Annotated in this window: 345 protein-coding genes and 4 pseudogenes (1 of these 349 cut by a window edge); 161 read left to right on the top strand and 188 right to left on the bottom strand. The window is 63.7% G+C overall.

The annotated features are described in order from the left end of the window. Positions 1-177: 177 nt before the first annotated feature. Together ACSSVC_RS18990 and ACSSVC_RS18985 are read left to right on the top strand one after the other, a co-directional pair. Positions 178-1,248, top strand: a complete 1,071-nt coding sequence (locus ACSSVC_RS18990; protein WP_346633062.1) for an SDR family oxidoreductase — start codon at positions 178-180, stop codon at positions 1,246-1,248. A gap of 17 nt (positions 1,249-1,265) precedes the next feature. Further along, entirely contained in the window at positions 1,266-1,808 is a 543-nt protein-coding gene (locus tag ACSSVC_RS18985; RefSeq protein WP_346633061.1) for a histidine phosphatase family protein, read from the top strand. 27 nt (positions 1,809-1,835) lie between these two features. Here ACSSVC_RS18985 and ACSSVC_RS18980 read toward each other — a convergent pair whose 3' ends face one another. Together ACSSVC_RS18980 and ACSSVC_RS18975 are read right to left on the bottom strand one after the other, a co-directional pair. Then, on the bottom strand, positions 1,836-2,357 hold the full coding sequence (locus tag ACSSVC_RS18980; protein ID WP_346633060.1) for a hypothetical protein: 522 nt from the start codon (positions 2,355-2,357) through the stop codon (positions 1,836-1,838). A 53-nt stretch (positions 2,358-2,410) separates the two neighbouring features. After that, positions 2,411-2,632 (bottom strand): PLDc N-terminal domain-containing protein, encoded by a 222-nt coding sequence (locus tag ACSSVC_RS18975; RefSeq protein ID WP_492611173.1) that lies wholly within the window; start codon positions 2,630-2,632, stop codon positions 2,411-2,413. Positions 2,633-2,887: 255 nt separating this feature from the next. Here ACSSVC_RS18975 and ACSSVC_RS18970 point away from each other — a divergent pair, with 255 nt between their 5' ends. Further along, a complete protein-coding gene (locus ACSSVC_RS18970) occupies positions 2,888-3,595 on the top strand; it encodes a peptidoglycan DD-metalloendopeptidase family protein (protein WP_446439880.1) in 708 nt (235 codons plus the stop codon). Positions 3,596-3,886: 291 nt separating this feature from the next. After that, a complete protein-coding gene (locus ACSSVC_RS18965; protein WP_446439881.1) occupies positions 3,887-5,113 on the top strand; it encodes an MFS transporter in 1,227 nt (408 codons plus the stop codon). A 35-nt stretch (positions 5,114-5,148) separates the two neighbouring features. On the opposite strand, the gene ACSSVC_RS18960 is transcribed toward ACSSVC_RS18965, so the two are convergent. Further along, positions 5,149-6,249: a polyamine ABC transporter substrate-binding protein gene (locus ACSSVC_RS18960; protein WP_346632950.1), complete on the bottom strand. Its 1,101-nt coding sequence runs from the start codon at positions 6,247-6,249 to the stop codon at positions 5,149-5,151. 99 nt (positions 6,250-6,348) lie between these two features. Continuing rightward, a complete protein-coding gene (locus tag ACSSVC_RS18955; RefSeq protein WP_346632949.1) occupies positions 6,349-7,164 on the bottom strand; it encodes a carbon-nitrogen hydrolase family protein in 816 nt (271 codons plus the stop codon). 114 nt (positions 7,165-7,278) lie between these two features. On the opposite strand from ACSSVC_RS18955, the gene ACSSVC_RS18950 reads away from it, so the two are divergent. Further along, positions 7,279-8,088: a helix-turn-helix transcriptional regulator gene (locus ACSSVC_RS18950; RefSeq protein ID WP_346632948.1), complete on the top strand. Its 810-nt coding sequence runs from the start codon at positions 7,279-7,281 to the stop codon at positions 8,086-8,088. A 107-nt stretch (positions 8,089-8,195) separates the two neighbouring features. Here ACSSVC_RS18950 and ACSSVC_RS18945 read toward each other — a convergent pair whose 3' ends face one another. Then, entirely contained in the window at positions 8,196-9,293 is a 1,098-nt protein-coding gene (locus ACSSVC_RS18945; protein ID WP_492611172.1) for a DmpA family aminopeptidase, read from the bottom strand. A 365-nt stretch (positions 9,294-9,658) separates the two neighbouring features. After that, on the bottom strand, positions 9,659-11,131 hold the full coding sequence (locus tag ACSSVC_RS18940) for an aldehyde dehydrogenase family protein (protein WP_492611171.1): 1,473 nt from the start codon (positions 11,129-11,131) through the stop codon (positions 9,659-9,661). 131 nt (positions 11,132-11,262) lie between these two features. Here ACSSVC_RS18940 and ACSSVC_RS18935 point away from each other — a divergent pair, with 131 nt between their 5' ends. Beyond that, entirely contained in the window at positions 11,263-12,180 is a 918-nt protein-coding gene (locus ACSSVC_RS18935) for an AraC family transcriptional regulator (RefSeq protein ID WP_404939873.1), read from the top strand. Here ACSSVC_RS18935 and ACSSVC_RS18930 read toward each other — a convergent pair. The 4 genes from ACSSVC_RS18930 to ACSSVC_RS18915 all read right to left on the bottom strand — a co-directional run bounded on the left by ACSSVC_RS18930 (position 12,177) and on the right by ACSSVC_RS18915 (position 18,038). After that, entirely contained in the window at positions 12,177-12,926 is a 750-nt protein-coding gene (locus ACSSVC_RS18930) for an SDR family NAD(P)-dependent oxidoreductase (protein ID WP_346632944.1), read from the bottom strand. The genes ACSSVC_RS18935 and ACSSVC_RS18930 overlap by 4 nt on opposite strands. 220 nt (positions 12,927-13,146) lie before the next feature. After that, entirely contained in the window at positions 13,147-15,426 is a 2,280-nt protein-coding gene (locus ACSSVC_RS18925; RefSeq protein WP_492611170.1) for a KAP family P-loop NTPase fold protein, read from the bottom strand. Between the two features lie 54 nt (positions 15,427-15,480). After that, a complete protein-coding gene (locus tag ACSSVC_RS18920; protein ID WP_492611169.1) occupies positions 15,481-16,821 on the bottom strand; it encodes a hypothetical protein in 1,341 nt (446 codons plus the stop codon). Positions 16,822-17,132: 311 nt separating this feature from the next. Then, the gene (locus ACSSVC_RS18915; protein ID WP_492611168.1) at positions 17,133-18,038 is read right to left on the bottom strand and encodes a helix-turn-helix domain-containing protein; all 906 of its coding nucleotides are present in this window, start codon (positions 18,036-18,038) and stop codon (positions 17,133-17,135) included. 163 nt (positions 18,039-18,201) lie between these two features. On the opposite strand from ACSSVC_RS18915, the gene ACSSVC_RS18910 reads away from it, so the two are divergent. The 3 genes from ACSSVC_RS18910 to ACSSVC_RS18900 are packed head-to-tail and all read left to right on the top strand — an operon-like array spanning position 18,202 to position 22,007. After that, positions 18,202-19,560 carry a glutamine synthetase family protein gene (locus ACSSVC_RS18910; RefSeq protein ID WP_346632940.1) on the top strand — a complete coding sequence of 453 codons (1,359 nt, stop codon included), beginning with the start codon at positions 18,202-18,204 and terminating at the stop codon, positions 19,558-19,560. Between the two features lie 48 nt (positions 19,561-19,608). Further along, entirely contained in the window at positions 19,609-20,697 is a 1,089-nt protein-coding gene (locus tag ACSSVC_RS18905; protein WP_317073221.1) for a polyamine ABC transporter substrate-binding protein, read from the top strand. Further along, positions 20,694-22,007: an NAD(P)/FAD-dependent oxidoreductase gene (locus tag ACSSVC_RS18900; RefSeq protein ID WP_492611167.1), complete on the top strand. Its 1,314-nt coding sequence runs from the start codon at positions 20,694-20,696 to the stop codon at positions 22,005-22,007. Before ACSSVC_RS18905 ends, ACSSVC_RS18900 begins: the two co-directional genes overlap by 4 nt. A 123-nt stretch (positions 22,008-22,130) precedes the next feature. Here the strand turns inward: ACSSVC_RS18900 and ACSSVC_RS18895 are convergent, their stop codons facing one another. Together ACSSVC_RS18895 and ACSSVC_RS18890 are read right to left on the bottom strand one after the other, a co-directional pair. Continuing rightward, positions 22,131-23,078: an alpha/beta fold hydrolase gene (locus ACSSVC_RS18895; RefSeq protein ID WP_346632937.1), complete on the bottom strand. Its 948-nt coding sequence runs from the start codon at positions 23,076-23,078 to the stop codon at positions 22,131-22,133. Between the two features lie 92 nt (positions 23,079-23,170). Further along, positions 23,171-23,926, bottom strand: coding sequence for a TetR/AcrR family transcriptional regulator (locus tag ACSSVC_RS18890; RefSeq protein ID WP_446439895.1), 756 nt, complete (start codon positions 23,924-23,926; stop codon positions 23,171-23,173). A gap of 353 nt (positions 23,927-24,279) precedes the next feature. Here ACSSVC_RS18890 and ACSSVC_RS18885 point away from each other — a divergent pair, with 353 nt between their 5' ends. The 4 genes from ACSSVC_RS18885 to ACSSVC_RS18870 are packed head-to-tail and all read left to right on the top strand — an operon-like array spanning position 24,280 to position 28,948. Next, positions 24,280-24,984 carry an ABC transporter ATP-binding protein gene (locus tag ACSSVC_RS18885; protein WP_404939863.1) on the top strand — a complete coding sequence of 235 codons (705 nt, stop codon included), beginning with the start codon at positions 24,280-24,282 and terminating at the stop codon, positions 24,982-24,984. After that, positions 24,981-26,180, top strand: coding sequence for an ABC transporter permease (locus ACSSVC_RS18880; RefSeq protein ID WP_446439897.1), 1,200 nt, complete (start codon positions 24,981-24,983; stop codon positions 26,178-26,180). The genes ACSSVC_RS18885 and ACSSVC_RS18880 overlap by 4 nt, the downstream gene beginning before the upstream one ends. Beyond that, entirely contained in the window at positions 26,173-27,672 is a 1,500-nt protein-coding gene (locus ACSSVC_RS18875) for a TolC family protein (protein ID WP_346632934.1), read from the top strand. The genes ACSSVC_RS18880 and ACSSVC_RS18875 overlap by 8 nt, the downstream gene beginning before the upstream one ends. Beyond that, positions 27,662-28,948, top strand: coding sequence for an efflux RND transporter periplasmic adaptor subunit (locus ACSSVC_RS18870; protein ID WP_492611166.1), 1,287 nt, complete (start codon positions 27,662-27,664; stop codon positions 28,946-28,948). Before ACSSVC_RS18875 ends, ACSSVC_RS18870 begins: the two co-directional genes overlap by 11 nt. 158 nt (positions 28,949-29,106) lie before the next feature. On the opposite strand, the gene ACSSVC_RS18865 is transcribed toward ACSSVC_RS18870, so the two are convergent. The 10 genes from ACSSVC_RS18865 to ACSSVC_RS18820 all read right to left on the bottom strand — a co-directional run bounded on the left by ACSSVC_RS18865 (position 29,107) and on the right by ACSSVC_RS18820 (position 42,705). Further along, positions 29,107-30,810 (bottom strand): AMP-binding protein, encoded by a 1,704-nt coding sequence (locus ACSSVC_RS18865; RefSeq protein ID WP_404939859.1) that lies wholly within the window; start codon positions 30,808-30,810, stop codon positions 29,107-29,109. 19 nt (positions 30,811-30,829) lie between these two features. After that, positions 30,830-32,128 (bottom strand): acetyl-CoA C-acetyltransferase, encoded by a 1,299-nt coding sequence (locus tag ACSSVC_RS18860; protein ID WP_346632931.1) that lies wholly within the window; start codon positions 32,126-32,128, stop codon positions 30,830-30,832. Then, positions 32,128-33,018, bottom strand: coding sequence for a MaoC family dehydratase (locus tag ACSSVC_RS18855; RefSeq protein WP_492611165.1), 891 nt, complete (start codon positions 33,016-33,018; stop codon positions 32,128-32,130). The genes ACSSVC_RS18860 and ACSSVC_RS18855 overlap by 1 nt, the downstream gene beginning before the upstream one ends. 3 nt (positions 33,019-33,021) lie before the next feature. Further along, entirely contained in the window at positions 33,022-34,374 is a 1,353-nt protein-coding gene (locus ACSSVC_RS18850) for a 3-oxoacyl-ACP reductase (RefSeq protein ID WP_404939855.1), read from the bottom strand. A 30-nt stretch (positions 34,375-34,404) separates the two neighbouring features. After that, positions 34,405-36,954 (bottom strand): acyl-CoA dehydrogenase, encoded by a 2,550-nt coding sequence (locus ACSSVC_RS18845; protein WP_492611164.1) that lies wholly within the window; start codon positions 36,952-36,954, stop codon positions 34,405-34,407. Between the two features lie 279 nt (positions 36,955-37,233). After that, on the bottom strand, positions 37,234-38,670 hold the full coding sequence (locus ACSSVC_RS18840) for an outer membrane protein transport protein (RefSeq protein WP_346632927.1): 1,437 nt from the start codon (positions 38,668-38,670) through the stop codon (positions 37,234-37,236). A 122-nt stretch (positions 38,671-38,792) separates the two neighbouring features. Continuing rightward, entirely contained in the window at positions 38,793-39,293 is a 501-nt protein-coding gene (gene praB / locus ACSSVC_RS18835) for an alkane oxidation protein activator PraB (RefSeq protein ID WP_346632926.1), read from the bottom strand. A gap of 207 nt (positions 39,294-39,500) precedes the next feature. Further along, a complete protein-coding gene (gene praA, locus ACSSVC_RS18830) occupies positions 39,501-39,992 on the bottom strand; it encodes an alkane oxidation protein activator PraA (protein WP_446439900.1) in 492 nt (163 codons plus the stop codon). 131 nt (positions 39,993-40,123) lie between these two features. Further along, complete coding sequence (locus ACSSVC_RS18825) at positions 40,124-41,416, bottom strand: alkane 1-monooxygenase (RefSeq protein ID WP_346632924.1); 1,293 nt, start codon at positions 41,414-41,416, stop codon at positions 40,124-40,126. Positions 41,417-41,709: 293 nt separating this feature from the next. After that, on the bottom strand, positions 41,710-42,705 hold the full coding sequence (locus tag ACSSVC_RS18820; RefSeq protein ID WP_404939847.1) for an alpha/beta fold hydrolase: 996 nt from the start codon (positions 42,703-42,705) through the stop codon (positions 41,710-41,712). A gap of 265 nt (positions 42,706-42,970) precedes the next feature. On the opposite strand from ACSSVC_RS18820, the gene ACSSVC_RS18815 reads away from it, so the two are divergent. From ACSSVC_RS18815 to ACSSVC_RS18800, 4 genes are all read left to right on the top strand, one after another. Next, entirely contained in the window at positions 42,971-44,539 is a 1,569-nt protein-coding gene (locus ACSSVC_RS18815; RefSeq protein WP_492611163.1) for a flavin-containing monooxygenase, read from the top strand. Beyond that, a complete protein-coding gene (locus ACSSVC_RS18810) occupies positions 44,526-45,425 on the top strand; it encodes an SDR family NAD(P)-dependent oxidoreductase (RefSeq protein WP_346632921.1) in 900 nt (299 codons plus the stop codon). The genes ACSSVC_RS18815 and ACSSVC_RS18810 overlap by 14 nt, the downstream gene beginning before the upstream one ends. 38 nt (positions 45,426-45,463) lie before the next feature. After that, entirely contained in the window at positions 45,464-46,303 is an 840-nt protein-coding gene (locus tag ACSSVC_RS18805) for a metal-dependent hydrolase (protein ID WP_346632920.1), read from the top strand. 94 nt (positions 46,304-46,397) lie between these two features. Then, entirely contained in the window at positions 46,398-47,186 is a 789-nt protein-coding gene (locus ACSSVC_RS18800) for a type 1 glutamine amidotransferase domain-containing protein (RefSeq protein ID WP_346632919.1), read from the top strand. A 52-nt stretch (positions 47,187-47,238) separates the two neighbouring features. On the opposite strand, the gene ACSSVC_RS18795 is transcribed toward ACSSVC_RS18800, so the two are convergent. Next, positions 47,239-48,306, bottom strand: a complete 1,068-nt coding sequence (locus tag ACSSVC_RS18795) for a sigma-54 interaction domain-containing protein (protein WP_346632918.1) — start codon at positions 48,304-48,306, stop codon at positions 47,239-47,241. A 523-nt stretch (positions 48,307-48,829) separates the two neighbouring features. Here ACSSVC_RS18795 and ACSSVC_RS18790 point away from each other — a divergent pair. The 6 genes from ACSSVC_RS18790 (at position 48,830) to ACSSVC_RS18765 (ending at position 58,023) form a co-directional block, all read left to right on the top strand. Then, positions 48,830-49,903, top strand: a complete 1,074-nt coding sequence (locus tag ACSSVC_RS18790) for an ABC transporter substrate-binding protein (protein ID WP_346632917.1) — start codon at positions 48,830-48,832, stop codon at positions 49,901-49,903. 22 nt (positions 49,904-49,925) lie between these two features. Next, a complete protein-coding gene (locus tag ACSSVC_RS18785; protein ID WP_346632916.1) occupies positions 49,926-51,149 on the top strand; it encodes a lipase family protein in 1,224 nt (407 codons plus the stop codon). A gap of 15 nt (positions 51,150-51,164) precedes the next feature. Continuing rightward, on the top strand, positions 51,165-52,373 hold the full coding sequence (locus ACSSVC_RS18780) for an LLM class flavin-dependent oxidoreductase (RefSeq protein ID WP_346632915.1): 1,209 nt from the start codon (positions 51,165-51,167) through the stop codon (positions 52,371-52,373). A 4-nt stretch (positions 52,374-52,377) separates the two neighbouring features. After that, positions 52,378-53,961 carry an ABC transporter substrate-binding protein gene (locus ACSSVC_RS18775; RefSeq protein ID WP_346632914.1) on the top strand — a complete coding sequence of 528 codons (1,584 nt, stop codon included), beginning with the start codon at positions 52,378-52,380 and terminating at the stop codon, positions 53,959-53,961. A gap of 352 nt (positions 53,962-54,313) precedes the next feature. After that, the gene (locus ACSSVC_RS18770; protein WP_492611162.1) at positions 54,314-56,893 is read left to right on the top strand and encodes a TonB-dependent receptor plug domain-containing protein; all 2,580 of its coding nucleotides are present in this window, start codon (positions 54,314-54,316) and stop codon (positions 56,891-56,893) included. Between the two features lie 38 nt (positions 56,894-56,931). Continuing rightward, a complete protein-coding gene (locus ACSSVC_RS18765) occupies positions 56,932-58,023 on the top strand; it encodes an LLM class flavin-dependent oxidoreductase (RefSeq protein ID WP_492611161.1) in 1,092 nt (363 codons plus the stop codon). 175 nt (positions 58,024-58,198) lie between these two features. Here the strand turns inward: ACSSVC_RS18765 and ACSSVC_RS18760 are convergent. The 8 genes and pseudogenes from ACSSVC_RS18760 to ACSSVC_RS18725 form a co-directional block, all read right to left on the bottom strand. Next, positions 58,199-58,654 (bottom strand): annotated as a pseudogene (locus ACSSVC_RS18760) (REP-associated tyrosine transposase); the annotation flags it as partial. A 192-nt stretch (positions 58,655-58,846) separates the two neighbouring features. Beyond that, positions 58,847-60,640 carry a dipeptide ABC transporter ATP-binding protein gene (locus tag ACSSVC_RS18755; RefSeq protein WP_492611160.1) on the bottom strand — a complete coding sequence of 598 codons (1,794 nt, stop codon included), beginning with the start codon at positions 60,638-60,640 and terminating at the stop codon, positions 58,847-58,849. Next, positions 60,637-61,482 (bottom strand): ABC transporter permease, encoded by an 846-nt coding sequence (locus tag ACSSVC_RS18750; protein WP_346632910.1) that lies wholly within the window; start codon positions 61,480-61,482, stop codon positions 60,637-60,639. The genes ACSSVC_RS18755 and ACSSVC_RS18750 overlap by 4 nt, the downstream gene beginning before the upstream one ends. Positions 61,483-61,505: 23 nt before the next feature. Continuing rightward, on the bottom strand, positions 61,506-62,567 hold the full coding sequence (locus ACSSVC_RS18745; protein ID WP_346632909.1) for an ABC transporter permease: 1,062 nt from the start codon (positions 62,565-62,567) through the stop codon (positions 61,506-61,508). Continuing rightward, a complete protein-coding gene (locus ACSSVC_RS18740) occupies positions 62,560-64,131 on the bottom strand; it encodes an ABC transporter substrate-binding protein (protein WP_492611159.1) in 1,572 nt (523 codons plus the stop codon). The genes ACSSVC_RS18745 and ACSSVC_RS18740 overlap by 8 nt, the downstream gene beginning before the upstream one ends. Positions 64,132-64,141: 10 nt before the next feature. Then, positions 64,142-65,341 (bottom strand): LLM class flavin-dependent oxidoreductase, encoded by a 1,200-nt coding sequence (locus tag ACSSVC_RS18735; RefSeq protein ID WP_346632907.1) that lies wholly within the window; start codon positions 65,339-65,341, stop codon positions 64,142-64,144. Positions 65,342-65,495: 154 nt separating this feature from the next. Next, on the bottom strand, positions 65,496-66,227 hold the full coding sequence (locus ACSSVC_RS18730; RefSeq protein ID WP_346632906.1) for a class II aldolase/adducin family protein: 732 nt from the start codon (positions 66,225-66,227) through the stop codon (positions 65,496-65,498). Positions 66,228-66,242: 15 nt separating this feature from the next. Then, complete coding sequence (locus tag ACSSVC_RS18725; protein ID WP_346632905.1) at positions 66,243-67,298, bottom strand: ABC transporter substrate-binding protein; 1,056 nt, start codon at positions 67,296-67,298, stop codon at positions 66,243-66,245. A gap of 492 nt (positions 67,299-67,790) precedes the next feature. Here ACSSVC_RS18725 and ACSSVC_RS18720 point away from each other — a divergent pair, with 492 nt between their 5' ends. The 11 genes from ACSSVC_RS18720 (at position 67,791) to ACSSVC_RS18670 (ending at position 85,091) form a co-directional block, all read left to right on the top strand. Further along, positions 67,791-69,038, top strand: coding sequence for an acyl-CoA dehydrogenase family protein (locus ACSSVC_RS18720; protein WP_492611158.1), 1,248 nt, complete (start codon positions 67,791-67,793; stop codon positions 69,036-69,038). 351 nt (positions 69,039-69,389) lie between these two features. Then, positions 69,390-71,171 carry an ABC transporter ATP-binding protein gene (locus ACSSVC_RS18715; RefSeq protein ID WP_492611157.1) on the top strand — a complete coding sequence of 594 codons (1,782 nt, stop codon included), beginning with the start codon at positions 69,390-69,392 and terminating at the stop codon, positions 71,169-71,171. Continuing rightward, positions 71,164-73,002 (top strand): ABC transporter ATP-binding protein, encoded by a 1,839-nt coding sequence (locus tag ACSSVC_RS18710; RefSeq protein WP_492611156.1) that lies wholly within the window; start codon positions 71,164-71,166, stop codon positions 73,000-73,002. The genes ACSSVC_RS18715 and ACSSVC_RS18710 overlap by 8 nt, the downstream gene beginning before the upstream one ends. Before the next feature lie 340 nt (positions 73,003-73,342). Beyond that, the gene (locus tag ACSSVC_RS18705; RefSeq protein ID WP_123727344.1) at positions 73,343-74,500 is read left to right on the top strand and encodes an LLM class flavin-dependent oxidoreductase; all 1,158 of its coding nucleotides are present in this window, start codon (positions 73,343-73,345) and stop codon (positions 74,498-74,500) included. 19 nt (positions 74,501-74,519) lie between these two features. Beyond that, a complete protein-coding gene (locus ACSSVC_RS18700) occupies positions 74,520-75,572 on the top strand; it encodes an ABC transporter substrate-binding protein (RefSeq protein ID WP_492611155.1) in 1,053 nt (350 codons plus the stop codon). 37 nt (positions 75,573-75,609) lie between these two features. Then, complete coding sequence (locus ACSSVC_RS18695) at positions 75,610-76,668, top strand: ABC transporter substrate-binding protein (RefSeq protein ID WP_123727342.1); 1,059 nt, start codon at positions 75,610-75,612, stop codon at positions 76,666-76,668. A 678-nt stretch (positions 76,669-77,346) separates the two neighbouring features. Then, entirely contained in the window at positions 77,347-79,617 is a 2,271-nt protein-coding gene (locus ACSSVC_RS18690; protein WP_346632900.1) for a TonB-dependent receptor, read from the top strand. 342 nt (positions 79,618-79,959) lie between these two features. Beyond that, the gene (locus ACSSVC_RS18685) at positions 79,960-82,431 is read left to right on the top strand and encodes a TonB-dependent receptor plug domain-containing protein (RefSeq protein ID WP_492611154.1); all 2,472 of its coding nucleotides are present in this window, start codon (positions 79,960-79,962) and stop codon (positions 82,429-82,431) included. A gap of 315 nt (positions 82,432-82,746) precedes the next feature. After that, a complete protein-coding gene (locus ACSSVC_RS18680; protein WP_492611153.1) occupies positions 82,747-83,514 on the top strand; it encodes an ABC transporter permease in 768 nt (255 codons plus the stop codon). A 10-nt stretch (positions 83,515-83,524) separates the two neighbouring features. After that, on the top strand, positions 83,525-84,286 hold the full coding sequence (locus ACSSVC_RS18675) for an ABC transporter permease (protein WP_346632897.1): 762 nt from the start codon (positions 83,525-83,527) through the stop codon (positions 84,284-84,286). A gap of 10 nt (positions 84,287-84,296) precedes the next feature. Next, positions 84,297-85,091, top strand: a complete 795-nt coding sequence (locus tag ACSSVC_RS18670; RefSeq protein WP_346632896.1) for an ABC transporter ATP-binding protein — start codon at positions 84,297-84,299, stop codon at positions 85,089-85,091. Positions 85,092-85,355: 264 nt separating this feature from the next. On the opposite strand, the gene ACSSVC_RS18665 is transcribed toward ACSSVC_RS18670, so the two are convergent. The 5 genes from ACSSVC_RS18665 to ACSSVC_RS18645 are packed head-to-tail and all read right to left on the bottom strand — an operon-like array spanning position 85,356 to position 89,796. Continuing rightward, positions 85,356-86,120, bottom strand: coding sequence for an ABC transporter permease (locus ACSSVC_RS18665; RefSeq protein ID WP_492611152.1), 765 nt, complete (start codon positions 86,118-86,120; stop codon positions 85,356-85,358). Continuing rightward, complete coding sequence (locus ACSSVC_RS18660; protein WP_346632894.1) at positions 86,120-87,319, bottom strand: ABC transporter substrate-binding protein; 1,200 nt, start codon at positions 87,317-87,319, stop codon at positions 86,120-86,122. The genes ACSSVC_RS18665 and ACSSVC_RS18660 overlap by 1 nt, the downstream gene beginning before the upstream one ends. Beyond that, the gene (locus tag ACSSVC_RS18655; protein WP_492611151.1) at positions 87,285-88,124 is read right to left on the bottom strand and encodes an ABC transporter ATP-binding protein; all 840 of its coding nucleotides are present in this window, start codon (positions 88,122-88,124) and stop codon (positions 87,285-87,287) included. The genes ACSSVC_RS18660 and ACSSVC_RS18655 overlap by 35 nt, the downstream gene beginning before the upstream one ends. Next, positions 88,121-89,188, bottom strand: coding sequence for an acyl-CoA dehydrogenase family protein (locus ACSSVC_RS18650; RefSeq protein ID WP_404939815.1), 1,068 nt, complete (start codon positions 89,186-89,188; stop codon positions 88,121-88,123). Before ACSSVC_RS18650 ends, ACSSVC_RS18655 begins: the two co-directional genes overlap by 4 nt. 47 nt (positions 89,189-89,235) lie before the next feature. After that, positions 89,236-89,796, bottom strand: coding sequence for a carboxymuconolactone decarboxylase family protein (locus ACSSVC_RS18645; RefSeq protein WP_346632891.1), 561 nt, complete (start codon positions 89,794-89,796; stop codon positions 89,236-89,238). A gap of 104 nt (positions 89,797-89,900) precedes the next feature. Here ACSSVC_RS18645 and ACSSVC_RS18640 point away from each other — a divergent pair, with 104 nt between their 5' ends. Beyond that, positions 89,901-90,812, top strand: coding sequence for a cupin domain-containing protein (locus ACSSVC_RS18640; protein ID WP_492611150.1), 912 nt, complete (start codon positions 89,901-89,903; stop codon positions 90,810-90,812). Between the two features lie 8 nt (positions 90,813-90,820). On the opposite strand, the gene ACSSVC_RS18635 is transcribed toward ACSSVC_RS18640, so the two are convergent. Further along, complete coding sequence (locus ACSSVC_RS18635; protein WP_492611149.1) at positions 90,821-92,347, bottom strand: MFS transporter; 1,527 nt, start codon at positions 92,345-92,347, stop codon at positions 90,821-90,823. 87 nt (positions 92,348-92,434) lie between these two features. Here ACSSVC_RS18635 and ACSSVC_RS18630 point away from each other — a divergent pair, with 87 nt between their 5' ends. Continuing rightward, positions 92,435-93,361, top strand: a complete 927-nt coding sequence (locus ACSSVC_RS18630; protein ID WP_346632888.1) for a LysR family transcriptional regulator — start codon at positions 92,435-92,437, stop codon at positions 93,359-93,361. Between the two features lie 4 nt (positions 93,362-93,365). Here ACSSVC_RS18630 and ACSSVC_RS18625 read toward each other — a convergent pair whose 3' ends face one another. The 5 genes from ACSSVC_RS18625 to ACSSVC_RS18605 are packed head-to-tail and all read right to left on the bottom strand — an operon-like array spanning position 93,366 to position 97,143. After that, positions 93,366-94,037, bottom strand: coding sequence for a methionine ABC transporter permease (locus ACSSVC_RS18625; RefSeq protein ID WP_346632887.1), 672 nt, complete (start codon positions 94,035-94,037; stop codon positions 93,366-93,368). Beyond that, positions 94,034-95,011, bottom strand: coding sequence for a methionine ABC transporter ATP-binding protein (locus ACSSVC_RS18620; RefSeq protein WP_492611148.1), 978 nt, complete (start codon positions 95,009-95,011; stop codon positions 94,034-94,036). The genes ACSSVC_RS18625 and ACSSVC_RS18620 overlap by 4 nt, the downstream gene beginning before the upstream one ends. Further along, complete coding sequence (locus ACSSVC_RS18615) at positions 95,008-95,817, bottom strand: MetQ/NlpA family ABC transporter substrate-binding protein (RefSeq protein WP_346632885.1); 810 nt, start codon at positions 95,815-95,817, stop codon at positions 95,008-95,010. Before ACSSVC_RS18615 ends, ACSSVC_RS18620 begins: the two co-directional genes overlap by 4 nt. Before the next feature lie 30 nt (positions 95,818-95,847). Beyond that, on the bottom strand, positions 95,848-96,885 hold the full coding sequence (locus ACSSVC_RS18610; RefSeq protein ID WP_346632884.1) for an isopenicillin N synthase family dioxygenase: 1,038 nt from the start codon (positions 96,883-96,885) through the stop codon (positions 95,848-95,850). Positions 96,886-96,927: 42 nt separating this feature from the next. Then, a complete protein-coding gene (locus ACSSVC_RS18605; RefSeq protein WP_102865121.1) occupies positions 96,928-97,143 on the bottom strand; it encodes a TOBE domain-containing protein in 216 nt (71 codons plus the stop codon). Positions 97,144-97,386: 243 nt separating this feature from the next. Here ACSSVC_RS18605 and ACSSVC_RS18600 point away from each other — a divergent pair, with 243 nt between their 5' ends. From ACSSVC_RS18600 to ACSSVC_RS18575, 6 genes are all read left to right on the top strand, one after another. After that, entirely contained in the window at positions 97,387-98,208 is an 822-nt protein-coding gene (locus tag ACSSVC_RS18600; RefSeq protein WP_492611147.1) for an aldo/keto reductase, read from the top strand. A gap of 198 nt (positions 98,209-98,406) precedes the next feature. Further along, positions 98,407-101,241: an ATP-binding protein gene (locus ACSSVC_RS18595; RefSeq protein WP_346632882.1), complete on the top strand. Its 2,835-nt coding sequence runs from the start codon at positions 98,407-98,409 to the stop codon at positions 101,239-101,241. Next, positions 101,228-102,418 carry a response regulator cyclic di-GMP phosphodiesterase PvrR gene (gene pvrR, locus ACSSVC_RS18590; RefSeq protein ID WP_346632881.1) on the top strand — a complete coding sequence of 397 codons (1,191 nt, stop codon included), beginning with the start codon at positions 101,228-101,230 and terminating at the stop codon, positions 102,416-102,418. Before ACSSVC_RS18595 ends, pvrR begins: the two co-directional genes overlap by 14 nt. Before the next feature lie 109 nt (positions 102,419-102,527). Next, positions 102,528-105,764 carry a hybrid sensor histidine kinase/response regulator gene (locus ACSSVC_RS18585; RefSeq protein ID WP_492611146.1) on the top strand — a complete coding sequence of 1,079 codons (3,237 nt, stop codon included), beginning with the start codon at positions 102,528-102,530 and terminating at the stop codon, positions 105,762-105,764. Between the two features lie 74 nt (positions 105,765-105,838). Continuing rightward, positions 105,839-106,486, top strand: a complete 648-nt coding sequence (locus ACSSVC_RS18580) for a response regulator (RefSeq protein ID WP_346632879.1) — start codon at positions 105,839-105,841, stop codon at positions 106,484-106,486. Positions 106,487-106,512: 26 nt separating this feature from the next. Beyond that, positions 106,513-106,926, top strand: coding sequence for a TIGR03067 domain-containing protein (locus ACSSVC_RS18575; protein WP_346632878.1), 414 nt, complete (start codon positions 106,513-106,515; stop codon positions 106,924-106,926). Between the two features lie 51 nt (positions 106,927-106,977). On the opposite strand, the gene ACSSVC_RS18570 is transcribed toward ACSSVC_RS18575, so the two are convergent. Next, complete coding sequence (locus tag ACSSVC_RS18570; RefSeq protein ID WP_492611145.1) at positions 106,978-109,272, bottom strand: ATP-dependent DNA helicase; 2,295 nt, start codon at positions 109,270-109,272, stop codon at positions 106,978-106,980. After that, the gene (locus ACSSVC_RS18565) at positions 109,269-110,921 is read right to left on the bottom strand and encodes a VRR-NUC domain-containing protein (protein ID WP_492611144.1); all 1,653 of its coding nucleotides are present in this window, start codon (positions 110,919-110,921) and stop codon (positions 109,269-109,271) included. The genes ACSSVC_RS18570 and ACSSVC_RS18565 overlap by 4 nt, the downstream gene beginning before the upstream one ends. A 205-nt stretch (positions 110,922-111,126) precedes the next feature. Here ACSSVC_RS18565 and ACSSVC_RS18560 point away from each other — a divergent pair, with 205 nt between their 5' ends. Further along, a complete protein-coding gene (locus ACSSVC_RS18560; protein ID WP_346632875.1) occupies positions 111,127-111,351 on the top strand; it encodes a YgdI/YgdR family lipoprotein in 225 nt (74 codons plus the stop codon). Between the two features lie 14 nt (positions 111,352-111,365). Here the strand turns inward: ACSSVC_RS18560 and ACSSVC_RS18555 are convergent, their stop codons facing one another. From ACSSVC_RS18555 to ACSSVC_RS18500, 12 genes are all read right to left on the bottom strand, one after another. Beyond that, positions 111,366-111,746: a hypothetical protein gene (locus tag ACSSVC_RS18555; RefSeq protein WP_404939802.1), complete on the bottom strand. Its 381-nt coding sequence runs from the start codon at positions 111,744-111,746 to the stop codon at positions 111,366-111,368. A 170-nt stretch (positions 111,747-111,916) separates the two neighbouring features. Next, positions 111,917-113,770 (bottom strand): polyurethane esterase, encoded by a 1,854-nt coding sequence (locus tag ACSSVC_RS18550; protein ID WP_492611143.1) that lies wholly within the window; start codon positions 113,768-113,770, stop codon positions 111,917-111,919. 110 nt (positions 113,771-113,880) lie between these two features. After that, a complete protein-coding gene (locus ACSSVC_RS18545; protein ID WP_492612575.1) occupies positions 113,881-116,880 on the bottom strand; it encodes an autotransporter domain-containing protein in 3,000 nt (999 codons plus the stop codon). A gap of 165 nt (positions 116,881-117,045) precedes the next feature. Beyond that, entirely contained in the window at positions 117,046-120,033 is a 2,988-nt protein-coding gene (locus tag ACSSVC_RS18540; RefSeq protein WP_492611142.1) for an autotransporter domain-containing protein, read from the bottom strand. A gap of 159 nt (positions 120,034-120,192) precedes the next feature. Next, positions 120,193-121,878 carry a polyurethane esterase gene (locus ACSSVC_RS18535; protein WP_346632871.1) on the bottom strand — a complete coding sequence of 562 codons (1,686 nt, stop codon included), beginning with the start codon at positions 121,876-121,878 and terminating at the stop codon, positions 120,193-120,195. Between the two features lie 48 nt (positions 121,879-121,926). Continuing rightward, on the bottom strand, positions 121,927-123,288 hold the full coding sequence (locus ACSSVC_RS18530; RefSeq protein ID WP_346632870.1) for a TolC family outer membrane protein: 1,362 nt from the start codon (positions 123,286-123,288) through the stop codon (positions 121,927-121,929). 2 nt (positions 123,289-123,290) lie between these two features. After that, entirely contained in the window at positions 123,291-124,607 is a 1,317-nt protein-coding gene (locus tag ACSSVC_RS18525; protein WP_404939994.1) for an HlyD family type I secretion periplasmic adaptor subunit, read from the bottom strand. A gap of 14 nt (positions 124,608-124,621) precedes the next feature. Beyond that, complete coding sequence (locus ACSSVC_RS18520; RefSeq protein ID WP_446439918.1) at positions 124,622-126,415, bottom strand: type I secretion system permease/ATPase; 1,794 nt, start codon at positions 126,413-126,415, stop codon at positions 124,622-124,624. A gap of 208 nt (positions 126,416-126,623) precedes the next feature. Continuing rightward, on the bottom strand, positions 126,624-127,010 hold the full coding sequence (locus tag ACSSVC_RS18515) for an AprI/Inh family metalloprotease inhibitor (RefSeq protein ID WP_346632867.1): 387 nt from the start codon (positions 127,008-127,010) through the stop codon (positions 126,624-126,626). A gap of 93 nt (positions 127,011-127,103) precedes the next feature. Further along, the gene (locus ACSSVC_RS18510) at positions 127,104-128,552 is read right to left on the bottom strand and encodes a serralysin family metalloprotease (protein ID WP_346632866.1); all 1,449 of its coding nucleotides are present in this window, start codon (positions 128,550-128,552) and stop codon (positions 127,104-127,106) included. A 299-nt stretch (positions 128,553-128,851) separates the two neighbouring features. Further along, entirely contained in the window at positions 128,852-129,952 is a 1,101-nt protein-coding gene (locus tag ACSSVC_RS18505; RefSeq protein ID WP_404939798.1) for a DmpA family aminopeptidase, read from the bottom strand. A 9-nt stretch (positions 129,953-129,961) separates the two neighbouring features. Next, on the bottom strand, positions 129,962-131,326 hold the full coding sequence (locus tag ACSSVC_RS18500) for an APC family permease (RefSeq protein ID WP_346632864.1): 1,365 nt from the start codon (positions 131,324-131,326) through the stop codon (positions 129,962-129,964). 232 nt (positions 131,327-131,558) lie between these two features. On the opposite strand from ACSSVC_RS18500, the gene ACSSVC_RS18495 reads away from it, so the two are divergent. Beyond that, complete coding sequence (locus ACSSVC_RS18495) at positions 131,559-132,335, top strand: helix-turn-helix transcriptional regulator (RefSeq protein WP_404939992.1); 777 nt, start codon at positions 131,559-131,561, stop codon at positions 132,333-132,335. 378 nt (positions 132,336-132,713) lie between these two features. On the opposite strand, the gene feaR is transcribed toward ACSSVC_RS18495, so the two are convergent. The 4 genes from feaR to ACSSVC_RS18475 all read right to left on the bottom strand — a co-directional run bounded on the left by feaR (position 132,714) and on the right by ACSSVC_RS18475 (position 137,609). Next, complete coding sequence (feaR, locus tag ACSSVC_RS18490; protein ID WP_346632862.1) at positions 132,714-133,652, bottom strand: transcriptional regulator FeaR; 939 nt, start codon at positions 133,650-133,652, stop codon at positions 132,714-132,716. Between the two features lie 149 nt (positions 133,653-133,801). Beyond that, on the bottom strand, positions 133,802-134,395 hold the full coding sequence (locus ACSSVC_RS18485) for a DUF3156 family protein (RefSeq protein ID WP_346632861.1): 594 nt from the start codon (positions 134,393-134,395) through the stop codon (positions 133,802-133,804). Beyond that, a complete protein-coding gene (locus ACSSVC_RS18480) occupies positions 134,361-135,881 on the bottom strand; it encodes an APC family permease (RefSeq protein ID WP_492611141.1) in 1,521 nt (506 codons plus the stop codon). Before ACSSVC_RS18480 ends, ACSSVC_RS18485 begins: the two co-directional genes overlap by 35 nt. A 240-nt stretch (positions 135,882-136,121) precedes the next feature. Continuing rightward, entirely contained in the window at positions 136,122-137,609 is a 1,488-nt protein-coding gene (locus ACSSVC_RS18475; protein WP_492611140.1) for an aldehyde dehydrogenase family protein, read from the bottom strand. Between the two features lie 563 nt (positions 137,610-138,172). Between ACSSVC_RS18475 and ACSSVC_RS18470 the strand changes: the two genes are divergently transcribed. The 5 genes from ACSSVC_RS18470 (at position 138,173) to ACSSVC_RS18450 (ending at position 143,458) form a co-directional block, all read left to right on the top strand. Continuing rightward, complete coding sequence (locus tag ACSSVC_RS18470) at positions 138,173-139,507, top strand: aspartate aminotransferase family protein (protein ID WP_346632858.1); 1,335 nt, start codon at positions 138,173-138,175, stop codon at positions 139,505-139,507. A 169-nt stretch (positions 139,508-139,676) separates the two neighbouring features. Beyond that, positions 139,677-140,351, top strand: coding sequence for a helix-turn-helix transcriptional regulator (locus tag ACSSVC_RS18465; protein WP_110651595.1), 675 nt, complete (start codon positions 139,677-139,679; stop codon positions 140,349-140,351). A gap of 89 nt (positions 140,352-140,440) precedes the next feature. After that, positions 140,441-141,256, top strand: coding sequence for a molybdenum cofactor biosynthesis F family protein (locus tag ACSSVC_RS18460; RefSeq protein WP_346632856.1), 816 nt, complete (start codon positions 140,441-140,443; stop codon positions 141,254-141,256). A gap of 61 nt (positions 141,257-141,317) precedes the next feature. Then, the gene (locus ACSSVC_RS18455) at positions 141,318-142,700 is read left to right on the top strand and encodes an aspartate aminotransferase family protein (RefSeq protein WP_492611139.1); all 1,383 of its coding nucleotides are present in this window, start codon (positions 141,318-141,320) and stop codon (positions 142,698-142,700) included. Beyond that, on the top strand, positions 142,697-143,458 hold the full coding sequence (locus tag ACSSVC_RS18450) for an SDR family oxidoreductase (RefSeq protein WP_492611138.1): 762 nt from the start codon (positions 142,697-142,699) through the stop codon (positions 143,456-143,458). Before ACSSVC_RS18455 ends, ACSSVC_RS18450 begins: the two co-directional genes overlap by 4 nt. Positions 143,459-143,568: 110 nt before the next feature. Here the strand turns inward: ACSSVC_RS18450 and ACSSVC_RS18445 are convergent, their stop codons facing one another. From ACSSVC_RS18445 to ACSSVC_RS18430, 4 genes are read right to left on the bottom strand one after another with little or no spacing between them, the layout of a single operon-like run. Further along, positions 143,569-144,663 (bottom strand): polyamine ABC transporter substrate-binding protein, encoded by a 1,095-nt coding sequence (locus tag ACSSVC_RS18445; protein ID WP_492611137.1) that lies wholly within the window; start codon positions 144,661-144,663, stop codon positions 143,569-143,571. 47 nt (positions 144,664-144,710) lie between these two features. Next, entirely contained in the window at positions 144,711-145,052 is a 342-nt protein-coding gene (locus ACSSVC_RS18440; protein ID WP_404939781.1) for a cupin domain-containing protein, read from the bottom strand. 57 nt (positions 145,053-145,109) lie between these two features. Next, positions 145,110-146,516: an NAD(P)/FAD-dependent oxidoreductase gene (locus ACSSVC_RS18435; RefSeq protein ID WP_404939779.1), complete on the bottom strand. Its 1,407-nt coding sequence runs from the start codon at positions 146,514-146,516 to the stop codon at positions 145,110-145,112. A 51-nt stretch (positions 146,517-146,567) separates the two neighbouring features. Continuing rightward, positions 146,568-147,383, bottom strand: a complete 816-nt coding sequence (locus tag ACSSVC_RS18430; protein ID WP_346632845.1) for a helix-turn-helix domain-containing protein — start codon at positions 147,381-147,383, stop codon at positions 146,568-146,570. Between the two features lie 279 nt (positions 147,384-147,662). Between ACSSVC_RS18430 and ACSSVC_RS18425 the strand changes: the two genes are divergently transcribed. Beyond that, positions 147,663-147,932, top strand: a complete 270-nt coding sequence (locus ACSSVC_RS18425) for a DUF1652 domain-containing protein (protein WP_102865161.1) — start codon at positions 147,663-147,665, stop codon at positions 147,930-147,932. 51 nt (positions 147,933-147,983) lie between these two features. Here the strand turns inward: ACSSVC_RS18425 and ACSSVC_RS18420 are convergent, their stop codons facing one another. Beyond that, a complete protein-coding gene (locus ACSSVC_RS18420; protein ID WP_492611136.1) occupies positions 147,984-150,443 on the bottom strand; it encodes a UvrD-helicase domain-containing protein in 2,460 nt (819 codons plus the stop codon). Positions 150,444-150,718: 275 nt separating this feature from the next. Between ACSSVC_RS18420 and ACSSVC_RS18415 the strand changes: the two genes are divergently transcribed. Beyond that, positions 150,719-151,414 carry a pirin family protein gene (locus ACSSVC_RS18415; protein WP_346632843.1) on the top strand — a complete coding sequence of 232 codons (696 nt, stop codon included), beginning with the start codon at positions 150,719-150,721 and terminating at the stop codon, positions 151,412-151,414. A 178-nt stretch (positions 151,415-151,592) separates the two neighbouring features. Here the strand turns inward: ACSSVC_RS18415 and pgm are convergent, their stop codons facing one another. Continuing rightward, positions 151,593-153,239: a phosphoglucomutase (alpha-D-glucose-1,6-bisphosphate-dependent) gene (gene pgm, locus ACSSVC_RS18410; protein WP_346632842.1), complete on the bottom strand. Its 1,647-nt coding sequence runs from the start codon at positions 153,237-153,239 to the stop codon at positions 151,593-151,595. A 253-nt stretch (positions 153,240-153,492) separates the two neighbouring features. Then, positions 153,493-154,515, bottom strand: coding sequence for a zinc-dependent alcohol dehydrogenase family protein (locus ACSSVC_RS18405; protein WP_346632841.1), 1,023 nt, complete (start codon positions 154,513-154,515; stop codon positions 153,493-153,495). Positions 154,516-154,784: 269 nt separating this feature from the next. Here ACSSVC_RS18405 and ACSSVC_RS18400 point away from each other — a divergent pair, with 269 nt between their 5' ends. Then, a complete protein-coding gene (locus tag ACSSVC_RS18400) occupies positions 154,785-155,699 on the top strand; it encodes a LysR family transcriptional regulator (protein WP_060839124.1) in 915 nt (304 codons plus the stop codon). Between the two features lie 169 nt (positions 155,700-155,868). Here the strand turns inward: ACSSVC_RS18400 and ACSSVC_RS18395 are convergent, their stop codons facing one another. After that, positions 155,869-156,939 (bottom strand): SDR family oxidoreductase, encoded by a 1,071-nt coding sequence (locus ACSSVC_RS18395; RefSeq protein ID WP_346632840.1) that lies wholly within the window; start codon positions 156,937-156,939, stop codon positions 155,869-155,871. Between the two features lie 73 nt (positions 156,940-157,012). On the opposite strand from ACSSVC_RS18395, the gene ACSSVC_RS18390 reads away from it, so the two are divergent. Continuing rightward, the gene (locus tag ACSSVC_RS18390) at positions 157,013-157,402 is read left to right on the top strand and encodes a MerR family transcriptional regulator (RefSeq protein ID WP_492611135.1); all 390 of its coding nucleotides are present in this window, start codon (positions 157,013-157,015) and stop codon (positions 157,400-157,402) included. A 25-nt stretch (positions 157,403-157,427) separates the two neighbouring features. Here ACSSVC_RS18390 and ACSSVC_RS18385 read toward each other — a convergent pair whose 3' ends face one another. The 4 genes from ACSSVC_RS18385 to ACSSVC_RS18370 form a co-directional block, all read right to left on the bottom strand. Continuing rightward, a complete protein-coding gene (locus ACSSVC_RS18385; RefSeq protein WP_492611134.1) occupies positions 157,428-157,799 on the bottom strand; it encodes a DUF4156 domain-containing protein in 372 nt (123 codons plus the stop codon). Positions 157,800-158,034: 235 nt separating this feature from the next. Beyond that, positions 158,035-159,033, bottom strand: a complete 999-nt coding sequence (locus ACSSVC_RS18380) for a LacI family DNA-binding transcriptional regulator (RefSeq protein ID WP_346632837.1) — start codon at positions 159,031-159,033, stop codon at positions 158,035-158,037. A gap of 102 nt (positions 159,034-159,135) precedes the next feature. After that, positions 159,136-160,611: a glycoside hydrolase family 32 protein gene (locus ACSSVC_RS18375; protein ID WP_346632836.1), complete on the bottom strand. Its 1,476-nt coding sequence runs from the start codon at positions 160,609-160,611 to the stop codon at positions 159,136-159,138. A gap of 13 nt (positions 160,612-160,624) precedes the next feature. Next, on the bottom strand, positions 160,625-161,914 hold the full coding sequence (locus ACSSVC_RS18370) for an MFS transporter (protein WP_492611133.1): 1,290 nt from the start codon (positions 161,912-161,914) through the stop codon (positions 160,625-160,627). 207 nt (positions 161,915-162,121) lie between these two features. Between ACSSVC_RS18370 and ACSSVC_RS18365 the strand changes: the two genes are divergently transcribed. Next, positions 162,122-163,735, top strand: coding sequence for a carbohydrate porin (locus ACSSVC_RS18365; RefSeq protein WP_492611132.1), 1,614 nt, complete (start codon positions 162,122-162,124; stop codon positions 163,733-163,735). A 103-nt stretch (positions 163,736-163,838) separates the two neighbouring features. On the opposite strand, the pseudogene ACSSVC_RS18360 reads toward ACSSVC_RS18365, so the two are convergent. Together ACSSVC_RS18360 and ACSSVC_RS18355 are read right to left on the bottom strand one after the other, a co-directional pair. Beyond that, positions 163,839-164,154 (bottom strand): annotated as a pseudogene (locus ACSSVC_RS18360) (transposase); the annotation flags it as partial. Between the two features lie 68 nt (positions 164,155-164,222). Beyond that, positions 164,223-165,011 (bottom strand): APH(3') family aminoglycoside O-phosphotransferase, encoded by a 789-nt coding sequence (locus ACSSVC_RS18355; RefSeq protein WP_346632833.1) that lies wholly within the window; start codon positions 165,009-165,011, stop codon positions 164,223-164,225. 147 nt (positions 165,012-165,158) lie between these two features. Here ACSSVC_RS18355 and ACSSVC_RS18350 point away from each other — a divergent pair, with 147 nt between their 5' ends. Continuing rightward, positions 165,159-165,818 (top strand): HD domain-containing protein, encoded by a 660-nt coding sequence (locus tag ACSSVC_RS18350; RefSeq protein ID WP_346632832.1) that lies wholly within the window; start codon positions 165,159-165,161, stop codon positions 165,816-165,818. 204 nt (positions 165,819-166,022) lie between these two features. Here the strand turns inward: ACSSVC_RS18350 and ACSSVC_RS18345 are convergent, their stop codons facing one another. The 10 genes from ACSSVC_RS18345 to fabD are packed head-to-tail and all read right to left on the bottom strand — an operon-like array spanning position 166,023 to position 225,536. Further along, on the bottom strand, positions 166,023-166,832 hold the full coding sequence (locus ACSSVC_RS18345; protein ID WP_492611131.1) for a 4'-phosphopantetheinyl transferase family protein: 810 nt from the start codon (positions 166,830-166,832) through the stop codon (positions 166,023-166,025). Next, positions 166,829-167,584, bottom strand: a complete 756-nt coding sequence (locus ACSSVC_RS18340) for a metallophosphoesterase (RefSeq protein ID WP_346632830.1) — start codon at positions 167,582-167,584, stop codon at positions 166,829-166,831. Before ACSSVC_RS18340 ends, ACSSVC_RS18345 begins: the two co-directional genes overlap by 4 nt. Before the next feature lie 57 nt (positions 167,585-167,641). After that, entirely contained in the window at positions 167,642-169,057 is a 1,416-nt protein-coding gene (locus ACSSVC_RS18335) for a cytochrome P450 (RefSeq protein ID WP_492611130.1), read from the bottom strand. A 53-nt stretch (positions 169,058-169,110) separates the two neighbouring features. Continuing rightward, a complete protein-coding gene (locus ACSSVC_RS18330; protein WP_492611129.1) occupies positions 169,111-180,621 on the bottom strand; it encodes a beta-ketoacyl synthase N-terminal-like domain-containing protein in 11,511 nt (3,836 codons plus the stop codon). Then, positions 180,621-187,748 (bottom strand): beta-ketoacyl synthase N-terminal-like domain-containing protein, encoded by a 7,128-nt coding sequence (locus ACSSVC_RS18325; protein ID WP_492611128.1) that lies wholly within the window; start codon positions 187,746-187,748, stop codon positions 180,621-180,623. Before ACSSVC_RS18325 ends, ACSSVC_RS18330 begins: the two co-directional genes overlap by 1 nt. Further along, positions 187,732-205,947, bottom strand: coding sequence for an SDR family NAD(P)-dependent oxidoreductase (locus ACSSVC_RS18320; protein ID WP_492611127.1), 18,216 nt, complete (start codon positions 205,945-205,947; stop codon positions 187,732-187,734). The genes ACSSVC_RS18325 and ACSSVC_RS18320 overlap by 17 nt, the downstream gene beginning before the upstream one ends. Continuing rightward, positions 205,944-214,313 carry an amino acid adenylation domain-containing protein gene (locus tag ACSSVC_RS18315; RefSeq protein ID WP_492611126.1) on the bottom strand — a complete coding sequence of 2,790 codons (8,370 nt, stop codon included), beginning with the start codon at positions 214,311-214,313 and terminating at the stop codon, positions 205,944-205,946. Before ACSSVC_RS18315 ends, ACSSVC_RS18320 begins: the two co-directional genes overlap by 4 nt. 55 nt (positions 214,314-214,368) lie before the next feature. Beyond that, positions 214,369-218,283 (bottom strand): beta-ketoacyl synthase N-terminal-like domain-containing protein, encoded by a 3,915-nt coding sequence (locus ACSSVC_RS18310; protein ID WP_492611125.1) that lies wholly within the window; start codon positions 218,281-218,283, stop codon positions 214,369-214,371. Then, complete coding sequence (locus tag ACSSVC_RS18305) at positions 218,283-223,652, bottom strand: amino acid adenylation domain-containing protein (RefSeq protein WP_492611124.1); 5,370 nt, start codon at positions 223,650-223,652, stop codon at positions 218,283-218,285. The genes ACSSVC_RS18310 and ACSSVC_RS18305 overlap by 1 nt, the downstream gene beginning before the upstream one ends. 3 nt (positions 223,653-223,655) lie before the next feature. Continuing rightward, a complete protein-coding gene (fabD, locus tag ACSSVC_RS18300; protein WP_492611123.1) occupies positions 223,656-225,536 on the bottom strand; it encodes an ACP S-malonyltransferase in 1,881 nt (626 codons plus the stop codon). A gap of 833 nt (positions 225,537-226,369) precedes the next feature. Between fabD and mexE the strand changes: the two genes are divergently transcribed. The 7 genes from mexE (at position 226,370) to ACSSVC_RS18265 (ending at position 237,892) form a co-directional block, all read left to right on the top strand. Next, positions 226,370-227,617, top strand: a complete 1,248-nt coding sequence (gene mexE / locus ACSSVC_RS18295; RefSeq protein WP_346632821.1) for a multidrug efflux RND transporter periplasmic adaptor subunit MexE — start codon at positions 226,370-226,372, stop codon at positions 227,615-227,617. Positions 227,618-227,632: 15 nt separating this feature from the next. Beyond that, the gene (locus tag ACSSVC_RS18290) at positions 227,633-230,812 is read left to right on the top strand and encodes an efflux RND transporter permease subunit (RefSeq protein ID WP_346632820.1); all 3,180 of its coding nucleotides are present in this window, start codon (positions 227,633-227,635) and stop codon (positions 230,810-230,812) included. Next, positions 230,809-232,230 carry an efflux transporter outer membrane subunit gene (locus ACSSVC_RS18285; RefSeq protein WP_346632819.1) on the top strand — a complete coding sequence of 474 codons (1,422 nt, stop codon included), beginning with the start codon at positions 230,809-230,811 and terminating at the stop codon, positions 232,228-232,230. Before ACSSVC_RS18290 ends, ACSSVC_RS18285 begins: the two co-directional genes overlap by 4 nt. 331 nt (positions 232,231-232,561) lie before the next feature. After that, complete coding sequence (locus tag ACSSVC_RS18280) at positions 232,562-233,461, top strand: bestrophin family protein (RefSeq protein WP_346632818.1); 900 nt, start codon at positions 232,562-232,564, stop codon at positions 233,459-233,461. Positions 233,462-233,535: 74 nt separating this feature from the next. Continuing rightward, on the top strand, positions 233,536-234,591 hold the full coding sequence (locus ACSSVC_RS18275) for a tetratricopeptide repeat protein (RefSeq protein ID WP_346632817.1): 1,056 nt from the start codon (positions 233,536-233,538) through the stop codon (positions 234,589-234,591). Between the two features lie 131 nt (positions 234,592-234,722). Further along, on the top strand, positions 234,723-236,225 hold the full coding sequence (locus tag ACSSVC_RS18270; RefSeq protein ID WP_346632816.1) for an ATPase domain-containing protein: 1,503 nt from the start codon (positions 234,723-234,725) through the stop codon (positions 236,223-236,225). After that, positions 236,222-237,892: an ATP-binding protein gene (locus tag ACSSVC_RS18265; protein ID WP_404939725.1), complete on the top strand. Its 1,671-nt coding sequence runs from the start codon at positions 236,222-236,224 to the stop codon at positions 237,890-237,892. The genes ACSSVC_RS18270 and ACSSVC_RS18265 overlap by 4 nt, the downstream gene beginning before the upstream one ends. An 8-nt stretch (positions 237,893-237,900) precedes the next feature. Here ACSSVC_RS18265 and ACSSVC_RS18260 read toward each other — a convergent pair whose 3' ends face one another. The 5 genes from ACSSVC_RS18260 to ACSSVC_RS18240 all read right to left on the bottom strand — a co-directional run bounded on the left by ACSSVC_RS18260 (position 237,901) and on the right by ACSSVC_RS18240 (position 244,739). Beyond that, on the bottom strand, positions 237,901-238,278 hold the full coding sequence (locus ACSSVC_RS18260; RefSeq protein ID WP_011061530.1) for a response regulator: 378 nt from the start codon (positions 238,276-238,278) through the stop codon (positions 237,901-237,903). Between the two features lie 371 nt (positions 238,279-238,649). Next, the gene (locus ACSSVC_RS18255) at positions 238,650-239,834 is read right to left on the bottom strand and encodes a hybrid sensor histidine kinase/response regulator (RefSeq protein WP_346632814.1); all 1,185 of its coding nucleotides are present in this window, start codon (positions 239,832-239,834) and stop codon (positions 238,650-238,652) included. Beyond that, positions 239,828-240,433, bottom strand: coding sequence for a chemotaxis protein CheB (locus tag ACSSVC_RS18250; RefSeq protein ID WP_404939723.1), 606 nt, complete (start codon positions 240,431-240,433; stop codon positions 239,828-239,830). The genes ACSSVC_RS18255 and ACSSVC_RS18250 overlap by 7 nt, the downstream gene beginning before the upstream one ends. Next, positions 240,430-241,245 carry a CheR family methyltransferase gene (locus ACSSVC_RS18245; protein WP_011061533.1) on the bottom strand — a complete coding sequence of 272 codons (816 nt, stop codon included), beginning with the start codon at positions 241,243-241,245 and terminating at the stop codon, positions 240,430-240,432. The genes ACSSVC_RS18250 and ACSSVC_RS18245 overlap by 4 nt, the downstream gene beginning before the upstream one ends. After that, complete coding sequence (locus ACSSVC_RS18240; RefSeq protein ID WP_346632812.1) at positions 241,245-244,739, bottom strand: response regulator; 3,495 nt, start codon at positions 244,737-244,739, stop codon at positions 241,245-241,247. The genes ACSSVC_RS18245 and ACSSVC_RS18240 overlap by 1 nt, the downstream gene beginning before the upstream one ends. Before the next feature lie 254 nt (positions 244,740-244,993). On the opposite strand from ACSSVC_RS18240, the gene ACSSVC_RS18235 reads away from it, so the two are divergent. From ACSSVC_RS18235 to ACSSVC_RS18200, 8 genes are all read left to right on the top strand, one after another. Further along, on the top strand, positions 244,994-245,353 hold the full coding sequence (locus tag ACSSVC_RS18235) for a response regulator (RefSeq protein WP_346632811.1): 360 nt from the start codon (positions 244,994-244,996) through the stop codon (positions 245,351-245,353). Positions 245,354-245,438: 85 nt separating this feature from the next. Beyond that, complete coding sequence (locus ACSSVC_RS18230; protein WP_492611122.1) at positions 245,439-246,737, top strand: glycosyltransferase; 1,299 nt, start codon at positions 245,439-245,441, stop codon at positions 246,735-246,737. Positions 246,738-246,917: 180 nt separating this feature from the next. Then, the gene (locus ACSSVC_RS18225) at positions 246,918-247,823 is read left to right on the top strand and encodes an AraC family transcriptional regulator (protein ID WP_346632809.1); all 906 of its coding nucleotides are present in this window, start codon (positions 246,918-246,920) and stop codon (positions 247,821-247,823) included. A 221-nt stretch (positions 247,824-248,044) separates the two neighbouring features. After that, positions 248,045-248,893, top strand: a complete 849-nt coding sequence (efeU, locus tag ACSSVC_RS18220; RefSeq protein ID WP_492611121.1) for an iron uptake transporter permease EfeU — start codon at positions 248,045-248,047, stop codon at positions 248,891-248,893. Positions 248,894-248,902: 9 nt separating this feature from the next. Beyond that, a complete protein-coding gene (efeO, locus tag ACSSVC_RS18215; protein ID WP_346632807.1) occupies positions 248,903-250,102 on the top strand; it encodes an iron uptake system protein EfeO in 1,200 nt (399 codons plus the stop codon). Positions 250,103-250,117: 15 nt separating this feature from the next. Next, positions 250,118-251,431: an iron uptake transporter deferrochelatase/peroxidase subunit gene (gene efeB / locus ACSSVC_RS18210; RefSeq protein WP_346632806.1), complete on the top strand. Its 1,314-nt coding sequence runs from the start codon at positions 250,118-250,120 to the stop codon at positions 251,429-251,431. A 35-nt stretch (positions 251,432-251,466) separates the two neighbouring features. Next, positions 251,467-252,291 (top strand): iron uptake system protein EfeO, encoded by an 825-nt coding sequence (gene efeO, locus ACSSVC_RS18205; protein WP_492611120.1) that lies wholly within the window; start codon positions 251,467-251,469, stop codon positions 252,289-252,291. A 309-nt stretch (positions 252,292-252,600) separates the two neighbouring features. Beyond that, entirely contained in the window at positions 252,601-253,806 is a 1,206-nt protein-coding gene (locus ACSSVC_RS18200; protein ID WP_346632804.1) for an MFS transporter, read from the top strand. A gap of 79 nt (positions 253,807-253,885) precedes the next feature. Here the strand turns inward: ACSSVC_RS18200 and pssA are convergent, their stop codons facing one another. After that, positions 253,886-255,229 carry a CDP-diacylglycerol--serine O-phosphatidyltransferase gene (pssA, locus tag ACSSVC_RS18195; protein WP_346632803.1) on the bottom strand — a complete coding sequence of 448 codons (1,344 nt, stop codon included), beginning with the start codon at positions 255,227-255,229 and terminating at the stop codon, positions 253,886-253,888. Between the two features lie 235 nt (positions 255,230-255,464). On the opposite strand from pssA, the gene ACSSVC_RS18190 reads away from it, so the two are divergent. Both ACSSVC_RS18190 and ACSSVC_RS18185 read left to right on the top strand, forming a co-directional pair. Beyond that, complete coding sequence (locus ACSSVC_RS18190; RefSeq protein WP_346633058.1) at positions 255,465-256,028, top strand: TetR/AcrR family transcriptional regulator; 564 nt, start codon at positions 255,465-255,467, stop codon at positions 256,026-256,028. Between the two features lie 58 nt (positions 256,029-256,086). After that, the gene (locus ACSSVC_RS18185; RefSeq protein WP_346632802.1) at positions 256,087-256,566 is read left to right on the top strand and encodes a nuclear transport factor 2 family protein; all 480 of its coding nucleotides are present in this window, start codon (positions 256,087-256,089) and stop codon (positions 256,564-256,566) included. A 406-nt stretch (positions 256,567-256,972) separates the two neighbouring features. Here ACSSVC_RS18185 and sfnG read toward each other — a convergent pair whose 3' ends face one another. Further along, a complete protein-coding gene (gene sfnG / locus ACSSVC_RS18180) occupies positions 256,973-258,067 on the bottom strand; it encodes a dimethylsulfone monooxygenase SfnG (RefSeq protein ID WP_492611119.1) in 1,095 nt (364 codons plus the stop codon). Positions 258,068-258,458: 391 nt separating this feature from the next. On the opposite strand from sfnG, the gene ACSSVC_RS18175 reads away from it, so the two are divergent. Together ACSSVC_RS18175 and ACSSVC_RS18170 are read left to right on the top strand one after the other, a co-directional pair. Next, positions 258,459-259,694, top strand: coding sequence for an acyl-CoA dehydrogenase family protein (locus ACSSVC_RS18175; RefSeq protein WP_492611118.1), 1,236 nt, complete (start codon positions 258,459-258,461; stop codon positions 259,692-259,694). 206 nt (positions 259,695-259,900) lie between these two features. Next, positions 259,901-260,680 (top strand): TSUP family transporter, encoded by a 780-nt coding sequence (locus ACSSVC_RS18170; RefSeq protein ID WP_346632799.1) that lies wholly within the window; start codon positions 259,901-259,903, stop codon positions 260,678-260,680. Here ACSSVC_RS18170 and nudC read toward each other — a convergent pair. From nudC to ACSSVC_RS18150, 4 genes are all read right to left on the bottom strand, one after another. After that, positions 260,648-261,478, bottom strand: coding sequence for an NAD(+) diphosphatase (gene nudC / locus ACSSVC_RS18165; RefSeq protein WP_346632798.1), 831 nt, complete (start codon positions 261,476-261,478; stop codon positions 260,648-260,650). The genes ACSSVC_RS18170 and nudC overlap by 33 nt on opposite strands. A gap of 6 nt (positions 261,479-261,484) precedes the next feature. Further along, positions 261,485-262,297, bottom strand: a complete 813-nt coding sequence (locus tag ACSSVC_RS18160; protein WP_346632797.1) for a crotonase/enoyl-CoA hydratase family protein — start codon at positions 262,295-262,297, stop codon at positions 261,485-261,487. A gap of 206 nt (positions 262,298-262,503) precedes the next feature. Beyond that, positions 262,504-263,808 (bottom strand): ATP-binding protein, encoded by a 1,305-nt coding sequence (locus tag ACSSVC_RS18155; protein ID WP_346632795.1) that lies wholly within the window; start codon positions 263,806-263,808, stop codon positions 262,504-262,506. A 4-nt stretch (positions 263,809-263,812) separates the two neighbouring features. Then, positions 263,813-264,514, bottom strand: a complete 702-nt coding sequence (locus ACSSVC_RS18150) for a response regulator (RefSeq protein WP_221808158.1) — start codon at positions 264,512-264,514, stop codon at positions 263,813-263,815. Between the two features lie 202 nt (positions 264,515-264,716). On the opposite strand from ACSSVC_RS18150, the gene ACSSVC_RS18145 reads away from it, so the two are divergent. Beyond that, positions 264,717-265,871, top strand: a complete 1,155-nt coding sequence (locus ACSSVC_RS18145; RefSeq protein WP_492611117.1) for an efflux RND transporter periplasmic adaptor subunit — start codon at positions 264,717-264,719, stop codon at positions 265,869-265,871. 10 nt (positions 265,872-265,881) lie between these two features. After that, the gene (locus tag ACSSVC_RS18140) at positions 265,882-268,980 is read left to right on the top strand and encodes a multidrug efflux RND transporter permease subunit (protein WP_346632793.1); all 3,099 of its coding nucleotides are present in this window, start codon (positions 265,882-265,884) and stop codon (positions 268,978-268,980) included. Positions 268,981-269,052: 72 nt separating this feature from the next. Here ACSSVC_RS18140 and ACSSVC_RS18135 read toward each other — a convergent pair whose 3' ends face one another. After that, positions 269,053-269,178, bottom strand: a complete 126-nt coding sequence (locus tag ACSSVC_RS18135; RefSeq protein ID WP_256674552.1) for a hypothetical protein — start codon at positions 269,176-269,178, stop codon at positions 269,053-269,055. A 275-nt stretch (positions 269,179-269,453) separates the two neighbouring features. Here ACSSVC_RS18135 and ACSSVC_RS18130 point away from each other — a divergent pair, with 275 nt between their 5' ends. The 3 genes from ACSSVC_RS18130 (at position 269,454) to ACSSVC_RS18120 (ending at position 271,519) form a co-directional block, all read left to right on the top strand. Further along, the gene (locus tag ACSSVC_RS18130; RefSeq protein WP_446439942.1) at positions 269,454-269,615 is read left to right on the top strand and encodes a hypothetical protein; all 162 of its coding nucleotides are present in this window, start codon (positions 269,454-269,456) and stop codon (positions 269,613-269,615) included. A gap of 65 nt (positions 269,616-269,680) precedes the next feature. Next, positions 269,681-270,517: an oxidoreductase gene (locus ACSSVC_RS18125; RefSeq protein ID WP_446439943.1), complete on the top strand. Its 837-nt coding sequence runs from the start codon at positions 269,681-269,683 to the stop codon at positions 270,515-270,517. A 9-nt stretch (positions 270,518-270,526) separates the two neighbouring features. Continuing rightward, positions 270,527-271,519 (top strand): AraC family transcriptional regulator, encoded by a 993-nt coding sequence (locus tag ACSSVC_RS18120; protein ID WP_446439944.1) that lies wholly within the window; start codon positions 270,527-270,529, stop codon positions 271,517-271,519. A gap of 345 nt (positions 271,520-271,864) precedes the next feature. Here ACSSVC_RS18120 and ACSSVC_RS18115 read toward each other — a convergent pair whose 3' ends face one another. From ACSSVC_RS18115 to ACSSVC_RS18095, 5 genes are all read right to left on the bottom strand, one after another. Next, a complete protein-coding gene (locus ACSSVC_RS18115) occupies positions 271,865-272,044 on the bottom strand; it encodes a hypothetical protein (protein ID WP_492611116.1) in 180 nt (59 codons plus the stop codon). A gap of 155 nt (positions 272,045-272,199) precedes the next feature. Further along, positions 272,200-273,375 carry a lactonase family protein gene (locus ACSSVC_RS18110; protein WP_346632788.1) on the bottom strand — a complete coding sequence of 392 codons (1,176 nt, stop codon included), beginning with the start codon at positions 273,373-273,375 and terminating at the stop codon, positions 272,200-272,202. Next, complete coding sequence (locus ACSSVC_RS18105; RefSeq protein ID WP_346632787.1) at positions 273,362-273,655, bottom strand: DUF5629 family protein; 294 nt, start codon at positions 273,653-273,655, stop codon at positions 273,362-273,364. Before ACSSVC_RS18105 ends, ACSSVC_RS18110 begins: the two co-directional genes overlap by 14 nt. 204 nt (positions 273,656-273,859) lie before the next feature. Then, a complete protein-coding gene (locus ACSSVC_RS18100) occupies positions 273,860-276,235 on the bottom strand; it encodes an efflux RND transporter permease subunit (RefSeq protein WP_346632786.1) in 2,376 nt (791 codons plus the stop codon). A 32-nt stretch (positions 276,236-276,267) separates the two neighbouring features. After that, on the bottom strand, positions 276,268-277,317 hold the full coding sequence (locus ACSSVC_RS18095) for a WD40/YVTN/BNR-like repeat-containing protein (RefSeq protein ID WP_346632785.1): 1,050 nt from the start codon (positions 277,315-277,317) through the stop codon (positions 276,268-276,270). Between the two features lie 411 nt (positions 277,318-277,728). Here ACSSVC_RS18095 and ACSSVC_RS18090 point away from each other — a divergent pair, with 411 nt between their 5' ends. After that, positions 277,729-279,393: a SulP family inorganic anion transporter gene (locus ACSSVC_RS18090; protein ID WP_346632784.1), complete on the top strand. Its 1,665-nt coding sequence runs from the start codon at positions 277,729-277,731 to the stop codon at positions 279,391-279,393. A 256-nt stretch (positions 279,394-279,649) separates the two neighbouring features. Here ACSSVC_RS18090 and pepN read toward each other — a convergent pair whose 3' ends face one another. Genes pepN through ACSSVC_RS18060 form a run of 6 tightly spaced genes read right to left on the bottom strand, consistent with a single transcriptional unit; the run spans position 279,650 to position 286,150 of the window. Beyond that, a complete protein-coding gene (gene pepN, locus ACSSVC_RS18085) occupies positions 279,650-282,307 on the bottom strand; it encodes an aminopeptidase N (RefSeq protein ID WP_492611115.1) in 2,658 nt (885 codons plus the stop codon). 12 nt (positions 282,308-282,319) lie between these two features. Further along, on the bottom strand, positions 282,320-283,150 hold the full coding sequence (locus tag ACSSVC_RS18080) for a DUF2797 domain-containing protein (RefSeq protein WP_346632782.1): 831 nt from the start codon (positions 283,148-283,150) through the stop codon (positions 282,320-282,322). After that, positions 283,147-283,407 (bottom strand): YeaC family protein, encoded by a 261-nt coding sequence (locus ACSSVC_RS18075; RefSeq protein WP_346632781.1) that lies wholly within the window; start codon positions 283,405-283,407, stop codon positions 283,147-283,149. The genes ACSSVC_RS18080 and ACSSVC_RS18075 overlap by 4 nt, the downstream gene beginning before the upstream one ends. Positions 283,408-283,422: 15 nt before the next feature. Further along, positions 283,423-284,292, bottom strand: a complete 870-nt coding sequence (locus tag ACSSVC_RS18070) for a rhomboid family intramembrane serine protease (protein WP_492611114.1) — start codon at positions 284,290-284,292, stop codon at positions 283,423-283,425. Next, positions 284,289-285,263 (bottom strand): metallophosphoesterase, encoded by a 975-nt coding sequence (locus tag ACSSVC_RS18065; RefSeq protein WP_185073803.1) that lies wholly within the window; start codon positions 285,261-285,263, stop codon positions 284,289-284,291. Before ACSSVC_RS18065 ends, ACSSVC_RS18070 begins: the two co-directional genes overlap by 4 nt. Then, positions 285,260-286,150, bottom strand: coding sequence for an NAD(+) kinase (locus tag ACSSVC_RS18060; protein ID WP_007920913.1), 891 nt, complete (start codon positions 286,148-286,150; stop codon positions 285,260-285,262). Before ACSSVC_RS18060 ends, ACSSVC_RS18065 begins: the two co-directional genes overlap by 4 nt. Positions 286,151-286,312: 162 nt before the next feature. Here ACSSVC_RS18060 and ACSSVC_RS18055 point away from each other — a divergent pair, with 162 nt between their 5' ends. Continuing rightward, positions 286,313-287,266: a DUF1853 family protein gene (locus ACSSVC_RS18055; RefSeq protein ID WP_492611113.1), complete on the top strand. Its 954-nt coding sequence runs from the start codon at positions 286,313-286,315 to the stop codon at positions 287,264-287,266. Positions 287,267-287,353: 87 nt separating this feature from the next. Here the strand turns inward: ACSSVC_RS18055 and ACSSVC_RS18050 are convergent, their stop codons facing one another. Both ACSSVC_RS18050 and ACSSVC_RS18045 read right to left on the bottom strand, forming a co-directional pair. Then, complete coding sequence (locus tag ACSSVC_RS18050; RefSeq protein WP_404939709.1) at positions 287,354-288,640, bottom strand: arsenic transporter; 1,287 nt, start codon at positions 288,638-288,640, stop codon at positions 287,354-287,356. Positions 288,641-288,764: 124 nt separating this feature from the next. Beyond that, positions 288,765-289,322 (bottom strand): NADPH-dependent FMN reductase, encoded by a 558-nt coding sequence (locus ACSSVC_RS18045; protein ID WP_296410717.1) that lies wholly within the window; start codon positions 289,320-289,322, stop codon positions 288,765-288,767. Between the two features lie 215 nt (positions 289,323-289,537). Here ACSSVC_RS18045 and ACSSVC_RS18040 point away from each other — a divergent pair, with 215 nt between their 5' ends. Both ACSSVC_RS18040 and ACSSVC_RS18035 read left to right on the top strand, forming a co-directional pair. After that, the gene (locus tag ACSSVC_RS18040; protein WP_346632777.1) at positions 289,538-289,774 is read left to right on the top strand and encodes a hypothetical protein; all 237 of its coding nucleotides are present in this window, start codon (positions 289,538-289,540) and stop codon (positions 289,772-289,774) included. A gap of 74 nt (positions 289,775-289,848) precedes the next feature. Continuing rightward, positions 289,849-290,742 carry a LysR family transcriptional regulator gene (locus ACSSVC_RS18035; RefSeq protein ID WP_346632776.1) on the top strand — a complete coding sequence of 298 codons (894 nt, stop codon included), beginning with the start codon at positions 289,849-289,851 and terminating at the stop codon, positions 290,740-290,742. Positions 290,743-290,747: 5 nt separating this feature from the next. On the opposite strand, the gene ACSSVC_RS18030 is transcribed toward ACSSVC_RS18035, so the two are convergent. The 3 genes from ACSSVC_RS18030 to dnaQ all read right to left on the bottom strand — a co-directional run bounded on the left by ACSSVC_RS18030 (position 290,748) and on the right by dnaQ (position 294,518). Further along, positions 290,748-291,326 carry a GNAT family N-acetyltransferase gene (locus ACSSVC_RS18030; RefSeq protein ID WP_346632775.1) on the bottom strand — a complete coding sequence of 193 codons (579 nt, stop codon included), beginning with the start codon at positions 291,324-291,326 and terminating at the stop codon, positions 290,748-290,750. Positions 291,327-291,340: 14 nt separating this feature from the next. Further along, positions 291,341-293,596 carry an Orn/Lys/Arg family decarboxylase gene (locus ACSSVC_RS18025; RefSeq protein ID WP_404939707.1) on the bottom strand — a complete coding sequence of 752 codons (2,256 nt, stop codon included), beginning with the start codon at positions 293,594-293,596 and terminating at the stop codon, positions 291,341-291,343. Positions 293,597-293,768: 172 nt separating this feature from the next. Next, positions 293,769-294,518: a DNA polymerase III subunit epsilon gene (gene dnaQ / locus ACSSVC_RS18020; protein WP_346632773.1), complete on the bottom strand. Its 750-nt coding sequence runs from the start codon at positions 294,516-294,518 to the stop codon at positions 293,769-293,771. A gap of 180 nt (positions 294,519-294,698) precedes the next feature. Here dnaQ and ACSSVC_RS18015 point away from each other — a divergent pair, with 180 nt between their 5' ends. Beyond that, a complete protein-coding gene (locus tag ACSSVC_RS18015; RefSeq protein ID WP_404939705.1) occupies positions 294,699-295,022 on the top strand; it encodes a DUF2388 domain-containing protein in 324 nt (107 codons plus the stop codon). A 5-nt stretch (positions 295,023-295,027) separates the two neighbouring features. On the opposite strand, the gene rnhA is transcribed toward ACSSVC_RS18015, so the two are convergent. Together rnhA and ACSSVC_RS18005 are read right to left on the bottom strand one after the other, a co-directional pair. Next, the gene (gene rnhA, locus ACSSVC_RS18010) at positions 295,028-295,477 is read right to left on the bottom strand and encodes a ribonuclease HI (RefSeq protein ID WP_346632771.1); all 450 of its coding nucleotides are present in this window, start codon (positions 295,475-295,477) and stop codon (positions 295,028-295,030) included. 108 nt (positions 295,478-295,585) lie between these two features. After that, a complete protein-coding gene (locus tag ACSSVC_RS18005) occupies positions 295,586-296,344 on the bottom strand; it encodes a methyltransferase domain-containing protein (RefSeq protein ID WP_404939703.1) in 759 nt (252 codons plus the stop codon). Positions 296,345-296,409: 65 nt separating this feature from the next. Here ACSSVC_RS18005 and gloB point away from each other — a divergent pair, with 65 nt between their 5' ends. The 8 genes from gloB to ACSSVC_RS17965 all read left to right on the top strand — a co-directional run bounded on the left by gloB (position 296,410) and on the right by ACSSVC_RS17965 (position 307,221). Further along, entirely contained in the window at positions 296,410-297,177 is a 768-nt protein-coding gene (gene gloB / locus ACSSVC_RS18000; protein ID WP_404939701.1) for a hydroxyacylglutathione hydrolase, read from the top strand. A 99-nt stretch (positions 297,178-297,276) separates the two neighbouring features. Next, complete coding sequence (locus ACSSVC_RS17995) at positions 297,277-298,707, top strand: transglycosylase SLT domain-containing protein (RefSeq protein WP_446439948.1); 1,431 nt, start codon at positions 297,277-297,279, stop codon at positions 298,705-298,707. Positions 298,708-298,879: 172 nt separating this feature from the next. Then, positions 298,880-300,709, top strand: coding sequence for an extracellular solute-binding protein (locus ACSSVC_RS17990; protein ID WP_346632767.1), 1,830 nt, complete (start codon positions 298,880-298,882; stop codon positions 300,707-300,709). Beyond that, positions 300,706-302,556, top strand: coding sequence for an extracellular solute-binding protein (locus ACSSVC_RS17985; protein ID WP_446439949.1), 1,851 nt, complete (start codon positions 300,706-300,708; stop codon positions 302,554-302,556). Before ACSSVC_RS17990 ends, ACSSVC_RS17985 begins: the two co-directional genes overlap by 4 nt. A 1-nt stretch (position 302,557) precedes the next feature. Further along, complete coding sequence (locus ACSSVC_RS17980; protein WP_025128323.1) at positions 302,558-303,631, top strand: microcin C ABC transporter permease YejB; 1,074 nt, start codon at positions 302,558-302,560, stop codon at positions 303,629-303,631. 1 nt (position 303,632) lies between these two features. Then, positions 303,633-304,652: a microcin C ABC transporter permease gene (locus ACSSVC_RS17975; protein ID WP_199009713.1), complete on the top strand. Its 1,020-nt coding sequence runs from the start codon at positions 303,633-303,635 to the stop codon at positions 304,650-304,652. Between the two features lies 1 nt (position 304,653). Beyond that, positions 304,654-306,264, top strand: a complete 1,611-nt coding sequence (locus ACSSVC_RS17970; RefSeq protein WP_492611112.1) for an ABC transporter ATP-binding protein — start codon at positions 304,654-304,656, stop codon at positions 306,262-306,264. Between the two features lie 81 nt (positions 306,265-306,345). Further along, positions 306,346-307,221: a PHP domain-containing protein gene (locus ACSSVC_RS17965; protein ID WP_404939691.1), complete on the top strand. Its 876-nt coding sequence runs from the start codon at positions 306,346-306,348 to the stop codon at positions 307,219-307,221. A gap of 63 nt (positions 307,222-307,284) precedes the next feature. Here the strand turns inward: ACSSVC_RS17965 and ACSSVC_RS17960 are convergent, their stop codons facing one another. Together ACSSVC_RS17960 and ACSSVC_RS17955 are read right to left on the bottom strand one after the other, a co-directional pair. Then, positions 307,285-308,253 (bottom strand): sensor domain-containing diguanylate cyclase, encoded by a 969-nt coding sequence (locus tag ACSSVC_RS17960; RefSeq protein ID WP_492611111.1) that lies wholly within the window; start codon positions 308,251-308,253, stop codon positions 307,285-307,287. Between the two features lie 96 nt (positions 308,254-308,349). Next, a complete protein-coding gene (locus ACSSVC_RS17955; protein WP_404939689.1) occupies positions 308,350-309,522 on the bottom strand; it encodes an NnrS family protein in 1,173 nt (390 codons plus the stop codon). A gap of 291 nt (positions 309,523-309,813) precedes the next feature. Between ACSSVC_RS17955 and ACSSVC_RS17950 the strand changes: the two genes are divergently transcribed. Next, entirely contained in the window at positions 309,814-312,252 is a 2,439-nt protein-coding gene (locus ACSSVC_RS17950) for a hypothetical protein (RefSeq protein WP_492611110.1), read from the top strand. A 9-nt stretch (positions 312,253-312,261) separates the two neighbouring features. Here the strand turns inward: ACSSVC_RS17950 and ACSSVC_RS17945 are convergent, their stop codons facing one another. Then, positions 312,262-314,349 carry an EAL domain-containing protein gene (locus tag ACSSVC_RS17945; protein ID WP_492611109.1) on the bottom strand — a complete coding sequence of 696 codons (2,088 nt, stop codon included), beginning with the start codon at positions 314,347-314,349 and terminating at the stop codon, positions 312,262-312,264. A gap of 324 nt (positions 314,350-314,673) precedes the next feature. Here ACSSVC_RS17945 and ACSSVC_RS17940 point away from each other — a divergent pair, with 324 nt between their 5' ends. The 4 genes from ACSSVC_RS17940 (at position 314,674) to ACSSVC_RS17925 (ending at position 319,901) form a co-directional block, all read left to right on the top strand. After that, positions 314,674-315,207, top strand: coding sequence for a sigma-70 family RNA polymerase sigma factor (locus tag ACSSVC_RS17940; protein ID WP_346632759.1), 534 nt, complete (start codon positions 314,674-314,676; stop codon positions 315,205-315,207). Between the two features lie 6 nt (positions 315,208-315,213). Continuing rightward, positions 315,214-316,191, top strand: coding sequence for a FecR domain-containing protein (locus ACSSVC_RS17935; RefSeq protein ID WP_404939683.1), 978 nt, complete (start codon positions 315,214-315,216; stop codon positions 316,189-316,191). Between the two features lie 100 nt (positions 316,192-316,291). Continuing rightward, the gene (locus ACSSVC_RS17930; RefSeq protein ID WP_492611108.1) at positions 316,292-318,772 is read left to right on the top strand and encodes a TonB-dependent siderophore receptor; all 2,481 of its coding nucleotides are present in this window, start codon (positions 316,292-316,294) and stop codon (positions 318,770-318,772) included. A gap of 295 nt (positions 318,773-319,067) precedes the next feature. Continuing rightward, positions 319,068-319,901 carry an AraC family transcriptional regulator gene (locus ACSSVC_RS17925; protein WP_492611107.1) on the top strand — a complete coding sequence of 278 codons (834 nt, stop codon included), beginning with the start codon at positions 319,068-319,070 and terminating at the stop codon, positions 319,899-319,901. Here the strand turns inward: ACSSVC_RS17925 and ACSSVC_RS17920 are convergent. The 3 genes from ACSSVC_RS17920 to ACSSVC_RS17910 all read right to left on the bottom strand — a co-directional run bounded on the left by ACSSVC_RS17920 (position 319,898) and on the right by ACSSVC_RS17910 (position 321,335). Then, positions 319,898-320,482, bottom strand: coding sequence for a LysE family translocator (locus ACSSVC_RS17920; protein ID WP_346632754.1), 585 nt, complete (start codon positions 320,480-320,482; stop codon positions 319,898-319,900). The two genes, ACSSVC_RS17925 and ACSSVC_RS17920, sit on opposite strands and share 4 nt — an antisense overlap. A 275-nt stretch (positions 320,483-320,757) precedes the next feature. Further along, positions 320,758-321,213 (bottom strand): methyl-accepting chemotaxis protein, encoded by a 456-nt coding sequence (locus ACSSVC_RS17915; RefSeq protein ID WP_492611106.1) that lies wholly within the window; start codon positions 321,211-321,213, stop codon positions 320,758-320,760. Beyond that, entirely contained in the window at positions 321,210-321,335 is a 126-nt protein-coding gene (locus tag ACSSVC_RS17910) for a hypothetical protein (RefSeq protein ID WP_404939675.1), read from the bottom strand. The genes ACSSVC_RS17915 and ACSSVC_RS17910 overlap by 4 nt, the downstream gene beginning before the upstream one ends. A 367-nt stretch (positions 321,336-321,702) precedes the next feature. Here ACSSVC_RS17910 and ACSSVC_RS17905 point away from each other — a divergent pair, with 367 nt between their 5' ends. From ACSSVC_RS17905 to dapA, 3 genes are all read left to right on the top strand, one after another. Next, the gene (locus ACSSVC_RS17905) at positions 321,703-322,176 is read left to right on the top strand and encodes a GNAT family N-acetyltransferase (RefSeq protein WP_404939673.1); all 474 of its coding nucleotides are present in this window, start codon (positions 321,703-321,705) and stop codon (positions 322,174-322,176) included. Positions 322,177-322,360: 184 nt separating this feature from the next. Further along, positions 322,361-322,948 (top strand): GNAT family N-acetyltransferase, encoded by a 588-nt coding sequence (locus ACSSVC_RS17900; RefSeq protein WP_346632751.1) that lies wholly within the window; start codon positions 322,361-322,363, stop codon positions 322,946-322,948. A 263-nt stretch (positions 322,949-323,211) separates the two neighbouring features. Further along, the gene (gene dapA, locus ACSSVC_RS17895; RefSeq protein WP_346632750.1) at positions 323,212-324,075 is read left to right on the top strand and encodes a 4-hydroxy-tetrahydrodipicolinate synthase; all 864 of its coding nucleotides are present in this window, start codon (positions 323,212-323,214) and stop codon (positions 324,073-324,075) included. A gap of 100 nt (positions 324,076-324,175) precedes the next feature. Here the strand turns inward: dapA and ACSSVC_RS17890 are convergent, their stop codons facing one another. From ACSSVC_RS17890 to nosR, 3 genes are all read right to left on the bottom strand, one after another. Further along, positions 324,176-324,832, bottom strand: coding sequence for a ribonuclease T2 family protein (locus tag ACSSVC_RS17890; RefSeq protein WP_404939671.1), 657 nt, complete (start codon positions 324,830-324,832; stop codon positions 324,176-324,178). 159 nt (positions 324,833-324,991) lie between these two features. Next, positions 324,992-325,627, bottom strand: a complete 636-nt coding sequence (locus tag ACSSVC_RS17885; RefSeq protein ID WP_346632748.1) for a LysE family translocator — start codon at positions 325,625-325,627, stop codon at positions 324,992-324,994. Between the two features lie 128 nt (positions 325,628-325,755). Then, positions 325,756-327,114: a response regulator c-di-GMP phosphodiesterase, NosR family gene (nosR, locus tag ACSSVC_RS17880; RefSeq protein ID WP_346632747.1), complete on the bottom strand. Its 1,359-nt coding sequence runs from the start codon at positions 327,112-327,114 to the stop codon at positions 325,756-325,758. A gap of 199 nt (positions 327,115-327,313) precedes the next feature. On the opposite strand from nosR, the gene ACSSVC_RS17875 reads away from it, so the two are divergent. The 5 genes and pseudogenes from ACSSVC_RS17875 (at position 327,314) to ACSSVC_RS17855 (ending at position 334,898) form a co-directional block, all read left to right on the top strand. Further along, a complete protein-coding gene (locus ACSSVC_RS17875; RefSeq protein WP_346632746.1) occupies positions 327,314-329,236 on the top strand; it encodes a putative bifunctional diguanylate cyclase/phosphodiesterase in 1,923 nt (640 codons plus the stop codon). Beyond that, entirely contained in the window at positions 329,226-330,221 is a 996-nt protein-coding gene (locus ACSSVC_RS17870; protein ID WP_446439956.1) for a cytochrome-c peroxidase, read from the top strand. Before ACSSVC_RS17875 ends, ACSSVC_RS17870 begins: the two co-directional genes overlap by 11 nt. Continuing rightward, positions 330,218-332,023: a DAHL domain-containing protein gene (locus ACSSVC_RS17865; protein ID WP_446439957.1), complete on the top strand. Its 1,806-nt coding sequence runs from the start codon at positions 330,218-330,220 to the stop codon at positions 332,021-332,023. Before ACSSVC_RS17870 ends, ACSSVC_RS17865 begins: the two co-directional genes overlap by 4 nt. Continuing rightward, a complete protein-coding gene (locus ACSSVC_RS17860; RefSeq protein ID WP_492612574.1) occupies positions 332,023-333,438 on the top strand; it encodes an ATP-binding protein in 1,416 nt (471 codons plus the stop codon). The genes ACSSVC_RS17865 and ACSSVC_RS17860 overlap by 1 nt, the downstream gene beginning before the upstream one ends. A gap of 47 nt (positions 333,439-333,485) precedes the next feature. Beyond that, positions 333,486-334,898 (top strand): annotated as a pseudogene (locus ACSSVC_RS17855) (DUF2252 domain-containing protein). Positions 334,899-334,907: 9 nt separating this feature from the next. On the opposite strand, the gene ACSSVC_RS17850 reads toward ACSSVC_RS17855, so the two are convergent. The 7 genes from ACSSVC_RS17850 to ACSSVC_RS17820 all read right to left on the bottom strand — a co-directional run bounded on the left by ACSSVC_RS17850 (position 334,908) and on the right by ACSSVC_RS17820 (position 343,429). Further along, positions 334,908-337,478, bottom strand: coding sequence for a bifunctional diguanylate cyclase/phosphodiesterase (locus tag ACSSVC_RS17850; protein ID WP_492611105.1), 2,571 nt, complete (start codon positions 337,476-337,478; stop codon positions 334,908-334,910). Between the two features lie 248 nt (positions 337,479-337,726). Next, positions 337,727-338,686 carry a GDP-mannose pyrophosphatase NudK gene (gene nudK, locus ACSSVC_RS17845; RefSeq protein ID WP_346632741.1) on the bottom strand — a complete coding sequence of 320 codons (960 nt, stop codon included), beginning with the start codon at positions 338,684-338,686 and terminating at the stop codon, positions 337,727-337,729. Beyond that, positions 338,683-339,672: an SMI1/KNR4 family protein gene (locus ACSSVC_RS17840; RefSeq protein ID WP_492611104.1), complete on the bottom strand. Its 990-nt coding sequence runs from the start codon at positions 339,670-339,672 to the stop codon at positions 338,683-338,685. The genes nudK and ACSSVC_RS17840 overlap by 4 nt, the downstream gene beginning before the upstream one ends. 67 nt (positions 339,673-339,739) lie before the next feature. Then, positions 339,740-340,051 (bottom strand): AzlD domain-containing protein, encoded by a 312-nt coding sequence (locus ACSSVC_RS17835; protein ID WP_346633056.1) that lies wholly within the window; start codon positions 340,049-340,051, stop codon positions 339,740-339,742. Beyond that, positions 340,051-340,749, bottom strand: coding sequence for an AzlC family ABC transporter permease (locus ACSSVC_RS17830; protein WP_346632739.1), 699 nt, complete (start codon positions 340,747-340,749; stop codon positions 340,051-340,053). Before ACSSVC_RS17830 ends, ACSSVC_RS17835 begins: the two co-directional genes overlap by 1 nt. Before the next feature lie 177 nt (positions 340,750-340,926). Continuing rightward, complete coding sequence (gene fabV, locus ACSSVC_RS17825) at positions 340,927-342,123, bottom strand: enoyl-ACP reductase FabV (protein ID WP_253166311.1); 1,197 nt, start codon at positions 342,121-342,123, stop codon at positions 340,927-340,929. 274 nt (positions 342,124-342,397) lie between these two features. Beyond that, positions 342,398-343,429, bottom strand: coding sequence for a lysozyme inhibitor LprI family protein (locus ACSSVC_RS17820; RefSeq protein WP_346632738.1), 1,032 nt, complete (start codon positions 343,427-343,429; stop codon positions 342,398-342,400). Between the two features lie 211 nt (positions 343,430-343,640). On the opposite strand from ACSSVC_RS17820, the gene ACSSVC_RS17815 reads away from it, so the two are divergent. The 5 genes from ACSSVC_RS17815 (at position 343,641) to ACSSVC_RS17795 (ending at position 349,693) form a co-directional block, all read left to right on the top strand. Beyond that, positions 343,641-346,151 carry a hypothetical protein gene (locus tag ACSSVC_RS17815; RefSeq protein ID WP_492611103.1) on the top strand — a complete coding sequence of 837 codons (2,511 nt, stop codon included), beginning with the start codon at positions 343,641-343,643 and terminating at the stop codon, positions 346,149-346,151. Then, entirely contained in the window at positions 346,148-347,731 is a 1,584-nt protein-coding gene (locus tag ACSSVC_RS17810; protein ID WP_492611102.1) for a hypothetical protein, read from the top strand. The genes ACSSVC_RS17815 and ACSSVC_RS17810 overlap by 4 nt, the downstream gene beginning before the upstream one ends. A 74-nt stretch (positions 347,732-347,805) precedes the next feature. Then, entirely contained in the window at positions 347,806-348,540 is a 735-nt protein-coding gene (locus tag ACSSVC_RS17805; RefSeq protein WP_404939657.1) for a substrate-binding periplasmic protein, read from the top strand. A 7-nt stretch (positions 348,541-348,547) separates the two neighbouring features. After that, a complete protein-coding gene (locus ACSSVC_RS17800; RefSeq protein ID WP_346632734.1) occupies positions 348,548-348,775 on the top strand; it encodes a hypothetical protein in 228 nt (75 codons plus the stop codon). A gap of 105 nt (positions 348,776-348,880) precedes the next feature. Next, the gene (locus ACSSVC_RS17795; protein WP_404939653.1) at positions 348,881-349,693 is read left to right on the top strand and encodes a DeoR/GlpR family DNA-binding transcription regulator; all 813 of its coding nucleotides are present in this window, start codon (positions 348,881-348,883) and stop codon (positions 349,691-349,693) included. A gap of 71 nt (positions 349,694-349,764) precedes the next feature. Here the strand turns inward: ACSSVC_RS17795 and ACSSVC_RS17790 are convergent, their stop codons facing one another. The 6 genes from ACSSVC_RS17790 to ltnD form a co-directional block, all read right to left on the bottom strand. After that, positions 349,765-350,832 (bottom strand): alpha/beta fold hydrolase, encoded by a 1,068-nt coding sequence (locus tag ACSSVC_RS17790; protein ID WP_346632732.1) that lies wholly within the window; start codon positions 350,830-350,832, stop codon positions 349,765-349,767. Between the two features lie 70 nt (positions 350,833-350,902). Then, entirely contained in the window at positions 350,903-351,685 is a 783-nt protein-coding gene (otnI, locus tag ACSSVC_RS17785; RefSeq protein WP_492611101.1) for a 2-oxo-tetronate isomerase, read from the bottom strand. Between the two features lie 21 nt (positions 351,686-351,706). Further along, entirely contained in the window at positions 351,707-353,170 is a 1,464-nt protein-coding gene (locus ACSSVC_RS17780) for a GntT/GntP/DsdX family permease (protein ID WP_346632730.1), read from the bottom strand. A gap of 178 nt (positions 353,171-353,348) precedes the next feature. Next, positions 353,349-353,987 (bottom strand): 3-oxo-tetronate 4-phosphate decarboxylase, encoded by a 639-nt coding sequence (gene otnC / locus ACSSVC_RS17775; RefSeq protein WP_346632729.1) that lies wholly within the window; start codon positions 353,985-353,987, stop codon positions 353,349-353,351. Further along, the gene (gene otnK, locus ACSSVC_RS17770; protein ID WP_492611100.1) at positions 353,984-355,276 is read right to left on the bottom strand and encodes a 3-oxo-tetronate kinase; all 1,293 of its coding nucleotides are present in this window, start codon (positions 355,274-355,276) and stop codon (positions 353,984-353,986) included. Before otnK ends, otnC begins: the two co-directional genes overlap by 4 nt. Before the next feature lie 10 nt (positions 355,277-355,286). After that, positions 355,287-356,192 (bottom strand): L-threonate dehydrogenase, encoded by a 906-nt coding sequence (gene ltnD / locus ACSSVC_RS17765; RefSeq protein WP_346632727.1) that lies wholly within the window; start codon positions 356,190-356,192, stop codon positions 355,287-355,289. A 559-nt stretch (positions 356,193-356,751) separates the two neighbouring features. Between ltnD and ACSSVC_RS17760 the strand changes: the two genes are divergently transcribed. The 7 genes from ACSSVC_RS17760 (at position 356,752) to ACSSVC_RS17730 (ending at position 364,064) form a co-directional block, all read left to right on the top strand. After that, on the top strand, positions 356,752-357,102 hold the full coding sequence (locus ACSSVC_RS17760; protein WP_346632726.1) for a hypothetical protein: 351 nt from the start codon (positions 356,752-356,754) through the stop codon (positions 357,100-357,102). 407 nt (positions 357,103-357,509) lie between these two features. Next, a complete protein-coding gene (locus ACSSVC_RS17755; protein WP_492611099.1) occupies positions 357,510-357,800 on the top strand; it encodes a hypothetical protein in 291 nt (96 codons plus the stop codon). 285 nt (positions 357,801-358,085) lie between these two features. Then, a complete protein-coding gene (gene mgtA / locus ACSSVC_RS17750) occupies positions 358,086-360,797 on the top strand; it encodes a magnesium-translocating P-type ATPase (RefSeq protein WP_346632724.1) in 2,712 nt (903 codons plus the stop codon). Positions 360,798-360,922: 125 nt separating this feature from the next. Continuing rightward, complete coding sequence (locus tag ACSSVC_RS17745) at positions 360,923-361,123, top strand: hypothetical protein (RefSeq protein WP_346632723.1); 201 nt, start codon at positions 360,923-360,925, stop codon at positions 361,121-361,123. Positions 361,124-361,150: 27 nt separating this feature from the next. Continuing rightward, entirely contained in the window at positions 361,151-362,866 is a 1,716-nt protein-coding gene (locus ACSSVC_RS17740) for a Na/Pi cotransporter family protein (RefSeq protein WP_346632722.1), read from the top strand. Continuing rightward, positions 362,854-363,204 carry a DUF2493 domain-containing protein gene (locus ACSSVC_RS17735; protein ID WP_253130548.1) on the top strand — a complete coding sequence of 117 codons (351 nt, stop codon included), beginning with the start codon at positions 362,854-362,856 and terminating at the stop codon, positions 363,202-363,204. Before ACSSVC_RS17740 ends, ACSSVC_RS17735 begins: the two co-directional genes overlap by 13 nt. Before the next feature lie 74 nt (positions 363,205-363,278). Beyond that, the gene (locus ACSSVC_RS17730) at positions 363,279-364,064 is read left to right on the top strand and encodes a PA4824 family protein (RefSeq protein WP_346632721.1); all 786 of its coding nucleotides are present in this window, start codon (positions 363,279-363,281) and stop codon (positions 364,062-364,064) included. Between the two features lie 289 nt (positions 364,065-364,353). On the opposite strand, the gene ACSSVC_RS17725 is transcribed toward ACSSVC_RS17730, so the two are convergent. From ACSSVC_RS17725 to ACSSVC_RS17665, 13 genes are all read right to left on the bottom strand, one after another. Beyond that, complete coding sequence (locus ACSSVC_RS17725) at positions 364,354-365,058, bottom strand: NAD(P)H-dependent oxidoreductase (protein WP_404939647.1); 705 nt, start codon at positions 365,056-365,058, stop codon at positions 364,354-364,356. A gap of 9 nt (positions 365,059-365,067) precedes the next feature. Beyond that, positions 365,068-366,276, bottom strand: coding sequence for a pyridoxal phosphate-dependent aminotransferase (locus ACSSVC_RS17720; protein WP_492611098.1), 1,209 nt, complete (start codon positions 366,274-366,276; stop codon positions 365,068-365,070). Between the two features lie 27 nt (positions 366,277-366,303). Next, positions 366,304-367,911, bottom strand: a complete 1,608-nt coding sequence (locus ACSSVC_RS17715) for a 5-guanidino-2-oxopentanoate decarboxylase (RefSeq protein ID WP_492611097.1) — start codon at positions 367,909-367,911, stop codon at positions 366,304-366,306. 10 nt (positions 367,912-367,921) lie between these two features. After that, positions 367,922-370,021 carry an acetate--CoA ligase family protein gene (locus ACSSVC_RS17710; RefSeq protein WP_492611096.1) on the bottom strand — a complete coding sequence of 700 codons (2,100 nt, stop codon included), beginning with the start codon at positions 370,019-370,021 and terminating at the stop codon, positions 367,922-367,924. 21 nt (positions 370,022-370,042) lie between these two features. Continuing rightward, on the bottom strand, positions 370,043-371,203 hold the full coding sequence (locus tag ACSSVC_RS17705; RefSeq protein ID WP_346632716.1) for an acyl-CoA dehydrogenase family protein: 1,161 nt from the start codon (positions 371,201-371,203) through the stop codon (positions 370,043-370,045). 217 nt (positions 371,204-371,420) lie between these two features. After that, positions 371,421-372,212, bottom strand: a complete 792-nt coding sequence (locus ACSSVC_RS17700) for an enoyl-CoA hydratase/isomerase family protein (RefSeq protein WP_492611095.1) — start codon at positions 372,210-372,212, stop codon at positions 371,421-371,423. A gap of 1,126 nt (positions 372,213-373,338) precedes the next feature. Then, positions 373,339-374,742, bottom strand: a complete 1,404-nt coding sequence (locus ACSSVC_RS17695; RefSeq protein WP_346632714.1) for an amino acid permease — start codon at positions 374,740-374,742, stop codon at positions 373,339-373,341. 208 nt (positions 374,743-374,950) lie between these two features. Continuing rightward, the gene (locus ACSSVC_RS17690; protein WP_492611094.1) at positions 374,951-377,206 is read right to left on the bottom strand and encodes an ATP-binding protein; all 2,256 of its coding nucleotides are present in this window, start codon (positions 377,204-377,206) and stop codon (positions 374,951-374,953) included. Continuing rightward, entirely contained in the window at positions 377,203-378,000 is a 798-nt protein-coding gene (locus ACSSVC_RS17685) for a substrate-binding periplasmic protein (RefSeq protein ID WP_492611093.1), read from the bottom strand. Before ACSSVC_RS17685 ends, ACSSVC_RS17690 begins: the two co-directional genes overlap by 4 nt. Before the next feature lies 1 nt (position 378,001). Beyond that, positions 378,002-378,718, bottom strand: a complete 717-nt coding sequence (locus ACSSVC_RS17680) for a response regulator (protein ID WP_346632711.1) — start codon at positions 378,716-378,718, stop codon at positions 378,002-378,004. Positions 378,719-378,786: 68 nt separating this feature from the next. Continuing rightward, positions 378,787-379,434 carry a TetR family transcriptional regulator C-terminal domain-containing protein gene (locus ACSSVC_RS17675; RefSeq protein WP_346632710.1) on the bottom strand — a complete coding sequence of 216 codons (648 nt, stop codon included), beginning with the start codon at positions 379,432-379,434 and terminating at the stop codon, positions 378,787-378,789. Between the two features lie 99 nt (positions 379,435-379,533). Further along, a complete protein-coding gene (locus ACSSVC_RS17670; RefSeq protein ID WP_337153335.1) occupies positions 379,534-380,328 on the bottom strand; it encodes a class II aldolase/adducin family protein in 795 nt (264 codons plus the stop codon). 99 nt (positions 380,329-380,427) lie between these two features. Beyond that, on the bottom strand, positions 380,428-381,501 hold the full coding sequence (locus ACSSVC_RS17665; protein ID WP_346632709.1) for an ABC transporter substrate-binding protein: 1,074 nt from the start codon (positions 381,499-381,501) through the stop codon (positions 380,428-380,430). Between the two features lie 215 nt (positions 381,502-381,716). Between ACSSVC_RS17665 and ACSSVC_RS17660 the strand changes: the two genes are divergently transcribed. Continuing rightward, the gene (locus tag ACSSVC_RS17660; protein ID WP_492611092.1) at positions 381,717-383,669 is read left to right on the top strand and encodes an oxidoreductase; all 1,953 of its coding nucleotides are present in this window, start codon (positions 381,717-381,719) and stop codon (positions 383,667-383,669) included. A 73-nt stretch (positions 383,670-383,742) separates the two neighbouring features. Continuing rightward, positions 383,743-384,354, top strand: coding sequence for a cupin domain-containing protein (locus tag ACSSVC_RS17655; RefSeq protein WP_060838987.1), 612 nt, complete (start codon positions 383,743-383,745; stop codon positions 384,352-384,354). 38 nt (positions 384,355-384,392) lie between these two features. Here the strand turns inward: ACSSVC_RS17655 and ACSSVC_RS17650 are convergent, their stop codons facing one another. The 4 genes from ACSSVC_RS17650 to ACSSVC_RS17635 form a co-directional block, all read right to left on the bottom strand. Then, on the bottom strand, positions 384,393-384,530 hold the full coding sequence (locus tag ACSSVC_RS17650) for a hypothetical protein (protein ID WP_416756960.1): 138 nt from the start codon (positions 384,528-384,530) through the stop codon (positions 384,393-384,395). Further along, a complete protein-coding gene (locus tag ACSSVC_RS17645; RefSeq protein WP_492611091.1) occupies positions 384,514-385,035 on the bottom strand; it encodes a hypothetical protein in 522 nt (173 codons plus the stop codon). The genes ACSSVC_RS17650 and ACSSVC_RS17645 overlap by 17 nt, the downstream gene beginning before the upstream one ends. A gap of 15 nt (positions 385,036-385,050) precedes the next feature. Beyond that, a complete protein-coding gene (locus ACSSVC_RS17640; protein ID WP_492611090.1) occupies positions 385,051-385,272 on the bottom strand; it encodes a hypothetical protein in 222 nt (73 codons plus the stop codon). Between the two features lie 396 nt (positions 385,273-385,668). Then, positions 385,669-385,950, bottom strand: coding sequence for a hypothetical protein (locus ACSSVC_RS17635; protein WP_492611089.1), 282 nt, complete (start codon positions 385,948-385,950; stop codon positions 385,669-385,671). Between the two features lie 272 nt (positions 385,951-386,222). On the opposite strand from ACSSVC_RS17635, the gene ACSSVC_RS17630 reads away from it, so the two are divergent. From ACSSVC_RS17630 to ACSSVC_RS17610, 5 genes are all read left to right on the top strand, one after another. Then, positions 386,223-387,956: a DUF6119 family protein gene (locus tag ACSSVC_RS17630; protein WP_492611088.1), complete on the top strand. Its 1,734-nt coding sequence runs from the start codon at positions 386,223-386,225 to the stop codon at positions 387,954-387,956. 291 nt (positions 387,957-388,247) lie between these two features. Then, a complete protein-coding gene (locus ACSSVC_RS17625; protein ID WP_492611087.1) occupies positions 388,248-390,077 on the top strand; it encodes an AAA family ATPase in 1,830 nt (609 codons plus the stop codon). A gap of 213 nt (positions 390,078-390,290) precedes the next feature. Next, positions 390,291-391,217, top strand: a complete 927-nt coding sequence (locus ACSSVC_RS17620) for an SMEK domain-containing protein (protein WP_492611086.1) — start codon at positions 390,291-390,293, stop codon at positions 391,215-391,217. A gap of 141 nt (positions 391,218-391,358) precedes the next feature. After that, positions 391,359-392,822: an ATP-binding protein gene (locus tag ACSSVC_RS17615; RefSeq protein ID WP_492611085.1), complete on the top strand. Its 1,464-nt coding sequence runs from the start codon at positions 391,359-391,361 to the stop codon at positions 392,820-392,822. Next, entirely contained in the window at positions 392,819-393,727 is a 909-nt protein-coding gene (locus tag ACSSVC_RS17610) for a hypothetical protein (RefSeq protein ID WP_492611084.1), read from the top strand. Before ACSSVC_RS17615 ends, ACSSVC_RS17610 begins: the two co-directional genes overlap by 4 nt. Positions 393,728-393,937: 210 nt before the next feature. Here ACSSVC_RS17610 and ACSSVC_RS17605 read toward each other — a convergent pair whose 3' ends face one another. Next, positions 393,938-394,231 (bottom strand): DUF3077 domain-containing protein, encoded by a 294-nt coding sequence (locus tag ACSSVC_RS17605; protein WP_492611083.1) that lies wholly within the window; start codon positions 394,229-394,231, stop codon positions 393,938-393,940. A gap of 432 nt (positions 394,232-394,663) precedes the next feature. Between ACSSVC_RS17605 and ACSSVC_RS17600 the strand changes: the two genes are divergently transcribed. After that, positions 394,664-395,362 (top strand): phytanoyl-CoA dioxygenase family protein, encoded by a 699-nt coding sequence (locus ACSSVC_RS17600; protein WP_492611082.1) that lies wholly within the window; start codon positions 394,664-394,666, stop codon positions 395,360-395,362. Here ACSSVC_RS17600 and ACSSVC_RS17595 read toward each other — a convergent pair. The 3 genes from ACSSVC_RS17595 to ACSSVC_RS17585 all read right to left on the bottom strand — a co-directional run bounded on the left by ACSSVC_RS17595 (position 395,357) and on the right by ACSSVC_RS17585 (position 396,470). Continuing rightward, a complete protein-coding gene (locus ACSSVC_RS17595) occupies positions 395,357-395,929 on the bottom strand; it encodes a hypothetical protein (protein ID WP_492611081.1) in 573 nt (190 codons plus the stop codon). The two genes, ACSSVC_RS17600 and ACSSVC_RS17595, sit on opposite strands and share 6 nt — an antisense overlap. A gap of 140 nt (positions 395,930-396,069) precedes the next feature. Beyond that, positions 396,070-396,204, bottom strand: coding sequence for a DUF6360 family protein (locus ACSSVC_RS17590; RefSeq protein ID WP_492611080.1), 135 nt, complete (start codon positions 396,202-396,204; stop codon positions 396,070-396,072). A gap of 2 nt (positions 396,205-396,206) precedes the next feature. Further along, entirely contained in the window at positions 396,207-396,470 is a 264-nt protein-coding gene (locus tag ACSSVC_RS17585; RefSeq protein ID WP_492611079.1) for a hypothetical protein, read from the bottom strand. Between the two features lie 222 nt (positions 396,471-396,692). On the opposite strand from ACSSVC_RS17585, the gene ACSSVC_RS17580 reads away from it, so the two are divergent. Then, entirely contained in the window at positions 396,693-397,121 is a 429-nt protein-coding gene (locus tag ACSSVC_RS17580) for a hypothetical protein (RefSeq protein ID WP_446440122.1), read from the top strand. A 118-nt stretch (positions 397,122-397,239) separates the two neighbouring features. Here the strand turns inward: ACSSVC_RS17580 and katG are convergent, their stop codons facing one another. The 3 genes from katG to ACSSVC_RS17565 form a co-directional block, all read right to left on the bottom strand. Next, a complete protein-coding gene (gene katG / locus ACSSVC_RS17575) occupies positions 397,240-399,420 on the bottom strand; it encodes a catalase/peroxidase HPI (RefSeq protein WP_492611078.1) in 2,181 nt (726 codons plus the stop codon). A gap of 254 nt (positions 399,421-399,674) precedes the next feature. After that, positions 399,675-400,247, bottom strand: coding sequence for an HD domain-containing protein (locus ACSSVC_RS17570; protein WP_492611077.1), 573 nt, complete (start codon positions 400,245-400,247; stop codon positions 399,675-399,677). 124 nt (positions 400,248-400,371) lie between these two features. Then, entirely contained in the window at positions 400,372-400,929 is a 558-nt protein-coding gene (locus tag ACSSVC_RS17565; RefSeq protein WP_492611076.1) for a helix-turn-helix domain-containing protein, read from the bottom strand. Between the two features lie 189 nt (positions 400,930-401,118). On the opposite strand from ACSSVC_RS17565, the gene ACSSVC_RS17560 reads away from it, so the two are divergent. After that, the gene (locus tag ACSSVC_RS17560) at positions 401,119-401,460 is read left to right on the top strand and encodes a low molecular weight protein tyrosine phosphatase family protein (RefSeq protein WP_492611075.1); all 342 of its coding nucleotides are present in this window, start codon (positions 401,119-401,121) and stop codon (positions 401,458-401,460) included. A gap of 4 nt (positions 401,461-401,464) precedes the next feature. On the opposite strand, the gene ACSSVC_RS17555 is transcribed toward ACSSVC_RS17560, so the two are convergent. After that, a complete protein-coding gene (locus ACSSVC_RS17555; protein WP_446440119.1) occupies positions 401,465-402,655 on the bottom strand; it encodes a PrpF domain-containing protein in 1,191 nt (396 codons plus the stop codon). Between the two features lie 359 nt (positions 402,656-403,014). On the opposite strand from ACSSVC_RS17555, the gene ACSSVC_RS17550 reads away from it, so the two are divergent. Together ACSSVC_RS17550 and ACSSVC_RS17545 are read left to right on the top strand one after the other, a co-directional pair. Further along, a complete protein-coding gene (locus ACSSVC_RS17550; protein WP_346632697.1) occupies positions 403,015-403,602 on the top strand; it encodes an AidA/PixA family protein in 588 nt (195 codons plus the stop codon). A 251-nt stretch (positions 403,603-403,853) separates the two neighbouring features. Beyond that, complete coding sequence (locus ACSSVC_RS17545; protein ID WP_492611074.1) at positions 403,854-404,474, top strand: LysE family translocator; 621 nt, start codon at positions 403,854-403,856, stop codon at positions 404,472-404,474. Between the two features lie 112 nt (positions 404,475-404,586). Here ACSSVC_RS17545 and ACSSVC_RS17540 read toward each other — a convergent pair whose 3' ends face one another. The 3 genes from ACSSVC_RS17540 to ACSSVC_RS17530 form a co-directional block, all read right to left on the bottom strand. Then, entirely contained in the window at positions 404,587-405,210 is a 624-nt protein-coding gene (locus ACSSVC_RS17540) for a DUF2239 family protein (RefSeq protein ID WP_492611073.1), read from the bottom strand. Positions 405,211-405,320: 110 nt separating this feature from the next. Then, positions 405,321-405,533 (bottom strand): DUF3079 domain-containing protein, encoded by a 213-nt coding sequence (locus tag ACSSVC_RS17535; protein WP_492611072.1) that lies wholly within the window; start codon positions 405,531-405,533, stop codon positions 405,321-405,323. Between the two features lie 71 nt (positions 405,534-405,604). After that, the gene (locus ACSSVC_RS17530; RefSeq protein WP_346632693.1) at positions 405,605-406,057 is read right to left on the bottom strand and encodes an Lrp/AsnC family transcriptional regulator; all 453 of its coding nucleotides are present in this window, start codon (positions 406,055-406,057) and stop codon (positions 405,605-405,607) included. Between the two features lie 243 nt (positions 406,058-406,300). Here ACSSVC_RS17530 and ACSSVC_RS17525 point away from each other — a divergent pair, with 243 nt between their 5' ends. The 4 genes from ACSSVC_RS17525 to ACSSVC_RS17510 all read left to right on the top strand — a co-directional run bounded on the left by ACSSVC_RS17525 (position 406,301) and on the right by ACSSVC_RS17510 (position 408,821). Further along, complete coding sequence (locus ACSSVC_RS17525; protein WP_346632692.1) at positions 406,301-406,918, top strand: LysE family translocator; 618 nt, start codon at positions 406,301-406,303, stop codon at positions 406,916-406,918. 322 nt (positions 406,919-407,240) lie between these two features. Further along, positions 407,241-407,549 (top strand): YecR family lipoprotein, encoded by a 309-nt coding sequence (gene yecR, locus ACSSVC_RS17520; RefSeq protein ID WP_492611071.1) that lies wholly within the window; start codon positions 407,241-407,243, stop codon positions 407,547-407,549. Positions 407,550-407,762: 213 nt separating this feature from the next. Then, complete coding sequence (locus ACSSVC_RS17515) at positions 407,763-408,164, top strand: hypothetical protein (protein ID WP_346632690.1); 402 nt, start codon at positions 407,763-407,765, stop codon at positions 408,162-408,164. Positions 408,165-408,266: 102 nt separating this feature from the next. Further along, a complete protein-coding gene (locus tag ACSSVC_RS17510) occupies positions 408,267-408,821 on the top strand; it encodes a UPF0149 family protein (RefSeq protein WP_404939605.1) in 555 nt (184 codons plus the stop codon). An 85-nt stretch (positions 408,822-408,906) separates the two neighbouring features. Here ACSSVC_RS17510 and ACSSVC_RS17505 read toward each other — a convergent pair whose 3' ends face one another. From ACSSVC_RS17505 to ACSSVC_RS17490, 4 genes are all read right to left on the bottom strand, one after another. Next, on the bottom strand, positions 408,907-409,494 hold the full coding sequence (locus tag ACSSVC_RS17505) for a hypothetical protein (RefSeq protein WP_492611070.1): 588 nt from the start codon (positions 409,492-409,494) through the stop codon (positions 408,907-408,909). Positions 409,495-409,510: 16 nt separating this feature from the next. Then, positions 409,511-410,122 (bottom strand): hypothetical protein, encoded by a 612-nt coding sequence (locus tag ACSSVC_RS17500; protein WP_492611069.1) that lies wholly within the window; start codon positions 410,120-410,122, stop codon positions 409,511-409,513. A 107-nt stretch (positions 410,123-410,229) separates the two neighbouring features. Beyond that, positions 410,230-410,580 carry a hypothetical protein gene (locus tag ACSSVC_RS17495; RefSeq protein WP_346632686.1) on the bottom strand — a complete coding sequence of 117 codons (351 nt, stop codon included), beginning with the start codon at positions 410,578-410,580 and terminating at the stop codon, positions 410,230-410,232. 40 nt (positions 410,581-410,620) lie between these two features. Beyond that, positions 410,621-410,914 carry a hypothetical protein gene (locus tag ACSSVC_RS17490; protein ID WP_346632685.1) on the bottom strand — a complete coding sequence of 98 codons (294 nt, stop codon included), beginning with the start codon at positions 410,912-410,914 and terminating at the stop codon, positions 410,621-410,623. A 90-nt stretch (positions 410,915-411,004) separates the two neighbouring features. On the opposite strand from ACSSVC_RS17490, the gene ACSSVC_RS17485 reads away from it, so the two are divergent. After that, a complete protein-coding gene (locus ACSSVC_RS17485) occupies positions 411,005-411,433 on the top strand; it encodes an N-acetyltransferase (RefSeq protein WP_346632684.1) in 429 nt (142 codons plus the stop codon). A gap of 19 nt (positions 411,434-411,452) precedes the next feature. On the opposite strand, the gene ACSSVC_RS17480 is transcribed toward ACSSVC_RS17485, so the two are convergent. From ACSSVC_RS17480 to ACSSVC_RS17465, 4 genes are all read right to left on the bottom strand, one after another. Continuing rightward, positions 411,453-411,929, bottom strand: a complete 477-nt coding sequence (locus tag ACSSVC_RS17480) for a surface-adhesin E family protein (protein WP_346632683.1) — start codon at positions 411,927-411,929, stop codon at positions 411,453-411,455. Continuing rightward, positions 411,926-412,573: a hypothetical protein gene (locus ACSSVC_RS17475; RefSeq protein WP_492611068.1), complete on the bottom strand. Its 648-nt coding sequence runs from the start codon at positions 412,571-412,573 to the stop codon at positions 411,926-411,928. Before ACSSVC_RS17475 ends, ACSSVC_RS17480 begins: the two co-directional genes overlap by 4 nt. A gap of 115 nt (positions 412,574-412,688) precedes the next feature. Beyond that, a complete protein-coding gene (locus tag ACSSVC_RS17470; protein WP_346633054.1) occupies positions 412,689-413,474 on the bottom strand; it encodes a PhzF family phenazine biosynthesis protein in 786 nt (261 codons plus the stop codon). Positions 413,475-413,479: 5 nt separating this feature from the next. Next, positions 413,480-414,175, bottom strand: coding sequence for a helix-turn-helix transcriptional regulator (locus tag ACSSVC_RS17465; protein WP_492611067.1), 696 nt, complete (start codon positions 414,173-414,175; stop codon positions 413,480-413,482). Between the two features lie 183 nt (positions 414,176-414,358). On the opposite strand from ACSSVC_RS17465, the gene ACSSVC_RS17460 reads away from it, so the two are divergent. The 9 genes from ACSSVC_RS17460 (at position 414,359) to ACSSVC_RS17420 (ending at position 424,944) form a co-directional block, all read left to right on the top strand. Continuing rightward, a complete protein-coding gene (locus ACSSVC_RS17460; RefSeq protein ID WP_346632680.1) occupies positions 414,359-415,051 on the top strand; it encodes a response regulator transcription factor in 693 nt (230 codons plus the stop codon). Beyond that, positions 415,051-416,388 (top strand): HAMP domain-containing sensor histidine kinase, encoded by a 1,338-nt coding sequence (locus tag ACSSVC_RS17455; RefSeq protein WP_404939593.1) that lies wholly within the window; start codon positions 415,051-415,053, stop codon positions 416,386-416,388. The genes ACSSVC_RS17460 and ACSSVC_RS17455 overlap by 1 nt, the downstream gene beginning before the upstream one ends. A gap of 109 nt (positions 416,389-416,497) precedes the next feature. Next, positions 416,498-418,732 carry a TonB-dependent siderophore receptor gene (locus tag ACSSVC_RS17450; protein ID WP_492612573.1) on the top strand — a complete coding sequence of 745 codons (2,235 nt, stop codon included), beginning with the start codon at positions 416,498-416,500 and terminating at the stop codon, positions 418,730-418,732. A 31-nt stretch (positions 418,733-418,763) separates the two neighbouring features. Then, positions 418,764-419,666, top strand: a complete 903-nt coding sequence (locus ACSSVC_RS17445; RefSeq protein WP_492611066.1) for an alpha/beta hydrolase — start codon at positions 418,764-418,766, stop codon at positions 419,664-419,666. Between the two features lie 117 nt (positions 419,667-419,783). Then, positions 419,784-420,398 (top strand): DNA-3-methyladenine glycosylase family protein, encoded by a 615-nt coding sequence (locus ACSSVC_RS17440; RefSeq protein ID WP_492611065.1) that lies wholly within the window; start codon positions 419,784-419,786, stop codon positions 420,396-420,398. A gap of 340 nt (positions 420,399-420,738) precedes the next feature. After that, positions 420,739-421,770 (top strand): AraC family transcriptional regulator, encoded by a 1,032-nt coding sequence (locus ACSSVC_RS17435; protein WP_346632675.1) that lies wholly within the window; start codon positions 420,739-420,741, stop codon positions 421,768-421,770. Between the two features lie 106 nt (positions 421,771-421,876). Beyond that, complete coding sequence (locus tag ACSSVC_RS17430; protein ID WP_443693499.1) at positions 421,877-422,998, top strand: polyamine ABC transporter substrate-binding protein; 1,122 nt, start codon at positions 421,877-421,879, stop codon at positions 422,996-422,998. Positions 422,999-423,103: 105 nt separating this feature from the next. Next, positions 423,104-424,561, top strand: a complete 1,458-nt coding sequence (locus tag ACSSVC_RS17425; RefSeq protein ID WP_492611064.1) for an amidase — start codon at positions 423,104-423,106, stop codon at positions 424,559-424,561. 53 nt (positions 424,562-424,614) lie between these two features. Next, the gene (locus tag ACSSVC_RS17420; protein ID WP_402895538.1) at positions 424,615-424,944 is read left to right on the top strand and encodes a hypothetical protein; all 330 of its coding nucleotides are present in this window, start codon (positions 424,615-424,617) and stop codon (positions 424,942-424,944) included. A 33-nt stretch (positions 424,945-424,977) separates the two neighbouring features. Here the strand turns inward: ACSSVC_RS17420 and ACSSVC_RS17415 are convergent, their stop codons facing one another. Continuing rightward, positions 424,978-425,409 (bottom strand): HD domain-containing protein, encoded by a 432-nt coding sequence (locus ACSSVC_RS17415; RefSeq protein ID WP_492611063.1) that lies wholly within the window; start codon positions 425,407-425,409, stop codon positions 424,978-424,980. A 267-nt stretch (positions 425,410-425,676) separates the two neighbouring features. On the opposite strand from ACSSVC_RS17415, the gene ACSSVC_RS17410 reads away from it, so the two are divergent. The 3 genes from ACSSVC_RS17410 to ACSSVC_RS17400 all read left to right on the top strand — a co-directional run bounded on the left by ACSSVC_RS17410 (position 425,677) and on the right by ACSSVC_RS17400 (position 429,087). Further along, positions 425,677-426,243: a GNAT family N-acetyltransferase gene (locus ACSSVC_RS17410; protein ID WP_346632671.1), complete on the top strand. Its 567-nt coding sequence runs from the start codon at positions 425,677-425,679 to the stop codon at positions 426,241-426,243. A gap of 138 nt (positions 426,244-426,381) precedes the next feature. Further along, on the top strand, positions 426,382-428,280 hold the full coding sequence (locus ACSSVC_RS17405; RefSeq protein ID WP_492611062.1) for a serine hydrolase domain-containing protein: 1,899 nt from the start codon (positions 426,382-426,384) through the stop codon (positions 428,278-428,280). A 6-nt stretch (positions 428,281-428,286) separates the two neighbouring features. After that, positions 428,287-429,087 carry a MipA/OmpV family protein gene (locus ACSSVC_RS17400; protein WP_492611061.1) on the top strand — a complete coding sequence of 267 codons (801 nt, stop codon included), beginning with the start codon at positions 428,287-428,289 and terminating at the stop codon, positions 429,085-429,087. Positions 429,088-429,161: 74 nt separating this feature from the next. Here ACSSVC_RS17400 and ACSSVC_RS17395 read toward each other — a convergent pair whose 3' ends face one another. The 3 genes from ACSSVC_RS17395 to ACSSVC_RS17385 form a co-directional block, all read right to left on the bottom strand. Next, a complete protein-coding gene (locus tag ACSSVC_RS17395; protein ID WP_346632668.1) occupies positions 429,162-430,451 on the bottom strand; it encodes an ATP-binding protein in 1,290 nt (429 codons plus the stop codon). Continuing rightward, complete coding sequence (locus ACSSVC_RS17390; RefSeq protein ID WP_346632667.1) at positions 430,452-431,162, bottom strand: winged helix-turn-helix domain-containing protein; 711 nt, start codon at positions 431,160-431,162, stop codon at positions 430,452-430,454. A gap of 185 nt (positions 431,163-431,347) precedes the next feature. Continuing rightward, positions 431,348-431,953, bottom strand: coding sequence for a MiaE family protein (locus ACSSVC_RS17385; protein WP_317072973.1), 606 nt, complete (start codon positions 431,951-431,953; stop codon positions 431,348-431,350). A 292-nt stretch (positions 431,954-432,245) separates the two neighbouring features. Here ACSSVC_RS17385 and ACSSVC_RS17380 point away from each other — a divergent pair, with 292 nt between their 5' ends. Next, on the top strand, positions 432,246-433,109 hold the full coding sequence (locus ACSSVC_RS17380; RefSeq protein WP_346632666.1) for a universal stress protein: 864 nt from the start codon (positions 432,246-432,248) through the stop codon (positions 433,107-433,109). Between the two features lie 217 nt (positions 433,110-433,326). Here the strand turns inward: ACSSVC_RS17380 and ACSSVC_RS17375 are convergent, their stop codons facing one another. Beyond that, on the bottom strand, positions 433,327-433,794 hold the full coding sequence (locus ACSSVC_RS17375; RefSeq protein ID WP_492611060.1) for a DUF1289 domain-containing protein: 468 nt from the start codon (positions 433,792-433,794) through the stop codon (positions 433,327-433,329). A 409-nt stretch (positions 433,795-434,203) separates the two neighbouring features. Here ACSSVC_RS17375 and acnB point away from each other — a divergent pair, with 409 nt between their 5' ends. Then, positions 434,204-436,813: a bifunctional aconitate hydratase 2/2-methylisocitrate dehydratase gene (gene acnB, locus ACSSVC_RS17370; RefSeq protein ID WP_404939984.1), complete on the top strand. Its 2,610-nt coding sequence runs from the start codon at positions 434,204-434,206 to the stop codon at positions 436,811-436,813. Positions 436,814-436,960: 147 nt separating this feature from the next. Here acnB and ACSSVC_RS17365 read toward each other — a convergent pair whose 3' ends face one another. Both ACSSVC_RS17365 and ACSSVC_RS17360 read right to left on the bottom strand, forming a co-directional pair. Beyond that, a complete protein-coding gene (locus ACSSVC_RS17365; protein ID WP_346632664.1) occupies positions 436,961-438,640 on the bottom strand; it encodes a SulP family inorganic anion transporter in 1,680 nt (559 codons plus the stop codon). 341 nt (positions 438,641-438,981) lie between these two features. Further along, positions 438,982-440,262 carry a serine/threonine transporter gene (locus ACSSVC_RS17360; RefSeq protein ID WP_123725153.1) on the bottom strand — a complete coding sequence of 427 codons (1,281 nt, stop codon included), beginning with the start codon at positions 440,260-440,262 and terminating at the stop codon, positions 438,982-438,984. A gap of 495 nt (positions 440,263-440,757) precedes the next feature. Here ACSSVC_RS17360 and ACSSVC_RS17355 point away from each other — a divergent pair, with 495 nt between their 5' ends. From ACSSVC_RS17355 to ACSSVC_RS17330, 6 genes are all read left to right on the top strand, one after another. Further along, entirely contained in the window at positions 440,758-441,300 is a 543-nt protein-coding gene (locus ACSSVC_RS17355; RefSeq protein WP_346632663.1) for a cysteine hydrolase family protein, read from the top strand. 135 nt (positions 441,301-441,435) lie between these two features. Continuing rightward, a complete protein-coding gene (locus ACSSVC_RS17350) occupies positions 441,436-441,831 on the top strand; it encodes a VOC family protein (RefSeq protein WP_404939579.1) in 396 nt (131 codons plus the stop codon). Positions 441,832-441,847: 16 nt separating this feature from the next. Beyond that, on the top strand, positions 441,848-442,798 hold the full coding sequence (locus ACSSVC_RS17345) for a 2-hydroxyacid dehydrogenase (protein ID WP_492611059.1): 951 nt from the start codon (positions 441,848-441,850) through the stop codon (positions 442,796-442,798). 315 nt (positions 442,799-443,113) lie between these two features. After that, entirely contained in the window at positions 443,114-444,181 is a 1,068-nt protein-coding gene (locus tag ACSSVC_RS17340) for a phosphotransferase family protein (protein WP_346632660.1), read from the top strand. A 38-nt stretch (positions 444,182-444,219) separates the two neighbouring features. Then, a complete protein-coding gene (locus tag ACSSVC_RS17335) occupies positions 444,220-444,987 on the top strand; it encodes an SDR family oxidoreductase (RefSeq protein WP_102879735.1) in 768 nt (255 codons plus the stop codon). 229 nt (positions 444,988-445,216) lie between these two features. After that, a complete protein-coding gene (locus ACSSVC_RS17330; protein ID WP_446440108.1) occupies positions 445,217-446,323 on the top strand; it encodes a Gfo/Idh/MocA family protein in 1,107 nt (368 codons plus the stop codon). Positions 446,324-446,473: 150 nt separating this feature from the next. On the opposite strand, the gene ACSSVC_RS17325 is transcribed toward ACSSVC_RS17330, so the two are convergent. From ACSSVC_RS17325 to ACSSVC_RS17295, 7 genes and pseudogenes are all read right to left on the bottom strand, one after another. Next, positions 446,474-447,910, bottom strand: a complete 1,437-nt coding sequence (locus ACSSVC_RS17325) for an FAD/NAD(P)-binding protein (RefSeq protein ID WP_492611058.1) — start codon at positions 447,908-447,910, stop codon at positions 446,474-446,476. A gap of 28 nt (positions 447,911-447,938) precedes the next feature. Beyond that, positions 447,939-448,178: pseudogene (locus ACSSVC_RS17320) on the bottom strand (ABC transporter ATP-binding protein); the annotation flags it as partial. Positions 448,179-448,194: 16 nt separating this feature from the next. Beyond that, positions 448,195-449,184 carry an AMP-binding protein gene (locus tag ACSSVC_RS17315; protein ID WP_492611057.1) on the bottom strand — a complete coding sequence of 330 codons (990 nt, stop codon included), beginning with the start codon at positions 449,182-449,184 and terminating at the stop codon, positions 448,195-448,197. Between the two features lie 218 nt (positions 449,185-449,402). Beyond that, positions 449,403-450,800, bottom strand: coding sequence for an LLM class flavin-dependent oxidoreductase (locus ACSSVC_RS17310; RefSeq protein WP_446440106.1), 1,398 nt, complete (start codon positions 450,798-450,800; stop codon positions 449,403-449,405). Further along, complete coding sequence (locus ACSSVC_RS17305; RefSeq protein WP_492611056.1) at positions 450,800-451,264, bottom strand: acyl-CoA dehydrogenase; 465 nt, start codon at positions 451,262-451,264, stop codon at positions 450,800-450,802. The genes ACSSVC_RS17310 and ACSSVC_RS17305 overlap by 1 nt, the downstream gene beginning before the upstream one ends. A 12-nt stretch (positions 451,265-451,276) precedes the next feature. After that, complete coding sequence (locus ACSSVC_RS17300; RefSeq protein ID WP_446440105.1) at positions 451,277-452,479, bottom strand: SfnB family sulfur acquisition oxidoreductase; 1,203 nt, start codon at positions 452,477-452,479, stop codon at positions 451,277-451,279. A 201-nt stretch (positions 452,480-452,680) separates the two neighbouring features. Then, on the bottom strand, positions 452,681-453,244 hold the full coding sequence (locus ACSSVC_RS17295; protein ID WP_317072960.1) for a helix-turn-helix domain-containing protein: 564 nt from the start codon (positions 453,242-453,244) through the stop codon (positions 452,681-452,683). Here ACSSVC_RS17295 and ACSSVC_RS17290 point away from each other — a divergent pair. Further along, positions 453,239-454,264 carry a DMT family transporter gene (locus ACSSVC_RS17290; RefSeq protein WP_346632653.1) on the top strand — a complete coding sequence of 342 codons (1,026 nt, stop codon included), beginning with the start codon at positions 453,239-453,241 and terminating at the stop codon, positions 454,262-454,264. The genes ACSSVC_RS17295 and ACSSVC_RS17290 overlap by 6 nt on opposite strands. 32 nt (positions 454,265-454,296) lie before the next feature. On the opposite strand, the gene ACSSVC_RS17285 is transcribed toward ACSSVC_RS17290, so the two are convergent. Continuing rightward, entirely contained in the window at positions 454,297-454,638 is a 342-nt protein-coding gene (locus ACSSVC_RS17285) for a hypothetical protein (protein ID WP_346632652.1), read from the bottom strand. A gap of 223 nt (positions 454,639-454,861) precedes the next feature. Between ACSSVC_RS17285 and ACSSVC_RS17280 the strand changes: the two genes are divergently transcribed. From ACSSVC_RS17280 to ACSSVC_RS17255, 6 genes are read left to right on the top strand one after another with little or no spacing between them, the layout of a single operon-like run. Further along, on the top strand, positions 454,862-457,780 hold the full coding sequence (locus ACSSVC_RS17280; protein ID WP_346632651.1) for a monovalent cation/H+ antiporter subunit A: 2,919 nt from the start codon (positions 454,862-454,864) through the stop codon (positions 457,778-457,780). Next, positions 457,780-458,124 carry a Na+/H+ antiporter subunit C gene (locus ACSSVC_RS17275; protein ID WP_011060906.1) on the top strand — a complete coding sequence of 115 codons (345 nt, stop codon included), beginning with the start codon at positions 457,780-457,782 and terminating at the stop codon, positions 458,122-458,124. Before ACSSVC_RS17280 ends, ACSSVC_RS17275 begins: the two co-directional genes overlap by 1 nt. Continuing rightward, on the top strand, positions 458,121-459,809 hold the full coding sequence (locus ACSSVC_RS17270; protein WP_492611055.1) for a monovalent cation/H+ antiporter subunit D: 1,689 nt from the start codon (positions 458,121-458,123) through the stop codon (positions 459,807-459,809). Before ACSSVC_RS17275 ends, ACSSVC_RS17270 begins: the two co-directional genes overlap by 4 nt. Next, positions 459,806-460,294, top strand: a complete 489-nt coding sequence (locus ACSSVC_RS17265; RefSeq protein ID WP_346632649.1) for a Na+/H+ antiporter subunit E — start codon at positions 459,806-459,808, stop codon at positions 460,292-460,294. The genes ACSSVC_RS17270 and ACSSVC_RS17265 overlap by 4 nt, the downstream gene beginning before the upstream one ends. Then, entirely contained in the window at positions 460,291-460,569 is a 279-nt protein-coding gene (locus ACSSVC_RS17260; RefSeq protein WP_016962858.1) for a K+/H+ antiporter subunit F, read from the top strand. The genes ACSSVC_RS17265 and ACSSVC_RS17260 overlap by 4 nt, the downstream gene beginning before the upstream one ends. Continuing rightward, entirely contained in the window at positions 460,566-460,934 is a 369-nt protein-coding gene (locus ACSSVC_RS17255) for a Na+/H+ antiporter subunit G (RefSeq protein WP_446440103.1), read from the top strand. The genes ACSSVC_RS17260 and ACSSVC_RS17255 overlap by 4 nt, the downstream gene beginning before the upstream one ends. A gap of 130 nt (positions 460,935-461,064) precedes the next feature. Here the strand turns inward: ACSSVC_RS17255 and ACSSVC_RS17250 are convergent, their stop codons facing one another. Further along, a protein-coding gene (locus ACSSVC_RS17250) for a DUF3995 domain-containing protein (protein ID WP_346632646.1) crosses the window boundary here: on the bottom strand, positions 461,065-461,373 show its 3' portion. The gene runs 129 nt beyond the window's last position; the window shows 309 of its 438 coding nt (coding positions 130-438); the start codon falls outside the window, past its right edge; the stop codon is at positions 461,065-461,067.

Raw genomic sequence — 461,373 nt, 5'->3', positions numbered from 1 at the left:
CCCTACTCCATGCTTGTCGCTTTGCAAATTCGCAAAGCCATTATGCAGGACTCGCTGTTTTTCCGTGGTGCTGGCCAAGGTATATCTAGCGCCCTCGAACCCCATGGAACGGACTGTATGAGCACTGCCCCCGAACACCGCACGCAAGCGGCCACCGATAGCGGCTATCGCCCTGAAATGCACTACACCTTTGTCACCGGAGCCACCGGTCTGCTGGGCAACAATCTGGTACGGGAGCTGCTGGCCCGAGGCTGCAAAGTCAAAGCCCTGGTACGTTCAAGAGCCAAGGGTGAACAACAGTTCGGTGCTCTGCGAGGGTTGGAACTGGTAGTGGGCGACATGGCCGATGTCGACTGGTTCGCCGCCGCGTTGCATGGCTGCGACACGCTGTTTCATACCGCGGCGTTCTTTCGCGACAACTACAAGGGCGGCAGTCACTGGGAACAACTGCAGCGGATCAACGTCCTGGGCACTCAGCGCTTGCTGGAGCGGGCCTACAGTGCCGGTATCCGCCGCTTCATCCACACCTCGTCGATTGCCGTGCTCAAGGGCGAGCCCGGTCATCTGATCGATGAGACTTGCTTGCGCGACCCCGCCGATGCGGACCCCTACTACCGCAGCAAGATTCTCGCCGACCAAGCAGTGCTGGCATTCCTCGAGACCCATCCGCAGATGCAGGCCTGCATGGTGCTGCCCGGTTGGATGTGGGGCCCCGGCGACATCGGGCCAACGTCCTCCGGACAATTGCTCAACGACGTGGTGCTGGGCCGCCTGCCCGGCCTGGTTCCAGGCAGTTTCTCGGTGGTCGACGCCCGCGATGTGGCGCTGGCGCAGATTGCTGCCGCGCGCCAGGGACGCAGGGGCGAACGCTACCTGGCGGCGGGCCGCCACATGACCATGGCAGAGCTGGTGCCGCTGCTGGGACGTATCGCCGGCGTCAGGACTCCCGTGCGGACGTTGCCAGTACCGTTGCTGTATACCTTGGCGGCGGCGCAGGAACTCTATGCGCGCTTGACCGGCAAGCCGGTGTTGCTGAGCCTGGCCACCGTGCGCCTGATGCGCCAGGAAGCCGGGCGCAGTCGCTTCGACCCGAGCAAGAGCGAACAGGAACTGGACCTGAGCTTCCGCACCCTGGAACGCACCATCAGCGATACCCTGGCCTGGTATCAGGACCACGGCTGGCTGGCCAGGCGGGCACCGGCCGCCCACTCATCGAACCGCACCGAGCAGGACGCAACCAGACCTTGAACAGCACCATCATCCTCATGCGTCACGGTCCACCCGAAGGCATAACGACCGAGCGGATTTCAGCACTCGACATGCAGGGCTGGATACAGGACTACGATCGTTCGGCAATCACCGCGCACCCTGCTCCGCCATCCAGTCTGCAACTGGCCGCCAGCGCAGCGGTGATTGTCTCCAGCAGCGCTCCTCGAGCGCTGGCCTCCGTCCGGGCTCTGGGGCTGGAACCGACCCTGGTGGACCCGCTGTTCTGCGAGGCGCAACTGCCTTATGGTCCTTGGCGACAACCACGCCTGTCGCCTATTGCCTGGGCGTCCATTCTTCGAGTCCTGTGGCTGTGCGGTTACTCCAGGCACGTCGAAACCGCCACTACGGCTCGGAGTCGGGCGGCAGCCGCCGCGCTGCAACTTCAATCCCTGACCCAGGACGGCTCAGTGCTGTTGCTCGGCCATGGCTGGATGAATCGCCTGATTGGCAAACAGCTGGCTGGCGCCGGTTGGCGTCGACAAGAACGCACCGGCAGCCGCTATTGGAGTACGACGGTTTATCGGCGTGATGGCGTCTGAGGGGGGCGGCCCTTGGTCCTGCCTCCTTCAGGCTCCCGGATTGGTCACCTGGATATACACCGCCCAGCTCCCCAACAGCAGCCAGAACACCGCGAACAACCAGGGTGAACGCATGGAAAACAGCAACGACTTGCGATAGCCCTTGTGGCTGGATTCGCTCTCGCAGAACAGTGGCGACTCGTCGTAGGCCAGGCCCATCAGCGGCTCGCTGTGCAGCAGGTGGCTCTGCTTGAAGTGCCAGTGATCAATGATCTCGTACGCGGCCCTGATCCCCGGCCAGGCATTGAGGGAACTGAGGATTCCCAGCAACGCCAGAAACGGCGGCACCGACAGGGTAAAGAGTTTGCCCCACTCCGGATTGAGGTTGGCCATGCAGGACGCGAAGGCGATCACCAGAAAGGCCTGAGCCGTCAGGTACGCGTCGGTGCGGTTGGCCAGGATGGTGGTTTCGTACTGGATTTCCCGGCGGTAGAAGTCCAGGCGCTCCTTGGGTGAGCCGAACATCTTGGCGTTGTGCTCGCTGAGTTCGGCTTCATCCACCTGGGACATGAGGATTCTGGGCACGGCGCGGTCTTCCTGGCTTATGCAATGAACGCTGCGTCTCAACTTTTGCCAACATGCGACGCCGAGGCGTCACGGCTCAGCTCCTTGGGGCCGACGCACAGCCAGAGCAGCAGCCCCAGCAAGGGTACAAAGATGATCACGACGATCCACAGCCCCTTGTTTTCGGCCCGCGCACCGCTTCTGAGCAAACGCTTGATGGCCCAGAGTTCAGCCAGCAGCACCATCACTGCCAGAGTGATCCAGATGTATTCGATATGCATGGAGTTCCTCCCGGTCTGAACTGCCTTAGGTCGGCGGCGGGAGCGAGGGTTCATTAAGTTTGCACGGTCGCAGCCCCCGGGCAGGGAAACGACGGACAAGAACCTGCGCGCAGTGACATCCTGATTGAATTTAACGCTGCATGTTGCGGTCTATAACGCGCCTCTCAAGCCGCAAACAGGTATAGTTGCCGGCTTGCCTGGCGCGTCGCGGGCAGCTCGAGCTGCAGGGCTTTATCAGGACTTAATGGTTGCCGTGTGTTGGTAAGACTTCTATTGATTGCACTACTGCTGGCGGTGTCGGCCTGCAGCTCCAATTCCTCCAGCCCTGGCGGCACCGCGCCCCTCAAGGCCGGTGAATATCGGGTCAAGCGTGGTGACACGCTGTATTCGATCGCCAGCCGCAACGGCACCAACTGGAAGGAAGTGGCGCGGCTCAACGGCCTCAAGGCGCCCTATACCGTGGAAGTCGGCCAGGTGCTGCGGGTCGGCGGCGCGGCCAAGAGCACCCGGGTGGTCAGCAGCAAGTCGCGTAGCACCGCCAGCAAGAGCAAGGGCAAGGCCGCCCCGCCTGCCCCGCCGATGCCCAAGGTCACCTTGCAAGGCTGGAGCTGGCCACTGCGCGGGGTGCTGATCGGTCGTTTCTCCCCCACCGGCAAGCTCAACCAGGGCATCCGCATCGCCACTACCCAAGGCCAGCCGATCCACGCCACCCTGGGCGGCAAGGTAGCGTTCGCCGGCTACATGCGCGGCTACGGCAACCTGATGATCCTCCAGCACGGTCCCTCCTACACCAGCACCTACGCCTACAACAGCCGCCTGCTGGTCAAGGAAGGCCAGATGGTGATCAAGGGCCAGAAGATTGCCGAGGCCGGGTCCCAGGACACCGACCGCGCCCAGTTGTATTTCGAGATCCGCGCCAATGGCGTACCGGTGGACCCGTTGCGGTTGCTGCCGCCGGGTTGAGTCGAGGCGCTCGCCGGCGATGACGTTCGAGCGGCCCTATTGCCCGCACCGCTTCGCCGCACTGGACGCAGGAAAATGAACTCAGGGGTTTCGAGCATGGTAGTGACCGGGCCAGGCGCTATCATTTGCATCAGGGTTTGAAAGGCCTGTTTACCCCCTCGCCCCTCACTACCCTATCCCGAGCGTTGTCCGGCAAAGCACCTCGGTTATCGAGCGTCCGATAACCTGCCCGCCCATTTTCCCTTCGCTTCGTCGAGCTCCTTTTACAGCCATGCACATACCGGATAAGTCATGTCCACGCATCCGCACGCCTGCAATAAAGCGCCGTCACCGGTGTTTCTACTCTTTCTGACGCTGTCACTGATGGTGTCCTTGATGAACAGCAGCGCGCCAACGCCGCTGTACCCCTTCTATAAACAACAGCTGCAGTTGAGTGCCGTGGAGCTGACATTGATCTTCGGCGTCTACGGCGTGGGCGTCCTGCTGTCGCTGCTGACCCTGGCCGGGTTCGCCGGGCGCCTGCAGGATCTGCGCAGACTCTTGGTGCCCTCCGCCGCCCTCGTGGTATTTGGCGCCTGGCTGTTTTCCCAGGGCAGTTCCTTGTGGCAACTGGGTACGGGGCGCCTGATCGCCGGTGTAGGTTCGGGGGCGATGACCGCCGGTATCAACATGGCGCTGGTGCGCTTCGGTCCAGCCGACAACGGCAAGCTCGCGGCGCTGCTGGCCACCCTGGCGATGGTCGTGGGGCTGGCCTTGGGACCGCTGCTCAGCGGGGCCGCCTTGCAACTGGACTGCTATCCCAGGGCGCTGCCGTTCTGGCTGATCATGTTCCTGGGCCTGGTGGCTATCCTGGGGGTGCTGGGATGCTGGCCGTCATCGCCAACCGTGCCGACGGCCGTTGCCGACACGCCGTCGATCAAGGCACCCGGCTTGCTCCAGAGCCTGAAAGGCATTGGTGTGCCCTATCACCTGTGCGCCTGGTCAGTGTTTTTCAGCTGGTCGTTTGCCGCCTGTGTGTTCGTGATCGGTCCCGGCGCTGCGGAGCAGTTATTGGGGTTGCATGATCACGCAGCGTTCGGCTACGGCCTATCGGCCTATCTGCTGATCGCCGGGGCCAGCCAGCTGTTCTGCCAGCGCCTCGAGGCCCGGCGCGCCCTGCTGAGTGGCCTGCTGTGCCAGAACCTCGCCTTCGTCATGTTGCTGATGGCCTTCTACCAGGGCTCTTTGCTCCTAGCAGTGCTGGCCCTGATCGTCGGCGGCTATGCCTACGGCGCCATCTTTGTCGGCAGTGCCCGGCTGATCAACCAGCTGGCCGTGGGCCGTGGACACGGCAAGCTCATCGCCTACTTCTACATGACGATCTACTTGTTCAATGCCGTGCCGATTCCCCTCGGGTTTGTGTTGGACTCATCAGGCATGGCTCAGGCCGTCCACAGTGCACTCATGCTGTTCCTGATGGTCGGCAGCACGCTATGGCTGATGGCGCACAAGGTCCGCCTTGCCCCCGCTCGGTCTTAGTGCCAACGCAGGGGGCAGACCGCCGTCTCTCACCGCTAGCTGCCGCTCTTGACCTTGCTCCAGACCCGGGTGCGGACCCGCTCCAGTTTCAATGGCAGCGGCTCCAGCGGGAACAGGGTGTCGAGCACTGCCTGGCTCGGGTAGACGCTGGGGTTGTCGCGAATCTTCTGTTCGATCAGTGCCTTGGCGGCCAGGTTGCCATTGGGGTACTTCAGGTAGTTGGTGGTCTGGGCGATCACTGGCGGGCGCAGCATGTAGTCGATGAACTGCAGCCCCTGTTGCGGATTGGGGGCATCGTTGAGCAGCACCAGGCTCTCCACCCAGATCGGTGCGCCTTCCCGAGGGATGCGGTATTCGATATGGCGGCCATTGCCGGCGGCTTCCGAGGCGGTCCTGGCGTCCAGTACGCCGCCGGCCCAGCCCAGCACCACGCAGATGTTGCCGTTGGCCAGGTCAGTGATGAACTTCGAGGAATCGAAGTAGCGCACATAGGGGCGCAATTTCAGCAACAGGGCCTCGGCCTTGCGATAGTCCTCGGGGTTCTGGCTGTTGTAGGGCAAGCCCAGGTAGTGCAAGGCGATGGGAATGACCTCGCCAGGGGCATCGAGCATGGCCACGCCGCACTGGCTGAGCTTGGCCAGGTTGTCTTCCTTGAAGATCAGGTCCCAGGAATCCACCGGGGCATCGGCCCCGAGGATGGCCTTGACCTTGTCGGCGTCATAGCCGATGCCGGTGGTGCCCCACAGATAGGGCACGGCGTAGCGATTGCCCGGGTCGTTGCCCTGGACCTTGGCCAGGATCTGCGGGTCCAGGTGGGACCAGTTGGGCAACTGGCTGCGATCCAGTTCCTTGAGCACCCCGGCCTTGATCAGGTTCGGCAGCAGGTCGCCGGTGGCGACCACCACGTCGTAGCCGCTGCGCCCGGCCATGAGTTTGCTCTGCATGACATCGCTGTTGTCGAACACGTCGTAGGTCGCAACGATCGAGGTTTGCGCCTGGAAGTCCTTGGTGGTGTCCGGGGCGATGAAGTCGTACCAGTTGTAGATGTGCACCTGGGGTTCGGCATTGGCGGCGCAGGCCAGGCTGAAGCTGAACATTGAGGCCAGGGCCCATCGGGCGCAGCGCATGGTTTTCATCGGGATACTCCACAGCGCCAGTTTCCGGCCCTTGAGGACCGGCACCGCGCCTGCTGATATTGGGATTGTTGTGGCAGGAATCAGTGCGGTGAAGGTCAATCAGGGAATCAACAGCTCGCGTCGACCGTCCGGGTGGTCGATCCGTTCACCGTGCAACAGCAACCGGCGGTCGCTGAGGTAGTGATAGTCGCGGCGGGCGGCCTGGAGCTGCTGCGGATCGAGGCTAACCAGTTGCCGGCACTCATCGCGCCCGGCCTCGAACAGCACCCGGCCAAAGGGATCGATGGCAGCGCTGCCGCCGGCGAACACCAGCCCGTCGTCGCCCTCGCCCACCCGGTTGACCATGACCGCGAACAACTGGTTTTCCTGGGCCCGGGCCATGATCGCGGTGCGGTGCACCGGGCCGTAAGGGTCCATGTTGCCGTTGGTGACGATGATCAACTCGGCCCCCAGCTGTGCCAGGGCCCGGGCGCTTTCCGGCAATTCGATGTCGTAGCAGATCAGGATGCCGACCCGCAGGCCTTTCCACAGCACCGTGGCATAACGGTCGCCGGGACAGAATTCGCCCCGTTCCGAGGGCCACAGATGGGTCTTGCGGTACTGCAGGGCGATGCCTTCGGGGGTCACCAGCAACGAGGTGTTGTAGTAGCGGCCTTCAGCGCTTTCCGCCAGGCCGATGACGGCCGCGACATTACGCTGGCGCACCACCTGCAGCACCGCCTGCACGCTCGGCCCTTCAAGAGGCTCGGCGTAGAGCGGCAATTGTTCGGCGCCGATGAACCCGGTCAGGCACGTCTCGGGAAACACCAGCAGATCGGTGTCCTCGGCACAGGTTGTAATGGCTTCGAGCACCCGCCCCAGGTTATAAACGCTGTCGCCGTCACGGCCAGCCAGTTGCACCAGTTCGATCTTCATCGTTGATCCTTGCACGCGTTGGAGGTGCCCCGATCGCCGCTGCAGGCGCCGGGGACGCACAGAGTATGGAGCGCCGCCACGCGGCACAGAATCACTTCGATGGGGTACCCCGCTATGGGTAGCGAAACACACCTGACCTTGCAGGACGTGGCCTGGCACGATGCCGTGGGCCGCTTGATCGACACCCTGGACCGGGACCATTTCTGGAGCGCACTGGTGCGCCTGTTGCAGCACTATGTGCCCGTGGACAATTGGGTGGTGCTGGTCTTCAGCCCCGGCCGACCCCAGGTACTGGCCGAGTCCCCGGCGGCGGACGGCGAGCCGGACGCGCTGTTCCAGGACTACCTCAAGGGCCTGTACCTGCTGGACCCCTTCTATATCCACAATCGGGAAACGCCCCGCAGCGGCCTGTTTCGCCTGGAAGATGTGGCGCCGGAATGCTTCGAGCAGACCGACTACTACCAGCGCTATTTCCGCCTGAACGTGGTGGCCGACGAGGTCCACATCAATGTCCAGCTCGATGGCGCGCGCACCCTGAGCCTGTCCCTGGGCTGCCAGTGCCGCTTCAGCCCCGAGCAGACCGCCCTGCTGGGCCTGATCCAACCCTGGGTCGCGGCGCTGATGCGCCAGCGGCTGGTGTTCGAGCGTGAGTCGGCGGATGCGCCACAAACCGCACCCAGTTGGCAAAGCCGCCTGGAACAGGCCACCTTGCAATCGGGCACCGCGCTTTCGGCACGGGAAATGGATGTGGTCCAACTGCTGCTCAGCGGCTGCTCGAACAAGGAGATCGCGCGCAAGCTGGCGATTTCTGCGGAGACCGTGAAGGTCCATCGCAAGCACCTGTACAGCAAGCTGGGGATCAAGTCCCAGTCCGAGTTGTTTGCCCTGTTTCTGCAGGCGCAGGAAGGTGGCGAGCAAGGCTAGAAGGGGCAAAAAAAAGCGAGCGGACCACTCAAGGTGCGCTCGCCAGGTCACATCGCGGAGCAGGCGGGCAGTGGATCAACCCACCGCCGGGTGCCGTCCGATCGGTTTCAGGGCCGCCAGCCCACTTGCTCCAAGGCCGCCAGCAGGCGCTGGGGCTTCAAGGCCAGGACCTGGCTGCTGCAGCCGCTCAGGTCATCGGCGGCCAGCAGCGCATTGAGGATCGCCTCCTCCACCGCGTCCGCAGCCGCCAGGAACAGCGCCGAGATGTAGTCGTTGTTGACCATCTGCAAGGCGGTGGTCGGCGCGCCCGGGTGCCCGTGATTGGCCACCGGCAGATTGCAATTGCCCACCGAGAACGCCAGGAAGATATCGCCACTGGAATCTTCAGTACCGCCACCGACCCGCGCCAGACCGACACTGGCCCGCTGTGCCAGCCGGGTGCACTGGTGCGGCAACAAGGGGGCATCGGTGGCAAGGGTGATGACGATCGAGCCCATGCCCGGCTCGCCGACATTGCTCGCGCCCTTGAACGGCGAGGCCACGTCAGCCAGCACCCGACCCACCGGATAACCTGCCACGCGCAGCTCCTCGCGCACGCCATAGTTGGCCTGAACCAGCGCGCCGACGGTCCAGCCGCCCTGCTCCTGGCTCAAGACCCGCGACGACGTACCGATGCCGCCCTTGAATTCGTGACAGATCATCCCGGTGCCGCCCCCGACATTGCCCTCGGCCACAGGCCCGGAACGCGCTTCGCCCAAGGCCGCCGTTACATGCTCGGCCGTGACATGCTGCCCCCAGATATCGCTCAGCACGCCGTCGTAGGTTTCCAGCACCACCGGCATGCACCAGTAGGTGTGTTGCTTGGCCATCTCCCGCTCGGCCGCCACCAGCGCATCGCGCACCACGCCGACACTGTGGGTGTTGGTGTAGGCGATCGGCGAAGCCAGCAGGCCCGCTTCGCGAATCCACTCAAGGCCCGTGGCGTCACCGTTGCCATTGAGCACATGAACCCCGGCAAAGCAGGGTTCCAGGTGCGCCGATCCGGCCCGAGGCTCGATCACCGTCACCCCGGTATGAATGGAAGCCTCGGCAGTTTCCAGGCTGAGGGTGTGATGGCCGACCCGCACGCCGGGCACATCGGTAATCGCGTTGTAGACGCCTGGGGTACCCGAACCCAAGGTGATGCCAAGGTCGCGTAAACGCATTGTTTTACTCTCCACATTCGATCGATTAAGGGCTCGAAGTGTAGGAACCTGCAACGCCATTGACGATAACCCTCATTTATTACCCCTAGCAGGTTAATGCCCGACAGGGGCAACTAAAGCGAGCTGACCTCGCCGAAAAAGTTGATACCACCTGCGAAACAAAGTTAATAAAAATATACCCGGCGATATTCTTGAACTGCACAAGTGGGTGGTCTGCCTTGATCTTCGAAAGCCCCAGCCTGCTCAACTCGCAGCAAACCACTCAACCATCACGAACATCCTCTTTAGGTATTAGGAAATATATTCAATCGAGCACCATTCGCCCTGAAAAGATCATCTTCAGGCGTTCCGAAAACAGCTTAGAGCTAGCGCGGTGCAAACCAGGGCGCCGGCACTTCAGCCTGGATCGTGATGGTCTTGATCTGGGTGTAGGCATTCAGCGTCTCGCGACAGAACTCACGGCCAATACCGCTGTTCTTGTAGCCGCCAAAGGCGGTGCCGTCACTGATGTTGGAGTAGCGGTTGATCCAGACCGAGCCGGCTTGCAGGCGGTTGGCGGTGTGCATGGCGTGCTTCAGGTTGCTGGTGTAGATCCCCGCAGCCAGGCCGTACTCGGTGTCGTTGGCCTGGGCGATCATCTCCTCGTAATCGCTCCACTGGATCAGCGACAGCACCGGGCCAAAAATTTCTTCCTGGCAGATGCGCATGTGATTGCGGGCAAGCAACACCGTGGGCTGGATGAAGTAGCCAGCCTCACAACCGGCTACCTCGACCCGAGAGCCACCCACCAGTAGCGTGGCCCCCTCTGCGATGCCTGCATCGATGTATGCCAGGACCTTGCGGCCCTGACTGGCGGAGACCAGGCAACTGACGCGGGTGTCTTCCTCCAGGGGCGCACCGACCCTGACCCGCTGGAACGACTCGATCAGTTTGTCCTTGAAGCTCTCGAAAATATCCGCATGGACAAACAGCCGGGTGCCGGCCAGGCACGACTGGCCATTGTTGTGAATGGCGGCGAAGGTGGCATTGTCCACCACGGCGTCGAGATCTTCGACATCGGCAAACACAATATTCGCGCTCTTGCCCCCCAGCTCCAGGGTGGCCGGCACCAGGCGCTCGGCAGCCACCCCGGCAACGATTCTTCCCACCTCGGTGCTACCGGTGAACGACAGTTTGCGCACCAGCGGATGGACACTCAGGGCGGCGCCCACCACTTCGCCGAGGCCAGGAACAATGTTGACCACCCCAGCGGGGAAAATCCGCGCAATATGCTTGCCCAGTTCCAGGGTCGACAGGGACGCGTTCTCATCGGGCTTGAGGACCACGGTGTTGCCTGCCGCCAGGGCCGGCGCCAGCTTGAACGCGGCCATGATGGCCGGCGCGTTCCACGGAATGATCTGCCCGCACACGCCCAGAGGCTCGCGTTTGCCCAGGGCATAGCCACCGACGATCTCCCGGCCATAGTCCTCATGGGCCATGATCACCGCAGCAAAGTAGCGGTAGTGACGCACGGCGGTTTGATAGTCCTTGCGCACTTCACTGATGCAGCGCCCGACATCCTGGGCATCGATCCGCGCCAGACGCTCGCTGTCGGCCTCCACCGCGTCGGCCAGGGCATTGATCAACCGGCCCCGCTCCTGCTGCCCTAGGGCCTTCCAGCCGGCAAAGGCTGCCTGGGCGGCGTCAACCGCACGATCTACATCGGCCGCGTTGCAGTAATGGATGTGCGCCAGGCATTGGCCCGTGGCCGGATCGAGGGCGGGAACGGGAGCATTGTCGTTGTTTTCAAATACGCCGTTAATCAACGGGCCGTATACAGGATCAAATAAGATAGTCATATCATGCCTCTACAAGTTAAAGATTTAAGGTCATATTGCCGATGCCCATCGAGATAAGGTTTATATATCCAGCACAACAATCTCGATGTTAGAGTTCCCTCCTGCTTCTCAATATTTAAAAAGGCTTATCCATGGACCCACTGTCGGGTGTTCTTTCCTTATTGCGAGTTCGCAACTATCACTCTGCAACTTTGAAGTTGGCGGGCGATTGGGCGTTCAGCTTTCCCGAGAATGCCGGGATCAAGTTCACCACCGTGGTTCAGGGCGGCGGCTGGTTATGGGTTGAGGGCGAACAACAGCCACAACGCTTGCAACAAGGCGATTGTTTCCTGATGACCCGGGGCGCGCCCTTTGCCCTCTACAGCGACATGACCCAGGTTCCACTCGATTCCGAGCAGTACTTCCAGCGCATCGCCGAGGATGAGATCCGCCTCGACTATGGCGGCCAGGAAACCCAGCTGGTGGGCGGTCGCTTCGAGTTCACCGGGGTGCCGGCCCAGGTCTTGCTCAGCACCCTGCCCTCCCTGGTCCACCTGACTGGCGTTTGCGCCCAGGCCTCAGTCCTGCGCTGGGCGCTGGAGCGCTTTACCTCGGAGCTGCACCAGCACCGGCCGGGGCGCTCGCTAATGACCGAACACCTGGCCCACATCATGCTGGTCGAAGTGCTGCGGGCGCACCTGAGCACCCTCGACAGTGAAGGCACAGGGTGGTTCGCCGGCCTGGCCGACCGTCATTTGAGTGCCGCGATCAGCGCCCTGCATGGCGAGCCGGCACGGCGCTGGAGCGTGGAAGAGCTGGCGCGCCTGGCCAACATGTCGCGCTCGGCCTTCGCCCAGCGCTTCAAAACCATTGTCGGGGTCGCCCCCATGGAGTACCTGACGCGCTGGCGGATGCTGTTGGCCAGCGACCGCTTGCGCAATAGCGAGGACAGCATCTCCAGCATCGCCTTCGCCCTGGGCTACGAGTCGGAAAGCGCTTTCAGTACCGCGTTCAAGCGGATCATGAGTGAAGCGCCGCGGCACTATCAGCGCGCCCAGCAAACCCTCTAGCGCAAACCGCCGCCGATGATCAGGGTCTCGCCGGTGATCCAGCCGGCATCGTCCGAGGCCAGGAAGGCCACCGCCGGCGCGATGTCCCGGGGAGCGCCAATGCGTCCCAGTGGGGTGATGGACTCGATCTGGCTGCGGAACTCGTCGGCGAAGAAACCACTGGCGTGCACCCCCTCGGTCTCCACCAGCCCCGGGTTCACCGAGTTGACCCGGATCTTCCTGGCCCCCAGTTCATTGGCCAGGGTGCGGGTAATGGCGTCCACCGCCCCTTTGGACGCGGTGTAGACCGTGGAGTTGGCCGGGGTAAACGAAGTGACGCTGGAACTGATGTTGACGATGCTGCCCCCGGCCGGGTTGAAGTATTCAAGGGCGGCCTGGGAGCAGAGAATCAGGCCCAGCACGTTCAAGTTGAAGTGCCGGTGGAAGGCTTCTTCGGTGACCTCGGCCAGGGCCCCGGTGGAATAGACCCCGGCATTGTTCACCAGGATATCGAGGTGGCCGTACTGATGACCGATGGTCTTGAACAGCGTCTTGACCTCAAGGCCATTGGACACATCGGCCTGGACCGCAAAGGCCCTGCCGCCCTCCTCGACGATCTGCGTCACCAGCCGGTCGGCGTCGGCCTGGCTGCGGGTGTAGTTGACGATGACCGTGGCTCCCTCTGCGGCCAGTTGCCGGGCAATCTCGGCGCCGATGCCCTTGGAGGAGCCGGTGACCAGGGCGATTTTCTTTTCCAGTTTTTTCATGCTTGAACCTTGCGCTGTGCTCGTCAGTGATCCGTTCGCCCTGTGGGGCCGGGCGATAGATTGAGCTTAAGCCTGAGGTCCGGGCGTGTTAATCACTGAAAAGCCGGGAAACATGCTCCAGCGTCCAAGGCAGTGAAAGGCTCGCTCGCAGCGTTGCGCCAGGAACACCGTGACGTGATGGGATAACAGCAGGTAAACAAAGCTGATCAAAAGCTGCGGATCACAAGCCTTGCAGTGGATGCCGAATGTCGCCTTCCCGGCCATTCCACCACTCGGGCAGCGGCAGCAGCTCCACTGCCACGCCGGCACGCACCAGGCGCTGGTGCAGCTCTTCCAGGTAGACCAGCGTCTGTATTCTTGGCTCAACCCGCATCAGCGCTTCCCAGGCCAACTCAATGTATCCGGCGTGAATCGGCGCCGAGTACTGGAGTATCGGCGGGAAGTGCGCGTCCTGCTCCAGCCCGAAGTTGCCCAGGTAGCTCATTGCGTTTTCGGCCACTACCGCCTGCTGCCCAGGGTCTCTCGGGCGCCGCATGAGTCGCTCCAGTTGCTGTACTGCATCCGGTGTTTGATACAAGGGGGAAGTCATGGCGTTCAGGACCCAGAGGTACTTCGACTCCCCCGTGAGATAGGCGTTGGCGATACCGTTGGGGGTGAAGAAAAGCTCCAGGGCGCGACTGATGAGCTCCGGTATCACTGACTGGCTTATGTCCTGCAGATAAGCCATTCGCAGTTCCGGGTCCTGCCGGCTGTGAGTCAGGTAGTTCTGCAACTCCTGGGCCTGACGATAAATCACCGTAGGGTCGTTGCAACGCCGGGCAATGTCGCGGGCCAGCGCCCGTTCACGTCGGCGCTGGTCGCGATCAAGCGCGGTGTCATCCTGGGTCGAGAAATCAAAGAAGGTGCGGATCGCCATCACACAGGTCTCAGGTTCACGACCGACAACGGCCAGCTCACCTCCCAGCTCGCCGCCATACAAGAGCGCCATCAGTTCCAGCAGCTCAACACGCTTTCCAGAGGCGCGTTCAAAGCCGTCGCGCGAGTAACTCGAGACCGCCTCCCTGGACAATTGGGTATAGAGAATATTGACCGCCTTGAGCATGCTCGCAGCCACGGCCGATTCAGCTTCGCCACTTCTTTCCACTGCCCCTTCGATGAATTCATGAATAATCCGCACAGCCCTGTGCTCACGCCAGGTGTTGAAGAACTGCTTGAGACCAGGAAAGGTAAAGGCCGGTACAAGCACCGCCAGGCTCATCTCGTAGTTGATTTTTTCCAGCCACGAGTGGCTATCGATCCGGGCTTTGGTCACCTCCTCAAACAGCCCCAGCGCCCAGGTGCCTTGAGGGCTGTTGGCGGCATGAGGCGTCATGGCCAGCGCGGCCTGCCGGTGCCGGTTGTACGCCTCTTCATTGGGCGAAGCCAACATCGGTGGCCTGAACGCACTGATGATCTCCTGGAAATTCTGCATGAAATACTCCGCCATACCCGGCTCGCTCTCGCGCAACAGGGTCTGCAGGATAATCCCGCGCCAATCCAGCTCGTCCTTTTCGTGTCGATCGTGCGCCGCGCCGAAGACCGACAGGCTGCGGCAGATGCGCTTGGCATAGCGCGGATTACCGGGAAACCACTGGGCGCACTGCTCAATGGCCAGGGGCGGCAGGAACCCACAGCTGTCCTGCAGATTCTTCGCCACCATTCTCTGCACCTGCTTGGGCGTCGGCGCCGGCAAGGTGAAGGGCACGTCGATGATCTTGTCGAGAAAATGCTGGGCAGATTCGCCAAAGGCTGCGGAGTAGCTGTGCAGCGCCCGGCTGACCACCTCCTTGTCGAAGGCCAGGACAAACACGAAGTCCGGCCAGTCGAGCAACTCTCGCAAGGCCAGTAGCGTCTGCGGGAGGGCCTTCGGATCGGCCCGGTCGAGGTCGTCGATAAAGACGATCACCCGCCTTTTTCCCAGTTGTTGATGCAGCGCGTTAAGGTCTTCTGCATCCAGCTGCAACATGCCACTGAGTTTGTCAAAGGCCACGCCCGAGACATGGGCTGCGGCACTGATCACCGGGGCGCACTCGACGGAGTCGGGAAGCGTCACCTGCGCAGCGCAATTCGACACTTTGTTCAGGGTGTCCGTGACCTTTTTGCTCAAGCGCTTCAACCAGGGCCGCAAGGGTTCAGCCAACCCCTCGTGCTCCAACACTGCAGTCAGTTGCAGATAGAAATGAGCAATGAACCCCTCCTCCCCTGTGGCCTGCCACGCAGGAAAACGTACAACGATGTCATCTGCCTCCTCGGCAATCTGCTGCAGAAAATTCAGCACACTGGTCTTGCCGCTGCCCCACTGACCATAGAGCCCAATTCGGGTCGACCAGCCCAAGGGCGTCGCGGTAATCATGCGATAGATCAGTTTGGCCACAGGCCAACGCTCCAGGAGGTCGTCGGCGCGTTGGGTGAGCGCCGCATCGTGCCCGCCCGGGGCGGTAAAGGCCTGTGTTACCGACATCTGCTTACGTCCTTGTGCTGGTTTGCGTTTCCCTGCGGCCTATGCCCGCAGGCCTTACTGCTGCTGCGGCTTGATCAGGTCGATGGAAATCATCTTGTGCATGCCACTGAGGGGCACCAGACGCTTGATATCCATCTGGTAGAAACCGGCCACCGGGCTGATGGACGCCGGCATGGCCGGGGTGCAGCCGGTCAGGCTGTAGAGGTTCATGTAGTCGGCATTGGGATCGCCCACGGTGCCCTGACGCATGGACAGGCTGCAACGCAGGCTGCCCTTGAGCCCCGGGCCGCCGTCACCCTGGACTTCCAGGCGCAGTGGGCAGACCCCCATGCGTCGCCCACCCATCCAGGGGTCCTGGGCCTGCGGGCATTCCTGGTCGCCGACGGTGGCCATGACCTGGCCCACCAACTGGCGCAGGTCCTTGTTCTGGTCGGGCCAGACTTCGCCTTTGTCGACGATGCGGTCCTTGATGAACAGTGTGTAGAGCACCGGGAAACCGACCTTGTTGCTGAGCATGAACGCGCCCTGGGAATAGGCCAGCTTGTCACCAGCCTGGCAACCGGCGCGATCGGTGACGGCGAACTCGGTGGTGTTGAGGTTCTTCATGTCGGTGCCGCCGTTGAACCTGATCAGGCATTGGGCTTGCCGGCCGTCGCGGCAGCCGTTGTCCATCAAGCGCAGACCCTTGCCGACCACGGCGCTGTCGTCGATGACAAAACCGTTGAAGTTGGTCATGTCGCTGGGCAGCACACGGTTGACCCGCAAGTCGACGAGAAAATCGCCGTTGGGCGCCAGCGAGGGCTCCAGGTTCATCGAGAAGCGTGCGTTGCACTGCTGCTTCAGGGTCACCTTGAAGTTCTGCACGTCCGGCAGGCCACCGATCATGCCGCCGGCTCCGAACGGCAGGCCGAGGACGCTGCCCAGGGCGGTCAGAATGCCCGAGACCAGGCTCTTGGTCTTGGCATAGGCGTCCAGCTCGTCGTTGGTCATGTTGCTGACTTGCGCTTGGCTGAAGTTTTTCGACTGGTTCCAGTTGAAGCTGGTGGTGGAGCGGATGGTCCCGCTGAGTCGGGCTTCGTCGCAGGCCCCACGCTCCTGACAGAACTTGAGGTTGAAGCCCCAGTCCTTGCTGAAGATATCGAGGAAGTTGAACATCGGCTTGCTCAAGGCCATCACCAGCATCCCCTGCTGGCGCGCGCCAATCACCACCGGCCCCGACTCCAGGCCCTTGACGGTGGCGTACTTTGGCACATCGACCGGGTACTTGCGCTCGAAGTCCGAGGAATTGACGTTGAAAGGCGGCTCGAAGGTGATGGGATAGTCGCCTTCGTTCTCGATTACCAGGGTGATGAAATCAGGCTCCGCTGCCTGGGTCTCAACGCTTAGAGCAGCCAATGGCAGGCTTAGCAGGCAGCTTGTCAGTAAGGTTGTCTTGCAACGGGTCCAGAGTCCGGTTCTGCGCATCGCCAATCCTTGAGCATGGGTGAGGGGCGTTCACTTTAAATCCTTTATGGCGTATTGCCACCCCTCTCTTCCTCGCTCCAGATCAGCGTAAGGCGCCACTGGCGAATGTTTAAACCGTTTAACCGTGCTCCCCGGGTCGCATCGGTCTACATTCAATCATCAGGTTTGCCCTCCTTCTCTGGCCTGAGCCGGCTCAACTGAAGCGAGCCCCCCCTGCAACAAGCGTAAAGGAATGGTGCCGATCAGCTCGGGCGACGCTTCAGGGTCTCGCTGGGCAACTCCCTGAACAGCGCCCGATAGCTGCTGGAAAACCGTCCCAAGTGCCAGAACGACCAGTGCATCGCCACCTCGGCCACGGTGGTTTCGCCGGGACCGCGGCTGAGCAGTTCGCGGTGCGCGCTGTTGAGCCGGCGCAGGCGCAGCCATTGGCTCGGGGCCATGCCGGTAAAGGCCTTGAACGCACTCTGCAACTGGCGCAGGGAGACCCCGGCCACCTGGGACAGCTCCAGCAGGTTGAGGGTTTCTTCGGGGACGTCGGCGGCCCATTGCGCCACTCGCTGCATGATGCCCCGCTCCTCGTTGCGCCGTTGCAGGCCGCCCGGGTCCAGGCGCACGCAGGCGTTGTCGAGGATGTACAGGCAGTCGTCCAGCAGTTGCTGGGTCAAGGCTTCGCGGCTGGGTGGGTCAAGGGTCTGGGACAGGCGGGTCAAGGTGGCGCTCAGCCAACGGCAGAACAGGGCATTCTGCTGGTTGGTCAGCGGCGCCATGAACAGCCCGTCCAGGCGCTCCATCCCCAGGCCCTGGCGCTGGACGAACTCGGGGCCGAACACCACCGCCACTTCCTGGTAGTTCTCCGGGGTGATCCAGATATTGCGGCTCTCGCCATTGAGCAGGTACAGGGCGTTGTCGCTGCGATCGAAACAGAACGCCAGGGCGCCTTGAGGGGCGCTGAAGTTCTGCTCGACCCGGGTGTTCATGCACTCCTCGTAGATCTCTACGCCCTGCAGGTCGAGGTAACGCACCAGGCCGTTGAAATGCCCGGGGGACATCTGCTGGTAGTGCTGGACCCAACCCGGGGTGGCACGGATCTGCTCGGCGACATCGAAGGTGTTGAAGGCTTGAACCTGAAGCGGATTGGACGCTGTCATCGGGGGACCTTGCGCACTCTTTTGGTGCGCTTTGGTGCTGCTTAAAGTGGATAGATGGAACAACAAGGCTCGCCCAAGATAGTCGCCAATGCGCCGCAGGGGAAGCCTTGCCGGGATACTCCCGCTCACCTCGGTGCAGATAAAACCAATCATCGAGGTCTTTATGAACGCCCCTTTCGATCAGCTTTCCTCCTGGCTGAAAGATCACAAGATTACCGAAGTAGAGTGCGTGGTCAGCGACCTGACCGGCATTGCCCGCGGCAAGATCGCGCCCACCAACAAGTTCCTGCATGAGCGCGGCATGCGCCTGCCGGAAAGTGTCCTGCTGCAAACGGTAACCGGGGATTTTGTCGACGACGACCTGTACTACGAACTGCTGGACCCGGCGGACATCGACATGATCTGCCGCCCCGACTCGTCATCGATCTACCTGGTGCCTTGGGCCATCGAGCCCACGGCCATCGTCATCCACGACACCTTCGACAAGTTCGGCAACCCCATCGAGCTGTCGCCGCGCAACGTGCTGAAAAAAGTGCTGCAGCTGTACACCGACAAGGGCTGGCAGCCGATCGTGGCTCCGGAAATGGAGTTCTACCTGACCCAGCGCTGTGAAGACCCGGACCTGCCGCTCAAGGCACCGCTGGGCCGTTCGGGCCGCGCGGAAAGCGGCCGCCAGTCCTTCTCCATCGACGCCGCCAACGAGTTCGACCCGCTGTTCGAAGACGTCTACGACTGGTGCGAAGCCCAGGGCCTGGACCTGGACACGCTGATCCACGAAGACGGCCCGGCGCAGATGGAAATCAACTTCCGCCACGGCGACGCCCTCGATCTGGCGGACCAGATCACCGTGTTCAAGCGCACCCTGCGCGAGGCGGCGCTCAAGCACAACGTCACTGCGACCTTTATGGCCAAGCCGATTGCCGACGAGCCTGGCAGCGCCATGCACCTGCACCAGAGCGTGGTGGACATCGCCACCGGCAAGCCGATCTTCGTCGATGCCGACGGCCAGAAGAGCCAGCTGTTCCTGCACCACATCGGCGGTCTGCAGAAGTACATCCCCAAGGTGCTGCCGATGTTCGCCCCCAACGTCAACTCGTTCCGCCGCTTCCTGCCGGACACCTCGGCCCCGGTCAACGTCGAATGGGGCGAAGAAAACCGCACCGTCGGCCTGCGGGTGCCGACTGCCAGCCCGGATGCCATGCGCGTGGAAAACCGCCTGCCCGGCGCCGATGCCAACCCTTACCTGGCGATTGCCGCCAGCCTGCTGTGCGGCTACCTGGGCATGGTCGAGGGCATCGAGCCCAGCGCCGCGGTGGAAGGCCGGGCCTATGAACGGCGCAACCTGCGCCTGCCGATCACCATCGAAGACGCCCTGGCGCACATGGAGGATTGCCCGACCATCGAGCACTACCTGGGGCGCAAATTCGTCCGTGGCTATGTGGCGGTCAAGCGGGCCGAACACGAAAACTTCAAGCGCGTGATCAGTTCCTGGGAGCGTGAGTTCCTGCTGCTCAGCGTCTGATTTGCCCGCAGTCTGCAATCAACAAAAACAACCCGAAGAGGTGTCGACATGCGTCTTTTGCAAGCAGTGATCCCGGCCGCACTGGCGGTCTTGTGCAGCACCGCCGTCCAGGCCCAACCCAGTGTCAGCGTGTACAACTGGACCGATTACATCGGCCAGACCACCCTCGCCGACTTCCAGGGGCAAACCGGGGTCAAGGTGATCTATGACGTCTTCGACTCCAATGAAACCCTGGAGGGCAAGTTGCTGGCCGGTCGCACCGGCTACGACGTGGTGGTGCCCTCCAACCATTTCCTCGCGCGCCAGGTGAAGGCCGGCGCGTTCCTCAAGCTGGACCGCTCGCAGTTGCCCAACTGGAAGAACCTGGACCCCAAGCTGCTGGCCCTGCTGGAGCAGAACGACCCCGGCAACCAGTACTCGGTGCCCTACCTGTGGGGCACCAACGGCATCGGCTACAACGTCGACAAGGTCAAGCAGGTGCTGGGCATCGAGCGCATCGACTCCTGGGCGGTGCTGCTGGAGCCTGCGAACCTGAAGAAACTCCAGCAGTGCGGGGTGTCGATGATGGACTCGCCGGATGAGGTGTTTCCGGCGGTGCTCAACTACCTGGGCCTGGACCCGCGCAGCGAAAACCCCGAGGACTACAAGAAAGCCGAGGCCAAGCTGCTGACCCTGCGCCCCTACATCACCTACTTCCACTCCTCCAAGTACGTCTCGGACCTGGCCAACGGTGATATCTGCATCGCCTTCGGCTACTCCGGGGACGTGTTCCAGGCCGCCAACCGGGCCAAGGAAGCCAAGAACGGGGTGAACATCGCCTACGCCATTCCCAAGGAAGGCAGCAACCTGTGGTTCGACCTGCTGGCGATTCCCGCCGATGCCGGCAACGTCAAGGAGGCTCATGCTTTCATCAATTACCTGCTGGACCCGCAAGTGATCGCCAAAGTCAGCGCCTATGTCGGCTATGCCAACCCCAACCCGGCGTCCCAGCCGTACATGGACGCCGAGCTGGTGAACAATCCCGAGGTGTACCCGCCTCAGGACGTTCTCGACAAACTGTACATTTCCACCACCCAGTCGCCGGCCATCATGCGCTTGATGACCCGCTCCTGGAGCAAAGTGAAGTCCAACAAATGATTCAGCCAAACCTTTCGGGCAGTGCCAACGGGCACGCCCGCTCCTACTACGCGGCCTCGGCCGGCAGCCTGCCCGGCTACCCGTCCCTGGACGGTGACCTGAGCGCCGACGTCTGTGTCATCGGCGGCGGTTTCACCGGGGTCAACACCGCCATCGAACTCGCCCAGCGCGGGCTGTCGGTGATCCTCCTGGAGGGCCGGCGCATCGGCTGGGGCGCCAGTGGGCGCAACGGCGGCCAGCTGATCCGCGGCATTGGCCACGACGTCAGCGGCTTTGCCCGCTACGTCGGCAAGGAAGGGGTGAAATACCTCGAGCATGCGGGGATCGAGTCGGTGGACGTGGTGCGCCAGCGCATCGCCGAGCACGGCATCGATTGCGACCTGCGCTGGGGCTTCTGCGAGCTGGCCAACACCCCGGCCCAGTTCGCCGCGTTCCAGGCCGAGCAGGACAGCCTGGTGGGTCTGGGCTACCGCCACCCTACCCGCCTGGTGGCTCCCCAGGACATGCATCAGGTGGTGGGCTCCCCGGTGTATGCCGGGGGCTTGGTGGACATGGGCTCGGGGCACCTGCATCCACTCAAGCTGGTGCTGGGGGAAGCGCGGGTGGCGGCCTCCCTGGGGGTGAAGATCTTCGAACAGAGCCCGGTGCTGGAACTGGTGCATGGCGACCGGGTCCAGGTACGTTGCGCCACAGGCACCGTGCGCGCCGGGAGTCTGGTACTGGGCTGCAACGCCCACCTGGATGAACTGGAGCCACGCCTGAGCGGCAAGGTGCTGCCAGCCGGCAGCTACATCATCACCACCGAGCCATTGCCGGAGGCGCTGGCGACACAGTTGATCCCGCAGAACCTGGCGCTGTGCGACCAGAAAGTGGGCCTGGACTACTACCGGCTGACGGCGGATCGGCGCCTGCTGTTCGGCGGTGCCTGCCACTATTCAGGACGTGATCCTGCGGATATCGCCGGCTATATGCGGCCCAAGATGCTCAAGGTCTTCCCGCAACTGCAGGAGGTGGCCATCGACTTCCAGTGGGGCGGCAAGATTGGCATCACCGCCAATCGTTTCCCCCAGGTGGGGCGCCTGCGCCAGTACCCCAACGTGTATTACGCCCAGGGCTATTCCGGTCACGGCCTGAATGTCACCCACTGGACCGCACGGCTGCTGGCCGAAGCCATCCATGCCGGCCACAGCCATGGCCTGGATGTGTTCAGCGCTGTGCCCCACATGACCTTCCCAGGCGGCCCGGCCCTGCGCGCCCCGTTGCTGGCCCTGGGCATGCTCTGGCACCGCCTGCGCGAAACCCTCGCCTGACGCCCCACCCCGCCCCGCACTGCACCACCGTAGGAGCCGGCTTGCCGGCGAAGAGGCCCTCGAGTCCTGCACCGCCCTCGCCGACGCCTTCGCTGGCAAGCCAGCTCCTACCCACAGCGGGGCCTATGGGAAACGGCGCTGCAGGAAATCCAGCAGCAATTCGTTGACCTGCTGCGGCCGTTCGCTCTGAAGCCAATGCCCGCAATCGGCCAGTACATGCTGTTCAAGGTCGCTCACCCGGCTCGGCATGCGCTTGAGGGTATGGGCTTCAAGGACGCCCACCGGGTCGCGGTCGCCAATCAGGAACAGGGTCGGCGACTGCACCTGGGCGTCCTGCAGAAACTCGGTGCGCTGCCAGGTGCGCTCAAAATTGCGGTACCAGTTCAAGGCACCGCGAAATCCCCGGCCGGCGAAGGTCTGACGATAAACCTGGAACGCTTCCTCGGAACACCAGGCGGGCAGCCCGTCGGGCACCGTTACTCCGTCAAACAGTCGGGCAGCGGCCGGTTTCGCCACCAGCAGCGCGCCGACGTTGCCCATGAACAGCCGCAAGCTGGCGTCGATGTCGGCATCCAGTTCTGCCTCGGCCACTCCGGGCTGCTGAAAATAGAGGATGTAGTTGAAATGCTCGCCATGCACCTCGCGCATGATCTCGCTGGCCGGGCGTTTCGGCCGCCCGGCAAAGGGCACCGACAGGGTCACCAGCGCCCCCACCCGCTCGGGCTCCAGCAGCGCCAGGTGCCAGGCCACCGGCGCGCCCCAGTCATGGCCGACCATGCACACACGCTGGTGGCCGAAGGCGTCCATGGCGTGCTGGATATCGGCGCACAGGGTCAGCAGATCGTAAGCCTCGACGGCCTCGGGAGCGGAGCTGCGGCCATAGCCGCGCATCTCCGGCACGAACACCCTAAACCCGGCCTCGACCAGGGCCGGCACCTGATAGCGCCAGGAATACCAGCACTCGGGAAAGCCGTGGAGCAGCCAGACTGGCCGCCCCTGCTCGGGACCGGCCACCTGGACGCTGAGCTCGATGCCGTTGACGGACAGAAGGTGCTGTTGATAGGCAGTCATGTCGGGGGCTCCAAAGCCGGTGCAGGGAGCAGAACCTAACAGATGCCGGTGGCGATCCTGGTCATCATTGATCAATCGAATGACGGGCCTGTTCAGCCGGGAATCAAGCCCGCCAGGGATTGGCTGTGCTGACGAATCTGACGCTGGGTGTCTAGGACCTTTTCCAGAGCCTGTTCCGAATCCGGGTCCTGCATCGGCGCACGGATGGCCGCCGACACCAGGCTGATCAGCTTGGCCATGACTTCGGCATCAGTGGCCGGACGACCCAGGCTCATGGCCTGCATCAGCAGGCGCAGTTCAGTGCCGGCCATGACCCCGGAAATTGCCTTGAGGGCAAATTGCAGGCGCACCCCCAGCTCGTTGCGCGGCAGGTCCGGCAGGGCCAGGGCAAAGGCCTTGAAGAAGCGCTCGAATACCGGTTGGTAGTGTTCCTTGAGGTATTCCTGGATGAAGGGCGAGGTGTCGCTGTACACCCGGCCAAGAAAACGAATGAACGAACGGCCTTCCACGCCGCCGTTGGCATCGCTGCGCTCCAGGCCCATGGCCGGGGCGAACAGCACGCCGAGCAGGGTCTCGCAATCCAGAGGTCCCTGGGCCTGCTCTTCGCATTTGGCCAACAGTTCCAGGCGCTGATCGTTGAGGGGGCCCAGGCGCTGCATCAGCAGGGCTTTCATCAGCGAATCCTTGTCGCCGAAGTGATAGTTCACCGCCGCCAGGTTGACCTGGGCGCGCTCGGTGATCTGACGCAACAGCACGGCGTCGTAGCCGTACTTGATGAACAATGCCTCGGTCGCTTCCAGCAGTCGGGTCTTGGTGACATTGGGGGCACTGAGTTTCTTGGCGACCATGGAGGACTAACCTTTGCTGGGATGAAAAACTGACCGTTCGAACAGTGTTTTAAAAAAAAATTTGATTTTTTATACCCGTGAGAAGCCCTAAAAGCAAGCGTCCAAGGGACGTCCCCAGCGGCCCAAGGCCGTTTTGTGACTCATGGGTTCCTGCCGGAAATTTGCCGAAAAAAGCCCGCAATTACCCGGTTCAGACGGCTGGCGCACCAGGATGAACGCAGTTACTATTCAAACAAAGTTTTTAAAATAATAAATAAAACCAGAGCTTGGCGTTGCCCCTGAATCCCCGCTGCACGAACCGTTCGCGGTGGGAGTGTTCAAGCATTCAGTCGAGCCATCCGGCGCGGTAAGCGATGACAGCGACGATAATCGACCCAGGTTTTATCTCCCTGCAGGGCATAGGCAAGAGCTATCGGCTGGCGGAGCAACCGCTCCATATTCTCAAGAACGTATCCCTGTCCATCGAAGCCGGTGAAAGCTGTGCCATTCTCGGGGCCTCCGGTTCCGGCAAGAGCACCCTGCTCAACATCCTCGGCCTGCTCGACCTGCCCGACAACGGCGACTACCGCTTTGCCGGTCACGATATCTTCCGCGCCAGCCCCGACCAGCTGGCGGCGATCCGCAACCAGCAGATCGGCTTCGTCTTCCAGAGTTTCAACCTGCTGCCGCGACTCAGTGCCCTGGACAATGTCGCCCTGCCCCTGAGCTACCGCGGCGTGGCCCGGCGTGAATCCCTGGAACGTGCCCTGCATATGCTCGATCAAGTTGGCCTGGGGCAACGGGCTCACCACCGCCCGGCGGACCTCTCCGGCGGCCAGCGCCAGCGGGTGGCGATTGCCCGGGCCCTGGTGGGCGAACCCTCGGTGATCCTCGCCGACGAACCCACCGGCAACCTCGACAGCCACACTGCCCAGGAGATCATGGACCTGCTGCTGTCGCTGAACCGCGAGCGCCAGGTAACCCTGATCATCGTCACCCACGACCCCGGCATTGCCCAGCGCCTGGAGCGGCAGATCCGGGTCACCAACGGCGTGGTCCAGGAGGTCTGCCCGGCATGAGCCTCAAGGTCGAGCAAAGCGCCAGCCAGTTGCTGCATGAAGCCTTCGTCAGCCTGCGCACCCTCGGCAAGCGTTCGATCCTGGCTCTGCTGGGGATCGTCATCGGCAGTTCGTCGGTGGTGGCCCTGATCAATATCGGCCACAACGCCGCCGAAGACGCCGCGGCCATCTTCCAGGACATGGGCACCGATACCCTGGCGGTACAGTTCCCCGACGCCTCGGGCGCGCGCACGCCCATGCCGGCGGCACTGGACATCGCCACCCTGTACAAGGCCCTGCCCAGCCTGCTGCACATCGCCCCGGTGGCGTTGTTCAGCGGCCCGGTGGTGTTCCAGGGACGCACCACCAACGCCAACCTGGTGGGCAGCACCGCGGCACTGACCGACGCCATGCGCCTGCAGTTGCAGGAAGGACGCTTTCTCTCGGAGTTCGATGCCGCCGAAACCTACGCGGTGGTGGGGGCGCAAGTGGCCCAGGCTCTGAGCCAGCCCCATGACCCGCTGCGCCTGGGCGACAGAATCCGCATCAACGATTACCTGTTCCAGGTGATTGGCATCCTGCACCCGCAACCCGCTGCCGTGCTGATCCCGGTGCAGACCAACGAATCCCTGTTCGTCCCCCTGGAGGGCATGCGGCGAATTTCCTCCAGTGCGCAGATCAGCAACCTGATTGCTCGCGCCGGCCCTTCCCAGGACATGAACCAACTGGCCGCGGCCCTGGGCGATGCGCTGAAGAAACAGCTGCCGGGGCGGAGCGTGGAAGTGCAGATACCGCAAAAGATCATCGACGGCATGACCCGGCAAAGTCGCACCTTCGGTTACCTGCTGATGGCCCTGGGGGGCATCTCCCTGGTGGGGGGCGGCGTCGGGGTGATGAACGTGATGCTGATGAACGTCTCGGAGCGGCGTAGGGAGATCGGCATCCGCATGGCCCTGGGCGCCAGGCGCCGGGATATCCGCAATCTGTTCCTGCTCGAAGCGGTGACCCTGACCGCGGTCGGTGCCCTGTCCGGGGCAGTGCTGGGCATGAGCGCCGCCTACCTCTATGCCCGGGTTTCCGGCTGGCAGTTCTCCCTGGCCTCTGCGTCCTTGCCCCTGGGCATCGGCAGCACCTTGTTGATCGGCCTGTTCTTCGGCCTGTACCCGGCCATCTCGGCCTCGCGCCTGCAACCGGTGGAGGCGCTGCGCGATGAATGATCGCCAACGCGCCGGGCTGTTGCTGCTGTGGCTGATCAGCCCCTTGGGGCTGGCCGCCTCCCAGGACATGAATGTGGCTCGCCAGGCGTCAGCCCCGACCATGCACAGCGGCTATGAACGCAGCGTCCTGTTGAGCCAGCAGCAGACCGACCTGACCCTCGCCGATGCGGTCTACCTGGGCCTGCGCAACAACCGCGGGATTCGCAGCGCCTACTTGCAGCGCGTGGCGCAGAAGTTCGATCTGCGGGTCTCGGAAGATGCCTTCAACCCCAAGCTGCTGCTCAGTGGCACCTACCAGGCCAACAAGGGCAGCAACGACGGGGTGCGCAACGCCATGCTGACGCCCAGTTCCAGTTTGCTGGGGGAGTACGGCACCCGCTTGAACATGGCCTGGCGGCAGGAGTTGAACAACGCCAATCGGGCCGGCTACTACCGCCGCGACGGCCTCGACCTGGCGATTATCCAACCCCTGCTCAAGGGTGCCGGCTGGGATGTGACCACCGCCCCGCTACGCCTGGCGCGGATCAACGAACAGGCCTATCGCCTCAACCTCAAGGCCAACGTCGCGCAGACCATCAGCGACATCATCGGCGCCTACCGCGAGCTGCTGCGGGCCCAGCAACAGCTGGCGATCGTCGAGGATGCCCTCAAGCGCGCCAATGCCCTGCTCCAGGTGAACAAGGCGCTGATCGCCGCCGGGCGCATGGCCGAGTTCGAAATCGTGCAGACCGAAGCCGATATCGCCAGCCAGGAACTGGGGGTCGAAGAAGCGCGCAATCAGGTGGACATCAATCGCCTGTCGCTGCTGCGTCTGCTGGCCCTGGACCTGTCCACGCGCATTCGCGCCAGCGACGGTCTGGAGGCCGCCAGGATCAGCATCGACCAGCAGGACGCCCTTCGCCTGGCCCAGCTCCAGCAACCCAGTTACCTGGCGACTTTGCTCGGCAGCCAGCAGGCCGATCTGAACCTGGTGATTGCCAAGGACCAGGGCCGCTGGGACGTGTCCCTGGTGGCCGGTGCCAACCAGGTGCGCAACCGCTACGACAACGACGGCGGCAATGGCACCGGCAGAACCTGGGACAGCTATGCGGGAGTCCAGGTGCAGATACCCATTGGCGACCTCAGCACACGCCAGGCCGAAGTCCATGCCCGGGTCGACGTGGAAAACCAGGCGCTGGTCCTGGCCGATGCCCGCCAGGCCCTGGAACGCAGTGTCAATGACGTGGTCCGCGACCTCGGCACCCGCTGGCGCCAGTACGAAATTGCCCAGCGCGCGGTGGAGCTGTCCAAGCGCAAACTGGATATCGAACGGGAAAAACTCAGCGCCGGGCGCTCCAGCAACTTTCAGGTGCTGAGCTATGAAAGCGATCTGCGCACCAGTGAAAACGCCCGCCTCAACGCACTTATCGCTTACCTCAACGCCCAGACCCAACTGGATCTGACCCTGGGCATGACCTTGGAGACCTGGGACATTGCGCTCAATGACTACTGAGCAGAAAACCTCGCGCAAGCGCTACCTGCAAGGGGGCGCGGCGCTGGTGGTGCTGGCCTTGGCCGGCGTGGCCCTGATCGGTTACCGCGCCCCGGCTGACACGGCGGCCGACAAGGGCCGCTGGATCGAGGTCAGCAGCGCGCCGCTGATTCATCAGATCGGCCTGGTGGGCAAGATCGAACCCCAGCGCACCATCAGCCTGACCGCGCCGTTCGACGGCAATGTCCTGGCCAACCTGGTGGAACAGGGCCAGCGCGTGGAAGCCGGCCAGACCCTGCTGAAAATGGACCCCAGCCTGATCGAGATCCAGCTGCGTGAGGCCTTGTCGGTCCAGCTCAAGGCGCGACGCAGCGTCCAGGAACTGCAGGACTGGAACAACAGCGCCCAGGTCACCCGTGCCCGGCGGACCTTGCGTTCTTCGCAGATGGCGGTCAGCAATTCCGAGCGCAAGCTCAGTGAAAGCCAGAGCCTGTTTGCCCGGGGCATCATTCCCCGCAACGAGCTGGACGACCTCACCCAGCAACTGCAGACCCAGCGCCTGGACCTGACCGCGGCTCAGGGCGAGCTGCAACAGGCTCTGGATCAGGGCAAGGGCGAATACCGGCAGATTGCCGAGATGGAACTGACCAATGCCACGGTCAAGTACGAAGCCCTGCGCGCCCTGCTGGCGGGCAAGGACGTCATCGCGCCGTTTGCCGGCATCGTAGTGCCGGCGCCGGGCGTCAACCTGACCCAGATGGCCTCGGCGGCGACCTCGGGCCCGGTGCAGACCGGCAGCAAGGTCGGCCAGGGCCAAGCCTTGTTCGGCCTGGCCAACATCGAGCAACTGAAGATCGTCAGCAAGGTCTCGGAGCTGGATATCAACCAGCTGCACCAGGGCCAGAGCGTGGAAATTCTTGGCGACGGCTTTGATGGCGAACGCCTCAATGGCCAGGTGGACATCGTCAGCAGCCTGGCCCTGCCCGGCGACGCCAGCGGCGCCAGCGCACAGTTCCCGGTAACCCTGTCGATCCCCACGCTGACCCGCGAACAACTGCAGCGTGTGCGCCTGGGCATGAGCGCGCGGTTGACCATCATCACTTACCGCAACGATCAGGCAATCGTCATCCCGCCGGCTGCGATCCAGCGTGGCGCAGACGGCATGAGCGTGGAATATCGGCCGAGCGCCGATCAGCCGGCAAAACGCCTGCCGGTGAGCGTCGGCCAATCGACGGCGGAGGGTATCGAAGTGTTCGGCCTGCAGCCGGGCCAGGTGCGCCTCCCCGGCGCCCCCTGACTCCCAAACACCAACAACATCCCGTAGGAGCTGGCTTGCCAGCGAAGGCGTACTCAAGAACTACGCCCTCTCCAACGGCCCTTTCGCCGGCAAGCCGGCTCCTACAGGAAGACCGCCGGCATGTCGCCGCTAACGGCCGCGGCCGTCCATTCAGGGGCTCAGCGCAGGGCTCGGCGCAGGACCTTGCCGACGGTGGTCTTGGGCAATTCCTCGGTGCGAAATTCCACATACCGCGGCACCTTATAGCCGGTCAGGTATTCCCGGCAGTGGGCCAGCAACTGGTCCTGGGTCAGATTCGGGTCCTTGCGCACCACGAAGATCTTCACCTTCTCCCCCGTGACCCCATCCTCGACCCCGATCGCCGCCACTTCCGCCACGCCCGGATGCAGGGCCACCACATCTTCGATCTCATTGGGGTACACGTTGAAGCCGGACACCAGGATCATGTCCTTCTTGCGATCCACCAGGCGGATGAAGCCCTGCTCGTTCATCACCCCGATATCCCCGGTGGACAGCCAGCCATGACGATCCAGGACCTTGGCGGTTTCTTCCGGACGCTGCCAGTAGCCCTTCATCACTTGGGGACCACGCACCTGCAACTCGCCCTCTTCGCCCAGCTCCGCCAGTTCGCCATCCTCACGCACGAAACGCACCCAGGTCGAAGGCAGCGGCACGCCGATGGTCCCGGTGAACTCGCCCTCGCGCATGCGAGCAATGTCGATGGGGCTGATGCTCACCACCGGCGAGCATTCGGTCAGGCCGTAGCCTTCGATGATCGGCACCCCAGTGACTTCCTTCCAGCGCCGGGCCACGGCGGTATGGGTGGCCATGCCGCCGGCGATGGCCAGCTTCAGGTCGGAGAAGTCCCGGCCACGAAACTCTTCGTTCTCCAGCAAGCCGTTGAACAGCGTGTTGACCCCGACGATGCCACTGAACTTTTCCTTGCGCAGGATCATCTGCACCCGCTTCACGTCCCGGGGGTTGGCGATCAGGATGTTGCGCCCGCCCAGGCACATGAACATCAGGCAGTTCACCGTCAGCGACAGCACGTGGTACAGCGGCAGCAAAGTGACGTTGGTTTCCTGCTGGTTCTCGTCCAGTTGGTCGCCGACCCAGGCCTTGGCCTGCATCAGGTTGGCGAGGATGTTGCGGTGGGTGAGCATGGCGCCCTTGGCATCACCGGTGGTGCCGCCGGTGTATTGCAGGAAGGCAATGTCGTCCTGCTTCAGGTCCACCGGACGATGCTCCAGCACGGCGGCCAGCTTCATCATCGCCGGGAAGCGAATGCTGCCCGGCAGGTTGAATTTCGGCACCTGCTTCTGCACATGGCGCAAGGCAAAGTTCAAGGCCGCGCCCTTGAAGGTGCCCAGCAGGTCGCCAATGGCGGCCACCACCACGTTCTTCAACTGGCTGCCGGGCATCGCCTGTTCCAGGGTGTGGGCGAAGTTCTCGAAGATCACCACGGTTTCGGCGCCGCTGTCCTTGAGCAGGTGCCGCAGTTCATGAGCGGTGTACAGCGGATTGACGTTGACCACCACCGCCCCCACCAACAGGGTGCCGAACAGGCAGATCGGGTACTGCAGGCAGTTGGGCATCATCAACGCCACCCGGTCGCCCTTCTTCACCCCTTTGGATTGCAGCCAGGCGGCAAAGGCGAATACGCGCTTCTCCCAGAGGTCGTAGCCCATCTCGGTGCCGATGCTCACATAGGCCACCCGCTGACGGTACTTGTCCACGTGTTCGAGGAACACTTCCCGCAGCGACGGATAGCGGTCGATGTCGGCTTCGATATCGCTGGGCACACCCGGCAGATAAGCGTTCAGCCAGATACGCTCGGCGGCTTGCAGGCTCACGACACTCATTGGCAGTCTCCTTGTTATTTTATTTTTCGACGATGGCGGTGATACCCAGCCCGCCTGCTGCACAAACGGAAATCAGCCCGCGGCCGGAGCCGCGCTGGTGGATCGCCTTGGCCAGGGTCGCCAACAGCCGCCCGCCGGTGGCGGCAAAGGGATGCCCGCAGCCCAGGGAACCGCCGTTGACGTTGAGCTTGCTGCGATCGATGCTGCCCAGGGCGCCGTCGAGGCCGAGTTTGTCCTTGCAGTAGTCGGGGTCTTCCCAGGCCTTGAGGGTGCACAGCACCTGGGCGGCGAAAGCCTCGTGAATCTCGTAGAAATCGAAATCCTGCAAGCCCAGGCCTTCCCGGGCCAGCATGCGCGGCACCGCGTAGGCCGGGGCCATCAGCAGCCCTTCCGTGCCATCGACGAAGTTCACTGCGGCGGTTTCCCCGGTACGCAGGTAGGCCAGCACCGGCAGATTGTTCGCGGCGGCCCAGTCTTCGCTGGCCAGCAGCACCACCGAGGCACCGTCGGTGAGCGGCGTCGAGTTGCCGGCGGTCAGGGTGCCGTTGTGGCGGTCGTAGGCCGGGCCCAGGCCGGCGAGTTTCTCCAGGCTGGCATCGGCCCGCAGGTTGTTGTCCCGCGTCTGGCCCCGGTACGGGGTCATCAGGTCATCGAAAAAGCCGCGCTGGTACGCCGCATTCAACTGTTGGTGGCTGGTGAGGGCCAGTTCATCCTGGGCCAGGCGCTTGATCTGCCAGCGCTTGGCCATTGCTTCACAATGCTCGCCCATGGACAGCCCGGTGCGCGGCTCGCCGTTGCGTGGCAGCAGCGGCTTGAAGAACATCCCCGGGCGCACCTTGAGCAGGCTGCGCAACTTGTTGCCGGTGCCCTTGGCGCGGTTGGCCTGGAGCAAGGTCCGCCGCAGGCCTTCGTTGATGCCGATGGGCGCATCGGAGGTGGTGTCGGCACCCCCGGCAATGCCCACTTCGATCTGCCCCAGGGCGATCTTGTTGGCCACCAGCAGCGCCGCTTCAAGCCCGGTGCCGCAAGCCTGCTGCACGTCGTAAGCCGGCGTCTGCGGCGACAAGGTGGTGGACAGCAGGCTTTCCCGGGCCAGGTTGAAATCCCGGGAATGCTTGATCACCGCCCCCGCCGCGAACTCCCCCAGACGCTGGCCCGACAGGCCGAAGCGATCCACCAGCCCTTGCAGCGCCGCCACCAGCAGGTCCTGGTTGCTGTCATGGGCGTACACCGTGTTGGAACGGGCAAACGGGATGCGGTTGCCACCAATGATCGCTACCCGGCGCACCGGCGCCGGATTGAAACTGTACTCAGTCATCACCGAGCTCCCCAGATAAATAGGCCGCGCATGTGGGGTTTGTCCCCCGCGTTATTGCGCACTTCGAATGCATGGCGCGGACCGTCGGGCAGGCAGTTCCACAAGGTCACTGCCGCCGGCAGGAAAATCGGCAGCTTGAACTCGCAGTCCAGCTGGGCCGCCGCCAGTGGATGGGGCGGTTGCTGCGCGGCCAGTGCCCGGCCCAGGGTCCACATGCCGTGGGCGATGGGCCGACGGAAACCGAACAGCCGAGCACCGAGCCAGGAGGTGTGAATCGGATTGAAATCGCCGCTGACCTGGGCAAAACGGCGTCCCAGGTCGCCCGCCAGACTCCAGCGCTGAGTGCGTATCAAGGCTTGCTCATCCAGCGGCAGCGAGCCTTGCCAGGGCTCGCCAATGGGCCCGCTGACGCCACGGCGCAAATACAGGCTGTCGCTTTCCCAGACCAGGCTGCCACCGCTGTGGGCCCGGGTGGCAATCGACAGGGCCTGGCCCTTGGGATGGGCCAGCCAACGCTCGGCAAACACTTCCAGGCGCAGGGCCTGCCCCTCCGCAAGCTTCTGGTACTGACGGATACGGTTGGCCAGGTGGACCATGCCGCTGGCCGGATAGGGAAACGTCGGGTGGGTCAGCAACAACAGGTGCAATGGAAAAGCCAGGATATGGGGAAACGCCAGCGGCACTCCGTGCTCCCGGCGAAAGCCGCAAGCCTGGGCATAACGGGCGACTTCGGCGGCCTCAAGTTCCACCGCCGGGCGCACCAGACGCTCGCTGGGCAGCTTGGGGGCGGCATCCGGTTTGGGCTTGCGCAGGCTGCGGATGCCGTCGTACAGCAACTGGCCCCGAGACGGAGGCGGTTCGATGATACGAATGGCAGAATCGGCATTCATGGTTCAGGCCCCCAGCAGGCTTTGCCCGCAGACGCGGACCACCTGTCCATTGATCCCGCCGGAGGCCGGATGGGCCAGCCAGGCGATGGTTTCCGCTACATCCACGGCCTGACCGCCCTGGGACATGGAGTTCATGCGCCGTCCGGCCTCGCGAATCATCAGCGGGATCTTCGCGGTCATCTGGGTTTCGATAAAGCCCGGAGCCACAGCGTTGACCGTGATCTGCTGACGCGCCGCCAGAGGCCCCAGGTTCTCCACCAGGCCGATGACTCCGGCCTTGGAGGTGGCGTAGTTGCTCTGCCCGAGGTTGCCGGCGATCCCGGAAATCGACGAGACGCAGACGATCCGTCCCCCCGGATTCAGGCCCTGGCCCTCCAGCAGCGCCTGGCTGAGCAGCAGCGGTGCTTCCAGGTTGACGGCCATGACCTTGCGCCAAGCGGCTTCGGTCATCTTCGCCAGGGTCTTGTCCTGGGTAATCCCGGCGTTGTGCACGACGATATCGAAGGCTCCGTGCTCTCCGACGAACTCCAGCAGCCGCTGCCCGGCGCCAGAAGCCGTGATGTCCAGGGCCAGGGCGCTGCCCTTGAGGCCGGCTGCCGCCTGTTGCAATTCGGCCTCGACCTGGGGAATGTCCAGGCACACCACCTGGGCGCCTTCCCGGGCCAGGACCTTGGCAATGGCCAGGCCGATGCCGCGACAGGCCCCCGTGACCAGGGCCCGCCGGCCCTCCAGTGGCTGGGTCCAATCGATGTACCTGGGCACATCCACCGGCTCGCCGATGCGCACCACCTGGCCCGAGACATAGGCCGAACGGCGAGACAGGAAAAACCGCAGGCTGCTGTCCAGCTCACCTTCGGCGCCGGGCTCGACATACAGCAGTTGCGCGGTAATGGCCCGGCGCAGCTCCTTGCCCAGGGACCGCACGAAACCCTCCAGGGCCCGCTGCGCCACAGCCTGGGCCAGCGCCTTGCAGTGCTCCGGCGGTGTGCCCAGCACCAGCACCCGGCCATGGGCACTCAGGCGCCGGACATTGGCGTGGAAGAAGCGGTACAGCTCATCGAGCTGGGCGATATCCGCCAGCCCGCTGGCGTCGAAGACCAGGCCCTGGACCTTCACGGTCGAGGGCGCGTTGATGCTCGCGGCCTGGGCCGCCACGGTGTCGGTGGCGGCGAAGATCCGTTGCAGCTCGCCTAAAAGGCGCCCCTCGGGCGCCGCGGCGAGGACCACCGGGTTGATCAGGTTGCCGCCCTGCCCCTCGCGGTGGCGTTGCAGCGGCACCGGTTGTGGCAGGCCGGCACGCTGGGCCAGCCAGCGGCCCCACCCGGAATTGACGAACGAAAGATAACCGTCAGACATAAAGAGATCCCGATCAGAACCAGTAGAGGGTCAATAGGCCGAGTCGCTGGCCACCACCGTGTCTTCGCTGCTGGCGGCGCGTTTGCGCGAGGCCGGCTTGGCGCTTTGCTCGAAGTGCGCCTGACGCTGTTGCAGGGCTTCCAGCAGACCGAAGTCCTGGGGGAAGTCGTCGACCTGAATCGCGTGATCGCCGTACTCCACATAACGGCTCAGCAGTTCGTCCTCCTCCTGACTGATCAACTGCTGCTCCAGGGCCTTGACCCGCCAGATGACGAACGCCTCGCGGGAGATCGGCAACGGCGCCAGGGCGCCCTGCTTGATCGCCGGCTTGAGCCGGGCCTCGATCAGTTCCACTTGCGGTTGCAGGCGGAACGCCAGTTCGCCGTAGGCCAGCTTGTCGATGTCCGGCTGCGGGATGTAGGAGTCGGCCAGCAGGCGGTCGCGGGTGGCGCCCGGGGTTTGCACCAGCTCGGCCACCTCGGCCAGCAAACGGTCGCTGGGTTTGTGCTGGGGAATGCCCAGGGGGAAGCTCAGGCCACGAATAATCCGCGCCGCCGCCCTGGACGGATAGTTGTCCAGTACCTCGGCCAGGGCTTCATGGGCCCGCAGCAGGGAATCCTGGGCCGCCCAGTGCACCAGCGGCAGATCGGCCTGGGGCCGGCCATCGTCTTCGAAGCGCTTCAGTACGCAGGACAGGATGTACAGCTGGGACAGAATGTCCCCCAGGCGCCCGGTGATGCTTTCCTTGCGCTTGAGGGCACCGCCCAGCACGCCCATGGAAATGTCCGAAGCCAGGGCCAGGACCACCGACAGACGCTGGATCTGCCGGTAATAGGCGGCCAGGGCCTTGTCGGTATTGGCCGGGGCCTTGATCAGGCGGCCGCCGGTCAGCGCATGCACCGCGGCACGCACGGTGTTGGCGAAGACAAAGCTGATGTGGCCGAACATGGCGTTGTCGAACGCTTCCAGGCCTTTGCGTCCGCTATCCCGGGCGGCTTCCATTTCGCGGAACACATAAGGATGGCAACGGATCAGCCCCTGGCCGTAGATGATCAGGCAGCGGGTCATGATGTTCGCGCCTTCCACGGTGATGGCGATCGGGCTTTGCTGGTAGGCCCGGGCCAGGAAGTTGTTGGGGCCCATGCAGATGCCCTTGCCGGCGACGATGTCCATGCCGTCGTTGACGATAGCCCGGGCGCGTTCGGTGACGTGGTACTTGGCGATGGCCGAGATCACTGAAGGTTTCTCACCGGCATCCAGGGACGCCACCGAGACCTTGCGCACCGCATCGCAGGCATACAGGTGCCCGGCCATGCGCGCCAGGGGCGCCTGAACGCCTTCGAACTTGCCGATGGGCAAGCCGAACTGCTTGCGCATCGCCGCATACGCCGTGGTGCCGCGCACCGCCACCTTGCCCAGGCCGACGTTGGCCGACGGCAGGGAAATCGCCCGTCCGGCCGCCAGACACTCCATCAGCATGCGCCAGCCGTTGCCCACTTGATCGCCACCGCCGATCACCCACTGCAGGGGAATGAATACGTCCTTGCCGGTGGTCGGGCCGTTCTGGAACACCGCGTTCAGCGGCCAGTGACGACGCCCGGTATTGACCCCCGGATGGGTGGTGGGAATCAGTGCGCAGGTAATCCCCAGGCTGCCTTTGCCGCCCAGCAGGCCGTCCGGGTCTTCGGCGCGAAACGCCAGGCCGAGCACCGTGGCGATGGGGCCCAGGGTGATGTAGCGCTTGTCCCAGGTGACACGAAAGCCCAGTACTTCCTGACCTTCGAACTGGCCCTTGCAGACCACCCCGACATCGGGAATCGCCCCAGCGTCGGAACCGGCATAGGGGCTGGTCAGGGCAAAGCAGGGAATGTCTTCGCCCCGGGCCAGGCGCGGCAGGTAATGCTGGCGCTGGGCCTCGGTGCCGTAGTGCAGCAGCAGCTCGGCCGGGCCCAGGGAGTTGGGCACCATCACCGAGATCGCCGCCGCCGAGCAGCGGGTGGAGAGTTTCATCACCACTTGGGAGTGAGCGTAATGGGAGAAGCCTTTGCCGCCGTATTGCTTGGGAATGATCATCCCCAGGAAACCCGCGTCCTTGGTGTATTGCCAGGCCTTGGGCGACAGGTCCTGCCAGATCTGGGTGGTTTCCCAGTCGTTGGCCATGTCGCACAGGGTTTCCACTTCGTTGTCCATGAACGCCTGTTCTTCGGCGCTCAGGCTGGCCGGGGCGGCCTGCAGCAGGCGCGGCCAGTCGGGCTTGCCGCTGAACAGCTCGGCGTCCCACCAGACCGTGCCGGACTCGATGGCGGCGCGCTCGGTGTCGGACATGGCCGGCATGATCTTGCGAAACATGGCCAGGGCCTTGCGGGTGAGCAAGGTACGGCGTAGCGGCTTGATGCTCAGCAGCGCGGCCGGCGCCAGCACCAGCAGTACGCCGAGGGTCAGTCCCAGGGTGCCCACCAGATTGAACAGATAACCTGCCGCCAGCCACACCAGGCCGCTGCCCAGCCACAGGGCCGCGGCGGCCTGGCGATAGGCCAGTGCACAGGCTGCGGCGAGTCCCACCAATAACCAGACAATCATGGAATACCTCTCTTGTTCTAACGAGACAACCACTGGGAGCCCGGGCGTTGTGCCGGCCCCTCGAAGATCACCCTACAAAGGAAAGATGCATGTTTCAAATTTTATTTTTAAATATTGTTTTGAGCGATTTCAGCAACGCATAGCGGCTGAACGATGTCAGCCAAGGGTTGGAAAAGCAGGCAGGTCGAGACGGGTCCTGAAGTGACCCGCCCAGCCAACGGCAGTAGCACAATCCCTTGGTACTGCCGTTATCTCAAGACACGGATGAAGCGCGAGACCTCAGAAGTGATAGGTCGCGGAGAGACTCACCACTTCGCCCTTGGAGTCGACTTTGCCGTCGATGGTGGAACCGCCGAGACGGTCAACGTTGACGGTCTTGAGCTTGGCCTCTTTGACAAACTGCCGGGAATAGGCGCCGTCGATGGTCAACCCGGGAATGGCCTTGATGTCATAGCCAAATCCGATGGAAGTGAACCAGCGATCGTTATCCGGAATCCGTGGGTCACGGGTCGAATTGCGAGTCGGGGTCTGGTCGAAGGCCACACCAGCGCGCAGGGTCAGCTCATCGGTGAAGCGATAGTCGCCACCCAGGGAGTACATCATCGAGTCCTTGTAGTTGTAAGGAATCGCCACCAGGGTGTTGCCATCAGACTTCAGCGTCAGGTCCTTGAACGACGACCATTGGGTCCAGAGCAGACTGGCACCCATGGTGAAGCGATCGTTGAATACGTGGACCCAGTCCAGGCCGGCGGTAGCCGGAATGTCCAGTTGGGTACTGGCGTTGGCACCATCGGGGTTTAGCTTGAGGCCCGGATAGGCCAGTTCGGTCAGGGTTTCACCGTTGGGACCGGCCGGCTGGGTCATGAAATTGCGGCCCAGGGCGTCGGCACGAATGTTGTACTTGCCCTCCATCTTGTTCTTGATCTTGGCGTGATAGTTCAGGCCCAGGGTGTCCTGCTCGGTGGGTTTCCAGGTGATGCCGGTGAACCAGCCGACCGAGGTGTTATCGACCTTGACCCGCATCAGGTTGGAGCCAATGCCCGAGGGCGCTCCAGGAAGCACCGACATACCCGCCGAACCACTGACGTTGAGGTTCTGGCTGACGAAACCCTTGCTGTGCTGCACGATGACCCCGGCACCGATGGAGAAGTCCTCACGGACCTTGAACGACAGGGCCCCGGTCAGGCCGACAGTCTCAATCTTGGTATCCACGGCGAAGTCACGACCTTTCCAGCCTTCGTCCCAGGTGCTGCGCATGCCCAAGGGCACGACCTGGCTGAGGCCAAAAGCAAAGCGATCGTTGATCGGCATCACCATGAAACCGGTGGGCAGCCAGGCGGTGAAACCACCCTCCCCGCCATCGCCGGTCAGGGGCATCGCCGCGCCGCTGGGAGCGCCGGTGTCATCCACGGGAGTGATGGAGGCCGGATTCCCCTGATAGTCGTTGACGTTGCCTTTGAACTTCATCTTGATCCGCGCGTAATCCACGGTCATCTGTGCCACGTTCTGATCGATGAACGCCATGGCCGCCGGGTTGTTGAAGGCCGCACTGGGATCATTCTTGAACAGCGAACCACCACCGAAAGCGCGACCCCAGCCGGGTGCACCGTAGGTTGGAGTAGAGAAACCACCCGCCTGCACCGGCCCGGAACCGATCAGGCCGCCCAGCACCGCCAGGCCAATAGCGGCCTGGATCTTGTGTTTCTTATTATTCATGCCCCACTCCTTATTATTATCGACCGCGATCGGCCACCACCGATCCAGGGTGTTGCAACAGGCGCCCCAAACGAGGCGCCTGTTTTTCAGCAAGTGATCAACAGGCTGAAGTCAGATCAACTTCATGGCGTTACGGTGAAGGCTGGGTTCGGGTTGACGCTCAGCGCCGTGATTTTGCAGCTGCCGACGGTTTGCGCCGAAGGAATGCTCAGCGTGTTGGTGGCGTTGTTCCAGGTGGCGTTGATGGTCACCGGAGTGCTGCTGCAGTTGGAGAGGATCTTGAAATTGACCCCGGTCACTGTGCCGGCGCTGACGCTGGAGGCGGTCAGGGTCCAAGGCAGGTTCAGCAGAACCGGTACGCCGCACAGCGAGTTGCTGCCGCCAACGGTGGCGCCAGTGATCGAGGCATTGGAGCCGTCAGCTGCCACGGTGCCAGTGAAGTTGATGTTGCAATTCACCGGGATGCCGAACGATGCCGGCGAGGATACCGAGATGGTGCCCGGTGCCGAGAAGGTCTTACCGAAGTTGGTGGAGGGTCCGATAGTGGCAGCGCTGGCCATCGACGCGGCGCCCATGCAGATGGCGAAAGAGGCTACGGATACCAGAGTCTTGATGCTTTGCATTGTTGTTTTCCTCAAGATTTAGGCAACGGTCAGTTGCCAGGGGGTTATCAGCCTTGCCAGGGGGTCGATGACGCCATCGGCTCTCCAGTTCGACCGAATTCGGTGCTGGAGCACGCTATGGCGATACCGACCCGGCCTCAGCTGCCGGCGCTTTCGGACTACTCGATCGCAAGTTCATCAGCGTCCCTCCATGGAATCTGTTGTGACTCAGGGTGCGACCCGGAAGGTGGGTGGCATCTGGATCGATACGGTCTTGATGGTGCAGCCACCTTCGAGGCTGACTTGGGCCGCCTCCAGCTTGCCGGTGCTGTTGTTCCAACTGCCTTCGGCGGTGCTTGGCCCGCAATCACCGCCCACCAGGGGGGCGTGCACGGTGACCTGGATGCCGGACATGGCGCCGCGGGTTTCGTCCTTGGCAATCAGCTTCCAGGGCAAGTGCGTGGCTTCCACCTGGCCACACTTGAGGCCGCCACTGAAGTCGACTTTCTCGACGCTGGCGAAGCTGCCGTCGGGGCTGACCTTGCCGCTGACCTGGATGGTGCAGTCGGCATTGATGATGCTCTTGGCGAAGCTGATGGGCCCCTTGGCGGTGAACTCGGTGTTGGCCGGCTCGATGCGCGCCGCTTCGGCGGCGCCCATCAGCGACACACCCACCATGACCACGAACAGACGGGCAGCGAGCAGAGGTGAAATAGACATCCGTGACTTCCTTACAGTTGCTTATTGTTGTTGTCGGTCAACGTGCTAAAGGACTTCTGTGTTGCGGGGCTCACCCTTCAAGCAGGCAAACGCAGGCGGTTCACGGCCACTTGAAGGGGTGAGCGGTACAACTAAAGAGCGGTGTCTGAATCGGTGTCGGTGAAACCGTATTGCTTGAGCAGTTCGGCGCGCTTGGCCGGGTGCAGGTTGGCCAACCGTACATCCCCCGAGTAGTGGGCCAGGACCCGATGGTCCATCAGCCGCCGCCAGAGCGCCGGCACATAGGCCCAGACAATCATCGTGGCGTAGCCATAGGGCAGTTGCGGCGACTCGTCGAAGTGGCGCAGGGCCTGATACGACCGGGTCGGGTTGGCATGGTGGTCGGAGTGACGCTGCAGCTGGAACAGGAAGATGTTGGTGACGATGCGGTTGCTGTTCCAGGAATGGCGTGGCGAGCAGCGCTCGTAGCGGCCATTGGGCTGTTTCTGCCGCAGCAGGCCGTAGTGTTCGACGTAGTTCACCACTTCCAGCAGGGAGAAACCGTAGATGCCCTGAATCACCAGGAAGGGAATCACCGCCGCGCCGAGCCAGGCAATCAGCCCACCCCAGAGCACCACGCTGTACAGCCAGGCACTGAGCACGCCGTTCTTCCAGTGCAGGGTCGGCAGCCCGAGTTTGTGCAGACGCTCGCTTTCCAGGTGCCAGGCCGAACGCAGGCTGAACCACACGGTGCGCGGCAGGAAGCTCCAGAAGGATTCGCCAAGACGGGAGCTGGCGGGATCTTCAGGAGTCGCCACGCGAACGTGATGGCCACGGTTGTGCTCGACGAAGAAGTGCCCGTAGAAAGTCGAAGCCAGGGCCAGCTTGGCCAGGAACTTGGACATCCCGCGATTCTTGTGCCCCAGCTCATGGGCGATGTTGATGGCGATGCCAGTGGCGGCACCGGTGGACATGGCCATGCCCAGGTAAGTGAACCAGCCGACGCTGCCATGCAGTTGCGCACGCTCGGTCAGAAAGGCCGCGAAGCTCGCCAGGCTGCCCTGCAGGTGCAACTGTTCACTCAGTTGCAACAAGCCACCGGCCATGATCCAGTCGACACCCTGGATGGCCATCCAGGCGGTAAACACCAGGGACGCCACCGAGAGTACGGCGCAGCTGTAGACGATAAAGCGGTAGTAGGGTTGTTTTTCCAGATCGGGAACCGCGGATTCCGGCGGGTTGCTGGCGTCCTCTCCGAGCAGGCCGTCAATCAGCGGAATCAGACCGAAGATCACCACCACCCCACTCCACCAGAACACCTGGACACCGGTGGTCAGCGCGAACAGACCAGCCAGCAGAGGGGTGATCATCGGCAAGGTGCCCAGCCACCAGAGGTGCCGCTTGCCATCGGTCCAGACGCCGGGTGCCGCCACGGAAACAGTCATGGCAGCCTCCGCAGGATGGCCGTCGGCAGGGATGCTATAAAGGACAGCGCGATGGCGCTGTACGGAGCGTGGACAGATGAAAAAACAAAAGCGTGAAATGGCGTTATTTTCATTATTTTAATCGCTCAATTGCACTTTCAAAAAAAACATTCAAAACATTTTTTTAAAAAAATAGCTCGGGTTCGTTAGCTCGTCAACTATTTTCTCGGCTTGTTTTGAATGTCGCCCGTGAAGCGTTTACAGCTGCTGCCAGAGTCGTTGCGCGACGATCGGAATCGCCCCCCACAACGCCCCTAGCCTGCTCGTGATGCCGCGAACGGCGGGTGCAGCACGGTGGCGCTGCGCTGCGGTGCAGCCTGGGAAGCAATGTGCTCGACCATGGCCACCACCCGCTCGACGGCGCTGATGGGCAGCATGTGCCCCCGACCTTGAACGATCTCAAGTTGCAGCCCTGGCACCTTGCCCACCATGGCCTCGCCATGCCGGCGGTAATTGAGTATCGAGTCCGCCGAACCATAGATCAGGCCCACCGGCAGCTTCAGGCTGGGGTAGTGCTTGACCATGCCCGGCAAAGCGCGATTGACCACCGCGATCTCGCTGGAGGCGTTATAGAAGTTGTCCGAACGCATGCCCAGCAAGCCGCCGCCACGCTCGGCGAAGTCTTCGGGCACCGGGTCCGGCGCGAATATCGCCTTCACCAGGCCACGACGCCCGAGCATGGCCATGGGGGCCGCCAGGGTCAGGGACATCCAGCGCCGCAGGAAGGCCGGACGCACTCCCAGGGACAGGAACACCCAGGGCAGCATGCGTTGCGGATGGGTCAAGGGCGCCACCAGGATCAGCCCGGACACCGACTGCGGATGATCCAGCGCCAAAGACAGGGCCACGGCGCCGCCCAGGGAATGCCCGAGTACCAGCGGCTGCCCCAAGTCCAGGGTGCGAATGAACTTGGCCACCAGACTGGCCTGGGCCGGCAGGTCCGCCGGCGCCCCCCGGGCCCGAGTGGAATAGCCTGAGCCGGGGCGATCAAGGGTGATCACCCGGAACCGCTCGCGCAGTTGCGGCGCCAGGGAGTGGGTCAGGTTGCGACCGCAGCCGGACAGGCCATGGATCATCAGCAGTGCCGGGCCGCGCCCCTCGTCGGTGTAATGCAGGCGTTCACCGCCGACTTCCAGAAAGCGTCCGTTGATCGGGACCTGACGTTCGATCCTGCGGTTGATGCGAAAGCTCACCACCCAGAGCACCGCGCTGACCACCAGGAATACCGCTGCCGCTACCAGCCACTCCATAACCCGTCCCCTCAGCTTCCCTGCGCCGCACTGCAGGATCAGGATGATCCGCAGCAGTGGCTGTCGCCTTGGCCGGGTACCGCCTGTGGCGTCTCATCCCAGGTCCGGATGAGCCCTGCAAGATCCACAAGCGAATGGCGTAGGTGACATTTCCAGGTGATTTATTTAAATTAATTTTTAAAACATTATTTTAAATTGTGCAATCCTGAGATTTCACTCACCGACGAAAGTCACCCCAAGCGTCACCACAATCGAGGTACACACCATGAATGCGTACTCGCCACCCAACGACCCCGAGGTCGTTGACATCGCCATCATCGGCGCCGGCTTCGCCGGGCTGTGCATGGCGATCAAGCTCAAGCAAGCCGGGCAGCAAGACTTCCTGGTCGCCGAACAAGCCGCGTCCCTGGGGGGCACCTGGCGCGACAATCACTACCCCGGCTGCGCCTGCGACGTGCAATCCCACGTTTACTCCTTTTCCTTCGCGCCCAACCCGAACTGGACCCGGCAGTTCGCGCCCCAGGCGGAAATCCGCGAGTACCTGGAGAACTGCGCCAGGGACTTCGCCCTGGCGCCCTTTCTGCACTTCAACATGGGCCTGGAGCAGGCGGTCTTCGATGAGGTTTCCGAGCGTTGGCAACTGACGTTCGGCAATGGCCGCAAGGTCAGCGCACGCGTGCTGGTGTCCGGCATGGGGGGCCTGTCGCGTCCGGCGATCCCGCAGATTCCCGGCCTGGAAACCTTCACCGGCAAGCGCTTCCACTCCCAGCAGTGGGACCATCGCTACTCACTGCAAGGCAAACGCGTGGCGGTGATAGGCACCGGCGCCAGCGCCATCCAGTTCGTCCCGAAAATCGCTCCCCGGGTGGCTCAGCTCAAGCTGTTCCAGCGCACCCCACCGTGGATCATGCCCAAGCCCGACCGCGAGCTCAGTGCGGTCGAACGCTGGGCTTTCAAGCACCTGCCCTTCACCCAGCGGCTGGTGCGCTCGGCGCTGTACTGGGCCCTGGAAAGCCGGGTGATCGCCTTCGCCCGTCGGCCGAAACTGATGCAAGTGGTGCAGCGCGTGGCTCTGCGCCATCTGCGCAAACAGGTGCCCGACCCGCTCCTGCGCCAACGCCTGACGCCCGACTACACCATCGGCTGCAAGCGCATCCTGATTTCCAACGACTACTACCCGGCCCTGTCCCGGGGCAATGTGGCGGTCATCGGCGATGCCATCCAGCGCATCGACAGCGATGCGGTGATCACCGCCGACGGCACCCGACATCCGGTGGACTGCATCATCTTCGGCACCGGTTTCCAGGCCACCGACCCGATCCCCCAGGGCCTGCTCTTCGGCCGCCAGGGCCAGGACCTGATGGACGCCTGGTCCGGGGGTGCCCATGCCTACCTCGGCACCTGCCTGCCGGGCTTTCCCAACTTGTTCATGATCGTCGGGCCCAATACCGGCCTTGGGCACAACTCGATGATCCTGATGATCGAGGCCCAGGTGGACTACATCCTCAAGGCGCTGGAGCGGATGCGTCTGGACGGCATCGCCAGCCTGGAGGTCAAGCCCCAGGTCGAGAGCCAGTACAACCAGCGCCTGCAACAACGTCTGGCCGGGGCCATCTGGTCCACCGGCGGTTGCCGCAGCTGGTACCTGGACCCCCGTAGCGGGCAGAACACCACCCTCTGGCCCGGCTCTACCTGGAGCTTCAGGAAGACCGTGCAGCACTTCCAGCTCCAGGACTACCTGACCACTCACCTGCTCCATCCCGGGATTGCCGCCACGCCGGCTGCAACACGCCCGCTGAACCTGCAAGAGGCCGCCATCGATGAAAAATTTTAACGGTAAAGTCGCGGCCATCACCGGCGCCGCCTCCGGCATGGGCCGCGCCCTGGCCATTGCCCTGGCCCGCGAGGGTTGCCACCTGGCCCTGGCCGACAAGAACCCCCAGGGGCTGGCGCAGACCGTGGCCCAGGCCCGAGCCGCAACCCTGCTGCCATTGCGCATCAGCAGCCAGGAACTGGACGTCGGCGACCGCCAGGCAATGTTCGCCTGGGCCGCCGCCAGCGCCGCCGAACACGGGCAGATCAACCTGATCTTCAACAATGCCGGCGTGGCCCTGTCCAGCACCGTGGAAGGTTCGAGCCTGGCGGACCTGGAGTGGATCGTCGACGTCAATTTCTGGGGTGTGGTCCACGGCACCCAGGCCTTCCTGCCCTACCTCAAGCAATCCGGCGACGGTCACATCATCAACACCTCCAGCGTCTTCGGCCTGTTCTCCCAACCGGGCATGAGCGGCTACAACGCCACCAAGTTCGCCGTACGCGGCTTTACCGAGTCCCTGCGCCAAGAGCTGGACCTGCAAGGCAACGGCGTCTCTGCCACCTGCGTGCACCCGGGCGGCATCCGCACCGACATCGCCCGCACCAGCCGCATCAGCGACAACGTCAAGGGGTTCCTGATCGACAACGAACAGCAGGCCCGGGACGACTTCGAAAAGCTCTTCATCACCTCGGCCGAAACCGCCGCCAAGGTGATCCTGCTCGGGGTGCGCAAGAACAAGCGCCGGGTACTGATCGGCCGCGACGCGCACTTCCTCGATCTGTTTGTGCGCCTGCTGCCCGGCGCCTATCAGGCCCTGGTGGTGTGGATCAGCCGGCGCATGGCGCCCAAGCCGGGCCAGGAACGGCCGGCGGTCTACGAGGCCCAGGACGAGCGCGGCCTGTAGCGCCGCGTACCCATTTCATGTCTAGAGGAGCGCCAGCCATGCTGCCCATCCGCCGCGACATCAAGGTCGAACTGCCTGCCGAACGTGCCTGCGACTGGCACGAACAAGGCAGCCACGTGAGTCACTTCTTCAATGCCCTGTCCCTGCTGTTTCCTGCCGGCGAGCTGTTCTTCATGGACAGCGTGCGCCATTACCGCGAGCAGATTCACGACCCCGAGCTCAAGCGCGAGATCCAGGGCTTCATCGGCCAGGAAGCCATGCACAGCCGCGAGCACGTGCGCTACAACGACTTGCTGCAGGACGCCGGGCTGCCGGCCCATTTGCTCGACCGGCGGCTGCGGATGATCCTCGACTTCCAGAAAAAGCACTTCCCGGCGGCCTTCAACCTGGCCATCACCGTGGCCCTGGAACACTACACGGCGATCCTCGCCGACCTGCTACTGCGCGACCCCAGCCGCTTCGGCGATTCGGTGGCGGGCTATCGGCAGATGTGGCTGTGGCACGCCCTGGAGGAAACCGAACACAAATCGGTGTCCTACGACGTCTTCAACAGCGTGCTCAAGCCCGGGCCCAAGCGCTACCTGATTCGCACCGGGACCATGCTCTTCACCACCCTGACCTTCTGGCTGGTGGTGTTCGACTTCCATGTGCGCATGCTCATCGCCGACCGGCGTCGCGGTGGCCACTGGCGGGGCTTGTGGCAGGTGATCAAGTACCTCTACGGCCCCAAGGGGGTGTTCCCGCGCATCGCCCTGCCCTGGCTGCAGTTCTTCAAACCGGGCTTCCATCCCTGGGATCACGACAACCGCGAGCAACTGCAACGCATCGACGGCCTGGTCCAGGACATCGAGCGCACCCGGGCCGCCGCGGCCAAATGAGCGGCCAAGAGGACAGCCATGACACGCGGCGACAGCGGCGTGCCATGAGGGCCTGCTAACCTGCAGCGCACCCTTTGTGCTGTGAGCTCGCGCCATGATCCTGATCCTGCTGCCCCACGCCGACTACGACCCCAGCGAAAGCAGCCTGCCGTGGCAGGCCGCCAGGGACGCGGGTTTTGCCGCACAATTCGCCACGCCCCTGGGGTTTGTGGCCTATGCCGACTCGCGCCTGGTGAGCCTGGGCTTCGGCCCGCTCAATCCGCTGTTGATGACCCCGGCCGCAGACCTTGAGCGCTACCACAGCATGACCCGCGATCCGGCGTTTCTCAGCCCCCTGAACTATGCCCAAGTCGATCCGCAAGCCTTCGAGGGCTTGCTGATTCCGGGCGGGCATGCCCGGGGCATGCGCAGCCTGCTGGAGTCTGCCGACGTGAGGCGGATCATCCTGGCGTTCTTCAAGGCCGACAAACCCGTGGCCGCGGTATGTCACGGCCCACTCGCGCTGGCCCGTTGCATCGACCCCGAAAGCGGGCGCTCGGTGCTCTACGGGCGCAAGGTCACCGCCCTGCTCGCCGGGCCCATGGAGTTGGCGGCCTGGATCGTCACCGCGCCGTGGCTGGGGCGCTATTACCGCACCTACGACCACAGCGTCGAGCAAGAGATCAAACAGGTACTGGCCAGCCCGGCGGACTTTCTTTCCGGACCCTGGCTGCCACGCCGAGACTCGGCGCAGCATCCCGAGCGCGGCTTTGTGGTCCGTGACCGCAATCTATTGACTGCGCGCTGGCCGGGGGACTGTCACCGCTTCGCCAATGAATGGGTCACTCTGCTGCAACAGGCCCGCGACGCCCAGGTTCAACCGGCGCTCGCTGACCCGGCTTGAAGCCGTCACTGCATGCACGGCAAACCATCCCGGCCGCCAATGGGTTCGATCCTCAGGAAGCCAGGGGCTTGTTCAACTCACCGATCTTCTCCAGCCGCGCGCGCACGATGTTGCGGCTGATGTTCAGCAAGCGCCCGGTCTGCAACTGATTGCCGTGGCAGTAGCGGTAAGCCTCACGGAAAATCGTCTCTTCGATGTGTTCGTACAGGTCCGGAATGTTCTGTTCGAACAGCGCCTGCAGCGCCCGCCCCAGGTCCGCCGGAGCGGCCGGCAGCGACGCTGACGGCGGCGCCTGTTCCTGGCGGATGCCGGAAGAACGCATGTCCACCAAGTGCAGATCGCCGGGAGCGACCCGCTGCTGGCGGCACACCAGCAAGGCGTGGTGAATGGCATTTTCCAGCTCACGGATGTTGCCCGGCCAGCTGTGTTCCAGCAGCTTGCGTTCGGCCTCTTCGGTCAGCGAGGCACGGTTGTAGCCCAGGCGCTGGCAGTGTTCCTCAAGGAAGAATTCGGCCAGGGGCAGGATGTCCCCCGGGCGCTCGCGCAACGGCGGCAGGCGAATGGTGGCCACGTGCAGGCGGTAGAACAGGTCCTCACGAAAATGCCCGGCCACCACCGCATCGGCGAGGTTGACGTTGGTGGCCGCCACCAGCCGTACATTGATCGGGATCGGCGTGCGCGAGCCCAGGCGCACCACCTCCCGCTCCTGCAGCACTCGCAGCAGCTTGACCTGCATGTTCAGCGGCAGGTCACCGATCTCGTCGAGAAACAGCGTGCCGCCGTTGGCGGCTTCGAACCAGCCGGCCTTGTGGGTAGTGGCGCCGGTAAAGGCGCCTTTCTCATGGCCGAAAAGCTCGCTTTCCACCAGGGTTTCGGCAAAGGCCCCGCAGTTCACCGCGACAAAGGGCTCGCGCCCGCGGCGACTCAAATGATGGATGTGCCGGGCCACCAGTTCCTTGCCGGTGCCGGTCTCGCCAATGATCAGGGTATTGGCCTCACTGGGGGCCAGGCGCTCGATGCGACTGAGCAACTCCTGGGAGCGCGGGTCCTTGAACACCAGAACGGTGGCCCGTACCGACTTGGTCAATTCGCGGGCGTTTGGATGAGTGATCAGCGACATGGTGCATTCCTGGCAGTAAAAGCGCGGGTTCAATAGTGCACGAAGATATTTAGACTAAATAATTATTAATTAATCTTTAGATATTCCTTTTACGAATATAAGCAGTGACTGTTCCTGCCCTGCTGCTGGAGCAGCAATCGGCCAGCACCTGGCTGTTCGCAGATCAGCAACAGAGGCCTTCGACACACCTCCCCGTTCCTTCTAAAACCCTTGTCCTGCAAGGCCTGCAGCGATTTTTCCGCGCCCTGGCATGCAATCTGCTCTCACCCTGCCAACACCGGCCCCTACGCCGCAGCAACCCACCCCCCCTGTAGGAGCTGGCTTGCCAGCGAAGGCACCCGCAAGGGCAACGCAAGGCTCAAGGGCCTCTTCGCCGGCAAGCCGGCTCCTGCAGGAAACACCGCGATATCCGCCGTAGGAGCTGGCTTGCCAGCGAAGGTGTCCGCCAGGGCAACACAAGGCCCAAGGGCGCAGGCCGAGATTCGCTGGGGCGATGAAGGCAAACATTTTTAGGGAGAGTGCAATGCAAGCTTTATGGCGCAACACCCTGGCCGCATTGGCCGCGCTGCTGATCAGTGTCACCGCCCTGGCCAATCCGGCTCCGACCGCGGTGAAGATCGCCATCGTCGCCTTTACCCAAGGCGGCAAGCCGGTGTTCGGCGGGATTGCCGGGCGGGTCATCGAGGACGGCTGGCTGGAGCAGCAATTGAGCCAGCGCGGGATCACGCTGCAGTGGATCGCCCTGCCCCACGCCGGCGCCGGGCCACAGATCAACGAAGGTTTCAGCAACAACAGCATCGACTTCGCCGTGCGCGGCGACCTGCCCTCGGTGATCGCCGGTGCCGGCGGTGTGCCGGGCAAGCTGATCGTGCCCGGCGGCAGTGGCAACAATATCTATCTGGTGGTGCCGGCGAACTCCACGGCCAAGAGCATCGAGGACCTCAAGGGCCAGCGCCTGGCCCTGCATCGCGGCCGGCCCTGGGAGTTTGCCTTCAGCAACTTCCTGGCCAGCAAGGGCTTGAAGCTCGACGACTTCAAGATCGCCAACCTCAACCCCCAGGTCGGCGCGGCGGCGGTGTCCGCCGGCAAGGTCGACGCGGCGGTGCTGCTCAGTGAGGCCTACGCCCTGGAAGACAAGGGCGTGGGGAAGATCATCTGGTCCACCAAGCAAGGAGCCAACGACTGGCGCCTGGTCTCCGACCTCTGGGGCACCGACAGCTTCATCGAACAGCACCCGGAAGTTACCCAACTGCTGGCCACCGCCTGGGTCAAGGCGGCCTGGTGGATTTCCCAGGAACAGAACCAGGACGCCTATTACCAGCTGTCCTCCCGGGCCGGCACTGCCGAGAGCGTGCTGCGCCGCGACGACCAGGGCGACCCGGTGACGTGGAAGGAACGCTGGGCGCCGAAAAGCGACCAGCAGCTCAAGGCCCACTACCAGGCGCTGAGCACCTATGCCCTGGACAACCAGTTGATCCGCACGCCCTACGACATCACCCCGGCCCTGGCCACCGGTTTCACCAACCAGGCGCTGATCGACTTGCACCTCGCTGACTACTGGCCCGCCCTGCGCGGCCAGGTCACCACCCTTCCTTGAACCCTGAGTACGAGTCTTCTTGATGAAACTGTCCGCAAAATTCGCCTTCGGCCTGAGTGTCCTGGCTGTCTCCCTGTCGGCCCTGGCCGGCCCGACCTACGCACCCAAGCCCGACCCGTTGCAGGGCGATGGCCGGGTCTCGGTCTTCTACACCTGGCAGGACGCGATTCCCGCCACCCCGGGCAAGCTGCTGCGCAGCGAGCCCCTGGAAGCGACCCTGAGCCTGCCCAACGCAGCCAGTGCGCAACGGATTCTTTACAGCTCCACCGACGGCATCGATGGCAAGACCCCGGTGGTGGTCTCCGGCACCCTGTTCCTGCCCAAGGGCAAGGCTCCGGCCGGCGGCTGGCCGGTGGCGTCCTGGGGGCACGGCACCGTGGGCGTGGCGGATGTCTGCGCACCCTCCTGGCAGGGCCGCTCCTACCGTGACGTGCAGTACCTGAGCCGCTGGCTGGACGAAGGCTTTGCCATTGTCGCCAGCGATTACCAGGGCCTGGGCGTGCCCGGCGGCCATCCGCTGCTGAACAACCGCATGGCCGCCTACGGCATTCTCGACGCCGCCAAAGCGGTGGTCGCCGGGGTGCCCGGGCTGGCCAACAAGGTGCTGATCGTCGGCCAGTCCCAGGGCGGTGCCGGCGCCTTCGCCTCGGCCGCCTACGCCTCCACCTACGCACCGGAGCTGGGGGTCAAGGGCAGCATCGGCACCGGGGTGATCTACACCATCGGCGCGAAAAATGTCGGCGAACAGGACCCGAACAAGGTCGACGCCTCCCTGGCCTACGGCTTCTACACCCTGTTGGCCGCCCAGCAGTACGACCCGAGCATCAACCCCAAGGACTTCTACACCGACAAGGCCCTGCCGCTGTTCGAACAGGCCCGTACCAGTTGCCTGGCGTCCCTGGTCAGCGACGTGGTGGGGGTCGGCCTGACCCCGGCCAACGCCAAGAAGGACTATCAGGGCAGCCAACTGGCGGCCTGGCAGAAACAAGTGTCCTACCCGACCCTGAAAACCGCCCAGCCGGTGTTCATCGGCACCGGTGCCGAGGACAAGACCCCGGCCGCCGCGACCCAGGTGGCGCTGATGCAGGACGCCTGCAAGGCCGGCTCGCTGGTCGAGGGCCACCTGTACAAGGGCCTGGGCCACAGCGAAACGGTGAATGCCTCGCTCAAGGACTCAGTGCCCTTCGCCCACAAGGTCATCAACGGCCAAGCCATTACCCCCATCTGCAACCCCAGCGTGCAATAGCCAGGAGGCCCTGCCATGAGCATCGAATTCTTTACCCGCCTGCCCCTGCACGGCGAAACCCAGTTCCTCCCCGGCGACCCGCGCAACCGCGGCGACTGGCACCGCGGCGGGCCCAGCACCGGCGCCGTCTCAAGCTTCAGCGTCGGTGATCACTTCACCTACATCGACTACCTCGGGCAGATCGCCCGTGCCGCTGAAATCAACGGTTTTGGCGGCGCGCTGATGGTCAACGCGCCCTCCGGCGAAGAGCCCTGGACCGTGTGCTCGCTGCTGGCCCGGGAAACCCGCACCCTGAAGTTCGTCACCGCCTTCCAGCCCTATCACTACACGCCGTGGGTCGCGGTACAGCAAGCCGCCACCTACCAGCGCGCCACCGGCAACCGCCTGGTGTGGAACATCATCAACGGCGGCTCGGACGCGATTCAGCGCCAGGTCGGCGACTTCAGCGACCACGATGAGCGCTATGCCCGAGCCACCGAGTTCATGGACGTGGTCAAGGGCTACTGGCACAGCGAGAACTTCCACTACGAAGGCCGCTTCTACCGCGCCGAAGGCGGTGGCCTGCGCGGGCCGTTGAAGAAGGCCGAACTGCCGCTGATCTGCACCGCCGGCTCATCGATCGCCGCCCGCGAGTTCGCCGCCAAGCATGCCGACTTCTACCTGATGCGCGCCGAGCACCCGGACGAGATCGCCGCGCTGATCGCTGATATCCGCGAGCGGGCCCTCAAGTACGGGCGCCGCGACATCCGCTTCGGCCTGTCCATCGACGTCATCACTCGGGAAACCGAGGAACTGGCGCGCACCGAAGCCAAGCGTTTCTTCGACGAAGGTATCGCCAAGGGCGCGGTCAAGGCCGTGGCCGCTCATGCCGGGCTGCGCACTGCGCGCAAGCTCAGTTACGAAAACCAGTTCGCGCAGAAGAACGAGACCCAGGGTTTCGACGACTTCTTCATCCACCCCAATGTCTGGACCGGTTTCGGCTACATCGGCATTCCACCGGGTTGCGCCCTGGTGGGCAGCTACGAAAACGTCGTGGCGCGTATCCGCGAGTACCACGCCATCGGCATCGACCTGTTCTTCCTCGCCGGCTACCCGCACCTGGAAGAAGCCTACCGTCTGGGCGAGCACATCCTGCCGCACTTTCGCGCCGAGCGCGCCGCCTTGAGTCGTCAGCCGCAAGCGCCGCTGGAACTGCGCAGCGCCAACGGCCCGGCTGGAGCCTGATGTCATGAGCCAGGATTACTCGGGTTTCAGTCGCCGCCGCTTTCTGAGCCACAGCGCGCTGTTCGGCGGTGGCCTGCTGCTGGGCAGCGGCCTGCTGGCCGGTTGCGACGCGGACAATTCCAGCGCCCCTGGCACGCTCGCCAGCGATCAACCACGCTACGGCGGGCGCCTGCGCCTGGGCATTCTCGACGGCAACCAGAGCGGCAACCTGGATGCCCACAAGCCCATCGGCAGCGGCATCGTCCGAGGCTTTGCGCTGTACAGCAAACTCTGGGAATGGGACGAGCAGATGCAACCGCGCCTGGCCCTGGCCGAGTTCGCCGAACCCAATGCCGATGCCAGCAGCTGGACCCTGCGCCTGCGCCAGGGCCTGGAATTCCACCACGGCAAAAGCATCGACGCCGATGACCTGATCTTCTCCATCCGCCGCCTCACCGACCCGCAACTGGCCTCGCCCTATGCGGCGCTGCTGCACTGGGTCGATCGCGACAACCTGCAAAAGCTCGACGAGCGCACCGTGCGCCTGAGCTTTCGCGAGGGCCGCAGCTACATGCCGCTGGCGGAAACCTGGGTCAACTTCGGCGGCATCGTCCCGGTGGACTACCACCCGGTGACCAATCCGGTGGGCGCCGGCCCCTACAAGCTGAAAAGCTTCACTCCGGGGCAGCGCTCGCTGTTCACCCGCTTCGACAACTACTACAAGGACGGCCAGCCCTACGCCGACGAGCTGGAAATCATCGACTTCAAGGATCAGGTGGCACGCCTGGCAGCCCTGCGTTCCGGGCAGATCGACATGGCCAACGTGATGCCCACCGAACAACTGCAGGTGCTGCAGCGCGACCCTCGGGTACGGCTGTTGAAATCGGTGACCGGCAACTGGCTGTCGTTCGACATGAACCTGGACAAGCCGCCGTTCAACGATCCCCGGGTGCGTGAGGCGTTCCGCCTGCTGGCGGACCGCGAGGAACTGGTACGCCGCGCCCTCAATGGCCAGGGTCGGGTGGCCAACGACCTGTATGCCCCCAGCGACCCGACCTTCAACCACAGCCTGGGGCCGCGCGCCCACGACCCGCAGCGCGCCGCGCAACTGCTCAAGGAGGCCGGCCAGGAGAACCTGGAACTGGAATTGGTGACGACTCCCGGGCCGGGCCTGACCTCGGCCCTGGTCCTGGCGGAACAGGCCAAGCGCATTGGCGTGACCCTCAAGGTCAAGCAAGTGGACCTGGCGACCTTCCAGGGCCCACAGCGCAACGACTGGACCCTGAGCACCGGCGGCAGCATCGGCGCGCCCTTCCTGGCCAGCGCCATCCACACCGACGCGCCCTTTGCCGTATCCAACAAGACCCACTTCAACGATCCGCAATTCAGCGAAGTGTTTCTCGCCGCCATGGCCCAGCCCGACCTGCAACGGCGCACGGCCCTGGTACACCAGGCCCAGCAGATCCAGTACGAACGGGGCGGCATGCTGATCTGGGGCTACGCCGACCTGTTAGACAGCGTCTCCACCCGCGTGGGCGGTGCCCACGAAGAACAATCGCTGTTCAGCACCTGGCGTTTCGAAAGGTTGTGGCTCAACGACAGCGCCTGACCCACCGCACACCGTAGGAGCTGGCTTGCCAGCGAAGGCGCCCGCAAGAGCACCGCCAACCTCCAGGCCCTCTTCGCCGGCAAGCCGGCTCCTACAAGGAACCACCGCAACCGCCACACAACCCGTAGGAGCTGGCTTGCCAGCGAAGGCGCCCACAAGAGCACCGCGAGCCTCCAGGCCCTTTCGCCGGTAAGCCGGCTCCTACAAGGAACCACCGCAACCGCCACACAACCCGTAGGAGCTGGCTTGCCAGCGAAGGCGCCCGCAAGAGCACCGCGAGCCTCCAGGCCCTTTCGCCGGCAAGCCGGCTCCTGCAGAACACCCATGCGATTCAATATGAGGCTCATGTGCCATGCCCTCCAACGCCTTCGCTCGCCCCGCATTCGGCCCGGCCCTGGCCGTAGTGATGTTTTCTCCCCTGGCCTCGCCGCTGTGCGCCGCCGATACCCAGCTGCAAACCGTCACCGTCCAGGCCAGCAGCCAGTCCGACGACGATGCCCTGCCCACCCGGCCGCCGACTTCGGTGTATGGCGGCACCGAAACCAAGGTGCTCGATACGCCACGTTCGGTGACCCAGATCAACGCCGAGCAACTGGCCAACGACCCGATCCGCAGCGCCGACGATCTGGTCAAGTACGCCCCGGGCATCACCCGCGGTGGCGGGCAGAACGCCGGCATCGCCCCGCAGTTCCGCGCCCAGGGCTCGGAGGTATTCCAGGACGGCCAGCGTGCCTACGGTGTGCGCCATCCGGCCAACTTCAACGCCTACGAGGGGGCGGATATCGTCGCCGGCCCTTCCTCGGTGACCTATGGCTCGGTGTCCGGCAGCGGCGGCTACGTCAACTACCTGAGCAAGAAACCCAACTTCAGCGAATTCAAGACCCGTCTGAGCGGCGAGCTCGGTGCCTGGGTGCCGGACGGCCAGTCCCGGGACTCGCGCAAGTTCAGCATCGACAACACCGGCCCCCTGAGCGACCAGCTGGCCTACCGGGTCAGCATCACCCAGCAGCGCCAGCAGGACTACTACGACAACGTCGACAACAACTTCGATGCCTTCTACGGCGCCCTGGCCTGGCGCAACGACAACCTGCGGGTGGACTGGAACGCCAGCTACGACAACTACTACGACTACAACATCACCCACGGCTGGAACCGCGCCACCCAGCAACTGGTGGACAACGGCCAGTACTACGCCGGGCGCGCCACGCCGATCATCCAGAACGGCAACAGCCTGTGGTCGCCAGTGCTGGCCTCCGGCGCCGCCAATGCCCCGACCCTGGGCTGGGTGCAGCGCCAGCGCAACGCCCTGGGCCAGTACAGCGTGGTCGACGGCAGCTTCCAGGCCGCCTCGCCCAACACCCAGGCCAGCCCCGGCACCCTGCGTGGCTGGGTCTATGACCCGAGCCTGGCGGGCAACGGCCTGACCTCCCTGTCGCCCCAGGTCGGTCAGCGCGGCGAAGACCAGAGCAGCTCGCGGCGCTTCACCAGCCAGTTGCGGGTCGAGGCCGATCTGTCCCCGACGATCACCCTGGCCAACAGCACCTTCTACCAGCGCTCCAGGGACTTGACCGACGCCGTCGGCGCCTTCCAGGTGCAGTCCAAGGACAACCTGCTGGACAACCGTTTCGAGTTCCGTTCACGCAATGAAACCCGGCTCGGCGACCTGACCCTGCGCGACGACAGCAACAGTGGGTTGATCTACCGCCGCGAGTTCAACCAGTCGATCGCCGCCAACAACCACTTCGGCTCCACCATCAACGCCTACGACCTGACCCAGGACCCCTCGGGCAAGAACCCCGGCGACCTGCTGGGGCTGACCGGCAGCAACCCCGCCGGCGGCAACGGCGCCTGGATCGGTCAGCCCGGGGTCCCCCAATATTCCAACTATTACGGCTGGCTCAACCTGGCGGCCATGTACCCCGCCGGCCACGGCCTGTATGCCGAATCGGTGGCGCCCTACACTGCCGAAAGCACCTGGACCACCAAGACCCTGTTCAGCCAGCACAACCTGCGCCTGGGCGACCGAGTGGGCCTGAACATCGGCGCCAGCCGCAGCTGGATCGATGCCGAAATCGACAACCCCTTCGTCCTTGCCGGTGGCAACGACCGCCGCGACAGCCACAACTATCGGCTGTTCGCCTTCCAGGTCAGCCCCTACGTCAAGCCCACCGAGAACAGCACCCTGTACTACACCTTCGACCGCTCCCTGGCGGTCAACACCGGGTTCTTCTCCAACGGCCTGGGCTGGGGCAGCGGCAGTGGCGCCAACCAGCTCAACCCCCTGGCCTTCCAGAGCCTCAGCGTGCTGCATGAAGTGGGGCTGAAAGTCGAAGCCGTGCCCGACCAGCTGTTCATGACCCTGGCGGCGTTCAAGCAGGCCCGGGACCAGTCTCCGGACAGCAACAACAACATCGCCCGGCTGATCATCAAGGGCACCGAAGCGACCCTGCGCTACCAGCCGGACAACCACCTGCGCAGCGGCCTGAACCTGTCCAGGCTCAGCGCCTACAACGAATTCACCTCCCAGGCCGGCTTCGCTTCCGCCGGGTTCATCGCCGACAACGGCACGCTATTCGGCGACAACAACAGCCTCAACCGACGGCCGTCAGGGCGCTTCGACGCCGTGCAGATTCCCGAATACACCGCCAGCGGCTACCTCGACTACCGCTTCGATTCCGGCTTTGGTGCCGAACTCTCCGGCTGGTGGACCAGCAGCTGGTACCTGAACCTGAGCAAGACCGTGAAGATCCCCGACGAATACAACCTCGACCTGGCCCTCTACTACCGCCAGCCCCAGTGGAGCACCACCTTGCGCGTGCTCAACCTGACCAACGAGTTGAACTTCGTCAGCGGCCTGGCCGGCTCCACCAACACCTTCCTGCAGCCCATGCCCGGACGCACCGTGCTGGCCCAGATGGATTACCAGTTCTAACCCCCCTTCCCCCCAACTTTCGCCCCAGGAGCCTGCACATGAGCATCGAATTCGTCGGCATGATCTTCCCCCGTCAATGGTCCGAAACCCGCGGCGTGCGCAGCCCGGACTTCGACCTGGAATTCATCCGCCAGCACGCCCGCGCCCATGAACACGCCGGCTTTGACCGGGTACTGATCGCCAGCGGCCCGGGCAGCGCCGACAGCCTGCAGATTGCCGCCTATGCCGCCGCCCACACCGAGCGCCTGGGCTTCATGATCGCCCACCGCCCGGCCCTCAGCGCCCCCACCGTCGCCGCCCGGGCCTTTGCCACCCTGGATCACACCACCGGTGGCGGACGTATCCGCCTGCACGCCATTACCGGCATCACCGCCGAGCCTCAGGAAGGCGACACCTTGCTGGACAAGACCGAACGCTACAAACGCACCGACGAATACCTGGAGATCGTCCGTCGCACCTGGACCGCCGAGGAACCCTTCGACTTCGAGGGCCGCTACTTCAGCATCAAGGGCGCCTTCTCCCCGGTGAAACCCCTGCAACAGCCGCACATTCCGATTTCCTTCGGCGGCTCCTCCGACATCGCCTACCAGATCGCGGTCAAGCACGCCGACCTCTATGCCCTGTGGGGCGAACCCCTGGACGGGGTAGCCGAACAGATCGGCAAACTGAAGGCCGCCGCCAGCGCCGCAGGCGTGACCGCGCCCAGGGTCAGCCTCTCGGTACGGCTGATCCTGGGTGCCACCGAAGAACTGGCCTGGCAACGCGCCGAGCAGATCCTCGCGCAGATCCAGGCCAACCCGCAGTTCGCCGCCGGCAGCCCCTGGCAGAAACGCCTCAAGGGCACCGGTTCCGAACGCCTGCTGGCGGCTGCGGCCCGCGGCGACCGCCACGACCGCGCCCTGTGGATGCCCACTGCCACCGCCGTGGGCGCCTACGGCGACACCACCGCCCTGGTCGGCACCCCCGAGACCGTGGCCCAGGCCCTGCTGGACTATGTCGGCCTTGGAGTCAGCACCTTCCTCAACCGGGGTTACGACCCTTATTACGACACCATCGACTATGGCCGCTGGATCATCCCCGCCGTCCGCGAAGCCGCCGCCCGCCGCCGCGCGCCCCACCCAACCGTGTAGGAGCTGGCATGCCAGCGAAGGCGTCCGCAAGGGCAGCACAAGCCTCAGGGGCCTCTTCGCCGGCAAGCCGGCTCCTACACACAAAAACCGCGTGCTACACAGAACCCGTAGGAGCTGGCTTGCCAGCGAAGGCGTCCGCAAGGGCAGCGCAAGGCTCAGGGGCCTCTTCGCCGGCAAGCCAGATGGCATCCCAGAGGGGGTAGTCGTGCACGCGGGTGACGAGGCCGGCGCGGATCGGGTTGGCAATGAGGTAACGGGCAACCACGCGCAGGTTTTCTTCGCGACGCAGGGCCCGGTCGTGGTAACCCTTTTGCCAAAGCCGACCGCTACGTTGCAGGTGGGCGTTGATCTCCCGTGCGCTGGAGGATTTGATCCGCCGTATCAGGGCCGACAATGAGCAACCGTCCAGCTCCAGCAGCCAGTGAAGATGATCCGGCATCACCACCCAGGCCAGGGAATGGGCCAACCCTTGCAGCTCGGCCTGACGCAGTTGCTGCACCACCAGACGGCCGATGCGCCAATCGTCGAAGAACCGTTCACGACAGTGGGTCACCGCGGTGAGCAGGTAGATCTGACCGGTTTGCGAGTAGCGCCCGGTGCGCAGCCGGTTGCCGTGAAAACGCTGGGACATTGCGTTGCCCTCCGAATGCCGGGTTCACACTGGAAGGCTAAAGCGTGGGGACGATTGCGACGGCGGATTGTGGATCGGGGTGTGTCTCGGGCGCCCTCTTCGCCGGCAAGCCGGCTCCTACGGGTGCGCGCAGGCCTTGTAGGAGCTGGCTTGCCAGCGAAGGCGGTGCAATTGCCGCAGAAGATGTCGCCGTCAGCCCAGCCGCGGCGAGTTCTCCAGCAGGGTCCGGGTGTAGGCATGTTCGGGCCGGTCCAGCACCTGATCCAGCGTGCCCTGCTCCACCACCCGTCCCTGCTTGAGCACCAGCACTCGGTCGGCAATGGCCCGCACCACGCCCAAGTCATGGGTGACGAACAGCAGGGTCAAACCTTCTTCCTGCAGTTGCCGCAACAAGGCCAGGATCGACGCCTGCACCGACACATCCAGGGCCGAGGTGACTTCATCGCAGATCAACAGTTTCGGTTCGCAGATCAACGCCCGGGCAATCGCCACCCGTTGGCGTTCGCCCCCCGACAGGCTGTGGGGATACTGGTCCGCCAGGGCCGGCGACAGCGACACCCGCTGCAACACCGCGTCCACTCGGGCCCGGGCCTCGGCGCCCTTGATCGCGAAAAAGTGCTCCAGGGGCGCACTCAGGGTCTGGTACAGCGTGTGCCGCGGGTTCAGCGCCCGGTACGGGTTCTGGAAGATGTACTGGATCTGATGCCGCAAGCCTTTCTCTCGCTGGCGCGCCGACAGGCTCAAGGGGCGGCCGGCATAACGCACCCGGCCTTCGGCATTGTCGCCCAGTCCGGCCAGGGCACGGGCCAGGCTGGTCTTGCCGGAGCCGGACTCGCCCACCAGGGCCAGGCACTCTCCAGGCGCCACCTGCAGTGACACATCAAAGAGCACCTGACGGTCGTAGGCCAGGTTCAGGTCTTCGACCTCCAGCAAGGGCACCAGCCCGGCTCCGGGCGCCAACTGCAGCGCAGGCGCGGACACGGGCACAGGCTCCGGCAGTGCCTGCCGATGCGGATCGACGCAGGCCACCTGAACCTCAGGCGCAAGGGCGCGCAATGGCGGTTCGAGCACGCTGCATTGCGGGCCACGACGCGGACACCGGGGTGCGAAAGCGCAGCCCTGGGGCCGCTGGCCCGGGGCCGGGGCCTGCCCGGGGATCGCCAGCAATGGCCGGCGCTGGCCGACGTCGGGAATCGCCGCCAGCAAGCCCCGGGTGTAGGGATGGGCCGGCTGGCGAAACAGCGCCTCGCGGGATGCGCTTTCGACGATCCGCCCGGCATACATCACCAGCACCCGGTCCACCAGATCCTTGATCACCGCCAGGTCATGGGAGACGTAGATCGCCGCCACCCCCTGGCTTTTGCACAGCTGGCGCAGGGTCGCCAGGATGTGCGCCTGGGTGGTCACATCCAGGGCCGTGGTGGGTTCGTCCAGGACAATCAGCCTGGGCCGCAAGACAAAGGCCAGGGCCAGCATTACCCGTTGCTGCTGGCCACCGGAGAGTTGATGAGGAAAGCGCCGTAGGAACTCGGGGTCCGCCGGCAGCCCTACCTGTTCCAGGGTGTCGACGATGCGCTGGTGTTGCGCCGTCGCCGCCAGGCGCACCTGATGCACGGCCAGGGTTTCGCGCAGCAGGCTGCCGATGCGCAGGGCGGGGTTCAAGGCGGTGGCCGGGTCCTGGGCAACGTAGCCGATCAGGCTGCCCCGGGCCCGGCGCAGGGCCTCGCCGGTAAGCTCCAGCAAGGACTCCCCGGCCACGTCGACCCGGCCGCCGACGATACGCGCACCCTGGCGAGCATGGGCCAGCAGCGCCGTGGCCAGGGTCGTCTTGCCCGATCCCGACTCTCCCACCAGACCGAGAATCTCCCCGGTGACCACACTGAAGGACACCCCGGACAGCACATCGACCTCGGGCGCCAGTTCCACCCGCAGGTCACGGACCTGCAGCACCCGGACATCCCGGGCAATTTCCGCGACCGCGTTCATGGGCGTTTCTCCCCGATCCGCGACTGACTGCGACCAATGCCCTCGGCGAGGATATTGGTGCCGTAGGCGAAGATGCCGATCAGCACCGCCGGGGCCAGTACCGCCCAGGGCTGCACCAGCAGGCCGGCCTGGTTTTCATTGATCATCAGCCCCCAGTCGGCGGCCGGCGGCGCCACCCCATAACCGAGGAAGCTCAGGCCCGAGAGCATGCCCACCCCCCAGGTCAGCATGTTGCCCAAGTGCACCAGCAAGGGCGTGAGGATGTTGGGCAGGATCTCGCGCAACAAAATCCGCCAGCGTGAATACCCCATCATCTGCGCCGCCTCGACGAACTCCTGGCCGGCCACCGCCACCGCGCTGCCACGCGCCAGGCGCACCACCCCGGGGGTGAAGGCAATGGCCACGGTGAGCACGATCAGCCAGGGTGCACGCCCCAGCATGGAGACGATCAGCAGCACCAGGATCAGGTCGGGAAAGGCCAGGGACACATCCGCCAGCCAACTGATCAGTTGATCCAGGCGGCGCCGCGACAGCCCCGCCAGCAACCCCAGTGCGCCGCCCAGCAGCAAGGCGATGGACGCTGCCGCCAGGGACATCCACAACACTGACAGACCACCGCTGAGCAGGCGCGACAGCACGTCATGGCCAAGAAAGTCGTAGCCGAGCCAGGCGCCGGCGTCGGGGGCGCCGTAGACCGGGCCCAGCATGTCGGTGCTGCCCCTGGGCGCCAGCCAGGGCCCTAGCAATGCCAGCAGCACCACCAGCAAGGTGATCAGGGCGCCCTTGCGGGTTTGCGATTCGGCCAGCCACAGGCGCCAGCGGGAAGTACGGAAATCACTCATGCATCGGTTCTCATGCCGCAGGTTCAGGGGGCCTTGGGCGCCGAGCGACGCCACCAAGGCTGGATGCCGCGCCGGTTGCGGCGGATCAGGCCGACCCGCCTCGCCGTGCGCAGTTTGGGGGTCAGCAATACCGTGGCCAGGTCCGCCAGCAGATTGATCAGCACCACCCCCAGGGTGATCACCAGCACGATGGCCTGGATCATCGGCAGGTCGCGCATCTGGATCGCCGCGTTCAGCGAGGTGCCGATGCCCGGGTAGCTGAACACCACTTCCGCCAACAGGGCCCCGCCAATCAGGGTGCGCAGGGTCAGGGCCAGGCCCTGGATCGCCGGCACCAGGGCATTGGGCAAGGTGTGGCGCCAGACGATGCGCCACTGCGGGATGCCCCGCAGCCGCGCGGCAATCACATAGTCGGACTCCAGGGCCTCGATCATCGCCGCACGCACCATGCGCGTCAGGTAGGGCAAGGCCGACAGCGCCAGGGCCAGCACTGGCAGCACCAGGAACTGCAACTGCCGCCACAGCGGCAACTGGGGATCGAGGATCGACACCGCCGGCAGCAGGTCCATGTGGGGCATGGAGAACAGCAGCACCAGGCCAATGGCCAGGAGAAAACCCGGCGTCGCCTTGAGAAAGATCAGCAGCGACAGGCTCCAGCGATCCAGGCGACTGTCCCGGCGCAGGGCCAGGGTCACCCCCAACGCCAGGGCCACGGGCACCACCAGTACGACGACCCCGGCCAACAGCGCCAGGGTGTAGCCCAGCCGGGCAAAAAGGATCTCGGCCACGGGGGCGCTGGAATCCAGGGATTGGCCCAGGTCACCGGCCAGGGTCTGCCCCAGCCAGCGCAGGTATTGCTCCAGCAGCGGCCGGTCCAGCCCCAGTTGCCGTTGCAGGGTGAGGATGCTCTCCAGGGGCGCGTCCGGACCGAGGATCACCCGCGCCGGGTCCGAGGGCAGTGCCTGGGTGGCGACGAACACCACCAGGCTGATGACCCAGGCCGTGAGCAGGCCATAGCCCAGGCGACCGATAAACCAGGACAGCCAGGCTGGCGTTCTGGAGGTTTTTGCGCAGGGTTCAGACATAGTTCAACCACAACTCGTCAAAGCGCCAGGAGGCGAAGGTGGTCTGTTCCGGCACCAGGCCGCCGACCCGCACCGAGGCGGCGTCCAGCACATCATTGAAGCCCCAGATCAGCAGGCCGCCGCGCTGGTGCTGGATGGCCTGAGCCTGGTGCACCAGTGGCTTGCGCAATTCCAGGTCGGGCTGGGCCAGGGCTTGCTGGTACAGCTCGGTGAAACGCGGATCATGGAAATTGCTGCGGTTGTAGATGGCCTGGGGCGCATCGTTGTGCAACGCCGAGGCGAGAAAGCCTCGGGCTGGTGTGGCCCCGGGCGACAGCAGCCAGTTCTCCCGCTGGGGGCCGTTGAATACCGAGCCGTCGACCTGGGTCACCTTGATCTCGACCCCGGCCTTCTTCGCCTGCTGGGCGAACACCAGGGCCGCATTGACACCAGCACCCGGGGTGCTGGTCAGCTCCACCCGCAGGTCGCTGTGCCCGGCCTGACGCAACAAGGAACGGGCCTGGTCCAGGTCGTAGGGGCGCTGGGCAATGCCGTGGTTGTAGGTGGGATCGTGGGGCGAATACAGGTCATTGGCGACCCGCCCGAAACCGTTGAGGCCGCGATCCACCAGTTCCTGGCGGTCGGCCAGCAGGCGAAACGCCTGGCGCACTCGCTCATCCTGGAACGGCGCCTTGGCCAGATTGAGGTTGAAGCCGGTGAACGAGGTGCTCGGCGAGGCATAGAACCTGAGCCGCGGATCGGCCTTGAGCAGCGCGCTGTGCTCGGCCTGGACCCCGCTGGCTACATCGATCTGCCCGGCACGCAGTGCCGCCGCCCGGGAGACCTGATCCTTGAACTCGATGATTTCCAGTTCATCGGCATAGGGCTGTCCCGGCTTGTAGTAATTCTCGAAACGGCTGTACAGCGAGCGTTGCCCGGGAATGAAGCGCTTGAGCCTGTAGGGACCGGCTCCCACCGGGTTGGTCACCGGGTGATAGTCGGTGGGCACGATGCCGCCGAAGCTGATCAGGGTCTCGTCCAGGGGAAAGAAGCTCTGGCCCTGCTTGAAGCGAATCTCGATGGTGCGCTCGTCCAGCTTGCGCAAGGCCTGGCGGTCGATGGCCCCCACCAGCCCGGCAAAGGGTGAAGCCAGCTGCGGATCGGTCAGGCGCAGGATGGAAAACAGCATGTCGTCGGCGCCGATGCTCTTGCCGTGGTGAAACTCCAGCCCCGGCTTGATGCGGATGGTCCAGGCGCTGGCATCGGCATTGGGCTCGGCAAACTCCGCCAGGGCCAGGCGGGTACTGACGTCCGGGTTCCACTCCCAGAACTTGCTGTACAGCGCCCAGCCACGAATGATCCCGCCGCCCACGGGTTTGTGCGCATCGAGGTTGCCGGACTGGTCGCCATCGATGATCCCCACCCGCAGGCGCCCGCCGCGCACCGGGGTGCTGGACGCCAGCGCCGCACCGTTCACCGCCACGCCACTGTCGCAGCCGCCGAGCAGGCCCGTGCCCAGCAACAGGCCGCCACCGACAGCCAGGGAGTTGCCGAGAAATACCCGGCGGGAAAACACCTCGCTCATGGCTCGCTCCTCAGGCCTGCTCAGTGGCAGTGGCTGGCTGGCGGGCCGCCGCGACGGCCCCCAGGCGCGGCACCTCGAAACCGTGATCCAGGTCCAGCAGCGGGAACAGCAGGTCCGCCACTCGATGGGCCTCGTCGATCAGCGGAAAGCCCGAGAGAATGAAGGCCGAGGTGCCCTGCTCTTCGTATTCGCGAATACGCTCGGCCACCTGCTCGGCACTGCCCACCAGGTAGGTGCCCGCGGCCGGACCGAGGATGTTGAAACCGAACAGACTCGGACCAAGCCAGACATTGGGGTAGATCTCCAGGTCCCGGGCCTTGGGCAGGCGGCCGGCGCGGATGGCCTCGACATTGCGCTGGATCTGCGGGTCGTCGCTGTGGAAGCTGTCCAGGGTTTCTCCGGGTGGCAACTGGCGCTCGATGGAGGCCCGGGCAGTCTGCAACGAGGTGCGCTGCAGCAGTTTCTCGGCGTGGGCCCAGGCCTCCTCCTCGGTTTCCCGGACGATGATCTGCAGGCGCGTGCCGAAGCTCAGCTCGCGGCCGATCTTCGCCGCCTCGGCAGCCACCTGGCGGAATTTTTCGCCGAGTTTCGGCGGCGTGTTGGCAAAGCTCAGGTAGACGTCCAGCAACTGCACCGAATGGGCCACTCCCGGGCCGGAGGTGCCGGCGCCCCACAGGGGAATGCCGGGGACCTGCCGCGGCGCGTGCCAGCCGCCCAGGGGATGGCTGGCCGCCGCCGGGGAACGCGGTGCCAGCTTGACGTAGCGACCGTCATAGCCAGCAGTGTCGCCGGCATAGAAGCCCTGGAAGGCCCGCCAGTACTCCAGGCTGAAGTCATAACGCTCATCATGGGGATAGTGCACCCCCAGCGTGGCCAGCCCGGCATCGCTGCCGTTGACCACGTTGAACAGCAAGCGGCCGTTGGAGAACTGATCGAAGGTCAGCGCCCATTTGGCCAGCACCGCCGGTGACAGCTCCCCCGGATGCTGGGCCACCAGAAAGCGCAAGCGCTGGGTGGCATCGATCAGCGCCGCCGAGACCGCCAGGCTTTCATTGGGGCTCGAGCCCAGCAGCGAGCCGTAGTAACCCAGGCGATCACTGGCCACCGCCAGCTGCTTGAGGTGCTCGAAATCGGTGTTCCAGCGTCCTTCGGGCTCCCAGGGATAGGGGCCATCGGGTGTAGTGAGGTACCAGAGAATCTTGACGGCCATGTGCCTGTTCCTTGAATGTTTGAACGCCTTTAGCGCCTGGGCATTGCCCTTGCGTTGCCCTGACGGACGCCTTCGCTGGCAAGCCAGCTCCTACAGCAATCAGATAAATCCCGCAGTCCCGCAGGAGCCCGGCGCGATCCCGCGGGGCGGCGGGTCAGGTGCGGCGATCGATGGCGGGCACCAGGCCCAGCTCGGTGGCGCGCTCGTAGAGGCCGCTCATCTTCCATTGCTGGGTCAAGACCCCCGGGCCGTAAGGCCGAGAGCCGCCCAAGGCATCGGCCAGCAGTTGCAGTTGCGCGCCCTCTTCCAGCAACAGGATGAATTCCGCCGTGGCCCGCAGGCCTTGCTTGCCCCACACGGTAGAGCCGCCGTTGGCTTCGAGAATCGCCAGGTTGAAGGGGTTCTGGGCAATGCTGTCGAGGATGAAGTCCACCTCGGGCTGGCGTCGGTCGATGTACACCGGCAGTTCCCGGGCCAGCTGGTAGCGCTGCACCGGTACGTAGTGGAACGGCAAGGTCCGGTGGGTCTGGGCCCAGGCTCCCAGGTACGGCGAATGCACGTGGGACACGGTGGTGATGTCGGGGTGTTGCTGGAACAGTTTGGTGTAGCGACCGAGGCCGCCCTTGCCCTGGCCGAGGATGACCTTGCCGGCAAAGTCGGTGACCGTGGCCTGCAACGGTTTGCGGTAGTTCCACGGGCCGCCGTAGTTCACCGAGACCAGCAGCTCCTGGCCCGGCACCCGCTCGATGAAGCCCACGGTGCCGTTGGCGGTGATGGTCTGGGTTTCGCGGAACACGGTAAACGCCTGTTCGGCCTCCAGCAGCACCTGATCGATGAAGGCCTGCAGTTCCTGGGTAATGGGGGTTTCGTTGATCAATACAGTCATGGCAATTCTCCGGGTTCAGGCGCGGCGCTGGGCCAGCAGTTCATGGGCGGCGTGCAAGGGGCGTGGGTCGACCCAATCGGCGATGGCGAAATCCCGTTCCAGGAAGCCATGGCGATAGAGGAAGTTTTTCTGGATATCGAGGAACTCCAGGCGCTGGGGCGACAGGTCGGGAGCCAGGGTGGTGTGGAAATCGCCGCGATAGGCTTGGGCGACGCCGGCGCTGCCGGCACGGGTTTCCTCTTCAAGAATGGCGTTCAGCGCCGGGCGGTTCTGCGCCGCCCATTCGGCGGCGCGCAGGGTCTGGGCGAGAAAGCGCACCACCAGATCGAAGTGGTTGTCCAGCAGGCTTTGGTGCACGGTGATCGGTCGCGGCGTGCCGTTGTTGATGCGGTAGCGCGGCTCGGCGATCTGATCCAGATCGATGCCCACCACCAGCCCCAGGCGCCGCGCCGCATCGGCGGCGGCAGCGCCCTTGACGTAGACCGCATCCACCTCGCCGCGCACCAGGTAGTCCAGGCCGGACCACAGGCGCTGCAAACCTTCCTGGGGAGTCGCCGCACGTTCCTGATCCTGCAGCGCCACCTCCACCAGCTCGACATCATCGAAACCCAGGCCCGCCAGGCTCAACGCGCCTTTGTAACCATGCAGGCTCATGGCCCGGGCAATGCTGCCCGGACGATTCTCGCCCCAGGCCGGCAGGGCCAGGCGCTTGCCCTTGAGATCCTCGGGGCGGCGGATACCGGAGTCGGGGCGCACCAGCAGGGTCTGCCATTCCTCGATCCAGGTCAGACCGATCAGTCGGCTAGGGGAACCGGCGGCGCGGGCGGCCAGGGCCGGGACGTTGCCGCCCTCGCGAAACAGCCCGGGCAACTGGTGATCGTAGTGGTGATGGCCCAGCTGCCGGGCTTCCTGCAGAGTCGCGACCGGCAGGCCGTCGGCAGCGAATTCCTCGCTGAGCCAGCCCAGCTTGTAGGCGATCCCGGAAGCGGTGGGCACCGGGCAGCGGGTGAACCAGATCTGCTCCAGCCGAGGCTGGGCAGCGGATAAGGGTAAAGAGGCAGCAAGCGTCATGGACCGGTTCCTGTGCAATGGCAGTTGCCGGAGCCATTGCAGCGCCCGTGCCAACCGGGAAAAGCCCCGGATTCCGGGGCCTGGGCCGCTGTCGGCGAAAGCCGCGCGATGCCAATTGCTGCCCGACCAGCAGCATTGCGCGGCGACTGCTGCTGTTGGAGCAACGGGCCGACGGGCATTGCTGCTGGAGCAGCAACAGACGTTTTAGCGCCAGCTGCACCCCCGTCTGCAAGCCCTGCTACACAGGGCCTGCAACGGATTTTCAGCACACTGAAAAGGCCCTGGCGCAGAACTTGCTCAAGCCCCTCAAGCACGCCCCCTTCTTCGTAGGATCAGGTCAATGCATACACCCTCTGTAGGAGCTGGCTTGCCAGCGAAGGCGTCACCAGGACTGGCGCCAGGCTCAAGGGCTCCTTCGCCGGTAAGCCGGCTCCTACGGATCAGGCCGATACACACGCCCCTGGGGGCAGATTTCTTTGAGAGAGGTTCCATATGAGTAGCGTCCAAGCCCTTCCTGTCACTCCGGTCCGTGTCCTGCGCAGCGAGGCCGAAGCCATCGCCGCCGCCCGGGAGATCGCCACGCAAATCGCCGCCATTGCCGCCGACAGTCAGGCCAACGGCCAGTTGCCCCGGCGTCAGGCCGAACTGCTGTCCACAAGCGGCCTGACTGGCATCGGCGTGCCCAAGGCCTTTGGCGGTCTGGGGGCCTCGGTGGCCACCATCGTCGAGACCGTGCGCCTGATCTCGGTGGCCGACGGCGGCGTCGGCCAGTTGCTGCAGATCCACAATGTGATGCTGCGGGGCATCTTCACTGGCTACCCGGAGGCGGTACGCGACCGCCTGATCAGCGATGTGCTGGCCGGCAAGCGCTTTGGCAACGCCCTGGCGGAAGTCGGCGGCAAGAACAAGTTTGCCCTCAAGACCCGCATCGAGCGCCGCGCCGACGGCAAGCTGATTCTCAATGGCAGCAAGTTCTACTCCACCGGCGCCTACCTGGCCGAGTGGATCTCCCTGACCGCCGCCAGTGAGGAAGGCGGTGCCGGGGTGCTGCTCAACCGCAACACCCCGGGCCTGACCCTGGTGGACGACTGGCACGCCTTCGGCCAGCAGAACTCGGTCAGCGGCACGGTGATCTTCGACAACATCGAACTGGACGAAGACTTCGTCTCGCCGCGCAAGGGGCCGATGAAGCGCACTGGTCTGACCTTTCCGCAGATCCTCCATGCGGCCATCGACACCGGGATCGCCGCCGGGGCTCTGGGAGCGGCGGTGGACTACCTGAAACAGCACGCCCGGCCCTGGGTGGAAAGCGGCGTCGACCACGCCAGCGAAGAGCCCCACATCATCAAGCAGATCGGCGAATACGCCGTGGCCCTGCGCGCCGCCGAATCCTTGCTGCGGGACGCCGCCCGAGTCTTCGATGAGCACGAACAGGACCCGGACAACAAGGAATTGCAGGACCAGTTGATCCTCTGCGTGGCCACCGCCCGCGCCCACTCCGACAGTGCCTCGCTGAAGATTTCCAGCGACATCTTCTCGCTGCTGGGGGCCAGTTCCTCCCTGAGCAAATGGAACCTCGACCGTTTCTGGCGCAACGCCCGGGTGCACACCACCCACGACCCGATCCGCTGGCGCCTGCATCACGTTGGCAACTACTACCTCAACGGCGTCGACCCGGGTGAATACACCGCCATCCTCAACGCCAAGGAACAACAGGGCGCAACTCGCCCGACCCCATAACCCACCCACTGCCACCCCTCTCGTAGGCGCTAGCTTGCCAGCGAAGGCGTCCTCAAGGCCGGCACAAGGCTCGGGGGCCTCTTCGCCGGCAAGCCGGCTCCTACAAAGAAGCACGCATCACCCAGCACCGTAGGAGCTGGCTTGCCAGCGAAGGCGTCCTCAAGGCCGGCACAAGGCTCGATGGCCTCTTCGCCGGCAAGCCGGCTCCTACGAAGAAGCACGCATCACCCAGCACCGTAGGAGCTGGCTTGCCAGCGAAGGCGTTCGCAAGACCGGCACAAGGCTCGATGGCCTCTTCGCCGGCAAGCCGGCTCCTACGGGGAGTGTCCGACTTTTTTGAATGAGCCCTGCATGATCAAAAAACACCCTCTCTTGCGCGCCTTGGCGATCTACCGGGAAATGCCCTGGCGCTTCGCTCTGGTGGCGCTGCTCTATATCGCGGTCAATCTGGGGCTGGTCTGGCAGCAGTGGCTGATCGGCCATGCCATCAACGATGTCAGCGCCGGACGCGCGGTGCAGCGTCTGGCGGACGGCAGTCTGGATGCCCGCCTCGGTTGGTACTGGTTGTGGCTGATGCTGGCGGTGGCCCTGGGCCGTGGCGTATTGCAGTACGCCGCCAGCGTCTTGTCCCTGGTGCTCAGCCAGGAGCTGTTGACCCGCCTGCGCGAACGCATCCTGCAGCAGGTCCAGGGCTTGCACCTGGGCTACCACTGGCAGCACGGCATGGGCGAGATGATCACCCGGACCACCCGCGATGCGGACAAGGTCCGCGATGCCCTGATCAGCTTCTGGCGCCAAGTGGTGGAGACGCCCCTGGTGGTGCTGGCCACTGTCGGCCTGCTGAGCTGGTACAGCCCCTGGCTCGGCGTGGTGCCGCTGCTGCTGACGGCCTGCGGGCTGTGGATCTTCGTGCGCCAGACCGAGCATCTGGTGAGCCTCGACCGCGCCGTGGGTGCGGCCTACGACCGGGTCAACCAGGACCTCAGCGAAGGCATCGGCGGCGTGCGGGTGATCAAGTCCTTCGCCCTGGAGCACAGCCGTACCCAGGGCTTCGCCGCCCAGGTCGCGCTGTTCGCCGAACAGGCACGCCGGGCCCTGGCCTATTCCAGTTCGCGGATTCCTCTGCCCCAGGCGGTGGTCGCCCTCAGCCATGTGTGGGTGCTGGTGTACGGCGCCCATCAGGTGGCCGCCGCGCTACTGGGGATCGGCGAGCTGGTCAGCGCCCTGTTGATCGTCACCACCCTGGTGTTTCGCATCGAAGGCATTGGCCGAGTGATGCAGACCTTCGCCGACGCCCGCTCCAGCGCCGAACGCATCTGGCACCTGCTGGATGAGCCGGCCGGCATTCGCAGCGGCACGGCCCTGCTGCCACACACGCCCCTGGGGCTGAAGCTGGAAGAAGTCAGCGTCAGCGCTCCGGGCGGCGGCCGCAAGATTCTCGAGCACTGTTCCCTGACCCTGCAGCCCGGCGAGATCGTCGCCCTGGTCGGCGCCACCGGCACCGGCAAGAGCCTGCTGGCCAGCCTCCTGCCGCGCCTCACGGAAGTCGGCACAGGCCGCCTGCTGCTGGGTTGCGAACAGAGCGGCTGGCAGGACGTGCGCGACCTGGACCTGGACCAACTGCGGCGCCGGGTGCATGTGGTGCCCCAGGAAAGCTTCCTGTTTTCCGACACCCTGGCCGCCAACCTGCGCCTGACAGCCCCCGGCGCCAGTGATCAGCAACTGCGCCAAGGCCTGGCCCTGGCGGCTGCCGAAGATGTACTCGAACGCCTGCCCCGAGGCCTGGACAGCCGACTCGGCGATCGCGGGGTGACCCTGTCCGGCGGCCAGCGCCAGCGCCTGAGCCTGGCCCGGGCCCTGCTCGGCGAGCCGGACATCCTCTGCCTGGACGATGCCACCAGCGCCCTGGACGCCATCAGCGAACGCCAGGTGTTGCACAACATCCGCCAGCTACGCTGGGACCAGGGCCGGGCCACCACTCTGCTGGTGATCTCCAGCAAGCTCTCGACCATTCTCCTGGCGGACCGGGTACTGCTGCTCCAGGACGGGCGCATCAGCGCCAGCGGCCGTCACGCCGACCTTTTGAACTCCAACGCGCACTACCGCGATCTGCTGGGAATCGACCATGGCTAACCCAATCGCCGGCAAGGCCCTGAGCGACATCGAAATAGAAGAAATGCTCGCCAGGCAGGCCCTGGACCGCAGCATGTTTTCCCGCCTGCTGCCCCTGCTGCGACCGATTCGCGGGGCCATCCTGACGGTGATCGGCATCGAGCTGCTGCTGGTGTTCACCGTCTTTCTGCGGCCCTGGTTCGTCCGTGAACTGCTGGACCATGGGTTGGTGCTCGACCAGGGGCACTGGCTGCTGGACGAGTCGCTGCTGCTGTGGCTGGGACTGGGGCTGGCAGCCAGTTGGCTGGGGCGCTTTGTCCTCGCCGGGCTGTCACAGTTCGTCGCCGGCAGCGCGGCGATCCGGGTGCTCAACGACCTGCGGATCAAGGTCTTCGCCCATGTCCAGGCCCTGAGCATCAGCTACTTCGACCAGACTCGTGCCGGGCGGATCATTTCCCGCGCCGACCGCGACGTCGACAGCCTGGAGCCGCTGTTGATCCAGGGGCCACCGGAGCTGTTGGGTGCCCTGCTGCGCTGCGGGCTGGCCTCGGTGATGCTGTGGCGCATCGACCCGCGATTCTTCCTCAGCCTGGCGGCCACGGTGCCGCTGCTGGCAGTGGCGACCTGGGGATTCAAGCGCATCTCCCAACGCAACTGGGCCAAGGTCGCGGAGAACCGCAGCCGTTTCACCGCGCACCTGGTGGAAAGCGTCAGCGGCGCGCGCATGCTCCAGCAATGTGGGCAGCAAGGGCGCAACTTGCAGCGCTATCGCGGCCTGCTGCAGGACTTCAATCAGGCGCTGATTCGCGGCAGCCTGCGCTCCAGCTGGTTCGCCCCGTTCACTGCCCTGCTCAGCTCAGCCGGCATGGCCGCGCTGTTGCTGGTGGGCGCCTTCGGCCTGGCCAGCGCCGAAGTCAGCGTGGGCCAGGTGGCGGAAAGCCTGTTCTACGTGTTTCTGTTTCTCGGCCCCTTGCAGGAGCTGTCCGACCTGTTCGAGCGCTACGCCACCGGCTCGGCCTCGGCCCAGCGGATCTTCCTGCTGCTCGATACCCGGCCCCAGGTCCTCGACCCGCACAAGCCACAGCCGTTGCCGCGTCCACGGGGCGACGTCAGCTTCGAACAGGTGCGCTTCGCCTATGACCCCAACAGCCCCACGCCAGTGATCCACAACCTGGACCTGAAGATCGAGGCCGGGGAAGTGCTGGCGCTCGTTGGCCCCTCGGGTCACGGCAAAAGCACCCTGGTGCAACTGCTGACGCGCTTCTACGACGTGCAAGGCGGTGCCGTGAAGCTCGACGGCGTGGACATCCGGCAATTGGCCCAGCATGACCTGCGCCGGGCCGTGGGCGTGGTGCTGCAGGACAATGTGCTGTTCAGTGGCAGCATTCTCGACAACCTGCGCCTGGCGGCTCCCGACGCCGATGACTCGACCCTGATCGCGGCCGCCCGGGAACTGGGGGCCGATGAAGTGCTGGAGCGCCTGCCCCACCAGTACCACAGCGAAGTCGGGCCCCTGGGCGGGCATTTGAGCCATGGCCAGCGCCAGCTGGTGTGCCTGGTGCGCGCCTACCTGGCCAACCCGGCGGTGCTGGTGCTGGACGAAGCCACCTCGGCGGTGGACATCCATACCGAGCGGCGTATCCAGCAGGCATTGCGCCGGCTGTGCCAGGGGCGCACGGCGATCATCATCGCCCACCGCCTGGCGACCATCCGCGACGCCGACCGGATTGCCGTGATCCGTCATGGCCGGCTGGTGGAACAGGGACCGCACCGGCAACTGATACAACGCGACGGCGCCTACGCCGCGCTGTATCAGGCCTACCTGCGCAGCGCCGAGACCGCCCCGGCCTGACCACCCATAAGGACGACGCCGATCTTGCGCCAGCCGTAGGCGCTGGCTTGCCAGCGAAGGCGTCCGCAAGGACAGCACAGGGCTCAAGGGCCTCTTCGCCGGCAAGCCGGCTCCTACACGGGCAGCGTTGATATGGGGGGCGGCGTATCTGTTGCGCGCTCAGCAACCGCTGCTGACGGGGTGCTGCTACAGCAGCACTCGCTGTCGCCAGCACATCCTGAATAGCCCCTCAAACCCCACGCCTGCGGCCTCTGCGGTCCATGGCATGGCCGTTGCAATCACCCCTGACAGGCGTCTTCGCACCCGCGCGGCGCAACGCGTTACTGAATCAGGAGCACCCATGAGCACTGAATTTTTCTGGCGCCTGCCGCTGGGCACCGACGGTCCGCAGTTGAGCACCGACAAACACAATCGCGGCAATCCCCAGCACCGTCCCGGGCATATCGCCCCCGGGCGCTTGCCCAATGGCGAGGCCGACGGTTTCACCTACATCGACTACATCGCTCAGGTGGCCAAGGCCGCCGAGCTCGCAGGCTTCGAGGGCGCGTTGCTGCCCACCGGACCCGAGCCGTGGATCGCCGCCGCCGCTCTGGCCCGGGAAACCCGACGCATCAAGTTTCTGATCGCCTTCCAGGCCACCTGGACCCTGCCGGCCTATGCCGCCCAGCAGGCGGCGATCCTGCAGAACCTCAGCCACGGCCGCCTGGACTGGAACATCATCACCGGCGGCAATCCGGTCAGTCAGCGAGCCAATGGCGACTACCTGGAGCACGACCGGCGCTACCAGCGCACCGGCGAGTTCCTCGACATCATCCAGGGCCTGTGGGAGAACGAGCGCTTCTCCTACGACGGCGATATCTATCAACTGGAGAACGGCGCCCTGCCCCCGGGCCTGCAACATGAACGCAAGCCCGGGGTGTATTTTTCCGGTTTCTCCGACGCGGCCCTGGATGTGGCGGCCAAGCATGCCGACGTCTACCTCAACTGGGCCGAGCCCATCGACCAGCTCAAACCGCATATCGAGCGGGTCCGTGAGCTGGCGGACAAGCAAGGGCGCACGGTGCGCTTCGGCCTGCGGGTCGATCTGTTCGCCCGGGAGACCGAGGAGCAGGCCTGGGCCGATCTGCGCCGGCAGTTCGACAAGCTCGAAGGCAAGAGCAGCCTGATTGCCAAGAACTTCACCAGCGGCTCCGATTCCGTGGGCGGCGCCCGGCAGACCGCCTATCACCAGAACATCGATCGCTTCGATGACCTGATCCTCGGCCCCAACCTCTGGGCCGGCTTCGCCAAGGCCAAGCCCGGCCCTACCGTGGGCCTGGTGGGCAGCCACCAGAACATCGCCGAGCGCCTGGTGGAGTACCGCGACGCCGGTTTCTCCACCTTCATCCTGGCCGGCAACCCGCATCTGGAAGAAGCCCTGCGCATCGGCCAGGAAGTGCTGCCCCTGGTGCATCAACGCCCCGTCGCCCAGGCGACGCCCTTGCAGGCGCGTGCCTGACGCCTTAAGGAGCCCGTTCATGTCTCATCCTCTGGATACCCTCTGGTACACCCGCTGCCCGGTCCCCACGGGCCTGGGCATCGCCGTGCAGCAAGGCTGGCTGCAGGACAGCCTCGGCGCCCTGGGCACCCAGGTGCAGTCGCTGCGCGAGTCCCTCGACCAGGCCGTGCGTGAATCCCACTTCGACCACAGCCTGCGCAACTCGGTGCGCCACGGCGGCAGCATCCCGGCCCTGTGGGCCCGGGCCCAGGGCCGGGAAACCCGGCTGATCGGCCTGTCCTGGGCCGACGAGGTGCAATTGATCCTGACCCGCGCCGACAGCGGCATTCACAGCATCAAGGAGCTCAAGGGCCGGCGTTTCGGCTTGCCCGACTGGGCCGCCGCGCAGATCGACTTCACCCGCGCCCAGGCCCTGCGCGGCCTGGAAAATGCCCTGAGCCTGGACGGCCTGCAAGTGGGCGACCTGCAACTGGTGAACTACCGCTACGGCGGTACCTTCAGCGACCCGCTGGTGCAAACCCTGGCTGACACCCCGGTCAGCGTCCAGCCCGCCAGCGGCCGCAACCTGGAACTGCAGGGCCTGTTGCGCGGCGAGGTCGATGCAATCTTTCTCAAGGGTGCCAGCGCCGCCCGTCATGCCCATGAATTCGGCCTGCGCACTTTGATCGACACGGGCGCCCACCCCGACCCGCTGATCCGCTGCAACAACGGCACGCCCCGTACCCTGACGGTGGACAGTCATCTGCTGGAGCAGCACTTCGACGTCGCCAGGGGCATTCTCGGCGCGGTGCTGCGGGCCGAAGACTGGGCCCACAGGCACCCGGAAGACGCCCGCCGCTACCTGGCCCGGGAAACCAACAGCAGCGAGTACTGGGTCAGCGCCGCCTATGGCGATGACGCCCATCTGCGCTTGCGCACCGGCCTCGACGAACAGGCCATCGACGCCTTGCAGGACTTCAGCGCCTTCCTGCGGCGCTGGCGCTTCATCCCGCAACAGGTCGACGTGCGCCAATGGATCGACCGCCGGCCGCTGGATGCGTTGCTGGCCACCCCTACCGCTCTGGCCGGCTGACCGCGCCAGGTTTCATGGATTCGAACTGAAGACCCTTATGAGCAAACCACTCGATACCCTCTGGTACACCCACAGCCCGGTGCCCACCGGGCTCGGCATCGCGGTGCAGTCCGGGCGACTGGCGCAAGCCTTCCTGCCCTTTGGCACCAATATCCAGTCCCTGCGCGAATCCAGCGAACGCGAGGTGCGCGAGGCTCACTACGACCACCACCTGCAGAACTCGGTGCGCCACGGCGGCAACATCCCGGCCATCTGGGCCTATTCCAGCGGCGTGCAGACCCGGGTCCTGGGGCTGTCCTGGAGCGACGAGGTGCAGTTGATCCTGACCACCGCGGAAAGCGGCGTGAAGAGCATCCGCGACCTGAAGAACCGGCGTTTCGGCCTGCCGAAATGGGCCAACGTGCAGATTGACTTCACCCGCGCCCAGGCCCTGCGCGGGCTGGAGAACGCCCTCAAGCTTGAAGGCCTGGCGGTCAGCGACGTCGAACTAGTGGATTACCCCTACGGCGGCACCTACAGCGATGAGCAGAAACAACACCTGTACGGCTCCGAAGTCAGCCTCGGGGTGACCCGCTTCAGCCGGCGCAACAACGAACTGATCGGCCTGCTGCGGGGCGACATCGATGCGATCTTCCTCAAGGGCGCCCACGCCGTGCACCTGGCCAATGAGTTCGGCCTGCAAGTGGTGGTGGACACCGGCTCCCACCCCGATCCGCTGATCCGTTCCAACAACGGCACGCCACGGACCCTGACCGTGGACACCCACCTGCTGCGCGAGCACTTCGATGCCAGCGTGAAAATCGTCGACACCGTGCTGCGCACCGAACAGTGGGCCTGGGCCAATCCCGAAGAAACCCGGCGCTTTCTGGCCCGGGAACTGAACACCAGCGAATACTGGGTGGCAGCAGCCTATGGCGAGGACGCCCACCGGCGCCTGCGCACCACCCTGGATGCCCGCTCCATCGAAGCCCTGCAGGACTTCACCGATTTCCTGCACCGCTGGCAATTCATTCCCCGGCGTTTCGACGTGCGCGAATGGATCGACTTCAGCGTGCTGGAGACGGTCATCGGTTCCACATCTCGAGTGGCGGTGTAACCCCGCCCCACTCCCCCGCACGAACTGACGGGGGACCTGCACACAACCACGGCACCACGCTCTGCGTAGGAGCTGGCTTGCCAGCGAAGGCGTCGGCTTAGGCGATGCATGTCTCACGGGCCTCTTCGCCGGCAAGCCGGCTCCTACACAAACAGATGCACCACGCCCCCCCGTAGGAGCTGGCTTGCCAGCGAAGGCGTCGGCTCAGGCAATGCATGTCTCACGGGCCTCTTCGCCGGCAAGCCGGCTCCTACACAAGCAGATGCACCGCGCGCCCCCCGTAGGAGCTGGCTTGCCAGCGAAGGCGTCGGCTCAGGCAATGCATGTCTCACGGGCCTCTTCGCCGGCAAGCCGGCTCCTACACAAGCAGATGCACCGCGTCCCCCCGTAGGGTCGCGGTCGTTGCTGGTGTGGCAACAGTCGAGCGAGCAATCGGTGCTGCTCCAGCAGCACCAGCCAAGCAACTTCTGCTGAATCCTGCGCAGACTGTTTTACACCTTTGCATCGCAACGCTTCAGCCCCGCCAAACACCCTTCCAGAACATTCCATAAAATTATAAATAATCGTTATTTTTCAATATCTTGATCAAACTAACACTTACCCAAAAAACCCTCTAAGCCTCTTGGCACGATCTCTGCTCTAGCCCTCTTAGCGAAACTTTAAATGGGGGAGTTCAACATGCATACGCTTAATCCGATCACCAAGAGTCTATGGCTGGCACTGGCCCTCACTGGAGGCACATTCAGCCAGGGGTTGCTGGCCGCTGAAACCACCGACACCGACACCACCAGGAACAGCACCGAACCCGCCTTGAAGACGGTGACCGTCACGGCCCAGCACCGGGAGGAAACCCTGCAAGAGGTTCCGGTGGCGGTGTCGGCAGTCCAGGGCACCAGCCTGGTGACCGACGGGGTACGCAATATGGGGGACATCACCACCTTCATCCCCAATGCCTCGGCCAAGAACCCCGACGGCGACGGCCGCCCGCGCTGGTACATCCGCGGCCTGGGCACCGGTGATACCGGGGCGGCCACGGTGTTCCCGGTGGGCATCTACGCCGATGACGTCTACCTCAACGCGCCGATCGCCGGCGGCGGGCCGCTGTTCGACCTGGAGCGCATCGAGATTCTGCGCGGCCCCCAGGGCACCCTGTACGGCAAGAACACCACCGCCGGTGCGGTCAACGTGATATCCAAGAAGCCGACCTTCGACACCGACGGCTACGGCACCCTGGGCATCGGCAGCAAGAGCGAACGCATCCTCAATGGCGCCATCGGCGGCGCCCTGGTGGATGACCGGCTGGCGGCGCGGCTGTCGCTGTATTCGGAAGAGCGTGACGGCTTCCAGAAGAACCTCACCGATGACCACAGCTACGGCGACGTCGACAAGAAAGCCGTGCGCCTGCAGTTCCTGGCCAAGCTCAACCCGGACCTGGACGCCCTGCTGAAGATCCACGCCCGGGAATACAAGGGCGACGGCAGCAACGGCTCGCTGCCGGTGGGCCGCTACTACAACGTCGGCTATCAACGGCCCAACGGGCGCAATATCGCCCTCAACGTCAACGAGGACGCCAAGCTTGATCACGACGGTACCTCCCTGACCCTGAACTGGCGCCTGGGGGACTACACCCTGACCTCCATCAGCGCCTACGATTACATTCGCGGGCAGTCCACCAGCGATGCCGACTACACCCCCTACGAGGTCAACGGTGCGGCCATCAGCGACAACCGCTACAACCAGTACTCTCAGGAACTGCGCCTGGCCTCGCCACAGCAGGAAACCCTGCGCTGGCTGGCAGGGGTGCACTACTTCCATGAAGACCTGGACAGCTCGGCCAAGCGCCTCATCACCCCGGGGCCCACGCCCAACGGCACCGGTTCCAACCAGACCGGCGGCGCCACCGACTTTCGCGACCTCAACTACCAGCACAGCACCGACAGCTACGCGCTGTTCGGCAACCTGACCTACGACTTCACCGACGATTTCACCGTGACCGGCGGCCTGCGCTGGACCCAGGAAAAGAAAGACATCGACCTGGACCTGACCCAACTCACCCGGGCCACGGCCAACGGCCCGCTGATTCCCCTGGGCGCCGCCGGCAGCAACGGCAGCCGCGACGAGAGCAAGACCTGGGAAGCCTGGACCTACGATCTGACCCCGGAATACCGGATCAACGACAACGTCCGGGTGTTCTTCCGCTACGCCCACGGCTTCCGTTCCGGGGGCTTCAATACCGGGCTCTCCACCAGCCTGGCGCAATTGACCACGGTGGACCCGGAGAAACTCGATGCCTACGAAATCGGCCTCAAGTCGGAATGGTTCAACCACCGCCTGACGGCCAACGCCAACGTCTTCTACTACGACTACTCGGACATCCAGGTGAACCTGTTGACGGTCAACAACGGCGTGCTCACCACCGCCCTGACCAACGGCGCCAAGGGCAAGGTCAAGGGCGCCGAGCTGGAGCTCGAAGGCCAGCCCACCGACTACCTGCACTTGCGGGCGGCGATCTCGTTCCTGGATACCGAATACACCGACTTCAAGAACACCAACCCCAACACCGGCGCGGTCACCGGCGACTACAGCGGCAACAGCTTCGTGCGCTCGCCGCGCAACGTGGTGTCCCTGGGGGCCGACTACACCATTCCCCTGGAAATCGGCGGCAAGCTGGTGGCCGGCGGCGACCTGAGTTTCCGTGACAAGGAATACTTCCTCGCCGACCGCCAGAGCAGCGCCGACAAGACCCTGAGCCAGCCCCACTACACCCTGGCCAACACCCGCCTGACCTGGTTCAGCCCGGATGAAAAGCTCAGCGTCACCGGCTTCGTCAACAACCTCACCGACCGCCGCTACCAGGTCCATGGCCGGCCCAACGGCACCCTGGGGCAATACGTCATCACCTACGGCGACCCGCGCACCGTGGGCCTGAGTGTCACCAGCCGCTTCTGAGCCCCGCGGCGAGCCCCCGAACCCTGATTTCCGGGCTGCCGGTATCGCTAACCACCGCCCACCCCCACCGTGCAGGAGCCGGCTTGCCGGCGAAAAGGCCCGCAAGCCTTGCGCCGTCCATGACGACGCCTTCGCTGGCAAGCCAGCGCCTACCGGGGCGGACAACCCGAACCCTGATTTCCGGGCTGCCGGTATCGCTAACCACCGCCCACCCCCACCGTGCAGGAGCCGGCTTGTCGGCGAAGAGGCCCGCAAGCCTTGTGCCGTCCATGACGACGCCTTCGCTGGCAAGCCAGCTCCCACGGGCCGGTTGGGGTCATCCATTTCAGAAGGAATCCGCAGATGTTCCATCGCAATCCGTTGGCCGGCGCCGTGGCGCTGGTCGTCGGCAGCCTTGCCGTGCCCGCGTTCGCTGCCCAGACCTCAAGCAATGCCCCCGGCGCCAGCGCCGATCACCTGGATACCGTAGTGGTCCTGGGCACCCGCCGCAGTGACGTTACTGCGCTGCAAAGCGCCGCGCCGGTGGACGTGCTGTCCGCCCAGCAGTTGCAGCAGACCGGCGCCAGTGACCTGTCCGGTGCCCTCACCGCCCTGTCGCCTTCGTTCAGTTACCCGCAGTCGCCCCAGGGCGCCTTCGCCGGCTCCATCGCCCAGGGCGCCTCCCTGCGCGGCCTGGCGTCGGACCAGGTGCTGGTGCTGGTCAACGGCAAACGCCGCCACACCAGCGCCAACGTCACCCGCCAGAGCCTGGTCAACGGCCGGGGCGCCGCCGCGGTGGACTTGAGCCTGATCCCCCTGAGTGCCATCGAGCGGGTGGAGATCCTGCGCGACGGCGCGGCGGCGCAATACGGCTCCGACGCCATCGCCGGGGTGATCAATATCGTGCTCAAGGAAAAGGACGACGGCGGCAGCATCGGCTATCGCTTCGGCGGCTACGACAAGGGCGACGGCCTGCAACGCAAGCTCAGCGGCTGGAAAGGCTTCAGCCTGCCCAACGATGGTTTCCTGACTTTGAGTTTCGACGCCGGCAGCCAGGACCCGGCCAGTGACACCAACCCCGACAACCGGATCTTCTATCCCGGTTCCACCAGCACCAACACCCCCCGGGAGCAGAACAACCGCTACCGCACCTGGCGCTGGGGGGCGGGCAATGTCTCGGACCAGTACAACTTTGCCGCCAACAGCGAGTTCGGCCTGAGCGAGGGCCTGACCGCCTACGGTTTTGCCACCTATTCCCACAAGAACACCGACGCCGAAGGCTTCTTCGACCCGCCCACCACCTTGCGCAACAACTACGGCAGCACGGCCCTGCAACGCTACCCCGACGGCCGCCTGCCGATCACCCGCTACGCGCTGGAGGACTATGCCCTGACCGGCGGCCTGCGCTACGAGGACGAACGCCTGGGCAAGTTCGATCTGGCGCTGAACCACGGTGACAACAGCCTCAAGTCCGCCGACCGCAACGCCATCAACCCCAGCTGGGGCGACGCCAGCCCGGCGAAGATCTACACCGGCAAGCGCGAGGCCGACCAGACCAACCTGACCCTGGACTGGGTGCGGGACTTCCCCACCGACCTGCTGTTCAAGCCCCTGACCCTGTCGGCGGGCCTGGCCTGGCGCCAGGAGAACTATGAGCTCAGCGCCGGCGAGGCCGCAGGCTGGCAGAACGGGCCGCTGTTCAATACCGTCGACCCGATCACCGGCCGACGCATTCCCGGCTACTACTCGGGCATCACCCAGGTCGACGCCGCCTCTCTGGAGCGCAAGGTCTGGGGCGCCTATATCGACGTCGAAGGCCAGATCACCGAGAAGTTCCAGGCCGGGGTCGCGGTGCGCACCGAGCACTACTCGGATTTTGGCGACACCACCAACGGCAAGCTGTCGCTGCGCTACGACTTCACCCCGCAGCTCGCGGCTCGGGCCACTGCCAGTACCGGCTACCGAGCGCCGTCCCTGGTGCAGAGTGGGCTGTCCTCGTTCAGCGTGCAGGTGGTGGAGCAACCGTCGGGCAGCGGCAACTACGTCGAAGTGCAACAACGCACCCTGCGCGCCGACAGCCCGCAAGCCAAGCTGCTGGGGGGCAAGGCACTCAAGCCCGAAGAGTCCACCAACTACTCCCTGGGCCTGGTCTGGCGGCCCCTGGCCAACGCTTCGGTGACCCTGGATGCGTACCGGATCAACATCGACAACCGCATCACCCTGTCCGACCAGTTGCCGGCCTCGGTGGTTACGCCGATCTTTGCCGGCACCCCTTACGCCAACATCCAGAGCGCTGCCTTCTACACCAACGTCGCCGACACCCGCACCGATGGTGTCGAGCTGACCGGCAACTACCAACTGGACCTGCAGCAATGGGGGCGTCTGAACCTGTCCAGCGGTTACAGCCAGAACAACACCAGGATCACCGCCCTGCGGGACGTGGGCAACATCGCCGGCTCACAGATTGTCGGTCGCACCACCCAGGGCCTGATCGAGGACGGCACACCGAAGAACAAGCTGACCCTGAGCGCCAACTGGCTGTATGACAGCTGGGGCCTGACCCTGGCCCAGCGCCGCTACGGGCAATGGAAAAGCCTCAATGCCAGCAACCCGACCCTGGACCAGACCTACAGTGCGCAATGGGTCACTGACCTGGACATTTCCTATAGCTTCGACAAGTCGCTGAAGCTGTCCGTGGGGGCCATCAACCTGTTCGATACCCACCCGGACAAGGCCTCCGGGGCGCAGTTGTATGGCGTGCCGAAATACTCCATCACCAGCCCCGAGGGGGCTCAGGGCGCGTTCTACTACACCAGCATCAGTTACGACTTCTGAGACCTGACTGCTGCTGGGGTGCTGCCCAGGCAGCAGTGGCTGCTGCCCAGGCATCACAATGTAGGAACCGGCTTGCCGGGGAAGAGACAATCAAGACCTGCATCGCCCTTACGGACGCCTTCGCTGGCAAGCCAGCTCCTACAGCCGTCAGATAGACCCTGCAGTTCCCCCGTAGGAACCTGCTTGCCGGCGAAGAGGCCCGCAAGCCATGCAGCGCCTGGGGCGACGCTTTCGCTGGCAAGCCAGCTCCTACAAAGGCGGGATGGCACAGGTCTTGCGACAGGCATCGGGTACTTCGCCGATATAAGACCTGCCATGGCTCATTCCTTGCGCTACACGTTAATTTCCCTGTCCTGGCTGATCTCGCCCCTGGCCCTGTTGCTGCTCTGGACCCTGGTAGCCGACGCCGGGATCTTTCCGCGCAATCTGCTAGTGCCACCGGCCCAGGTGCTGCAGACCTTCGAGGCGCTGCTAGCCAGTGGCGAACTGTGGGAACACTTGCACAACAGCCTGTCCCGCCTGGGCCTGGGCTTTGCCCTGGGGGCCCTCGGGGGCCTGGTGTTCGGGGTGTTGATGGCGCTGTCCAAGAGCGTCGAGGCCTATTGCGCGCCGCTGTTCCATACCCTGCGGCAGATCCCCAGCATCGCCCTGATCCCGATGTTCGTGCTGCTGCTGGGCATCGATGAAACCTTCAAGATCGTCATCGTCGCCAAGACCGCGTTCTTCCCGGTGGCCCTGGCCGCCAGTGAGGGGGTCAAGGCCATTCCCCGCAGTTACTTCGAGGTGGCCGAGGTCTACCGCCTGCGCTGGCCGACCCTGGTGCGTGAAATCGCCCTGCCCGCCGCGGCGCCGCCGATCATCACCGGGCTGCGCATCAGCCTGACCCGGGCCTGGGTGGTGCTGGTGGCCACCGAGTTGCTGGCCGCCGACAGCGGCCTGGGACAGATGATCGAAATGGCCCGGCAGATGCTGCGCATCGACGTGGTGATGGTGGGGATTCTGGTCACCGGCGTGATCGGCTTTGCCCTGGACTTTTCCTTCCGCCGCCTGGAGCAGCGTGTGCTGCGCTGGCAGACCCGTTAGGAGCCCCCGCATGACCTCTTTAATAGCCAAGTTTCGCGGCCTGTTGCTGCCCCTGTTGCTGATCGGCGGCTGGGAGTACCTGTCCCGCCAGGACGCTGCCGGGGCCTATGCCTTTGTGCCGCTCGCCACCATCGGCAGTGCCTTGCTGGAACTGCTGGGCAACGGTGAGTTGCTGGTCAATCTGCTGGCCAGTCTGGGACGGGCCAGTGGCGGCCTGCTGCTGGGCACGCTGTGGGGCGTGCTGCTGGGCGCCCTGATGGCTCAGTCGACCCTGGTCAACCGCCTGGTCGGGCCGCTGTTTCACGCCCTGCGCCAGGTACCGATGCTGGGCTGGATTCCACTGATCGCCATGTGGTTCGGCAACGGCGAGTTCTCCAAGATGCTGATCGTCAGCCTGGCGGCCTTCTACCCGATGGTGCTCAACACCTACCAGGGTTTCAGCCAGGTGGAGATCCGCTACCGCGAAGTGGGCCAGGTGCTGGTGCTGGGACCCTGGCAACGGCTGCGGCATATCCTGCTGCCGGCGGCCCTGCCCAGTATTGCCACCGGCCTGCTGCAGGCCCTGGCCTTCGCCTGGGTCACGGCGGTGGGCAGCGAACTGTTCCTGTCCTCCGGCGCCGGCCTGGGCAACCTGATGATGAATGCCGAGGCTGGCTCGCGCATGGAAGTGATCGTGCTCTGCGTGCTGTGCATCGGCCTGTGCGGATACCTGATGACCCTGCTGCTGACCCTTCTGAGCCGCCGCCTGCTGCGCTGGCGGCCAACCCGTTAAGGCCTCTCCCATGAATGCAATCGCCCAACACGCCCCACTGCAAAGCCGCCAGCAACAGTCCGGCGCCCTTGAAATCCGCGGCTTGAGCAAGCGCTACCAGATCCAGGGCCAGTCCCTGCCGGTGCTGCAAGGGATCGACCTTGCCGTGCGCCCCGGTGAGTTCATCAGCATTGTCGGCGCCAGCGGCTGCGGCAAATCCACCTTGCTGCGGCTGATCGTCGGCCTGGAAGGCGACTACCAGGGCCAGATGCTCCTGGACGGCAAGCCGGTGACCGGCACCAGCCTGGAGCGCGGCATCGTGTTCCAGGATCACCGACTGTTTCCCTGGATGACCCTGACCCAGAACATTGCCCTGGCGCTGAAGAATCACCCCCTGTCCGAGGCCGAGAAACAGCAGCGGGTGGCCGAGCATATCGCCCTGGTCAACCTGCAAGGCTTCGAGCAGGCCTATCCCCATCAACTGTCCGGCGGCATGGCGCAACGGGGCGCCATCGCCCGTGCCTTGATCAACCAGCCCAAGGTGCTGTTGCTGGATGAGCCCCTGGGAGCCCTGGATGCCTTGACCCGGGTGCGTTTGCAGCATGAGCTGCAACGGATCTGGGTGCAGCAGCGCTGCACGGTGATCATGGTCACCCATGACATTGAAGAAGCGCTGTACCTGGGGGATCGGGTGATCGTGATGGACGCGCACCCGGGGCGGATCAAGCATGAGATTCGGGTCGACCTGCCCCATCCGCGGGACCGCAGCTCAGCGGTGCTGCAAGGCTACAAGGAGCAATTGCTGGAGGAATTGGTCGGGCATTGATTGTCGGGCTGACGCCGCGATTACGTGGGCGCCGTAGGAGCTGGCTTGCCAGCGAAGGCGTCGGCCGTTTTGGTGCAAGGCTTGCGGGCCTCTTCGCCGGCAAGCCGGCTCCTACGGGGGGCGGGCCTGCGGGGTATATCTGACAGCTGTAGGAGTTGGCTTGCCAGCGAAGGCGTCGGCCAGAGCGGTGCAAGGCTGCGGGCCTCTTCGCCGGCAAGCCGGCTCCTACAAGGGGAGCCGGGGTTGCGCCGGCAATACGGGGGGTCAGGCGTGGGACCAGCGTCGGTGCAGGGCGCGGGCGCAGGCGTCGAGGGCAAATCCGAGGACGCCGATCAGCAGCACCATGGCCATCAGTTCCGAGTAGGCCAGGCGATCCCGGGTGTCGAGGATGAAGTAGCCCAGGCCAGCGCTGACACCGAGCATTTCGCAGGGCACCAGGACGATCCAGAGGATGCCGATGGACAGTCGCACCCCGGTCAGCACATGCCCCACCACGCCCGGCAAGATCACCTTGCGCAGGGTTTCCCAACGGGTGGCGCTGAGGCTGCGGCTCAGTTGCAGCCAGCGCGGGTCCAGTTGGCGCACACCGGCCGCGGTATTGAGCAGGATCGGCCACAGGGCGGCGAACGCCAGGAGGAAGTAGATCGGTTGGTCCCCTACCCCCATCAGCATCACCACCACGGGCATCCAGGACAGCGGTGAAATCATCCGCAAGAACTGGAACGCCGGGGTGGTGGCCGCCTCCAGGTGCCGGTAGCTGCCCACCAGCAGACCCAGGGGCACGCCGATCAGCAAGGCCAGGAGCAGGCCCACGAGGATGCGCCTGAGGCTCACTGCAATGTGTTCATACAGCTCGGCGCGCCCCAGCAGCTCCAGCAGGCTGGCGAAGGTCGCTTCGGGTGAGAAGCGTGCGGCGAGCCCGTCGCCGCCGCCCAGCAGATGCACCCCCAGCCACCAGCCCAGCAACAGGCTCGACAGCCCCGCCAGGCCCAGGCCCCAGTGACTCAGTGCCGAAGGTTGCTTGTCCATCAGAGACCAAACTCCTCGCTGCGCTCAAAACTCTCCGCCAGGCCGAAGGCCTTGAGCCCGCCCACTGAAGCAATGGCGTTGCGCACGAAGCGCTCGTCCACCAGATCCTGGGCGGTGTGCGCCGGGTCGAGGCCGGCGAGAAAGCCCTTGTCGCCCTCGATCAGGGTGTCCTTGAGGCGCTTGACCAGCTCTTGGGTATAGCTGGGGAACGGATACGGCTGGAAGTCGATGCGCGACTCGTCCCAGTGGCTGTGCTGGATCGCGCCGCTGGCCAGGTAGGCCTCGCGGTCGCTGGCCGCCGGCGCCAGCACCCGCTTGAGCACTTGCGGCGCATGGGGCGTGTAGCGGTTGCTGCCGTCCTTGGACAGCAGTTGCGCCGCCTCGGCGCGGTGATCCCGGGTCCAGAGCTGGGCCTTGACGATGGCGTTGACCACTTTCTGCGACCACTCGGGGCGGTTGTTCAGGTCGTGCTCGTGCATGAATACCACGCAGCAGGCGTGGTTGCGCCAGACATCCCCGGTGAAGCGCTGCACCCGGCCGACCTTGAGTTCCTCGGCCAGGGCATTGAAGGGCTCGGCGACGATGTAGCCGGCAATGCGTTTGCTGGCCAGGGCCGGAGGCATGTCCGAGGGCGGCAGCACCAGCAGGTTGACCTCGTTGGCGCCCAGGGTGCTGCCGGCGGCCTTGCTCACCGGCACCAGGCCGTTGTCGCGAAACAGTTGCTGCACCACCACGTTGTGGATCGAGTACCAAAACGGAATCGCCACCGACTGCCCCGCCAGTTGCTTGACCTCGGTAATGCCCGGGGCCACGGTCAGGCCAGAACCGCCGACGTGGTTCCAGGCCACCACCTTGGCCGGCACCCGGCTGCCGTAGCGGGCCCAGACGGTCATCGGCGACAGCAGGTGGATCACGTTGACCTGCCCGGAAATGAACGCCTCGATTACCTGGGCCCAGCTGCGCAGCAGCACCGGGCGTTCGGCCTGGATGCCCTCGGCCTCGAACAGGCCGTTGTTATGGGCCACCAGCAAGGGCGTGGCGTCGGTGATCGGCAGGTAGCCGATGCGTACCGGCGCATCCGGCTCCTGGGCGGCGCGGGCGTGCAGGCTGTTGAGCAGCGGCAAGGCGCCGCCGGCGGTCAGCAGCGCGCTGAGTTTGAGGAAGTCACGACGCGTGTGAGTGAAGTCGTCCAGGCACATGGTCAATCTCCGACGGTGCAGGCAATGGGGAATTAAGGGGATTGCGGCTCGCCCGCCGAAGGGTTTTGAGAATCTCGATACGCAGGGCGCCCAGTTCCTCGATCCGCTCGGCACGGGGCGCCGGCAGGTCGATGTGCCACTGGCCGAGGGTGCGCGCCGGGCTGTTACCCAGTAGCAGCACCCGATCGGACAACAGCAGGGCTTCGTCGATGTCGTGGGTGATCAGCAACGCGGCCGTGCGCTGTTCGCCGATCACCTTGAGCAGCAGTTGCTGCATGTCGGCCCGGGTCACCTCGTCCAGGGCGCCGAAGGGTTCGTCCAACAGCAAGACTTGCGGCTGCCGGGCCAGGCAGCGGGCCAGTGCGGTGCGCTGGGCCATGCCGCCGGAGAGCTGGGCCGGATACTGCCGACGAGCGTGGTCCAGGCCAACGGCGCTGATGGCGTGGTCGATACGGGCCTGGCGCTGCCCTTGGCTCAGGTGCGGCTGGCGAGCAAAATCCAGGCCGAAGGCGACGTTGTGCTCCAGGGTCAACCAGGGCAACAGACTGGGGTCCTGGAAGGCCACCGCGACCCGAGGGTGAGGTCCGCTGAGCACTTCTCCCAACAGGCTGACCTGACCCTTGTGGGGCTGCTGCAGGCCGGCCAGGACCCGCAACAGGCTGGACTTGCCGACCCCGCTGGGGCCGAGGATCGACACCACTTCGCCGGCTTGCAGTTGCAGCTCGAAGTCTTCCAGCACCGTGTGCCAGCCCTCGGCCCCGGGATAGCCCAGGCTGATGTTCTGTGCGTTCAACAACGGGCTCATGCTGCGTTGCGCGCCTGGCGCTGCAGTTCGGCACGCAATTGCACCAGGCTTGGCGTGACGATGGGCACAAAGGCCGACTCGCGCCAGCGCCGGGCAAAGCCGCTGCCGAATTCGTTGAGGTAGGCCTTGCCGCCACTGGCCTGCAACTCCAGTTGCACGGCGTTGGCAGTGGCCTCGGCCAAGGCGATGCGCACCCGGAACAGCGCTCCGGGCTGGGTCAGGAAGCGCCCGTCGAGCAGACCGCTCTTGAGCTCGGCAACGGTCTGTTCCAGGTGCTGGCGCTGCTCGTGCAACGGCTCCATGAGGATCGAGCGGGCGCCCTGGACATGGTTTTGCACTTCGCTAAGAGCCCGGCGCGCCAGGCCGATGGCCAGGGCACATTGCAGACCGAGAAAGGCCGGGCGCACGGCCGGCAGGAATACCCGGGCGTCCTCGTGCAGCAGCCAGTCTCGCGGGACCTGCACCTGGCTCAAGTCCAGGGCTGCAGTGTTGCTCGACTGCAGGCCCATCAGTTGCAGATCGTCGGAGCGCTGCAGCCCTGGCAAGGCGTCGGGAATCGCCAGAATAAAGGGCGCACCGCCCTCCTCGTGCTCGATGGCCGCCGCCACCACGAAACCGCTCTTGCGCAGGTTGGTGACCCAGTGCAGGCGGCCGTTGAGGCTCCAGCCCTGGCCCTGGTCCCGGGCCTTGACTTGCAGCGCCTCGATCCCGGACAGGAACTTCATGGCGTTGGACAGCCCGGTGGCTCCGGCCAGCTCGCCACTGAGCAGCGATGGCAGCAAGCGCTCACGCAGCGCCTGGTTGGGACTGTGCAGCAGGTATTCGATAAAGGCCCGCTGGCCCCAGAACACAAAGGCGGCCGCCAGGGAGTGACTGGCCACCGCGGCCATGACTTCCAGGGCATCGGTCAATTCACCGCCGCTGCCCCCCTGCTCCTGGCCGATGCCGACCCGCAGCACATCGGCCCCGGCCAGTCGGGCGAGTACCTGCTGGGGATCGCAGTGACCCTGGTCCAGCGCCTGGGCCTGGGCATCCAGCCATTCACTCAAGTGTGCACTGAGCATGTGGTTTTCTCCTTGAAGGGGCGCCGTTGGATAACCGGCGCCTTGAATCATTGACCTTGGGCGGACCAGCGATACTTGGCCAGCTCGGGGTTCAGTTCGGTCCCGGCGAACACGTTGGCAAAATTGCACAGGGTCGCCAGGCTGATGCCCAGGATCACTTCCAGGGCGTTGCCTTCGCTGTACCCTGCGGCCTTGAACCGGGCATAAACCGGGTCGCTGACCTTGCCCCGGGTGGCGATCACTTCCCGGGCGAAATCCGCCAGGGCTTCCAGGCGGGCCTCGGGCAAGGTGCTCTGTTCACGCAGGGCGCTGACCACCGGGTCCGGGAGTCTGGCCTTGTTCAGGGCGACCGCGGTATGACCTGCGACACAGAAATCGCAGCCATGGGTGGTGGCGGCGATCAACTGCACCACTTCCCGCTCCGCCAGGCTCAGCTCGGCCTTGGCATTGAGGCCCGAGACCGTGACGTAGGTTTCCAGGGCCGCCGGGGCGTTGGCCAGGATGCCCAGCAGGTTGGGGATGTAGCCGGAATTCTTCAGGGCATTTTCAAGAAATGGCCGAGCCGCTTCTGGGGCGCTGTGCAAGGTGTGTAGAGTGACGCGGGACATGGAGTGGACTCCTGCTGTGTAGGTGTGCGTCAAGTCTGTTGGTTATAAGAATTCCGATCCATATTCTAAAGTAGCGATTACTTGCTCCTGAGTGTTTCCCTTAGATGATTTCATCAAGCCCCTTGGTTGATTGGTTATTAGAAGGCCTGGAACTGGACGCCAGCCTGTTTCATGTCGGGCGCTACTGCGGTGGCTGGCACGCCAGCACCCAGGGGCTGGCCCGGGCCAGTTTCCACCTGATCGTCCAGGGTCATTGCTGGCTGCACCTCGATGGCGTGCCCGAGGCGCTGCGCCTGGACGCCGGGGATGCGGTGTTTCTACTACAGGACCTGGGCTATCGACTGTCCAGCGCCCAACAGTGCGAAGCGGCGCAGCAACTGCCGCGCATGACCATGAGCGCCCTGGATGCCACTGCCCAGGATGGCGTGGGCCTGGTCTGCGGCTTCTTCCACTTCAAGTCGGGATTGTCTTCGCTGATCATCGACGGCTTGCCGGGCTGGCTGATCCTGCGGGCCGGCGATCCGTCCCTCAGCGCCGCCCGTGCGCTGTTCCAGCTGATCCTCGACGAGTGCCAACGCACCCCGGCACCGTCCTCGGCCTTGCTGGAGCGCCTCAGCCATCTGCTGTTCCTCTATGTGCTGCGTCAGCAGGTCAGCGCCAACCAGGACCTCGGCGGCCTGGTGGCCCTGGCCCGCCACCCGGGGTTTGCCCCGCTGCTGGAGCAGTTGATCCAGCAACCCGGCCAGCCTTGGCCTCTGGAAAGCATGGCGGCCCTGACCGGGTTGTCGCGTTCGGCGTTTTTCAAGCGTTTCAATGAACTGGCCGGTCAGTCCCCTGGGCAGGTGCTGCTGGCCCTGCGCATGCGCCACGCCTGCCAGTTACTCAAGGCCAACCAGACCGTGGAGCAGGCGGCGGCGAGCGTGGGTTATCAGTCCATCGCCGCGTTCACCCGGGCCTTCACCAAGGCCGTGGGCCTACAACCCGGGGCCTATCGCAAGCAGCATGAAGGGCGCTGATTCAGGCTTCAGGGCACTACCGGGCAGTCCGCCGCCCGGGGCCGGCGCAGTACCAGGGCACTGAACACCGCGGCAAGCAAGGTGATGCCCGCCAGGACCTGCAACAGGCTGGCGAAGGCATTGCCGTAGAGTTGCTCCATCCTCGGCAGCCCCTGGGCGAGGGACTGGACGCCGGACATATCGCCCATGACCATGGCGTTGGCGGCGCTCTCAAGGCGGACGCCGTCAATGGCTTCCAGCGTGGCGCCATCGGCCATTTCGCGCCACAGGAATGCCTTGAGCAAGGCCAGCCCGCCCGCCACGCAGATGGCTTCGCCACAGGCGCGCATGGTGGTGAAGATGCCGGTGGCCATGCCGGCCCGCTCCACCGGCACCTGACTGATGGCCAGATCGTCCATAAGCCCCCAGGGCAGGCCTGTGCCGATGCCGATCACCAGCAGCGGCCAGATCATCGACATCCCGGCCTGCCCCACCGGCACCTGACTGAGCCAGAGCAGACCGCCAGCGGCAATGAGCAGGCCCAGGCATGCAAGGGCGCCGGCGCTGACCCAGCGCGTCAGCAGTGCCGCACTGAAGGGCACTATGGCCATCGGTGCCGACAGGGCAATCATCAGCACCCCGGCCTGCCATTCACTCAGGCCCTCGGCACCGATCAGGCGTAGCGGCAGGATGATCAACAGCACGATAAAGCAGGCGGCCGTGGCCACCGGCAGGAGCTGAATGCCGACAAAGCGCCGATAGCCGAACAGCCGCAGATCCAGCATCGGTCGCCGCTGCCGTTGCTCCACCCGGATGAAGGCCCCTAACCAGAGAACCGCGCCGGCCAGCAGGCCCCCGACCTCGAAGCTGCCCAGGCCGTGTTGGGGAATCTGCATGATGGCAAAGGTGAGAAACACCAGGAAGGCGCTGAATGTCAGGCTGCCGAGCTTGTCCAGGCTGCCGGCCTGTGGGTCGCGGCTTTCCTGCATGCGCGGTACACCAAGGATCAGTACCGCGATGCCGATCAGCGCCCCGAGGAGAAAGATCGCCCACCAGCCCAGACCTTGTACCAGGGCCCCGGCGATCACTGGCCCCGAAGCCAGCCCCAGGCCAAAGGCGCTGCCCAGCAGACTGAAGGCCTGGGTCCGCGCCCGCCCTTCGAACACTTGGGCCAGGGACGCCGCGCCGGCGGACATGGCCAGGGCGGCGGCGATGCCCTGCAGGCCGCGCAACAGGTCCAGCACCAGCACATTGGGCGAGAAGCCGATCACCAGCGAGAACAGGGTGAAGCTGGCCATGCCCAGGGTAAAGATGCGTTTGCGCCCATAACGGTCGGCCAGGGTTCCGGCCACCATCACCACGCTGCCAAAGCTCAGGGCGAAGGCGTTGATGACCCAGGCCAGGGCCAGAGGGCTGCCCCCCAGGGCACGCTCGATGGCCGGCAGTGCCATGGCCGGACCGGTGTACTCCAGGGGCAGGATCAAACCCGCCGCACACACGGCGAACAGCACCCAGTAACGATCGGCAGAAGATATGCAGGGGGGGATCGAGGACATGGCAGGGATTCCGGATAACAGGGACTGCGATGCTATTGCTGCACTTTACGCATTGACATGTCCGCAACATCAAAAGCAAATTGCGCCATGCGCAAAAATCAAGACAACGCCGCTTGGCGAATATTCTTCCGGGTGGTGGAGCGTGGCAGCCTGACGCTGGCCGCCGAGGACCTGCACCTGGAACCCTCCTCCGTCAGCCGTCAGCTCACCGCCCTGGAGCGGCGTCTCAACAGCCAATTGCTCAATCGCAGTACCCGCAAGATCAGCCTGACCACGGTCGGCACCCGGGCTTATGAGCAGATGCGGCCGCTGATCGAGGAAATGGATGCCCTGCTGGCCGGCCTCGATCAACAGCAGACGACATTGTCCGGGCGGCTGCGGGTCAGTGCCCCGGTGGCCCTCGGGGAGCGCCATGTAGCCACCTGGCTGGCGGCCTTTCAGCAGCGCCACCCGCACATCGTCCTCGATCTGCTGCTGTGCGACCGGGCCCTGGATCTGATGGCCGAGGGCATCGACCTGGCATTGCGCGTCGGCCACCTGCCCGCTTCGTCCCTGGTGGCCCGTCCCCTGGGAGCGTTGTCCCATGGACTGTACGCCAGCCCCGGCTACCTGCAGACCCACGGCACGCCGCAACATCCCGGGGACCTGCCGGCCCATCGGGCGCTGATCTATTCCTGGATGACCGAACACAGCCCGAGCCAACTGACACTGACCCGCCAGGGCCAGGTGGAGAACGTCGAGCTCAATGGCAGTTTCTATCTGAATAACGTCGGCGCCATACGGGCCGCATTGCTGGCTGGGGCCGGCCTGCATGCCGGGCCGGACTGGTTGCTCGACGAAGCGTTGCAACGGGGCGAATTGCGCCGGTTGCTGCCGCAATGGCAATTGCCCGCGCTACCGGTGAACCTGCTGCGTCTGCACAGTCGCTTCGTCCCGGAGCGGGTCAGCGCCCTGAGCGACTGGCTGGCCGAGTGCTGGCAGCAACTGCCCGGCCCCAGGCCGCCCGTGACTTGAGGACTCAGCGGCGGTGCGCCAGGGAGCGTACCAGCCTGTCGCCGCAGCTCTGTACTCCCTGCACCAGCAACACCAGGACCAGCACCGTGGCCACCATGATCTGGTTGTTGAAACGCTGATAGCCGTAGCGGATCGCCAGGTCGCCCAGGCCTCCGCCGCCGATGACCCCGGCCATGGAGGAGAAGCCGATCAGCATCACCAGGGTCAGGGTCAGCCCCGCCAGCAGGGCCGGCAAGGCTTCCGGCAGCAGCGCCTTGAAGATCACATGACCGATATGCCCGCCCATGGCCAGGATCGCTTCGATCCGGCCCTTGTCCACTTCATCCAGCGCGTTCTCGACGATCCGCGCGAAAAATGGAAAGGCGCCGATGGTGATGGGCACCACCGCTGCGGTGCTGCCCAGGGTGGTGCCTACCACCAGCCGGGTCAGGGGAATCAAGGCAATCAGCAGCACCACAAAGGGCAAGGAGCGCCCCAGGTTGACCAGGGCCCCCAGCAGGCGATTGATCCGTGGCATGGGGGACAGGCCGCCCTTGCGGCTGACGAATAGCAGCACGCCCAGAGGCAGGCCGATCAACACCGTGAACAAAGAGGCCAGGAGCACCATGTACAGGGTTTCGCCAGTGGCGTTTATCAGCAGTTGCGCCAGTTCCTGCCAATCAATACTGCGGTTCACAGGCGTTCACTCCGGATGCCTCGCTGGGCCAGGGCCGTCAGCAGTTGCTGGAATTTGCCGACGTCGGCACCGGCGGCTGCGATGCGCAGGCGCCCTACCCGCCGGCCGCCCACCGACTCGACACCGCCGGCCAGCACCTTGAGTTCCAACGCCTGCTGGCGACTCAGTTGCGCAAGCAGCGGCGCGGCCCGCTGGTTGTCGAAGAACGTCAGCTCGGCCTCGGGCTGGTTGCCGTTGAACGGCAGGTTGTAGCCCGGCAGCAAGGCGCGGCCCAGGGCCGATTGCGGGTCCGCGAGCAACTGGGCAATCGGACCGCACTCCAGCAAGCGTCCCTGGGCCAGGGAAGCGGCATGGCTGCAGATGGATTTGACCACTTCCAGCTCGTGGGTGATCAGCACGATGGTCAGCCCCAGTTCGCGGTTGATTCGCGCCAGCAGTTGCAGGATCGAGGCGGTGGTTTCCGGGTCCAGGGCGCTGGTGGCTTCATCCGACAGCAGATAACGGGGGCCGACGGCCAGGGCTCGGGCAATCCCTACCCGCTGCTTCTGGCCGCCGGACAGTTGGGAGGGAAAGGCCTGGGCCTTGTCGCTCAACCCCACCAGATCCAGCAGTTCCCGGACCCGGGCCTGACGTTGCGGCCTGCCCAGGCCGGCGATTTCCAGGGGCACTGCGACGTTGTCCTGCACCGTGCGTGAATGCAGCAGGTTGAAACCCTGGAAGATCATGCCGATGCCCTGGCGCTGCCTGCGCAACTGGCCTTCGGACAGCGTGCCGAGGTCCTGGCCATCGATCAGGATGCGCCCGCTGCTGGGGCGCTCCAGCAGGTTCAGGCAGCGCAGCAGGGTCGACTTGCCGGCGCCGCTGCGGCCGAGAATGCCGTAGACCGCGCCATCAGGAACCGTCAGTGATACCCGATCCAGGGCCGGTGGCTGGCCCTCGCCATAGACCTTGCTGACCTGCTCCACCTGGATCATGGCTGGCGATCCGCAACCGGGAGCACCGAGCCCGAGTAGGTCTCGGTTATGTATTGGGCCACTTCAGGAGAACGCAGGTCTTTGGCCAACTGACGGATGCGCGGGTCGTCCTGCAGCTGGGGGGTGGTCACCAGGATATTGGCGTAGGGATTGTGCTCGGCCTTCTCCAGCCCCAGGGCATCCTTGGCCGGCACCAGGCCGGCTTCCAGGGCGTAATTGCCGTTGATGACCGCCAGGTCGACATCTTCCAGGGCCCGGGGAATCTGCGGCGATTCGATTTCCAGGATCTTCAGTTGCCTGGGGTTGTCGGCGATGTCCTTGGGGGTGGCCTGGTCACGAGCCGGATCGCTGAAGCCGGGCTTGAGGCGGATCAGTTGGTAGCTCTGCAACAGGTACAGGGCGCGGCTGAGGTTGGTGACATTGTTGGGCACCGCCACTGTGCCGCCCTGAGGCACCTGATCGAAGCTCTTGTGCCGCCGGGAGTAGATGCCCAGGGGTTCGATGTGCACGCTGGCGGCCACCGCGAACGGCTGGCCCAGGGCCTGTTCCTGAGACTTGAGATAAGGCAGGTGCTGGAAGTAGTTGGCGTCCACGTCGCCGTGGGCCAGCAACTCATTGGAGTTCACGCCGTTGGGAATCTCGATGATCTGCAACGCCAGCTGCGGGTCGAGTTTCTGCACATACGCGAGGATCTGCGCGTGGGGCACCGGGTCTGCCGCGACCCGCAACGGCTGCGCGGCAACGGCCGGCAAGAGCTGACCCAGGCCGGTCAGCAGCGCCAGGGCAAACAGGTTCTTCTTCAACATGGTGATGTCCTTGGGTCGGCGAATCGGGGGTCAGGCACTCAGGGCCTTGGGTACCAGGGCATCGGGGTAGAAGCGCTGGGCGACGTCGGGGTGGGAGCGCAGGCGCCCCTTGAGGTAGTTCCAGCCCACCTCACGAAACAATGGATTGTCCGGATCGCTGGCCGGGCCCCGGGCTTCCTGCAACAGCGCTGCGGGCAAGGGGTACAGCGGCACTCGGGCGTCGAGTTGGGCACCGAGGAAAAAGGCAATGGACAAGCGATCGCGATCCGCCGGTGGCGAAAGTACCCGATGCACCGTGGCCCGCAGGTAGCCATGGGTGGCCAGCTCCAGCAGCTCGCCGATGTTCACCACCAGGGTGTTGTCCCTGGGGAGCGCGTCGATCCAGCGGCCCTCTTGCACTTCCACCTGCAGACCGGCCTGCTGGTCCTGCAGCAGAAAGCTGAGGAATCCGGAGTCCTTGTGGGCGCCCACGCCCTGGTTGCTTTGCCCCGGGGCGTGGCCGGGATAGCGGATCAGCTTGATGTGTTCGTTGGGCCGTTCGCCGTACAAGGGATCGAAGGCGTGCTCCGGCAATGACAGGGCCTGGGCAAAACCTCGCAGCAGGCGCAGGGACATGCGGGTCATTGCCTGCTGCCATTCCAGCAACAGGGGCTTGAGCTGCGGCAACTGTGCCGGCCACTGGTTGGGCCCTTGCAAACGGGCCCAGGGCGGGCTTTGCGGGTCCAGGGGCAAGGCCTGGCGCTCGGCCCCCAGGTCGAACTGCTCGCGCAGGTCCGGCTGGCCCCGGGTGATCTCCGAGGCCGCTCGGTTATAGCCGCGAAAATGCGCTGAATGGATCATGCCCACCGCCGCCTTGTCGGCGTCGGGCAAGGCAAAGAAGGCCCGGGCCTGATCCTGCACCCGACGCAGCAGGCCACTGTCGATGCCGTGCCCGGTGAGGTAGAAGAACCCGACATCCCGCGCCGCCTGGCGCAGGCTCTGGAGAAAGGCCTGGCGCTGCTCCGGGTGACCCTCCAGCTGGCTCAGGTCGAGCACAGGTAACGCGGTGATATCCAGCGAGTGCGGCATGTTTCACTCCCCTGTGAGTTGACGACGTCCGAGGTGCGTGGCTCAGAGCTTGGCGATGGACACTTCGGTGGATTTCACGAAGGCGATCACCTCACTGCCGATCTTCAGTTCCAGGTCGCGCACCGAGCGCGTGGTGATCACCGAGGTGACGATGCCCGAAGCGGTCTGCACGTCGATTTCCGAAACCACCTGGCCTTCGTGGATCTCCTTGATCACGCCTTTGAACTGGTTGCGTACGTTGATCGCTTGAATGGTCATGCTGAAAAATCCTCTGCTGGCACCGGACTCTGAAATTGAGCGGCTGGTGACAAACATGCACCTTTGGCCAAAGCCTTCAAAGGAATAAATAATTAGTATTTTATTCCTTTTGAGAATATGAGATCTCTGCCCTCTTCGCTGATTTTCAGCGTTCGAGTACATCGGCGTGCCCTTGACCGTTGCCGGCGGCTTTGTTTCCCTGTGCCTGCACAGTCAACGCGTGACAGACACCAGGAGGCAGCCATGCGCACGCTGAAACTCGCGGACACACAGGTTCCGGTCATTGGCCAGGGCACGTGGCGGATGGGCGAGGATCGCCGGCAGCGGGACCAGGAAATCGCGGCACTGCGTACCGGTATCGACCTGGGCATGAGCCTGATCGACACCGCGGAAATGTATGGCGAAGGCGGCGCCGAGGAAGTGGTCGGCCAGGCCATTGCCGGCCGCCGTGATCAGGTGTTCCTGGTGAGCAAGGTGTATCCCCACAATGCCAGTCGCAAAGGCCTGCCACTGGCCTGCGAACGCAGTCTGCAACGCCTGGGTACCGAGGTCATCGACCTGTACCTGTTGCACTGGCGCGGCCAATATCCGCTGGCGGAAACCATCGAGGCCTTCGAGCGGCTGCGGGAAGCCGGCAAGATTCGCCGCTGGGGGGTCTCCAACTTCGACGTGGCCGACCTGGAGGAGCTTGATTCGCCGGTCTGCGCCACCAATCAGGTGCTGTACAACCTGGAATCGCGGGGTATCGAGTTCGATTTGTTACCCGCCTGCCAGCAGCAACGGATGCCGCTTATGGCCTATTGCCCGATCGGTCAGGGCGGCGCCTTGCTGGCCGAACCGGTATTGCAGCAAATTGCCCGGAACCACGGTGTCACGTCAGCCCAGGTGGCCCTGGCCTGGTTGCTGCGACAGGACCAGGTGCTGGTGATTCCCAAGGCAGTGCGCCCGGCGCACCTGCGTCTCAACGCCCAGGCCGGCGAACTGCAACTGGAACCCCAGGACCTGCAAGCCCTGGATCAAGTGTTTACTCCGCCTCGGCGTAAACAGCGCCTGGAGATGGTTTGATACCGCTATAACGGAATAAGAAATTTTCAACCTCAGGAAAAGTTGCAAAAAACTAATCGTAGGAAAATGGTTCAGAGAAAAGTTGCTATTTCAGACAAACAACTAAGTTCCCGATAAACACCATAAAACTACTTTGTACCCAGTTATTTAAGAATTGTCTGATCCCTGCTTGGCATGCCCCCCAATTACAGTTGGCGCATGAGATTAAAAAGCTACCTGCATCAGATCAATCCCCTTTTTTCCAGTCCTGAAGCAGCCCGTCGGCTGCTTCGTGTCGTGGCGCTGATTTTTTTGATCGGCCTGCTGGGCGCCGTTTACAACTTCTTGCGCTCAAGCATCAGCAACGAACTGTCACAACGGCGCAGCTATATGAGCAGTGCCATTGCCGAAGCCCAGACATTCTTCACCAGCCGCGAAGCCCTGCTGGAAAGTCTGAGCCTGTCCGCCGTACACAAATCCCGGCAGAACGAAATCTATGCGCCCAGTGCAGACTCGGCTGAGGAAATCCACTTGCAACTGGGGACCCCGGGGGAAAACCAATGGGGGGTCTGGCTCACCCAGCGCATGCGCGACTATCTGAGAAACAAACAGCTGAATCTGCTCTATGTCCACGGCGGCGAGCAACCTCAGGTGCAACGCCTGTTCAGCACTCAGCCTGAAGGCGCCTATCTGCCCGGACCGCTGCTGGCCAAACTGGCCACTCTGAAGTTTTCCGAAGTGCCGCCGGGTGAAGAATTGTGGCTGATGGACCACTCCTCAAGTGCTGCCCAGTTGTACATTTTCACTCGCCTTGACGAACGCTTCGCCAACTCTGGCTGGCTGGGCCTGGAGATGGATGGCAAGAGTGTCTCCGCCGCCCTCAGCGACCAGAGCGCCGGGGATTTCATGATGTTCAATTCCCAGGGCGGGCTGATTTTCAGCAGCACCCCCAGCGCACAACTGAGCGAGGACGTGCAGCAGGTCAAGGGCGACAGTTTCTTCGGTTTTCTCGGTGGCCGCTGGTGGCCTGACCACCTGGTGATCCGCAAGCAACTGGGGTCATCGGATTGGCAACTGGTGTATTCCTTCGACTTGCACAATCTGCTCAAGAGTCTTTGGCCGCAATTGCTTGTGGCCTTGCTCATCAGCCTGTTCGGCATGGCCCTGATCAGCTTCTTGACCCACTGGGTCGAAGTCCGCCTGATCGCTCCGGCGCTGGACCGGATCCAGGCCCTGATCGAAAGCGAAGCCTTCAGCCGCGACGTGATCCAGATCGCCCCGGTAGCCCTGTGCGTACTGCGCCGCAGCGATGGCCGGGTGGTGCTGGAGAACACCCTGTCCCAGCAATGGCTGGGCAACGGCACCGAGCGCGATCAACTGTGTGCCGGGTGGATCGAGCAGGCCTTCGATCCCAACCGGCCCAATAGTTCGGATTACTTTGAAACCGCCGATGGTCGCCATCTCTACCTCAGCTCGGCACCGACCCGCTACAACGGCGAAGACGTGCTGTTCTGCGCCTTCAGCGATATCAGCGCACGCAAGCAGATCGAAGCGGCACTGGAAGAAGCCAAGCGCCTGGCCGATACCGCCAACGAAGCCAAGACCCTGTTTCTGGCCACCATGAGCCACGAAATCCGCACACCGCTGTACGGCGTGCTCGGCACCCTCGAGCTGCTCTCCCGGACCCATCTGGACAACCAGCAGAAGGACTACCTGCGGGCCATCGAAGGCTCCTCCGGCACTCTGCTGCAACTGATATGCGACGTGCTGGATGTGTCCAAGATCGAGGCCGGGCAGCTGGCCCTGGAACTCAGCGAATTCTCTTCCCTGGACCTGGTGCACGAGATCATCCAGGGCTACGCCGCTGCCGCCCACGCCAAGGGTCTGCAGTTCTATGCCTGCGTGGACCCGCAGTTGCCGGAAGTGCTCCTTGGCGATGTCACGCGGATCCGCCAGATCCTCAGCAACCTGCTGAACAACGCGGTCAAGTTCACCGACTCGGGCCGCATCGTCCTGCGAGTCCGGGTGGACAGTCGTGACGGCGAACGCAGCAACATCCTCTGGCAGGTATCCGACACCGGACGCGGCATCGCCCAGGACGACCAGACGCTGATCTTCGAGCCCTTCTACCAGACCGAGGGCAACACCAATGTCATCGCCGGCACGGGCCTGGGCCTGCCGATCTGCCAGCGCCTGACACAATTGATGAACGGCAACATCCGCATGGTCAGCGAACTCGGACTGGGCAGCAGCTTTACCCTGACCCTGCCCCTGGAAGCCTGTTCCATGCTGTCCAGCGCACCCCTGATCAGCCCGTTGCTGCCAGAAATGATCTATGTGGTGTCCCCGGTACGCGAACTGGCGGAATCCGTGGCCGGCTGGTTGCGGCGCTGGGGCGCCCGGGCCCAGTTCAGCCTGCCCACTCAGTCCGATCGCAGCCGGGGCAACGTGCTGATCGAGCTGCACCCAGGGATCGTGGAGCATCGCCTGGAGCCCGACTGGCAAGGCCCCCTGGTGCTCACCAGTGGCGACGGCCACAACGAACCACGGATCCGTGGCGGCAGTTGGCAGGTCAACACCAACAACCTGCGGGCGATCCACCAGGCGGTGAGCCAGGCCCAGGGCGTCTGGGTGGCACAGAGCGAGGAACACTCCGACAGCCGCGAACTGAAAAAACTCAGCCTGCATGTGCTGGTGGCCGAAGACAACGTGATCAACCAGTTGATCCTCAAGGACCAGTTGGAGGAGCTGGGCTGCAGCGTGGAACTGGCCTCGAACGGAGAAGAGGCCCTGTCCATCTGGAGAACCGGACACTTCGACGTGGTGTTGACCGATGTGAACATGCCGAAGCTCAACGGCTATGAATTGGCCAAGGAGCTTCGACGTCAAGGCTGTTCGATCCCGATCATCGGGGCGACGGCCAATGCAATGCGCGGAGAAGAAGAGCTCTGTCTTGCAGCCGGGATGAACCACTGCCTGGTCAAGCCCTTTGCATTAAGAGCGTTGTTCAACTATCTGGCGCCCTATGAAAGAGCCCCTCATGAAGTCCTGTAGCATTTTGATCGTCGAAGATCAGCCGTTTCAGTACATGTACCTGCAACACTTGTTCAACGAGCTGGGGCCTTACCAGCTGGAGGTCGCGAGCAACGGTTCCGAGGCTCTCGAGCGCCTCAAGCAACGGCATTTCGACCTGGTACTGACGGATCTGCTGATGCCTGGCATGGACGGTGTGCAATTCATCCAGGGCCTGGCCACGCACCGCGTGCGCCCGGCCCTGGCAATCATGAGTGCCTCTTCCCGGCGCATGCTGATGGGCGCCAGCCTGGTGGCCCGCAACCTGGGCCTGCGGGTCATAGGACTGATATCCAAACCGGTGAACCTGGCAGCGTTGCGTAGCCTCACTGCGCAGTTGCCGGGGCTGGCCAGCAGCGAGCCGCCACCGGCGATCTGGGTCGAGCGCAGCAGCGAGACCCTGCAACACGCCCTGCGCAATTCGCAGATTCAAGCCTGGTTCCAGCCCAAAAAATCCCTCAATAACGGCCGGATCGTCGCCGCCGAAGCCCTGGTGCGCTGGATGCACCCGCAACACGGCATGCTGTTGCCCTGCGACTTTCTACCGGAGCTCACCGCCGCAGGACTCGAAGAGGAACTGTTGTGGCTGATCCTGGAGCAGGCCCTGGAAGCCCAGGTGCACTGGCGCGAAGACGGCTATGACATCCCGGTATCGATCAATCTGCCAACCCACCTGCTCAACAGCGCCGACCTGGCGGATCGTCTGCATGAGTTCGTGATCCAGCGCCAAGGCATACCCGGCAAGATCTGTTTCGAGCTGATGGAGTGCTCCACTCCAGAACACATCAGCAACTTCTACGCCGGTGCCTGCCGCCTGCGCATCAAGGGTTTCGGCTTGTCCCAGGACGATTTCGGCAAGGGCTACAGCTCCTACATGAATCTGGTGTCGACGCCCTTCACCGAGCTGAAGATCGATCGAGCCCTGGTCCAGGGCTGCCACAACAATGAGGAAATCGCCCAGGCCCTGACCAGTATCATTGCGCTGGGTCGTCAACTGGGCCTGACGGTGGTCGCCGAGGGCGTGGAAAGCGCACAGGAACTGGCCCTGTTGCGAAAAATCGACTGCACCCAGGTGCAGGGCTTTCTGATTTCCCACGCCGTGTCCTCGCAACAGTTTCAACAACTGCTGGCCCAAGATGGTCCGGCGACCCTGTACTAGCCGATGAGCCCATTGCTCACCCACGCAACCTTCACTCATCGCTGACGGCCTTGCTTCAGAGAGAGGAATCTCGGAATCAAGGCCCTTATATGCATTTGGGAATTCAGTGATGAAATACAGCGACACCTTCCTGGAGAATCTCACTCGAAGCTCGATCCGGTTGAACAAGGGTCTGTTGATTCTCGCGGGTCTGGCGCTGCTGCTGTTCGCTACCCTCTACTGGGCCGCCCAACGCCTGATCGATGAACAGAACAGCACAGTGAGGTTTCATTTCGCCCGGCTTATGGAAAACATTCAGGAGCAGGAGCTGTTCCTCCGACGCCTGGCCAGCCGCCAGTCCATAGAAGCGCTGCTGGCTGACGAACCATCCGCCCTGTACCTGCAGCAGCCCTTGCCCAGTGAAGGCAAAACCGCCTACGAAGGGCAGCAAGCCCCCTATTCGATTCCCTTCAGCCTGAACTTCAATCACCAGCAACTGGCCGCCAGCGAGCTGCCCAAGGTGTTCGCCCTGGGCCTGCACCTGTCGACGTTCTACAGCGCCTTCTGGTCCACTTCGCACTATCACGCGCCACGTACTTTCCTGTTCAATACCTTCGGCAACTTCGACATCAGCGTACCCGCAGCGCGGCATGCACGGGGCAACCCCTGGAGCAGCAACAGGCCCTACAACAGTGTGGTGGAAAGGGTCCTGCGGCACCTGGCAGTAAAGAACAACGGCTTCCCGGACAATCAGGTCTACTGGGAGAAATACCACCTCCCGGCCTCGATGCAGGTTTCCCCCAAGCTGCTGGCCTACATCAACCTGCACCTTGGCCCGCAACAGTTGCACATCCAGGGCGCGAACAACTGGATGGTGGTGGCCTCGCTGCTGAACCTGGACGAAGTCAATAACATCGAGCGCCTCATGGACTGGTCGATCTATGACGACTTCACCCTGATCGAGCCCTCCGGCAGCATCCTTACCGGCTCCCATGCCTCTGCCGACGCCCTGCACGAGGGTCTCAACTTCGGCTGGCAGGGGATGATCTTCAAGGTGACGAGCCACACCCCGGCACTCTGGACCGGGATCTACACCATCAGCTACAAGAGCTATTTCGGCTACGCCCTGTGGACCCTGATCGGCCTGCTGACCCTGGCCCTGGGCGCCCTCTTCAGCGGCTGGGCCGCCAGTCGCTGGTATCGCGACAAGGTCGTAACGCCGGCGCAACTGGCGCACCAGAGTATTGCCGAGAGTGAAGCCTTCAGCCGGGTGGTGCTCGACACCGCGCCCACCGGCCTGTGCGTGGTGCGTCGTGAAGACTTCAAGGTGCTGCTGGAAAATCGCCAGGCCGAACAATGGCAAGGCACGACAAAACTGCTGGCCCTGCTGCAGCGGGAACAGGGCTTGAGCGACAACGGCGAAACCTACCTCGATGTCGATGGGCGCCATTTGCAGGTCGGCCTGGTCTCGACCCGCTACCAGGGCCAGGACGTGCTGCTCTGCACCTTCAATGACGTCACCCAGCATGTCGAGGACGCCCAGGTGCTGGAACAGGCCAGACGCTCAGCGGACGCGGCCAACGAAGCCAAGACCCTGTTCCTGGCCACCATGAGCCACGAGATCCGCACCCCGCTCTATGGCGTGCTCGGCACCCTGGAACTGCTGGGCCTGACCCAACTGGACCCGCGCCAGAGCGATTACCTGCAGACCATCCAGCGCTCCTCCAGCACCTTGTTCCAGCTGATCAGCGACGTTCTCGACGTCTCCAAGATCGAATCCGGGCAAATGAGCATCGACCCGGTGGAGTTCTGCCCCCTGGACATGGTGGAGGATGCCTTGCACACCTACGCAGCCTTTGCCGAACGCCGCGGGCTGCTGCTCTATGCCTGCATCGACCCGAGCCTGCCGGACCTGATGCTCGGGGACGCCACCCGCATCCGGCAGATTCTCAACAACCTGCTGAGCAACGCGATCAAGTTCACCGACTGCGGCCGGGTGGTGCTGCGCGTGCGGGTGCTGGAACAGGATGCGCGCCAGGCGAGCATAGAGTGGCAAGTCACCGATACCGGCATTGGCATCTCGTCATTGCAGCAACCCCAGTTGTTCGACCCCTTCTATCAGGTCCGCGACGCCTCCAGTGAAGCCGGCGCCGGGCTGGGTCTGGCGATCTGCCAACGCCTGAGCGAGATGATGGACGGGCAGATGCAGGTCATCAGCGAACCGGGGCTGGGCAGCAGCTTTTCCCTGCGCCTGACCCTGCAACGCCTGCCAGGGACCTTGTCGGGAGCCGAGCCACTGCCCGAAGGGCCGCCAGTCTATGTGCGCGCACCGGTGCCGGAACTGATGAAAAGCACGTGCGACTGGCTCAACCGCCTTGGGGTCCAGGCCTATCCGCTGCCCCTCAACCGGGATGACAAGCCCCAAAGCAACGTGCTGATCGACATGCTGCCCCGGGACACCCAGGCACCCTGGCCCGGCCCCTGTGTCAGCGCCAGTTCCAGCGGTCGCTGGAACAGCAACCTGCAGCCGGCGCAATGGGAGGTCGACGCCCACGACATCCGTGCCATCGCCCAGGCCGCGGCGCTGGCCCGCCAGGGACAGCCACTGCACCTGGCACGGCGCGAGCCCGGTCCCTTGCAACACTTGAACCTGAACATCCTGGTGGCCGAAGACAACCCCATCAACCAGGCCATCATCAAGGAGCAACTGGAGGCCCTGGGTTGCCAGGTAACCTTGGCGGCCAATGGTGAACAGGCCCTGGAGCAGTGGCAGCCGCAGCGGTTCGACATCGCCTTGACCGACGTCAACATGCCGGTCATGAACGGCTACGACCTGGCCAGGGAGCTGCGTCTGCGCGAGCCGGAACTGCCGATCATCGGCGTCACCGCCAATGCCCTGCGCGAAGAAGGCCGCCGCTGCCTGGCTGCCGGCATGAACACCTGGATCGTCAAGCCCATGAGCCTGCAGACCCTGCGGGGGCAATTGTCGAAACTCTGCCAGGTGCCCGGCAAAAGCGCCTCGCCTGCCGCCGGACCTGCGTTGCAGACCGAAAACCGGCCAGCGCCGCCCCGCCCCGTAGCAGACAGTATTCAGGTCTCGGAGCGGATGCGGCCGCTATTTCTCAGCACCATGCACGATGACCTGCAACGACTGGCCAAGGCCCTGGAGACCGGCTCCAGCAAGGCTGCGGCAGAGCGTCTGCACAGTATTGCCGGGGCCATGGGCGCGGTGCAGGCCGGGGCGCTGGCCAGGGCCTGCGCCGAACTTGAGTGCCAATTACTGGAAAACACCCTGAACCCGGCACTGGTAGCTCAAGTCAGGCAACTGATGCAGCGCTTGTCGGAACTCCTGTTGCCCCTTGAATAATGGGTGGCAGGGTTTAATGTACCGTCAGTCTCATGTTTCTTTACTAATTTGCGTATTACACGGGTGTGTTTGCCATGGAAAAACTGAAAGTAGTCATTGCTGACGATCACCCTATTGTCTTGCTGGGCGTACGCGAGTTGATGGAGCGCGACGAACGTTTCGAAATCGTCGGTGAAGCGGTGTGTTCCAAAGGTCTGATCCAGCAATTGGAATCCCAGCCGGTGGACATCGTCATCACCGACTACAACATGCCCGGAGACTCGCCCTACGGTGATGGCCTGAAGCTGGTGGAATACCTCAAGCGCAACTTTCCGCACCTGCAGATTCTGATCCTCACCATGATTTCCAACCAACTGATCCTCACCCGTTTGCATGAGTTGGGTGTGGTCGGGGTGATCCAGAAAAGCCAGCTGCACGAAGAGATCCAGACCGCCCTCAAGGCCATCGCGCAAAAAGGCATCTACCGCAGCCTGGAACCTGCTTCCAACTCGGTGATGGAGTCCAATGTGGCGATCGATGAGCGCATCTCCACCCTGTCGCCCAAGGAGTTCGAAATCCTCCGTTTGTTCGTTTCCGGCAAAAGTGTCAGCGACATCGCCCGCAGCCAGAACCGCAGCTCCAAAACCATCAGCGCCCAGAAGATCTCCGCCATGCGCAAGCTGGAAGTACAGAGCGACCAGGACCTGCTGACCTACTGCATTGGCCGCAACATCTTCAACTGAACGCCCCCACAAGGAATTGATCGACAATGGATACTTTGTCATCCACCAGGAGCAACGACTCGCTGGAACTTCAACGCCTGCAGGGAGCCTGGGAGCAAACCGGGATGGAGGACAGCGGCGTACTGAATCCGCCTGACGAACACAGTGCGCCCGGGGCCCTGACCCTGATCGAAGGTGATAGGTTTCGCGTGCTGACGGTGGCGGGTGAAGTGCTGCTGGCCGGCAGCTTCACCCTCGACAGCAGCACCACCCCCAAGTCGATCACCTGGATCGACTCCATCGGCGCGGATGCGGGCAAGCCCCTGCCCGCCAGCTATGAGTTGACTGAGGACGACTTCGTGTTCATCGCCGCCGATGAAGGCCAACCCCGGCCGACCCGCTTCAGCACCGGGCCGGGCCAGACCCTGCGGCGCTTCGTCCGGGTCCGCCAAGGCCAGTGACCCTCGCCCCCGGCGAACAGACGCCGGGGGCAAGCCGCACAGCCCCTGCCATCACCTCGAAATCTCCCCTACCGGCGCCTTCCCTTGGGCGTCCACCGCCCACCAGCTCGGCAACAACTGCCGCACCCTGGGCTCGGCAAAGCGATCGTCGATCAACATCAACACCCCTCGATCGGCCTGGCTGCGAATCACCCGCCCTGCCGCCTGCACCACTTTCTGCAATCCGGGATAGAGGTAGGTGTAGTCGTATCCGGAGCCGAACAGCCTGGCCATGCGCTGCTTCACCTGCTCGTTCAACGGGTTGAGCTGAGGCAGTCCGAGGGTGGCGACAAAGGCGCCGATGAGTTTTGAGCCGGGCAAGTCGATGCCTTCGCCGAAAGCCCCGCCGAGCACAGCGAACCCGATGCCCTGCCCCTCTGCACGAAACTGCTGGAGAAAGCTCAGGCGCGACGCTTCATCCATGCCCCTGGACTGCAGCCACAGGGGAATCTGCGGCTGCTCGCGGGCCAAAAGCTCGGCCACCTGCTGCAGATAATCGAAGCTGCTGAAGAACGCCAGATAGTTGCCCGGCCGCGTAGCGAACTGGCGGGCCAGCAGCTCGACGATGGGCGCCAGGGACGCCTGTCGATGCACATAGCGGGTGGAGATGCGGCTGACGATATGCACGTCCAGTTGCGCGGCGGCAAACGGCGACTCCACGTCCAGCCACACCGTGGTCTGCGGCAATCCCAGCAGGTCGCGGTAGTAATGCTGCGGGTTGAGAGTCGCGGAAAACAGCACCGTGCTGCGGGCCGCCGCCAGTCGAGGCCCGAGCAGCGGCGCCGGCACCACATTGCGCAGGCTCAGCCGCGACAGGCTGCGCTTGGCACTCAGGGAGCGCTTATTGATATCGAAGATGAACTGCTGTTGGTCAAACAGCTCCGCCACCCGGGCAAATTGCAACAGCTCGAAATACAGCCCCTGCAAACCACTGTCCAGGCCCAGGGGCTGCTCGTTGAAGTAGTCCCCCAGGGCGGCGACGCACAAGGCCAGCGCCCTGAGCAGGGCCGTCGGCAACTGCTCATAGGCCTGGTAAGGCGCAAGCTGTTCCTTGTGCAAGGCGTTCCACTCGCGGTTGAGCCGTTGCAATGCGCTTTTCAGCGCCTGAGGCGCAGTGCTGCGCACGCTGGCCAGCTGTTGTTGATCCAGGCTGGCGCTGTACATGCCACGCCCGCGCTCCACCAGGTTATGGGCCTCGTCCACCAGCACCGCCACTTGCCATTGATTGGCCTGGGCCAGGCCGAACAGCAAGGCGCTGAAATCGAAGTAGTAGTTGTAGTCGGCCACCACCAGATCGCTCCAGCGGGCCATCTCCTGACTCAGGTAGTAAGGACAGACCTGATGCTCCAGGGCTACCTCGCGCAGCGCCTGGCGATCCAGCATCGGCACCTGGCTGGCCGCCTGGCGCGCTGCGGGCAGGCGCTGGTAGAAACCCTTGGCCAGCGGGCAGGACTCGCCGTGGCAGGCCTTGTCCAGGTGCTCGCAAGCCTTGTCCCGGGCCACCAGTTCCAGGACCCGCAACGGCAGCTGGGACTGGCTGGCGAACAGCACCCGGGCTGCATCCAGCGCCAACTGCCGCCCCGGGGTCTTGGCAGTGAGAAACAACAGCTTGTCCAATTGCTGCGGGGCCATGGCCTTGAGCATGGGAAAGATCGTGCCCAGGGTCTTGCCGATACCGGTGGGCGCCTGGGCCAGCAGGCAACGGCCGGTACTGACCGCCTTGTACACCGATTCCGCCAGATGTCGCTGGCCAAGGCGAAACTCGCCATGGGGAAAAACCAGGGCCCCGGTGGCCTGGTCGCGGGCCGTTCGGTGACGCATTTCCTGCTGCGCCCACTCCAGGAACACCGCGCACTGGCGATTGAAGAAGCCCTGCAGTGCCTCGGCACTGTGCTCCTCCACCAGGGCGGTTTCCTGCTCGCTGAGGATGTCGAAATACACCAGCGAAACACGGACACTCGGCAGCTGCAGGCTCTGGCACAACAGCCAGCCATAGACCTTGGCCTGGGCCCAGTGCAATTGCCGGTGATTGTCGGGCATGCGGGTCAGGTCGCCCCGGTAGGTCTTGATCTCCTCCAGGAGATTCTGCGCCGGGTCATAACCGTCCGCCCGGCCCTTGACCAGCAGCTCGCCGTATTGGCCCTCCAGAGCAACTTCGCTCTGGTAGCCGGGATTGCGCCGGGAAGCCACGGTGCGGTGCCCGACTATCCCCTCCAGGGCGGTAGGCGATGGGGTGAAACGCAGATCCAGGTCACCGCTCTTGGCGCTGAACTCGCACAAGGCGCGCACCGCAATGCGGTAGCTCACGTTGACAGGTCCTGCCATTGCACATAGCACACCGCCACCGGCATCCGGTGCTCCTGGCAGAAATCCAGCCAGCGCAGCTGGTTGTCCTGCAGCCGGTCCCCCGGGCCCTTGACCTCGATCATCCGGTAGGTCCTTGCTTCGGGCCAGAACTGGATCAGGTCCGGCATCCCGGCCCGGTTGGCCTTGATATCCAGCAGCAGGCGCTCAAACCAGTGTTTCAGGTGCTCGGCCGGCAGGCAGTCGAGGGCCTGCTCCAGCAATTCCTCGGTCAAGGCCCCCCAGAACACGAAGGGCGACTGCAGGCCCCACTTGTCGACAAACCGCTGGCGGATGCTGTCCCGGTAGCGACCATCGTTCAGCTCCTCCAGGCAGGCCTGGAACAGATCGCTGCGCCGCTCATGGAAGTCTTCGCTCAGCAGATCCACCGGCCCACGCTGGAACGGGTGGAAGAAGGCCCCCGGCAAGGGGGCGAAGATCGCCGGCCAGCACAGCAGCCCGAACAGCGAATTGATCAGTGTGTTTTCCACGTAGTGCACGGGTGCCTGGGGTTGCTGCAGATGAGCCTGGACATGCAGCTCCACCGCCAGTCCGTCGGCGTCACGGGGCAGGCACAGATCCAGTCGCGCCACTTCGCGGCTGACCGCCCGAGGCGCCGGCGGGCCACCCAGTTTGCGCCGCAGCCGGGGCATGACCCGCAGCAACTGCTGGGCCTCGGCCGCGCTCTGGGGCGCCGCCGCAGCCTGCTCGGCCAACGCCAGGGCCGCCGGGTACTCGGCACTGAGCTCCAGCACCCGGATCAACCGCAGGCGAGCACCCGGGTAGGCACATTGCTGGTAGATCTCCCGGGCCTGACACCAGTCCGTCAACCGCTCGCAATGCTGCCCCAGCTGGAACAACAGCTTGCCGCGGCGTTTCTCCAGCCAGGGGTTGGCGGTGCTCAACGCGCCAATCTGCGCGAGTACGGCGCCCACCTCCTCCCCGGCCTCGAAGGCTTCCTGGCACTGGTGCAGATAGATGAAGCCGTTCACATCGTCACGACTGCGCAAGCCCCGGGCGTCGGCACTGATCTCGACCTTTTCGTAGCTGTAGATCCCCAGGTCCGCCAGCACGAATTCCGACCAGTCCTGATAGAGGTTGCCGAAGAACATCAGGCGCAGGCGATCGCACAACGGCATGACCGTCAGGCTCAGCAGCCGGTCTGCCAGTGCCGGGCACCATTGGCCGAAGGCCTGGGGATGCGGATACAGCGCTTGCAAGGTCTCCAGCCACTGGTTCTTCTTGGCCTTGGCCGCCAGCCCCTGGTCGCGAAAGCACTGCAGGATCTCGGCCTTTTGCAACAGGCCGAACAACTCGTCCAGGGCCAATGGCGCCTGCTCGTCGACCCAGCCCAATTCCAGCAACGGCGCCAGGGCCCGGGTGCAGTCGCCGATCTCCGGGTAACTCAATTTGCCCAGGCGAAAATGTCGTCCCTTGCGCATCACCATGCGCACCAGCAAAGCCTGGGATGGCTGGGGCAACTGGGCAAAATCCGCGATGAAACGCTGCTCCTCGTCACACAGCACATCGGCGTAGCGCTGCTCCAGCCAGTTCAGGACTTGCTGGAAGTTATGCAGGTAATAAAGGGGATTTTCGAGGGGATTGGAAGTCACTGAACGAAGACGCCACGGCTGGACTGATACTGGTTATGCGTACAGATAACAGCCGACGCCCCGGTCTGGCAAACACTATTGGATAAATGGCGGGAAGAAGATTTTTCCGCTGCCCTGGCGAACTTTCGTCGTCTTCGCTACACCAAGGGGCCATGCTTATAGTGTCCGACGCAACACGGATGCCCCCTACCGATGAGAGGTCTGTATGAACGTGAAGAACCTGGGATTGCTCCTGGCCGGTGTCGCCGCCCTGGCCCTGGCCGGCTGCGCCTCACCCACCGTGGTGACCTTGCAGAACGGTACTCAGTACCTGACCCGGGACCAGCCCAAGACCAAAACCGCTGATGGCTTCTACGAATTCCAGGATATTTCCGGCAAGACCATCCGGGTCAAGGCGGACGATGTGGCCACCGTCCGCCAGGAAAAATGACTCAGCCGTGTGACTCAGTGCGACCAGGGAAAGGGGCCCTGCCCCGGCTCGCAGAAAATCCCCAGCGCCTTGCCGCGCTTTGACAGCTCGTCACGCACTTGCTGGCAGCGCTGCCGCTCCCGAGCTTCGGCGTTATCGATACTGATGTTGCCCGTACTCTCCGGCGCCTTGCCATCCCCCAGACGCAGATTGGCAAAGGGCTGCTCCGGCTGCAGATTGAAGCGGCTGGGGGCCGGTTCCTGCTTTTCGGGTGGCGCCGGCAGGCCTGCCGGCAATTGATCCGGGGTCACCCCGTAACGTTTCAAAATCGAGCTGTGAGGCAGCTCCTCGGCCGATGCCATGAACGCCCACAGGGCCAGCACCAGACCGCTCGCACACCTCTTGCTATTACTCACTGTCAAAACTCTCCTGCCTTTTCCTTGAATCGATTACTGCTCAATACCTTGGGTAACGCATGACCAGGCTTGGGTTTTACAGGTATTTGAGTCGCCAACCGACCGACAGGTCACGATTTTTCTTGCCCAGTCAGCGCGGAGCCCGTTGCAAGCCCCGCGCTGCAGGTCCATCAGGCGATGGTGATGCCCGAGCCGTTGAGGTGCGCGAGGCTGACGCCCACCAGGGTCACCGAGTCGTGGCCGAAGGTCAGGACGGTGTCATTGCCGCTGCTGCTGGCGTGGGCCCGATAGTCCTGGCCCGGCAGCACGCCGCTCACCCCCATGAACACCAGCTTGTCGCCGCTCTGGTAACCGAGGATGCGGTCCTGGCCGAAATGGCCGGTGAACAGGAAGGTGTCATTGCCCCCACCCGACTCCAGCAGATCATTGCCGGCGCCGCCGACGAAGACGTCGTTGCCCTTGCCGCCGATCAGGTGATCGTTGCCGTCCAGGCCGAACAGCCAATCGCCGGCGGCATGGGCCTTGAGCAGATTGTCACCGCCGTCGCCCTTGACCGCAGACGCGTACTGGGTCAGCTGGCTGCCCACCTTCAGCCCCTGGTCAGTGACCTGATGGAACACGTCATCCTTGAACAGACCCCAGAGAAACCCCGGCTCCTTGCTTTGAATGGCGCCGATGTCGCGGGTCATGCTGATCCCGCCGCTGGCGTCGCGCACGTACAGGGTCCCAGCGCCGTCGCTGACGAAGCTGTAGTCCTTCACCGAGTGCTGCAGGTCCAGGGTATTGCTGCCCTTGCCGCCGAGGATGATGTTGTAGCCGCCGTCATCACGGAAGGTGTCGTTGCCGTCGCGGCCTTCCAGATAATCGTTGCCTCCACCGCCCTGGATCAGGTCGTTACCGTCGCTGCCGATGATGAAGGTGCTGCCCTTGTGGGTTTCGGCGTTGCGGTTCAGATCCTGGACCCAGGTGCTGCCCCGGGCCGGGTCCGACAGGTTGGCGACGACAATGGTCGAGTCCTTGCTGGTGAAGTCATAGAACTGCGATTGCAGCACCCGGGTCAGCCCATCGCCGTAGCCGGTGGGCAGGTGAGAGATCCAGGTGGGGATGTTGAGGATCGAGAACGGCAGCACGTTCCACAGGCTCGAGGCGTAATGGTCGTTGAAGTTGACGATGTTGTTGGTGGCCGAGTCCTGGTGGGCGTCGTGCACCCCCAGGGACGACAGGTTGAAGCTGTAACCGTCCAGGGCACGGAACACCGGGTCGTTTTCATAACCGATGTTCAACACCTTGTCGCTGGTGCTCTGGGTCGGCGAGGCATAGGCGATGTAGTTGGCATCCTTGTAGAACCCGGACCAGCGATCGGCACTCAGGTCCGCCAGGCTGTTGACCCCCAGCCCGCCCAGGCTGTGACCACTGACCAGGATGTCCTTGCCCGACAGACCGTTGGCCTGGGCAAAGGCCGCCACATCCCCGAACAGCTTGCCGAAGGCTTCAGCGGCATAGTTCTTCGCATAGTCCTTGGGTCCCAGGGCGGCCAGCAGGTCACTGATGACATCGCCGATGGTGTCGCCGATCACCGACTCCCGGGGACCGCTGGTGCCGCGAAAGGCGATACCGATGGAACTCAAATGGCCCTGGGCATCGTACTTGCCGAGGATCTCCACCTGGGCCGTGCCGTAGCCGTCCTTCTCGCCGAAGAATGTGCCCCGGGCATCCACCTTGCCGCTGTAGCCCAGTTGCTGGGCACTGAGGGTGGACCACCCGGCCTGGTGCAACGCGTCCTTGGCGGCCTGTTCCGAATCCGGGTTCCAGGGAATGCCGGGGATGACCCCCTGGGAATCGCTGCTGCCGATCAGCGCGGTGATCAGTGTCGCCGGCAGGCCAAGGCCGAAGCCGTTGTGCTGGTACCCCACGGCAAAGCCGTTGTCGAGGTTGTGATAGGAATACAGCGTGATCGCCAGCGCATCGGAAAACAGCGCTTTGGAGTCGGCTGCGGTGAAGTTCTTGTAGTCAAAGACACCCATGGTATTGCCTCTCTATTGTTGGAATTGTCAGAGAAAGCTCAGGCCCTCGCAGGCCCCGTTTCCGGGACCGGAGGTCCTGTACAACACCTTGCACATCCGTTGCCTGGGTCTTAGAAAGTCCAGTCCAGGGTCAAGCCGACCCCATGGTTCCGGTCCCGACTGCCCAGCAACCCGTTGTAATCCAGATTGACCCGGGTCTGTCGACCCAGGGCAATGCCCGCCCGCGCACCGACGACCGCCGCATCGCGGTCCAGTGACAGGCTCTGCACCTTGTAGCTTTGTCCACCCTCGGCAAACGCCAGATGCTGATCGGCCCCGGTGGCGCTCAGATTGTGCTGCCAGCCGAGGGTAGCGGACAGGTCCACAGTCTGCCCGGAAGACAGTTGCAACTGCTTGCCGGCACGCATGCCCAGGGTCGAGAGCCAGGCCTCGCGATTGTCGCTATCGCCCTTGAGTGCCGTGGCGCCGCCGTGTTCCTTGAAACGGTCGCTGTCCACATGCACATAAGCCAGGCTGGCAAAGGGTTCCAGGGCCATGGGCTGCAGATCCAGGTGCCACGCCGCCTCGCCGAACAGCTGCATGCTGCGGGCGTCACGCTTGCTCTTCTGGCGATCGGCAACCTCGTCATATTGCAGCTCGCGCCGGGTCGCGATCCGGTGCCAGCTGTAGGAACCGCCCAGGCTCAGGCGCAGTTGTGCAAGCTCCCGTCCGGCGTAGGCACCCAGGTGGTAGCTGTCGATGCTGGCCGAAGAATGCCGGCCATCGCCCATGCTCAGCGAGCTGTCGCTGTAGCCGGTGAACACGCCCAGACGAGTACTGGGGTCCACTTGCCCGTCGACACCGGCCAGCAGGCCGCCGATGGAGCTGGTATAGCCCGCTCGATCCTGGCCGGCGTCGGCCTTGCCCCAGGCGCCCAGGGTCTTGAGCCACACCCCCTGCTCGCCGCCCTCGACGCTCGGGATTGCGACCCCGCCCTGCTGGCGTACCCGCTCCCCCATCGCTTCACGCAGGTAGCGGTTGTCGTTGAGCAACTGGCTGCCCACGGCCGGATGAATCTCCCCGGACAGTTGCTCGAAGGCCTCTTGAGCACTGGCCGCGCTGGCGGCCAGCAGCAGGCTTTCATACACCGGGTTGCCCGCCCCCAGTTGCTCTGCGGCGCCGGCCACCGAGCGCTGGTTGGCGGTCAGGCCGATGCTGCTGAACGACGTGGCATTGCGCGCCACCGCCAACTGTACACCGCCGGCGCTGTAACCGAGGTTGCCCCCCAGAAACAGCGAGTTGGACAGCACCGGGCCGAAGCTGCCCTGCACGCCATTGGCGGCCTGCAGGATATCCAGCTGCCGCCCCACCAGGCTCGGGACCCGTTGTGCATTGAGGGACAGCCCGGGGTTTTCCAGTTCCAGGGCCAGGCTGGCCCCACCGAGAGTTGCCTGGCCATCGCTGACAATCCGGTCACTGCCGCTGGGGGACACCTCCACCGCGTAGGTCGAACCCGGGAGGAAGTTCACATCGGAGCTGACATGCAAGGTGCCGATGGAGTTGCCCGGGGCCACAATCGCGCCCGCGTTGGCGGTCAATGCGCCCACGCGGCCTGTGCCGCCAAGGATGCCGCCGGCGTTCACCGTCACCGCCGACAGCAGCGAGCCGTTGACCGCCAGCCGCCCCTGATTGACCAGGGTCGGCCCGGCGTAGGTGTTGGCGCCGCTGAGCACCAGGGTGCCGACGCCCTGCTTGGTCAGGCCACCGTGGCCACTGATGTCATTGCTCCAGATATCCAGCACACAGCTGATGTCATTGCAGCGCCGCTGGGTCGGCTTGCCGGCATCCAGCAGCGCGCCATAACCCGGCAGGTCGGCGACGAACTGGGTCGAACCGTAGCCGCCCTGGATGCGGAACTCCTCAGGGATATCCGCTTCGGTCACCAGCATCCCGGGCCCGCGAATCCCTTTGCCCAGATCGATCATCCCCCAGCCGTACAAGGCATCGATGCCCGGAGCGCCCAGGTCGGTGGCCGTGGTGCGCAGGACGCTGGCGACCTGTGCCGCGCTCATGTAGGGGAAACGCTCCATCAGTACCGCCGCGGCGCCAGCCGCATGGGGCGCAGCCATGGACGTGCCGTTCTTGTTGGCGTAGCCCAGGGTCATGTTCTCCAGGCTGGTGCCGCCGATCACCGAGCTGTAGATCCGGGTGCCGGGGGCCGACACGCAAAAGCTCGCGGTGTAACCGCAGCGGGAAGAAAAGGTACTGATGACATAGGGATCGGCGCTGCCGGTGTCGGGGTTCTGCTGCAACGCCGCCACGGTCAGCCAGTTGGGGGCAATCTGCGGAACGAAGTAGGCCAGCCCGGCAATAGCGTCGGGGTTGTTCAGGTTGTAATCGTTGCCGGCGGCGAAAATCGTCAGCACCCCGCTGCGGGCCGCGGCGATCGCCCCGTCGTAGGCACCGCCCGGCAAGCTGCCCAGCAATGGCTGGATCTGCGCGAACTGCGCCCGGGCATCGTCCAGGGTGAAGTGCGGGAACGCCGGATCGCGCCCGCCCTTGCTGAAGCGATCGGTGATGCCGATGCCCCAGCTGTTGTTGATGATCCGCGCACCACTGGCCACCAGGCCGTCCCAGCCGGCCTTGTACACCGCACCATCGTTACCGAGGATGATGCCGTCCTCCGGGCCGGGATCGCCGTTGTCGGCGCTGATGATCTGGGCATCGAAGGCCACCCCGTGCATCGCTCCGCCATCGCGGTTGCCGGCGGCTATCCCGCCGACGTGGGTGCCATGGGACCCCAGCTTGCCGTCCGAGCCCACCGAAGGGCGGCCGTCATAGACGAAGGTATCGCCGGCCTTCACCGGGATATAGGGATCGGTGTATTGACGAGTACCGCTGGTGACCAGGGTCACCACCTTGCCCGGGCTGGCGAACTCTGGATGCAGGGCATACACCGGCTGGTCGAAGATCCCCAGCTTGACGCCCTTGCCGCTGTAGCCGGCGGCATAGGCGCTGTCGGCATGAATCGCCCCCAGACCCCAATCGGCCTTGAACTCGGTGCTGCGCCAGCTGGCGGCATCGCCCCGACGGCCGTTCTCCACATAAGGCGCCGCCTGGGCCGTGCCCATCAGCGCCACCCAGCCCAACAATGCCGGAGCGAGGGGCAACCAGCCCCGGTCCTGCCCAAGCACAGCGCCATCCTTGCGTTTGACTTGCTTCACTACGACCTTCCTTAGTTGTGTTGCGAAATTGCCTTGGCGGACTCCATGCCCGCCGCCCGCCCGAATGACGCCTCAGAAACGCCATTCGAGGTTGAGTCCGACGCCATTGTGTTGCTCGCGACTGGCCCACTGGCCCTGGTATTCCAGGCTCAGGTCCAGGTCCCGGGCCAGCGCCAGGCGCGCTCCAGCCCCCACCAGGGCGGCATCGCGCAACGCCGGCGTGCTGCTCACCCGAAACTCGCTGTCAGTGCCGGCAAAGGCCAGGTGTTCGCGGGACTGCCTGTCACTCAGGCGCCGCTGCCAGCCCAGGCTCGCCGACAGCTCCAGGGTCTGGCGGGCGCTCAGTTGCAACTGCCGGCGCCCTCGCAGCCCGAGGGTGCCAAGCCAGGCATCGCGCTGGTCAGCATCTGCGTGCAAAGCCGCCGCGTCGCCTTGCTCATGGAAGGCATCGCGGTCCAGGTGCTGGTAGGCCAGGTTGACGAAAGGCTCCAGCACCAGCGGTTGCAGGGGCACGGTGTAAGCCGCCTCGGCCAACAGCTGCTGGCTGCGGGCCGCCACCCGGGCTTTGTCCCGGGCGGACACCTCGCCATAGGCCAACTCGCGCCGCACCTGGGCGCGATGCCAGCTCTGGCTGACGCCCAGGCTCAGGCGCAGGGCGTCCAGGTCATGCCGGACATAGGCGCCCAGGTGATAGCTGTCGACCTGGGCCTTGTCGCGGCTGCCGGTGCCCATGTGCAATGAACTGTCGCTGTAGCCTCCCGCCAGGCCCACCCGGGTCTGCGGCGAGCCGAGATCGCGCTCGATCCCCAGCAGCACGCCGCCCAGGGAGCTGGTGTAGGCCGAGTGGTCCTGGCCGCCGGCGTTGCGCCCCCAGGCTCCCAGGCCCTTGATCCACAGACTGGCCGATTGATCTTCAGCTGCCGCGACATCCTGCCCGGCGCGTTGCATGCGTTCCCCGAAGGCCTCGCGCAGCACCGAGCCCTGGTTGATCAGCATCGCGCCCAGGGCCGGATAGACCTCCCCGGACAGCTGCTCCAGTGCGCCCCGGGCCTGGGCTGCCGAAGGCAACAGCAGCAGGCTTTCATAGAGCGGATGGCCTGGCCCCAGACGCTCCAGCGCAGCACCGCTGGCGCGCTGGTTGGGCGTGGCGCCGACGCTGGCAAAGGTCGTCGCGCTGCGCACCACGGCCAGTTGCACGGCACTGGCCGAATAATCGAGAACGCTGCCCAGGAACGGCGAAACGGCCGCGCCCTCGGCAAAATGCCCAAGCACCCCGCCCGCCGCTTGCAGGATGTCGAACTGACGGCCGATCAGGCTCGGCACCGGCCCGGCGCCGAACAGGTTGCCTGGGCGCTGTGGCACCAGGCTCAGCTGGGCGCCACTGAGGCTGGCCTGGCCCGTGGCGACAATCCGGTCACTGGCCTCGGGCGACAGCTCCACCACGTAGCGGGAGCCGGGCTGAAAGTCCAGATTGCCGGCCACGTGCAAAGTGCCAATGGAGTTGCCCGGGGCCACAATCGCGCCGGCCTTGGCGGTCAGCCCGGCCACTTGCCCGGAACCACCCAGGGTGCCTCCGGCATTGACCGTGACCGTCGACTGCAAGTGGCCGTTGACCGCCAGCAAGCCACCGTCAACCCGGGTCGGACCGCGATAGCTGCTGTCGCCATCGAGCACCAGCCAGCCGGCCCCGGACTTGATCAGGCTGCCCTGGTACACCCGCTGCCCGGCCGCCGCATCACGGGCCTGGCCCAGGGCGTAGTCGGTCCGATCCTGCTGGCTGGCCCCCGTCCCCAAGCCTTGTTCCCAGCCCCGATCCTTCAAGGTTTGCTGCCACGCCAAGTGCTCGGCGCGGTCCTCCACCTGCCGCTGGGCCAGGGCCTGATCGGAGATGCCGTTGCGCCAGCGATCACCCTGTCCGGCACCGAGGTTGACGTTGAATTCGCCGAGCAGTTGCCCCGGCCCGTGCATGGCCCGGCCCAGGTCTGGCACGCCCCAGCCCACCTGATTGTTGGGGCCCTGGGTCAAGGCGCCGTCGAGCTGGCGCGCGGTGGTCAACAGCACCTGCAGGGCCTGCTGGTTGTCCAGGTAGGGGTAGCGCTCCATGACCAGGGCCAGGGCGCCGGTGGCATGGGGGGCGGCCATCGAGGTGCCGTTGTAGGTGGCATAGCCGCCGGGCACAGTGCTGGTGATGGCAGCCCCCGGCGTCGCCAGGCACCAGTACTTGGCGATCCCGCACTGGTTGTATTTCTGCTGGTTGTTCTTGTCCAACCCCGACACCGCCAGCCAGTGACCTTCCAGATCTGGCTGAAAGTACGGCAACGCGGCCCGTACGCTGGCATTGGCATAGCCACTGTTGCCGGCGCTGAACACATTGATCACGCCATGCCGGGAGACCTCGGCAGCCGCATCGAGCCAGGTGTCCTGCTGGAAATGCTGGGCATAGGCGCCATGCAGATCGCCCAGGGTCTGGTAGCTGACATCCTTGGGCTGGCTGCCCCAACTGTTGTTGATGGCCCGCACACCAGCGTCCGCCAGCGCGCCGTACACCGCCTTGAAGTAGCGGGGATCGGGGCCCGGGCCAAAGAGGAAGCTGTCGTTATGGTCGGTGTTGCCTACGTACACCTGGGCATTGAACGCCACGCCGTGCATACCGCTGCCATCACGCGCGGCGCCCAGGGTGCCAGTGACATGGGTGCCATGGCTGTCGTTGGCGCTGTTGAGCACCCCGGAAACGCTGAACAGGCTGCCATCCAGGTAATGGCCGTCGGCAGTGACCGGGTGGTAGCGATCGGGGCTGGCCTCGGGATGGCTGGCATCGAACCCCGAATCCAGGGCACCGATCCGCACCCCGGCGCCGCTGATACCGGCGGCGTAGGCCTGGCTCGCCTGCATGCGCGCCAGGCCCCAGTCCTGCAGGTATTCGGCGGAATGCCAACTGGCAGCGTCGCCCGAACGGCCGGCTTCCCGATAGGCGCCCAGGGCCGCCAACGGCAGGCTTGCGGCAAACGCCAGGCACACAGTGCCCGCCAGCCTCTTGAGCTGATGACATCTCACATCCATGTTGATGACTTCTCGTTTTTTGTTGTTGTTCGATCGTCCATCCGGGACGGATCAGCTTGTTGCCGGCTACTTCAGGGGAGCCACCCCGACTGCCTCCTTGAGTTCAACGTCCGCAAAGCCCGGGGGAGCGAATCCTGCGCGCCCCCGGCCGAGGGTGAATCAGGCAAACACGATGCCTGAACCGTTGACCCCCTCCATGCCGATTCCCACCAGGGTCACCGAGTAGTCGCCCACCTTGAGCAAGGTGTCATTGCCGCTCTGGGACAGGTGCTGGCTGTAGTCGTAATGGGCATCGATGCCGGGCACGCCCATGAACACCAGCTTGTCGCTGCTCTGGTAGCCGTGGATCAGGTCGAGGCCGAAGTTGCCGCTGAACAGAAACGTGTTGCTGCCGCCTCCGCTGGAGTGCATGACGTCGTTGCCGGCACCGCCGACGAAGGTCACGTTGGCCTTGTCGCTGCTCAGCAGGTCGTCACCGCCATGGCCGAACAGCCAATCGCCATTGACGCTGGCCACCAGGGCATTGCCATAGGCATCGCCATTGAGGGAGTGGTTGTAGGCGGTCCACTGGTTGCCGTTTTGCAGGCCGTCGGCGGTGACGTTGTAGCTGACGTCCTTGCCGAACAGTTGCCACCAGCTCCCGGCCTCGTGGCTGACCAGGGCGCCAACGTCCCGGGTCATGCTGATGCCACCGTAGGCATCGCGGATGTACAAGGTGCCGTCACCGTCATTGGCAATGGAGAAGTTCTTCAGCGGCTGCTGCAACTCCAGAACGTTGTGACCCGAACCGCCATGGATGATGTTGTAGCCACCGTCGTCGCGGAAACGATCATCACCGGCACCGCCATCGAGGTAATCGTTGCCCTTGCCGCCGTGCAGCAGGTCGTTGCTCTGGGTACCGATGATAAAGGTGCTGCCGCTGTGCTTGTCGGCGTAAAGATTGAGGTCCTTGACCCAGACCTTGTCGCGCTTGCCCTCGGACAGGTTGGAAATCACCACCGTCGAATCGCGGCTGGTCAGGTCATAGAAATCCGAATTGATCAGGCGGTTGAGCCCACCGGCGTAGTCCACCGCGCTATGGGCCGACCAGGACCAGGGGTTGAGGATGCTCTGGGGCACCAGCTTGCCGAACAACGACGAATAGTGATCGGTAAAGCTGACGATGTTGTTGGTGGCCGACTCCTGTGGCCGGTCATGGGTGCCCAGGGACGAGGCGTTGAAATGGGTGCCGTCCAGCGCGCGGAACACCGGGTCGTTTTCATAACCGATATTCAACACCTGCTGGTTGTCGGCGCTCTGGGTCGGCGAGGCAAAGGCCAGATAGCTGGCGTCCTTGAAGAAGCCGCCCCAATGCTCTGCGCTCATGGCCGCCAGGCTGTTGACCGCTAAACCGCCGAGACTGTGCCCGGTGACCAGCACATCACTGCCGCTCAAGCCCTGGGCAGCCGCGAAGGCGGCAACCTTGCCCAGTAGATTGTCGAAGGCCAAGCGGCTGTAGTTGTCGGCAAAGCCCGGGACAAAGGCCGCCTGCAAGTCATTCACCACATCTGCCAGGCTCTCGGTGCCGCGGAAGCTGATGCCGATGGACAGCAATTGACCGGCGGCGTCGTACTTGCCCAGGATCTCCACCTGAGCGTCGCTGACCGAAGACTGTTCGCCGGAAATGGTGCCCTGGGCGCTGATATTGCCCTGGTAGCCCAGTTGGGAGGCGTTGATCGGCCGCCATGAGGTGCCCGGCAGGGCTTCACCGGTGGGCGACGAGGCATACAGGGCCAGCGTGATGGCATCGCTGTACTGGGCTTTGCCGGCACTGCCAAGGGCGTTTTTGTAGTCGAAGATGCTCATTCCTTTCTCCTTGTTATTTCAGTGCCGTCAGGTCCGGTCTCGGGCAGCCTAACGCACTGTGCGCTGGCCAAAGGCTTCATCGACTCTGGCCAGATCTTCTTCTCGCAAGGTTCCTGCGTAGTAATGCAACTTGGTCCACGCCATCAGGTAGTCGTAGCGGGCCTGGGCCAGGTCACGCCGGGTAGTGTAGAGCTGTTGCTCGGCATTGAGGGCATCGAGGTTGACGCGCTCGCCGCCAAGAATGCTCTGCTTGGTCGAAATCACCAGGGCCTCGGCCGAGGTCAGGGCTTTCTGGTAGGCCCGCAACTTGTTCACCCCCGATAGACAGGCACTGAATTGCCGGCGGAGTTCAATCAGGGTCTCGCGGGTCTTGCCGTCCAGCTCGTACTCGGCCTGCTCCATGGAGCGACTGGCCTGGCGGGTCGACGCCGAGACACCGCCACCGGCGTACAGCGGCACGCTGACTTCGATGCCGATGGTGTTGGTGTCATAGCGCTGGTTATAGGTATTGCCGCTTTCCGACTCGTTCTGGCGCAGGGTGGCATAGGCGCTGAGCTTGGGCAGGTGCCCGGCGCGGTTGCGCTCGACCTCGTAGCGAGCCACTTCGACCCGCTGGCGCTGGGAGGCCAGCACCGGGTTGTTGCTCAGGGCCATCTCGTGCCAGGTGTCGTAGTTGGCAGGCGTCAGGGAGAACGACTGGAAGTTCTCCTGCAAGGGGTCCAGGTCACGGACATCGATAGCGGGTTCGCCGATCAGTGCCCCCAGTTCACGCAGGGCGGCGTCCTGTTCGTCCCGGGCTTCGATCTCCTCGGCGGTGGCCAGCTCGTAGCGCGATTCGGCTTCGAGGATATCGGTGCGGGTGCCCTCGCCCTGCTGGAACATGTGCTGGTTTTGCTGGAACTGTTGCTCGAAGGCCTTTTTCTTCGCCTGGGCAATGTCGATCTGGTCCTGGGCGAACAGCGCCTTGGTGTAATAGCTCAGCACCCGCACCAGCAACTCCTGGCTCTTGCCGCGAAAGTTCTCGTCGGCGAACAGCGCCTGGGCCACGCCCTTGCGATAGTTGGCATAGGCCTCGTAGTCGATCAGCGGCTGCTGCAGGGTCAGGGACGAGCCGTAGCTGTCGTAGTTGCGTTTTTCGGTGACGGTGCCGCGCACGGTGTCCAGGTAGCTGACCTTGGAGTTGTTATGGCCCTTGTTGTAGCTGTAGCCCACCTTGGGCAACAGCCCGGCACGGCCTATTGCCCGATTTTCCAGGCCGGCGTCGCGCTCCTTGATGGCGCCGAGAAACACCGGATCGTTGCGCAGGGCCTGCTCGTAGATCTGGAACGGACCCATGGCCTGGGCCGTCTGGCAGGCGAACAGCGCCAGGGCCGCCGCGAGAATGGAAAGCTTACTCATACAACGCGACATCCTTATTCTTCGGTCAATGCAGAGCCGGCCCGGTCGAGCAGAGGCTTGAACAGGTAATTGAGCAGTGAACGTTCGCCTGTGCGCACGAACATTTCCGCCGGCATCCCGGGCTTGATCACCAGGCCGTTGAGCTTTTCCATGGCCTGGTCGCTGACGCTGCTGCGCAGCACGTAGTACGGCATACCGGTCTTCTCGTCGACCATCTGGTCGGCGGAAATCAGGCTGACTTCCCCAGGCACCCGTGGGGTACGACTCTGGTTGAAGGCGGTGAACAGAATGTCCACCGGCAGATGGGTGCCGACCTTGTCCACCAGGTTTACCGGCAACCGCCCTTCCACTTCCAGGTGCGTGCCCTGGGGCACGATCTCCAGCAGGGTTTCACCCTGGCGCACCACGGCGCCTTCGGTGTGCACCCCAAGGTTGACCGCGATGCCGTCGGCAGTGGCGATGATTTCGCTGTGCTGCAAGTCGAAACCGGCGGAGGTCAGTTGCTGCTCCAGGGTCTGGGTCTTGAGCTGGGCTTCAGCCAATTGGCTGCGGACCTCTTTCTGATACTCCTCGCTGTGCTGTTGCAGCTTGAGCCGGGACTCGAGAATGCCCTGCTCGACCCGCCCGCTTTCACCGGTGTTCTGCGCCAGTTCCTGTTGCACCTGGGACAACTGGCGCTGGTATTCCAACAAGCGGTTGCGCGGGATGTAGCCGTTGTCCGCCAGAGGTTGCAGGTTGCTCAACTGCTGACGCAGGGACTCGGCCTGGTTGCCCAGGTCGGTGCGGGCCCGACGCATGCCAGCCAGTTGCGCGGTGGCGCCTTCGATATTGGCGCGGATGCCCGCCTGCTCACGGAAGAACGCCTCACGGCGGCTGCTGAACAGTTGGCGCTGGCCCTCCAGCACCAGGGCCAGACGTGGATCGTCGCTGCTGCTCAGCTGCGGCGGGAAGTCCACCTGTTTGAGGTTGTCGCGTTCACTGCGCCAGCGCGCCAGGCTGGCCATGGCCATGCGGTACTGGGCCTGCAGCGACTGCACGTCCGCCGCCACCTGGGTCTGATCCAGGCGGAACAGCGGCTGGCCCTGCTTCACGCTTTCACCTTCACGCACCAGAATCCGGCTGACCACCCCGCTACTCATGGACTGCACCGCCTTGCGCTTGCCGGACACCACCACCGTGCCTTGCACGGGAATTCCCTGATCCAGGGGAGCCAGGGCTGCCCAGACGAAAAAACTGCCGGCGCCCACCAGGGCCAGAATCCAGCCCATGCGGGCAAAAAAGCCCGCATCACGCTCGACCCGTTCCGGCGCGTAACCCTCTTCGATCATCATGTTGCTGTCCTTGCTCATGCGCCTTTATTCCGTGTCGGAGCCTGATACTGGCGACTCATGCTCAAACCACCGGGAGCGGCCGCAGCGGCGGGTCTGGCCGGTTCCTGGGGTTGGGGTTGCTGGGGCTGCTGGGTACCGGCCAACGCCTTGAGCACTTCCTGGCTGGGGCCAAAGGCCTGCAGGCGACCTTCATTGAGCACCAGCAGCTTGTCGGCCAGGGCCAGCACCGACGAGCGATGGGTCACCAGGACCACGCTGGTGCCCCGGGCCTTGAGCTGGGCAATGGCTGCCGCCAAGGCACTCTCGCCCACGGTGTCGAGGTTGGAGTTGGGTTCGTCGAGCACCACCAGGCTGGGATTGCCATACAAGGCCCGGGCCAGGGCCACCCGTTGTTTCTGGCCACCGGACAGGCCGCTGCCGTCATCGCCAAGCACGGTGTCGTAGCCCTGGGGCAGGCGCAGGATCAACTCGTGCACCCCGGCCAGCTGCGCGGCCTGAACCACCTGCTCCGGGTCGGCCTGGCGAAAGCGCGCGATGTTCTCGGCGATGCTGCCGGTGAAGAGCTCGATGTCCTGGGGCAAGTAGCCGATATAAGGGCCGAGCTCGTCGCGATTCCAGCGATGAATGTCGGCGCCGTCCAGGCGCACCGTACCGGCCAGGGTCGGCCAGACGCCCACCAGAACCCGAGCCAGGGTCGACTTGCCGGAACCGGAGGCCCCCAGTACCCCGAGCACTTCACCGGCATTGATGCTGAAGGTCACCTGCTGCAGGGTCGCCGCCCGGCGCCCGGGAGGACCGGCGCTGACCTGCTCGAAACTCACCTGGCCCTTGGGCGCCGGCAACGACATGGCGCTGTCACTGGGCGGGAACTCCCGCAGTAGCGCGTCCAGCCGACCATAGGCCAGCTTGGCCGAACTCCATTGCTTCCATACCGCGATCAACTGGTCGATGGGACTCAGGACCCGGCCCATGAGGATCGACCCGGCGATCATCATCCCCGCGGTCATGTCGCCCTTGATCACCAGCAATGCACCCAGGCCCAGCACCAGGGACTGCAGGCACAGGCGCAGGGTCTTGCTCAGGGAACTGATCACCGAACCTGTGTCGCTGGCCTCATTCTGCAAGCCGAGAAAGCGCGAGTGCACCGCGAACCAGCGCTTGCGCAAGGCCCCGAGCATGCCCATCGCCTGGATCGTCTCGGCATTGTGCAAATGACTGGTGGCCAGTTGGGTGGACCGCTGCGAAAAACCGCTGGCTTCGGCCAGGGGCTTCTTGGTCATGGCTTCGTTCAGATACGCCAAGGCGATCAGCAACACCGCGCCTACTGTGGCGAACACTCCGAGCCAGACGTTGAAGGCATAGATCACCAGCAGGTAGATGGGAAACCAGGGGGCGTCGAAGAAGGCGAACAGCGCCGGCCCGGTAAGGAACTGGCGGATATGGGTCAGATCGCCCAGTGACTGGCCGGCATGGCCTTCGCCACGGGACAGGTTGCGCTCGAAGGCCGCCTGGTAGACCCGCAGGTTGAAGCGGCGCTCCAGCTGGCTGCCGATGCGGATGACGATAAAGCTGCGCACCACTTCCAGCAGCCCGATAAACAGGAAAAAGCCCACGACCATCAGGGACAGCATCACCAGAGTGGTCTCATTCTGCGAAGACAGCACCCGATCGTAGACTTGCAACATATAGATGGAGGGCACCAGCATCAGCACATTAATCAACGCGGTGAAACAGCCGACACTGATCAGGATGCCCTTATATTCGCCCAGTGCCTTGAACAGTGGAGCAGGATGAGTGTTCTTCACCATTTTTAACAAATTCCCCGAGCCGTTAATCCACGCGCGATAGCGAAGAACCAATATAGTGCATAACTAACAGATGCCTCTCTTAGTTAATAAAGCCTGCGGACACGGACAATTCGGACAGCTGTATTCAACAGCAGCCCGAACATGTTCCTGCCGATCAAGAGACTGGCAATGTAATGGCCGCCCATTATCAGACGAACATTCTTAGCCTTTAATTAGCGGCACGCTGCAAAACAATCAGGCCGTCACTTTTCAGGCGCGCCTCATAGAGCCCGTCTTTCTGGCGGCTGAAAAAGATCACTTTCGACCCTTCGCGCCCAGTGATGGCAATGCCATCGGGCTCCGGAAACCAGCCCACCGCGGCCTCACCTATCCATTTCGACAGGCACTCGGCGCCATCGCCCAGAGCAGCGTTCTGCAGAAGGTCCAGGGTGCAGCCCTTGGCAGGCTCCGCCGCTTGCTGCAGTTGCCAGTGTCCAACCAGTTCCGAGGGGTCCGCCAAGCGCAGGCTGCTTGCCATAGTGAGTGCTCCATAAAAGATCGTCAGCGTCGCCAGCAGCCAGGTGGCCGCCTTGCAACTCAAGGTGTGTGGGGTCATAGGGTGCTCCGTCCGCCCGGTAGACTCGCTCAGCCCCGGGGCCAATGCAAGAACGGAAGGCAGCGCATCGGCGCCGCCCTCCGCCTACTTCACTCAGGCCACGATGTCGCTGACGGCTGCCTGGCCAACGGTGCTGACCAGGAAGTCCGCCACGCCGTGCCCGGAGAAGTCCACGGACAGGGTGCTGACGCCCCCGGAGGTGGTGAGGATGGCGTCACCCGCCGCACCGGTGAAGGCGTTGACGAAATGCAGGCCCGCCCCCTTGGTGATACCGGTCAGATCGATCTTGTCCAGGCCGCTGACAAAATCCATGATCTGGTCGGCCGCACCCGGCTTGGAGTCCGAGCTGGCACCGAACACGAAGGTGTCCGAGCCCGAACCGCCCCAGAGCTTATCGGCGCCACCGCCACCGTAGATGATGTCGTTGCCGGCACCGCCCTTGAGCTCGTTGGCAGCGTTGTTGCCGATCAGCAGGTCGTTGCCCGAACCGCCGATGGCGTTCTCCACGGTCACGCCCTGGGCGATGGAAACGTTACCCACCATGCCGCCAACGTCGGAGAACGAGGCTTCATTGAGGTTGATCTTCTGGTTCTGGGTGAACCCGGAGAAGTCCAGGGTATCGTTGCCGCCACCGTCCCACACCGAGAACACCAGCTTGTCCGCAGACGAACTGGCGCTGTAGAAATCGCGCCCGGTATTGGAGTTGAAGCCGTAGGTGGTATCACCGGCACGGGTGCCGTAGTTGGCCCCGTAGAGCTTCTGGATGGCCGCAATATCGTCCATCAGCGGACCGGACGAATAGGCCTCGACCCCGCCCTTGCTGAAGTTCTGGCCGGTATTGCTTTCACTCCAGTAGCTCATGACGCTGTAACCGCGGGTGTCCTGCCCGTAGGTGGCGTCCTTGTAGGTTGGATTGCCTTCGCCGGCGTTGTAGTCGCCAGGGTGAGCCAGGCCAAGGGTGTGACCGATCTCATGGGTCAGGGTCTGACGGCCATAGTTGTTCAGGTCAGGGTTCTTGTTCTGGGTGTAGCTGCTGTTGGTCAGGTACCAGGAGGTGCCGTCATAACCGGCACCGGTGCCCGGCAGGTAGGCGAAGGCCGCCGCACCGTCCTGGCCACCGCTGTAGTTGCCAAAGGTCATGTGGGCGTCGCCACCCGAGGCTTTCTCGGTAAACACGACGTTGGCCACATCGGCCCAGGATTGCATGGCCAGCACTGCTTGGGCCTTCTGCTGGGCACTGAACTGGCTGAACCCGGAGATACCATGCTTGTACAGGGTGCTCGAGGAGGCCGAGGTCAGGAAGGTATAGGTCAGATCGATCTTGCCGTTACCGTTCAGGTCCTTATAGGCAGCGCCGTCACGCAGCAATTGCGTGGCGGCCTGATCGACCGAGAACGAAGGTTTGCCATTGACCGTGAGATTGCCGCCACGGTCGTATTGGTGGCTAAAGCTATTGATCTGGTTATACGCCGAACTTGCTGCGGCCAGTGGCACGAGTTGCTGTTCGGCAGATGCAATAGCACTCTCTGTTACTTTCGACATAAACACACTTCCTTGTAATCAATGGAACAGTTTTTGTCAGATAGCGACAATCCCTGGCGAGATCGTCCTATCACTCGCCCTAAGCAGGCGAAAGAAAGCTGACACAATTTGAAATCAGGCGTCCACTCATTTTTTGACGTCAAATTCCACTGTTCCGACAAACTCCCGCAAACAATGACTGCGCAGTCAAAAGATTCTTTTCCAGCCGATTAACGGCAGGCATTGTCCGACAATCTACAATTTAATTATTAAATATCCATATAGACAGTTATGCCAACTGGGTCGCACTTTTTAGTTAGTTATTTCATGTTCCAACCAGTTAGTTCCAATGCATCCCTCAATACTTGCGGGGTCAGCGCCGGTACTTGCACCCCGTCGGCACTGGTCATCGGCTCGGCTGCCAACAGGGCGTTGATGATGGCTTCCTCAACGGCCTCGGCCGCTGCGCTGAACAGTGGCGAGATGTGATCGTTGTTGAGCATCGCCAGAGGTGCGGTGAACGCCAGGTCCTTGCGCCCATAATCCGCAGCGGGCAAGTCCCGGTTTCCCGTGGCAAAGGCCAGGAAGATATCGCCACTGGAATCTTCGGTGCCGCCGCCCGTGCGGGCAATGCCGATGGAGGCACGCTGGGCCAGGCGCTGGCATTGATGGGGCAGCAACGGCGCATCGGTGGCCAGGATCACCACGATCGAGCCCATGCCCGGGGTGCCGCGCTCGGCAAAAGGTGAGGCAATCCCACCCAGACGACGCCCCACCGGGTAACCGTCCACCCGCAGTTCTTCACGCTTGCCGTGGTTGGCCTGGACCAGGGCGCCGACGGTGTAGCCGCCCTGCTCTGCCGCCAGCCTTCGGGATGCGGTGCCGATCCCACCCTTGAACTCGTGGCAGATCATCCCGGTGCCGCCTCCCACCGCGCCTTCGGCTACCGGCCCGGATTCGGCGCAGGCCATGGCCTCGCGCACCTGTTGCGCTCCCACATGCTGACCCCAGATGTCGTTCAGCAGGCCGTCGTAGGTTTCCATTACCACCGGCATGCACCAGTAAACGGCGGGGTCCGCCAGAGCCTCGCGCTCCAGGGCGATCAGGGTGTCGCGCACCACGCCGACACTGTGGGTATTGGTAATCGCCAGCGGCGTGGTCAGGGTGCCCGCCTCGCGAATCCACTCCAGCCCCGTGGCATCGCCATTGCCGTTGAGTACATGACAACCAGCGAAACAGGGCTGCTGCCGTGCATGCCCGGCCCGGGGCTGGACCAGAGTGACCCCGGTGCGCACCTGCTTGCCGCCCACGGTGGTTTTCAGGGTGCTGTGCCCCACCCGTACCCCAGGTACGTCGGTGATCGCATTGAACGGGCCTGGTGACCCCAGCCCCAGGCTGATGCCCAATTGACGTGCTCGCATAACCACTCCTTACAATTTCTGGAACGCCGGGCTGTACCGGCCATTGGTGCCATAGAGAATCACCGACAGCGCCAGCAGCCCGATAATCACCATGATGTCCCGCAGGGAAGCCTCGAGGAACAGATTGATCAGCAGATACCCCGCGCCGACCACCGCCAACAGTGCCGGCAAAGGCCACAGGGGCATGCGATAGGGATGCTCGCGGTCGCGCAGCAGCACCCGGCTCATCAGCGCGCTGAGGGCAACGATCAGGTACACCAGCATGATCAGCAACACGCTGAAGGACGTGAGGTCCGCCAGATTCGAGCTAAAACTGAGTACTGCCGAAGGAATCGCCAGGAACAACGTAGCCAGCCATGGCGAGTCCCAGCGTGGATGGATCCGCGTGAACAGGCGGTTGACGGTGGGCGTCCACAGGGCGTCGCGGCCGCTGCTGAACACCACGCGACCGATCTGGATGACGATGGCGACAATGGCGTTGAACACCGACAGGAAGATCCCGCCACTGACGACCCTGGCGAGGGTTTCATTGCCATGGCTGGTGAGTAGGTAGCCGATGGGATCTGGGCTGGCCAGCATCGCGCTCAGGGACGGGGCGCCGATCAGCAGCGCGGTAAGCGGCACCAGTTCGATGATCACCACCAGCACCAGGGACCAGAGCACCGCCTTGTGCACGCCGCGCCCCTTGCACTTCATGTCTTCGGCCAGCAGCACCGCCGGCCCGTAGCCGTTGTAGGAAAACAGGCCGATGCCCACCGCACCGATCACCAGGGCCCAGGGCGCCATCTGCAGCGCACCGTGATCGACGATCTGCGGCTGCAGGAGAATGCTCACCGGTTGCGTGGCATTGCCAAAGCCCAGCCAGACAATCACCAGCAACGCCGCTACCTCCAGCAACAGGCAAGTACCGGTGATCCAGGCGTTGAGCTTGATGTTGAGAATGCCCAGCAGATAGCTGCAGACCACTATCACCAGGGCTACGGTCTGAGAGTCGAAGTGCGTACCCAGGGCGTTGTTCAAATAGGTGGCGGCGCCAGTGGCCAGCACCGGAGGGATGAACAGCAGCATCACCAGCACCGTGAGGAAGGTGGCATAACCGGCCATGCCACCAAACACGCGCTTGGCGTAGACGTACTCACCGCCGGCACTGTTATGGGCCCGACCCAGCTCGGCGTAGCAAAAGGCAAACATCAATGCCAGCAACCCGGCCATGACGAACGCCAGGAACACCCCGCTGCCGGCCTGGTGGATGGCAAAGGGCGCGATCACGAACACGGAACTGGCGGGGGTCACACCGGAGACAGTGATAGCCACCACATCGAACACACTCAGGGTTGGTTTCAGCGCGCCGTCGGGCGCGGAGGGAGAGCTCATATCGTTATCCTCGTGTTTATTGTTGGTCTGAGGCAGAAACGAAATCCATCGGGCGGGTGCGCTCTGGGACGCACTTGCTGGGAGCTACTCTAGGCAGTCACATGGCTGCGACCAATTCCCCTATTGGAGTACTCCCCTTGACGGCAATGGGCAAATCGACGACACCGTTCTACGGCACTTACGGCGCATCAGGGGAGCAAGGACTTTGAGTAATCTGTTCTGGGAAGTCGGCATGCATGCCGGCCTGGGTCGCACCCTTACGCTGATCGGCAACCCGCGATTCTGGAAACAGCTGATCCTGCTGTTGCACCAGGCCACGCCGTTCGACAATGCCCTGGCGATCTTCTACCCGGTGGATGGCCCGCCCCGAGCCCTTGAAGAATATGACGCGGAGCCCAGCAGCAAGCCGGCGTCGATGCTCACCTACCTCAATGGCCTGTACCTGCTGGACCCGTTCTTCCAGGCCTGTCGCGAGGGCTACCCCAGCGGCCTGTACCGTCTGGAAGAAGTGGCCCCGGACCACTTCCGCCAGAGCGAGTACTTTCTCAGCTACTTCCACGACAACGTCCTGGAAGATGAAGTGCAATTCATCCTGCAACTACCCGATACCGGCACCCTGTCCCTGTCACTGGGCAACCAACGGGTCTTCAATCGTGAAGAAATAGGCCAGCTCACGACCTTTGCGGCCTGGGTGCTGCCACTGATGCAACAGCATTGGCAGCACAGCCAGATACGTCCCCAGGCCCCGGTTGCAGAGGAAATGGCCAGCCAGATTCGCGATGCCCTGAGCCATTTCGGCAGCGCGGTGCTGTCGGACCGAGAGCTGGAGATTGCCCGGCTGATCCTCCGGGGTTTTTCTTCCAAAGCCATGGCCGAGCGTTTGAAGATCTCGCCGGACACCATCAAGGTGCACCGCCGGCACCTCTACGCCAAGCTGGATATCTCCAGCCAGCCCGAATTGTTTTCGTTGTTCATCCAATCCCTGGGGCATGACCTGGACAATCCCTGAAGCCCCCGCTCAAGCTGCTGTTGCCGGTCTTCTCGCGTTACTGCGCTCTCACCTGCCGGCAGACCTGACCGCCTACCTACCTACCTACCTACCTACCTACCTACCTACCTACCTACCTACCTACCTACCTACCTACCTACCTACCTACCTACCTACCTACCCGCATGTCTGCATGCCTGCCTACCGTAGGAGCTGGCTTGCCAGCGAAGGCGTCCTCAAGGGCAATGCAAAATTCAGGGACCTCTTCGCCGGCAAGCCGGCTCCTACACGGCCAGCGAAGGCATCCTTGAGGGCAATACAAAATTCAGGAACCTCTTCGCCGGCGAGCCGGCGCCTACAACGCCAGCGGAAGTGTCGGGCGATGCGATACTCCAGCGCCTACGCGTTCAGGGAGCGGGCGCGGAAGTCACGGGGCGATTGTTCGAAATGCTTCTTGAAGGTCCGGCTGAAATGCGCCGAATCGGTAAACCCCCACTTGAAAGCGATGTCGGTAATGGATTCGTTGCGCAGGTGCGGGTTGCTCAGGTCCGCCGCGCTGCGCTTGAGCCGGGAGCGCTGGATGAAACGACACACGCTATCTCCCTGTTCCTCAAACAGCCGGTACAACTGGCGCACCGAAATGTTCAACTGCCCGGCCAGGGATACCGGGGTCAAGCCCGGCTCATTGAGGGATTGATTGATCAGTTGCCGAGCCTGATCACGCAGGCATTGGCCATGCAGGTTATCGTCAAAGCCATCCAGGGTACTGGCCGTCTGACGCAGGGTTGGCCCAAGCAAGGCGATCAGGGCCTCCTGCAGAGCCTGCCCCTCCTGCTGCGCTGCACACCCCTGCAGATCGCCGGCGCAGATCTGCTCCACCAGCAAACGCATCAAGCGGCCACTGGCGCAGTTTTGCGACAACTTGCCGAACTTGCGCTGCTGGGCCGGCAGATGCCGGTACACCTCTTCTCGGCACAGGTGGAACGAGGCGTGCTCGATCAGGCCGTGGGGCACGATTTCACAAGCGCCGGCCGAATCCAGCAACGCCATGTCGCCGGGGGCCAGCTCAATACTCTCGCCATCCTGGCTCAGGCGAGCGTGGCCACTGCGCTGGATGATCAGGAAACAATGGCGATCGTCCTCATGGTCGACCTTGGTGCTCTGACGGGAGATCAGCCCGGCATTGGTGCGGATCTGCGCCACCTCCAGCCCGGCATAATCCTGTAAACCCACTTCTCCGATAAACAAGGCGGGATTGCGCGCCGGACGGGCGTCGAATCGACCACAGACACCCTGCAGGGCACCTACCCAGGAACTGAAACTATGCGAAGCAAGCACTGTGCACCTCCATAAGCCGGTTCAGACCGCCGTTGTTGTTATGGCGATATCATTAACATGTTATCTATTTGTCAGGCAAGGAGCCTGACAGCATGGATAGTCTGTTATGGCTTAAGCAGGGTGTATGCCAGTGCTTACGGTTATGTCGGTCAGAATTCTCGTAGAAGCTTGTACAACTCAGTGAAGCTGCCCAATAACGCCACCCGCTGTTCAGCACTCAAGCGGATATAGCGTCTGAACCCCGGTAAACGATTGACCACCTCGCTGGCGCCAAAGTGTTCAAGGCGCACTTGCCAGCCCTGTTCATCCCGCCACAGCTCAAGGTGCTTGAAGTCCAGTGGCAGCAGCCGTTCCAGCAGTGGTTGATCACTGCACAACCTCTGCAGCAGGGGCGCCCATTGCCCTGCTTCTCCCGCAAGCAATCGCGCGGCGACGCCCTGTCGACGAATTGTCCCGGTATGGCGCAGGCCGATCCGCGCCTGTCCGGGACGCTCACTGGGCACCCGCAGACGCCACTCACAGACCACGAGATGCATCAGGAACTGCGCCTGGGGGCGCTCCCGTACTTCGAACTCCAGAGCGCTTTTCGGGCAATGGAAAACACCACGCCCAACAGCGCGAGGGGTGAAATCGAGGCCCGCCAGATCCCGTCGCACCTGACCCAGGGTGACCCCCGGGCGATAGCCCGAGGGTGCCCGGTGCCAAAATTCAAAGAGGTTTTGTCGCCAGCTTGAAAGATTCATCAGACAGGGCCTCCCGAGGGTTTGGGACATCTTCCGGTGCAAGGTTCAGCGCCTGTTCCAGCACCTCCTCCACCGGCACCGGACGAAACGGATTGACCTTCTGTACCAGCAAGGTCCAGACAAGGGCGTAGATAGCGGTCAGGCCCAACATGCTGCCGAAGGGCACATAGATATCCCGTGGATTCATCCCAGGGGGGGTGATGAACCACATACCCAGGAGAATCCCCACCGAAGACAGGATCTGCGGCAACGGAAACCATGGCGATTTATAAGCCCGCGGCAAATCCGGCCGGCGAATGCGCAACATCACCACCGACAAGGTGACCAGCAGGTAAGCGGTGCTCCAGGCACAGACCGCCGCCAGCACCAGGTGCATGATGCTGTCGGTGCTGCCACCCAGCCACCAGGCGTGCAGACAGGGAATCAGGACCGCCACGGCGATGCACAGCAGCGGAGTCTTGAAGCGTGGGTGCAGGTAGGTGAAGACCTTGGGCAATGCACCGTCCAGGGCCATGCCATAGAGAATCCGCGGCAGGCCAGCCATCAGCGTATTGATGGTCGCGGCACCGGCGAACAGCAGGCCAATCCCCAGCCAGATGCGGCCAAACGGCCCCATGATCTGCTCGGCGAAATGCGGGATGGCCATGGGCGTATCCAGCAAATGCACGCTGCCGTCCTCACTCAGGGCGATGTTTTCCACCTGACGCTTCATGGCCGCGCCATAGATGAACATACAGACCGCGACGCCTACCAGGCCGAGGGCCATGGCGCGGGGAATGGTTCTGGCAGCCTTGCGCACATCCGGGGTCAGGGGGGTGACGAACTCGCAGCCGACGAACATGAACATGGCCATGCCCACCAAGGACAGGATGGTCGACAGGTCGGTCCCCACCATGGAAGCACCGAACCAGCCATCGAGCGCCACCGCCGGGGCCTTGATGACCCCGAGCACGCCAAAGATGATCAGGGTGGTCCACATGCCGAAGGTCAGGATCACCTCGGCGCGACTGAAAGCGGTGATGCCCACCGCGTTGAGCAGGCCGAAAAACAGCACCAGCCCGACACCTACCAGCCAGGCGCTGCCGCTCTGTTCCAGCAGGGTATTGAGGGATTCGAAATTCACCAGGGCCATGACGCCGCTGAGAATGGTTTCCGCCGTCCCGGCAAACACATGCACGATCAGGTAGGCGGACAAGGTGCCGGTGATGGCGAAGAAACGGCCCAGGCCACAGGCCAGGTAGTCATAGACCGAGCCATTGGTGGGCAGCAGGCAAGCCGCTTCGGCGAACGTGGTGGATTGCGCCAGCATCATCAGCAGGGCGATCACCATCGCTGCGGCGAATGCTCCACCACCGATACCGAATCCGGTGGTGGCAGTAAGGATCACCGGGCTGGCCATGATCAGGCCCACGGCACTGGCCAGCGCGGTGGGAAAGCCGACCACGCCCTGATCCAGGTGGTGGTTGAGTCTGTCGTTGAGCGACATGATGGTAAACCTCGAAAGCATGGGTTGATGATTGTTGTTCTAGGCATTTCAAGGGCACGCCCGGCAAGGGCGCAGAGCTTGGCTGTCTGACGCAGCTGAAATCATGTTCACGCCCCGTAGGCGCTGGCTTGCCAGCGAAGGCGCCCATGAGAGTGACACCTGTCTCGGGGGCCTCTTCGCCGGCCAGCCGGCTCCTACAGTCAACCGGCTGGCCGGCAAAGGCGTCTGCGTGGGGCGCGCTCAATAAGCGATGCACACCGATTTGTTCTCGGTATAGGCCTCGATGGCCGCATGGCCCATCTCGCGCCCCATGCCCGATTGCTTGTAACCACCGAAGGGCATCGACGGGTCCAGCATGTTGTGGGTGTTGACCCAAACGGTGCCGGCCTTGATCTGTGGAATAAGCTGCATGACCTGACTCAGATCGTTGGACCAGATACTCGCCCCCAGCCCGTACTGGTTGTCATTGGCCAGGGCCACCACTTCCTCCAGTGAGTCGAAAGGCGTCGCGACCACCACCGGGCCGAAGATCTCCTCGCGCACCAGCTGCAGGTTGGCGTTGACGTTGGCCACCACCGTGGGACGGACATAAAAGCCCTGTTCGCCATGGGCGACTCCACCACAGAGCACCTTGGCGCCCTCCTCGACCCCACGCTGGACCATCTGCAGCACGCGCTTCTGCTGTTTGGCAGAAATCAGCGGATTGATCTGTGCCTGCTCGTCCAACCCCGGGCCAATGCTCAAGGATTCGGCGATGGCGACCAGACGCTCCAGCACTTCGGCGTAGATCCCGCGCTGGATATACAACCGCGAGCCCGCCGTGCAGACCTGCCCCTGATTGAAGAAGATGGCCCCGGCAGCCCCAGCGGCCGCAGTCTGCGGATCGCAGTCGTCCAGAACGATCACCGGCGACTTGCCGCCCAATTCCAGGGAAAAGCGCGTCATATTGTCCACTGCAGCGTGGCCGATCAGCTTGCCGACCTGGGTCGAACCGGTGAACGCCAGCTTGTCGATCCCCGGATGGGCAGCCAGCGCGGCACCGGCCTGGGCACCACTGCCGGTCACCACGTTGACCACGCCGGGGGCGATCCCCGCTTCCAGGCAAAGCTGGCCGAGGCGCAGCGCGGTCAGCGGGGTCTCGTCGGCCGGCTTGAGTACCACGGTGCAGCCACAAGCCAGGGCCGGGACGATTTTCCAGATGGCCATCAGCAACGGAAAATTCCACGGCACAATGGCCCCCACCACGCCCACCGGCTCCGGCACCGTATAGGCCCGGTACTGTGCCCCCGGCACCGCAGCGATGGACACATCCAGGCTCTTGCCTTCGATCTTGGTGGCCCAGCCGGCCATGTAGCGGGTGAACTCCGCCGCCGCACCCACCTCCAGGGCCCGGGCCAGATGGATCGACTGGCCGTTGTTGAGGGTCTCCAGTTGAGCCAGCTCCTCGCCATTGGCTTCCAGCAGATCCGCCAGCTTCAACAGCAGACGCTCACGATCGGCGGGACGCAACGTCTTCCAACTGCCTTCGAAGGCCCGGCGCGCGGACCCCACCGCCAGATCCACATCAGCCTGGGCGGCGGCGGCAACCTGGGTCAACTGCTCGCCACTGGCGGGGTTGTACACCGGCATCCGCGCTCCGGAGAGTGCTGGCTGGCTGAGACCGTCAATCAGCAGACCGTGCTGACTGTCTATGAATGCAGCGACACGTGGGTCGATGGCAACGCTCATCTTGATTCCTCGCAGGTAGACCTTGTTCGAGGTGGACTTTGAGCCCAAAGTCGGATGCCGTCTTGATTCTGGCTGCCGCAAAACTTGGCCCTGGCTGCCAGCGCCATCGGCACCTACGCAGACCGTAGGAGCCGGCTTGCCGGCGAACAGGCCCGAAAGTCATGCAGCGCCCAGGCGGACGCCTTCGCTGGCAAGCCAGCTCCTACAGCAGTCAGATACACCGTGCAGTTCCCCGTAGGAGCCGGCTTGCCGGCGAACAGGCCCGAAAGTCTTGCAGCGCCCGGGCCGACGCCTTCGCTGGCAAGCCAGCTCCTACAGCAGGCAGATAGACCGTGCAGCTCCCTGTAGGAGCCGGCTTGCCGGCGAACAGGCCCGAAAGTCTTGCACAGCCTGCACGGACGCTTTCGCTGGCAAGCCAGACCCTGCGAATGGGCGGCAGCGACACCCGCCAAGCCGCCACTGGCAGCCTGGGTCAAATGTCCTGGCACACAGAGGCAAGCCAGGAGCCCACAAATGACGCACTAATAGCTCCACGCTGTCCGTGCGTTTTCAGGAGACTCAACGTGAGCGAAGCAAGCCGTTTCTGGCACCCCATGCTGCACCCCAACGAAATGAAGCAACGCGAACCGATCCGCATCGTCCGTGGCGATGGTTGCTATGTCTATGACGACAAAGGCCACCAGCTGGTGGATGGCGTCGCCGGGCTGTGGAACGTCAACGTCGGCCACAACCGCAAGGAAGTGAAAGCGGCCATCACCGCACAGCTCGATGAGCTGGAGTATTTCCAGCTGTTCGACGGGGTCAGCCACCCTCGTGCCGAAGAACTGTCCCGGGTGCTGATGAACCTGCTGGAGCCCGAGGACATGTCCCGGGTGTCCTTCAGTTCCGGCGGTTCGGATGCCATCGAAAGTGCCCTGAAGCTGGCCCGCCAGTACTGGAAGCTCGAAGGCCAGGCCGACCGCACCAAGTTCATTTCCCTGCGCCAGGGCTACCACGGCACTCACTTCGGTGGTGCCTCGGTCAACGGCAACACCGTGTTCCGCCGCAACTACGAACCATTGCTGCCTGGTTGCTACCACATCGACACACCCTGGCTGTACCGCAACCCCTACAGCCAGGACCCGCAAGAGCTGGGCAAGATCTGCGCCGACCTGCTGGAGCGGGAGATCCAGTTCCAGAGCCCGGACACCGTGGCCGCCTTCATTGCCGAGCCGATCCAGGGCGCCGGCGGCGTGATAGTGCCCCCCGCCAACTACTGGCCGCTGATCCGCGAAGTCTGCGACAAGTACGGCGTCCTGCTGATCGCCGACGAGGTGGTCACCGGCTTCGGCCGCAGCGGATCGATGTTCGGCAGCCGCTTGTGGGGCGTCAAACCCGACATCATGTGCCTGGCCAAGGGCATCACCTCGGGCTACATCCCCCTGGGAGCGACCGTGGTCAACCGGCGGATCGAGGCCGCCTTCGAGAAAAACGCCAACTTTACCGGCGCCATCATGCACGGCTACACCTACTCCGGACACCCGGTAGCCTGTGCTGCAGCCCTGGCGTGCCTGGATATCGTGGTCAAGGAGGACCTGCCGGCCAACGCGGCGAAGATGGGCGACTACATGCTGGACAAGCTGCGGCCCTTCGTCGATCGCTTCGACAGCGTCGGCGAGGTGCGGGGCCAGGGCCTGATGCTGGCCCTGGATCTGGTGGCGGACAAGACCACTCGCGAACCCATTGACCCCATGAGCGGCTATGCCAATCAGGTGGCGCAAATTGCCCGGGACAATGGCGTCATGGTGCGTCCAGTGGGCACCAAGATCATTCTTTCGCCGCCCTTGGTGATCCAGCAGCCACAGGTGGATGCCATAGTCGATGCCCTGGCCGAGGGTTTGAGCAAGGCCCGCCGCTAATCGTTGCAACAGGCTGCGGTCGATGCAACAGCGACCGCAGCCTGCGCTACATCCCTACTTGCCAGGCGCTTCACCTCTGGTATTCACTCGCCCTGACACGGACACCGCCCCCCCGTCGCAGCCTCCAACCACCCGAGCCACTGCCCAGCCGGCAGCCAGGAGCTATCCAATGATTGCGCCCACCTCCTTGCCCGGGGCCCATGAACTGGGGCAACGCTGCATCGCCGCCTTCACCCGGGTGGTCCCCGCCACCCTCTGCGCCTTCTACCGCATCGATCCGAACCTGCAGGCGCGGGACTTCTCGCTGTACCGCATGCCCGAACAAATGCACCAGGCCTACTTGCAACGCTACCGCCACTACGACCCGCTGCAGCCACGCAACTGCGCCGCCGCCGGGCGCCCAGTGCTTTCGCTGCACATGGGCATGGCCCAGCAGGGCCGTCATGCAACCGAGGTCTACCAGGGATTCCTGCAACGCCACGGGGTACTGGATGTAGTGGAGATTCTCGCCTGTGATGGTGAACGGCCCGTCGCCGGCCTGTCGTTGTTGCGGGACAACGCCCTGGGGCATTTCAGTGTCGACGAACTGGGTACCCTGCATGCCTTGCAGGGCCTGTTGGAAATCGCTGCCCTGGCACCCTACTCCCAGGTCGACGAACGTCTGGCCAACCTCACCCCCAGGGAACGGGAGATCGCCTGGCTGCTGCGCGATGGCGCCGACAACAAGAGCATCGCCAGGCGCCTGGACCTGGGGCTGCCCACGGTCAAGACCCACCTGATCAACCTGTTTCGCAAGGTCGGGGTCGGCAATCGTACGGAGCTGGTGAGCGCGCTGTTCTTGTAAAGGGCCACAGGCTCAACCATTCGGTTGATGGGCAGCACCGGCTCCCAGGCAGAACATGGGGTTCTCCTTTCCCGGACAAGAGCCTTGCCATGAATCAGCAACCTGAATGGATCACCGTCGGCGCCCTGGCGGACGGTTTTGCAGACGACAATCACATCCTTGCGAGGGTGGATGATCTGTCCGGTCGCACCCTGACCCTGCACTTCGACAATGGCTGGCAGATCGAACACCACTTCGCTGCCGACACCCTGCGCTGGAACAGCGTCGGCCAGCCTGCCAGTGACGATCTACCCTATCGCGCAACCTCGGTGCGCCCCGGTATCTACCTGGTGGACTTTCTCAAGCTGGAGCATGGCCAGCCCCACTCGGTGAGCCTGATTCTCGACCTTGAGCGCCGGTGTTTCACCGCCGTGGTCGGCCAGATGCCGAGCCAGGCCGAGTGCAGCGTCGACCTGTTCAGCCGGGCCCTGGCCGGCGGTGAGCTGACCTCGGTCAAGGCGCAGTTCCTCCACGGCGCAATCGATGCCGTGCCCACGACCGAGACTGCGCGACATACGCCCACCGCCGAACTGATCGGCCTGCGCAACCAGTATGTCTACAGCGCCAGCGAGGCCTACGAGCACATCTACCTGAATGCCAACTTCTATAGCTGGCAGTGCCTCAGGGGTGTCGAGCAAGGCCTGGCGGACACCGACCGCTGTCACTACTACAAGATCGACGAGCAGCTGTACCTGTTTGTCTGGCGCGAGAAGATCGTCCCGACCCTGGGTCTGGTGCTCATCGACCTCAAGGCCGGGCGCACCGACGGCAAGATCTTCGGTTACCAGGGTGCAGACTTCAGTCATGCCGCCAACTTCCCGGTGGGCGCCCTGGCCCAAGTACTCAACCGAACCCAGCACCCCTAATTCCGTACCGCTGCAGGCTTGCCCTAGCGCCAGCCTGCAACGCTTTTCATAGGACACTCCCATGACTCTGGGCCTTGATCTGCAACGCGTCGCCAGCTGCTACCAGTCCGAACTTCAGCTGTTTGCCGAGCAACACCCGCGCTCCGGCGCCTTCTATCAGGAAAACCTCAAGCACTGGCTATACGGCGCGCCGCTGCACTGGATGCAGCAATGGCCCGGCGCCTACCCGATCATGGTGGCGGATGCCCGTGGTGCGACCCTCACCGATTGCGACGGCCGCGAGTACGTGGACTTTGCCCTGGGCGACACGGGCGCCATGTTCGGCCATGCCCAGCCGGCGGTAGCCGCAGCCATTGCCGAACAGGCACTGCATGGCTCGACGTTGATGCTGCCCACCGCCGACAGCTTGTGGGTCGGCAAGGAGCTGACCCGACGCTTTGGCCTGCCCTACTGGCAGGTCACCACTTCAGCCACCGATGCCAACCGCTTTGTCCTGCGCCTGTGCCGAATGATCACCGGACGGCAGAAGGTCCTGGTGTTCAACTGCAACTACCACGGCAGCGTTGACGAATCCCAGGTGGAGTTCGACGCCCAGGGACAGATGATTCCCCGGGACGGCGTGCACCCCAACGGCTTGCAGCACGACTCCACCACCCGACTGGTGGAATTCAACGACCTGTCGGCCCTGGAAGCGGCCCTGGCCCACGGCGACGTGGCCGCCGTGCTGAGCGAGCCCTTCATGACCAACGTGGGCATGGTGCCACCGGCCCCGGGCTTCCATGACGGCTTGCGGCAGTTGACCCAGCGTTATGACGTGCCGCTGATCATTGACGAAACCCATACCCTGTCCTGTGGACCGGGGGGCTATTGCGGCGAGCATGGCTTGCAGCCGGACTTCTTCGTCCTGGGAAAATCCATCGCCGGGGGCATTCCCACCGCCGTCTGGGGCACCAGCCAGGCCATGGCCGAGCGGATCTGGCGGGTACTGCCACATTTCCAGCCGGGCCAGGCGATCAATCACTTCGGCTTCGGTGGAACCCTGGCCGGCAACGCTCTGCAAATGGCCGCCATGCGCGCCACCTTCAGCGAAGTGATGAACGATGAAAACTACGCACGCATGTTCCTCCTCGCAGAACGCCTGCGAGCCGGCGTCGACAGCATCATTGGCAAGCACCGCTTGCCCTGGCATGTGACCCGTATCGGTGCCCGGGTCGAATACCTGTTCATGCAGCAGCCTCCGCGCAACGGTGGCGAAGCCCACCACGCCCGCCATGGTCTGATCGAGGCGTACCTGCACCTGTACCTGCTCAATCGCGGGGTGCTGTTGACCCCATTCCACAACATGGCCCTGATGTGTCCGGCCACCCGCGAGGAGCAGGTCGATCTGCACAATCGGTTGCTGGACCAGTGCCTGGCCCAGGTCCTGCCAGGAGTCCAGTCATGAGCCAGGATGCTCACGGGCGTATCGCCCTGATCACCGGCTCGGGCCAGGGTATTGGCCGGGCGACCGCCCAGGTGTTCGCTGCCAGGGGCGCCAAAGTCATGCTGGCCACCCGCAGCGCTGCGTCAGGCGCCGAAACCCAACGCCTGATTCGTCAGGCCGGCGGAACGGCGGAACTGCTGACCCTGGACCTCAGCACCCGGGCCGCCGCCGAACAGGCGGTAACGGCGACCCTGGAGGCCTTTGGCGGCCTGGACCTGCTGCTGCACAACGCCGGGATCTTTCCCATGCAGAAGCTGGCCGAGCTTGAGGACCAGACCCTCGACAGCACCTTGGCGGTGAATCTGAAAAGCTGCTTCTGGCTGACCCAGGCAGCCTTGCCGGCGCTACGTCGGGCCCGAGCACCACGGATCGTCGTCACCTCATCGGTGACCGGTCCACGCACGGCGATTCCCGGACTGGCCCATTACGCGGCGTCCAAGGCCGGGGTCAATGGCTTCATTCGCGCAGCGGCACTGGAACTGGCGGAGTACGGAATCACCGTCAACGGCGTCGAGCCCGGGCTTATCGCCACCCAAGCCATGGACAACCTCGGCGACGCCGCGACTTTGTCCAGGGGCATTCCCCTTGGGCGCCTGGGAACGCCTGAAGACATTGCCTACGCCATGTTGTTCCTGGCCTCGCAACAGGCCGGCTACATCACCGGCCAGACCCTGATAGTGGACGGCGGCGCCCTGCTCCCGGAAAACAGCCAATTGTAGGCGCTGGCTTGCCAGCGAAGGCGTCCTCAAGGGCAGTGCTCGCCTCTGAGGCCTCTTCGCCGGCAAGCCGGCTCCTACAAAAATCGGCGGGGCTGATTCGTTGGAGGGGATCAGCTGCCGCTGCGGATCTTGTTCCACAAGCGGGTGCGGATACGGTCGATGTCCAGCGGCATGGCTTCCAGGGCAAACAACTTGTCCATCATGGCCGGGCTCGGATAGACCTTGGTGTCGTTCTTGATCGCCGGGTCGACAAGACCATCGGCTTGCTGGTTGCCATTGGCGTAATGCACGTAATTGCTGATGCTGGCCATCACGTCCGGACGCAGCAGGTAGTTCATGAAGGCGTAACCGGCCTTCTCATCCAGTGCGTCCACCGGCATGGCCACCATGTCGAACCAGATCGGCGTGCCTTCCTTGGGAATCGAATAGCCGATCTCCACCCCATTGTTCGCTTCCTTGGCCCGACTCTCCGCTTGCAGGATGTCCCCGGAGAAACCCACCGCCACGCAGATATTGCCGTTGGCCAGGTCACTGGTGTACTTCGACGAATGGAAGTAGCTGACATAAGGCCGGACCTTCATCAGCAGCGCCTCGGCTTTCTTGTAGTCCGCCGGGTTCTTGCTGTGGTGTGGCAGCCCCAGGTAATTCAAGGCCGTGGGAATCAGTTCGGGGCCGTTGTCGAGAATCGCTACCCCGCACTTCTGCAGCTTCTGCATGTACTCGGGCTTGAAGATCAGGTCCCAGGAGTCCAGCGGTGCGTCATCCCCCAGCACTTCCTTGACCTTGGCCACGTTGTAGCCAATCCCGGTGCTGCCCCACAGGTACGGAAAACCGTGCTGGTTGCCCGGATCGTTGACCTCCAGCGCCTTGAGCAGCACCGGGTTGAGGTTTTTCCAGTTGGGCAACTGGCTCTTGTCGAGCTTCTTCAACGCCCCGCCCTGGATCTGCCGCGCCATGAAATGGTTGGAGGGGAACACCACGTCGTAACCGGATTTACCGGTCATCAGCTTGCCGTCCAGGGTCTCGTTGCTGTCGTAGACGTCGTAGGTGAACCCTGTCCCGGTTTCCTTCTGGAACTGTTTGGTGGTGTCCGGGGCAATGTAGTCCGACCAGTTGTAGATCTTTACCGTGTCGGCGGCCTGGGCCAGGGAAGCGCCCAGGAACAACGGGCTGAGTAACAGCAAAGTGCAAGTCTTGCGGATCATGAGTCGATACCTGTGGCTGGTTTTGTTATTGGCAGGCAATCAAGGGATCAGAAAATCAAGACGTAGGTCTTGCGCACCGTTTCCTGGATATCCCAGATTCCGGTGCTGTTGGCCGGCAACATCAGTGCATCGCCGGCTTCTATGTGCAGGGGCTCGCCATGGTCGGGAGTGAAGGTGCAGCGGCCCTGGATGAAATGACAGAACTCCTGGGCGACGATCTGCCGCCGCCAGCGTCCCGGGGTGCATTCCCAGATCCCGGTTTCGACCCCGTCGCTGCGTTCGACGGCGGTCACCGATGTCACGGCCACGGGCGTCCCCAGGGGTACGGCGACCGGCGCCGACTCGTCCAGGGTGACCGTTGCGGCGTGCTTGAATTGCGTGATGCTCATGGCTCTACCTTTCGCTGGAAAACCCGAACGGACATCGTTCGGTGCAAGAAACCCCACTCAGTGCATGAAACCTTCCATGAATTCGGCGACCCGGCTGGCCATGCGTCTGCGCCACGGAGGCGACGCCGGGTTGGCCAGGGTCTGGTCCTCATGGACAAAGCTGCGAATGATCGCGTTGTAGCCCAGCCAGCGGCAGGGTTCGGGCTCCCAGGTCCGCAGGGCGTCAAGGCGGCTATCCGCCAGCACCCAGGGTTGGCGGACCAGCAGGCTGTCGTGCTGGAGAATCAGGTCGGCCAGGGTCCGGCCACCCAGATTGCTGGCGCCAACACCCTCGCCGCCGTAGCCGCCGGACAAGGCGATGCCCTTGCGTCGGTCACACAGCATGTGCGGCTTGAAGTGCCGGGACATGCCCAGGTTGCCGCCCCAGGAATGGGTGATGCGCACGTTCTTCAGTTGCGGGAACAGTTCGCCGAACAGGTAGCGACGCAGCTCAACCTCGTCCCGACTCAAGTCGAAATCGTGGCGCAGCTTGCTGGCAAACTGATATCCGCCCCGGGCACCAAAGACCAGGCGGTTATCCATGGAGCGCTGACCGTAAGTAACCTGACGGCTGCTCTCGCTGAAGGCCTGGCCCTGGTTCAGACCGATTTCGTCCCAGGTCGATTCCGGCAAGGGCTCGGTGGCCACCAGCAGGCTTTGCACCGGCAACTGATAGCGGCCCAGGGGCGGCAAGGTCACCGAGTACCCCTCCACCGCTGGCACTATCCAACGGCTGCGCACCGCGGCGTGGCGGGTCTGCAGGCTACCGGCCTGCCAGTGGGTTACCGGGCTGTTCTCGTAAATGCTCACCCCCAGGCGCTCCACTGCACGAGCCAGGCCGCGTACCAGCTTGGCCGGCTGGATAGTGGCGCAATGGGGGGCATAGATAGCGCCATAGGGTTTGGCCACGCGGATCTGCCGGGCCAGTTGCTCGGGGTTCAGCCAGCGGTAATCGTCCTGGTTCAGGCCCTGGGCGTAGAGCTTGTCCAGGTACTGGCGCAGGCTGGTTTCCTGCTCGGGATAGCGGGCCGCGCAATACAGCACCCCGCCTTTGCGGTAATCGCAGTCGATGCCTTCACGTTCGAGGACCCTGGCCACTTCATCCGGAATGCCATGCAGCAGATCGAAAGAGGCTCGACGCTGTTCCGGCGACAGCCCTGCCAGCAGGCGGTCTTCCCCCAGCAGATTGCCCATCAGCCAGCCGCCATTGCGGCCTGAGGCACCGAACCCTGCGGTCTGGGCCTCGATCACCGCCACCTTGAGCTGCGGCGCTTGGCGCTTGAGGTAATAGGCGGTCCACAGCCCGGTGTAACCGGCGCCGATGATCGCCACGTCCAGGTCCAGGTCTTGTTCAAGGGACGGCCGCGGCAATAGCGGCTCGTCCAACTGGTCCATCCACAAACTGATACTGCGCCACGCTGGCATGCAAGCACTCCGCAACCCGAACTTCGAATGCGGCGATCCTAGTCCCTGTCTTCAGGGGCTGTCTTGCGCGCGTGCACGCAAAGAAATTTGCTTGGCATAAGCCTTGGGCGACTGCCCGGTATGCTGGCGAAAACAGCTGTAGAACGCCGACAGGGAATTGAACCCGGCCGCAAAGGCCAGTTCGTCGACCCGCAGCGGTGGCGCGGCATTGTCCAGGGCGGTCAGCACATGCTGCAGGCGCGCCTGGTTCACATAGCGGTAGAAGCTCTGACCCAGCACCTGATTGAGCAGGTAAGAAATCTGATTGCGGCTGTAGCCGCACTCACGGGCTACCCGCTGCAAGTCCAGCTGCGGATCAAGATAAGGCTGCTGGCGCTGGAAGTACTGTTGCAAGTCCTCGGCCATGAAACTCAACTGGCGCGGCGACAGCCCCAGGCGACTGGCCGCCGGACGCAGACTGCCCGAGGAGGTGTCCGTCGCCGACTCACGCACCAGGGACGCATATTCATTGACCCGCCAGATCAGACCGTCGCGCACGGTAATCGCTTCGCTGGAGCGGAACGACACCAGGCCCTGGCCACCTCGCAGGGTCACCTGATACTGGATAAAGGCCGTATTGCCATCCAGACGAATGCGATCGCTGTGCTCCAGGGCCTCGTCGGGGGCCCGGGGCATGCTCACTCGCACGTATTCCCGCAGTTCGGCGAGGCCTAGGGTGCGATTCTGGAAAAAGTCGTTGTACTGGATTTCAGGATGGTAAAGCGCCATCACGCCATCGAGGTCGCGGTGCTTCCAGCACAGGTGATAGCGCATCACGGTTTCACCGGTGGCCTGGGTTTGCAGAGGCCCGTCGTCAGGGACAGTCATAAGGGTCTCGAACAGCGAAAAAAACGCAGCTTGCCGAACTTCGGCAGAGGCATCAATGACCGTCCTTCAGCCAAGGCCCCAGGTTCTGCAGCCCCGCCAGGGCCAATACATGACCTGCATCAAAAATCTGCGATTGAACCGCCGGACGGTGGGCAAAAAAACCGCGATCGGTCACAAGCCAGTGCTATTTTTAAACCCTTGACTGATCGGGCCATTGACGACCCGATCGTTCCTACCGCGAGCACAAGGAAGCGCTCAATGAATCAAGGTGGGCCACCGATGAACAGAGTCTGGGCCAGTAAAGTCACCTTTCCCAACGCCTGCCAGCTGATGCGCTGGCATTTTCATCCCCTGGGCTTCGAGGCCAGCATGGATGCGCCAGGCAGCATGATCGCCCGGCTCTTCGATCGTGCCAGCGGCGAAACCATGATCGCCATCGCCGGCATTCCCTGCGCCACAGTGATGAGCGCCGCGGATGTCGAACGAATAATCGAGGCGGTGGAAGATGAACTGGAAGCCTTTGCTCCGTCCCTGACACTCAAGGCCTGACGCCAGGCCCCATCAACCGAAGCCCGCCTGAGCGGCGGGCTTTTTTCGTTCTCACTGCCGCAGGTCGCGGAAATAAGGCTTGTCACGGGGCACCCGATCCGAAGCCTTGGGCGCATTGCCGGCCGCCGCCTCCTGACGATCGACGTACCAGTAGCAGTGCTTGGCCGCCCGAGTGATCCCTACATAAGCCAGGCGCAGGATCTCGTCCTTTTGTGCGCTGTCGTAGGGTTCGGCGTCGCCATCCTTGCCCAGGCCGGCCATGCGATACACCTGATTCTTGTAGGGCGAGCTGCTCAGGTGCTGACAATCCCCCAGCAGGAACACCGCGTCCGCTTGCAGGCCCTTGGCACTGTGATAGGTGAGTTGCTTGAGCCGACGAGCCGCCGGCGGCAAGCTAGAATCAACATTAACTATTTGTGAAATATGCTCTTCTATCAATGACTTATCGCTAGTTTTTCGAAACAACATCAAGATTGAGTCACCCTGTCGATAGTGCTCTGCCAGGCGCAGGGCCAGGCCCTGATCGTCACGATCCAGTACCTGCACCGGCCATGCGTCCTTCTCTTCGCCACTGGCCTTGGCCTTCTTCCCGGCAATCGCCGGGGCTGCGCGAACAATATGCTCCGCCGCATCGATCACGTGCTGGTGACTGCGGTAGTTCTCGCTGAGCATGACTCGAGTGGTGCCCGGGGACGGGAACTCCTTGTTGAACTCGATAAAGTATTTCGGCGAACTGCCACGCCAGCCGTAGATCGATTGCCAGTCATCGCCCACACAGAGCAGGGAGGAATGCTGAGCTCCCCGCCCCACGTGCAGGGCCGCGCCGCGGCTGCGAATCTCCCGGAGACTGGCCTTGATCCAGGAAACGATCTGCGGCGAAACGTCTTGAAACTCGTCGATCATCAAGTGCGACATCGGCCTCAGGCAACTGTCGCTGAGCAGCTTGAAGTTTTCCGGCGAGCGCTCGCTGAACAGGGCGAACATCCGGTTGTAGCTCATGATCGGCGGTGACTGGTCAAGCAAGTGGTCTTCAAGGGCTCGCCAGAACAGGCTCAAGGCCTCGAAGAAGAATCGGTCCGGATCATCCTGGGCAAAGCTCATGTTGCCGACCGCGTCGCCCACATCCAGCCCCAGGTTCTCGATAAAACCGGCAGCCGCGACAAAGCAATCCAGCAACGGCGCCGAAGCCAGCTCGCCCTTGACCTTGTAGTCGAACCCCGGGCCGGCACTCACCTCGGCAGAAAAGGCGCCCAAAGCACGCTTGGACGACTCGTAACTATCTAGCCAAATCAATGGCTTACGACAGAAAGCTTGAAACAGGGTGCGCTTTACCGCCCACTCCGCCCGCACCGTCAGCTTGGCTCCGGGCCGGCTGATCTGCGGATTCTCCCGAGGGTCGAAGCCCAGTACCACCCAGGCATCCAGCTCAGCGGCATAGCCATGGCAATGGAAGGTCGATCCATTGATTTCAAAGCTCTGACGCTGAGGCTCGATGCCCTTGATCGGCCAGGCCCCGGCACGAAACCACAGGTCTTCCACCGTGTCGCAGAGTTCCTCATCACGCTTGGCCGCCAGCTCGGTGACCGCCACGCGCTTCTGTACATCGGGGTGATCGCGCTCCAGCTCCTTGAGCTGCAAGGCATGGCGCAGCAAGGGCTTGAGTGCCAGGCGGAAGCGCTCATCGCTGCGGTACAACGCCTGGTAGCAGGCATTGAGGTGCTTGCGCTGGGCGTCGTTGATACGCAGGTCGAAGGGGTTGCTGTCCACCTCGTCTTCGGCACCCTGCACCCGCTCACTGAGGTTCTCGAAGGCTTGAAGGCGCTCGAACCCCGGCAGACTGCGCACCATGGGCAAGATCCGCGAGTGGAAGGTGCGCACCAGATCCCGGGCTTCCCGAGGGCTGAGCGCCCGGTTCCACAGGGCAAAGACCTGCACCAGCTTATTGATGAAATCCTTGCGCGACTCCCGGGTAAAAGTCACTACGGTCATGGAATCCAACTCGAACCCCAGGTAGTGATTGAGCAAAAGCAGACGCAACACCAAAGAAGTCGACTTGCCGGCCCCGGCTCCGGCAATCACCGCTGTGGCAGGCGTGTCGCTGAAAATCATCTTCCATTGGGCCGCGCTGGGCTGGGCCTGCGGTGCCAGCAGCCGGGCGACATCGGCCTTGAAGCGCTTTTTCAATTCGGCGCTCAGCGGCAGGCGCCAGTCGTCGAACAGCCGATCATCCACCCCCGGCGGCCGGTGCTCAGTGTTGCGACTGTCGCGAATCAGCAGCACCTGCCGACCTTCCTCCAGCCCTTCGAGCCGCCCCTCCTGGTAGCCGTACTCCACTCCAGCCGTGTGCCCGCTGCGAAAGCCGTCGGCCTGACCATGCAGCCAGGACGCACGGTGCTGGGCCCGCAGACGGTTCAGGCCATGGCCGAAGAACCGCGCCGCCAGGCGCTTCAACAGCGGCATCTGGGCTAGGGGCAAAAGATCGGGGGGCAGATCGGGGCTGTGTTGCGACACGCGGACTCCAGGGGATGAGGCTGAGCGGTAATGGTCGCCGGATTTTTTCACGGTATCCAGCGAATTGCTTGCGGGTCATTAACTTAAGCGATGAACCGAAGGTTTAACACCAGCTTTTCGACAAAATAACTATCTAATTTTACGATTGGATTACGGCATTTTTTGCGCTTTTTATCGATCAATAGCTGATGGATGATGCACGCCATCAACCAACGGTTATCGTTTTTTGGCCCGGGTCCAACGAGCCATTACGAGCCCTTTATGAGGAGACGATCATGCTTGAACTCAGACCTTTCAGCTCCCTGGGCGGCGCTCACCACGGCTGGCTGGATGCCCATCATCACTTTTCCTTCGCCGAGTACCATGACCCCAAACGCATGCACTGGGGCAACCTGCGGGTGTGGAACGATGACGTGATCGCCCCCGGCACCGGCTTCCCCCAGCATCCGCACCGGGACATGGAAATCATCACCTACGTTCGCGAAGGCGCCATCAGCCACCAGGACAACCTGGGCAACAAGGGGCGCACCGAAGCCGGTGACGTGCAGGTAATGAGTGCGGGGACCGGGATCGCCCACAGTGAATACAACCTGGAAGCCACGCCGACCAAGATCTTCCAGATCTGGATCATTCCCAATCAGGCCGGCTCCGCGCCATCCTGGGGCGCCAAGCCTTTTCCCAAGGGGCTGCGCGAGGGGTTCGTGACCCTGGCCAGCGGCAAGGAAGGCGATGAGGAAAGCTTGCGTATTCGCGCCGATGCACGGCTGGTGGCCGCCAACCTGAAGGCCGGGGAAACCGCCGAGTACCACCTGGACCCGGGACGCCGGGCCTATCTGGTTCCGGCAACCGGGGTGATCGAGATCAACGGCTTGCGTGCCGAAGCTCGAGACGGTGTTGCGGTCCAGGATGAGCGAGTACTGCGGGTGAGCGCCGTGCAAGACAGCGAAATCGTGTTGGTGGATCTGGCTTGAAACGCAGGGGCAAATAAAAAGGGGCGACCGTGATGGTCGCCCCTTTTTTTTCGCCGGCGTGCCGGCTACAAAGACCGCGCAATGAACAACGACCGTAGGAGCTGGCTTGCCAGCGAAAGCGTCCGCAAGACCTGTATCCGTCTCAAGGACCTTTTCGCCGGCCCGCCGGCTACGCGGATCAGTTGCCGCTGATGGCGGCGTCCACCAGGGTCTGGGCTTCCTGCACCAGTTGCTTGAGGTGGTCGTCACCGATGAAGCTTTCAGCGTAGATCTTGTAGATGTCCTCGGTGCCGGACGGACGTGCGGCGAACCAGCCGTTCTCAGTCATGACTTTCAGGCCGCCGATGGCCTGGTCGTTACCCGGGGCCTGGCTGAGGATCTGCTGGATCGGCTCGCCGGCCAATTGGGTCGAGGTCACTTGTTGCGGCGAAAGCTTGCTGAGCAAGGCCTTCTGCTGCGGATTGGCCTTGGCGTCGACCCGTACCGAGAACGGTTCGCCCAGCTCGTCGCACAGCGCGCGGTAAGCCTGGCTCGGATCGCGGCCGGTGCGGGCAGTCATTTCAGCAGCCAGCAGCGACGGGATCAGGCCGTCCTTGTCGGTGCACCAGACGCCGCCGTCCTTGCGCAGGAAGGAAGCACCGGCACTTTCTTCGCCGCCAAAGCCCAGGGAACCGTCAAACAGGCCATCGGCAAACCATTTGAAGCCAACCGGCACTTCGTACAGGCGTCGGCCCAGGCGCGCCGCCACCCGATCGATCAAGCCACTGCTGACCACGGTCTTGCCCACGGCGGCATCGGCCCGCCATTGCGGACGGTTCTGGAACAGATAGTCGATGGACACCGCCAGGTAGTTGTTCGGTGCCAGCAGGCCGCCGCTTGGGGTCACGATGCCGTGGCGATCGTGATCGGGGTCGCAGGCGAAGGCCACGTCAAAGCGCTCTTTCAGGCCGATCAGCCCTTGCATGGCGTAGCTGGAGGATGGGTCCATGCGAATCTGCCCGTCCCAGTCCACCGACATGAAACGGAAGGTGGCGTCCACCTGCTTGTTCACCACTTCCAGGTCGAGGCGGTAGTGCTCGGCGATCGCCGACCAGTAGCGCACCCCTGCTCCACCCAGTGGGTCTACGCCCAGGCGCAGCTTGGCGTTGCGGATCGCATCCAGGTCGATGACGTTGATCAGGTCGGCGACATAGGTGTTGAGGTAGTCGTGGTGATGGGTGGTGTCGGCCTTCAGCGCTTGCTCGTAGCTGATGCGCTTGACCCCGGCGAGCTTGGCCGCCAGCAGTTCGTTGGCCTTGGCTTCGATCCACTTGGTGATGTGGGTGTCGGCCGGGCCGCCATTGGTGGGGTTGTACTTGTAGCCGCCGCTTTGTGGCGGGTTGTGGGACGGGGTGATGACGATCCCGTCCGCCAGGCCCGAGGTGCGGCCGCGGTTGTAGCAGAGGATGGCATGGGACACCGCCGGGGTCGGGGTGTACTCGTCACCGGCAGCAATCATCACGGTCACGCCGTTGGCCGCCAGGACTTCCAGGGCACTGGCCCCGGCTGGGGTCGACAGGGCGTGGGTATCGATGCCAACGAACAGCGGGCCAGTGATGCCCTGGGCTTCGCGGTACAGGCAGATTGCCTGGCTGATGGCCAGGACATGCCACTCATTGAAACTCAGATCGAACGAGCTGCCGCGGTGCCCGGAGGTACCAAAAGCCACTCGCTGGGTGGACACCGATGCATCGGGTTGACCGGTGTAATACGCCGTAACCAGTCGCGGGATATCGACCAGCAACTCAACGGGTGCCGGCTTGCCCGCAAAAGGACTGAGAGTCATGCAAAACCTCTGAAAAAGGATGGTTCGGGAATGGAGCGCAGTTTACTGGCAGTTTGACCACGGCGCGATGAAATCTATCCCGGCACAACAGCGCCTTTTCGAGCTGACTCATGCAGGAGTTGGCTGGTGTAGGAGCTGGCTTGCCAGCGAAGGCGTCTGCATGAGCAGCGCATGGCTTGGCGACCTCTTCGCCGACAAGCCGGTTCCTACTGGCCAGATGCAAAAACGCCAGGCTAAGCCTGGCGTTGGGGAATCAGGCCGGTTCGACCTGCAGCGCAACCCGTTCGCGACATGGACACTCGTCCATGTAACGGTGCGCCTCGACAAACTCGCTGAAGGGGAAGACCCGGGTCTTCAAGGGCATCAGCACTCGATCCGCAGTCAACTGGTTGATGTCGCGCAGCGCACGCTGCAACGCCACCTGATCCTGAATGATCCCCAACTCCGGCTTGCCGGTGAAGTTGCCGATGCAGTGAACAAAGAACTGGATGTTCTTCTGGAACGCCGCGCAGGCCGGGAACGGAGTCTGGTTGCCGCCTTGCAGGCCGTACAGCACCAGGCTGCCGCGAGGTGCCAGGACATCACCGAGCATCGACATCTGTGGACCGCCCAGGCCGTCGAACACCACATCGACCCCGCGATTGTCGGTGAGCTTGTTGATCTGCATCAGCAGGTCCTGCTCTTCGGTGACAATCACCTTCTCGGCACCGAGGGACAGCAGGTACTCACGCTCTTCAGCGGTCTTGGTAGCGGCAATCACCCGCACACCCAGGGCCTTGCCCAACTGCACAAAAGACGGGCCGGCACAGTGGCTGGCATCGGTGACCAAGGCGAATTGCCCGGGCTTGACCCGTGCCAGGTCGGCGTAGGCGAAATAGGCGATCAACAGCGGCGTGTAGTGCACCGCGGCTTCGATAGGGCTGAGCACATCCGGATAACGGGTCAGCGCCGAGCGTGGCAGGACGATCTGCTCGCCATACACCGGATAGTCATTGGGGCTTTGCGCGGGAAAGCTGGCGACCTTGTCACCGACCGCAAGGTCGTCGACGCCCTCGCCTACAGCCGTGACCACGCCGGCCATTTCATGCCCGAGGCCGGATGGCAGACGCGCATGGGACGACGCCAGGTTCTGCCGCCAGAGCACGTCGTACCAACTGATACCGATGGCTTCGACTCGTACCTGCACTTCGCCTGGCGCAGGCAACGAGGCCGCATGCTCTTCGCATTTGAGCACCTCGGCCGGTCCAAACTTGTGAAAACGAATCGTGCGGGACATCGCAAACCTCGTCAAATTAACCTCTAATGCCACGAACTTTATCCGGGCTTTGAAAGCAAGACTATCAGTGCCTATTAATAGTCGACATGTCTGTCATTGATTCCGTGCCCTTGAAAATCAGGGCGGACAGCGTGCCAGGCCCCAGCCTGACTACAAACAAACAACATTTAGCCGATGCAGAGTACCAGCCTTTACCCGTAAGATTCACGCCGGCCATTGTTCCGATATGGCCGCTCCCGTCAAGTTCGCTGACTCTGCCAGGACTCCAGATGAATCGTAATGACCTGCGTCGTGTCGACCTGAATCTGTTGATCGTGTTCGAAACACTGATGCACGAACGCAGTGTGACTCGCGCCGCTGAGAAGCTGTTTCTCGGCCAACCGGCCATCAGTGCCGCCCTGTCACGGCTGCGCAACTTGTTCGACGACCCGCTCTTCGTACGCACCGGCCGTAGCATGGAGCCGTCGGCCCGGGCAGTGGAAATCTTCGCCCTGCTCTCACCGGCCCTGGACTCGATCTCCACCGCCGTCAGCCGCGCCGCCGAGTTCGACCCTGCTACCAGCACCACAGTGTTCCGCATTGGCCTGTCCGACGACGTGGAGTTCGCCCTGCTGCCGATGCTGCTCAAGCGCCTGCGGGCCGAAGCCCCAGGCATCGTGCTGGTGGTGCGTCGGGCCAACTACCTGTTGATGCCGTCGCTGCTGGCCTCCGGCGAGATTTCCATCGGCGTCAGCTACACCGCCGACCTGCCGGCCAACGCCAAGCGCAAGGTGCTGCGCCGCAGCCTACCCAAACTGCTGCGTGCCGACACCGTACCCGGCGCCCTCAGCCTGGACGACTTCTGCGCCCGGCCCCACGCCCTGGTGTCGTTCGCCGGGGACCTGAGCGGTTTCATCGATGAAGAACTGGAGAAGCTCGGACGCAAACGCCACGTAGTGCTCGCCGTACCGCAGTTCAACGGCCTGAGCACCCTGCTGGCCGGCACCGACATCCTCGCCACCGTGCCCGACTACACCGCCGAGGCCCTGACCGCCGCCGGTGGCGTACGCGCCGAAGACCCGCCGCTGCCGGTGCGCAGTTTTGAACTGCACATGGCCTGGCGTGGTTCACAGGATAACGACCCGGGGGAACGCTGGTTGCGCTCGCGGATTCAGATGTTCTTCGGCGATCCGGACAGTCTTTGATCGACCCTCAAAAAAATTCAATAAATTATTTTAAAAACAATAACCTACCGAATAATTTTACTCCCTGACCGTCCGTCAAATTCCGCTGGTTTGAGAGATGTTTGGAGCATGAGTGGGGGCAAACTCTAGCTTCTTGGAAGGGATGCCCCCAAAGGAGAAGTCAGCGGACCTAGCCCTTGGCTATGTAATATGAGTTGACGAACTTTGCCGTGTGTTGCACGGACTGACGTATATCCGGCTTGGCTAATCCATGCCTGTTGGCAAATTGCTCAACCGCCGCCGTGTCAAAACGAGTGGTCTGGATAAAGTCCAAGGCTTCGGGTTTGGTATTCATAAAGCGCGCGACGAGAGGAATGCTCAGTAGCAACTTCAGCAATCGAAGCGAAATGTGATGCCTGGGAGGCTTTAAGCCCAAAGGCTGTGCCACCTGTACCAGGAGTTCTCGCAAGTTGGGCGTTTGCTCATCCAGCGCCAGCAGTTCCTGGCCCGCCATGGCAGGATCAAAAGCACACACCGCCGTCAGCTCAACCAGGTAATCCACAGTGACCAGTGGCAGCCAGTGCTTGGCGGTACCGGGTACTGCAGTCAGCTTTCCCTGCACCAGGTTGCGTATCAGCTCCACCAGCGGCTGGCCGTCAAGGATATGCCCCGTGCGGCTGTGGCCACACACTGTCGAGGGGTGGACAACGGTAATCTCCCCGCCCTTGGCGGACATGAGCTCCAGGGTCGCAAAATGCGCCTCCAGCTTGCTCGCCTCGTAACCACCGACACGCCGGTAGACGGCTGGCCAATCTGTCCGCTCCGGATAACGAGGATCAATTCCGATGCGTTGCAGATGTTGATGATTTTTCAGCATGTAGCCGCCGATCATCACCAAGCGGCTGTTTTGCTCAGCCGCCAACAGCGCCACCCGCTTTGCCCCTTCTACGTTCACCGCACGAGACTGCTCCAAGGAAAGCCCCCAGGCGAAGTGGGCGCCTAGGTGGAATACGACGCTGGCGTGCCTTAGCACTTCTCGGTCAGCAGGACTCAGCCCGAGGCTGTCCCGTTCAAGATCGCCAGCTACGGCAAATACCCGGCTTGCGCTCCCTCCCAAATTTTCAACTTGCTCCCGCAACGCAGTTAGTCGCTCTGGGCGACGCATCAACACCCGAACGGTGTGACCTTTTGCACTCAGGTACGCCACCAAATGTTGACCGATGAAGCCGGTTCCCCCTGTGACAAAGCACTCCACGCTCATTTCTCCGCTCCTAGTTAAGGTAAGAAATCAAGCGTAAACTATCGACCCAACTCTACAGTCAAGGGGTGTTTTCATGAAAATCGGCGAACTCGAGGCCCGCAGCGGCGCCAGCCGCCATACGCTGCGTTACTACGAGCAAATCGGCCTGATCTCACCGCAGCGGCGAAGTAACAACTATCGCGTTTACACGCCACAGACGCTGCAGGATCTGGACTTTATCCAGCGCGCACAAAGCATGGGGTTTTCCCTGGGAGAAATAGGCGAGATTCTGGATGCGCAGCGCAACAAGCTGATCGATTGTGCTGACGGCGCCAAGCTAATTGAAAAGAAGATGGCGCAGATCAAACAGAAAATCGCCAACCTTCAAAGCATTTATCGGTATCTGGATCAAGAGCGTGCAAACCTCGAAGCCAGTGCCGCCAAGCAACTAGAGCTTCAGCAACTGAGCAACTCTTCCAACTGATCTGTTAGAGAGAATCCCGGGCGACTCAACGTTCTGGACAGTGATAGACATTGCCTGAAAGAGTCACGTTGGTTTGCTCCAATCGATTATCCGAGCCGGTTTGCCCTGCGCGCTGAGTGAGAAGATAAACCCTGTTACCCCCCATTGCCGCTGCTTTGTTTTTGAGGTCATTGCGCGCCCCGGTCTCCAGATCGGCATTACCAGTGATACTGCCCAATAAAAAGTTGCCCTGACTACCCGTGACATCACCCAGGAACTGGCACTCTCGCCCCGGTTCATTGTGGGTGATGCGCACGTTGTTGGCGCCCGGTCCGACAACGGAGGTGGGCGCGCAACCCATCAGGCCAAACAGCGACGCGCACAGACCAATGCCCGCGAGAGTATGGGGGAGATACATCTACATGATTCCTTTCGTACGATGAGAGCGATGCCCTTAAGGGATAAACTGTCAGGGCGGTAGGGCGCGCAGTATCAAGCTTTAGTCAAACTGCAGGTGTATTAATCAGTAAATGTATGGTCTAAAAATGTAAAAACTGGCCCACAGACGTCTTATCAAGAGCCTGGCAACGACTCGCCACCAGCAACTTAACCAAGCACCATCTAGTGACTTGCCAATCTACCTGCATAGTTTGCTAACAGGACTCACGTTCAACCAAGGGGCATTCCACCCGCTGAATCCCGGGTTCGCTCCTGCGTTCAATGATGTATTGGGCAGAGCGTCGTCCCATTTCGTAATATGGCAACTGCACAGTACTGAGCGGCGGGTAGAACAGCTCTGCAACACCGATCATGTTGTCATACCCCAGAACCGCCACTTGGTTTGGAATACGCAGACCACGACTTAGCAAGTACTGGTAAGCCACCAAAGCGATACGGTCGTTACCACAGATAAGAAGATCGAACGCTGGCGTTCCTTGCGACTCTCGCAATTGCCCCTCCAGCACAGCAATCGTTTCCTGATAGGCGTCATCCTGCGACAGGCTGTATTGAGGAACATCGGCCACGGATATTCCGGCCTCGACAAGGGCGCGACACAAGCCCAGCTGGCGCTGCTCCCAGGCCAGACTGGTTTGCGGCAGGTTGATACACAGCGGACTCCGGTAGCCGCGTTTGAGCGCGTGTTGCACCGCTTGATACTGGCCGTCTGCATCGTCAGGCACATAACAGGCCACCCCGGGGTCCAGGCTCATGCAGTTGCTCAGCACCAGCGGCAGGCTGCGCAACACCGTGGGGATCTCCACGGTGCGCAACTGCATGGCGCTGAAGATGATTCCGTCAGGCTGGTGGGACAGCATCAGGTCGATGGTCTGCTGGCTCGGCGGCACTTCGAACACGTTGAGGATGAAGACATTCCAGCCGTGTTCCCGGGCGGTGCGCTCCATGGACAGGAGCATTTCCACAGCGAAGGGCGTAGTGGCGGTATCCAACGCGAAGACGCCAATGGTCTTGCCACGGGAGGCGCCGCCGCGGATCTTTCGGGCAGAAAGGCTGGGGACATAACCCAGGGTCTCAACCGCTTGCAGAACTTTCGCCAGGGTTTCCTGATTGACCTTTTCCGGGGTATTGAGCGCCCTGGACACCGTCATGAAGGAAACCCCTGCGAGGCGCGCGACATCTTTAACTGAGGCCATTCGCAGGTGCCAATGCTTGTATGGCCGGGCATCATGTCATGCTTGGCAAAAGCATGACAACACGCCACCGGACGCCGCGCCAACCGTAGCCAATCACCGGGGTCAGAGGCGCAGATCGGCCAGGTGCCAGACCGACGCGTCACCAAACCCACCGCAGCCATTGACCGCAAACGCCCTGACCGCCTGACTGTCGGAGCGAGGATAGATCCGACTGCTCAAGCTATAGGCGCCGTCATCGACAAACACCTCGATGGAGGAGCGATCCAGAAAAATCCGCAAGTCTATCCGGGTTTGGCCCTTGGCTATCGGCACGCTGCGCGCACCGCTGACACCCGCTCCCGAGTGTTGCCTGTCCAGCACCAGACGGCGCGCCATTGCATCGAAGTACACCAGGGTCCGCTCTTGCTGATCCTCACTGCAACGCAGCGCCAGCCCAAAACGCTCAGCCGTGCTGCCAGCCAGATCCAGGGTCAGTTCCAATTCCAACAGCGTACCTCGCTCATCGAGTAGGCAACTGCCGGATTCGACCACGCCGATCGCCAGTGTCCGGTGTGACTGGCGTAGCGCCGTCAGTTCGCGGGCCGGCCGCATGCGTAGCCGTTCGCCATTGCGGCTCAGTTCACGAGGCAGCGTCAGCGCACCACACCAGTGTTGCGCCTGACTCGGCATCGGGCTCTCCCACATGTCCATCCAGGCCCACAACAGGCGGCGCCCGTCCGGCGCCAGCAAGGTCTGCGCCGCATAGAAATCGTGACCATGATCCAGTTCACGCAGCTCACCGCACTCGCTGAAGTACCCGCGATCGTCCAGCAGGCCCATCCGATAGCTGTTCTGGAATTTGTTCCAGTTGTCATAACCGCTGGGCTTCAGGCCTTGAGGCGAATAGAGAAACACATCGTTGCCATCCAGTTCGAACAGGTCAGGACATTCCCACATATAGCCGTCCGACTCGCGTCGCCCCTGCAGTGCGCACCTGAGGTACGTCCAGTGATACAGGTCGTCGGAGCGATAGAGCAGGAGCTGGGGGTCGTCGCCTTGACGAGCGCCAAGGGCCATCCACCACTGCTCTGCTCGCCGCCATACCTTGGGGTCGCGAAAATGCATGATGCCCGGCTCCGGCGCCGCATCGATCACCGGCCCGTGCTTATTGAACACAACCCCATCGGTGCTGCTGGCCAAGCACTGGACCTGACGAATGCTCCGCTCGTCACCCGGCGCACCCAGCCAGGTATGCCCGGTGTAGATCAGATACAGCCTGTCGTCCGCGACCGCCGCAGACCCTGAAAAGCAGCCGTCGCGGTCATAGTCCTCGCCAGGCGCCAACGCGATGGGCAGATGCTCCCAGTGCACCAGATCGCGGCTCTTGGCATGCCCCCAGTGCATCGGTCCCCACTGCGCCGAATAGGGATGATGCTGGTAGAACACATGGTACTCGCCGCGAAAATAAACCAGACCGTTGGGGTCATTCATCCACCCTGCCGGCGGCGCGAGATGATAGGCAAGGCGATAGTCATTACCCCGCCCAGGCAGCTTTTTTTCGATAGCGCGATGCGCTTGCTCTAACAGTGCAGCGTGCATGGCTGGTTCCTGTCTAGGGTTCATAACGAGGGGCAGATTGCGCGATGGCGGGGAGTTCCCGCGAATCGCCAGCCCCGACTTGAGAGGCGTCACGCACAGGGTCCTTGCGCAACAAGCTCCATGAAAGCAGCAGGCAGGCGCCGACCAGGCCGGCCATCAGCACGTAGACGCTGGAGAAACCGAAATGGTCGTAGCCGTAGCCCACCAGCGGTGATAGCAGCATGGCGGTCAATTGCTGGGCGAACTGGAATCCCACCAGGTAGATCGAGGCGGACAGTCGAGAGTCGAAGTTGAGCGAAATGTATTTGAATATCGAGACCAGCAAGATCGGCACCTCCAAGGCGTGCAACATCTTGCAGGCGGCGATCGCCCAGGCCTCCGTTGCCAGCCCGGAGCCAAGGATGCGTACGAACATGATGCTGCCGGCCAGGATCAGCCCGTATTTGGCGCCTGTGCGGCTGACCACCCAGGGTGCAAACAGCATCAGGACCGCCTCGACAAGCACCTGAGACGAGTTCAGGTAGCCATAGGCGCGGGTCCCCTCCTCCGGGGTCGGGAAAAACGAGGAGAAATACACCGGAAACTGTTGCTCGTAGATCATGTAGATCCCGCACACCCCCGTCAGGTAAAGGCTGAACGCCCAGAATCGCGGGAGGGCCAGCAACTTCCAGAGATCGTTCAGGCGCACGGGTTGGGCAGCTGTGTCAGCTTGAGCCGCCGGCTGGCTCAACCGGTCAAGGTCCAGACGGAACAGGATCACCAGGAACACGATGCCGGCGGCGCTGCTCATGTAAAACGCAATGTCAGGATCAATGTTGAACACCACGCCAACCGCGCCTGTCGCACTGGCCCAGCCCAACGACCCCCACATTCTGGTGGTGCCAAACTCGAATCCAGCATGACGTGACAAGCGCTCCGTGTAGGACTCGATCACCCCCACGCCTGCCAGCATCGCCAGCGCCAGGAATGCCGCACCGACCAACGCGCCGAGCACCACGTTCTGCGCCAACAGGCCGGCGTAGACATAAATTGCAAACGGGGCTGCGGCACACAGCAGGATGCCGATCCATACCAGAAGTTTTTTGGACAACCCGAGGCGGTCTTGAAGAGCGCCGTAGAAGGGCTGAACCAGCAGTGCCGCAATGGCGTTGGCGGCGAAAATGAAGCCGGTTTCCGTACCATTCAAGCCAATGACTCGGTGCAGCCAGATAGAGAACAGCGAATAGCTCGATGACCACGAGAAGAAGAAGAAAAACAACAAACCACTGATAAGCCAGTACTCGCGTTTGGCGGCAATCTGCATGTGACGACCCTCTTGTTTTTATTTAGGTTAACGTTAACATCGCAACACATTACGCGTCTTCAAACGCCTCGCTGTCAAGTGGAGTCCGCTGCAAAAAGGCGCTCAACGCGCCCTGCATGACCCGCAGAAGGTCCCTGCCCGACTGAAGCCCGCGAGCCGTTCGAAAGATGTCTGCAATGCCCGAATACAAAAACAAGAGGGTTAACTATGCGTTCTGCGGTGTGCCGGCCCTGGGCTGGCTTTTCTCTGTTCGTGCTGTCCACTCAACTGTTCGCCGCACCCGCGCAAAGCATCGAGGAGCGTCTGGCCAGGCTCGAAGCCCGGACCTCCTCCGCCGAAGCGCGTGCCTCAGCGGCCGAAGCCGACGCGGCGCGGTTGCGCCGGGAAGTCCAACTGCTCAACCAGCAAGTCGTCGGCCGGCTGCCCGCGCCTGCAGAAAATGCCCTCGACCAACGCGTAGCGCGGATAGAGGCCACTCAGCAGGCCTTGGCAAGCGCGGCCCCGGCGACCGCGCCTCCAGCCAAGGCGAGCGAACGGTTGAGCGATGGCTTCACCTTTGGCGCCTACGCCCGCTCCGGCATCATGAGCAATGGATCAGGCGCCGGTCGTGGCGGCCCCTATGTGACCCCTGCCGGCTCGGTGGGGGGTGCGGTCGGCCGTTTGGGCAATGAAGTCGATACCTACATGGAGGCCAAGTTCGCCAAGGAAAGCCAGGCCGACAACGGCACACGTGCCAAGTACCTGCTGATGCTCGCCGACGGCCTGGAGACGCCCAATGACTGGACCGCGGCGCAAAGCCAGCTCAATGTGCGCCAGGCCTACACCGAACTGAGCCACCTGGCCTCGTTCCAGGACAGCCCGCTGCTGCGCAATACCACACTATGGGCAGGCAAGCGCTTTGATCGGGACAATTACGACCTGCATTGGCTCGACAGAGGGATCGTGTTCCTGGCCGGCACTGGCGGCGGCATCTACGACCTGCAACTGACCCCAGACTGGCGCCTCAACGCATCAGTGATGAGCCGCTCCTACGGAGACTTCGGCACCGAGGAAAACAAGGATATCCGCAGCTATGTCGCGACCCTGAATCAATTCTTCGACCAGGGCCGCTGGCAGGTCATGCTCAATGGCATCTCATCAGGCCAGAACGATGCCAACCTGGACTCCGGGAACAGAGCAGAACCCGAGCGCAAGAGCCGATTGAACAAGTCCGGCTTCAGCCCCGCCACGGGTGGGGGCCATGGCCTGCTCGCCTACCATAGGCCCGATTTCTTCGGCCATGAGGGCTACGCCAAGGCGGTACTGCTGTATGGCCAGGGCCTGGGGGCGGAGGTCAACAACATCGGTGCCGATGGCGACTTGCTGGACCAGGCCAGGACCTTGCGCCTGGCGTTCTATGGCCATACGCGCCTCAATCAGGACTGGCGCATCGCCCCGGCCTTGATCGCCGAGCAGAGCAAGGATCGTTATGTTCCCGGCGACGACTATCGCTACATGACATTCAACGTGCGCCTGGCCAACGAACTGAGCAGCAACTTCGAGATGCAATATGAACTGAGCTGGCAGACCATGGACCTCGACGCCCGGGGCTACGATGGCCGCCAGGCGGCCAAGGGCGATTATTGGAAACTCACCCTCGCCCCGACCTTCAAGGCCCAGACCGGTGATTTCTTCATTCGCCCGGAACTGCGCCTGTTCGCCACCTACATGAACTGGTCCAGAGACCTGGACAACTTCAGTGCAACAGACGATTTCGGCCAGAAGGGCTTCAAGTCCGGTGGCGACTGGCAACTAGGTGTACAGATGGAAACATGGTTTTAGAGGCACGGGTGCCTATAGCTAATCTCGCCAATACGTCTGCGTCCAACCGGGTCTTCCCGTACAGCCATAACCTCCACGGGGCGTCCTGTTTCACAGCGAGCAAGGTAGCCAATATGGCCGTCGTAGCTTCCGTCAGCGGCTCTGGCGCTATCAGACCTTGCTCGTTGAGCCTGATATGCAGGCGCTTGAGCATTTGGTCAAACGTGCCTCGATTTCGCCAGTCGCGAAAGCGCTGATAAACCGTCGACCAAGGGCCAAAACGTTCGGGCATATCGCGCCATGCGGCACCTGAGCAGAGCACCCACAAGATGCCGTTGAGCATCAGTCGGTCATCGTGTCGTGGACGTCCCGTTATCCTGGGTGATGAGATCTTCGATCATTTCCCAAAATGAATCGCTGAGTTTGTATCGCTTGGTTATCAGGGGCTCCTGCTGTTGATGGCGGCGATTTTACCCATTTTGGTGTTTCAAGGATTTTCGTTCAAAACCTAGAACAACTCATCCAACTGCTCGAAAAATATACGCTTCGCAGACTGGTCGGGCTCGCCAAGCCCCCGAAGAAGGTCGTTTGCTGCATTGTCCGAAACATCTTCGCGCAGGTTTCGATGAGCAAACGCAATGTCCAGCCAGCGATCCGCGATACCGCCACGCCCCAGATCGATGAAATGCAACTGGTCATGGGCGTCGACGAAAACATTGGTGTCACATAGGTCGCCATGACTGAACGCCTTCTCCTCGACCGGTCGTGTGGCGTGCAGGTGGGCCAGCAATTTCCTGGGTGTGCCGAGGCTCGGCCATTGCTCCAGGTCGACATCATCAGCACACAGTTCGCGAGCGATGAGATACCCCAGTTCATTCAGGCGCACCGAAACACTTGAGTCAAACGGGCAATTAGTGATCGGCACAGCCTGCAGTTGCCGCAGTGCTTCGCGCAACAGCGCCAACATTGCGCCCTGATCGTCGCAGCGTGCTTGTATCGGTTCTCCAGGCACACAACGCGTGATCATGAACTCCCCTGCATCGCTTTCGGCAACGACTGCAACCTCGGGAACGCTCAGCCGGCCATCCAGCCATTGCAGCACGCGAGCTTCACGTAAGACGCTGTAGGTCGTGGGCGTATAGACCGCTGCGCAGGTTTTAAGGAAAAAACGTTCATTGCCTCGGGTGAAGCCGTAAACGCTGGCGGGAGACTCGCCCACCTCGTCGGCTACGAGTTGATTACTACCAATAAATTGGGCAATGGCGACGGGTAACTCGAAAGGAGTCCGCAATGACATGTACTCGGAACGGTGGATACAAGGTGAATACGTAGACCGGTTTACAGTGAACCGGAAGCCGTCGCTATGAAATAATATTTCGAAATTTTTCGTACAGAGCCTAATAATCGCCTTCAGGTTTCATTCTCCTCACAAAGACGACTAAACATGATTGATGCCCCATTTTTTCCCTTTCAAAGCCTGGCCAGGGATCTGTTACAGCATCTTCCCGAAGACAACGGCGATGGTTCCCACGATCTTTCCCACATCCATCGTGTGTGGATTAACGCCAGAGCCATTCAGAAAATCGAAGGTGGGGATCTGGAAACGCTTTTGGCGGCCACCCTCTTGCATGACTGCGTCGCTGTCGAAAAAAACTCACCACTGCGGGCCAAAGCCTCAACGCTCTCGGCAGATAAAGCCGCCAGTATTTTAGCGGGCCTGGGATGGTCGGAATCAAAGGTGCTGGCTGTAGCTCACGCCGTAAAAACTCACAGTTTTTCCGCAGGATTCGAACCGACCACCCTCGAAGCCAAAATACTCCAGGACAGTGACCGGCTGGATGCCATAGGCATGGTCGGGGTAGCGAGGTGTTTCTATATTGCCGGGCGGATGGGATCGGCCTTGTACGACTTCACCAACCCCCTGGCATTGGATAGGGAGTACCAGGATAAGCGCTTCGCTATCGAGCACTTCCACACCAAGCTGCTCAAGCTGGCCTACGGTTTCCAGACACAGGAAGGCGCGCGCATTGCGGCTAAAAGGCATGAAAGCCTTGAGCACTTTGTAAAAGAATTCATGGCGGAGATTGGATCGCCAGAGTGTTAACTGCGTGATCGATCCGGGTTATTTCATACGCTAGTCACTTTGCTGCAAACGATCTCCACGGCCACAGCATCGGCAACCGATGCTGTGCAAGGGACGTTCGTATGACGCATTGCGCCATAGGCTGTTGCGAAAGCTCAACAGCCCGCTCGCCCCGGATGCCAACAGGATTTGATCGAATACCACCACCATCCAGTATTTTTTTAATCAGCACAGCGCAGAACAATCAGCGGACGTCCGACACATGACCGCCTCCCTTGGTTCATGGCTTAGCCCGGGTATGACCTCGTAGACCCTGACGGCCATCGCGGGCAGGTGTTGCGATGGCGGGCAGCAGCCCAGGGACAGGACAAACGGCCCGCTTTCCCATTGCCAGAAACGCCAGCGTCTGGCTTGAAACAGCGCCAGTGCCTGACAGGAAAAACCAATCTGCCCCGGTGTCGCCAAGTCGAAGCAAAAGCTTTCCAGCGGGATGGACAAGCCTTGGCCACAGGCCTTGATATAGGCCTCCTTCAAGGTCCATAAGGTCAGGAAGGCCGAGGTCTGGTCGGTGGCTGACAGGCTGGCTAGGTAGCGGACTTCGGCGGCCGAAAAAAAACGCTCGGCCAGGTCGGGATCAACCGGCCGCTGGCTCGACTCCACATCGATCCCGACGCTGTTTTCCAGGGTCAGCGCCAACACCACCAAGCCCTCGGTATGAGACAGGTTGAAGGCCATCGGCACAGCAGGTGCGACAATCGCCGGCTTGCCCCAGGCATTGTTGGCAAACCTCCACTGCTGCGGGGCCACCCAGGGTGCGTAGCGCGACAAGGTGGAGCGCAGCAGCGCCCGGGTAATCAGGTACTGATGGCGATGACGCTCGAACCTGAAGCGCGCCATGCGCTCGGTTTCCTCGGCGCTCAACCAGGAGCGATACAACGCCAGCAAGGCCTCGTCGCCGATGTGCTGATCACGGGTGCTGCACACGTGAATTTCACCCGCCCCCAGCCGCAACCCTTGATCATCAAACGCGTTCACAGTGCCCCCAGGTACAACAAGGCCTTGTTGGCGATATGTCGCTCCGATGGATAGCCAAAGGCATTGTTGATGTAGGTCACCCCCTCCAGGGTGACGCTGCGATTGAGGTGGCTGTGTCCGTAAATGTGGGTCTGGGCCCCGAGCCGGCGCACTTGCCGCTCCAGGCGCGCCGAGCCCAGCACCGGGTACAGGTAGCGGTACTGGGCCGGCACGCCGTTGGGCATCAGGTCGATCCTGGGCAGAAAATGGGAAAACGACACGATGCGCCCTGCCCCACGCGTATCGGGCAAACGGTTGAGCTCATCGAAGGTTCGGCTCACCGTCTCGTCGTCATGCCCCTCCCAGTGGCAGGCCTTGAAGTCCATCCAGTTGGCCCGCAACGTCTCGTTGAGCGGCCCGAAGGAATAGTCATACCAGCCCAGCAACGGCACGATCAGGGTGCTGCCCACGCGACAGGCCTGGGTGTGGACACCCGCGTCGCGGCACGCCTGGCTGACCGTGCGGTACTTTTCGAAGGATGAGCTCAGGTCCGAGCGGATCACCCACAGATCATGATTGCCCGGCACGAAACACACATGCCGGAAACGCCTGCTCAACCGCTCAAGGCTGGCCCTGAGCAGGCCTATTTCATCGGCCACGTCCCCCGCCACAATCAAGGTATCGTCGAGATAATCCTCACAAGACAGCTGTTCAAGCCATTTCCAGTTCTCCGGATGGTCGGTATGAAGATCTGAAACGGTAAATAGCCGCATTGAGATACCTGAGTAGACATAAGCACTGGAAACCACTCGCCGGCGCAAGCCGCGGCGTCAGACAAGATCAACTTCGCTGGCAGCAGGCGCCTCTTGCACCACACGGGGGCTGAGGCGGATCTTCAGATTGTCCGGAACCGCCGAGGTGGTGAACACGTCTTTCACTTGATCCTTGTCGATCAGTTCCAGGTCGAAGTACTTGACCAGCATCGCCACCGCCACTTTCAACTCGACGTTGGCCAGCGGCGCGCCGGGACAGGAACGTGGGCCATAACCGAATGGAAACTGCTTTTGCCGCGCCTCTTTCATATCGATCAAGGCGTGCTGTTCATCCAGCCAGCGATAAGGGTTGAACAGCGAGTCCTGCTCCAGGTTCTTCAGGCCGTCGATACGGGTCAGGGCAAAGATCCGGGTGCCCTTCTCCAGCTGGATATCGTCGATGACCGTGTCTTCCAGAGTCTCCACCAACAGTGCGGGCACCGTGGACTTGATCCTGAAGGTTTCCTCGATCACCGCTTCGGTCAGCGGCAAGTCGGCCAGCGCATGATAGTCAAGCTGATGCAGGTCCAGGCGCGCGACTTCGCGGCGCAGCCGGTCCTGCAAGTCCGGGTCCTGGCCCAGGAAAAAGCACAACCAGCTGAGCATCGCCGCGGTGGTGCCCTCACTGCCCAGAATCAGGATCATCATGTTGGCGAACAGCTCATCATCGGTGAGCGCGCTGTCTTCGCTGTCCACGGCTTCGAGCATGCTGTGCAGGACGCAATGGGCACCCATGTCCTCCTGGCGCCGCATGCGCTCCTGAGTGTCCCGGGCGATTCCAATCACCATGCTCTTGAGCTCATGCATGGAACGGTCGAAGCGATGGTCCGACGGCAGCTTGAGCACGCGCCAGTAAGGCACCACCGTCTGCATGCGTCTATTGATGGTGTTGACCACGTCATGGAAGGTTTGCAGCGACTGGCTGTCGTCGTTATCCAGGCTCTTGAGGTCGAAGCCGAACACCAGCAGGCAACTGACATCCACCGAAAAGCGCCGCAGGTCGTCGCGCAGATCCAGCGCTTGCCCCGAACGGGTGCGCAGGCGATCGCGCAACTTGAGCGCGGTACTGGCGATCTGTGGGGTGAACGCCACCAGGCTGCGCTTGGAAAACGCCGGCATGATCAGCCGCCGCTGGCGTTTCCAGGCCTCCCCTTCATCGGTGAACAGGCTGCTGAAACCCACTTCATCGAACAACCTGGCCATCTCTTTCATGCGCCGGAACTGCGAAGGTCGGTGCTTGAGAATATGGCGAACCTGCTCGGGCTTGCTGAACACCACGAAGTGCATATGGGCCAACTGCAGGCGGAACGGCTGGTGATCAAAGTCCCGCGACCACTGCTCCAGTGACAGGTGCAACGCGGTTTTATCCAACTGGTGCAGGTTGCCCAGCAAGGGCAGGCCGCGGCGTTGGGGTAGATCCTTGAGCGTTTTCATATCCATTTACCTTGTAATGAGTTGATCAACACATAAAGCCAAGACGGGGCCCCTCAGGCCCCAGCCTCTCCGCTGCCGTACATCGCAGCGGCCATGCCCAGGGACGCAAGATCGGTTTCAGGGGCACGCGGGCACTCAAGATCATTCAGCACAATGTCTTGCAGGACCTGACCGACATAGGCCGTAACCTGCTCGACGCTCTGTCCCGGCTCGATAAACAAGTGGTTGCCCTCGAACGCCTTGAAGGTGAATCCTGCGTTGCCCAGGTGCTGCCAGCCACGCACATCGGCCTCCGGCACCTGAATGTCCCCCAAGCCATGCAAGCCGGAAATCGGCAACGCCAAGGGCGAAGGTGCGCCTGGCTGGAAGCGGTCGACCATCTCGAACGTCGCCACCAGCGAGGGCAATTGCGCATGGATCAGCTCGCGGCTGAAATTGAACAGCCCGGCCTGTTTCATCGAGGACTCCAGAGCATCGATCAACTGGCCAATCAACGGCTCGGCACCGGGCTGGCAGATATCGTCCAGCGACGGCATCCGCTCCAGGCCGTGCTGGCGATACACCGTGAGCATGTCGCGGATCACCGGATTGACCTCCTGACCCGGCGCGGAATAGGCCGCCGCGAACAGATGCCGAGGCATTGGCTTGCCGACCGCCCGCAGGTGCTGGCACCACACATACGCCATCAACGCCCCGGCACTGTGGCCGTACAGGGCAAAGGGCTGGTCCAACTCATCGCCCAGCACCTCGGTCAGGGTCGCCGCCAGGGTCCACATATCCTGCAGCGGCCTTTCCCGCAGGCGGTCGCCACGGTTGGGCAGCTCAATCGGGCGCACTTCCACGCAGTCGGGCAGCAACGCCTGCCACTCCTTGAACACCGTGCTGGACAGATGCGCGTAGGGGAAGCAGTACAAGCGAATCCGGCTCTGCGGCCGCTCCTGCCCGCGCAACCAGCGGCTCTTGTCCCGCGACCAGGGCTTGAACTGGGTAAAGGGTGGATAGGCGCTGTCCACCACGGGCTGCGCAGGGCTGGCCTCGGGGCTCTTGGGTGTGCCCGGCCGCACCTGATCCAGCAATTGCTGCAGGGTCATCTTGAACAGGCCGCTGATGGCAATCTGCTGATGATCCAGGCGTTTTTGCAGCTTGATCAGCATCAGCGAATCCATGCCCAGTTCCAGCAGCGCCTTGTCCTGGTCGATCTCCTCGGGGGTGCAGTCCAGCAGGTCGGCAATGATGAACAACAAGCCATCACTGGACAGCCCGCCTTCCTCTGCCAAACGTGTCTGTGCGGCGTCGGACAGTTCCCGATTGCTCACCGCCAACTGCTGCAAACTGGCGCTGCGGCACGTGATCAGGCTGTCCCCACGGCTATTGAGCACCGCCCACGCAGTCTGGAAACGACGCACGCCACCGCCCGCCGCGTCCGCGGTCGGCGCGTGGAGAAGATTGACCAAGCGGTAGACCTCATCCCGGCGCCATGGCCCATTGAGGTAGATATCCTCCATCCGGGTGGTCATGTACGGCAGGTTCTGATCGCCATCGGCCAACAGAATCGAAGGCTGCAAGGCCGCGTCAATGACCCCTGGGTGAGCGCCGAAGGCATAGCGCTCGGGCTCGACTTGCGCGGTCAGGGTCGAAAGACTGAAACGCTCGTGCAGCCGGCATTCGTCGATGGCCCGCACGAAGCCCGCGGCGGGAAAGCCCATTTGCGTGTAGCGGGCGTAAAACGCCGTCTCGTCCAGGGTCCGCGACGGGTTGCCCGGAGTCTGCAACACCGCCGCCAGACGGGCCTGCACAGCGGTGTCGGCTTGGGCCAGCGAGGCGAAATCCACCCAGGCTTGCGCCGTCTGCATCCACTCAGCCGGTTGCGCAGCCACAGCCCGGTAATCGAACTGCAAGCGATATTGCTCGGATGCCAGTGGCTCGATGCTCATCCGCACCTGGGTGGTCAGGTTGTGGGAGATCAGCAACGGCGACTGGAAGTCGAAACGGCTGACATGCAGGTTGCTGCGCCCGAAGCGCTCGCGGAACACCTGGTAAATGGCCTCCAGATAGAAACCGACATGAAAATTGCCGGTGTCCAGCAAGCCTGGGGTGTCCGCAGGCAAGGTGAACACTGCCTCACGGGTGGCACTGCCCTGCCCCAGGTACGCCACGCTGAGGAATCCACTCTGGGTCTGCGCCACGACGGGCGCCACAGGCGTGACAGCGCTCAGCGGACGCCGGGCCCAATAGGCTTTGAGGGCCAGTTTGGGTCGTGGGTACTGGGCGAGGAACAAGCGCTCGCGTTCACCGGCGGGCACGGGCGGCAGCCCGGGGGTGTCGACACCGGTGAGCACAACGTGGGCGTTGACCCCGCCAAAGCCGAAGGAACTGACCCCGGCCACTCGGCCCGGCCCCTCCCAGCCCAGCGGGTGGTCCGGCAGGCGAAACGCCGGCCGGGTCGGCGCCAGTAACGGATTGAGGGTCGCCAGGTGCTTGTTGCCGGGGACTTTGCCCAGGTACAGGCACAACGCGGCCTTGATCACGCTGGCAATGCCGGCGGCGGGCTCCAGGTGGCCGATATTGGTTTTCAGGCAACCGAGAATGCATCCCTCACCGGCGCCGCGCCCTTCATTGAGCACATTGCCCAGGGCTTCGATTTCCACCGGGTCGCCCAGATAGGTCCCGGTGCCATGGGTTTCGACGTATCCCGCCTGGGACGGCGCCAGGCCAGCACGCTCAAAGGCCTGGCGGATCACTTCTTCCTGCGCCAGGCCGTTGGGCGCGGTCATGCCATTGCTCTTGCCATCCTGGTTGACCGCAGAACCGGCAATCAGGGCGTACAGACGCGCATCGGGGTGCTGCTTCTGGTGCTGACGCGCATCGGCCTCGCGCTGCAGGACGATCATGCCCACACCCTCGCCCGGGACATAGCCGTCGGCCTTGGCATCGAATGTCTGGCAACGGCCCGTGGGCGACAACATGCCCGAATCCTGCAACAGACGGGTCAGGGCCGGGCTCAGGTTGAGGCTGATACCGCCCACCAGGGCAAAGTCGATCTGCCCGCTGCGCAGGTACTGGCAGGCAATGTCGATGGCCACCAGGGTCGAGGAACACGCGGTGTCCAGCACCAGGCTGGGGCCACGGAAACCGTAGTGGTAGGACAGCCGGTTGGCGGCGATGGAGCCCGCGTTGCCGGTGGCGATAAACAGCGCATTGTCCTTGTCGTAGTCATTGGCAAACTGCATGTACTCGCTGGCGTATTGCGCAACGAACACCCCGGTGCGGGCAAAGCCCGGATGGTCCTTGATCCCCGCATCCTCGATGGCCCGATGGGCATTGAGCAGCAGCAGCCGCTGCTGGGGGTCCATGAAGCGCGCTTCCCGAGGCGAGATATTGAACAGCCCCGGATCGAACAGCTCGATGTCGTCCAGGTAGCCGCCATGGATGCCCTGCAAGTCCTGATCGCTGAAGCTGTCATTGAGCCCCAACAGGTCGCGTCGGACCCCAGGGTAGTGATCGACGCCGTCAAAGCCTGCGCATAACTGCTCCCAGAACCGTGGCAAGTCGGGCGCTTTGGGGAACTGCCCGGACATGCCGACAATCGCGATGGCGGCGTTGTCTGCGACCCGGGGGGTCATGGACGACTGCGGGCCAGGCAGCGCAGCCGGAGTGAGGTTGTCGCTCAGCGGGCCTTGCTCACGATGGGCAGCGATGTAGTCCGCCAGGCCACGAATGGTCGGGTAACGGAAGATCGCCGACGGCAGCACCTGATAAGCCAGGCGCTGGGACAAGGTTGAAAAGAACGCCAACGAGTTGACCGAATCCAGGCCGATTTCGGCGAATGTCTGGTCCGGATGGATGTCCTCCAGGCCCAGCAGTCGTTGCAGGTCGTCGCGCAGCAACGCGGTAATGTCCAGGGGTTCGCCCGTTGTGGCCTGGCTCGTTGCGGCCTGACCCGTTCTGCCCTGCCCCGGCGCCGGCTGCAGCGCAGACGACTGCTGCAGGCGCTCGCGGTAATGGGCAAACACCGGTGCGGTCTGTATGGCCGGGTTGATCGCGGCGAAACGCTGCCAATCGGCATCGAACACAATGCATTCGTCGATGCCAGTGGCGAGGATGCGTTCCAACAATGCCACCCCTTGCTCGGGGGTCAGCATGTGCATGCCCAGGGCGTTGAAAAAGGCCCGGTGATTGTGCGCCACGGCCATGCCGGCGCCATCCCAGTCGGTCCACTGGATCAGCTGCGCCGGCAACCGCCGCTGCCGCCGCTCGGCGGCCAGAGCCACCAGGCCGGCGTTGGCGGCGCTGTAGGCACTGAGCCCGTTGCCTTGCATCCCTTCCACCGCCGAGATCGACGAGAACAGGCAGAAAAAGCGCAACGGATCACCCTGAGTGAGCCGCTCCAGCAGGTGCGCGCCCAGCAGTTTCGGCCGGACCACGTCGGCCAACAGGGTCGCCGAGGTTGCCTGGATGGCCACGGCCTCGGTGGTCACGCCCGCCAGATGGAACACACCGGTGATCGGCCCGCCGAGGATCGGCCGCAGTCCGTCCAATTGCCCGGCCAAGGCGCCCTCGTCGCTCAGGTCCGCTTGCAGGTAGTGCAGCCGCACGCCCTGCTCCCGTGCCCAGCTGTCGATCAGCCCCTGTACGGTGGTGCCTTGGTTCAGGCTGGGGTGTTGCAGCGGCGCCGACAAGGGTTTGCGACCGATGACAATCAGCGATTTCACGCCCTTGCTCACCAGCCAGCGCAGCAGCGTCAGGCCGATCCCGCCAAAACCGCCGGTGACGATCATGCTGCCCGACAGCTGCAGCGCCGGGACCGATTCCGGAGCCCGGGCAATGGCCAGCGGTTGCAAGGTCGGGGTCAAGCAATGGCCCCCCTGCAAGCGCACCCGCACCTGTGCCTGCCGGCAATGTAAGTGTTGGCTGATCTGCTCCAGGCGGGCGCCCTCCAGACTGTCGGTGTCCAGCACCAGGCTGCCGATTTCCGGGATTTCGTAGCGCAGGAAACTAAAGTACTTCGCCAGACTTTCCTGAACCCCATCAGTCTGACCGTCATGGGTGATGTTCAGCAGCACCAGCTTCAGGCCCTTGTGGCTCGCGGCCAGGCTGACCAGCGCCTGCACCCTTTGTGTCAGGACCCCGGCCTGCTGGGTGAAGCGTTGATCCAGGGCGGCCCCCGACAAGCCCGAGAGCGCCGAATACGGCTGCAGCAGCACCACCGTATCGGCCTGGCTGTCCTGGAGCAGTTGCGCCATGCGGCGCTCATCGAACACATCCGCCGCGGTGGTGACACCCGGCCGTGACGACCACAGCCGCAGCGCCGCCTGATCCTCGCCGAGCACCAGCAGCTGGCGCGGGGCCTTGGATTCAGGGTTGACCGGCGCCTCGACCCAGCGCGCCTGCATCAACCAGTGGTCGAGGTTGCCCGTAGGCGCAACGCTTGCGGCCTGGAGCGCAGGCGCGTCCAGCCCCGCCAGTTGGTCGGCGATCCAGTGGCGCTTGGTCTGGAACGGATACACCGGCAGCGGCACGCAACGCCCGCTGGCGATGATCCCCAACCCGGGCATCGGTGCGCCGGTCACCCAGGCCCGGGCCTGGTCATCCAGATCGGTGGTGCAAGTCAGCGCCACACTGGCGGCCCGGTCCAGGCTATCGGCCTGATGCACACCCGGCAGCGCGGCGCCATCGGCCTCCAGCCAGGCCCGCAGACGCCCGCGGGCGTCCTGGCGATCGCTGACCCGCACGGCCAACCGAAAACGCAACGCCGCCCGATGATGAGCGAGGGTGAAGGCAATATCGCTCAAGGCATGCCGGTCATTGGCCGGGTTGTCGAGAAATGCCAGCAAGCGTCGAGCCTGCTCTTTCAGCGGCGACGTCGCCTGGGCACTGAGGACCAGCACGCACGGGCTGTCCGGGGTGGCTGGCGGGCTGTCAACCTCGGGCGCCTGCTCCAGGATCAGATGGACATTGACCCCGCCGGCGCCAAAGGAACTGATCGCTGCACGCCGCGGCACGGCCTTGCCCTCACGCTCGATCACCGGCCACGGCATCGCCCGGTCGGGGATATGGAACCCGGCCTTGGCGAAGGGAATATCGCTGTTGAGCGGACCATGCAACAGGCTCGGCGCCAGGGTGGCGTGCTGCAATTGCAGGACGGTCTTGGTCAGTTGAGCGATCCCGGCACTGGCCTCGCCATGGCCGATGGACGCCTTGACCGATCCCAGGGCCCGCGAGACCGGCGCATCGCTGCCGCTCACATAGGCATCGATCAGCCCCTGGATCTCGATGGGATCACCCAAGGCCGTACCGGTGCCATGGGCCTCGATGTAGTTGATGGTGTCTCTGGGCACGCCGGCGCGGGCCAGCGCCGCATTGATCGCCAAGGTCTGGCTGACCGGGTTGGGCACGGTAAAACCCTGAGTCTTGCCGTCGTGGCTGACCCCGGTGCCCTTGATCAGCGCCAGTACCCGGTCGCCATCCTTCACGGCATCGGCGTAGCGCTTGAGCAGCACCACGCCCACCCCTTCACTGGGCACATAACCGTCACCGCCCGCGGCGAATGCCCGGCAGCGGCCATCGCTGGCGGCGAAGCCTGAGGCGCACAACGTCAGGTATTTGCTGGGGTGCAAGGTCAGGTTCACCCCGCCGGCCAACGCCGCACGGGTTTCGCCGTTGCGCAGGCTTTCACAGGCCAGGTGCAAGGCGTACAGCGATGAAGAACAGGCCGTGTCCACGGTCAGACTGGGACCGGTGAGGTTGAAGAAGAACGACACCCGGTTGGCCACGGAAAAGGTTTGTGACCCCGCCGGGTAAAAGGGCGCGCGGCCCTTGAGCGCATCGGCCCCCACCAGCTGGTAGTTGTTGACGCTGACCCCGGCGAACACCCCGAAGTCCCGGGGCGTGGCCTGCCAGCGCGGTGACAGGTAGCCGGCGCTTTCCAGGCAGGTCCAGGCCATTTCCAGGAACAGCCGCTCCTGGGGATCCATGAACGCGGCGTCCGCTGCCGAGACATTAAAAAATGGCGCGTCAAATTGGCTGACGTCTCCCAGGAAGCCGCCCCACTTGCAGTAGATCGAATCCGCACGGCCTTTTACCCCCGGGGTAAAGATCGAGCGGTAGTCAAACCGCTCCAGGGGAATTTCCGTCACGCAATCGACGCCGTCCCGCAGGTTCTGCCAGAAGGCTTCCAGGGTCTCGGACTGCGGATAACGGCCACTCATGCCGATGATCGCGATGCTGTGGTCATCGCTCGCCAGCGTGCCCTCGGCCCGGCCCACAGGCGCGCTGGCGCCGCCCGGTTCGAGCGCCTCGGCCCGGACCTGCGTCGGCGTCGGCGTCGGCGTCGGCGTCGGCAAGATCAGGCTTGGGCGTGTCTGCAGATAACCGGCCAGTTCGTGCAAGGTTTTGTACTTGTAGAACAAGGTAGCGTCGGTTTCGCCGGTCCAGGCGCTGACCCGCTGGTTGAGCTTCATGATCATCACCGAATCCAGGCCCAGGCTTTCAAAATCCCCATGGGGATCGAGGCGTGCGGGGCTGATGCCGGTGATTTCAAACAGCGCCTGCGCCAGGCGCTCGAACATTGTGCTTTCGTCAATTGCCGGGGCCGTGGCCGAGACTGCCGGAGCCGATTCAGGTGCCTGGACATGGGCCGGTAAAACCTCCGCGCTTGGCTGCGCCCGGTCCTCGAACCAGTAGCGCTCCTGGGCAAAGGGATAGCCCGGCAGGCTGATGCGCCGTGGCCGATACTGGTGCTTGCCGGCGGGTCGCTGCAGAGCGCGCCAGTCCAATGCGGCGCCCTGGGACCAGAACCGCAGCACTTCATCCAGGCGTTGCTGATCGAGCCAGGCATTCACCAACAGCTGGACATCAGCCTCGGCCAATTGGCCCTGCGCTGCTTCGCCTGCCGATGGCCGCACACCCAGGTACACCTGATGCTCGCGCAAACGTGCCAACACCGGTGCATCGAGCAGCTCGTGCGCCAGAAAAGTCTGGAGTTTCTCCGCCAGCTGGGCCAGGGAATCCACCCGCAGGCCAAGGCGATGCTGATGGACCTCGCGTCCGGTCTGCAGGGTGAAGGCGATGTCCGCCAACCGGCGTTGACCAACGTCCGCGGCGGTCACCTGCTCCAGCAAGCCGGCGACCCGGACGCGCAACGCCTGGGCCAGGCGCTGCAGCTGCGGCAGGCTGGCGGCGGACAGCGGAATCAAAAACGACTGTGGCGCAACCTCGCCCAGGTCCTCGGCCTGAAGATACTCCTGCAACACCACATGGGCATTGGAGCCGCCGGCACCGAATGAAGACAGACCGGCCAGGCGCGGCAAGGCCACTCCGTTGAGGTGCATCGCCGGCCAATCGGCCAATTGCTGCTGGACCACAAAGGGCGAGGCGGCAAAGTCGATCCGTGGGTTGAGGGTCGTGCTGTGCAGCGACGGCACCCTTTGCCGATGCTTGATCTGCAACAGCACCTTGGTGATCCCGGCAATCCCGGCAGCGCTTTCGCAGTGGCCGATATTGGATTTCACCGAACCGATTGCGCAGAACTGCCGGTCCTCGGTGTGAGGCCGGAACGCCGCGCTGAGGGCGGCGATTTCAATCGGGTCGCCCAACGCGGTGCCTGTGCCGTGGGCCTCCAGGTAGCCGATATGCCGCGGGTCGATAGCGGCCCGTGCGTAGGTGCGGGCGATGACCTGCGCCTGAGCCTTGACCCCCGGCACCGAATAGCCGGCGGACTTGCCACCATGGTTGATCTCACAAGCCCTGATCACCCCATAGATATGATCGCCATCGGCCTCGGCCTGGGCACGGGGCTTGAGCAGCATGGCGCCGACCCCCTCACCCGGCACATAACCATCCCCGCCGTCACCGAAGGCCTGGCAGCGGCCTTCGCTGGACACGAAGCGCCCCTGGCCCAGCATCAAGTATTTATTGGGGTGCAGCGACAGGTTCACGCCCCCCACCAGGGCACTGCTGCAATCGCCCCGCTCCAGCGCGCGGCAGGCCAGATACAAGGCGGTCAGCGACGACGAGCACATGGTATCGACGGCCATGCTCGGCCCGGTGAAATTGCACACATAGGACACCCGGTTGGCGATGCTCGCGGCGCTGGCGCCCAAGGCCATCGGATTGCCCAGTACCGTCTGCTGCGCACCGTACAGCTGATATTCCTGATACATCACCCCCACATAGACCCCCACCTCCCGGGGCAGGCCCTGGCGGGTGTAGCCGGCGTCTTCCAGGGCATGCGCGGCGCATTGCAGGAACAAGCGTTCCTGAGGGTCGAGGAAACCCGCTTCGCGGGGGGTGATGGCGAAGTAGAACGGGTCGAACTGATCAATGTTGTCGAGAAAACCGCCCCAACGGCCATAGGTCTTGCCGGGGCGATCCTTGTCCGCGTCGAAGTACAGGTCATGATCCCAGCGCGCGGCGGGAATCGTGGTGATGCTGTCCACGCCCTGACTCAGGTTGTGCCAGAACTGCTCCAGGTTGTCGGCCCCCGGATAGCGTCCGGCCAGGCCGATAATGGCGATCTCATCGGTCGCCGGCGTGGGCGTGGTAGCGGCCACCGGGGCGGAGAAATCAGCATTGCTCAAGCGCGCCGGCTCGCTCACTTCCCTGACCGAAGCATTGATGACGCTGGCCAGGTGTTCGCCCTCAAGCGACAGCACATCGACGTCGAACGCGGCATACCCGGCCTTGGCCGTACGCAGGCGATTGACCAGATAGACCGTGGACGGCAAAGGCCTGGCCTGGACGATCCGTTCGATCAGCAGCGGCACGTACATGCGCGACTGAGGCTGGCCGAAGTCCGGATCGCGGAAGAAAAAACAGCCATTGAGCAACAGCGGATCGAACCCGTATTGCAGGTGACCGCCCTTGGCCTGGGCAGGATCAAGGCTGACCTTGCTCACCAGCAGTCGGTCACCGTCGGTGTAAGCCTCCTGGATGTTCTGCAACAGCGGCCCCACGCTGAACTGCGCAATACGCCGGTAGGACTGGCCGATGTCCGCAGCGGACAGCCGCGTCAAGCCGGCCAACAGGCTGTCCAGCGCTTGAGGCTGGGCTGCAAAGCGCTCCTTGAGGCGCAACTGCCCTACACAGCACGGCTCGATAGCGCTCGCAGGGTCGCGGCGAAAGCCGACACTGAACGCCTCACGCTGTGGCTCCAGGGTCACCGTCACGTCCACCGACTCGCCGGTTTGCAAGGTGATCGGACCGCCCAGGAAACGTACATGGCTCAGGCTCAGCGGAAAGCTCTCGGCGCCCCACTGCTGCACGCAGGCCTCAATGGCCAGGCACGGATGGGTCACCCCCATCAAGGCCGGCGTGCCCAGAACCCGGTGGTCTTGCAGATAGGCCTCGTGGGCCTCGAAGCGCTGGGTCCAGGCCGCGCCCTCCTGCTGCGCAGGCGTGGACGCCTTCGTGGCCCCTTGCTCCACGCCATGGTGCTGCTGAAAGAACAGCCCCAGCTCGCGCAGCGTGGTGTGCTCGAACAACAGGGTCGGCGACAGCTCCAGCCCCAGGGCCTGACTGGCATTGGCCACCAGGTCGAGCAAATCCGCCGAATCCAGCCCCAGCTCGTAATAGCCTTTATCCAGGGCCACCTGGGCCGCGCCGGTGCCCAGTTTGTCCGCAATCAGGCGCCGCAACCCCAGCATCACCGGGTGTTCGCTGGCGTCAATCGGCGCCGGATCGCAGGCCACTCGGGCGGGCCGCGGGGGCGCCAGCGTCGGTTGGTGCAGGCCGCGCTCGGCCCGCACCCGCTTGGCGGTGAAGCGCTCGATCTGCGCGACTTTTTCACCGCTGTCGGCAAACAGCTCCAGGGTAAAGACCACCAACTCTTGATGGACACTGACCGAGTCAGCCTTGATCCGTACCCGACATTGCCCGGTGATGGGCGCCACCGCGCTGAACCCCTGGAACAGCAGCGGCAGGTACAGACCTTCGGCCGGTGCGCCCTGCTCGCCGCTGCGCAGTTCCAACGCCTGGGAACTGATGGCCGCACCGTCGAGAAGCGCCGGGTGAAACAAAAACCGCCCGACCTCGGGCAACGCCTGTGGCCCCACGCTCAGACTGGCCTGCAACCCATCGGGCCCGGTGCTGATCTGTCCGCGTACCTGCATGTAATCGTCATGCACCAACTGCTGGTCGCGGCACTGCCCATACAGCGCCTCCAGGGTCACCTGCCGAGCACTGCCGGCGGCCCAGGGCTGCAACCGCTCGCCCGGGGCAAACGCCGCAGGCTCGGTCTGCTCGAGCTCCGCCGTAGCGTACGGCCGGGCCGGGTCGCCAGTGTTCAGGTCTTCGACCACCAGGGTGTAATGCCCCGGGTGCTCGCGAAACAGCGCAACCCGCACCACCAGGCTGCTGTCGGCCCCTTCGAGGGCCAGGGGCCGGTGGATACGCAAGGTCTGCAAACGGTGTTCGGCCCATCCCAGGCCCTGCTGTTGGCAGACCTGATAAATCAGATCGATATAGGCCAGTCCCGGAAACACCGGGCGCCCGTGCACCCAATGGGCGCCGATGACAGGGTTGGTGCAAGACAGCGAAATCTTGCTCTCGGCCAATAGAGTGCGCATCAGAGTTGCTCCCAAATCATGGAGGTGGCGTGCGCGTAATCGCGGGCCGGCAATGTCGGTTCCATCGTCGCGACCGGGGCATGCCCCTGGCGTTGACGGTGCAAGGCAGGTGCCGCCAGAGGCTGGCGCCTTGCAGGGGGGGTGGACGCGTGCGGGCTTTGCACAATGACGTGGACGTTATTGCCACCGTCGGCAAAGCAGTTGAGGGCGATCCGCAGTGGCCGCCCCTCGGGCAACGCCACCGCGTTGCGTGGAAAGTAGAACGCCGACTGTTCAAGGTCGAAATGGCGCAGGGGCTGCTGTCCCGACAGGAACGGCACCAGGCTGTGGTGCTGGATCATCAGCACCGCCTTGATAAAGCTGGCGATGCCTTCGGCGCACAGTGGATGGCCGATGTTGGGCTTGATCGAGCCCAGCCCGCAGGGGTTCTCGGGCGCACGCCCGGCCCCCTCGCCATGGCCATACACCGCGTCGATGGCCTTGAGTTCCAGCAGGTCGGTGACCTGGGAGCCGGAACCATTGACCTCGATGTAGTCGATCTGCCCGGGCGTCAGCCCCGACTGCTCCAAGGCCTTGCCCATCACCGCCTTCTGGCGCTGCACATTGGGCGTGGCCGGGCCAGCGGTGCGCCCGTCGTTGTTGCTGGCCAGGGCACTGATGCGCGCGTACACGGTGTCGCCGTCGCGGCGAGCCTGGGCGGCGGTCTTGAGCAGCACCAGGCCAACACCTTCGGCCAGCACGATGCCGTCGGCCCGTTCATCGAACAGGTGGAAATGCCCCCCCGCACTGAGCAGACCGCGCTGCTGGAACACCCCGTGGGTACGCTCGCCGTCCAGCAGGCTGACCCCGCCGACCACCGCCGCGCTGATCTCGCCGCTGCGCAGGGCCTGGGCGGCCAGGCTCATGCCCACCAGCGCTGAAGAGCAGGCGGTATCGATCACCATGCTCGGGCCACTGAAGTCGAAAAAGTGCGAAAGGTTGGCCGCCAGGTAATTCTGCCCGGCCACTACAATCGGATTCCGCGCCTTGCCCAGGGCTTCGGGGTCCAGGCTGCTGCGGGCGCGACCGCCCAGATAGACGCCAATCGCACTGCCCTTGGTTTCCTCGACCCGATAACCCGCGTGGGCCCATAGGTTCAGGCACTCTTCCAGCACTATCAGGGCCTGGGGGTCCATGGCATGGAAGTCTTCCTCTGGAATATGAAAGGTCTGGCGATCAAAGTGATGGGGGTTATCCAGCAGGCCGGCCTGGTAATGCGCGCCACCCTGCCAGCGCTCGGCAGGCACCGGCGCCAGGGCGCTGCGTCCCTCCTTGAGCAGGCGCCAGTAGTCGTCGAGATTCGAGGCCCCGGGAAAACGCGCCGACAGGCCGACCACGACGATTTCATCGGCCTCGACGCCCGGCTCGCCGACCGTTGCCGCTGGCACCTCAAGCGCGGGTGCGGTCGCCAATAATGGGAGGGGCTGCACCGCTGGCGCTGCTGGCACCGCAGTCTCTGTCTCGGCGTTGAGGGCAAATGCCTGGGCCAGGGCCGGTCCCTGCTGGGCCAGCAACCATTGGCTCAAGTCCGTGAGGTTCGGGTGTTCGAGAATCAACGACGGCGCCAGGTCGACCTTCAGCCGCCGATTGATGGTCCGCAGGATCTGCGCCATCAGAATCGAGTCCAGACCGTAGTGGGCAAAATCCAGCCGTGGATCGAAATCCGCCGGGGCGATGCGCAGCTCGCCGGTAAACAAGCCGCTCAACCATTGCTGTACCTGATCCTTGAGGGCGCTCCCCGCCATGGCGGGAAGCACTGCGGCACAATGCTCTGCCGCAGGACGCGCTGCCACGGGCGCCGCACTGGGCACCGCACTGAACACAGGGTTGAGCGCCTTGTGCGCCGGACCCTGCAACCACAGTTGAGGGTTGAAGCGCGCCGGCAACAACACCCCCGAACGTCCGCTGGCCAGCGCCTGGTCCAGCAGCGCCAGACCGTCCTCATCGCTCAGCCCCAGCAGCCCGGTGCCGCGATACAGTTCGCTGTCCATGGCCCCCATGCCGGTGTCGGACCAGCTCGGCCATTGCAGGCTGAGCACCTTGTCGGCCTGATGCTGCGCGGCAAAGGCATCCATATAGGCGTTGGCCATGGCGTAGTCGATCTGCCCCGCCGCCAGCTCGGGCAATTGCGCGCTGACCGAGGAGTAAAGGACAAACAACGACAGCGGCGAGCCCTTCAGCGCGCGGTAGAGGTTGTCCAGTCCGCGGGTCTTGGGCGCCAGGACGTTGTGCACATCGGCGATCTGTTTGCGGATCAACGCCGGGTTGTTGTAATCCCCCAGGCCCGCGCAGTGAATCACCCCGCCCACCGGGCCCAAATCGCGGCCGATCTGCGCCACGGCCTGTTGCAGCGCCCGGGCATCGTTCATGTCCACCGCCAGGGTCAACACCTCGACACCCTGCTGCTGCAGTGCCGACAAGGCGCGCACCTTCGCCTGCAGCGGGCTGGCCGGGCCCGCCAGCAACGCCGGCCACTGAGCCGCGGGCGGCAAGGCTTCGCGCCCGCTGAGCACCAGCTTGCGCACGCCATGGCCACTGACCAGGTGCTGCGCGCACAACAGCCCCAAGCCCCGGGTGCCACCGGTGATCCACAGCACCTGTTCCGCGGGCAGGCTGAACCTTGACCCTGCGCAATCGGGGGCCACTGCCTGCAGCGCGGGCCAATACGCCCGCCCGGCGCGGTAGCAGACATGCCGTTCGTGCGGCAGGCGATACAGCTGCTCGATGATCTGCGGCACCAGCTGCGGATCGTCGGCCGCCAGGTCAGTGTCCATGTGGCCACTGCGCAAGCGCTGATATTCGGCCCCCAGGCAACGGTACAAGCAGGCCGGGACCGCTGCCTGGGGCGCGGGCGCCAGGGACGCCGGACGCTGGAACGCCTCCAGGTACTGGGAGACGTAAAGCAGACAGATATCGCGCAAGCGCGTCTGCTCCACCAGCCGTTGCAGGCCCTCGAACCAGCCACTCACCTCGCTGGCGCAGCCCTCGACAAAGGCGCTGTCGTAGCCGGTGATGTCCAGCACCCCGTGCAACACATGCCCGTTGGGCTTGCACAACAGCTCGGCGCGTTGCGCCAATTCATTGATCGGCACGATGCGTGCGGCCTCCAGACGCGCCGCCAGACGTTGCGCCAGCGCCTGGGTAGCGGCGGTGCAGATAATCAGCACGAAACCCTGTTCATGCCCCGGGGCCGCCGGGGTTGCCGCTGCGGGGCGCGGCAGCCAGTGCTGGGCAAACAGCGCGCTTTGCGCCGCGGGCGGCATCTGCTCAAGCGCTGCCGGGCGCGCCACCTTCGCCGCCAGTTCAGCCAGCCAATAGCGCTCGGTCTTGAACGGATAGCTCGGCAACGGCAGGCGTCGGGGCGGCTGGGCAAAACCCTGGTGAGCCCCGTACAGGCGCAGCCAGGGCGCCGCCACGCCCATCACCCAGACCCGCGCCAATGCCGGCAGGTTGGCCTTGTCCAGCCAGGTATGGAGTAGCGCTTGGGCGTCTTGATCCCGGTACAGCGCTTGAGTGTCCTTGCCCTGGCTGGCCGCGCCCCGCAGCCAGTGCGCAGCGTCCGCCGAGGTGGCCAGGCTGTGCAGGCGTTCTTTGAGTTCATCCAGGGACGCGACCACGGTGGCGGCGCGATGCTCCATGGCTTCACGCCCCACTTGCAGGGTGTAGGCCAGGCTGGGTAGCGCGTCGTCCGTCAGGTGCAGACGCTCGATGGCCGCCAGCAGGTTGCCGGCCATCAGCGGCAGTCGGGAAACCTCGCGGGCCGACAGCAGAATCAGCGCGGCGGCCAAAGGTCGAGCCTGGGTCACAGCCGCCGGATAGTCCTCGACGACGGCATGGGCATTGACCCCACCGGCACCAAAGCTGCTGATCCCGGCAATGCGCCGATCCCGCGCGCCCTTGCCCGGCCACGGCACCAACTGCTGATTGACCTGGAACGGGGTCAGGGAAAAGTCGATGTTGGGATTCAAGGTCCGGGAATGCAGCGACGGCACTATGACCTGATGCTGCATTTGCAGCAGTACCTTGATCACTCCCGCGACCCCGGCGGCGCCTTCGCAATGGCCGATGTTGGATTTCACCGACCCCATCAGGCACGGCGTATCGCGGGGCTGCTCGGGATCATGGCCGAACGCCTTGGTCAGGCCGCTGATTTCGATAGGGTCGCCCAATCGGGTGCCGGTGCCATGGGCCTCGATGTAGCTGATATCGCCCGGATCAACCGCCGCCCGGCGCAAGGCCTGAGCGATCACCTGGGTCTGCGCCGCGGGGTTGGGCACGGTGTAGCCACTGGCACGGCCACCATGATTGACCGCGGTGCCACGAATCACCCCGTAGATGAAGTCGCCGTCACGCTCGGCATCCTCCAGGCGCTTGAGCAACAGCACCCCCACGCCTTCGCCGGGAATGTAACCGTCGCCCCCCTCACCGAAACTCTCGCAATGGCCCTTGGAGGAAATGAACTGCCCCTGGGACAGCATCAGGTATTTGCTCGGGTGCAGGCTCAAGTTGACGCCGCCGGCGAAGGCCGCGTTGACCGCCCCCGAACGCAGGGCCTGGCATGCCATGTCGAGGGCCACGAGGGAGCTTGAACACATGGTATCGATGGCCATGGCCGGGCCATTGAAGTTGCCGACATAGGCCATGCGCGTGGCCACCGAAGAGGTGCCGCCACCCAGCCCCATGGGGGCCGCGGATTGCGCGGCGAACAGCGGGTACTCCTGGCCCATGACCCCGGCGTAAATACCGACATTCGCCGTGCTGTCTCCGGCGGCGCTGCGCTGCAAGGCCTCGCGGGTGTAACCGGCGTCCTCCATGGCCATCCAGGCGTGCTGCAGGAACAGCCGCTCCAGAGGGTCCATCACTTCGGCTTCTCGAGGAGAAATCTGAAAGAACAGCGGGTCGAAGGTGTCGGCATCGTCGATAAAGCCGCCCCATTTGCTGGAAATGGTCCCCGGCTCGCCGCTGTCGCTGTAATAGTCGCGCCAATCCCAGCGGTTGGCCGGGATCTCGCTGATGCAATCCTTGCCCGCCTGCAAGTTCTCCCAGAACCCATTCAGGTCATAGGCCTGGGGGAAACGCCCGGCCATGCCGATCACCGCCACCCGGTGACCGGGCTGGGACTGAAGCGTGGCAGCAGCGGGTTGCGCCGCAACGCCGGGCTCCAACCGGCGCAACGAGGCATTCAACAGTGACGCCAGGGGCCGCCCCTGGGCATCGACGATCTGGGCATCAAAGGCAATGAAACCGTCCTTGACCCGCTTCGGTCCGGTCACCACAAAGGCCTTGCTGCCCGCGTTGCGCCACAGCGTCAGGCGTTCGATCAACAGTGGCACAAAGGTCTCTGCAGAGCGGGACGGCGCTGGAAACAGGTAGCAACTGTTGAGCAACAGCGGGTCCAGGGCCAGGCCGTGGGTAAAGGAACGCTCGGTGTCGCTCAACTGCACCTCGCAGATCAAGCTGCCATCGGCGCCTTCATAGGCGGCAACGAGGGTCTTGAGCATCGGGCCCAGGGCAAAGGCCGGCACGGCACGGTACCAACTGTCGATCTGCTGCGCGCTGCACGGGCGCGCTGCGCTGATCAACGCCGGAAGATCGAGCGCGGCCGGTTCGCGCTGCTCCAGCGTTTGCAGTCGGCCTTCGCAGCACAGGCTCGCGCCCTCCCCAACCAAGCGTTGATACACGCTGAAGCCTGCGCTGTCCTCGGCTTCCAGGCGCACCTCGATCTCGGCAACCTGCCCCGTCTGGAGCTTCAGCGGGCCGCCGTGAAAGCGAATGTCCTGTAGGCTGACCGGCCTGCCCGCCGCGCCTGCCAGCGCGGTTTGCAGCACCAGGCTCGGATAGGTGATGCCCATCAGGGCCGGCTGGCCATCCACCCGATGATCCAGCAGGTAGGCCTCATCGGCCGCGAAACGGTAAGACGCCGAAGCAGGCTGGCGCACGGGGGTTGGCGCCAGCGCCAAGGGAGCGGCCTTGGGGGTCCACTGGCGCAGATGCCCCAGCAGCTCCTCGACGGTGTTGTATTCAAACAGCAAGGTCGGGTTCAAGCGCCGGGACAGCAGTTGCTCGATATCCTTGAGGATGGTGAGCATCTGCGCCGAACTCAGGCCCATATCGAAAAAGCCGCGTTGCGGATCGAGCTGATCGACGCGAACCTGCAGATGCCGGGCGAACACCGCCAGCACCTCGGGAGCCACGTCTTGGGCATGCGCCGCCTGGACCGGCCGAGGGCTCTGCGGCGCCTGGGGCGCAGTCGCCTGCAACTGTTCCCTGACGCGCTTGCCGGTCAACTCGCCCAGGCTGGCCACCCAGCGACCGGCGCCGTCATAGAAATCGATGTCCAGCTTGCGGATGTCATTGGCGGTGACGATCCGCGCCAGCTCGACGCGGGCCACGCAAGCCTCCTGCAACAGCGCCCTGGCGTGGAAGCGGCCGTAGTGCAAAGGCAGGTACAGGCCGTCATCGCCGGGGGGCAAAGAGTCTTCGAGTACCGCGCTGGCCACCGCCGCGCCATCGATCAGGGTCGGGTGGAACAGCGCATCGGGCATCAACTGCCGCCACTGCGGCGCCACGCTGAGCTCGATCAGACAGCCCCAGGCAAAACGCTGGATGTTGCCTTCGGCCATCAACAGCCCGTCATGCACCAACGCCCGCTCCCGCGCCTGGGCATACAACGCCTGCAAAGGCACCAGGCTGTCGGCCTCGGCCCTGAGGGCGGCCAAGTCCAGATCAGGCTTGGCCCCTGCCCCCTCGACCGCCGGGTGCAACTGCGCCGTGCAGTACTTCACCTTGGCCCCCACGGCCACAGCGTCTTGCAGTTCCACGCCATCGACATCGATCAGCCAGACACCGTCCCGAGGCTGCATCGTCAGGGTCAGGCGCAGCGCCGAAGCGGCCTGGACAATCAACGGCTGATAGATCACCAGATCGCGCACTTCGGTGCGCAGGCAATCGAGCCCCAGGCCGTCGCGGGCCACTCGCAGGAGCAGATCGATATACGCCAGGCCCGGCAGAATGGCCTGGCCCTGGACGCGATGATGAGCCACCAGTGGATGGTCGGCGCCAATCGTCAAATCAAAGTACTTGTTCATGAATCACACCCCAGCTTGACGGGATAGAAGAAGGCGCAACAGCCGCTGCCAGGGGTGCAGCTGCAACCTGGGCAACGGGGGCCGGCGTGTTATCGCGATTGAGAGAAAAGCGCCGGCGGTCGAACACCGGGGCGGGCAACGGCTGGCGCACAGGCACGTAATCAGCGGCGGCGACGAACTCTTCGAGAATCACATGGCAGTTGGTGCCACCGTCCGGGAAGCAACTCTGGGCGGCCACCCGAGGGCGGCCATCGGTGGCTTTCCAGTCCAGGGTCCGACGGTTGAAATGCACCCGTGAGCTGTCGAAATCAAAATGCTCGAACGGCTCCAGGCCACAGGCGCTGGGAACGATCTGCCGATGGTGCAGGCTCAGGGCACAGCGCACGAAACCGGCCAGCCCCGAAGTCAGCAACAGATGGCCGACACTGGGTTTGACCGAACCCAGGCAACAGGCGTCCAGGGTGCTGTCATCCAGTTCATAGACCTGGGCCAGGGCCTTGATCTCCACCGCATCGACCACTGCCGAACCACCGCCATTGACCTCGATGTAACCCACATCCCGCGGGCTCTTGCCGGCCTGCTGCAAGGCTTTGTGCATCACCTCTTGCTGCGCCTTGAGGTTGGGCGAGCCCGGCCCCAGGGTGCGACCGTCATTGTTCAACGCCAGGCCCTTGACCACGCAGTAGATGCGGTCGCCGTCAGCCTGCGCTGCGCTCAGGGTCTTGCAGACCAGGGCCACCACGCCCTCGCCCAGCACATCGCCGGCGGCGCGGTCGTCGAAGATGTTGAACGCGCCGTCCGGGCTGAGGATATTGCGCGCCGAAAACAGGTCATGGGCCTCCGATGAGGTCAACAGACTGGTAGCGCCCACCAGGGCCATGTCGATGCTGCCGTTGCGCAGGGCATCGAACGCCAGGGACATCGCGGTCAGGCCCGAGGAGCAGGCGGTATCCACCACCATGCTGGGGCCGGTCAGGTTGAGGAAGCGCGACAGGTTGCTCGCCAGGTAATTCTGCCCCACCCCCAGAATCGGGTTGCTGGCCTGAGCCAGTGACTGGGCATCGGCAGTCACCCGCAGGCGGCCACCGACATACACCCCCACCGGCCGGGCCGACAGCTCGCGCAGCGAATAACCGGCATCGAACAGCGCCGTGACACTTTGTTCCAGCATCAGCCGGGCCTGGGGGTCCATCACCGCTGCATCCTTGGGGTTGAGGCCGAAGAACACAGGATCGAACTGATCGATACCGTCCAGCCAACCGCCATGGGCCTGGCCCTGTCCACCCGGCCAGCGTTGATCGCGCATCGGCCCGATGGCCGATTGACCGCTGCTTTGCAGAGTCCAGAAGGCCTCGGCATCGGCCGCGCCGGGCAGGCGCACGGCCAGACCGATAATGGCGATCTCCTCCGCTGGCCGGGACGTCGTCGCCGGCACCACGGCAGGGGCCGGATTCGGCGCCACAGCAGGGGCCGGATTCGGCCCTATCGGTGGCGCCGGCAGGACCGGCGCCGAGCTTTGATCGGGGGTGCCCAGGTGCTGCCTCAGGGCCTCGGGATAGGTGCTGACCAGATGCTCACAGAGGCTGCCCAGGGTGGTGAACTCGAACATCAGCGACGGGTCCAGGCGGCTGCCCACCCAGGCGCTGAGGCTCTCCATCAGTTGCAGGACCATGATCGACTCAATGCCGTAGTCGGCAAACGCCATGTCCCGATCCGTCAGTTGCTCGGCGGAGAACTTCAGTTCCTCCATCAACAGTTGGCGCAACGCTTCCTCCACCGCCGCCAGCAAAGGCGCGGGAGCAAGCGTTGCGGGCGCGACCGGGGCTGGTGCCGGCGCCGGCGCAGCAACAGCGGCGGGACGCTGGGTCAGTTGCGCCGGGTTGAAGCGTTCGAGGTCGACATGACACGGCAGGCACAGCCGCGGATTGTCCGGCGACAGCGCCAGGGCGAGCACCCGATCCAGCAACCCCAGGCCAATCGCCGTGCTCAGCGGCTTGAGCCCCAACTGCAGAGCCAACGGCCCGGTGTTGTCCACCGCCATGCCCACCTCGGCCCAGGCCGGCCATTGCACCGAACACAATCCCACCCGCCCGTGGGCCAGCGCGAATTGATCCATATAGGCATTGGCCATGGCGTAGTCGCTCTGCCCTGCTGCCAGGGCCGGCACGCTCGCCGAGACCGAGGAGAACATCAGGAAAAAGCGTAGCCGCTGACTGTTCAGACGCTGGTACAGCGCCACCAGACCGTTGATTTTCGGGGTGCATACCGCGGCCATTTCATCCAGGGACTTCTTGATGAAGGCCGGCGCGGTGCTCACCGATCCGGCGCAGTGGAACACCCCGGTGATCGGGCCCAACGCCCCCTCGAAGCGCTCGATGGCCTGGTCGATGGCGCTTGGCGTCTGCAGGTCGCACGACTGATAGGCAAGCCGTACACCCTGCTCCAACCAAGCTTGCAGCCGGCGAATCCTGCCCAGGACCCGGCCGTCCAGGCCGGCGCCATCGGCCAGTATCCCTGGCCACTGCTCGGCGTCGGGCAAGGCTTCACGGCCCATGATCGCCAGGGACCGCACCCCCGCCTGAATCAAATGATCCACCAGGGCCGCACCGATACCACCAGTGCCGCCGGTCACCAGCAGCACATCGTCCGCCCGGTACGTCGCGGCGGCGGTGTTGCTCGTGGCCAGCGGCGTGAAGGTCGCGACGAAGCGCTCACCCTGGCGATAGCAGCACTCAGCCTGGGGCCCGGCGTTGAACTCGGCTTCGATCTGCGCCATCAGCGCGGTCGGTTGCGACAGGTCCAAATCGCTGTCCAGTACCCCTGCCTGCACGCTGCGATATTCGGCATTGAGCATCCGATACAGGCCCACGCTGCGCGCCCCTTGCAGGGTCGGCTGAAGCTTCCAGGGCTGCAGGCCCCGGGTCACCAGCAACAGCCGCGGCGCTTGTTGGCGCTGCTCGGCGACAAAGGCCTGGAGCAGCGCCAGCTTGCCTCGTTCAAGGGCGGTGCTGGCTTCATAGACCGGGTCCAGGGCGGTCAGGTCGATCAGCCCCGTCAACGCGCCCGGGCAGCGCCGATAGGCGGCCAGGGTGCTGTCGGGATCATGCAAATCAACCGCGCCCGGGCCTTGGTGCACCAGGTAATGCCGATCCAGGCTTTGAGCGCCGGACGCAAACAAGCCCTGGGCGAGCCCGAGGGTCGGCTCGGTGCACAGGATCAGCAGCGCCCCCTGGGCCGCAGGTGATGCCACGGATGGGAGGGGCGCGGCGTGCCAGCTGCGAGTCAGAATCGGCTGGTCCGCCACCTGGGGCAACGCGGGGGCAATAGCATCCCGGCCCAGTGGCGCCCAGTAGCGCTCCTTGGCGAACGGGTACAGCGGCAGGCTGATGCGCCGAGCCGTAGTGCGAGGCTGCAGGTGGGCCCAGTCCAGCGAGCCCCCCGCCACCCAGCTCTGCAGGTGTGCCTCCAGGCTAGCCTCGGCAGCCACGGCAGCGGATGCAGCGCCGGCCTTGGCACGGTAGAACAGCCCTGCCCCGCTCGGCTCCCGCCACAGACCCGCCCCGGACGCTGCCTCGACCTGGGTCCAGTTCAGGCTCAAGGTCTGCAAGTGCCGAGCGAGGGTGTCCAGCGAGTCGGCCATGAACACCAAGCGCTCGCGCATGGCTTCACGCCCGACCTGCAAGGTATGGGCAATGTCCGCCAAGGTCCGTGGTTGGCCATCGGCCAGGGCCTGGCGCAATTGTTCAACCTTGTCGCGCAGTTGCCCCGCCGTGCGAGCCGACAGCGGGATCGCCCAGGCCTGGCCGTCATGCCCTGGCGCCCCGCGGGCGGATTCACGCTCAGTGGGTTCACGCAGAATCAGGTGGGCATTGGCGCCACCGGCGCCAAACGACGACACCGCCGCCACCCGGGTTTCACCCGCGGCCACCGTCCAGTCCGTCAGGGTTTGCTGCACCCGCAACCCACCGTCGGCAAAGTCGATGTTGCCGTTGAGCACGGCCGAATGCAGCGAAGGCACCAATTGCCGGTGCTGGAATTGCAACAGGATCTTGGTCACCCCAGCGATACCGGCGGCGCTTTCACAGTGGCCGATATTGGATTTGACCGAGCCGATGGCGCAGTGCCGGTCCTGTTCGCCAGCCGTGCCCAGGGCCTTGTTCAGCCCGGCGATCTCGATCGGATCGCCCAGGGCGGTGCCGGTGCCGTGAGCCTCGATGTAACTGATGGCGCGGGGCTCCACCCGGCCCTGGTGCAGGGCGGCCTGAATCAGCGCCGCCTGGGCATTGGGGTTGGGCACCGAATACCCGTTGGTCTTGCCACCGTGGTTGATGGCCGAAGCCTGGATCACCCCATAGATGCGATCGCCCTGGGCCAGGGCATCCGCCAGCGGACGGATCAACACTGCGCCGACCCCTTCGCCCGGCACGTAGCCCGTGCCCCCTTCACCGAAACTGCGGCAACGACCGTCGTCGGAGAGAAAGCGCCCCTGCCCCAGCACCAGGTATTTGTTGGGGTGCACGGTGACGTTCACGCCGCCGGCGATCGCCACCGCGCACTCGCCGGCCAACAGGCTCTGGCAAGCCATATGGATGGCCGTCAGCGAAGAGGAACACATGGTGTCCAGGGTCACGCTGGGGCCATGCAAGTTGCAGAAGTACGAGACCCGGTTGGCAATCGAGGCAACATTGCCGGGAATCGCCAGCGGATGGCCCAGGGCCGTCTCCTCAGGACCGTAGAGCTGGTACTCGTTGTACATGGCGCCGACAAACACCCCGACGGCGGCGCTGTCCAGGCTATGGGCAGCGCTGTGTTCAGGGCTGTATTGGCGAGCCGTGGCGGCCAGGGTCGCACGGGTATAGCCGGCGTCTTCCAACAGGTGATACGCACACTGCAGGAACAGCCGCTCCTGGGGATCGAGTATTTGCGCTTCACGGGCCGAGATGTTGAAAAACAGGGTGTCGAAGCAGTCCACGTCGTCGATGAAACCGCCCCATTGACCATAAGTGGTGCCCGGCAGGTTTTTCTGCTCGGCATAAAAGCGTTGGTGGTTCCAGCGCTGTGCCGGGATCGGCGTGATGCAGTCGCGCCCCTGTTGCAGGTTGTCCCAGAACTGCTGCAGATCCGCCGCCAACGGGTATTGGCCGCTGAGCCCGACGATGGCGAACTCCATCGGCCCGGCTACGGCGGGCGCTGGCTGCAACGCCGGTTCAGGGGCGACGCTCGCGGTGACCGGCAATCCGACCGCTGCGGCAACGTTCGCGGTCGCGGCCGGCGTGATCAGTTGGCTCAGTTTTGGCCCATGCTGCTCAAGGAAATAGCCGCAGAGTTTCTCCAGGGTCTGGAATTCGAAGAACAGGGTTTTCGACAATGGCCCGAAGACCTCTTCGAGCCGGGCGTTCAAGCGGCCGACCATGATCGAGTCGATGCCATAGTCTTCCAGGGGCGCCTGGACATCGATCCGATGGGCGGGCAACGCGAACACATCGGCGAGCAACTGCTTGAAGTAGTGCTGGACCTGCGCCGCGCTCAGCGCTTGGCTCGCAAGCGAACCCAGAGATGAGGCCGGCGCGGCCTGGGGTGGCTCGAGCGGCGCGCGTCCCGCTGGGCTCAAGCCAAAAGGCTGCAAGGCCCGGGACGCATCACCCTCGGCCACCAGCACCTGGGTCGCGCCTGCGGCCAGTGCGCCGTGCAACGCCGACAGCGCCACCGCCGTGCTCAGCGGGCGAATGCCCGACTGGGTCCACAGGCGCTGCTCGGTGGAGGCGTCGGGGCGCATGCGCCCTTCGGCCCACAGCGACCAGTCCAGCGACAGGGTCTGCCCACGGCGTTCGCCCCGCGCCACCTGCCGGTTACGCTCATGGGCAAAGCCATCGAGAAAGGCATTGGCCGCTGCGTAGTCGGCCTGACCGACATTGCCGGTCACGCCGCTGGCCGAGGCGCAGAGCACAAAGCACTCCAGGTCCAGGTGACGGGTCGCGTGATCGAGGTTGGCGGTGCCCCGCACCTTGGGCTCCAGCACAGCGGCGAACTGCGCCAGGGTCTTGTTGACGATGAACTCGTCGGCGTTGATGCCGGCGTTATGGATCACCCCGCTGAGGGGGCCATGGGTCTGTTGCACCGAGGCCAGCAGGGCTTCGATTTCCGCCGGTTGGCCGATGTCCGCCTGGCAGTACTCGACCCGGGCCCCGCGCCGTTCAAGGGCGGCCAATTGCTGTTGTTCAGCCGGGTTCAGCAGCGAGCGGCCCACCAGCACAATGCGCGCGCCATGGGTGTGCTCGATGATGTCGCGGGCAAAGATACGTCCCAGCCCGCCCGCGCCACCGGTGATCAGGTAGCAACCGGCGTCTTTCCAGACCGGGGGTTGCGCGGCTGTCGCCGCCAGGTGGCTCCAGACCGGCACCCGCTGCTCGCCAGCGTCGAGCCAGACCGCGTGATGTTCGGCGCTGACCGGCCCTTGTTCGAGCGCGTCCAGGGACTGCATGGCCAGCAGTTGCCCACGCAGCCTCGGGTTTTCCAGGCTCGCGGTTTTCAGCAGGCCTTCAAGGCCGAGCATGACCGGGGCCACCGGCCAGCCGAGCAGCAGCACCTGGATAAACAACGGCTGCTGACCGGCACCGGCCCCCAGGCAGGTCTTGAGGTGGCTGAACAGGGCCTCGGCCGCCGCCTGATAATCCCGGGCCAGGGCCGGGTTGTCCTGGCCACTGGAGCCCACCGCCAGGGCCTGCACCTGGGCCTGAGGAAACAACCGGCCCAGGCGATTCAACGCCGGCAGCGGATCATCTGCCGCCAGCAACAGCACTTGATGCTGGCCCTGGGGCGCCGACGTTGCGTGCGCCGCCGGCACGGCTTGCCACTGGCGCTGCAGGCGGATCGGCGTGACCGCGGCGTCCTCGGCCAGGGTGATTTCCCGGGCCGCCAGCCCGCGCAGGCTGACCCGCAACTGGCCCAGGTCGTCATACAGCCGAGCGTTGAGTTTGCTCAGCGTACCGTGGCTATCGAGGGTCAAAAGTGCCCACATCGTTGTATCCAGAGGACCGTGGACATCCACCTGATCCAGGGCGAATGGCACCTTCTGCGGCAGGCTGCCACTGCCGTCTGCGCCCAGGAAGAACCCCGCCACCCCTTGCAACGCGCCGTCCAGCAAGGCCGCATGCAAGGTCCAGCCGGTGCTGGCCTGGCTGCCTGGCACCTGGGGCAGTACCAGGCGCACCAGGCACTGGCGCGCATCACAGTAGATCGCCTCGATCACCCGACAGGTCGGCCCGTAAGCCAGCCCTGCGGCGTGAAACGCGGCGTAGCAGTCGGCGCCCGACAAGACATGCGTGCTGCCGGCCTGCAGCGCCCGGATATCCAGCACCGCGCTGGCCGCCGGGTCCCCGGCCTGAACCGTATCGAACAGCGACACCACGCCTTGGCCATGCACGGTCGGCTCGGCCGCTGGCTGGTCGGCCAGGCGGCTGACGATGCGGTAGGCAAAGCTGTCGGCCCCGGCCAGCGCTGTCAGCCAGGTCTCCACCTGCCGCTGCTCGCGGCGGTCCCAGATCAGCGGCGCCATCCAGCCGACCTTGGCCAAGTGCGCATGGCGCCAGTCGGGTCGCAGTGTCGTGGCAGCCTGCAGGGCCATTTCCAGGTAGGCCACCCCTGGCAATACGTGATGCCCCTGCACCACATGGTCGGCCAGGAAGAACTCTTGCCCGGTAAACGCCGACACGAAACGCTCGCCACTGGCCAGCGAAGCCTGGTGCTGGACCAAGGGTTGCGCCAGCGTTTGCAACGGCGGCACCGACGGCTGCTGGTGACCACCGGGCCCCTGGGGATCGACCCAGTAGCGCCCGTGCTCAAAGGGATAGGTCGGCAGTTGCAGGCGCACTGGAGCCTGTCGTGGGTAACGCAAGTGCCAGGGCAGCGTGTACCCCTGGCAGTAGAACTCGGCCAACCCGCGCAGGGTTTCCTCGTAGCCCTCAACCTGGACTTCGCTGCCCAGGTCATCCCCCAGTTGCCGTGTCCATTGCTCGATGGTGCGCACAATCGACGCTTGCGGCGCCTGGTGTTGGTCGCCCTTGCCAAGCAACACCCGCTCCGCGAACACTTGCGCCGGCAAGGCGTCCTCGCTGCTCGCCCGGCGCCTGAGCTGTGGCAGCTGTTCACTGGCCAGTCGTTGCAGCAGACTCTGCGCCGAAGCCTGGTCCTGCACCACCAGCGCACAGCGGTATGCAAAGTGATGACGGCCCTCCAGCAGGGTGTGGCTGACAGCGGCCAGGTCCAGTTGTGGATCGCCGGCCAGGAGGTCGATCAGTTGCTCGATCCGGTCGCATAGCGAGAGGATCGAACGCGCCGACAGCACCAGCAGGTAGGCCGGAGAAACCTTGAAGCGTTGTGGCTGGCGTCGCTCATCCGCCGCGAGATCCCGCAGCACCACATGGGCGTTGGTGCCGCTCATGCCAAAGGCACTGACCGCACCGTGACGCGCGCCGTCAGCCTTGACCGGCCAGGGGCGCGGCCGGGTGTTGACGAAAAACGCACTCGCCTGCCAGTCGACAAAGTCATTGTGAGTGGTGAAGTTCAGGCTCGGCGGGATCGTTTCGTGGCGCAGCGCCGAGGCCAGGCACAAGGTGCTGACCAGGCCCGACGCGGCCAGACAATGGCCGAAGTTGGTCTTGGTGGAGGTCAGCGCGCAATGGGCGCCCTCCTGCGACTGGCCGAAGACTTGCGCCAGTGCGTTGACTTCCACCGCATCGCCCAGGGCCGTGCCGGTGCCGTGGGTCACCACGTAATCGATCTGCCGTGGCGCCAGGTTGCAAGCCTCGTAGGTCGAGGTCAGCAAGCGGGCCTGCGCCGCTCCGTTGGGGGCGGTGATGCCGTTGGTCTTGCCGTCATAGTTGATCTTGCTGGCGGCGATCACCGAGACAATCGGATCGCCATCCGCCAGGGCCGCCGACAACGGCTTGATCACCAGCGCCACCACCGCCTCGCCCGGGACCATGCCGTTGGCCCGCTGATCGAAGGTGTGGCAGCGGCCGTCCGGCGAAAGCATGCCGGCCTCGTCCATGCGGCTGAACGACTGCGGCGTGAGCATCAGGTTGGCGCTGCTGACCAGGGCCATCTCGCACTCCCCCAGACGCAGGCTCTGACAGGCCTGGTGCAACGCCACCAAGCCCGAGGAGCAGGCGGTGTTGAGTGTCATCACCGGGCCATCGAGGTCGAGGAAATACGCCAGGTGCGAGGCGGCAATAGCACTGTGGTTGGCGGTGATGGAACCGCCGCCGCCCAGTAGGAAGTACTCGCCCTCCTCCAGGCCGACAAACACACCGACCCGTTGGCTGGCCAAGTGACGGGGGCCGATACCGGCCGTTTCCAGGGCACGCCAGGATTCCTCGAGCAACAGCCGCTGGCGCGGGTCCATCTCTTGCGCCGCACGCGGAGAAATGCCGAAGAACAGCGGGTCGAACTCGTCCACACCCCGCAACGACCCGCAGCTGTAGCCCTCAGGGGCTTGCGCCGAACTCACTGCACTGCGCCCGTCCAGCAAGAGCTGCCACATTTCATCGACCGAATCGCATTGCGGGAAACGACCGCTGGCGCCAATGATCGCGATGGGTTCAGCCAGCAGCGGGCGCGTGACCTCATGGCCCGGGGCCGACTCGGGCCCGGCAACCACTCCCAGCGGCGCCACCGAGGGCTGTGACGCTTGGGCCAAGGCCGCCTTGGGCGTGGCCTGCGCACGATAGTGCCGGGTCAATGCCGTTGCCTGTTGTTGCGCCAAATGTTCGGCCAGGCGCGCCAGGGTCGGATAGGAGAAAAACAGCGCCGGGCTCACGGCGAAGCCGAACCGTTGCTGGATCTTTTTTGCCAGCCGCGCCAGATTGATCGAATCAAAACCGAAACTGCTCAAGGTGGCATCGCCGGGCAACTCGGTGGCCGGGATCTGCGCCACGTCGCTGCACAGGTCCTGCAGCTGCGACAGGACCCAGGCGGGCAAATCCATGACCTCTTCAGGCGCCAGCGCTTCGCTCACGGGTGCCGGTGCCGGTGCCACCTGAGCCTGGGTCTCCAGGTCGAACAGTTGCGCCAAGCGTGAGGTGTCGCCATAGGCCACGGCCACGTGCTCCAGACCGCTGTGCAGAATCGCTTCGAAAGCCGCCAGGCCCTGGTCCGCGAGGAGCAAGGCCTGCCCGCTGCCGTGCAGGTACGACGCCAGGGCGCGCCCCGGCTCCGAGTCCGCCGCGGCCCGCACCGGGCCCATGCCGCCGTCCTTCCACAGCGGCCAGTTGATGGCGATGGTTTGCCCGTGCCGTTCGCCACGGGCGACCCGCTGGTTGCGATAGGTGGCGTGGGCCATCAGGAAGCGATTGCCCATGGCGTAACTGCCCGCGCCCATGTCGCCGAGCAAGGCGGCGGTGGAGGAGAAATAGCAGGCATGGACCAGCGGGTCGCCGGCGGTCAGGGCATCGAGTACCTCGGTGCCGGACACCTTGGGCGCCAACACCGTCTGGAACCCATTGGCCGAGGCCTGCAACAGCCCCACGCCCTCCTCGACCCCCGCCGCGTGAATGAAGCCTTGCAGCGGGCCAAAGGCCGTGCGGACCTGGATCAGCGCCTGCTCCATGGAGCCGAAGTCCGTTACATCGGCCTGGAAGTAACGCACCTGAGCCCCCAGAGCTGCCAAGGCTTGCACGCGCTGCTCCAGGGCCTGAGTCGGCGCTGAGCGTCCCACCAGCGCCAGACGCAATGCGGCGCCCTGGGTGCGGGCCAGGTAATCGGCGAACAGCAGCGCCAGATGGCCGCTGCCACCGGTGATCAGCCAAGTGTTGGCCCGGGCCGACGGCAAGCTCTGCAACGCTGGCGCCGCGCCGGTTTCCAGTGCCAGAGGTCGGCTCGACAGCTGATAACGCTGCGGCCCCACATACAGGGTGCTGCCACCTTCGCCGCCGCGCCATTGCCGCAACAGCGGCGTGAAACAGGCGCTCGCCTGCCCTGAACCTGCCAGGGCAAAGTCGCAGGACTCGGTGCTTTCCAGCAGCACCGTCTGCCAGGCGGTGTGCGCCAGGATGCGCGGCATGGAGCGCTCCAGGCCGATCCAGGATTCCAGCTGACAACGGTCCAGCCCGTCGCGGCAGAGCCCGGCCAGCAACACCCGCTGCAGCGGCTGCTGCAACCGCGACAAGGCCTGGAGCAGGTTCACCAGCAGCTCCGGCTGCAGGCTCAGTTCCGGCGCTTCCACCGGCCACAGGTACAGCAGGCCGTCGATGGCGCCGTAACCTTGAACCATCGCCCCCAGCACCTCGCTGACCTCATGGGCGCGCTGCGGATTGAGGGCGAAACTGTCGGCGCCCGCCTGGCCCTGACGGGACAGAAACACCAGGCGGCAGCCCGGCAGTTGCTGGGCTGCCAGCTCACGCAACTGGGCCTGATGAATCGGCTCGGACAGGCAGCACAGCACCAGCCGTGGCTGCTCCGGCGCCGCACTGGCGACCTCACCGAGCGCCGGTTGCCAGTGTTCGGCAAAGGTCAGCAGCGAATGGCGGTTGGACGGTTCGGGCGGCGTGGGGCGTTCGTCGATGGCCCAATGGCGAATTCGGGCAAACGGATAGCTCGGCAGGGTCACCCGTGCTACACCGGCCGGACGCGGCAGCCCGCGCCAATCCGCGGCGCCGTCGCGCTGGGCGGTCCACAGGCGCGCCAGCGCTTTCAGGTCGCCGGCTGCCAGAGCCTGTTGCCAAGCGGGTTCGTGCCACTCCTCGCTGGCGGCGTCCGTCGAACTCCAGTACAGCCAATCGGCGGCCGTAGGCGACTCGTCCAGCTCACGCAAGCGTTGCTGCAGTTCGGCCACGCTGGCCACCACCAGCGCCAGGCGCTCGGCCAGCGGATCGCGGCCCACCTGCAGGGTGTAGGCCAGGTTGGCCAAGGAAACATCCGGGTGTTGCTCAAGATGGCGCGCCAGGCGTCGGGCACTTTCCAGCAAGCGTTCGCGGGTCTTGGCCGAGAGCACCACCAGTTGCTCGCCGTCCTCGCGAGGCACCGCGGCCGGCGCCACGTACTCTTCCAGCACCACGTGGGCATTGGCCCCGGAAAAACTCAGGCTGCTGACCCCGGCCCGGCGTGGAATCGGCTGACCTTGCGGGTCGCTCAAGACCGTCCAAGGCTGGCGCTGATCAACCACATAGAACGGGCTGTCGGCGAGTTTGATGTAAGGGTTCTGCCGAGAAAAATGCAGGTTGCCCGGCAAGGTGCCGTGCTGCATCGACAGAATGATCTTGAACAGCCCGGCCATGCCGGCGGCGGCTTCCAGATGGCCGATATGGGTCTTGACCGCCCCCAGGCCGCAGCGGCCCTCGGGAATAGTGACCCCGTAGTGGCGAGACAGCGTGGCGAAGGCATCTTTCAGGCCATTGATTTCGATCGGGTCGCCCAAGGGCGTGCCAGTACCGTGGGTTTCGATGTAGGTGATGGTCGAGGGGTCGACCCCGGCGCGGGTGTAGGCGTCCACCAGCAGCATCGATTGCGCCACCGGGTTCGGCGCCGTCAGGGAGCTCGCCCGCCCGCCATGGTTCTCCGCCGTGGCGCGGATCACCGCGTGGATGGTGTCGCCATCGGCGATGGCCCGGTGCAGCGGCTTGAGCAACACCGCGCCGGCCCCTTCGCTGCGTACATAGCCATTGGCCTGGTCGCTGAAGGTCATGCAACGGCCATCCTCGCTCAACATCCCGGCGTCACTGAACGACAAGGTGAGGTACGGACTGAGGATCAGGTTCACGCCACCGGCAATCGCCATTTCGCAGCCATTGCGAATCGATTCCACCGCTCGGTGCAGGGCCACCAGCGAACTGGAGCACGCGGTGTCCACCGGCTGGCTCGGGCCATGGCTGCCCAGTAGATAGGAAATGCGGTTGGCCAACACCGAGTGGGACAACCCGGTGGAGGAATAGGCGCTGATCGGCTGCCCGGATTCCACCAGCAGGTTGAGGTAGTCAATGGCGCCGACGCCGATAAACACCGAGGTCTGGCTGCCGGCGAAATCGGCGCTGGCATAGCCGGCGTTGCCAATGGCGCTGAACACCGTCTCCAGGATCAAGCGCTGGGACGGGTCCATCAGCTTCGCTTCATGGGGCGAGATGTTGAAGTACAGGCTGTCGAACTTGTCGACATCGTCGATGAAACCACCCCATTTGGCGCGGGTCTTGCCACCTTCGGCCGGGTCGCCGTAGATCGCCTCCCAGCTCCAGCGCTGCGGCGGAACCGTGGTGATCATGTCGTCGCCCGCCTGCAAGTGCTCCCAGAAGCTGTCCAGGTCCTTCGACCCGGGCAGCACCCCGGCCATGCCGATGATGGCGATCGGCATCGCGCCGGTCTCGGGCTGTGGCGTGGTTGTGGCAACGGGAGAGGCAACGGCTGCAGCGGTCGCAGGCTCCGGCATGGACGCTGGCGGCGCAACGATCTGCGGGTACTGGGCCGAGAGGAAGGCCCCCACCGTGGCCAGGGTCTTGTGTTCGAAGAACAGCGCCGGGGTGATGTCGATGGCGTAATGACCGTTGAGCTTGTTGGCCAGTTCGACATAGGTGATGGAGTCGAATCCGTAGCTGCCCAGTTCGGTGTCGAGGTTGAACCCGGTTGCGCTCTTGTGCAGCACCTGACCCGCCAGGTCCTTGAGTGTGGCCATCAAGTCAGCGCCCTGAGTGGTGGCCGTCGGCGCCGTGGCCATCAGCGGCGCATCAGCGCTGGCCAGCGCATATTCACTGGCCAGGCACTGGGCCACGGCACTCAAGGTCTTGTGCTCGAAGAACAGCGCCGGGGTAATGTCCAGGGCGTAGTCGCGGTTGATCCGGTTGGCCAGCTCGACATAGGTGATGGAGTCAAAACCGTAATCGGTCAGGGCAACCTGAGGACGCAAACTGTTGGCCTCGCGGCGCAGAATGTCGGCGGCCAGCCGGCCCAACGCCTGGATCAGCCCCTCCTGCGCGGCCACCGGGTTTGGCCGCACCGCCATGCTCGGTACGGGCTGTGCGGAGGCCATGCCAAGGACCTTTTCGATCTTCGCCCGATCCCCCACCGCGACGCAGAGCGTGGTGGGGCTCGTCGGTGACAGCCCCAGCACAACCTCCAGGCCCTGATCCAGCGACAGAGGCAGTACCCCCATCACGTTGCGCATCAGGGTTTCGCTCTGCTCGCTGATGCGCATTCCGCCATCGCGCCAGTACGGCCAGTTGACCGACAGGGATTTGCCCTGGCGCTGCCCGGCCTGCACCTGCTCGTCGCGCCACTGGACGAAATGATCGAGGTATTCATTGGCATAGGCGTAAGCCGACTGGCCGACAGTGCCCGCCAGGGACGAGATGGACGAAAACACCAGGAACAGGTCCAGCCCATCCCCGCGAGTCACCTCATCCAGGTGCTGGACGCCCGCGACCTTGGGCGCGATCACCGGCCCCAGGTTGGCCAGGTCCTGCTTGACGATCAGGCTGTCGCGAATGGCCCCGGCGGCATGCAGGACGCCATTGAGGGCACCGAACTCGGCCTTGATCGCCCGGTGCAGCGCGGCGACGTCCGCCTGATGGCTGACATCGGCCTGCAGATAACGGGTCACGCCCGGCAAGCCGGGTGCTTCGGCCTGGGCCAGGGCGTGCGCCACGCTGTCCGGCGCGGAACGACCGCAGACAATCACCCGGGCAGCGAAGCGCTGACGCAGCTGGCGGGCAATCTGCAGGCCCAGGGCCCCGGCACCGCCGCTGATCAGGTAGACACCGCCCTGGCGAAACAGGCCCTGGGATGCGAGCGCCGCCGAGCGCTCCAGGCCCTTGAGTCGTTGCACCTGACGCGCCTGTTGCCGGTAGCGCAGCAACACCTGAGCGGCCCCCGGCGCATGCCGCAGTTCTTGCGCCACGTGGTGCACGGCCTCGGCTTCGGAGCCCTCGGCCACCTCCAGGACACAGGCCTGCAACCCGGGATGTTCATGACCCAGGACCCGGGCAAACCCGGCCAGGGCGCGATGCGCGAAGTGCCCCGAGCGACTGACAAACAGCAACCGCCCCTGAGTACGCTGGCGCGCCACCAGTACCGGCAGCAATTGATACAACAGTTGCAACAGCGCCTCGCCTTGCAGCCCCTCTTCCAGCCGGAACAGCCAATCGAGGTCGCCGGTGGCAGGCAGTGCGTCCAGCAGTTGCTGCCAATGCCCGGTCGTGCGCGGGTCGATGCCCAGGGTCTTGCCGCCGTCGCTGACCTGCACTGCAGCCTCGCCGGCCAGGGTTGGCGACACGCACCAGGGTTTGAAACCCAGGGCCTGTTCCAGCGCCGGCCAGCCGCCTGGAGCCGCCGTGAACAGCACGCTGTGGGCGGTCGACGGCTGAGCCGCCAGCGGCAGGTTGAAGTCTTGCGCCTGCCAGTGGGGGGTAAAGAGTTGCAGGTCGTCCTGCTTGCGCAACGAGTAAGGCCGGTAGGACAGGCTGCGCATGGCCGCCAGTACCTGTCCGTCGTCGCTCAGCAGGTCGATGTCGAAACGTTTTTCGGCGAACTGCGCCGAACCGTGGTTGCCGGCCACCCGGGCATAGGCGTAGCAGGTCGCCGTGAGCGGTGCATAAACCGTGATCTCGCTGAGGGCATAGGGGATGTACAAGGTGTTGTCTTGGCTGGGATCGCCGAGCAGGCCCAACAGGCTTTGCAAGGCGCCGTCCATCAACGACGGGTGCAAGGTGTAGGCCGCCAGGTCGTGGCGCAGGGACTGGGGCAGGACCAGGCGGGCCAGGGATTCGCTGGCGTTGAAATACAAGGTTTCCAGGGTGCGCAAACCCGGCCCGTAGACCAGATCGTTGCGATCGAAGATCCGATAGCACTCCAGCGCAGGCCAGACCTCGGCGCAGCGCGCCTTGATCGCGGCCAGGTCCATGCGCGGCGTCTGCGCCGGCGCCGGCAGCCGACGTACCCGGCCCTGGGAATACAGCTGCCCGGCCCCGTCACTGACCCGGTAGGCGGTGCCACGCTCGGTTTCCTGCAGGTCGACCTGCACCTGCCGGGGCTGATCGGTGACGATCACCGGCTTGATCCAGGCCACGTTCTGCACTTGCTGCAACTGGCCGTCCAGCCCCCCTTCCCCGGCCAGACGCTGCGCGGTGATGGCCATTTCCAGATGGGAAACGCCGAGCAGAGTCGGCGCCCCGGACACCAGGTGGTCCTTGAGGTACACCTCGTCGCCGTCGAAACGGTGACTGAAGCTGGGCTGGGCAGTACCGCTCAGCCGACGGGAGAGGATCGGGTGCAAGGCCGGCACTGTGTCGCAGGCCTCGGGCGTACCCGCAGCCCAGTAGGGCGTCGAGGCAAAGGCATAGGTCGGCAGCGAAACGCGCCGGACACCGTCCTGGGGCGAGAACAGCGGCCATTGCAGCAGCGCACCGGCCGCCCACAGCCGGGCCAGGTCGCCAGCCAGGGGCCGTGGCAGCGCGGCAAGCTCGGCCTGGGCCCGCTGTTGCTGCTGTTCGCTGGGTTCGTCGCCGACAAATACTCGCTGCGGATCGAGGTTGTCCGCCAGGAAGCCGCGCAGCCCCTGGGCCAGGGTTTGAAGGGACTCACACACCAGGGCCAGCCGCGCCGGCATCGGGTCGCGTCCGTTCTGCAAGGTGTGCAGCACATCGCGAAAAGCCGGCAGCGACGCCTCGCTGTCCAGCCAATGCAGCAGACGCCCGGCCATGACCCGCAAGCGCTCGGGGGTGCGCGCCGACAGCACCGCGACAGCGGCGCCGGGGAAGCCGGTCTGGTCGACCGGCAATGGCGCGGCAGGCAATGGCGCAGCGGGTACGTACTCTTCCAGCACGATATGGGCATTGGTGCCGCTAAAGCCCAGGGAGCTGACACACGCGCGCCGTGGATGCTCGGCCTGGGACGCCCAGGGTTGCAGGCGCTCGAGGGTGAAGAACGGGCTGTTGGCAAAGTCGATGTGCTGGTTGGGCTGTTCCAGGTGCAAGGACGGCGGCAACGCCTGATGACGCAGGCACAACACGGTCTTGATCAGGCTGGTAATGCCCGCGCCGACCTGGGCGTGGCCAATGTTGGTCTTGACCGAGCCGATGGCGCAGAACTGGTTGTGGTCCGTGTGCTGGCGAAACGCTGCGGTCAGGGCTTCAAACTCGATGGGGTCGCCCAGACGGGTGCCGGTGCCATGAGCTTCGACATAACCGATGGTGCGCGGGTCGATCCCGGCGCGGGCATAGACATCGCTGAGCAACTGGGTCTGGGCATAGGCACTGGGCACGGTAATGCCTGGGGTCTTGCCATCCTGATTGATGCCCGAGGCGCGAATCACCGCGTGCACCGTGTCGCCATCGCGTTCGGCGGCGGCCAGTGGCTTGAGCACCACCGCGCCGACCGCTTCGGAAATCACGATGCCGTTGGCCCGCTCGTCAAAGGTCTTGCACACCCCGTCCGGCGACAACATGCCCAACTGCGAGGCCAGGACGAACATTTCCGGGGTGTTGTACAGCATCACGCCGCCGGCCAGGGCAACCTCGCAGGTGCCGCTGATCAGGCTTTCACAGGCCATGTGCACCGACACCAGGGACGATGAACAGGCGGTGTCCACCGCCACCGCCGGGCCCTTCAGGTTGAGGAAGTACGACAGCCGCGCCGCGAGTATCGATGAGGCGTTGCCGGTCAGGCTGTAGGCATCGGCCGGCATCTGCTGCTCGCGCAGGTGTTGCAGATAGTCACCGGAAACACAGCCGACAAACACCCCGCACTTGCTGTCGGACCAACTGCCCGGCGCGTAACCGGCGTCTTCGATGGCGCACCAGGCTTCCTGGAAAAACAGCCGCTGCTGGGGGTCCATCAGCAGGGCTTCACGGGGGCTGATGTTGAAGAAGTCGGCATCGAAGCCCTTGATGTCGTCCACCAGGCCGGCCCACTTGCTGTAACTCTTGTTGCTGGCGCTGCGCTCGGGGTCGAAGTAGTCGTGGCTGCCCCAGCGACTGAGGGGGATCTCGGTCACGCTGTTGTGCCCGGCCTTGAGGTTGTCCCAGAAACGGGCGGTGCTGTCGGCACCGGGAAAGCGCCCGGACATGCCGATGATCGCGATGTCCATCGCGCCCGCAGGCTGATCCTTGGCGGGCTGGCTGACGCCGGTTACCAGGCGCAGCAGATCACGGCCCTGGATCAGGGAGATATGACCGTCCTTGACCAGATTGAGGATGTCGGTGGTGGTAATGCACGCAGTCATTGGAAATCACTCATTAAACGATTGGCCTGATCGACGCTGAGTCGACCGCTCTGCAATTGCGCAAGGATGTCGAGCAAGGCCTGGTCCGAGTCGTGGCTCGCACGCTCGGCCGGCTGCTGTGGCGTGACGGGGGTTGCCGGGGCGCTGTTGCGGGTGCGCTGCGCCAGCGCGCCGGCAAAGCCACCCAGGGTCGGATGCTCGAACAACAGGCTGACCGGCAGGGTGACGCCCAGCTCCTGCTGGATCTGGTAGATCAAGCGGGTCGCGGTGAACGAGGTCCCCCCGGCGTTGAAAAAGTGGCTGTCGTCACGCGCCTCTGACAGGCCCAGAGTGGCCGCCCAGATCCGCGCCACCTGCTCTGCCCCGCCCGGCACTGGCGCCGAGGAATGCGCGCCTTCGCTCTGCGGCTCGGGCAGCGCCTTGCGGTCGATCTTGTTGTTGGGGGTCAGCGGCAGCGTGTCGAGGCGCACGAACAACGACGGCACCATGTACCCCGGCAAGTCCCGCGCCACGCGTTGGCGCAGGTCTGACTTGAAGGCTTCGTCCAGGACCGCCGGGGCGCTGATGACCACATAGGCGGTCAACACCCCTTCGCTATCGCCGCCAGCGCCGCGCTGGCGCAGGGTGACCACGCAATCGCGCACCTGGGGATGGCCGCGCAGGATGTTTTCGATTTCCCCCGCCTCGATGCGAAAGCCCCGGACTTTCAATTGGCCGTCCTCGCGGCCCAGGAACTCCAGCTGTCCCTGGAGCGTGAGGCGCGCCTGATCACCGGTGCGGTACACCCGGCCGGTGGGGGTCTGGAGGAATTTTTCGGCATTCAAGTCCGGGCGATTGAGGTAGCCGATGGCCACACCTTCGCCGCCAATGCACAGCTCACCGGCCACCCCGGGCGGCACTGGCGACTGGGCCCCATCGAGGATGTAGAGGCGGGTGTTGTCGATCGGTTTGCCAATCGGCACGATGGCTGAATCGCCCTGGTCATCGACCTGCTCGACACAGGACCAGATCGTGGTTTCCGTGGGTCCGTAGAGGTTCCACAGTTCACGGCTGCGCGAACGCAGCTCACGCGCCAGGCTGCGGGGCAAGGGTTCGCCACCGCACAGAATGCGCAAGTCCGGCTTGCCGGCCCAGCCAGTGCTCACCAGCATCTGCCAGGTGGTCGGGGTGGCTTGCATCAGCGTGATGCGCTGTTCCTCAAGCAGGCGCTGCAAGTGCAGGCCGTCCATGGCCGCCTCGCGGGAGGCCAGAACTACGCAGGCGCCGTTGACCAGCGGCAGATACAGTTCGAGCGCGGCGATGTCGAAAGAAATGGTGGTCACCGCCAGCAAACGGTCCTGCGCCGAAATCCCCGGTTCCCGGGCCATGGACTGGAGGAAGTTGCTCAAGGCCTGATGGCCGATCTGCACGCCCTTGGGGCGCCCGGTGGAGCCCGAGGTGTAAATCACGTAGGCGCAGTCTTCCATGCCCGATGGGCCAGGCAGGTTGTCCGCCGGGCGCGCTTCGATGGCGGCGGCTTGCGCAGCCAGATCGAGCAACTGCGTAGTGCCCAGGGTCAAGCCCTGGGGCAATTGACTCAGGCTGTCGACCAGCATGAAGGCCGGCCGGGCGTCATCGAGCATGTGTTGCAGGCGCTGGGCGGGAAAGCCCGGGTCCATCGGAATATAGAAGCCACCGGCTTTGAATACCGCGAGCAACGCGGCGACCAAGTCCCCCGAGCGCTGCATGCACAAGGCCACACCCTGCCCGGGTCGCAGACCGCTGGCTCGCAACTGCTGGGCCATGCGATTGGCCCGCTGATTCAAGGCCTCGTAGGTCCAGGTCCGCTGGGCGTCGATCAACGCAGCCTGCGTGGCGTGTCGCGCCACTTGCTGCTCGAACAGCTGGGCCGTGGTCAAGGGCGCCACGGTGATCTGCCGGCCCTGCAAGTAGGTGGACGAACGCGCGAGGTCCTGCTGGGCAACCACCGGCAGCGACCAGACCGGAGTCCCCGGTTGGCTGACGCAGTGCTGCAACAGGATCAGCAAACTGTCCCGCATGCGCGCCATGGTCGGCGCGGCAAACAGGTCGGCATTGAACTTCAGGGCGCCGGCCAGTTGCCCATCGATATCCATCATTTCCAGGCCAATCTCGAACTGGCCCTCTTGCTGGGCAAAAGGCACGGACTCCAGGTGCAGTCCCTGGTGCTGGATCGGTACCCCTTCACGGGGCGACAGGATGCGGATCAGTTCGCTGCTCTGGTGCGGTTTCTGATAAACGAACTCGGCCTGGAACAGCGGCGTACGCCCGGCTTCGCGGCTGGGGTTGAGTTCTTGCACCAGTTTGGCGAACGGCACGCGCTGGTTTTCCAGGGCCTCCAGCACCACCTGTTTCTGCTGTTGCAGCAACTCGCTGAAGGACGGGTTGGCACGCAGATCGGCGGTCAGCACCACCGAGTTGACGAAATAGCCCACCAACGGGTTGAAACGCTGATTGATGCGTCCCGAAACCGGCGAACCTATCCATACCTGACGGTCCGAGGAGTAGCGCCCGAGCAGGCATTGATAGGCGGCCAAGAGCACGGTGAACACCGTGACGCCTTCACGCTGCGCCAGGGCCTTGATGCCGTCGCTCAGTTCGCGGCTGCACTGGATCGCCACAGAGGCACCATTGAAGGTCTGGGCAGTGGGCCGCGGAAAGTCCAGCGGCAGGTTCAACCGCACGTCGCGGTCGGCCAGCCGCTGCTTCCAGAAGTCGCGCTGCTGTTGTCCGGCGCTGCTGAGCAGAAAAGCCTCTTCCTCACGCACGAAATCGGCGAACGTGGCGGTCAACGGGGTCAGTGCCGGCTCCTCGCCACGGCGCAGGGCCTGGTAGCCGCTGAGCAGTTCATCGAGCAACAGCCACTGGCTCCAGGCGTCCGAGACCAGATGGTGGACGGTCCACAGCACCAGGGTGTCGTGCTCACCGCAGATGAACAGACGCAACCGGCTGAGCGCGCCGTGTTGCAGGTCGAACGGCTGGCGATGGGCCGCTTGCAGCGCGGCTTGAACCTGCTCCGGCGACTGGCCGATCAGGTTGCTCACGCCGATGTCGGGAACCATCGAGGGCGCAATTTCCTGAACCGGTTGCCCTTGGCGTTCGCTGAACCGCGTACGCAATGCCGGATGGCGCTGCACCAGCAGGCTGTAGCTGCGCTCCAGGGCAGAGCGATCCAGGGGCGAGCGCAAGCGCAAGGTCATGGCGATGTGATACGCCGCGCTGTGCTCGTTGAGCTTATGGATAAACCACAACGATTGCTGGCCGTGGCTCATGGGCCAGACCTGGGCATTGCCCTGCGGCGCGATGCTATCGATCCAGTCGACCTTGGGCACAGGAGCCAGGTACGGATCGGGATAGCTCAGCGCAATCGCGGGTTCGGCGACAGGCGCCGCTGGCGCTTTCGGTTCAGGTTGCAGTTGTGGTTGCGCCGGCACGGCGCTGACGGCCTCGGGCAGATGCTCCCCGCAGATATGGGCGGTGAAGGCCCTGAGACTGGTATGGCGCAGCAACGCCGCCGGTTGCACGTTGATGTCAAAGGCGTCGTTGATCTTGTTGATCAGCATCATCGCGCCAATGGAGTCCAGGCCGTACTTCATCAGGTCCTGGTCGGGGTCGATATCGCCGGGCGCCAGCTTGAGCAGGTCCGCCAGTTCAGTCAGGGTGCGTTCCCCCACCGCCGACAGGTCTTGTCCCATCGGGCTGGCGGCTGGCGGACGGGGCGCCGGCGCGGCGAGGCCCGACGTCTTGGGAAATTCATTCCAGGCCGCCTGGATGGCACTGGCCTGCCCCTGAACCACTACCCGTTGCGTGCCCCCTTCAGCGCCCAGGCAGCCCTTGAGGGCAGCCACGCCGGCGTCAGTGTCGAGGGCCACCAAGCCACGACTGCGCTCCAGGAACACCGTACTCTGCTCATCGAGCTGCATGCCGCCGTCGCGCCACAAGGTCCAGTTGATCGACAGGCTACGGCCCTGGCGCATGCCTTGCTGGACCCGGCGTTGCCGTTGGGCCACAAAGCCATCGAGGAAACGATTGGCATAGGCGTAGTCGGTCTGACCGACAAAACCCATGACCGCCGAAATCGACGAATAGACCACGAACAGGTCCAGCGCTTCGTGTTCCAGGGCCTGATCCAGCAGGGTCACACCCATGACCTTGGGGTTGACGATGGCGGCGATCTGTTCGGCGCTTTTGCTCGCCAGGACTCCGTTTTCCAGGGTTCCGGCGCAATGGAACACGCCGTGGATACGCCCGGCTCGCTGCCTGATCGAGGCCACCAGTTGGGTAATGCCGGGCCCGTCGGTGATGTCCACGGCCTGGTATTCCACCTGCCCGCCCTGGGGGTTGTGATTCAGCGCTTGAAGACGCTCGCGGGTCGCCGCCGACAATTGCGCCTGCGGCGTCCGCCCGGTCAGGATCACCCGCGCCTGATAACCCTGTACCAGCGCCTGGGCCAGAATCAGCCCCAAGCCACCCGCCCCACCGCTGATCAGGTACACCCCGCCCTCGCGCAATCCCGTCGTTCCTGTGGCGACTTGCGTGTCGAGCGCGGCCGTCAACAGTAGGCGCTGGTCCTGCTCAAGCCGCACTTCGACACCTTGGCCGGGGGCCTGCTGGACAGCGATTTCCCGTTCCATCTGTTCGGCCAGACGCTGGACCGGATAGCCGGGCAAACCGACGGAACGCGCCACCCACAACGGCTGTTCAGCCGCCAGACTGCGCATCAACCCGCCCACGGCGACACCCGCCGGCACCTCATGGGGATAGAAATGCAGCAGCGTCGTGCCCTTGGCGGCGCCGTGGTGCAGCAGCTGCTGGCTGATGAACAGCAGCGAGTACAGATTCACCGTCAGGGCCTGCTGCAACGCCGAAGGCGCGCCCAGTGCCCAGGCATGGACAATGGTCATCTCCTGGGTGCCACAGGCGTCCCACAGCCTCGCGTAATGCTCCGGGTTGCCGGGCGCCACTTCGTAGTGCCGGGCCGCCACGCAGCGAAATTCGGCGCCGGGATACACCAGGGTGTCCTGGGGCCGTGCCAGATGGGCGGCCATTTGCGCGTCGGCGACAAACAACAGGCGCGGGGCCTGTAACGCTGCAGCAGCCATGCTTGGCGCCGGCGCAGCGGGCAGCCACTCCATGCGATAGCGCAGGCTCGGCGCCGATGCCTGCTGCTTGATGGGGCGCAACGTCAGGTTGTCGATATGCACCAGCAGTTCGCCGCTGTCGCTGAGGATGTACACCGAGCATTGGGCGCTTTCAGCGTCGATTTCACGCAGTTGCGCAATGCTGTAGAAGCGCTCGGGCAAGGCCTTGAACACGGTGATCTGGTCCAGGGCATAGGGGATGTAGGTGCTGCTGGGGTTTTCACTCTCGCAAAAACGAATGCACGGCTGGAATGCACTGTCGAGCAGCGCCGGGTTGAGGATAAAACCATCCACCAGCGGGTACAGCTCGCCCAGCCCCTCGGGCACCGCCGGTTCACCCCGGCGGCCGGCCGGCTGGCGCTGGATATCGGCGATCAGGTAGGACCCACTGCGAGACAGGGTCTTGATCCCGCGAAAGGTCACGCCATAGGCGAAACCCTGGGCATCGAAACGCGCATAACACCCGGCCTGCTCGTCCAGCACCTGGGCATTGGCCAGCAACCCGGCAAGGTCCGGCAGCGCCGGCATGGCGGGAAGCTGGGGGTCCATGACTATCTCGCCCTGAGCGCAAAGGTGTTCGCCAGCCTGGCGCAGGTCATGGATTTCAAAGCGGGTCTTGGTGTTTTTGTGCTTCAGGCGCAGCTCCAGGGTGGCCGGCTCGCGGTCCACCAGGAAAGGTTGCAGCCAGACAATATTGCGCAGCTGGGAAATCGTCTGGCCCGAGGCCAGGTAGCCGGCGATGCAGGCCATTTCCAGATAGGCGACACCGGGCAGGGTTTTGCGCCCGGCAATCACATGGTCGGCAAAGTAGAATTCGTCGCCGTTGAACACCGAACGAAACGCCACGTGCTCGAACGTGGAAACGTTGCGCTGCAGCAGTTGCGAAAGCCCTTGCGCTGCCTGCGAGGCTCGGTCGGCCTGAAACACCGGCATCTGGCACAGGCGCTGGGCAAACGGATAGGTCGGCAGGCTCAGGCGTTGCGGCCGTGGTTCTCCACGCTGGGCCCACAGGGGCTGCCAGTCGAAACCGCCGCGGCGTACCCACAACCGGGCCAGCGCCGTCCACTGGCCCTCCCGCGCCCAGCGCAAGGCCATGGCCGAGACCTCGTCGGCATCGAGCACAGCGTCCTGCTCGACCGCCGGCTGACCATGAAACGTTGTGGCGTCCTGTTCATCGCCCGTCGCCCCCGCCAGGTAAGCGGCCAAGGCCTCTGCCAGCGCTTCCACGGAGTCGGCCACCAGGGCCAGGCGCTCCTCCATGGCCAGGCGCCCGACTTGCAGGGTGTAAGCCAGGTCCTCAAGACGCAGCGGCGCTGCCGCGGCGCGCAAAAAGCTCAGCAGCGCGTCGGCATAAGCCCGCAAACCTTCCTCATTGCGGGCGCTCAGCACAATGATCTGTGGGCTTGGCGCGGTGGCAGGCTCTGGCGTTGGCTGCAGGTATTCCTCCAGCACGACGTAGGCGTTGGTTCCGCTGAAGCCGAACGAACTGACCCCTGCCCGGCGCCGAGTGCCGGCGGGCACGCTCCAGTCGCGGTTGTCGGTATGGATGTAGAAAGGCGTTTGTTCGAGCTGGATCAGTGGGTTCAGGGTCTGGAACTGCGCCGAAGGCGGCAGTCGTCGATGGCGGATCGCCAGGAGCGCCTTGAACAACCCCGCCACCCCCGCCGCCGCCAACATGTGCCCCATGTTGCTTTTCACCGAGCCCAGGGCGCAGAAACCGCTATCGCTGGAGAACGGCTTGAACGCATTGACCAGGGCCTCCACTTCGATCGGGTCCCCCAGGGACGTGCCCGAGCCGTGGGCTTCCATCAGCCCCAGGGTGCGCGGATCGATGTTGAACTGCTTGAACACCGCCTGCTGCAACTCGGCCTGGGAGGTCTGGCTCGGCGCGGTGATGCCGTTGGTCTTGCCGTCCTGGTTGACCCCCCAACCGATCAGCGTGGCGTAGATCGGATCGTTGTCGCGCTGCGCATCCGCCAGGCGCTTGAGGGCCACCACCCCTACCCCTTCGGCCGGGACAAAACCATTGGCCCGCTGGTCGAAGCTGTAGCAACGGCCATCGGCAGACAACATGCCGGCCTGGCTGGCCATGATGTGAATCGATGGATCGCTGAGGATCGACACGCCACCGGCCAGTGCCAGGTCGCTGTTGCCCATGACCAGGCTGTCACAAGCCTGGGCGATGGCCACCAGGGAGGCGGAACAGGCGGTGTCGATGGTCAGGCAGGGGCCGCGCAGGTCCAGCAGGTAGGCGATGCGCGCCGCCAGGATCGAGGTGCTGGAACCGAGGAAACCGGCAGCGCTCAGGGCATTGCCATTCTGGCTCTGGCCATAGTTGCCGCAACCGACGAACACCCCGCATTGGCTGCCGGCCAGTTGCTGCGGATGCAGGCCGGCATCTTCCAGGCAACTCCACGCTTCTTGCAGAAACAGCCGCTGCTGGGGGTCCATGGCGTCGGCATCGGCCGGGGAAATATTGAAGAACAGCGGATCGAAGCGGTCGATATCGTCGACCGCGCCAATGGCGTCGGAGTAGCTCTTGCCGGCCTGGCGCGTCGGGCTATAGGCCTGGTCCATGCGCCAGTAGTCCCGGGAAACGCGGCTGATGCAGTCGCGGCCTTCGGCCACGGCGGCCCAGAACGCCTCCACGTTGCGCGCCTGGGGAAAGCGCCCCGACATGCCGATAATGGCGATGGCGCCAGCGTCGGCCTTGGACGATGCAGGCCGGCCCACAGGCGCTGGGGAGGCACTCAGCGGGACTGCCTGGGCAGGCTGAGAATGGCTTGGCGAGGCCTCGCGAAATGACCTCAGCTTCTTTCGTGGGGCCGGGGCGGTAGCGGCCTGCTCCAGGACAACCGGCGATGCGGTGTCGGTGGCTGGCGGCGTCACGGCGGCGGGCACCAGGCGGCGTCCGAACATCGTGCGCGCCGGGCGCTGGACATCGCCCTCGACGCCCTGGGCGGCCAGCTCCTGATGCACCAGTTCGGCCATTCGGGCCAGCGTCGGGTAGTTATAGGCGCGCACCGCCGGAATGCTCAGCCGATAGGTCTGATTGACCTCGGCCATCCACATCACACCGATACGCGACGTCAGGCCCAGCTCGAAAAAGGTTCGACTTTCGCTGATGTCCTTGGCGCTGACGCCCAGGGCATCGGCTAACAGGCGACGAATGGTTTTCTTGACCGATTGCAAGTCGTTGACAGACATCTGAGTTCCATCCAGAAAGTGGGGCGCGGGCTGCGCAGGGTTCAGGCGCAAGGGCTCAAGCGAGAGGTTTGATCGCGATCACGCTGGCATGCTCGACACCGCCGCTGGCGGCCTGGCCGGCATAGTCGATGGCCAATCCTTCATACCCGGCCTCTTCCACCTGCAACCCGGCGAGTTGGCATTCACGGATCAGGATCTCGGGGTCCACCAGATTGATCAGCGGGGTGCCGTTGAGGGCATCGCTGGCGTGGCTGGCGCTGTCGATGGCGTTGGAGGCACTGGCCTGGGCCCGGCTGCGGAAGTAGCCGGCGATGTCGGCGATGTAACCCGGCCACTCCTCACCCGCGGCGTTCAGCCGTTCGTATTCCTCGACCCGGGCCGCCCAGTGCGGGAAGTACGGGGTGTCGCAGATCAGGAACAAGCGACCGCCCGGCGCCAGCCACTGGGCCATCTTGCGGATCGATTGGCGAAAAGCCTCGGGCGCCAGGAAATGCAGGACCCGGGCGGCATGGATGGCCTGGAATCGATTCGCTGCAAAATCCAGGTCCGGCAATGCACCGGCCTGGGTACTCAGGCGGCCCCGCAAGCGTGGCGCCACGCTGTTGGCGAGAATCGTCAGGTGCTGCTCTTCAATATCCACGGCCAACACCCGTGCCCCCTGCTCCAGGGCCGCAACCGTCGCCACGCCATAGGCGCAGCCCATGTCCATCACCTCGCCGGTCGCGGTGGCAGCACAGTCGACAAACATTTGCGAGCAAGCCGGTAGCACCGTGGTCATGGCGCCGGTGCCATTGAGCGTCGGGATCATGCCCTTGATCTGCTCGGGCATGCTCACCACGGCGGGCACAGCCTGCGCAATCAGAGGTTCGGCATGACTGCACACCAGGTCCCGCAGCTGCATCAGGACTGCACCCTGGGCGTCACAGATATCGATGTCCAGGCGAGAAACCGTGGAGGGCATCTCCACTTGGGCAAAGTCATTTTCGGAGGCGCGCAGCCATAGCCAGGCGGCCCCTTCCAGGGCGCCCTGCACGATCACCTCATCCACCGACAGCAGCGTGAGGGCCGCGACCTCGCAGGCCTGGGCCTGGGCCAGCAATCGAGTCAGTTGCACCAGCACCGTCTCAGGCTGCAGCACCGGGTACCAGCCGGGCTCGCCCGAGTGAATGACGAGGCGCCGCGCGGTCGGGGCCTGACGCCGCTCGAACAGCGCCTGACCGGAGATATTGAGCACGGCGTCGACCTCGCCCAGAGTACTGATGCGGTAATCGATCACGTCGTTGGCACCAGGCACCAGGGTCAACTCCACCGTCACCGGCTGCTGATTCACCCACAGCGGGTGGGGAAAAATGAGGTCGTGCAGCAACAGATCCAGCGGCTCGTCGGCCGCCACTTCGGCGGCCTGCTGCGCGGCCTGGATCAGCATGTGCAGATGCGCCAGCTCAACAAAACGCCGGGACTGGTCAGCACTGCGCTCGACAAACCAGGGCTCCTGCCCGGTGAAGTCCGAACGGTACTTTTGCGCCATGAAGGTTGAAACGTTGCGCTGCAGGATCGCCGAGAGCGGCGCGGCGCCCGGGCCGGCAGCCGGACGGCCGGCACCTGCCTGGGGCACCCACAACCAATGCCGGGCAAAGGGATAGGTGGGCAGCTGGACCTTTTTCAGCGCTGGCTGGCCGGCATACAAACGCGGCCAATCCACCGTGACCCCAGCCACCCAGACGCGGCCCAGGCCACGCTGGTTACCCTCATCGAGCCACTGGCTGACGATGGCGTGCATCTCGCTGCTGGCAAACAGTTGACGCACGTCCTTGCCGGTTTCCAGATCGCACTTGAGAAAGGCGCCCGCCTCTTCCTTGCCGGACAACAGCAGCGCCAGGCGCTCGGCCAATACCGCCAGCGAATCGGCAAATACCACGGCGCGATAATCGAAGTGTTCGCGGCCGGTCTGCAAGGTGTTGGCAACGCCCTGCAGGGTCAACTGCCCGGCCTCGGGGGATTGCAGATGGGCAAGCAAACGTTTGGCTATCTGCTCAAGCTGATCCGCGGTGCGCGCGGACAGCAGGATCGCCTGTTCGCCCGCGACCTGTGGCGGCACGCGGTTGGCCTGAGGGTCGAGGTACTCGCCGAGCACCATATGGCCCGTGACACCGCCGAAGCCGTAGTTGTGGATGCCGATATGCCGGGCCTGGCGCTGGTTCTCCAGCGCCTTGTGCGCCCAGGGAGCGGTCTGGCGCACCGGTTCGCAGGCAAAGTCGCCCCGTTGCGGGTCCCAGTTGAAGTGCTGCAGGTTGGCGATCTTGATCAAGGTGTCGTGCTTGAACGCCAACAGGCTCTTGATCAGCGAGATCACCCCGGAAGCCCCGGAGAAATGCCCCAACTGGCCTTTGAGCGTACCCAGGGCCGGCTTGCTGGCGCAGCCTTTGAAGACCTTGTCGAAGGCGTTGAGCTCCACATCGTCGGCCATCGGGTTGGCAGTGCCCTGGGCTTCGATGTAGTCGATGTCCTGGGCTTGCAGGCCCGCCTGCTGCAGTGCCTCGATGATGGTTTCGCAATGGATTTCGGCATTGGGCGCGGTGAGGTAGAGACTCTTGCCGCCATGACGCACCGACATGCCCTTGATGACACCGAGGATCGTATCGTTGTCGCGCTCGGCCACCGACAGCCGCTTGAGCATGACCACGCCCAGGCCATCACTGAAAAAGTGCCCGTTGGCCTGCTTGTCGAAGGGACGGACGACGCCGTCGCCGGTAAACAGGCCCAGCTTGCGGTTGTAGACATTCACTTCCGGGCTCAACACCAGGTTGACGCCCCCGGCGATAGCCACCTGGGCCTGACCGAGACGCAGCGCCGTGATGGCCCTGTCGATGGCGACAAAGGAGCTGGTGCAGGCCGCGTCAACCGTCGACACCGGGCCCTTCCAGTCAAAGTAATGAGCGATGCGGTTGACCAGCATGGCATGGGCGTTGCCGGTGTTCAGGTGGCCGTCGATCTCCACCTGGCTGGCACGGATCAGGTCGGCATAGTCCTTGCGTTCGATGCCCAGGAACACCCCGACTTTCTGTTGGCGCAATTGATCACGCTGATAGCCGGCGGTTTCCAGGGTTTCCCAGACGGCTTGCAGCATCAGTCGATGCTGCGGGTCGATCAACAGGGCTTCGCGAGGGGAAATATTGAAATGCAGCGGATCGAAATCACCCACGCCGTCGATAAAGGCGCCGTGGTAGCAGTCGGTCTTGTCCGGGCTGTCAATGCCGCCAAAGATCGCCCGCCAATCCCAGCGGTCGGCCGGCACCTCGGAAATGAAGGTTTCATCGGCCACCAGACGCTGCCAGAAGTCATCCAGGCCAGTGGACTTTGGCAGGCGAGCGGACATGCCGATAATCGCAATATCGTCGGTCAGGGCCGAGGTATCGCCGTGCCTGTCCGTCCCTGTGGCGGCAACTGGCCGAGGCCCCTGCCCGCTCGCTGCGCGCACGGCCCGGGTAATCGGCTGGACCGTGGCCCCGGCCATATGGCCGTGCTCGTCAAAGTAGCGCTGCAAGCGATCGGCGACCAGATGTTCGAGGTGCCCGGGCGCCACCGCGGGGACTGCTTCAAGGCTGACCCTGGGCGCGATGTGAAGCGCCAGGGCCGCCAGCGAGGCATGCTCCATGAAGGTCGACGGTGCCAGGTGCAAACCGCGAAAGTGGCTGGCGATGCGCTGGGAGAACTCCATCAGGGAAATGGAACTGAAGCCGTAGTCGGCCAGGTCACGCTGCGGGTCGATATCGCTGCGATCCAGGTGCAGGGTGGTGGCCAGAAACCCGATCAGCTCGGCCAGCACCTGTGCCTCGGAAACTGAACCCGGTGCCTGGGCCGCTACGGGCTGATGCACAGCCCCATGGAGTTGCCGGATCACATCCAGCGCCTGGGCTTCGGAAATGCTCTGGCTGGAAACCTTGTCGATAAAAGCGTTCAGGTACGGCATCACGAGGCCCTCGAGATTTTCTGCAGTTCCGACAGAAAATTGTCTGCGTTGATTTCTTTGTTCTGGATCTTGCGAATCAGGCTCAGGTACACGCCATCGTGCTCGGCGGTCACCTGATCCAGGACTTCAGTGGCCTGGTCGAGCACCCGCGCGCGGTCACTGAGGGGGATCAGGAACTGGCTGTCCCAATCGATGTGCAACGGATCGTCGAGCTCAGCCAAGGCCGCCTGATGCTCCTGGGCGCTGATCTGTTGCTCGGTCGCCAGGCTGGCCAGCACCTCGCTGCCCAAGCCGGCCAGCAGACGGGCCTTGACCTTGCTGATTTCAGGGTCGCCGCTCTCGTCCTGGATGAAGGCCCGCTTGCGGCTCCGGGCGACGATGGCCGCCGCCCCGGCATTGGCGTGGGGGCCTCGCAGGCGGTACTGGGCGGGGAAACACGGGGTATTGAGCAGGCTCCAGAAGGCCTTGAATTCCCGCGCCGGGTCCGGTACCAGGCCCAGTTTCATGCCGATCACCACGCTGGCCAGGGGCGCCATGATGATCTTGTCGGTGTCGGCGGTTTGCCCCAGCTCCTGCTGGCTCAGACGGTAGTTGCCGGAGACCACCTGGGCGTACCAGCGCGACGCCATTTCCAGGTACGGGAAGGTGCCGATCACACCGATTTCCTGCAGCCCGTACTGGTTGAACAAGCGCGGGTCATCCCGGTAGAACAGGCCCATGGCCAAGTCCCGAACCGGCTCCAGACCTTGCACATAGTCATACAGCGCTCCGGTGCGGTAGCCGGTGCACAGCACCACCACATCGATGTCTTCAAGGACCTGCTCATGGCCGACGTGGAAGCATCGGGCGCCGGCAAACTTCTCCACCTGGCCGAAGATCGTTTCGATCTTCCCGGCGTTGACCAGATCCACGACTTCATCATTGATATGAATGAACGGGTGCTGACGGAACTCAGTCAGGCTCGGCTGCAACCCACTGCGCTGCAGGGCCTCGCTGAAGGCCGGCAGCGCCAGCTGCAGACGATCGATATTGCGTTGTGCCCGCAGAATGTCGGGGATCAACAGGTTGGCAGGCGACACAAAGTCATTGGGCACAAAGCCGACCATGCGCGGCAGGATGAACTTGCGCGAACGCTGACTCCAATAGACTTTGGCGGCGACCTTGCTGGCTTCCCCGGCGATGTCCATGCCGCTGACGCCGTTGCCGATCACCAGGACGCGCTTGCCCGCCAGTGGTGCATTGTCGAAATACTGTCCCGAATGCAGCACTTGGCCGGTGAAGGTATCCAGACCGGGAATGCGCGCATGCTGAGGAATCTGATAGCGCCCGTGGCACAGTGCGACCCCATCGAACATTTCCCGGCGACGGGTTCCTGAGGATTCGATTTCCACCTCCCAGCCGCCGTCCCGGGACTGGACCGAAACCACCCGGGAGCGGCAGTGAATGTGGCGCGCCAGGTCAAAACGCGCGGCATAGGCATCGAGGTAGCGCCGCACATCGTGGACATTGGGAAAGGTGTCGCTGACGTCTTCGGGATAGAAGTCGGAAAAGAAACTGGTGTCCCTGGAGTTCTGGAACCGGGTGGTGGTGTAGGTGCCCACCTGCTTGTCGCGCTTGAGATTCCACACCCCGCCCAGAGTCTCCTGGGCCTCGTACACCACCGGCTGATGCCCTTCTTCGAGCAGCGATTTGGCCATCACCAGACCGCCGGGGCCGGCACCGATCACGCAAATCCGCCGCCCGCCGGGGCTGGCCGCCACCGTCGGTTGCTCCGGGTTCAGGGCGTTGTAGGTCTTGAACTGGAACGGATAACCGGGCAGCACCAGTTTCTTCGCGCTGCCCCGGGGATGCACGGCCTGCCAGTCGATCACCGCGCCGGCGACCCATTGCGCGCCCACGGCGTCCGGTTCGCGATCAGCTGCATGCGGCTGGCCGCTGTAAAAAATGCGACTTGGCCACGCTGTATCCGCTGAGTCTTCGGCCAGGGCTTGCAAGGCCAGGGTCAACTGCTCGCACACCTCGGCGATAGAGGCCGCGGCAAACGCCAGGCGCACCTTGAGCGCTTCGCGGCCCACTTGCAGGGTGTAGGCCAGATCCCGCAGCCGCACCTGTGGCTGGCCCTGCAGGTGATTCAATTGCTGCTCCAGGACGCTCGCCAGTTGCGCCGGGGTTCTGGCGGAAAACACCAGCCATTGTGCGGCGTCATCCTCGGGGCGAACGGTGTCCGGCGGGCAATATTGCTCGACGATCAGGTGGGCGTTGACCCCAAAGCCAAAGCTGTTGATGGCCGCGCGCCGGGGCGAGCCGGCCTGGGGGCTGGCGATCCAGGGCTGGTTCTGCGCACTGATCCGGAACGCGCTGTCAGCCCACAACCGGGCGATGTCCTCTTGGGTCACGCCCGGCACGCCCGGCTTGATCCCCTGCTGCAAGGCGAACACCACCTTGATCAGCGCCGCCATTCCAGAGGCCACTTCGCTATGGCCGATGCACGGTTTCAAGCTGCCCAAGGTGCAGCCCTGGGCGACCGATCCATCGGCGTCATGTTCGGCGAACGCTGCTGTCAGGGCGCTCACTTCAACGCTGTCGCCCAACAAGGAGCCGGTGCCATGGGTTTCGATGTAGCCCAGCGACTGCGGCGTTACCTGGGCATCCGCCAGTGCATCGAGCATGGCGCCGCTGATGCCTTCCCGGTTCGGAGCCGTCAGCGAAGAAGAACGCCCACCGTGACTCACGCTGCTGCCCTTGATGACGGCGGCGATCCGGTCATTGTCGGCCAACGCCTGGGCCAGCGGCTTGAGAATCACCACCGCGACGCCTTCGGAACGCACGTAGCCATTGGCCCCGGCCTGGAAGGAACGGGTGCTCTGGTCGGGGCTGAGCAAGCCCATGGCCTGGTAACTGTGGAAGTGTTCGGGGGACAGCAACAGGTTGACCCCACCGACCACCGCTTGCTCGCACTCGTGATGCCGGATCGCCCGAATCGCCCGATGCAGGGCCACCAGCGAAGACGAACAGGTGGTCTCGATGCACTCGCTGGGACCGACGAGGTCCAGGGTGTAGGACAGCCGATTGGCGACCATGGACGCCAGATGCCCTGTGACCAGATAGCCCTGGTTTTCTTCATCTTGCGACGCCACCACGGCGTAATCGTTCTGTGAAGCGGCGATGAACACCCCGGTGCGCCGCTGGCTGAACGCCTGGGCACTGATGCCGGCGTCTTCCAGTGCCCGCCAGGTGCAGGTGAGCATCAGTCGCTGCTGAGGGTCGATCAGTTGCGCCTCCTTGGGCGCCACACGGAAAAAGCCCGGGTCGAAATCGAACGCACCCGGGATGAACCCACCCCACAACGGCGCATCGGCCGGGCCCAGGTGCGGGCGTTCCTGGGCCGAGGAAGTGATGCAGTTGCGCCCGGCCAGGACGTTGTCCCAAAAGGCCTGCGCGCACGGCGCCTGCGCGAAGCTGCAAGCCAGGCCGACAATGGCGATGTCCTGGTGCGAATCGTCGCGGTGATTGACCCGCGGCTCGCGGCGTCCAGGTGCGGGGGCAATCACCTGCGGCGATGTTTCTGGACCGGAAAGAATCAGTTGGGCGATGGCCGTCGGGCTGGCGTGACTGGCAAGGTCGACCAAGGTCAATTGCCTGCCGAAACGCTGGTTGAGGTGGACCAGAAAGGCATTGGCCGAAATGGAATTGCCGCCCATCTCGGCAAACAGGCTGTCAGGCTGGATGTCCTCCACCCCGAGCAAGGTTTGCCATTGATCGATGATGTAGCGTTCCACCTCCCCCTGCCCTGCGGTGCGGGTGGCCGCGCTCACGGAAATGGGCCGCTGTGCCAGCAGCTTGCGGTCGACCTTGCCATTGGGCGTCAGCGGAATGCTGTCCAGTGGCAGGAGAAAACCCGGCACCATGAAGCCGGGCAACTGCCCGCTTAGCCAGGTTTTCAAGCGCCCGGCCAGGGAGGCGTCGGCCGCGTTCGGATCACGCGGGACGAAGTAGCCCACCAGTTGATTGGAACCGGCCTGTTGCCGAGCCACGACCACCGCTTGCAGGACCTCGGGGTGACTGTCCAGGTGAGCTTCGATATCACCCACTTCAACCCGGTAGCCGCGAATTTTCACCTGATTGTCGATTCGCCCCAAGTGCTGCAACAGACCATCGGCCCGCCAGCAGGCAAGGTCGCCGGTGCGGTAGAGCTTGCCGGTGGTTTCGAGGGGATGGTCGATGAATTTTTCGGCGCTCAGGTCGGGACGGTTCAAATAGCCGTCGGCCAACCCGAGGCCCGCGATGCACAACTCCCCCGGTTCACCGATGGCGCAATGACTGTCATCGTCGCGCAGCAGGTAAAGCCGAGTGTTGGCGATGGGACGGCCAATGGATACCGGCTGGCCGGGCTGCAGCTTTTGCAGGGTCGACCAGATGGTGGTTTCGGTTGGTCCGAACATGTTCCAGACGGCGCACCCGGCCTGTTCGAAACAGCCTTTCAAGGCCTCCGACAACGGCTCGCCGCCACACAGAATGCGCAACTGCGCCGAGGGTTGCCAACCGGAGTGGAACAGCATCATCCAGGTCGCCGGGGTTGCTTGCATGAGGGTCGGCCGGACCTGGGCCATCAGCGCCTTCAGTTGCCCGGCATCGCTCACAGCCTCAGCCGGACACAGGTGACAGCAGCCACCGACGATCAACGGCAGGAGCAATTCCAGACCGGAGATATCGAAACAATGGGTGGTGACGGCGAGCAAGGTGTCATCGGCAGACATGCCGGGCTCTTCGGCCATCGACAGGAGGAAGTTGCTCAGGGCGCGATGACTGATCATCACCCCTTTGGGTTGGCCCGTGCTGCCGGAGGTATAGATGACGTAGGCCAGGCTGTCGGCAGCCGTCGCCAACGCCGGCAGGGGTTCCTGGAACCCGGCAACCAGCGGCCATTGGCGGTCCAGGGCGAGGCTGGTGCAGTGTTCGCCCAACAGTGCCGCAAGCATCGGCTCAACCGCGGCCTGGGTCAGCACCCAACGGCTGTCGCTGTCCTCGAGCATGTAGCGCAAGCGCTGTTCGGGATACGCCGGGTCCAGCGGAACATAGGTCGCACCGGCACGGGCGATGGCGAGCATCGCCACCACCAGGTCCAGGGAGCGGTTCATGAAAATCGCGACACGCGAACCGGCTTCCACCCCCTGGCCGACCAGATAAGCCGCCAGTTGAGTGCTCTTTTCCGCCAATTGGCGATAGCTCAGGCTGTGCTCTGCATCCACCAGTGCAATCGCGTCTGGAGTCGCCTGTGACCTGGCATCAAACAGTTGATGGAAACCCACTTCGTGGTTGAAAGCGCGCACGTTGACGCGCCATTCCAATGGAACAGGATTGACTGACATGGGTTACTCCCCTGAACGGCCGGTGATTTCGTTGAGAAGGATTTGAACGTTGCTCAGGTCCTTGCCGAACTGATTGATCGAATGGCTGTACTTGAGGCTGTTGGGACGGGTGTATTTGATGAAGTTGGCCAGCGAGCCCGTTGCACTCAGATCCACCAGCAACGCCTGGCTGTCACTGCCCGACAGGTGTTTGAGCAGGCCATGGAAATCGACGGCCTGGCGGATGATGCGCCACAGGTAGTCCGGGGCATTCGCCAGATCACCGGCGTGGACGGCACGGGCCAACGTGCAGGAGTAGCAGGGAATGCTCGGTGCCCGGAACTCGATGCCTTCCAGGATCGACAGCATCCGGGTGTGAATCGGCTCGATATGACTGGAGTGAAACGGATAGCGGACAGGGAGTTCCATGGAAATGACCCCCATGGCATCCAGGCTGCGCTTGACCAGGGCCAACTCCGCCTGGGCGCCGGAAACACAGAAGTTGTCGGCAAAGTTGACACCCGCCAGTTCCACCTGACGATAGAGTTCAGGGTGTTGCTGCAGGTGCTCCACGGGCGCCAGGACGCTGAGCATCCCCCCTTCGGGGCAGTGATCGGCCAGCACCTGCGATTGGCGCAAGGTCAGACGCAGCCCGTCCTGCCAGGACAGGCAGCCACTGACCGCCAGGGCGATGTACTCGCCCAGGCTGTAGCCCAGGACGGCCTTGGGCGCTACGCCTTCGGCCCGCAGCATGGCGGTCAGGCTATAGCCGATGGCGAACAGCGCCGGATGGGTGTGCACAATCTTGTCGAACGGCTCGTACACTCGGCGCGACTCATCGTAGAGCACCTTGACCAGGGAAAACCCCGCCTGCGCTTCCACCAGGGCACTGCACTCATCCATCTGTTGGCGAAAGGCCGGGTTGTGCTGGTACAGCTCGCGCCCCATCTGAAAGTACTGGGTGCCCTGCCCGCCATACATGAAGATCGTGTCCTGCTGCACTGGGGTAACCGGGACGGAGGTCACAGCAGGCGGCGGGATGAGCATCGCAGACTTGAGAATCTTGTCGGTCAGCTTGGTCAGGACATTGCCCGGCCCAATCTCCTCGATCGGGTGGACATCCTGGGTCAGCAGCCATGAAACACTCTCGTACCACTTCACCGGGTGACTGATCTGCCCACTGAGGATGGCAGCGTAATCGCGCTGCGGATAAGGACGCGCCGTCATGTTCGAGATGACAGGGGTCTTCAGGGGTTGCAGCGCGAACCCCTTCAGGTAATCGGCGAACTGGTGCTCAACCTCCTTCATGTAACGCGAGTGAAAGGCGGCACTGACGTTCAGCGGGAAATAGCTGGCCCCGGCCTGCTCGAAAAAAGCCCGGGTACGCTCACTGGCAATATCGTCGTGCAGGCCGGAAAGGATGATCTGATCGGGCGAGTTGATATTGGCCAGGTCGATAGCGTCCAAGCCTTTATCGCGCAGGATGGAACGGACGGTCGCCTCGCTCAATCCGAGCACGGCGGCCATGCCGCCCTTGGGAGCCTGGCTCATCAAGTAGCCGCGGCGCTGGACCAGTTGCAGCCCGGTGGCGAAATCAAAACCTTCGGCAGCAAAAAGCGCGCAGTACTCACCCAGCGAATGGCCGGCGAAATAGGCCACCTGCCCTGTGCCGGAGGCGCTCTGCAAGCGATCCAGGTACATCAGAACACTGACCGTATAAAGCGCTGGCTGGGTGTACTGGGTCTGGTTCAGGCGCTGATCCCGATCTTCCAGACACAGGTCGACGATGGAGTAACCAAGAATGTCGCTGGCCAGATTTGTATAGGCTTTGAACTTGTCGAACACCTCATTGCCCATGCCCTTGAATTGCGCCCCTTGACCGGGGAAAACATAGATCTTCTGCATTAATTCACCTTTTAGCAGGTACAGTCGCGCCTCAAAGATCTATTTGATTCAGGCATTCCCGAACACTCGGCCTACAGCAGACTGCCGTAGCCTATATAGGAAAGATTGATTAGCGCCAAGCGGTTATAGAGGAGCTTTCAGGCGCAGCCGACACAGCAGACACAACAACCGAAAAGCATCGGTGGTGAAACCTAGCACAGGTTTTTTAAAGGCTATTGTGAAAAGGTGTGAAATAAATTTCAGGAAAGACATTCACCTTGGAAGAGAAAATAAATCATCTAGAAACATCACTGAAAAATAAATATTTTTATCAACAAAAACAATAGCTTATATAGCCAAATAGAAAAACCATAGCGCAACAAAAATAAAATGACCTGAAAAGCAGGGACAGAATTTAATATATAAATTTGATATCTGAACAACACAGAAAACGAGCAACTAGCAGCAAAAGGCCACTCAATAACTTAAATTGACATCAACATACTATTCAAACGATTAACTATTCAGGTGGTTAGTTGATAAAAGACTGTCGCCATTCAAATGATGAAGCCAATGCCATTACCTTGGTTGTCCTCGATACCATTCTTGGTCTGTTATATCGGGCAGACCGGAGGTCAGGACTCAAGTTCGACTCGCGCCGCAATGTTGCACCGACGGCAAGACTGAATTGCACGCCAGGGGATTGATAGCCCCCTAACGAAAGGTGCAGGCTAGAGGGCTTGCCTGGGGCTTATATCATTCCGAATGATAGTTACCTTCGCTTCATTCGATTCGTGAGATACCACCCTGCCGAGCATCATCCGCCCATCTCAAATTACCTTGGCGGATGAACCATGGACCAGTCAGTCAAATTCTTGCGTTACCCCTTAGCCGCCCTCGCCGTACTGGTCATGAGTGCCTGCGGCAAGGCCCCGGAAACCGCCTCCGCCCCGCCCGCTGCCAAAGTCAGCGTGGCCAAGGTGCTGGAACAGCCGGTCAACGAATGGGATGAGTTCACCGGGCGCCTGGAAGCCCCGGAAACTGTAGAGATTCGCCCACGGGTCTCGGGCCAGATCGATCAGGTGGCCTTCACCGAAGGCGCCCTGGTAAAGAAAGGCGACCTGCTGTTCCAGATCGACCCGCGCCCCTTCCAGGCTGAAGTACGCCGCCTCGAAGCCCAGTTGCAACAGGCCCGGGCTACCGCCACCCGCAGTGCCAATGAAGCCCAGCGCGGTCAGCGCCTGCTGACCAGCAACGCGATTTCCGCCGAGCTGGCCGACACCCGCACCAGCGCCGCCCAGGAAGCCCGAGCCGGGGTCGATGCGATCCAGGCACAACTGGATGTGGCCAAGCTCAACCTGAGCTTTACCCGGGTCGTGGCGCCCATCAGCGGCCGGGTCAGCCGCGCGCAGATCACCGCCGGCAACCTGGTGAGCGCCGATGTCACCCCGCTCACCAGCCTGGTCTCCACCGACAAGGTCTACGCCTACTTCGACGCTGACGAGCGTGTGTACCTCAAGTACACCCAGCTCGCCCGCCAGGGTCAGCGCGGCCAGGCCACCCCGGTGTACCTGGGCCTGTCCAATGAAGACGGTCACCCGCACCTGGGGCAGATGAACTTCGTCGACAACCAGGTCAACCCCAAGACCGGCACCATCCGTGGCCGCGCGGTGTTCGACAACAGCGACGGCAGCTACACCCCGGGCCTCTACGCACGCCTGAAACTGGTGGGCAGCGGCACCTACTCGGCGATGCTGATCAGCGATGAAGCCGTGGGCACCGACCTGGGCAAGAAGTTCGTGCTGGTGATGGACGCCGACAACAAGCCGGCCTACCGCGCCGTGGAACTGGGGCCGAAGATCGAAGGCCTGCGCATCGTGCGCAACGGGCTGAGCAAGGACGACACCATCATCGTCAAGGGCTTGCAACGGGCGCGTCCCGGCGCCCCGGTAGCGCCTGAAGTGATCCCCATGGCCAGCAAGGAAACCCTCGCCGCCCTGGCCCAACAACGCCAAGCACTGGAAGCCAGCAACCTGCCGCAGGTCACCCCTGCCAAGGCGGCTCCGGCTGTGAAACTCGCCGCTGCGACACCGCGCGGTTAAGGGACGACTCTCAAGATGAATTTTTCCCAGTTCTTCATTTCAAGGCCGATCTTCGCCGCGGTGCTGTCGCTGCTGATCCTGATCGCCGGCGCCATCTCGCTGTTCCAGCTGCCCATCAGCGAATACCCGGAAGTGGTGCCGCCCACCGTGGTGGTGCGCGCCAACTTCCCCGGGGCCAACCCGAAAGTCATCGGTGAAACCGTGGCCGCGCCCCTGGAACAGGCGATTACCGGGGTCGAGAACATGCTCTACATGTCCTCGCAATCCACCGCTGACGGCAAGATCACCCTGACCATCACCTTCGCCCTGGGCACCGACCTGGACAACGCCCAGGTGCAGGTACAGAACCGCGTGACCCGCACCCAGCCCAAGCTGCCCGAAGAAGTGACGCGCATTGGTATCACCGTGGACAAGGCCTCTCCGGACCTGACCATGGTGGTCCACCTGACTTCGCCGGACAAACGCTACGACATGCTCTACCTGTCCAACTACGCCCTGCTCAACATCAAGGATGAGCTGGCGCGCCTGGGCGGCGTCGGGGATGTGCAGCTGTTCGGCATGGGCGACTACTCGCTGCGGGTCTGGCTCGATCCGAACAAGACCGCCTCGCGCAACCTGACCGCCACCGATGTGGTCACCGCCATCCGTGAACAGAACCGCCAGGTCGCCGCCGGTGCCCTGGGCGCGCCGCCTGCACCCAGCGCCACCAGCTTCCAGCTGTCGGTCAACACCCAGGGCCGCCTGGTGACCGAGGAAGAGTTCGAGAACATCATCATCCGTGCAGGTAGTGACGGTGAAATCACCCGCCTGAAAGACATCGCCCGCATCGAGCTGGGGTCGAGCCAGTACGCCCTGCGTTCCCTGCTCAACAACCAGCCGGCGGTGGCGATCCCGATCTTCCAGCGTCCGGGTTCCAACGCCATCGAGATCTCCAATGAAGTGCGGGCCAAGATGGCCGAACTCAAGCAGAGCTTCCCGCAAGGCATGGACTTCAGCATCGTCTACGACCCGACCATCTTCGTCCGTGGCTCCATTGAGGCCGTGGTGCACACCCTGTTCGAAGCCCTGATCCTGGTGGTGCTGGTGGTGATCCTGTTCTTGCAGACCTGGCGCGCCTCGATCATCCCGCTGGTGGCCGTACCGGTGTCGCTGATCGGCACCTTCGCGGTGATGCACCTGTTCGGTTTCTCGCTCAATGCCCTGTCGCTGTTCGGCCTGGTGCTGGCCATCGGTATCGTGGTGGACGACGCCATCGTGGTGGTGGAGAACGTCGAACGAAACATCGGCCTGGGGCTGAACCCGGTGGAGGCCACCAAGCGCGCCATGCGTGAAGTGACCGGCCCGATCATCGCCACCGCCCTGGTGCTGTGCGCGGTGTTCGTACCGGCGGCCTTTATCAGCGGCCTGACCGGGCAGTTCTACAAGCAGTTCGCCCTGACCATCGCCATTTCCACAGTGATCTCGGCCTTCAACTCCCTGACCCTGTCGCCGGCCCTGGCCGCGGTATTGCTCAAGGAACACCATGCACCCAAGGACCGCTTCTCGAAGATCCTCGACAAGTTGCTGGGGGGCTGGCTGTTCAAGCCGTTCAACCGCTTCTTCGACCGCGCCAGCCATGGTTACGTCGGCACGGTGCGCCGAGTCATCCGCGGCAGCGGCATCGCCCTGTTCCTCTATGCCGGCCTGATGGTGCTGACCTGGTTCGGCTTCGCCCACACCCCGACCGGTTTCGTTCCGGCCCAGGACAAGCAATACCTGGTGGCCTTCGCCCAACTGCCGGACGCCGCGAGCCTGGACCGCACCGAAGACGTGATCAAGCGCATGTCCGACATCGCCCTCAAGCAGCCCGGCGTGGAAAGCGCGGTGGCCTTCCCTGGCCTGTCGATCAACGGCTTCACCAACAGCCCGAACAACGGCATCGTCTTCGTCACCTTGAAGCCCTTTGATGAGCGCAAGGACCCGAGCATGTCCGCCGGTGCCATCGCCGGTGCCCTGAACGGCAAGTACGCCGATATCCAGGACGCCTACATGGCGATCTTCCCACCGCCGCCGGTACAGGGCCTGGGAACCATTGGCGGCTTCCGCCTGCAGGTAGAGGACCGTAGCGGCCTGGGTTACGACGAGTTGTATAAAGAAGTGCAGAACGTCATCACCAAGAGCCGCAGCGTGCCGGAACTGGCCGGGCTGTTCACCAGCTACCAGGTCAACGTGCCCCAGGTGGACGCGGCCATCGACCGGGAAAAGGCCAAGACCCACGGCGTGGCGATTTCCGACATCTTCGACACCCTGCAGATCTACCTGGGTTCGTTGTATGCCAACGACTTCAACCGCTTTGGCCGCACCTATCAGGTCAACGTCCAGGCCGAGCAGCAGTTCCGTCTCGAGCCCGAGCAGATTGGCCAGCTGAAAGTGCGCAACAACAAGGGCGAGATGATTCCCCTGGCGACCTTCATCAAGGTCAGCGATACCGCCGGTCCCGACCGCGTGATGCACTACAACGGCTTTGTCACCGCGGAAATCAACGGTGCGGCCGCTCCGGGCTACAGCTCCGGGCAGGCGGAAGCGGCGATCGAGAAACTGCTCAAGGAAGAACTGCCCAACGGCATGACCTACGAATGGACCGAGCTGACCTACCAGCAGATCCTCGCCGGTAACACTGCGCTGTTCGTCTTCCCGCTCTGCGTACTGCTGGCCTTCCTGGTACTGGCCGCGCAATACGAGAGCTGGAGCCTGCCCCTGGCGGTGATCCTGATCGTGCCGATGACCCTGCTGTCGGCGATTACCGGGGTGATCATCTCCGGTGGCGACAACAACATCTTCACCCAGATCGGCCTGATCGTACTGGTGGGCCTGGCCTGCAAGAACGCGATCCTGATCGTCGAGTTCGCCAAGGACAAGCAAGAGGAAGGCCTCGATCCGCTGGCTGCGGTACTGGAAGCCTGCCGCCTGCGTCTGCGGCCGATCCTGATGACCTCCTTCGCCTTCATCATGGGCGTGGTCCCCCTGGTGATCTCCAGCGGCGCCGGTGCGGAAATGCGTCATGCCATGGGGGTCGCGGTGTTCGCCGGGATGCTCGGGGTGACCTTCTTCGGCTTGCTGCTGACCCCAGTGTTCTATGTCCTGATCCGCAATTACGTGGAGCGCAGCGAGGCCCGCAAGGCCGCCCGCGCCCTGCAACTGGAGACGCAACAATGAGTGCCAAAGTCTTCCTGCCGAGCCTGCTGGTGCTGGCCCTGAGTGCCTGCGCCGTCGGCCCGGACTACCAGACGCCAACCACCGAGGCGGCGCACATCAGCGCCGCCACCGATGGCGCTGCGGGCCAGAAGAACTTCGACCGCGCACGCTTCGAAGGCATCTGGTGGCAGCAGTTCGATGACCCGACCCTCAACCAGCTGGTGAGCCAGTCGTTGCAGGGCAACCGTGAACTGCGGGTGGCCTTCGCCCGCCTGCGGGCCGCCCGGGCGATTCGTGATGACGCCAGCAATGACGCCATGCCCACCATCACCAGCCGCGCCAGCAGCGACCTGGCCAAGGGGCAGATCCCGGGCCAGACCACCAAGCGGGTCAACAGCGAGCGCTACGACCTGGGTCTGGACATGGCCTGGGAGCTGGACCTGTTCGGCCGCATCCAGCGCAACCTGGAAGCCACCGACGCCGACCAGCAAGCGGCCGAGGCCGACCTGTACCAGCTGCAGGTGACCATGATCGCCGAGCTGGTGGACGCCTACGGCCAACTGCGCGGCGCACAACTGCGGGAAAAGATCGCCCTGGCCAACCTGAACAACCAGCAGGCCTCGCGCAAGATCACCGAAAGCCTGCGTGATGCCGGGGTTGGCGACCAGCTCGACGTGGTCCGCGCCGACGCCCGCCTGGCTTCGGTGGAAGCCAGCGTGCCGCAACTGCAGGCGGAGCAGACCCGCCAGCGCAACCGTATCGCCACCCTGCTGGGTGAACGGCCGGACAAACTCAGCGTCGACCTGTCGCCGGCGCAGTTGCCGGCGATTGCCAAGGCCCTGCCGATTGGTGATCCGGGCGAGCTGCTGCAGCGCCGTCCCGACATCCTCAGCGCCGAACGCAAGCTGGCGGCGGCCACCGCACGGATTGGCGTGGCCAAGGCCGACCTGTTCCCGCGGGTCAGCCTCAGCGGCTTCCTCGGCTTCACCGCCGGACGCGGTTCGCAGATCGGCTCATCGGCAGCCAGTGCCTGGGCCCTGGGCCCGAGCATCACCTGGGCGGCCTTTGATCTGGGCAGCGTACGGGCTCGCCTGCGGGGTGCCGACGCCAATGCCGATGGCGCCCTGGCCAGCTACGAGCAGCAAGTGCTGCTGGCCCTGGAGGAATCGGAAAATGCCTTCAGCGACTACGGCAAGCGCCAGCAACGGCTGATCTCGCTGATCCGCCAGAGCGAGTCCAGCCGTGCCGCGGCGGACCTGGCCGAGATCCGCTACCGCGAAGGCACCGTGGACTTCCTGGTGCTGCTGGACGCCCAGCGTGAACGCCTGGCGGCCGAAGATTCCCAGGCCCAGGCCGAAGTCGACCTGTACCGTGGCATCGTCGCCATCTACAAGGCCCTGGGTGGTGGCTGGCAACCAGAGACGGTCGCCAGCCAGTAAGGATTTGCAACGAGCTCCTTTGGTTGGCCGCAACCAACCAATGTTTGGCCCCGTGGATCATTCGGTCGCGGGGCTTTTTTTATGCTCGTCTCAGGGACGCCTTCGCCGGCAAATATCCACGCATTCCCTGCCAACCGTAGGAGCTGGCTTGCCAGCGAAGGCGCCCGCCAGAACGCTACACGGCCCAAGGCCCTATTCGCCGGCAGCCGGCTCCTACAAGGTGACGCGATGATAGAGGGCGTCGATCATGCGGTTGGCCATTGCGATTGGACAGCCCGCCGGCGCGCTCCTAATCTTCACTCGCCGCGTAATCGCCCTGGCCTGCTTGCACATGATTGTCCGCCCCAAGCCCAACCTGATCAGCATCCTCTTTGCCCTCAAGGGCTCGATCGCCAAGCGCATTGCCTTGCGCTGCGTGCTGATCACCCTGCTGGCGTCGGTCATCGTGCTGGTGGAAACCCTGCAACCGACCTATTTCTCCAAGGTCAACGCCACGCCCTTCACCCTGCTGGGCCTGTCGCTGTCGATCTTCATGAGCTTTCGCAACAACGCCTGCTACGACCGCTGGTGGGAAGGCCGCAAACAATTGGGGCAGTTGATCATCGAGGTCCGCTCGCTGATCCGCGAAAGCCTGATCATCGACCCGCACCCCGAACGCGAGGGCCTGCTGCGCGATCTCTGCGGCTTCGCCCACAGCCTGATTGCCCGCCTGCGCCACGAGGACGAAGCCTGCGCCCTGCAACCTTGGGCCCAGGCCGACATCGACCCACAACACCCCAACCTCACCGATGCCCAGCTGCAACGCATCGGCCACCGCTGCTCGCAGTGGGCGCAACAGGGGCTGGTGAGTGAGTGGCGCTACACCCAGATGGAAACCCGCCTGGTCAGCCTGAGCCTGGTCCAGGCCGCCTGCGAACGCATCCAGAACACCCCGCTGCCCTTCCCCTACACCTTGCTGCTGCACCGCACCATCTACCTGTTCTGCATCCTCCTGCCGTTTGCCATGGCCGAGCCCCTGGGCTGGCTGACGCCGATCTTCACCGCCATCGTCAGCTACACCTTCCTGGGCCTCGACGAGATCGGCAATGACCTCGAAGACCCCTTTGGCTACGACGACAACGATCTGCCCTGCAACGCTCTGTTGCGCGGCCTGGAGCGTGAAGTCCTGGCAGCGCTGGGGCAACGGGACCTGCCGCCGCCATTGGAACCCCAGGAATACGTACTGACCTGATCCCGGGTTTGACTCGGGCCGGTTCCTGACCGAAGCTTGCGCCTTCCAAAAGTCGCCAGCTTCCGGATTCCTGCATGCCCCTGCCCCGTCGCTACCTGCTGATCAGCCTGTTGCTCGTTATCGCCCTGGCCCTGGCCTGGACCTTTCTGCGCAGCAGCCCGCCAGCGGTTCCGGAGGCGATCAAGCATGGCTACGGCCAGGCCCTGGAGAAGGCCCGCAACGGCCAGCCGGGCGCGGCACGGGTGCTGTACCAGCAACTGGCGCGCCCCGACCTCAATGATCAGCGGCGCACCCGCCTGCTGGCAGTGTTGCCCAACTACCCCAGCCCCCAGGCCCTGAAGCTGGCGGATGCCGACCTCTATCACCCCTCGGCCGAGGTGCGCAAAGCGGCGATCAAGAGCGTGCTGGGCCTGGTTCCCAGTGGCCAGCGCAGCCTGCTGCTCGGTCCCTTGCTCGACGATCACGAGCAAAGCGTGCGCTTTGCCGCGGTAGATGCCCTGCTGGGCCTGAGCCCGGATGACCAGGGGCTGTACTTCGGCCCGCTGCAACAGGTGATCGACGAATACACCCAGGTGCTCAAGACCCGGGGTGACGACGTCGAGGCCCAGTACCAGCTGGCCCGCCTGTACCTGCACAACGCCGACCTGAGCAAGGCCCAGCAGACTCTGGAGCAGGCCCTGCGCCTGGCACCGGACAACCTGCAAGCGGTGGTGCTGCAGATCGAAGTGCTGGACAAGCAAGGCCAGAGCGACGCCGCCCGCCAGTTACTGGCCAAGCAACTGCAGGCCCAGCAAGACTCCGCCTACCTGCAACATGCCCTGGGGCTCTGGCTGCTGCACCACGGCCAGGGCGAATTCGCCCTGCTCGGCCTGTCCCGGGCCGTGGAGCTGGAACCCAACAACGCCGCCTACCGCTACGACCTGGCCACCACCCTGCACAGCGAACAGGAGCAGGAAGCGGCGCAGAAGCAGCTGGAGGAAATCGTCCAGCGCCAGCCCTACAACCGCAAGGCGCGGGTGCTCCTGATCAACTACTGGAAAGAGAGCGGCCAGTTGCAGAACGTCCAGGTGTTGCTGGCCCAGCTGGAACAGCAGAACCCCGACGATCCGGCATTGCAGCAGGGCCTGTAAGGCCCCCACCCCATCCCCCTGGCGACAAAAGGTTGAACCGCGCCCGCACCGAACGGTCAAGACAATAAGCTGCGATATCAAGGCGTTCGCGCCATCGCCGGCTACCTGGACCCATTGTGCGAGGGCATTGTTTGTCGACCTCAACTGCGTTGCTCAACGAAAAAGCCGCCACCGGAATCGAAGGCCTGGACAACATCCTCTCCGGAGGATTGTCACGCAGCCATGTGTTCCTGCTGGAAGGTGAACCCGGAACCGGCAAGACCACCGTGGCCTTGCATTTCCTGCGTGCCGGCGCCCTGGCCGGCGAGCGCTGCCTGTACATCACGCTATCGGAAACCGAGCGCGAACTGCGTCAGGGCGCAACCTCCCATGGCTGGACGCTCGACGACAACATCCACATCTTCGAGCTGACCCCGCCGGAAAGCCTGCTCAATGCCGAGCACCAGCAAAGCCTGCTGTATTCCTCGGACCTGGAGCTGGGGGAAGCCACCCGGCAGATCTTCGAAGTGGTGGAACGCTTCAAGCCGACGCGGGTGGTGCTCGACAGCCTCTCGGAAATCCGCCTGCTGGCCCAGAGCTCCCTGCGCTACCGGCGGCAGATCCTGGCGATCAAGCACTACTTCGTGCGTTATGACGCCACCGTGCTGTTACTGGACGACCTGACCACCGAATCCCTGGACAAGACCGTGCACAGCGTGGCCCATGGGGTGATTCGTCTGGAGGAGCTGACCCCCAGCTACGGCGCCGAACGCCGGCGCATCCGGGTGGTGAAATACCGGGGCCAGAAGTACCGCGGCGGCTTTCATGACTTCACCATCATGGGCGACGGCGTCCATGTATTCCCCAGGCTGGTGGCTGCCGAACACCGAGGCCGCTACGAGCGCCTGACCTTGACCTGCGGCATCAAGGAGATGGACGCGCTCCTGGGAGGCGGCATCGAAAGCGGCTCCAGCACCCTGATCCTCGGCCCCGCCGGTACCGGCAAGTCGCTTATTTCGATGATCTTCGCCGCGGCCGCCGTGGCCCGGGGCGAGAAGGCCGCGCTGTTCATCTTCGACGAAGAGCTGGGGCTGCTGTTGGAACGCATGCGCAACATGGGTATCGACCTGGAGGCCCTGCAAGCCACCGGCAACCTGGTGATCGAACAAGTGGACGCTGCAGAACTGTCCCCGGGGGAGCTGTCCTACCGGGTCCGGCGCTGCGTCGACCAGCAACGGATCAAGACCGTGGTGATCGACAGCATCAACGGCTACCAGGCGGCCATGCCCGAGGAAAATGCCCTGGTGCTGCACATGCACGAGCTGCTGCTGTACCTCAATCGCCAGGGCGCCGCGACCTTCATGACCGTGGCCCAGCATGGCCTGGTGGGCGACATGCAGGCCCCGGTGGACATCACCTATCTGGCGGACACCGTGGTCCTGCTGCGCTACTTCGAGGCCCTGGGCAAGGTGCGCCGAGCCATCTCCATCATCAAGAAACGCACCGGCAGCCACGAATCCACCATCCGTGAGTACCGCATCAGCGCGCGCGGCTTGACCATCGGCGAACCCCTGGAAGCCTTCCAGGGCGTACTGCGGGGCGTGCCCACCTACCTGGGCGAAAGCACACCGCTGCTTCGGGAAGAGGGACGATGACCCAGGGCCTGGCATTTTCCGAGCGCGCCCTGGTGCTCACGCCCCACGGCCGTGACAGCCAGCTGGCGCAGATGATGCTCAACGAGGCGGGATTCAGCAGCCTGATCAGCCCTCACCTGCCGGCCCTGTGCGCAGAGCTGGAGCACGGCGCCGGGCTGGTGATCATCGCCGCCGAGGCTTTGCGCGGGGCCGACCTGGAACCCCTGTTGCGTCATCTGGAGCAGCAACCGGCCTGGTCCGACCTGCCCATCGTGCTGCTGACCCAGCACGGCGGTCCGGAGCAGAATCCGGCCTCACGCTTCAGCGCCCCCCTGGGCAACGTCAGCTTCCTTGAACGCCCTTTCCATCCGGCCACCCTGATCAGCCTGGTGAGCGCCGCCCTGCGTGGCCGACGCCGGCAATACGAAGCCCGGGACCGGTTGATCGACCTGAGCCAGAGCGAGCTGCGCCTGCAACGCACCCTGGAAACCCTGGAGCAGCAGGTGCAAGAACGCACCGCGCAACTGCGACACAACGAGGAAGCCCTGCGCCAGTCGCAAAAGATGGAAGCCGTGGGCCAGCTCACCGGAGGCATCGCCCATGACTTCAACAACATGCTCACCGGCATCATCGGCAGCCTGGAGCTGCTGCGCCGGCGCCTGGCCCGGGGTCGCACCGAGGACCTGGACCGACTGATCGACCTGGGGGTCACCTCGGCCAATCGCGCCGCCGGCCTGACCCATCGCCTGCTGGCCTTCTCGCGACGCCAGTCGCTGGACTCCAAGCCAGTGGAAATGAATGCCCTGGTGACGTCCATGGGCGAACTGCTGCAACGCAGCCTCAGCGAAAGCATCCAGCTGGACATGCACCTGTGCCCGCAACTGTGGGTCGCCGAGGCCGACCCCAACCAGCTGGAAAGTGCCCTGCTCAATCTGGTCCTCAACGCCCGGGACGCCATGCCCAATGGCGGCCGGCTGCTGGTGGAAACCCTCAATCAGCACCTGGGCCCGGACTTCACCCAGGCCCACGACAACCTCGAACCCGGCGACTACGTGCAGCTGCGAGTCAGCGACAATGGTTGCGGCATGCCCGACGCCATCATCCATCGGGTGTTCGACCCCTTCTTCACCACCAAGCCCATCGGCCAGGGCACCGGGCTCGGTCTGTCGATGATCTATGGCTTCAGCAAGCAGTCCCACGGCCACGTGTCCCTCAACAGCACCCTGGGCCGGGGCACCGAGGTCAGCCTGTACCTGCCGCGCTTTCGGGGCAGTGCGGAGCAGGATGAACAGCCGCTGGAGCAACAGTCGGAAACCGCGCAGAACGGCGAGACGGTGCTGATCGTCGAGGATGATCCAGCGGTACGGGTGCTGGTCAGCGCGGTACTCGGCGAGCTGGGCTATGCCTTTGTTGAAGCCGGCGACGCCCGTAGCGCCATGCCGATCCTCGATTCGGGGCAACGCATCGATCTATTGATCAGCGATGTGGGGTTGCCGGGCATGAACGGCCGGCAACTGGCGGAAATCGGGCGGCAGATCCGCCCGCAATTGAAAGTCCTGTTCATCACCGGCTACGCCGAGCACGCCGCCGCCCGTGGCGGCTTCCTCGAGCCCGGCATGCAACTGATCACCAAGCCCTTCACCTTCGACCTGCTGACGGCCAAGGTGCGGGAGATGATCCGCGACTGAGGCCCGGCTCAGGCCAGCAGTTGCTGGATCTGCTCCTGCAGGCTGTTGAGGTCGAAGGGCTTGGCCAGGATCGGTGCCTTGCGGGTGATGGGGCTGCCGCATTCGAGGATTTCGTTGGGGTAGCCGCTGATGAAAATCACCTTGAGGTCCGGGCGCAGCTTTACGGCCGGTTCGGCGATCATCACCCCGGTAATGCCGCCAGGCAGCCGGTAGTCGGTGATCATCACATCCAGGTGCGGCTTGCTGGCCAGGATCTCGAACGCCTGCTCGCCATTTTCGGCCTGGAGTACCCGGTAGCCCAGGCCCGACAGGTAGTCGGCCAGCAGCATCAGGATGACGGGTTCATCTTCGACGATCAGTACGACGTCTTGTGCATCTTCACTCATGGAAAACCTTTGCTCGATCAATTGCTGCCAGGGGCTGTTGATGTTTGGTGACCTACCGCGTTGCTGGGCCAAACTGCGCGAGGCAAGGCGCGGGATGCCGCTAATGGTTGTTCCCTTGGCAAATCCCGCAACGCAGCCTCGCACAGTTTGGCACGCAACCCGAAGGGACGGGGCCCACTTAGCGCAAGGCTGCGTTGCTCGGAGCTTATTTGGAACAACCAAACTGCGCTCCTCGCGCCTTGCCTTGCGCTAAGTGGGCCGCCGTCGCGGCAGGTCACCAAACGTCAACAGCCCCCTTCGACCATTGGGTCACGCAGAGGTTGCGTCTGCGTGACGCTTTTCGCGATTCGCCGGCAAACCGGCTCCTACAGTCAGGCCAGGGGCAGGCTGACGCGAAACAATGCGCCTTCGCCAATGCGACTTTCGACACTGATGGTGCCGCCGTGGGCAGTGACGATCTGCTCGGAAATGAACAGCCCAAGCCCGAGGCCCGCTGCTACGTGACTGGCGCTGACCCGCTCGAACTGCTGGAAAATCCGCTTCTGGTTGTCTTCGCTGATGCCGATCCCGTGATCCCGCACCTCGACCCGCGCCTCGCCGTCCTGGGCATAGACCCGGACTTCGATGGGGCTCTTGGCGCCGTAGCGCAAGGCATTGGTCAGCAGGTTGGAAATCACCTGTTCGATGCGGAATTCATCCCAGTGGCCTTGCAACGGCTGCTCGACCTCCAGGCTCAGGGATGATTGCGCGGCTTCCACCTGGGGCGCGAAGTTCTCCACCAACCCGCGTACCAGTTGCGCCAGGTCAAACTGTGACGGGCGGATCGACAGCTTGCCGGTGCGAATCCGCGAGATGTCCAGCATGTCCTCGATCAGGCGGATCAGGCTTTTGATCTGGCGCTCGTCGCGATCGACCATGGCGTGCATCTTGTCCAGGCTGAAGGCCGCTGCGTTCTCCCGGGCCAGGTGCATCTTGCGCAGTTGGGTTTCCAGGATCAGGCCATTGAGCGGCGTGCGCACTTCATGGGCGACGATGGACATGAAGTCATCGCGCATGCGCACCGCTTGCTCCAGCTCGTTCTGGGTGGCCTGAAGCTTATTGAGCAACGCCTCCTGCTCACGCCGGCTCTGCTCCAGGGCCTCGACCTGCTGTTTCATGGCCTTGCTCTGGCGATACAGGTCAACGAACACATTGACCTTGCTCTTCACCGCGTGGATGTCCAGGGGCTTGTGTAGGAAGTCCACCGCCCCGCTCTCGTAGCCCTTGAAGGCGTAGTTGAGCTCGCGCCCGGCGGCACTGACGAAAACGATGGGGATGTTCTTGGTCTTCTCGGTGCCGCGCATCAGCTCGGCCAGCTCGAAGCCGTTCATGCCCGGCATCTGTACATCAAGGATGGCCATGGCGAACTCATGCTGGAGCAGCAGCGACAAGGCTTCATCGGCCGACAGTGCCTTGTACACCATGCGGTCCTCGCGCTTGATCAGCGCTTCCAGGGCCAGCAGGTTCTCCGGCAGATCGTCGACGATCAGCAGCTTGGCTTGAATAGTACTTAACATGGGGGTCGTTCCAGCTCGGCAAGCAGACGGCTGATGCCGCGCAAGGTGAGAATGTAATCCGGTTGCTGCAGGGCCAGGGCCGCTTCCGGCATGGTCGCGACATGGGCTTCACGGGGGTCCTGGACAATGGTCAGGCCGCCCTGGCGCTTGACCTCCGCCAACCCCTGGGCGCCGTCCCGATTGGCACCGGTCAGGAGCACTGCGGCCAGGTTCTCGCCGTAGGCATCGGCTGCGGATTCGAACAGGTAGTCGATGGCGGGCCGAGAATGGTGCAGCCGCTCCTCCTGGCTCAGGGACAGGCTACGGTCCTGCTCCACCGACAAGTGATAACCGGGGGCAGCGAAATACAAGGTGCCAGGGACGATCTGCTCCTTGTCGTCAGCCTCCTTCACCGGCAGCGCCAGGCGCCTGTCGAAGACCTCCGCCAACTGGCTGCGGCGTTCGTCCGGCAGGTGCAGGACCACGATCACCGGCAGGCGAAAGTCCTGGGGAAAGTCACTGAACAGACTCAACAGGGCCTCCACGCCACCGGCGGATGCGCCCACCACAACGGCCTCGACCCGTGGCCAGAGGTTGTGCCCGGCAATCTGCTGATTCATGTCTTGCGGTAGATCCGTTCTTGTTTGACCAAGGGTTCGAAGTGTTTGCCATAGGCGGAAAAATCCAGGGTCTCCTTACTGCCCAGCACCAGGAAGCCCCGATGGCAAAGCGACTCGTGGAACAGTCCGAAGGCTCGATCCTGCAATTTTTTATTGAAATAAATCAATACGTTACGACATGAAATTAATTGAGTTTCTGAGAATACGCTGTCGGTCGCCAGGCTGTGATCGGCGAAGGTCACGTTCTCCCGCAGGCTCTTGTCGAAAATCGCGTAGTCGTAGGCCGCAGTGTAGTAGTCGGCAAAGGAACGCTGGCCGCCGGCCTGCTGGTAGTTGTGGGTGTAGGCCCGCACGTTCTCCAGGGAGAAGATGCCTTGTTTGGCCTTCTCCAGGGAGCTGGGGTTGATGTCCGTGGCATAGATGATGGTGCGCTCCAGCAGCCCCTCTTCGCGCAGCAGGATGGCCATGGAATAGACCTCTTCCCCGGTGCTGCAGCCGGCGATCCAGATCTTGATCGACGGGTAGGTCTTGAGCAACGGCACCACTTCCTGGCGGATCGCCAGGAAGTGCGACGGATCGCGAAACATCTCGCTCACCGGAATGGTCAGGAACTGCAGCAACTGCATGAACGCCGTCGGGTCGTGCAGCACCCGCTCCTGCAGCGCGGAAATGGTCTTGCACTCGAACTGACGCAAGGCATGGTTGACCCGACGCTTGATCGAAGCACCGGAGTAGTCGCGGAAGTCGTAGCTGTATTTGAGGTAAATAGCTTCGATCAGCAAACGCAGTTCGATCTCGGTATTACGCTCCACTAAATTCTTTCCATCTTGGGTAGCCACACGCGGATAAGCGAAAACAGGCGGTCGAGGTCAATGGGCTTGGCCAGGTAGTCATTGGAGCCGGCCTGGAGGCAGCGCTCCTGGTCATCCTTCATGGCCTTGGCGGTTACGGCGATGATGGGCAGCTTGCGCCAGCGCGGGTCCTTGCGGATCTGCACCGTGGCTTCGAAACCGTCCATCTCCGGCATCATCACGTCCATCAGCACCAGGTCGATATCCTCGACTTCATTGAGTCTGGCGATGGCCTCATGGCCGTTACGGCCGATCACCACCACCGCACCCTTGTGTTCCAGGGCACTGGTCAGGGCAAAGATGTTGCGCACGTCATCATCCACCAGGAGGATCTTGCGCCCCTCGAAGACCTTGTCGCGGCTGCGGGCGGTCTTGAGCATCTTCTGCCGCTCATGGGACAACTGGGATTCGACTTTGTGCAGAAAAAGCGTCACTTCATCCAGCAGGCGCTCCGGCGAGCGGGCGCCCTTGATGATGATCGAGCGGGAATACTTGCGCAGCTCGGCCTCTTCATCCCGGGTCAGGTTGCGCCCGGTATAGACGATCACCGGCGGGAAGGAGCAGATGTCTTCGGTGGACATGCGCTTGAGCAGGTCGTTGCCCAGCATGTCCGGCAACTTGAGGTCGATGACCATGCAGTCGTAGACATTCTCGCGCAGCAGGTCCAGGGCATCCTGGGCCAGGCCCACGGCCGTGATCTCGATATCGTCGTCGCCGATCAGCCGGGCAATGCTGTCGCGTTGCAGGTCATCGTCCTCCACCAGCAGCACGCGCTTGACCTTCTGCGTCAGCTTGGCTTCCAGGCGGGCGAAGACGTCCTTGAGTTCCTCGCGGGTGGTGGGTTTGACCGCGTAGCCCACGGCGCCCATATGCATGGCCGCTTCCACCCGGTCTTCCACCGAGATCACGTGCACCGGGATGTGCCGGGTCTGGGCATTTTCCTTGAGGCGCTGCAGCACGGTCAGGCCGGAATGATCGGGCAGGCGCATGTCCAGCAGGATGGCGTCCGGCATGTACTGGGCGGCCAGGCTGTAACCCTCGTCGGCGCCATGGGCTACCAGGCAGTGGTAACCCAGTTCGTGGGCCAGATCGAAGAGGATATGCGCAAAGTTAGCCTCATCTTCCACCACCAGGATGCAGCGGCTGCTGAACGGGGCCTTGTCCCGGTCATCGGCGAAGCGCGGGATCTCAACGCCTGGCACCTCGGCCACCGGCAGCGGTGCACTGGGCGCAGGGGGTGCCGCCACTGGCATTACCGCCGGCACTGGCGCCAGCACTGGCTGGGCCGCTTCGCTGTACTGCTCCGGTAGCACCAGGGTGAAAATGCTGCCCCGTCCCGGTTCGCTGCTGACGCTGATGGAGCCTCCCAGCAAGGTCGCCAGATCCCGGGAAATCGACAGCCCCAGGCCGGTACCGCCATAACGCCGGTTGGTGGTGCCGTCGGCCTGGCGGAAGGCTTCGAAAATGCTGTCCTGCTGGTCCTGGGCGATGCCAATCCCCGAATCCTGCACGGCGAAGGCGATACCGGCCCCCGGCTGAGCGGAAACGGTCAGGCTGACCTGGCCCTTTTCGGTGAACTTGACCGCGTTGGACAGCAGGTTCTTGAGTATCTGCTCGACCCGTTGGCGATCCGTGAACAGCCTCTGTGGCGCCCCCGGCTGCAGCTCCACCTTGAATTCCAGGCCCTTGTCCGTGGTCAACGGCTGGAACAGGCTGCGCAGGCCGTCCACCAGACGCGGCACGCTGGCATTTTCCGGGCGCACTTCGAGCTTGCCCGCCTCGACCTTGGAGATATCCAGGATGTCGTTGATCAGGTTCAGCAGGTCGTTGCCGGCGGAGTAGATCGACTCGGCGAACTTGACCTGCTCGGCACTGAGGTTCTCCTGGGGGTTTTCCGCCAGCAACTTGGCCAGGATCAACGAACTGTTGAGCGGCGTGCGCAGTTCGTGGGACATGTTGGCGAGGAATTCGGACTTGTACTTGCTCGAGCGCTGCAGTTCTTCGGCACGCTCTTCGAGCTGGGTCTGCGCCTCGTTCAGCTCGTTGTTCTTGCGGTCCATGGCGTCGCGCTGCTCGGCCAGGATCTGCGCCTGCTCGGCCAACTGTTCGTTGGTCTGCTCCAGTTCGACCTGCTGTGCCTCCAGGTGCACCTGGGACTCCTTGAGAATCCGCGACTGCTCCTCCAACTCTTCGTTGGCGGTTTTCAGTTCTTCCTGCTGCACCTGCAACTCTTCGTTGAGTTGCTGGGTTTCGGCCAGCACTTCCTGGAGGCGCTGGCGATAGCGCGCGGCTTCGATGGACGTACCGATATTGCCGGCAATCAGTTCCAGCAACTCCACATCGCGGTCGCTCAAGGCCCGCAGGAAGCCCAGTTCGATCACGCCATTGACCCGGTCGTCATCGCGGGTCGGCACCACCAGCACACTGCGAGGCGCGCCTTCGCCCAGGCCGGAGCTGACCTTGAAGTAGTCCGCCGGCACATCGTCCAGGCGGATCAGGCGCTTGTGCTGCGCGGCCTGGCCCACCAGGCCCTCATCGCCGTACAGCGCCTGTTCTTGCTGTTCCTGCTCCCGGGAAAAACCATAAGAGGCCACACGCTTGAGGCCGCCGTGGTCTTCGCGGACATACAAGGCCGCCACCGGCGTCCCCAGGTAGTGGGCGCAGAACTGGAGGATATTGCGCCCCAGCAGGTTCAGGGTCAGTTGGCCGAGCATCTGTTCGGCCAGTTCAGTCTGGCCGTTGCGCAGCCAGGCCTGCTGCTCCAGGCGCCGGGCGCTTTTTTCCTGGGCCTCGAGGTTGTCGCTGTAGCTTTTGGACAGTGCCAGCAGATCCCGACGCCCGACATAGGCCAGCAACGCGCTGATGCCCACCACGAACAGCAGATACAGGGCCACGCTGAAAATCGTGGTGCGGCTGACGCTTTCATTACGCTCCAGGCGCAACTGCTGCTCCATGACCACCGCATCCTCGTACTCCTTGCGGATCTCGTCGGTCAGGCGCTTGCCCCGCCCGGCCTGCACCGCACCCCGGTAGTCGCCGTTCTGCCGGCGCAGCTCGATCATGCTCTGGGCGAAGTTGTTCCACTCCACCTGCAGGGCTTCCAGGCGCTTGAGGCGGTCCACCTGCTGCGGGTTGTCGGCGACCAGATCGCGCAAACCATTGAGCTCGCTGAGGATGCGTGGCTTGGCCACCTCATAAGGGTCGAGGAAATGCTCATCGCCGGTGATCAGGAAGCCGCGCATGCCGGTTTCCAGGTCGATGGTCAGGCGCGCTGCCTCGTTGAGATTGTTGATCACCCGGTCAGTGTGCTGCACCCACTGGATGACCGAGAGCAAGTAGGTGATCAGGGACACGAAAAAAACGGCGCTGAGCACGCCTACACCAAGGGGCAGGCTGATGTTGCGGGTCAGCAGCTTGCGAAAACTCTGTTCATCAACCGAGGACGGACGGATCATTTGATGGACCTAGGCGCTGGTAAAAAAAACGAAGTTTGCCCCACATTCGGCCATCGCAGCTATTTTTTATAACCCATGGGTTCACAACTGCGATTTGACCTGCCCTGGGACAAAGGAAGCGGTTATTCTTGCCGGCGCTTGTACAACAGCATTTTTCTGTACAGCTTCGGGAACTTGTGGCCAGGCGCCACTTACTGATGCACAGGGCCGCCTGTCGCAGCGCCCCGTACTATCCATTTCTTGAGAGAGACCCTATGCCCGCCAGCGCCTCCACCATCCTAGTCGTCGAAGACGATGCCATCGTGCGCATGCTGATTGTCGATGTTCTCGAAGAGCTCGAATTCAGCGTCCTGGAGGCTGATGGCAGTGACGCCGCGCTGAGCCTGCTGGAAAACCCGGGACAGACCATCGACCTGTTGATGACCGATGTCGGCCTGCCCGGCATGAACGGCCGTGAACTGGCGGAGCGTGCGCGGCAACTGCGCCCGCAACTGCCGGTGCTGTTTGCCAGTGGTTATGCCGAGTCCATCGACGTGCCCGCCGGCATGTCAGTGATCGGCAAGCCGTTCTCCATCGACCAGTTGCGGGACAAGGTACGCAGCATCCTCGGTTGAGCCCGGCGGCGGCCTGATCCGCCGCTTGCGCGCTGTGGTTTAATGGCGGCCTTTTTTTGCCCTTGCCTGCCAGGAACCACCCCTCATGAGTCCCACCGCCGCAACCAAAGTCCTGATCATTGGTTACGTCTGGCCCGAACCCCGTTCGTCCGCCGCCGGCGGGCACATGATGCAGATCCTCCAGAGTTTCCTCGACCAGGGCTGGGAGCTGACCTTCAGCAGCCCGGCCAACGAGGGTGAACACAAGGAAGACCTGGCGGCCCTGGGCATCCGCGAATGCCCGATCGAGCTCAACAACAGCAGTTTTGACCGCTTTGTCGCCGAGCTGGCACCGGACATCGTGCTGTTCGACCAGTTCATGATGGAGGAACAGTTCGGCTGGCGGGTCGAACAACACTGCCCGAATGCCCTGCGTGTCCTGGAAACCTCGGACTTGCAATGCCTGCGCCATGCCCGCCACCAGCGCCTCAAGGACCACCTCAAGGCCTGCGCCGACGAAGATGACTTCAGCGCCCTGTTCACCCAGGCCGCGGCGCAAGAGTTCCAGCACATGGCCGACACCGATCTGGCCAAGCGCGAGATCGCCGCCATCTACCGCTGCGACCTGAGCCTGATGATCTCCCAGGTGGAGATCGAGCTGCTGGTGCAGCAGTTCCGCCTGCCCCCGGCCCTGCTGCACTGGTGCCCCCTGATGCTGGAACAACTGCCACAGGACTTCGTGCCCTTCGAACAGCGGGCGCACTTTCTCAGCATCGGCAATTTCCGCCACGCGCCGAACTGGGACGCGGTGCTCTGGATGAAGAACCGCGTGTGGCCGCTGATCCGCCAGCAACTGCCCGGCGCCCAGTTGCACCTGTATGGCGCCTACACCCCGCCCAAGGCGGCAGCGCTGCACAACCCGGCCCAGGGTTTCCACATCATGAACTGGGCTGAAGACGCGCTGCAGGTGATGAGCGCCGCACGCCTCTGCCTGGCGCCGCTGCGTTTTGGTGCCGGGATCAAGGGCAAGCTGCTGGACGCCATGCTCTGCGGCACGCCCAGCGTCACCACGCCGATCGGCAGCGAATCCATGTCCCAGGATGGGCTGCCCTGGCCGGGCGCGGTGGCCGAGTCGGCCGGCGACCTGGCGGCCGCGGCAGTGCGCCTGTATCAGGACCAACAGTTGTGGGAACAGGCCCAGAAGGATGGCCGGCGGTTGCTTGAGGCGCGCTACCGCCAGCAAGTCCACGGCCCGGCGCTGATCCAGCGCCTGCAAGACTGCCGCCAGCACCTGGAACAGTTGCGCCGGGACAACTTCACTGGCGCCATGCTGCGACACCACCATCACAAGAGCACCCAATACATGGCGCAATGGATCGAAGCGAAAAACCGCCCCGCCCCATAATCCCCCGCCCCAACGGGGCAGACAGACGAATTCCATGTAGGAGCCGGCTTGCCGGCGAAGAGGCCCACAAGCCCTGCATCGCCCTCAAGGACACCTTCGCTGGCAAGCCAGCTCCTACTGGTGCGTTAGCAGGGCACGAGGCATTATCAGCGGGGCCAACAACAAGAACAGACCCGCGCCATGAGTCGAACCGGCAAGATCACTGACCCCTCCTACGAGTTGATGGACGACCACAACGGTCTGTCGATCATCTATCGCCAGCACGGCTTCCCCTGCCCCCTGGTGCGCTGGCACTTCCACAAGGAATACGAACTGCACCTGATCGTCGCCAGCTCCGGCAAGGTGTTCATCGGCGACTACATTGGCAACTTCTATCCGCAGACGCTGTTCCTGACCGGCCCCAACCTGCCCCACAACTGGATCAGCCAGGTGGCCGAGGACGAGGTCGTGGCCAAGCGCGACATGCTGGTGAACTTCACCGACGAACTGTTCGACAGCGGCAGCCAGGTGTTCACCGAGTTGAAGAACCTCGCCCCGCTGCTGGAGCGGGCGCAATACGGCATCGAGTTCCGCTGCAAGCACACCATCGCCCAGGCGCTGCCCTTGATGCAGCGCATTGCCGATTCCAGCGGCATCACCCGCCTCGGCCACTTTTTCATCCTCATGGAACTGCTGGCGGCCTGCGACGACTACCAACTGTTGTCCGGCGCCACCCGCGCGCAACTGGCGGATGAACACAGTGTCGACCGCACCAACCGTGCCGTGGACTACATCTTTGCCCACTACGCCCGAGAGCTGCCCCTGGAGGAAGTGGCCGAGTACCTGGGGATGAAGCCCACCTACTTCTCCCGGGTGTTCAAACAGGCCACGGGGCGCTGCTTCATCGAGTTCGTCAATCGCCTGCGGATCAGCAAATCCTGCGAACTGCTGGCCGATGGCGACAAACCGGTGACCGACGTGTGCTTCGAGTCGGGATTCAACAACATCTCCAACTTCAATCGACGCTTCCAGCAACTCAAAGGCATGACCCCTTCCCACTACCGCCGCCTGGCGGTGCAACGCCTGACCGAACAGAACCTGGGCTGATCGCCCCGCCCCGTAGGAGCTGGCTTGCCAGCGAAGGCGTTCCAATGCCCTGGGCAGGGCTCGCGGGCCTCTTCGCCGGCAAGCCGGCTCCTACATAGCGCGAACATTGGTAAACAAATCTCGTTCAGCTTACGTTCAGCAGTTGTCAATAATCTTCATTTGGCAATGAGTATCATTATGTTACAAATTGATTCCTTGTCTCATTTGCCCGCCGGTGCTGAATGCTCGTTCCATTTCTGATCATGCTGCGCGAAGGGATTGAAGCCGCGCTTATCGTTGGCATCATTGCCAGCTACCTGAAGCAGACCGGCCGTGGCCAGTGGATGCCTGCGGTGTGGATCGGGGTGTTTCTCGCCGCGGCCCTGGCCCTGCTGGTGGGCGGCGGCCTGGAACTGATGAGCGCCGAATTCCCGCAAAAGCAGCAGGAACTCTTCGAGGGCATCGTCGGCCTGGTGGCCGTAGGCATTCTCAGTTCCATGGTGTTCTGGATGCGCAAGGTGGCGCGCTCGATCAAGCACTCCCTGCAAGCGTCCCTGGACCAGGCCCTGGCCGGCTCCCAGCATCAGGTCACGGCGCTGATCGCCATGGTGTTCTTCGCCGTGGCCCGGGAAGGCCTGGAAACCGTGTTCTTCCTGCTGGCGGTGTTCCAGCAGAGCGAAGGTCCCGGCGCGCCGATTGGCGCCCTGCTGGGGCTGATCGTGGCGATCATCGTCGGTTTCCTGATCTATACCGGCAGCATGCGCCTGAACCTCGGCGCGTTCTTTCGCTGGACCGGGCTGTTCATCCTGGTGGTGGCCGCCGGCATCCTCGCCAATTCGGTGCAGGCCCTGCATGAAGCCGGGGTCTGGAACCATCTGCAGACCGTGCTCTTCGACTTCAGCGCCAGCCTGCCCATGGATGGCCCACTGGGCTCGGTGCTGGCTGGCATGTTCGGTTACCAGGACGCACCCACCCTCAGCACCCTCGGCGCCTATGTGCTGTACCTGGCCGTGACCCTGGCGCTGTTCTTCCTGCCCGGCGGCGCCCCGGCCAAGGCGCCCGGCTCAGCGTCTTCCGTTTCCAGTCAGTAAGGCTCCCCAATGACCCAGCAAGCCTCTCCCCAGGCCTCGCCTCCCCGCGCCTTGCGCTGGGCGGTTGCCGGTTCGGTGATCGTCATGATCGCCGCCGGCGGGCTGTTCTATTACGCCTCGCAATTGGCCGCCAGCAAGCGCCAGGCCCACCAGGGCGAAATCACCGTGACCATCCATCCCCACAGCTGTGAGCCCAACGCGCTGACGGTGCCGGCAGGCCACGCCAGCTTTCGCATCGTCAACCGCTCGGACCGCGCCGTGGAATGGGAAATCCTCGATGGCGTGCTGGTGGTCGAGGAACGGGAGAACATTGCCCCCGGCCTGAGCCAGGTGATCAATGCCAACCTGGCGCCCGGGGACTACGCCATCACCTGCGGCCTGCTGAGCAACCCTCGCGGCACCCTGCACGTGAACCCCACCGCCGAGTCCGACGCCCAGGCCAAGGCGCGGCCGTCGATGGTGGCCTTCATCGGCCCGCTGTCGGAGTTCCGGGTCTACCTGAGCACCCAGGGCAGTGCCCTGATCAAGGCGGTGAGCGCCCTGCAACAGGCCATCGATGCCGGTGACCTGAAACAGGCCCAGGCCCTGTACCTGCCGGCCCGCGCCGCCTACCAGCAACTGGCCCCGGCCGCCCAGCGCCTGGCCGAGCTGGACAACGCCATCAACGCCCGCGCCGACTATTTCGAACAGCGGGAACAGGACCCGGGCTTCAGCGGCTTCCATCGCCTGGAATACGGCCTGTTCCAGAAACGCGACCTGGCCGGCCTGGCTCCGGTAGCCCAGCGCCTGTCCAGCGACGTCTCGCGCCTCAAGGAGCAGTTGCTGGCCCAAACCCTGCCGCCGGAACAACTGGTCAGCGTGGTCGCACGCTCCATCCGCAGCCTTGCCGACCTGCGGGCCAGCAGCGGCGAGGAAGAACGCTACAGCCACAGCGACCTCAACGGTTTTGCCGCCAACCTGGCGACCACTCGCAAGGTCATCGACCTGCTGCGCCCCTTGCTGGCCAAGTCCGCCGCCCAGTTGCTGCCCCAGGTCGACAACGCCGCGAATGCCCTGGACACCCGTCTCGCCAGCCTGCGCGACGGCTTCGGTTACCTGGACTACGACAAGGTCAGTGCCGAACAACGCAAAGAGATCGCCGACAAGGCCAAGGCCCTGGCCGACGCCCTCGACGCCATCGATCCCGCACTCGGCCTTTCCGGCCTGTAACCAGACGAGTTTCCAATGAACGATTCAGATCAGTCCAACCCGTCCTTTTCCGCCCAGCGCCGGCGCGTGCTGCTGGGCATGGGCGCCGCCGGGGTGGCCCTGGCCGGCAGCAGCCTGAGTGGCCCGGCCATGGCCGCCGGCGCCGCGGCCCAGGTCACCGAGGCCCCCAGCAGCGACAAGACCCAGGACCGCCATGACTTCCATGGCCAGCACCAGAGCGGCATCGTCACCCCGCGCCCGGCCTCGGGCATGCTGGTGTCCTTCGATGTGCTGGCCAGCGACCGCGACGACCTGGAGCGACTGTTCCGCACCCTCAACGAACGCATCGCCTTTCTCATGAGCGGCGGCCCGGTGGCCCAGGTCGACCCTAAACTGCCGCCCCTGGATTCCGGCATCCTCGGCCCGGTGGTCACCCCGGACAACCTGACCATCACCGTGTCGGTGGGCGAATCGCTGTTCGACGAACGCTTTGGCCTGGAAGCCGCCAAACCCAAGCGCCTGATGCGCATGGTGGGTTTTCCCAACGATGCCCTGGAGCCGGCCTGCTGCCATGGCGACCTGAGCCTGCAGTTCTGCTCCAACACCGCCGACACCAATATCCACGCCCTGCGCGACATCGTGAAGAACCTCCCCGACCTGCTGCTGGTGCGCTGGAAGCAGGAAGGCAGCGTGCCGCCCCAGGCCCCGGCCAAGCCCGGGCAGCCGGCACAAAGCGCGCGCAACTTCCTGGGCTTTCGCGATGGCTCGGCCAACCCCGATTCCAATGACCAGCAGGCCATGCAGCAGATCGTCTGGGTCCAGCCCGGCAGCGACGAACCGGCCTGGGCGGCCCATGGCAGCTATCAGGCGGTGCGGATCATCCGCAATTTTGTCGAGCGCTGGGACCGCACCCCGCTGCAGGAGCAGGAAAGCATCATCGGCCGAATCAAGACCACGGGCGCGCCCATGGATGGCCAGAAGGAAACCCAGGTGCCCGACTACGCCCGTGACCCCCACGGCAAGCTGACCAAGCTTGATGCCCACATCCGCCTGGCCAACCCGCGCACCCCACAGACCCGGCAGAACCTGATCCTGCGCCGGCCGTTCAACTACTCCAACGGGGTCAACAAGAACGGCCAGCTGGACATGGGCCTGCTGTTCATCTGCTACCAGGCGGACCTGGAAAAAGGCTTTATCGCGGTCCAGACCCGCCTCAACGGCGAGCCTCTGGAGGAGTACCTCAAGCCTACCGGCGGCGGTTACTTCTTCACCTTGCCGGGCGTTACCGGCGCCGGGGATTTCATTGGTCGCTCGTTGCTCGAAGCCACCCGACCGAACACCACGGCCTAACCCCCATGACACCCCAACCCCCACGGAAAAGTCCCATGAAAAAGTCGCCTCTCGCTGTGTTGCTGACCCTTGGCTTGCTCCACGCACCGCTTTCGGCGTTCGCCGCCACTGCGCCCCTGGAGCTGGTGGGGCCGATCTCCGACTACAAGATCTACGTCACCGAGCAACTCGATGAACTGGCCAACCACACCCAGCAGTTCACCGATGCGGTGAAAAAGGGCGACCTGGCCAGCGCCAGGAAGCTCTACGCGCCGACCCGGGTCTACTACGAGTCGATCGAACCGATTGCCGAACTCTTCAGCGACCTCGACGCCTCCATCGACTCCCGGGTCGACGACCACGAGAAAGGCGTCAAGGCCGAAGACTTCACCGGCTTCCACCGCCTGGAATACTCGCTGTTCTCGGAAAACAGCAGCGAAGGCCTGGGCGAGCTGGCCGATGGCTTGAACAAGGACGTCAAGGACCTGCAGACCCGCGTCGCCGGCCTGACCTTCCCGCCGGAAAAAGTCGTGGGTGGCGCTGCTGCGCTGCTGGAAGAAGTGGCCGCGACCAAGATCTCCGGTGAAGAGGACCGCTACAGCCACACCGACCTCTACGACTTCCAGGGCAACATCGACGGTGCGAAGAAAATCGTCGACCTGTTCCGTGGGCAGATCGAGAAACAGGACAAGGCCTTTGTTGCCAAGGTGGACAAGAACTTCGCCGCGGTGAACAAGATCCTCGCCAAGTACAAAACTCCTGACGGCGGCTTCATGACCTACGACAAGGTCAAGGAAAACGACCGCAAGGCCCTGGTCGGTCCGGTCAACACCCTGGCCGAAGACCTCTCCACCCTGCGCGGCAAACTGGGCCTTAACTGATCCCAAAACCCAACCCGCCCCCACTGTAGGAGCTGGCTTGCCAGCGAAAGCGATCTTGAGCTCAACCCCCGCCTCAAGCCCCTCTTCGCCGGCAAGCCGGCTCCTACGCAAGCGGAACAACAGCCGTTGCACCTGTAGGAGCTGGCTTGCCAGCGAAAGCGATCTTGAACTCAACCCTCGCCTCAAGGCCCTCTTGGCCGGCAAGCCGGCTGATACAGGGTGTTGCCATCACGGGTGCAGATAAGGCTGGGCTGTTGCCCGTTATACCGTTAACGTTCACGGCCCATCGGCTTTCATGGAAGACCCTTCATGCCTCGCTCCACAGCCGCCAGCGCGCCGCTGACCGCCAGACCCTTCTCCCTGGTTCCTCTGATGGCCGCCTACATGGCCTGCACCATGTCGATGATGGCCTTCGTCTCGCTGATCGGCCCGATCTCTCGGGCCCTGCATCTGCAAACCTGGCACGCCGGCGCCGCCGTCACCGTTTCCGGGGTGATCTGGATGCTCCTGGCACGCCCCTGGGGCCAGGCCAGCGACCGTTTCGGTCGACGCCGGGTGCTGTTGCTGGGCACCGCCGGCTTCACCCTCGCCTACTGGGCCCTGTGCCTGTTCATCGACCTGTCGCTGCAGTCGCTGCCGAGCGTCGCCATGGCCTTTCTCGGCCTGATGCTCGGCCGCGGCCTGATCGGCGCCTTCTATGCGGCGATCCCGGTGGGCGGCTTCGCCCTGATCGCCGATAACGTCGAGCCCCAGCATCGCGCCCGCGCCATGGCCACCCTGGGCGCCGCCAATGCCGTGGGCCTGGTACTGGGTCCCGCAGTGGCCGCCTTGCTGGCCCGCTACAGCCTGAGCCTGCCGTTCTACGCCATGGCGGTACTGCCGTTGCTGGCATTCCTGGTGCTGCGCTACCAACTGCCCCGCCAGGAACTGCACCTGGCCCAGGCCCCGACCCGAGTGCGCCTGGGCGACCCACGGCTGCGCCGGCCCATGGTGGTGGCCTTTGTTGCCATGCTGTGCGTGTCGATTGCCCAGATCACCGTCAGCTTCTATGCCCTGGACCGGCTGCGCATGAGCCCCGCCGATGCCGCCCAGACGGCCGGGGTGGCCCTGGCCATGGTCGGCGTGGCGCTGATCTGCGCGCAGTTGGTGGTGCGCAAGCTGGAATGGCCGCCGCTACGGATGATCCGCTACGGCGCTCTGCTCTCGGCGCTGGGCTATGCCGGCAGCATGCTGGTGGACAGCGCCTGGGGCCTGTGGCTGGCGTTCTTTGTCTCGGCGGCGGGCATGGGTGGAGTGTTTCCATCGTTCTCGGCCCTGGCGGCGAATGCCGTAAAGGCCTCGGAACAGGGCGCGACTGCCGGCAGCATCGGCGCCGCCCAGGGCCTGGGCGTGGTCATCGGGCCCATGGCCGGCAGCCTGATCTACGCCATCGAACCGCGCCTGCCCTACCTGCTGGCGGCGGTGCTGCTGGTGCTGATCGCCATCTGGCCAAACCCTCAGCCCAAAGACCTGTAGCCACTGCCGCAGGCTGCGACAGGCCCCTAAGGGGCCTCATGGCTCGCAGCCGATCCAGGCAGCAGTTCAGGGCAGCGGTTTACAGCATGCGATAGAGCAGACGCTCGATGCGCACACGGCTGACCCGGCGCAGGAACTTGCCCACTGCCTCGGGGTAGTCCACCAGGCTGTCCAGGTACTGGAAATGCTCGATACGCCGGGTATGCCGGTAGATCTCGGCCTGTTCGGCGCTGCGCGCCTGCAGCAACTCGCCCTTGGGGTCGTCCAGCAACAGGGCGTTCTCCAGGTCCAGGCGGAAGGCCCGGGGATTGAGGTTGTTGCCGGTGAGCAAGGTGTAGCGTTCATCCACCCACATGCCCTTGAGGTGATAGGTGTTGTCGCCATCACGCCACAGGTGCAGGTTCAGCAGGCCACTGTCGATGACTTTCTGGTGACGCTTGGCAAAGCGTCGCAGGCTGATCTCGTACAGGTAAGGCAGGGCCGCGATGACCTTGAACGGCTCGCTGGGCGGGATGTAGAAGTCGTTGGCGGTCTTGTCGCCGACAATGATGTCGATCTTCACCCCGCGCTCCAGGGCCCGGTTGATTTCCCGGGTCACCATCAAGGGCAGGTTGAAATACGGGGTGCAAATGGTCAGTTGCTGCTGGGCCCCGGCGATCAGCTCGCAGATCACCCGGTTCAGCGGGTTGCCCTTGCCGACCCCGAGCAACGGACTGACCGACAGCCCGCTCTTGTCCAGGCCACCGGCGGTGGTGTCATAGGTGGCGTGCTTGAGGCGACTGCGCAGGTCGCCGATGTCGTTGCGCAGGCTACGGGTGGTCGGCAGGTTCGGCAGGTCCAGGCGATGGACCGCCCGCGACTCCACCAGACCATGCTGCACCAGATGGTGCATGGAGTCGGCCAGGGCGCGGTTGTGCAGCAGGTGGTAACGGTCGAATCGGTACTTGTCGAACTTGTGCAAGTACACGTTGTTCAGGCTGGCGCCGCTGTAGAGTACGCAATCGTCGATCACGAAGCCCTTGAGGTGCAGGACCCCGAACAGCTCCCGGGTCTGCACCGGCACGCCGTAGATCGGCACTTCGCTGGCGTGGGTACGGGTCATTTCCTGATACCAGGCCGAGTTGCCCGGCTGCTTGCCGGCACCGATCAGGCCGCGCTGGGCCCGCAGCCAGTCCACCACCACAACCACCTCGAGTTCCGGTCGGGCGGCCTTGGCGGCATGCAGGGCATCGAGGATTTCCTGACCGGCTTCATCCTGCTGCAGGTACAGCGCGACGATATAGATGCGCCGGCTGGCCTGGGCAATTTGCTCCAGCAGAGTGCGACGAAATTCCGCAGCGCCAGTCAGAGTGGTGAAGGCTTCGGCAGCCAGGGGGAAGCTGCGCAGTTTGGGCAGCAAGGAACGTTTGAAAAGCGACGGCATAGGGCTCGCAGTGGCTCAAATCCAAAGAGCGCAAGAGCTTACACCATGGAACAGGCTGAGTCCCCTGTCAGCCCACTCTGGAGTAACCGGCTGGCTGGCGAAAAGCACCTTGAGTCTTGCGTTGCCCTGGAAATCACCTTGGCCGGCAAGCCAGCACCTACGAGAAATACCGCTGAATATAAAAATCCGAACAACAGGATTGACCAAGGAGAACGATCGTTCTACTCTTTGTCCCATGAACGAAATCACTCCCTCTGAAACACGCGACATCATCCTCGACGTCACCGAGAAGCTGATCTACAAGAGCGGCATTGCCGCCACGGGCATGGATCTGTTGGTGAAGACCGCCGGGGTATCGAGAAAGAGCGTCTATCGCTATTTCAGCAACAAGGACGAACTGGTGGTAGCCGCCCTGGAACGTCGCGACCAGCGCTGGATGCACTGGTACAGGACCGAAGTGAGCAAGGCCGAAGGTACTGCCCAGCGATTGCTGGCGCTGTTCAGCGTACTCAAGGACTGGTTCGGGTCTGAAGGTTTCCGCGGCTGCGCCTTTATCAACACCAGCGGCGAGACCGGCGATGCTCAGGATCCGGTGCGCCAGGTGGCGAAACAACATAAACAGAAACTGCTCGACTACGTGACCGAGCTTTGCCAGGAACATGGCGTGCAACATCCCGAGGAACGGGCAGCGCAACTGCTGATCCTGATCGATGGCGCCATTACCGTTGCCCTTGTCATGGGCGATCACAGTGCTGCTGATAATGCGCAATGCATGGCGCGAAAGTTATTGGACCTCTGATTGTTTTAAACAAGAGCAACTTCTTTGTTTGAACAGCAACTTTCATTGGAGACAGATCATGTCGTCTAACGCTCAAGTGCGCCCGCCTCTTCCGCCTTTCACTCGCGAGTCGGCGATTGAAAAGATCCGGCTGGCCGAAGATGGCTGGAACTCCCGGGACCCGGAGCGGGTATCCCTGGCGTATACCCTGGATACCCAATGGCGCAACCGCGCCGAGTTCGCCCACAACCGCGAAGAAGCCAAGGCCTTCCTCGCCCGCAAATGGGCCAAGGAACTGGATTACCGCCTGATCAAGGAGCTCTGGGCCTTTACCGACAACCGCATCGCCGTGCGCTACGCCTATGAATGGCATGACGACTCGGGCAACTGGTACCGCTCCTACGGCAATGAGAACTGGGAGTTCGACGAGCAGGGACTGATGGCCCGGCGTTTTGCCTGCGTCAACGACATGCCGATCAAGGAAACCGAGCGCAAATTCCACTGGCCCCTGGGCCGGCGCCCGGATGATCATCCGGGCCTCAGTGACCTGGGCCTGTAACCCACCCGCCCCACCGTAGGAGCTGGCTTGCCAGCGAAGGCGTCCTCGAGGGCGATGCAAGGCTTGCCGGCCTCTTCGCCGGCAAGCCGGCTCCTACATGGAATTCGTCTGCCTGCCTGTAGGGGCTGGCTTGCCAGCGAAGGCGTCTTCGAGGGCGATGCAAGGCTTGCCGGCCTCTTCGCCGGCAAGCCGGCTCCTACATGGAATTCGTCTGCCTGCCTGTAGGAGCTGGCTTGCCAGCGAAGGCGTCTTCGAGGGCGATGCAAGGCTTGCGGGCCTCTTCGCCGGCAAGCCGGCTCCTACATGGAATTCGTCTGTCTGCCTGTAGGAGCTGGCTTGCCAGCGAAGGCGTCCTTGAGGGCGATGCAAGGCTTGTGGGCTTCTTCGCCGGCAAGCAACGCGCCGTTCAAGCCGCGGCTTCTTGCTCCTTGAGCCGGGCCTGGGCTTCCAGTTCGCGCACCAAGGGCAGTACGCGCTTGCCGAAATACTCCACCTCTTCCTGGAAATGCAGGAAGCCCGCCAGGACCAGGTCCACCCCCACTGCCTTCAAGTCGACAATCCGTTGGGCAATCTGCTGCGGGGTGCCGATCAGGTTGGTCTTGAAGCCGTCGTTGTATTGCACCAGATCCTCGAAGCTGGACTTGGCCCAGTTGCCCTCACCCTCCGGTGAGGCCTTGCCGGCCTGCTTGGCCGCATCGCCAAAGGCATTCACCGCCTCCGGATCGGCCTTGTCGATGATTTCTACCAGCACCGCCCGGGCTTCTTCCTCGGTATCCCGGGCGATCACAAAGGCATTCACCCCAACTTTCACCGAATGCTGGTTGGCAGCGGCCTTGGCACGGATATCGTCAACCTGGGCCTTGATGCCCTCCACGCTGTTGCCATTGGTGAAGTACCAGTCCGACACCCTGGCGGCCATGTCCCGGGCCGCCCGCGAGCTGCCGCCCTGGAAGATTTCCGGTTGCCCCAGGGGCTTGGGTTTGAGGCTGTAGTGGTCGAAGCGATAGAAGTCACCCTTGAAGGTGAAGTGGTCCTGACTCCAGATCCCGCGCAGGGACCGGATGAACTCCTCGGAGCGGCGATAGCGCTCATCGTGTTCGAGCCAGTGCTCACCGATGGCCTGGAACTCACCCTTGAACCAGCCGCTGACAATGTTCACCGCGATGCGGCCATTAGTCAGTTGATCGATGGTGGCCAGCTGCTTGGCCGCCAGGGCGGGTTGCCAGGGCCCGGGCAGGATCGCTGCGATCACCTTGAGCTTGTCGGTAGCCGCCAACAACGCGTGACTGAAGGCCACCGACTCATGCTGGTATTCGGCGCCGTAGCCGGCGGTGAAGCGGATCTGCGTCAGGGCATATTCAAAGCCCGCCGCTTCGGCGATCTGCGCCAGCTTACGGTTGTAGTCGATGCCCCAGTGGGTGCGCTGTTCGATCTTGCTCACCACCAGCCCGCCGCTGACGTTAGGCACCCAATAAGCAAATTTGACGGCTTGCTGACTCATGGTTCGGTCCTCGGGACAGGTAAAGGTGCAAGGACCAGAGCAGCAAGCGTGCCAGCGCCCGGCACCCTCGGCGCAAACCTCGCACCGACGGCTGGGCAAGGTACTGGCCGGCAGCGCTGGGCCGGGCTCGCAGCCGTTTGCCGGGGTCGCAAGGGTTGCCTCCCTGCCCCCCGCGAGCGCCGCTTGCAACAGCGGCTACAGGGGGCTCAAAAACTCCGCAATCAGGCGATTTGTTGATGAACTGTTGCCCGGACAACAGTTGCCAGACGCTCGCCCCCGCCCATGCCCAGGCAAACCGGCACTCGGGACTTCGGCATGCTGTGTGCAATCAGCCTCGGCACTGACTGTTTTTTCTGCCGACTGTTTTTATGCCGACCCCAGGAGCAACACCATGACCGAACATCAGGTAATCAATCCGCTGTCCGTAGGCGTCGACTACGAGGCCCTGGCCGAACGGTTCCGGCCGATCTTCCAGAAGATCGCCGCCGGTGCCGTGGAGCGCGAGCACAGCCGCAGCCTGCCCCATGAACCTATCCAGTGGCTCAAGGAGTCGGGGTTCGGCGCGCTGCGGGTGCCGGTGGAATATGGTGGCGGCGGCGCCTCCCTGCCCCAATTGTTTCAACTGCTGGTCGAGCTGGCCGAAGCCGATGCCAATGTGCCCCAGGCCTTGCGCGGGCACTTCGCCTTTGCCGAGGATCGCCTCAATGCTCCCCCCGGCCCGGCCCGGGACCTGTGGTTCAAGCGCTTTGTCGAGGGCGATATCGTCGGCTGCGCCTGGACTGAAATCGGCGCGGTGGAGATTGGCCAGGTCATTACCAAGGTGACGCCGGACGGCGAAAAATGGCGCCTCAACGGCGAGAAGTTCTACAGCACCGGCAGCATTTTTTCCGACTGGATCGATGTCTACGCCCAGCGCAGCGATACCGGCGGCGATGTGATCGCCGCCGTTCGTACTCGCCAGAGCGGCATCCAGCAGAGCGATGACTGGGACGGTTTCGGCCAACGCACCACCGGCAGTGGCACTTCGCGTTTTACCGACGCCGAAGTGGAGGCCGAGAACCTCATCGACTTCGCCACCCGCTTCAAGTACCAGACCGCGTTCTACCAACTGGTGCTGCTGGCGACCCTGGCCGGGATCGGCCGCGCTGCGCTACGCGACGTGGCTCACGAAGTGCGGGTGCGCAAGCGCATCTACAGCCATGGCAACGCGCAGCAGGTCAGTGCCGACGCCCAGGTGCAGCAGGTGGTGGGCGAGATTGCGGCTCTGGTGTATGCCGCCGAGGCGGCGACTGTACGAGCTGCGGCGCCGGCGCAACGGGCATACCTGGCACGCTTTGCCGGCGATGAGGTGCAGGAGCGTGAAGCCAATGTGGCCGCGGAAATCGAATCGGCCACAGCCCAGGTCGCGGTGACTGAACTGATCCAGCGCGCCACCAGCGAACTGTTCAATGCCCTGGGGGCTTCGGACATACGCCAGGGCAAGGCCCTGGACCGGCATTGGCGCAATGCGCGGACCGTGTCGTCGCACAACCCGGTGATCTACAAGGCACGGATTGTCGGTGACTGGCGTATCAACGGCAGCGAACCGCCTTTTGTCTGGCAGATCGGCAACGGCCCCCGGCGCTGACCTCAGGCCCGGCTCCTGCAATGAATCTGCGCTGTACCGTTCTGTAGGAGCTGGCTTGCCAGCGAAGGCGTTTTCCGCACGGGCGCTCGGCTCAAGCGGCATCAGACCAAGGTCGAGGCGGTCGCGCAGCGGGCGGGGTTACGGGTAAGATGGCGGTCTTTCGCGCAGCCCCCTTTGCGCTTCCCGCCGAACAATAAGCCGAATCCATGCCTTTCGAACTCAGCGTAGACCTGACCACCCTCGCCATTCTCGCCCTCGTGGCTTTCGTCGCCGGTTTCATCGACGCCATCGCCGGCGGCGGCGGGCTGCTCACCACTCCGGCCCTGCTGACCGCCGGACTGCCGCCGCACTTGGTGCTGGGCACCAACAAGCTCAGTTCGACCTTCGGTTCCGCCACTGCCAGCTTCACCTTCTATCGCCGCAAGCTGTTCCACCCCCGGCAATGGACACACGCCATTGTCGGCACGCTGGTGGGGGCGCTGACCGGGGCCATCGTCGCCCATTACCTGCCGGCGGAATGGCTGAACAAGATGCTCCCGGTGATCGTCTTCGCCTGTGGCCTGTACCTGCTGTTCGGTGGCACCCCCAAGGCTCCCCTGGACAGCGATGCACCGATCAAGAAGAAGTGGCAATCGAGCCAGGGCTTCAGCCTGGGCTTCTACGACGGCGTGGCCGGGCCGGGTACCGGAGCGTTCTGGACCGTAAGCAGCCTGCTGCTCTACCCCATCGACCTGGTCAAGGCCAGCGGTGTGGCCCGCAGCATGAACTTCGTCAGCAACATTGCGGCGCTGTCGGTGTTCGTGTTCTCCGGGCAGGTGGACTGGATCATCGGCCTGAGCATGGGCCTGTCGGTGATGGTCGGGGCGTTCTTCGGCGCACGCACCGCCATCAGCGGTGGTGCCAAGTTCATTCGCCCGGTGTTCATCACCGTGGTCCTGGGGTTGACGGTGCGCCTAGCCTGGCAGCACTGGTTCAGCGTGACCTAAGCGGCGCGCCACGTAGAGGTCGATCAGGTAGCGGGCAATCGAGCGCGAGGCCGGCAACGGCGGCAGTGCGTGCACGTTGAACCACTGGGCATCCTCGATCTCGTCCTCCTGGGGGATGATCTCGCCGCCGGCGTATTCGGCATGGAAGCCCAGCATCATCGAGTGCGGGAACGGCCAGCACTGACTGCCCACGTACTGGATGTTCCTGACCTCGATGCTCACCTCCTCCCGCACTTCGCGGATCAGGCAATCCTCCGCCGACTCGCCCGGCTCGGCAAAACCCGCCAGGGTGCTGTAGACGCCCGTGACAAAACGCGGAGATCGGGCCAGGAGAATCTCGTCGCCCCGGGTGATTAGTACGATCATGCTTGGTGAAATGCGCGGATAGGCCCGCAGATCGCAGGGTTCGCAATACATCGCTCGCTCCCCCGGCACTTGCACCATGGCCCGACCGCAACTGCCACAGAAACGATGCTCCCGGGCCCAGGTGCCGATCTGTGCGGCATAGCCCAGCACCTTGTACAGGGTGTGATCGCCCTCCAGCATGAAGGCCCGCAGGCCTTTCCAGCCGCAGCCCGGCACCTCGGCGCGGCCACTCAGCTCCAGCAGGTACACCGGCTCACCATCGAGGTGGCCAATGCCGTGCTCGGCCAGCAGCGGCAGGTCCTGGCCCTTGAGCCAGTGCCGGGGAAACAGCGCGCCGTTGTCGTCATAGAGAAAACCGTCCGGGCCGCGTGCCACGGCCCAGCCGCCGGGAAGTTCGGTATCCAGTACTGCGGTGGTCCAGCGTGCAATCATCTTCAATCAATCCAGAAATTCGGGTTTCTGTTTGCTCATATGGGCGGCGATGGCCACACGCAAGTCGTTGGACTGCAGCATGGCGGCGTTCCAGGTAGCGACATATTCCAGGCCGTCATCGATCCGGTGGTCGCGCATGTAGCTGAGCATTTCCTTGGTTCCGCTGATCGCGATCGGCGATTTGGCGGCAATCTCCCGGGCAATCTCCATGACCCCGTCCAGCAGGCTGGAGGCGTCACTGTAAGTGCGATTGACCAGGCCGATGCTGCGCGCTTCCTCGGCACCGAAGGTGCGCCCAGTGTAGGCCAGCTCACGCAGCATGCCGTCGCCGATGATACGTGGCAAACGTTGCAATGTGCCGACATCCGCCGCCATGCCGATATCGATTTCCTTGATGGAGAACTGGGCATCGTCAGCGGCATAGCGCATGTCGCAGGCACTGATCAGGTCGATGGCGCCCCCCAGGCAGTAGCCCTGGATCGCCGCCAGCACCGGCTTGCGGCAGTTGTCCACGGCAGTGAAGGAGGATTGCAGCTGGAGAATCTTGCGCCGCAGCAGACGGGCGTTACGGCCCACATCCTTGCCCAGTTCGTTGGCCACGCCGGCCAGCAGCATCAGGTCGATGCCCGAAGAGAAATGCTTGCCGGCGCCGCTGAGCACCACCACCCGCACCGCATCGGTGTCATCGATCCAGCGGAAGATCTCGACGATCTCGCTCCAGAACGCGGCGTTCATGGCATTGATCTTTTCCGGACGATTGATCTGCACATGGGCGATGTTGTCAGCGAGTTCGACGCGAAAGGCTTGGTATTCGGACATGGCAGTGATCCTTTACTGGGCGAAAAATGAGGGCCGAACTATAGCAAGTGGCGGCGCCGCCCCGTAAGGCAGCGCATTGGCCAAAAGCGGGACTGGAGCACCGGTCCCGGCGGGAGCCGGCTGGCGGGCGCACAGGGCCCTGGTCCTTTGCCGGATTGAGGGCCTCTTCGCTGGCAAGCCGGCTCCTACGGGCGTGTGCCGTGGATTCAGGCCCTGGGCGGGGGCGGCAGGCTCAGACGGAAGCGCGCGCCGCCCAGTGGCGAGGCCTCGACCGTCAGGGTGCCGTCCTGGGCTTCCAGGGCGCGGCGGCTGATGGCCAGGCCCAGGCCAAAACCACCCGTGGCACGATCGCGGCTGCGGTCCAGGCGATAGAAAGGCTCGAACACCCGTTCGCGCTCATCATCGGGAATGCCGATGCCGTCGTCGTCGACCCAGATTTCACAACCCTGCTCGCTCACCAGCACGCCCACCTGAATGCGCTTCTCGCAGTAACGGGTGGCATTGCGCAGCAGGTTCTGCAGGGCACGGGCGGTCAGCCGCGGGTCCAGGGTGAAACGCTCCAGGGCGCCGTGCAGCAGGACATCGATGACAATGTCCGATTCCAGTTCATCGTCGACGCTGCCGAGGATGCTGTCGATGAACTCGTCCAGGGACACTTCGATCTGCTCCGGCAGGCAGGCCGGGTTCTGCAGACGGCTGTAGGACAGCAGTTCCAGCACCAGTTCATCCAGTTCACGAATATGCGCCACCAGCCCCTGCAGACGCTCGCGGCTGGCGGCAGGCAAGTCGTCGGAGAGCACCAGGGCCAGGCCGAAATCCAGTCGGGTCAACGGCGTGCGCAACTCGTGGGACACCGCATTGAGCAAGTCCCGCTGCTGGTTGAGGAGTTTCTCGATATCCCCGGCCATGGTGTCGAACACATGGGCCAGGCTACCGATGTTGGAGCTGCCGGGCAGTTGCGTGCGCTCACTCAAGTGACCCTTGCCGAAGCGTTCGGCGGTGCGCTTCAAGCGCTCCAGGTCACGCCAGTGGGGCCTGACCCAAAGCAGCAGGCAGGCCAGCAGCACCGCGACGATCAGCACGTTGATGCTCCAGTACAGCAGGTTGACGTCCAGGGGGTCCGGGGGCACCACCAGCTTCACGGCCAGCTGGTCATCCAGCGGCGATACCGCCAGGGTGCGCCAGCCCCAATCCCCCAGGCGCACGACCTTCTCGCCACGTTCCAGGCGCTCACGCTCGTAAAGGCTGAAGTCCGGGTCGTCGATACGCACCAGGGCCACCTGCAGCGGGTGGAACTCCTCGTCCATTTCCTTGACCAGGGTCGGCCACTGGGCCGGCGGCAAGGCGCGGAACTGCTTGACGATCAAGCTCTGGAGGCCCCGGGACTGATCCAGGTTGTAGTCCAGGAAACGCTCGTGGAAGACCTTGATCACCAGATCGGGAATCAGGTAGATCGCCGCACTGAAGGCGACGATGGTGATCAGGTACAGCCGGATCAGGATGCGCAGCATGGGGTCAGCATTCCCACTCGGAACGGCTGAACAGATAGCCCTTGCCCCACACGGTCTTGATCTTGCGCGCCTCGCCGGCGTGGTCGTCGAACTTGCGTCGCAGCTTGGAGATGGCCACGTCCACCGAGCGATCGGTGCCGTTGAACTCGATGCCCCGCAGGCGCTGAAGGATCTGATCGCGACTCAGCACTTCACCGGCATGTCGGGCCAGCACCACCAGCAGGTTGTACTCACCGCTGGACAGTTCCACCAACTGCTCGCGCCAGGTCACGGTGCGCTCGGAGAGGTCGATGCACAGGTTGCCCATGAGGATCTGGTCGCTGGCGGTCTGGGGTTCACTCAGGCTGCTGCGGCGCAACAAGGTTCGCACCCGCGCCAACAGCACTCGCGGTTCGCAAGGTTTTGTCACATAGTCGTCGGCGCCCATTTCCAGACCCAGGACCTGATCATGGCTATCATCGCGCGCGGTCAGCATCAGGATCGGCAAAGTCGCCGAGTCGGCGCGCAACAAACGGCAGACCTGCAAACCGTCCAGCCCCGGCAACATCAGGTCGAGGATCACCAGGTCCGGCGGATTGGCCTTGGCCCGCTCCCGCACCTGATCGCCACGACTGATCACACTGACTTGATAGCCATTGCGTTCCAGATAACTGGCAATCAGTTCCGAGAGCGCGGAGTCGTCTTCGACGAGAAGAATATTGGGCATGAGCTGAGGTCTTTATTGAAGAAATACAGAGTACCGGCGTTCCTTATAGAGCACCGGGCACAACCAGCAAGGCGCCAAGGATATACAACAGCGGCAGCCCGGGCGCGCCTGCTTCACACTTTTTCACACAGCACCTACACAGCTTCACAGCGGGCCTTGACCCATGCCCTTAGCATGCCGAGGTCATTATTGGGGTATCAGCATGTCGAATAAACTCTTTGCGCCACTCTGCCTGATGGTTCTGGCAGCGGCGCTGAGCGCCTGCGGCAAAACCGAAGGCGAACAGACACCACCGACCGCCAAGGTGCGGATCGAGACGATCCAGAGCCAGGCCCTGTCCATCACCAGCGAACTCAGCGGGCGCATCGCCGCACCGCGGATCGCCGAAGTCCGTGCCCGGGTGGCCGGGGTGGTGCTGCAACGGACCTTCCGCGAAGGCTCCGACGTCAAGCAGGGCGACGTGCTGTTCCGCATTGACCCGGCGCCGTTCAAGGCTGACCTGGACAGTGCCCAGGCCAGTCTGCGCAAGGCCGAGGCCACTGCCTTCCAGGCCCAGCTGCAGGAACAGCGCTATTCCAAGCTGATCGCCGACCAGGCCATCAGTGGCCAGGAATACGACAATGCCCGGGCCGCCGCACGCCAGGCCAGCGCCGACGTCACCGCCAACCAGGCCGCGGTACAGCGGGCCAAGCTCAACCTCGGTTATGCCACGGTTACCGCGCCGATTTCCGGCCGCGTCGGCCGCGCCCTGGTGACCGAAGGCGCCCTGGTGGGCCAGAACGAAACCACGCCCCTGGCGCTGATCCAGCAACTGAACCCGATCCACGCCGACCTGACCCAGTCCACCCGTGAGCTCAATGAACTGCGCCGCGCCTTCCGGGCCGGACAGTTGCAACAGGTGGGCAAGGACCAGGCCAAGGCCACCCTGATCCAGGACGACGGCAGCCTCTATCCGTTGCCGGGCAAACTGCTGTTCGCCGATATCAGCGTCGATCCGGGCACCGGGCAGATCATCCTGCGCAGCGAGTTCCCCAACCCGGACCTCGACCTCTTGCCCGGCAGCTTCGTGCGCGTGCGCCTGGAGCAGGCGGTCAACCAGCAGGGCATCAGCGTGCCGCAGCGAGCCATCGCGCGTGACAGCGCCGGTATCGCCCAGGTGTTGCTGGTGAATGCCGAAAACCTTGTGGTGCAACACCCGGTGCAACTGGGTGGGGTACAGAAAGACCGCTGGATCGTGACCGAAGGGCTCAAGCCCGGTGATCGCATCATCGTCGAAGGTCTGCAGCACGCCCGTCCGGGCGAGCCAGTGGAAATCGACGACACTCCCCTTCCGCTCGCCCAGAATCCTGGCCAGTAGGTAGTACGACATGCCGCAATTCTTTATTGACCGCCCGGTATTCGCCTGGGTGGTCGCCTTCTTCATCCTGTTGGGTGGCGCCCTGGCGATTCCCCAACTGCCGGTGGCGCAGTACCCCACCGTGGCGCCGCCGCAGATCGAGATCTACGCGGTCTATCCGGGCGCCTCGGCGCAGACCCTGGACGAGTCGGTGGTCAGCCTGATCGAGCAGGAGCTCAACGGTGCCGACCACCTGCTGTACTTCTCCTCCCAGAGCAGCCTGGGCAGCGCCACCATCACCGCCACCTTCCAGCCCGGCACCAACCCGGAGCTGGCCCAGGTGGACGTGCAAAACCGCCTCAAGGCGGTGGAGCCGCGCCTGCCCCAGGCCGTGACCCAGCAAGGCCTGCAGGTGGAGAAAGTCTCCGCCGGCTTCCTGCTGCTGATCACCCTGACCTCCAATGACGGGCGCCTCAACGATGTGGCCCTCAGCGACTACCTGGCGCGCAACGTGATGAACGAGATCCGCCGCGTGGACGGGGTCGGCAAGGCCCAGCTGTATGGCGCCGAGCGGGCCATGCGCATCTGGCTCGACCCGCAGAAGCTGATCGGTTTCAACCTGACCCCGGCGGACGTCAATGCTGCCATCAGCGCGCAGAACGCCCAGGTGCCGGCAGGCAGCATCGGCGATCTGCCCAACCCGTCCAGCCAGGAAATCACCGCCACCATCCTGGTCAAGGGCCAGCTGACCACCCCCGAAGAGTTCGCCGACATTGTCCTGCGGGCCAATCCCGACGGCTCCACGGTGCGCATCGGCGATGTGGCGCGGGTCGAAGTCGGCAGCCAGGAATACCAGTTCGGCACACGCCTGAACGGCAAGCCCTCCACCGCGGTCGGCGTGCAGCTGTCCCCCGGGGCCAACGCGCTGAATACCGCGACCCTGATCCGGGCGAAGATGGACGAGCTGTCGCGCTACTTCCCCGCCGGCGTGGAATACAAGATCCCCTATGACACCTCGCCCTTCGTCAAGGTCTCGATCACCAAAGTGATCTACACCCTGCTGGAAGCCATGGCCCTGGTGTTCCTGGTGATGTTCCTGTTCCTGCAGAACATCCGTTACACCCTGATCCCGACCCTGGTGGTGCCGGTGGCGCTGATGGGGACCTTCGCCACCATGCTGGCCCTGGGTTTCTCCATCAACGTGCTGACCATGTTCGGCATGGTGCTGGCCATCGGCATCCTGGTGGACGATGCCATTGTGGTAGTGGAGAACGTCGAGCGGATCATGGCCACCGAGGGCCTGTCGCCCAAGGAGGCCACGCGCAAGGCCATGAAGCAGATCACCGGGGCCATCATCGGCATCACCCTGGTGCTGGTCGCGGTGTTCATTCCCATGGCCTTCATGCCCGGTTCGGTGGGGGTGATCTACCAGCAGTTCTCGCTGTCCATGGCCACCTCGATCCTGTTCTCGGCGTTCCTCGCCCTGACCCTGACCCCGGCCCTGTGCGCCACCCTGCTCAAGCCCATTGCCAAGGGCGAGCACCATGAGCGCACAGGTTTCTTCGGCTGGTTCAACCGGCGTTTCGAAAGCCTGAGCAACCGCTACGAGGGTGGCGTGAGCTATGCCCTCAAGCGCACCGGTCGCTACTTGCTGATCTACGCCGCACTGCTGGCGATCATGGCGCTGCTGTTCAGCCGCCTGCCCTCCTCGTTCCTGCCGGTGGAGGACCAGGGCTACACCATCACCGATATCCAGCTGCCTCCCGGGGCCAGCCAGAACCGCACGATCAAGGTGGTGGAGCAGATCGAGGCACACAACGCCGGCGAACCGGGGGTGGGCGACAGCACTATCATCCTCGGCTTCAGCTTCTCCGGCAGTGGACAGAACGCCGCCCTGGCCTTCACCACCCTCAAGGACTGGTCGCAACGGGGCAGCGACGACTCGGCCATGGCCATCGCCGACCGCGCCAACGGCGCCCTGAGTGCGATCAAGGACGCCGTGGTGTACGCCGTACTGCCGCCGCCGATCGATGGCCTGGGCACCTCCAGCGGCTTCGAGTTCCGCCTGCAGGACCGTGGTGGCGTCGGCCACGCGGCCCTGATGCAAGCCCGAACCGAGCTGCTGAAGAATGCAGAGAAGAGCCCGATCCTGGCCAACGTCCGCGAGAGCGCCCTGGCCGAGGCCCCCCAGGTGCAGCTGGAAGTTGACCGCAAGCAGGCCAACGCCCTGGGCGTGTCCTTCGCCGACATTGGCAACCTGCTGTCCACCGCCCTGGGCTCGGCCTATATCAACGACTTCCCCAACCAGGGACGTATGCAGCGGGTAGTGGTCCAGGCTGAAGGCGATCAACGCAGCCAGGTCGAGGACCTGCTGCGGATGAACGTGCGCAACAGCGCCGGCAAGATGGTGCCGCTGTCAGCCTTCGTCCGCGCCACCTGGAGCCTGGGGCCGGCCCAGCTGACCCGCTACAACGGCTACCCGGCGATCGCCATTTCCGGCGAGCCGGCTCCGGGCCACAGCACCGGTGAAGCGATGCAGGAAGTCGAGCGCCTGGTGAGCCAATTGCCGGCCGGCCTGGGCCTGGAGTGGACCGGTCTGTCCTTGCAGGAACGCCTCTCAGGCAGTCAGGCGCCGCTGTTGCTGGGCCTGTCGCTGCTGATCGTGTTCCTGTGCCTGGCGGCGCTCTACGAGAGCTGGTCGATTCCGACCTCGGTGCTGCTGGTGGTGCCCCTCGGGGTGCTGGGTGCGGTGCTGGCGGTGAGCTTGCGCGGGATGCCCAACGACGTGTTCTTCAAGGTGGGCCTGATCACCATCATCGGCCTGTCGGCGAAGAACGCGATCCTGATCATCGAGTTCGCCAAGAGCCTGTACGACGAAGGCCACGACCTGATCGACGCCACGGTGCAGGCAGCACGCCTGCGTCTGCGGCCAATCGTCATGACGTCCCTGGCCTTCATCCTCGGCGTGGTGCCCCTGGCCATTGCCACCGGCGCCAGTTCCGCCAGCCAGCAGGCCATCGGTACCGGCGTGATCGGCGGCATGATCACCGCGACACTGGCGGTGATCTTCGTCCCGGTGTTCTTCGTCGTAGTCATGAAACTGGTAAGACGCGGTTCGTCCAAGAACTGAACCCAGGCACACGGGCCCCGGTTCCGGGGCCCGTTCCTTCCTTGCTTGCCACGCTGAATCCAGCCTCGAGCGTCAGTCCTGCAACAGGCTGGTCAAACGCTCACGAGAGGTCTCTGGCTCACCTTCGACAGGCTGCGCAGAAGACAGGATGGGGGTGGAATAGAGCAACAGCAGAACCACGGCCAGACGCATCACCATGCTATCGATCCTTGCTCGGGAAAGAGTCAATAATTCAGCGTCAAATTTAAACACATGGCTATGTGACACTACCAAGTAAAATTTGCCTGGTGTGTGGATTGCGTCGCAAACACCCTACCCATTTGCGTCATCAATGGCGGCGCATGCCTTGAGGGCCTATTCGCCGGCAAGCGCAACACCGCTCGGCCAGCTTCTATAGGAGAAAGGCCAGACCGAAAGGCCGCCATTTGCTTTGGCTCTGGCTACACGCCAACGGTGCCGCACGTTTACCGGCAGTGACTCCACTGGAAAGCCTCTCCCGCGCAGAGCTCAAGAGTGCTGACGACACCGATCTGCAACATATCTCCAACGCAGCGGCGATTCTGCTGCGTGACAGTTGCGACCTATTGGGAGTGATGGGCTGGCAACCGGCACCATCGGCATTGAAATTGGCGTGATCTGCGAGTTACTCCCGGAGTATGGCTGCGTAGCATCGAATGCATTCCAATCGAGGAGAAAGCAGATGACCGCGCACAATTCACCCACACGAGTGGCCCTGGTTACCGGTGCCTCTTCAGGTATGGGCAAGGCTTTCGCCAAGGCATTGCACGATGAGGGACTGGTGGTCTATGCCGTCGCTCGTCGCCTGGAACAGATGGACGATTTGCGACAGCTTGGCGTACATACGTTGCAGATGGACATCACCTGCGATGAGCAAGTACGGGCGGCCGTCGAGCGCATTCAGGGCCGGCATGGCGCAGTCGATGTATTGATCAACAATGCCGGCTTCGGTCTGTATGGCGCCATGGAAGAGACTGGCATCGATGAGGCGCGCTATCAGTTCGAGGTCAATCTGTTCGGTCTGGCGCGCCTGACTCAGCTGCTGTTACCGGCGATGCGCGAGCGGCGTGGCGGGCGGATCATCAATATTTCGTCGATGGGCGGCCGCCTCTACACGCCGCTGGGTAGTTGGTACCACGCCAGCAAACATGCCCTGGAGGGTTGGTCGGACTGCTTGCGTCTGGAACTGGGGCCCTTTGGCATCGACGTGGTGATCATCGAACCAGGAGTCATTTCCACCGAGTTTGGTGAGGTCATGGTCACCCCCCTGCTGCAGCGCTCCGGCAGTGGCGCCTACGCACCCATGGCCCGGGCTACGGCCGCCGCCACCCGGAGCAGCTATGCCAGTGGCGGTGGTTCTGATCCGCAGGTGATCAGCTCGCTGATCCTGCATGCAGTCCGTGCCCGACGCCCGAAAACGCGCTATATCGCTGGCAAATACGCACGACCGATGCTGTTCATCCGCAAGTGGTTTGGTGACCGGCTTTTCGACAAACTGGTGCTGTCGACCGTTAAGTAAGGGTACACCGTGAAACAGGCGAGTCGTTTTAGTGTCCACCGCGGCTGGAGACTGTTGATCACCGACCTGGGGCTGCAGCCGGCCGACGTCCTGGCTCTGGCCGGTTTGCCGGGAGATCTATTCAGTCGCGCCGACGCCAGCCTCACACCGGCCGATTACTTTGCCTTGTGGCGTGGCTTGGAGACAGCTGCAGGCGATCTGGAGCTGCCACTGGCGATTGCCCAGGCACTCTCGGTGGAAGTTTTTGATCCTCCGATTTTCGCCAGCCTGTGCAGCCCCAATCTGAACGTCGCCCTGCAGCGCCTGAGCGAGTTCAAACGCCTGATCGGGCCAATGCACCTGTTGCAGGAGATCACTGCCGACGCCACCACGGTCGAACTGAACTGCTACGGCTATAGCGGTGCGTTGCCGCGCGCGCTGTGTACCGCGGAGCTGGTGTTCTTCACCCAGCTGGCGCGGCTGGCTACCCGCCAGGCGATCGTGCCATTGGCTGTGACGCTGGTGCAGCCGCCACAGCAGGCCGAAGCCTATCAAGACTTCTTCGGCGTGCCTGTCAGCGCCGGCACGAGCAATCGCATCCGTTTTTGCGCCGCAGATGCGGTGCGGCCGTTTCTAACCGAGGATGTGCAGATGTGGGACTTCTTTGCGAGCAACCTGCGCCAGCGTCTGTCGATGCTGGATGCCGAGGCTGGCATCGCTGAGCGTGTGCGGGTGGCACTGCTGCAAATGCTACCCAGCGGGCTGGGTTCCATCGAGGCCGTAGCCAGTCACCTGGCCATGAGCAAACGCAGTCTGCAGCGGGCTTTGAGTGCCGAAGCCGCCAACTTCCAAGGCATTCTTGGCGCCACCCGTGCCGAGCTGGCCCGGCATTATCTGAGCAACTCGACCTTGTCGTCTGGGGAAATCGCCTTTCTCCTGGGTTTCCAGGACGGTAACTCGTTTGTCCGTGCCTTCACCGCTTGGAACGGCATCAGTCCGATACGCTATCGCAAGGCGAGTTGACGACGTTCAGTCAATCGTGACGGAGTGGGCATCCCGCCGCCCCAATTCGAAAGCGCATCTGAGACGGTTTAGAACGAATCGAGCTGACTCCTTGGCTTCTGTAGCCATAAGCAGATCAGGGCCGATCGTCTGCGTCTGGCCGAAAGCAGCCAGTTACTAACACCAGACCAACCTTTCCCCTTGCGCCCTCCCCTATGACATGGAGCAGACCTTATCGATCATAAGGTCGGCAAGCCATGCAGGCTTGGGCGCAAATCGTGTGAGGAACTCAGTGGCTACGGGGCAACGTAGATAGCGCGCTGGACATGCCAGCTGGCTAGCCAGCATAGGCGTAAAGCTAGCCGATCAGCCGTGGCTCTTATGGTCCAGGGCGGCGTAGAAGTTGGCGCTTTGTTGCAGGTATTTCTGGGTGTAGGTGTTGGAGGAGGATTTCTTCTGGCTGATTTCCACGTTGGCACTGGCTGGCAGAACCACGCTGGCGGAAATGGCTGAGGCTGCGATCACGGAGAAGAGATTGAAGTTCATCGGTGTAACCCTCGGATTCAGTTGGCTTGCTTGCCCGTGTGGGCCGTGAAGCAAACTTACTCCCGAGGGTTGGCGGGAAAAAATTCTTTGCGGCAGTAGCCATTATCAGCGTCATTGATAGAAGCAGTCAGGCCCCGAACGACGGGGCCTGTGGCTTATTGACGCACCAGGAACTTGATGTCGCTGGGGGCTTCGAAGGGCAGTTTCTGCACCGTCTTGCCCAGGAAACCGGTCTTGGCGTCGCGTTCGATCACCACGATTTCATTGCTTTTCTGGTTGCCGATCAGCACGTAGCGGTTGCTCGGGTCCAGGCTGAACTCTCGGGGGTGATCGCCCTCCACGGAACGGCGCTGGATCTCCTTGAGCTGGCCATTGCTCTGATCGATGGCGAACACCAGCAACTGGTTGGCGGTGCCACGGTTGCTGACATAGAGGTACTGACCGTCCTTGGAGGCATGCAGGGCCGCAGCGGCCTTTTTCTCCCTGGAGCCGTTGGCCGCCAGATCCACCAGCTGACGCTGGGTCAGCTTGCCGTCCTGATAGTCGAAGACCGCCACCTGGGCGCTCATTTCCATGGTCAGGTAGGCATGTTTGCCATCGGCACTGAACAGCAAGTGGCGCGGACCACTGCCCGCAGGCAACTGGACGAAGGCCGGGTCAGCCGGTACCAGCGGGTGCTCCGGATTGGCCTTGGGGTCATAGCGGTAGACAAAGATCTTGTCCGCCCCCAGGTCGTTGGCGAACACGAACCGGCCGTCCGGGGACGACACCGACGAATGCACGTGGGCCGACTGCTGGCGCTCGGGATCGACCCGGCTGGCCGGATGGCTGGTGAGTTGCACCACCGGCGACAGGTGACCGTCGGCGCTGACCGGCACCACTGCCAGGCTGCCGCCCGGGTCCACATCCACCGAATAGTTGCTGACGAACAGGTAGTTGCCGTCGGCGCTCAGGCTGGAGTGAGTGGGCTCGTTGCCCTGGCTCTGTACCTGGTTGATCAGGTTCAGTTGATGGGTCTTGGGCGCCAGGCTGTAGCTGCTGACCCGACCGATGGGGTCAACCTGCCCCGGGCTGTTTTCATTCACCGCGAAGACGAATTTCTGGTCCTTGGACAGGGTCAGCCAGGACGGGTTGGAGCTCTTCACCACTTGCAGCGGCTTGGCATCGATCTGCCCGGTACGCTCGTTGAAATGCAGGCGATACAGGCCCTGACTCTGCCCCTGGGTGTAGGAGCCCACCAGCAGTTCCTGGGTATCCGCCGGAGCGGCCTGGACCGCCATGGCGCCGACACTGCCGGCCATCAACAGCGGCCAGAAATTACGCATCTTCATGCTCACTCTCCTCTTCGTCACGGGCACTGAACGCGCTCATGCACACCAGGCGGTGCTCGCCGGAGTCACCGACCAGGGTCCAGCTCTGCAGCGCCTGATCAAAAGTCGCGGCCTGCACCTGGGCCAGGGTGAAGCTCCAGCGCTTGGCGGCGCGACCATCCATGCACTCGATCAGCAGGCGCTGCTCGTCGAGGGCGAAATCGAAGGCGTGCAGGCCGTCGATTTCCAGCATGTCGCAGGCTTCAAGGGCAGTGAGCAAGGTGTCGGTAGCAGCGGTCATAGCGATCAATCATCAATTGGAAAGGCGCAATGATAGCTGATTGGCGCAAGCGGGTTGGGCCAGCATTGCGCCGCGCAGGCGACTGTCCCAAGTACACCCTCCGCCGGGGCCGCCCGGTTCTTCAGCACCACCGGCTTTTCCCTCTGCACGCCGGGCATGAAAAAGCCGCACCCGAGGGTGCGGCTGGGTATTCACGCAACGGGATCAGTGAGCGAACAGCGAGTTGCCCTTCTGCCCCGCCAGCTTCTCCGGCTTGATCAGGAACCGCGCCAGGGCCGGCAGCAGCCACAGAGCGCCGAACATGTTCCACAGCAGCATAAAGGTCAGCATCAACCCCATGTCGGCCTGGAACTTGATCGCCGAGAAGATCCAGGTGCACACGCCGATGGCCAGGCACAGGCCGGTGAACAGCACCGCCTTACCGGTGGAACGCAGGGTCTGGTAGTAGGCCTCCTGCAATGGCAGTCCGGCCCGCAGGAAGCTTTCCAGGCGGCTGTAGATATAGATGCCGTAGTCGACACCGATCCCCACCCCCAGCGCTACCACCGGCAAGGTCGCGACCTTGACGCCGATGCCCATGAAGGCCATCAGCGCGTTGCCCAGCACCGAAGTCAGCACCAGCGGCAGGACGATGCACAGGGTCGCCGCCCAGGAGCGGAAGGTGATCATGCACATGCCGGCCACACAGATGTACACCAGGATCAGGATGGTCAGCTCGGACTCCTTGATCACTTCGTTGGTGGCTGCCTCGATCCCGGCGTTACCGGCGGCGAGGATGAACTCCAGGCCGTCCTTGTTGTGTTCGGTGGCGAACTCCTGCACTGCATGTACCGCACGGTCCAGGGTCGCGGCCTTGTGGTCGTTGAGGAACACCAGCACCGGCGCCAGGGAGCAGTTGTTGTTGTACAGGCCGTCGGCCCGGGCGATGGAGTTGTTGAGCACGTCGGGGTTGCGCGACAGGGTTTCCCATTTCAGGTTGCCCTCGTTCATGCCCTTGATCATCTGCTTGGACACGGTCACCAGGGAGATCGCCGACTGCACGCCCTCGGTGTTCTGCATCTTCCACATCAGCTCGTCGATGGGGGCCATGGCTTCATAGCGCGAGCAGCCTTCGGACGCGGTCTTGACCATCACCACCAGCACGTCGGAGCTGGTGGAATAATTGCTGATGATGAAGTTGTTGTCCTTGTTGTAGCGCGAGTCGGGACGCAGCTCCGGTGCGCCCTGGTCGAGGTCGCCGATCTTCAGGTTCTGGCTGTACCAGAGGCCGCCGCCAAAGGCTACCAGGGCCAGGGCGATGGAGATCGGTGCCACTTTGGGACTGGCGAAGTTGGACAGCAGGCGCCAGAACGGATGCTCGCGGGACGCGTCCTTCTTGCTGCGCTCCACGGCGCGCTTGCTGATACCGACGTAGGAAATCGCTACCGGCAGCAGGATCAGGTTGGTGAACACGATCACCGCCACGCCGATGGAGGCACCGATGGCCAGCTCGCGGATCACCCCGATATCGATGATCAGCAAGGTGATGAAACCCACGGCGTCGGCGAGGATCGCGATCATCCCCGGCAGGAACAGTTGGCGGAAGGTACGCCGCGCCGCGGTCAGGGCGTTGTCGGCGTCACTGGACTGCAGGGCGATACCGTTGATCTTCTGCACCCCGTGGGAGATGCCGATGGCGAAGATCAGGAACGGCACCAGCATCGAATACGGGTCCAGGCCAAAGCCGAAGGCGTGCATCAGCCCCAACTGCCAGACCACCGCCACCAGGGTGGTGATCAGCACCGCGATGGTGCTGCGGATGCACCAGGTGAACCAGTACAGCAGCACCAGGGTGATGATGAAGGCCACGCCGAAGAACATCACCACCATGATCAGGCCATCGATCAGGTCGCCGACCTTCTTGGCGAAGCCGACAATGTGGATCTTCACATTGGGGTTCTGCGCCTCGAACTTGTCGCGGATCTTCTCTTCCAGCTGGTGGGAGAACTTCTGGTAGTCCAGGGCCAGCAGCTTGCCCTGGTCCTGAGGGTCCGGGTAGGACTCCAGCAACGGGATGTCGACGATGCTGGATTTGAAATCGTTGGCCACCAGACGCCCGACCTGGCCGGACTTGAGGACGTTGTTGCGCAACTTGTCGAGGCTTTCGGCAGAGCCGTTGTAGCTCTGGGGGATCACCTCGCCACCGGCGAAGCCTTCTTCGGTCACCTCGGTCCAGCGCACGCTGGGGCTCCACAGCGACTTGAGCCCGGAGCGATCGACGCCGGAGATGTAGAACACCTCGTCGTTGATCTGCCGCAGGGTCTCCATGTACTCCTGGGTGAAGATGTCGCCGTCGCGGGCTTCCACCGAGATACGCACGGTATTGCCCAGGTTGGCCAGGTCGTTGCGGTGCTCCATCATCCGTTCGATGAACGGGTGCTTGAGCGGGATCATCTTTTCGAAACTGGTGGACGGGCGGATCAGGGTTGCTTGCCAGAACAGGAAAGCGCTGACCAAGAGGCAGATGAAGATCACTGCCGGGCGGTTGTTGAAAATCAGGCGTTCGAGAAAGTTCGCCTTGTCCTGGTGATGACTGCTCATGGAATTCCCCACCTTCTTATTATGTGCCCGGCTTATTTGCCGACTTCAGCGCCGGTTGCCGCAGAGACCCGTACCCCGCCCTGCCCGGCCAGGATCAGGTTGCCATTGCCGGCAGCGGCCACCGACGACAGCGAGATGCGGTCCTGGCGGTTGAACACGCTGAACGTCTGGCCGTGATCGCTGCTGCGGATCACGCTGCCGCCGTTGCCGACAATCACCAACGAGCCGTCATCGAGCAAGGTGGCACCGGACAGACCGAACTCCAGGGCGCCGCGGGCAGCGTTCAACTCCACCTGCTCCCAGGTGCTGCCGAAATCCGTGGAACGATAGAGATTGCCCCGCAGGCCGTAGACCAGCAGGGTCGCCGGCTGGCCGGTAGCGATCACGCCGAACAGCGAGCCTTCATAGGGGCCTTCGAGGCGCTCCCAGGTCTGCCCGTCATCGGTGGAGCGGAACATGCTGCCCTGCTCGCCGACGATGAACAGCCCGGAACCCTTGACCTCGGCAATGGCGTTGAGGTGGAACTGGTCTTCGTTGTCCAGGCGGTCGCTGACATCCTCCCAGTGCTGGCCAGCGTCGGTAGTTTCCAGCAAGGCACCATAGGCACCGACGGCGAAGCCGCTGCGGGTGTCCTTGAACCACACATCGAGCAAGGGCGCTTCACGCTTGAGGTCCTGGAACTGCTGGCTCCAGGTGACGCCGCCATCGGTGCTGGCCAGGACCTGGGCATCATGCCCTACCGCCCAGCCGTGCTGGTCATCGACGAAATACACCGCGGTCAGCAACTGCCGGGTCGGCACCTTGGCCTGGACCCAGGATGCTCCCTGATCGTCGGAATAGAGAATGTGCCCGCGATCGCCCACCGCGACCAGGCGCTTGCCGGCGTGGACTACATCGAGCATCAGGCTTTTCGCCGCCTTGGGCGATTCGATGGAATAGACAGTATCCGCTGCGGTGGCAGCGGCCAGTACCGGTGTCGACAGCGTCACGACACCCAACAGCGAGAGCGCTGTAGCCAGCAATGCGAACGTGCGCAGTGCCGGCGGGCGGCCAACAACCACACCCATGACAGGCTCACTCATAGACCATTCCCCCATTATTATTGTCAGGTCACTTGACCTCTCAGGGCGCCTTCAGGAGTTTGCGATGCCTGGATCGATCGCGACGATCGTCCTGAAACCTGCAATCTAGAGCCCCTTCGGCTGCGGGCTATCCTATCGGGCTTTCGAAAGGTCTGACAATCAACGCCACGTTATCTTTTGTTAATCACCGCCCACAGCGAAGCCCCTGAATGCCCGGGCATTCGCTGGGCTGATCGATACTCGTATGCAGCGGGCCGTGAGTCGTTGAGACGGGTACGAAAACCTCGCCGATTTAGCTGAATGCCGCCGGTACACGACCAAAGACTGATCCAGGGCATAGGCCGCCGCTACCCGCCGTTGACTATGATGAGCGGCGTGGGTGGCGAGCCCGATGACCTTCAGGAGTGACGCATGATTGCCATACGCGAGGCGTGGAAGGCTGGCCTGCTCGGCCCCCGGCACTGGGGCCGCAATCTGGTGGCCGGGGTCATTGTCGGCGTGGTGGCGCTGCCCCTGGCCATGGCGTTTGCCATTGCCTCCGGGGTCAAGCCGGAACAGGGCATCTACACCGCCATCGTCGGTGGCCTGCTGGTGTCGCTGTTCGGCGGCAGCCGCTTGCAGATCGCCGGACCCACCGGGGCCTTTATCGTGATTCTCGCCGGGGTCACCGCCAAGTACGGAGTCGACGGCCTGCAACTGGCTACCATGATGGCCGGGATCATCCTGTTCCTGCTGGGCATCAGCCGCCTGGGCGCCTTGATCAAGTTCATTCCCGACCCGGTGATTCTCGGCTTCACCGCCGGGATCGGCGTGATCATCTGGGTCAGCCAGTGGAAAGACTTCTTTGGCCTTCCCGCCGTCCAGGGCGAACACTTCCACCAGAAGCTCTGGCACCTGCTGCAAGCCCTGCCCGACCTGCATCTGGCCACCACCTTGCTGGCCCTGCTCAGCCTGGCGCTGCTGTTGTGGGTACCGAAAATCCCGGCGCTCAAGCGCCTGCCGGCGCCGCTGGTGGCCATGATCCTGGCCACCGCCTTGCAGTCACTGTTCCAGTTCCAGGGCGTGGCCACCATCGGCAGTGCCTTTGGCGGTATTCCCCAGGGCTTGCCGACCCTGCAACTGCCCGACATCAGCCTGCCACGAATACTCGACCTGATAGGACCGGCCTTCGCCATCGCCATGCTCGGAGCCATCGAATCGCTGTTGTCGGCGGTGGTGGCCGACGGCATGGCCGGCACCCGCCATGACTCCAACCAGGAACTGATCGGCCAGGGCATCGCCAACCTGGCCACGCCGCTGTTTGGCGGGTTCGCCGCCACCGGCGCCATTGCCCGCACCGCCACCAACATCCGCAACGGCGGCAGCAGCCCGCTGGCCGGCATCACCCACGCCGTGGTGCTGGTGCTGATCATCCTGTTTCTTGCGCCACTGGCGGCGGATATCCCGTTATGCGCCCTGGCGGCGATCCTGTTCGTGGTGGCCTACAACATGAGTGAGCTGCACCACTTCAAGCGCATGGTGCAACGCGCGCCCCGGGCGGATGTGGCGATCCTGCTGTGTACCTTTGTGTTGACGGTGTTCAGTGATCTGGTGATCGCGGTGAACATCGGAGTGATCCTGGCGATGCTGCATTTCCTGCGGCGCATGGCCTCCTCGGTGGAGGTGCAGCAGGTGGTGGGAGAGGATCTGGAAAACGAACTGCGCGACAAAGGGCGCGGGCACCTGCCACCGGGGGTGCTGATCTACACCATCGAAGGACCGTTGTTCTTTGGCGCGGCAGAAACCTTTGAACGGGCCCTGGCCCAGACCCACAGCGATCCGAGGCTGCTGATCATCCGCCTCAAGCATGTGCCGTTCATGGATATCACTGGGCTGCAGACCCTGGAGGAAGTGATTGGCCAGCTGCACAAGCGTGGGATCGTGGTGAAACTGTGCGAAGCCAACCTGAAGGTTCACGCCAAGCTTGAGCGAGTGGGCATCCTGCACGCCATTGGCGCGCAGAACTATCACCGCGACTTGAGCGAAGCGTTACAGAGCGAAATCCCCCCCGCCCCCACACCACCGCCGTTCTCGTAGGGGCTGGTTTGCCAGCGAAGGCGATGCCAGGGGCGGTGCAAGGCTTGAGGGCCTCTTCGCCGGCAAGCCGGCTCCTACACGGGGTGTGCGGTAGCTTGAGCCACCGTAGAGCTGGCTTGCCAGCGAAGGCGATGCCGGGGCGGTACAAGGCTTGAGGGCCGCCTCGCCGGCAAGCCGGCTCCTACGAGGGGGCGGTGCTTGGGTCACCGTAGGAGCTGGCTTGCCAGCGAAGGCGATGCCGGGGGCGATACAAGCCTCAGGCGAGGCTTTTGCTCACCACTTCAAAGACATCGCTGGACAGCTCGCCGGAGGCGCGGATGCGCTCCAGTTCGCCTTTCATCAACGCCTGGCGCGCGCTGTCGTATTTGCGCCAGCGAGTCAGCGGCGCCAGTTGCCGCGAGGCAATCTGCGGGTTGAAGCCGTTGAGCTGGATCACCAGATCCGCCAGGAAGCGATAACCCGAGCCGTCGGCCGCGTGGAAGTTGATCAGGTTCTGCCCGGCAAAAGCCCCCACCAATGCCCGCACCTTGTTCGGGTTCTTGAGGTTGAACGCCGGGTGCTGCATCAGCGCCTGGACCCGCGCCAGACCGCCCGGCAACGGGCTGCCGGCCTGGACGCTGAACCACTGGTCCATGACCAGGGCATTGTCCTTGAAGTTCTCGGCGAACACTGCCAGGGCCTGGGCCTTCTCGGCCTCGAACGGCGAGTTGACCAGGACCGCCAGGGCGGTGAGACGCTCGGTCATGTTGTCGGCGCTGTCGAACTGTTCGATGGCCACCGCCAGCACTTCGGGCTTGCGGGTCAACATCAGGTACGACAGGGCAATGTTCTGCAACGCACGACGGGCGAAGTGCTCGGACTCGGCCACATAGGCCGTGGCCTTGGACACTGCCCGGTTGGCCTGATAACGCTTCCATAGCGCGTCAAACAGGCTGTCAGCCAGTTGCTGACGGGCAAACTCGCGAGCCGCGTGGATCGCCTCGACATCCGCCACTTCGCTGATTTCGGTCAGATAGGCCTCGCCCGGCAGGGACAGCATCTCCGCGACCATGGCCTGGTCCAGGCTGTCATCCGCCAGCACGGTGCCCAGGGCGGTCACCAGACGTTTGTCCATCACCAGTGCCTGACCCTGCTGATGCTGGGCAATCAGTTCTTGCAGCACTTGCACGGCCAACTGCTGGCCGGCGTCCCAACGGTTGAAACCGTCGCTGTCGTGCTGCATGAGGAACATCAGTTGGTCGCGGTTGTAGGGGAAGCTCAGCTTCACCGGCGCCGAGAAGCCCCGCAGCAGCGATGGCAACGGATGTTCGGCAATATCGACGAAGGTGAAGGTCTGCTCGGCCTCGGTCACCGAGATCACCCGGGAAGTCCCCTGGGCGGCGTTTTCGCCGGACAGGCGCAAGGCGATGCCTGCCCCTTTGGAGTCCAGCAGGCCCAGCTCCACCGGGATCACGAACGGCAGTTTCTCGACCTTGTCCGGGGTTTGCGGGCAGCTCTGGCGGAAGGTCAGGCTGTAGGTTTTGGCGGCGGCGTCGTAGGACTCGCTGACCACCAGGCGCGGGGTCCCGGCCTGGCTGTACCAGCGTTTGAACTGCGACAGGTCGACACCGTTGGCGTCTTCCATGGCCTTGACGAAGTCGTCACAGGTCACGGCCTGACCGTCATGGCGTTCGAAGTACAGGTCACTGCCCTTACGGAAACCTTCAGCCCCGAGCAAGGTGTGGATCATGCCCACCACTTCCGAACCCTTTTCGTACACGGTCAGGGTGTAGAAGTTGGAAATCTCGATAAAGCTTTCCGGGCGCACGGCATGGGCCATGGGCCCGCCGTCTTCGGCGAACTGGTGGGTCCGCAGGTAGGCCACGTCCTGAATGCGCTTGACGGTGCGCGAGTTCATGTCCGAGGAGAAACCGGCATCGCGAAACACCGTGAAACCTTCCTTGAGCGACAGCTGGAACCAGTCGCGGCAGGTCACGCGGTTGCCCGACCAGTTGTGGAAGTATTCGTGGGCGACAATGGCCTCGACCCGCTGGTGGGCGGCGTCGGTGGCGGTTTCGGCGCGGGCCAGCACGGCGCTGGAGTTGAAGATGTTCAGGCCCTTGTTTTCCATGGCGCCCATGTTGAAGTCGTTCACCGCGACGATCATGAAGATGTCCAGGTCGTACTCGCGGCCGTAGGTTTCTTCGTCCCAGCGCATGGACTTCTTCAGGCTGTTCATGGCGTGCTGGCACTTGTCGATGTTTTCCGGCTCGACATAGATGCGCAGCGCCACATCGCGGCCGCTCTGGGTGCGGAAGCTGTCTTCGACGCACCACAGGTCACCGGCCACCAGGGCGAACAGGTAGGCCGGCTTCATGAACGGGTCTTCCCAGGTCGCCCAGTGCCGGCCGTCTTCGCCGGGGCCGCTGGCGATGGGGTTACCGTTGGAGAGCAATACCGGATAGCTGTGCTGCTCGGCCACCACGGTGGTGGTGAACTTGCTCATCACATCCGGGCGATCGAGGTAATAGGTGATCTTGCGAAAGCCTTCGGCCTCGCACTGGGTGCAGAACATGCCGCTGGACTTGTACAGGCCTTCCAGGGCGGTGTTGCTTTCCGGGTGGATCTTCACACTGGTATCCAGGGTGAAGCTGGCACTGGTGGGGTGCAGGGTCAGGTGGCTGTCGTCGAGCTGGTAGTCATCAGCACTCAGTTGCTGATCGGCGAGGCTCACCGACAGCAGTTCCAGCTGCTGGCCATCCAGCACCAGCGGTGGCAGCCCGGCGCCACGAGCCGGATTGCGCCGCATCACCAGCTGCGCATGGACCAGGCTGTGGTCCTCGAACAACTCGAAGGTCAGGTGGGTCTCGTCGATCAGGTACTCGGGGGCCTGATAGTCCTTCAGGTAGATCATCTTCGGTTGATCGGTGCGCATGACGAATTCCTTCTACTGATGCACGGCGAGCTGGTAGGCCGTGTACTTACGAATGTTGATCACGCCGGTGTCGAAGATCAGGTACTGGCCCTTGATCCCCAGCAGCGTGCCTTCGGCAATCGGGTTCTTGTCCAGGTTGAAGCTGACGATCTTGGCCGGGTACTGCTCGACCGGATAACGCATCTCCAGAGGCTCGATATCACGCACCGGCTGGATGGCCTGCAGGCCAAAACGTTCCTGCAGGGCCAGCAGGCCCTCGGCGCAGGATTCGAACAGTTGCTCGCGCACCTGGACCAGGTCCACCGCCACCGCATCGCCCTTGAGCAAGGCGCGCCAGTTGGTCTTGTCGGCCACCTGGGAACGGAACAGGTCCTCGACGAAGCCCGATTGCTGGCGGGTCGCCACGCGCATGATTGGCAGCGCCTGGCTGGCGCCCTGGTCAAGCCAGCGGGTGGGCAACTGGGTGGCACGGGTGATGCCGACCTTGATCCCCGAGGAGTTGGCCAAATAGACCACATGATCGGTCATGCAGAACTGCTCGCCCCAGGACGGCTCGCGGCAGGTGCCGGCGTCGTAGTGGCAGCGTTCCGGACTCATGATGCAGATATCGCACTGGGCCAGCTTGGTCATGCAGGGATAGCAGTAGCCTTGGCTGAAACTGGTCTTGGTCTTGCGTCCGCAGTGGGTGCAGTGGATCGCCCCCAGGTATTCCAGGCGCACCTGGGTGCCGATCATGGGGTTGACCGGCACCTCGGTGTCACCCAGGCGAAAAGCGTACTGAACATTCGGCCCGTCCAGGCGTGCCGACATTTTGCTGATGGAACCGCGGCCAATCTCGATCAATGGATGGCATCCGACTTGAACAGGATGTTCGGCACAGGCGCCGACTTCGAGGCGCATTCCTGCGGGCCCATGTAGCCGGTACGTTGTTCCTCGGGCAGGTTGTGCATTTCCCAGGCGATCATCGCCTGCAGGGACAGTTCGCGCTGCTCGGCGGTGAGCTTGCGGCCATCGGACCATTTGCCGATCTCTACCGCCAGTTTCAGGCTCTGATAGATCTCGGGGGTGATGTTTTCGATCATTTCGACAAAGGACGACATACAAGACTCCAGCATTTAAAGGGCCAGTTTACGGCGGCTGTACAAGCCGCCCAACAAGCCGGTGAGGCAACCGACGAGCAACCCGCCGACGTGGGCGGCGTTGGCGATTTCGCCGAAACCGATCATCGACACCAGCCCGGACAGGCACAGCAGCAGCCACACCAGCATCATCACCAGCACGCCTCGGGGCAGACGGTAGATGGGGTTGGGGGACAGTAATTGGTAGATCCAGCAATGCCCGAGCAGACCGTAGAGCACCCCGGACAGGCCTCCGAACAGGGTCGGGCCACTGAAATAGTATTGGGCGTAGTTGGACACCAGGCTGAACAGCAGGGTCAAGCCCAGCAGGTTGATGCTGCCCTGGCGCAACTCGATGCGCCGCCCCAGTTCCCAGTACCACATGCCGTTCATGGCGATATGCAGGATGCCGAAGTGGATCAGCATCGGTGTCACCAGGCGCCACCACTGCCCCGCCGCCAGGCTGTCGGCCAGGGAGCTGAACTGGATGTAGTCGCCGACCACGCGGAACTCGAGGAAGGTGAACCAGCTCAGGGTTTGCAGGTTGTCCCCCAGCAGGGTGATGCCGCACACCGCCAGGCTCAGCAGCAGGATCAGCGCGGTAATCGGGCTGCGGCGCAACTGTTGCCCCAGACCGACGCGGGCTGGGGTCGTAGGTTGTGGGATGTCCAGTTGCTGCTCGGGATCGCCCTGGGGAAAGCGCTGGTACAGGCCCCGCACATCCTCACTGATGGATTCCGGCACCCAGAGCACCTGTTCGCCGGCCTCTTCACTGACCCGGTGGGGCACCTGCATCCGTTGCAGCAGCTTGACGAAACCACTCAGATCCGTGGCCAGGGGCAGACGCAAAACCGCTACCGCGCTCATCGCAATACCTCGGGCCGCTCGACGTCGACCCAGACAAATTTATTCGGGTCCAGGCGGGTTTCCTGGTCCAGCCGATACGCGGCGAGCTTGCCGTAGAGCACCGCACTGTAATCCAGGCACGCCAGGTTGGGACGGATCGGCGCCGGCTTGCCGCTACGCCAATAGTGACCGACGAACAACATCGGTTCGTCGGCGCCGTAGCGCAGCAGGCTGTTCTTCTCGGCCGGGGACAACGGCGTGCGCGCCACCGGATCGGGCAAGGCATCGGGCTGAAAGACGATGTCGCCGTAGGTCTGCGGGTCGTCTTCCCAGAACTTGGTGCGGAAGAACGCCCGGGTCAGGCCGTCGCCACTGGTCATGGTCAGGCCATGGGGCAAACGCATGTCCGTGCCCCGCAGCAGGCGATCGAAAGCCGTGCTGGCAAAACTGTCGGGCAGCGCCGAAGCCTGGAGGAAGGCTCGATCGATGCAACCGTCCGGATACTGCTGGCGCAGGGGCGCGATCAGGCCGGCATCCCAGCAAGCGTGCACCACACGGAAACGGCCGGCGTCGACGAACAGCGGCAGTTCATAGAACCACTCGAGGAAGTCGTGCCAGTCGCCGGGGTGCTGTTCGAACTGGGTCAGGGTTTCGTGGATCAGCCGGGCATGGCGCGGGGTATGTTCGCGCACGAACTGCTTGCCACTGCCAGCCGCCGCCGGGGTGCTCCAACCCAGGGCGTTGAACTCATGGTTGCCCATGATGCACAACGCCTGGCCGGCCACGACCATGTCGTGGACGATATGCAGGGATTCACGGATTCGCGGGCCGCGGTCGATGATGTCGCCGAGGAACACGGCCATGCGCGACGGGTGCCGCCAGACGCCGCCCTGCTTGTGATAACCGAGCCGATCCAGCAAGTGCTCCAGGGTCAGGGCGCAACCGTGCACGTCACCGATCAGGTCGTAGCTACGCGCGGGATCGAGCATCAGTCGCCTCCACCACCCAGTCGGCTGCCCCAGCCGAGTTTGGTCCGGCAGACCTCGTAGTAGTTGTGGTCCAGCGGATGGATCAGGCGCAGCTTCTGCGCCTTCTTGCTGACCGTGATGGTGTCGCCCGGGGCACAGGTGAAGTGGTTCTGCCCGTCACAGGAGACTTGCGGATAGATCTGCATATCTTTGGACACGACGATTTTCAGCTCACTGTTGCCATCGACCACGATCGGCCTTCCAGACAAGGTATGGGGGTACATCGGCACAATCACAATGGCATCGAGCTTGGGATGCATGATCGGTCCGCCGGCGGACAGCGCATAGGCCGTGGAACCGGTGGGCGTGGCGACGATCAGGCCGTCGGCCTTCTGGCTGCAGACGAACTGGCCGTCGATGTAGATCTCGAACTCGATCATCCGCGTCGACTTGCCCGGGTGCAGCACCACGTCGTTCAGCGCGTCGCCCTGACCGATGGCCTCGGCATGGCGCCGGACTTCGGCCTGCAGCAGGAAGCGGTTTTCCACCAGGTAGTGGCCGTCGAGCACCTCGGCGACCTTGACTTCCAGCTCATCGGGGCGGATGTCGGTGAGAAAGCCCAGGCTGCCGCGGTTGATCCCCAGCACCGGAATATTGTGCCGGGCCAGGGCCCGCGCGGCGCCCAGCAGGCTGCCGTCGCCGCCCACCACGATCACCATGTCGCAGACCTCGCCCAGCAGCTTGCGCGAGGAGGTCTGCAGACCGTGGCCCGGCAGTACTTCGGCGATGGTGTCTTCAAGGATCACGTGCAGGTGGCGCGCCAGCAGAAACTTCTTCAGTCGGCGAACTGTGTCCAGCACCTGGGAACTGCCCAGGCGACCGATAATGCCGATATTGCGAAACTGCTCCATGGGGCTCCTGCGGAATTCGGGTACGGGCGAAACGGAGGATTATGGGCGAAACCCGGCGTTAGACAAAATCCTTTCAGCCACGGGCGCTTGGGAGCAGCCGACGCAACTGCGAGTGGCACGCATTTATCGCGAACGGCACAGGTTTGCGTCTATGCTCGCAAGATGCTCCTGTTCCCGGATTTGCTCAGCCTCCCCCGCCAGTTGCGTCAACCTGAAGTCCGCGACCTCGCCTGGGTCATCCTCGCGCCGCCGATGCTCAGCCAGACGCCCTGGCCACAGCGCCACCCCCTGGCCGGCAGCGACTGGGTGCAGGCGCCGCAACTGCTGGCCCACTGGCTGCGATGCCAGGATCTGGACAGCCGCGCCTTGCGCCATTGGCTGACTCAGGGTCGGACCCGGCGCCTGGGCCTGTACTACGAACGCCTCTGGCAATTTGCCGTGCAGCATGCGCCGGGAGTGGAGCTGCTGGCGGCCAATCTGCCGATCCGCCGTGAGGGGCACACCCTCGGTGAACTGGACATGCTGCTGCGCGACCGCGAAGGCGTGCATCACCTTGAACTGGCGATCAAGCTGTACCTGGGCCCGCAGCACGGCGACGGCAGCGACAGCGCACAATGGCTTGGCCCGGGCTGCCACGACCGCCTGGACCGCAAGCTGGCGCACCTGGACGAGCACCAACTGCCGATTTCCGCCCGGGCCGAAAGCCGCGAAGCCCTGGCAGCGCTGGATATCCAGCAGTTCAGCGCCCACCTTTGGCTGGGGGGCTACCTGCTTTATCCCTGGCCGGGCCACGCCGAACCGCCCCAAGGCGCTCACCCACAACACCTGCAGGGGCGCTGGCTGCATCAGCGCGACTGGCCCGCCTTCATCGCCCAGAGCGCACCCGGACGCTGGCAGCCCCTGCCCCGCCACGCCTGGCTGGCGCCCGCCCACTACTCGGTGGAGCAGGCCTGGACCGCCGTGCAATTGCAGCAATGGCTGGCGGAGCTTGATCCCCAGGCACCGGCGCAGTTGCTGGTGCGGCTCGAGGAAACCCCTGAAGGTGGCTGGGAAGAAGTCGAGCGGCTGTTTCTGGTGGCCGATCTCTGGCCCCATGTCCCCGCGCAGCAGCCCTGACAAGCTACGGTAGGAGCTGGCTTGCCAGCGAAGGCGATGCCGGGGGCGGCACAAGGCGTGAAGGCCTCTTCGCCGGCAAGCCGGCTCCTACATCAGAGACAGGCGCAGCGCCAGCGCCGCCAGGGTGACCAGCAGCACTGGCAGTGTCAGCACGATGCCGACCCGGAAGTAATACCCCCAGCCGATATGAATGCCCTTGCGCTCCAGCACATGCAGCCAGAGCAAGGTTGCCAGGCTGCCGATGGGGGTGATCTTCGGTCCCAGGTCGCTGCCGATCACATTGGCGTAGATCATCGCCTCCTTGACCACCCCCGTGGCCTGGCTGGCATCGATGGACAAGGCAGCGATCAGCACCGTGGGCAAATTGTTCATCACCGACGACAGCCCCGCCGTGAGCAATCCGGTGCCCAGCGCCGCCCCCCAGACCCCGCCAGCGGCAAAGCCGTCTAGCCATCCTGCCAAGTGCCCGGTCAGCCCGGCATTACGCAAGCCATAAACCACCAGATACATGCCCAGGGAGAAAATCACGATCTGCCACGGTGCCTCCTTGAGCACCTTGCGGGTGGAAATCCGCTGTCCGCGAGCCGCAATCACCAGCAGCAAGGTCGCACAGACGGCAGAAATGGCGCTGATGGGAATCCCCAGAGGCTCCAGGGCAAAACAGCCCAGCAGCAGGATCAGCAGCACCCACCAGCCGGCGATGAAGGTTGCCCGGTCATGGATGGCGCTGTCGGGTTCGGCCAATTGATGCGGATCGTATTGTTCGGGGATGTCCCGGCGAAAAAACCACAGCAGCACCGCGAGGGTCGCGGCGACGCTCACCAGATTGACCGGCAGCATCACCGCCGCATACCGGTTGAAACCTATCTTGAAAAAATCCGCCGAGACGATGTTCACCAGGTTCGACACCACCAGCGGCAAGCTCGCGGTGTCGGCGATGAATCCGGCACCCATGACGAAAGCCAGAGTGGTGGCGGCAGAAAAGCGCAAGGCCAGAAGCATGGAGATGACGATGGGCGTGAGGATCAGCGCCGCGCCGTCGTTAGCGAACAGTGCCGACACCAGGGCTCCCAGCAGCACCATGAAGGCAAACAGGCGTCGCCCCCTGCCCCGGCCCCAGCGCGCCACATGCAGGGCCGCCCAGGCGAAGAATCCGGCTTCATCCAGCAGCAGGCTGATGATGATCAGCGCGACGAAGGTGCCGGTAGCGTTCCAGATGATCTGCCACACCACCGGGATATCGGCCAGTTGCACCACGCCGCAGAGCAGCGCCAGGAGCGCGCCGAACATCGCACTCCAGCCGACGCCCAGGCCTTTGGGCTGCCAGATCACCAGGGTAATGGTCAGCAAGAAAATCGATACTGCAATCAACATGAGCGCGGTTCTTGATTATGCAGGAGCCGGCTTGCCGGCGAAGGCGCCCCACAGGGCGCCACCAGACTCAAGGGCCTGTTCGCCGGCAAGCCGGCTCCTACGACAGCTGGGGGATGTTGGGGTGTCAGGCTTTCTTGTGCTGCTCGACCCATTGGCCGTAGGCCGTGATGAAGTTCTGCAGGAACGGCCGGGTAGCGTCCGACAGCTTGCCCGCTTCGTCGAATGCCGAGCCGGCACCGCCCAGGTAAGCTTCAGGCTGCTGCATGCACGGCACATTGAGGAACACCAGAGACTGGCGCAGATGGTGGTTGGCACCGAAGCCGCCGATGGCCCCCGGGGAAACGCTGATCACCGCTCCCGGCTTGCCGCTCCAGGCACTTTTGCCATAGGGACGCGAACCGACGTCAATGGCGTTCTTCAGGGCTGCCGGTACCGAGCGGTTGTATTCCGGAGTGACGAACAGTACGGCATCGGCAGCGCCGATCTGCTCGCGAAAGCGGGTGTAGGCCGCAGGAGGCGTCACGTCGATGTCTTCGTTGTACAGCGCCAGATCGCCAATCTCGACGATGCTCAACTGCAGGTTCGCCGGCGCCAGCTCGGCCAGCGCCAGGGCCACCTTGCGATTCAGGGATTGTTTTCTCAGACTGCCGACCAGCACTGCGACTTTGTAGACATTGCTCATTGCATTCCAACCCTTGGCTTGAAGAAGGTGTTAGTTATAGATGAGCCTGGGGGTCGCCTGCTACCCCACACCCGCCATTTCCCGGCATAACCTGCGGGACCTGAGGCGCCGTCTGCCGCGACGGCGGATTATTTTTTCCGGCCAGCAAAACTTACCTTGCACACGTCGGGTCTACAGCACCGAATTTGCGTGTTTTATCTCCAGAGGCTCTAAAGATGGCTGCAGTACTTGTCGGACAATTCCATGCAAGAGATGCCGAGGGACGGGTGTACTCAGTGCACGAGTTCCAGGAATCCATGCCCGCAGAGGGCGACCTGGCCAGCTCGGAGCCCGTTACCACCTACCGCCTGGCCATTGGCGACCGGGTCAAGAAACTCGATGACAATCAGTTCCTGCTGGTGCAATCGGACGTCACCATCGTGCGGGAGCCGGAAACCTATGTAAGTGAGTGATCATGCCCGCCGGCCCGGACTTGGGGTAGGATTCAACGCTTGACTCCCTAACCGGCTGGACATGGACTTCAAGCATGCGTTTACGTCATATCGAAGTGATTCAGGCGCTCCTGCAAACCGCCCACCTGGGCACCGCCGCCGAACTGCTGCAACTCTCGGTGGCTGAAGTCGAGGCCTTGCTGCGCGATGCCGAAAGCCAGTTGGGGTTCATGCTGTTCGCCAGTGTTCGCGGGCGCTTGCAGGCCACCCGCGAAGCCCGGGAACTGCAACCGGCAATCAACCGGGTGTACGACGCTTTCGAGCCGGTACAACGCCTGGCCGACAGCCTGAGGTTTCATCAGGCTCCACCTTTGCGCATCGTCGGCACGCCCCCTCTGGTCCAGCAACTGTTGCCCCAGTGCATCGCGGCCCTGCGCCGGCGCTTCGCCGATACGCCCTGCAGCCTCCTCAGTCAAAGCACCCGCGACATGGTCCGCAGCCTGCTGCTGCACGACTGTGACCTGGGCCTGAGCCTGCATGACCCCGAACACCCGGACATCCACAGCCAGGCCCTGGCTCAGGGCAAGCTGTTCCTGCTGGCGCCCCATGGCTGGCTGCAACCCAAACAGAAGTACGTGGCCCTGCAGGAACTGGCCGGCCAGGCCATGGTTGGCCTGGAGGGCCAGGACCCGCTGAGCGTGATACTTGCCAGCAAGCTGCAGAATCTGCGGCCAAGCCCGGTGATCCAGACCCGGGTACAGACCTATCAGATGATGCGCAGCCTGGTGGAAGCCGGTGAAGGCCTGGCCATCGTCGACCCTTTCACAGCCGTGGGCGCCCGTAGCGCCGGGCTCGATGCCTGCCCCTTATCGCCCCCCATCAGTGTCACGCTGTACGCCTTGCGCCGCAGTGCCGGCGAGGTCTCGCCCCTGCTCAGCGCCCTGCTGGAACTGCTGACTGAACAGGCCGAGGCGCTGCTGGCCGGCTAGGACCGTTACCCCTGAGGCTCATCGGCAAACAGCCGGTACCAGAAGATCGCCACTTCGCAAGTGTTCGGATCGATGCCGCGATAACGCAGGTGATCCACCCCGCCCACCACGTAGCCGCAGCGCTCATACAGGCGACAGGCCCCAAGATTGTTGTTCTGGGTTTCCAGCATCACCCCCGGCAACTGCTTCTTGCGACTCCAGAACTGCGCCACCTCCAGCAGCGCCTTGGCGACGCCATGCCGTCGGGCCGGCGCATGCACCGCCAACTCGTCGATATGCCCGTAGCCGTTCCAATTGGTGCTGACCACCACATGCCCCACGGGCTGGTCGTCAAGGTAGGCCATGAAAATTTCGCTGTCCGCGGCGTTGCGGTAACTGCTGAATTCTTCGGGATCGATGCCGTAGCACTTGCGGTAAGGCACTATCCTGCGCAGCGGCCAGTCCGCCACCGGCATGCCCCGCCCGGCCTCGGCGTAGGCGCTGACTTCGAAGCTGAAGTCGCTGCCCCAGATGTAGGCGGCGAAACCCTCGTCGGCCACACGGATCGCCAGCCCCGGATACTTGGGATTCACAACAGGCTGCATAGCGGGAAAACTCCTCATGCCTTGACGCAATCGACGGTGTACTGCCGTCCATTGCCCTGATCGTCATGCTGCAGGCCATGCACATCGGCGACGAACCCCGGGAAACTGCTGTCGAAGGCTCGGGCAAAGGTCAGGTAGTCGATGATCGAGCGGGTCGATTCGGTGAACCGCTCACCGGGCATGATCAGCGGGATGCCCGGCGGGTATGGCACCAGCATCACCGCCGCGATACGCCCCTGCAGTTGATCGATGGACACCGCCTCCACTTCACCGCGCACCAGATGGTCATAGGCGTCGGCGGGCTTCATCGCCACCTCCGGCAGCACCGTGTACATGCGTTTGAGGTGCTTGGCCGTGGCGTTGCTGCGGTAGCAGGCGTGCAACTGGTCGCACAGATCCTGCAACCCCATGCCCTGATAGCGCTGCGGGTCCTGCCCGGCCACGCTGGGCAGGCAGCTGGCCAGACTGACATTGGCGTCGTAGTTGCGCTTGAACTCCAGGAGTTCGGTGAGCAGCGTGCTCCACTTGCCCTTGGTGATGCCCATGGAGAACAGCACCAGGAACGAATAGAGCCCGGTCTTTTCCACCACCAGTCCGCGCTCCCAGAGGAACTTGCTGACCACCGCAGCGGGAATCCCGTGTTCGCTCAAGGCCCCGCCGGCGGTCAGACCAGGCATTACCAGGGTCACCTTGATCGGATCGAGCAGCACATAATCGTCGGTGACTCCGGTAAAACCGTGCCACTCGCCTTCCGGCTCCAGCAACCAGTCACCGGTGCGCACCTGATCGATGCCTTCAACCCGCTCCGGCTGCCAGATCGAGAACCACCAGTCATCGGCGGCGATGTTCTGCCGCAGATTGGCCAGGGCCCGGCGAAAGCTCAGGGCCTCATCGAACATCTCCTGCAACAGCGAACGTCCCGCCGGCCCTTCCATCATCGCCGAGGCCACATCCAGGGACGCGATGATGCTGTACTGGGGCGACGTCGAGATATGCATCATGAAGGCTTCGTTGAAGCGGTCCCGATCCAGTTGCCGGGCACCGCCGTCCTGCACATGGATCATCGACGCCTGGCTGAAAGCCGCCAGCAGCTTGTGGGTGGAATGGGTGGTGAACACCAGCGGACTGTCAGCGGAGCGCGAGGTGCCCATGCCGTAGCGCCCGGCGAAGAATTCGTGGAAGGCCGCATAGGCATACCAGGCCTCGTCGAAATGCAGCACCTCGACGCTGTTGCCCAGGCTTTGCTTGATCAGCTCGGCGTTGTAGCAGAGCCCGTCATAGGTGGAGTTGGTAACCACCGCCAGCTTGACCTTCGGTGGCCGACCGCGGGTCAGCGGGCTGGCGTCGATCTTGGCCTGGATCGACTCGGGGCTGAACTCGCTCAGGGGAATCGGCCCGATGATCCCCAGTTCATTGCGTTCGGGACACAGGTACAGGGGGATGGCCCCGGTCATGATGATCGAGTGCAGCACCGACTTGTGACAGTTGCGATCCACCAGCACCAGGTCATCGCGCCCCACCATGGAATGCCAGACGATCTTGTTGGCGGTGGAGGTGCCATTGATCACGAAGAAGGTGTGGTCGGCGCCGAAATTGCGCGCCGCCCGGGCCTCGGCTTCCGCCAGGGGCCCGGTGTGGTCCAGCAGCGAGCCCAGCTCCGGCACGGACACCGAGAGGTCCGAACGCAAAGTGTTCTCTCCGAAGAACTGGTGGAACGCCTGACCCACCGGGCTCTTGCGATAGGCCACGCCACCGCCGTGCCCCGGGGTGTGCCAGGAATAGTTGGAGTCGGCGGTGTGCTGCACCAGGGCCTTGAAGAAGGGTGGCAGCAGGCCGTCGAGATAATTGCGCGCGGCCCGGGCCACTTGCCGGGCCAGGAAGGGCACCGTGTCCTCGAACAGGTAGAGAATGCCTCGCAGCTGGTTGAGTTCGCTCATGGCATCGGCGGGGGCGTTTTCCAGGGTCATCTGCTCCCCCAGGGCGAAGATCGGCAACAAGGGCGCGCGCACCCGGGCCAGGCGGATCAGCTCCACCATGTTTTGCAGAAGATGGGTGTTTTCCCCAGCGCCCTCGGCAGCGATCAGCATGCAAGCGAGGCCGTGATGGGTCGAGGCCACTAGCCGCCCCTCGGCGTAGTTGACTGCGGAAAAGATGCTGAATCCATCCTTTTCCAGCTCCCGGGCAATGCCCCGCACCCGGTCTCCCGCCACCGTGTCGGCCTTGATATCGCGGTGCACGATCAGGATCGGAAACTGCAGGTCTTTATACATGGGGCAGGCTGTCCTGAGACGGCGGATGGGTCCCGCCAATGGACTCAGGGTAGAAGCTCCTGACGCTTCGTGTCATCCCAGGCAGGGGCACGGTGTAACAAAACGTCGCACTGGAACAATTGGCCCCTGGCTGCAGCGCAACAGCCTGCAGCGGAGGCCAGGGGTGCGGGGTTTACTGCTGGGCTTCGAGCAATTGGGTCCACAGTGCCGGGCCGCCGGCAGACTTGGCGATGATCTCCAGGCGCGTCTGGTGCTCGGCCAACTCGGCTTCGCTGGCCTGGATGATCCGCCCCCGCGGACGATCGGCCGGCAAGCGGCGGATCTCCGAGGCCCGGCCGGCACCCTCGCCAGAACCGTTGCCATCCGAGGCGTTGCCCGCCAGGGACAGGCTGGTCTGGCCACCGGTCATGGTCAGGTAGACGTCGGCCAGGATCTCCGAGTCGAGCAAGGCGCCGTGCAATTCACGGCCGGAGTTGTCGACACCGTAGCGTTTGCACAGGGCGTCGAGGCTGTTGCGCTGCCCCGGGTGCCGCTCACGGGCCATCATCAGGGTGTCGAGGATGGTGCAGTGCTGGGTGATGTCGGCCCGCTCGTGCTGACCCATCAAGGCGAATTCGTTGTTGATGAAGCCAACGTCGAACGCCGCGTTGTGGATGATCAGCTGCGCGCCCTGGATAAAGTCGAAGAACTCGTCGGCGACTTCGGCGAAACGCGGCTTGCCCACCAGGAATTCGTTGGTGATGCCGTGGACGCCGATGGCGCCTTCATCGCTCTCGCGATCCGGTTGCAGGTAAACGTGGAAGTGCCGCCCGGTCAGGCGCCGACCGATCAACTCGACGCAACCGATTTCAATGATCCGGTGACCGTCGGTCACCGGCATACCGGTGGTTTCGGTATCGAGTACAACAGATCTGTTGGCCATCAGTGGTCCGTTCTCAATCTGGCAAAGGGTGGGATTTTAGCATGCCCAATCCATGGACTGTGCGCGCACCGGTCATGTCGCTGCCACGCACTTTTTAACAGTTGTTTGCAAAGCTCATGAGGATCGCCCAGGGGCCGGCTGCTAGGGTGCCGGCCTTCTTTCTTCTGGACGCGCTGCCTCATGTCGACTGGTCTTCGCCGCCTGCAATGCCTGCTGTGTATCGCCCTGTTCAGCAGCGCCAGCCACGCCACCGGCCTGGTGATCAGCACCGATCTGAGCATGAGCGGCCTGCTGACCAGCAGCGAGCGGACAGCGAAAATCAGTAGTTCCTTCAAGGACGACAAACTGGTGCTGGAGGCCCGCAGCGATGCCGCGACCTTTGTCGCCAGCGACGGGGCAATTCACGGCGCGCGCCTGACATCGGCGCTACAGCGGATCCGCCAGGTGCTGCACAACCCGCCCTACAGCGACACCCAACTGGCTGCGGCGATCCTCACCCTGTAACGCCGTCAGCCCTTGTAGCCGCGGACCTCGTCCACACCACGGTTGGCCAACTGGTCGGCACGCTCGTTGCCGTGATGGCCGGTGTGACCGCGCACCCATTTCCAGCTCACGTTGTGGCGGTTGACCTGTTCATCCAGTTGCTGCCACAGGTCGGCGTTCTTCACCGGCTCCTTGGCCGCGGTCTTCCAGCCGCGCTTCTTCCAGTTGGCCATCCACTCGTTGATGCCCTTCATCACATACTGCGAGTCGGTGACCAGCAACACATCGCATTCACGCTTGAGTTCTTCCAGGCCACGAATCGCCGCCATCAGTTCCATGCGATTGTTGGTGGTGTTGGCTTCGCCGCCCCAGAGTTCCTTCTCGACACCCTTGCATACCAACAAAGCGCCCCAGCCACCCGGGCCGGGATTGCCCTTGCAGGCACCGTCGGTAAAGATTTCTACGCTATCGCTCATCCACGCCTTCCATCAGAAAATTGCCAGTGGCCCGCCGCTTGGAATCGACAATGCCCAGGGCCGGGAAAACCCGGCCGGTCCATATAAAAAGAAGGTATCAACAGGTCATCAAGGTTCGCTGTTACGGCGATTGACCTTGGCCATGGGCAGCGGTACCAGCTTGCCCATCGGTTCGCGCCGGACCTGGCGCACCGGGCGCAGGCCTACGACGATCTTGCGAGCCACCAATAGATAGAAGCCGCCCCCAGACAGTTGCCACTGCCCGGCCTTGCGCTCCCAGCCCGCCAGTCGTGCCTGCCATGCTGCCGACGCAAGCGGCGGACGATAGCACCCGAAGCGGCGTTTCTCCAGCGCGAACCCCAGCAGGTTGAGCCAGTCGCCCACCCGCGACGGCGAGATGCAGCGGGCCTGGCGCAAGGCGTCATGGGCGAAGACATGACGCAGGCCCCAGGTGCTCCAGGGGTTGATACCGATAATCAGCAAGTGGCCACCGGGCCTTACGCTGCTGGCCGCCTCTCGCAGCAGACCGTGGGGTGACAGGCAGAAATCCAGACCGTGCTGCAGCACCACCACATCGGCAGCATGTTCGCTCAGAGGCCAGGCCTGTTCCTCACAGACAATCTCGACCCCGGGCAATGGCGCGCCCAGGCGTACGTTGCGCTGCACCTGGGGCGCCGCCGGCGGGGTCTGCGCCGAAGGTCCGTAGTGCACCAGATAACCGCCGAAGAAACGCCCCAGCTCCTCTTCAAGCATGCGTCGTTCTTCATCCAGCAGAAACTGCCCCAGAGGGCCGGACAACCAGTCCCGGGCCGCACTGATCAGGGCCAGCCAGTCGGGATCTGCCTGAGCGAAGGCTTTATCGGTCATTGCATTCTCCAACACGCCAAGAAGCTCTAAGATGCGCCAATGTTTTCCGCTTGGCGAATCCGAAGATGATACAGATCAGTGCCCTGCCCGCCTTCACCGACAACTACATCTGGTTGTTACAAGATCATCGCAGCCAGCGCTGCGCAGTTGTCGATCCCGGGGATGCGGCGCCGGTACTGGCCTGGCTGGAACAGCACCCGGGCTGGAGCCTGAGCGACATCCTGGTGACCCACCATCACCACGATCATGTCGGTGGTGTCGAGCGCCTGAAACAGCACAGCGGCGCCACGGTCTACGGCCCGGCACAGGAAAAGATCCCCGGGCGCGACGTGGCCCTGGACGCCAACGACCACGCCAGCATCCTCGGCTGGGACTTCGAAGTGTTCGCCGTGCCGGGCCACACCCTGGGGCATATCGCCTACTACCACCACGGCCTGCTGTTCTGTGGCGACACCCTGTTCGCCGCCGGTTGCGGCCGTCTGTTCGAAGGCACCCCGGAGCAGATGCACCAGTCCCTCAGCCGCCTCGCCGCGCTGCCGGACGACACCCTGATCTACTGCACCCACGAATACACCCTGAGCAACCTGCGCTTCGCCCAGGCGGTGGAACCTGCCAATCCGGACATCGCCCAGCGCCTGGAAAAAGTCACGCAAATGCGCGAGCACGGGCACATGACCCTGCCATCGACCCTGGCCCTGGAGAAACTGACCAACCCCTTTTTGCGTACCGGTGAAACATCCGTTAAACAAAAAGCGGACGAACGGAATGGCCAGGATAACCCGTCGCAGAGTGCGGTCTTTGCGGCCCTGAGGGCCTGGAAAGATAAGTTCTAAGCAGGCTAACTATTGGCACAAAAATTCTGAATGGTTGACCGCACCCCGGGTGCTTTCTAGAATCGCCCGACATTTTTGCCCGGAACTTACTTCCAGCCAATGTCGTCATCTATTCGTTATTCCATCAGTTCAGACGCATTGACGCGCTTGGCCCAGGCCATCGCGGTAGCTGTGTCAGCGACTCTTGCGGGCTGCCAAAGCACCGGCCATGCCCCGCAGAGCGACGCGACACACACACAGAATTTCAACGCCCGCATCAAGCAGAAACCCATCTGGCTGAGCACCCAGCCAAGCCCGCAAATACCCCAGGACGTCTGGGAACGCATGCGCCAAGGGTTCCAACTGCAAGAAGGCCTGGGCGTCAACCCGCGTATTGAACAGCAGCGCCTGTGGTTCGCCAGCAACCCTTCTTTCCTAGAAAATGCCGGCGAGCGCGGCAGCCTCTATATCCACTACATCGTCGAACGTCTCGAAGAGCGCAACATGCCGCTGGAACTGGCCCTGCTGCCGGTGATCGAGAGCGCCTACAATCCGCTGGCCTATTCCCGGGCCGATGCGGTAGGCCTCTGGCAGTTCGTTCCGGCCACCGGTCGCTACTTCAACCTGCGCCAGACCCGCTTCTACGATGGTCGACGCGACATCACCGCATCGACCACCGCGGCCTTGGACTACCTGACCCGCCTGCACGACATGTTCAACGGCGACTGGCTACTGGCGCTGGCCGCCTACAACGCCGGTGAAGGTACGGTCAGCAGGGCCATTGAGCGCAACGAGAAGCTCGGCCTGCCCACCGACTACTGGAACCTGCCGCTGCCGACGGAAACCCAGGCCTATGTACCCAAGCTGCTGGCCCTGTCCCAGGTGGTGCTAGCCCCGCAAGCCTACGGCGTCAATCTCAACCCCATCGCCAACGAACCCTACTTCCAGGTGGTGGAGATCAACCAGCGCATGGACCTGTCCAAGGTCGCGGCGGTGGCCAACATCGACGAGGACGAGCTGTTCCAGCTCAATCCGGCGTTCAAGCAGCGCACCACCGTCGATGGTCCGCAACACCTGCTGGTGCCGACGTCCAAGGCCCAGCTGCTGACCACCAGCCTGTCCACCATGAAACCCGAAGAGCTGATCAGCAAGCGCTCCCTCAAGCCGGTCTTCGACCGCGATGAAGGCCGCGACTCGCTGCGGCCCAAGCGCATCTACCGGGTCAAGAACGGCGACAACCTGACCCTGATCGCCAAGGCCAACAAGGTGGATGTGCAGGACCTGCAACGCTGGAACAAGCTCAGCGGCAAGAACCTCAAGGTCGGCCAGACCCTGGTGATGCAGGACACCCGAAAGACCGCGGGCAAAAAAACCACTGTCGCCAGCAGCGGCAAGCAGAAATCGACCCAATACAAGGTCAAGCAAGGCGACTCGCTGTACATCGTGGCCAAGCGCTTCAACGTCGAGATGCAGCACCTCAAGCGCTGGAACCCGCGCGCGGCCCAGGCCCTCAAGCCCGGCCAGATGCTGACGGTTTACCTGCCGCACTGAAATCCGCCCCTGTAGGAGCCGGCTTGCCGGCGAACAGCCTTCGCCGGCAAGCCGGCTCCTACAGGAGATTTCAATTGCACAAAGCGCGCGCCAGCGAGCTTTTTCCTGCTGATACAAGCTGTTACTGTACGGAGCACAAAGCCCAAGCCGCCTGGATCGGATCTCTGACTCGATGCGTCCCCTCCTTCTGTTCTTCATCAGTCTGGCCTTGAGCTTTCCCGCAAGCGCAACGATCACTGAAAGTCATGGTTATGCGCAGTTTGGCACGCTCAAGTACCCGGCCAAGTTCACCCACTTCGACTGGGTCAATCCCGTGGCGCCCAAAGGCGGCACCTTGCGGGTCATGGCCTTTGGCACGTTCGACACCCTCAACCCCTATACCTTCAAGGGTATCAGCCCGGTAGCCACGCCGAACTTCCTGCAATACGGCGTCAACGAGCTCAATGAGCCGTTGATGGTCGGCACCGGCCTCTACGCGCCCTCCGGCGATGAACCCACCTCCAGCTATGGCCTGATCGCCCGCTCCGTTGAGTACAGCGAGGACCGCAGCTGGGTGGTGTTCAACCTGCGCCCCGAGGCGCGCTTTCACGATGGCCAGCCGATCACCGCCTACGACGTGGCGTTTTCCTATCGCCTGCTGCTCAAGGACGGCCACCCGCAATACCGCACCAACCTGCAGGAAGTGCAGCGGGTGGACATCCTCGGCCCGCAGCGCATCCGCTTCGTGTTCAAGCGCGCCGGCAACCCCCTGCTGATCCTGCGCCTGGGAGAGTTGCCGGTCCTGCCCCAGCACTACTGGAAAGACCGCGACTTCAAGGCCACCACCTTCACCCCGCCCCTGGGCAGCGGCCCCTATCGCATCACCCAGGTCCAGCCCGGACGCCAACTGGTGTTCGAACGGGTCAAGGACTACTGGGGCAAGGACTTGCCGGTCAACCGCGGCTTCAACAACTTCGACCGGGTCGAGGTGGAGTTCTACCGCGACAGCGATGTGGCTTTCGAAGCCTTCAAGGCCGGTGAGTTCGACATCTACATCGAGCACCAGGCCAAGAACTGGGCCAATGGCTACAACTTCCCGGCGGTCACGCGCGGCGAGGTGATCAAGGCCCAGGTGGCGCACCAGATTCCGACCCAGACCCAGGGCCTGTTCATGAATACCCGGCGCAGCCTCTTCGCCGACGTTCGCGTGCGTGAGGCCCTGGGCCTGATGTTCGACTTCGAATGGACCAACCGCACCCTGTTCAGCGGCGCCTACCAGCGCACCCTGAGCTACTACCCCAACAGCGAGTTCTCCGCCACGGGCCTGCCGGTGGGCCATGAGTGGCTGCTGCTCTCGCCCTACCGCGAACAACTGCCCCCCAACCTCTTCACCCAGGCCTTCAGCCTGCCGCGCACCGAAGGCCGGGGCATCCCCCGCCAGACCCTGCGTCGCGCCCTGGCGCTGCTGGCCGAAGCCGGCTGGAAGCTCAATGGCCAGCGCCTGCAGAACAGCGCCGGACAGCCACTGCGCCTGGAACTGATGCTGGTCAACCCCAACCTGGAGCGCATTCTCCAACCTTATGTGGAGAACCTGGCCAGCATCGGCATCGACGCCCGCCTGCGCACCGTGGACCGAGCGCAGTACAAGCAACGCCTGGATCAGTTCGACTACGACATGATTCTCATGACTCTCAACCAGACCCTGAGCCCGGGCCTGGAGCAATGGCAGTACTTCCACTCCAGCCAGGTCTCGGTCAAGGGCAGCAAGAACTACGCAGGCATCAACAATCCGATTGTCGATCACCTGCTGGAACAACTGCTGGCCGCCCAGAGCCGGGACGAGCAACTGGCCGCCGGCCGCGCCCTGGACCGGGTACTGCTGTGGCAGCACTACATGATTCCCAACTGGTACCTCAACCATCACCGTCTGGCCTACCGTAACCGGTTCGCCTTCGTCACCACGCCGCCCTACAACCTGGGCTTGAATGCCTGGTGGCTGAAGTCCCTGGAGAACACCCAATGATGCCTCTGCGTGCCCTGCTCCTGCGCACCAGCGGCCTGTTGTTCGGCGTCATCGCCTGCTGTGCCCAGGCTGCGCCGCAACATGCCCTGACCCTGTACAACGAAGCGCCGAAATACCCGGCGAACTTCCAGCACTTCGACTTCGTCGACCCCCAGGCCCCCAAGGGCGGCACCTTCCGCATGGCCGGCTTCGGCAGCTTCGACAGCCTCAATCCGTTCATCAGCAAAGGCGTGCCCGAGCTCAACATCGGTCTGATCTACGACACCCTGATGACCCAGAGCCTGGACGAACCCTTCACCGAGTACGGCCTGGTGGCGGGCAAGATCGAGAAAGCCCCGGACAACAGCTGGGTGCGTTTCTACCTGCGCCCGGAGGCTCGCTTCAACGACGGCCAGCCGATTCGCGCCGAGGACGTGGTGTTCAGCTTCCAGACCCTGATGAGCGCCGGTTCGCCGCTGTACCGTGGCTACTACGCCGACGTTGATCAGGTGATCGCCGAAGACCCGCTGCGGGTGCTGTTCAAGTTCAAGCACAGCAACAACCGCGAGCTGCCGTTGATCCTCGGCCAACTGACGGTCCTGCCCAAGCACTGGTGGGAACATCGGGACTTTGCCAAGAGCAACCTGGAAGTGCCCCTGGGCAGCGGCCCCTACCGGGTGACCGAGGTCAAGGCCGGACGCTCGATCCGCTACGAGCGGGTCAAGGACTACTGGGCCAGGGACCTGCCGGTCAACCGCGGCTTCTACAACTTCGACGTGATGACCAGCGATTACTACCGTGACAACACCGTGGCGCTGGAGGCCCTCAAGGCCGGCCAGTTCGACTATTGGCTGGAGATGAGCGCGAAGAACTGGGCCAACGCCTACAACACCCCGGCCGTGGCCCAGGGACGCTTGATCAAGGAACAGATCGCCAACGGCAACCCCACCGGCATGCAGGGTTTTGTCTTCAACACCCGCCGGCCGATATTCCAGGACGTGCGGGTGCGTCATGCCCTGAGCCTGCTGTTGGACTTCGAATGGAGCAACAAGCAGCTGTTCAATGGCGCCTACACCCGCACCCGCAGCTACTTCGAGAACTCGGAGATGGCCGCCACCGGCCTGCCGGGCCCCGACGAGCTGGCCATCCTCGAACCCTTGCGCGACAAGATTCCCGAGCAGGTGTTCGACGAGGCCTTCGCGCCGTCCCAGTGCGACGGCAGCGGCATGATCCGCGCCCAGCAACGCCGGGCCTACCAACTGCTGCAGGAAGCCGGCTGGCGCATCGTCGACGACAAGATGGTCGACGCCCAGGGCAAGCCGCTGGTGATCGAATTCCTCCTGGCCCAGACCGAGTTCGAACGGGTGCTGCTGCCGTTCAAGCGCAACCTGGCCGACCTGGGGATCGAGCTGGTGATCCGCCGGGTCGACGTGTCCCAGTACATCACCCGGGTGCGTTCCCGGGACTTCGACATGATCGTCGGCAGCTTCCCCCAGTCCAACTCCCCGGGTAACGAGCAACGCGAGTTCTGGATGTCTTCCAGCGCCGACAAGCCCGGCAGCCGCAACTACATCGGCCTCAAGGACCCGGCCATCGACAGCCTGGTGGAAAGCCTGATCAACGCCGACTCGCGCAACAGCCTGGTGGCCCATGCCAAGGCCCTGGACCGGGTCCTGCAATGGGGCTACTACGTGATCCCCAACTGGCACATCAAGACCTGGCGCGTGGCCTACTGGGACCACATCGGCCACCCGAAAGTCGCGCCCAAGTACGACATCGGCATCAACACCTGGTGGATCAAACCCGATGCCAAGCCCGCCGTAGAACCGGCCCCGGACCAGGCGGCCGCGGCCGACAGGGTGCAATGACATGCTGGCCTATATCGTTCGCCGACTGCTGCTGATCATCCCCACCCTGCTGGGCATCCTGCTGATCAACTTCGTGATCATCCAGGCCGCGCCCGGTGGCCCGGTGGAGCAGATGATCGCCAAGCTCGAAGGTTTCGACGGCGCCACCAGCCGCATCGCCGGCGGCGGTGCCGAAGTCTCGGTGGCAGGCAGCAGCTACCGCGGCGCCCAGGGCCTGGACCCGGCCCTGATCAAGGAAATCGAGCACATGTACGGCTTCGACAAATCGGCGCCGGAACGCTTGTGGATCATGATCAAGAACTACGCCACCCTGGATTTCGGCAACAGCTTCTTCCGTGACGCCAAGGTGGTGGACCTGATCAAGGAAAAGATGCCGGTGTCCATTTCCCTGGGGCTGTGGAGCACCCTGATCATGTACCTGGTGTCGATCCCCCTGGGGATCGCCAAGGCCACCCGCCACGGCAGCCACTTCGACGTCTGGACCAGCTCGGCGATCATCGTCGGCTATGCAATCCCGGCCTTCCTGTTCGCCATCCTGCTGATCGTGGTGTTCGCCGGCGGCAGCTATTTCAACTGGTTCCCCCTGCGCGGCCTGACCTCCAACGACTTCGACCAGTTGAGCTGGGGCCGCAAGATCCTCGACTACTTCTGGCACCTGGCGCTGCCGGTCACCGCCCTGGTGATTGGCCACTTCGCCACCATGACCCTGCTGACCAAGAACAGCTTCCTCGACGAGATCAACAAGCAATACGTGATCACCGCCAAGGCCAAGGGCCTGACCCAGCGTCGCGTGCTCTACGGCCATGTGTTCCGCAACGCCATGCTGCTGGTGATCGCCGGCTTCCCCTCGGCCTTCATCGGCATCTTCTTCACCGGGTCCCTGTTGGTGGAAGTGATCTTCTCCCTCGACGGCCTGGGCCTGATGAGCTTCGAGGCGGCGATCAACCGCGACTACCCGGTGGTGTTCGGCACCCTATTCATCTTCACCCTGCTGGGATTGGTGGTGAAACTGATCGGCGACCTGACCTACACCCTGGTCGATCCGCGCATCGACTTCGACAGCCGGGAGCATTGAGATGAACCTGTCCCCCCTCAATCGTCGGCGCTTCGAGCGCTTCAAGGCCAATAAACGCGGCTGGTGGTCACTCTGGCTGTTCCTGGTGCTGTTCATCCTCAGCCTGGGCGCCGAACTGATCGCCAACGACAAGCCGTTGGTGGTGCACTACGAAGGCGGCTGGTACTTCCCGGCCCTCAAGCGCTACCCGGAAACCACCTTCGGCGGCGAGTTTCCCCTGGAGGCCAACTACAAGAGCCCCTATATCCGCGAGCTGCTGGCGCAGAAGGATGCCTGGGTGCTCTGGGCGCCGATCCCCTTCAGCTACCAGAGCATCAACTACGACCTGCGGGTGCCGGCGCCGGCGCCGCCCTCGGCGGACAACCTGCTGGGCACCGACGACCAGGGCCGTGATGTGCTGGCCCGGGTCATCTACGGCTTTCGCATCTCGGTGCTGTTCGCCCTGACCCTGACCATCCTCAGCTCGATCATCGGGGTCATCGCCGGCGCCCTGCAGGGCTTCTACGGCGGCTGGGTAGACCTGGCCGGGCAACGTTTCCTGGAGATCTGGTCCGGGCTGCCGGTGCTCTACCTGCTGATCATCCTGGCCAGCTTCGTGCAGCCCAACTTCTGGTGGTTGCTGGGGATCATGCTGCTGTTCTCCTGGATGAGCCTGGTGGACGTGGTGCGCGCCGAGTTCCTGCGCGGGCGCAACCTGGAATACGTGCGCGCGGCCAGGGCCCTGGGCATGCAGAACGGCGCCATCATGTTCCGTCACATCCTGCCCAATGCCATGGTGTCCACCATGACCTTCATGCCCTTCATCCTCACGGGCGCCATCGGCACCCTCACCGCCCTGGACTTCCTCGGCTTCGGCCTGCCCCCCGGCGCGCCGTCCCTGGGCGAGCTGGTGGCCCAGGGCAAATCCAACCTGCAGGCGCCCTGGCTGGGCATGAGCGCGTTTGCCGTGCTGGCCCTGATGCTCAGCCTGCTGGTGTTTATCGGCGAGTCCGCCCGCGATGCCTTCGACCCGAGGAAATGACATGACCCAGGACAATCTGATCGAAGTCCGCGACCTGGCTGTCGAGTTCGTGGCCGGCGAGCATCGCCAGCGGGTGGTGGAAGGCATCAGCTTCGACATCAAGCGCGGCGAAACCCTGGCCCTGGTAGGGGAAAGCGGCTCCGGCAAATCGGTGACCGCCCACTCCATCCTGCGCCTTTTGCCCTACCCCCTGGCCCAGCATCCGTCCGGCAGCATCCACTACTCCGGGCATGACCTGCTGACCCTCAACGAGAAGACCATTCGCCACATTCGCGGCAACCGCATTGCCATGATCTTCCAGGAGCCCATGACTTCGCTGAACCCGCTGCACAGCATCGAGAAGCAGATCAACGAAGTGCTGGGCATCCACAAGGGCCTGACCGGCAAGGTCGCCAGCAAGCGCACTCTGGAACTGCTGGAACTGGTGGGCATCCCCGAACCCCACAAGCGCCTCAAGGCCCTGCCCCATGAGCTGTCCGGCGGCCAGCGGCAACGGGTGATGATCGCCATGGCCCTGGCCAACGAGCCGGAGCTGCTGATTGCCGACGAACCCACCACGGCCCTGGACGTCACCGTGCAGTTGAAGATCCTCGAGCTGCTCAAGGAGTTGCAGGCACGCCTGGGGATGGCGCTGCTGCTGATCAGCCACGACCTGAATCTGGTGCGGCGCATTGCCCACCGGGTCTGCGTGATGCAGAAGGGTTGCATCGTCGAACAGGCGTCCTGTGAGGATCTGTTCCGTGCGCCGCAGCATCCCTACACCCGGGAACTGCTGGCGGCGGAGCCCAGCGGCACCCCGGCGAACAACCCGATCGGCCCGCCGTTGCTGGAAGTGGACAACCTCAAGGTCTGGTTCCCGATCAAGAAAGGCCTGCTGCGCAGCACCGTGGATCACGTCAAGGCCGTGGACGGCATCCACTTCAGCCTGCCCCAGGGCCAGACCCTGGGCATCGTCGGTGAAAGCGGCTCGGGCAAGTCGACCCTGGGCCTGGCGATCCTGCGCCTGATCGCCAGCCAGGGCGGGATTCGGTTCGAGGGACAGCAGCTGGACGCCCTGTCCCAGCAACAGGTACGGCCGCTGCGGCGGGAAATGCAGGTGGTGTTCCAGGACCCCTTTGGCAGCCTCAGCCCGCGCATGAGCGTGAGCCAGATCGTTGGCGAAGGCTTGCGCATCCACAAGATCGGCAGCGAACAGGAGCAGGAACAAGCGATCATCGAAGCGCTCGAGGAGGTGGGCCTGGACCCACAAACCCGGCACCGCTACCCCCATGAGTTTTCCGGTGGCCAACGCCAGCGCATTGCCATCGCCCGGGCCCTGGTGCTCAAGCCGCGGCTGATCCTGTTGGACGAGCCGACCTCGGCCCTGGATCGCACCGTGCAGCGCCAGGTGGTGGAACTGCTGCGCAAGCTGCAGAGCAAGTACAACCTGACCTACCTGTTCATCAGCCATGACCTGGCGGTGGTCAAGGCCCTGAGCCACCAGTTGATGGTGATCAAGCACGGCCAGGTGGTGGAACAGGGCGACGCGCGCAGCATCTTTGCCCTCCCACAACATCCGTACACACGGCAATTGCTGGAAGCCGCCTTCCTGGCTCCGGCAAGCGCCGAATAATCTGCAACAGGAACGGATGCTCGACGTAAAAAATCATATGGAAAATGAAACCGCAAAGATCGCCCGTGGGAACAGTCCAACATGAAGTGGTGCTATCTGTTGCTGTTGATCTTTCTAGCCGGCTGCGACAGCACACAAGATAAAGACCCGAATAAGACTCCGGGCAACCTCGCAAGCCTTCATATCCGTTTAGGCGCACCGGTTGCTCAATTCCTCAAAAACAGCCCGGTGAGCTTTACCGCCGACTGCCTGGATGCGCTCGACATGTGCTGGTATGAAGCGGATCGGCGAGGCGTGCTGCTGAACCTGAGCCTCTCTGAGCCTGAGGGCACTCTTGAGCTGGATCAGGTAGCCGGTTTGAGCATTGCCGTTGATGGCAAGGCATCGAGCAACATCCAGGCATTGAACATCGACCTTCGCGGCCTGCCGGACAACAGCCCCCATCAGCAAAACAAGGACCTGATCTATCGCCTCATCAGGGAGTTGAAGAGCGCTGGATGGCAAAAGTACTACTACCCTTCGGACCCACGAATACCCGGTTCTGAACTGAATAAACTCGACTGGAAAAACAGTCTCTTGGGTACCAACCCGCTCAGCCACCCGCTGTTCGATGCCAACCGTGAAATGAGCCTTGAAGAATGGCTCGGCGTCTCTACGTTTTATGACTGGTATCTCTATCACGGCAACTACATTGCCCATGTCCGAGCCCTGCGCTACGACTCGAAAAGCGCACCCTTGGAAACCGGTGTCTACCTGATCAGCATAAACCTGATGTCACTGGATACGTTCTGGGCCGGCGATTTTGCCGAGGAACAACGAGCACAATGGAAAACACGGCTACCGGCTCAGTTGAAAGCACTGCTGCAACGTCGTTCGCAAGCGGAAACTCGAGCCAGGGCCGCCGGGGTGAACATCGAGGAAGGATATGAGCCACCGCTCATGGAACGCAGCGAGTAGCGGCATGCAATATCCTTTTGTCGCAGCCCCGCTCCAGGGTCCGGGGCTTGTCTGCTGCAAAACTCAATGGGCGCGCTTGCCGGCCTGCTTGTGCAGATACATGGCTTTGTCGGCATCGGCCAAGAGTTCTTCGATACCGGCGTGGCGCTCGGGGTCGTACTCGATCTGCCCCACGCTGAAGCGGATGTCGTAGCCGCGTTTCAGGGTGGCGTTGCGTTCATCGAGGATTTCACCGAGGCGCGCCATGATCGCCGAAGTCTCGACGTGATCGGCAGCGGTCAGCAGGGCCACGAACTCATCGCCGCCCAGGCGGCCGATCACATCGCTCTCGCGAAAGGCAATGCGCAGCACATCGGCAAAGGTCTTCAATGCCCCGTCGCCTTCGGCATGGCCGTAGCTGTCGTTGATCTGCTTGAACTCGTTGAGGTCGAAAAACAGCAGGGTCGCCGGCTTCTCCAGGCGCTTACAGACCCCAAGGGCGTGTCGGGCCAGGGCTTCGAAGCCGCGACGATTGGACAGCAGGGTCATCTCATCCATGCTGGCCATCTGTACCGCAGCCAACTCCTGCTCGGCCATGCGCGCCAGGTCCCGCAGCAGGGTGCGCTCCTCGTCGTCCAGGTCCCGGGGCTTGACGTCGATCAGGCACAGGGTGCCCAACATGCTGCCGTTGGGCACGGTCAATGGGCAACCGGCATAGAAGCGAATCCCCGGCTCGCCGATCACCAGCGGGTTGTCATGGAAACGCTCGTCCAGTTCGGCGTCGCAAACGGTGAGGATCTGGTCGCCGAGAATCGCGTGGCCGCAGAAGGAAATGTCCCGCGGGGTTTGCGTGGCGCTCAATCCCACGCAGGACTTGAACCACTGCCGGTCGGTGTCCACCAGGCTGACCAGGGCGATCGGCACATTGAACAGGCGCTTGGCCAGCCGGGTCAGGCGGTCGAAGCGCTCTTCCGGCGAAGTATCGAGGACATTCAGCTCCCTCAGGGTCTGAACTCGCAGGGCCTCATTGTTGGGTTTGCTTGGGTACAACATCGCTGACTCCATTCGCGGCTAAGACCGCAAGCGTAGTCCAGTTTGACCACTGCCTCCCTTGTAGCGATGTTGCTCGATGTCCCTGATTGATGCCTCTCAAAGCCGTGGCGTCAGCAGAATCCGCGCATATCCGCCAACGAACAGGGCAAACGCCAGCGCCCCCAGCACCGCCGAGAGCCCCAACCCCAAGCTGCTGAACGGCACCAGCAGGACCCGGCACACCGCCGCCAGGAACAACAAGGCAAAAGCCCCGGCCATGGCCCGGGTCACCTGCAGCGGCCGACCGCTGTGGCCAAGGCTGACCCGGGCGATCATCCCCAGCACCAACCCGCCCAGGCCGCCCACCGCCAGAGCATGGGTCACCAGGCTCTGTTGCAGCGGCCAGCCCAGGTGCCACAGGGCCATGCCCAGGGTGGCCAGGGCCAGCCACAGGTACGCCAGGTACAGCGACCAGAGCAACGGCAGACGCCACACGCCCGGCCGGTGCCAGCGCCACAGGCGCCACAGATGCAAGGCCGCCAGCAGGACGAACAACGGGGCCAGCCAGAGCTGCGGCCCGTCACCGCCGCCCAGGGCCATGGACAGGGCCGCCAGTAGGCTACCGACCAGTAACAGTCGGGTCGGCCAGGGCGACCCGGCCGGTGTCGGCGGCAGATTGAGCCCGCGCTGGATAAAGAACGGGATGACCCGGCCACCGATCACCGTCATCAAGGTCGCCACCAGCCACAACGCCCCCAGTTCGCCGCGCCGCTGCCATAGCTCCTGGTGGCCCAGCAGCCCCCACAAGGCCAACCCCTGAAACACCGTCAGCAGCCCCAGGATCAGCACGATGGGGTAGTTGTCACGCTTGCCGGCGCGCCACAGTTCGTGCCCCACCACCCCGGCCAGCGCCGGCATGAACGCCACTTGCAGCACCAGGAACAGTGGCGCCGGTACCGGCAGCCACCAAGCCAGCCGCGCCAGCAGCCAAACCAGCCACAGCAGGATCAACGGCGTGCGACTGAGGCCCGGACGCCCGGTCCAGTTGGCCACCGCCGTCAGCAGGAACCCGGCAATGATGGCCACGGAAAAACCGAACAGCATCTCGTGGCGGTGCCAGGCCAGCATCCCGCCCACCGGCTGGCGCCCGCTCCAGCCACCGTGCAGCCACAGGCCCCAACCCATCAGGGCGATACAAGCGAAGGCGGCCCCCGTCAGGAAAAACGGCCGGAAGCCCAGGCTCCACAACGGCTGTGCGGCCCATTGCCGCCAACGTTCAGGCAAGGACACAGGCAGCCCTCCCCGGGTTCAGGACAGACAGTGGCCAATTGCAGTAGCGGATCATCGTGGGGCTCCTCGGCCAATCAGTGGCGATATAACCCATCCCCATCACGATTCATGCCAGCGCCAGACCTGCCGCAAACTGGGGACCTGGGTCTTGAACAGTCTTTTTGACAACGATCGAAAAAGGTCATTAAGACACCAATCAAGTCAATATGACCGCCAATTCCCAGCTGCGTTTTTCCCGCCGCCAGCGTAGATTGGCATCCCCAGCCCCTCTGCCGCACAAGGATGTCTTCGTTGCCCTCCACCTCTCGCGTTTCGCCCGAGAAAAGCCTGTCGCGCCTGTTGCTGGAGTTGCTCTGGCAGTTGTGCGCCCTGCTGGTACCGATTTTCTTCGTCACCTTGCTGCCCCCGCCCCAGGCCCTGGCCGTGGTGCTCGGTTGTGCCGCGTGCATGGCCCTGGCGGCGCGCCTGGGTTGGCTCAGAACCGCTCGCGCCATGGCCCGACTGATGATCAGTGCGGCGTTTGGCCTGGGTTTCAGCCTGGGCCGGGCCCTGCCGGCGTACTGGGACATCGCGGCAGCCTTCGCCAGCATCTTTGCCGGGCTGGCAGCGGTCAGCCATCTGGAACGCCGCCTGGGCCTGGTGCAGCCTCCTGCCACTGCCGTCAGCGCCTGGGGTGGCGGCGAACCGCAACAAACCCCGGAAGGCCTGCCGATCCGGGTGTTCAACCACGGCGAGATCGCCATGGGCGGCCCCACCTATTGCGATTATCTGTTCCCGGACGGTGTGCTGTTGCAAGGGCTGGGTTCCTCGGCACGGTTCTCCAGTGACGGGCGCTATTTCGCCGCCCCGCTGCCTTCGCGCCAACAGTGGGGCCTGGCGATCCTCGACCGCTCGTTGCGCCGGCTGTACCGCTGCGACCACGGCGAGTTCTGGGAGCTGGATGCCTTCGCCGAGGACACCCTGAGCGGACGCCACAGCCCCTTGGTGGACAATGGCCCGCGCCACGCCAGCCTGGCTGCCCTGCTCCAGGACGCCGAATCCGTCGAACTGGTGGCCATCGCCGATCTCTGGCTGGAACCCGGCGACTGGATGGCGGCCCTGTCCCGGCAATGCTTCGAGGAATCCTCCCCGGACGCGCGCCACCGACTCCAGGCGCAACTGGCCCTGCCCGCCAGTGTCAGAGACCTGCCCCAGCCCCTGGAACCCCTGCAGGCCGCGCCCTATCGACTGAGCCTCGACGGCCAGCCCAGCGGCCTGTTGATTCGCGCCGATGCTGCGCGCTGCTGGAGCGCCGACGGCCAGTCCCTGGCCTGCATGGCCCGCCAAGAGGATCAGGCGGACGCAGAAGGTTGCTGGCTGTGGCAAGCAGGCCAGGGTTGGCGACTCTTGCCCGCGCCCTGGGTCGCCAGCCCGACGGAGCCGTCCTTCTCTACCGGCCCGTTACTGAGCCTGGACTCACAGCACCTGCGCCATGGCGCCTACCTGGACTGCGCCGAACCGGACCGGGGCCGCTTCGGCTATCGCCTGCACAGCATCCACAGCGACACCGAGACCGGCAGCGGCCACGACCCCCAAGGCCGCCTGCAAGTGGCCGAACTGCCCCTGGCCCGCACCCAGGTGCTGCAACCTCTGGACAGTGCCGGCCTGCGCGGTGACAGCCAGATCGAGTCGGCGCCGATGCTGGGCGGCCAGCGGGCGCTGCTGAGCTGGCTGGCTGACGACGATCAGGGCCTGGGCGCCTACGCCTGCCGGATCGGCGACTGGCAGTTGCCCGGGCGCTGGCTGCTGGATCACCGGGTATCCGATTGCCAGCGCTACCTGGCCTTGCTGCCGTTTGCCGAGGCCCCACAGGTCAGTGGCCGAGCGGTGGTGGCCGACCTGCAGCAGCAACGCCTGCTGCACAGCCCGGCCTTGCTGGCGGCGCGCCTGCTGGATTTTCGCGATGGCCAACTGAGCCTCGCGGTCATCGTCGGACGCCTCGACCAGGGGCTGTCCGGCAGCCCCCTGCAACGCTTCAATCAGAGCGCGCCCGCGCCGGACCACGCTGCGGCGTTTTGTACCGACCGGGACGATTCCCAGCTCTGTTATCAACGCCAGCGCTTTGCGGTCACCGAGCAGCAACTGCTGCCGATCGCCGACTGGCGCTTGGTGGATCGCCCCCAGGCCGCCATCGCCGAGGGCGACTTTATCCAGCCGGCACCCGGAGGCCGGGATGCCGCCTGGCTGTTCGGCAGTGAAACCGAATACGCCGACAGCTGGTTGCGGGAAACCAGCCCGCGACTCGGTGCTCACCTGCTCACCGCCAGCGGCTGCGCCCTGGCGAACCTCGCGCCGTCGATGATCTGGTCCCCCGATGCCCGCTACCTGGCCTTGACCCGGCTGCAGCTCGACGTCGAGGACAGCTACCGCGCCTGGCAGCTGTTGTTGCTGGATGTCGAGGAACGCAGCCTGCGGATCGCGCCCCAGTGGCTGCGTCATCGACCGCTGTTCCAGCACTTCGATGGGCAGGACCTGGAGTTGCGCCTGTTCGAACGGGACTGGGAAGCGGCGGACGACCCCGATCCGGGTCGAGGCCTGAGCCTGGGATTGGCCGAGTTGCTGCGCCTGCCCGCCGCCCCCCTGCAAGAACACCAGGGCCTCTGGCTGTGCGCTGCCGACCAGGCCCAGGCGAGCGCCTGGCAAGCGTTGCCGCGCCCGCATCACCCGGCCTTCAGCAAGTCGCCCCCTTGAAGCTGCGGCTCAGTCCTCGCTGGCCGCCAGGGCACTGCGCGCCCGCTGGCTGACAAAGCCGGGAATCTGCTCCCCGGGCAAGGACTTGCTGAAGTACCAGCCCTGGATGATCAACTCCGAACTGGACTGCAAAAAGTCCAGTTGCTCCCGGGTCTCCACCCCTTCCACCACCACCTTGAGCTTGAGGGTTTCGCAAAAGCGCAGCAGACCGTTGAGCACCTGGGCGCCCTTGGGCTCGCGCTGGGCCAGGACAAAGCTGCGGTCGATCTTGATCCCGTCCACCGGAAACTGATGCAGGTAGCTCAAGGCCGAGAAACCGGTACCGAAGTCGTCGATATAGACACGTGCGCCCAATGCATGCAGCTTGCCGATCCATTGCTGGGTCAGCAGCGCATCCCCCACCAGGGCGTCTTCGGTGATCTCCACCGAAACCTGGCCATGGGCCCGGGCCAGAATCTCCAGCAGGCGCTGGCCATGCTCCGCCGAGGCCAGGGTGGCACTGGAGATATTGATGGTGATGGGCAACTCGAACCCGATCTTGCTCCAGGCCAGGTGTTGGCGCACCGCCTGGGACGCCACCCAGAAATCCACCTCGGGCATCAGCCCCGCCTGCCCCAACCATTGCAGCAGTTCCCAGGGCGACTGCACCTGGCCGTCGCGGTCCCGGGCACGGATCAGGGCCTCGCAGCCGATGCACAGGCCACTGCCCTTGGCCACCTGGGGCTGGTACTCCAGATGGAAGTCGTACTCGCTCAACTGCTGGATACGCGCCAGTTGCAAGGACTGCTGGGCCGCCTGCTTGTAGGCCGCCACCACCGGGTCCAGCTCGAACAGCCGGCCCCGCTCCTCAAGGCCGCGGAAGGTGGTGTCGAAGGTCTTCAGGTACACCTGCTCGTTGCCTTCGCCCTGGCGCTGGATGCTGCGCACATAAGGCATGTAGATCAGCGTACCGGCCCCCAGCAGCACCAGTTGCAAAAGCACCGCAGCCCAATCGCCCTGGGTACTCAGGTAGGCATTGAGCAGCACCGGTGAGGTAAAGGGCACGCTGACCAGGGCCGGGGTCACCCAGCCCAGTTGCACCACCAGCAGCGCCAGGCAGGCATTGACCATGGGCACCAGCATGAACGGCACCAGCAGGCGCGGGTTGAGGATGATCGGCAGGCCGAACAGCAGCAGTTCGTTGACGTTGAACAGCGACAGCGCCAGGCTCGCCAGCGCCAGCAGGCGCATGGAACGGTTCCTGGAAAAACCGAGGATCGCCAGCACCAGGGCCAGGGAGCCACCGGAACCGCCAATAAAGGCGAAGCAGCCCAGCAAGCCCGTGTTGAGGGCATAGCGCAGGGGTTGCCCGGCGGCGTGATCGGCTGCATTCAGGGCCACCGCCTGATCCATTACCTCCATCAACGGCTGCATGGCGTAGGTGCCGTGAATGCCGAAGAACCACAGCAGGGAGTTGGTCGAGGTCAGGAGGATCGCGTTGAGGTAGGGATGGTCCAGGCTGTCGATGTCGATCGGGCCCTGCACGTAGGCAAAGTCGTGGACCTGCAACAACGACTGCAGCACCGCCACCAGCACCAAAGAAGTCAGCACCCCCGGCAGCACCATATTGATGGTGCCCTTGAGGTTGTGCCCCACCAGCCCCTCGTCCACCAGCCGGGTCCAGCGTCGGCGATGCAGCCAGGCCATGGTCGGCACATTGACCAGAGGCGAGGCAATGGCGATGAACAGCACGAATGTCGCCGACGCCAGCGGATAGTCCCGCAGCAGGTAGATGGCGATCACCACATGGGACAGGCAGAGAAAGGCCACCGGCAGCTGGGGCAAACGGTACTGGATCGCCAGCATGTAGCCGATGGACGCCGCCACCAGCAAGGGAATGATCGAACTGATGCGGTTGTGCAGCCCGGCCAGCAGGTCCACCAGAGCACTGGGAGCACCCAGGGCCTGGGCGCATTGAGCCAATATCAGGAAGACCGCCGAAACCAGCAGACAGGGCAACAGCCAGAGCAGGCCTTCTCGTATCGAACGCAAGGACTCGGCGCCCGCCAGGAGCGCCAGGCGGTGGGTGAAAAACAGCTTGAACCCCGGTTGCCGCATCAGCCTCTCCCCTCTGCCACTGCATGCCCGCCACCCCGCAGACGGCCCCTGTCACAACCTGGCAAGCGGGTTGCGGCGCCCAGCCATGACAATGGGATGCAGGCGAAGATACCACTGAAGAAACCCCTGTCAGCAAGCATTGAATACAGGGGTCCTGAGTGCTTTATCGCCTCCACGGCGCCAGACTTGATGCCTTTTTCCAGGGTTCGGGCCCCAGCGGCAAGCACACAAGGGCGAATCGATATCATTTGCAGGGCATTCGGGCTTTTGCTTTAATCGCGATCAATTCCCATTTACAACCCAGCCTGCCACCGGACCACACCCTTGCCCTCGACGCCGCCCGCCAGCCCCGCTTTGGTCCATCACCTGTATGACGCCCATCACCGCTGGCTCTACGAGTTGCTGCGGCGACGCCTGAACCATGCCTGGGACGCCGCCGACCTGGCCCACGAGATCTTCGTCCGTGTGCTCAAGCGCCCGCCCCAACTCGATGGCGAGGTCCAGCAACGTTCCTACCTGGCCACCATTGCCCGAGGCCTGTGCATCGATCACTGGCGCCGCCGGCAACTGGAACAGGCCTGGCTCCAGGCCCTGGCGGCGCGGCCCCAGGCGCTGCAACCATCCCCGGAGCAACGGGCAATCATCGTCGAGACCCTGCACGAAGTGGACGCCATGCTCGGCCGCCTGCCCCAGCGGGTGCGCGAGGCCTTTATCCTGGCGCAACTGCACGACCGCCCCTACAGAGAGATTGCCGTTGAGCTGGGCGTCTCCGAGCGCATGGTGAAGAAGTACCTGGCCCAGGCCCTGGTGCATTGCGCACTGCTGGAGGCCGAACTCGACGGCCTGCTGGTGGAGTAGAACGGCATGAGCGAACACACCGGCAACCGGTTGAGCCACGCCAGCCTGCAACAGGCCGCCCATTGGTACGTGCAACTGCAGGACGAAGCCGTCAGCGACGAGCAGCGTCGTCATTGGCAGGCCTGGTTCGAGCAAACCGCGGAACACCGCCAGGCCTGGGGCTATGTGCAGCGGGTCAGCCAGCGCCTGCTGCCGTTGCAGGACGCCGCAGCCCAGCAAGCCGCTGGCCAGGCCTTGCGTGGTGGCCGGCGCCCGGCGCTGGCGCGACGCCAGGTGCTCGGCGGCCTGTTGTTGATCGGCCTGGGCTGGGGCACCTGGCGTGGCACGCCGCTGCCCCAGGCACTGGGCCGCTGGCGAGCAGACTACGCCACCGGCACCGGGGAAGTTCGCGATGCCCGCCTCAGCGATGGCACTCACCTCTGGCTCAATGCCCTGAGTGCGCTGGATGTGCGCTACAGCGCTCTGGAGCGCCTGTTGCTGCTGCACCAGGGAGAAGTCCTCATCGATACGGCCAAGGACCCGCAGCGGCCCTTCATGGTGGACACCGAGCACGGACGGCTGCAGGCCCTGGGCACTCGCTTCAGCGTGCGCCGGGACGCGCAACGCACCCTGCTCAATGTCTACGCCGGGGCAGTGCAAGTACGCAACGCCGAAGGGGGCCAGGTGCAGGTGGTCAACGCCGGCCAGCAACTGGCTTTCGACGCCCATGCACTGGGCCCGCTGCTGGGCGCCAGCGCGGCCCGCGAGGCCTGGAGCCGCGGTCTGCTGCTGGCCGACAACCTGCCGCTGGAGCACCTGCTCGATGAGTTGGGACGCTATCGCCCGGGGCACCTGGGTTGTGACCCGGCCATTGGCCGCTTGCCGGTGATGGGGGCCTTTCCCCTGCACGACTCGGACCAGGCCCTGGCGCTGCTGGAGGCCGCCCTGCCGGTGCGCGTCAAACGTCTTGCCTCCTGGTGGGTGACCCTTGAACCGCGCGCCTGAACCCTCGGGAAAAAAAATTTCAGATCCCGGTTCCCTTTTGTCTTTCTGGTTCGGTTAACCCGGCAACAGCTCTCACATTGCCGATCCACAAGGGAACCTCATGCCAACACCCAGCCGTCCCCGCCTGCGCCTGCCCCTGCGTCCCCTGACCCTGTGCAGCGCCCTTCTGTGCCTGCCCGCACCCTGGGCCCAGGCCGCCGAAAATCCCGCCAGCCACCAGGCGGACAGCCAGCGCCAGACCTACAACATCGGCCCCGGCCCGCTGGTGACCGTGCTCAATCGCTTCGCCGAACAGAGCGCGGTCTTTGTCGCCGGCCACAATGACCTCGCCGCCGGCAAGCAGAGTCCCGGTCTGCGGGGCCGCTACAGCATCGAGCAAGCCCTGCAACAGCTGCTGCAAGGCAGCGGCCTGCAAGCCCAGGCAGTCAGCGGCGGCTATGTGCTGCAAGCTCTCCCGGCCCACAGCGGCCCGCTGCAACTGGGCACCACCCAGGTCTCGGCCCAGGGCCTGGGCGCCGTCACCGAGGACAGCCACAGCTACACCACCGGCGCCAGCGCCTCGGCCACCGGCCTCAACCTGTCACTGCGGGAAACCCCGCAATCGGTAACCGTGATCACCCGCCAGCAGATGGACGACCAGGGCACCAGCAGCATTGCCGATACCCTGCGCCGGGCCCCCGGGGTCAGCGTGCAGAACTACGACAGCGAGCGTTGGGAGTTCTCCAGCCGCGGCATGCCCATCACCAACTTCCAGTACGACGGCGTCAACGCCACCTACGACGGGGTCTACGACTACGGCACTACCAGCACCGACATGGCGACCTTCGACCGGGTGGAGATCATCAAGGGCGCCACCGGCCTGATGACCGGCTCCGGCGACCCTTCGGCCACCGTCAACCTGATCCGCAAACGCCCGACGAAAGAGTTCAAGGCCTCGGTCACCGGCACCGTCGGCTCCTGGGACAATTACCGCAGCGAAGGCGATATCTCAGGGCCCCTGACCGAAAGCGGCAACCTGCGCGGGCGCTTTGTCGGGGTCTATCAGGATCGCAGCTCGTACCTGGACCACTACCAGAACACCAAGGACATCGCCTACGGCATTCTCGAAGCCGACCTGACCCCGGACACCCTGCTGACCTTCGGCCTCGACCAGCAGAACACCCGTTCCCGGGGCGCCACCTGGACCGGCTTCCCGATGTACTTCAGCGACGGCTCGCGCACCCGCTTCTCGCGCTCGTTCAACCCGGCCACCGACTGGAGCCGCCGCGACTTCAACAATCAGACCCTGTTCACTTCCCTGGAACAGCAACTGGCCCATGACTGGACACTGAAGGTCAGCTACGACCGCCTGCGCCGCCAGCACGACACCCTGTTGGGCTCTGCCAGCGGCGGCAATCCGAACCCGACCACCGGCGACGGCATGTTCATGTACATGGGCAAGTTCAAGGGCGAGCAGATTCAGGACAACCTGGACATCAACCTGCATGGGCCCTTCAGCCTGTTCGGCCGCGAGCACGAGCTGATCGCCGGCTTCATGCTGATGAACGCCAAGCAGGACATCCCGGTCCACGGCTCGGTGTACCCGCCGGTGGGCGGCAGCATTTACCAGTGGCGCGGCGAGTTCGCCAAGCCGGACATCCCGAAGATCGGCGACAACGACATCCTCCAGCGCCAGACCGGCGCCTACCTGGCCACCCGACTCAAGCCTACCGACGACCTGGCGGTGATCCTCGGTACTCGGGTCAGCGACTTCAAGGGCATCGACAACACCCACTACATCGATCCAACCAGGGCCGACGTACGCCTGCGCTATCAGCAGACAGGTGTGGTCACCCCCTATGCCGGGCTGATCTATGACCTGAATGACACCTACTCGGTCTACACCAGCTACACCAACATCTACCAGCCGCAGATGAGCAAGGACGTCAACGGCAAGTTGCTCGACCCGGTGGAAGGCGACAGCTACGAGGCGGGGATCAAGGCCGAGTACCTGGACGGCCGGGTCAATGCCAGCTTCGCGGTGTTTCGCATCGAGCAGGACAACGTCGCGCAACTGGTCAGCGGCTGGGGCACCGAGGGCATCTACAAGCCGATCGAAGGCTCCACCACCAAAGGCTTCGAGGTCGAGGTGGCCGGCGAGCTGCGTGAGGGCTGGAACCTGTCCGCCGGCTACAGCTACAACCACACCCGGGACGCCAACAACGACTATGTCTACGGCTCGGTCCTGCAAACCACCGCGCCACAACAGGTGGCCCGACTGTTCACCACGTATCGCCTGTCCGGAGCCTGGGAACGCCTGACACTGGGGGGCGGGGTCAACTGGCAGAGCGACTTCTTCGGCAAGGTGTTCCAGCCCGATCCCAACGATCCGGTCAATGGCGGACACGATTCACGCATCACCCAGGACAGCTACTACTTGGTGGATGCCATGGCCCGCTACCAGTTCAACTCGCACCTGAGCTCGACCCTGAATGTGAAGAACCTGTTCGACAAGCAGTACTACACGGGCCTGGGCAACTTCGGCACCGGTTTCTACGGTGAACCCCGCAGCCTGCAACTGACCACCCGCTGGGACTTCTGAGGCCGCGCCCGACAGCCGATCTGCGGTGCACCGCCCCTGTGCCGGGTTGACTACGCTTGTTCCAGCGTGATCAACCCGCAGAGGACCGACACCATGCCGCGCATTCAAACCCTCACCCCCTGCCTGTGGTTCAACCACCAGGCGCAGATGATCTGCGCCCCCGACCCAAGCCGCTCGCAACGGATGATGCAGGCCCTGCCGGGGATAAAAAACTGGATATCGACCCACTGCAACGGGCCTTTGACGGCAAGAGCTAATACACTCAGCGCCAGCTCCCGCTGATGGAACCTTCAGGATGAAACCTGCCCTGCCCCCCGACCAGGCGCCGCAGTTCTGGCGCGATCCGGCCTTGCCGTTCATCGAGGCCCGCACCATCGCCGATGGCCGCAAGGTCTGCTACAGCCGCCACGCCCATGAACAGTTTTCCATCGGCAGTATCACCGCCGGCCAGAGCACCTACCTCAGCGAGCAATCCCGCTGGCGGGTCAGCGCCGGCACCGTGGTGCTGATGAACCCCGGGGTGGTGCATGCCTGCAATCCCATCGACGACCTGCCCTGGTCCTACCGCATGCTGTACGTCGATACGCCCTGGCTCACCGCCCTGCAGCACGACCTGGGCTTCAGCCCGGAGCAGGACTTTCGTCCGTTCAGCGCAACCCACAGCCAGGACCCCCAGCTGTTTGCCGAGTTTGAACAGCTGTACCTGACCCTGGTGGACCCCGACGCCGAGCCCCTGCACAAGCACAGCTGTGCAGTGATCTTCTTCAGCGACCTGCAGCAACGCCTGAACCCCGCCGAGCGGCCGCCACGGGTCAGCAATGCAAAGCTGCTGCAAGCGGCGCAGTACATCCGTCAGCACTGCACCCAAGCCCTGGGACTGGAGGATATCTGCCGGGTCGCCGAGCTTTCCCCGTCCTACCTGATCCGCGCCTTCAAGCAGCAATTCGGCATGCCGCCCCACGCCTTCCTGGTCAACCAGCGGGTGCAGTTCGCCCAGGCCCGCCTGCGCAGCGGCGCACCCATCGCCGAAGTGGCGCTGGAGGCCGGTTTTGCCGATCAGGCGCATTTCCAGCGGGCCTTCAAACAGCATCTGGCGGCCACTCCAGGTCAATACCGCGGCCAACGCTAGACCCACAGATAGACCGCACTGGCGGCCAGCAGCGCGGCCATGCTGCGGTTGAACAGACGCATCTGCGCCGGGTTGCTCAGGTAATGCCGCAAGCAACTGCCGGCATAGGCCCAGCAGGCAATCGACAGGTAGCAGATCAGCAAATACAACCCGGCGAACAACCACACCAGGCCCAGGTCCCCGTCGGCGGCGAAGGCGCCCATGCCCGCCACGCAGGCCAGCCAGGCCTTGGGGTTGAGCCACTGCATCAGCGCGCCGTACCAGGCCGACGGCGCCCGGGCTGCAGCGTCGGTATCCAGGCGACCATCGTCCCGGGCCAGCTTCCAGGCCATGTACAACAGAAAGGCCACACCGAACAGGCGAATGCCCTGGGTCAGCAGCGGCCACTGGCGCAACAGTTCATGCAACCCCAGGCCGATCAGCACCAGCAACAGGACAAAACCCAGGGTGGCCCCGGCCACGTGGCGCAAACTGGCCCTAAAGCCAAACCGCGCGCCACTGCCCAGGGCCACGATATTCACCGGCCCCGGGGTGATAGACGCGGCCAGGGCAAAGGCCGCCATGGAAAACACTACGCTCATTGCTTGCCTCTCTTGTCTTGGTCGGAACAACCGCGGGACAAGTTAGGCCAAGGCACACCGCCGGTATTGAAGAAAACTGCCCTCGCACGATGATCTCCACCCGTTGCTCGCCGACCCGGGTCAGCGCTGTCAGGTAATTGTCCAGGCCGCTGCCGTGGGAGTAGGGATACACGGCGAACATGGGCCACGTCACATACCACCGACAGACCCACCCCCTGCCCTGATCAACTGGATCAATTGGCGATTAGATGAAAGTTGCTGATTGCCGTTGGCGATCAACTGTTGAAACGGGTCACCAAGGCATTAAGTTCATGAGCGGTAGATTCCAGATCACCGCCTACCGAGCAAGAGTGCACAGCGATGTCGGCGTTCTGGTCCGAGATCCGGGCAATATTGGTGATCTGCTCGGATATTTCCTCGGCCACATGGGCTTGCTGCTCCGACGCGGCAGCCATTTGCTGGCTCATCTGGTGAATGCGCTCCACCGCCGAGTTGATGCCATTCAGGGCTTCCTGGGTGCTGATCACCTGGGCCACGCCGGAACGCGCCTCGATGCTGCCCTGGCGTGCCACCTCCACAGCCTGGGTGGCCACTTCCTGCAAGGTGATGATGATGCGCTGGATGCTCTGGGTGGACTCGTGGGTCTTGGAGGCCAGGGCCCGTACCTCGTCGGCCAGGCCTTCCACAGAGTGGCTGACCGCATCCACGGTGTCCGCCAGTTTCTCGATCACCACCCGGGTTTCCGGGCTTCCTGGGAACCCACCTGGGTCAGATTGTTGACCTGATCGGCGGCCGAGGCAGTGTCGTGGATATGCACCGAGACTTCGGAAATCGACGAGGCCATCTGGTTCATGGCCGTTTACCCGCAGAACTTCCCTGAGCCAAGTGAATTAGTGCCAATGGCCAGTATCGATCCAGTCGGCCCAAGTCTAGGTTCGAGCATTAATCAAGGTGTGAAAAAATCATCAAGCCACTCAACTTGAACGGCCCGAATTAAAGACTTTCATGACTTACATCAACATTTACCTCAACAATAGAAAGCTGGCTTTCTAGTTATTGAGAAGTATTATTTCCAGCATACTCAGCGCCGTAGAAAACGCCTTGTTGCGAACATGGGGCACACATTCGTTGAAGCGTTCATGCACCCATTGATCAACTGCAGATCCCCTTTCTCCGCCACCCGCTGCGCCTCGGACTGATCGGGGCTGGAGTCGCCCTTGATGGACCAGCTTGAACTGCGCCCGGCCGCTCGCGACGACTGGCCCTGTCTGGAAAACCTCATGCAGTTCTATCTCTATGAACTCAGTCAGTGGCTGCCACTCAAGCTTGCAGCCCAGGGGCTGTACGCCATCCAGGCCCTGGACGACTATTGGCGCCACCCAGCCACTCATCCCTGGCTGATCCTGGTGGCAGGGGAACTGGCCGGCTTTACCGTCGTCGACCAGCAACGCTGCGACAGCGATGCCCGGTATAACCTCGGCTACCTGTTCATCGCTCGACGACTTCGCCGCCTGGGCATCGGTCGACAGGTGACACAACAGCTGTTCGAGCACTACAAGGGGCCTTGGCAGGTGGTGCACTTCAGCGCCAACCTGCCCGCCCGGGATTTTTGGCAGGCCATGCTCCCGGGGCAAAACCCGACGCCGATCATCGCCCAAGGCTATCCCGCCAGCCTGTACCGTTGGCCAGACTGAACCGGCACCAAGAGCAAGCGGTGTTTTGTGCCGGATGCGCCCGGCTCGCGGCTTTGAGGGCCGTGCCCTGACAGCAATGGCAAAGTCCGGGCCGATCACCTACCTTCTCCGGGGCCACCCGCACAGGCATGGCCACCACGTGCCGCCTGGCGCTCCACTTCCTCTGAAGCAAAGAGCCTTGTCCATGTCGTCGTCCACCACCCGCACCACGCGCCTGCTGTTACGTCCACCGACCCTCGCCGACCTGCCACAGGCCTGCGCCATCCACGGCAACCCGCAGACCCACCGTTTCAACCCCAACGGCCCCGACAGCGCCGAAGCCACCAGCGACCGGCTGCACAGCTGGATTGCCCATTGGCAGCAGTACGGTTTCGGCTACTGGGCGATCGCCCGACTGGATGCCCCGCAACAGATCATCGGCTTCGGCGGCCTCATGCGGGCGCACTTCGGGCATGAAGCCGGGCTGAACCTGTACTTTCGCTTCATCCCCGAAGCCTGGGGCCAGGGTTTCGCCAACGAAATGGCTCAGGCGGCCCTGCAACTGGCCTTCAGCGAACTGCTTGCGCCCCGAGTCACCGGCCTGGTGCGGCCCGACAACCTGCCGTCCAGGCGGGCCCTGGAACGGCTGGGGATGACGGTGGACGGTGAGCTGGAGGATTTTCCCGGACAGCCACCGAGCCTGCTGTACCGGCTCAGCGCCCAGGATCACAGCACCCTGGCGGGTCATGAAGCGCCAGCACCGAGGATTGACAAACCCCGCGCCGGCTTTTAAAACTGTGCGCCTGATTTCAGAGTCTGCCTGAACCATGTCCCAAGCCCTTACCCTCGATTCTCGCGCCATTGGCCTGTTGGCCAAGGCCCGAGCCTGGGTGGCTTGCAACTCTAAATCGAAGAAACAGTCGCTCATGTGACCGGGGCGCTGTGTCCCGTCAGATGAGCTGACAGGACATCAAGCGCTACGGACACCCTCCCCCTGCTTAACGCCCTTCTACTCTTCTGACGACGACCCGACGGTCAACCATCAGGAGAACACGCATGTCATCGTTTCAAGGTATCTGGGTCCCTATCGTCACGCCTTTTCACAACGGCGCCATCGACTTTGCCGCCCTGCGGCGCCTGAGCGCCCATCTGCTGGAAAGCGGTGTGGCCGGGCTGGTGGTCTGCGGCACCACCGGCGAAGCCGCGGCCCTGGACAAGGATGAGCAACTGGCGGTACTCGACGCCGTGCTCGAACAGGCCCCCGCCGGGCGGGTCATCATGGGCCTGGCGGGCAACAACCTGAAATCGCTGCTGAGCCTGCAAACGGAGATCCTCAAGCGCCCGGTGGCAGCCCTGCTGGTGCCTGCGCCCTATTACATCCGGCCCTCCCAGGCGGCCTTGGAAAGCTTCTTCCACAGCGTCGCCGACGCCTCCAGCGTGCCGCTGATTGTCTACGACATTCCCTACCGCACCGGGGTCAGCCTGGACAAGGCCACCTTGCTCAACATCGTCCGCCACCCGCGGATCGCAGCGGTGAAGGATTGCGGCGGCAACCTGGAGAAGACCCTGGCGCTGCTGGCCAGTGGCACGGTGCAAGTGTTGTGCGGTGAGGACCTGCAACTGTTCAGCGCCCTGTGCCTGGGGGCCAGCGGAGCCATCGCGGCGGCAGCGCATATACGTCCGGAGCTGTTCGTGCAATTGCAGCGACAGGTCCAGGACCAGCAACTGGACGCTGCCAGGACCACCTTCCGGCAACTGGTGCCGTTGATTCAAGCGCTGTTCGCCGAGCCCAATCCGGCGCCCGTGAAAGCCTTGCTGGCTCATCAAGGGCTGATCGAGCCTCAACTGCGGGCCCCCATGCAGGATTGCAGCGCGGCCACCGCGACACACCTGCAAACCCTGCTGGCCGGCTTGCCTTGACTACGGATCATCGGAATTGCCGTGCCTGCGGCCCGTAGGAGCGGGGGTACGACAATCTCGATGCCCCGTCGGCGCCGATCGCGGCGGCGCGCGGACGCTCTCAGCGGATCGGCGGGATGCGGATCTGGCCGGCGCGGCACTGGTTTTTCACGCCCTTGCCGCAAGGGCCAAAATCCAGGTCCTTGGTCAGGCAGACCCGGACTTCGGAAAGCTCGGGGCCGCTGCAGAGAATGGCGATGCCATTTTCGGCGATCCCCGGGTTGCTCTGGCGAAACTGCTGGGCAATCTGTGTGGCTTCCAAGTAACGCACCGTGGTCGAAGGCTGCAGCGTTTCAGGTATCTGCACCGTCGCCAGGGCCTTGTCCGCCGCGTCCAGGTAACCCATGCCCCCCAGGCCACTGCAGGTGCCGTGCTTGGTCCATTCGTGGTTCATCAGTTTGGCGGTGGGGAACAGGGTCAGGCCCTTGGCACGCTCCTGCTGGGTCAGCGGGGTCAAGGGCGGGCAGGACTCGGGCCAGCCGCCCTTGGCGTATTGCGGCCACAGCCCGTGGAGGACAAACCCATAGCCCTTGCCCGAGCACTGTTCGTTCTCCGGATGCATCAGGCAGAAGGTCGGTGACCAGGACAGGGTCAGCAGGTAGTAGTCGAACGTGCCCGCCACCGAGTCCCGTTGCTGTTTGGGCTGACGTGCGTCGCTGATGCCCACCATCCCCAGGGTCAGCACCAGGGCCGCCATCAGGGCAAAAAACTTTCTCATCGTTACCTCTCCTTGGGGAATCGGATCGTCCTGGCCCCGCCATCGGGGTGGAACTGCCGGAACGCAGCTTCACCTTCTTGGCATGCCGGGGTTGCAGGAACATGACATTCGCCGCGCCGTGCCCCGGCAACACCGGTCAGGCGCAGCGGCATTGAGCGACTAGAGTGCCGGGCTGTCACTGCGGCGGTACAGGCCCACACCCACCGCCAATATCGCCAGCATGCCCGCACAGCTGCGATTGACCCAGCCCATGACCCGGGCGGAAAAGCTCGCCATGGCGCGACGGCCACCAAAGGCGTACAGGCTCATCATCAGGCAGTCCACCAGGGCGCTGACCAGGGCCAGAATCAGGTACTGCTCGGCCACCGGCTGGTCGGGGCGCACGAACTGCGGCACGAAGGCCGAGAAGAACAGCAAGCCCTTGGGATTGGACAAGCCCACCAGCAAGGCCCGGCGGAACGCCGAGCGACCGCTGGCCGAGGCGCCATCAAGCCGGTTCGTCAGGGCCTGGGTCGGCGCCCGCCACAAGCCCCAGGCCAGATACAGCAGATAGACCGCGCCGCAGGTCTTGACCACCACGAACAACGACTCCGAGGCCTGCAGCAAGGCCCCCAGGCCACAACCCACGGCACCGATCAGCAGCAGGTCGGACAGCGCCGCACCGGCGATCCCGCAGCCGGCCACCCGCATCCCGTGGACCGCGCCGTTGTTCAGGGCCAGCAGCATCGAGGGCCCGGGAGTGATCATCACCGCGCTGACGGTGACGATGTAGAGAAACAGTGTTGCCGCATCCATCGTGGTACTCCTGAAAAATCCACCGCGCCGCGTAACGAACCGAGGGCCTGCACCCACGCGCAACCCAAGGTCTGCGGCGCGCAGTGCGAAAGATGACGGAACAACCGGGCACAGATCAAGGGCGGCGATCAGCGCTCGATGCCCGGGGACGCCACCTCGACGTCAGGCACGCTGACAAAGATGCTGTAGTGCCCCCCTTCCATGGCTTCAAAGGCGATCAGTTTCTGGACCAGCGGCTCGCTGATCACCTTGCCGGCATTGAGCAACAGCATGCCGTTGTCAGCATTGAGGTTGCGCCGCAGGACCATCCCCGCCTGCAACTCGCGGGTGCCCAGCACCCGGACCGTCGGATCATCGACAGTCACGTCATTGAGGTAGGCGGCACACACCTGGACAAAGCCTTCCACCATGTTCGGGTCATAGAGGCGGCCGGCGTATTTGCGAATGAACAGCAAGGCTTCGTCGCTGTTCATGCGCCGCTCCAGAATCAACCCGCACTGCAACTCGATAAAGTCCACTGCCAGCTTCAATAGCCGGGAACCCCAGGGAATCGCCTCGCCCCGCAGATGCTGGGGAAAGCCGCTGCCATCCCAGCGTTCCTGATGGTGGAGGATCAGCCGCGCCGCATCCTGCATCGGCTCCAGCGTCATCAGCAGCGACTCGCTCTGCGAGGGATAGGCCCGGTAGCGCTCATGGTCGGTGTGCCGCAACAGGTCCGACGGGGCGCCCAGCATGGCGTCGCTCCAGCTCAGCTTGCCGATGTTGTACAAGGCGGCGGCCATGGTCAGGTCGCGGCTGGAGGCTTCGTCGAGGCCATGGCTTGCGCAACAGGCGCGGATCAGCTCGATGATCTTGCGGTTGGTCTGCTTGTCCGCCGGCAGGCGCAGGTTGGCCAGCAGCGAGAACACCTCGGTGCCGGTCACATAACTGTGCTTGAGCTCCTCATAGGCCAGGTCCAGCATGTCGGCGGTCTGTTGCAACTCGGAGGTACGGGAGGCAACGCGCTTTTCCAAATCGGCATTGCTCGCCTTGAGCTGGCGGTTCTGTGCCAGCACCAGTTGCTGCAGGCGCTTGAGCTCCCGTTCGGCATGCTGGTGATCCAGGGTCTGGCGCAGGATCAGCAGCAACTCTTCGTCGTTCCAGGGTTTGCTCAGGTACTGGTGGATCTGCCCCTCGTTGACGGCCTTGATGATGGTGCTCAGGTCGGCGTAGCCGGTGAGCAGGATCCTGCGGGTGGCCGGGTAGCCCTCGCGCACCCGGGCCAGCAAGGTGGCGCCGTCCATAGTGGGCATGCGCGCATCGCTCATCACCAGGTCAACGGGACGCTGGGCCAGGATCTCCAGGGCCCTGGCACCGCTATCCGCCACCAGCACTTCATAGGGCTGGCTGCGCAACAGGCGCCGCAAGCTGTTGAGAATCGATTCTTCGTCATCCACCAACAGCAGGCATGGACGCTGACCTGGCTCGGCGGGCTGCGACTCTTCCATGATGGTTCTCCCTGTCCTGCATCTCGTTCCCCGGACAGCACGGCCAGGCAACCGCCCAACTGCGCTGCAGCCCAGACAATCCTAGCTATTTTTTTCATTTGCACCCGGGGATATCCGTCGAAAAAAACCTCTTACGCCGCGTTTTCCAGTGACTATGCTCACAGCGTTGGACGCACGCTCAGAACACTAGGGAAAGTCAATGAACGCTGGCTGCGACGCACAGACAAGTTCGCAAGATCCCTCGGAGTCGCCGTCTGCGCGCGTCAACCGGCGGGTGCTGATTGTGGATGACAGCCTCTCCATTCACGAAGACTTCCACAAGATCCTCATGCCCTCACAGAGCCTGGCCCTGAGCCGGGCCGAAGAACAGTTGTTCGGCAGCGTCAACGTCCGCCCCCCCCTGGAGTTCAATCTGGATTCGGCGTTCCAGGGTCGCGAGGCCCTGGCCATGGTCGAGTCGGCCCTGGCCCGAGACATGCCCTATGCCATGGCCTTCATCGACATGCGCATGCCGCCGGGCTGGGATGGCCTGGAAACCATCGAGCAGTTGTGGAAGGTCGACCCGGACCTGCAGATCGCGCTGTGTACCGCCTATTCGGACTATTCGTGGGAAACCATGGCCGAGCGCCTGGCCTTCGGCGACCAGTTGCTGATCCTGAAAAAGCCCTTCGACAGCCTGGAGATCCGCCAGATGGCCAGTGCCCTGACCTGGAAATGGCAGATGGCCCGGGATGCGCGGCACAAGCTCGACGATCTGCAGCGCACCATCGAGGAGCGGGTCGCGGAACTGCTCAAGGTCTCCCACCTGCTGCACTACGACGCCCTTACCGGTCTGCCCTCCAGCACCTTGCTCGGCGATCGCCTGGGCCAGGCCATGGCCCGGGCCCGGCGTTATGGGCAACAACTGGCGGTGATGTTCCTCGGGCTGGACCGTTTCAAGCGGATCAACAATGCCCTGGGCTACCCGGCAGGCGACGAGCTGCTCAAGAGAATTGCCCACAGCCTGCAGCACGGCATGCGGGAATCGGACTCGGTGTTCCGCTACGGTTCCGACGAATTCGTGGTGCTGCTCCATGATCAGGAGCCACCGCCCCAGGTCCGTAGCGTCGCGGAAAAATTCCTGGCAACGGTGAGCCAGCCCCACGATGTGGCCGGGCACGACCTGCGGGTCACCGCCAGCCTGGGAATCAGCCTCTACCCCGAAGATGGCCAGGATGCCCTGAGCCTGATCAAGAAGGCCGAGATGGCCATGCGCAACAGCAAGGAGCAGGCACCGGGGGGCTACGGTTTCTTTACCGAAGACATGACCCACCGCGCCCGGGAACGACAACACCTGGAATCGGGCATTCGCCAGGCCCTGGAGCGCCAGGAGCTGTGTTTGCATTATCAGCCGAAAATCCACCTGGCCTCGGGCCAAGTGGTGGGCGCCGAAGCGCTGATTCGCTGGTTCAGCCCGCAACGGGGCTGGATCAGCCCCGCCCAGTTCATTCCTGTGGCCGAAGACAGCGGCCTGATCAACCGGATCAGCCAGTGGGTACTGGGCGAGGCTACCCGCCAGTCCCGTACCTGGCAGCAAGCGGGACTGGTGCCGATCCGCCTGTCGGTCAACCTTTCGGCCAGCGACTTCAGGCAACCGCAGTTGCTCCAGCAGTTGCAGGGCGCACTGCTGGACAGCGCCCTGGACCCAACCCTGCTGGAACTGGAAATCACCGAAGGGGTGCTGATGCAGAACGTCGAAGCCACCCTCGCCACCCTGCAAGCCATCAAAGCCCTGGGGGTAAGCCTGGCGGTGGACGATTTCGGCACCGGTTATTCCAGCCTCAGCTACCTGCGCAAGTTCCCGGTGGATGTGCTGAAGATCGACCAGTCCTTCATCCAGGGCCTGAGCAACGAACCCAAGGACGCCGCCCTGGTCAGTGCGATTATCCAGTTGGGACGCAACCTGAACCTGAACGTCATCGCCGAAGGGGTGGAAACCCTGGAGCAGCTGACGTTCCTCAAGCAACAGGGCTGCGAGGAAGGCCAGGGCTATTACTTCAGCAAGGCCCTGCCCGCCGAGGATTTTGCCCTCCTTCTGCGGGCCCAGGCGTCCCTGGCCCAGGTGACCGGTCATGACCACTGAACAGCCGCCAACGCCACACCGGCGCCGCCTGCACAGCCTCCTCGGCCTGTTGCTCTGGGCCCTGCTCGGTGTCGCCCCGCCGGCCTTCCCGGCGCCGCTGGACGAACCGCTCAAGCCCCTGCCTACAGTGCCCAACCTCGACCCCAAACGGGTGGAGTTGGGCCGTCGGCTGTTCAACGAACCGCGCCTGTCCCTGGACAACAGCCTCTCCTGCGCCAGCTGTCATCGGCTGGAACAGGGCGGGGCCGACGTGTTGGACAAGTCCCAGGGCATCAAGGGTCAGCTCACCCGGGTCAACACCCCTAGCGTGTTCAACGCTGCGCTGAACTTTCGCCAGTTCTGGGACGGTCGCGTCGACACCCTCCAGGCGCAGATCGACAACGTGGTGCAAAGCCCCATCGAAATGGGCAACAACTGGCCCAATCTGGTGCGCACCCTGAATGACGACGCCGGCTACCGCCAGACCTTCGGCGAGCTGTACCCGGACGCCATCACCGCGGCCAACGTGCAGGACGCCCTGGCCAGTTATGAACGGACGCTGCTCAGTGCAGGCTCGCGCTTCGACCAGTACCTGCAAGGCAACACCGAGATCCTCAGCCAGGAAGAGAAGTACGGCTACCAGCGGTTCAAGGACTACGGCTGCATCGCCTGCCATCAAGGGGTCAATATCGGCGGCAACATGTTCCAGAAGTTCGGGGTGATGAATGACTACTTTGCCGACCGGGGCAACCCCACCGACGCCGACCTGGGACGCTTCCTGATCACCGGCGACGAGCAGGACCGCAACGTGTTCAAGGTCCCCAGCCTGCGCAATGTGGCGGTCACCGCGCCCTACTTCCACGACGGCTCGGCAAAGACCCTGGAGCAGGCGGTGGAGGTGATGTTCAAGTACCAGTTGGGCCGTACCCCCAACCCCCAGGACACCCGCCTGATCGTCAAGTTTCTCCAGACCCTCACCGGGCAATGGCAGGGCAAGCCGCTATGAAGCTGCCCCGCCGCTTGCCCTCCACGGTCCTGACCCTGGTGGCCCTGGGCCTGGTCCTGGCGCTGGCGCTTCTCTACTTCAAGACGATGATCGGCCAGTCCGCGAACTTCGCCCTGTCCCGGGACCTGATCGGCCACATCAAGCAGTTGAACGCCCAATGGGAAACCGAGGTGCTCAAGGCGCGCATTGCCATTACCCACGACTACGATCCACTGGTGCTGCCGGTGCAGCAGATCGACCAGCTGTGGCGACGCTTCGACCAGCTCTCGCAACAGGGTCACAGCGACCCGGCAGCCTGGCAGGCCAGTCACCAGGCGTTCCTCGAGGCCTTCCAGGAAAAAGCCGGCCTGGTGGAACGGTTCAAGTCCCACAACTCGGTGCTGCGCAATTCCCTGGCGTTCCTGCCCACCGCCGAGGACGACATCCAGCGTCGGTTGGCCAGCCTCGATGACCAGGAGCGGCTGGCGCAGCAGAACATTGCCATCGACACCTACGACCTGCTGCTCAGCAGCCTGGAGTTCGCCCAGGTCTCCAGTGACGACAAGGCCGCGGACATCCTGGTGGGGCTGAACAAACTGGCGGTCAACAAGGAGCGCCTGCCCCAGGTCATGCACGAGCCGGTGGAGATCCTCAGCAACCACGTTTCAGTGATCCTGCGCGAGCAGCCGGTGGTCAATGAATTGCTGGAGCGGCTCACCTCGATCCCGGTGGCCGAACGCCTGGACGACATCACCAGCCTGCTCAACCGCGACCAGCTCCAGTCCGACCTGCAGGACCAGAAGTCCCACCAGTATCTGCTGGCATTCTCGGTGCTGCTGGTGCTGCTGATCCTCTATCTGGCCATCCGCCTGATCAGCAGCTTTGCCGTCATCCGCCGGTTCAACACCGCCCTGCAAAGCGCCAATGAACACCTGGAGCAGCGGGTCGAGGAACGCACCCGGGAACTCAAGGAGGCCCAGAGCGAGTTGCTGGACGCCGCGCGCCAGGCCGGCATGGCGGAAATCGCCACCAATGTCCTGCACAACGTCGGCAATGTGCTCAACAGCGTGAACATCTCCAGCGAGATCCTCAGCCGCACACTGCGCTCCAGCAAGGCCCAGGGCCTGGGCAAGGCGATGCAGTTGATCAATCAGCATCAGCAGGATCTGGGGCATTTTTTCAGTGAAGATGAAAAGGGCAAGCTGCTCCCCGGCTACCTCAATCAACTGGTGGACGCCATTGCCAGCGAGCAACAGGGCATGAGCGAGGAACTGGCCCAGCTTGGTCGCAGCGTCGACCACATCAAGGAAATCGTCGCCACCCAGCAGTCCTACGCCGGGGCCTCGCGGCTGATCGAGCCCTTGCGGGTCAGCGAACTGATCGAGGACGCCCTGCGCATGAACTCCGGCGCCCTGGCCCGGCATCAGGTCACGGTGGTCAAGGACTACACCGACGTGCCACCGGTCATGGGCGACAAGCACCGCATGCTGCTGATCCTGATCAACCTGATCAGCAACGCCAAGTACGCCATGTCCGATCTCGACGAGCACTCCCGGACCCTGACCTTGAGCGCCCATGTGATTGATGACCGGACCTTGCGCATTCAGGTCCAGGACCGTGGCGAGGGCATTGCCGCCGAGAACCTGACGCGGATCTTTGCCCACGGTTTCACCACCCGCAAGGAAGGGCACGGCTTCGGCCTGCACAGTTGCGCCCTGGCCGCCATGGAAATGGACGGGCAGCTCAGCGTGCACAGTGACGGACCGGGACTGGGTGCGACCTTTACTCTGGACATACCGCTGATCAGCGCCGAGGGCCAATGATGGACGAGCTGAGCAACCGCCGGATTCTCCTGATCGACGACACCCCGTCGATCCACGATGACTTTCGCAAGATCCTCACCCCGCCACCGGCGGACGACAGCAGCCTGGACGATCTGGAAGCGCAGCTGTTCGGCGCCCAGGCCAAGCCCCGGCAACAGCCCTTTGAACTGGACTCGGCCTACGGCGGCCAGGAAGGCTTGAGCAAAGTCTGCCAGGCCCTGGAACAGCAGCGCCCCTATGCCCTGGCCTTTGTCGACATGCGCATGCCCCAGGGCTGGGACGGGGCCCAGACCATCGAGCGGCTCTGGCAAGAGGACCCGCGCCTGCAAGTGGTGGTGTGCACCGCCTACTCCGACTATTCCTGGGAGGATCTGCTGGAGCGCCTGCAAGGCCACAACCGCCTGCTGATCCTGAAGAAACCCTTCGACAATATCGAAGTCCAGCAGATGGCCAGCACCCTCACCAGCAAATGGGAGATGACCGCCCGCGCGCTGTTGCAGATGCACCATCTGGAGGAACTGGTGGAACAGCGCACCGAAGACCTGAGGCTGGCCGGCACGGCCCTGCAGCGGGAAATCGACGAGCGCAAGCAACTGGAGAACCAGCTGGTGCAATCGGAGAAGCTGGCCTCCCTCGGGCAACTGGCGGCCGGGGTCGCCCACGAGATCAACAACCCCATCGGCTTCGTGGCCTCCAACCTCGGCAGCCTGGCGGGTTACCTGGAGCAGATCGGCCAGATGCTCACCGCCTATCGCCAGAGTGAAGAGGCCATCGCCGCGCCGGAGTTGCGCAAGCGCCTGCAAAGTCTGCGGGAAAGCATCGACCTGGACTTTCTCCAGGAGGACATCCCGTTGCTGATCAAAGAATCCAAGGACGGCATCGGTCGAGTCGAGCAGATCGTCAAGGACCTGAAGAACTTCTCCCGGGTCGACAGTGACCAGCAATGGCAGATGGCGGACCTGCAGCAGGGCATCGACTCGACCCTGAACATCGTCGCCAACGAGCTCAAGTACAAGGCCGACCTGATCAAGCACTATCAGCCGTTGCCAGAGATCGAGTGCCTGCCCTCCCAGCTCAATCAGGTGGTGATGAACCTGGTGGTCAATGCCGCCCAGGCCATAGGCCCCGAACGCGGCACCATCACCCTGAGCAACGGCGTGGAAGGCGATCGGGTGTGGCTGGAAGTCACCGACAGTGGCTGCGGCATCGACGAGCAGCACCTGCAGAAGATCTTCGACCCCTTTTTCACCACCAAGCCGGTGGGCCAGGGCACCGGACTGGGCCTGTCGCTGTCCTACGGGATCGTCCAGAAACACGGCGGACAGATCAGTGTCCGCAGCCAGTTGGGCGTGGGCAGCACCTTTCGCGTGGAGCTGCCGATCCGTCAGGCTCCCCATCGACCGGACCCGGCCTGAACCGGGCACGCCCGCGCCCTTCCCTCACCCGCCCACAGGACCTTGCCATGAGCCGCCCCAACGACCCGATCAAACAGGGCAAGGACGCACGCAAGCACTGCCCCCGCAACAGCCACAGCGCCCCCGGCCAGATCAAGCGCGACCCCCTGCCGCTGATCGAGGCCTCGAGCCAGGGCCGGGTCCAGTCCCTGGTGGCGCTGCGCTACGGCCGTATGCTGGTGTCGCCCTTCACTTTCTATCGCGGCAACGCTCTGCTCCAGGCCCATGACCTGGCCACCACCCCGGACATGGGCCTGCGCTCGACCATCTGCGGCGACTGCCACCTGATGAACTTCGGCGGCTTCGCTACGCCGGAGCGCAACCTGCTGTTCAGCGTCAACGACTTCGACGAGGTCCACCCCGGCCCCTGGGAATGGGACCTGAAGCGCCTGGTAGCAAGCTTCCTGATTGCCGCCCGGGACCTGCGCCATGGTGCAGCGGTGGAGGAAAGCGTCTGCCGCGAGCTGGTGGGGGCCTATCAACGGAGCATGGCCACTTGCGCCGAGCAAAGCGCCCTGGAGATCTGGTACGACGCCATGACCTACGAAGACCTGCTGCATCAGGCCCGGGCCAACAGCGCCACCCTGGAGCACGTGCAACGGGCCATGGACAAGGCCGAGCGCCGTACCCACGCCCATCTGCTGCCCAAGATCAGCGAACGCGATGCCCAGGGGCGCTTGCTGATCCGTGACGATCTGCCGGAGATCTTCCACCTGCACAACACCACCAGCCTGCTGGACCCGGACGACGACTGGATGCGCCTGGAAGACTGGCGACCGCTGTACGACACCTTCATGGCCGACTATCGCGGCACCTTGCAGGCCGACCGGCGTAACCTGCTGGCGCGCTTCACCCCCTGCGACCTGGCCTTCAAAGTGGTGGGCGTGGGCAGCGTCGGCACCCGCTGCCTGGTGGCGCTGCTCACCGACAACCAGCAGCGACCGCTGTTCCTGCAGTTCAAGGAAGCCCGCCGCTCGGTGCTTGCCGACTATGTGCGGGTGCGCTCGCGACCGCGGCACAACGGCCAGCGGGTGGTGGAAGGCCAGCGCCTGATGCAGTCCGCCAGCGACCTGTTCCTGGGCTGGACCACCGGCCCCAACGGCCGCCATTTCTATGTGCGCCAACTGCGGGACATGAAAGTGTCGGCAGAGCTGGAAACCTTCGACGCCGAAACCTTCGCCGCCTACGCGCGGATCTGTGGCCGGGCCCTGGCCCGGGCCCACGCCAAGGCCTCGGGGCAAGCGGCACTGATCAGCGGCTACATCGGCAAGAGCCAGACCCTGGCCGAGGCGCTGTGACACTACGCCCAGGCCTATGCCACGCAGAACGAACGGGACTTCGAGCGCTTCCAGCAGGCCTGCCGCAAGGGACGCTTGCAGGCCCGCTCGGAGGCGGATTTCGCCGCCGACCATCTGCCCTGAAACCCGGCCTCAGGTAATGGAACGGCTGGCCTGGGACTGTTCGGCGCAGAGCTTCACCCAGGCGTCGCTGTCCAGGGGCGGACTCAGGTGCGGCCCCTGGGCCTCATCGCACTGAATGTCATGCAGCGCCTTGATTTGCTCCGGGGTTTCCACGCCTTCGGCAATCACCTTCAGATTCAGGGCATGCCCCAGGTCGACGATGGCCTGGACGATCGAGCGCCCGGCCTGATTGCCGCCCAGTCCCGCCACCAGGCTGCTGTCGATCTTCAGGCCGTCCAGGGGAAAGGTCCGCAGGTACTGCAACGCCGAGTAGCCGCTGCCGAAATCGTCCATCAGCAGCTGCACCCCGAGGGACTTGAGCCCCTGCATGATCTCCAGCACCTGGCGACCGTCATCCAGCAATGCCTTGTCGGTCATTTCCAGCACCAGACGCGAGGGCGTCAGTCCGCTCTGGCCAAGCACGGTCCTGATTCTGGCCACCAGTTGCCCGCGCTGGAACTCGGTGGCCGACAGGTTAACCGCCAGCAGCAGGCGCTCGGGCCAGGCCCGGGCCGCGCGGCAAGCGGCGTGCAGCACCCAGTTGCTCAATGGCAGGATCAGCCCGGTGTCCTCGGCGATCGGCGTGAACACCTCGGGACCCAGCAGCCCACGCTGGGGATGCTGCCAGCGCACCACCGCCTCGGCCCCCACCAGTTGCCCGTCCGCCAGCCGATAGCGCGGCTGGAACTGCAACAGCAACTGATCCTGTTCAATGGCGTGACGCAGGTCGCGCTCCAGGCCGCGGCGCTCGATGATCCGCACATTCATGTCGCTGGCATAGAAACGCCAGGTACTGCGCCCCGCCGCCTTGGCCTCATACAGGGCGATGTCGGCAAAACGCAGCAGCTCCTCCGCCAGACTGGCATCAACCGGTGCCCGGGCAATGCCGATGCTGGCGCTGATGAAGACTTCATGCTCGGCAATGTAGAACGGCTCTTCGATCCGCCCGATCAGGCGCCGGCACAGGCCTTCGATCTCGGTTCGGGCGACCTGCCCCGGGACCACCAGGACAAACTCGTCGCCCCCGACCCGGGCCACCAGATCCTCCCCCCGCAGGCATTGGGCCAGGCGCTGGGACACCTCATGCAGCACCTGATCGCCCGCCGCATGCCCCAGCAAGTCGTTCACCGGCTTGAAGCGATCGAGGTCGACGCTGAGCATCAGCAAGGGCTCCTGCAAGATCGGCAGGGCCAACAGCTTGCCTTCGAGAAACTCCTGCATGCGCGTACGGTTGGCCAGCCCGGTGAGGGCATCGTGCTGGGACAGGTACTCGATGCGGCGCCTTGCGGCGACCTCCTCGGTGATGTCGCTGGCGGTGCCCCGGAAACCCCCGGCGGCCATGGCCCGCACCGAAAGGCGACAGATCCGCGGCTGCCGGTGGCCATCCAGGTAGGCGCATTGCACGATTGCCTGGGAGCGCCGTTCCGGGGCCGCCAGCCAGTTGCGCAGTGACCCCTGCTCGGAGCTCAGCAGCTCATTCATCGGCCGCCCCAGCGCGGCTTCCCGGGGCAGCCCGGTGACCGCCTCGAAACGCTCGGACAGGTAGGTGAAACGCAACTGCGGGTCCACCTCCCAGATCCAGTCGGACGCCGCTTCGGCGACATCGCGAAAGCGTTCCTCACTGGCCTGCAAGGCGCTGCGACTGAGCCGCAGGGCCTGGACCTGATCGTCCATGACCCGGGCCGCCGCCCCGGCCCGGCGCAACAGGAAGCCGGCCATGATGCCCGCCAGCACGCCCGCCAGCAGCAGCAACGGCATCACCAGCACCAGCAACTGATGCCCCGGGCGCGTCGGTTGCCATTGCAGGATTCCGGCGCCATCGGGCAGGGTCAGGGACGGCAGTACAACGGCCTGTCCGGCGCCGGCCACCTGCAACTGTTCGATGCCCAGCCCCTGGCCCAGGGCCTGCAGCCGCGACGGGTCCAGCCGCGCAACAAAGATCAGCACCGACTGCGGCCCGCTGTCGGCGCGCACTTGCGGGTCATTGCCCGGGCTCAACAGGTCGGCGACCACCAGCGCCGGCGTCCCGGCGATGGAGTGGTAATGACTGATGGCCTTGTCGCCGGCCGCCCGGCGCACCTCGTCCACCAGAGGCGCCAACTGCTCCCCCAGCCAATCCCGGGCATCCATCGACTCCAATCGCCCAGCCACCAGCGAATACACGGTTAAACCTGCCGGATTGATCACGAACACGCCGTCAAAACCCAGATCGTGGTACAGGGTCGGACCGAAGTTCTGCCGGGTGAAGGCCCAGTCGAGGTCGACCTGCAGGTGCAGGTGCTGGTAGGCGTCGCCCCACAGGGCATAGTCCTTGAGCGTGGTGCGGGCGTTGCTGTCCAGCGATTGCAGCGCCTTGTCGATATCCAGACGGTTGTGCTGTTCGGCGGCAAGGTTCTGGTCGAGGGCGATGTATACCAGCAGCACGCCGGTGAAGAGGAACAGCGCCAGCAGCAGCCCCGAGCATCCCAGCAGGGTGGCACGGGTCAGCGCCTGATTGGAGGTGCTGCGCCCTTGAGAAGGATCGAGACCGGGATTTTCCATATTGCTCCAGGCGCCATGGCGACAAACTGACCGATGAGGCCCTGCCCCACGCAGTCCTTGACGAAGCTCGCGCTTGCCTATTGACGATAGACAGTATTTTCCCGCCGGGCCTGAAAAAGCCCGGTGCCGGAGGGCTGCGGGTGTATTGAGGGGGATGGGTGAGAGATTGGGAGCAGGTGCGGTGCTGGCGCTGACGGCCACCGCGAGCGAGCGATCCGACCACCCGCGCCCCCCAATCGCGGCCGGGATCAGTCCCGGAGCGCGCTTGGCGTCACAGGCGGCAATTGCTCCACCCGGTGATAGATGCTCAGGCCCAGTCGCTGGCCGATCTGCACCATGGCATCGCAGCCCGCCGAGGCCCCGCCAATGCGCAGTACCGCATCGCAGCGTTCCAGCAGGCGTTCGGCATAGGCGTGGAACTGCGCGTTGTAGACCTCATCGCCCACCGCCTGGGACCCCGCCAGCCGGGTCATGGGCAATGCCACCCACTCCCCCAGCACCGGGAAATGCCCTGCCGCCAGCACCTGGGCGGCGCAGCGTTCCATGGCCTCGACATTGCGTGCCAGCAGCGCCGGGTCGTCGCCGGTGCCGGAGCGGTAAGGACCGGCCACCAGCACCATCAGGCTGCGGGGCTTGAGCACATGCAGCTGCAGGTACTGCAGGAGCATGATGGTCTTGCCGTCGGCGATTTCGCCGCTGTCGATCATGCCCAGGGCCTGGTCGATATCCAGTTCCAGGACCTCGATGTCCTCGCCTTCGTGCTCCAGGCCGCCACCTTCATCGATGCGGTCTTGCGCCTGGTAATGGCCGATGAAGAAATGCACCCGTTCGGTCACCGAGCCCGGACTCATGAAGGCGTCGAAGACCTTCTGCACCTCGCCCACCCGGCAACCGGTTTCCTCTTGCGCTTCCTGACGGATGCGCACCTCCGGGCTGGCGTTGTCCAACAGGCCGGCGGCGGTCTCGATCAGGTAGCCGCTGTGGTCGTTGACGAACGCCGGCATGCGGAACTGCCGGGTCAGCAGCACCGTGCGCCGCTCCAGGTTGTACAGCAGGATCGTCGCGCCATTACCGCGGTCATAGACCTCGCGCTCCTGGGCCTGCCAGCTGCCATCGCGGCGGCGCAGTTCGAAGCTGTATTTCTTCAGCACGTACCAGTTGTCGGAGAGGGTCTTTTCGGCGGTGATGCGGATCTTTTCCTCGCTCATGGCTGCTCCTGAGTGTGTGGGCCGGCGGGGCGAAACCCCGACAATTGTTCCAGCAACTGCGCGCGGTAGGCCGGGGTCAGGACAAATCCGCCCGCCGCCTGGCGTATATGACCGTCCGCCAGGCGCGCGCGAAACCAGTCGAGGATGAAATCCGGGGCGTAGCCGCCGGTGCCGAAGCCCTTGGCGAAGGCGATCATGTCCTGATAGACCTCCAGGTAGGCCTCTTTGTTGGGCACCGGGTGGCGGTTCTGGTACAGCCAGAACTGCAGGTCGTACAGCAGGTGCGACAGCGGGTCGGCGTGCAACGCAAAGTAGCGCTTGTCCTGGACGATGCGCAGGGCGATCTGGCGGATCAGCGGCCCCAGGTCAGGCACGTCCGGGAAGTGCTCAAGCAGCTCCTTCAGCAGCGGCGAGAACGGCGCGCTGGCCACCGTGTCCAGGTCGTCGAGGTAATCCTGCTCGGAGGTGTCATACACCTCCCAGGACACCAAGCCGCGGACAAAGGCCTCGAAGTTCGGCGCCAGGACAGTCACCTCGTAGTCGCCCTCCTGGTCCACGTGCACCACCCGGGGTTCACCCTCGGGGCCGCACTCGCGGTAGTCCAGGGCGATCATGTCATGCCCGGCGGACGGGCAATCGCAGATGTACACCCCCAAGTCCGGGTAGCCCCATTCCTCGATCATGAAGCGGCTGCCCAGGCCACCGCCCAGGGAGTAGTCACCGTCGCAGCCGATGCTCAGGAAGCTGTCGATCGCGCAGTGGTCCTCGGCCCAGGAAGTACCCTGCTCCGTGGGAAAACAGCTGAGGTGCGGGCGGCCACCGTTGTAGCGATTCATGAAGGCCACATAGGACTGTGGCAGGCGATAGCCCAGTTGCGCCTGCAGCTCGGCGATCACTGCGGGGCTGGCGGCTGGCCGGTTGATCTTGCTGCTGGTGGCCCGGTCCCAGAACGTGTCCAGGTCGATATCGTGGGGAAAGTTGCTCATCCGATGCATCCGTTGCGGTTGAAAGTCGGCCTGGGCCGAAAGCGACCCAGGCTACCGCAATCTCCCGTCACAGCCACCAGCGCAGAAGAAAAAAGAAGCCCATGCTCAGCAGCATGCTGACCAGGGTATTGCGGGTGTAGATCACCAGCGCAATGGCCACCAGCGAACTCAGCAGGTAGGGGTTGTCCCAGTGCAGGTTCAACTGGTGATCGGGCATGAACACGATCGGCCCGCAGATCGCGGTGAGCATGCCCGGCACCGCGAAACCGAGGAACTGCCGGGCGTTACTGCTCAGGCGCAGCGGCAGGCGCGGCTCGAGAAACACGTAGCGATTGAGAAAGACCAACAGGCCCATGCCGAAGATGACTGCCCAGACCATCATGCTTGCCCCCGATACAGTTTGTTGCAGACAAAACCCGCGGCCATCCCCGCCAGGCCCGACAGCACCAGGGCCGAGCCCCACTGCCAGTAACTGAACAGCACCGAGCAGCACAACGACACCGCGACGCAGACCACGGTGGGCACATTGCGCACCAGCGGTGTGATCAGGGCGATGAAGGTGGCGGCGATGGAAAAGTCCAGGCCCAGGTGTTCCAGGCCAGGAATGCTCTTGCCCAGCACGATGCCCAGCAAGGTGAACAGGTTCCAGGCCACGTAGAAGGTCAGGCCCACCCCCAGGGCGTACCAGCGGTCGAACTGCTGCTTGTCGTGGGCACTGGTCAGGGCGAACAGCTCGTCGGTGAGCAAGAAGCCCAGGCCCACTCGCCAGCGCCCCGGCAACGGGGAAATCACCGAGCGCATGCTCATGCCGTAGAGCAGGTGCTGGGACGTGAGCAGCAAGGTGGTCAAGAGGATCGAGAAGATCCCCGCCCCGCCCTTGAGCATGCCGATGGCCACCAGTTGCGCGGCACCGGCGAAGACGATGCTCGACAGCCCCTGGCCCTGCAACGGGGTGAGATTGGCCTCGATGGCCATGGAACCGGCCAGCAGTCCCCAGGGCGCGGTGGCCAGGGACAGCGGCATGATGGCGATGGCGCCGCGAATAAAGGCGGCACGGGGTAAGAGAACGCTGGACATAAAACCCTGCACACAGATAACGGACGCTGACTGTGCCATCTGCCGGCGCCCCTGGCTTGAACGATCTTGCGCAATTGCCCACCGCCCCGTGCAGGAGCTGGCTCCTACGGGAAATAGGGTGGCGCAAACGACAGCGCCCCTCACGAAGGAGGGGCGCTGGCTGATGCTACAAGCGGATTACAGCTGGATCAGGTTGCTGATCTTCACGTCCGGATCGACGTCGGCTTCGTAGTCGACACCTTCGATCTCGAAACCGAACAGGCGCAGGAACTCTTGCTTGTAACCGACGAAATCGGTCATCTCGTAGAGGTTCTCGCTGGTCACCTGGTCCCACAGCTGCTTGACCCGGTCCTGGACCGCCGGTTGCAGCTCTTTGTAGTCGGCGCGCAGGCGGCCTTCCTGGTCGATCACCGGCTCGCTGTTGTACAGGCTGTCCTTGTACAGGCCGTAGACCTGTTCGATGCAACCTTCGTGGCTGCCCTGTTCTTTCATCACCTTGAACAGCAGCGACAGGTACAGCGGCATGATCGGGATCGCCGAGCTGGCCTGGGTGACCACGGCCTTGAGCACCGACACCCGGGCGTCGCCGCCCAGGTCGGCCAGTTGCTGGCGCATGCCGATGACTTTGTGGTCCAGGTCCTTCTTGGCTTCGCCAATGGAACCGTTCCAGTAGATGTCGTGGGTCAGCTTCTCGCCCAGGTAGGTGAAGGCGGTGGTTTTCGCGCCTTCAGCCAGGACACCGGCTTCGTGCAGTGCGTCGATCCACATCTGCCAGTCTTCGCCGCCCATCACGGCCACGGTGCCGTCGATCTCTTCCTGGGTCGCCGGCTGCAGGGTGGTTTCCTTGACGATTTCCTTGTCGGTGTCGACACCGCGCAGGGTCACGGACTTGCCCAGAGGCTTGAGGGTCGAGCTCAGCACTTCACCGGTCTTGGGGTGGGTGCGGCGCGGAGCAGCCAGGCTGTAGACCACCAGGTCGATCTTGCCCAGGTCGCGCTTGATGGTCTCGATGGTCTCGGCCTTGACCGCGTCGGAGAAGGCGTCGCCGTTGATGCTCTTGGCGTACAGGCCCTTTTCTTCGGCGAACTTGTGGAACGCCGCGGTGTTGTACCAGCCGGCGGTGCCCAGCTTGCCGTCAACGCTGCCGCGTTCGAAGAACACCCCGAGGGTGTTGGCGCCGCAACCGAAGGCTGCAGTGATCCGCGCGGCCAGGCCGTAGCCGGTGGAGGCGCCGAGGACCAGTACGTTCTTCGGCCCTGCGTCGATGGCGCCCTGCTGGGTGACGTAATCGATCTGCTGCTTGACGTTGGCTTCGCAACCCACCGGATGGGTCGTCACACAGATAAAGCCGCGAACGCGGGGTTTGATGACCATTTACAATCTCCCAATTTCAATGTGCCAGGCGCCGATAACGGCGGCGGCAGTGTCACTTGCTAAGTCGTAGACGCTCGCAATGGCTTCGCGTCACCAACCAATGGAATTTGCCCGGCAGGCCGGGGTCTTGCGCCAGTGCCGCGCCCTTCAGGCGGACATCCAGGCGGCCAGGGCCGAGACTCTAGCAGTTGCACCGGCCGGCTTCAGCATCCGCCCGGCGAAATTTCTCCGGCCCCCTTGCCTCATCGCTGGCGGGCCGGGGGCTGCTGCGGCCTCAAGGCATCATGTCCAGGGGCAACTGCGTGCCCTTGCTGCGCTCTTCGTACCAGCTCTGCACCACGTCCGGCAGGCTGTGCTTCCACTCCGGCTCGGTGGTGTAGTAGCGCACCCGTACTTCATCCTTGGGCCCCACCACCGCCAACAGCGCGACCCACAGCTGCCCCTGGGTTCCCCGCACGAAAATCGCCGCATTGGTATTGGCCAGCCCCTGCAGCCACATATCGGTAACCTCGGCGCCCTTGAGCTCGGCCGAGGTGTCCTGGGAGAACACCGAGCCGCTGTCGAGCAGGGTCTGGTAGTCCTTTTGCAGCAGCTTCCGGGCTCGCTGATCTTCCTCCTCGGTGCGCACCAGCGCGGTGGACAGCAAATCGTACTGGTTTTCCAGGATTTGCCGGGAGGCCACGTAGAGCCCGTCGTAATACACCCCCGAACCGGCACCGCAGGCATAGGAGTCGCCCTCCTGGGTCACCTGCAACAGACCGTTGCGCGGGGTGAAGCGCAGGTTGCAGCCCTCGACGCCGTAGCGGGCTTCGCCGCCCTTGAGCTGCAGCTTGCCCGCGAGCGCACCGGAATTGGCACCGCCCATGGCCGACAGGTCGAAGCTCAGACGATCTTCGCCGCTGCGCCGGATCACCAGCTCACCGCCGTAGAACGGGCTGACCGACACCCGCTGCCAGGTGCCCTGCCAGTTGAACGGGATATTCACATAGCGCAGCACCATCAGCCGGCTCAGATATTGGCTGCGCAGACAGCCCAGGTCGGCCTGGCACTGGTCGCGCTGTTTGAGCCATTCACGCTGGTTCAGGCGCAGCGTCTTGGGGTCCTTGGTCTCGGCCAGGGTGGCCGTCCAGGCCTTGCCCAGCCGGCTGTCCAGCCCGGCGGTATAGGGGTCGGCGCAGATGGCCTTTTCACTGGCACTGGCGGCCTTGGCGCAGTCGAAACTGCTGGCCTGGGCAGCGGTGGCACAGGCCAGGGCAGCCAACAGCAAGCCACTGGCCCGCAGTGGACGTACAAAGGGAGCGGACATGGGTCGATTCCATTCAAAAAAGGCTTTGCAAGAATACCTGCGTCGACTGCTCACTCACGAAGCCTTCATGAAAAAAATCCCTCTGCGCCCTCCTTCCCGGCCTCATGACCAGCCATACCAGCACTGTGACATCACCGACACTTGCAACAGCGCTGCGTTGCCCGATAATCAGCCACCGACTTGAGCCTCGACCCATGGACTGGAGAGCACGATGGCGTCCCCCCCGAACCCCCCAGGCCCCAACGGACCGTCGCAACTGCACTTCATCGAAAACAGCCCCTGGAAAGAGGCGCTGTTCACCACCTATGCCCTGAGCCTGACCTACTTCGAAAGCTACGTGCTGCCCCGACTGCGCGAAGCCGGCTGTGAAAAAGTCACCCTGCTGGTGGATATCCAGGGTTACCGCGGTTCGATGATGGAGTTGCGGGCGCGGCATGTGGGCAAGGACTACGCCTTGATCCCGGTGCGGGTCCAGGACGGTATTTTCCACCCGAAGATCACCTACCTGCGCGGCGAGGAGCAAGACCTGCTGATGATCGGCAGCGGCAACCTGACCTTTGGTGGCCACGGGCGCAATGTCGAGGTGCTGGAAGTCCTCAGCGCCGGGGAGCAGCCGGGGGCCTTCGCCGACTTCGCCAACTTCCTGGAAAATCTCTGCACCCAGCCGCACCTGCAGATCGCCGACGACAGCGCCCTCTTGCCCTTCATTCAACGGGCCCGGGCCCTCAGCCAGCAGTTTCATGATCAGGCTCCAGCGCAGCCGGTGGAATTGCTGCACTCCCTGGACACCGCCATCACCGAGCAATTGATCGAGCGCGCCGCAGGCCAGCGCTGGCACAGCCTACTGCTGCTTTCACCCTTCCACAGCCGCGATGCACAGTCCCTGGGCCATCTGCTCAAAACCTTGGGCATCCCTCGGCTCACCGTTGGAGTGCCGGGCAACGGCGTCTCCTCCTTTCCCCTGGAGCAGACCAGGGACTGGCCGGTGGAGATCGACTGGGTGACCCCCAGGGTCGACCACAACCAGCGTCGGCTGCACGCCAAATGGCTGGAGTTGCGCGGCGCCGGCAGCTGGACCCTGACCGGCAGCGTGAATGCCACCCGGACCTCCATGGACAGCACCGATAACGTGGAAGTGGCGGTGCTGCGCAAGCTCGAGCGCGCCACCGAAGAATGCTGGGAGCCCGTCGAGGCGCCGCACTTTGAAGCCGATGCCTTCGAGCGCCAGGACCAGGAGGCGGCCCTGTGCGTCTATGCCCGCCTCAACCAAGAGCAACAGCTGGAAGGCCGGCTGATCGGTCAGCCACCCCTGGCAGGAGAATGGCTGGCGACCCTGGAGTGCGCCGAAGAAGTCCTCGAAGTGGCGCCGCTGCAACTGACCGCCCAAGGCGGCTTCGTCTGGCCGCTGCAGCAGGCCCTGGACTCCAGACTGGACGAAGGGCTGCAACTGCGCTTGCAGCGCGAAACACAGAGTGCCCGTGGCTGGGTCTGCATCGACGCCTACCTGAGCATGCCCCTGCCGATTCGCAGCCTGTGCGGTGCCCTGGGCCGACTGCTGGGGGGCAACGAAGCCCAGGGCGATCTGCAAATTCTGCTCAACTGCCTGGTGGTGCATGCGCAAAAACTGCCTGAAGAGCCCGATGCGCCAATAAGCACTGAGCCCGCCACGACGCCACACCCTTCGCCTGACAACGAGCCAGCCGGCACTGAGCCGCCTGCGCCACAGCCGCCCCAGCGCCCTCGCCACTGGCTGCCGACCGTGGCCAAAGCCGCTGCCGGCCGCGACGGCAGTTGGGCGCTGCTCCAGGCCATCGCTGGCTTGCTGCACCACGCCAAACCCGGGCAAGAACCCGGGAGGCGCGGTGATGCAGCACCTATCATCGAACTGGACAGTGGTCGAGAAGACCGCGACAGCGACTTCGATCCGGCGTCGGACCCCAACCTCGAATCGCTGCCCTCTCCCAACCTGCTCAACGAGTTCAACCAGACCCTGCAGAGCCTGGTCAACCTGAAGGGCCTGAGCAGCCGCAAGAAAGCCCAGTTACTGTATGTCTGGTGTCATGTCGCCCTGGACTTCTATTTGCGTCGCCTGCACCTGCCGGCCAATGCCCGGGATTTTGCCCAGCGCTGGCTCAACTGCGTGGACCACGCCCAACTGGCCGCCGAAGATCGCCCGCTGGTGGACGAAGCGGTCTACGGCCTGGCCGCCACCCTGGCGCTGCCGGGCAGGCTGGCTTCCCCGGCAACCCTGGGGGCGCTGGACACCACCACGTTGCATGAGTACCTGGAGCGCTACGGCCAGGGGGCCGTGGACTTCGTCCAGGCCCGGCACCTGGCGCAACGCTGGTTCACCCAGGAAGCGGCGCAACAACTGGTGGACCATGGGGTCTGCGCAGCCCTGGCGGCCCTGGACGCGGTGCAGCAAACCAGCACCTTGCGGGCGCTACTCTGCAGCTACATCGAAGATCGTCAACAGGCCCGTCAGCAACGCCTGCCGGCGGACCGTTTCACCCCGCAAGAGATCATCGCGCTGCAACACATCCACTCCCCCCACAGCTCCCGGCCGGGTTACTACCGCGTCAACCATCGCACCATCAGCAGTTGCCCCAACACCCGCTGGTGCTACGCCCCGGTGGAGCGCGAAGCCCTTGCCCGCCTGAAGCAACGCCGCATCAACCACTGCCAGTATTGCCAGGCCCTGATGGTGTCACTCGAACCATGAACACATTGCCTCAACGCGCCTTTTTCGTATCCCCGTCCGTGCGTGAGAGCGGCGGCGTGGATTACCTCGGACTGCGACAAGCCAACCTGGAACTGATGGACCAGTTCATGCCGGGGATCAACAACCGCACCCAGTGGATTCGCCCGTATTCGGTGATGTGCTGGGCGGTGTGGATCTTCAATCGGCACCGCGAACCCTATTCAGGCGAGCTGCCCGTGGGTAAACGCTTCGAACGGTTCAGGGAAAAGATCGAGGTGCTGTTCGGCTGGAGCCATCAGTTGGTGGGTGAAGGTGCCTACATGGCCGGCAATGGCCAGTACAGCCCGCCCGGCAACGGACCTTTCACCCTGGACTTCAAGGCCTGGCATCGCGGCCCCAGCTGGTTCGATGCGGTGCAGTACGGCCCGTCGTTCAAGCCCGACACTGGCTTGGGCCTGGCCTGGCCGCAACCCGACGGCACTTACGCCGTCACCGAGGCCGGCGAAGCACTGGCCCGAGCCCTGGATCAAGGTTTGCGTACCCTGGCGTTCTATCCGTGGCTGACCTCGCTTGAGGACCGGCAGGGCAGCGTCGAACAGGCCAGCGCCGTGCATCTGCAGTGGGATCGCAATCGGCCGAGCGCCAAGGAAGCGCAGGTATTTCGCGATGAGTTCTACCCACCCGCGGGAATGGCGAAGAACCCCAGGGCCGGCCACCGAGAGTGCTCCATCGACCTGATCCGCGCCACGTTGCAGGTGCTGGGCAGCGAAACCAGCCTGCCGGCGCTGCGTCGGGCCATGGCGCTGCTGCCGATGTCCGACTTCCCGGCCGAGCAGGTGGCCGGGCTGGCCCCGACCCAGGCGCTGTGGCGGGTCCTGCAGTTGCGCCAAGCCCAGCGCCTGGCCTTTGAAAGCCTGTTCGGCTGGGTGGAACAGCATATCGCCCAGGGCCTGCACAGCAGTGAGGAACTGCGCGACCGACTGCTCTGCCTCGACGCCAGCCCACTGCAGGCCGACACCTCGGTACACGCCGCTCTGGAGCACTACCGTGCCTTGTCTGCGCAGGCAGCCAACTTGCTGGAGGCAGGGCTGCAGGTGGCCGAACTTGATCTGTTCGAGCGCATCGACAATCTGCAGGGGTACATCGACAACCACGACGAGCAAGCCGCCAGCGAGGCCTTGCAGTTGCTGTTTCTGGTGGCAGCCATCACCCAGGACCTCAGCGCCTGCCCCCAGCACAGCGCCTATCTGGACCAGGGCGGCCAGGCTCGGCTGTCGTTGCAGTACTGGGCTCGGTCACTGCAGCGCAAGCAGCAGATCAGCCTGGCGGAGCTGGTCCTCAACCTGATAGAGAACAACCTGCTGAGCCAGCACTTCGGCATCGCCGCCATCCGCATGACCGAGGCCAAGCCAAGGCTGCGCATCAGCCTCGAGGAACAAGGCCTGGTTTCCCTGTTGCCCGGTACCGACAACGCCTGGCGACCCGGGCTGACCGAAGACCGGCTGTACTCGACCCTGGCCTTGATGACGGAAAGTCGGCTGCTGCGCCGACGTTGGTGTGAAGAGACGAAAACCCTGTTCTATCAGTGTGCCGGCCAATGACGACCGATTTTCTCTGGCGACGCCTTTCAGAGGGGCGTACTAAGCTCTGCTCATTTGTCTGTTCAAGGATCGCGATGAACTGGGTTCTGGGTGTCATGCTGTCCCTGTTGAGCCTCGCCGCCATGGCAGAGCTGCGCATGCTGACCGACAATCATCCGCCGCTGCACTTTCAGCAGGGCCAGCACATGACGGGCTTCGCTGTGGAGGTGGTGCAAGCCCTGGCGCAACGCACCGGCGATCCGGTGCAGGTGCAGCAACGGCCGATGTTGCGCGCCTTGCGCGATGCCAGCGAGGCCGAAGACACCGCGGTGTTTACCATTTTGCGCACGGCCGAGCGCGAGTCGCGCTATCAGTGGGTGGGGCCGCTGATGCAGACCGAAACCGCGCTTTACGCCCGCACTAGCGACCACAGCGCAGTCACCGACCTGCACCAGACCCGGGGACAGATTGCCGTACCGCGCAAGTGGCTGGTCTACAGCTACCTCAAGCAACAGGGGCTGGACAACCTGTGGGGCGTGGACAGCCCGGAGATCATGATTCGCCTGCTGCAGGTGGGACGGGTGCAATACCTGGTGGCCGACACCATGAGCGTCAGCACCTTTGCCGCCGAAGCGGGCCTGCCGTTCGATCAGTTGAGCTACCAGATGCCGCTGATGCGCCAGGACGCCTATATCGCCTTTTCCCCTAAAGTCGACGCCGCCCAGGTAGCCCGCTGGCAGCGGGCCCTGGACGCGATGAAACGCGATGGCAGCCTGCAACGGCTCAAACAGCGCTGGCATATCGACCGCAGCGCCCCATCAATGAATTGAGTCGCCCATGACAAGCCTTCTCCCATGGCTGCCCATGCCCCATCAGCCAGCACTCGACTGCCCGCAGTGCGGGGCCCTGGCCCTGCACGATTACCTGCTGTCTACGGAGCGCGACCCGGGTGGATATCCCTGGCGCAGCTTCCTGCTGCATATCCCGTCACGGTTCAGGAGCCGCAAGGCCCGGCCGCTCCTGACCCGCCTGCTCAAGCGACAGCTGACGACGGCCTCAAGATAGAATTTGCTGACTCGTGAACGGCAGTAAATCTCGTCCGCCGCGGCGAGTTTCGCTACTATGACGAGCCTATTTCTGTCTTTGCCGACCCGCCAATCCGGAGCCCCAATGCCCAGTCCCAAGGACCTCGCCACTGACAGCAACGCCCCGATGATTCCGGAACAGCGCCGTGAGCAGATCCTGCGCCAGTTGCGCAAGCATCAGGTACTCAGCGTGCATCAGCTGATGGAGATGTTCGACTGCTCGCACATGACGGTGCGTCGCGATATCGCCCTGCTGGAACAGGAAGGCCGGGCCTATTCGGTCACCGGCGGCGTGCGCATCGCCAGTCAGTTGCACAGCGAGCCCAGCCATCAGTCCAAGGCCGTGGTGGAGCTGCCGCAGAAACAGGCCATGGCCAAACTGGCGGCGCGCCTGCTGCATGCGGACATGACGGTCTATCTGGATGCTGGCACCAGCACCCTGGAAATCGTGCCGTACATCAAGGCGCTGTCGGGCATGACCGTGGTGACCAACGATTTCGGCGTGGTCCAGGCGTTGCTGGACGCGCCCCAAGTGACGGTGATCCACACCGGTGGGCAGTTGGACCATTCCAACCATTCCTGCGTTGGCGGGCTGGCAGTGGCGACTCTACGCCAAGTGGTGACGGACGTGGCCTTTATCTCCACCAGTTCCTGGGACCTGCGCCGCGGCATCACCACGCCGTCGGCGCTGAAGGTGGAGGTCAAGCAGGTAGCGATGCAGTCGGCGACCCAGGTGGTGCTGGTGGCCAGCAGCTCCAAGTACGGCACCTTCAGCATGTACAAGATCGCCGACCTGGAGCAGTTCGACATCATCATCAGCGACACCGCCCTGGCGCCGGCCGCAGCGGACGGGATTCGCAAGCACGGGGTGGAGTTGCTGCTGCCGGCTCAGTCCTGAGTCAGCGATAACCCCCAGCAGTCCGTGGCGAGGGAGCTTGCTCCCTCGCCATGCGGAGACCGCAGTGGCCGTTAGTGGGGTTTCTCGGTCTCGGCCATGAACTGCGCCAACTCTTTGGCATACAACCGGGCCATGCCGGTGGTGCCATGCCCGCGGGTTTCGGCGCTGGCGGGAATCAGCAGCAGGCGTGCATCTTTCACTTGCTTGAGCGCCGCTTGCAGAGTGCCGGTTTCCGGTGGGTTGCGCTCATCGTCCGCCGAGTTGATCACCAACACCGGCGCCTGGATCCTGCCCAGGCCCGGCGCGGCGTTGTAGTCCGCCGAAGACTGCCACTGGTAGATGAAGTCATTGGCATCGGCGGTCTGCGGCGCCTTGAGGCGTTCATCCACCAGTTTGTCGGCCTGGGCCCGGGTCGGCGCCAGGGCCTGATAAGCCAGGGTGCCGCCACTGGTGCCGGTGGCGAACAGGGCATTGGCCAGACGCAGGGACGGTGGCTGGACAACGTAGTTGCCCTGGTTCCAGGCCGGGTCCTGCTTGATCGACTCCACCAGCAAGCGGCGCATCATCCAGTTGCGCGACGCCATCTCGGTGGGCTGCGAAGCCATGGGCACCAGGGCGTCCATCATCTGCGGCCAGGTCTGGCCCCAGATCCAGGTCTGCATGCCGCCCATGGAGTTGCCGATGATCAGGCGCAGGTGCTTGACCCCCAGCCCCTCGGTGACCAACCGGTACTGGGCCTGGACCATGTCGTCGTAGTTGTACTGGGGGAAGCGGGTCCGCAGGCCGTCCGAGGGTTTGCTCGACTGGCCGACACCGATGCCGTCGGTGGCAATGATGTAGTACTTGCTGGCATCCAGGGGTTGTCCCGGGCCAAACAGCTCACCGCCAAAATCCTTGCTCAAGAGATCGCTGGCCGGCCGGTAAGTACCGTGCAGGTAAAGGATGGCCGGATGCTTCGGGTTGCCCAGGGTGATGTAGTGAAGCTTCAGGTTGGCGAGCTGTTCACCGTTGTGGAAGCTGAAATGCGGGGCGACCCAGTCGCCCTCAGTGGCCGTCGGCAGGCTGGCTGCCGCTGCCAGGGAGGCGCCACCCAGGGCCAGAATCAGGCCGAGCGCGGCCTTGCAGGCAAAACGCTGCATGGGGAATGTCCTTGTTTTTTATTGGAGAAAAGGCCCCTTGGCGCGCTCGGCGCAAAGGGGCCGCACAGGCTTAGCGCGCCTGCCAGTCCCGCAGCCATTGCAGGCCGGCGGAGGTGTCGCCACGGGGGCGGTATTCGCAACCGACCCAGCCGTCGTAGCCGAGCTCGTCCATCAATTGGAACAGGTACGGATAGTTCAACTCCCCCAGGTCCGGCTCGTGACGATCCGGCACCCCGGCGATCTGGATATGGCCGATGCCCGCCAGGTCCCGACGCAGCTTCACCGCCAGGTCGCCCTCGACGATCTGGCAGTGATAGCAGTCGAACTGCACCTTGAGGTTGGCGGCGCCGACTTCCTTGCAGATGGCCTGGGCCTGGTCCTGGCGGTTGAGGAAGAACCCCGGCATGTCCCGGGTGTTGATCGGCTCCAGCAGCACGTTGATCCCGGCCTTGGCCGCCTGGGCCGTGGCATGGGACAGGTTCTCCAGGTACACCGCGTGATGGCGGGCGCGGTCGCTTTCCGAGGGCAGCAGGCCGGCCATCACGTGAATCCGTGAGTTGCCCAGCACCGCGGCGTATTCCAGGGCCTGTTCGAACCCCTGGCGGAACTCCTGCTCGCGCCCGGGCAGGGAAACGATGCCCCGCTCCCCCGCCGCCCAGTCACCCGGGGGCGCGTTGAACAGCGCTTGCTGCAGGCCGTGGTCGTCCAGGCGCTGCTTGAGCACCTGGGGGCTGTAGTCGTAGGGAAACAGGTACTCCACCGCGCTGAAACCGTCGGCCGCCGCGGCGGCGAAACGCTCGAGGAAGTCGTGTTGCGGGTAGAGCATGCTGAGGTTGGCAGCAAAACGAGGCATGTGAACTCCTAGAATCCAAGGTCAGACAAACGGCCAGATCAGCAGGGTAATACAGAACCCCAGGGTGCCGAGCAAGGTGGTGATCACGGTCCAGGTGCGCAGGCCGTCCGCCACGTTGAGCCCGGCCAGCTTGGTGAAGATCCAGTACCCGGCATCGTTGATATGGGACATCGCCAGCCCGCCACCGCCCATGGCCAGGCACAGCAGGGCCATGTGGTTGGGGCTCAGGTTGAGGGTGGCGATCAGCGGCGCGATGATGCCGGCCGTGGTCACCAGGGCCACGGTGGTGGAGCCCTGCACGGCGCGCAGCAGCATGGTCAGCAGAAAGCCCAGGGCCAGTACCGGCAGGCCGGTGGTGCGCAGCATGTCGGAGACCACGGCACCGATCCCGGTGTCCACCAGGACCTTGCCGAACACCCCGCCGGCACCGGCGATCAGGATCACCATGGCCACCCCGGGCAAGGCCGAGCCGATCACGTCGGAGACCTGGCTGCGGCTCCAGCCGCGGCGCGAGCCCAGCAGCCAGGCACAGAGCAAGGTGTCCAGCAGCAGCGCCACCAGCGGCGCGCCCAGCACGGTCAACACGCCGCGCAGGGTGGATTCCAGTGGCAGCAAGGACGTGGCCAGGGTGCCCAGCAGGATCAACACGATGGGCAGCAGGATCAGGCTGACGATCAGGCCGAAACCCGGTGGCGGCGCCGGCGGCAGTTTCGCCGCCAGGCTGCCGGTGGACTCTTCCAGGCCCATGTGCGCCACGGCGGCCACTGCCTGGGCGCTGGCCGGTTGTTCGGCGCCGTTGTTCCAGGCCGCCAGGTCTTCGTTGGTGACGTGAGGACCGTAGACTTCAGCGCGGATATCGTCGGTCATCGGGTAGTTGCGTCGGGTCATGCGCCCGGCAACGCGATAGCCGACGTAGCACAGCAGCGCAGTGAGCGGCAGGCCGAACATCAGCACCCGCCCCAGGTCCGCACCCAGTTGGCTGGCCGCCGCCACCGCACCCGGATGGGGCGGCAGGAAGGCGTGCACGGTGAGCAACGCAGCGCACATCGGCAAGGCGAACACCAGCAGCGGCTTGCGCGCACTGCGGGCCACGCCGTAGGCCAGTGGCATGAGGATGATCACCCCGACTTCGAAGAACACCGGCACGCCGATGATGAAGCCGGCCATGGTCAGGGCCAGGGGCGTACGGCGGTTGCCGAAGCGCTCGATCAGGGTCTTGGCCAGGGCCTCGGCGCCCCCGGACAGTTCGATGATGCGGCCGATCATGGCGCCCAGGGCGATGATGATGGCGATGTGGCCAAGGGTCTTGCCCATGCCGCCTTCGATGGTGGCCACCAGCTCCGCCGGTTTCACCCCGGCCACCAGGGCCACCAGGATGCTCACCAGCATCAGGGCGACAAAGGGCTGGAACTTGTACTTGAGCACCAGGAACAGCAACAGGGCGATGCCGGCCCCGGCAGTGATCATCAGAATCAGCGGGCTCATAGCGACAGCCCCCCACAAGGTTGCTGGCGTGTGTGGCACAGAGCGCTGGAACCCGTAAAGCCTATGCAGTCGTTCATCTCGGGATGTCCTGTTGTTATTGTTTTTTACCGGCAAGCCGCTCCCCGCGAGAGCCCGATGGCGCTCCCGAGGGCCGCTTGCCATGAAGCCTTGTCAGTGATTACCAGGCGGCGCCGAAAGCGTCCCGCAGTTCGTCCAGGGCGTGTTGATCCAGGGGCTCCGGTCGCGGCTGGCTCATCAGCCACAGGCGCGCGGTTTCCTCCAGTTCTTCCAGGGCATAGCTGGCCTTGGACACGCTGCTTTCCCAGACCACCGGGCCCAGGCGTTCGAGCATCACTCCACGCACCCGGTTGGCCAGTTGCGCCACCTGCTCGGCGACCTTGGGCGAACCCGGACGCTGGTAGCCGATCAGTGGAATGTGCCCGACCTTCATCACCTGATACGGGGTCAGCGGCGGCAGGATGTCGTCGTCGCGCCAGACCCCGGCCAGGGTCAATGCCACCAGGTGAGTGGAATGGGTGTGCACCACCCCGCCCACGCCCGGATTGCGGTCATACACCTGGCGATGCAGGGCCAGGGTCTTGGACGGCTTGTCGCCGCTGACCCACTCCCCCGCCAGGTTGACCTTGGCGATGGCCGCCGGATCGAGGCGCCCGAGGCAGACATCGGTGGGGGTGATCAGCCAGCCATCGTCGAGTCGCGCACTGATGTTGCCGGCGCTGCCGACGGTGTAGCCCCGTTGATAGAGGCTGTGGCCGACGTCGCAGATTTCTTCGCGCAGGGCGTTTTCGCGGCTCATGGCTGACCTCCGGCCAGTTGGCGCAGGGCCTTGGCGAAGAAGTCGCGACCGCCGAAGTTGCCGGACTTCAGGGCCAGGGCCAGGGGCTCGCCGCCGCTGCTGACCGTGGCCGGCACCCCGGGATCGATCTGTGCACCGATCTGCAACAGCCGTACTCCCAAGGCCTTGACCACCGCCCCGGAGGTTTCGCCGCCGGCCACCACAAAGCGCCGCACGCCGTTGTCCCGCAGGCCCTGGGCAATCTCGCCCAGAGCGTTCTCCACCAGGGCACCGGCCCGCTCGACGCCCAATTGCCGCTGCACCGCCTTGACCTGCTCCGGGGTGCTGGTGGCGTAGATCAGCACGGTGTCCTGCTGCGCCTGGACAAAAGCCAGGACCTGGGCCACCACGGGCTCCCCCGCCGCCAGGGCCAGGGGATCGATGCGCAGGGCCGGACGCTCGGCCTCAAGCCAGGCGTCCACCTGGGCATTGGTGGCCGCCGAGGCACTGCCGGCCAGCACCACTTCGCCACCGCCCACCGACGGCAGGCTCGCGGCATCCAGGTCCCGCAGCTTGCCGGCGCGGCGGAAGTTCTCCGGCAGGCCCAGGGCCAGCCCGGAACCACCGGTCAACAGCGGCAGGTCGGCACAGGCCGCGCCGAGGGTGTAGAGGTCGGCGTCAGACAGCGCATCGGCAATCGCCATGGCGACGCCCTTGCCCCGCAGTTCAGCGATCTTCGCCCGCACCGCGTCCACGCCCTGGGCCACGCTGTCATAGCGCAGCAGGCCCACCGGCAGTGCCGTCTGCGCCTGCAGCACCCGCACCAGGTTGGCGTCGGTCATGGGCGTCAGCGGGTGATGCTGCATGCCCGACTCGTTGAGCAACTGGTCCTGGACAAACAGGTGGCCGCGGAAAATCGTCCGGCCATTCTCGGGAAACGCCGGACAGGCCAAGGTGAAATCGCCACCCAAGGCCTTGAGCAGCGCTTCGCTGACCTGGCCGATATTGCCCGCCACCGTGGAGTCGAAGGTCGAGCAGTACTTGAAGAAAATCTGTTCGCAGCCCTGATCCCGCAGCCACTGCAGCGCCGCCAGGGATTCGGCCACCGCCTCGCCCACCGGAGTGGTGCGGGATTTCAGCGCGATCACCACCGCGTCGGCGTCCAGGCCGGCGGCCACCTCGGCGCTGGGAATGCCAATGCTCTGCACCGTGCGCATACCGCCGCGCACCAGCATGTTGGCCAGATCGGTGGCGCCGGTGAAATCGTCGGCGATGCAACCCAGTAGCGGGCGTGGATTGGAAGTCGTCATCACAGCCTCCTCAAACGGCATCGGGCTTGGCCACGGGCAGGTCGATGCCCGGGAAGATCTTGATCACCGCCGAGTCGTCCTCGCGGCCGAAACCGGCGCTGGAGGCCTGCATGAACATCTGGTGCGCGGTGGCCGACAGCGGCAGGGGGAATTTGCTGGCCCGGGCGGTATCCAGCACCAGGCCCAGGTCCTTGACGAAAATGTCCACCGCGGACAGTGGCGTGTAGTCGGCCTTGAGGATATGGGGCACGCGGTTCTCGAACATCCAGGAGTTGCCGGCGCTGTGGGTGATCACCTCGTACAGGGCGTCGGCATCCACCCCTTCGCGCAGGCCCAGGGCCATGGCTTCGGCGGAGGCGGCAATGTGCACCCCGGCCAGCAACTGGTTGATGATCTTGACCTTGGAGCCCAGCCCGTGGGCGTCACCCAGGCGGTAGACCTTGCCGGCCATGCCGCCGAGGATGGCTTCGGCCTTGGCGTAGGCGGCCGCCGGGCCGGAGGTCATCATGGTCATCTCGCCGGCGGCGGCCTTGGCCGCGCCCCCGGAGATCGGTGCATCCAGATAGAGCAGGCCCAGGGCCTCCAGGCGTTGCCCCAGGTCCACGGCGTAGGTCGGGGCCACGGTGGCGCAGCCGATCACCAGGCTGCCGGGGCGCAGTGCCGCTACCGCCCCGCCTTCGCCGAACAGCACGCTCTCGGTCTGCTCGGCGTTGACCACCACGGTGACGATCACATCGCATGCGCCCGCCAGTTGCGCCGCCGAGGCGCAAGCCACTCCGCCTTCGGCGGCAAACTGCTCGGTGACCGCTGCACGGACGTCGCAGGCGTGCACCTTGAAACCGCTGCGCAACAGCGAACGGGCGATGCCCAGGCCCATGGCGCCAAGACCGATGACACCGACATTGTTGTTATTCATGGGGGACTCCAGAAATAGACCAGGACTGTGCCGCGCCGGACAGGCGCCGGGCAAGAACCGGGCAGGACAGGGAAATCCGGATTGCAGGTCCGGCAAATGCAACACAGGCAGCGGCAACAGGCGCAGCGCCAGACGGCAAGCCCGGAAGGTGCAGGGCACCCTGGACAGGTGCCGAGAGAGGCAGGAGCGAATCGATCATCTTGGCCATCCTGTTGCTGTTGTTATCAGGTTGAGCTTTGGCTGTGAACGATCATCCACCAATGAACGGATTATGTGAAGAGATTTTTCAATCTAACATTTTTTAACATCGCCATTCCCAGCCCGCTGCGCACGGCCTGCGACCGCCACTGGTCGGAACATCGAGGTCCACCCGCCCTCGCCTGCTAAAACCTTTCACAGCCCTGATCTGGATCAGCATTGAGCGCTGGATCCTGATCGAGGCTCAGGACATGAAGATCGCTGACTGGCGGTAGCACCCTTCATCGCAACTCCGTTGACGCCCCCGCTGACGAGGGGCCCAATGGTCCGTCTCGTTATGCTTGGATAAGGATGATTCAACATGGCAAACATTGAAGTTTTATCGGGCGATTTCCTGCAGGGTGCCGGCGAGTACCGGCACGGCACCTTCAGGCTCAAGACCGTGCTCAACAGCGCCGGCGTCGAGATCAAGGCATCGGCCTTCAAGAGCCTGGAAATCGCGACTGAAAGTCCCATCGCCAACAAGGACGCGCTTGGCTATGGCATTGCCGGCGCCATGTTGCTGGGGCCAGTGGGCGCCATCGCCGGCTACCTGATGGCAGGCACGGAAAACGAAGTGACCTTCATCGGCACCTTCAAGGATGGGCGGCAACTGATGGCCGCCACTGACAGCAATACTTACAAGGATATATCCCGGCACTTGCTGAACTGATAATCCGCGAAATTATATTCAGTGCTCATGACGCCCCATCCGTCATGAGCACTTCTTCGTTATATCCCTTATATATTCTCCAGTCCCCGATACCTGAACTCATCCCTTAAGCTGAACCTCGCCTGAAACTTCATCACGGAACAGAGATTCAAGGCAATTTAGCCTTGACTCGATGGGCCCTCCTGAGTAAATTGCGCGGGCCGGGAAATCCGGCCTTTTTTCAACTCACTAAAGAAGCCAATGGACACAGTATCTAGACGCTGTCTGGTCACTGCCGCTGCGCAGAGCCAGGCACTTAACCCTGAAAATGACGGGACTCGACTCCGCGGTCGGGTAAGCTGCGCTAGGGCTTGACGCTCCAACGTAACTTGCCTCCCCGGAACCAGTCCGGTCGCGAGGCACAAGTTATGCACTTCACTTCCTCTGTAATGCCCGGTGTACGCGCCTTTGCCGCGACCATGCGGGTCAAGCTGTGCCGTGAGCCCAAGGCTCTCGCACGCTCGCCGTTCTCCTCTTCCTCACCCAACGCCGCCACCGCCCTGCGGGCCAATTGGCGCGTCTGCCCCATGACCGGCCAGCTGCAGCAACGCTGGAGTCTGGATGACAGCCAGGACCCGCAGAGTCGGGGCGCGGCCCTGCTCTTTCAGCAGGCCGGACTGATCTTCGGCCTGTACCTCGGGGCGCGCACTTACCCATAAATCAACGGTCACTTTCCGTTGTTTTCACACAAACTTCCTACTTGGAAGTTTGACGGCGCCTTATTTCCTTCTCGTTAATCAAACTTGCTGGAGAAAGTTATGGAAGAGGCCAGTAGTAGGTTCGCTGCCCATTCAACTTCATTGTTTGGGCAGCGAACGTTAAAACCTGAAAAACGCCAAGATCCGAATCGATCGCTAACCTGCGGTTCGACATACTTTCGCTCGTCTTTAATTAGTTGAGTTGTCGGTGTGTCGTGCCGTAGTCAGGCGGCAGGAGCACACGAAATGACTGTAAAAACCACAACTTCCCGCAACACCAGCGCCACCAGCGACAGCAACAAACTGTCGATGCGTGCCGCCCGCGAAGCCCAGAACGGCCTGGCCGTGACCCTGGCCAACGTCAACTCCAGCACCGCTGGCCTGACTGAACTGGACGCCGAAGGCCGCCTGCAACGGGATGGCCACAACGAGGTCGCCCACGACCGTCCGCCCCACGCCCTGGTGCAATTGCTGCAAGCCTTCAACAACCCCTTCATCTATGTGCTGATGACCCTGACCGGTATCAGTTTCTTCACCGACTTCTGGCTGCCGCTGCAAGCCGGCGAAGAAACTGATCTGACCGGCGTGATCATCGTCCTGGTGATGGTGCTGGCCAGCGGCCTGATGCGCTTCTGGCAGGAACACCGCTCGGCCAAGGCCGCCGAGGCCCTCAAGGCCATGGTCCGCACCACCGCAGCGGTAGTGCGCCGCGAGCAGATGGGCATGCAGGCCCGGGTTCGCGAAGTACCGATGCGCGAACTGGTAGTGGGCGACATCATCCAGCTGTCCGCCGGCGACATGATCCCGGCCGACATCCGCCTGATCGAATCCCGCGACCTGTTCATCAGCCAGGCGGTGCTCACCGGCGAAGCCTTGCCAGTGGAGAAATACGACACCCTGGGGGCCGTGCAGGAAAAATCCGCCAAGGCAGTTGCCGCCGACCAGCAAGACCTGCTGGACCTGCCCAACATCTGCTTCATGGGCACCAACGTGGTCAGCGGCACCGCCACTGCCGTGGTGGTGGCCACCGGCGGGCGCACCTACTTCGGCTCCCTGGCCCGCTCCATCGTCGGCTCGCGTACCCAGACCGCCTTCGACCGTGGGGTCAATAGCGTCAGCTGGCTGCTGATCCGCTTCATGCTGGTGATGGTGCCCATCGTCCTGCTGATCAACGGCTTCACCAAGGGCGACTGGGCCGAAGCCTTCATGTTCGCCCTGGCGGTGGCCGTCGGCCTGACCCCGGAAATGCTGCCGATGATCGTCAGCGCCAACCTGGCCAAGGGCGCCGCGGCCATGGCCAAGCGCAAGGTGGTGGTCAAGCGCCTCAACGCGATCCAGAACTTCGGCGCCATGGACGTGCTCTGCACCGACAAGACCGGCACCCTGACCCAGGACCGGATCATCCTCGAACACCACGTCGACATCAGCGGCAGCCGCTGTGATGCCGTGCTGCAACTGGCCTGGCTCAACAGCCACCACCAGAGCGGCATGAAGAACCTGATGGACCGTGCAGTGGTCAGCTTCGCCGAGGAAAACCCGCACTTCACTCCGCCCGCCGCCTGGCGCAAGGTCGATGAGCTGCCTTTCGACTTCGTCCGTCGGCGTCTGTCGGTGATCCTCGCCGATGCCCGCGGCGACCACCTGCTGGTGTGCAAGGGCGCGGTGGAAGAGATGCTGGAAACCGCGACCCAGGTGCGCCAGGACGGCATTGCCGTGAGCCTCGACGCTGAGCGCCGCGCCGCCTTGCTGCAACTGGCCGAAGACTACAACCGTGACGGCTTCCGCGTGCTGCTGCTGGGCACCCGTGACCTGCCCAAGGGTGAAACCCGCAGCCAGTACAGCGCCAGCGATGAGCGCGAGCTGGTGATCGAAGGCTTCCTGACCTTCCTCGATCCACCCAAGGAAACCGCCGGCCCGGCCATCGCCGCCCTGCGTGACAACGGCGTGACCGTCAAAGTGCTGACCGGCGACAACCCCATCGTCACCGCGAAGATCTGCCGTGAAGTGGGCCTGGAAGCGGGCGAACCGCTGCTGGGTCGCGACATCGAGCACATGGATGACCAGGTGCTCGGGCGTCTGGTGGAAGAGCGCACGGTGTTTGCCAAGCTCACCCCACTGCAGAAGTCCCGGGTGCTCAAGGCCCTGCAGGCCAACGGCCACACCGTGGGCTTTCTCGGCGACGGCATCAACGACGCCCCGGCCCTGCGCGATGCCGACGTCGGCATCTCGGTGGACAGCGGCACCGACATCGCCAAGGAATCGGCGGACATCATCCTCCTGGAAAAGAGCCTGATGGTGCTGGAGGAAGGGGTGATCAAGGGTCGCGAGACCTTCGGCAACATCATGAAGTACCTGAACATGACCGCCAGCTCCAACTTCGGCAACGTGTTCTCGGTACTGGTGGCCAGTGCCTTCATCCCCTTCCTGCCGATGCTGGCGATCCACCTGCTGCTGCAGAACCTGATGTACGACTTCTCCCAGCTGGCGCTGCCGTGGGACAAGATGGACAAGGAATACCTGGCCAAGCCACGCAAGTGGGACGCCAAGAACATCGGGCGCTTCATGCTGTGGATCGGGCCGACCTCGTCGATCTTCGACATCACCACCTTCGCCCTGATGTGGTACGTGTTCGCCGCCAACAGCGTGGAAATGGCCGCCCTGTTCCAGTCCGGCTGGTTCATCGAAGGCCTGCTCTCGCAGACCCTGGTGGTGCACATGCTGCGCACCCGCAAGATCCCGTTCATCCAGAGCACCGCCGCCTTGCCGGTAATGCTGGCCACAGGCCTGGTGATGGCGCTGGGGATCTACGTGCCCTTCTCGCCCCTGGGCAGCATGGTCGGCCTGGTGCCGCTGCCATGGGAATACTTCCCTTGGCTGGTGGGCACCCTGCTCGCCTACTGCGTGGTCGCCCAGACCATGAAGACCCTGTACATCCGCCGCTTCAAGCAGTGGTTCTAAGGGCCTGACCCCTGGCGCATGCGGTGCAGACCGGATGCGCCAGACACTCAAGATTCACGATGCCACCGTCGGCGCGGCCAGCGCCTCGCCGACGGCGACGCTGTTCGCCTGCAAGGAGCATCGCCATGGTCCTCAAAGCCTGTTCGTCGTTGCAACGCGCCCTGCGCGCACTGCTGGTGATCGGCCTCAGCGCCTGCGCCCGCCTGCTTACCCGGGTGAGCATCCGGCTGTATGTCCGGGGCCTGCTGAGCGCCGTTGAAATTCGTTTTCTGCTGGGTTTCAGCGCCGCCATCACCCGCGCCTCCCTGCGGCTGGCGATTGCTTGAACCTGTCACAGTCCCGGGAGAATACTCATGTCGGGCACCACTCTTCTGATCAACCTGGCCGGCGCCATCGCGCTGCTGCTCTGGGGCTCGCAAATGATCTGCGGATCACTGCTGCGAGGCTTCGGCAGCCCGCTGCGGCACTGGCTCGGGCAACACCTGAACAACCGCTGGCTGGCGCTGCTGTGCGGCGTCGGCATCACCGGCGTGCTGCAAAGCAGCACCGCGGTGAGCCTGATGGCCAGCTCCTTTACCGCCGCCGGCACCCTGGGCCTGGCCCCCGCCCTGGCGGTGATGCTGGGGGCCAACATCGGCTCGACCCTGGTGGTCCAGCTGCTCAGCCTCGACCTGTCGCTGGTGACCCCGGTGGTGCTGCTGGCGGGTTTCCTGAGCTTCCGACTGCGGGACGACTCGCGCTTTGAAAGCATCGGCTGCGCGCTGATCGGCCTGGGCCTGATGCTCCTGGCCCTGGGCATGCTCGGCGCCACCCTGGGCGCGGTGGAAAGCACCCCGGTGTTCCAGCTGGTGATGACCAGCCTCGACGGCGACCTGTTGCTGGCCCTGCTGGTGGCCATGCTGCTGACCTGGATGTGCCACTCCAGCGTCGCGGTGGTGCTGCTGATCGCCTCCCTGGCCAGCACCGGCCTGCTGTCCCCGGCCACCAGCATGGCCCTGGTGCTGGGGGTCAACCTGGGTGGCACCCTGCCGTCCCTGCTCGGCGCCAGCGGCAACGTGGCCCGGCGCCTGCCCCTGGGCAACCTACTGGTGCGCCTGGTGGGCGTGGTCCTGGTGCTGCCCTGGATCACCGCCCTGGCCCAACTGGATGCGGTGCAAGCCCTGCCAGCGGAATTGCTGGTGGTCTATCTGCACAGCGCCTTCAGCCTGATCCTCGGCCTGCTGTTCATTGGCTTCACCGAACCCCTGGGCAAACTGCTGACCCGGCTGCTGCCGGCCCCCGCCCCGGTCACCGACCCGGGTATGCCGCTGTACCTGGACGAAGCCGGCCTGGAAGTGGCCAATATCGGCCTGTCCAACGCCGCCCGGGAAGCCCTGCGCATGGCCGACATGCTCTCAAGCATGCTCGACCGGGTGCTGCAGCTGTTTCGCACTTCAAGCCTGGTCCATGCCGAGCAGGTGCGGCACATCGACCAGTCCCTGGACCTGCTCAGCGCAGCCATCCGCGCCTACCTGGCGGACATCGGCAAGGAAGGCATCAGTGACCAGGACGCCGACCGCTCCCAGGAAATCCTGCTGCTGGTGATCAACCTGGAGCACGCCGGCGACATCCTCAGCACCAGCCTGGCGCAACTGGCAGTGCGCCGCCTGCGCCGCGGCGAAGCCTTCTCCGCCTTCGAGCTGGGCACCCTGTACCCGCTGCACCAGGAGTTGCTGGACAGCCTGAGCCTGGCCATCACCGTGTTCCTGCGCGAAGACCTGCCCACCGCCCACCAACTGCTGGCACGCAAGGAAAATGTGCGGCGCCTGGAAGCCGCCGCCGGCCGTGAGCACTTTCGCAAACTGCGGGAAGACCAGAGCGCCTGGGCCGAATCCGGCGACATCTTCCAGCGCCTGCTGCGCGACTATCGCCGGGTCCACCATCACATCGCCGCCCTGGCCTACCCGGCCCTGGAGCGGGCCGGTGAACGCGACATCGAACACGGCTACCTCAGCGAGCCCCTGGCCGACGCGCCGAGCGCCGAGCATCCCGTGGCCGGGTCCAAGGAGGACGCTGCATGCGCGTCCTGATCTGCGCCGGTCGCTACTACGCCGACAGCCGCCTGTGCCGCCGGGTCCTGGAAGCCTTCCAGCGCCTGCATGAAGTGCGGGTGGTGATCCACGGCGGCAGCCAGTTCCTCGGTGCCCACATCGAGGACTGGGCCCGGGAAACCGGGGCCAACATCGTCCGCTACCCGCCCAATTGGCAACTGCACGGTAAACACGCCGAGCGCCTGCGCAACAGCTTCATGCTGGCCGACAGCCGCCCGGACATCGTCCTCGCCCTGCCCGGCGGGGAAGACACCGAAGAGCTGCTGGCCCAAGCCCGGGTCCGCGGCATCCAGACCCTCTCGGTCGACGACCAGTAAACACCCCACGCAGCACCCACCCGCGCCGGCTCCCCAACCAAACGGTCCGGCGCCCCAACAGAACGAGATCCGCCATGTCCAAGCACAGCCCACATCGCTCCTCGCGTTCCGCCTCCTGGGGCCACACCCTGCCTGCCGCGAAAAGCCGCATGCTCAAACGCAACCTGCTGTTCCTCGCCCTCACCGCCGGTGCCACCGCCACCCTGGCCCTGTGCTCCAAAGCCCAGGCCGCCGGCGGCGCCTACGTGGTGGACGACGGCGCCATCAACGCCCCCGGGGAATGCAATGTCGATGTCTGGTACCAGAGCACCCGGCACCAAGGCTCCAGCCACAACAGCGTGATTGCCCCGGCCTGCACCTTCAGCCAACTGCCCTGGGTGCAACTGGGCGCCGCGGTGCAGCGCCAGCATGCCGATGATCACGGCGAAACCCAGCTCAGTCCGCAGATCAAGGTCCAACTGCTGAACCGCGAAGACCTGGGCCTGCAACTGGCCCTGGCCGGCTCTGCCCACTGGGCCCTGAACCGCAACCACAGCTTCGACGGCGGCGACCTCTCCCTGCCCCTGACCTTCAGCGCCAGCGACAGCCTGCGGCTGAACCTCAATGCCGGCTGGACCCACGCCTACGACGATGGCGAGCAGAACCATCGCTGGACCTGGGGCACCGGTGTGGAATACGACCTGATGCCGAGCCTGACCCTGATTGCCGAGCGTTATGGCCAGCGCGGCGGCGAACAGGGCTGGCAGGCCGGCCCACGCCTGCACGTGGGGCAGCACCTGGACCTGGACCTGATCGTTGGCCAGCACCTGACCGAAGACCGCGACCGCTGGCTTACCACCGGCGCGACCCTGAGATTCTGAGCCCCCGACCTTTTCCAATCCCCCATCCCCCCCTACGGGGAACTACACGGTGTATCTGACTGCTGTAGGAGCTGGCTTGCCAGCGAAGGCGTCGGCCCAGGCGCTGCAAGCCTTACGGGCCTCTTCGCCGGCAAGCCGGCTCCTACAGGGAACTGCACGGTCTATCTGTCTGCTGTAGGAGCTGGCTTGCCAGCGAAGGCGTCGGCCCAGGCGCTGCAAGCCTTACGGGCCTCTTCGCCGGCAAGCCGGCTCCTACGGGGGGCAGTGAAACGGGCCACCGCAGGGCCGTTCAGGCTGGGAGGGGGTGCAGGGCTTCGTCGAATTGCTCCAGGCGGGGGAAAACCAGCGGTTGCTCGTCTGCAAGATGCTCCAGCCGCTGCCGGTAGCTGTGCAGGAACTCTTCTCGGGCTTCCTGGCTGATGTAAGGCACGTGCCAGGCCACGAACGGTTCCAGTACGTCACAGCCAACATAGGCCAATGTGCCCCGCAGCAAAGGGCGCAACATTTCTTCGAGCGGTCCATGGATCGCGCCCTCGCCAAACATGTGCTCGCGCCCGCCCAGGGTCAGGGTCACCAGGGCTTTCTTGCCCGCCAGCCCACCCTGGTCATAGAAGCGCTTGCCGCCATAACACACCCCGGACACCAGCACCCGGTCGATCCAGCCCTTGAGCATGGCCGGCACCGAGAACCAGAACACCGGGAAGTTGAGGATCAAGAGGTCAGCCCACAGCAGCTTGTCCAGCTCGCCCTGGATGTCCGCGGCGATGCTGGCGTTCTTCACCCCCAGACGTTGCTCCAGGGCGTACACCAGATAATCCGGATTATCCCGGGCGGCAAAATCCGCGGCGCTGGCCACCGGGTTCCAGTTCATCGCGTACAGGTCGCTGACCTGCACCTGGTGCCCTTGGGCCTCCAGGGTGCTGCGGGCCTGGTCGCGCAAGGCGGCGGTGAAGGATTGGGGTTCGGGGTGGGCGTGAACGATCAGTACCTTCATGAAGACTCCTCAAACAGTGGGCAAAGTGGCGGGGGCAACGCGGCGGCGCAGGCAGTGCTCGGCGCACAGGGCAATGCGCCGACAGGCTTCGCGCAAGTCATCCGGCTGCAACACCAGCCCCAGGCGGATATGCCCGGCGGCGCTGGGGCCGAAGGCCTCGCCGGCCAGCACCGAAACCCCCTGCTCGTCCAGCAGGCGCTCGCTGAAGGCCTGGGCGCTGAGCCCGGTGGCACGAATGTCGACCATGACGAACATGCCGCCGTCGGGCTTCAGCGGCCGGGCGCCGGGGCAATCGGCCAGACAGTCGCAGACCAGATCCCGGCGCTGGCGATAGGCCTCGGCCATGTCCCGCAACTGCGGCAAAGGCTGTTCCAAGGCCACCACGGCGGCGTCCTGAATGAACTCCGGCGAGCCGTAGAGCATGCACAGGGCGAGGTTTTCCAGGTGCGCGGCCAGGGCCGTCGGCGCCACCACCCAGCCCAGGCGCCAGCCGGTCATGGCGTGGGACTTGGACAGGCTGTTGAGGGTCGCAGTGCGCTCGGCCATGCCCGGCAGGCTGGCCGGGCTGACATGCTCGCCCTCGTACAGCAGTTCGCTGTAGACCTCGTCGCAGATCAGCCACAGGTCATGCTCGATGCACAGCGCCGCCAGGGCTTCCCAGGTGGCCCGGGGGATGCTGGCGCCCGTGGGGTTGTGCGGGCTGTTGAGCACCAGGGCCCGGGTCTTGCCGGTGATACGCGCGGCCACCGCCTCGGGCTGCACCCGAAAGCCGTCCTCGGCCCGCACCGGCAGCGGCACCACCTGGGCATTGCAGGCGCCGAACACCGCTTCATAGGTGACGTACATCGGCTCGGCCACTATCACTTCGTCCCCCGGGTCCAGCAGGCACTGGGCCACGCTGTAGAGGGCGCACTGGGCACCGGCCAGCACTACCACTTGCTCGGCATCCACCACTTGCCCGCTGCGCTGCTGATGACGCCGGGCAATGGCCTGGCGCAAGGCGCGCTTGCCGCGCACATCGGCGTAATGGGTGTGGCCGGCCTGCAGGCTGTCGATGGCCGCCTGGACGATGGGCTGGGGGGTGTCGAAATCCGGGTCGCCCACCGACAGCAACCAGACTTGCTCGCCGCGTTCGCGTTTGGCCAGGGCCCGGTAATGAATGTCCCAGGCGGCGGCGCCGTCTCCGGCAATACGTTGGGTCAGTTGAGAAAAACGCATGCTCAGGCTCCAGGCAAAAAGGGATGGTCAGCGCGCACAGGCGTGCTTGAGCTCGATCAGGCTCACGCCGTTGCGGGCAAAGCCGCTGCGCAGTGCCTGCTGCAACTCGTCGAGGCTGGCGGGCTGGCTGACGCTGCAACCAAAGGCGCGGGCCAGGGCGGCAAAATCCGGATTGCGCGGCAGCACGCCAATGGGCTCGATGTTCAGATCCAGCATGTCGTCGCGGATCTGCCCCAGGGCGTCGTTGTTCCACAGCAGCACCACCAGCGGGCTGTCCAGCTCCTCCACCGCCGTGGCCAGTTCCTGCACGGTGTAGAGAAAACCGCCGTCGCCCACCAGCACCAGCCCGGGACGCTCGGGGGCACCGAGCTTGGCGCCGATGCCCGCCGGCAAGCCGTAGCCCAGGGTGCCGTAGCCGGTGGGATGCAGCCAACTGCGGGTGGCCCGGGTCGGGTACAGGTAGTTGCCGCTGTAGGCCAGCTGAGTCATGTCGCTGGCGATGAAGCCGTGCTCTGGCAGCTCGGCGGCAATGCGTTGCAGGATCGAGCGATGAATCTGCTGCAAGGGCCCCTGCCCGTCCTGCACCGCCCGGCGCAGCCCGGCCACTGCGTGCTGCGCTGCCGTGGCCTCTCTGGGCTGTGGCGGCAAGGCTTGCAGCAAAGCGTCCAGCGTAGCCCGGGCATCGCCCTGCAAGGCCACGGCGCAGGGGTAAAAGTCATTGAACTTGCGTGGGTCGATATCCAGCCGCAGCAGCTCGCCGTTAAGCGGCAGGCGCTCGCGCCAATAGTCGGTGTCGGCCATCTCGGTGCCCACCGCCAGCACCACATCGGCCTGAGCGATCAACTGCCAGCCGGGCTCGACACACAAGGTCGCCCCGGCGTTCAGCGGCGCCTCGTCCGGCAGCAGGCCCTTGCCGGCCACACTGCTGAAAAACACCGCGCCCAACCGGGTGCTCATGGCCCGCAGTTGCTCGGCGGCGTGCAGCGCGCCGCCACCGGCAATGATCATCGGCCGCTTGGCCTTGCGCAGTTTGTCCGCTGCTTGCTGGATATCCGCCGCCGCAGCCGGGCCGCGAGCGGGGCGTCGCCGCACTTCACCGGTCCAGTCACGGGCGACCTTGGCCGCCAGCACATCCAGGGGCACGCTGATGTGCACCGGGCGCGGGCGCTCGCTGTCGAACACGGCAAAGGCCCGGGCGATCAGCTCCGGCAAATCTTCCGGGCTCAGGGCCAGGGCCGAAAAGGCGGTGATAGGCGCGGTCATCGCCCGCTGGTCCTGGGTTTCGTGCAGCGAGCCGCAGCCCTTGCCCAGGCTGGCGCTGTGGTTGACGCTGGAAATCACCAGCAGCGGGATCGAGTCGGCGTAGGCCTGGCCGATGGGGGTGGCGACGTTGGTCACCCCCGGGCCGCTGATGACGAAACACACCCCGGGCTTGCCGCTGACCCGGGCGTAACCGTCGGCCATGAAGCCCGCGCCCTGCTCATGCCGGGTCAGCACATGGCGAATGCCGCTGCCGGGCAGGCCGCGATACAACTCCAGGGTGTGCACCCCGGGAATGCCGAACACCGTGTCGACGCCGTAGCCGGCCAGCAGGCGCACCAGGGCCTGGCCACCGGTCAAGGTCTGATCGTGCATGTCTCTCTCCTCAAGCCTGGCCAAGGCGAATCAACGCATCGACCGCGACGGTGCCTTCGGCACCGACCAACAATGGGTTCACATCCAGTTCCAGCAGTTGCCCGGCGTGTTCGCAGGCGTAGTTCGCCACCGCGCCGATGGCCGCCACCAGGGCTTGCAGATCGGCCTCGCGGCGCCCGCGAAAACCTTGCAGCAAGGCGGCGCTGCGCAGGCTCAGCAAGGCCTGGCGGATCGCCCCTTCGGTGGTGGGCAACAGCAGGCTGCGACTGTCCTTGAGCAGCTCCACCAGCACCCCGCCGGCACCGATCACCAGGGCCAGAGCGAAGTCGTTCTCACGCTTGATGCCGACAATCAGCTCCGCCAGGGGCGGCGCGGCCATGGGCTCCAGCAACACCCGCTCAAAGGCCACGCCGGGCGCATGCTCGGCCATCCGCGTACGCATCAGGCGCAGGGCTGCGCTCAGGGCTTCAGGGTCCTTGAGATTCAGGGCCACCGCCCCGGCCTCGGTCTTGTGCGGCAACTGCGCGCTGACCGCCTTGAGCACCAGCGGGTAACCGACCGCGGCCGCTGCGCTCAGGGCCTGCTCGGGGGTGCTCAACACACCGTCCGGGATGCTCAGGCCGAAGCCGCGCAAAGCCTGCTTGGACTGCCACTCGTCCAGCAGCACGCCAGTGCCGTGCAGGGCTGTCGGGCACAGCGGCACCAGGGCCGATTCGCCCAGGGCCAGCAGCACTGGACGCCGCTGCTGATAGGCGACGATCCGGCCCCAGGCCGCCAGGCCATCCTCCACCCCTTGCAAGGCGGGAATGCCGTGGCCGTGCAAACGCTCGCGGGCGCTGGCCGGCAGCAGTTCGGGAAAGGCCGAAGTGACAAAACCGCGCTTGCCGTGGCGTTGCAGCGCCGTGCAGAACAGCTCCAGCAGCAGGTCGCATTCCTTGCGCTCGCCGGTGAACTCGGCCGGGTAATCCAGCACCAGCATGGCGCTGTCGGCCTCGGTACGCAGGGCGGTGTCGAGCATGGCTTGCAAGGCCTGGGCATCGCCCCAGATCGCGGTGGTGAAATCCAGTGGGTTGACCAGATTGGCGTAGCCCGGCAGCACCTCGGCCAGCTCGGCGCATTGCCCGGCATCCAGCTTGGGCAACTGCAGGCCGTTGCGTTCGGCGTAGTCGGCGATCAGCCCGGCGTCACCACCGGAACAGGCCAGGGCCATCAGTTGCGGGCCGGCTGGCAACTGCCCGCAAGAGGCGGCCTTCAAGGTCTCGACAAAGCTCACCGGACCGCTGACCCGGATCACTCCCAGACGCTGGAACAGTGCGTCGTACAGCGCGTCCGATCCCGACAGCGAACTGGTGTGACTCAAGGCCAGCTCGGCGCCGATCTGCGACACCCCGGTCTTCAGGGCAATGATCGGAATGCCCTTCTCCAGGGCTTTATGCGCCGCCCGGGCAAAGCCCGGCACATTCTTCAGGCCTTCCAGGTGCAGGCCGATGGCCGTGACCCGTGGTTCGTCCAGCAGCACGTCCATCAACTCGGCAATGCCCAGCTGCGCCTGATTGCCCACCGACGCCATGTAGGCCACCGGCAGCGAGCGATCGCTCATGGACAGGTTGTAGGCAAAGTTGCCGCTCTGGGTCAGCACCGCCACCCCGCGCTCCACGGTTTGACCGCCATGGGCCACCGGCCACAGCGCGGCGCTGTGCAGGTAGTCCAGCAGGCCGTAGCAGTTGGGGCCCAGCAGCGCCATGTCTCCCGCGGCCTGGAGCAGTTGCTGTTGCAGGGCCTGGCCCTCGGCGCCGGTTTCGGCAAAGCCCGAGGCGTAGCAGATCGCCCCGCCGGCGCCCTTGGCCGCCAGTTCCCCGACGCAAGTCAGGGTCAGCTCGCGGTTGGTGGCGACGAACACCGCATCCGGGCCGCAGGGCAGCTGTTCGATGCTGGCCACACAGGGCACGCCATCGAGCTCGGCATGCTGCGGGTTGACCAGCCACATGGGCCCGGCAAACCCGCCTTCGGCGCAGCGTTTGAGGGCTCGGGCCATGCTGCGCCCACCGACGAAGGCCAAATGCCGGGGGGCCAGCAGGCGCTTGAGATTGTCACGCAGGGTCTGGGACATGACGGCAATTCTCCAGGGCGCTCAGCGCATCAGCGGCCGCAGCAGTTCACGGGAAATGATGTGGCGCTGGATCTCCGAAGTGCCTTCCCAGATCCGCTCGATCCGCGCATTGCGCCAGATGCGTTCCACCGGGCCTTCGTCCATCAGGCCCATGCCGCCGTAGATCTGCACCGCCTCGTCGGCCACCCGGCCCAGCACTTCGCTGGCAAACAGCTTGGCCATGCCGGCCTCGCCGTCGGTCATGCTGCCCTGGTCCATCTTCCAGGCGGTGTGCAGGGTCAACAACTCGGCGGCGCGGATCTGCGTGGCCATGTCCGCCAGCTTGAACGACACCCCCTGGTAACTGCCGATGGCCTGGCCGAACTGCTTGCGGTCCGCCGCCCATTGCAGGGAGGCATCCAGGGCGCGCTGGGCCTGGCCCACGCAGTTGGCCGCGACCATCACTCGCCCGGCAGTGAGCCAGGCGTTGGCCACTTCCCAACCCTTGCCCACTTCCCCCAGCACCTTGGCGGCCGGTACCCGGCAGTCGTCGAAGAACATCTCGAAGGTGTGATAGCCACGGTTGCTCACGCACTTGGGGCCACGGCGGATGGTCAGTCCCGGAGTGTCGCGATCCACCAGGAACGAAGTCACCGCGTTGCGCTGGCGGCCGTTGTGCTCATAGGTGCCGGTGACCGCAAAGACAATGGCGAAATCCGCATGCCCGGCGTGGCTGATGAAGTGCTTGCTGCCGTTGAGCACAAAGTCGCCGCCGTCGCGCACGGCGCGGGTCTTGATCGCATTGGCATCGGAACCGGCGCCGGGTTCGGTCAGGGCGAAGCAGTCGACCTTGCGCCCTTGCACGCAGGGCAGCAGGTAATCGCCGATCTGCGAGCCGGTGCAGGCCATGAGGATTTTCGACGGCCGGGCCACGAACACATGCAGGGCCCAGGAACACTTGGCCAGCTCACGCTCGATCAGCGCCTGGGACAGGTAATCCAGGCCACCGCCGCCCACCTCCTCCGGCATGTTGAAGGCATAGAAGCCGGCGGCAATGGCCTTGCTGCGGATTTCCCCGGCGAGGTCGGCGCTGACCTCATCGGCGCGGTCCACCGCTTCCTCGTGGGGCAGCAACTCCTTGCTGACAAAACTGCGAACCGCGTCCACCAGCATTTCTTGTTCTTGGCTGAGTTGGAAATTCATGGCGCTACCTGTGAGTGAGTGACGGTGCAAAAAAACCAGTGATCGGGCAGGACGGCCTGGCGAAAAAACCTTCCCGTAGGAGCCAGCTTGCTGGCGAAGAGGCCCTTGAATGAGGCGCTGTTCTTGCGGGCGTCTTCGCCGGCAAGCCGGCTCCTACAAAATGGGCGCATGGCCCAGGGGCCCTTTCGCCGGCAAACGGAGCGCCGCCCGGCCGCTCCTACATGCCCTGGAAACGTGGTGGGCGTTTTTCCGTGGCGGCGCGCAGGGCTTCGGCGCCGTCGGCGCTGCGCCCGCACAGCAGTCCCGCCGCCAGTTCGGCGGCCAGCTGCTGCGCCAGGCTGCGATCGGCGCCCTGGCGTATCAGCTTCTTGGTCTGGGCAAAGGCGAAAGTCGGGCCCGCCGCCAAGCGCGCCGCCAGCTCACTGGCGCTGGCGATCAACTGCTCATCGGCGCACACCTCGCCGACCAAACCGGCGGCCAGGGCCCGTTCGGCGCTCCACAACTCATCGAGAAACAGCAGGCGCTTGGCCTGTTCACTGCCGATCAAACGCGGCAGATGCCAACTGGCGCCGGCATCCGGCGAGTAGGCCATGCTGGTGTAGCCGGCCTTGAACCGCGCCGACTGCGCCGCCACCCGCAGATCGCAGCACAGAGTCAGGTCCATGCCCGCGCCCACCGCAGTGCCGTTGATGGCGGCGATGGTGGGTTTGTCCAGGCTGTGCAGACGGGTCATCAGGGCGTGAGCGGTTTCGGTCCAGCCGTAGCTTTCCAGGGCGCCGCGGGCTTCGGCTTCGGCCCATTCCGCCAGGTCGGCACCGGCGCAGAAACTGCGGCCGCTGCCGGTCAGCACCACGGCCCGGACGCTGGGGTCGCTGTTGCAGGTTTCCAGCAGATTGTGCAGCGCTTTGAGGCTGGGGATGTCCAGGGCGTTGCGTTGCGCCGGGCGGTTGAGGGTGATCCAGGCTACGCCGGCTTCGATCCGGCTGAGCAGCGATGATGAAGAGGTCATGGGCGTCCTCGAATTATTGTGGTTGGCGTGAGGGGGTGACTTGAGGGTCATACTAAACGAGTGTTCAACAAGGCGGCAATTGGGGGGACTGGGGGGGATTTTGGGTCGGCTGATTGAGGTATCTGTTTGTTTTTATTGGGTAAACATCTGGGTTTTGGGGGTTGATGCATGGGGGTTGTTACAACTTCGAACAAGCCTCGACAAAAGTGCGATTGGGGGAGGTTTTTGTGGCGAGGGAGCTTGCGCCCGCTCGGGTGCGTAGCGGCCGTAAAACCTGAGGGTGCTGTCTTCTTGGTGTACATATCCGTTGCTGCGGTAACGGCCACTTATGGTTTCGCTCTTACAGCGACTCACTTTGGAAAAGCCCCAAAGTAAGCAAAGGGCTCCTGCCCCTCCACTCGGTGCCTCGCCTAGGCTCGGCATGCCCTCACTCCGGCATTGATCCGTGGGCCGCCGCCACCGGCCATCCATGGCCTGATGGCGGCTAACCCGGCGTCCTGCCGGGTTACCCACGGCTCAATACCTGCGTTCGGCCATCGTGGTTAACGGGGCGCTCAGATCAAAATCAAGAACCAGACGGCGGCCTTGCGGCCGGCCTGAAGCTAAGGGTGGGTGCGTTTCTGTAGGAGCTGGCTTGCCAGCGAAGGCGTCCGCCCAGACGCCGCATGTCTTGAGGGCCCCTTCGCCGGCAAGCCGGCTCCTACGGACAGCGCGTAACACGCGCTTGGCTTTTGCTTTTGCTCTTGATCTTCAGGCCCCTTCCCAGCCGGCCGAGCGTAGGCGTTGCGTAGGGGGCAGCTCGGCAAGGATGCCGAGCTAGCCGCCACCCGGCCATGGATGGCCGGTTGGCGGCGGGCCCCCGGAGCAATGCTGGAGCGAGGGAACCCCGAGCCCCAGCGAGGGGCCCATGGAGGGGCAAGCGTTTTTGCTTACTTTTTTGGCGTTTGAAAAAAGTGAGTCGCCGTAAGGGCGAAACCCTAAGTGGCCGTTACCGCAGCAACGGATATGTACACCTTCAGCCTCGCCCTAAAAGCGAAACCGCCAGAGGCCATGACCGCAAAGGCCAGCGAAGGCGTCCGCCCAGGCGCTGCATGTCTTGCGGGCCCCTTCGCCGGCAAGCCGGCTCCTACACGGCAGCTGCAGGTTGCAGTTGGCGTTTGCGCTGCATCAGGTAGTAGGCGCCATAGCACAGGGCGATAAAGCCCGAGCCCCAGTACAGCGACGGCCGCTGGGTTTCGTCCAGGGCCAGGAACACAAACAACGAGCTGCACAGCACGATGCACAGCAACGGCACCAGGGGGAACCAGGGCGCGCGGTATTTGAGCTGGTGCAGCTGTCCACCCTCGCGCAGGAACTGGCGGCGGAAGCGGTACTGGGCCAGGGCAATCACGATCCAGGTCACGGTGCCGGCCATGCCGCTCACAGCCATCAGCACCATGAACAGGGTGTCGGCAGCAATGAAGCTGGTCATCAGCGAGATCAGGGCAAAGCACAGGGTGATGGCCAAAGCCCGCAGGGGCACGCCCTGTTTGCTCAGGGGCGACAGGGCCTTGGGCGCCATGCCGGATTTGGACATGGCCCAGAGGATGCGCGTGGAGGCATACAGCCCGGAGTTGCCCACCGAGAGGATCGCCGTGAGGATCACGAAGTTCATCAGGTCGGCGGCGTAGGGAATGCCCACCATGTCGAACACCTGGACGAAGGGGCTCTCCACCAGTCCGGCTTGCTGCCAGGGAATGATCGCCGCCAGCACCATCACCGCCAGGACGTAGAAGATCAGTACCCGGAACACCACGTTGCGCACGGCGCGCGGGATGCTTTTTTCCGGCTGGTCGGTTTCACCGGCGGCCACGCCCATGATCTCGCAGCCCTGGAAGGCATAGACCACGGTCATCATCACCGCGAACACCGCCGGCAGGCCGTTGGGGAACAGGGAGTCACCCTTGAGGTTGTCGAACATCGGCGCCGGAGCGCCGCTGGGCAGGTCGATAACGCCGAAGATCACCAGCGCGCCCACCACGATAAAGCTCAGGATCGCCAGCACCTTGATCCCGGCGAACCAGTATTCGGCCTCGCCAAAAGCGCGGGTGGCCAGGGCGTTGATGCCGAACAGCAAGGCCACGAACAGCGCCGACCAGTACCAGATCGGCACCCCGGGGAACCAGCGCTGCATGAGCATGCCGGCCGCGGTGAACTCCAGGCCCACGGTGGTGGCCCAGCTCATCCAGTAGACCCAGCCAATCATGAAGCCGGTGGCCGGGCCGATGTATTGGGTGGCGTGGGCCTGGAACGAACCGGACACCGGCATCTGCACCGACAGCTCGCCGAGGCAGACCATCACCAGGTACATCAGGAAGCCGGCCACCAGATAAGACAGGATCGCCCCCCAGGGGCCACCCTGGTTGATGGTGACCCCGGAGCCCATGAACAGCCCGGTGCCGATCACCCCGCCCAGGGACAGCATGAAAATGTGCCGGCTCTTCAAGGAGCGGGTCAGGTGGATGCCTTTACGTTCAGTGGTGGTTGTCATGGCGCACCTCAGCAGTAGGTAAGGCGCGGGGCGCGGAGCGAAGGGGTGTGGCGGAAGGCGGAAGCAGCTTGCAGGCGTTTCATTATTATTATCTCCAATAAGCTTCGAAGACCGCGGCGGGCGCGGCTCAAGCGATTATTGGAAAGCCATGTAAGTTCGGATTGAACGCCAGGATCGAAGATGTAAAAAGTCGTAAGGATTTTGTACGTCAGGCCGCCAACAGGCGCTGCAGCAAGGCCCGGGACTGTTGCCAGGACCACGGCAGGCTCGCCGCCAGGGCGGCCAGCGCCGGGCGATCCGCCCGCTGCGCCGCCTCCTCCAACTCTCGCAGTTCCCGGGCCAGTGCGCAGAACCCCAGGGAATCGGCGCTGCCCGCCAGGCGATGGGCCAGGTGCAGGACTTCGGTGCAGTCTTCGGCGGCCAGGGCGTCGGCCAACAGTGGCTGTTGCTGATCCAGAGCGTCGGCCAGCACCTGGAGCAGGCCCTGCAACTTCTGCTCGCCCAGCAGGCTGCGGTGGGTGTCGAGCAAGCCCTGGTCGAGCAAGCCTTGCTGAGTGTCGGCCAGCGGCACCTGCGCTTCCCCGGCCAACACCTGACGCAGGCTCTCCAGTTGCAACGGCTTGCCGAGAATGCCCTGCATCCCGGCCTGCAGATAACCGCGCACCACAGACGGCTGGACGCTGGCGGTCAGGGCAAAGATCCGCACCTGCCGATTGGGCCCGGGGCGGTGGCGGATGTCCCGACACAGCTCGACCCCGCTGATGCCCGGCAAGTGCACATCCAGCAGCAACAGGTCGAAGGCTTGCTGCTGACACAGGGCCAAGGCCGTTTCGCCGTCTTCCGCCAGCCACACTTGATGGCCGTCACGCTGCAGCAGGCCGCTGGCCACTTCGCGGTTCAGGGCCACGTCTTCCACCACCAGGATCTTCAAAGCCTGCGCCGGCACCTGAAGCTGTGGCGACGGCAACGGTTCTTGACCCACCCCCAGCAGCAGCTCGAACCAGAAACAACTGCCCTGCCCCAGCTCGCTGTCGACGCCGATGTGCCCGTCCAGTTGCTGCAGCAGGTGTTTGCAGATCGCCAGCCCCAGGCCGGTGCCGCCATAGCGCCGGCTGACTTCATCACTGGCCTGGACGAAACGCTCGAAGATCTTCTCGCGCATCGACGCAGCAATGCCGATGCCGTTGTCGCGCACGCAGCAGCGCAGGCGCTGGCCCTCGGCGGCGTGCTCCAGCACCTGCACTTCGACTCGCACCCAGCCGTCTTCGGTAAAACGAATGGCATTGGCCAGCAGGTTGCTCAGCACCTGGCGCAGGTACTGCTCGGCGCCCTGCTGACGCGGCGCCAGTTGCTCGTCGATGTGCAACTCCAGGCGGGTGCGATTGCCCTCGGCCCGGGGCTGCAACAGGGTGGTGACTTCTTCCAGCAACTGACGCAGGGAGAAGTCCCGCACTTCCGGGCGGCTTTCGCCCTCCTCCAACCGGGCAAAGGACAGCACTTCGTTGAGGATGCTCAGCAGGCCCTCCCCGGCTTGATGCAAAGCCTGCAAGCGCTGGCGATCCTGCTGGTCCAGCGGTGCCTGACGCAGCAGTTCGGCCATGCCGAGGATGCCGTTCAACGGGGTGCGCAGTTCATGGCTCATGGTCGCCAGAAAGCGCGACTTGGCGAGGTTGGCGGCTTCGGCCTCGTCCTTGGCGTGCATCAGGCTGGCGGTGCGCCGCTGGACCATTTTCTGCAGTTCGTCGCGCTTGTCCTGCAAGGCCAATCGGTCGGCTTCGCGGCGCTGCACGTCGTCGAGCACCGCCCGGCGCATGTCGTCCAGGGCCCGGGCCACGGTGTCGATCTCGTCGCCGCCGGGGCGCTGGCGCTTGTCCAGATGCAAGGGCTCGTGCAGCTCGCCGGCCGCCACGCGCCGGGCGAAATCCGCCATCACTTGCAGGTGCCGGGTCACCAGACGGTAGAACAGCCCGGACAAGGCCACCGCCAACCCACAGAGAAACACGCTCATCCACAACAGGCTGGCCAGCCCGGTGGCGTACAGGCGCCGATACACCGCCCCCAGGTCGGTGCTGACCTGCAACTCGCCCAACTGGCGCAAGGGTCCGGATGGCGGTTGATAGCTCAAGGGAAAACGCTCGACCCGCAACGGCCCGATCAACTCGGCGCTGCCCTGCTGCAAGTCGAAATCGCTGCTGATCAAATGCACCCGGGCTACGTCGGAAAAGTCCACCAGCCCCTGCAACTGCACGGTCAGCTGCTCCTGGTTGAGGTCCCACAGGTTGCGTTCCAGGCTGCCCAGGTAACCGGCGCGGATCAGCTCCATGCGGCTGTCGATCTCGCGCATTTCCCGACGGTATTCGAAGTACAGCTGCACGCTGCTGGCGAGCACGGTGAAACACAGGCTGAACAGCAGGATAAACAGCAGCAGGCGGCGCAACAGGCCGCCGGAACGCAGCGGGATCATGGCGCTGTCTCCCGTTGCGTCTTGAGCATGGCGCGGTAGTCGTCCTGGCTTTGCGCCAGCCAGCGCTGCACCGCGCCGCTGTCCACCTGCTGCTGCAACCGGGCGTCGATCTCGGCCATGCGCGGCGCCAGGGGCGAGTGGCGCGACACCGCCAGGCGCAGGTAGTCGACGCTCACCGCCTGGGGCAAGGCGACTATGTCTTCGGCCCCCGGCAGTTGCTCGATGAACAGCTGCCCGGTGCGACGTTCATGGGGGATGAAATCGATGCGCTGGCGGATCAGCTTGCCGAAGTTCTGCTGGCTGCTGGAGACCCATTCGATGTTGCCGTGCTGCACCACCTCGCGGTCGAAATCCTGGCCGTAGCTCTCGCCGAACAGCAGGCCGCCGCGATAGGCCCTCAGGTCCTGCAGGTGCGTGATGCGCGGCAAATGGCGGCGGTTGACGAACAGCGCGACTTCTTCGCGCAACACCGGCACCCGGGAAAACAGCAGGTCCTGCTGGCGCTGGCTGGTGCTGTAGGCCAGCACCACATCCACCCGGCCGGCGGCGGCGTCCAGCAGGCAGCGCTTCCAGTTGCCCAGCACCACCACCTGCACCTGATAACCCAGGTCCCCCAAAACCTGCCGCACCAGGGTCGGCGCCAGCCCGCGCACCTGCTGGCCGTCGCTCCAGGAAATCGGCGGGTACACCGGGTAGTCGCAATAGCGCAGCACGGGCTGGGGTTCAGCGAACGTCGGGCCGGCCAGCAGGATCCAGCACAGGCTCAGGCACAGGCCCAATGCGCGGCGCAGCAATTCAGGCGGCCACGCTGGCGGTGAACAGGTAACCGGCACCGTGGATGGTGATGATCAGCTCCGGCTCGGCCGGGTCGTCGTGCAGCTTGCGCCGCAAGCGGCCCACCAGCACGTCGATGGAGCGGTCGCTGGGCACCCATTCGCGGTTGCGGATCTGGTCCATCAACTGGTCGCGGCTCAGGGTGTGGCCGCTGTTGCGCAGGAACACGCTGAGCAACTGGTACTCGCCGTGGGTCAGCAGGGTTTCAGCGCCCCCGGCATCGATCAGCCGACGGCGGTCGGTGTCCAGGGCCCAGTCGGCGAACTGCTTGACCGGGCTCGGGCTCGATACCTGGGGTTGCGGCTGGCGTGCATGGCGCACCCGACGCACCAGATTCTTGGCCCGGGACACCAGCTCCCGCGGATTGAGGGGTTTGATCACGTAGTCGTCGGCGCCGCACTCCAGGCCGACGATGCGGTCGATGTCGTCGTTGCGCCCGGTGATCAGGATGATCCCCACTTCCGAACGCACCCGCAGTTCCCGGGTCAGGGTCAGGCCGTCCTTGCCCGGCAGGCGGATGTCCAGCATCAACAGGTCCACCGTGTGCTGGCCGAGAAAGCTCTCCGCCTGCTCCGCGGTGGCGGCGCAATGCACGTCGTAGCCTTCCTGAGAGAGATAAGCCTGAAGCAGCTCGCGAATCAGCGGATCGTCGTCGACGATCAATACCCGAGGAGTCATCGCCTGTTTCCTGATTATTTTTATTGGAGATCAAGCCTTGCGCACGCTAACCATTACTGAACAACCGATCAATAGCCCTCTGTCCGAGCACTGAAACCACGCCCCTGGCTGGCCAGCAAGCCCTCGACCCAGGCTTCGCAGATCTGCACGCCCTGCTGCGGGCTGAAGGTCCCCGGGTTGAGCCCGGACTCCAGCCACAGGCCGTCGAGCAAGGCGCTGAGGCTGATGGCCGCCAGATCGGCGTCGAAGGGTTCCCAACCCTGCTCCCCGGCCAGTTGGCCCAGCAGGCTCGCCAGTTCGTTGCGGTACTCGGCGTAGGAATGTTCATGGGCCAGATTGATCGCCTCGGCGGTCTTCACCGCGCCCCAGAAAGCCAGCCAGGCATCCAGCAGCCGCGGGTCGAGCAATTCGGCGCAGAACGAAGCGCGAAAGAACGCCGACAAACGCTGCCGAGGCCCGGGAGCGGCCTGATCCATGGCTTCGCGCAGCAGGGTCATGACCCGCCCGGTGATGGAGCGATAGGCCTCGGCCACCAACTCGTCCTTGCCGGAATAGTGATGGCTGATCAGCCCCACCGAGACCCCGGCCTCGGCAGAAATCTTGCGGATCGACGCGCCCTGGAAGCCATGCAGCTTGAGGCAGGTCAGGGTTGCCTCGATCAGCTCGGCCTTGCGCAGGTCGGGTTCCAGACGGGAAAAGCGCGCTTCCTGGCTCATGGGGCGGGTTCCTTGGACGTTGGCCGGACGGCGAAAACTGAACGACTGTACAGCAAGCTTCCCGGACTCATCCAGCCCCTGTTTCAGCGCCATGGGCGCTCAGTCGCGGTAGTCGGGGGCCACGCGTTGCAGCAGGCGCAACAGCGCCGCCCAGGCCAGTTGCATGGCGTCCGGGTCGTTCAGTTCGCCTTCCTGCAGCGGCCGCCCCGGGTCGTTGAACTGGCGTTCGGTGTGGGCGCAGACCGCGTCCGGCGGCAGGACGATCTCTCCCGCGGCCTGGGCTGCCAGCTGGATCTCGCAGGCCTTCTCCAGGTAGTACATGCGCAGAAACGCCTGACTCACGGTCTCGCCCACGGTGAGCAAGCCATGGTTGCGCAGCATCAGCACGCTCTTGTCGCCGAGGTCGGCCACCAGCCGTTGCTGCTCGCCCAGGTCCAGGGCCACGCCTTCGTAGTCGTGGTAGGCCACGCGGCCATAGAACTCCATGGAAATCTGGTTCACCGGCAGCAAGCCGCACTTGAGCGCCGCCACCGCGCAACCGGCCTTGGTGTGGGTGTGCAGCACGCACTGAGCATCTTCCCGGGCGCCATGAATGGCGCTGTGAATCACAAAACCCGCTGGGTTCACCGGGTACGGCGACGGCTCCACGGCTTCGCCATTGAGGTCGATTTTCACCAGGTTGGAGGCGGTGATTTCATCGAACATCAAGCCGTAGGGGTTGATCAGAAAATGATGCTCGGGCCCGGGCAAGCGCACCGAGATATGGGTGAAGATCAGGTCGGTCATGCGAAAGTGCGCGATCAGGCGGTAGCAGGCCGCCAACTCTTCGCGCAGGCGCTGCTCGGTGCTGCTGCGCTCGGTCAGGGCGTGGGGGCTGGGAGCGATATTGTTCATTGTTGGAGTCCTCCAGGCAGGTGGGCAGGCAAACGGGGCCGGTAAAAAGAGCCCGCAAACAATAGGACCGGACGCCCGCAGGCGTCCAGCCCGTTGGGGCTACTTGCTGGCCCAGGCGTTGAAGCGCTCTTCCAGCTCCTCGCCATGATCGACCCAGAACTCCACGTTCATCGCCAGGGCGTCCTTGAGGTTCTGTTCCGAGGTCGGCACCCACTGCGCCAGGGCCGGGTCGAGCTTGGCCGCGGCCAGGGTGTTGGTCGGGCCGTAGGGGATCTGCTTGACGTAGTTGACCTGGGCTTCGGGAGTGTTGGCGAAGGCGATGAAACGCTTGGCCTGATCCACGTGTTTCGAGCCCTTGATGATCGCCCAGTAGTCCATGCCGTACAGGCTGCCGGGCCAGACCACCGCCAGCGGCGCGCCGGCCTGGGCGGCCACGGCAATGCGGCCGCTGTAGGTCGAGGTCATCACCACATCACCGGCGGCCAGCCACTGCCCCGGCTGGGCCCCGGCTTCCCACCACTGGATGTAGGGCTTGAGTTCGGTCAGCTTGGCGAAGGCCCGCTCCACCCCTTGCGGCGTGGCCAGTACCTTGTACACGTCCTCGACCTTGACCCCGTCCGCCATCAGGGCGAACTCCAGGTTGTACACCGCGCGCTTGCGCAGGCCGCGCTTGCCGGGGAACTGCTTGACGTCCCAGAAATCCGCCCAGGAGGTTGGAGCCTTGGCCAACTTGTTGCGGTCGTAGGCAATGGCCACGCTCCACACCAGCACCGCCGAGCCGCAGGGCTGGGCGGCATCTGGAATCAGCTGCTCGGCACGGCCCAGGGCCTTCCAGTCCAGGGGTTCGTACATGCCCTCCTCGCAGCCGCGCATCAGGTCCGGGCCTTCGATCTGCACCACGTCCCAATCGACGTTGCCGGTGTCGACCATGACCTTGATGCGGGCCATTTCGCCGTTGTATTCGCTCTGGATCAGCTTGCTGCCATCGGCCTTGCTGAAGGGTTGGAACAACGCCACGTCCTGGGCTTTTTGTCCGGCTCCGCCGTACGCCACGACCACCATGTCGGGGGCTGCCTGGGCCTTGTTCTGAATCAGCGGCTGGCCCAGGGTCAGACCCAGGGCGAGGCTCAGGGCCAGGAAAGAACAACCGTGCTTGCGGGTGAGCGCTTTCATCTGTGAATCCTCGTCGCGGTGCCACACCGGCAGGCGCCGGCACAGCCCTTTTTTATTGTTGTGAGGTTCGCGCCAAAAGCGGGCGCAGGCCAAAGCTACGGCAAGCCTTAGTAAAAAAACAAGTTGATTTTTTACTGGCGGTAAATTTTGATAGGCCCACAATAACAACGCCAAGGCTGCGCTCCCCTGCCCTTGGCCCGCCTGGAGTCACCGCAATGACCAGCGCCTTCCCGCACCTGTTCGCACCCTTGCAGATCCGTGGCAAACGCCTGAAGAACCGCATCATGTCCAGCGGCCACGACACCTCGATGCCCACCGACAACCTGGTCAACGAACAGCTGATTGCCTACCACCGCGCCCGGGCCGAAGGCGGCGTCGGTCTGATCGTGCTGCAGGTGGCCGGGGTCCACGACAGTGCGCGCTACACCAGCCACGTGCTGATGGCCACCGACGACGCCTGCATCGACGGCTACCGGCGCCTGGCCCAAACCTGCCACGCCCACGGCACGGTGGTGCTGTCGCAGATCTTCCACCCGGGGCGGGAAATCATGGAGTCCGCCGACGGCCTGCTGGCCGTGGCCTACGCCCCTTCGGCGGTGCCCAACGAACGCTTCCGGGTCATGCCCCGGGCCCTGGACCAGGACATGATCGACGAGATCATCCAGGGCTACGCCGACGCCGCCCGGCGCTTGCATCAGGCCGGGCTGGACGGCGTGGAACTGGTGGCCAGCCACGGCTACCTGCCGGCGCAGTTCATCAACCCGCGGGTCAACCGCCGCAGTGACGGCTACAACGGCGAGCTGGAACAGCGACTGCGCTTTATCCGGGAAATCCTCGACGCCATGCGCGCCAGCACCGATCAAGACTTCATCATCGGCCTGCGGATTTCCGCCGACGAACGCGACCCCGAAGGCCTCACCGAAGACGAATCCCTAGCCGCCGTGCAACTGCTGCAAGGGCAACTGGACTACGTGCACATCGTCGCTGGCACCTCGGCCTCCCTCGGCGGCGCGGTGCACATAGTGCCGCCCATGGCGGTGGAAGCGGCCTATCTGGCCCGGGAAGCCGGCACCTTCAAGGCCGGGCTGTCGATCCCGCTGTTCGTCACCGGGCGCATCAACCAGCCCCAGGAAGCCGAGGCCATCATCGCCAAGGGCCAGGCCGATGTGTGCGGCATGACCCGCGCGCTGATCTGCGACCCGCAGATGCCCAACAAGAGCGAGCGCGGCCACAGCGACGACGTGCGCGCCTGCATCGCCTGCAACCAGGCGTGCATCGGCCACTTCCACAAGGGCCTGCCGATTTCCTGCATCCAGCACCCGGAAACCGGCCGCGAACTGCTCTACGGCCAGCCCAAGCCCAGCGCCCGCGGCAAACGCATCCTGGTGGTGGGCGGCGGCCCGGCCGGGATGAAAGCCGCCGCCGTCGCCGCCCAACGCGGCCACCGCGTGACCCTCTACGAAGCCAGCGCGCAACTGGGCGGCCAAGTGCTGCTGGCGCAACTGCTGCCCCGGCGCAGCGAATTCGGCGGCGCCAGCACCAACCTGCAACGGGAAATGCAACTGGCCGGCGTGGAAGTGCTGCGCAACACCCGGGTCGACCGCGCCCTGATCGAGCGGGAAAACCCCGACCACGTGATCATCGCCACCGGCGCCCAGCCCTACTGGCCGAACTTCGAACGCGGCGGCGACCTGCAAGTGGTGGACGCCTGGCAAGTACTGCGGGACGAAGTGCAACTGGGCCGCAGCGTGGTGGTGGCCGACTGGCGCTGCGACTGGATTGGCCCCGGCATCGCTGAACGCCTGGTACGCGCCGGGCACCAAGTGCAACTGGCGGTCAACGGCACCCACTGCGGCGAAAACCTGCCGCTGTACGTGCGCGACCAACTGGCCGGCGAACTGCACAAACTGGCGGTCCCGATCATTCCCTACGCCCGCCTCTACGGCTGCGACGACAGCACCGTCTACCTGCAACACACCGCCAGCGGCGAACCCATGCTGCTGGAAAACGTCGACAGCCTGGTCCTGTGCCAAGGCCACCAATCGGTGGACGACCTCGGCCAGCAGCTCAAAGGCCTGGTGCCCTTCCAACGCATCGGCGACTGCCTGGCACCGCGCACCGTGGAAGAAGCCATCCATGAAGGTTTGAAAGTCGCCTGGGCGCTTTGAGGCTGCTTTATACTCCAGGGCTTTTGCAGGACGGGTGCCCGGATGCGCCCGTTCACCTGGTCCGGAGCCCGCCATGAATCAAAGCAGCAAGACGCCGCCCGAGCCCGGCAGCGACAACCAAGCCCCTGGCGGCCCACAGTTTCTTGGCACCCGTATCCGCGGCCTGCGCAAACGCCGCGGCCTGACCCTGAGCGAACTGGCGCAACAGAGCGAACTCACCGCCGGCTACATCAGCCAACTGGAACGCAACCTCGCCTACCCCTCCATCCCCGCCCTGTTCAACATCGCCCGCAGCCTGGGCGTGACCATCCAATGGTTCTTCGCCAGCGAAACCCAGACCGCACCAGAGGACCAGGGCTATGTCGTGCGCAAGAAACAGCGGCTGCAGGTGAATTATGAGAACGGGATCATCGATCAACTGCTGACCCCACAACCGACCCGGCAGCTGGAGTTTTTGCACTCACGCTTTCCACCGGGGACCTACAGCAAGGAGAGTTACAGCCATGAAGGCGAGGAAGCCGGGTATGTGCTGTCGGGGAGCTTTGAGCTGTGGGTGGGGGAACGGTATTTTCAGTTGAGTGAGGGGGATAGCTTTAGCTTTTCCAGCCAGGAACCGCATAAGTATGGGAATCCTGGGGAGGAGGATGCGGTGGTGTTGTGGGTGATAACGCCGCCGACGTTTTGAGCGGTAGCGCCCTGCATCGCTCTTTTGCTTACTGATAACTAGCTGTCACGGGCCGGGAAGTAGAACTGCTGCCGCAACCACTCGCTGAACTGGGCCTCGGTCAGCGGAGCGTGTTGCTCGCCCATCTCATTCCAGGCGCGGTTAATCATGTGCTCCCAGTTACGGGTGAGCTCCATTAGGGGCGCTGCTGAGCTTTAGCCTTTCTATTGCCCTGGTGCATCCATGCTCGGCGGCTTTATTGAGAAACCGCAGCTGCTCTTGCTTAAGGTTTTGCGTCAACATTTGAGTCGCCATACTCATATAAAGGTTGGCGCGAAAACTTTTTTCGTCGAGCAACACGATTGGTTTGCTGTCAGAGCGACTATTTCTATCGCAACTCGGCATCATCGTTGGCTGGGGGTAGTACCTGCTATACAGGGTTTCATCATTAGGCAACGCCTCGACAAGTGACCGATACCCAGGTGTTTTAACCTCATCGAAGCAATAGAAAAGCATCTGCAAACCCGCTGGAGTAAATCCGTTACTGAAACTGGACTTTAGGAGAGTGCAGACTTTTTCGGCGACTTGATCGCGAGATTCAAAAGTCGACAACATCAACGCTAGACGGTACTGCGCTGCTGGGTTGCCTTCCTCAGCTGAACGCTTGAGCAAAAGCATTCCTTCTTTTACAAGCGGAAGCATTTCGTCTCTATATTGTTATTTTTTTTGGTCGGGAACCTTTTCGTTGACTGCTAACTGTTTTCGAAAAGTGAACATATCGTTTTGTACTTCATCGATTTTTTCTAGGTAAGGCAGCGCTTTGAAGTACAGCGCTTCACTTTCTGCGGATACTTTTAGATTGTTTTCATTCGCGCTTGCGAATGTGGCTAAAAAAACAGAAACAATAGCCAAAAAACTCTTAAGAGAAGCTTTTTCCACTGGGAACGTCCTTTGTATCTTCGTTGTGATTACGATTGCAGCTGAATCGTCCATACGTTGGTAGAGAACAGAATGAGCGCTTCCAACCTTTCGAGCACTTCAGCCTCTCCATAATAAAAAATGATCTTTGTATTTGATACTTCAAACGGGGGAACTCGCCCATTTAGCATAACGCGCACGTTCACCACGCTCCGGCCGCCGCATTCGGGAGGGTAACCAGCCCACCGTAACACTACAAGTTACAGCCATGATGGGGGAAGAAGCGGGATATGTGCTGTCGGGGTGTTTTGAGCTGTGGGTGGATGCGGTGGTGATTTGGATGATTATGCCGTCGACGTTTTGAGGGGGATGCTGCTGAACAGTAGCGCCGCGCACCGCTCTTTTGTTTACTGAAAACTAGGTGTCACGGGCCGGGAAGTAGAACTGCTGCCGCAACCACTCGCTGAACTGGACCTCGGTCAGCGGAGCGTGGTGCTCGGCCATTTCATTCCAGGCGCGGTTAATCATGTGCTCCCAGTCTAGGGCGACTTCCATGATCGGCGCTGCCGCTCCCCAGAAGTGTCCAGCCTCCAATGTTGCCCTTGCTCGACCGTTCAACTCAGCGAGGGTGGCGGCTCCATCCAGATAGCGCCACCCGGTCTCTAGCAGTTTTCTGAATTCGGTGATTTCAACGATCATGTCTGGTCCCTTAAACAGAGCGTTTGAATAAACCGTCTTTAGGTTGATGCGGAGGATATCTGCTTTTCTGTTGTCACTTCACCAGGGGCTAGCATAGTCGTATGCAGTACCAGCGTTTGCTTCCTGCTAGAAGCATACCGGTGAGAATCGGACTCAGTTCCCTGTCCAGAGAAAATTTTCAGCCATGGCCACAAAGCCAAGGGCTATTTATTGACATAAGAAATAATAATGCTTAGCTATTGAATAATGCGTAACTAACCCGAGGGAATGCCATGACCGAACAGGGAGTTGAAATTGCACAAATATCATTTTTTCTCGCAAGAGAAAATAAAAAAGTCGACTCCATATTTGATCAAAAAAAAGATATTTCAAGAAACTTGTCCGCAAAAGAGTTCAAATTCTCAATCAATGAAACAGATTGTCAATTTATATACTTTGAAACCTCAACCACAAAATCAAACCCACCATGGCTAAGCTTCATCAACGAAAAACTCGCTTCGGACGAAGCGCCACGCTTCAGTTCAGTAAGCAAGAACCCAAATGGGATTTTATTTTTAACAGTAAATAGTAGAGTATTTGCTGCGACCTTTGGGCGGAGTGCCGCAAGCTATCTTGATCACGATGCTTTTGAGCCGGACTTTGGAATAAAAACAGCTATGAATATGTGTGGCAATGAAGAAATACGCCAGACAAAAAGTGAGAGCCACGCAATAACACCAACACATATTGACAGACAGGTAAATAAGCCGATTGATTCTTTCGCTTTTGGACTCAGTGAAGCGGAAGATCTGCGGTATATTTCAGCTCACATGAAAAATCACAAAAATATAACCCTTCAAGGCCGAAACAATTTAACAATAAAAATTATTGGAAAAGAGAAGCTAAGTTGGCAGGCACTGATCGACTACTGCGAGGATTTTTTACTGGCTTATGCGAGCAAGGAGTACGCTAAATTATTTCCAAACTACAAGCATTTTGACGAGGCAACGGAGTCAGAAAGCAATGAGTTAGACGAGCTTTTAGTCACCCAGCTTCGTTTAAAAAATACGTGCAACATTAGTCTTGGGATACCAGAGGTCCTGATTGATTCGGATTATGGCTTCGCCTATTCAAACAATAAAAAATCCAACAATAAAACTTATGCGCACTTAGAAATCTCTCAAATATTCGAACACATGTCATCTGAAAAAATAACCACCGCAAAGCTTAAATCAAAAAATATTTATGCGTACTCATATGAAGATGATCGGGTGCTAGGGTATAAAAGATGGCCCCTGTATAACTGCCTATCTTTTGAGCAGAGCCTAGGGAATAAATATTTTGTATTAAGCGATGGGAAATGGCTGGAGGTAGACAATGACTTCTACACCGAAATAACTAATTTCACTAAAGTCACTCTCCATGAAGAGGTTTGCGAGGAAATTTATAGAGGGATAGATATCAGTGATGACATAAAAATGCAGAATAGAGAGAGCATTTTTAACAAAAAAATTTGTGAAATACGCCCCTCGTGCGTGCTGTTTGACCAAGCAAAACTTCAAATCGGCTTTGGTCGTAAAGACAAAGAATTTTGTGACATTCTAGATTTCACCAACGATAAAAAGATCCGGATTATTCATTGCAAACCATACAAAAACTCTTCCTCAACAAATTATCTATTCTCACAGGCTCAATTCTATTGCCATGCCTTCATTAACGATCAGTTCTTCCTGAGCGAGATTAGGAATCACATAAGCTTATCTGCCAGCACAAAAAAGGCAGAATATTTAGACTATATAAAATCTAATATAGCGGACATACATGGAAAGGACTATGTTGTTTGCCTCTGGCTGCTATATGATCAGCGCTCAGCCACTCCCATTAAAACTGAAATACCACTGATGGCTCAATATGAATTAAAACTGATGCATGAACACTTACGCAACACATGTAAATTTCACAACATCATAATAAGGTTTATACCAGTTATTAAGAAAAATTATATCAAGGTCATTTCCCATCAGTAAGAAGAGACAGCACTGAACCTTTAGTAGCTACTGAGCGGCTGCTATGGGCCGATTGCATTTATTCGCCGACGATACCTCAACTAGGGCGACGTTGAGCGGTAGCCACATCAGTAACGACTCACGAACTCGGAAACTGTGAGAAACGGAAGGCGATTAATGATCCTCTGCCCCCTTGCCGATCAGAGTCGTTGCGAATTTTTCCATATGTTGGCTGCGCGCAGCTGGGCATTTCTCTGCCTAGACTGGCTCTAGTTCCCCCTTATTGACTTAACTTCAGATAGGGAAATCACGATGCGCCTCAAGTCCGTCAAACTCACGCACTTTCGCGGTTATCGCACCACTACAGTGATCCCCGCCAACCAAGCCATGACTGGCATCGTTGGTCGTAACGACTATGGCAAATCCAGCATTCTCGAAGCCTTGGCCGTCTTCTTTGAGACGGAAGGGTTCAAGCCTGATAAGAACGACATGAACTGCTTCAGCCTGGCGGAAGGCGCCGACCAATTTGAAATCGCGTGCGAGTTCGATGGGCTTCCCGAGCGTATGGTTTTGGACGAGGTTACCGAGACGACCTTGGCAGATGAGTACCTTCTGAATGCAGAGGAAGCGCTGGAGATTGTCAAAACTTACAAGGCAAGTACCGGAAAAATCGAGCGGATAGCCCTTCGTTGCCAGCATCCTGCGGACCCGGAATTGGCAACTCTACTCAGTCTGAAGATGGCCGATCTTAAAAAGCTTGGGGAGCAGCGCGGGATAGCCGAACAGGTTGCCGACAAGCGAGTAGCCTCACTGTGGCGCCAGGCCATCCGCCGTGCGGCCGGACAGATAGCCTGTCAAGACACAATCCTAGATATTAGCAAAGCGCTTTCGACTGACAACAAATCCATCTGGGAAAAAATCGAAACACAGTTACCTGTCTTTGCTCTGTTCAAAGCGGACAGGGAGAGCAGTGATGGCGATGCCGAAGCAAAAAATCCGCTGCAGCAAGCGGTCAAGGAGGCTCAGGCCAAACTTCAGGGCCAAATCAATGAATTGGAGCGTCAAATCGAAGCCAGCGTATTGGAAGTGGCTTCTCGCACCCTCGACAAGTTGCGAGAGATGGCACCTGAACTGGCCAACGAATTGACTCCACGCTTCAAAGATAAGCCGAAGTGGGTATTCAACTTCACCTTGGATGGTGAGGACGGCATACCGATCAACAAACGCGGGAGCGGCGTACGTCGCCTCATTCTTCTCAACTTCTTCCGCGCTGAGGCGGAGAAAGCCGTAGTGGACACCCAGCGCGACGTCATCTACGCCATCGAGGAACCAGAAACCTCTCAGCATCCGAACTACCAAGTGATGCTGATGCGGGCGCTACTTGAACTGTCTCTGCATCCCTGCCGGCAAATCATCGTTACCACGCATGTGCCAGCCTTGGCTGGGCTGATGCCCATAGAGGGAATCCGTTACGTAACCAAGGACGAAAACGGTTACCCGACCGTCAAAATGCCTGGTAACGACGTACTGAAGGAAGCGGCTGAAAGCCTCGGTGTGCTTCCGGAGACAGGTCTTGAGCGCGCTCGCGCGGTAGTATTGGTAGAGGGTAAGTCAGACGTGATCTTCCTTCGGCATGCAGCCAATACGCTCAAGGCTGCAGGGCTGCTTGCCTCTAGCTTGGAGGATCTTGGAATCGTCCCAATTCTGATAGGTGGCTGCGGCAGCGTAAAACATTGGGTCACCCTCAATCTTGCAGATGATCTTGGACTTCCGTGGTGCGTTTTTTTGGATTCGGACATCGGGGGTACCACCGAGCAAATGGCTGCGATTGCCAAGCGTAAGGGAGAGGTCGAGGCCCAGGGCCGATTGTTCTACTCGACGCGCAAACGAGAAATCGAAAACTACCTATGCCCAGATTTGATCGAAGCCCAGCTCGGAATCAGAGTGGATTTCTCCGATACCTGCGACGCCAAGAAGTTAATCGGATCGGCAGCGCGTATTAACCCTAATGACGTCATTGACCGATTCTGGCCGTTGATGACTGCTGATCAAATGCTCCAGCGTTCCAGTTATCGAGAGAACGGTTTGGATCACTCGGAGCTTAAAGAGTTGATTGAGGGCCTGCAGACCTTAATCGGTTGAGCGCTGGACGCCAGAAGCAGCATGTTTGAGGCCATTACTTTTACCGAAGCCTGGCAGATCTGGTCCACCAATGGCCGCTATCGGCCAGAAGCAGACGTTCGCGCTAAAGACGCATGGCACCTCGCTAAATAATAAATGACACTGGTATCATTGCCCGCCATAAGTTTAATAGAACTCGAAAACTAAAACTTTTAGAGAGAAAAAGGAATTTCCATGCTCGAGAATGAACGATTGATAAAGGAGATCCTCACTGGATTCTCTACGTACCAGCATTATGTCCAGAGCTGCGGTATAACTGGAAATTTAGATACAAACAAAGCTGCAGAGGGGTTTGTGGCACCGCTTCTGAATACGATCTTTGGCTGGAATCTTGAACTAGTTGGCTCAGCAAACTACCCTGGTATAGATTTGGTCGATCGAACACAAAAAATCGGCATTCAAATTTCATCCGATCCATCTTCAGGCAAGATAAATAAAACTTTGGAGGTCGTCGCAACATCAAACCTAAAGCAGTCCATTAAGAGTTTGTATTTCTTCTTTTTGCAACCGAAGCAGAAAACCTATACCGTGAAGCTTTGCTGCGTGGGTGTAGTCTTTGATATCGGCCAGCACGTTATGGATTTTGATTCGTTAATCCAGAAACTTAATACTTGTAATCTGGATGTTTTGCGAAAGACTGCAAGTGTTGTGAAGAATTTTCTCCCCCATTTATTTCAAGAAAGAACTGCCTTCCTAAAAGAATCTCAAAAAGAACTAGCGGCGAATCTGACTTTTCTAGATCGGGCAGTTTTTTATCAGCTTGAACGACACGAAGAACCTTTTGACATGTTGGCAGCTATCCGAGAGGTTCGTATTAGCCTACAGAGGAATGGTTCCAAGCTAATTTCCAACGCTGTGGCCGCTGAGGAATTTTCCAACATTTGTAGAGCTCTACAAAACTGCGAAAATAGCGTACGGGAGAATTTTCCAATCTTGTGGGACAGCGTTAGTCGGAACTGCCGACCTACGGCCGAAGACGCCCAAAAAGGTGAGTTCTGGAAATCTTTCGCTATCATGATGGGAATTCGCGACCCTATCGCCGCAAGCGCAGACCGAATCAAAGACGAACTACTAAGAATTAACGCAAACCTAAGTCAGTGAGATTTTTATATTATATCTAGAACAGGGTCATTCACACATCGCAGCCTTATCGTTGCGCAATTCAGAATAATGGATGCGGGTTTAAATAATACAAAAAAAATAGATCAGACCCGCTAAGACCAATCGAGGCCAGCACTTCAGATGCTTATTTCCAAAATCAAAGCAGGAAACAAAACTATACTGATGAGGAATAGCGCCACATCTAATATTTTCGATGTATGTTCATTGTCATTACTAATCGGACCCAACGGCTCAGGCAAAAGTATGTTACTCAAACAGATCGCCGAGTACTTTTCCGGACAGTTCAATAGCGTGATTGCGAGTGACATCCAAGTCCATATGGTGAACGATGGCCCCTTGCACAGTTCCTCCGCTGTCGAGGATTGGGGCGTGATCTACTATTCAGCTGTTCCTTACGGACCAACTTTCAAGAGGCTAGACAATTTGCTCGATGCTTCCGCTCGCCGCTCGAATAATCTCGACATGTTCGAAATCGCGAAGCAAGCCCGGGTGATGGAGTTTTTTGGATTTAAGCCTATTGTCGAATTCAATGCCAACTGGAATATCTCGGAAACCATCCAAAATGTAATAGATGTTCTTTATGATCATGAAGTGCCTCCAAAACTAAGCTTGTTTCCAGGCACCCCTGTTTTCGATCGGCTGTATGATATGGCCCTAGATCCTGAAGTGGTAAATTTGGTCAATTTTTGGGACCAAAAAGAGGCAGCCCGCTCAGCGCTGCATGCCTACCTTTCTTATGAGGTTGATCGCGGGTTAGTCATGGCAACACTGCTGGTACTTCAGAAAGCAGTCAGACAAAAAAATAGTCGTGACATAATTTTAAGTATTTTAAATATATGCCTATCAATTCCTTTGAGCGGACGACCTGCAAATCCTGATAAACCGACCCAACGATACGTTGATGATATTTATAATGCACACTATATATTGGGGCACACTAATTTATTTCGTCGAGCTCGAGCAAAATTAGCGTCGAAATTATCAAAGCGCTTTACACTTCATATTGAAGACTTCGCTCCGTCCTCTCCTGAGTCCGCGAGCGTTGGATATTTTACTACTTGTCTAGATGGCATGAGCTCCGGTCAGGCAGCGCTGATGTCACAATTCTGCCGAATAGCGAAAGCGTTGAGTTCGATGGCAAAACGGCGAAAAAACATCTTGCTATTGATAGACGAAGGTGATGCCTTTCTACATCTAGAATGGCAGCGAATTTATATACATCAGTTAAACCAATTCTTAGCGATGGAAAGAGATAAGCGCGGTTTGGAGACATTGCAAGTCGTAATGAGCACACATTCGCCTCTACTGGCTACCGATGTGCCCAAACAATTCGTATGCCGCCTAGATGACGGTGCTCATGGCAAAACACCCATTGCGTTTGCGGCCACGTTGCATGCCTTGCTTAATCAGTCTTTTCAGTCCAGAACGATCGGAGAATTTGCATCTCAGCGTATTAATGAGCTCATCAATAATCTAAAAGAGGGTATTGAGGGCAAAAGGGATAAGATCGTCGCGGACAGCATTGACAATCCGATCATCTTAGCAGAACTCGACAGGCTGGTGAGCTTTGAGGGGAAGGCATGATCATTTCGATTTCTAGTAATTGGGATGATGCCAGAGCGGACCATGGAGCATTTCTCAAGAGCATTATAGAACGCTATTTTAGAGCAGCAATGAAACAGGGTGGTCCTCATACAATCACATTTGGATTTATACGCCACGTCGAAGCATTACTGCACTCTTCTGACTTACAAGATGTTACTAAAAGCATCATTATTTTTGAAGCTTACAAGAAAAAAGCAGGCGACTTTCGAGAGCAGTTCATGATTGAACTCCAGAAAATCTTTAGCTACGATAACTTTATTAAGAAAAAAGTTGGCTGGGACGCTTACAAGCTATGTGAAAAATCAAGAATAAAAGTATGCCCATATTGCCACCAGGTCGATGCCAAGACGGTACTTGACTCTCAACGGAAACGAGGTTATCGCCCTCCTCTGGATCACTTCTACTACAAGGATGCGTATCCCCATCTAGCGCTCACGCTTAGTAATCTCATTCCCGCCTGCACTAATTGCAACACCTCTCTGAAAGGTTCGGCGGACTTCCACAAATATCAACACTTACACCCTCTGTTTGACTCCGAACAGATATCATTTCATCTCTACCATCCTCTTAAAAATAGCTATTTGCTGGATATGCTTGAAAGCGATCCGAATGGTATTAAAATTGGCGTGACTGCACGGCGGCCAGGTTGCGATACCACCAAGCGCTCAGTAGAGACGTTCATGATAGTCGAACGATATGCTCAATCTTTATTTGACGCGGTGGAGTACGCCAATGCCAAGCTTGCATGGGAAAATTTACAGGCCAATCCACAACTGAATTTTACCGCTAATGAAAAAACATTAACTAGATTTGATCGAGAAAATTATCGCAGCCGCACGTTAGGAAAGTTGTTTGCTGATATTCACGACCTTCTGACACCTTAGTTGTTTGCAGTATTTGCGATTCAAACGTGTTTATTGGCTAGGACTAAACTCGCAATGGTCTAATAAAATCTTACTCCCAATCGCTCATTGTATAGAAAGGCACTACAGCAGACTGTCGGTCTTGTGGCCGAATGCAGCCTCTCAAGCAATAGAGACACCGCTTATAAGCAGCGATAAGCGGTGTTTCTCTCTACCTAATGCGGTATTGCCCTAACTCAGAGTTCCTCCCCCAATCCCTCTTCCCGCCAACCCCAAACACACATCATCAATCACCGCCTTACCCATCTCCGCCAAAAAGTGCGAAGCCCAAGCATAGCGTTCCCCTTGTTCTTCCATTGCGGCATCAAGTGCAAGTTTCTTGGCGTAGTACAACAAAGTAGAGGCATGCTCCAACGCCTGCTCCAAAGGCACATCAGCGTTCACGCGAAACAGTGTTAGTTCAGGATCATCACAACTGCCAAAGGTGACGAACCCCAGTGTCTTGACTGAGGCTGAAGCGCTCATCGGACACCTCCTACAACAGCCAGGAGACGGGTATTACGAAGGGTAGATCCACACAGATTACGGGCGTACATGATTGAAACTCCCATATCGGTAATGAGAGCTGCCACCTTCGTTCTCAGGCGAGTGGGTGGCAGCTGTGCGCGGGCTGAGAAACCGGAGATACAGGAACCCGGCAGACCCGAAGGTCTCCCACGCACAGCCGCCATAACACGAACAGACGGGCACAAAAATGCGCCTGCATTCATGGGCGGGCGCTTGTGCGCCTGCATCTTACCGGGTTCTCAGGCCCGGTCGCTGATTTTGCAGCGACCGCCGCAGACTAGGCGGTCTGTTCGCATCGAGGCAATCGCTAAACCATCGCCAGTTATGTCCAGGGCTTTTGCCCACAGGTATGCTCGGCACGTTATTTCAGATAAGGATATCCAGCCCCCCATGACCGCCCGCGAACAACTCCATCGCAATGGCTATACCCTGCTGCGCCAAGCCATCCCGCTCGACTGGCTGGCGGACCTGCGCGCCACCTTCGATGCCGGGGTAAAGCCGTCGGACCAATGGCCCGTGCCCCGTGGCTGGGACTGGCGCCATTCGCAGTTGGATATGGATGTGCGGGTGCAGGCCCTATGCCGCTTGCCCCAGGTGCTGGCGGTGGTGGGCGAGTTGATCGGCGAGCGTTTCTATCTGTCCCAGGTGGAGGGCCGTGAGCCCGTGGCCGGGGGCGGTCATCAGGTGTTGCACCGTGACTTGTCGGTGCAACGGCCGGGGGATGTGGTCAATGCCATCGCCTATCTCGACGACTATGGGCCGCACAACGGGGCGACGCGTCTGGTTCCCGGCAGTCATCGCCCCGGTGCGCAGGAGCCGCCGTTCGACTTCGCCGATGAATCCCGCACGGTGCAGCTGTCCGGTGCTGCGGGGGACATTCTGCTGTTCGATGTCGATCTGGTGCACGGGGCCTGCCACAACCCCAGTGGCGCGCGCCGGCGTTCGCTGCTGATCAGTTACTTTGCCGAGCCGCTGTACGCCAGCCAGCAGCAAACCGCGAGCCAGCGCAATGTTCAGATGGACACCCGCGAGCGCTTCGATCCCAAGGATTTGCCCTCGTGGGCTGAGGGCCCGCCCCCTGTCTTATGAACTCTGGATGATCAGGGCCCCGGCCATCAGGTCTTCGTCATCAATGCCTTGCTTCAATAGCAGATAGCCGGTTCCGCCGACCAAAATGCCCTTGTGCCCTGGAGCGGCCCTGTTCAGCCGGGAATTGTTGATCTGCAGCACATAGTTCAAGCCTGGGCGTGTCTCTTGCCCCTGAATCCAGGCGGGTATTCCGGCGATCTTGGCCAGGCCGTTTTCGTCGCTGTCCTGCCCCGGATTTTCAACCACTTCGATTCGCCGCGCCGGGGTGATGGGCTGTCCGTAACCATCCACCTGTCGCGCCGCGGGTCTGTAGGCCAGCACCTTGCCGCCCTCTTGCATGGCTTGGTCGATGTAGGTATCGCTGACGATTGAGTAAGGCGTAAACAGCGAAACCACCAGCTCGTCATTCAATTGCATGGCTGCAAGGTATCGATTGATAACGCTGGCCGGCAGGCTGGCAAGGTGCAGCAAGGGGACGCCCGTCGAGTCGGTGGGCCAAGGGATGGACTCAGGCAGGTAGGGGTTGCCGCCGAGGTAGGCGGAGCCCTGGTCGGGGTCTTCGGGCAAAAACACTAGTTCGTTAAACAGGGGCTGTTCCTCTCAGGTGTGTCGTTGCCCAGGTAGTTGCGTGGGCGCGGGTCTTGGGGCTGCTTTCAGTCCGCAAGGCGGCTGGCCAGACGTTGCAGTGCCTGGGCCAGTTCCAGGGCCTATTCTGCCGTCAGTTCCACCGGGGCGTTGTGCGGGCTGATGGCCTTGAGATGAATGGCACTGCCCTGCTCTATCCATAGGCACACGGCGCCCTCGCTGCTCTCGACATAATCCGTTGTGCGCTCAGCCGGCATGTTCATTCACCTTGTGCGTAGGCGGTGGCCAGTTCCAGCAGGCGGGTGAAGTTGGCGATGGCGAAATACAGGTCATCGCGGGTGTCGCCGTCCCATTCTTCGACGGCTTCGCGGACGGCTTTGAGTGAGGCGATGCGGGTTTTGATCTCGGCGATTTCCGCCGCGCCGCATTGTCTGGAGATGAGTTCCCAGCCGATCGGGGAGATGTTTTGCTGGATGCTAAGGCCTTCACGGGCTTGTTCAATCAGCGCTGTCAGTTTGCTCATGGGGGGTGTCCTTAAGAGGCTGGGGATTTGCTGGCTCCCTTGCCGGGCATGCGCATGCGTTGTGCCTTGGCGCCCAGGCGGCGGATGGTAACCCACTCGCGCCTCGCCCGGCGCGGGTTGTACACGATGGTTTTTTTATCCCGCCTGTTGCCTCGGGTGCTTGGCAGCGCCGCCCGGGTCGGCTTCAATATCCGCCCCTTTTTATGTTCAGGAGCTAGAAGGATGCAGCTTTATTACCGTTGGGCGGCGGCATGGGTCATGGCGTGGGTACTGGGAACCGGGCTGGCTCAGGCCGAGGAACGGCCACAGGTGGCGGACAAGATCCTGGCCTACACCGGGCCGCACGGGGTGAAGGTCTGGACCTTGCGCATCGGTGAGCGCAGCGCCCAGCAGGCGCTGGTGCAGGTGGAAGACGCCGACCACGACTGGAACATGCGCATTCAGAAAATGAGCGTGGAGCAAACCGACCGCGACACCCGTTACTTCACGCAGGTGGACGGGCAGAAGTTCGTGGTGCTGCTGCTTCAGGAAGGCTATGGCGAGCTGCATCTGCCGGGTGAGGCCAAGCCGCTGAAGGTGGGTTATGACAGCAACCTGTCCAGCTATGGCGATGCCCAGGCGTTTCTCAATGAGTACCTCAAGACCAAATAAAGTGTCGGGCGGGCGCTGCAGGTGCGACGCTCGTTGATCTGCAGCGCTCGTGCCGCGAGCGCTCTGCAACAACGCCTCCCTAGGGAGGCGTTGTGGTTTTACCCGGTTTGCAAACCTCTCAGCGCAAATCGAACCGGTCCAGGTTCATTACCTTGTCCCAGGCCGCGACAAAGTCCTTCACGAACTGCTCACCCGCATCTGCCGCCGCATACACCTCGGCCAGGGCCCGCAACTGGGAGTTGGAGCCCAACAGCAGATCAACCCGAGTACCGCTCCATTTGTATTGCCCGCTGGCGCGGTCGCTGCCGTCGAACTGGTCGCGGGCCTCGGACAGGGGTTTCCATTGGGTGCCCATGTCCAGCAGGTTGATGAAGAAGTCGTTGCTCAGGGTCTGCGGTCTGGTGGTGAACACGCCGTGGGGCGATTGCCCGACGTTGGCCCCCAGCACCCGCAGGCCGCCCAGCAGTACGGTCAGTTGCGGGGCGCTGAGGGTCAGCAGTTGTGCTCGGTCCACCAGCAGGGCTTCGGCGGTGACGCCGGAAACCGGCTTGAGGTAGTTACGGAAGCCATCGGCCACGGGTTCGAGGACGGCGAAGGATTCGACGTCGGTCTGTTCCTGGCTGGCGTCCATGCGCCCCGGGGCGAAGGGCACGCTGATGCTGTAGCCGGCATTGTTTGCCGCCAGTTCCACCGCCGCGCAGCCGCCGAGGACGATCAGGTCCGCCAGGGATACGCGTTTGCCAGCGGCCTGGGCGCTGTTGAAGGCGCTCTGGATGGCTTCCAGGGCGCGCAGCACCTGGGCCAGTTGCTGCGGTTGGTTGACCTCCCAGTCTTTTTGCGGGGCCAGGCGAATCCGTGCGCCGTTGGCGCCGCCGCGCTTGTCCGAGCCGCGGAAGGTCGAGGCCGAGGCCCAGGCGGTGGACACCAGTTGCGCCACGGACAGGCCCGAGTTGAGGATCTGGCCCTTGAGCTGCTGGATGTCCTGGGCGTCGATCAGTGGGTGGTTCACCGCTGGAATCGGGTCTTGCCAGATCAGTTCTTCGGCCGGCACTTCCGGGCCCAGGTAGCGGGCCCGGGGGCCCATGTCGCGGTGGGTGAGTTTGAACCAGGCCCGGGAGAAGGCTTCCGCCAGTTGCTCGGGGTGCTCATGGAAACGCCGGGAGATCGCCTCGTAAGCTGGGTCGAAACGCAGCGCCAGGTCGGTGGTGAGCATCGACGGCGTGCGGCGTCGGCTCGGGTCGTGAGGGTCGGGCACGCTGTCGGCCCCGGCGCCACCCACGGGCCGCCATTGGTGGGCGCCGGCCGGGCTGGTGCTCAGCTCCCATTCGAAGCCGAACAGGTGGTCGAAGAAGTCGTTGCTCCAGCGAGTCGGGGTGGTGGTCCAGATCACTTCCAGGCCGCTGGTGATGGCATCACCACCGACGCCTGTGCCGAAGCTGCTGCGCCAGCCCAGGCCCTGTTCTTCCAGGCCGGCCGCTTCCGGTTCCAGCCCGACGTGGGTCGCGGGGCCGGCGCCGTGGGTCTTGCCGAAGGTGTGGCCGCCGGCGATCAGGGCCACGGTTTCTTCGTCGTCCATGGCCATGCGGGCGAAGGTTTCGCGGATGTCCCGGGCCGCCGCCAGCGGGTCGGGGTTGCCGTTGGGGCCTTCCGGGTTGACGTAGATCAGGCCCATCTGCACCGCCCCCAGGGGGTTCTCCAGCTCACGGTCGCCGCTGTAGCGCTGGTCGTCGAGCCAGGTGGTTTCGCTGCCCCAGTAGACGTTGTCTTCCGGCTCCCAGACGTCCTGGCGGCCACCGGCAAAGCCGAAGGTCTTCAAACCCATGGATTCCAGGGCGACGTTGCCGGTGAGCACGATCAGGTCGGCCCAGGAAATCTTGCGTCCGTATTTCTGCTTGATCGGCCAGATCAGCCGCCGCGCCTTGTCCAGGCTGACGTTGTCCGGCCAGCTGTTGAGCGGGGCGAAGCGCTGCTGCCCGCCCCCGGCGCCGCCACGGCCATCGGCGATGCGGTAGGTGCCGGCGCTGTGCCAGGCCATGCGCACGAACAGCGGGCCGTAGTGGCCGAAGTCCGCCGGCCACCAGGGTTGGGAGTCGGTCATCAAGGCCAGCAGGTCGCGTTTCACCGCAGCCAAGTCGAGGCTGTTGAATTCGGCGGCGTAGTCGAAGCCCTCGGCCATGGGGTCGGACAGGTGCGAGTGCTGGTGGAGGATCTTCAGGTTCAGTTGGCCGGGCCACCAGTCACGGTTGCTGGTGCCTTCGCCGGCGGTGTGTTTGAACGGGCACTTGGATTCATTGGACATGGATCACTCCTTCGGTCATCGAAAACCTGCCGCTCGACGTTGGCCCCGGGTTGGACAACCGTGTGAAAAGCGTAGTGAAGGACAAGCGAAGGTAAAAATAGCTTCGCTTGATGACCCTGCCAGAAAAAAACCATGACCCGTGCCAGGCTCCCAGCGGGCGCCCTGCCCCCTGCAGCCTGCTCATCCTCTGGCAAGCGACGCTCAGGTATGTTCAACGGCGCATAAGGCAAGCACGGCACATCGTGAACCGCTGCTTAGCCCTGGGCGTCCAGGCAACGCTGGGTGTCGATGTCGATCTGCTGACGCAGGGCCTGGAACAACGGGCTGGCATCGGTGTAGCGGCGACCGTAATCGAGGTTGAAGCGGTAGTCGAAGTCCGCCGGGTTCTGGCCCTGGGTGTGTTGCAGCAGGGTTTCCAGCTTGTCCAGGGCTTTGACCGTGCGCGCCTCGACGCTGGCGGCGCCCTCGTATTCATCCCACAGGTCCAACAGGCGTTGGCGGGCCGGGGCGTCCAGGGACCGGGCGAGAAACTGCAGGTCGTCGCGTTCCTGCTGGCTCTTGTTCGGGTGCGCCGCCTGGGCCACCGCCGGGATGTCGCCGTGAATGGCTTCCCCCAGGTCGTGGACGATGCACAGCTTCAGCACCCGCAGCAGGTCCAGTTCGCCCAGTTGGTCTTCGAACAGCAACGCCATCAGGCACAGGCGCCAGCTGTGCTCGGCGGTGCTTTCCTGGCGGCCGCTGGAGGTGTGGGCACTGCGCAGCACGTCCTTGAGTTTTTCCGCTTCACGGAGGAATTCAAGACGGCCGCTGAGAAGTTCGGGGGTCATGGACAAGCCTGCTGCAAGTGAACGAGGCCCGCGCCGTGGGCAGCGGGCGATGGCTTGCCAGACTAGCCAGCAGGCAGATACCGGTCCACGGATAAAATATGCGTGGCGTGCCTCGACAAGCGCTTCAGAGGGTTTCCACTAGCCGCACGGCGTTGCCGTCGGACAGGTTGAGGCGAGTCCAGCGACACTGGCTGGGGGCGATGGGCACGATGGCCGAATCGTTGCGGCCGCTGAAGAACTCCAGGGACGGCGGCGCCAGTGCTGCGCGCCAGCCCAGGTCATCCAGGGCGGTCTCCTTGCGGATGATTTCCTCGGTACAGAAGCCCCACAGGGATTGGCCCAGCAGCTCGCTCAAAGGCACGCCGAACTGCCCGGCGCGGGTCGGCGAACAGGCCAGCAGGCGGTGGGTCAGGTCGCACACCAGGTGCACGGCGCGCGGGCTGTCGTTCACCAACCGCGCCAGGGCCTGATCGGCGGCGGCGCTGAGGTTGGCTGCCAGCAGTTGTTCCAGGCGCGCGCGCTCTGCCGGTTCCATGGCCTGCCGGCCGTTTTCCCAGCGGGAAATGCTCGACTGCGCCACGCCGAACAGCTCGGCGGCGTGCTGCTGTTTGACCCGGTGCAACAGGCGCCAGCGCCTGAGGGCCAGGCCCAGATGGGGTGAGGTGAATAAGGCTGCGGACATGGCCTGGGCGATGCGAGTAAAGGGGCCGGCAGTTTCGCAGCCTCGGCGCTTGGCGGGCAACTTGCGCTGACCAACGCCATTCGCCCGCCCCGTCACAAGTAGCTGGACAGCGCGGCCAAAGCCCCGAAAAATCAGCACCTTTGCCCCGCCCTTTACGGGCCGGGCGTCTGTGCCAAGGAGTTTGGCCCAATGCTCAATGTCTTGTTTGTCTGCAGCCAGAACAAGCTGCGCAGCCCCACCGCCGAACAGGTGTTCGCCGACTGGCCGGGCATCCAGACCGCGTCGGCGGGGCTCAACCACGATGCCGAAGTGCCCCTGGGTCCGGAGCTGGTGCAATGGGCCGGGCTGATTGTGGTGATGGAAACCCGCCACCGGGAAAAACTGCGCAAGCGCTTCAAGGCGCAGTTGAACAACCAGCAGATTGTCTGCCTGAACATTCCCGATGATTACGACTTCATGGACCCGCAACTGATCCAGTTGCTGCGGCAGAAGGTGCCGCAGTTTCTCCCTGCAAGCCAGGAGCTGCGCTGAACCGTCATTGCCCTTGGGGCAAGGCGGCGATCAGTTCCGCCGAGGCGTTGTACAGCGGCGTGCGGCCCTGCAACAGGATCTGCGCGCTGCGCCGGTAGGCAGCGCCGTCGATCAGCAGTTCCCCGGCCACCTGCCGGGCATTGATCAGGGTCTCCAGCACCCCGGCGGGGTTTTCAATCGCCAGCGGGTATTCGCCCGGCTCCTCGCCTATCACCGGTGCCCGCGCCAACAAGGCATGGGCCACGGTGCCCTCGGCCAGGCACGCCGCCGCCAGGCAGCAACCACCGGACACCGCCAGGGACGGGTGGGCGTTCTGTGGGGTGAAGTAGCGGGTGGCGATATCCCCTCCGTGGCGCGCCGGGCTGACGATGCAGATCTTCGGAATGGTTTCGCTGCGCCGCAGGTCGTCGGCGCTCATCAGGCTGCCATCGCGCTTACGCAGGCCCATGCGCAGGCCGCCTTGCACCATCAGTTCCAGCAGACGCGCCTTGAGCTGCGGGTCGGCGTCCAGTTCGGCCGGGGTTTCCTCGCCGGTCTGGCCCAGGTCCGCTGCGCGAAGGATGACCATGGGCACCGCCACATCGATGCAGGTGGCAGCAATGCCGTCCAGCAGGTCCACCCGTTTGCCGCTGGGGAACAGCGCGCCGGTCTTGGCCCCCACCGGCTTGTCGAGAAACAGGTCGACCCCGGGAAACACCCCGTTGACCCCGGGAATCCGCGTGTCGCTCAGCAGCCGGCCATTGGCGAACCCCAGGCGCGCATACATCGTGGTCTGGGTGTTGCTGTTGTAGATCTCGATCTGCCCGCCGCCCTCCCCGGGTTCCAGCCAGCCGCGCTGCAGGGCGTACAACGGCAGGGCCGCGGACATGTTGCCGCAGTTGACGCTCCAGTCGATGGCGCTCTTGCCCGCCGCCAGCTGCGCCAGGGTGCTGATCATCCGCGTCTCGCCGGGGCGGCGTTCGACGATGAACACCTTGTTGCTGGTGGGCCCGCCGCGCCCCAGGCCGGTGATCTGGGTATTGCCCGGCCACTCGCCATGCAGCGGCACGCCCATCAGGTGGCGCAGCAGTTCTTCCACCAGGGCTTCGTCCCGGGGCAGCGCTTCGCGGGCCAGGATCAGTCCGGTGGAGGTGCCGCCACGGGCGTGGCACACGGGGAATTCAGGGATGGCAGCAGGCTTGGGCAGATCGGACATGGCGGGCGCCTCCACGGTGGGCGAATAGAGCGGCCCCTTGTCGGGCAGGCAACGGGCAGCGGCGCAGCATGATAAACCGTCGCGGCCGATCCCGGGGCGCAGGCCTGACTGAAGACGCCGCAGCGAGCGCCTGACCCTGGCCCTGCACCGCTCGTCTTGCACTCGCTCTTTTTGGAGTGGGCCATTTGACTAACCGTCTTGAGGATCTAGATTCCACTCGCGACTTCATGGAAGTGCATCAAGCCCGATGCCCGATAGACCGGGACCCGAGTACCGATGCTCAGTGGCCGCGCCCGGAAACTCGATTGCCTGTTTGCCTGGGCACTCCAGGCATCTAACGCGACAGCAGGGAGCTGGACATGAACGACAACATCATCGACATCATGGTCACCATTGATGTGGACACCATTCTCAACAGCCAGGGCAAACAATTCGACAGCGGCCAAGTGTTCAACCTGCAAAAAAGCGACCCGACGCAGCCCAGCCACCTCTATAACTTCACCACCAGCGGGGTAAGGCTCTCCAGTCAGGCGATCTATATGGTGGCCAGACGCAACAACTCCCCAGCCGGCGAAGGTACGGATGAACTGTCGGTCAACCTCAAGGAGGGCGACCTGGTCCGCTGGCGCAGCACCAGCCTGTCCGAGGGGCTGTACTACTCGGTACTGCTGTATCAGTACACCCAGACGTCCCCGGTAGTGACGCAACAAAACCCCAATTATGTGCAAGACATCAATCCGGTGGTCTTGAACCACACGCCCATGCCGATCATCAATCAAGGCGATCCATCCGCGCAGCCCATCGCCCAGAGCGTCAAGAATTTCTATTGGGAAGGCAAAGCCGTGCGCCAAGGCAGCATCACCTACACCTGGGCCTTCATGATTGTCGACAGTGACAATCAAGTGGTGGGTTACTGCGACTGGGACCCCTACATCAATATCAACTGAGTGCCTTGTCCCTCTCCCTGTCGGTACGGGGAGAGGGACTTGCCGTGCCCCTGCCCGATCACTGTCGACGCCTCCTGCCCCTGCTCCCACCCCGTTCAACCTTGGCCAACCGCTGACCCACTGCGAACTGAACACTTGCCTCCTGCCCGACGCGGCCCGTATTTTATCGACCCCGCCTCAACAACGTCCCGGCCAGCCCCGCGGTCGCCGATGGCGTGGGTCCGTTCCCCTTGCGCTGTCCCGGAGACTGTATGGATCTCGCCACCCTGAGCCTGTTCATCCCCGCCTGTTTCGCCCTGAACATGGCCCCCGGCCCGAACAACCTGTTGTCCGTGAGCAACGCCACGCGTTACGGCTATCGCCAATCCTGCCTGGCGGGAAGCGGCCGGTTGCTGGCCTTCGCTGCCATGATCGCCCTGGCCGCCGCCGGCCTGGCAGTGGTCCTGCAGACCTCGGAACTGTTGTTCCATGCCATCAAGATTCTGGGCGCGGGGTATCTGCTGTACCTGGCCTGGCAACTGTGGCGTGCCAACCCCGGCAATGAACGGGACGCTGAACCGATCCGCGTCGGTCTGTGGCCCCTGGCGCGCCAGGAATTCCTGGTGGCGGCGGGCAACCCCAAGGCAATCCTGATCTTCACCGCCTTCCTGCCGCAGTTCGTCGATCCGACGCAGCCGATGGGCCCGCAGTTCCTGATCCTGGGCGCGCTGTTCCTGGGGCTGGAGTGGATCGCCATCAGCGCCTACGCCTACATGGGCCTGCACATGCGTCGCTGGTTCGCCGAACCCCGGGGCAAGCGCCTGTTCAATCGCGGCTGCGCGGTGCTGCTGTCGGGGGCGGCGTCGGTGCTGCTGATGGCGCGGCGCGGCTAGTCCGGCCAGGCCAGGAACCGCCAATGCCAGGCCACTCCCCCAGCGGCCTGAACCGCACAGCCCGGCTGGCCGCTCAGGCAGCGCCTTGGGTTAGTGATGCATCGCTCGCCTGTCAAAGCGCGCCGGCCAGACGCAGAGCGTAATCGCGGATATCCCCGGGCCAGTGCTCGATGCACTGTTGCAGGCGCGCAAGGTCCGCGGCGAACAGCGCCCGGGTCGCTTCTTCATAACCGGGCAGGTCGCCGCCCATGGCCAGCATGAACTGGTAGGCCGCCTCTTGCGCGGCCCGCTGGCGCTGCGGTTCGGCGCCATTGCGCCGCGCTTGGTCTACCAGCCGGCGCAGCACCGCCGAGGCACCGCCCGGCTGCTCGGCCAGCCATTCCCACTGGCGCGGCAACAGCGTCACTTCCCGGGCGATGACCCCAAGCTTGGGCCGCCCTCGCCCCCGGGGCGCTGCCTCTTCACTCTCGATTGGCGCGACGGCGGGCTGACGCGGGCGATAGCGCCCGTTGCCAGGCGGCGGCGTGGCGGCCAGGCGCTGGCGCACTTGCTCCACACTGCCTCGCAGGTCGAGATCGACGACCCGGCCGCTGGCATCGTCGAACACCAGCAACGGCTGCGACGTCGCCTCTTCGCTGGCACGCTTGACCGCCAGCGCCACCTCCAGCAACGGGCCGGCCGCCAACACCTGCTGGGCCTGGAAAGCGGTAACGGGTTGGGCGAGGAAATCAGACATGGCAATGGCCTCAAGGAAACGAGGCTGAATATTACCCGGATATTAATAAAAATCTCAATATCACCCGGGTAATATTAAATACACGGACCGTCACCGCCGAAAAACGCCGGCTACTCCGCCAGTTTCGGCGCCGGCTCATTGTCGGCGGGTGGCTCGATGCCCCAGTCGCCGTCCAGGTACCAGTCGTCCCCGAACATCTCCGCTGGGTGCATGGTGCGGTCCGAACCGTTGCCGCAGGCCAGGGCATTGGCCGCGCAGTAGCGGTCGCAGCCCCAGCAGATTCGCTCGGGGTGCTTGGGGTTCAGGGGAAAGGGCTTGGCCATGGCGGCTCGCGGAACCTGGATGGAGGAGCCTGCAGCTTAAAACCCCTGGGGCCTTCGGCGCTTGATCCCGATCACAACGGCAGGGTGCGGTCCTGGATCACCTGCTTCATCACCAGGGTCGAGGTCAGACGCTGGACGTTGGGCAAGGTCGACAAGCGTTCGTCGTACAGCCGCTGGAACGCCGGCAGGTCGCGGGTGATCACCTGCAGCAGGTAGTCGGGTTCGCCAAACAGCCGCTGCGCCTCGACGATCTGGGCAATGCCCTGCAAGGCGTTTTCGAAGGCCGCCACCGCCTGGTGATCGCCCTCGCGCAGGGTGACGAACACCATGGCCGAGAAATTCAGCCCCAGGGCGCTGGGCGCCAGTTGCGCGCGATAGCCGAGGATCACCCCTGACTGTTCCAGTGCCCGCACTCGTCGATGGCACGGCGACAGGCTGAGGCCGACCCGATCCGCTAGGTCGGTGACCGACAATCGGCCATCAGCTTGCAGCTCGGCAAGAATCTTCTGATCAACTCGATCCATTTAGATAATTCTCCCCTATCCAAGATCAACGCTTGGAATATTAGAGAAAATATCCCCCTCGATCTTCAATATTCTTTCTCCGAACCCTCAAGCCACCGTTCCCATCACTGTTGCGCGGCGAACGATCACCTGATGCCCGAGAGAAAGCCCCATGCACTCCCCCCTTGGCAAACCACGCTTGCCGCTAACCGTAGCGACGCTGCACTTCATCCACGCCACCTGCACCCGATCGAGGTAACCGCCATGGAACCGAGCATGCTGGCCGCGTTCTGGGCGGTGTCGTTGTTGTTCGTGATCACCCCCGGCGCCGACTGGGCCTACGCCATTTCCGCCGGGCTCAACGGCCGGGTGGTGGTTCCCGCGGTGTCCGGGCTGCTGAGCGGGCACCTGCTGGCCACCCTGGTGGTGGCCGCCGGCGTCGGCGGGCTGGTGGCGCGCTATCCCCTGGCCCTGTCAGGGCTGACCGTGGCTGGCGCCGGCTACCTGCTGTGGCTGGGCATCGGCCTGCTGCGCCATCCGTCCACGCCCCAGGCCGGCGCAGCCCAGGTCTGTACTTCCTGGGCGCGCTGGTCGTTCAAGGGCCTGTGCGTCAGCGGCCTCAACCCCAAGGTCTTCCTGCTGTTCCTGGCATTGCTGCCGCAGTTCACCAGCCCCACGGCCGCCTGGCCGGTGCCGCTGCAGATCCTCGCCCTGGGGCTGCTGCATGCCTTCAGTTGCGGGGTGATCTACCTGCTGGTGGGTTTCGGTTCGCGGACCGTGTTGCAGGCCCGCCCGGTGGCCGCACTATGGGTCAGTCGCCTGTCGGGCGGGTTGATGATCCTGATTGCCCTAGTGCTGCTCGCGGAACAGCTCCTGGCTTGAGCAATACCCATGCCCAGCTTCAGAAAACGGGCCGCGCGAAGGCTGCGAAGCTTGCGCCAACCGCTGTCCCAAGGCCTGCCGACTGCCAGCCTGGTGCCCGACGGGCCATGCCATCACCGGTGCCACTAGCCCATTTGTGCTAATCGACCCCAGGCATACGCCGCCGCTATAGTCCCCCGCCTCCCACAGTGTTCCCCCGTACCGCTGCATGGCGGTGCCCGGGCTCTTTGCGTCTTGAAAAACCATAACAGGCAGGAACGGGCCCAATGCACCCAAGCCTTGCCGAACGCTTCGCTATTCTCTCAAAGGACTGTTTTCAATTATGAAACTCACCATCACCAGCCTCCTCCTCGCCGCTTTCGTGCTGACCGGTTGCGCCACTCCCAAGCAGTGGGAAGCCACCGGCGGCAGCAAGAATGACGGCGTAGTCCAGCTGTCCTATGAACAGGGTCAGTTCGAAGACGGCCAGAGCTCGGCGGCTCAGGGCCTGAGTGCCGCAACCGAACGCTGTAAGGTCTGGGGCTACAAGAGCGCAGAGCAGTCGGGCAGCGAAAAGTCCGTCTGCCGGACCATGGGCCAGTACAACTGCCTGCAAACCACCGTGACCCAGGACTACCTCTGCAAGCGTTGACTCAACGAGCTTTCCCCGGCTCCCGAGCCCATCCCCCATCCAGCAGCGCCTTCCCGGCGCTGCTGCTCGCGGTGTTACCAGTTGCAGCTGACTGTCACCACCCCGTTGCGCCGTGACCCGAAAAGGACCCTACGGACCAGGCGGGGAAACGGCTGCGGGCCGACTGCATAATTTTCTCTGACAGCTGCTGCTGGGTCGCTATGATGGATCACCATGAACCCCAGCCCAGCTACCCGCCAACCCTGTCCGCCCGGCGCCTGCATCTGCGAGCGCGAGCAGTTGCTGGACACCCCCGGAGCCGACCTGCGCATCCTCAATCTGACGCGCCAGGAGGAAAAGCGTCTGCTCGAACGCCTGGAAAATCTCAAGGACCTGGCGGACCTGGAGCACATGCAGCGGCGGATCTACCAGCAACTGGGGGTCCGTGTGGAGATCACCCCCAGCGACAACGAAGTGCGCAGCATGCGCGGTATCACCATCGCCCTGGCCGAGCACCCCGGCCTGTGCCGCAAGACCCGGCAGTCGATTCCGGCCGCCATCCGCCGGGCCATGGAGAACCGCCCGGAAATCGCCTACCGCCTGCTCGATGCCCAGGACTTGCTGCGCGATACCTGAGCACCCTCCTCGAACCACGAGATGGGCCGGCCGAGCTTCGAGCTTGCGGCGTGCGGCGTGAAACAGGAAAATCGCCGCAGCTTTTTTCTCAGGATTCCGAACATGCCCAACTCGCCTCTCAACGCCGCCGACTTCGAAGTGATCGAAGACACTCTGCTCAAGTACGGCGACGACCACTCGGTGCTCAACCCTTGCGAGCTGGATGGCTACTTCACCGCGCTGGTCTCGGGCCCGGCCCAGGTCGACATCGCCGAATGGTTCCCGGGGATCTGGGGCGGCGAAAACCCAAGCTGGGAAACCCCGGAGGAATGCCGGCAGTTCATCGACCTCTGCGTACGCCACATCAACACCCTGGCCGCCCAGTTGAGCAGCGCCCCCGAAGGATTCAAGGCGCGCTTCGAACAGACCGAACATCAGGGCCAGGACCTGCTGCTGGCCGAAGAATGGTGCTTCGGCTACCTGCGCGGGGTGGCCGTGGGCAACTGGCCGCAAATGCCGGCGCCACAGGTCCAGGCGCTGCAGTTGATCATCGACTGCGCCGAACAGGACAACTTCGAATTGCCCGCCGATCTGGACCTGGAGCAGCATCGCCAGCAGATCGCGGCCATCGAACCCGCCGCGCGGCAGTTGCATGCCTACTGGTCGGCGCAGCGCTGAGACAAACTGCGCCCCATGAAAAACGCCGCTTGCCCTGAACAGAGCAAGCGGCGTTTTTATTTGCGCCCGGCCAGCGGCGCGAGGCTTACAGCAGTTTGCGCTGCACCGCTTCATCCAGGGTGCTGCGGGCCAGCGCCTGGACCACGTCGCGGGTGTCCTGCTGGAAGGGGATGGCGACGATCAGCAGCAACTGCATCCAGGTGCGCACCGATTCGCTCTTGCGAATCCGCCCCAGCTCCTTGCCGTCCTTGTCCTTGAACACCGTCTCCAGGGTGAAGGTGTTCTTGGCCGTGGACGGAATCACGAAGAAGGTGGCGCCGGTGATGATGGCCGAAGCCATGCTGAACTGTTCGTTGTTGTACAGGGTGGCTTCGGCATACAGGTCCGACTCGACCTTGTCGGTGCTGACCCGGGCAAAGCGCCCGGACTGGCGGTAGGCATCGGCCACCACGGTTTCCCAAGCGGCAGCAGGAGCGCCGGCGGCGGCATTGGCCGGGCCGCCGTTGACCTGGTACATCGCCGTGGTGCGCACAAAGGCGCTGGGCTTTTGCTCAGCGACTTGCGCAGCGGGCGGCCAGGTGCTGACCGGCGTCAGTTCGTGTTGCGAGTAGGACACGCAACCGCCCAGCAATAAGGCTGCGAGCACCAGGGCGTGCTTGATGGAACCCAACATGTGACTCTCCTTGATCCTAGTGTTGCGCCAAGCGGGCGCTGGCGTTGTCGAGCAATTTGGCAACCAGTTCATTCAGTTGCTTGGCGCCCTGGGTCGGGGCCCAGTACTCGCGCCCGTAGAGGCCGACGTTGCGCTCGAACTTGAGCTGCTCCTTGGCACTGGCCAGTTCCTTGCCGTCGCGGTCGACAATCGACAGATCGCCGGCCAGGTCGAAGGTATCGACGTAGATCGGACCGTTGACCCAGATCCACACGGTCAGGGTCAGCAAGGCGCCGGGCAGGTAGCCCGGATGGGGTGCACGATGGCCCTTGAGGGAGGTCATGTTGAACTTCAGCACTACGTCCCCCTCACCCAGCCGGGTGGGGTATTCGCTGAGCTGGCGAAAGTAGCCGGCGCTCTTGACGTAGGGGGTCAGCTGAGCCGTCAGCGAACGGCTGATGGCGGTGCGGGTGGCTTCGTCGATACCGGCAGCGGTGACCTGCACATCGGCGATTTGCGCGGTGCGCGGGCTGCTGACGGGAGCGGGATGCAACGGCGCGCCCAGCGGGCCGGTGACGTTGTAGGACACACAGCCGGTCAGCGCCAGGGTGGCGATGAGGGCGGTGGCCCCGAGGAGGGTTCTGAACACGAAATATCCTTATTGATGAACGGACAGCACCAACGTCTCGACCCCGGGGGCCAGAACTTTAGGAAAACCGCGTATTCAGTTGGGCAGTGCAGGCTCGCTTCCGGGCGTTATTGATAGTCCTCTTCATAGGCCTGGAGCAGATTGAACAAGTGCTCCTGGGGCATCGCGCAGTCCTGCAACGGTTCGGGCGCAACCCCGTGCCATTGCTCATCGGGGTCGCTTTCGACAATCAACAGCGGCACCTGGGCATTGTTGAAGAAGGCGAGGATGTCGCGCAGTTCCTGCTCACGTTCCACATGGTCGTTGTGAAACAGCTTGGCGCTGTAGAAGAAACCCTCGGCGCCACGGCGCAGATGGCCCTGGGCAACGCTCAGGGCCAGGCCCAGGCGCTGATGGAGAAACTTCACCAGCGCCAGGCTGCTGGTGGGTGTCGCCACGGCGATGCTTATCCGGGACATGGCAGGCTCCTTGAAAAATCCCTGGGTATCAGCCGTGCGATTACTCGGGTTGCCACAGTTCGAGCCCCTCCATGTGGCGTTCGATGTCATCCATCTGATCGTCCCCCAGGGTGCAGTCGAACGGCTCGCTGAGAATCCTGCGCACCTGGGCCAGGCGCTGGGTAACCTGCTGGCCATCGATGAAATCGGTGGTGGCGCGCTGGTAGTCGGCCACGGGTTTGTCCATGTAATAGGCACCCATCTTGTGCAGCGAGATCAAGACGAACTCCAGTTCCGCCAGGGCTTGCAGTGCCTGCTCGCCTGAGAGGGTGATGGTGCGGTTGCTTTCCAGCATCGAATACTTCCTTGGCTCTCAACAATTGGACAGACCGTCGCTACCTGAGTAGCGTGCGGCGCACACTTCAATTCGACAGGCCCCCAAAACATGCTGATCAGGGACTATCAAAGCAGCGATCTGGAAGCGTTGCTGGCACTCTGGCTGGACGCTTCAATCCAGGCCCACCACTTTGTCGACCCCGACTTCTGGCGCTCCAAGGTCGAGGACATGCGCAGCCTCTACATTCCCAACGCCCAGACCCGAGTGATCGAACGCGACGGCCAACTCCTGGGTTTCTACTGCCTGCATGAGGATCAACTGGCAGCGATTTTCGTCGGCGTTCAGCACCAGGGCCTGGGCTTGGGTACGCAACTGCTGGCCGATGCCCGCCAGCGCCGCTCACGCCTGGAACTGGCGGTGTATGCCGCCAACCTGCCGAGCATCGGCTTTTACCGCCAGCAGGGTTTCCAGGTGATCGACAACGGCATCGACCCCGATACCGGACAGGCCGAGCTGATCATGGCCTGGCCGGGTTGAACAACGTCTCTGACTGCGCTCACCGACTCGGTGCCGGAGCCAGCTTGAGCCGGCTAGGATCGACCGCGCAGGCCATGTTGCGCAGCTCCCCGATCAACGACTGACGGGGGAATGCGGCCCATTGCGCAAGATCTTCCTTGCGCATGACCTCTACGCCCTGGGCGAACGGCTCGGAGAAGTACACCCGGCCGAACTGCGCCGACTCATCCTTCTCGCAGTTGATCACCCGGATCGCGCGGGAGCTGTAGATCGGCGGTTTGCCACCGCCCAGCTCGGCAGGCTTGGCGTAGTTGTTGACCAGATAGAACTGCCGCAGGTTCGGGTTGTTCTGGTAGAGGGCCAGCGAGTTGGCGGCAAAGTAAGTGCCCAGCTCCGGGGTCTCCAGCACCTTGAACATGCCCTCCGGACGCTGCGGCGCCGGGGCCTCCTTGGGGGTACCCGAATGCGCGCAACCGGCGAGCACCAGCGCCGCGCTCAAGCTCAACAGCTTGTTCATCGGCCCGCTCCCTGGGCCAGGTCCGGCCGCTCCTGCTCCAACAGCGGCTGATCGATGCTGCCCTGCAACGAGCAGAGCAGACGGGTCTTGCCGTCTTCATCGCTGAGCATGAGGATCTTTTCCGCAGAACCCGGCGCCGGGGCGATGCCCGAAGCGGCGCCCGGGTTGTCCTGCCAGGGCGCCGCAGCGTTGGCCTTGATCTGCGCTCGGGAGATGAAGTATTCGCCGGCCTCCTGCCAACCGGCCTGGGGCAGCGCGGCCATGACGGCCTCGCGGCTGGCATCGATTTCAAAGCCCCAGAAGTGGAAGGTGCCCTGCTCGCCCAGGTCGAACTGGCGGTCGTAGTAGGCGGTCAGGGGCAGGCCCTGATCCAGCAGCGGACGGGAAAACGCCGTCAGCGCGGTGGCGCTGTCGCGGCGCTCCACCACCGGAATCCAGGCAATGCCCTGGCGCTGATTCTCCGCCAGCTTCACCACCTGCCCGAGCTCGGCGCGCTGCTGATGCAGGGCCTTGAAGAACCCCGGCTGGCAGTCCAGCAGGCTTTGGCTGAGGCTGGCCGCCTGGGCGGTGCCGGCCCACAGGCCAAAGAGCAAGGCCAGCAGCGGTGTGCTGGAAAGGCAGGGCAAGGTGCGGGTCCGTTGCATGGTCTGGAGCATCCTGAGCAGGCGAAAAAACCGCGACTCTACTCCCGCCGGCACCGCCGAGACAAATCCGCCGGCAGGCGCCAGGTCTGCATGGCAAAGCGGCGCCGCAACCGCTTCAGAGGAAAATGCTGCCCTTGAGGTACAAGGCCCCGTAGCCGCTGATGATCACCCGCCCGTTGTCCAGCACCTGACACTCCAGCTGGCCCTTGCGCGCCCCGCCCTGTTGCGCCCGCAACTGACGCTTGCCCAGGCGCGCGGCCCAGTAAGGCGCCAGGGAGGTATGGGCGGAACCGGTGACCGGGTCTTCATTGACCCCGACCCGCGGGCCGAACCAGCGCGAGACGAAATCGAATTCCCGGGACGGCGCCGTCACGGCAATGCCGCGTACATCAAAGGCCGCCAGTGCGGCGAAATCGGGCTTGAGCGCCTCCACCAGAGATTCGTCGTCCACCACCAGCAGATAATCGTCGGTGCGGTACAGGGCCTCGGCCGCCGGCAACCCCAGGGCTTGCAGCAGGGCCGGAGGAATCGCCACCGCCTCGGGCTGCTTGGCGGGAAAATCCATGGACAGCAGACCGCCCTCGCGGCTCACCCGCAACTCGCCGCTGCGGGTGGCAAAACGCAGCACGTCGCGGCGCTCGCCCAACTGCTCGAACAGCACCCAGGCCGCCGCCAGGGTGGCGTGCCCGCACAGGTCGACTTCCACCGTGGGGGTGAACCAGCGCAGTTCGAACACTTCGCCCCGGGGCACGAAATAGGCGGTTTCCGACAGGTTGTTCTCCAGGGCGATGCGCTGCAGGACCGCGTCCGGCAACCAGGCATCCAGGGGGCAGATCGCCGCCGGGTTGCCACCGAAGACTTGGGAGGTAAAGGCATCCACTTGAAAGATATCGAGCTGCATCGCGGTCATTCCTCGGCGCCTTCGGCGCGGATCTGTTCCAGGTAGTTGTAGATGGTGTAGCGGGTCACCCCCAGGGCCGCGGCGGCCTTTTCGATCCCGCCCTTGACGATGAACACCCCGCGCTCCTGCATCTGGCGCACGGCGTCGAGCTTGTGCTGCTTGCTCATGCGCGCCCCGTTTCCCGGGCAGGCGCCCTGGATGATCTGGGCCAGCAATTGTTCCATGTCGCGGGTGTCGTCGCGGCGCGGCACAGGCGCACTGCCCAGGCCCAGCAACTGCCCGAGGCAGGCATGAGCGGCGGCAATGCCGCTCAGGTCGCTGTTGCTGCACAGGCTGGCGAAAGGCTGCCCGCTGCGGTCGCGAAAGATCACCGTGGAACTGCGCAGCTCACGGCCGTCGGGGGCCAGGGTCGGGTAGTTCTCCAGCACCAGCGGGGTGGTCGCGGAGCGGTCTTGCAGGGCGCGTCGCACCGCGGCAAACCCCAGGTCCTGGCGCGGCCCGACCAGCACCGGATCGCCCACCTGGCGCCCGGTGACATGGCCGTTGGCGATGGCAACGATCGACGATTCCGGGCGGTCCAGGTCATGCAGGACGATTTCCACATGCTGGCCGACCACACTGGCAAGCATCTGCAAGGTGCTGCTGAGCACTTGCAAGACCAGCTGGCGCTCGGCAAGAAGAGCATCGGAAGGTAGGTTCATGGGCGGTTACCAAGGAAAGCGGCCAGGAAAAATATCAACACAACGTTGAATATTCAACTTTTAGTTGATTGCGACCTCAATCCCGTCAGCCCATCGTGGCAATTGCATAGCCAGGGGCATTGCTGCAATATTCGCAAATGTAAAACGTTCTCATTAAATATCCCCATTCAAGTGCTCTGCCCCATGACCCCCAACCTGCTCCTCGTGGAAGACGACGCCAGACTGCGCGACGATCTGGACCGGCATTTCCGCCAGCGCGGCTTTGCCGTCACCCCCTGCGCCGACGGTCGCCAGGGCTTGGCCGCGGTGCGCGCCGGTCACTTCGACCTGGTGCTGCTGGACATCATGCTGCCGGGCATGGACGGCCTGGCCTTGCTGGAAACCCTGCGCCACGAACAAGACACGCCAGTGATGCTGATGTCGGCCCTGGGGGCCGAGCAGGACCGGATCACCGGCTTCACCCGGGGCGCCGACGACTACCTGCCCAAACCCTTCAGCCTGGCCGAACTGGACGCCCGCGCCGACGCCCTGCTGCGGCGCATGGCCCGGGTGCAACAGCAGCAGGCCACACGCCAGGACCCGGACCTCGACTTCGACGACCAGGCTCAGGACGTGCTGCACCAGGGCCGCGCAGCGGGCCTGACCGGCTCGGAATACCGGTTGCTGGTGACCCTGCGCGAGCACCCCGGAGAAACCCTGAGCAAACCCTTTCTCTATCAGCAGGTACTGCACCGCATCTATACGCGCCTGGATCGTGGCCTGGATGTGCACGTGTGCAACCTGCGGCGCAAACTCACCGACCTGGGGGTGCAGCACCTGCAGATCCAGGCGGTGCGCGGCGCCGGCTACATCCTGGTGGAGGCGCAACGTCACTGATGCGCCGTCATCCCCTGCTGTGGAAACTGGCCGTGCTGCAGATCGGCTTCTGCCTGCTGCTGACCTGGATCATCTGGACCTGGGGCCTGTCGGCGGAACGCAGCACCTATTTTCTCGACCCCGCCGACCGCCAGTACCTGGCCAGCTACGCCCAGCAGGCCGAGAACGCCTGGCGCCAGGGCGGCGTGGCCGCGGTCGATGAGTTCCAGCGACAACTGGCGGCCCGGGAAGACACCTGGGTCGCGGTGATCGGCGATCGCCTGCAGAGCCTGGGCAGCACGCCGCTGACCGCCGAGGACGCCAGCCACCTGACCTTCATGCGCAAGCTCGACTGGCCCATGAGCCGGCGCCTGCAGGACGAGTTGCCCTACGTCAGCATCGAATTCCCCGAGCACCCGGAGCAAGGCCGTCTGGTGCTGCAACTGCCCGAGCGCCTGTTGCCCAGCGGCCTGACACCCTGGACCCACCTCCTCAGCCATGGTGTGGTGCCGACCCTGCTCGCCGCCCTGCTCGGCCTGTTGCTCTATCGTCATCTGGTGCTGCCGCTGAACCGCCTGCGCGACCGCGCCGATGCCTTGCGCGCCGACGACCTGGAAAGCCAGGGGCTGGGCACGCCCCTGGTGAACCGCCACGACGAGTTGGGGGAACTGGCCCTGGCCTTCGAGCACATGGCCGAGCGCCTGCGCCAGAGCCTGGCCCAGCAGCGCCTGTTGCTGCGGACCTTGTCCCATGAGCTGCGCACGCCCCTGGCGCGGTTGCGCATCGCCCATGACAGCCAGTTGCCGCCGGAGCAGTTGCGCCAGCGCCTGGACCGGGAAATCGCCGACATGCAGCGCCTGCTGGAAGACACCCTGGACCTGGCCTGGCTCGACACCGAACGTCCGCAACTGCCCACCGAAGCGGTGCAGGTGCTGTCGATCTGGGAGGCGCTGCGCGAGGATGCCTGCTTCGAAAGCGCCTGGGACGCCGAGCGCCTGCCCTGCCTGCTGGACGCCGACTGCCGGGTCCAGGTGCACCTGGACAGCATCGCCCAGGCCCTGGAAAACCTGCTGCGCAATGCCATCCGCTATTCCCCCGCCGACGGCTGGGTGAGCCTGCGCGGCTGGCGCGAAGGTGCCTATTGGCACCTGTGCCTGGAAGACCAGGGACCGGGGGTCGCCGAGCAGGACCTGCAACGGATCTTCCAGCCCTACCAGCGCCTGGACTCAGCCCAGGGCGACGGATTCGGCCTGGGCCTGGCCATCGCCCGGCGCGCCGTGGAGCTGCATCAGGGGCGGATCTGGGCCAGCAATGGCACCCCCGGGCTGTGCATGCACCTGCTACTGCCCGCCGCCTAGCCCCATGACCTGGAAGTGTTTAGAAAGTTAATGCGCTTTACTCGCAAATAGCAGTCATTATCATTCGTGATCTTCTGTTTCTGCCTCTGTCCGGAGATCACCGATGTCCATGCGCTCGATGCGTCCTTTCGCCCCCTTCCTGCTGTCGGGCTGCTGCCTGCTCAGCCACGCGGTGCAGGCCGCCAATGCAGGCTCGACCCAGCCGGTCCTGGAGCTGGAACCCCAGAGCGTCATCGCCACCGCCAAGGAAGAAACCAAGCAGGCACCGGGGGTCTCGGTGATCACCGCCGAGGACATCCAGAAACGCCCGCCGGCCAACGACCTGTCGCAGATCATCCGCACCATGCCCGGGGTCAACCTCACCGGTAACTCCACCAGCGGCCAGCGCGGCAACAACCGGCAGATCGACATCCGCGGCATGGGCCCGGAAAACACCCTGATCCTGGTGGACGGCAAACCGGTGGGCAGCCGCAACTCGGTGCGCTACGGCTGGCGCGGCGAGCGCGACAGCCGTGGTGACACCAACTGGGTGCCGGCCGACCAGGTCGAACGCATCGAAGTGATCCGCGGCCCGGCGGCGGCCCGCTACGGCAACGGTGCCGCTGGCGGGGTGATCAACATCATCACCAAGCAGGCCGGCAGCCAGACCCACGGCAACGCCACGCTCTACAGCTCGTTCCCGACCCACAAGGACGAAGGCGCCACCCAGCGTATGAGCTTCGGCCTTAATGGCCCGCTCACCGACACCTTGAGCTACCGGGTCTACGGCAACGTGGCCAAGACCGATGCCGACGACGCCGACATCAACGCCGGCCATGAATCCCTGCGCACCGGCAATCAGGTCGGCACCCTGCCCGCCGGCCGCGAAGGTGTGCGCAACAAGGACCTCAACGGCCTGTTGAGCTGGCGCATGACTCCAGACCAGAGCCTGGACTTCGAAGCTGGCTTCAGCCGCCAGGGCAACCTCTACACCGGCGATACCCAGAACACCAACAGCAACAAGAATGTGCAGAACCTGCTGGGCCACGAGACCAACCGCAGCTACCGCGAAACCTATGCCCTGACCCATCGCGGCGAATGGGACTTCGGCAGCTCCATGGCCTACCTGCAATACGAGAAGACCCGCAACACGCGGATCAACGAAGGCCTGGCCGGCGGCACCGAAGGCATCTTCAGCAACAGCGAGTTCTACACCGCGGTGCTGCGCGACCTGACCGCCCATGGCGAAATCAACCTGCCGCTGCACGCCGGTTTCGAGCAGACCCTGACCCTGGGCAGCGAATGGTCGCAGCAAAAACTCGACGACCCCAGCGCCAACACCCAGAGCACCAGTGAAGGCGGCGCCGTGGGCGGCCTGAGCAGCAGCAACCGCAGCACCCAGTCCAGCGCGCAGATCTTCTCGCTGTTCGCTGAAGACAACATCGAACTGCAGCCGGGCACCATGCTCACCCCCGGCCTGCGTCTGGATCACCACAGCATCGTCGGCGACAACTGGAGCCCGTCCCTCAACCTGTCCCACGCCCTGAGCGACACCCTGACCCTCAAGGCCGGCATCGCCCGGGCCTACAAGGCGCCGAACCTGTACCAGCTCAACGCCGACTACCTGCTCTACAGCCGCGGCCAGGGCTGCTACGGCCAGAGCACCAGCTGCTACCTGCAGGGCAACGACAAGCTCAAGGCGGAAACCAGCGTCAACAAGGAACTGGGCCTGGAATACAAGGCCGACGGCTGGGTGGCCGGCCTGACCTACTTCCGCAACGACTACAAGAACAAGGTGGAATCCGGCCTGGCCCCGGTGAACCGGGCCAGCGGCGGCAGCGGCGCCTACCGCAACGCGGCGATCTACCAGTGGGAGAACGTGCCCAAGGCCCTGGTAGAAGGTCTGGAAGGCACCCTGACCATTCCTTTGGCCAGCCAGCTGACCTGGAACAACAACTTCACCTACATGCTGCAATCGAAGAACAAGCAAACCGGCGACTACCTCTCGGTGACCCCGCGCTACACCCTCAACTCGATGCTCGACTGGCAGGCCACCCAGGACCTGTCGCTGCAGGCGACCGTGGCCTGGTACGGCCAGCAGACGCCGAAGAAGTACGACTACCACGGCGACCGGGTCACTGGCAGCGCCACCCAGCAACTGGCGCCCTACGCCATTGCCGGGGTCAGCGGTACCTACGCCCTGACCCGCAACCTGAGCCTGACCGCCGGGGTCGACAACCTGTTCGACAAACGCCTGTTCCGTGAAGGCAACGCCCAGGGCGTGAACAACATCGCCGGGGCCGGCGCCGCCACCTACAACGAACCCGGGCGCACCCTGTACACCAGCCTGACCGCATCGTTCTGAGCCATCACCAAGAGCCCGTTGAGAACGCCTGATGAGAACTTTTTTTCTGCCCCTGGTCCTGGCCTGGGGCCTTGCGGGAGCGGCCCTGGCCGCCCCCGCCCCGGACCAGCGCATGGACCGCAGCCTGCTGCAGCGCCAGGACCTGCCCTACCGTTTCAGCAGCCTGCAACTGGACTCCGCCGACGGCCAGCGGCACTACCAACTGTGGATCGGCCAGCCGCTGCAGGCGCCGCCGCCACAGGGTTATCCGGTGCTGTGGATGCTCGATGGCAATGCCGCCATCGGCGCTCTGGACCCCGAGCAGCTCAAGCGCCTGGACCGGGGCCCGGCGCCGCTGCTGGTGGCGCTGGGTTACCAGACCCCACTGCGCATCGAGCGCAACGCCCGCACCTATGACTACACCCCGCAGCAGCCGGGCCAGGCGCAGCAGCAAGACCCGCTGACCGGGCAACCCAGCGGTGGCGCCGAGGCCTTCCTGCAACTGCTGCGCGAACGCATGCGCCCGGCAGTGGCGGCGCAAGTGCCGATCGACGCCACGCAGCAAACCCTGTGGGGCCATTCCTACGGTGGCCTGCTGGTGCTGCAGGCGCTGTTCGCCCGGCCTCAGGAGTTTCGTCACTACGCCGCCGCGAGTCCTTCGCTGTGGTGGGGCGACGGCCTGATCCTGACTCAAGCCCAAGGCCTGGCCGGACGCCTGCAGGGCCATCGTGCGCAACTGTTGCTGATGCGCGGCGGCGCCGAACCGGGCAACCCCCGCCAGCCACCGGGGCCCGAGGCCGACCAGCGTGCCAGACAGTTGCAGGCGCAACTGGCCCAGGTGCCGGGATTGGCCCTGGACTACCACAGCTTCGAAAAGCTCAGCCATGGTCAAACCCTGGCCGCTTCCCTGCACTACGTGCTGGAGCGGCTCTACCTGCCGGCGACCAAGGACTGACGCCCCGGCGCCCGGGCGCAAGGCCCGGGCCGCGAGTTTCAGCGCAAGAGACAGAGTGCAAGCGTCGGGACCCCGGGCTAACCTGCCAGTCGCCCCGCCACTTGCCCTGGATACCCCATGTCTGCGTCCTCCACCGCTGCACTCTTTCTTGCCTCGCTGGACAGCGACTGGGCCCGGCTGATTGCCGCCATCGGACCCTGCCGGCACCAGCCGCGACCGGAACGCGAGCCCTACCAGGCCCTGGTACGAGCGGTGGCCTACCAGCAACTGCACGCCCGGGCCGGCGACGCGATCCTTGCCCGACTGCGCGGGCTGTTTCCCGGCCAGGACTTCCCCACGCCCGAGCAACTCAGCGTGACCTGTGTTGAGCGCCTGCGCGGCTGCGGTTTTTCCGCACGCAAGGTAGCGACCCTGCAGGGCATCGCCCAGGCCACCCTCGACGGTCGCGTACCCGATGCCGAAGGCGCCCGTGGTCTGGATGACGAGCAACTGATCGAACGCCTGACCCAACTGCCCGGGATCGGCCGCTGGACCGTGGAGATGCTGCTGATCTACAGCCTTGAGCGGGAGGACGTATTGCCCGTGGACGACTTTGGCGTGCGCGAGGGCTATCGCCGCCTCAAGGGCCTGGAACAGCAGCCCAGTCCCCGACAGCTGCGCGAGCTCGGCAACGCCTGGCGCCCCTGGCGCACCACTGCCGCCTGGTACCTGTGGCGAGTACCGACAGCCTGAACACCGCGCACTTGACCCGGTGCGGGCTGGCCGCTGCGCGGTTCGCCGGCAAGCCGGCTCCTACAGATGCACGCGGCCTCGTCCGTAGGAGCTGGCTTGCCAGCGAAAGCGCCCACAAGATCGCCCCATTCCCCCGCCATCAACCGCGCCCTCGCTGGCAAGCCGGCGAACAGGCTCTCAAGCCTTACGCTGCCCTCGCCGATGCCTTCGCTGGCAAGCCAGTTCCTACATTGGGGCTGTGCCTGCACAATCCCATCGCCGAGCTCCTGCATAGGGGCAATTGAACCGCGCGCGCGTAACCCCTAAAGTCACGCCTCCCGATATCAATCTGAGATCGCCGATGGCCGCTCTTCGCCTGACTACCCTGCACACCACTCAAGCGGTGCTGGACGCCTTTCGCGACAGCGATGTATCGCCCGAGGTGCTGCTCGAAGGCAGTGGCATCCAGCTGGCCGACCTGGATCTGCCCAACAGCCTGATCAACATCAGCCAGGAAATGCGCGTGTTCAGCAACGCCGTGGCCTTTCGCCAGGACCTGGGCCTGGTGCTGGGGCGCAACCTGCATATCAGTGCCTACGGCATGTTCGGCCTGACCCTGCTGACCAGCGCCACCCTGCGCGAAGGCTGGTCCCTGGCCCTGCGCTACCCCTTACTCCTGGGCACCTTCTTTCGCCTCGACCTGGAGGTCCGCGACGGCCTGGCCTGGCTCACCGCCGACCAGTACAGCGAGACCGAGCTTGAGGTGTTCAACACCGACTTCTGCATGTCGTCCTACCGGGTCACCTGCCAGGACCTGCTGGGCTGCTCCCTGCCCCTGCGCCAGGTGCAACTGATGCACGGCCCGCAACCCTACCTGGACAGCTACGAGCAGGCCTTCAACTGCCCGGTGCAGTTCAACGCCGGGCGCAACGCCATCGGCTTCGACCTGGAATGGCTGGACCGGCGCCTGCCCCTGGCGGATCTGGTGACCCAGAACGACATGCTGCAACGCTGCATCCGCCTCAACGAGGAGCTCAGCGCCCGGCCGACCTGGATCGATCAGGTGCGGCGCATCCTCAATGAACAGCTGCACGCGGTGCCGGACTTCGACAGCCTGGCGCGCCAGGTGCACTGTTCCCCCAGCACCCTGCGCCGGCGTCTGCGGGCCCAGGACACCAGCTATCAGCAGTTGCTCGATGAGCTGCGCTATGCCCGGGCCCAGCAGTTGCTGGGCCAGCACAGCCTGCCCATCTACCGCATCGCCGAAGCCCTGGGTTTCAAGGAAACCGCGAGTTTCCGCCATGCCTTCCAACGCTGGAGCGGTGTCGCTCCCGGGCGCTTCCGGCAGTTGGCCGGCCAGCTCGGACCGCTCTCGGACTGCGCTGAAGATTGACGCTAAATATCCCCTATTGACCGTTCCCAACATTCTCTCAGGGACCTATCCGGCCAAGAATGACCGCATCGGAAGGTTCCGCTCATTTCAGACATGGAGTTGTCGCATGAAATCGCTGCATACCGCCCTCACCCGCCTGGCCCTGAGCTGCTCTCTGAGCGCCCTGGCCCTGACCGTCTCCTTCACTGCCCAGGCCGCCCCAGAGCGCACGGTGAACATCTTCAACTGGTCGGAGTACATCGCGCCCAACACCATCAAGGATTTCCAGGCCCAGAGCGCGATCAAGGTCAAGTACGACATCTTCGAAAGCAATGAAGTGCTGGAAGCCAAACTGCTGACCGGCAACAGCGGCTACGACGTGGTGGTGCCTTCCAGCGGTTTCGTCAGCAAGCAGATCAGCGCCGGCGCCTTCCAGCCCCTGGACCGTGGCCAACTGCCGAACTGGAAGAACCTCGACCCGGCGGTGATGAAGCTGCTGGAGCAGAGCGACCCGGGCAACCGCTACGTGATCCCCTACATGTGGGGCACCAACCTGATCGGCTACAACCGCGACAAGGTCCAGGAACTGCTGGGCACCGATGCCCCGGTCAATAGCTGGGACCTGGTGTTCAAGGAAGAGAACCTGAAGAAGCTCAGCCAGTGTGGCGTGACCTTCCTCGACTCGCCGACCGAGATGCTGCCCCTGGCCCTGCACTACCTGGGCCTGGACCCCAACAGCCAGAACCCCGAGGACTACCGCAAGGCCGAGGCCCTGCTGCTCAAGCTGCGTCCTTATGTGCGCTACTTCCACAGCGCCAAGTGGATGGGCGATATCGCCAACGGCAACATCTGCGTGGCCGTGGGTTACTCCGGCGGCTTCCTGCAGGCGGCCAACCGCGCCAACGAAGCCAAGAACGGCGTGCACATCGAAATGCGCATTCCCAAGGAAGGCACCCTGGTGTGGATCGACACCGTGGCCATCCCCGCCGGCGCCAAGCATGTGGACACCGCCCACACCTTTCTCAATTACCTGATGGAACCCAAAGTCATCGCCTCCATCAGCAACTACGTCGGCTACCCCAACGGCGTGACCGACTCCAAACCGTTCATCCAGCAGTCGCTGCTGGACAACCCGGACCTGTTCCCCAGCGCCGAGACCATGACCCGCCTGTACCCCCTGGCACCGCTGCCGGCCAAGGCCGAACGCACCCGGACCCGAACCTGGGTCAAGGTCACCAGTGGCCGCTGAGTTTCTCACCCCCAAGGGTTTGCGGACCGCCGTCAGCGGCGTATCCGCAACCCTTGCCCGCTGGCCCGCCCCCGGCGCCAAACGGCCTTGATAGAAGAGCTGCCCATGTCGTTATCCCCGTCCAGCCCACCGGCCCTGCACCTGCTGTCCATCGAGGCATTGCTGCACGGCTTTGCCGCCCGGCAGTTCACCCCGGTGGACCTGCTGCAGGCCGTATTGGCTCGGATCGAACGCCATGAGCCGCACCTCAACGCCCTCTGCGAGCGCCAGGACGCGGCCGCCCTCGCCGCCGCCCGGGCGGCCACCGCGCGCTGGGCCGCCGGGCAACCGCTGGGCCGGCTGGACGGTATCCCGATTCTGGTCAAGGACAACAGCGACATCCAGGGCTGGCACACCCGTAGCGGCTCCAGGGCGCTGGCCGACCGCCCGCCCATGACCCGCGACACCAGCCTGGTGGCGCGGTTGCGCGAGGCCGGGGCGATCTTCATTGGCAAGACCACCCTGCCGGAACTGGGCAGCACACCCCTGACCGACAGCCCGTTGACCGGCATCACCCGCAACCCCTGGAACCTGGCCCTGCATGCCGGTGGCAGCAGTGGCGGTAGCACCGCAGGGGTGGCCGCAGGTTATGCCCCGGCGGCCACCGGCAACGATGCCGCCGGATCGATCCGCACCCCGTCGAGCTTTTGCGGCGTGATCGGTTTCAAGCCCAGCCATGGCCTGGTGTCCGCCTACCCGAGCATCGACCCGGGGGGCATGGCCGCCGAAGGCCCGATCGCCCGGCATGTAAGGGATATCGCCCTGCTGATGGAGCTGATGAGCGCCCATGAGCCCGATGAACCTTTCGCCTGGCCCCATGCCCCCGGCCAGTTTCTATCCAGCATCGAGGACGGCATCAGCGGCCTGCGTATCGCCTTCAGCGCCGACCTGGGCCATGCCGCCCATGTCGATCCGCAGATTGCCGCCCGTTGCCTGGCCACTGCCCAGCTGCTGCAGCAGGCCGGGGCGAGCGTGGTCCAGGCGTCGCCGGACATCGGCCAGCCATCCGCGAATTACCTGCGAGCCTGGCCGGTGGAAGTGGCCAGCGCCGTGGCCGAAGAAATCCCGGTGGAGCGCCAGCACCTGGTCGGCGACTTCCTCCAGCAGGCCCAGGTTCGCGCACGCCAGCTCAATGCCCTGGATTACGCCTGCGCGGTGCAGGAGCGGCATCGGGTCGCGCAACAATTGCATGACTTTCTCGGTGACTACGACCTGCTGCTGACTCCCACCGCGGTGGTCGAGCCCTTCGCCGTGGAGCGTCAGATGCCGCCCGACTGGCCCGAGCAGATCAGCGCCATGTGGCAGCCCACCACCTTCCCGTTCAATTTCAGCCGCCAACCGGCGCTGAGCATGCCCTGCGGCCTGAGCGCCGCCGGCCTGCCCATAGGCCTGCAGATCGTCGCCCGCTTCGGCCGTGACGAACTGGTCCTGCGGGCCGCCCGGGCCTTGGAAAAACTGCTGCCTGCCGGGGTGTTCACGCACCCCGCAGGACTGCTGGACGCCCCCGGGCGTGAACTGCACTGAACAACCCGCTGACGCAGCAAAACCGCGCCGCTTTACGGACAAGGAGGTGGACCATGGATTCTTCTAGCAGTTGGTATCAAGACACTCAATTCGACCACGACATCTACGTGATGATCATCCGTGAGCCGAGTTCGCCGAGCCTCTACGCACATCAATCCGGTGCCAGCTTCAGCTACGTCGGGCGCCTCACCGGCCATGGCCAGCACCCGTGCTTTTCCGTGCACTTTGCCTGCCCGCCCTATGGCAACGACTACGCCAGCACCGAAGCTGCCCTGCAAGCCGGCCTGGCCCATGGCCGCGCCCTGATCGAGCACTGGCGCACCCGGGGCAGCAAGCCGCCGGCGCGCAACGCCGAAGTCGCCCTTTCCAGCTACAGCAACTGAACGCCCCGGCGCCGCTGGCCCTGGGCTAGCGGCTCAAGGCAGACCCAGGCTGTCGAGGTACTCGATGGCCTGGCGGTACTTCTCCAGGCGCCGACGGTCATCGTCACTGGGCTCGGGAATACGTGACAGGTCACTGTTCTCCGCCAGGTCCGCGCGCTTCACCCGACGCGCCAAAGGATTCTGTGCCGCGCGCCGGATAAACCCCGGATAGTCCTCGCCCTCGACCTTGGTCAACGCCGCCAGGGCCTGCAGCACCTCTTCACTGAAACCTTCGCCACGCAGTTGTTCCAGGGTCACCGGGCTGTCTTCAATGACGTCGTGGAGCACCGCGACCAGTTGTTCCCGGGGTTCGGACAGACGCAGCATGACCCGCAGGGGATGGAGGATGTAGGGCGCACCGCCCTTGTCGACTTGCCCGGCATGGGCCCGGGCAGCAATGGCGATGGCGCGTTCCAGGGTACTCATGGGCGGTGGCTCCGGATCTCGGCAAAAATGCTGCGGCCATACTAACCCGGCCGGTTCAGGCCTGGGCCAGCAGTAGCTGGGCTCGCTGCAGCACAGATGCATCGACCATCTGCCCGTCCACCTGATAGTCCCCGGATCGGGCCATGACCGGTGATCGCCAGCCAAGGCGCGACAGCAGCGGACATTGATGCCGGTCAAGCGCCCGGAGCACCGGCGGAGTAAAGCTTGTGGCAATCACTTGCCCTTTGCTTCCCCGGAGACTTGATCATGTCCAGCAGCGCTCTCGATATCCTCGCCCAACCGCCATTCCCGGCCCAGCAAGGCCAATACTGGATCGACGCCCTGAGCGACGGCAGCCACGTGCTGATCCGCCCGCTACGGCCCCAGGACCGGGAGCGGGAAAAGGCCTTTATCGAAAACCTTTCCCCCGTCACCCGGCACCAGCGCTTCCTCGGCGAGATCAGGGAAGTGGGCGACCAGTTGCTGGATCAGTTGATGGATGTCGGCACCCCGCAACGGGTGGCCTACGTGGCCCTGGTGCATGACAACGGCGAGTTGCGGGAAGTCGGCATCAGCCGCTACGCCCAGGTGGACGACCAGCCCTGGCGCTGCGAGTTTGCCGTGACCATCGCCGATGAATGGCAAGGCAAGGGCCTCGGTGCCCTGCTGATGCAGCACCTGATCGACGAAGCCCGTACCAATGGCTTCCAGCAGCTGTATTCGGTGGACAGCGCCGCCAACTACAGCATGCGCCGCCTGGCGAAGACCCTCGGCATGCGCAGCGCCATCGACCCCGACGACGCCACCCAGGTCATCCATAGCCTGGCGCTGTAACCCGCCCCAGCCGCGCCTCGGTCCGAGGCGCGGCCACCTTCGCTTAACACTCTTTGACAGTTTCCAGACAAAGCTGCCAAAGACTCCTCGAACGCCCTTCCCTAGCATCCGCTCATCGAATTTCCGGTCGGGTGCTGCATGTCCCCCAAACTTCTCGGCCTGCCATTGCTGGGCATCCTGCTGGGCAGCCTTGGCTGCAACGGCCAGCCGCCTGCGCCGCCGGTCATAGCGCCCGGCGACTACGCCAGCATCATCGGTTACTTGAAGCAGTACATCCCCCGGGAGATGGCCGAGCATCAGGTACCGGGGCTGTCCATCGCCCTGGTGGACGGCCAGGAGCTGATCTGGGCCCGGGGTTTTGGCTTTGCCGACAAGGCCCGGGGCCTGCAAGTGACCGAGAACACCGCGTTTCGCGCCGGCGCCCTGTCGCAGTTGCTGACCGCCACGGCGGTCATGCAACTGGTGGAACAGGGACGCTTGCAGTTGGATGCGCCCCTGCAGGACACCCTCAAGGAGTTCTACGTCCGCTCGCGCTTTCACCAGGATCAGAACGCTGCCGACCAAGCCGTGACCTTGCGCCGCCTGCTCAGCCATCAGGCCGGGATGCCCGCCGAATACTTGCGGGATTCGCGCACGCCCCACGCCCTCGACGAGCTGCCGAGAAAGGTCAGCGGGGTCTGGCTGAACAATGCCCCAGGCACCCAGACCGCCTACTCCAACCTGGGCTACGCCCTGCTGGGCGCTGCCGTGGAACGCAGCAGCGGCCTGGACTTCGAACAGCAATTGCAGAAAAGCCTGCTGCGCCCGCTGGGCATGAGCCAGTCGAGCTTCATCGGCGGCAGCCGTGCCCAGCCCTACCGCGCTCAAGGCTATGCAGACGGTGCCAGCAGCAACGATGCCCTGGTGCGCGACCTGTCCGCCGCAGGCCTGTGGAGCAGTCCACGGGACCTGAGCCACTACGTGCGGATGCTCTTCGCCCAAGGGAGCTACAAGCATCAAGCGTTACTTTCGCCGGCCTCGATCAAGGAGATGGTGCGCCCGCAGAACACCGGCAATCCGCTGGATTTCGATTGTCAGGTAGGCCTGGGCTGGTTTCTCTCGCCCTGTGGCGACGAGTGGGTCAGCCCGGGGATTCGCACCTGGCAGCACAGCGGCACCGGCGATGACTTCCACGCCCGGATCAGCGTGCTCCCGGAGCAGCAGCTGGCGGTGATCGTGATGAGCAATTCCGGCTCCGGCGAAGCCCTGGCCCAGCCGTTGATGACTCAGGTTCTGCGCATGCTGCTGCAGGCCCATGGCGCCCCCGAAGGCCTGCGACCCGGGCCGGCGCAGCAGGACGTTCAGCAGGGCCTCGGCCAGGATGCCCTGGTCGAGAGTGGCACCGGCCAGAGTGCTCCTGACCGGAGAGACCCTGCCCCGCCCACCCAGCGGCGCCGGGTGCCGGAAGCCGCCGACCGCCAGCATCTGGCGGGCTTCTATGCCACCGCCTGGGGCGTGCTGCGCATCAAGGACCAGGACCAGCGGCTGTTTGGCGAGCTGGCCGGCACGCGCTTCGAGTTGCTGCGCGATGAACACGGCTGGCTGCGGGCGCAGAAGAAAATCCTCGGCCTGTGGCAGCAAGACCTGGGCGCCCTGGGACGGGTGCAACTGGACGTCATGAACGTTCAGGGCAACCGGGTGTTCACCGCCAAGAGCCACGGCCAGCTACTGGCCGTGGGAGAGCGGATCGACCCGGTGCCCCTGCCCGACAACTGGCTGGCCACGGTCGGCACCTATCACGCCCTCAACGATGACGAAGCCAATGCCCCCATGAGCGGCGTCAGCATCGCCCTGGAAGACGGTTTCCTGATGATCCGCAGCCTGCAACAGGGCCGCACCCTCACCGACTACATCCTTGCGCCGGTGGACAACGCCCACGCGGTGATTGCCGGCCATGGCCCCGGGCTGGGCGACACCGTGCGTCGCCAGGTCAATGGGGTCAACGTCCTCGGCTACTCGTTCAAACGTATCTACAACGCCAACTACCTGAGGTTCTAAAGCACTATGAAAAGCCTGAAACGCTGCACCACCGTCGCCCTTTGGGCGGGCACTCTCGGCCTGACCACGGGGTCTGCGGCGCTGCATGCCGAGGACTGGAAATATGGCGTGCGCGGCGGCGTGGCCAGCGTGCCGCGCTACAGCGGCAGTGACGAGCGCACCGTGGCCCCGATTTTCGGCGGCGAGATCATCAGCCCCTATGGCATTTTCCTCAACACCGACCAGGGCCTGGGCTGGGGCAATGAATGGGACGACCTGTCGTTCAGCACCTGGGTCGGCCCCAGCGAAGAACGGCGCGACAAGAACCACCTGGGCCAAGGCTCCAAGCGGCTCAAGGGCATGGGCGAGATCAAGTCCCGCGCGCAGTTCGGCGCACACCTGGGTTACGACCTGGGCCCGTTCGAACTGGGAGCCACGGTGACCCACGCGGTGAAGAAGAATGACAATAAGGACACCGGTTCGGCTTACAGCCAGCTGGAGCTGAGTATTGGCACCAACCTGTACGAGGGGCGTTTGGGCAGCCTCGATGCCAGCCTCAACAGCCTGTTTGGCAATGCCGACTACATGCAGACCTGGTACGGCGTGAGCGGCACCCAGGCCGCCAACAGTCGTTTCAGCGCCTACCGCGCCAAGGGCGGGCTGGTGAGCAATGGCCTGGACCTGAACTGGACCCTGCCCCTCAACGAGCAGACCAAGCTTTCGACCCTGCTGTCCCTGCAGTACCTGGGCAAGGAAGCCGGCGACAGCCCGATCGTCGATCGGCGCATGCAGACGGTGCTCGGCACTCAGCTTGAATACAGCTTCTAAACCGGCCGCACAACCAACAAGCGGTCAAGCTCGAAGCTTGCCGCTTGCTTGCAGATTGAAACTTGAAGCTGCCGTCAGTCGATATGGGCCCAGGTCAGGCGAAACGAGGCACCGCCCCACTCCGAATCCACCACCTCGACCTTGCCGCCATGCCATTGGGAGACCCGCCGCACCAGGGCCAGGCCCAGGCCGAAACCACCGGTACGCCGGTCGCGGCTGGCGTCGAGGCGGGAAAAGGGTTCGAAGATTTTCTCCCGTCCGTCCACCGGCACGCCGGGGCCGTCATCGTTGACCCGTACTTCGTAGCCATGTTCCAGGCGCACCAGGGACACCTCCACCCGCCGGTCGGCGTAGCGAATGGCGTTGCGCAGCAGATTGATCACCGCCCGGGCCATGAAGCGCGGTTCGATCCGCACGTACTCGACCTGGCAAGAGCGGATCAGCAACTGCACCCCCGCCGCTTCTGCCTCCAGGGCGACGCTGCCGACCACGCTGTCGAGCCAGCTCTGGGCCTGGATATCCTCGCGATTGATGGTGGCCGCGCCGTGCTCCAGGCTGGCGTAGGACAACAGCTCGGAGACCATCTCCTCCAGTTCGCCGAGGTCGGCGTACATGTCGGCGATCAGCTCCCGGTTTTCGTCCGGGTCCGGTTGCTGCTGCAACTGGTCCAGCTCGAATGACAGCCGCGCAATGGGCGTGCGCAACTCGTGGGACACCGCGTTGGTCAGCTCGCGCTGATTGGCAATCAGGCCTTCGATGCGCGCCGCCATGCGGTTGAAGTGCTGGGCCAGGTCGCGAATGTTGGAACGCTGGGACAGATGCAGACGGGTGCTGAGGTCATTGCCGCCAAAACGCTCGGCGGCCAGGCGCAAGCGTTCCAGGTCGCGCCAGTGCGGGCGCACCCAGAAATACAGGACGATGGCCAGCAACGCGCCGAGCAAGGCATAGGCGGCGATGTTGTAGAGCAGCGTCAGGGGCGGATCTTCCGGCAACTTGATGCTCAGCAACTGGGCGCCGCCGTCGATGCTGGCAATGAACTCGGTAAATTCATCCCGGACCACCAGCTGGTTGGAATCCAGCAAGGCCTGCTCGCGCTGACTCAGGTCCAGGTCATCGGCCTTGACCAGCTTGAGCAGCAGCCCGTAATGAGGCTTGAGCATTTCCAACTGATGCTTGCGCCCGGCTTCATCGAAGGGGCGCAGTTGCTCGCTGAGGCTGTAGGCCGGCCCGCGCACCGCGTCGCGGTTGTAGGACTCGATCAGGTCCGCGGCCAGGTAATTGATGAAGATGTGTTGTACGGCGGTCATGGCCCCCGCAAAACCAAGGGCCAGGAACAGGTAGAGCCCCAGAAACAGCCGCAGCATTCAAATCTCCCAGGCGAACGGATTGAACAGGTAACCCTTGCCCCACACGGTCTTGATGCAGACCGGCTCGCGCGGGTTGTCCTTGAGCTTGCCCCGCAACTTGCTGATGTAGACGTCGACACTGCGATTGAGGCCGTCGAACTCGATGCCGCGCATGCGGTTCAGGATGTCATCCCGGGACAGGGTCTTGCCTGCCGCACTGGCCAGCAGCCAGAGCAACTCGAACTCCATGGTGGTGAGCTCGATCGGCTCGCCGGACAGACGCACCTCGCGACTGCTGCGGTCGATGCTCAGCACGCCGAACTCCAGGGCGCCACGCGGGGTCACCGCTTCCGGCACCTGGCGCCGTTGCAGGGCCCGCAGACGCGCCAGCAGTACCGCTGGCTTGATGGGCTTGATCACATAGTCGTCGGCGCCGGACTCCAGGCCGAGGATATGGTCCAGGTCATCTTCCTTGGCGGTAAGGATAACGATGGGGGTATCGGCCACGGCGCGGATTTCCCGGCACACGTGCAGGCCGCTCTGCCCCGGCAGCATCAGGTCGAGCACAACGAGTTTCGGTTTGAATTCGAGAAAGGCCGCCAGGGCCACATCGCCGCGGTGGACCGTCAGCACTTCAAAGCCATGCTGGGACAGGAAATTCGCGATCAGCCCGGCGAGCTTTTCGTCATCTTCCACCAACAGGACCTTGCCAAGACCCAGGTTTTCCATACTTACCCGTTCGCGAACGCACAATTTGAGTGCGCGCATTATAGAGGGCAAGAGGTTAAAGAAAGGCTAACGCACCCCACAAAAACCGGGCCCTGGCACGGTTTTTTGCGAAATTTCATTCTTTTAAGAGTTTTTAACAATTTGCCCCTGCTTTTACACAAGGGCCGCGACACAAGGGTTGTGCCTTACCAGGCCGGTACGCCGCTGTGGAAGCGGAATTCCTGGTCCGGGGACTCGATCAGTTCCTGCTCGGCGGCCCGCACCTTGTCGATCACCTGTGCAATGTCCTTGGCGTCGCCATACTGATAGGCCAGTTTCAGGTAGCCCTGGTAGTGCCGGGCCTCGCTTTTGAGCAAGCCGAAATAGAACTTGCCCAGTTCTTCGTCCAGGTGCGGCACCAGGGCTTCAAAGCGTTCGCAACTGCGGGCTTCGATAAAGGCGCCGACCACCAGGGTGTCCACCAGCTTCACCGGCTCATGGCTGCGCACCACCTTGCGCAGGCCCGAGGCGTAGCGTCCGGCATGCAGCTGGCGCAGCTCGACCTTGCGCCTTTTCATCAAGCGCATGACCTGTTCGTGGTGCACCAGTTCTTCCCGGGCCAGGCGCGACATCATGTTGATCAGGTCGACATGGGAGTGGTACTTGGCGATCAGGCTCAGGGCGGTGCTGGCGGCCTTGAACTCGCAGTTCTTGTGGTCGATCAGCAGGGTTTCCTGGTCGGCCAGGGCCGCCTGGACCCAGGCGTCGGGCGTCCGACAGCCGAGGAAGTCATGAATTTCCGGGAAGTTCATCGGTGCATTTCCGAACAATCCGCCACAGCAAGGCGAGCAATGGCGGCACTATCAGTGATCGATAACATGAGGCTCACGAGACAAATAAGGCTTCACAGCGAAAGGCTGGCGATTATACCGGCCACGTCGCAGACCACCAGCGGCCGCGCTTGATATGCATCAACATCCGGCTCGGGCGCCAGCAACTATAGTTGTGCACGCTAGGGTCTGTTCCCGCTTGGTGACGAGCCGCGTTGCTGGGCCAAACGGGAACAGACCCTAGCCGTTCATCCCTCTCCTGGAGATCCCGATCATGCAAAGTATCCGCAGCATCCTGGTGGTCATCGATCCCACGCCTGGCGAAAGTCTCGCCCTCAAGCGCGCCAAGCTGATTGCCGGGGTCACCCAGGCCCACCTGCATCTGCTGGTCTGCGACAAGAAGCACGAACACTCGGCGCTGCTCAGCGTACTCAAAAGCAGCCTGACCGGCGAAGGCTACAGCGTCACCACCGAGCAGGCCTGGAACGAGAGCCTGCATGAAACCATCATCGACGTGCAGCAGGCCGAGGGCTGCGGCCTGGTGATCAAGCAGCATTCCCATGACAACCCACTGAAGAAAGTCCTGCTGACCCCGGCGGACTGGAAACTGCTGCGCTACTGCCCGACCCCGGTGCTGCTGGTCAAGACGGCTACCCCCTGGGGCGGTGGCGTGGTCATGGCGGCCATCGATGTCGGCAACATGGACGGCGAACACCGCACCCTGCATGCCAGCATCGTCGATCATGGTTTCGACATCGCCAGCCTGGCCAAGGCCCAACTGCACGTGATCAGTGCCCATCCGTCACCGATGCTCTCGGCATCCGACCCGGTGTTCCAGCTCAAGGAAACCATCGAGAAGCGCTATCGCGACGAGTGCAAGGCGTTCCAGGCCGAGTTCGATATCGACGATGGCCACCTGCATATCGAGGAAGGTCCGGCGGACGTGCTGATTCCCCATATGGCCCACAAGCTGGGGGCCGTGCTGACCATCATCGGCACCGTGGCCCGCACCGGGCTGTCGGGGGCCTTGATCGGCAACACCGCCGAAGTGGTGCTCGACTCCCTGGACAGCGACGTGCTGGTGCTCAAGCCGGCGGACATCATGGACCACCTGGAAGAACTCGCCGCCAAGGCTTGAACCTCTCCCCCCAACGCCATCGCGTCATCTGCGCCGTCCATGACGACGCTTTCGCCGGCAAGCCAGCTCCTACAGAGCCCGATCAACCTCACCCCCGTAGGAGCCGGCTTGCCGGCGAAGAGGCCCTTGAGCCTTGCACCACCCTGACGGCCGTCTTCGCTGACAAGCCAGCTCCTACAGTGGCATTTGCGTGGGAGTCATTCGCGTAGCGAGGCACTCAGCCCAGGGCATCCTTGAGGAAGCCCGGGGCGATGTAGCGCTGGTAGTGAGCTTCCGACAGCAGGAAGAATTCCCGATCAATGGCGTCACGCAACTCCGGCAGGCCCCAGTCGCGAAACTCCGGCAACAGCACCATGCCGTAGGCGTCGAGCTGGTTGATCACCCGCGCACCCCGGGCGATCAGCTGGTAGGCCCAGCAATACTCGGACTGGTGCGGCACGAAACGAATCTTGCGCTGCTCCAGTTGCTCGCGCAGGCGCGCCGGGGCGAAGACTTCCAGCTTGGCCGTCATTACTTGCACCAGCAGTTGTTCAAGACGCAGCCAGACCGCGCGCTTCTCTTCCTCGTTGTAACCGTTCCAGTTGATCACTTCGTGGTGGAAACGCTTGCAGCCGCGGCACACCAGGTCACCGTAGACAGTGGAACAGAGGCCGACGCAGGGGGTCTTGATGGTCTGATTGGGCATAGATAGACAGCACGCGGAAAAACAAAACAGGCCGGCATGTTAGCCCTTTGTCTAACATTGATCACCCCTCAAACTTTAATACGCCAACTTACGTTTAGATTTTTTTTGCCGTAGAATCAGCCAGCCTTTTTAGGCGCCAATGTCCGTTTGAAGCTGTTTTCAAAGCGTCACGAGCACAGTCGTTCCTTCAGAGCGGTGTTGGCGAGGGATTTTTCCAGCGGGGAAAAATCCAGCGCCAACCCTCATCAGCTCCCCGTTCTGCAGGCGTAAAACTTTGAAAGCAGCTTCTGTAAGGAATTGTCGGTAATTCTGGCTAAGTGGCCCACAACGCCACGCAGCGCATGAGTACGGCAATTTCGGGATGAGCGTCCCGGACACCCATTTGGGACCACTGATGAGGGTAATAACTGTGCTTGAAGCCTACCGCAAACATATCGAAGAGCGTGCAGCACTGGGTATCGTTCCCCAGCCGCTTAACGCCGAACAAACTGCAGGCCTGGTCGAGCTGCTGAAGAACCCCCCGGCTGGCGAAGAAGCTTTCCTCGTTGACCTGATCACCAACCGCGTTCCGCCAGGAGTCGACGAAGCCGCCTACGTCAAGGCCGGTTTCCTCTCCGCGCTGGCCAAAGGCGAAGCCTCCTCCCCTCTGATCGACAAGAAACGCGCCGTTGAACTGCTGGGCACCATGCAGGGCGGCTACAACATCGTGACCCTGGTGAACCTGCTGGACGACGCCGAGCTGGCACCTGTCGCCGCCGCTCAACTCAAGCACACCCTGTTGATGTTCGACGCCTTCCACGACGTCGCGGAAAAAGCCAAGAACGGCAACGTTCACGCCCAAGGCGTACTGCAATCCTGGGCCGACGGCGAGTGGTTCAAGAACCGCCCGGTACTGGCCGACAAGATCAGCCTGCGGGTGTTCAAGGTCACCGGCGAAACCAACACCGACGACCTCTCCCCTGCCCCTGACGCCTGGTCCCGTCCGGACATCCCGCTGCACGCCCTGGCCATGCTGAAAATGGCCCGTGACGGTATCGTTCCTGACGTACAAGGCTCCATCGGCCCGATGAAACAGATCGAGCAGATGCGCAACGACGGTTTCCCGATCGCCTACGTCGGCGACGTGGTCGGCACCGGTTCGTCCCGTAAGTCGGCCACCAACTCGGTGCTGTGGTTCTTCGGCGACGACGTGCCTTATGTTCCGAACAAGCGTGCCGGCGGCTTCTGCTTCGGCAGCAAGATCGCTCCAATCTTCTACAACACCATGGAAGACGCCGGCGCCCTGCCGATCGAATTCGATGTGTCGAAGATGAACATGGGCGACGTGATCGACCTGTACCCGCACGCTGGCAAAGTCTGCAAGCACGGTACCGACGAAGTCCTGGCCACCTTCGAAATGAAGACCCCGGTCCTGCTCGACGAAGTCCGTGCCGGCGGCCGTATCCCGCTGATCATCGGCCGTGGCCTGACCGAGAAGGCTCGCGCCGAACTGGGTCTGCCTGCCTTCGATCTGTTCAAGAAGCCCGAAGCCCCTGTTGAAAGCACCAAGGGTTTCACCCTGGCGCAGAAGATGGTCGGCAAGGCCTGCGGTCTGGCAGAAGGCAAAGGCGTTCGTCCTGGTACCTACTGCGAACCGAAGATGACCACCGTGGGTTCTCAGGACACCACCGGTCCAATGACCCGTGACGAACTCAAAGACCTGGCGTGCCTGGGCTTCTCGGCTGATCTGGTGATGCAGTCCTTCTGCCACACCGCGGCGTATCCAAAGCCGATCGACGTGACCACCCACCACACCCTGCCTGACTTCATCATGACCCGCGGCGGCGTTTCCCTGCGTCCGGGCGACGGCATCATCCACTCGTGGCTGAACCGCATGCTGCTGCCAGACACCGTCGGTACCGGTGGTGACTCCCACACCCGTTTCCCGATGGGCATCTCGTTCCCGGCCGGTTCCGGTCTGGTGGCGTTCGCCGCCGCCACTGGCGTCATGCCGCTGGACATGCCGGAATCGATCCTGGTGCGCTTCAAAGGCAAAATGAAACCTGGCATCACCCTGCGTGACCTGGTGCATGCCATTCCTTACTTCGCCATCCAGAAGGGTCTGCTGACCGTCGAGAAGAAAGGCAAGAAAAACGCCTTCTCCGGCCGCATCCTGGAAATCGAAGGCCTGGAAGGTCTGACCCTGGAACAGGCGTTCGAACTGTCCGACGCCTCGGCCGAACGTTCGGCTGCCGGTTGCACCATCAAGCTGTCGAAAGAGTCGATCACCGAGTACCTGCAGTCCAACATCACCCTGCTGCGCTGGATGATCGGCGAAGGCTACGGTGACGCACGTACCCTGGAACGTCGCGCTCAAGCGATGGAAGCCTGGATCGCCAACCCTGAGTTGATGGAGGCCGATGCCGACGCCGAATACGCCGAAGTCATCGAAATCGACCTGGCCGACATCAGCGAGCCTGTGCTCTGCGCGCCGAACGATCCGGACGACGCCCGTCTGCTGTCCAGCGTTGCTGGCGAGAAGATCGACGAAGTGTTCATCGGTTCGTGCATGACCAACATCGGTCACTTCCGCGCGGCCGGTAAGCTGCTGGATCAGGTCAAGGGTCAGCTGCCAACCCGTCTGTGGCTGTCGCCGCCGACCAAGATGGACGCTCACCAACTGACCGAAGAAGGCTACTACGGCATCTACGGCAAGGCTGGCGCGCGCATGGAAATGCCGGGCTGCTCGCTGTGCATGGGTAACCAGGCACGTGTTGAGCCGAACTCCACTGTGGTGTCGACGTCGACCCGTAACTTCCCGAACCGTCTGGGCGATGGCGCCAACGTCTACCTGGCTTCGGCCGAGCTGGCGTCGGTGGCTTCGATCCTGGGTCGCCTGCCGACCGTCGAGGAGTACATGGAATACGCTGGCAAGATCGACAGCATGGCGGCCGATATCTACCGCTACCTGTCCTTCGACCAGATCGCCGAGTTCCGTGAAGCGGCCGCCAACGCCAACATCCCGGTGGTGCAAGCCTAAGGCTGTAGCGTTGTAAAAAAGAACGCCGCGTATTCCACGATACGCGGCGTTTTTTTATGCCTGTCGCCTGGGCCGACTCCCCTGCCCGCTATTTCGCCGTGGGGCCCGGCGCCTGAGGCCAGGCGTGGTACGCCCAAGTGCCAAGGCTCAATGCCAGAGCCCGGCCTGAGCCTGACCGCTCCAGCTCTGCAGGCTTTCCTGCAGCGTATCGTCGACGCTGGTACCGCTGAGCAACACTTGATAGCGGGTACTCGACGGCAAGGCCGCCAGGGCATCCTTGGCCCTGTGCTTGAGTCGGGCCAGGGCCAGGTGCTTGCCTTCCTGATTGACCTGGCGGAAGAACTCGTCCAGGGCCTCGATGCTGGTGCCGTCCAGGTTCGGCGACTCTTCCAGGCTGAGGATGACACTGTGAATCGGCGCCTGCACGTGCCGGATCAGGTGCAAGGCGCCGCCCAGGATGCGCTCGGCGTTGGCGAAGAACAGCGCCTCACCCGGACGCAGAATCAGCACCCCCGGCACCTGCCGCGCCTGGGGATGGCGGCTGAGGTCGACAAAATCATGACCGCTGCCCAGTTGACCGAGGATCTGGATATCCGCCGCCGACAGCTGGCGCAGCATCAACAGAATGCTCACCCCCACCGAGAGCAGCATGCCATCGAGTACCCCCAGTACCAGCACGGCGGTGACCGCACAGATCACCAGCAAACGATCCCTGCGCCAGATGAAATATCGCCCCAGCGGTTGCAGGCTCAGGCCATGGCCCAGGGCGTAGATGACGATCGCCGCCAGCACCGGCTCCGGGGTCAGGGCGATGTAGGGCAGCACCGTGAGGACGATGATCAGCATCACCGCAGCCGCGGTCAGCCCGGCAAGACGCGAGCGGGCCCCGGCCGCTTCGTTGGCGGACGTCGCCGAGTAACCGGCGCCGGCCGGCATGCCATGAAACAGACCGGAGAGCAGATTGGCAGCCCCCAGGGCCAGCAGGTCGCGGTTGGACGACACCCGGTCTCCATGCTTGAGCGCCAGGGAACTGATGGAGCCATAGGACTCGGCATACAGGATCATCACCAGGGCAAACGCCAGCTCCCCCAGACGCAGCCAGTCGGCAAAGGGCAGGTCCGGCAGGCTCGGCACCTGCAGCTTGAGTTCGATCACCCCGATCAGGGCCACGCCATGAGCCGGCAGGTCGAGCCATTGTCCGGCGCCAATGCCGATCACCACCGCCACCAGCCCACCGGGCACATAGGGAATCCGCGAGCAGATCGCCAGCACCAGCAAGGCCAATGCCGCCACCGCCGCACCGGCCCAGTTCCACTGCGGCCACTGCTCCAGCAACTGCGGCAGAAAGCGCACCAGGTTGCCGGTGCTCAAGTGCACCCCCACGACGGTGGCGAACTGCTTGAGGATGATGGTCACGGCCAGGCCGAAGGCGAAGCCCCGCAGCACCGGCTTGGCAATGAACGCGGTGACGCCGCCGAGGCGAAACAGCCCCGCCAGGAGGAAGAAGCCCCCGGTCAGCAGCACCAGGGCGAAAGCCAGGTTCAGGCGCAGTTGTACGTCGCCCTCAGCCAGGGACAGGGTGGCGGCGGCCAGCACCGCCGCCGACGAGGACGTGGCCGAGACAATGGCAAAGCGGCTGCTGCCCAGCAGGCCGTAGCACAGCAATCCGGCGAACAGGGCAATGACCCCGGCCTGGGGCGGCAAGGCGGCGATACCGGAATAGGCCACGGCCTCCGGCAGCAACAGGCCGGCGATGGACAATCCGGCCAGCAGATCGCGGGTGCGCTTCGGTGCAGCGGTGGGGATGGTCAGGGGTTCAGTGGCCAATCGGGTTCATCCGTGACAAGGCAAATCCAGATTCGAGGGGGTGTTGCCCAACGGCATCAACGCGTTTGGGCAGGCTTGCAGCCAGAGGGGCGGGAATGACCATGGGCAGGTTCCTGGCAGCAATAAGAGCACCAGCTTAGCCCTTTATTCAAGGCAGCAAACGATCCTGGTTAATGCCTTGAACGACAACGCCGCCGGTGCTGTGAGCACCGGCGGCGTTGTTTGTGTTGCCAGCGATTGCGTCAGGCTTGAAGGCCTGTTCGCCGGCAAGCAGGCTCCAGGCGGTGAGCGTCGCGTAGGAGCTGGCTTGCCAGCGAAGGCGCGCAAGCGCGCCGCACAACTCACGAGGCCAGGGAGTACACCAGCGCCGTAATGGCCACCAGCCCCACCAAAGTCACGAAGACGTTGGAGGCCTGACCGCGATAGCGGGCCATGGCCGGCACTTTGCGAATGGCGTACATCGGCATCAGGAACAGGATCGCCGCAATCACCGGGCCGCCCATGGTCTCGATCATCGTCAGGATGCTCGGGTTGAGGGTCGCCACGGCCCAGCAGATCACCAGCATGAAGGCGGCGGTGACCCGGTCCAGGGTTTTCGTCCCCGGACGCCGGCCACTCTTGCCGATCAGGCCCTTGAGGCCTTCGCTGGCACCGATGTAGTGACCCAGGAAGGACTTGGCGATGGCCACGAAGGCAATCAACGGCGCGGCGAAGGCGATGGTCGGATTCTGGAAGTGGTTGGCCAGGTAGGACAGGATCGACAGGTTCTGCGCCTTGGCTTCGGCCAGTTGCGCCGGGCTCAGGGTCAGTACGCAGCTGAAGACGAAGAACAGCACCATGCCCACCATCAGCAGATGGGCGCGCGAGAGGATCTGCGAGCTGCGCTCTTCGGCGTGCACGCCATAGCGGCGCTTCTGGTCCACGGCAAAGGCCGAGATGATCGGCGAATGGTTGAACGAGAAGACCATCACCGGAATCGCCAGCCACAAGGTATGCAGGAAGGCCGAAGGCGCCGGGACATCGCTGACGGTGGCGAGGATGCCGCCATTCCAGTGCGGGATCAGGAACACCGCGAGGAACAGCAGGGCCACGATGAACGGATAGACCATCAGGCTCATGGCCTTGACGATCACCTGCTCGCCGCAACGCACCACCACCAGCAGGCCGAAGATCAGCACCAGGGCCAGGATCGCCCGCGGTGGCGGCGCAATGTGCAGCTGGTTGGTCATGAAGCTGTCGACGGTGTTGGTCAGGGCCACGCTGTAGATCAGCAGGATCGGGAAGATCGCCAAAAAGTACAGCAAGGTGATCAGGGCACCGGCGGTGAGGCCGAAATGCTCCTCCACCACGTCAGTGATGTCCGCACCGTCACGACCGGAGAGCACGAAGCGGGTCAGACCGCGGTGTGCATAGAAGGTCATGGGGAAGGCCAGCAGCGCCAGGATCAACAGCGGCCAGAAACCGCCGATACCGGCATTGATGGGCAGAAACAGGGTACCGGCACCGATGGCCGTGCCAAACAGGCCGAGCATCCAGGTGGTGTCTTGGCGGTTCCAGCTACTCAGGGTCGCTGGGGTCGCCGTTTCAAAGCGTTGATCAACGCTGTTGGCCTGATCATTCATCCGGTGGGATCTCCACATTCCGGTCGTTTGCCATTCGATCAGGGCGCGTCGGAATACCCGACAGACAGAGCCCCGACCGAAACAGAGGGGGCGCGATTGTCCGGGATTCCAAGGGCGCTGCATAGACTTAGCTGAGGAACGGTTTATACGGTGCAGATTTATTTTTCCGCCGTGGCGAGGCGTCTGGTCCGGCCCTCTCCCGCTCAATCCGGGTTCCGTAGGAGCTGGCTTGCCAGCGAAGGCGCCCGCCTGAAGACGCCATTCGCCGGCAAGCCGGCGCCTACCGGGCTGCGTTGACAAGCTTCACGGGCAGACGGCATGATCGGACCCCATGAATATCTACGCGCTCAACCCTACCTCTACCACCACGACTGCCTACGGCGGGTCGTGTGGTGGCTGTGCGGGATGATGCAAGCACAGTAAAACCAAGGCCCCGCCAGCAATGGACGGGGCCTTTTGTTTCTCCGTCCACCTGGCACTACAAGGAGAGACAAGATGCCTTCATCCAATGCCAAGCGTGCCGCCCTGCTGGTTATCGACATGCAGGTCGGGTTGTTCAATGGACCGGACAAGCCCTACAAGCGCGAACAAGTCCTGGAAAACATCAACCAACTGATCCGCCGTGCTCGCCAGGCCGGGGCACCGATCTTCGCCGTGCGCCATACCGGCCCCGCCGAATCGCCGATTGCCGCCGGCAGCCCGTTCTGGCAACTGCTGCCGACCCTGGAAGTGGATGAAGAGCTGGACTGCGTGCTGGACAAGACCCGCCCCAGTTGTTTTGTCGGCACCGGGCTGGCGGAGCGCCTGCAGGCGGCCCAGGTCAATGAACTGGTGATCGTCGGCATGAAGACCCAGTACTGCGTCGATGCTACCTGCCGCGCCGCCGGCGACCTGGGCTTTGCCGCCGTGCTGGTGGAGGACGCCCATACCTGCATGGACACACCGCTGATCGGCGCAAGAACCATCATCGCCCACCATAACGCCACCCTGAACGGCCCCTTCGTGCGCTTGGCCACAACCGCCGATGTGACCTTCTGACCCCATCGCCCCCACACCGCCCCGGGCACGCCGAACATGGCGTGATTCCTCCCGGGAACGGTGCCGGCGAGCATTGCCAAAACCCCTCGCAACCCGCACCCTTGAGCCTTCGTCCCTGCCTGTATGGAATCCTCCATGAGCGCCACCACGATCGCCGGCTGCATCCTCTACAGTCTTGACCCGCCGTCACTCGCCCACTTCTATGCAGACCTGCTGGGCTGGCCCATCACCGAGCAACAAGCGGATTACCAGCAACTGGTCCATCAGGGCTTCGAGCTGACTCTGGTCCAGGTGCCTCCAGCGATTGCTGCGCGCATTGTCGTGCAAGAGCCGCCACTGCCTCGCAGCGATAGCGCATGCAAGCCGCTGTTCCAGGTCGACGATCTGGATCAGGCCAGGCAACGGGCCGCCAGCGCCGGGGGCCGGTTGTACGAAGCCGAGCGTGAATGGCAATTCAAGGGCGCGCGGGTCTGCGACGGCGTCGACCCGGAAGGCAACATCTTTCAATTGCGCCAGCCCCTGCCCCATTAACTGCTGAGGAACCGTCATGCGCGCCACCGTCCTGGTCCTGGTCGAGAACGTCAACGCCTACCTGCCCTTGCTCGAAGCGCTGGGCTTCAACCTGATCCTGGCCCCCACTCCCGCCGAACGGGCCCAGACCATCAAGACCCACGCCCCACAGATCGACGCCGTGCTGACCCGCGGCCCACTGGGGCTGACTGCGGCGGAAATCGACGCCCTGCCCCGACTGCAGATCATCTGCGTGATCGGTGCCGGTTATGAGCAGGTGGACCTGCAAGCAGCGAGCAACCGCGGGATTGCCGTGACCAATGGTGCTGGGGTCAACGCCTCGTCCGTGGCCGACCATGCCCTGGCCCTGCTGCTGTCGCTGGTCCGGGGCATCCCCCAGGCCGATGCCGCCGTGCGCCAGGGGCAATGGCCGAAAGTCCTGCGCCCTTCCGTGGCCGGCATGCGCCTGGGCATCCTCGGGCTGGGCGCCGTGGGCCAGGCCATCGCCCGGCGCTGTGCCCTGGGGTTCGATATGACCGTGAGTTACCACAGCCGCCAGCCCCGGCCGGACCAGCCCTACCGCTTTTGCCCGACCCTGGTGGAACTGGCCCGAGACTCGGACGCCCTGGTGATTGCCACCCCGGGCGGCGCCGACACCCGGCACCTGGTGGACCAGCTGGTGCTGGAGGCCCTTGGCGCCGAAGGCTTCCTGGTGAATATCGCCCGGGCCAGCGTGGTGGACACCCACGCCCTGCTGCAGGCCCTGAGACAGCGGCGGATTGCCGGCGCGGCCCTGGACGTGTTCGATGACGAACCGCAAGTGCCGGACGCTTTCAAGGCGCTGGACAATGTGGTGCTGACCCCTCATGTCGCCGGCCTTTCGCCCCAGGCCAGCCGCGACACCGTGGACATGGTCGGCAAGAACCTGCTGGCCCACTTCGAGGGCCGCCCCCTGCTGACCCCGCTAACGCTGCCGGCACCGAACTGACCCATCCCCGGGCAACGCCTATGCTCGTGGGGCGGACAACCTCTGTCGGCTTGTGTAGGAGCTGGCTTGCCAGCGAAAGCCGCCTCCCACCCTGCGCCTGTCATGACGCTCCCTTCGCCGGTAAGCCGGCGCCTACGGGGGCTTGATGCCAACGGGTCGTAGAAACACAGGGGCAAATTCAAACGCTTGTATCAAAAGCAATGATTGTCCAGCAACACGCGCACCTATAAAGGCCCGCCGCGATTGTGAGGGGCCGGTAGGCGCATTAGATTAGTCAATAATCTCTGGCCTCCAGAATAAGCAGAAGGGATAAGCATGGCGCTTACAGACCAATCCACCCGTACTCGCTCCGGCGAGGAGCTCGATGCCAACCTGATCGATCCGTACCTCAAGGCGCATATTCCCGGCCTCAGCGGCACGCCGCAGATCAGCCAGTTCCCGGGCGGAGCCTCGAACCTCACCTACTTGCTGGAATACCCCGACCAGGAATTCGTCCTGCGCCGCCCGCCATTTGGCCACAAGGCCAAGTCTGCCCATGACATGGGCCGCGAGTTCCGCATTCTCAACCAGCTCAAGGATGGTTTCCCCTACTGCCCCAAGGCCTATGTGCACTGCACCGACGAGTCGGTGATCGGCGCCGAGTTCTATGTCATGGAGCGGGTCAAGGGCATCATCCTGCGGTCCGACCTGCCGGCGGAACTGGGCCTGGATGCCGGCAAGACCCAAGCCCTGTGCAAGAGCTTCATCGACCGTTTCGTCGAACTGCATCGGGTCGACTACAACGCCTGCGGCCTGGGCGACCTGGGCAAGCCCGAAGGCTACGTGCAGCGTCAGATCAAGGGCTGGAGCGAGCGCTACGAGAAAGCCCTGACCCCTGACGCGCCGCACTGGGAAACCGTGAAGGCCTGGCTCAACGACAAGATGCCCGCCGACCACCCGACATCGAGCATCGTCCATAACGACTACCGGTTCGACAACGTGATCCTCGACCCCAACAACCCGATGCAGATCATCGGCGTGCTGGACTGGGAACTGACCACCCTGGGCGATCCGCTGATGGACCTGGGCAACACCCTGGCCTACTGGATCGAGGCCGCCGACCCGGCGCCGGTGCAACTGATGCGTCGCCAGCCAAGCAACGCGCCGGGCATGCTGACGCGCCAGGAGTTCGTCGATTACTACGCCGAACGCGCCGGCATCCAGATCGGCAATTTCGACTTCTACTACACCTACGGCCTGTTCCGCCTGGCCGGCATCGTGCAGCAGATCTACTACCGCTTCTACCACGGCCAGACCCAGGACAAACGCTTCGCGCAGTTCATTCACATGAACAAACTGCTGGAGCAGATGAGCCTGCAGGTCATCGACAAATCCAGCCTCTGACCGCGCCCCGGCGCTCGACAGCCCAGCAAGGAAAAACCATGTCCAAGACTCAGTTGTTCGACCTCGACGGCAAGATCGCCTTCGTCTCCGGCGCCAGCCGCGGCATCGGTGAGGCCATCGCCAAACTCCTGGCCCAGCAAGGGGCCCACGTGATCGTGTCGAGCCGCAAGCTCGAAGGCTGCCAGCACGTGGCCGACGCCATCATCGCCGCCGGTGGCAAGGCCACGGCGATTGCCTGCCACATCGGTGAAATGGAGCAGATCAGCCAGGTCTTCGCCGGGATTCGCGAGCAGTTCGGCCGCCTGGACATCCTGGTCAACAACGCCGCCACCAACCCGCAATTCTGCAACGTCCTGGACACTGACCTGGGGGCGTTCCAGAAGACCGTCGACGTCAATATCCGCGGCTATTTCTTCATGTCGGTGGAAGCCGGCAAGCTGATGCGCGACAACGGCGGCGGCAGCATCATCAACGTGGCCTCGATCAACGGCATCTCGCCGGGGATCTTCCAGGGTATCTACTCGGTGACCAAGGCCGCGGTGATCAACATGACCAAGGTCTTCGCCAAGGAATGCGCGCCGTTCGGCATCCGCTGCAACGCCTTGCTGCCGGGCCTGACCGACACCAAGTTCGCCTCGGCCCTGGTGAAGAACGACGCGATCCTCAAGACCGCCCTGGCGCAGATCCCCCTCAAGCGCGTGGCCGACCCGAGCGAAATGGCCGGCGCGGTGCTCTACCTGGCCAGCGACGCCTCCAGCTACACCACGGGCATTTCGCTGAACGTGGATGGGGGCTTCCTCTCCTGAGGTCCGCTTGCACCACCGAAAAGGCAGCCTCCGGGCTGCCTTTTTCATTTTCTGTAGGAGCTGGCTTGCCAGCGAAGAAGGCCTTGAACCCTGCGCAACCCAAGCGCCCCCTTTCGCCGGCAAGCCGGCGCCTACAGCGTCCGTCAAAATTTTAATTCCACCAATTGCAATTAACGAATATTTATTCCATAAATAACCTTCCTACAACAATAATTCTGCAGGTGCGGCTATGGATGAACTTGGCATTGGCTTGATCGGGACCGGCTTCATGGGCCGGGCCCACGCCCTGGCGTTTCGCAATGTCAGCGCGGTGTTCGAACTGCCGGTGCGCCTGCACCTGGCTGCGCTGGCCGATGCCGACGCTCAGCGTGCCGAACACTGCGCCGGGGCCTGGGGCTTTGCTCGCGCCCATAGTGACTGGCAGCATCTGATCGCCGATCCGCGAGTCAATCTGGTGGCCATCACCACCCCCAATCACCTGCACTTCCCCATGGCCATGGCGGCGCTGGCGGCAGGCAAGGCGGTGTACTGCGAAAAGCCCCTGGCCATCAGCGTCGAAGAAGCCCGGCAGATGCACCACGCCGCCCAGGCTGCCGGGGTGGTGACTCGGGTCGGCTACAACTATCAGCACAATCCAATGATCACCCTGGCCCGTGAGCTGATCGGCAAGGGCGAGCTGGGGCAACTGGTGAGTTTCCAGGGGGAGTTCAGCGAGGACTTCATGGCCGATCCGGACTCGCCCTGGTCCTGGCGTTGCGATCCGCAGCACGCCGGGGGCGCCCTGGCAGACCTGGGTAGCCACCTGCTGGCCATGGCGCGCTTTCTCATGGGGCCGCTGCAGGCGGTGTCCGCCGATGTGCAGACGGTGCATCAGCAACGACCGACCCACGCCGGCAGCCAGGAACGGCGCCACATTGGTGTGGATGATCAGGTCCACGCTTTGTTGCGTTTCGCCAATGGTGCCCGGGGTACGTTGAGCAGCAGCTGGATCAAGCATGGTTACAAAAATCACCTGAGCTTCGAGATCAGCGGCACCCTGGGCACCCTCGCCTTCGACCAGGAGCGTTTGAACGAGCTGCGCCTGTACCGGGTCGGCCAGAAGGGTTTCCAGCGCTTGCTGGCCGGGCCCGAGCTGCCGGGCTATGCGGCCTTCAGCCCGGCGCCGGGGCATCAGTTGGGCTACAACGAACTCAAGACCCTGGAGGTGCAGGAACTGATCATGGCCCTGAGTGGACAGGGGCGCGACGGCACGGACTTCCAGGAAGCCTGGGAAGTGGAGCGGCTGGCGGCGGCGATCCGCATTGCCGCCCAGGAACAGCGCTGGGTGACACTGTAGGAGCCGGCTTGCCGGCGCAGGCGATCTTGCGGGCCTCTTCGCTGGCAAGCCAGCGCCTACGGTTGGCCGCAATACCGTGGAGTTTTTTTTGTAGGAGCCGGCTTGCCGGCGAAGGCGATCTTGCAGGCCTCTTCGCTGGCAAGCCAGCGCCTACGGTTGGTGGCTGGCAAGGTGGGCGGCCAGGGCCTTGGCTTGCAGGGCGACGTCGGTGACCGCGGTGCTTTCCCACCACAGGCCACGCAACGGCGGTCCCATGGCGAACAGGCGCTCGGACGCTTGGCCACGGGCATTGTGCACGGCACCCTCTGCCGTGGCGCTGATGCCCAGGGCCAAGGGTCCGGGTGTAACCAGGCCACGGGCCAGCAGGTGCTGCGGCAAGGGCCGCGCGACCCGGCGCCAGTCATATTCAATGCCGCTGGAGTTGATCAGTGCGTCCCCCTCCAGGCGTTCGCTGTGCTCGGTGCCGCGATAACGCAGGCGGATCGTCAGGCGACCAGCAACCGAAGGTTCCAGTCCCTGGTAGGCCGCAGCATGAATCCGCAAGCGCCCCTCGGCGTGCAGACGCGCCACCAACTCGGCGCTCAAGGGCGGTGAGCGATGGTGATGGCTCTCCCACCACGGCCGCACGTGGCGCACGAACTGGCGTCGCTGGACATCCGTGGCCTGGCTCCACAATCGGCCGATATGCACCCGCACCGTGTCCAGCGGCGCTTGCCAGTCGATGCCCCGGGCCTGGGCCTCGCGGCACTGGCGCCGCACCTCCCGCAGCAGTTGTCGCGGGCTGCGCAGATTGAGGTCGGCGGCGAGGAAGTCCACCCAGGCCGGCGGCTGACGTCGCACATGAGGCAGCAGACCGTGCCGGGAAAACACTTCGATCGGCCCGCGATGCCCGGCCTGCTCCAGGGACACCACGGCGTCCACCATGGTCAGCCCGGAACCAATGATCAGCACCCGCGCGCCGGGGTCCAGACGGGCCATGGCTGCCACGTCCCAAGGGTCCAGGGCCGCGGCGTTGAGGCCGCTGGATCGGGTCTGCGGTGTGCGCGCCGCCGGGAACATGCCCGTGGCCAATACCGCCACCCCTCCACGCAACTGACGGCCGTCCGCCAACGTCAGGCAGACACCGTGACTGTCGGTGTCCAGGTCCATCGCTTCGCCGTGCACGTGGCTCAGGCTGGAGCCCTGCTCCAGGCCCAACTGCAGCGCCTCGGCCAGGCGTTGCTGCACATAGACGCCAAACAGCCCCCGAGGTGGAAACAGTTCGCTGACCGGCACCGGCTGCAGGCGCGATTCCGGCCAGCCGCCGTCGGCAATGTACCGGGTCAGCCACTGGGTCAGGTCGTCGGCATTGTCCGGATCGACGCTCATCCGTGCCGCGTTACCGTTCAGGGTATGCCCCAGTTCGACAGCGCTGTAGGCCTCGCCCCGGCCCAGCTCGCTGCGGGGCTCGATCACCAGAATCCGCCGCCGCCCCGGCAGGCGCAGCAATTGCGCCGCCAGCAAGGCGCCACTGAGGCCGCCACCGACAATCAGAATTTCAGCATCAGGGGTGGCAGGGTTTGCCTGTCCGCTGTGGTTTTGGCTCATGGAATACTCACGCGCAGTGTTTGCCCAGTTAGAAGTTCTGCAGATCGCCCCGCGCCAGCAGTGGCTCGGCGGTGCCGGGCAGGGCCACCCGGCCGGTGTCCAGCAGCCAGGCATGGGAAACGTAGTTGAGCGCCAGATTAATGCTTTGCTCGGCGAGCAGAAAGCTCACTCCCGCCTCACGATCAAGCTGGGCAACGATCTGAAAAATCTCCTGGACGATGATAGGCGCCAAGCCCATGGAAGGTTCATCCAGCAGTACCAAAGTAGGATGGGCTCGGTTGGCGTCATGCGATGTTCCGTGTGAATTCGGCGACCCAGGCCGGGGTTGCAGGATGAGCCGTGGCCTGGGGCGGCTGCCAGATGAACTGCAGGCGAGCAAAACCCAGCAGCCGGCGTATCCGTTGCTTGAGCAGCCGGGGCAGCGGCTGTTGCGGGTGGGCGATGGCCCATTCACACAGGCGCCGGCGCCAGCTGCCAGGCGGGGCCAGGCGACTCTCGATTTCATCCGCCAGGTGCTGCAGGCGCGAGGGCGAAAGCAGCAGGCCGCTGGGAGCCGCCTCGCGGCGGTCGCGAGCGCATGAGCCCCGTGTTTCGGGAAAGGCCAGGCTGTGGCCGCTGCTCAGCCACTGATCCAGCAACACTGTCAGGCCGTCCTGCCACTCCGTGCCCTCCTCGCTCCACAGTTGGGCAACCGTGGGTGGATGGCGCCAGTAAAACTGGCGCTGGGGTGTTTCGAGGGGCCCCAGCAGCTCACTGAACGACAGCACTGGCTGGTGCGAGCCTGGGGGCAATCGGGGCAGGGATTGCTGGGCGATCAGCCGTTGCGGAGCCAGGCTGCCTTGCCCCGCCGCGACCCAGCTCAGGACCTGCTGGCGCGACTGCACGAAAGCATGGCTCGGCTGCAGGCGCCACAGCGCCTGGCGCAAGGCTGGAGTGGGCAGATCAGCGGCGACACTCAGCACCTGGGCGCCGATGCTGTGGGCGGCCAGGGCCAGCAGGAGCAGGTCCGGCTCGAACAGCCCACTCAGGGCCAGCCTTGAGTGCCGGCTCAAGCCCTGCTGACGCAGGCCGTCGGCCAGACGCTCGACATCGCGCAGGGCATCGATCCAGCGCCAGGCGTACCAGTGCCCATGGCGCTTGTGGCGCAGGGCGTTGTCCAGCGGACTGACCTGGGCCCAGTGGCGCAGTTGTTCCAGGGCGCCGGACAACTGCAGCCGGGCCGGGAACGGGGGGGCATCCGCAATCGGTGGGGGGTTGAGTTCATGCACGCTCATGGATGGACCTCTATGGCTTGGCAAAGCGTGCGGTGGACCGCTGGCTGGATATTGACGGGCTTTACGGGGCCCTTTCGCTGGCAAGCCAGCTCCTACGGCTGGCAGGAATAATAGTGGGGACGGTAGGAGCCGGCTTGCCGGCGAAGGCGCTGGCAAATCGGACGCGGGTCTTGCGGGCCTCTTCGCTGGCCAGCCAGCTCCTACGGGAAGCGCCGGGGTCAGGCGCGGGCGCGCTGCGGCTGAAGCCGGGTACCGAGGTCGCGCCAGGCGCTGCCCGGGTGGTTCAGCGGCAGCCGAGGACCAGCGCCAAAGAGCTTCTCTCGCAGGGTGCCCGGGGCGTACTCGGTCTTGTAGACCCCGCGCTTCTGCAACTCGGGCACCAGCAGCTCCACGGCATCGATAAAGGTTTCGTGGGTCAGTGCGTAGGCCAGATTGAAGCCGTCGACATCGGTCTCCTCCACCCACTCCTGAAGCAGGTCGGCAACGGTTTCCGGACTGCCGACAAACAGCGGGCCAAAGCCGCCGATCCCCACCCAGTCGGCCAGTTCGTGAGGGGTCCAGACCTTGTTCGGGTCCGCGGTGGAGAAGGCCTCCACCGCCGATTGGATGGCGTTGGTGTGCACATGCTTGAGGGGTTCGTCCGGCTTGAAGCGGCTGAAGTCGATGCCGGTCCATCCGCAAATCAGCGCCATGGCGCCTTCATAGCTGACCCAGGATTTGTACTCTTCGAACTTGGCTTTGGCCTGGGCGTCGGTCTCGCCGAGGATCACCGTCTGCAGGTTGAAGATCAGAATCTTCGAGGGATCGCGCCCGGCCTCTGCTGCTCGGCGGCGGATGTCGGCCACGGTCTTCTTCAGCAGGACCTTGGACGGCGCGGCAACGAACACGCATTCGGCCTGTTCGGCGGCGAACTGCTTGCCCCGGCTCGACGCACCGGCCTGATACAGCACCGGGGTGCGTTGCGGCGAAGGCTCGCACAGGTGAATCCCCGGCACCTGGAAGTGTTTGCCCGCGTGGCGGATCTCGTGGATCTTGCTCGGGTCGCTGAAGATCCGCCGCTCCCTGTCCCGCAGGATCGCGCCGTCCTCCCAACTGCCTTCCCAGAGCTTGTAGCAGACCTCCAGGTATTCCTCGGCGTAGTCGTAGCGCGCATCGTGCTCGGTCTGGGTCTGCTGGCCGATGTTCTTCGCCCCGCTCTCCAGGTAGGAGGTGACGATGTTCCAGCCGGCGCGGCCACGGGTCAGGTGATCGAGGGTGGAAAGGCGCCGAGCGAAGGGATATGGATGCTCGAAGGACAGCGATGCGGTGAGGCCGAAGCCCAGGTGTTCGGTGACCAGGGCCATGGGCGGAATCAATTGCAGCGGATCGTTCACCGGCACCTGGGCCGCCTGGCGGATCGCCGCGTCGCCATTGCCGTTGTAGACGTCGTAGATGCCCAGTACGTCGGCGATGAACAGCCCGTCGAACTTGCCCTTTTCAAGGATCTTGGCCAGGTCGGTCCAGTACTCCAGGTCCTTGTACTGCCAGGAACGGTCCCGGGGATGGGCCCAGAGCCCCGGTGACTGGTGGCCGACACAGTTCATGTCGAAGGCATTGAGGCGAATTTCACGGGACATCACGCAGCACTCCTGAAACCTTGAGGTAGCACGCCATTGAGGCGGTAGTTGCCGATCAGTTGATACTTCCAGCGCAGCGGGTCTTGCAGGGCCTGTGGCTGCGGGGTGCGCTGGCCGGTGAGTTCAAATTCGGCGTTGCCGGCCGCCACCAGGGCCTCGGCGGCAGCGATCGCCGCCTCGGCCAGGGCGATGGCGATCTCCGCCGGGTCCTGATCCTCTTGCAGCCGGTGCTGGGCCCGCTCCTGCAGGGCAACCGCCACTTCGATGCGGATCTGCAGATCGCCAAAGCGGCTGATCACATACGGGTCGTCGCTGGCCCTGTCCAGGCCGCTGCCGGCCCAGGGCCGGGCCTGGTCGCGGACGAAGTCCAGGGTCGTCTGCAGCAGGCTGCGGGCCCGTTGCAGGTCATCGCTGCTGCGGGCCAGGTCGGCCTGGAAGCGGTAGGCGTGGGTCAATGCGTTCATATCCGATTCCTTTCAGTTCCAGGCGTGACGGGGCGGCTTGACGCCGTTGAGCAGGAAGTTGCCGATCAGGTGGTATTTCCAGCGGGCCGGGTCGTGCAGGGTGTGGGTCCGCGCGTTGCGCCAGTGGCGATCGAGGTTGTACTTGGCCGACACCGAGCGGGTGCCGGCCAGCTCGAACAGCTTGCTGGCGGCGAGCAAAGCGCTTTCTGCCGACAGCACCTTGGCCTGGGCCACTAGCAGCGAGGCGTGGGCGACGCTGTCTTCATCGGGCTTGAGCAAGGCCTGATCGATGGCCTGGGCGGCCTTGGTCAGGATGGCTTCGGTGCCATGGACCCGCCATTCCAGGTCGCCGATGGCGGCCTGGGTATAGGGGTCCTGCCAGCCGTGATCCAGGCCGCTGTCGATCCAGGGCCGAGACTGCCGGGCATGGTGCTTGGCGTCCTCCAGGGCGGCGACGGCGATGCCGGTGTCCACCGCGGCCTGGATAATCTGCGAGATCGGGCCGTCGGCGGTGGGCTGGTCGAAGGCCCGATGGGCCGGAATCACCGCGCTGCGCGGTACGTGCACGGCCTTGAGGCTGACCCCGCCGCTGGCGGTGGTGCGCTGGCCGAAGCCGTCCCAGCTGTCGATCACGCTCAGGCCGGGATTGTGGCGCTCGATAAAGGCAATGTGGGCCTGGTTGTGCTCATCCACCGCCACGGCCGGGACAATGTGGGCGAACAAGGCACCGGTGCAGTAGAACTTCTCGCCATCGATCCGCGCCTGGTCGCCGGTGAAGCGGATCTGGGTTTCAAAGGCGCCGACGTGCTTGCTGCCGGCCTCGGAAAACGCGTTACCAAAGCGGTAGCCCTGCAACACCTTGGCGAAGTAGTGCTGTTTCTGCTCTTGGCTGGCGGTTTGCAACAGGATGTCCACCACCCCGAGGTGGTTCTGTGGCAACTGGCCCAGGGATGGATCGGCGGCGGAGATGATCTTGATCACCTCGGCCAGGGTCACGTAGGACACCCCGGCGCCACCATAGGCCTGGGGAATGGTGATGCCCCACAGGCCGCTGGCAGAGAACTCGTCCAGCTCCGCCACCGGCAGGCGCCGTTCGCGGTCGCGCACCGCAGCCTCCACGGCAAAGCGCTGGGCCAGGGCCCGGGCAACGCTGATGGCCTCGGCATCGCTGCGGATGATGTGGGCACTGCAAGAGGGTTGGGCTGGGACTGTCATGGGCCGACTCCGTGTCCTGAAGATCAAGATGAACACCGTTCAGGTGCTCGCTACCAGGACAATTGCAGGAGTCGTGCCTAAATATAATTTCTTTAATTATCAGTAAGTTAATGAGTTATTTAGAGAAAGCTCATCAACTGAAAAAAGGCAAAATGTTCAACCACTGTTGGTCAGCCAACAGTGGCCTGCACGCGAGGGCAATCAGAACACCACGTTGCGCACGAAGCGCGTGGCCTGGGCGCCGTCATTGCGATAGCCGTGGGGAACATGACTGGCGAACATAAAGAAATCGCCGCTTTCCAGGCGCCGTTCAGTGTCACCAAAGAACACCGTCAGGCAGCCCTCGAAGACGTAGATCTGCTCGCTCCAGCCTTTGGCATCGCATTCCGAGTGATAGACCTCGCCGGGCTCCAGCTGCCACTCCCACAGCTCCACCTCACGGCTGGCCTCGGCCTTGGCCAACAACACCGCCTTGCTGCCCGGGATGGCACCGGCCCAGGCCAGTTCATTGATGCGGCTCGGGTCCCGGGCATCCGGGGCCTGGATCAGGTCGCTGAAGGCCACGTTCAAGGCTTCTGCCACTCGGTCCAGGGTGCCGAGACTGACGTTCTTCTCCCCCGCCTCGATGGCCACCAGCATCCTCCGGCTGACATCGGACTTTTCCGCCAGAGCGCTCTGGCTCAAGCCTGCGGCATGACGCAGGCGTCGCACATTGAGGCTGACGTGTTGCAGGACCGAAGCCCGCTGAACATTATCTTTGTGCACTATATTGCTCACTCCCTGGTTCTGCGCAGTATACTGCCCAACATTCGGCGCATTGTGCGTCCCCCCCAGGTAGCACGCAAGGCCATGACCTCTACACCCTCCCGCGGATTGCAATTCAAACTGAGCAAGGCCGAAGTCGTCCTTGTGCTGATCACCATGATCTGGGGCGGCACCTTCCTGCTGGTACAGAAGGCCATGAGCGTCAGCGGGCCGATGTTCTTCGTCGGTCTGCGCTTTGCCGCGGCGGCCTGCATCGTCGCCTTGTTTTCACTGCGCCACCTGCGCGGGCTGACCCTGTTCGAACTGCGTGCCGGGACCTTTATCGGCACCGCCATCATGCTCGGCTACGGCTTGCAGACCGTGGGCCTGCAAAGCATTCCCAGCAGCCAGTCGGCGTTTATCACCGCCCTTTATGTCCCCTTCGTTCCCCTGCTGCAATGGCTGTTCATGGGCAAGCGCCCGGGGCTGCTGCCGAGCATCGGCATCATGCTGGCGTTTACCGGGCTGATGCTGCTGTCCGGGCCCAACGGCGCCTCGCTGGATTTCAGCCCCGGGGAGATCGCGACCCTGATCAGCACAGTGGCCATTGCTGCGGAAATCATCCTGATCAGCAGCTTTGCCGGGCGGGTGGATGTGCGCCGGGTCACGGTGGTGCAACTGGCGGTCACCTCGCTGCTGGCCTTTGCCATGGTGCTACCGACCGGGGAAGCCTTGCCGGGGTTTTCCTGGTTGTTGCTGGCCAGCGCCCTGGGCCTGGGGGCCGCCAGTGCGGCGATTCAGGTGGCAATGAACTGGGCACAGAAAAGCGTCTCGCCGACCCGCGCCACCCTGATTTATGCCGGTGAGCCGGTGTGGGCCGGGATTGTCGGGCGGATCGCCGGGGAACGCCTGCCCGCACTGGCGCTGCTGGGCGGGGCCTTGATCGTGCTGGCGGTGATCATCAGCGAATGGAAGCCCAAGGGCCGGGCCGCGGATGCCGATCAACCGGCATTGACCGACCAGGCAGCGGACAGCGTGTAGGAGCCGGCTTGCCGGCGAAGGCGGTCTTGCACCTAGAGCGCGGGGTCGCCGGGGGCGTAGAGCCAGGTGGGGACGGTCAACGAACCCTTGTGCTTGGGCTCCAACAGTACCCGGTCATTTTCGGGCTCGCCGTGGAAATAGAAATAGGCGTGGTAGAGCACGTGCCCCTCGGCAAAGGCACGATCGAAATAGAGCACCGTACCCGCTGGCAGCCGGTAGCTCCGATCATCCCCCATCGGGCCTTCGATGATCAGCGCCTGGCGGGTCTTGAGCATGTCGGGGCGGTCGAGATAATGCTCCACAGCTATCCCCAAACCGGCGCCGAAGGCAGTGAACAGCAAGGCGAAACCGCCCCGTCGAAACAGCCGGCCCATGGCCGATCCTTTTATCGTGTGCACCCTTGTCGATCCTTGTGGTGATTTGACCTGGGCAGGACATTGGCCCCACAGCGCCCGGTGAACGGGCGCATCAGGCATTTCTCTCCTACCTTTGAAAGCGTATGTAACATTTCTTAGGGGGGCCGGGCCGCGCATGGCGGTTGGTGATCGAGGGCCTGGCACGTATTATGCGTCATACTTTTCCGCAGATTAGAAGCCTATGTCCCTGATAGTTCTACTGCTTCTGCCATTCATAGGCAGCTGTCTGGCGGCCCTGTTGCCGCACAACGCACGTAACACCGAATCTCTGCTGGCTGGTCTGGTGGCACTCATTGGCACCATCCAGGTGGCTTTGCTGTACCCGCAGATCGCCGACGGCGGAATTATCCGCGAGGAATATACCTGGCTGCCGAGCCTGGGGCTGAACTTCGTGCTGCGCCTGGACGGCTTCGCCTGGTTGTTCTCGTTGCTGGTGCTGGGCATCGGCAGCCTGGTGGCGCTGTATGCGCGCTACTACATGTCGCCGCAAGATCCGGTGCCGCGCTTCTTCGCCTTCTTCCTGGCATTCATGGGGGCCATGCTCGGCCTGGTGATCTCCGGCAACCTGATCCAGATGGTGTTCTTCTGGGAGCTCACCAGCCTCTTCTCCTTCCTGCTGATCGGCTATTGGCATCACCGCTCCGATGCCCGCCGCGGTGCCTACATGGCGCTGATGGTCACCGGCGCCGGGGGCTTGTGCCTGCTGGCGGGGGTCATGCTGCTGGGCCATGTGGTAGGCAGCTACGACCTGGATCAGGTGTTGGCTGCCGGAGACAAGATCCGGGCCCACGCCCTGTACCCGGTCCTGTTACCACTGATCCTGCTGGGCGCCCTGAGCAAGAGCGCCCAGTTCCCCTTCCACTTCTGGCTGCCCCACGCCATGGCCGCACCGACGCCGGTCTCGGCCTACCTGCACTCGGCGACCATGGTCAAGGCCGGGGTGTTTCTCCTGGCCCGCCTGTGGCCGTCGTTGTCCGGCACTGAAGAATGGTTCTACATCGTCAGCGGCGCCGGGGCCTGTACCCTGGTGCTGGGCGCCTACTGCGCGATGTTCCAGAACGACCTCAAGGGCCTGCTGGCCTACTCCACCATCAGTCACCTGGGCCTGATCACCCTGCTGCTGGGCCTCAACAGCCCCCTGGCGGCCGTGGCCGCGGTGTTCCATATCCTCAACCACGCCACCTTCAAGGCCTCGCTGTTCATGGCCGCCGGCATCATCGACCACGAGAGCGGCAGCCGCGATATCCGCAAGCTCAACGGTCTGATCAAGCTGATGCCCTTCACCGCGACCCTGGCCATGGTGGCCAGTGCCTCGATGGCCGGGGTGCCGCTGCTCAACGGTTTCCTGTCCAAGGAGATGTTCTTCGCCGAGACGGTGTTCATCAATTCCAGCGCCTGGGTGGAAATCGCCCTGCCGGTGATCGCCACCATCGCCGGGACCTTCAGCGTTGCCTACGCCCTGCGCTTTACCGTCGATGTGTTCTTCGGCGAACCGGCCACCGACCTGCCCCACACGCCCCACGAGCCGCCGCGCTGGATGCGCGCCCCGGTTGAACTGCTGGTGTTCACCTGCCTGCTGGTGGGGATCTTCCCGGCGCAGATCATCGGTCCGCTGCTGGCCGCAGCGGCGCTGCCGGTCGTGGGCGGGACCCTGCCCGAGTACAGCCTGGCCATCTGGCATGGCCTGAATGCGCCGATGATCATGAGCCTGATCGCCATGTCCTGCGGCATCGTCCTCTACCTGCTGCTGCACAAGCCGCTGGTGGCGGGCCGTTTCGCCTACCCGCCGGGCGTGGGTCGTCTCAACGGCAAGTTGTTGTTCGAACGCAGCCTGGTGGGCATGACCCGCCTGGCCCGGCGCCTGGAGCGGCGCCTGAGCACCAAGCGCCTGCAGACCCAGCTGTTCGTGCTGGTGCTGGCAGCGGTGATTGCCGGGTTGATCCCCATGCTCTACAGCCAGCTGACCTGGGGCGACCGGCCGAAGATCCCCGGCTCCATCGTCTTCGTGACCTTCTGGCTGCTGGCCATCGCCTGTGCCCTGGGCGCCGCCTGGCAGGCCAAGTACCACCGTCTGGCGGCCCTGACCATGGTTAGCGTCTGCGGATTGATGACCTGCGTGACCTTCGTCTGGTTCTCGGCGCCGGACCTGGCCCTGACCCAGCTGGTGGTGGAAGTGGTGACCACGGTGCTGATCCTCCTCGGCCTGCGCTGGCTGCCACGGCGGATCGAGGATGTCTCGCCCCTGCCCAGCAGCGTGCCCAAGGCACGCATCCGCCGCCTGCGCGACCTGAGCCTGTCGATCGCCGTGGGCCTGGGCATGGCAGTGCTGTCCTACGCCATGCTGACCCGCCCCACTCCCAACGACATTTCCTCGTTCTACCTCAGTCGGGCCTTGCCTGAAGGCGGCGGCACCAACGTGGTCAACGTCACCCTGGTGGACTTCCGCAGCTTCGACACCCTGGGCGAGATCACCGTACTGGCGGCCGTGGCCCTGACCGTGTTCGCCCTGCTGCGACGCTTCCGCCCGCCCAAGGAAAGCATGCAGTTGCCGGCGCAACAGCGTCTGCTGGCACCGGACGTGGTCACCGATCTGGTCAACCCACGCCAGGCCAGCGACACCGCCCTGGGCTTCATGATGGTGCCGGCGGTGCTGGTGCGCCTGCTGCTGCCGATTGCCCTGGTGGTGTCCTTCTACCTGTTCATGCGCGGGCACAACCTGCCGGGCGGCGGGTTTGTCGCCGGGCTGGTGATGTCGGTGGCCTTCATCCTCCAGTACATGGTGGCGGGCACCCAATGGGTCGAGGCCCAGATGAGCCTGCGGCCGTTGCGCTGGATGGGCACCGGTCTGCTGTTCGCCCTGGCCACCGGCCTGGGCGCCCTGGCCTGGGGCTATCCGTTCCTCACCACCCACACGGTGCATGTGGACCTGCCGCTGTTCGGCGATATCCACATCGCCAGCGCCCTGTTCTTCGACATTGGCGTTTACGCGGTGGTGTTGGGCGCGACCCTGCTGATCCTCACTGCCCTGGCGCACCAATCGGTGCGGGCCCACAAGCCGGCCAGCCAGTCCAAATCCCTGATCAAGAGCGGAGCCGCCTGATGGAAGAAGTCATCGCAATCGCCATTGGAGTCCTCGCCGCTTCCGGAGTCTGGCTGGTACTGCGCCCGCGGACCTTCCAGGTGGTGATGGGCCTGTGCCTGCTGTCCTACGCGGTCAACCTGTTCATCTTCAGCATGGGCAGCCTGTTCATCGGCAAGGAGCCCATCGTCAAGGACGGCGTGCCCCAGGACCTGCTGCACTACACCGATCCGCTGCCCCAGGCCCTGGTGCTCACCGCCATCGTCATCAGCTTCGCCATGACCGCGCTGTTTTTGGTGGTGCTCCTGGCTTCCCGGGGCCTGACCGGCACTGACCACGTCGACGGCCGGGAGCCCAAGGAATGAGTTCGTTGTCCCACCTGATCGTCGCCCCCATCCTCCTGCCGCTGCTGACGGCAGCCATCATGTTGCTGCTGGGGGAGAAACACCGCCCGCTCAAGGCGCGGATCAACCTGTTCTCCAGCCTGCTGGGCCTGGCCCTGGCGGCGTACCTGCTGTACTGGACCCAGGTCCAGGGCGCTACCGGCTCCTTCGGCGTGTACCTGCCGAGCAACTGGCAGGTACCCTTCGGCATCGTCCTGGTGGTGGATCGCCTGTCGGCACTGATGATGGTGCTCACCGGGATCATCGGGGTCAGCGCACTGCTGTTCGCCATGGCCCGCTGGGACAGCGCCGGTGCCAGCTTCCATGCGCTGTTCCAGATCCAGCTGATGGGCCTCTATGGGGCCTTCCTCACCGCTGACCTGTTCAACCTGTTCGTGTTCTTCGAGGTGCTGCTGGCGGCTTCCTACGGCCTGATGCTGCACGGTTCGGGACGGGCGCGGGTATCGTCGGGGCTGCACTACATCACCATCAACCTGCTGGCTTCGTCGCTGTTCCTGATCGGCACGGCAATGATCTACGGGGTCACCGGGACCCTGAACATGGCCGACCTGGCGATGAAGATCCCCCTGGTGCCGGAAGCCGATCGCGGCCTGCTGCATGCCGGCACGGCAATCCTGGCCATCGCCTTCCTGGCCAAGGCCGGGATGTGGCCGCTGAACTTCTGGCTGGTGCCGGCCTATTCCTCGGCCAGCGCTCCGGTGGCGGCACTGTTCGCCATCATGACCAAGGTCGGGATCTATACCGTACTGCGCCTGTGGACCCTGCTGTTCTCCGGGCAGGCCGGGGCCTCGGCCTACTTCGGCAACCAGTGGCTGATCTACGGCGGCATGGCGACGATCTTCTGCGCGGCCCTGGCGATTCTCCCGGCCCAGCGCCTGGAGCGCATGGCCAGCCTGAGCATCCTGGTATCGGCGGGCATCCTGATCTCGGTGATCGGCTTCGCCCAGCCGGCGCTCACCGGTGCGGCGCTGTTCTACCTGTTCAGCTCGACCCTGGCGCTGTGCGCGCTGTTCCTCCTGGCCGAGCTGATCGAGCGTTCGCGCTCGGCCGTTGAAATTCCCCTGGAAGACGAAGGCGAAGTCCTGCCGCGGCCCTTGGGGTCGCAGCCGCCGCCCCGGGGCAGCAACCTCGACGACGAGCAACAAGTGGTGGTCGGCCAGGTGATCCCCTGGACCATGGCTTTCCTCGGCCTGAGCTTCATTGCCTGTGCCCTGCTGATCATCGGCATGCCGCCACTGTCGGGCTTTATCGGCAAGCTCAACCTGATCGCCGCCCTGCTCAATCCCCTGGGTCTGGGGGTCAGCGACGGTGCGCCGATCCCAGTGGCGGCCTGGTGCTTCCTGGCGCTGCTGATCCTCTCCGGCCTGGCCTCGCTGGTGGCCTTTGCGCGGCTGGGCATCCAGCGTTTCTGGAGTCCGGAGGAGCGGCCTTCGCCGGTCCTGCGGCGCCTGGAGTGCGTGCCGATCGTGGCCCTGCTCGGGCTCTGCGTGCTGCTCAGTTTCAAGGCCGAGCCGCTGCTGCGCTTCACCCAGGCCACCGCCGACAGCCTCAACCACCCGGAGCACTATGTGATGGCCGTACTCGGCACCCGCACTGTGCTCAGCCCTGAAGCCAAGGCCACCCAGGCGGCGGAGGTGCAACCATGAAGCGTCTGTTTCCGGCGCCCTTCCTGTCCCTGGCGCTGTGGCTGCTGTGGCTGGTGCTGAACCTGTCCATCAGCCCCGGCAATCTGCTGCTGGGGGCGATTCTGGGCTTTCTCGCACCGCTGCTGATGCGCCCGTTGCGGCCGTTGCCGATCCGCATCCGCCGCCCCGGCACCATCCTGCGCCTGCTGCTGCGGGTGGGCTGCGATGTGGTGGTCTCCAACCTGATCGTGGCCTGGGGCGTGCTCAACAACGGGCGCCGACCGGTGCGCTCGGCCTTCGTCAAGATCCCCCTGGACCTGCGCGACGCCAACGGCCTGGCGGCGCTGTCCACCATCACCACGGTGGTGCCGGGCACGGTCTGGTCCGAGCTGTCCCTGGACCGCAGCATCCTCTTGCTGCACGTCTTCGATCTGCAGGACGAAGAGCAATTCATCCAGCACTTCAAGGCGACCTACGAGCGCCCGCTGATGGAGATTTTCGAATGAGCGTCCTCTTGACCAATGCGATCCTGTTGAGCCTGTTCCTGTTTTCCCTGGCCATGGTCCTGACCCTGGTGCGCCTGTTCAAGGGTCCCTCGGCCCAGGACCGGGTCCTGGCCCTGGACTACCTGTACATCCTGGCGATGCTGATGATGCTGGTGCTGGGCATCCGCTACGCCAGTGACACCTACTTCGAGGCGGCGCTGCTGATCGCCCTGTTCGGCTTTGTCGGCTCCTTCGCCCTGGCCAAATTCCTTCTGCGCGGCGAGGTGATCGAATGAACAGCCTGGAGCAACTGCCACTCTGGGTGGAGATCCTGGTGGCCGTGCTGCTGGTGATCAGCAGCGTCTTCGCCCTGATCGGCGCCCTGGGCATCCTGCGCATGAAGAGCTACTTCCAGCGCATGCACCCGCCGGCCTTGGCCTCCACCATGGGCTCCTGGACAGTGGCCCTGGCCTCGATCCTTTATTTTTCAGCGCTCAAGTCCGGGCCGGTGCTGCACGCCTGGCTGATCCCGATCCTGCTGTCGATCACCGTGCCGGTCACCACCCTGCTGCTGGCCCGGGCGGCGCTGTTCCGCAAGCGCATGGCCGGTGACGATGTGCCGGCGGAAGTCAGCAGCAAACGCAGCGAAACCGGCAGCTGAGCACTGCCACCCTAGGTAGGAGCCGGCTTGCCGGCGAAGAGGCCGGTGAGCCTTGCAGCGACTTCGAAAACGCCTTCGCTGGCAAGCCAGCTCCTACACAAGCCAGCGCCTGCAGCGAGCTGGCGGCCCTTCAGGCCCAGGCCAGCACCAGCAGCCCGGCCCCCAGCACCACGCACAGCGGGGAATAGAACAGGGTGTCGAGACGGGCGAACTTCGAGTCGTGCACTTGCTTGAAGAAACCCACCAGCTCGGAGTCGCCAATGGCCCGGGCGAACATCAGCAAGGCAATGGCGCTGATCACCCATTGCAGGGACGGATGGGTCACGGTCGGCAGGTAGAGCCCGACCCGCAGGCACACCAGCATCGCCACCAGCAACAGCCCCACCGCCACCAGCAGCGTGGCCAGGGCCGGTGGCCGGAACGCCGGCTGGCTCTGCCC

The organism is Pseudomonas sp. E1BtOHC1, assembly GCF_058744285.1.
The sequence above is the reverse complement of the archived record's forward strand: the minus strand, read 5'-3'. Positions and strand labels throughout refer to the sequence as shown.

Bases quoted from the DNA above. Each gene is read 5' to 3' on its own strand.
- ACSSVC_RS17405 (WP_492611062.1), top strand. From the start codon at position 426,382: ATGTCCCCCAAACTTCTCGGCCTGCCATTGCTGGGCATCCTGCTGGGC.
- ACSSVC_RS18910 (WP_346632940.1), top strand. From the start codon at position 18,202: ATGAACGCCCCTTTCGATCAGCTTTCCTCCTGGCTGAAAGATCACAAG.
- ACSSVC_RS18605 (WP_102865121.1), bottom strand. From the start codon at position 97,143: ATGACCATTCAAGCGATCAACGTACGCAACCAGTTCAAAGGCGTGATC.
- ACSSVC_RS18240 (WP_346632812.1), bottom strand. From the start codon at position 244,739: ATGATCCGTCCGTCCTCGGTTGATGAACAGAGTTTTCGCAAGCTGCTG.
- ACSSVC_RS18660 (WP_346632894.1), bottom strand. From the start codon at position 87,319: ATGTGCCTGGACGACTTCACTCACACGCGTCGTGACTTCCTCAAACTC.
- ACSSVC_RS17695 (WP_346632714.1), bottom strand. From the start codon at position 374,742: ATGACAACCACCACTGAACGTAAAGGCATCCACCTGACCCGCTCCTTG.
- ACSSVC_RS18225 (WP_346632809.1), top strand. From the start codon at position 246,918: ATGAGTCGAACCGGCAAGATCACTGACCCCTCCTACGAGTTGATGGAC.
- ACSSVC_RS18880 (WP_446439897.1), top strand. From the start codon at position 24,981: ATGAGCCTCAAGGTCGAGCAAAGCGCCAGCCAGTTGCTGCATGAAGCC.
- ACSSVC_RS17710 (WP_492611096.1), bottom strand. From the start codon at position 370,021: ATGTCCCAGACCCTGCGTGACAATCTCAAGCGCCTGCTGGCCCCCCGG.
- ACSSVC_RS18430 (WP_346632845.1), bottom strand. From the start codon at position 147,383: ATGACTGTCCCTGACGACGGGCCTCTGCAAACCCAGGCCACCGGTGAA.
- ACSSVC_RS18100 (WP_346632786.1), bottom strand. From the start codon at position 276,235: ATGAGCAGTCATCACCAGGACAAGGCGAACTTTCTCGAACGCCTGATT.
- ACSSVC_RS18860 (WP_346632931.1), bottom strand. From the start codon at position 32,128: ATGACTGAGTACAGTTTCAATCCGGCGCCGGTGCGCCGGGTAGCGATC.
- ACSSVC_RS18845 (WP_492611164.1), bottom strand. From the start codon at position 36,954: ATGATTGTCTGGTTATTGGTGGGACTCGCCGCAGCCTGTGCACTGGCC.
- ACSSVC_RS18770 (WP_492611162.1), top strand. From the start codon at position 54,314: ATGCCCTCCAACGCCTTCGCTCGCCCCGCATTCGGCCCGGCCCTGGCC.
- ACSSVC_RS17335 (WP_102879735.1), top strand. From the start codon at position 444,220: ATGTCCAAGACTCAGTTGTTCGACCTCGACGGCAAGATCGCCTTCGTC.
- nudK (WP_346632741.1), bottom strand. From the start codon at position 338,686: ATGAGCGAGGAAAAGATCCGCATCACCGCCGAAAAGACCCTCTCCGAC.
- ACSSVC_RS18140 (WP_346632793.1), top strand. From the start codon at position 265,882: ATGCCGCAATTCTTTATTGACCGCCCGGTATTCGCCTGGGTGGTCGCC.
- ACSSVC_RS17900 (WP_346632751.1), top strand. From the start codon at position 322,361: ATGTCGTCGTCCACCACCCGCACCACGCGCCTGCTGTTACGTCCACCG.
- ACSSVC_RS18005 (WP_404939703.1), bottom strand. From the start codon at position 296,344: ATGACCGATAAAGCCTTCGCTCAGGCAGATCCCGACTGGCTGGCCCTG.
- ACSSVC_RS17885 (WP_346632748.1), bottom strand. From the start codon at position 325,627: ATGGATGCGGCAACACTGTTTCTCTACATCGTCACCGTCAGCGCGGTG.
- ACSSVC_RS18945 (WP_492611172.1), bottom strand. From the start codon at position 9,293: ATGCGTTTACGCGACCTTGGCATCACCTTGGGTTCGGGTACCCCAGGC.
- ACSSVC_RS17310 (WP_446440106.1), bottom strand. From the start codon at position 450,800: ATGTCCCGTGAAATTCGCCTCAATGCCTTCGACATGAACTGTGTCGGC.
- ACSSVC_RS17410 (WP_346632671.1), top strand. From the start codon at position 425,677: ATGTCCAGCAGCGCTCTCGATATCCTCGCCCAACCGCCATTCCCGGCC.
- ACSSVC_RS18335 (WP_492611130.1), bottom strand. From the start codon at position 169,057: ATGAAAACGCTCAAGGATCTACCCCAACGCCGCGGCCTGCCCTTGCTG.
- ACSSVC_RS17930 (WP_492611108.1), top strand. From the start codon at position 316,292: ATGCCAACACCCAGCCGTCCCCGCCTGCGCCTGCCCCTGCGTCCCCTG.
- ACSSVC_RS17860 (WP_492612574.1), top strand. From the start codon at position 332,023: ATGGACGAGCTGAGCAACCGCCGGATTCTCCTGATCGACGACACCCCG.
- ACSSVC_RS18755 (WP_492611160.1), bottom strand. From the start codon at position 60,640: ATGAACGCGGTCGCGGAAATTGCCCGGGATGTCCGGGTGCTGCAGGTC.
- ACSSVC_RS18780 (WP_346632915.1), top strand. From the start codon at position 51,165: ATGAGCATCGAATTCTTTACCCGCCTGCCCCTGCACGGCGAAACCCAG.
- ACSSVC_RS17550 (WP_346632697.1), top strand. From the start codon at position 403,015: ATGAACGACAACATCATCGACATCATGGTCACCATTGATGTGGACACC.
- katG (WP_492611078.1), bottom strand. From the start codon at position 399,420: ATGTCCAATGAATCCAAGTGCCCGTTCAAACACACCGCCGGCGAAGGC.
- ACSSVC_RS18435 (WP_404939779.1), bottom strand. From the start codon at position 146,516: ATGCCAGCGTGGCGCAGTATCAGTTTGTGGATGGACCAGTTGGACGAG.
- ACSSVC_RS17375 (WP_492611060.1), bottom strand. From the start codon at position 433,794: ATGCCCAATCAGACCATCAAGACCCCCTGCGTCGGCCTCTGTTCCACT.
- ACSSVC_RS18975 (WP_492611173.1), bottom strand. From the start codon at position 2,632: ATGCATATCGAATACATCTGGATCACTCTGGCAGTGATGGTGCTGCTG.
- pgm (WP_346632842.1), bottom strand. From the start codon at position 153,239: ATGACTCTCAGTCCTTTTGCGGGCAAGCCGGCACCCGTTGAGTTGCTG.
- ACSSVC_RS18175 (WP_492611118.1), top strand. From the start codon at position 258,459: ATGACCGAACATCAGGTAATCAATCCGCTGTCCGTAGGCGTCGACTAC.
- ACSSVC_RS17605 (WP_492611083.1), bottom strand. From the start codon at position 394,231: ATGAGCGCTTCAGCCTCAGTCAAGACACTGGGGTTCGTCACCTTTGGC.
- ACSSVC_RS18650 (WP_404939815.1), bottom strand. From the start codon at position 89,188: ATGCTCAGTGCACACTTGAGTGAATGGCTGGATGCCCAGGCCCAGGCG.
- ACSSVC_RS18635 (WP_492611149.1), bottom strand. From the start codon at position 92,347: ATGTCCTCGATCCCCCCCTGCATATCTTCTGCCGATCGTTACTGGGTG.
- otnC (WP_346632729.1), bottom strand. From the start codon at position 353,987: ATGAGCCGCGAAAACGCCCTGCGCGAAGAAATCTGCGACGTCGGCCAC.
- ACSSVC_RS18965 (WP_446439881.1), top strand. From the start codon at position 3,887: ATGTCCACGCATCCGCACGCCTGCAATAAAGCGCCGTCACCGGTGTTT.
- ACSSVC_RS18510 (WP_346632866.1), bottom strand. From the start codon at position 128,552: ATGTCGAAAGTAACAGAGAGTGCTATTGCATCTGCCGAACAGCAACTC.
- ACSSVC_RS17760 (WP_346632726.1), top strand. From the start codon at position 356,752: ATGGCAAACATTGAAGTTTTATCGGGCGATTTCCTGCAGGGTGCCGGC.
- ACSSVC_RS17805 (WP_404939657.1), top strand. From the start codon at position 347,806: ATGAACTGGGTTCTGGGTGTCATGCTGTCCCTGTTGAGCCTCGCCGCC.
- praA (WP_446439900.1), bottom strand. From the start codon at position 39,992: ATGTCTATTTCACCTCTGCTCGCTGCCCGTCTGTTCGTGGTCATGGTG.
- ACSSVC_RS17585 (WP_492611079.1), bottom strand. From the start codon at position 396,470: ATGAGCAAACTGACAGCGCTGATTGAACAAGCCCGTGAAGGCCTTAGC.
- ACSSVC_RS18145 (WP_492611117.1), top strand. From the start codon at position 264,717: ATGTCGAATAAACTCTTTGCGCCACTCTGCCTGATGGTTCTGGCAGCG.
- ACSSVC_RS17875 (WP_346632746.1), top strand. From the start codon at position 327,314: ATGAACGCTGGCTGCGACGCACAGACAAGTTCGCAAGATCCCTCGGAG.
- ACSSVC_RS18155 (WP_346632795.1), bottom strand. From the start codon at position 263,808: ATGCTGCGCATCCTGATCCGGCTGTACCTGATCACCATCGTCGCCTTC.
- ACSSVC_RS18990 (WP_346633062.1), top strand. From the start codon at position 178: ATGCACTACACCTTTGTCACCGGAGCCACCGGTCTGCTGGGCAACAAT.
- ACSSVC_RS17740 (WP_346632722.1), top strand. From the start codon at position 361,151: ATGTCGGGCACCACTCTTCTGATCAACCTGGCCGGCGCCATCGCGCTG.
- ACSSVC_RS18675 (WP_346632897.1), top strand. From the start codon at position 83,525: ATGACCTCTTTAATAGCCAAGTTTCGCGGCCTGTTGCTGCCCCTGTTG.
- ACSSVC_RS17535 (WP_492611072.1), bottom strand. From the start codon at position 405,533: ATGGCCAAGCCCTTTCCCCTGAACCCCAAGCACCCCGAGCGAATCTGC.
- ACSSVC_RS17515 (WP_346632690.1), top strand. From the start codon at position 407,763: ATGAACCCCAGCCCAGCTACCCGCCAACCCTGTCCGCCCGGCGCCTGC.
- ltnD (WP_346632727.1), bottom strand. From the start codon at position 356,192: ATGAATAACAACAATGTCGGTGTCATCGGTCTTGGCGCCATGGGCCTG.
- ACSSVC_RS18310 (WP_492611125.1), bottom strand. From the start codon at position 218,283: ATGCCGTACCTGAACGCTTTTATCGACAAGGTTTCCAGCCAGAGCATT.
- ACSSVC_RS18875 (WP_346632934.1), top strand. From the start codon at position 26,173: ATGAATGATCGCCAACGCGCCGGGCTGTTGCTGCTGTGGCTGATCAGC.
- ACSSVC_RS18370 (WP_492611133.1), bottom strand. From the start codon at position 161,914: ATGCAGATTGCCGCCAAACGCGAGTACTGGCTTATCAGTGGTTTGTTG.
- ACSSVC_RS17490 (WP_346632685.1), bottom strand. From the start codon at position 410,914: ATGCTGGAAAGCAACCGCACCATCACCCTCTCAGGCGAGCAGGCACTG.
- ACSSVC_RS18805 (WP_346632920.1), top strand. From the start codon at position 45,464: ATGCTGCCCATCCGCCGCGACATCAAGGTCGAACTGCCTGCCGAACGT.
- ACSSVC_RS17920 (WP_346632754.1), bottom strand. From the start codon at position 320,482: ATGAGCGTAGTGTTTTCCATGGCGGCCTTTGCCCTGGCCGCGTCTATC.
- ACSSVC_RS17460 (WP_346632680.1), top strand. From the start codon at position 414,359: ATGACCCCCAACCTGCTCCTCGTGGAAGACGACGCCAGACTGCGCGAC.
- ACSSVC_RS17690 (WP_492611094.1), bottom strand. From the start codon at position 377,206: ATGATCCCGCTGCGTTCCGGCGGCCTGTTGCGCCGCCTGCTGCTGTTT.
- ACSSVC_RS18060 (WP_007920913.1), bottom strand. From the start codon at position 286,150: ATGGAGCAGTTTCGCAATATCGGCATTATCGGTCGCCTGGGCAGTTCC.
- dapA (WP_346632750.1), top strand. From the start codon at position 323,212: ATGTCATCGTTTCAAGGTATCTGGGTCCCTATCGTCACGCCTTTTCAC.
- ACSSVC_RS18900 (WP_492611167.1), top strand. From the start codon at position 20,694: ATGATTCAGCCAAACCTTTCGGGCAGTGCCAACGGGCACGCCCGCTCC.
- efeB (WP_346632806.1), top strand. From the start codon at position 250,118: ATGAACGATTCAGATCAGTCCAACCCGTCCTTTTCCGCCCAGCGCCGG.
- ACSSVC_RS17725 (WP_404939647.1), bottom strand. From the start codon at position 365,058: ATGAAGGTACTGATCGTTCACGCCCACCCCGAACCCCAATCCTTCACC.
- ACSSVC_RS17475 (WP_492611068.1), bottom strand. From the start codon at position 412,573: ATGCAACGGACCCGCACCTTGCCCTGCCTTTCCAGCACACCGCTGCTG.
- ACSSVC_RS18525 (WP_404939994.1), bottom strand. From the start codon at position 124,607: ATGATGATCGAAGAGGGTTACGCGCCGGAACGGGTCGAGCGTGATGCG.
- ACSSVC_RS18320 (WP_492611127.1), bottom strand. From the start codon at position 205,947: ATGACTGCGTGCATTACCACCACCGACATCCTCAATCTGGTCAAGGAC.
- ACSSVC_RS17495 (WP_346632686.1), bottom strand. From the start codon at position 410,580: ATGTCCCGGATAAGCATCGCCGTGGCGACACCCACCAGCAGCCTGGCG.
- ACSSVC_RS17980 (WP_025128323.1), top strand. From the start codon at position 302,558: ATGCTGGCCTATATCGTTCGCCGACTGCTGCTGATCATCCCCACCCTG.
- ACSSVC_RS18520 (WP_446439918.1), bottom strand. From the start codon at position 126,415: ATGGTGAAGAACACTCATCCTGCTCCACTGTTCAAGGCACTGGGCGAA.
- ACSSVC_RS18930 (WP_346632944.1), bottom strand. From the start codon at position 12,926: ATGAAAAAACTGGAAAAGAAAATCGCCCTGGTCACCGGCTCCTCCAAG.
- ACSSVC_RS17385 (WP_317072973.1), bottom strand. From the start codon at position 431,953: ATGAACTTCCCGGAAATTCATGACTTCCTCGGCTGTCGGACGCCCGAC.
- ACSSVC_RS17645 (WP_492611091.1), bottom strand. From the start codon at position 385,035: ATGCTTCCGCTTGTAAAAGAAGGAATGCTTTTGCTCAAGCGTTCAGCT.
- ACSSVC_RS18275 (WP_346632817.1), top strand. From the start codon at position 233,536: ATGCCCCTGCCCCGTCGCTACCTGCTGATCAGCCTGTTGCTCGTTATC.
- ACSSVC_RS18095 (WP_346632785.1), bottom strand. From the start codon at position 277,317: ATGAGTGAGCCTGTCATGGGTGTGGTTGTTGGCCGCCCGCCGGCACTG.
- ACSSVC_RS18055 (WP_492611113.1), top strand. From the start codon at position 286,313: ATGCTCCTGTTCCCGGATTTGCTCAGCCTCCCCCGCCAGTTGCGTCAA.
- ACSSVC_RS17700 (WP_492611095.1), bottom strand. From the start codon at position 372,212: ATGACCTCTTCATCATCGCTGCTCAGCCGGATCGAAGCCGGCGTAGCC.
- ACSSVC_RS18485 (WP_346632861.1), bottom strand. From the start codon at position 134,395: ATGAATCTTTCAAGCTGGCGACAAAACCTCTTTGAATTTTGGCACCGG.
- ACSSVC_RS18745 (WP_346632909.1), bottom strand. From the start codon at position 62,567: ATGTCTGAACCCTGCGCAAAAACCTCCAGAACGCCAGCCTGGCTGTCC.
- ACSSVC_RS18115 (WP_492611116.1), bottom strand. From the start codon at position 272,044: ATGAACTTCAATCTCTTCTCCGTGATCGCAGCCTCAGCCATTTCCGCC.
- ACSSVC_RS18680 (WP_492611153.1), top strand. From the start codon at position 82,747: ATGGCTCATTCCTTGCGCTACACGTTAATTTCCCTGTCCTGGCTGATC.
- ACSSVC_RS18200 (WP_346632804.1), top strand. From the start codon at position 252,601: ATGCCTCGCTCCACAGCCGCCAGCGCGCCGCTGACCGCCAGACCCTTC.
- ACSSVC_RS17355 (WP_346632663.1), top strand. From the start codon at position 440,758: ATGCCTTCATCCAATGCCAAGCGTGCCGCCCTGCTGGTTATCGACATG.
- ACSSVC_RS18015 (WP_404939705.1), top strand. From the start codon at position 294,699: ATGTCGACTGGTCTTCGCCGCCTGCAATGCCTGCTGTGTATCGCCCTG.
- ACSSVC_RS17270 (WP_492611055.1), top strand. From the start codon at position 458,121: ATGAGTTCGTTGTCCCACCTGATCGTCGCCCCCATCCTCCTGCCGCTG.
- ACSSVC_RS18255 (WP_346632814.1), bottom strand. From the start codon at position 239,834: ATGTTAAGTACTATTCAAGCCAAGCTGCTGATCGTCGACGATCTGCCG.
- ACSSVC_RS18445 (WP_492611137.1), bottom strand. From the start codon at position 144,663: ATGATCCGCAAGACTTGCACTTTGCTGTTACTCAGCCCGTTGTTCCTG.
- pepN (WP_492611115.1), bottom strand. From the start codon at position 282,307: ATGCGCACCGATCAACCGAAGATGATCTACCTGAAGGACTATCAGGCC.
- ACSSVC_RS18655 (WP_492611151.1), bottom strand. From the start codon at position 88,124: ATGAGCCCGTTGTTGAACGCACAGAACATCAGCCTGGGCTATCCCGGG.
- ACSSVC_RS18340 (WP_346632830.1), bottom strand. From the start codon at position 167,584: ATGCGGCTATTTACCGTTTCAGATCTTCATACCGACCATCCGGAGAAC.
- ACSSVC_RS18380 (WP_346632837.1), bottom strand. From the start codon at position 159,033: ATGGCCTCAGTTAAAGATGTCGCGCGCCTCGCAGGGGTTTCCTTCATG.
- ACSSVC_RS17470 (WP_346633054.1), bottom strand. From the start codon at position 413,474: ATGCAGCTCGATATCTTTCAAGTGGATGCCTTTACCTCCCAAGTCTTC.
- ACSSVC_RS17735 (WP_253130548.1), top strand. From the start codon at position 362,854: ATGCGCGTCCTGATCTGCGCCGGTCGCTACTACGCCGACAGCCGCCTG.
- ACSSVC_RS17480 (WP_346632683.1), bottom strand. From the start codon at position 411,929: ATGAACAAGCTGTTGAGCTTGAGCGCGGCGCTGGTGCTCGCCGGTTGC.
- yecR (WP_492611071.1), top strand. From the start codon at position 407,241: ATGAAACTCACCATCACCAGCCTCCTCCTCGCCGCTTTCGTGCTGACC.
- ACSSVC_RS18515 (WP_346632867.1), bottom strand. From the start codon at position 127,010: ATGACCCCACACACCTTGAGTTGCAAGGCGGCCACCTGGCTGCTGGCG.
- ACSSVC_RS17545 (WP_492611074.1), top strand. From the start codon at position 403,854: ATGGATCTCGCCACCCTGAGCCTGTTCATCCCCGCCTGTTTCGCCCTG.
- ACSSVC_RS17810 (WP_492611102.1), top strand. From the start codon at position 346,148: ATGAACACATTGCCTCAACGCGCCTTTTTCGTATCCCCGTCCGTGCGT.
- ACSSVC_RS17840 (WP_492611104.1), bottom strand. From the start codon at position 339,672: ATGAGCAACTTTCCCCACGATATCGACCTGGACACGTTCTGGGACCGG.
- ACSSVC_RS17625 (WP_492611087.1), top strand. From the start codon at position 388,248: ATGCGCCTCAAGTCCGTCAAACTCACGCACTTTCGCGGTTATCGCACC.
- ACSSVC_RS17380 (WP_346632666.1), top strand. From the start codon at position 432,246: ATGCAAAGTATCCGCAGCATCCTGGTGGTCATCGATCCCACGCCTGGC.
- sfnG (WP_492611119.1), bottom strand. From the start codon at position 258,067: ATGAGTCAGCAAGCCGTCAAATTTGCTTATTGGGTGCCTAACGTCAGC.
- ACSSVC_RS18715 (WP_492611157.1), top strand. From the start codon at position 69,390: ATGATCAAAAAACACCCTCTCTTGCGCGCCTTGGCGATCTACCGGGAA.
- ACSSVC_RS17560 (WP_492611075.1), top strand. From the start codon at position 401,119: ATGCTCAATGTCTTGTTTGTCTGCAGCCAGAACAAGCTGCGCAGCCCC.
- ACSSVC_RS17580 (WP_446440122.1), top strand. From the start codon at position 396,693: ATGCAGCTTTATTACCGTTGGGCGGCGGCATGGGTCATGGCGTGGGTA.
- ACSSVC_RS18265 (WP_404939725.1), top strand. From the start codon at position 236,222: ATGACCCAGGGCCTGGCATTTTCCGAGCGCGCCCTGGTGCTCACGCCC.
- ACSSVC_RS18425 (WP_102865161.1), top strand. From the start codon at position 147,663: ATGAACAGAGTCTGGGCCAGTAAAGTCACCTTTCCCAACGCCTGCCAG.
- ACSSVC_RS17415 (WP_492611063.1), bottom strand. From the start codon at position 425,409: ATGAGTACCCTGGAACGCGCCATCGCCATTGCTGCCCGGGCCCATGCC.
- ACSSVC_RS17905 (WP_404939673.1), top strand. From the start codon at position 321,703: ATGGACCAGCTTGAACTGCGCCCGGCCGCTCGCGACGACTGGCCCTGT.
- ACSSVC_RS17530 (WP_346632693.1), bottom strand. From the start codon at position 406,057: ATGGATCGAGTTGATCAGAAGATTCTTGCCGAGCTGCAAGCTGATGGC.
- rnhA (WP_346632771.1), bottom strand. From the start codon at position 295,477: ATGAGCGATAGCGTAGAAATCTTTACCGACGGTGCCTGCAAGGGCAAT.
- ACSSVC_RS17655 (WP_060838987.1), top strand. From the start codon at position 383,743: ATGAATCAAAGCAGCAAGACGCCGCCCGAGCCCGGCAGCGACAACCAA.
- ACSSVC_RS18235 (WP_346632811.1), top strand. From the start codon at position 244,994: ATGCCCGCCAGCGCCTCCACCATCCTAGTCGTCGAAGACGATGCCATC.
- ACSSVC_RS18940 (WP_492611171.1), bottom strand. From the start codon at position 11,131: ATGACTATCTTATTTGATCCTGTATACGGCCCGTTGATTAACGGCGTA.
- ACSSVC_RS18350 (WP_346632832.1), top strand. From the start codon at position 165,159: ATGATTGATGCCCCATTTTTTCCCTTTCAAAGCCTGGCCAGGGATCTG.
- ACSSVC_RS18810 (WP_346632921.1), top strand. From the start codon at position 44,526: ATGAAAAATTTTAACGGTAAAGTCGCGGCCATCACCGGCGCCGCCTCC.
- mexE (WP_346632821.1), top strand. From the start codon at position 226,370: ATGGACCAGTCAGTCAAATTCTTGCGTTACCCCTTAGCCGCCCTCGCC.
- ACSSVC_RS18105 (WP_346632787.1), bottom strand. From the start codon at position 273,655: ATGACCGCTGCTACCGACACCTTGCTCACTGCCCTTGAAGCCTGCGAC.
- ACSSVC_RS18765 (WP_492611161.1), top strand. From the start codon at position 56,932: ATGAGCATCGAATTCGTCGGCATGATCTTCCCCCGTCAATGGTCCGAA.
- ACSSVC_RS18955 (WP_346632949.1), bottom strand. From the start codon at position 7,164: ATGAAGATCGAACTGGTGCAACTGGCTGGCCGTGACGGCGACAGCGTT.
- ACSSVC_RS17680 (WP_346632711.1), bottom strand. From the start codon at position 378,718: ATGACTCCTCGGGTATTGATCGTCGACGACGATCCGCTGATTCGCGAG.
- ACSSVC_RS17675 (WP_346632710.1), bottom strand. From the start codon at position 379,434: ATGAGCCAGGAAGCGCGCTTTTCCCGTCTGGAACCCGACCTGCGCAAG.
- ACSSVC_RS17615 (WP_492611085.1), top strand. From the start codon at position 391,359: ATGCTTATTTCCAAAATCAAAGCAGGAAACAAAACTATACTGATGAGG.
- ACSSVC_RS18075 (WP_346632781.1), bottom strand. From the start codon at position 283,407: ATGTCGTCCTTTGTCGAAATGATCGAAAACATCACCCCCGAGATCTAT.
- ACSSVC_RS17440 (WP_492611065.1), top strand. From the start codon at position 419,784: ATGTCTGCGTCCTCCACCGCTGCACTCTTTCTTGCCTCGCTGGACAGC.
- pssA (WP_346632803.1), bottom strand. From the start codon at position 255,229: ATGCCGTCGCTTTTCAAACGTTCCTTGCTGCCCAAACTGCGCAGCTTC.
- otnK (WP_492611100.1), bottom strand. From the start codon at position 355,276: ATGACGACTTCCAATCCACGCCCGCTACTGGGTTGCATCGCCGACGAT.
- ACSSVC_RS18135 (WP_256674552.1), bottom strand. From the start codon at position 269,178: ATGGTGATGCGTCTGGCCGTGGTTCTGCTGTTGCTCTATTCCACCCCC.
- ACSSVC_RS18665 (WP_492611152.1), bottom strand. From the start codon at position 86,120: ATGGACAAGCAACCTTCGGCACTGAGTCACTGGGGCCTGGGCCTGGCG.
- ACSSVC_RS18620 (WP_492611148.1), bottom strand. From the start codon at position 95,011: ATGATCCAGGTGGAGCAGGTCAGCAAGGTCTATGGCGAGGGCCAGCCA.
- ACSSVC_RS18670 (WP_346632896.1), top strand. From the start codon at position 84,297: ATGAATGCAATCGCCCAACACGCCCCACTGCAAAGCCGCCAGCAACAG.
- ACSSVC_RS18160 (WP_346632797.1), bottom strand. From the start codon at position 262,297: ATGTCCGAATACCAAGCCTTTCGCGTCGAACTCGCTGACAACATCGCC.
- ACSSVC_RS18690 (WP_346632900.1), top strand. From the start codon at position 77,347: ATGCATACGCTTAATCCGATCACCAAGAGTCTATGGCTGGCACTGGCC.
- ACSSVC_RS18455 (WP_492611139.1), top strand. From the start codon at position 141,318: ATGACTCTGGGCCTTGATCTGCAACGCGTCGCCAGCTGCTACCAGTCC.
- ACSSVC_RS18915 (WP_492611168.1), bottom strand. From the start codon at position 18,038: ATGACAGCGTCCAATCCGCTTCAGGTTCAAGCCTTCAACACCTTCGAT.
- ACSSVC_RS17570 (WP_492611077.1), bottom strand. From the start codon at position 400,247: ATGACCCCCGAACTTCTCAGCGGCCGTCTTGAATTCCTCCGTGAAGCG.
- ACSSVC_RS17660 (WP_492611092.1), top strand. From the start codon at position 381,717: ATGACCAGCGCCTTCCCGCACCTGTTCGCACCCTTGCAGATCCGTGGC.
- ACSSVC_RS17890 (WP_404939671.1), bottom strand. From the start codon at position 324,832: ATGAGAAAGTTTTTTGCCCTGATGGCGGCCCTGGTGCTGACCCTGGGG.
- ACSSVC_RS18725 (WP_346632905.1), bottom strand. From the start codon at position 67,298: ATGACGCTTGCTGCCTCTTTACCCTTATCCGCTGCCCAGCCTCGGCTG.
- ACSSVC_RS17360 (WP_123725153.1), bottom strand. From the start codon at position 440,262: ATGAATGATCAGGCCAACAGCGTTGATCAACGCTTTGAAACGGCGACC.
- ACSSVC_RS17970 (WP_492611112.1), top strand. From the start codon at position 304,654: ATGACCCAGGACAATCTGATCGAAGTCCGCGACCTGGCTGTCGAGTTC.
- ACSSVC_RS17260 (WP_016962858.1), top strand. From the start codon at position 460,291: ATGAGCGTCCTCTTGACCAATGCGATCCTGTTGAGCCTGTTCCTGTTT.
- ACSSVC_RS18090 (WP_346632784.1), top strand. From the start codon at position 277,729: ATGATTGCCATACGCGAGGCGTGGAAGGCTGGCCTGCTCGGCCCCCGG.
- ACSSVC_RS17325 (WP_492611058.1), bottom strand. From the start codon at position 447,910: ATGAGCCAAAACCACAGCGGACAGGCAAACCCTGCCACCCCTGATGCT.
- ACSSVC_RS18315 (WP_492611126.1), bottom strand. From the start codon at position 214,313: ATGTCTGTCAACGACTTGCAATCGGTCAAGAAAACCATTCGTCGCCTG.
- dnaQ (WP_346632773.1), bottom strand. From the start codon at position 294,518: ATGGCCAACAGATCTGTTGTACTCGATACCGAAACCACCGGTATGCCG.
- ACSSVC_RS17430 (WP_443693499.1), top strand. From the start codon at position 421,877: ATGAAATCGCTGCATACCGCCCTCACCCGCCTGGCCCTGAGCTGCTCT.
- ACSSVC_RS17745 (WP_346632723.1), top strand. From the start codon at position 360,923: ATGGTCCTCAAAGCCTGTTCGTCGTTGCAACGCGCCCTGCGCGCACTG.
- ACSSVC_RS18530 (WP_346632870.1), bottom strand. From the start codon at position 123,288: ATGTCGCGTTGTATGAGTAAGCTTTCCATTCTCGCGGCGGCCCTGGCG.
- ACSSVC_RS18710 (WP_492611156.1), top strand. From the start codon at position 71,164: ATGGCTAACCCAATCGCCGGCAAGGCCCTGAGCGACATCGAAATAGAA.
- ACSSVC_RS17720 (WP_492611098.1), bottom strand. From the start codon at position 366,276: ATGCGTTTTTCTCAACTGACCCAACGTATTGCCGGAGACGGCGCCGCC.
- ACSSVC_RS18475 (WP_492611140.1), bottom strand. From the start codon at position 137,609: ATGAGCGTTGCCATCGACCCACGTGTCGCTGCATTCATAGACAGTCAG.
- ACSSVC_RS18600 (WP_492611147.1), top strand. From the start codon at position 97,387: ATGCGCACGCTGAAACTCGCGGACACACAGGTTCCGGTCATTGGCCAG.
- ACSSVC_RS17650 (WP_416756960.1), bottom strand. From the start codon at position 384,530: ATGGAGCTCACCCGTAACTGGGAGCACATGATTAACCGCGCCTGGAAT.
- ACSSVC_RS17790 (WP_346632732.1), bottom strand. From the start codon at position 350,832: ATGCAGCGTTTTGCCTGCAAGGCCGCGCTCGGCCTGATTCTGGCCCTG.
- ACSSVC_RS17445 (WP_492611066.1), top strand. From the start codon at position 418,764: ATGAGAACTTTTTTTCTGCCCCTGGTCCTGGCCTGGGGCCTTGCGGGA.
- ACSSVC_RS18735 (WP_346632907.1), bottom strand. From the start codon at position 65,341: ATGGCCGTCAAGATTCTCTGGTACCTCACTACACCCGATGGCCCCTAT.
- ACSSVC_RS17400 (WP_492611061.1), top strand. From the start codon at position 428,287: ATGAAAAGCCTGAAACGCTGCACCACCGTCGCCCTTTGGGCGGGCACT.
- ACSSVC_RS17975 (WP_199009713.1), top strand. From the start codon at position 303,633: ATGAACCTGTCCCCCCTCAATCGTCGGCGCTTCGAGCGCTTCAAGGCC.
- ACSSVC_RS17865 (WP_446439957.1), top strand. From the start codon at position 330,218: ATGAAGCTGCCCCGCCGCTTGCCCTCCACGGTCCTGACCCTGGTGGCC.
- ACSSVC_RS17330 (WP_446440108.1), top strand. From the start codon at position 445,217: ATGGATGAACTTGGCATTGGCTTGATCGGGACCGGCTTCATGGGCCGG.
- ACSSVC_RS18575 (WP_346632878.1), top strand. From the start codon at position 106,513: ATGGATACTTTGTCATCCACCAGGAGCAACGACTCGCTGGAACTTCAA.
- ACSSVC_RS18250 (WP_404939723.1), bottom strand. From the start codon at position 240,433: ATGAATCAGCAGATTGCCGGGCACAACCTCTGGCCACGGGTCGAGGCC.
- ACSSVC_RS18785 (WP_346632916.1), top strand. From the start codon at position 49,926: ATGAAACTGTCCGCAAAATTCGCCTTCGGCCTGAGTGTCCTGGCTGTC.
- ACSSVC_RS17670 (WP_337153335.1), bottom strand. From the start codon at position 380,328: ATGAACAATATCGCTCCCAGCCCCCACGCCCTGACCGAGCGCAGCAGC.
- ACSSVC_RS17755 (WP_492611099.1), top strand. From the start codon at position 357,510: ATGCACTTCACTTCCTCTGTAATGCCCGGTGTACGCGCCTTTGCCGCG.
- ACSSVC_RS17630 (WP_492611088.1), top strand. From the start codon at position 386,223: ATGACCGAACAGGGAGTTGAAATTGCACAAATATCATTTTTTCTCGCA.
- efeO (WP_346632807.1), top strand. From the start codon at position 248,903: ATGACCCAGCAAGCCTCTCCCCAGGCCTCGCCTCCCCGCGCCTTGCGC.
- ACSSVC_RS17465 (WP_492611067.1), bottom strand. From the start codon at position 414,175: ATGAACCTACCTTCCGATGCTCTTCTTGCCGAGCGCCAGCTGGTCTTG.
- ACSSVC_RS18190 (WP_346633058.1), top strand. From the start codon at position 255,465: ATGAACGAAATCACTCCCTCTGAAACACGCGACATCATCCTCGACGTC.
- ACSSVC_RS17510 (WP_404939605.1), top strand. From the start codon at position 408,267: ATGCCCAACTCGCCTCTCAACGCCGCCGACTTCGAAGTGATCGAAGAC.
- ACSSVC_RS18290 (WP_346632820.1), top strand. From the start codon at position 227,633: ATGAATTTTTCCCAGTTCTTCATTTCAAGGCCGATCTTCGCCGCGGTG.
- ACSSVC_RS18850 (WP_404939855.1), bottom strand. From the start codon at position 34,374: ATGTCTGACGGTTATCTTTCGTTCGTCAATTCCGGGTGGGGCCGCTGG.
- ACSSVC_RS17870 (WP_446439956.1), top strand. From the start codon at position 329,226: ATGACCACTGAACAGCCGCCAACGCCACACCGGCGCCGCCTGCACAGC.
- ACSSVC_RS17610 (WP_492611084.1), top strand. From the start codon at position 392,819: ATGATCATTTCGATTTCTAGTAATTGGGATGATGCCAGAGCGGACCAT.
- ACSSVC_RS18685 (WP_492611154.1), top strand. From the start codon at position 79,960: ATGTTCCATCGCAATCCGTTGGCCGGCGCCGTGGCGCTGGTCGTCGGC.
- ACSSVC_RS17285 (WP_346632652.1), bottom strand. From the start codon at position 454,638: ATGGGCCGGCTGTTTCGACGGGGCGGTTTCGCCTTGCTGTTCACTGCC.
- ACSSVC_RS17925 (WP_492611107.1), top strand. From the start codon at position 319,068: ATGAAACCTGCCCTGCCCCCCGACCAGGCGCCGCAGTTCTGGCGCGAT.
- ACSSVC_RS18415 (WP_346632843.1), top strand. From the start codon at position 150,719: ATGCTTGAACTCAGACCTTTCAGCTCCCTGGGCGGCGCTCACCACGGC.
- ACSSVC_RS17780 (WP_346632730.1), bottom strand. From the start codon at position 353,170: ATGAGCCCGCTGATTCTGATGATCACTGCCGGGGCCGGCATCGCCCTG.
- ACSSVC_RS17910 (WP_404939675.1), bottom strand. From the start codon at position 321,335: ATGAACCAGATGGCCTCGTCGATTTCCGAAGTCTCGGTGCATATCCAC.
- ACSSVC_RS18150 (WP_221808158.1), bottom strand. From the start codon at position 264,514: ATGCCCAATATTCTTCTCGTCGAAGACGACTCCGCGCTCTCGGAACTG.
- ACSSVC_RS18640 (WP_492611150.1), top strand. From the start codon at position 89,901: ATGATTTCATCAAGCCCCTTGGTTGATTGGTTATTAGAAGGCCTGGAA.
- ACSSVC_RS18595 (WP_346632882.1), top strand. From the start codon at position 98,407: ATGAGATTAAAAAGCTACCTGCATCAGATCAATCCCCTTTTTTCCAGT.
- ACSSVC_RS17505 (WP_492611070.1), bottom strand. From the start codon at position 409,494: ATGTTGGGTTCCATCAAGCACGCCCTGGTGCTCGCAGCCTTATTGCTG.
- ACSSVC_RS17395 (WP_346632668.1), bottom strand. From the start codon at position 430,451: ATGCTGCGGCTGTTTCTGGGGCTCTACCTGTTCCTGGCCCTTGGTTTT.
- fabD (WP_492611123.1), bottom strand. From the start codon at position 225,536: ATGCAGAAGATCTATGTTTTCCCCGGTCAAGGGGCGCAATTCAAGGGC.
- ACSSVC_RS18465 (WP_110651595.1), top strand. From the start codon at position 139,677: ATGATTGCGCCCACCTCCTTGCCCGGGGCCCATGAACTGGGGCAACGC.
- ACSSVC_RS18865 (WP_404939859.1), bottom strand. From the start codon at position 30,810: ATGAGTGTCGTGAGCCTGCAAGCCGCCGAGCGTATCTGGCTGAACGCT.
- nudC (WP_346632798.1), bottom strand. From the start codon at position 261,478: ATGATTGCACGCTGGACCACCGCAGTACTGGATACCGAACTTCCCGGC.
- ACSSVC_RS17255 (WP_446440103.1), top strand. From the start codon at position 460,566: ATGAACAGCCTGGAGCAACTGCCACTCTGGGTGGAGATCCTGGTGGCC.
- ACSSVC_RS17795 (WP_404939653.1), top strand. From the start codon at position 348,881: ATGCCCAGTCCCAAGGACCTCGCCACTGACAGCAACGCCCCGATGATT.
- ACSSVC_RS18035 (WP_346632776.1), top strand. From the start codon at position 289,849: ATGCGTTTACGTCATATCGAAGTGATTCAGGCGCTCCTGCAAACCGCC.
- ACSSVC_RS18540 (WP_492611142.1), bottom strand. From the start codon at position 120,033: ATGGATGTGAGATGTCATCAGCTCAAGAGGCTGGCGGGCACTGTGTGC.
- ACSSVC_RS18905 (WP_317073221.1), top strand. From the start codon at position 19,609: ATGCGTCTTTTGCAAGCAGTGATCCCGGCCGCACTGGCGGTCTTGTGC.
- ACSSVC_RS17800 (WP_346632734.1), top strand. From the start codon at position 348,548: ATGACAAGCCTTCTCCCATGGCTGCCCATGCCCCATCAGCCAGCACTC.
- ACSSVC_RS17275 (WP_011060906.1), top strand. From the start codon at position 457,780: ATGGAAGAAGTCATCGCAATCGCCATTGGAGTCCTCGCCGCTTCCGGA.
- ACSSVC_RS17730 (WP_346632721.1), top strand. From the start codon at position 363,279: ATGTCCAAGCACAGCCCACATCGCTCCTCGCGTTCCGCCTCCTGGGGC.
- ACSSVC_RS17525 (WP_346632692.1), top strand. From the start codon at position 406,301: ATGGAACCGAGCATGCTGGCCGCGTTCTGGGCGGTGTCGTTGTTGTTC.
- ACSSVC_RS18185 (WP_346632802.1), top strand. From the start codon at position 256,087: ATGTCGTCTAACGCTCAAGTGCGCCCGCCTCTTCCGCCTTTCACTCGC.
- ACSSVC_RS17300 (WP_446440105.1), bottom strand. From the start codon at position 452,479: ATGACAGTCCCAGCCCAACCCTCTTGCAGTGCCCACATCATCCGCAGC.
- ACSSVC_RS17600 (WP_492611082.1), top strand. From the start codon at position 394,664: ATGACCGCCCGCGAACAACTCCATCGCAATGGCTATACCCTGCTGCGC.
- ACSSVC_RS18070 (WP_492611114.1), bottom strand. From the start codon at position 284,292: ATGAGCGCGGTAGCGGTTTTGCGTCTGCCCCTGGCCACGGATCTGAGT.
- ACSSVC_RS18050 (WP_404939709.1), bottom strand. From the start codon at position 288,640: ATGTTGATTGCAGTATCGATTTTCTTGCTGACCATTACCCTGGTGATC.
- ACSSVC_RS17345 (WP_492611059.1), top strand. From the start codon at position 441,848: ATGCGCGCCACCGTCCTGGTCCTGGTCGAGAACGTCAACGCCTACCTG.
- ACSSVC_RS18450 (WP_492611138.1), top strand. From the start codon at position 142,697: ATGAGCCAGGATGCTCACGGGCGTATCGCCCTGATCACCGGCTCGGGC.
- ACSSVC_RS18505 (WP_404939798.1), bottom strand. From the start codon at position 129,952: ATGCGAGCACGTCAATTGGGCATCAGCCTGGGGCTGGGGTCACCAGGC.
- ACSSVC_RS18720 (WP_492611158.1), top strand. From the start codon at position 67,791: ATGAGTAGCGTCCAAGCCCTTCCTGTCACTCCGGTCCGTGTCCTGCGC.
- ACSSVC_RS17455 (WP_404939593.1), top strand. From the start codon at position 415,051: ATGCGCCGTCATCCCCTGCTGTGGAAACTGGCCGTGCTGCAGATCGGC.
- ACSSVC_RS18325 (WP_492611128.1), bottom strand. From the start codon at position 187,748: ATGAACAAGTACTTTGATTTGACGATTGGCGCCGACCATCCACTGGTG.
- ACSSVC_RS18985 (WP_346633061.1), top strand. From the start codon at position 1,266: ATGCGTCACGGTCCACCCGAAGGCATAACGACCGAGCGGATTTCAGCA.
- ACSSVC_RS18045 (WP_296410717.1), bottom strand. From the start codon at position 289,322: ATGAGCAATGTCTACAAAGTCGCAGTGCTGGTCGGCAGTCTGAGAAAA.
- ACSSVC_RS18110 (WP_346632788.1), bottom strand. From the start codon at position 273,375: ATGAAGATGCGTAATTTCTGGCCGCTGTTGATGGCCGGCAGTGTCGGC.
- ACSSVC_RS18815 (WP_492611163.1), top strand. From the start codon at position 42,971: ATGAATGCGTACTCGCCACCCAACGACCCCGAGGTCGTTGACATCGCC.
- ACSSVC_RS17350 (WP_404939579.1), top strand. From the start codon at position 441,436: ATGAGCGCCACCACGATCGCCGGCTGCATCCTCTACAGTCTTGACCCG.
- ACSSVC_RS18040 (WP_346632777.1), top strand. From the start codon at position 289,538: ATGGCTGCAGTACTTGTCGGACAATTCCATGCAAGAGATGCCGAGGGA.
- ACSSVC_RS17665 (WP_346632709.1), bottom strand. From the start codon at position 381,501: ATGAAAGCGCTCACCCGCAAGCACGGTTGTTCTTTCCTGGCCCTGAGC.
- ACSSVC_RS17835 (WP_346633056.1), bottom strand. From the start codon at position 340,051: ATGGTCTGGGCAGTCATCTTCGGCATGGGCCTGTTGGTCTTTCTCAAT.
- otnI (WP_492611101.1), bottom strand. From the start codon at position 351,685: ATGCCTCGTTTTGCTGCCAACCTCAGCATGCTCTACCCGCAACACGAC.
- ACSSVC_RS18775 (WP_346632914.1), top strand. From the start codon at position 52,378: ATGAGCCAGGATTACTCGGGTTTCAGTCGCCGCCGCTTTCTGAGCCAC.
- ACSSVC_RS18280 (WP_346632818.1), top strand. From the start codon at position 232,562: ATGATTGTCCGCCCCAAGCCCAACCTGATCAGCATCCTCTTTGCCCTC.
- ACSSVC_RS18925 (WP_492611170.1), bottom strand. From the start codon at position 15,426: ATGTCGGTAACACAGGCCTTTACCGCCCCGGGCGGGCACGATGCGGCG.
- ACSSVC_RS17945 (WP_492611109.1), bottom strand. From the start codon at position 314,349: ATGCGGCAACCGGGGTTCAAGCTGTTTTTCACCCACCGCCTGGCGCTC.
- ACSSVC_RS18895 (WP_346632937.1), bottom strand. From the start codon at position 23,078: ATGACTGCCTATCAACAGCACCTTCTGTCCGTCAACGGCATCGAGCTC.
- ACSSVC_RS18820 (WP_404939847.1), bottom strand. From the start codon at position 42,705: ATGGAGTGGCTGGTAGCGGCAGCGGTATTCCTGGTGGTCAGCGCGGTG.
- ACSSVC_RS17965 (WP_404939691.1), top strand. From the start codon at position 306,346: ATGAAGTGGTGCTATCTGTTGCTGTTGATCTTTCTAGCCGGCTGCGAC.
- fabV (WP_253166311.1), bottom strand. From the start codon at position 342,123: ATGGTCATCAAACCCCGCGTTCGCGGCTTTATCTGTGTGACGACCCAT.
- ACSSVC_RS17435 (WP_346632675.1), top strand. From the start codon at position 420,739: ATGGCCGCTCTTCGCCTGACTACCCTGCACACCACTCAAGCGGTGCTG.
- ACSSVC_RS18365 (WP_492611132.1), top strand. From the start codon at position 162,122: ATGCGTTCTGCGGTGTGCCGGCCCTGGGCTGGCTTTTCTCTGTTCGTG.
- ACSSVC_RS18730 (WP_346632906.1), bottom strand. From the start codon at position 66,227: ATGACTGTATTGATCAACGAAACCCCCATTACCCAGGAACTGCAGGCC.
- ACSSVC_RS18305 (WP_492611124.1), bottom strand. From the start codon at position 223,652: ATGTCAGTCAATCCTGTTCCATTGGAATGGCGCGTCAACGTGCGCGCT.
- ACSSVC_RS18550 (WP_492611143.1), bottom strand. From the start codon at position 113,770: ATGGGTGTCTTTGACTACAAGAACTTCACCGCAGCCGACTCCAAAGCG.
- ACSSVC_RS18870 (WP_492611166.1), top strand. From the start codon at position 27,662: ATGACTACTGAGCAGAAAACCTCGCGCAAGCGCTACCTGCAAGGGGGC.
- ACSSVC_RS18495 (WP_404939992.1), top strand. From the start codon at position 131,559: ATGCATGCCGGCCTGGGTCGCACCCTTACGCTGATCGGCAACCCGCGA.
- ACSSVC_RS17450 (WP_492612573.1), top strand. From the start codon at position 416,498: ATGCGCTCGATGCGTCCTTTCGCCCCCTTCCTGCTGTCGGGCTGCTGC.
- nosR (WP_346632747.1), bottom strand. From the start codon at position 327,114: ATGGAAGAGTCGCAGCCCGCCGAGCCAGGTCAGCGTCCATGCCTGCTG.
- ACSSVC_RS18125 (WP_446439943.1), top strand. From the start codon at position 269,681: ATGACCGCGCACAATTCACCCACACGAGTGGCCCTGGTTACCGGTGCC.
- ACSSVC_RS17555 (WP_446440119.1), bottom strand. From the start codon at position 402,655: ATGTCCGATCTGCCCAAGCCTGCTGCCATCCCTGAATTCCCCGTGTGC.
- ACSSVC_RS18890 (WP_446439895.1), bottom strand. From the start codon at position 23,926: ATGGTCGCCAAGAAACTCAGTGCCCCCAATGTCACCAAGACCCGACTG.
- ACSSVC_RS18170 (WP_346632799.1), top strand. From the start codon at position 259,901: ATGCCTTTCGAACTCAGCGTAGACCTGACCACCCTCGCCATTCTCGCC.
- ACSSVC_RS18440 (WP_404939781.1), bottom strand. From the start codon at position 145,052: ATGAGCATCACGCAATTCAAGCACGCCGCAACGGTCACCCTGGACGAG.
- ACSSVC_RS18285 (WP_346632819.1), top strand. From the start codon at position 230,809: ATGAGTGCCAAAGTCTTCCTGCCGAGCCTGCTGGTGCTGGCCCTGAGT.
- ACSSVC_RS18545 (WP_492612575.1), bottom strand. From the start codon at position 116,880: ATGGGCACGGCCCAGGCGGCGCCTTATGTGGAGAACGGCCGTCGGGGC.
- ACSSVC_RS17820 (WP_346632738.1), bottom strand. From the start codon at position 343,429: ATGTCCGCTCCCTTTGTACGTCCACTGCGGGCCAGTGGCTTGCTGTTG.
- ACSSVC_RS18935 (WP_404939873.1), top strand. From the start codon at position 11,263: ATGGACCCACTGTCGGGTGTTCTTTCCTTATTGCGAGTTCGCAACTAT.
- ACSSVC_RS18800 (WP_346632919.1), top strand. From the start codon at position 46,398: ATGATCCTGATCCTGCTGCCCCACGCCGACTACGACCCCAGCGAAAGC.
- ACSSVC_RS17985 (WP_446439949.1), top strand. From the start codon at position 300,706: ATGATGCCTCTGCGTGCCCTGCTCCTGCGCACCAGCGGCCTGTTGTTC.
- ACSSVC_RS18950 (WP_346632948.1), top strand. From the start codon at position 7,279: ATGGGTAGCGAAACACACCTGACCTTGCAGGACGTGGCCTGGCACGAT.
- ACSSVC_RS17425 (WP_492611064.1), top strand. From the start codon at position 423,104: ATGTCGTTATCCCCGTCCAGCCCACCGGCCCTGCACCTGCTGTCCATC.
- ACSSVC_RS18460 (WP_346632856.1), top strand. From the start codon at position 140,441: ATGAATCAGCAACCTGAATGGATCACCGTCGGCGCCCTGGCGGACGGT.
- ACSSVC_RS17265 (WP_346632649.1), top strand. From the start codon at position 459,806: ATGAAGCGTCTGTTTCCGGCGCCCTTCCTGTCCCTGGCGCTGTGGCTG.
- ACSSVC_RS17620 (WP_492611086.1), top strand. From the start codon at position 390,291: ATGCTCGAGAATGAACGATTGATAAAGGAGATCCTCACTGGATTCTCT.
- ACSSVC_RS18405 (WP_346632841.1), bottom strand. From the start codon at position 154,515: ATGTCCCGCACGATTCGTTTTCACAAGTTTGGACCGGCCGAGGTGCTC.
- ACSSVC_RS18825 (WP_346632924.1), bottom strand. From the start codon at position 41,416: ATGACTGTTTCCGTGGCGGCACCCGGCGTCTGGACCGATGGCAAGCGG.
- ACSSVC_RS18610 (WP_346632884.1), bottom strand. From the start codon at position 96,885: ATGCCGCACTCGCTGGATATCACCGCGTTACCTGTGCTCGACCTGAGC.
- ACSSVC_RS18260 (WP_011061530.1), bottom strand. From the start codon at position 238,278: ATGAGTGAAGATGCACAAGACGTCGTACTGATCGTCGAAGATGAACCC.
- ACSSVC_RS18740 (WP_492611159.1), bottom strand. From the start codon at position 64,131: ATGAGCGAGGTGTTTTCCCGCCGGGTATTTCTCGGCAACTCCCTGGCT.
- ACSSVC_RS18630 (WP_346632888.1), top strand. From the start codon at position 92,435: ATGCGCAAAAATCAAGACAACGCCGCTTGGCGAATATTCTTCCGGGTG.
- ACSSVC_RS18025 (WP_404939707.1), bottom strand. From the start codon at position 293,596: ATGTATAAAGACCTGCAGTTTCCGATCCTGATCGTGCACCGCGATATC.
- ACSSVC_RS17830 (WP_346632739.1), bottom strand. From the start codon at position 340,749: ATGTCCAGCGTTCTCTTACCCCGTGCCGCCTTTATTCGCGGCGCCATC.
- ACSSVC_RS17705 (WP_346632716.1), bottom strand. From the start codon at position 371,203: ATGAATTTCCAACTCAGCCAAGAACAAGAAATGCTGGTGGACGCGGTT.
- ACSSVC_RS17305 (WP_492611056.1), bottom strand. From the start codon at position 451,264: ATGAACGCATTGACCCACGCCTACCGCTTCCAGGCCGACCTGGCCCGC.
- ACSSVC_RS17565 (WP_492611076.1), bottom strand. From the start codon at position 400,929: ATGTCCGCAGCCTTATTCACCTCACCCCATCTGGGCCTGGCCCTCAGG.
- ACSSVC_RS18790 (WP_346632917.1), top strand. From the start codon at position 48,830: ATGCAAGCTTTATGGCGCAACACCCTGGCCGCATTGGCCGCGCTGCTG.
- ACSSVC_RS18960 (WP_346632950.1), bottom strand. From the start codon at position 6,249: ATGAAAACCATGCGCTGCGCCCGATGGGCCCTGGCCTCAATGTTCAGC.
- ACSSVC_RS18615 (WP_346632885.1), bottom strand. From the start codon at position 95,817: ATGTTGAAGAAGAACCTGTTTGCCCTGGCGCTGCTGACCGGCCTGGGT.
- ACSSVC_RS17420 (WP_402895538.1), top strand. From the start codon at position 424,615: ATGGATTCTTCTAGCAGTTGGTATCAAGACACTCAATTCGACCACGAC.
- ACSSVC_RS18840 (WP_346632927.1), bottom strand. From the start codon at position 38,670: ATGAATAATAAGAAACACAAGATCCAGGCCGCTATTGGCCTGGCGGTG.
- ACSSVC_RS18885 (WP_404939863.1), top strand. From the start codon at position 24,280: ATGACAGCGACGATAATCGACCCAGGTTTTATCTCCCTGCAGGGCATA.
- ACSSVC_RS17390 (WP_346632667.1), bottom strand. From the start codon at position 431,162: ATGGAAAACCTGGGTCTTGGCAAGGTCCTGTTGGTGGAAGATGACGAA.
- ACSSVC_RS18560 (WP_346632875.1), top strand. From the start codon at position 111,127: ATGAACGTGAAGAACCTGGGATTGCTCCTGGCCGGTGTCGCCGCCCTG.
- ACSSVC_RS17935 (WP_404939683.1), top strand. From the start codon at position 315,214: ATGAGCGAACACACCGGCAACCGGTTGAGCCACGCCAGCCTGCAACAG.
- gloB (WP_404939701.1), top strand. From the start codon at position 296,410: ATGATACAGATCAGTGCCCTGCCCGCCTTCACCGACAACTACATCTGG.
- ACSSVC_RS17995 (WP_446439948.1), top strand. From the start codon at position 297,277: ATGTCGTCATCTATTCGTTATTCCATCAGTTCAGACGCATTGACGCGC.
- ACSSVC_RS17485 (WP_346632684.1), top strand. From the start codon at position 411,005: ATGCTGATCAGGGACTATCAAAGCAGCGATCTGGAAGCGTTGCTGGCA.
- ACSSVC_RS18230 (WP_492611122.1), top strand. From the start codon at position 245,439: ATGAGTCCCACCGCCGCAACCAAAGTCCTGATCATTGGTTACGTCTGG.
- ACSSVC_RS18750 (WP_346632910.1), bottom strand. From the start codon at position 61,482: ATGAGTGATTTCCGTACTTCCCGCTGGCGCCTGTGGCTGGCCGAATCG.
- ACSSVC_RS17280 (WP_346632651.1), top strand. From the start codon at position 454,862: ATGTCCCTGATAGTTCTACTGCTTCTGCCATTCATAGGCAGCTGTCTG.
- ACSSVC_RS18375 (WP_346632836.1), bottom strand. From the start codon at position 160,611: ATGCACGCTGCACTGTTAGAGCAAGCGCATCGCGCTATCGAAAAAAAG.
- ACSSVC_RS17635 (WP_492611089.1), bottom strand. From the start codon at position 385,950: ATGATCGTTGAAATCACCGAATTCAGAAAACTGCTAGAGACCGGGTGG.
- ACSSVC_RS17715 (WP_492611097.1), bottom strand. From the start codon at position 367,911: ATGCACGATCAGACCTTGACCGGTGGCCAGGCCCTGGTGCGCCTGCTG.
- efeO (WP_492611120.1), top strand. From the start codon at position 251,467: ATGAAAAAGTCGCCTCTCGCTGTGTTGCTGACCCTTGGCTTGCTCCAC.
- ACSSVC_RS17590 (WP_492611080.1), bottom strand. From the start codon at position 396,204: ATGCCGGCTGAGCGCACAACGGATTATGTCGAGAGCAGCGAGGGCGCC.
- ACSSVC_RS17540 (WP_492611073.1), bottom strand. From the start codon at position 405,210: ATGTCTGATTTCCTCGCCCAACCCGTTACCGCTTTCCAGGCCCAGCAG.
- ACSSVC_RS17990 (WP_346632767.1), top strand. From the start codon at position 298,880: ATGCGTCCCCTCCTTCTGTTCTTCATCAGTCTGGCCTTGAGCTTTCCC.
- ACSSVC_RS17960 (WP_492611111.1), bottom strand. From the start codon at position 308,253: ATGTTGTACCCAAGCAAACCCAACAATGAGGCCCTGCGAGTTCAGACC.
- ACSSVC_RS18585 (WP_492611146.1), top strand. From the start codon at position 102,528: ATGAAATACAGCGACACCTTCCTGGAGAATCTCACTCGAAGCTCGATC.
- ACSSVC_RS17850 (WP_492611105.1), bottom strand. From the start codon at position 337,478: ATGGAAAATCCCGGTCTCGATCCTTCTCAAGGGCGCAGCACCTCCAAT.
- mgtA (WP_346632724.1), top strand. From the start codon at position 358,086: ATGACTGTAAAAACCACAACTTCCCGCAACACCAGCGCCACCAGCGAC.
- ACSSVC_RS17340 (WP_346632660.1), top strand. From the start codon at position 443,114: ATGGCGCTTACAGACCAATCCACCCGTACTCGCTCCGGCGAGGAGCTC.
- ACSSVC_RS18400 (WP_060839124.1), top strand. From the start codon at position 154,785: ATGAATCGTAATGACCTGCGTCGTGTCGACCTGAATCTGTTGATCGTG.
- ACSSVC_RS18030 (WP_346632775.1), bottom strand. From the start codon at position 291,326: ATGCAGCCTGTTGTGAATCCCAAGTATCCGGGGCTGGCGATCCGTGTG.
- ACSSVC_RS17815 (WP_492611103.1), top strand. From the start codon at position 343,641: ATGGCGTCCCCCCCGAACCCCCCAGGCCCCAACGGACCGTCGCAACTG.
- ACSSVC_RS18480 (WP_492611141.1), bottom strand. From the start codon at position 135,881: ATGTCGCTCAACGACAGACTCAACCACCACCTGGATCAGGGCGTGGTC.
- ACSSVC_RS18330 (WP_492611129.1), bottom strand. From the start codon at position 180,621: ATGCGCACTCTATTGGCCGAGAGCAAGATTTCGCTGTCTTGCACCAAC.
- praB (WP_346632926.1), bottom strand. From the start codon at position 39,293: ATGCAAAGCATCAAGACTCTGGTATCCGTAGCCTCTTTCGCCATCTGC.
- ACSSVC_RS18385 (WP_492611134.1), bottom strand. From the start codon at position 157,799: ATGTATCTCCCCCATACTCTCGCGGGCATTGGTCTGTGCGCGTCGCTG.
- pvrR (WP_346632881.1), top strand. From the start codon at position 101,228: ATGAAGTCCTGTAGCATTTTGATCGTCGAAGATCAGCCGTTTCAGTAC.
- ACSSVC_RS18535 (WP_346632871.1), bottom strand. From the start codon at position 121,878: ATGAGCATCTTCGACTACAAAAACGCCCTTGGCAGTGCCGGCAAAGCC.
- ACSSVC_RS18500 (WP_346632864.1), bottom strand. From the start codon at position 131,326: ATGAGCTCTCCCTCCGCGCCCGACGGCGCGCTGAAACCAACCCTGAGT.
- efeU (WP_492611121.1), top strand. From the start codon at position 248,045: ATGCTCGTTCCATTTCTGATCATGCTGCGCGAAGGGATTGAAGCCGCG.
- ACSSVC_RS18395 (WP_346632840.1), bottom strand. From the start codon at position 156,939: ATGAGCGTGGAGTGCTTTGTCACAGGGGGAACCGGCTTCATCGGTCAA.
- ACSSVC_RS18855 (WP_492611165.1), bottom strand. From the start codon at position 33,018: ATGAATGCCGATTCTGCCATTCGTATCATCGAACCGCCTCCGTCTCGG.
- ACSSVC_RS18355 (WP_346632833.1), bottom strand. From the start codon at position 165,011: ATGTCATTGCGGACTCCTTTCGAGTTACCCGTCGCCATTGCCCAATTT.
- ACSSVC_RS18695 (WP_123727342.1), top strand. From the start codon at position 75,610: ATGAGCAAACCACTCGATACCCTCTGGTACACCCACAGCCCGGTGCCC.
- ACSSVC_RS18980 (WP_346633060.1), bottom strand. From the start codon at position 2,357: ATGTCCCAGGTGGATGAAGCCGAACTCAGCGAGCACAACGCCAAGATG.
- ACSSVC_RS18390 (WP_492611135.1), top strand. From the start codon at position 157,013: ATGAAAATCGGCGAACTCGAGGCCCGCAGCGGCGCCAGCCGCCATACG.
- ACSSVC_RS18645 (WP_346632891.1), bottom strand. From the start codon at position 89,796: ATGTCCCGCGTCACTCTACACACCTTGCACAGCGCCCCAGAAGCGGCT.
- ACSSVC_RS18580 (WP_346632879.1), top strand. From the start codon at position 105,839: ATGGAAAAACTGAAAGTAGTCATTGCTGACGATCACCCTATTGTCTTG.
- ACSSVC_RS17315 (WP_492611057.1), bottom strand. From the start codon at position 449,184: ATGAGCGTGCATGAACTCAACCCCCCACCGATTGCGGATGCCCCCCCG.
- ACSSVC_RS18700 (WP_492611155.1), top strand. From the start codon at position 74,520: ATGTCTCATCCTCTGGATACCCTCTGGTACACCCGCTGCCCGGTCCCC.
- ACSSVC_RS18795 (WP_346632918.1), bottom strand. From the start codon at position 48,306: ATGTCGCTGATCACTCATCCAAACGCCCGCGAATTGACCAAGTCGGTA.
- ACSSVC_RS18705 (WP_123727344.1), top strand. From the start codon at position 73,343: ATGAGCACTGAATTTTTCTGGCGCCTGCCGCTGGGCACCGACGGTCCG.